This window comes from Corynebacterium sp. LaCa54 (genome assembly GCF_046717495.1).
Lineage (GTDB): Bacteria > Actinomycetota > Actinomycetes > Mycobacteriales > Mycobacteriaceae > Corynebacterium > Corynebacterium kefirresidentii.
Genome location: NZ_CP177115.1, coordinates 2,052,652 through 2,444,874, shown reverse-complemented (window position 1 = coordinate 2,444,874; position 392,223 = coordinate 2,052,652). Strand labels below are relative to the sequence as shown.

The following is a 392,223-nucleotide window of genomic DNA, read 5'->3' as shown; positions in this document are numbered from 1 at the left end:
AACAGGCTACCTTTGTGGAATTTAGTTGGGAACGGGTGGACATTGAATAACAATTTTCACCGTGGATTCCACCGTGGTTTTCACAGTGGTTTTTATCGAGTCACCTCGATCTCCACAGAGTTATCCACAGGTGTGGATGAAAGAGTTATTCACAGCTTAGTTCATGGCTGTGGATAACTCTTCATAGGCCGGTTTATGGCATTAAGCTGCGGAAACTACAAAAGTCTCAAGCGTTGATTTAGAGTTATCCACATGCCAGGCTTGGCTGTGGAATTTGATTCTTCTGTTGTACCGCCGAAGCGGCGGGTGTGTCTAGTGAGAAAAATTCACCCCCTGGACGCCGATCTGGATAGGTCCTCCAGTGCGGTGGATTCGGCGCAGTAAGAGCCCGGAATCTGGCCGCCTAGCTGCAGGAAAAAACATTTATGTAATTTCGGGTGTACCCGGGTGTCGATTTGTTTCTAGCGGCAGAAATCACGTAATCTGGCATGGTCTATTGCAACAAAGAGTTGCGCGTGAAAGTGACAGCGTCACCTCGCACTGGCTGGGCCCGTCGGCTCGCCGTGCACCGGAGAGACTGTGATGCGTCAGGTTCATGGAATCTAATCATCAGTGGGTGCGCCGCTGTTAGCGGTGGTGTGCCTACGCACAACTTCAAGGAGAATTAACGTGGCAAAGGGTAAGCGCACGTTCCAGCCGAACAACCGTCGTCGTGCTCGTAAGCACGGTTTCCGCACCCGCATGAGCACTCGTGCAGGTCGCGCAATCGTTGCGGCTCGTCGCAAGAAGGGCCGCGCAAAGCTGACTGCGTAAGTTATGCTTCCGGCCCAGCACAAGCTCACATCGCCGACACAGTTTCGGCGCACGATGAAGGGCAGTCGCCGGGCGGGCACTCGTACGGTAGTCGTGCATGCGCGCGATAACGCAGGTACGGACAAGGAGGCCGAAATTGCAGCCACTGGGCCGCGCTTTGGCTTAATTGTTTCTAAAGCCGTCGGGAATGCAGTGGTTCGCCACCGCACCTCCCGGCGGCTTCGCCATGTGTGCATGACTTTCATTCCCAAGCTGCCCGCCAGCGTGGATGTGGTCATTCGTGCATTGCCCGCTAGCGCCACTGCTAGCAGTGAGCAATTAGAAAAAGATCTTGCTAAAGCACTGCGCAAGCAATGGGATATCTAAATTCCCGCGGGGAGGAAATTCCCCCAGCCAGAGGATTGGCCACACCAATGGTCAAAGTGGTTCGTTTCTACCAAAAACATGTCTCTGGCCTTAAGATGGTATCGACCTGTCGGTTTGAACCGACATGCAGTGCTTATGCCCTTGAAGCGCTATCCAAACATGGCGCATTCAAGGGTACGGCGATGGCAATAGCCAGGGTCTGCAAATGCGGCCCCTGGCATCCGGGCGGATTCGATCCGGTCCCGGGTACCAACAACAATTGAGGATTAAACACTCGTGCTTAATATCATTTACTGGCCAATTTCGGCCGTTTTGTGGTTCTGGCACTGGCTGCTGTCCCTCGTAATGGACCCTGCCTGGGGCATTACCTGGATTCTGGCCATTGTGCTGCTGACCTGGACGCTTAAGGCACTAATGGTCAAGCCGACCATTAGCCAGATTCGTTCCTCGCGCAAGATGCAGGAAATCCAGCCTAAGGTGCAGGAAATCCGCGCGAAGTACGGTAATGACCAAACCAAGGCCGCGCAGGAAATGCAGAAGGTTTACAAGGAGTCCGGCGTTCGTCCGATGGCCGGCTGCCTGCCGGTCTTCGTGCAGATTCCAATGTTCGTTGGTTTGTTCCACGTACTGCGCTCCTTCGACCGAACCGTTGCGGTAGCCGGTGGCATTGGACATCCCAGTGGTGACCCAATGTCCATTGAGGAAAATGCTAATACCGCGAACTACATCTTTAAGCCGGATCTGGTCCAGCAGTTCTTGGATGCCAAGATCTTTGATGTTCCGCTGGTGACCAACCTGCGCTTGAACTCGCCGATTGTAGAGGGCGTCACTACCAGCCAGGCAGCCGTCATCATCGTTCCGATGATCGCCATCATTGCGGTCATGACGCACTTCAACGCCCGCATGAGCCTGAACCGCCAGGAAAAGCGCCGTGCTGCTGGCAAGACCCAAGCGCCACAGGGGCAGAATGCGGAAATGATGCAGCAGCAAATGGCCATGATGTCCAAGATGATGCTGTGGGTCATGCCAGCCATGCTGGTCTTCTCCGGCTTCATCTGGCCGATTGGCTTGCTGTTCTACATGATGGCCAATACGGTCTGGACCTTCTTCCAAACCCGCATCGTCTATGCCAAGATGGACCGCGAGGAAGAAGAAGAGGAAGCCGCTAAGGTTGAGGCCAAGCGCACTTCCGCGCCTAAGCCGGGTGCCCGCAAGAAGGACAACCGCACCAAGAAACAGCGCAAAAACAAATAAACACGGAGGAGAACCCCATCGTGTCCGAGATGGACCCGTCAGTAGTATTCGGCTCCCGCTTGCCCCTCGCGCAGGCTTACCATGATTCGCTCGCTACAGACGGGTCCACTCGTGGTTTTATAGGCCCCCGCGAGGTGCCACGCCTGTGGGACAGGCACATTATTAACTGCGCCGTCGTCAAGCAAGCAATCCCGGAGGGCGCCACGGTCATCGATGTAGGCTCGGGTGCCGGATTGCCCGGTATTCCGTTGGCCATTGCGCGCCCGGACCTGCAGATCACCCTGATCGAGCCGCTGCTCAAGCGCTATAACTACCTCAATGAGGTCGTAGAAGAGCTGGGCCTAGACAACGTGACGGTGCTGCGTGGCCGTGCTGAGGAAGGCCCGATCAAAAAGGGCGTGGCGGGGGCCGATGTGGTGACCTCGCGCGCCGTCGCACCCCTGGGAAAGCTTGCGAAGTGGTCGCTGCCGCTAGTGCGCAAGGGGGGCGAGATGATCGCACTGAAGGGCTCTTCCGTACACGAAGAACTAGAACGCGATGCCGCTGATATCAAGAAGGCCGGCGGTGGAAAGGCCGAGGTCAGCACCATCGAGGGAACCACGATCATTCGTGTCCCGCGCGTGAACTAAAGTAGACGGCATGACTAATCCGCGCCTTATCACCATTGCTAACCAGAAAGGCGGCGTAGGCAAAACCACCTCCGCCGCCAACTTGGCCGCAGCGCTTGCCGCAGAGGGCAAGAAAGTGCTGGTGATCGATCTCGACCCGCAGGGAAATGCTTCCACGGCCATGGGGGCGGAACATAATTCCGGCACCGATTCCAGCTATGAGGTGCTCCTCGGGGACTGCAGCGCCGAGAAGGCTATGCAACCTTCTTCGCACAACGAGAACCTTTTTTGCATCCCCGCCACCATCGATTTGGCTGGCGCGGAGATTGAAATGGTCTCCTTGGTACGTCGCGAATTTCGGCTCTATGACGCCCTGCATAATGGCTTCCTCGAGGAGCATGGCTTCGAATACGTTTTCATTGACTGCCCGCCATCGCTTGGTTTGCTCACCATCAATGCGATGACGTGTGCGGAAGAGGTCATCATCCCGATTCAATGCGAGTACTACGCCCTCGAGGGTGTGGGCCAGCTGCTGGGAAATATTTCCATGATCCGTGAACACCTCAACGAGGATCTGCATATCTCCGCCGTGCTGTTGACCATGTATGACGCCCGCACGCGCTTGGCAGAAGATGTGGCAGATAACGTTCGCGAGCAATTTGGTGCCGTGGTGTTGGGCAATGTTATCCCGCGCTCCGTGCGCGTTTCGGAGGCGCCGGGATACGGTACTACGGTTATTGATTACGCTCCTTCGTCCACCGGTGCCCGCGCCTATCTTGCGGCGGCGCGCGAGCTTAACCGGCGCGGCGATTATCGCCCGCACCCGACCACCGGGGCGATTGGCGTGAGCCCAGAGATTTACGCGGAATTGGAAGGATAGGAACTCATGGCAGAACAGAAGCAAGGTGGACTCGGCAAGGGTCTCGCCGCACTCATCCCATCCGGCCCTGATGCCCCTACCCGCAAGCCGCGGCTGGGAGATTCCGCGGCGGATATCATCTTGGGAAATGCCACCCCGCAGCCTGGCCGCAAGGGCGGCGACGGCAAGCGTGTAAAGGGCGCGCCCACCATTCAACAGGGTTCTGGCTCACAATCTTCGAAGAAGCGTCAGGCCACCCCGGCTCCCATCGGTGCGACCTACCGTGAGATTTCCATTGGGGATATCATCCCTAATCCGAAGCAGCCACGCACCGTCTTCGACGAGGATGAGCTGGGCGAGCTCGTTCACTCGATCCGCGAGTTTGGCCTCTTGCAGCCCGTCGTTGTTCGCCCTTCCGAGGAGGGTGGCTTCGAGCTCATCATGGGTGAGCGCCGTTGGCGCGCTTCTTCCAAGGCGGGTCTGGCTACTATTCCAGCCATCGTGCGCGATACCAAGGATGACAACCTTCTGCGCGATGCCCTGCTGGAAAACATCCATCGCGTGCAGCTCAACCCTCTGGAAGAGGCACACGCCTACCAGCAGCTATTGGAAGAGTTTGGCGTTACCCAGAACGAGCTGGCGGACCGCATTGGCCGCTCGCGCCCACAGGTGACCAATATGCTGCGCCTGCTTAAGCTGCCGGTAGAGGTACAAAAACGTGTAGCCGCTGGTACCTTATCCGCCGGCCACGCGCGTGCGCTTCTATCTTTGGATGACACGGAGGCGATGGAATATATAGCCAACCGCATCATCGCGGAGGGCCTGTCTGTCCGCGCCACTGAGGAGGCAGTCACCCTTTATAAGCGCGATGGCAAGCCGGCCGAATCAAAAAAGAAGCAGTCGGCGCCACAGCCGCAGTACTTCACCGATTCTGCCGAGCGCCTATCGGACCGCTTTGACACCAAAGTCACCGTGACCATGGGCAAACGCAAGGGCAAGATGGTCGTGGAATTTGGTGATCAAGAAGATTTTGAGCGCATCATGGCACTAATGCAGCCAGGTGGATAACTTTCGAAAGATGGAAAGTTTAAACAAATGCTAGTTTGCGGTCACTTAAAATATTCGATCTTTTAATCCCAAGGCAGGCTTTAGTAGCAGCACTGATTATTTAACTCCTAAAGTCAGGCTAATGGCTTTCTGAACTTTCGATTGACGTCTCCAGGTATTTAGATTTGATACGGACGTAGGATCCTAAAGGGGGGTTCTTGTGTCCTTCAATAGAATGTTGCTAACTTTGGGATGATGAATTATTTGCAATTATTGCATTGCTGCCGAATTTGCTTTATGTAGTTAAATACCTCTCTGTGAAGTTTTACAATTCACTTGCAAGGAAATCGTTACTCTTTGTCAAAGTGAAAAGTAGAAGAAGTAATTGGTACACCCCTAAATTGCACTTTTGATCTGCTCGGGTTGAAAGGCCGTCAGAGAGGGACGTTGGCGTTACTCTCCTATTCTGATTCAGAATCGTTCAATGACAGCTACAGCCTGTCAAGCTGAGCGTGTTCGACTCGGATCATTTGTCCGAAACTCCACGAATTGACCATAAAATAGTCACAGTGAAGATTATGGGAATCGGATGCCTCAGTTCTACTGTTGTTTAGGTTACTTACCAAAAATAAACGGACTTTTAGATTGTTCCGTTTCAAAATCAGGGCTAAGAGGGATACCTTTTCTTTCTTGGAGAAGCAAGATAGCGGTAAAACCTACGAGGCTTGCAGTTACTAGATAGATTGTAACCGCAACTGTTGTGCCTGTTGCATCTACTAAAGATGCAGCGATCATAGGTGCAAATGCGCCGCCGAGAATTGATCCAATGGCATAAGATATCGATACCCCTGATGCACGAACGGATGCAGGGTAGAGCTCAGCATACATGGCGGACTGGGCACCATAAGTTAGTCCTAGGCCTACAGTTAGAAAGATAAGCGCGACATAAAGAAGGCCCAGTGAAGCTGAGTTGACCAGTGGGAAGAGTATTCCAGCTCCAATTGCCTGTACGACAAATCCAATGAGATAAGTCCTTCGTCGACCGATATAGTCCGACACCCAGCCGGCGAATAGCGTGAATATTAACCAAGTTACGGCAGACAAAGTAACTGCGTTGAGCACATCACCGCGCTCAAAGGAAATGGGTCCTTCTGGGTTGGTGGCATAATTTTGAATATAGCCTCCTGCTGTCATATAACCTACAGCTCCGTTGCCTGCAAATACCAGTGCGGCGACAAATACAAGAGGTAGATGCTGTTTGAAGAGAACTCCAATGGGATTCGGGCCTTCATGACTTTTGTTGCCCGCTATAACTTTGAAAACCGGCGATTCATCGACGCCGATTCTTACTACGTAGCCCACGATAACCAACACGAAGGAAAGTAAGAAGGGGACGCGCCAACCCCATTGAAAGAATGCATCTCCGGGCGCAATTCTATTCATAATGGATAAAATTCCCGAGGACATGAGAAGACCGATGGGAACTCCAATTTGGGGTCCGGCACCGTAAAGGCCACGCTTCTGGTTCGGAGCATGTTCAACCGCTAGCAATACCGCTGATCCCCACTCCCCTCCAGCGGATACGCCTTGAATAATGCGGAGAAAAATGAGCATAATGGGAGCCCATAGACCTACCGTTTCGTAAGTAGGTAAGAGGCCGATTAAAGTGGTTGCGCCCCCCATGGAGAAAAGTGTGACCATGAGGACGATTCGTCGACCGTAGCGATCTCCATAGTAGCCGGCTAAAAACGCACCGAGGGGCCGAAACAAAAACGATAGGCCCACAGAAGCGAAAGACACGATGCTGGCCAAACTTCCGGTTAAGGGAGAAAACATTACTTGGTTAAAAACGAGTCCGGCTACTGCCGCGTATAGAAAATAGTCGTACCATTCAATCGCCGTACCGATTGTGGTTGCAGCTACTACACGTCCCATTTCCTTGGGAGAGATCGCGGAGGGGCTCGAAGCATCCATCATGAAGATCCATTCAAATAGTAGAAATGAAGACTATCAGTAGATACTAATCGAATGATTCGCTTCGAGCCAAGATTTGTGGGCAAATCTCGTTGACTTAGGACTGCTCAGCTTGAAGGAGTTCAGAAAATTTATAGGTACCTGTCACAACTGTATCCTGATCCATGAGATACATACGCTTTACCGCGATGACGATGGCCTCAGCAATATCGTCGCGGCGGGACGGATTGGTGAGGATCTTTATGTCTTCTGGGTTGGTGAGGTAGCCCAGCACGATCTGGATGACCGGCATTTGGGTCAGGCGAAGCAGATCCCAGGTGCGGCCGTGGTTGCCGCAGTCCAGCAGCTCGGTGCGCGCGACAATCTCACGCTGGATAAAGCCGGATAGGGTCTCACCAATAAGCGAGGAATTGCCGGATTCGGAACCGAAATAGAAGGTGGCAACACCATTGGCCTTTTCATTGGGGTAGGAATCACAAGCCAAAGAGATGACAATGTCCGCATCGAAGGCGTTGGCCAACTCCGCGCGGGACTTCACATCCGCATCGGAGGTCCGAGGACGGGAGATGATGGTCTCCATGCCGGCGGCAATCATGCGTCCCTCGATGCGTTGGGTGAGGTCCCACAGGATCTCTTGCTCAGAAATATCACCAAAGCGTCCCTTGACCTGTTGGCCGGCGTCGCCGCCGCTCAAGGCGGGATCGATCACAACGCGCTTGCCCGCCAGTTTAGGGCCGGCGTTGCGCACGCGCTCGCGCTCTTGGATATTGTGCGCGGATCCGCCGGTGATACGGCGGCCAAGCAGACTGAGGGCGCGGATGGTGGCGGGACCGCATACACCATCTTCTTGCAAGCCACAGTTGTGTTGGTATTCCTTGAGCGCCGCGTAGGTATTGGTGCCAAAATGGCCGTCTACGCGCTGCTGGTAAAAGCCCAGCTCCTGCAGCTGTTGCTGGAGCTGCGAGATATCATCACCCACGAGCTCATTTGCGGGCTCGTAGGCAAGTACACGGCTGCCGAGCGTATACGAGGCCTGGCGCAGTTCGCGCAGGGTGAGATCATCGATCTCTCCCGTGGGCACGATGCCGCGCGATTGCTGGAAGGCCTTGAGGACCTCAGACAAATTGGCATCAAAGCTCTTGTCGCTCTCGGAGTACTTCTGCTTTTTCCACGCAGAAAGTTCCCCCTTGAAATCTGACAAGAGGCCGAGACGGGCCAAGGTGGCGCGAGCCTCAGCTACACGCACGCTTGTATCGCCGACTCGAAGAACGCGGTTCACGCCTTTTACCCCTTTCACAGCCCGTGTTTAGGGGCCGCATTTCAGAATTTCTACACGCTTAATCTAATAGGAATTAGATTAACAGTTAAAGTTGCTTTTTCACTTGCGCCACGATGTCATCTTTAGAACGCAGACCAACAAATTCGTCTACCTTCTCGCCGTGGTTGAAAATCAGCACGTTAGGGATGGACATGATCTGGAACATGGCACCTAGGTTGCGCTCTTCATCGACGTTGACTTTGGCGATGGTGACCTCGCCGTCTAGCTCCTCTGCTACCTCTTCCAAGATGGGGGATAGCTTCTTGCAGGGGCCGCACCATTCGGCCCAGAAGTCGACGACGACGGGCTTATCGGACTCGATGACGTCCTTGCGGAAGGTATCGGTGGTTACTTTCTTGACGTTGCTCATACTGAATTAACGGCTTTCTGCGAGGAAATGTTCCGCATCAATTGCCGCGCGGCAACCGGAGCCGGCCGCGGTAATTGCCTGCTGGTAGTGGTCATCCACCAAATCACCGCAGGCAAAAACGCCAGGCTGGGAGGTCTTGGTGGTGGGTTGTTCAACTACAACATAGCCATTGTCATTTAGCTCGACCTGACCATTGAGGAAGGAAGAGCGCGGATCATGGCCAATTGCTACGAACATGGCAGTCACGTCCAAGGTAGAGGTCTCGCCGTTGGTCACGTCCTTGAGCTTGAGACCGCCAACTTTGCCGTCGGCTTCAATGACCTCTTCGACGACCTTATTAGTCTCCCATTTAATCTTCTCATTGGCCTGGGCGCGCTCCAGCATGATTTTAGAGGCGCGGAAGTTCTCGGAGCGGTTCACAATGGTGACGGAGTCCGCGAACTTGGTGAGGAAGGTTGCTTCCTCCATGGCGGAGTCGCCGCCGCCGATAACCGCAATATTGTGGTCCTTGAAGAAGAAGCCATCGCACGTAGCGCAGGTAGAAACGCCGCGGCCGGTAAGTTCTTCCTCACCTGGTACGCCGAGGTGGCGCGGGGCGGCACCGGTGGCGAGGATGACGGCGCGGGCCTCGAAGAGCTCGTCACCCACGTGCAGCTTCTTAATATCGCCTTCTAGCTCTATCGAGTCAACGACTTCCATGCGCAAATCTGCACCGAAGCGGATGGCCTGGGCGCGCATTTCCTCCATGAGCTCTGGGCCCATGATGCCCTTTTGGAAGCCGGGGTAATTTTCTACCTCGGTAGTATTCATAAGCTCGCCGCCGTACTCGAAGCCCTCGAAGACAATCGGGTTGAGCTCGGCGCGTGCCGCGTACAGCGCGGCGGTATAACCGGCAGGGCCGGAACCTACGATGGCAACATCGTGGACGGTCATTGCTAACTCCCTTAAATCAGAGTGTGGTTTCGCGTAACGCCATGAGTCTACCCGCCACACTGACAAACGTCGGTATTAGCAAACTCACCCAATGGCCGCGCGTAGGACTTCCCTCGCTCGGGCGCAGCGGGATTTAATGGTGCCGGGCTTTACTCCTTGAGCAGTGGCAACTTCTCCGACGCGGAACCCGGCGACGTCGGTAAGCACCAGCGCTTCGCGTTGATCCTCGCGCAGTAACTCCATGGCTTCGCGCACCGCCAGCTGCTCCGCTAGGTTTTCGGAAGGATTATGCGCGAGCAGCGGGTTGCGATCGTCGTCGAAGTCCTCCGTATCTAATGAGGCATTTTCCCTATTCGAGCGATGGTTGAGGTAGTCATAGCCAGAATTTTTCACCAGCCGGTGTAGCCAGGTTGATAGCGCGGATTCGCGGCGATAAGAGTGCAGGTTGCAGCTGGCGCGCAAGAAGGCTTCCTGGACCACATCTTGGGCATCGTGATCGTTTTTGGTGTAGCGGCGTGCCACGGTGGTCAGCCGCGTGCGGTGGCGTTCCACGATGGTGGAAAAGGCCTTATTATCACCTTCAATGAAAGCATCAACTAATTCTTCGTCACTGCGGTCATGACTCAGTGTCATATGTAGATTCCCCCCGGATCAACAACTGTTAACCACAGTGTGACCCGAGGGGAAGCAGAGCGCGAGCGCTGGACAGTACAGTCTATTGACCAGCCCGCACGCGAAGCGTGCGCCGCAGATTATCGCGACACTCGAGCAGTACGCGGCGCAGTGCTCCTGGCAGCTCACGGTGCAGCAGACGGGTGGTGGCGTCGTCGGCCATGGGCAGCTGTGGATAGAAGCCGCGGATGAGGCGGTTGGCAATCTCAATCGGGTGCGCGGCCCAGATCTCTTCCACGCGGGAGAAGAATTCCTCCGCAAAGGCCTCCTGCAGTGCAGCTGAGCGCGGGGCATTGAATCCGGCGACCAGCGCGTCTACCTCGGCATTGGAGTAGGTGCCCGGCGTGAGCGCCTTATCGAACGCGGCACGCTTGGTCTCTGGCGTGGGGAAAGCGTGGCTGGCGCCGAGGAATTCCGTAGCGCCGGTGAGCGTATTATCGCGCTGTTTTTCTTTCTCCAACTCGTCTAGTTCTACGGCATTTCGGGCGGCGAGTGCGCGCAGGATGGACCACCGGATCGAGGGGTCCAAGCGAAGGCCGGCAATGTCACCGGCGAGCAGGGCCTTAAGGCGCGTGGTGCCTGATTCCTCCGGCGTTGCGGCGAGTGCGCGGATGGCGGCGCGTGCGAGTACAAGCTGGGCGTCCGAGGCTGGTTCGGCCTCGTCCAGATGGCCCCAGATCGCCTCGGCATAGTCGGTGCGGACCTGCTCGCGGTCGGCTTCCGAAACATAATGGGCAATCGCAAAATTGGCATTTGCGCAGGCAGTAGCCAGCAGCGTCGTGTTGGTCTCGTAGGCTTCGTGCTTGACGACGACCCCCACATAATCAATCGCCGACATTTCCCCATCGCGGGTGAGGTTCCATAGTGCGGTCCAGATGATAGCGCGGGTGAGATCATCTTCGATTTCGGTCAGGCGGTTCCCTGCCGTTTCTAGGGAGGTGTCGTCGAAGCGGATTTTGGCGTAGGTATGGTCGGCGTCGTTAAGCAGCAGCAATTCTGGGGCCGGAAGGCCGGCCGCCTCATCGATAATGGTGCGGGTGGTGTCATCGCCGGCGGGGAGATCGATGTCGATCTCGCGATACTTGTGTAAGTCGGCATCAAAAAGCGAGGCGGTCAGGCGGTGTGGCCGGCAGACGTCCTCGGCTTCTGCAAGGATGGCCAGCTCCGCAATCTTCTCGCCTTCGGTGTGCAGCTCCGGGATGAGCGTATCTGGACCCCACGTACGTAGCCAGGCCTGCGACCAAGCATCAAGATCGCGGTCTGTGTGCTTTTTTAGCGCCTTCAGGAGGTCATCAAAGGTGGCGGCGGCAAAGGCGTGCTCCTGGAAGTAGTCGCGCGCCCCAGCGTAGAAATTATCGCGACCGACATAGTGCACCAGTTGCTTGAGCACCGCCGCGCCCTTGGCATAGGTGATGCCGTCGAAATTTTGGCGCGCGGCATCTACGTCCGGGATCTCCGCCTTGATGGGGTGCGTGGTGGGCAGCTGATCCTGCAAGTAGGCCCAATTTTTACGGGCGCCGGCAAAATTGGCCCAGGCCTCGGTGTAGTCGGTGCCGTGGACGGAAGAATCCGCGCCCATAAATTCCGCGAAGGACTCTTTGAGCCATAGGTCATCCCACCACTGCGGAGTGACCAGGTCACCGAACCACATATGGGACATCTCGTGCAGGATGGTATTTGCACGGCCGGCGTGCTGCGCGCGGGTAGCGCGGGAGCGGAAGATGTAGTTCTCCGTAAACGTCACCAGGCCGGGATTTTCCATCGCGCCGAGGTTGTATTCGGGTACAAAGATGGAATCGTACTTGCCCCACGGATAGGGATAGCCAAAGTTCTGGTGGAAAAAGTCCATACCCTGGGCAGTAAGGTCCAAGATTTCCTCGTCGAGGTACTCAAGCATGGACGCGCGAGCAAAGGCGCGCAACTGTGCCGAGTGGCTGCCATCCGGGGCGGTCCACGTGCGTTCTTGATACTGGTAAGGGCCTGCCGCGAAGGAAGTCAGGTAGGTCGACAGCGGCGGTGTCGGCGCGAAGGTAACAGTGGCGAGATCGCCATCCTCACTGCGCTCGACTTCCGGTTGGTTAGAGAGGATCTGCCACTGCTTCGGTGCGGTCATGCGCACGTGGAAGACGGCCTTGAGATCCGGCTGCTCGAGGCAGGGGAAGATGCGGCGAGCATCGGAAGGCTCGAGGTGTGAGTACAGGTAGGTCGCGTCATCGGCCTGATCGTGCATGCGGTGCAGGCCCTGGCCGGTGCGCGAATAACGGGAGTGGCTGGTGACCTCGATGGTCAGCTCCTCCCCTACCGGCACGCCGTGTAGCCGGATGATGCTGCCATCAAAGTCCACCTCCTGCTGGGTGCCATTGACCTTTAACTCCGCGACCGATTCGCCCAGGTAATCCAGGAAGAGCTCGGGCTCATTGCTGGTCAGCTCGAGGCGGGTAGTCACGCCGTAGGTGGGGCTATCGAGTACCTCCGAAAGATCAAGGTGGAGGTGATAGGCGCGCAGGTCCACCGCTGCCGCGCGTTCTTGGAGCAATTCGTGCTGCGTCTTATTTTGTGGTGCGGTCATACTTAGGAACTATAGTTACCTCCGTCACGTAGGGTGCGGGGTTGGGGTCCTAAGTTCCGCTGCCTTCTAGGAGCAAAATACCCAGCGGGTATTGGGACCTCGCTGCGGACCTGTTGGACTAGTTTTGCCCGTCCCATACTCTTCAAGCGGCGCTAGATGTCAGTGACCATCAGCAAGCGTTACACCACACTAGAGGACGCAACCTCGCGCGGAGGTGGGCGATCTCATCTCAGCACGCAAGATTTGCGAAAGAACCTAGTTGCCGTCTCAGGTGCACAGTAAGGTGGGCCTCACGACTAGATCTAAAGACGTGCAAGAAATTAATCGTCCGGAAAAATCAATAACCTCGGCGATTTACTCCTACTTTCGTAGTGCAGGGATCGTTCCGAGGCTTTCAAGATAGAGATTAGCATTTCCATAATGAGTAATCCAAGATTGGCCCCCGTACCGCTATCCCAATGGTTTTCATCCGCGCGGATGAGCCGGTACGCCGATCACCCCACACCAGAGGCGCTATACCTTTGGAATACTCACCTCACGAAGACCTATCTCGCTGACATTGAGCATGTTGAAGTACTTCTTCGAAACTGCATTCACAGTGCCCTAACCAGAAGGTACGGTGACCGATGGTTTGATGACGATCGAATACCTTTCAACGTTGCGGCAAAGAAGAATATCCGCAAAGCGAAAAGACGAGCTGGAGGAGGAGGGGCGTTACCGGGAAAAATCATTGCTGAACTCAGCTTCGACTTCTGGCGTTACCTTTTAAGTAACCACTATCAAGCAAGCATCTGGCCTCAGGTAAAGAGGGCGTTGAAGAAACCCCCTGACAGCAGACAGCAGTTCGAAGAGCTTGTAGTCATTGTTTATGAAATGAGAAATAGGTGCTCTCACCACGAATCAATCGTTCAACAGCGCGATAGAGCCCGTGAAGTCGCACATCTCGACTCCGTTGATAACGCTATCCAAGAAATAGCGGGTTTCATTGATCCTCATGCCGCAACATGGATCAAGAACAATTCCAGAGTCTCCGCTTTACGAGCACAGCGCCCTTAGGCATATATCGCAGTACAAAGTGGGAAACTGAAACCGTCATCACAGTTGGTGTGCATTCTAACTATTTTCCGTTGAATCATGCCGCCGCCTCGTTCGCTAACATCCAAGGATTACTTTTCACTAGGCAAGGAACGACGTTTCAAGAAAGTCCTCAAGACTCCAATAGTCAGGATCGAACCAAGCAACGCCTTCGTTCACTTCGATTGCGACTAAGTGGTCAGGCAATAAGATGAGGAAATTATTTGTCTCGGTGCGGATTCCTTGGCGTTGTAGCTCTTGTGCGACTCGTTCAGTGCTCTCCTGTGCGGTCTCCGCGGGGTGACGATTAAGGTCAACGCCATAGAAAGTATCCGCGATTGGTACCTCCATGTACTTCATTTCAACGGTGACGCACTTACCGTCCTCCACGCAGCACCATATTTTCCATGAAAATTACTTTTTATGTCTTCATGTTCACGCTGAAATGCTTTCCCAAGGGTAAGGAGTGGCTGTACCGCTATATCGGAAGACGTAGGAAAAGCCCACAGCCAGAAGGTGGCTGCGGGCTTGGGGAAGCTTAATGCTTCTAGTGTGTTTGGAGTTACGGGTCTACTGCTTGATAGCGGAGACCTCGAGCTCAATTTTGATCTCCTCGGAGACCAGTACGCCGCCGGTCTTCAGCGGAGCGTTGAAGTCGATGCCGAAGTCCTTGCGGTTGATCTTGGTGGTTGCCTCGAAGCCCAGGCGGGTATTGCCAAATGGGTCCTCAGCGGTAGCAACATCTTCTACATCGAGGTCGACGGACTTGGTGGTGTCCTTGATGGTGAGGTCACCGGTTACGGTGCCGTTGCCATTCTCATCAACGTTGAGGTTGGTGGCCTTGAAGGTGATCTCCGGGTACTGCTCTACTGCGAAGAAGTCCTCGTTCTTTACGTGTGCATCGCGGTCATCGTTGCCGGTGGTGATGGAAGCGGTGCGGATGGTTGCCTCAGCAGCGGACTCGGCGATGTTCTCGGCCACGGTAATGGTGCCCTCAAAATCGGCGAAGTTGCCGCGGACCTTGGTGACCATTGCGTGCTTGGCTACGAATCCGATAACGGTGTGGGCTGGATCGAGTGCGTAGGTACCTGCTGCGAGGGACATAGTGAATACTCCTAAAATTGTTGCTTGCGTTACACCCCACAGTGTACGCACTACTCCTAAATGGTCAATACTTGAAGTAAAAAAGTTTAGAAGGCGCAGCTCATGAAGTTTTGTGTTGAAGAAAAATAAAAACTAAGGCCGAACTGAAGGCGATTTTCTTCAGTTCGGCCGTCATTTCATGGACCGCAATGTGGGTTCATGTATCCGAAGTTTTCCTAGGGCTGTCCAACGAGCCCAATGTCTGCGATGGTTGCCTTATTGGACTTGGGTAGCTCGGTGATCATGAGCAGCAGGCCGTCGAATTGCTCGGGGGTTTTCTCCAGCTCGATGTCTTCCTTGCCGTTTTTGAACTTGCCTCTTGCCAGTTGGTACAGAGAGCCGGCCTGTGGGTTCTCTGGGTTGAAGCGGTCACGATTAACGCCATAGACGGCATATTTCGCCCCAGTCGAATTGGATTGCACCACCGGCAAGACTGCGAAGTGCGTTGGCGAATCGACAGTGACGAGGATGCCGGTGTCCTCCTCTTCGGTAGACCAGGTGGTGGCCGTTTTGCCGTCGATAAGCGCAGCGTCGTCCTTGTTATCAGGAACGGTAACCGCAGAGGAAGGCTGGAGACGCACCGGCGGGGTATCCGGAATGTCCGTGCTGCCGTGGATGGTTTCGCTGACCGGATTAGACGCCTTTACATCGCTGAGCAAGGACATGATCCAGGTGGTCAATGCAGCCATCGCTACGACGAAGATGGTGGCGAAGATACCGATAACGATGACGCCGGAACCGGAATAACCGCGGCCGCCGAAGCCAGGCTCTTGGGCCGGGTCATCCTCTTGGGCCGGTTCTTCTTCTGCCTTTACCGGCAAGGCCTCGGGTGCTTCCTCCGGTTCCTCCGGTGCGAAGTCGTGCAGGCGCTGGGCGATGCCGGCCAAGGTCAGCGCCTTTGCCTCCTGCAGCTGTTCCATCTTTTCCTCGCGGCTGTCCTCATCAGCACTATCGAGGGCAAAGTGCGCGTCCTCGACGCGCTGGGCGGCCTGGTCGGCCGAGAGGTTGGCATCTTCAGAAATATCGCGCAGCTTCTTCGGCGAAGGCTCCGTGGACTCCACGAGCAGCTCCAGGGCGGAGCTGAGGGCCTCGCGGTCGGTGGCGGCGGAGGTGCCATCCAGTACAGCGGGGAAGGCCACCTTGACTACACCGTCGGTAGAAACGCGGAAGCGGTCGCGGTGTTCCACTCCGAGGATGAGGCCGGCATCGTGGGCAGCGGCGGCGTCAGCAAATAGCGGCGCAGTAGCACGAGCCACAGAATGGGGGTCGAGGTTATCGGCCTCAGCCACCTGCTTGAGGGAGGTGCCCTCGAACCAATCCGCCACCACCAGGCAGCCCGTGCGGTAGGACAGGACTTGGATATTATCCGCCACGGTATCGAGCTCCAGCTCGGCAAGGCGGCGGGTATTGCGCGAAATCTCGGCGGAGCGGCGGGCGGCAACTCCCGGAGTCGATGGCGCAATCGGTGCCAGGCTATTGGTATCGACGAACGTCAACGCGACTAGGCGGCCGGTGGACTGCTCGCGTGCTTGCCAGAACTGTGCACCGGTGACCGCACCGTGATCTTGGAGCAAGCGGAAGCGACCATCCGATACCGGGGCGCCCGGCACGAGGCGTGGGCCGCGGACGATACCGGCGGACATTGGTGGCGGTACCAGGGTGGCATTGAAGGCATCCTGGGTGAATACCGGCCGGATTTCCGGCACGTCGGGCTCCTCCAGCTCGATAGCCTTGGAGGAATCGACCTTGATGAAGCGGGACATGCCCGGGATGCGCTGCAAGGCGCGGGCCAGGTTCTGGACCTCCGGCAAGGAGGACTTAGAGAGCACCAGGCCGGTGGCGATGAGGAAGATGACTCCAAGCACCGCGACCTTGATCAGCGAGACGATGGAGGGCAAATTCTCTGGAAGGAGGTAATTCACGCCCCAGTACAGCACCCAGGAGACAACCAAGCCTACGAGACCGGCACCAGAAGCCCACAGCACGGTCTGCGTGACGGCTTTGCCGCCGAGGCTGCCGAGCTTGCGCTTGAGCAAGAAGCCACCGATGACCGCACCGGAGACGAAGCCAAAGCCATTGGCCGTACCGAGCAAAATCACCACGCGGTCCGGGTTGGACGTCATCAACGGGGCCAAAAGCGTAAGGACGATCTTGGTCAGCGTGATGCCGGCGATGATGAAGGTCGGCGTCCAGGCTTCCTCGCGGGCATAGAACACGCGCAGGTGCAGCAGCACTAAGGCATACGGGATGAGCGTGAAGGCGGAGAAGCTGATGGTCAGGCCAAGCTGCTCGGCGCTCTCGGCGCCGTAGGCACCGTATTGGAAGAGGGCTCGGGCAATCGGTACACCAAAGCCGGTCATGAAAATGACGATGGGGATAAGCGCGATGAAGGTCAGCTTTGAGCCCAAGGTCAGATCGCGGACTACGGCATCAACATCGCCGTCGGCGGCGTTGCGGGACAGGCGCGGCATGATGGCCGTCAGCAGCGTCACGCCGATTACGCCATAGGGCACCTGCAGCATGAGCCAAGCATTCTGATAGACCAGTGGGGCGCCGGCATCCGCATAGGCGGCTACGCGGGAGGTGATCACGTAGCCCAACTGGGAGATAGCCACATAGGTGATGATGGCCAGAGCCATGCCACCGAATTGCTTGATGCGGGCATCCAAGCCCCACTTGGGGCGCAGGTTAATGCCGGCCTTTTTGAGGTACGGCAACAAGATGAGGCATTGCACCATCACCGCCGTGGTGGTGCCCAAGCCCAATAGCATGACGTGGGGATCGGCCACCGGGGTGGGCTCGTGCGGGTCGAGCTGGCCGGGCAGGAAGCGATAAGCCAGCAGCACGCTAATGGAGATGACGTTGTTGACTACCGGCGCCCACGCACCTGGACCAAAGATATTCTTAGTATTAAGAACGGCCTGGAAGAGGGCGAAGAGGCCGTAGAAGAGGATCTGCGGCAGCAATAAGAAGGCCAAGGAGGTTGCCTGCACGGCATTGGCCTTGGAATCTTCCGGCAGCATCATCCTCGTTAAGAAGGGTGCGAGCACCACGGAGGCGATGGTGACTATGCCCAGGATAGAAAAGGCCAGGGTAAATAGCCGCCGGACAAAGGTCTCGCCTCGGTCCGTGTCTTCTTTTTCGGCGCGTACGAGAACGGGCACGACCAGAGAGGTCAGCACGGCACCCAATACGATCTCGGTGACGAGGTTGGGGATCTGGTTGGCGCTACTAAACGCGGTGCCCACCGTGGCACCGAGGGTGGCGCCGATGAGCATCTGGCGCAGGAAGCCGGTGACGCGGGATAGCAGCGTCGCGATGGCCATCGTGCCCGTCGCGCGGATGACGTCCTGATTGGATGATTCGTTTTCCGCGTTGCGTCCAGTGAGCGCGGACTTGTCCTCCTCGGGAGGAACGGTGGTGTCCTGCACCGCGGGCGTGGGGCGCTTTTCTGGCACCGGAGCGGGAGGAGAGGCGCGGACGATGCGGCCGCGGGCACCCGCTGGGGCGGGGTGCTCTGCCGGCACGGCGGCATCCTTCGGGTCAACTACACCCGCAGGTGACTTCTCCACGTGTTCGGCCTCGCGGCCAGTTTTATCAGTCATAGAGGATACAACTTCAACTTACTTTTTAAGCCTTTGTGATTTTTTGCGCCGATGGCGGCCTAGCCGGAAGAGAGTGGCGAGGACCAGCGCAAGAGCGCCGGCTATGCCGACGCCATACACGCTTACGATACCGGCACGCGTTTGCACAGCGATACTGATCGGCTCCGAGATGGTTTGCTTTTCTGGGGTGGCAAGCCACAGGCCAATGTCTGTGCGATCGACGTCCTTAGGCATATCGGCGGTCATGGATACAGTAATAGAGCCCTTGGCCGGAATACGGACACTCTTGGGCGTGTTGAGGCGCGCGCCATCGGGGGCATCGTATTGCAGCTTGGCCTCCACCGGTAGCGGAAGCCCATTTTCTGCCACGATGAGCAGCGGCGATGACTCGGATACGCGGGTATAAACATTGCCCGGTGGGATAAGCGCCACAGAAGATCGCAGATCGCGCAAAGTATTCGAATGCACATCCATCGTGTGGGTGAACCTTCGCCGCGCTTCAGCATTACTGCCCAAGCTATCGCGGTTGGTCAGCGAGAGCGCGGCCAGCAAATCCCGGCGCAAAGGCAGGACGAATTCATAGGGAGTCAGTGCGATATCTGGATCATCGACCATGATATTCATCAGCTCATCGGTATAGCGGGCCTGCTGCTCCACGCGGACGATATCGGATTCGGCGAAGGCGGCGGGATCACTAAAGGGGCTGCCAGGCAGTGACCCCGGATCGGCGGTTTCCTGCTTGAGGCTGCCGACGGTACGCGCATGGGACTGGCCGGAATCGATGAGCGCTTCGGCGGAGTCAAGCGCGTATTCGGCGGCGCTGGGATCCAAGTAATTGGGCAAACGCGCCACAGTGTCATCGCTAGCGGCTAAACTCAACGCGGCGCCGCCGGTGATGGCGCGGGAAAGTTCGGAATCGAGCGAGTAGTCGTAGCGCAGCTCTGGGTTGGAATAGCCCACCGTCTGTGGTTTGGAGCCGGTTTGGGCGAGGAGGGCGCCCAGGGAGGCGTCGAAAGTCACGGCGCGGCCGGGCCACGAAGTATTATCAGCCACCAGTGCGGGCAGGGGCAGTTGTTGATCCACATAGCCGGAGCCAACCGCGAGGACAGAGGTGGCTGGCTTGGTGCCGAGAATTCGCTCGATGGTGTGGTTGCCGCGCTGCAGCCCCTCGTAGGTAAGGAAGGGATTATTCGCCTTGGCCACGGATGAAGCATTGGCGTTTGCCCACGGCATAGACATAAAGCAATCGAGTTCGCGCAGGCGCTTGAGCCAGCGGGCGGCATCCTCTTTGCCAGTGCCGGGTTCGAGGTGCACATCGTCGTTGTTATTGAACCACGAATCACGCAGGCGCTTAGGACGCTCCGCCTGAGCCGGGCGGGACGAACCCACCTTATAGCCCTCCGCCATGCGGTTGACCGTGTCCAAGAGTGCGGGATCGATGGCTACGCAGCCTGCCCCGCGCAGATCGTGGTCCGCATAGGTGCTCACCAAGCGATCGAGGCGGCCGCCCTCAGCCAGCTCGGTGGCTAGCTCATCGGAGGCGAGAATAAGGTCTTCTCCCCCAGCGCCGCCTGGTACCGAGTCGATATCGGCGCTGATGGGATAGACCACGGTGAGATCGTGGGGTTTGGGCTCCGAGGGGGCATCGCCAAGCGCCTGTTTCTTTCCCTGCACCTGGCCTATTAGGCGTTCTTCCGCAAAGCTGACCGCTTCGCCGCCGACAGTGCCGGTGAGGGTAAATAGCAGCGGATAGGCGCCGGCGTCTTCGATGGCTAGGGTCTGCTCGCCGTGTAAGGAGGTGGGAACCTGGAAGGTAACCTCTCGGGTTTCGCCCGGTTGCAGGGGCGCGGTGGTGGTGCTGGGGCCGTAATACGGGAATTCGCCGGTGGCCAGCTGCGTGCGAGCCTGTGCAGTACTCTCCACGGCATTGCCACGGCGGCTGGTCAGCTGGAGGTCTTCCATGGCTTCATCGGTGGGATTGTGCACCTGGAAGGTAAGTTTCAGTTCCTTGCCCACGGTGAAGGGTTCGGCCTTGATGAGATCGAGAGTGGCCCGCTCTGGTCCGCGCGCGCCCAACCATGCCTGGATATCCTGCTGTTTTCCCGCAGCCGAATCCATCTGCGCGGCGGCCTCTGGCAGCGGCAGGCCCAATCCCCACCCCGCTACCGCCAGGCAGCCGCCCACGGCGGCCCAAGACTTCAGGCGTTGGCGCATTACCGTGGGGTCACTTTCCCCGCAGCGGCTTCCTTTCGTGCGAGATCGGGAAGGAGATCATGCGCGATGCGCGCCAATTTGCGCTCGTCGGCGTAGGCCAAATGCTCGATGAGTTCAGAGACGGGAATCCATGCGACCTCGGTGACCTCCGGATCCTCATCGTTCATGATGCCGTCTACAAAGCGCAGCAAGTGATGGTGCACTGTCTTATGGATACGCACCCCATCAGAGACGAACCAATAATCAATCATGCCGAGGTCTGCAAAAACCTCACCGGAAATGCCGGTTTCTTCCCATACCTCGCGCTCAGCGGTGATTTCTTTGGCCTCGCCATTTTCTACGTGGCCTTTAGGCATGGACCACAGCAGGCGTCCGCGACGGTCGAGGCGGCCGATGAGCGCCACATAAAGCCGGGAAAGATCTACCTGGCCAGTGGCATCGACACACTCCGCCAAACCAGAGACAACAAGGCCGCCGGCGGAGGTTTCATCGCGGGTTTCCATGGCCGTGGATTGGCCATTGCCACCGCGGTAGGGCCTGCGCTGCTGAGTGCTGCGGCGCGCGCGATTATCCGGCCGGCGGCGCCGCCTGCGCCGGGACCGGTTACGGTTGCGGCCGCCTCCCTTAGAGGGGCCCTGTTCTTGGTTAGTCATCCCTGCCAATCGTAGTAGACTCTCACCCGTGAATTTTCAGGACACTCAGCTAATTGGCGTTCTTGCCCGCGCGGAATCCACCGTCTCCTCCCTCAGCGACCTGCTGGGCGGTTTGGTGGAGAAATTTGCCGCCCGTGGCTATTCGCTCTACCTTGTGGGCGGCTCTGTGCGCGATGCGCTTTTGGGCCGCTTGGGAAATGACCTGGACTTTACCACTCCGGCCGGCCCGGACGTGGTTAAAGAGATCTTGGATGAGTGGGCTGAGACCGTGTGGGATACCGGCATCGACTTCGGTACCGTCTCCGCGGCCTATAAGGGTCAGCAGATTGAGATCACCACCTTCCGTTCCGATTCTTATGATGGCCAGTCCCGCAACCCTGAGGTGGTCTATGGTGACACCTTGGAAGGTGACCTAGTGCGGCGTGACTTTAAGGTCAATGCGATGGCCATCGAGCTGCTTGCCGACGCCTCTTTTACCTTCCACGATCCCCTCCACGGCCTCCAGGATGTGGCCGACCGGGTGCTCGATACCCCGGACAAGCCGGAAATCTCCTTCCACGATGATCCGCTCCGCATGCTGCGGGCGGCGCGTTTTGCGTCCCAGCTGGAATTTCGCGTCGCCGATCGGGTGGTAGATGCCATGCGGGATATGGCCGGCGAGATCCAGCGCATCACCGTAGAGCGCGTACAGGTGGAGCTGGATAAGCTTATCTGCGGCACTGCACCGTGGGACGGCATTGACCTGCTGGTTTCCACCGGAATTGCGGACTATATCTTTCCGGAGATCCCCGCACTGCGTATGACCGCGGATGAACACGCGCAGCACAAGGACGTTTATGCTCACTCGCTGAAGGTGCTAAGTCAGGCCATGGACCAAGAAGAAGATGGCCCAGACCTTGTCCTGCGCTGGGCGGCGCTTCTACACGATATTGGCAAACCGGATACCTTTGATAACACCGATGGCAAGGTCTCCTTTCACCACCACGAGGTGGTGGGCGCCAAGCTTGCCCGCAAGCGCCTGCGCAAGTTGAAGTACCCCAAGGCCACCACGGAGGCCATCGGCCAGCTGGTGTACCTGCACATGCGCTTCCACGGGTTCGGGGAAAATCAGTGGACCGATTCTGCCGTGCGCCGCTATGTCACCGACGCCGGAAATCTCCTCCCCCGTCTGCATAAGCTGGTGCGCGCCGATTGCACCACCCGCAATGCTAAAAAGGCCCGTCGACTCCAGCGCACCTATGATCAGCTTGAGGAGCGCATCGAAGAGATCGGCCGCAAGGAGGACCTGGCTCGCGTGCGTCCGGACCTTGACGGCAACGAGATTATGGAAATCCTCGGTCTTCAGCCCGGCCCTGAGGTGGGCCAGGCATGGTCTTATCTCAAGGAGCTGCGCCTAGAGCACGGCCCCCTCGAGCGCGAGGAAGCGATTGCGAAGTTGCGCGAGTGGTGGGATTCTAAACAGTGATGTTTGCCGATAGATTATTTAACGCCCTCGAGCGCAATGACCCCGCCCCCGGCCAGCTTCTTATCGCTGCTCCGGGCATGCTTTCGCCGGAATTCGCCCGCTCCGTCATCCTCGTCATTGAGCACAATGACATTATGACCTTCGGCGTGGATCTGACCAAGCGCTCTGAGGTAGCTATTTTCAATGTGCTGCCGGAATGGCTTTCCGTGGTGGCTAAACCGCAGGCGCTGTATATCGGCGGTCCGCTCAACCAACAATCCGTTGTTGGGCTCGCGCAGACTAAACAGGGCGTCGATGTGGACAAGCAAGATCGGCTCACCCGCCTCGCACCGCGCCTGGCACATGTGGATCTGCGCGCGGACCCAGAAGAGATCGAGCCCCTAGTTTCTGGCATGCGTATGTTTGCCGGCTATGCCGAATGGGGCCCGGGCCAGTTGGAGGAGGAAATCGAGGCCGGCGAATGGTTCGTCTCCCCTGCCCTTGCCCAAGACGTTATTACTCCAGGTCCGGCCGATCTCTGGGCCGATGTTATGAAACGTCAGCCCATGCCGTTGCCTCTCTATTCCACATATCCAGTCAACGTGGAAGACAATTAATTCCTATCGCGCTGCAGGCAATGGGCTAGACTAGCCCGCATGCGCCCGGATATTTCTCAAGGATTAAGAGATACCTGGGCCGCCGCGATCGGCCTTATTCCCCTCGGCCTAGCCTTCGGCCTACTCATGGTCCAATGCGGTTTCAGCTGGTGGTGGACGCCGATTTTCTCCCTCGTCATCTACGCCGGCTCTATGGAATTCTTGGCCATTTCCATGGTTACTGGTGGGGCTTCCGCCTTTGCTTCGTTGGTTACCGGATTCATGGTGAACTTCCGCCATATTTTCTATGGCCTCACCTTTCCCCGGCACCGCATTCATTCACGGGTGGGCCGGGCTTATTCCACATATGCGCTTACCGACGAAACCTATGCCATCGTCTCCTCCCTCCCCGCCGAGGAGCGCCCGAGTGGGAACCGAATACTCACCATCCAAATCTTTTGTCAGGTCTTGTGGGTAGGCGGCGGCATCGTCGGTGCCCTCGCCGGCCGAGTGATTCCCTCTTCCGTGCAGGGAATGGAATTCGCTCTGGTTGCCCTTTTTGTCGTGCTTGCAATGGATTCCTTCCGCAGTAACCAGGACTTTTCATTGCCGTTAAGTGCTGTGGTGGTGGGAATCCTTGCTGCAGTCTTCGCCCCAGGACAACTGCTCATGGTGGGGCTGAGTGCCTACTTCATTCTGCTTATTATCCGCTACGCATCTCCCCGCATCGATGCCGCTATTGGCTTGCGTAGCCGCGGCGAGTCTACGAGATTCCGGGAGGAACGCTAATGCCCGCTGGAGTTACGCTTGCTTCCATCGCCGCAGTGTTGGTCCCCGTCGGCCTTATTACCGTTGTGCTGCGCCAGCTTCCCTTTTCCTTTGTGAAATGGATGAAGGATAGCCAGTTCTTTTCATTGCTGGGCATGATGATGCCTGTAGGTGTGATGACCATTTTGGTGGTTTATACCGTCTACGGGCAGGCTGGTGCCCCTGGGGGCATCTGGGCGGCTCTCCTCGGCGTGGTAGTAACCTTCCTGCTCCACCTGTGGAAGCGTGAATCAGCGCTGTCCATCTTCGGAGGAACCGCCTTTTATATGCTTCTCGTTAACGTTGTCTTGTAGGCACCGTGTTTGAACCCTAAAGGCCGAACTTGGCGGTAGCTTCGGACCATAGGGCGTCGAAATGAGATTGGTCCACGTAGTGGGCGCTAATGTCTGGAAACTCATCGTAGGTATCCGGGTGCGGGACAACCTCTTGCGGCTGATCTACGTTTCCCGTGGAACTGGTCGGGGTAGCCACACCAACTATGGCATCTGAGGGATCCAGGGCGATCATGCGGACCATTCGACAGCTGCGCGCATCTTGCTCCTCCATTTCCGCCATATGGATGGCCGAGCCTACGCCGGGCACGGTTAGTTCAGTTCGTACGTATAGATAATTCGCCATAGGACCTAAGTGTAGCTACGTGGTGGCACGCTGGGCGTAGCGGGATGCCAGCCACGAACACATCATTAACTGGACCTGGTGGTAAATCATCAACGGCAGGATAAGTAGACCAAGAGACGTTCCCCCAGAAGCAAAGATAACCGAGGCCATGGGTAGGCCCGTGGCTAGTGACTTCTTCGATCCACAGAACTCGATTGCGACTGTATCGGCGCGCTTGAATCCCAATTTTTCACTCACCTTCTTGGTGAGCCACAGCATGAAAGCAACGAAGATCGCTGCGAAGGCGACAAGGAAGGCCAACTCCCATATTGAGATGGAGGACCAAATTCCGTCTACTACGCCTTTGGAAAAGGCAGAATACACCACCATGGCAATGGAGCCGCGGTCTACCACTTTGGTGGCCTTGCTTTGGGCGAATTTGCCAACCCAGCGCCGAGTCAGCTGACCCAGGATAAAGGGAGCCAGCAGCAAGAGCGCGATTTCTCCAAATACGGAAGTGTCGATGTGGACTCCTCCCCCGGTACCCATGAGGAGCATAACCAGCGAAGGGGTAATAAATACTCCGACCAAGTTAGAAGTAGATGCTGACACGATTGCGCCTGCAACGTTTCCCTTCGCAATGGAGGTAAAGGCAACCGAAGATTGCACGGTGGACGGTACCAGCGTGAGAAACAAGATCCCCAGGTACATATCGTGCGAAATGAAAGCGGTAAGCGGTCGTAGCGCTATACCTATGAGCGGGTAGACCACAAAGGTGAAGGCCAGGATCGTTAGGTGTAGGCGCCAATGCTTAAGCCCATTGAGGGCCTCTTGAGTGGAGAGCCTAGCGCCGTACAAAAAGAAGAGGAAAGCGATCGCAACATTTGTTAGCTGGCCGAATGTCTCGGCAAAAACCCCACGAGCTGGTGCAATGACCGCAAGGAGGACCGCCAAGATGATGAGCACTATGAGGGGGTCGGGTTTCTTTAAACTCTGCAGCATTCTAAAAGTTTAAACCTTGCCCCTCCTTCTGCCCGGGAAATACTCGGGCCAAAAATATGCCTTCTGTGGTTTCACGTGAAACCACATAGGGAGGAATGCACCCTAGGTCGTAGTGACATTAGAGCCGTCTTGCTTAACTTCGTATCCTTCCAAGGGGTCGCGGCCCGGTCCGGATATTACGCTTCCATCGCTGAGGTCATAGGAGGTGTTATGTGCGGTGCAGGTGGCCGTCATGCCATCGATCTTGGTGATCGGATTGTGCTGGTGCGGACAGGTCTGGGAATAGGCCTTGAACTCACCTTCTTTCGGCTGAGTAAAAATGACGCCATCTACAATCTTCGCGGATCCGACTGGAATTTCCGTAGCTGCGATTTCCGCGGACGGAGAAGAACCACAGGCTGCTAGGTAGGCACCTGCGAAAGTGGTAGCGGTACCGAGCAAGAAGATTCGGCGAGAGCACTTATTCATGCCCTTAGTCTAGCTGGTGGTGATGGTGGCTTGTGACTCAGCCGTGTAGCTGAGCGAATTTAGAGTTTCACGTGAAACACAGAAGTTAACTAACCAGATAGCCCTCCCATGTTTCAGGGGAGCCAGTGGGTGTAGGAGTGAGTTCATAGGTGCCAGATTCAATGCCTAAATCATCGACGATGCTATGGGCCGACTGCTGCCCCTCCGCTACCGGTGTGGATGTTGCCTCTTTGTGGCCTTGCTCGTTATAAGCGCCAATGGCAAAGGTCGAAGCGGCGATGGCTGCGAGGGCGGTGCTTTTCTTCATATGTATCATTTTGCCCAGCGGAGGCCTCTGATGCTCTTTACTTTCTGGGTTCCCCGGAAGCTTTACGCAATCTCCATCGTTATTGGCAGTAAGGCGAAAAGTACGGTAATCCAATTATTAACGTAGCCTAGCGTTGAATTGACCAATATATTGAAAGAGTGACGGGATATCGTAAGTGACGGAACAAGAAGATGTAACGAGCCTGACCTATAACGTCACTGTGACTGTCGGGAAACATCCAATGAGCTATTCAAGCGAGAGGAAATAGCTACAAAAATTCCCCCTCTGGATGAGGCGTAATTCTTATCCAGAGGGGGGCGGTTGTGCAGCAGGCGCTGCTATCTGTCAGATTCTCGTGCGGCGTGACGGAGTGCGTCGACATCGACCTGCGGTGCAGAAGCCGCGGCAGCCTCTTCCCCACCGCAACCGTCGGAGCCACAATTGCAGGAATCCCCACAACCTTCTTCACTAGCGTGTGCCTGTTCGTAGAGGAACGCGGCACGCGAGCCGAGGTTGGAACCTACAGATAGGGCGAGAACTGCCGCCACAAAGGTAAGAACCGGAAGGAGCCACATCCAGCCCTCAGCGCTAAGCGCGACGATTCCACCGAAAATTAGGCAGACACCGCTGAGGATCCAGAATGGACCAGCGATGCGATGGGCGTTATCCCACGCTTCGCGAGACTTGCGGATTTCTTGCAGTCGCAAGCCAATGTAGTTATTTCCGGGTAGGCGCTTGGTTGAGGCCATGGTACCTACAACGATGAGGAAGACGGCGAGGATGAAGAAGATGATTCCCACTGCGATCATGTATTCAGTTTAGCCTTGTAGTGCTGAGATAAAAATTGCGCCTAGGCCGAGTGCTCTGTCGCTGTGTGCGCTCAGGTAGTATGCATTTAAGGTCGATTGATAGATATTGAATCGACCTTGGCCTCCGCACTGCGCTGTTTCACCTCGGTCGTTTAGTCCTAGAGGTAGAGCACCCGATCTGATTGTAAGTATATGAATCTCAAGAAACTCTCGGAATCTTTGTTGTTCCGCATTATCGTTGCCATCATCCTTGGCGTGGTGGTCAGCCGATTCGCGCCAGAATGGTTTGGTCGCGTATTCGCCACCTTCAATGGACTATTTAGCAACTTCCTCAACTTCTTTATCCCGGTCCTTATTTTCGCGCTGATCGCTCCGTCCATTGCGGGTCTCGGGCGTGGTGCCGGTAAGTGGCTGGGGGTTACAGCGGGGATTTCCTATGGCTCCACTATTGTCGCCGGTCTTCTTGCCTACGTGCTTGCCCACTGGCTCTACCCCACCATGCTTAGTGGTCAGAATCTGATTACTAATGTCTCCGATATTGATGAGGGTGCACTCTCTCCCTACTTCGAGGTGGAGATGGCGCCGCCTTTTGAGGTTATGACTGCCCTCTTGTTGTCGTTCTGCATCGGTGTAGCTATGACTACCGTGAAGTCCGATACCTTGTACGCTGTCACCAAGGAATTGGAGAACGTCGTAGTTAAGGTAATCTGGGGCTTTGTTGTGCCGATTTTGCCCTTCTATATCTTTGGCATGTTCTTGGGATTGGGCATGAATGGCAATCTGGGCTCGGTACTTTCGGCCTTTGCCAAGGTTTTGATTTTGGCGGTTGTCATGACCCTAGTTTACTTGGTCTTGCAATACATCATTGCTGGTGCGATTACTGGGAAGAATCCCTTCAAGGCGCTTCGCAATATGCTGCCGGCTTATTTCACGGCTTTGGGAACCTCCTCTTCTGCCGCGACTATCCCGGTGTCCTTGGAGTCTACGCTTAAGAATGGCATTTCAAAGCCGGTGGCAAGCTTTGTCATTCCGCTGTGCGCGACCATCCACTTGTCCGGTTCGATGATTAAGCTGACGCTCTATGCCTTCGCAATCGTGTATATGGCAAACCTTGATATTAGTACCGGTACCGGACTTGGCTTCATCTTCTTGTTGGGAATCATGATGATTGCTGCTCCGGGCGTTCCGGGCGGTGCCGTCATGGTGGCGGCCGGCCTTCTGGCAGACATGATGGGCTTTGATGATGGCATGGTGGCGCTCATGATCGCCGCCTACATCGCCATCGACTCGGTCGGCACTGCCGCCAATGTCACCGGCGACGGTGCTATTGCGATGATCGTGGACAAATTCGCAGGCGACAAGAAAGACCCCTCCGAAGAGGAATCTGCAGAAGCAACCGCGTAGAGGCTCACCAAAACCACACCCCTCGTTCAGCTGTCGAGAGCTGACGAGGGGTTTAATGCGTTGTGGGACTATTTCCGTGTCGCCGCCTTCATGCGGGTGACAAACTCAGCGAGTTCTTTGTGCAGCGCGGGGTCCACGCGAGCGCGGCTTGGGGTCCCTTCGATTTGGGTCCGCTCTGCAGCGGTTTCACGTGAAACGTGGCGATCAATGATTTTAGTAATGGCCGAGCCAGTAATAGCCCCCTCCGCTCCGGCTGCCACGGCATCGCGCACATGCTCGGGTGCTGAAATGCCGAAGCCGAGCAGTACCGGCGGGCCATCGAATCTTTTGATGTTTGCTACGACTTCTTCAAGACCGATGGTTTTAGATTCTCTTTCGGTACCTGTAACGCCGTCGCGCGAAATGGCATAGATATAACCCCGCGAGCTGTGAGCGACGCCTTCGAGGGTGCTCGCGGTGGCACGAGCCGGGGCGATGAAGATCGGATCTATGCCGGGCTTTTCTGCTGCAGCGATGAATGGAGCGCCTTCGCGTACGGGGACGTCGGGTAGCAAGATGCTATCCGCGCCTGCCTTAGCGAATTCGGAATAGAAGTGCTCGAAGCCGCGCGTGAAAGCCACGTTGCCATAGATCAACATGCCAATGGGAAGCTCAGGGAATTCTGAGCGAATCGTCCGCACCTGTTCTAGGGCGGAATCTACGGTGGCGCCAGCCGCTAGCGCTCTAAGGTGAGACGTCTGAATGGTCGGTCCATCGGCCACGGGATCAGAAAATGGGACGCCCAGTTCTAGTGCATCAGCACGGGCAGCGACAACGGTTCGTACAATGTCCAGCGTGTCCTCCGGGGTGGGATCGCCCAACATGAGGAAGGGGACGAACGCGCCCTCTCCCCTTTCGCGCAGTGATCGGAATAGGTTCTCGTATCGATTGCTCATTAGTGCTTCTCCTGCAGTTTAAATTCTGGGTGGGCCTCAAGTGCGCGGCGAACATGGTCGATATCTTTATCGCCGCGACCAGACAAAGAGACCACAATGGTGATGTCCTCATCCTTCCGTTTCAAGGCATAAGCAAGAGCATGGGAAGACTCAAGGGCGGGAATGATCCCTTCCCGCTGGGATAGCAGTTGGAACGCTTCCAATGCCTCGGCGTCTGTAATGCCAACGTATTGTGCTCGGCCGCTGGAGTGAAGGTAAGCATGCTGTGGACCGACTCCCGGGTAGTCGAGTCCGGCGGAAATGGAGTATGACTCTTCCACTTGGCCGTCTGCGTTCCTCATGAGGTAGCTGCGTGCGCCGTGGAGTATTCCTACGGTCCCGTTGTTGATGGTGGCACCGTGCTTGCCGGAGTCCAGTCCTTCACCGCCCGGTTCAGTGCCGACGAGTTCCACTTTTTCCTCCGCAATGAAGTCTGCGAACATACCGATTGCATTGGAACCGCCTCCGACACAGGCGACGACTACATCCGGCAGGCCGCCGGTACGCTCAAGCATCTGCTGCTTAGCTTCTTCGGAAATGACCTTATGGAACTCCCGGACGATAGTCGGGAAAGGGTGTGGCCCAGCCGCAGTGCCGAGGAGATAGTGGGATTCATGGAACGTAGCGGTCCAATCGCGGAGCGCTTCATTCACCGCGTCCTTAAGCGTTCCGGACCCGGTATCAACGGCTACGACTTTCGCGTTCATTAGCTCCATACGGAAGACATTGGGCTGCTGCCGCGCGACGTCTTTTGCCCCCATATAGACCACACACTCGAGCCCTAAGAGTGCGCAAGCCAGTGCGGTGGCGGTGCCGTGCTGGCCCGCTCCCGTTTCTGCAATGATGCGAGTCTTTCCCATACGTTTGGCGAGGAGGGCCTGTCCGAGGACTTGGTTCGTCTTGTGCGCGCCACCGTGTACGAGGTCCTCACGTTTGAGGAAGATCCTCGCCTTACCGCCTAAATTTTTTGCCTCTGTCAGTGGCGTGGGCCGGCCAAGGTAGTCACGCAGAAGGCCGCTGAGCTCTTCGCGAAAGGACGGGTCATTCTGTGCTTCTACAAAAGCCTTCTCAAGTTGGTCGAGGGCGGGGATAAGGGATTCTGGGACGAACTGTCCACCGAATTCACCAAAGTATGCTGGAAGGAGTGTTTCACGTGAAACGGTCATGATCGTGTCCTTTCTATGGGTGTGTATAGCGTCGGATGATGTGGAAGGCTTGGGACACAAGCGAGGAATCCTTGCGGCCGGGTGCGTACTCTAGACCCGAATTGAGATCGAGCCCCATCGTGCCGATCGACAGAGCCTCTTCGAGGTTGTCTAACCGGAGGCCACCGGCGAGGAAGGATTTATCCTTAACTTCAGGGGGGATAGTGCTCCACTCGAATGAGCTTCCTGACCCGCCGCTTCCGGAGTCCAGGACTAGCGCTTCTACTTCTGGGACAAGGTCAGTTGCCAGTCCTGCGAAATCGGGGCTGAGCATATCGACGGCACGCCAGACGGATAATCCGCCCGCGACGCTGCGTACCTGGCGTAGGAATTCTCTTTCCGCTTCCCCACTTCCTTGGAATGGGGTGTGGAGCTGAAGTGCCTTGAGTCCTGGGAGCTCAGAAAGTCTCTGTAGCTCTTCGATATCCGAAGAACGTGTCACGGCCACGTAGTCCAGACCCGGCTCTGCGGAGATGATGTCACGCGCGGTTTCACGTGAAACAGTGCGCGGCGATTCCCGTACGAAGATAAGTCCTCCGTAGCGGGCCCCTGCAGCACGCGCCGCTTGCGCAGCGGAGGCAGAGTTAAGCCCGCATACTTTATTGCCACCGTAGACAAGATCGCGAGCGGCGCGATCGATATCCTCTTGGCGGCTGAGTTGTGAGCCTACAAGGAATGCGTGCACGTGAGAGCCCAGCCGGCGGACGGTGGCATTGTCGCGGATTCCGGATTCCGAGACGATCGTTTTTCCTTCAGGGATATGGCTAGCGAGGCGCTCGGTTCGTTCTAGGTCGATGCTGAGATCGTGGAGGTTGCGGTTATTGATACCGATGATGTCGCCACCTAATTGCAGCGCTCGTTCCACCTCTTCCTCGGTGATGGCTTCAGTCAGGACGTCTAACCCCAGTTCATCAGCCAGCGCCTTGAGTTTAACGTAGGTGTCATCATCCACGATGGACATCATGAGCAAGATGGCATCGGCTCCGTAGTGTCGCGCGGCGTAAACCTGAATGGGGTCAACAATGAAGTCTTTGCACAGCACCGGCAGGTGGGTAGATTGGGCGACGGTTTGCAGATGGTCATAGTCGCCGCCAAAGCGCGCAGGCTCGCACAGCACCGAAATGGCGGAGGCATAGCGTGAGTAGATGCGAGCGATATCGCCCGGACGGTAGTCCGCGCGAATCAACCCCAGGGATGGCGAGGCAGACTTACATTCCATGATGAAGCGATTGGTGCCATCGAGGGCTTCGACAAGCGAACGCTCCGAAGGCGGTACGCTAGCGAGGTCCACGTAGGACAACCTGTCGCGAATGGCCGGCAGATGAGTGCGGCGCTGGGCGACGATCTCTTGTAGCACGGTTGGCAATTCCTTCGCCGTCATTAGTTCTTCTCCCCTACCGCATAGTTGGCGCTTTCGTGGATATGGAGCCACTTTTCGACAGCGCCGCTATTAATCAGATCCTTAGCGTGAGAGACTCCTGCTGCGATACTCCTCGTGGTCCCGTTGAGGTAAAACATGGCTCCGGCGGTGGCAGCGATGGCGTCCACGTGTGCGGGCTTACCTCGGCCGGCAAATACCGCGCGGAGGGCTAAGGCATTTGCAGCGCCATCCCCACCGGCAAGCTCCGCGAGCTCGTGGCGCTCGATACCGAGCTCTTCAGGGGTGAGCTGGTAGGTGATAATGTCGCCGTTCCTGAGCTCCCAAGCCTGCGTGGTGCCATGAGTGGCAATCTCATCCGTGCCGGCTCCATGGACGACTAAGGCGCGCTCGCGGCCAAGTTCTCGAAAGACCTCTGCAATGAGTTGGCCTTGATCTGGGTTTGCAATGCCCATGATTTGGAGTGATGGGTGTCCTGGGGACAAGAGCGGGCCGAGGGTATTAAATATGGTTGAGATGCCCAGTGCCTTGCGCACCGGTTGGACGTGGGCGATGGCTGGGTTGTAGGCGGGGGCGAAAAGAAACGTAAAGTTCGAGGCCTCAAATTGGCGGACCGCTCGGGCGGCGTCTAAGTCGAGCGGAATATTAAGAGCCTCGAGTACATCCGCAGATCCGGACTTGGAAGAGACCGAGCGGTTGCCGTGCTTGATCATCTTCACTCCCCCTGCAGCGGCGACGAGCGAGGCCCCCGTCGTGATATTGATGGTATTTGCGCCATCGCCCCCAGTGCCGGCCGAATCCATAAGGCCTTTTCCGGTGATGGGGAAGGGATAGCCCACCTTTAAGAAAGCCTTGGCGGCGCCGGCAACGTCCGCGAAAGTCTCGCCCCGAGCCCGGATATGAGCGAGCAATGCCGCGATATGGATATCGTCGTAGGCGCCCACGGCCAAGGGGGTAAATAGCTCCGTGGCTTCTTCGATGGTGGGTTGTGGATTGCTTAGATAGGCCTGAAAGGTCCGCAGTGGTGTTCGGCTCATTTTAGTTTTCCTTCTCCATAGTGGTGTGGGTAGATAGTTGGTGAATGCAGCGTTGGAGCATTACGGGTCCAGTGGGTGTGAGGACGGATTCTGGGTGGAATTGCAGACCTAGCCCCATACCGTCTTTTGTCTCCGCGGCCATCACTACTTCGCCGATATCTGAGGAAGTGTGTGCTAGGCAGCGCATCTCGTGCGGGATATCCGTACAGCCGAGCGAGTGGTAGCGTGCCACCGGAATCTGTGTGCCGAGACTATTTGGTTGATCAGGTTCGGTATCGGTGGCAAGCCCTTGGAGTACGGGATGCTGAACCCCGGCTGGCGTGAGAGTCATCGGAACGGATTTCCCGTGTACCGGGCCGCAGGACGCAACTGCCCCACCGTGGTATTCAAGAAGCGCTTGGAAGCCGAGGCAGACGCCGAGAATGGGAGTGGTGCCCAGGGTGGCGTCGATAAGCTCCATCATGCAGCCGGCCGACCGTGGATGGCCGGGGCCGGGGGAAAGCACAATTACGTCGGGCCGCGCCCCCAATACTTCATCGACCGCAACGGTGTTACGAAATACTGTGGTATCGAACCCAGCTAGGGCATCGACGAGGTTATAGACAAAAGAATCGTGGTTATCCAGAAGGACAATGTGTGGCGAACTCATCGCTGCACCTCCAAGTCGGCACCGTGTGCTACGGCAATGGCATTGAGCACGGCGTAGGCCTTATGCACCGTTTCATCGGCCTCGGCCTGTGGGACGGAATCTTTGACAACACCGGCACCGGCTTGCACTACTGCGGTGCCGTCTTGGACGTAGGCGGAGCGGATGACAATGCAGTTATCCATGGCGCCATCGCCGCGCAGGTACCCCACCGCCCCGCCGTAGGATCCGCGGCGTGTCCCTTCCGTTTGCCGCACCAGCTCGGTGGCACGAAGCTTGGGCGCGCCCGTCAGGGTGCCCATGTTCATACAGGCCCGATAGGCATCGAGCGCATCGAAATCTGAGTGGAGCGTTGCCGTGACTCGGGAGACCAAGTGCATCACACGGGAGTAGCGGTCCACCTGCAATAGCTCTGCCACCTGGCGGCTACGAGGAACGGCTACCCGCGCGAGATCATTGCGTGCTAGGTCTACCAGCATCGTGTGTTCCGCAATCTCTTTGTGGTCAGTACGCATCTCTAATTCATTGCGGATATCAAGCTCATGGCTGATGCTCCCATCCGGGCGCAGCCCGCGCGGCCGAGTGCCAGCGATGGGGTAGAGCTGCACTCTCCTATCTTCCGGCGTGAACCTGAGATTGGATTCTGGCGACGCGCCAAATAGCTCATAGCCGTCGCCACGAACGTAAAACATATAGGGCGAAGGGTTAGTGTCTCGTAACGTCCGGTAGGCCGCGAGGGCGCTTGGACATTCCAGCGCGAAGGAACGCGCGGGCACTACTTGGTAGATATCGCCGGCGTGAATCTTGCGTTGGAGCTTTTCCACGTCTGCGCGAAACGTTGCGTCATCCGCATCAGCCACCGCACGGATCTTGCTTCTCTGTGGTGCCGTGGGGCGTGGGGTCTCCGGCCGCGTGGCTAGGGAATCAAGTTCCGCTTTAAGGTGGTCTTCGTCGATATCCCAGCCCTCTAGGCGCGCAGTTCTTTGCAGGTGGTCTACCTCCAGGACCGTTTGAGCCACCAAGAACTCATAGTCTGGGTAGGAATTCGGCCCCGGTTTAACCTCGGGGAGATCTTCGAAGGTGGCCAGGTAGTCATAAGCGAACCCGCCCCCTAGAAATGGTAGTAGCGGAGAGGAATAGGTGGCCTCTAATTGGAAGAATCGCAGAATGTCAGCGGTTGATTCAGCAAGGAGTCGCTGCCGCTCGTCGGGTTCGGCAGAAGGCGGGAATTCGAATACAGCGGTAGTAGTTTCACGTGAAACTAGGCGGTGGCGGAACCGGTCTCGGAGAGGAGGAAGGAGCACCTCCCCCGCGTTGGTGAGGGCCCGCACCTCCACCCTGTGGCCATGGCACGTGACTCTGAGTGCTGCCTTGAGGATGGCGAGACAGTTGAGGTTTTTCTTAGTCTCGATGTCTGCGCTTTCGAGCAACAGGGAGTCGTGCGGTTGCGCGAGCGCGTCAAATGTGGCGGCCGCATCGCTGTCGTAGGGTATGTCGCGGGTAGCCGTGTATGGCATTGCAGTGCCCTTTCGGAGAGGGTGGGTATGGGAAACGAAAATTAAGCTTCCACGAGCACAGGCACAAAAACGCCAAAAGGCCCGCAGAATGCGAGCCTGAAAATAGGTTGCGAAAGATGGCCCGCGGGTTACGCGCGCCACCACCAAGCAGTAGTCATGTTCTTCATGGCAGCTACTTTAACCCAAATTTCTATAACTCGGAAGATATTGCCGATAAATATTCTTACAGCCCGAGCTGGCTTTCTCGCAGAAGAAGCCGTATTCGGGACTTTAAAGACTTTAAAGAAACGAGTGGGGTACTGTTGGGTGCATTAACAAAGGGAAGAAAGGTGATGTAAATGACTATGAGTCCTAATGAGGTAGTGGCAAAGGTTCCTACCCAACTTTTGATTGGAGGCGAGTGGCGAAAGGCATCTTCCGGCGAGACTTTCACGGTGGAAAATCCCGCCACCGGAGAGACCATTGCTACTCTCGATTCTGCTAATTCCGCTGATGCGGTAGCCGCTCTAGATGCTGCTTGTGCGGTGCAAGATGAGTGGGCACGAACCACTCCGCGCGAGCGGGCGAATATCCTCCGCCGGGCCTTCGAGCTGGTACACGAGCGCGCCGATGAGTTCGCGACGCTGATGACACTTGAAATGGGAAAGCCTTTTGCCGAGTCTCAAGGTGAGGTCACCTATGGTGCTGAGTACCTGCGCTGGTTTAGCGAAGAGGCAACGCGCGATTATGGCCGCTATTCCCCCGTTCCGGAGGGCACTTTGCGTATGGTCACACGCCGCAAGCCGGTCGGGCCATGCCTGCTAATTACCCCATGGAACTTTCCCCTCGCGATGGCCACGCGCAAGGTGGCGCCTGCTGTTGCGGCAGGCTGCACCATGGTTCTGAAACCGGCCAAGCTCACCCCACTGACTACGCAGTACTTTGCGCAAACCATGCTCGATGCCGGCCTGCCCAAGGGCGTGCTCAATGTGGTTTCCGGAAGCTCTGCCTCAGCCATTTCGGAGCCTTTGCTTGCCGACGATCGCCTGCGCAAGCTTTCCTTCACCGGCTCCACCCCAGTGGGCAAGACTCTACTGAAGGGTGCCGCGGATAATGTGCTGCGCACCTCCATGGAGCTGGGCGGCAATGCTCCGTTCATCGTCTTTGAGGATGCGGATATCGATCAGGCCGTAGCAGGGGCCATGGGTGCGAAGATGCGCAATATTGGTGAGGCCTGCACTGCGGCCAACCGTTTCATAGTGCACGAGTCCGTGGCGGAAGAGTTTACGCAGAAGTTGGCGGCGGAGTTTAACAAGCTCGTCGTGGGCAATGGCCTGGACGAAGGCGTTACCTGCGGTCCCCTCATTGAGGCCAAGGTGCTCGACAATATTGCCGCCTTAGTGGATGACGCAGTGGAAAAGGGCGCCACCGTTGTTACCGGTGGCAAGCGTGGCGAAGGTGAGGGTCACTTTTATGCCCCCACGATCTTGAGCAATGTTTCACGTGAAACCCGCGTGGCCCAGGAGGAAATTTTCGGCCCGGTTGCACCTATCTTTACCTTCAGCGAGGAGGCGGAAGCCCTAGAGTTAGCAAACGAGACGGAATATGGTCTTGCGTCCTATGTTTTTACGGAAAACTCAGACCGCCTGTGGCGCGTGGCCGATGGTCTCGAATTTGGCCTGATGGGATTCAATGCCGGTGTCATCTCCAACGCCGCTGCCCCATTCGGCGGCGTCAAGCAATCCGGTTTGGGCCGCGAAGGTGGCGCCGAAGGTATTGAGGAATATACCTCAGTTCAATACCTGGGCATCCGTGACCCTTATGTCAATGTTTAGAAACGCAAGCGTCTGAAAAGACACACAGGCCAGCCGGGCTCCCTTTCGGGGCCCGGCTGCGGCTTAATAATGTAAACATTCATTAAAAATGAGCCCGTTTTCCCGAACTAAAGCATTTATCCTGCTCAAACCGTCAATATTGTTTGCATTGGGCTGCAAAAAGTGAGGCCGAACAAGACCAAGAGAGCCTTTTGATTAACCATTGAAGCTTGAGGGGCGTATAGTTCCTCTCCGTATAATTTAATTCGTATTTCCTTCGACTGCGCAGCGTGGCCTCATGGCCTGCTCGTGGAGAGGGAATTTTCTTTTTGTTATTTGGAGTGAGTATATGACGTCTACTGAATCTGCAGCGGCTAAGCCGCAGCTGATTACACCCACGTTCGTTCTCGCGTGGGTGGCTAATTTCTGTCAGTTTTTGGTCTTCTACCTGTCCGTGACCACCATGGCCCTCTACGCGGTAGAGAGCTTCGGGGCATCGGATACCGTGGGTGGTTTTGCCTCCAGCGCCTTTGTTCTGGGCGCGACGTGTGTGCGCGTATTCTCGGGCTGGCTCGTGGACCGCGTAGGCCACAAGAAGGCCGCGCTGACCTCTCTAGTCTTCGTCACAGTTGTTGCTGTGGCGTATTTTTTTGCACAGAACGTCGCCGTTCTTATCATTGTCCGTTTCCTGCACGGCACGGGTTACGCTTTGACCTCCACCGCGCTTATGGCGGTGGCACAGTCCGTCATTCCGCACGAGCGCCGCGCGGAGGGTACTGGCTACTTCGCCCTCGGTACTACCTTGGCAACGGCCTTCGGCCCAGCACTCGGCCTCTTCTTGGCTAATAACATTGGCTACAACACGCTCTTTGCTGTAGCGCTAGGCGCTAATGTCGTGTCTTTGGTCCTGGCCTTGGTGCTGCGCTACCCAGCTGAGGTTTCTGCCGAGAAGCCGGCCTTTACGCTGCGCAATGCAGTGCACCCCAACGTGGTTCCCATCGGTCTGTTTATGTTGCTGGTCGGAATCGCCTACTCCGGTGTGGTCACCTATCTCAACGCTTATGCGCGCAAGGAAGACCTTGTTACCGGTGCAGGTCTGTTCTTTATTGGTTACGCAGTAACCATGCTTATCATGCGCTTTGTTTTGGGCCGCATCCAAGACCACAAGGGCGATAACGCCGTGATGTACCTCGGCCTGGCAGCCTTTGTTATCGCCCTGCTCCTCATGGGCTTCCCCACCAACGACGTCATGCTGGTGGTTGCAGGCGCCTGCACCGGCCTAGGTTTCGGTACCCTCAGCCCCGCCTGCCAGGCTATCTCTGTGCGCTCGGTACCCGCCGCACAGATGGGCGCGGGCATCTCCACCATGTTCCTCCTGATGGACCTAGGCATTGGCCTGGCTCCGTTCGGCCTAGGCCCCATTGTTGGGGCAACCGGCTTTGACACCATGTACCTCATCCTTGCGGCCCTCGTAGTCATCGCAGCCATCTACTACTTCTTTGTGCACGGTCGCTTCCCCAAGGCCAAGGGGCACCATCTACACTTCGACGAAGGTAAGTAACACGGCACTCCCCTGTTAGCCTGAAGCATTAAAAGCACACCAGCCACCGAGGTTGGTGTGCTTTCGCTTTAGGTAGACCGTGCGGTTGTAGTTTGAGGGTCCGGAGGCTGGGGGTCGCGCGCAGCGCAGGAACGGAAAACTCGCCGAATAAGAGTCCAGGGTGTAGGGCTAGGCGCGCAGACTGTTGTTCTGGTGAGGGGGCAAGCAGCCAGCCTCGATTACGCGCTGGGCAAGGGTACGGTTGCCCATTTTGGCGGCAAAGGTGATGCGCATAGTGATGTCATGGTTGGGTGGCGCATCTATTGTGATGCTGTCGCCGGGTTGGATGCGGCCGGGGGAAATAATGCGCAGATAAGTACCGCAATCGCCACGGGCGGTCCAACGCTTGAGCCACCCGCGCTCCCCTAGCCAGCCGGCAAAAGTGGAACAGGGTTGGCGGGGAACGGATACCTCAAGTACAGCGGTGCCGATTCTTAGGCGTTGGTTAATGAGTAGAGCGGACAGGTCAACGCCTTGGGTGGTGAGGTTTTCACCAAAGCAGCCAGACGCCAGCGGGCGGGAAAGCTCGGATTGCCAGTAGTTCAACTCTTCGCGGGCGTAGGCGTAGATGGCTTTATCATTGCCGCCATGATGTTGGGTGTCACCAATTATATCGCCGTGCACGCCGGAACCATCGCCATAATGGGGGCCGGGCGCGGCCACATCGATGAAAGGTTGCGGTTGCTTGTCGATGCCCGAAAACTCGTGCCGCCCGCTCGGGTCTGGCCGGCGGACGGCGACATTGGTGGAAATGACCTGCATGCCTGCCACACTAGCTGAGCGTGAGCGCCTCCGCGGTGAGAATATCGCGGTAAAACAGCTGCGGCGCGAGGGAGACTGCTTCAGCTAGCTGCGGGAGGGCGCCGTCAAGCGCAGCGGCGAAAGCGGGGTCGGCCAGCTTGCCATTGGCCATGCCGCGCGCCGTGATGGCAAAGACGTAGGAGATAAACGGCATCCAGGCGGAATCGCCGAGCTCCGAATTGCCATCACCAAAGGCATCGAGCGCGAGCAAGGTGTGCAGTACGGACTTATCCACACCTAGCTGCTGCAGCGTTACCCGCAGCTGCATGGCGGTGCTGCGCAGGTTGGAGATGGTGCCCAGGCGGGTGAGCGCGAGGTCGTTGGCAAAGCACTCGCGCAGTGCAGCGATGCGGTGAGCATCGTCGCAGAGCTGATCGCTGGCCGTCGATGGTGTGGGCGCCTCACCCGTGGCGCTCATCAGCAGCATTGGGCGGGTGACATCGTCGACGCCGGTGGATGGCACGCGCGCGAGCGCGGCGGAGCCGTGGGCTTCGATGTAGTCATGGGCGGCGTCGGCAAGCGCGGCCAGCAGTGAGGAAGGCTTTTCGGCCGGCTCCTCGCGGCGGAAATTGCGGGAGACCAAGCCGGTGCGGACAAAGGCGCGCATGCGCTGACCCGGCTCAAAATCCGCCGCCATGAGGGCATCCATGCTGGCACGCGGATCGGCCTCAATGTCCTTGATGATCGCCTCGAAAGTTTCCTTGGCCTTGGGCGCTAGGCGGCGCATAGCCGCGTAGGTGGGCCACATACCCTCGGTGTTTGCGGTTTCACCATCCTGGAAGATGATGAGCGCGCTCGCCGGCGGGTACTGCGGCGCGGCCAAGTCGCTGGCCGGCTCATCCTCGCGGAAGTCCACGATGAGGTGGCCGGCGTCCAGCAGCTCCTCGGGCAGCTCGAAGCCTTCCTCGGTGGGCTCTAGTGGCAGCGGCTCGCCTGCGGGATTGCCCAGTGGCCAAGCCCATGCCAGCAGCTCCACCTCTTCCTCGTGTGGCTGCTCGGGGACGAGGATGCCATCCTCGATGGTGGCGCGGGAGACCAACGGAGCTTTGCGCACGGTGGCGATGGCGGCATAGATGAGGTCGCTGGCCGCCGTGGCTTCATATTCCATAACGCGCCGGTCAAAGCTGCGCTTTTGGTGCGCTGCGCGCTCCTTTTCTGGCAGACCCTCGAGGTACGCCTCATAGGAGAGCGTGGACCACAAGAGATAAAGCTCCAGCGAGGTCTTTTTTGTCAGCGCAGACTTCAGCGCCCGGTTTGGCACGGATAGGCTGGTAGCCGCCTCCGTAGAGCCATTGGCGGTGACGAGGTCCCTGATCTTTTGGTTTTTATCAATAACCACGAACTTCGCTAGTGGCAGAGGCTCCGGCGAGTGGATGGTAAAGAGGGCATCGGCATCGAGCTGATCTGCCAGGATGACTTGTTTATCGAGGTAATCGACTGGTTCGGCCGCGGTGCGCTTGACCCGGGTACGAATCGTCGCCGGTTCCACCTGGAAGGTCAGCTCATAGCCGGCCTCGCTGCCGATGGTCTCCTCGCGCACGCTCTCGTCCTCACCAAAGACGCGCTGGCCATTTTCCATCTGGATGGGCTTGCTCGGCGCAGAGGCCAAGGCGTAGCTAAACGGTGAAAGATTGCCTAGGGCGTCGATGAAGCGGAAGTTAGTGCCGCGCGGGCCCTCGTTTTTGGCGCGCATATGCAGTGTTTCCGCGAAGTTAAGGTACTGGATATCCACCAGTTCCTCATCCTTGTACAAGCTAAAGCGGTAACGACCTACCCAGGGATCTTCGAAGGCATCTGCCGGGAGCACCTCGTGGATGCCCTCCGGTAGCTCATCCTCCAGCACGGCCTCTTCTTCCCCACCGATGGGGACATAGGTCAATTCCATGCTGAGCTCTGTGTTCGCGATGACGCGCGGTGACTGGGTATAGACCAGCTCGCCATCTAGCCCGTGGGCATTGGGCAGCGACTTGACGGCCATATCCCAGGCAAAGTCAGGGCTGCCAGACACCTTGATGGTGGCGGGCTCCTGTTGTGGTGCCTCCACCGTGAAGGATTGGCTCACCTCTAACGGGAAGATGGACCAACCCTCCCAGGCGCCGTGTGGGCGAGCTTCGCCGGCCTTAGCCTTGGTGAATTCCGTGCCAGCAGGGGCGATGCAGGTATATGAGCCTTTAGGCATCGCTGCGGTGGTATCGACCGGACGATGGGTGGAATCCAGCACTAAGCCGCCATTGGCCACGCCGGCGAATTCCAAGGTGTGCTCCTCAAAGGAGACGCTCAGGTGGCTAAAGGGGTGGGGCATGCTGATCCATAGCCCAGGCTCCTCGCCCTCCACGTAGTAGAACTTACGAGTGTCCTCGCTGTCGTCGAGCAGCTGAGCGGACACGGTCCACTGGGGATCCTCTGGCTCATAACCTGCGGTTAAGGCTGGTAGGTACAGCTCCAGAGTGTGGGTAGCTGGGGAGAGGCGCAGGTGCGGAATCCCCTGAAATACCGCTGCGTCTGCAAAAGATGAAAGCTGGCTGCGAAACTTCTCCTGGCTCATTTACCCCAGCCTAGATCATTTTCATGCAGATCTGCATTTTGGCTGCGAGCGGGGGAAATGACCCGAAAGCCGGGGGTGAGTCCAGCGGAGATTTTGGGTGCGCGTGCCCAGCAGGACGCGGAACGGGCAGCGAACTACACCGCACCGGCACGCGGCTATTACACTGTGTGATTATGAATACCCAGAGCGATTCCACCTCGTACCGCTATACCCCGGAGCTGGCGAACCAGATCGAGAAAACCTGGCAGCAGTACTGGAAAGACAATGGCACTTTCAACGCCCCGAACCCGGTAGGCGAGCTCGCCTCCGATGCGGGCGAGCTGCCTAAGGAAAAGCTCAATGTGCAGGATATGTTCCCCTATCCCTCCGGTGCGGGCCTGCACGTGGGACACCCGCTGGGTTATATCGCCACCGATACCTATGCTCGCTATAACCGCATGCTGGGCAAGAACGTGCTGCACACTTTGGGCTACGATGCCTTCGGCCTGCCGGCCGAGCAGTACGCCATCCAGACCGGTACGCACCCACGGACCACCACCGAGGCGAATATTGAAAACATGCGCCGCCAGTTGGGCATGTTGGGACTCGGCCACGATCCGCGCCGCTCCGTAGAATCTACGGATCCGGAGTTTTTCAAGTGGACGCAGTGGATTTTCCTGCAGATTTATAACTCCTGGTTCGATGAGGAGCAGCAAAAGGCTCGCCCCATTGCGGAGCTCATCGAGGAACTAGAGGCCAATAAGCGCACTACCAAGGACGGCCGCTGCTACGAGGACCTCACCGAAGAGGAAAAGGCCGCGGCTATCGATGAATTCCGCTTGGTCTACCTGTCTAATTCCACGGTGAACTGGTGCCCAGGCTTGGGTACCGTGCTGGCAAACGAGGAGGTCACCGCAGAGGGCAAGTCCGAGCGCGGCAACTTCCCCGTATTTCGCAAGAATTTGTCCCAGTGGATGATGCGCATTACCGCCTATTCCGATCGTCTGCTCGATGATCTAGAGCTTTTGGATTGGCCGGAGAAGGTCAAGTCCATGCAGCGCAATTGGATTGGGCGTTCCCGCGGCGCGGAGGTCTCCTTCCCCGCTGAGGGCTATGAGATCGAGGTCTTTACCACTCGACCGGATACGCTTTTCGGCGCCGAGTACGTGGTGCTGGCCCCAGAGCATGAGCTTGTCGATGCCCTCCTCTCCCCCATCCCTTATGACGATGACGTAGACGAGCGTTGGACCTACGGTCACGATGATCCCAAGGAGGCCGTGGAGTCCTACCGCACCGATATTGCCGCCAAGTCTGATCTAGAGCGGCAGGAAAACAAGGAAAAGACCGGCGTCTTCCTGGGTACCTATGCCACCAATCCGGTTTCTGGCAAAAAGGTCCCGATCTTTATCGCCGACTACGTGCTGACCGGCTACGGCACCGGCGCCATCATGGCAGTTCCAGCGCACGATACCCGTGACTACGAGTTTGCCAAGACCTTCGGCCTGCCCATTACGGAGGTTGTTTCTGGCGGCAACTTGGACGAAGAAGCCTGGACCGAGGACGGTGCCCTGGTTAATTCTGCCAATGACAAGGGCCTAGATCTCAACGGTCTGAATAAGGCCGAGGCTATTGCCAAGGCCATTGAATGGCTGGAAAAGGACGGCTCTGGCCGGGAAAAGGTGCAGTATAAGCTGCGGGATTGGCTCTTCGCCCGCCAGCGCTACTGGGGCGAACCCTTCCCCATCGTCTATGACAAAGATGGCTTTGCCCACGCCCTGCCAGAATCCATGCTGCCAGTGGAGCTTCCAGAGGTAGAAGATTATAAGCCGGTTTCTTTTGATCCAGAGGATAAGGATTCCGAACCACAACCCCCGCTAGCTAAGGTGCGCGACTGGGTCGAGGTAGAACTTGATTTGGGTGACGGCCCGCAGACCTACTTCCGCGATACCAACGTAATGCCGCAGTGGGCAGGTTCTTCCTGGTACCAACTGCGCTACATCGATCCCCGCAACGATGAGGCATTCTGCGATATCGAAAACGAGCGTTATTGGACGGGCCCGCGACCGGACCAGCATGGTCCACAGGATCCGGGCGGTGTCGACCTTTATGTCGGCGGTGTCGAGCACGCCGTATTGCACCTGCTTTACTCCCGCTTCTGGCATAAGGTGCTCTTTGACCTGGGATTTGTCAGCTCTCAAGAGCCCTACCGTCGCCTGTACAACCAGGGGTATATCCAGGCCTATGCCTACACCGATTCCCGCGGCGTGTACGTGCCAGCTGCTGAGGTAGAAGAAAAGGACGGCAAGTTCTACTACAACGGAGAAGAGGTCAATCAGGAATACGGCAAGATGGGCAAGTCCCTGAAGAATGCTGTAGCTCCGGACGATATCTGCCGCGACTTTGGTGCCGATACCCTGCGTGTGTATGAAATGTCCATGGGTCCGTTGGACACCTCCCGCCCGTGGGCTACCAAGGACGTCGTCGGCTCCCAGCGCTTCCTGCAGCGCCTGTGGCGCCTTGCCGTCAATGAGGACACCGGAGAGCTGGCCACTACCGACGCCAATTTGAGCGAGGATGATCTCAAGCAGCTGCACCGCACCATCGCGGGCGTGCGCGATGATTATGAGAACCTGCGGCTTAATACCGTGGTGGCCAAGCTCATCGAGTACGTCAACTACCTGACCAAAACCTATCGCACCGAGGCACCGCGCGCCGCCGTGGAACCAATCGCCCAGTTGGTCTCCCCCATCGCCCCGCATATCGCGGAAGAACTGTGGCAGCGCTTTGGCCACGACGAGACCATTACCTATCAGCCCTTCCCCGCCTTTGAGGAAAAGTACCTGGTAGATGATGAAATCGAGGTGCCCGTACAGATCAACGGCAAGGTAAAGGCCCGCATCAACGTAGCTGCCGATGCCGACCAGGAGGCGGTCTTCGAGGTTGTTCTGGCCGATGCCAAGATCGCCGAACTGACTAGTGGAAAGAACGTAGTGAAGAAGATCTACGTGCCGGGCCGCATGGTCAACCTCGTCGTCAAGTAGTTACTCCTCCCAAAACTCCGTGGCACACAGCGCTATGCCGTGTGCCCGGATTCCCTGGCCGACCTCCAGTTTCTCGTTCACAATGAGCGGCAGGCCGTCGAGGTCGCATACCCAAAACTCCCCCATGCCCAGCTCATTGCTGTGCTTGGCGATGCCCCCGATGGTTCCCGCCACCTCTACCTGCGGGTTGAGCATGCTGGGCTTTAAGTTCCTATAAAAGCGCTCGGTAGCAGGAGAATTCAAAGAAAATTCCTCTGGCTCCCCCACCTCGTACCGCAAGGCCACAACCGCCGGCTGGACCTGTCCCTCTAGCTTTTCGCCTCCGACGGGGTTTCCCGCTGGCAGGGCAAAGGGTGCATCCGCCAGTGCTGCGAACCGTAAATCCCCCGTTTCCACAATGCCGATATAGGGAGTTGCGCGATAAATCGTTCCCAGGGCCTGTTCCCCTCCCCGATACGAAGGAACTGCGGCCCACTCCCCTTCGTACTCCATCGCGGTGACCGCCATGTCGGACGGATCTGCGTGAAAAAGGACTCGATCAAATCCAGGTGCATCCCATATTTCGCGGCTCGTGGGTAGCTCTGCGATGAGCTCTTCAATATCCATTAGATCGAAACCACATGTGCTAAATAGCTTATCCATGCTCGCCATTTTAAACACTTCGGTCGCTTCTCCCGAGACGCCGTTTGTTCCAGCGGACGGATCGCTACTAAGACTTTTTGTTTAACTATTTAATTTTTGCGCCAATAACATAACGGATTAAACATTTGCATAACCCCGCCAATAATGTTCCAAAAGCAAAGTAAATATGATTTTGTCCCTAAAGATGTAGGGTCATTAAATTGTTGACGCGCTATACGCCCGCCGTATTAAAGTAGTAGGAGTTGTTGTATCAACTCCCGATCGCCTAACGGGTTGCTAGATCAACTGCGCTGTTTAAGCTGTTAAATAACGGCAATCGAAGGAGGATAGCCATGCGTGTGGAGCAGAGTGCGGCATGGGGAGATTTTGTCACTATGCAAGAGGTGCTGCATGCGCGACTTTCTGCACAGTTGCAGAGAGACTCTAGTCTAAGCGAGGCGGACTATGCGGTCTTGGCGGTGTTGCATCGCCGCCGCAAAATTTATACTCGTCCGCACGAATTGGGGACGGAACTACGATGGGAAAAATCGCGCCTGCATCGACAGCTGGTGCGCATGGAATCACGAAAATTAGTCTCCAGGCGGGAAGCGCCGGAACTTGGGCCTCGAGCCATTGAAGTCACTGTGACGGAAAAGGGAAGTGTCGCCTTCGGTGCGGCAATAGCGCGCCACACCGCCGCAGTTGATGAAATCGTGGTGAGCACCCTTAGTGACGAAGACCTACAAACTTTGGGGGAAATTTCTCGGAAGTTGTTGCGTGGGATTGATGAGCAGGGCGCTGGAGAGTTCGCTTCTGAAGCCTAACCGCGTATGCAAAAGGCACCCGCCATGACGGCGGGTGCCGGGGAATTTTAGCTAGGGCGCGGCCTAGGAAATCTTGAGGACGGTGCGTCCGTGGTGGGTGCCCTCTAGAAGGGACTTGGATTCCTCGACCACGTCCGAAAGTGGAATCGTTGTGGTCAGGGACTCAAGAATGGAACGGTCTAGCTTGCGGGCCAAGAGCTGCCAAGCGTTCTGGCGGTAGTGCAGTGGGGCGTCTACGGAATTGACGCCGGCAAGGTGTACGTTGCGCAGAATGAAAGGCAACACGGTGGTGGGAAGATCAGGGCCAGCGGCCATACCGGTGGAGGCGACGGTGCCGCCCCAAACCGTGCGAGCCAATACATTGGCCAAAACGTGGGAGCCGGAGGTATCGACAGCACCGGCATAGGTTGCCTTCTGCAAGGGTTTTCCGGTCTCGGCGAACTCGGCGCGGTCCACAATGGTGTGGGCACCGAGCTCGTGAAGGTACTGGGAATAGTCATCGGGACGGCCGGTCATGGCGTGGACCTCGTACCCGGCATTGGACAGGAGGTTCACGGCGATGGAGCCGACACCGCCAGTTGCGCCGGTGACCAAAACGGGGCCGTCGGGAAGCCCGCGCAAGGAGTTGACGCACAGTGCAGCGGTATAGCCTGCGGTACCGACAGCGGCTGCCTGCTCAGCGGTGAAGTCTGCGGGGAGCGCGACCGTGGCCTGGGAGTTAACGCGCTGCTTCGGGGTGTAGCCGCCGTGGCGGAATTCGCCAAGGCCATCACCGAAGGAGGCAACCAAGGTGCCTACCGGTAGGCGCTCTACGCTGGACTCGGCAACGGTGCCGACCACGTCGATGCCTGGAACCAAGGGGCTGGTGCGCATGACACCGCGGTCGCCCGCGATTGCCATGGCGTCCTTGTAATTCAGGGAAGAATAAGAAACATCAACGGTAAGGTCACCCTCGCTGAGGAACTCTCCCTCTTCAAAGGAGGTCGTGACGGTTTTATCTTCGTTGCGAGTTACTAGTAGCGTGCTCATGCTCACCATCGTACGTTAAATGTGATGCAGGGATTCGACAGCGAATCTCCCGGGCATTTTTCAGACAGGCTTGTTAACTTGGGCGTTATGACGATGACCACTGGATCCACCCGCACTTCGCACCAGGTAAGGGTGCAAGGCGCGCCTGCCAAGCGCACGTTGTGGCGCAGTGCTGGCGTTGCCTGCGTGGTCGTTGTGGTGGCTATTGCCGTAGCTACAGTGGGCAAGCCGTTTATTGATATTCCCGGCGTGCTCGATGCCTCTGCACATGCCCGCCGCAGCCTGGATCTGCAAATGTTCAACGGCTTTAATAACCCTCATCCGTGGTGGGGACCGTGGACCAATACCTTGGGCAATATAGCGCTCTTTTTCCCACTTGGCGCGTGCTTGGTAGTGATGGGGCAACATTCGCGCCACGTCCGCTTTGGCCGTGGCGGAACCATCGTTCTAGCGATGGCGCTCAGCTTGGGCATCGAAACTACCCAATATGTATTCTCACTAGGCTTCAGCGATGTCGACGATGTGGTTTTCAATACCCTTGGAGCGTCCTTGGGCGCGTTCCTAGTTAGCCGCAAGAGCGCACAGGCGCAGCTGCGAGCCGTCCGCGCTATCGGCTGGACTGCCGCATTGGGCTTGGGGGCTCTCGCCGCTGCGATTGTGGCCGGAGTAATTGTCTAAGTACCCAGGCTGACGCGGTGCCCGAAATTAAACATATCGAGGGAAGAACCCTCTTCGAGGCACTCAAACATACCGGCGGCGTCGGTGGGAACTATGCCGGTGACCTGTGATACCCCGTAGTCCTGAAGGAGAATAGGGGCCAGAGGCGTTGAGGGTCCCAAGACTACATTGAAGGACTCGCGGGAGAGCTCGAGCAGGCGGGGCGCGGTCTTATTAACAAAGGCGGAGCCGGTAATGAAGACATAATCGCACTCGGGCAGTATGTACTCGGCGGCGGAATCGGGGTAGTCGCCCTCATTGAGCGAACGCTCTAGCATATAAAAATCCGCCGCCTGGTTGAGCGCCTTAGGCGCAAAAGGGAAGTGGCCAATTACGGCGACCTTCTTACCCGCGACGGCTTCGCGGAAGGGATCGAAGATTTGGGGCCAGGGGGCGTCGGCAAGCGCAAAGCCATGTTTATCGGCCACGGAAGGCGTGGCGTAATAGGAATTGAGCGCGGCCATGCCGAAGGACGCCTCTGAGAAATTCCAACTCTTGGCCAGCTGTGCGATGGCACGTAAGGGAACGCCGGAGTACTCAGCGCTCATCTGGGCGGGGCGGGAGGTTGCTGACATGGTCATGGCCACGCCGCAGCTAGGACTTTCGGTGTAAACGCGGGTCCACCGCGGGTTTTGGGCAGCGCGGGAGACCACTATGTCACGGGGAATGGCATCGATGAGGTCATCGTAGAGATCCCAGGCGGACATGAATAAACCAGCTTTTCCTTATTGTTTGGCACTGCTTGTGAGGAGGCAGTTTAGTCGAATAGGTGGGGAGCACCCTATAGCTTTAGTCACATATATTCGCAACGGCTTGCGCAGTCTGTTTAGCAAAGGGGCTTACCCCAGTAATGGTGGCGGAGCCGGGTCCGGTCCAGGTGCCGTAGCCTACGAGGAAGAGACCGTCGACGGTGGGGGAGGTACCATCAAGGAGCCCGCGGATAGGCCGGAGGGCAGGCCGGAAGCCGGTACACCAGATGAGGTGGTCTGTGTTGACCTCATCGAGGGATGAAAACATTGGAGTGGCCTGCAAGAGCCCGGAATCCCGCGCCCGCAAGACAGGTGGGACCATCACGATATCGCCCAGGTTCGAATCCGCGCCGGGGTCTGGTTCGCCGCGCAGCATTGCGTTGAGGCGGGCGCGATTGCGCTGAAACAGGACTCGACCATCAACATCATCGGGCATCCACCGCGGGGAGCTGCGGGTGTACCAGGTTGTCTCTACGCCGGAGAGTAGGAGCTCGGCCGCGATTTGGGCACCGGAATTGGCCGCGCCCACGACCGCCACGGTAGATTCGGCAAAGTCCGCGGGGCCTGGATAGAAGGCGGAATGCCATTGCCTTCCGCCAAAGTTGCCGGGGTAGTAGGGGATAAAAGGTGCGGACCACGTGCCCGTTGCCGCTACGACCGTGCGCGAGGTGAGTTTCTCTTCCCCCGCATAAACGTGGAAGTACGCGCCGTCATGGGTCACCTCATCCACTGTGACTGGCCGACGAATGGGCAGTTCATAACGCTGCTCATAGCGTGCAAAATAATCAATAACGTGGCTGGCCGGTGGAAAGCCCTCGTAGTGGGGCATGGGCCATCCCGGCAGGTTGGAGGAGGCCGCATTGCTAAAAAGCGTCAGGGAGGGCCAGGTATGGCGCCAGGCTGCGCCAGGACCGGATTCTGCATCCAGAAGGACAAAATCTAGGCCCTTCTTGCGCAGGTAATAACCCACCGCGAGGCCTGCCTGGCCGGCACCAATGACTATGCAGTCCAGCATCAAATGAGCTTTCTCTCTCGTGCCACGGTCACCGCGGCGGTGCGGGTTTCCACGCCCAACTTTTGGAAAATATGGATGAGGTGGGTCTTGACCGTGGCCTCGGAAATGAACAGCTGCTTGGCTAGCTCCTTATTAGAGGAACCGCTAGATAGCGCCCGGAGGATTTCCAGTTCGCGGGTGGACAGCGATTCTTGCGGTCGGCCCACACGCTGGGCGAGGAGATCCACAACCTCCGGCGCTAGGGTGCGGCGGTGCGCGGCGGTATTGAGCACGGCTTCGTGCAACGCCTGCTCGGGGGAGTCCTTGAGCAGGTAGCCCATCGCGCCGGCTTCCACGGCGGCGAGGATATCGGCCTGCGTGTCATAGGTGGTCAAGATGAGCACGGGCGGGCCGCCGGCGTCTACTACGCGCTTGGTGGCTGCGATGCCATCCACGTCGGGCATCTGGATATCGCAGACTACAGCGTCTACCTGCGGGGCATCTGCAGTAAAAAGCTTATCCACATCCGCGCCGGTGGAGCCCTCCATTACTACCTCGACATCGGAGAAGGTATTGAGGATGGCGCGCAGGCCGGCGCGGACCACTGGGTGATCATCAATCAGCATGACATTAACCATTGCTTCGCTCCTTCAGCGGGATACGGACGGCCAGGGCGGTGCCTTCGCCCGATTCTAGGTTCATAGTGCCGCCCACGCTCTCCACGCGGTTGCGCAGGCCGGTAAGCCCGAAGCCATGATCCTTATTATCCCTGCTAGGGGAGGCGGTTACGCCGCATCCATTATCAACAACGTCCAGGGTGACAGCATCTTCGAAAAGTCCGAGCGTGACCACCGCGCGCGAGGCGTGGGCGTGTTTGATGACGTTATTGAGACCCTCCTGCGCGGCCCGCACAATGACCTTTTTGATTTGGGCAGGCACCTTGCCGCTGCCGGAAACCACCAGCTCAAAGGTGGTATCTTCGCCCAAGGCTTTCACGCGGCTGCGCATCTGGGATAGCAGGGAATTGAGCTGGGTTTCCAGCCGCTCATCGGGGCCGGCGAGCTCCCGGACAAAGCGGCGGGCCTCGGCCAGATTCTCGCTGGCGACTTCCTCGATAATTTCCAGCTGCTCCTCTTTGGTTGCTGGATCAGTGGTGCCGCGGGCCGCACGGGAGAGCAGCAGAATAGAACTAAGACCTTGTGCGACGGTGTCATGAATCTCGCGAGAGAGCCGCTCGCGCTCCTCCAGCCGGCCGGCTTGGTGCTCGCTTGCAGCTAGCTCGGCCTGGGTTTCGCGCAGCTGCCTAGCGATGTCCCTGTGGTGCGCCGCCTCCGCCTGCAGCCGCCGCTGGATGAAAAAGACCGTGGCCGCAAAGGCGGTACCGATAAGCGGTCCTACCACCGCCGCGATGGACCAGCCCTCAGGATGTAGCCAGGCGGGGATGAAAGCGGCAGCCGCCCACAATATGGCGATGGAGACCAGCCCAGGCACGGTGGGCAAGGCGCGCAGAAAGACAAAAATAAGCGGGAACTCCAGCCACATGAAATCCTGCGCATGGACCATCAAGCCCAGCCAGAGGAGGCAAAGTCCACCCAGCCACAGCCACGTGGGCAACCAGCGTTGTGCGGCATACACCACGGCGAGTGCGATGGCTAAGCCAATAACGCGGGCATCGAGCCGGCCGTCCACGTAGGCACGCGCTACGCCGAAGACCAGCAGAAACGCGAACATGGCGTGTAAACCATAGACCCATAATTTCTGTCCTTTAAACACAACCACCCAGGATATCCGCGCAAGGGTGGACAGTGAATCAACCACTTGGTTGACTAGAGGTTCAGCGAGCTGGCCGATTACTTCTGACCTGCATAAAGCGAATATAGAAGTATGTTCCTAGCAATCAGAGAAATCACCACAGCGCGCGGCCGCTTCGCGCTTATCGGCGGCACGGTTGCGCTCATCACCCTTTTGCTGGTGATGCTCTCCGGCCTAACGGAGGGCCTTTCCAAGCAAAATACTTCCGCTTTGGAGTCCCTGGAAAAGGAGTACCCGTATATTTCCTTCTCTACCGAGGACCCCTCCTTCAGCGAGTCCGCGATGCATGCCGGCGATATCGCCAGCGACGGTATTCCCCTCGGCGCGGCGCAGACCAAGCTGGAGGGTCACGGCGGCGTTGCCGTCCTCAGCTTGCCAGCCGGCACCCAGGTTCCGGGCACCGATAAGACCATCCCAGAGCAGGGCGTGCTCCTGCCAGATTCCATCGATGCGGCCGAAACCGTCACCCTAGGCGGCACCGATTTCTCGGTGGAGGGCACTGTTCCGGAGACCATGTACTCCCACTCTGCGGTGGTATGGGCTTCCACCGAGTCTTGGCAGCAGATTAGCCACGCCCCGAAGGGCGTGGTGGGCACCGCCGCACTGTATAAGCAAGAGGTTCCCGGATCCGTCAAGGTGTCCAAGTCCTTCACCGGTCTGGCGGGCTATCAGTCTGAACGCGGCTCGCTGCTTACCATGCAGGGTTTCTTGTACGGCATCTCCGCGCTAGTCACCGTCGCTTTCTTGACCGTATGGACCATTCAGCGCACCCGAGACCTGTCCATTTTGCGCGCGCTCGGCGCCACCGTGCGCTACCTGCTGCGCGATGCCCTGGCGCAAGCCGCCATCATCTTGGCTGCCGGCACCATCCTGGGCGCTGTCGTTGGGTGGGTGCTCGGCGCGCTCGCCTCCGGCACCGTTCCTTTCGATGTCTCTTTGCGCAGCATAGCCGTTCCTGCGGTTGGTATCTGGGTCCTCGGTATGGCCGGCGCCCTCGTCGCTACCCGCCGCGTAGCTAAAGCCAACCCACTCGATGCACTTGGAGGAAACGCTTAACATGTCCACCATTCTTGATATTCGCAATGCCACCGTGACCTACCAGGACGGCGAGACAACCACTACCGCGCTTGCCGACGCCTCCCTCAAGGCCGAATCCAATACCCTGACCGCCATCGTGGGTGAGTCCGGTTCTGGTAAATCCACGCTACTATCCGTAGCCGCTGGGCTTATTACCCCGGATTCTGGTTCCGTACAGGTAGATGGCACCCGGTCCATCATCTTTCAGCAGGCCAACTTGCTGTCCTCGCTCAATGTGCGCGACCAACTATTGATTATGGATCACATCGCTGGCCGCAAGCTGCGCCCACAGCGCGCCGATGAGCTATTGGATTTTGTGGGCCTGGCAGGTATGGAAAACCGCCGCATGGGCCAGATGTCTGGCGGCCAGCGCCAGCGGGTCAATATTGCCCGTGCGCTCATGGAGCAGCCAGACCTGCTCTTAGCGGATGAGCCCACCTCTGCGCTCGATTCTCATCTTTCCCAGGAGATCATCCGCCTTTTGCGCGATGTTACCCAGGAGATGAATACCGCCACCGTGCTGGTGACCCACGACCGATCCCTGCTGACCTTCGCTGACCGCGTGGTTGAGGTCAAAGACGGCCACGTTTCCGAGCAGGAAAAAGTTTCCGCGCTCAGCTAACGCCGCATCACCAGCAACCTTGCGATTGCTTGAGGCACCGCCGCGGCAATCTGGGAGGCAGAGCAAATCCCAAAGCCGTCTGGGGTGTGGGCGGCAATAGCGGCAGCGTGTTGGTGTATGGCTGCGGCGTGCAAAATCTCCGCAATGATCCCCTTCGCATCTACCTCAGCAAAATTCAGCTGGGCTAGCGTGGCGCCGAGGATGCCAGAAAGCACGTCACCGGATCCGGCGGTAGCTGCATAGGAGTGCCCCGCGTTCATGCCATAAATTTCCTGCCCGGGAGCCGTGACCGTGGTGATCCGGCCTTTGTGCAGGATAAAGCAGTCGAGCGACGCGGCAAGCTCCTGTAGGCGTACGCCTAAGCCCTCCGAAAGATCGAGTGCGCGGCCAAGCGTAGCCGTATAGAGCCGCTCAAATTCCCCGGCATGCGGGGTAAGAACCGTGCAAGGATGATCGCGCACAAGTTCGCGCAGATCCTCATTTGTTGCGAGCACCGTGAGCGCATCCGCATCGATAACTGTAGGAAGCTTGCGTGCTAACACGCTTCGCAATTCCGCTTCCGCTTTCGGCCCGGTGCCTCGCCCTGGGCCTACTACCCAGGCTTGAGCATGGACCTTTTCTTCGGCGCTTGCATGGGGCACTACCTCCGGCAGGCTTGCGACCACAGAGTCATTTCCTACGACGCGGACCATGGAGGGGGTGGCCCGCACCGCGCCCGTGGCGGCGAGTATGCCCGCGCCGGGAAAGGTAGTGCTGCCAGCGCATACCGCGGTAACCCCACCGGTGTACTTGGTGCTTTTTGCCCCCGGCGTCGGATCCAGAATTGGCCCCGTGCAGCCCACCGGCTTTGGGGCGGTAACCAGGCCTTGGTCACCCGTGAGTACCGGCTCGGTTGGCCACTGATAGGGCAAGGGGATGGTGGGTTCATTGGCGATATGGCCCACCGGTTCTGCGGTGGCAGACAGCTCTTCTGCAAAAGAGCGCGGCGCGCCTGGCAAGAGGAGATCGCAGAGCACCACCGCGCCGCATTCTGGGGCACAGACGTGTCCGGCGCGGGCCCAGCCAAAGCTAATGGTCACGTCCGCTTCCACCGCATCGGTCGCAGCCACACCGGTATCGGCGTTAATTCCGGAGGGAATATCCACCGCTAATACTGGAACTCCACGCTTTTTGGCTTCGGCATAGGCGCTGAGCGGGGCACCGGAAAGGCCGCGGGTGGAGGAGAGGCCGGCGACGGCGTCGATAAGCAGATCGGCATCCTCCAGACTGTGCACAATGGCCCCGCCGGCCGCGGTAAACGCCTGCAGTGCGGGTTCGTGGGCGCTATCCGCCGCGAGGATGGCCTCGACTGAATAACCATCTTCCGCCAGGAAAGCGCCAGCGTAGAGGCCATCGCCGCCATTGCCGCCTGGGCCGACGAGGATACTCACTCGCCGCCCAGGGCCGAGCATGGCTGCGGCCGTGGCTGCTACGCCGCGCGCGGCCAAGCGCATGAGCTCATCGTCAACGTTTTGCTGGGCTAGAAGGGAATGCTCCGCCGCACGGACGGCAGCAACGCTATAGGCATATCGCATGCCCGCCAGAATAGGCCTTTAAGGAGCCGGCTGGCAGGTCGGACACCAGAATAGGTTGCGTCCCTCCATGACCTTTTCCGTCACTGGGGTGCCGCACACATAGCAGGGCAAACCGGCGCGGCGGTAGACGTATACCTCCCCGCCATGGTCGTCTTTACGCGGTTCGCGCCCCATGGCTTCGGGAGAATGCTCGGGCCGTACCGTATCGATGCGGCCGTGTTCCACCCCGTACTCCATCAGATCCACTAGGTCGGTCCACGTGGCGTCAAAGGTTTCACGGGAAACGTCGCGGCCAGGCAGGAAAGGGGAGAGGCCATGGCGAAAGAGGGTTTCTGCACGGTAGATATTGCCCACGCCGGCATAGAGATGCTGGTCCATCATGAGCGAGCCAATGCTGCGCCGCGATTTGTGCACCTTGGCCCATAAGGCCTCCACATCGGCGTCTGGGCGCAGCGGATCCTGGCCTACCTTGGCCAGTTGTGCGCGGTACTCCTCTTCTGTAAGCAAGCGGCAAAACTGTGGTCCGCGCAGGTTGGCGGCCTCGGTGCCATTATCAATGCGCACCCGAATCTGTCCGCCGGTCTCCTCGCGGGGCTCGAAGCGCAGCTTGCCGATGAGCCCTAAGTGAATATAGAGGATATGGCGCGGATCCGGAGCGGTGAGGTGTACAAAAAGATGCTTACCGTAGGTCTCGGCCAGCTCGATGCGCTCGCCATCGAGAATCTCTGCCTCCGCCGCGAAGCGCCCCTGCGGGCTGGTCACGCGCAGCGGCATGCCGCGATAATCCGCGTTGAATTTATTGGCTAGGCGGTGGATGACGTGACCTTCAGGCATAGAAGCCAGTCTAATCGGGAAGAATTTTCGGCCAAACCTGCCGCTAACCAGCCCACTTATTTGGGAGGTGACAATAGCGTAAACTCGAAATGCGGAATGATTTAACTCAGGGGAAGGCTTTCAAATCATGACGCACAAAATCGGCTTTGACCGCGAGAAATATATCGAGCTGCAGTCAAAGCACATTCACACCCGCCGCGAGGAAATCGGCGGCAAACTCTATTTGGAGATGGGCGGCAAACTTTTTGACGATATGCATGCCTCCCGCGTGCTGCCGGGTTTCACCCCGGACAATAAAATCGCGATGCTGGAGCGCATCAAAGAGGACGTAGAAATCCTCATTTGCATCAATGCCAAGGACATCTCCCGCCAGAAGGTGCGCGCCGACCTAGGCATCCTCTACGAAGATGACCTGCTGCGCCTTGTAGATGTATTCCGCAGCCGCGGATTCTTGGTGGAAAACATCGTCATGACCCAGCTGGAGGAGGGAAACTCCCAGGCCGAGGCCTTCATCGAAAAGGCAGAGCGCCTTGGCCTCAAGGTGGCCCGACACCGCGTTATCCCTGGGTACCCCACCAATACGGACCTAATCGTGTCCGAAGAAGGCTTTGGCCGCAATGAGTTTGCGGAAACCTCCCGCGATCTTGTCGTTGTCACCGCGCCGGGCCCCGGCTCCGGCAAGCTGGCCACTGCGCTCTCGCAGGTTTACCACGAGCACCAGCGCGGCAATAATGCTGGTTACGCTAAGTTTGAAACTTTCCCTATCTGGAATCTCCCCCTTGAACACCCCGTGAACTTGGCCTATGAGGCCGCCACGGTGGATCTCAACGATTCCAATATTATTGACCACTTCCACTTATCCGCCCACGGTGAATCCACCGTGAACTATAACCGCGATGTGGAAGCATTCCCGCTGCTGCGCACCTTGTTGGAAAAGCTCACCGGCACCACCCCGTATGAGTCTCCCACGGACATGGGCGTGAACATGGCTGGGTTCTGCATTACTGATGACGCCGTGTGCCGCGCCGCCGCCCAGCAAGAAATCATCCGCCGCTACTTTAAGGCTCAGGTGGAAGAGGCCCGCGCTGGCTTGGGGACCGAACAATCTGAGCGTGCCGCGGTCATCATGGCCAAGGCCGGCATCAAGGTCGAAGATCGCCCCGTGGTGGCGCCCGCGCGCCAACGTGCGGAAGAAACCGGCGAGCCTGCCTCTGCTATGCAGCTGCACGACGGCACCATGATCACCGGCCGCACCGCGCCTCTGCTGGGCTGCTCGGCGGCGATGCTGCTCAACGCGCTGAAGCACCTGGCGGGCATCGATGACGATATCCATCTGCTTTCGCCCGAATCCATCGAGCCGATTCAAACGCTTAAGACCAAGCACCTGGGTTCCAAGAATCCACGCCTGCATACCGACGAGGTGCTCATCGCCCTGTCCGTGTCTGCCGCTAAGGATGATAATGCCCGCAAGGCGCTGGAGCAGATCAAGGAGCTTGCCGGGTGCGATGTTCACACCACCACCATCCTGGGTTCGGTGGACGAGGGAATCTTCCGCAATTTGGGCGTGCTCGTGACCTCTGATCCCGTCTTTGCCCGCAAGAAAGCGCTGTACCAGAAGCGCTAGGTTCTGCGTAGTAGAGGGTCGGCCCTTTCAGCCCGTGCTGGAGGGGCCGCAGTCTTATAAAGAACAACTACAAGATTGGGGATCTACCCAGCTGCGGGCCTAAGATTGGGGCGTGACTATTGGCAAAGTTCTCCTGTATTACTGCTTTACCCCCATCGAAGATCCCACCGCAATCATGCTGTGGCAGCGCACCCTGTGCGAGTCCCTGGGTCTCAAGGGCCGCATCCTCATCTCTGAGCACGGCATCAACGGCACCGTAGGTGGCGATATGGAAGCCTGCAAGCGCTACGTCCGCCAGACCAAGGAATACCCAGGCTTTAAGCGCATGCAGTTCAAGTGGTCCGAGGGCGGAGCGGATGACTTCCCGCGCCTTTCGGTCAAGGTGCGCGATGAAATCGTGGCCTTTGGCGCGCCGGGCGAGCTGAAGGTGGATGAAAACGGCGTCGTCGGGGGCGGCGTGCACCTCAAGCCAGAAGAGGTTAATAAACTAGTAGAAGAACGTGGCGAGGAAGTCGTCTTCTTTGATGGGCGCAACGCCATGGAGGCAGAGATTGGCAAGTTTAAAAATGCCGTCGTGCCCGATGTGAAAACCACGCATGACTTCATCGAAGAAATTGAGTCCGGCAAGTACGACTGGATGAAAGATAAGCCGGTGGTGTCCTATTGCACCGGCGGTATTCGCTGCGAGATCCTGTCTTCGTTGATGAAGAATCGTGGTTTCAAAGAGGTCTACCAGATCGATGGTGGCATCGTGCGCTATGGCGAAAAGTACGGCAATGATGGCCTGTGGGAAGGCTCAATGTACGTCTTTGATAAGCGCATGCACCATGAGTTTGGCCAAGGACTCCAGGACCCAGGCTTTATCCAGCTGGGCCATTGCGTGCACTGTGGCAAAGGCACGAATACCTTCCACAATTGCATCAATGAAGATACCTGCCGCCAGCAGGTGCTTATATGTGATGACTGCATCCAGCACGTAGAAACCCAACACTGCGGCCGGCCAGATTGCGCCGAGGTAGCAGCAAAATTCGTCGACCAAGATTCCAAGGCTTGATTAGAAATTGCTAGGTACTTTAAAACAGGCGCGAGATCGCTAGATGCAGCGCCCAGCAGATGCTTTGCTTCGTCTTTGCGTGGGCTGAGTGTTAACCAAAGTATTAATAAGATTTTACTGCCATTTTACTTGCTGCATAGTATTTTCAAGTATGTTGATTTTTATAGGTCCAGCTTTGGCCGTTGCGCTGCAAAGATCGTACGCATCGGTGGCAGGCGGGCCTAAGGTTTTCACATTTGACTTGAGGAGTTTAGTTTATGCCCAATTTTAAGATGAAGGGGGGCGCGTTGCCGCGGCTGCACTCGTTGCCCTAGGTGCGATTTCTGTTGCAGTTCCGTCCGCCGTTGCGGCTGAACAAACTGATGAGACGGTGAACGCGGTTAATGATGCTGTTGGAAAAGAATTGCCTCCCGAGGTTGCTAAGCAATTGGATGAGTGGGCAGCATCTCAGAATCTTGATCTCGATGCCGAATTTGAAGAGGAACCTGTAACTACATCTACCGAGACTCAAAAGGCTCTTGCTGATAAGCACATTGTAATGTTCAACCGAGCAGGGGTTGAACCCCCACCGGGTTATGTGTATGACCCTTCAAAGGGAAATCTGAATGACTATTGTACGAATTCTCCCGATCAGTTCCCCGCTCCTGGCGACAATGCTGATTTCTCTGGCGCATGCGCAAAGCACGACATGTGCTACGGAGCCCATCAGGATCCCGGTGAGCGTGTGGGCTGCAATATTCAACTAAATAAGGACATGGTTCATATTTGCAAGAGCGTTTATCCAAATGCTGCCGATCCGCGTAGGGGAGGCTGTCTTTCTACTGCAGGAACCTATTTTGCTTTTGTGACTGCAGTTCATCCTAGCCAGTGGAACCCTACGATTTCGGGATAAGAGAAGCAAAGGAGAGTAACTATGGCAAGTGGAAACCTCCGTCCGCTTTGGCCTGAATTGGTGGCGGCCGTCTTAGGGGTGGCTCTCGTTCTTATGGCCCCAGTCAGAATCGGTTGGATCGGCACTGTGGTCATTATTCTATCTGCGGTTTCCGCAATTACCACGTTAATTCTCTCGAAACAGTCCGCGAAAGTTCAGTTGACAGGAATGATCATCGGCATCATTGCCATTGCAGTCGGTCTGTTAATCGGTTTAAAAAATGATGGGCAAACTGCGATCTTCTCGCCGGCCCTTGTTTGGGTATTTGGTGCGGGACTAGTGATGTCGACCCTTTGTACCTTGATAGCTCGAAAGTTGAAAGTTAATTCAAAGCAAACAGCTTAGGATTTTGAGTCTTTTCTCCGGCGGCCTCGTCTACCTATCGAACATAGTAGGCGGGGCCGCTCTCGTGCTTACTGACTGGGTGGTTAGGTGTTTGTAGAGGACAGTCGACTTAGAGAGTCAGTACCCATGACTGGTTACGGTCAACATGCAGTGCAAACGCAGTTGGCAGCCCAGCTAGCCAAGCAGGAGAGCTAGTCGCGCGCCGTTTCCTTGTGGAAGGAGTCCCACCACCACTGTTGCCAGGTGGCGGTGTGCTGGTTGCAGGGCGGATAGATGATGCCGGTAGGTGTGTATAGTTCGGTCACCGGGCTGATTCCGTGCAGCGAGTTGAGGAACCACAGGGGGCATTCGGTGGCGAGCTCCGGGGTGAGCGGGCGTGTTTCGGTCCGTATGCCTAGGGCCGCGGCGCGCTGGGTGACCTGGTGCAGCGTGATGCTGGGCAGCGCCGTCCCGGTGGAGAGAATAAGCGTCTCCTCCTCCCAGGCGACGAGCGCGCCGGTGGTGGTCTCCACCATGGCACCGGAGGAATCCACAATGACGGTGTCATCGGCACCGTCGTCCTGGTATTCGGCGCGGTAGCGTGCCAGTGCCGGGAAATCGGGGCCCTTGACAAAAGGCTGCGAGCGCGGGTCGGGTGCCTGCGCATAGGTTAGCCGGGTGACTGGGCGTGCAGGGGGTGCGGGGCGAATATCGAGGCGCAGTTGTCCTGCGGCTAGCGAGATGCGGGGAAAAAGATCGCCGGGGGCGAAGCGCTGTAGCATCGCAGGCACGAACCCAGCGGGAAGCGGCCCCGCCACCGACTCGAAGCGCCGGAGGTGAAGGCGAAGGGCGCTTGAGTGGGCGTCGCCAAGCATCCGCCAAGAATCCGCAACGTCAAAGGGACCGGGATGGGGTTGGCTGGGAATAAAGCCGCCCTCGTGCCAGAGATAGGTACTCACTGCCATGCCCCTAATACGGACTGCGCCTTAAGGTTGCGCTCTTCTAGCTCGGCGGCCGGATCCGAATCCAAAACGATGGCCCCGCCGGACCCGATAGTGACCTCACCGCTCGCGCGTACGGCCGTGCGGATGACCACGCTGAGATCGGCTTGCCCATCGAAGCCCAAGTAGCCCACCACGCCGGAGTAGACCCCGCGCGGGCCGGTCTCGAGCTGATCGATGATTTCGCAGGTGCGCAGCTTTGGCGCGCCCGTCATCGAGCCGGGAGGAAAGGTGGCGCGGAGGGCATCGACCGCAGTGGCATTGGCGCGCAGCGCTCCGGTAATGGTGGACACCAATTGATGAACCGTGGCATAGCTTTCTACCTGCATCAACTTCGGTACGCGCACGCTGCCGGGCTCGCATACCCGGGAAAGGTCATTGCGCAGCAGGTCGACGATCATGAGGTTTTCGGCGCGCGTCTTCGGGTCCGTGGTCAGCAACGTCGGATCCTGGTCGGCGGAGATAGTGCCCTTAATCGGCTTGGCTTCCACCTCACGGCCGCGCACGGTGAGGAAGCGCTCAGGCGAGGTGCTGCAGACTTCCACGCCATCGAAGACGAGGTGCGCGGCATAGGGAGCGGGATTGTGTGAGCGCAGTTGGGAATAAAGCTCCCCCTCGGCCCCGGCCGAGTAGGTATCGGTCAGGCAGACTTCGTAGCTCTCCCCGGCGTGCAGGAACTCCTGAGCGCGCTTAATCCGCTCCAGGTAGCCGGGGCTGCGCCAGGCGCCTGCGCTTAGCGACGCCCCGCTGCCCTCCCCAGTCTCCTGTGGTTCATCCGCACTCAAGGCGGCTTCTAATCGGTCCAGCAGTTGCTCGGCGCCGTCGCCAGCCAGGCAGCACAGATGCGCTGTTTCTTCCCGGTGGTCATAGACCATAAAAGACTGCGGCCGCACAAAATAAGCATCTGGGTAAGGGGAGCGGTGGCTTGACTCAATGGGCAGGGTGAGCTGGGCGCACTCATAGCCTAGGTAGCCGATGAGCCCGCCGGTGAAAGGAAGTTCTGGGGCGTTGGCGACGCGGGTAGCGAGCTCGCGGTCCAAGAGGGCAAGGATATCGGGGGCGTCACCGAGCCGATAGCGGAAAGAACGACTCAACGTGCCGGCAGTATCTCCGAGGATGGAGTAGCGCCCGCGCGGATCCGCGGAGTCGAGGAAGAAGGCATCTTTTCCTTCGGCGCGCAGGGTAGCAAAGACCCGCGGGCAGTCCACCGCGCCGGGCACCTCGCGGTGGATCAGGCGGAACCCACCCAGGAAGTTGCGCATAATATCCCGGCCGTGCTGGGTAAGCACCGACTCCGGGTGGAATTGCACGCCCCAGTGAGGCAAACCATCGACCTTGAGCGCTTGAATGACGCCATCCTCGCTACGGGCATGAACGGTGATACCGGGGACCTCGTCAATCTGCAAGGAGTGGTAGCGCACTACCTCGAAATTTTGCGGGATTCCGGCAAAGATGCCCTCGCCCGAGTGGCTAATAGTGGAGACAAAACCGTGGCGCGGTTGTGGCGCACGAGAAACCTGAGCGCCGGCCAACAGGCCCAGCCCTTGGTGGCCGAGGCATACGCCCAGCACCGGAATCTCGGCCGCTGCTGCGGCGGTGATGATGGCTCGGGCAGCACCGAAGTCCTCCTCCCGCTCAGGCGTGCCCGGACCAGGAGAAATCACCACATGAGAAAATTCGCCGGCACGGACGCGCTCGGCCAGACCTTCCGCCTCGCCGGCAGCAATAACGAGTGGGTGACGGCCGTCTACCTCTGCAATGAGGTGAGCCAGGTTGAAGGTATAAGAATCGTAATTATCAAGCAGGAGGATCATCGGGAGGGGGGGAAGTTTTCTAGGCGGCAGCCGAGTCCATGAGAAATAGCTGGATATCGGTAATGGTCCAGAGCATGAAATTGCAGGCCATCACCCAGAAAATGGCCATCCAACTCCGCCAGCGCAGATAGCGGTGTAGCTTGCGCACCATGATGATGGCGCAGCCAATCATGCCGAAGAAGGGAATGATCGGGGTGGTCAGGCTAAAGAAGGTGCGCTGCCCATCGGTGCAGAGCCACGTAGCGGTGCCATCTTCGCATAAAGGACCGCCCAAAAGCCTAGCGGCGAGCGCGACCGCGAAGCCATAGAGCGCGGAGATGACAAGGACTGCGAGCATGTACCAGACGGCTTGCCGGGTAGAGCGGCGGTTAGCAGCGGCAATCTCTAAAGGATCCGGCTCATCGGCCAGCTCATCGAAACTCTGCGGTTCTGGGCGGCGCAGATTGGCATAGTCAGCATCGGATGTCAGATCGTTTTCGGGATGCTCTGGTCGCTGGCTCATACCCCAATCCTAACCGCAGGCTGGGTGGACCAAGATGGGCACCCGAATATGCGGCAGCAGCTCCGTGGCAGTAGAACCCAAGAAAACGCGGGCGATGGGGCCTTGCGGGGTGGAGGCCATAAGCATGAGATCGCCCTTTTTCCACTTGAGCGAATCCACTGCGCCGCCCCAGCCGGCACCGGAACCAATTTCAGAGGTGACATCCAGCTCTGGGAATTTCTCCTGGATGCAATCGCGGGCGCGATCCAGCATGGCAAGGGAATCCTCGAGCCACTCCGCCGCCAGCTCGAGCGCCATATCGTGCTTATCCTTCGACGGGGTACTGAGCAAGCCCTTTGCCGAGAAAGCCAGCAGGCGCAGCGGCAGGTTCCAGCGATTGGCAAGCTCGGCTGCGGCGAGCATCTCATGATCTTCGCGCGGGCTGCGTTCAGTAATGGCAAAGTTAAAGCGGGTGACGCCGTGCTTGGATAGCTTTACCTTGCGAGGCACCAAGCCCAATGGTTGAGGAGAAAAATGCAGCAAGGTATCGGCCGTAGAGCCGGCGAAGAAACGCCCCTTGGGCGCGGCCTGGTTGGGCCCCAAAATGATGAGGTCTGCCTCGAACTTCTTGGCCATTTCCGTCAGCAGCTGGGGGCGCGAAGGGCCGTCGACCAATAGGGAGGGTTTCTCATCCCAGCAGCTACACGGCACGCCGGCCTCATCGAGGGCGGCACGGGTAGCGGCGGCACAAGCCTCCTTTTGTTCTTTAAACCATTTTTTATATTTTCCGCCTAGTTTGCTGAGGGAAGTAGTAGTCCACGGCTGGAATACGGTAGAGATGACGCGTACCTGGATATCAGCGGTACGGGAAAGCCACGCGGCACACTCGAGTGCCTCGGTGCCGGAGGAAGCGGGGCTCCAAGAAATAAGGATGCGAAGTGGCTTTTCGGCCGAGCCTTTGCTCAAGGCTGGGAGATGCCCATCGGAAATATCAGTTGCCATACGATATGAACTAGTGAACGATTACGGTTATTTCGCTTCCCTCAATTATCACGTTAAGCCGGAGAAAAATGAAATCACCGCGGGCAAAACTAGCGCTGTTCGCCGTTCATTGTGGGGCGATAGACATCTGCAAGCTTGGAGATGACAGTGGCTACTTCATTCGCGGTATCCAAATCTTCAGGCTCTAGCCACCGCATGATTTCTGCCAAGGCCGAGGCGCGCTGCTGTGAAACGATGGCGAGTTCAGATTCGCCCAATTGCGTCAGCGCTACCAGGACACCGCGGCGGTCTTCCTCATCGCGGTGGCGTTCTACGTAGCCGTGGCGCTCTAGCTGATAGAGCGCGTTAGAGGCGGTGGGCATGCGGATAAGCTCTGCCTGCGCGATGGTGGATACGCGTGATGGACCCCGCATACGCAGCTGGTTCATGATGGATACCTGGGAGGTGGTCAAAGAAGAGCCCTCTGCCGTGCGCTGGAAAATAAGGATGAGCTTATTGAGCGCCGGTTGGATGGAACGCGCGACCTCGACGGCATCCTCGTATGTAGACGGGGATTGAGCGGGGCCCTTCTCCTCATGTTGCTGCGTCATAGAAAACGATTGTATAGCTCGTTTTCTCTGCGCGGTAGTTTGGAAGTTAAAAAGTTAGCTTCCGGCAATAAAATCTTCCAGCTCGGCGCGTGCCACGTCATCGGCCTTTTGCACCGGCGGGGACTTCATCAGGTAGGACGAGGCAGGCAGTACTGGGCCGGCAACCCCGCGGTCGAGGGCAATCTTGGCGGCGCGCACAGCATCAATGATGATGCCGGCAGAGTTAGGTGAGTCCCAGACCTCCAGCTTGTACTCCAAGTTCAGCGGGACTTCGCCGAAGGCAGATCCTTCCAAACGGACATAGGCCCATTTGCGGTCATCGAGCCATTCCACATAATCCGAAGGGCCGATGTGAACATTGCGGTCCTCGCGCTTGCCGGCGATAGGCGAGTTGTGCAGGTTAGAGGTGACGGCCTGCGTTTTGGAAATCTTCTTTGATTCGAGGCGCTCGCGTTCGAGCATATTCTTAAAGTCCATATTGCCGCCCACATTGAGCTGCATGGTGCGCTCCAAGCGCACGCCGCGGTCCTCGAAGAGTTTTGCCATGACGCGGTGCGTAATGGTGGCACCTACCTGGGATTTAATATCATCGCCCACAATGGGCAGCCCGGCGTCTTCAAACTTCTTCGCCCATTCTGGATCAGAGGCAATAAAGACCGGCAGGGCATTGACGAAGGCGCAACCGGCATCGATGGCCGCTTGCGCGTAGAACTTATCCGCATCTTCGGAGCCCACCGGCAGGTAGGAAACTACGACGTCGGCGCCGGATTCGCGAAGGACAGCGGGGACGTCGGCAAGCGGGGCTTCTGATTCCGCAATGGACTCTTGGTAGTAACGGCCCAAGCCATCCAGGGTAGGCCCGCGCTGCACGGTAACGCCCAGGTTCGGGACGTCGGTAATAGAAATGGTGCAATTGCGGGAGCTGCGCGTGGCCTCCGCAAGGTCCTTGCCCACTTTGTCCGCATCCACGTCGAAAGCGGCAACAAATTCCACGTCGCCGACGTGATACGGGCCAAACTGGGTGTGCATCAAACCGGGAATATCTGCATCGGCAGCGGCGTTGCGATAAAACTCCACGCCTTCAATGAGGGACGTGGCGCAATTGCCGACGCCCACGATGGCGACCTTTACCTTCTCGGACAAGGTTTACTCCTTTTATATCCATGAATTGTGGTTGTCAGTGACTGCGCAAGACTAAGCCGAAAATTATGCCCTGCGGTGGCATAACACCATGTGGATCGATCAAGAAGAGGTAATTAGGATGATCCGGGTGAATTCCGTTGCCTATAAGCATGTGCTCTCCCACGAGTGGGAACGCGCCCACCATCTGCGCGAATTTCGCGCTGGGCAGCTCACACGGGAAGAGGTATGCGATGCCGATTTTCTGCTGCGCGCCGCAGCTGAGCACCACGGGCGCACCATGGATAAAGAATGCCCAGTGTGCGGCGAGCCTTTGCGGCTTACCCGCTGGGTCTATGGAGAGAACCTCGGCCGGCGTGCTGGGAGCGCCCGTAGTGATAAAGAAATAGCGGAATTTGTAGCCGAGGGCTTGGAGTTTACGGTGCACGAGGTGGAGGTATGTCGCCAGTGCCGGTGGAACCACTTGTTGCGTTCTGCTACTGCTTTTAACGCGTGTTAGTTTCCGGCGCACCGCCTTAGGCAGTAAGCTGCAATTATTTAGTTTGTGATCAGGGATGAATGAGGACACGAATCAGTGACCGAGAAGGAATCTACCGGCAAGTCCACTAAGGTGGCTCGCCCCAGCAAAAAGCAGGCGAAGAAGAAACGCCGCATCTGGCCGTGGGTCGTTTTGGCGTTCCTACTGGTCTTTGTGGCATTGCCCGCAGGACTTTTTGCCTATGCGTACTCGCAATACACCGTTCCGGAGCCCAAGGACCTGGCCAATAACCAAGTCTCCACCATTTACGCGGGCGATAACCAGACCCAGCTCGCCCGTTTGGTGCCGCCGGAAGGCAACCGTACCCACGTAAACCTGGATGAGATCCCGGACTATGTGCAGGACTCCGTGCTTGCCGCGGAGGACCGCGATTTCTGGGATAACTCCGGCTTCTCCTTCACCGGCCTCGGCCGCGCCGTGGTGGGTAAGGTAACCGGCAACGCTGATGCTGGTGGCGGTTCCACCATTACCCAGCAGTATGTGAAGAACACGCTGGTGGGTAATGAGTACTCCTATGTGCGCAAGATTCGCGAGCTTATCTACTCGGTGAAAATGACCAATGAGTGGGAAAAGAAGGATATTCTCAACGCCTACCTCAACACCGTGTACTTCGGACGCAATGCCTACGGCATTCAGGCCGCATCCAACGCCTACTTTAATAAGGACGCCAAGGACCTCACCCCGGAGGAAGGCGCCATGCTCGCCGGCCTCATCCAGTCCCCGTCCGGACTCGACCCCCGCGTGAACCAAGAGGGCTCCGAGGACCGCTGGAACTACGTCCTAGATGGCCTCGTGGGCATGGGTGACCTCACCCAAGAACAGCGCGATGGGATGACTTTCCCGGAGACCCGCGACCCAACCGAGTACTCGGCTTATACTGAGGCCCCGGGCGCCAACGGTCACATCAAAGATCAGGTCATCCGTGAGCTGGAAGAGGTAGGCATCACCGAAAACGAGGTGTCCACCGGTGGTCTGCGCATTACCACCACCATTGATATGAACGTGCAGAACAACACCATCCAGGCAGTCGATGAGCAGATGGCTCCCCTGCAGGAAGATGCACGTGCGGCTTCCGTCACCATCGACCCAAAGACCGGTGCGGTCCGCGGGTACTTCGGTGGCCACGATTCCAATGGTTGGGATTACGCCAACTCCCCGCTGCAGACCGGTTCGACTTTCAAGATCATGGCCCTAGCAGCTGCCCTGCAGCAGGGAATTAGCCTGGATACTAATTACTCTTCTGCTCCTTATCAGCTGCCGGGATCCGATGTGGTTACCAACGTGGGCGGTGGCTGCGGCGTATGCAACCTGCGCGAGGCTACCAAGCAGTCCCTGAATACCTCCTTCCTGCGCCTGCAGGCGGACCTGAAGAACGGTACGCAGGACACCGCGGATATGGCGCATGCCCTGGGTGTGGCTAAGTCCCTGCCGGGCATTGAGAAGACGCTGACGGAAAAGGGCAAGCAGCCATTCGAGGGCATCGTCCTGGGTCAGTACCAGTCCCGCCCGCTCGATATGGCTACCGCGATGTCCACCCTGGCTAACCAGGGTGTGTGGCATAATCCCCACTTTGTGCAGCGCGTAGAAAACGCCGCCGGCGAAGTGCTGTACGAGCACCCTGAAGATGAAGGCGAGCGCCGCGTATCGTCCAATGTGGCCAATAACGTCCTCGAGGCCATGGAGCCGGTAGCCGCGTGGTCCAATGGCGCCCTTGCGGGCGGCCGCGCTTCTGCCTCTAAGACCGGTACGACCCAGATGGGCGATACCGGAAATAACAAGGATGCCTGGATGGTTGGTGCCACCCCGCAGCTGGCCACTGCCGTGTGGGTAGGTACCGCAGATAACACCTCCGCCATTTTCGATCAGTACGGTGGCATCATGTACGGCGCGGGCGCGCCGACCAAGATTTGGAAGGCCGTGCTGGATAACTCCCTGGCCAACTCCGAATTCCAAAACTTCCCGGCCGCCTATCCACTGGGATTCGGCAATATGGGCGCCGGAACGGCCGCCCCGGCCTATGACCCGAGCTGGGATAGCGGCGCTGGCGATACGCAAAACTACGAGGCTCCAGAGCAGCAGGCTGCGCCGGAAGAAGAGACCAAGCCGGTCCAGCCACAAGAGAAGCCGGAGAGCCCGAAGCCAGCGCCAAGTCCACAGCGTGGCAACCGTGGCAACAATGGCAACAATGGCAACAATGGCAACAACAACCAAGCACCGGCCCAGCAAGAGGCTCCGTCCTTAGATGACCTCATTGGTCCGAATAGCGACCTGGCAGACCTTCTAGGGTAGGCGGCAGTGACAGTGAATTCGCACCAGCGCATTCCCGTCTCCTCAGAGCCGTTGGCCCGCGGAGTAATTGAATTCCTCGGCGGGCCAATGGGCCGTTTTGCCGGCGTTCGCCCCACTCAATGGTGGACCCCGCTGCGCGCCATCATCGCCGTCGGTTGGGTATTTCTGGCTTGCGGATTCCTCTCCAAAGCCAATTGTGCCGGCGGTACCCGCGGTGATGACGGGGTTATTAGCTTGAATTGGGCAGCAAACCGCCAGTACACCTCTTTCTGCTATAACGACATCATCCCGCTCTACGGCGGCCGTGGCCTCGATGAAGGCGGCTTCCCCTATGCCTATTCTTGGCAGGAGGGCGACCTGACCCGCTATATGGAATACCCGGTCCTCGCGGGCTTATTCCAAGGAATGATGGGGTGGATCGCCCGCAATACCTATTCCCTTGTGGAGTGGGCCGGAATCCCGGAGGCCGGTTGGTACTTCGGCCTCACCGCCCTGGTCATGTCCTGTATCTGGGTCGGCGTGCTTTATATGGTCTACCTGTTGGTAGGCAATCGCACGTGGGACACCATCCTCGTAGCGGCCAGCCCCCTTATCATCATTCACGCCTTTAGCAACTGGGATATCCCCTCCATCGCCTTTGCCGTAGGCGCGCTTCTGGCCGCCGCGCGCAAGCGGCCGGTGGTAGCAGGTGTCCTTATCGGCCTTGGCGCCTCTTTCAAGCTATGGCCGGTCTTCATCTTGGGGGCATTCTTGGTCTTGGCGGTGCGCAACCGCCGTTGGTCGCAATTTTTCCTAGCCTTACTTGGCGCGTCCGTAGCTTGGATTGCGGTCAACGCGCCGGTGGCAATGAAATACCCGGATGCGTGGCGAGAATTTTTCCGCCTCAACCAAGAGCGCGGTGCGGAGTGGACCACCATCTACTCAGTGCTCAGCCGCAATACCGGCATGAGTTTTAGCCCAGAGTTTCTCAATACCTTCAGCTTGGTGGCTTTTTTGGCTCTTTGCGCAGCAATTGCGGTGCTGGGTCTGCGCAGCGCGCGAACCCCGCGCATGGCAGAGCTGGTCTACCTCATCGTGGCTGCCTTTTTATTGGTCAACAAGGTGTGGTCGCCGCAGTATTCGCTTTGGCTGGTGGTCCCCGCAGCTCTGGCGTTGCCGCGCTGGCGTCTGGTCTTTAGCTGGGCGCTTGTCGACGCCCTGGTATGGCCGCTATTGATGTGGCACATGCTGGGCACGGACAATAAGGGCATTCCGCACGAGCTTCTCGACGTCGCCGTTATTTCCCGCGATGCCCTCATTATCGCCATGGCTGTATTTATCATTCGCCAGATGTGTGGGAAGGTCACGGATAAGGTGCGCGATGCGCATGGTAGCAGTGATCCTTTGGCAGGAGCATTCGCATGATTGTTACCTATATCGGGATGGCCTCCATCTTCTTAGGCTTTCTCTGCGTGATGGGTGCCTTTTGGCTGTTTCATAACCGCGAGGATCGGCGCGGGCCCATCGTTTTAGGGATCTTGGCTATCCTTTTCCTCACCATCATTCCGGCGACAGCCGCTGTGTTTTTCGCCGCAACTACCACCGGTTAGATTTCTTTTCGCCGGTCACTTGCGGTACTGTAGTGGGGTTGCTTGACGCAACGTACCCTCCTGCTGCATCCGCAAAGGTGATGCAGCCGAAAACTACTAGACCATAGGAGGTGATGAGGTCCGTGCGTCACTACGAAGTCATGATCATTCTGGATCCTAATCAGGATGAGCGCACCGTAACCCCGTCCCTGGATAAGTTCCTCGAAATCGTCCGCCAGGATGGCGGCAAGGTTGAGAACCTTGATGTATGGGGCAAGCGTCGTCTTGCATACCCCATCAACAAGAAGGAAGAGGGCATTTATGCCGTCGTCAACTTGGAGTGCGAGCACACTTCGGTTGCCGAGCTCGACCGCCGTCTGAACCTGAACGACACCATCCTGCGTACCAAGGTTCTGCGCACCGACAGCAAGTAACGGATACTGGGATCAAGCACAATCCACGTAACCGATAAGGAGTAAAGACATGGCACAGGGAGATACCAATATCACGGTGGTAGGCAACATCGTTGCTGACCCCGAGCTGCGCTTCACCCCGGCGGGTGCGGCAGTAGCTAACTTCCGCGTCGCCTCCACCCCTCGTCGCTATAACTCGCAGACGAACCAGTGGGAAGACGGCGAAGCTATGTTCCTGACCTGCAACGTATGGCGTCAGGCGGCAGAAAACGTCGCCGAAACCCTGTCTAAGGGCATGCGCGTCATCGTTACCGGACGCTTGAAGCAGCGTTCCTTCCAGACCCGCGAGGGTGAAAACCGCACCGTATTCGAGATTGACGTCGACGAAGTCGGCCCGTCTCTGCGCTACGCCACCGCACAGGTAAACCGCAATCCACGTGAGGGCGGCAATAACTTTAGCGGCGGCCAGCAGCGCTCGAATAACAATAATCAGGGCGGTTTTGGAGGCGGCCAGCAACAGCAGCCGCAGCAGCAGAACCAGGCTCCTTCTGAGGATCCGTGGAACTCCGCGCCACCAGCTGGTGGTTTCGGAGGCGCTGATTCTGAACCTCCGTTCTAAGTCTGTCACCCGCAACTATTCAACTAACTCAATTGAAAGGCAGGGATCATGAAGCTGATCCTCACCGCTGCCGTTGAGAACCTCGGCGCCGCTGGCGAAATTGTTGAGGTTAAGGACGGCTACGGACGTAACTACCTGCTTCCTCGCGGCCTGGCTATCGTGGCTACCCGCGGCGCAGAGAAGCAGATTGAGGGCATCAAGCGCGCCCAGGAAGCTCGCGAGATTCGCGACCTGGATCACGCACGTGAGGTCCGCAACCAGCTCGAGCAGCTGACGGATGTCAAGGTAGAGGTTAAGACCTCCGAATCCGGTAAGCTCTTCGGTTCCGTTAAAGCAGAAGACATTGTCAACGCCGTCTCCAAGGCCGGTGGCCCAAAGCTGGATAAGCGCATTGTTGTGCTTCCAAAGGGCCTGGTCAAGAAGACCGGCAACTACCAGGTCGAGCTGAAGCTGCACGCTGATGTTATCGGCAAGGTGAACTTCTCGGTCGTTGCTGCCTAACTAGGCGCACGACGGTCCATATAGACCCAAAGACAACAGCAACGCTTTAGGCCTCAAGTTCCTGCTATGTGAGGTGGCAGGCTCTTGGGGCCTTTAGCGCGTTTTCACCGGCTTGTGGATAACTGTGGAAATCTGTGGATAACTCTCTAGCTCATTAACTTTGCGTTTACACCTCGGTTGCTTTATTAACCCGCAGGTCAGGGCCCTTATCCACTGTTAATGTGCCACTTTTCACATCTGCGAAAACCCGTCGTGAGCAGGGGATATGATGTGTGCAGGTCATGGAGGTTTTGAGTTATCCACAAGCATATGCAGGGCAATTGCGGCCCGAGTATGCCGCGACCAGCAATTTCCACACCATCCTGTGGATAACTTCCGGCTTTATACCCAGGGGGTAGTGTCCCGGCGCTAGACTAAACTGAAATTCCGTTACGCTCGCTCGAATAGCTACAAGGGGGAAGACATGACCAACGCCAGCTTTGACGATGAACACCTGCCGCCGGAGCCGCCGCCCGAGGAGGAACCGGCCCCACGCCGTCGCTTTCAGCAGGAAGAGCCAAAGCGCTATGGAGAATTCCGCCAGCCCCCCGCAGACCGGGAGGCGGAGCAGGGCGTCCTAGGCGCAATGCTGCTGAGTCCCCATACGGTGATGGAAGTCATTGAGGAACTGGAACCGGAGGACTTTTACTATCCGGCCCATACCCTGATCTACCGCGCCATGCTGGACCTTTATTCTGAGGGTAAAGACGTCGATGCTGTCATTTTGGCCTCTCAGCTGGATCGCTTTAATAACCTCGAACGCGTTGGTGGCGCCCCCTATCTGCACACGCTGCTGGCCACGGTGCCGACGGCGGCAAATGCCCGCTATTACGCAGAGATCGTGGCGGAGAAGGCCGTGTTGCGCAAGCTGGTTGATGCCGGCACCCGCGTAGTACAGCTAGGATTTTCCGGCACCGAGGATGCAGAGATCGAGTCCGTCCTGGACCGCGCCCAGCAGGAAGTCTTCGCCGTCGCCCAGCGCAAAACTGCGGAAGATTACCGAGTCTTGGGTGACCTCATTGACCCCACCATTGATGAGCTGGCAGCACTGCAGCAAGCCGGCGGTGTGGAACTAGGCGTGCCAACTGGTTTTATCGATCTAGATAAGCTGACTAACGGTCTCCACGCGGGCCAGATGGTCATCGTCGCTGCTCGTCCCGGTGTGGGTAAATCGACCCTAGCCATGGATTTCATGCGGTCCTGCTCCTTGCAGCATGGTAAGTCCTCGGTAATCTTCTCCCTCGAGATGTCAGCCTCGGAGATTGTCATGCGCCTGCTCTCGGCGGAATCAGAAGTCAAGCTGGCCGATATGCGCGGCGGCCGTGTCTCCACCGAGGACTGGGCGAAAATTGATGAGACCCTCAACCGAGTGCAAGACGCCCCGCTGTTTATTGATGACTCTCCAAACCTGACGATGATGGAGATTCGTTCCAAGGCTCGCCGCCTAAAGCAGCAGCACGGGCTGGATTTGATCGTCTTGGACTACCTGCAGCTGATGTCTTCGGGTAAAAAGGTTGAGTCCCGCCAGCAAGAGGTTTCCGAATTCTCCCGCCAGCTCAAGCTTTTGGCCAAGGAGCTAGAGGTTCCTCTCATCGCAATTTCGCAGCTGAACCGTGGACCCGAGGCGCGTACTGATAAAAAGCCGCAGCTTGCTGACCTCCGTGAGTCCGGCTCCTTGGAGCAGGACGCCGATATGGTCATGCTGCTGTACCGTCCTGACTCCCAGGATCGCGATAATGAGCGCGCCGGCGAGGCGGATATTATCCTAGCCAAGCACCGTGGCGGTCCAATCGATACCGTGCAGGTGGCACACCAGCTGCACTACTCCAAGTTCGTCAATATGGCCCACGGATAAATTACAGGTCGACCACCGCATTGGGATCGCCCAATCGTGGGCCGAGGATAACCAACACCAGGAAAACCGCAGCTGCGGCAAGCGCTAACCAGCGCCAGACGGGGAAGAAGCGTTCGCCACATAGGCGGGCGAACGCCGCACCGATGAGTGCGCCCACGGTGTTAAATATGAGGTCATCAATATCCGTTCGCCCAAGGGCAAACGCATATTGGCACACCTCCAGCACTAGGCTCAGGCCAAATCCCCACGCCACAGTGGTTTTAATGGAACGGCACAGACTAAACACCAGCATTCCAAACGGGATAAAGAAGGCCGTGTTTCCCGCGTACTCAAATAGCGGACCAAACCAGCTGCCGCCGCAGAATTCATCCAGCGGCACCCAGCGCAGTTCTCGCGCACGCTGATTTTCCGGTTTCCACAAATAGCCGATTTGGTAGAAAGGCTTGAGCGTGGTCAATGCGACCATAACGGCCGTCCACGCGGCGAGGGAGAGCCTACTGAGCAAGCGCTATTCCTTTCTGCTCGGGCAGACTGAAGGCGGCGGCAGCCGCAATGCCAAATGCTGCGGCGAATACAATAAATAACCAGGCCGTCCCACCCGCAGCAAGCAGTGGCGGGACGATTAGTGGGGCCGCAATAGATGCTAGCCTACCGAAGCCTGCTGCCGCTCCCGTACCACGCCCTCGCAATGAAGTGGGATACAGCTCCGGACCGATGGCATAGAGGGCTCCCCAGGCGCCGAGGTTGAAGAAGGAGAGCAGACAACCAGCCAGGATGATCAATGCTTCCGTAGCTGCTGCTCCATATAGGCCGGCTGCTGCTGCCGAGCCGAGCAGGAATACCGCGAGGGTTACCCGCCTGCCCCAGAGCTCGATGAGCCAAGCTGCCACCGCGTAGCCAGGCAGCTGGGCAAGGGTGATAATGAGGGTAAAACTAAAAGACTTCACTAGGGAGAAACCGTCGGCTACTAGCAGAGAGGGAATCCAGATGAAGGCGCCATAGTAGGAGAGGTTTACACAGAACCAAATGGTCCACAACGCCGCGGTCCTCCTTCGTAGCTGCGGACTCCAGATAGACGCTGCGGGGGAAGGTGTGGGCTCTGGGAGGGCATCGTCCAGCGGGCGATTTTCCGCCGCGGCTTCGAAACTGGCAACGATAGCTTCGGCCTCATCATGGCGGCCTTTGGATTCAAGGAAACGCACAGATTCTGGTAGACCGCGGCGCACATAGATTGAATACGCGGCTGGCAGCATGCCAAGGGCCAGGGCCCAGCGCCAACCGGATTCAGATGTGCTCACCACGAAAGTGCCGATGATGGCCGCAAGGATCCATCCCAAGGCCCAGAATGCCTCGAGAATGACTACCATCCTTCCGCGGACCCGCCGAGGCGCGAATTCGGATATGAGCGTGGAGGCAACTGGTAGCTCGGCTCCGAGGCCCAACCCAACGATGAATCGGAAGAAGATGAGAACCGTAAGTCCCCCAGCTAGCGCGGATGCCCCTGTTGCCAAGCCGTAGACAAGCAAGGTGAGAGAAAAGACATTGCGGCGGCCGAATTTATCTGCCAGCAATCCGCCAAAGGTTGCACCGAGCGCCATGCCAAGGAAGCCTGCCGAGGCCAACCAGGAGGTCTGGCTGGCACCTAGATCCCAGTGAACGGCAAGGGCGGCCATGATGAAGGAGATTAACCCGACATCCATAGCATCAAGCGCCCATCCAAGGCCGGAACCTAAGAGTAGGCGCTTGTGCTTAGAGGTGACGGGAAGGCGATCGAGACGTTCGGTGCGGCTGAGCATGCGATAATACTATCGCTGAACAGAAAAACCTTTCAGGCGTAGTGAGTTGGTAACCACAAAAACCGAGCTCAGTGCCATCGCGAGGCCGGAAAATAATGGGTTGAGCAGGCCAAGCGCGGCAACAGGAATGAGTATGACGTTATAGGCAAAGGCCCAGAAAAGGTTGCCCTTGATAATTGCTAGCGTGCGGCGCGAGAGCCGAATGGCATCAGCAGCGCAGCGTAGATCGCCGTTCATCAGGGTGATATCAGAGGCTTCAATTGCCACGTCGGTACCCGCGCCCATGGCGAGCCCAAGGTCCGCCTGGGCAAGGGCGGCGGCGTCGTTAATGCCATCGCCCACCATCGCCACGGTGTGCCCCGCGGCCTGCAGCTCCTTGATGTGGTTTACCTTGTCTTCCGGTAGTACCTCGGCGCTGACGCGTTCGATCCCCACCTCGGCAGCAACGGCGCGGGCGGCCCCAGCGTTGTCGCCGGTCAGCAGGTAAGGGGTAAGCCCCAGCTCCTTCATCTGCGCCACAGCGGCGGCCGAGCTCGGCTTGATAGTATCGCGGACCTCAATGATTCCGGCAGGTTGGCCGTCCACGGAGACAACCACCGGCGTGGCACCAGAATCTTGTGCCTCGCGGAACGGTGCTTCTAAGTCACCCAAGGAGCCTTGCGGCTTGCCGACGCCCACCCGGGCCCCCTCCACAGTTCCTTCCACGCCACCCGGAACCACTGCGAAGTCGGTAGCCGGCTTAACGTCGCGCTCTTTGGCTATGGCGCGAGCGATGGGGTGCTCGGAATTGTGCTCGACGGCCGCGGCCAGCTCGAGCACGTCACCGTGTACGGCGGTAACGGACATCTCTCCGGCTGTGACTGTGCCGGTCTTATCCATGACGATGGTATCGATTTGCCGCGTAGATTCCAGGATCTCCGGGCCTTTAATGACAAGCCCCAGTTGCGCGCCGCGGCCGGTGCCGACGAGGATTGCTGTGGGCGTCGCCAAGCCCATAGCGCAGGGGCAAGCCACGATGAGGACGGAGACCGCGGCGATAAAGGCTGGGGCCACCCCGCCGAAGAGGAGGTGGGCGAGGAGTGTCAGCACTGCTACGGCGATGACCGCGGGGACGAAGACTTGCGCAATGCGGTCCACGAGGCGCTGTACTGGTGCCTTGGACGTTTGTGCATCCGTGACCAGCTGGGCCATTTGGGCCAGTACTGTATCCTCGCCCACTTTGGTCGCTCGAACCTCAAGCTTGCCAGAGGCATTAATGGTCGCGCCGGTCACTGCATCGCCGGAGCCGACCTCAACGGGCACGGGCTCGCCGGTAATCATGGAGGCGTCGACCGCCGAATTGCCGGCAACGACGATGCCATCGGTGGCGATCTTTTCGCCTGGGCGTACTACGAAGACATCGCCTACCTTTAATTGGGCAATTGGAATGCGCTGCTCGCCTCCCTCGCGCAGCACCGAAGCTTCCTTAGCTCCTAGGGAGAGTAGCTCCCGCAGGGCCTCAGAGGACTGGCCTTTGGCCCGTGCCTCGAACCACCGGCCGAGCAGGAGGAAGGTAATGACCATGCCCACGGACTCGAAATAGATGTGGTCCACCTGCGCCGCGTTCGCGTCCAGCGTCATGTGCATTTTCATGCCCGGTTCGCCCGCGTTGCCGAAAAACAGCGCCCACAGCGACCAAAAATAGGCCGCTGAGGTTCCCATGGTGATAAGCGTGTCCATGGTAAAAGAACCGTGCTTGAGGTTCGTCCACGTGGCGGTGTGGAAAGGCGCGCCACCAAAGATGTAGACGATGGTAGCGATGATGGCGCAGGCCCACTGCCAATTGGGAAATTGCAGGGCCGGCGACATCGATACCACCATGAGCGGCAGTGATAAAGCTCCGGCGACAATGGTGCGGCGCAGCAACGCGTCGCCATCATCCTTCTTAGGCTGGGGATCCTCTGCCTTCGTCTCGGCCATGTCGAAAGCGCCGTAACCTGCGCCCTCAACCACCGAAATGAGCTCCTGTGGACTTACCGTCTGGGAGTCATACTCGATGGCCGCCGCCTCGGTAGCGAAATTGACGCTGGCGCTTACACCCTCGAGCTTGTTTAGCTTGCGCTCGACACGGGAGGAGCAGGAAGTGCACGTCATGCCCGTGACGCCAAGGTCCAAGTGGGACATGGCGGTGCCTACTTCAACGTGTAGCCGGCCTCAGTTACAGCGGCCGCTACCTGTTCATCGGTGAAATCGGTGCCAGTAACCGTGACGGCGCCGGTGGTGTGGTCTGCAGTGACTTCGCTAACGCCGGAGATTTCGCCGACTTCTTCCTTTACTGACATTTCGCAATGTCCGCAGGTCATGCCCTCTACGGTGTAGTTCTTGGTGCTCATAATGATCCTTCCTGTGGGTTGATTCCGCAGCCAATCATATACCCCCAGGGGGTATATGACAAGGTTTATTCAGGTACGTTGGGGAATAAAGCGAAACACAAAGGAGTTAGAACAAGCATGGCTACTATCGATGTCACCGAAGAAAACTTTGAAGAAACCGTTACCGGCGAAGGCATTACGCTCGTAGACGCTTGGGCCGATTGGTGCGGACCTTGCAAGCGCTTTGCGCCGGTTTTTGAAAAAGCCTCCGAAGAGCACACCGATGCTACCTTTGCCAAGCTGGATACCGAGGCTAACCAAGGCCTCGCATCCGCACTGGAGATTCAGTCCATTCCAACGCTGATGATTTTCCGCGATGGCATCTTGGTATTCCGTGAGGCTGGCGCGCTGCCCCCTGCAGCATTGGAAGACCTACTCAAGCAGGTTAAGGAACTCGACATGGCAGAGGTCCGCCGCCAGGTAGAAGAGCAAAATGCGCAGGGCTAATACCAACTAGCTTCCTCGGCGCTTTCTGGTGAGTATCGCTAAACTCGCTAGAAAGCGTCTTTTTTATTTCCAAAGGAGAAGATAATGGCTAACCCTTTCAGCAAAGGTTGGAAGTACATGATGAGTTCCTTCGATCAGAAGATTGACGAGAACGCTGATCCGAAGGTGCAGATCCAGCAGGCTGTTCAGGCGGCCAAGGAGCAGCACCAGCAGATTTCTGAGCACGCCGCAGAAATCATCGGCCATAAGTCTCAGCTGGAAATGCAGATGGACCGCCTGGTGAAGTCCCAGCAGGACTACCAATCTCAAACCCAGCGTGCATTGGAACTGGCAGATGCGGCGGAGGATCCGCAAAAGGCTGCCGAATATAACCAGGCTGCGGAAGTTGTTGCTTCTCAGCTGGTTGCAGTGGAGCAGGAACTGGAAGACGTCAAGCAGCAGTACGCTGCCGCAGAGCAAGCTGCCGCGCAGGCCAAGAGTCAGCAGCAGCAGTCTGAGGCGCGCTTGAAGGAGCAGCTAGCCCAGGTTAGCCAGCTGGAGGCCCAGGCGGATCAGGCGGCTATGCAAGAAAAGAACGCCCAGGCTATTGATTCCATGAATCAGCTAAACCCGGATGATTCCGTGCCTACTCTTGATTCTGTGCGCGCCAAGATTGAAAAGCGCTACGCCGATGCCCTGGGCGCGCAAGAATTGCAGCATGCTACCGGTGGCGACCGCATTAGTGAGATCAAAGCCGCCGGCAATGACATGAAGGCGACTGCGCGCCTTGATGCCATCCGGGCGGATATTAAGAAGAAGAAAGAGCTCGAGTCCGGCGATTAATTCTGCCGGCGAACGTTAATTAAAACCCCACGAATCCCCGAGTGGAAACCATCGCGCAGGTTCACGCGCTGAGTTTCAGTCAGGGTGTATTCGTGCAGGGTTTCGCAGGCAAATTGCAGTAATGGGCGGTCGATCTCCGGGGGAAGCCCGCCGCCCGAAAGCAGGTGTGCCTGGTCGCGCTGCTCGGTGCTAGCAGCGTTATCGAACCACCAGGAGGCGTATTGCTGGCCCACGTCGAAGGGGGACTGGAATCCAGCCGAGCTCCATACTTCCTCCGGCAGCGGAACGTATTTAGAGCGCAGCTTGCGGCGCGGCGCCATCATGGATGGCTTTGGTGCTGGTTTTTCTGCCGGAGCATCCTCCTCGGCAGCGGAGTCCTCTGTGGTGTCAGCCCTTGGCGGCGCTGGCTTGGGCGTCGGGGCCGGGGTGGGCTTCTCGGTAGCACCGAAGGCTGCCTCCACCTCCGAAGGCTCGCCGCATTCGTCCGGCTCCGGCATTTCCTCGCTGTCCTTGTGGGCGTTTTCGCGTACCACTGGCGGAAGCGGGCCTTCTAGGACCTGCAATTCCATAGCGTCTGCGAAGTCCTCGCGCGGGTCCAAAATGGTGGTGGAATCGCACGCATGGCGCAGGGCGGAGGACATGGAGTCCCAGCCAAATCCATAAAGATGCACGCGGATGCCATTGTCCACGGCTGCTTGGGCACCGGGAATCATGTCTGCATCGCCGCTGACGAGGACAAAGTCAGTGAATTGACCCTTCATGGCGGCGATGACCATATCCGCCACCAACCGGGTATCCACGGCCTTTTGGGTGCGGCGCTCACCCCACTCGATGAGCTGGCCAGTGCGTAGTTGTACGCCTTCGCAGGTGCGCAACGCCCGTTGGTAGCGGTGCGGGCCGGTATCGGGAATGCCGTCATACCAGTATTGGCGTTGGATCGGGGTTCCCAGTTGGTTCTCGATCATCCCGCCCATCGTGCTGACCACCTCGGGTAGATCGATTTCTAGTTGCGCGCGAGCTCCGGTGTCCCATGAGTTATAAAAGCTTGCGAGCAAGTATGAGGTATCGACAAAGACAAGTGTGCGTTCAAGCATGGCTCCTAAGTTCCGTTCTAATTGTTCTAAATAAAATTCTTTGTGGTTTCCAGTGTGCCCCATTAGTCACAAAACGTCGATAACCTTGGACAAAATCCCAGCGCAGTAGGGGCAAAAAAGTTTTCTCTACGGAAGTATTGCAGCGGTGGACTGTTGCCGATATGGTTGGTTACACAAGTAGCTAACCAACGAACCGAGGGTTAATGGATAATTCCACCCAACCACTCTTCCGCCAGATTGCTTCCTTGGTGGAAGACGCCATTGTGGACGGAACCCTGGGCGAGGGGGACCGGGCTCCGTCCACTAATGAGCTTGCTGACTTCCACAACATCAACCCGGCCACCGCTCGCAAGGGGATAAGCCTCCTAGTGGATATTGGTGTGCTGGATAAGCGTCGCGGCATCGGCATGTTTGTCGCAGACGGTGCCCTGGCGAAGATCCGCGAGCGCCGCAGGGCCGATTTTGCGGCGGAATACATGGCCCCGCTTGTGGATGAAGCTGTGCGGCTGGGGTACCACCGCGCCCAACTCCATGACCTATTTGATCGCGTTGCAGAAAGCCGAGGAATGTACTCATGATTAAGACACGAGATTTCACCTTTGCCGATGGCCTGACGCACGGCCTAGTTGGCCCCAACGGCATAGGCAAAACCACGCTCCTGCGCAAGATCGCCGGCCAAATCCAATCAGGCGGGATAACGGTCTTCGGGGAGAACCCTTTTGATAATCAATCGGTTCTCAACCGAGTCATTTTGATGGGGATTGATAACCCGCTACCGGATTCCTGGGGCATCGGAAAGCTGGGCGTCATAGGAAAGGCACGGTGGCCGCGATGGGACGATGAGCGGTTTAATGAGCTGCTGGTTCGCTTTGATGTTCCGGCCAAGGCTTATTCTTCCCTTTCCCGCGGGCAAAAGTCTGCGGTGGGCTTCATCTTCGCCGTTGCATCTGGCTGCGAAGTCATGCTTCTCGACGAACCCTATCTCGGCCTCGATGCACAGCGCCGGGAGCTCTTTTATCAGGTGCTGCGAGAGGAACACGGCCGCACCATGGTCATTTCCACCCATCACCTCAATGAGGTGGCGGGCCTTCTCGATACCGTTTCTCTCATGGGAGATAATCCAATTTCCGGTCCAATCGATGACTTCATCGAGGGGATTCTGGAGCTCACTGGTCCATCCGAGTCTCTCACCGCAGCGGCCGAGGAGCTGGGCCTTCCTGAGCTGACTAGGACAACCACGTCCTTAGGGGATCGCGTGCTTATCGACGCCCGCTCCGCTTCGACCGATCCCATTTTTCGCATTGCCCAGGCCAACGGCCTGCGTGTCAATGAGGTCTCTTTAGAGCGTGCGGTGCTGGCATTAGAGGAGAGAGCATGAAACTACTGTGGTACCTAGGCGATTGGTGGCTCTGGACCTTTTTCCTGTTCGCATTATTGGTCATGCCAGTCATGGCAGAGGGAACATGGAGCGTGCTCCCCGTAATCGCTTCCTTGGGGCTCGTGCTCTCCCTGCAGCCTGACTTTCAGAAATATCAACTAGTGGGCTTGGGATCGAAAATCTGGAACGAACATCGTCGCATTCTCGTCGCGCTACTCGCACTAGCGGCAGCCGTGGGCGCTCTCACTGTGCAGCTGTGGTGGGCATTGCCTGTTTATGCAGTCGCGACGCTATGGGCCATGTATCGCAGCGCCACTCCGAAACGCTCCGGGTACACCACTGTTGGCGTGCAACCTTCGAGCGGATTTGGTTGGTTCCCCCGCACCTTGGCCGGGCAAACGATCTATCGCCCGCAGGCCAAAGCTTGGTGTGGGGCGTGTTTGGCGCAGATGATTGGCTTAGTTCTCTACCAGTATGAGGACGCGGCTTCAGTGCTCGAATTCCTCGGCATCTTCATCTGGGTACTGACTGTTGTGCTGCTCGGGGCGGTCTTGGGCAGCTTAAGAAAATCCCTCCGCGAATACACGGTTATGGGAGGAAGTCGTAGAGATTGGGCCCTGCATACTGCAGTGCTCGGCCTGATACCTGTCCTCGCAGCCATCAGTATCAGCGCAGCACTGACGAATGACAGTGAACTCGTTACGGCCATCGCATTGCTTAGTGCGACCTGTGCCCCGGTTTTGGTCACGCTGGAATTTCTGGGAAAGAAGAACTGGTACCTATTCATCCTCTATGCGGTCCTCATAGCCGGAATAGTCGTCATTTACGTCCAGACCCCCATCCCCGCAATTGCCAAGTTCTTCTTGGCGGTGGCCTTCTATGCAGTATGGGCATTGACCCTCCCCAGCTACATTCGCCGAGCGAATGTTCACGGCGGCGGAATGAGTCGTTGGATGGGCGTATCTTAAAGCTCCCAAAATAGTAATTGTCCTGGGGATTTGTGTTTGTTTGAGTCGCTGTGTAACTTAATATGAGTCAGCGCGACCGACAGCGCCCCACAGGAACAAGAAAGTTCCTGGCTGAAGCGGCGATAGGAAAACAGGCCCTGACAAAATAAATTTTTCGCTCACGACGAGCTACACACGCAAGTGTGTCGTTGTTGTGTGGTGGTGATGTTTGAGAACTCAATAGTGTGCCAATGTACTTTTTATTTTTTGTGTGCATGGTTGTGTGTTGATTGGTTTGTCTGCCAGCAGGCTTAGTGGTTTGTTGGTTGGTGTGTGCCGGTTGGGTATGTGGAACACGTACCTTTTTGAATGCTGTTTGGTGTTTCGGCTGCATTGAGATGGATTGGTTGGCATGTGATTGTGTTTACCTTTTTTGGTTTCCTCTTTTTGACCCCGTCGGGTTGAGGGGACTGTTTATTTTTTCTTTGTAGTAATTTTTTGGACGCCAGCATGAGCTGCATTTTGTGTGGTTTGTGGTGGTTTGTTCTTTTGTTGGGTTTCGGGCTTTTCACGGCCTGTTTCGGATTTTGTTCTGAAATTTTTTTGTGGAGAGTTTGATCCTGGCTCAGGACGAACGCTGGCGGCGTGCTTAACACATGCAAGTCGAACGGAAAGGCCCTGCTTGCAGGGTACTCGAGTGGCGAACGGGTGAGTAACACGTGGGTGATCTGCCCTGCACTTCGGGATAAGCCTGGGAAACTGGGTCTAATACCGGATAGGAGCCATTTTTAGTGTGATGGTTGGAAAGTTTTTTCGGTGTAGGATGAGCTCGCGGCCTATCAGCTTGTTGGTGGGGTAATGGCCTACCAAGGCGGCGACGGGTAGCCGGCCTGAGAGGGTGGACGGCCACATTGGGACTGAGATACGGCCCAGACTCCTACGGGAGGCAGCAGTGGGGAATATTGCACAATGGGCGCAAGCCTGATGCAGCGACGCCGCGTGGGGGATGACGGCCTTCGGGTTGTAAACTCCTTTCGCTAGGGACGAAGCTTTTTGTGACGGTACCTAGATAAGAAGCACCGGCTAACTACGTGCCAGCAGCCGCGGTAATACGTAGGGTGCGAGCGTTGTCCGGAATTACTGGGCGTAAAGGGCTCGTAGGTGGTTTGTCGCGTCGTCTGTGAAATTCCGGGGCTTAACTCCGGGCGTGCAGGCGATACGGGCATAACTTGAGTACTGTAGGGGTAACTGGAATTCCTGGTGTAGCGGTGAAATGCGCAGATATCAGGAGGAACACCGATGGCGAAGGCAGGTTACTGGGCAGTTACTGACGCTGAGGAGCGAAAGCATGGGTAGCGAACAGGATTAGATACCCTGGTAGTCCATGCCGTAAACGGTGGGCGCTAGGTGTGAGGGTCTTTTCACGACTTTCGTGCCGTAGCTAACGCATTAAGCGCCCCGCCTGGGGAGTACGGCCGCAAGGCTAAAACTCAAAGGAATTGACGGGGGCCCGCACAAGCGGCGGAGCATGTGGATTAATTCGATGCAACGCGAAGAACCTTACCTGGGCTTGACATACACCGGATCGGGCTAGAGATAGTCTTTCCCTTTGTGGCTGGTGTACAGGTGGTGCATGGTTGTCGTCAGCTCGTGTCGTGAGATGTTGGGTTAAGTCCCGCAACGAGCGCAACCCTTGTCTTATGTTGCCAGCATTTGGTTGGGGACTCATGAGAGACTGCCGGGGTCAACTCGGAGGAAGGTGGGGATGACGTCAAATCATCATGCCCCTTATGTCCAGGGCTTCACACATGCTACAATGGTCGGTACAACGCGCAGCGACACTGTGAGGTGGAGCGAATCGCTGAAAGCCGGCCTTAGTTCGGATTGGGGTCTGCAACTCGACCCCATGAAGTCGGAGTCGCTAGTAATCGCAGATCAGCAACGCTGCGGTGAATACGTTCCCGGGCCTTGTACACACCGCCCGTCACGTCATGAAAGTTGGTAACACCCGAAGCCGGTGGCCCAAACTTGTTAGGGAGCCGTCGAAGGTGGGATCGGCGATTGGGACGAAGTCGTAACAAGGTACCCGTACCGGAAGGTGCGGGTGGATCACCTCCTTTCTAAGGAGCTTTATTATTCGGGCACAGTTGTGCCTTGTCCTGCCACTTTGTGGTGGGTGTTGGTTGAGTGTGCGAGTGTCATGCTGCCAACGTTGTTTGTTTGAAAATTTCCGGGTGGAAGATACACCTTTAAGACAAAGACCGAGTGTTTGAATGGCGCTTTGTGACACACAGTGTCGTGCACAGTTTGAAAAAAGTATTTGTTTGTATGTTGGTGCATTGTTGGGTGTCTGGGGCATTATCCCCTTTTTTGGTGCCTGACCATTTTGCTGGTGTGCATGGTTTGTGTGTGCTGGTTTGTGGTTGGGGTGTTGTGTGAGAACTGTATAGTGGACGCGAGCATTAAACACGTATGACGTGCTGCGCTTTGTGTGGTGTGTTGTGTGTGTTTGTGTGATTTCTTTTTTGTGTTTATTTTGTCAAGTTCACTTGTGTGGCCGCCCGCGCTTTTTGTGTGTGGTGGTTTGTGTGTTCGTTATTAAGGGCGCATGGTGGATGCCTTGGCATGCTGAGCCGATGAAGGACGTGAAAGGCTGCGTTAAGCCTCGGGGAGTTGTCAATTAAGCGTTGATCCGAGGATGTCCGAATGGGGAAACCTGGCCCTGGTTATGTGGGGTTACCCTTCAGTGAATTCATAGCTGTTGTGGGGGTTTACGCGGGGAAGTGAAACATCTCAGTACCCGTAGGAGAAGAAAATAATAATGATTCTGCTAGTAGTGGCGAACGAACGTGGATGAGGCTAAACCGTGTGCATGTGATACCTGGTAGGGGTTGTGTGTGCGGTGTTGTGGGCCCTGATGTGCGGTGACTACCATTGCCGCGCCCTCGCATTGTTGTTAGGTGAAGTGGTTTGGAATGGCCTGCCGGAGTAGGTGAGAGTCCTGTAGCTGAAGATGATGATGTGTGGGTTGTTGGGTTGCCCGAGTAGCAGCGGGCTCGTGGAATCTGCTGTGAATCTGCCGGGACCACCCGGTAAGCCTAAATACTCAGTGTGACCGATAGTGTATGAGTACCGTGAGGGAATGGTGAAAAGTACCCCGGGAGGGGAGTGAAATAGTTCCTGAAACCATGTGCTTACAATCCGTCAGAGCACCGTGTGTGTGATGGCGTGCCTTTTGAAGAATGAGCCTGCGAGTCAGCGGCATGTCGCGAGGTTAACCCGTGTGGGGTAGCCGTAGGGAAACCGAATCCTAATGGGGTGCAAAGTGGCATGTCCTGGACCCGAAGCGGGGTGATCTACCCATGGCCAGTGTGAAGCAGCTGTAAGAGGTTGTGGAGGCGCGAACCCACGTAGGTTGAAAACTGCGGGGATGAGCTGTGGGTAGGGGTGAAAGGCCAATCAAACTCCGTGATAGCTGGTTCTCCCCGAAATGCATTTAGGTGCAGCGTCGTATTATAGCTTGGTGGAGGTAGAGCGACTGGTTGGTTGAGCGGGACTACAATCTTAGCAATGTCAGCCAAACTCCGAATGCCACTAATTGTGTTGTACGGCAGTGAGACTGTGGGGGATAAGCTTCATAGTCGAGAGGGAAACAGCCCAGATCGCCGGTTAAGGCCCCTAAGGGTGTACTAAGTGGAAAAGGATGTGGGATCGCGAAGACAGCCAGGAGGTTGGCTTAGAAGCAGCCATCCTTGAAAGAGTGCGTAATAGCTCACTGGTCGAGTGGTTCTGCGCCGACAATGTAGTGGGGCTCAAGTACACCGCCGAAGCCGCGGCAACAATTTTTTGTTGGGTAGGGGAGCGTCGTGCATGGGTTGAAGCGTTACCGTAAGGAGGCGTGGACTGTGTGCGAGTGAGAATGCAGGCATGAGTAACGAATTGATAGGTGAGAATCCTATCCGCCGGATGACTAAGGGTTCCTGGGTCAAGTTCGTCTTCCCAGGGTGAGTCGGGACCTAAGGCGAGGCCGACAGGCGTAGTCGATGGATAACCAGTTGATATTCTGGTACCCGTACATGCGCGCCCATGATAAAGCACTGATACTAACCACCGCGGATGCATTGCTGGTCTTCTTTGAAGTCTGGTGGTGTTGATGTCGTGGGGCCTGATGTGTGGTTCAAGTGATGGGGTGACGCAGTGAGGTAGCCACGCCACTTATTGGATTGGTGGTGTAAGCGTGCAGACCGTGTGGTAGGTAAATCCGCCGCACATTTTGGTTGAGGCGTGATGCGTAGACCCATTGGGGTTGATGGTGGTGATCCTGTACTGTCGAGAAAAGCCTCTAGCGATGTGTGTGTATGGCCCGTACCCTAAACCGACACAGGTGGTCAGGTTGAAAATACTAAGGCGTTCGGGTGAACTGTGGTTAAGGAATTCGGCAAAATGCCCCCGTAACTTCGGGAGAAGGGGGGCCCTACGATGTGAGCACTCTTGCGGTGTTAAGCGTTGTGGGGTCGCAGAGAATAGAGGGAAGCGACTGTTTATCAAAAACACAGGTCCATGCGAAGACGTTAAGTTGATGTATATGGACTGACGCCTGCCCGGTGCTGGAAGGTTAAGAGGACCGGTTAGTCAACGTTGTTGGCGAAGCTGAGAATTTAAGCCCCAGTAAACGGCGGTGGTAACTATAACCATCCTAAGGTAGCGAAATTCCTTGTCGGGTAAGTTCCGACCTGCACGAATGGCGTAACGACTTCTCTGCTGTCTCAACCACAGGCCCGGTGAAATTGCACTACGAGTAAAGATGCTCGTTACGCGCGGCAGGACGAAAAGACCCCGGGACCTTCACTATAGCTTGGTATTGGTGTTTGGTTCGGTTTGTGTAGGATAGGTGGGAGACTTGGAAGCTATCACGCTAGTGGTGGTGGAGTCGTTGTTGAAATACCACTCTGATCGGATTGAGCATCTAACCTTGGCCCATGATCTGGGTTGGGGACAGTGCCTGGTGGGTAGTTTAACTGGGGCGGTTGCCTCCCAAAATGTAACGGAGGCGCCCAAAGGTTCCCTCAGCCTGGTTGGCAATCAGGTGGTGAGTGTAAGTGCACAAGGGAGCTTGACTGTGAGACAGACATGTCGAGCAGGGACGAAAGTCGGGACTAGTGATCCGGCACCTACTTGTGGATGTGGTGTCGCTCAACGGATAAAAGGTACCCCGGGGATAACAGGCTGATCTTCCCCAAGAGTCCATATCGACGGGATGGTTTGGCACCTCGATGTCGGCTCGTCGCATCCTGGGGCTGGAGTAGGTCCCAAGGGTTGGGCTGTTCGCCCATTAAAGCGGCACGCGAGCTGGGTTCAGAACGTCGTGAGACAGTTCGGTCTCTATCCGCCGCGCGCGTTGAAACTTGAAGAAAGCTGTCCCTAGTACGAGAGGACCGGGACGGACGTACCTCTAGTGTGCCAGTTATCCCGCCAGGGGTATCGCTGGTTGGCTACGTACGGAAGGGATAACCGCTGAAAGCATCTAAGCGGGAAGCCTGTTTTAAGATGAGGTTTCGTTAAGGTCCCCTAAAGACGATAGGGTAGATAGGCCAGACCTGGACGCACTGTAAGGTGTGAAGGCTACTGGTACTAATTGACCACAACAAACACCAACACACACTATGTGTGCTGGCAAAAAGCAACAAAACAAGAAACAACAAATTTGTCACTGTCGTGACCGCGTCCACTATGCAGTATCTGACACAACACCCGAACACCCATTAAAAAGAGGGTAGATGTTCTGAAGGTTTGTCGGTGGTCAATAGCTGCAGGGAAACGCCCGGTCCCATTCCGAACCCGGAAGCTAAGCCTGCACACGCTGATGGTACTGCAACCGGGAGGTTGTGGGAGAGTAAGTCACCGCCGACACCAAACAACAAACACAACAAAATACAACAAAGAAGAAGAGGACGGTATACCACCGCCCTCTTCTTTTTGCGTTTTACCAGCCCTCCCGGCCGGTGGAAGGCCTCATCTGCAAAGCCAAGAGTACGGCTGAAGGCTATGGAGGGGAGAGTCTGGGCGGACTCACATCTTGTCACCGGCCCACAACGTGGCAAGGGTGCCCCGAGCTGTCTATGCAGTCTCGGGCTATTGAGCTATTTTTACTACCACCACACTGCCTATCCTGTAGCAGCCATCGGTTTCAACATAGGCCATCGAGAAGCCGCTAGCACGAGGCTCGGCGTACCGGGCTTGTGCTACTGAAAATCGATGAGACGGTGTGTGTATAGCGGCAGGGCGGACTCAAACTCGCGCGGCTTTTCACTCAGGGGATCAGTAAATTCGATGCGCGTGGCCGTTAGGTGCATGGGGATACGCATATCCTCTGCTTCTTCGGGAAAGATTTCTGGATAGACTGGGTCACCCAGGATAGGTACGCCTGCTTGCCACATATGGAGACGCAATTGATGGGTCTTACCCGTGGTGGGGTTTAATGAGTAAATTCCTAATTCTGGCAGGTGGCCGTGTAGTTTTTCATAAGGGGCATTGTCTATGCGGTCGACTGAAGCGAGGGTAGTGAACGCATTAGGGGGACCGTCGCCAATTCGGCCCTGGATTTCGCCGGGGGTCTTGGTGAGGTGCGAGGACCATTGGAGGGGCGTCGGAAAGCGCCGGTATTTGGCGATCGCTTGATAGGTTTTTGCGACTTTCTTTTCAGCGAAAAGGGTTTGGTAGGCACCGCGCACCTCACGGTGTTTGGTAAATAGCAAGATTCCGGATGTAAGTCTGTCTAGACGGTGTGCTGGTGCTAGTTCGCTATTTCCGGTCATTCGCCGCAGCTGGACTGTAGCGGTCTGTACGATATGTCGCGCCCGTGGCATGGTGGCCATGAACGGTGGCTTATCGGCGATGAGAATGTGTTCATCTTCATAGAGAACGGGGATGTCATAAGGCACCGGTATCTCGGGTGCCGGCATGCGGTAGAAAAAGACGTCCTCATCTTGGCGCAAGACGAATTCCGGTCGGAGCTGGGTTTGGTCGCGTAGGACCACCTCGCCGGAGTCAAAGCGCGCTTGGAGCGCGGCGGCGTCATCGTGAGGATGCCGGTGGCGTTGTGCCGAGATTACTGCACTAAGAAAATCCCAGGCGGTTATGTTTGCCTCAGGGGTGCGCACGCGGGTTGGGTTTAGGCCGTCTTTAATCGGTAAAGGCGTGAAACCTTTTCTGCGATGTACTAAGGTTTTGTCCATGGATTTTAACTCTCTCATTGAACCGGTTGTTGCCTTTTTCTCTGAAGGTATCGGCGCCGTAATTCGCACCGTCTTGGAATTTGTTTACACCGTTATGTTCCCGTCGAATTCTGAGGCCGCAACCATCAACCCTCAAGCCTAATCCGTACTACAATTAAGGTATAACCACGGAAAGGACACATCATGGCCAAGGAAGACATTGTAGTCGTTGCCGTTGACGGTTCGGAAGCATCCAAGAATGCAGTCCGCTGGGCCGCAAATACGGCTATGAAGCGCGAGATTCCTCTTCGAATTGCATCGAGCTACACCATGCCGCAGTTCTTGTACGCAGAGGGCATGGTTCCGCCGAAGGAACTTTTCGATGACTTGCAGGCCGAGACGCTGGAAAAGATCGAAGAGGCTCGCGCTATCGCTCATGAGGTTGCCCCAGAGCTGAAGATTGGTCATACGGTGGCTGAGGGCTCCCCGATCGATATGCTGCTGGAAATGTCGCATGATGTCACCATGATCGTCATGGGTTCCCGCGGCATGGGTGGCTTGTCTGGCATGGTGATGGGCTCTGTCTCCGCTTCGGTTGTCTCCCACGCTTCTTGCCCAGTGGTTGTCGTTCGCGAAGATAATCACGTTACGGAATCCACCAAGTACGGTCCTGTTGTGGTCGGTGTGGATGGCTCTGAGGTCTCGCAGAAGGCCACTGCTTATGCATTCCGTGAGGCGCAGGCTCGTGGCGCCGCTTTGATTGCGGTTCACACCTGGATGGATATGCAGGTACAGGCTTCCTTGGCTGGTCTTTCGGCCGCCCAGTCTGAGTGGGCTGATATCGAGAAGGAGCAGAGCGAGCTGTTGGCTGAAAACCTCAAGGAGCCGCGCGAGGAGTACCCAGACGTAGAGGTCAAGCAGCTTATCACCCGGGATCGTCCAGTGAGCGCTTTGACCGAAGCCGCAGAAGGTGCGCAGCTTCTGGTTGTGGGCTCCCATGGCCGCGGCGGCTTTAAGGGTATGCTCTTGGGCTCGACCTCTCGCGCATTGCTGCAGTCTGCACCATGCCCGATGATGGTTGTTCGCCCGGATGAGGACAACTAAAAGCTACTGCGTATAAGGTGCTCCGCCCATGTAGGCGGAGCACCTTTGTTGTTGCGTACCCCCTAGAGCCGGTTCGCTCGTGTACGTTGGAGTGTGCCCGTTAATTTAGGAGGATTGCATGAATTTGGGTTTGGGGCTTTTTAGCTCGATTGTTATCGGTATTATTGCTGGCTGGCTGGCAGAAAAGATTATGAAGCGCGACCACGGCTTGTTGACCAACCTTATTGTTGGTGTGCTGGGCGGCATTATCGGCGGAATGATTATCCACTTCCTGAACATTGAGGAAGGCGGATGGATCTTCTCCTTGATTGCCGCTACTGGTGGTGCTTGTATCCTGTTGTGGATCGTGGGGCTCATTAAGAAGTAGCCCGCATTTAATTCGCGTACAAACCGGTTTGTCTATAAAGTATAGATGAACCGGCTTTGTCGTTTTAGAGAGGAAACCATGGCAGAAAAGAAGTCGCGCCGTAATCGGCCCAGCCCGCGTAGTCGGCTGCTGGAATCGGCGACCAAGCTTTTTACTACCGAGGGCATTCGTGTCATCGGAATTGACCGCATCCTGCGTGAGGCGGACGTAGCTAAGGCTTCTTTGTACTCCTTATTTGGTTCCAAGGATGCGCTCGTAATCGCCTATGTGGAAGCTTTGGACGAGAAGTTCCGCCAGGATTGGGAGCAGCGCACTGCGGAGATGACGGATCCGGATCAAAAGATCATGGCCTTTTTTGATAAAGCGATTGAGGAAGAACCCAAGCAGGATTTCCGCGGATCCCACTTTTTGAATGCGGCCGGAGAATACCCGCGACCAGAAACTGAAGCTGAGCACGGGATCGTGGCTGCATGTATTGAGCACCGTAACTGGGTGCACTCTACCTTGACGGCATTGTTGACTGAGCGCAATGGGTACCCATCCTCTTCGCAGGCGAGCCAGCTTTTGATCTTCTTGGATGGTGGTCGCGCCGGCGCTCGGCTCACCAAGGAGATTGGGCCGCTGCAGACGGCTCGCGAACTGGCTACTCAGATGCTTTCTGCTCCCCCTGCTGATTATTCGATTTAAGATACTTTCGTGCCTCCATACGTAGCCGGTTGACCCGCTTCTTCTCTTCCTTGGAGAGGGCGGGTTCTTTTTCGCGCTTGCGCCAGCGGCGGATGCTGTCTCGGCGCATAGTATGAACGTCCTCAGTAAGTGGGTAGTCGCGGTGCAAAATGATCTCAAACATGGCGGTTTGGATCAGCGTGAAGAGATACGCGCAGCCCCAGTAGAGAATGATTGCTACCGGGATTGGTCCGGTTTGGGCCAAGTGCCATAGGAAGAATGGGATGACTAAGAGCAAAAAGCCCATGATGATGAAGACGCGACGGTTGACCTTTTGATCAAACTGAGTGGTGCGGAAGCTGCGCACCAGAGAAATAACAGAATTAGCCATGGTAAAGGTAATAGCGGCTATCAAGATGGGGTTGATGAGGTCGCCGTGTTCGCGGGCGAAATCCGTCAACGGGGCGCCGTAGAAGGTAGTTTGGCGGAAGGCCGACACATCGGAGGCATTCAGCATTCCCACGGTGGTGGAGCCGCGCTCGATATTAGACATGCGCAGGAGCACCTGGTAGAGGCCGATGAAGGCCGGGATCATGATGAGTGGGGGAAAACAGCCCGCTGCAGGGTTATAGTTGTAGCTCTTCATGAGGTTCTTTTCCTCTTGCATGAGCTCCACCATTTCCTCGGTAGTGGTGGCGTTGTTCATCTGCTTTTTGATGCGGTTGTTTTCTGGGCGGATGAGTGCGCCGATACGGGCGGAACGTACGGAAATCCAGTTCAGGGGGACAACGACTCCACGCACGGTGATAACGAGCAGAATGATCGAGATCAGCCAAGCCGTGGATTCACTGACGAAGCTGCTGACGATCCAGTGCCAGAATTTCATGATTCCAGAAACCGGGTACATGAAGACTTCGTACATACTTAACCTTTCATGGGCAGTATGGTCTAAGGCATGACTAAAGTTCTTGGGGAACTCATGCTAACCATTGGCGTGGTTCTTTTACTCTTTGCATTCTATGAAGCCTATTGGACAAATGTAGAATCCGGGCAGTTGCAAGAAGAGGCGAGTGCCGATCTTGAAGAGCAATGGAGGAACCCACGCCAGAAGATGGAGCCGGAATTGGGCGAGGCATTCGCCCAGCTCTACATTCCCACCTTTGGTTCTGACTATCACTTCGCCATCATTGAGGGCACCAATGAAGATGATCTGCTCCGCGGTCCTGGTCGCTACGTAGATTCCCAGATGCCGGGGGAGATGGGAAACTTTGCCGTTGCCGGCCACCGCGTGGGCAAGGGGGCTCCCTTTAATGATCTAGGCAAGCTGGAGACCTGCGATGACATCGTGGTGGAGACGCAAACGGAGCGAATCACCTATCGCGTACTGCCCATTGATGGAGAGCAGGCGGATTGCTTTAACGGAATACCGCCGGAGTATTCCCACGTGGTTGGCCGGCATATTACAACGCCTGGCGATGTCTCAGTGACCAACCCAGTACCAGAGTCTGACGCCGCGCCGAATCGCGAGATCCTTACCCTGACCACGTGCCACCCGCAATTTTCCAATGCGGAGCGCATGATTGTGCACGCTATGGAAGTAGAAAAAGAGGAGAAATAATGTATCGCGCTTTATGGAATTTTTTGCCGGGGCCGACACCGGTGAAAGTCATCTTGGCCATCGCCATTGCGGTGGGAGTTTTCTTCCTGCTGATGGAGGTTGTATTCCCGTGGCTGTCGCCAATGATGCCGTATAACGATGTCGCGGTCTAAAGGCCTAAGTTCGCAATCGCCTCGTGGGCGATCTGCTCTGATTTAACCGTTTGTTGCTGGTTGCTCCAGACCAGCACCGCGTGCGTGTCCTTCTGCACGGCGTATACGGCGTGTTCATCGACCACGCCCCGGCCGCCTTCCCAACCGTCAAAAGAGGCGGGTTCGGTGGCGTCGATAGGTGCGGCCCAATCCACTGCGGCGCGAGCGTCTTCGGCCGTGGGCATATCCCGCACGATGACGGTGGCTTGTGGATCGTCCTGATAAGACCAGAATACGCAGGCTGGGGTGGGAAAGCGCGTGTCGATGCCCTGTTTGGTCAGGCGCTGGCCGTTGGTTTTTTCTAGCCAGCCGGGGCCGATATAGGGGCAATCGCTCCAGTCATTGACCTCCGCGGTCTGAGAGACGTTAACCTCGGGTGCTTGCGATGATTCTGGGGTTACCGGGGTGTTTGGCGCAGGGGCGGGCGTGGATGAATCGCAGCCGGCGATCCCAAAAGCGGCTAGGGTGAAAAGGGGAAGTAGGCTTTTGCGCATGAACTCCACAATAGACCGGGATACCGATGCACTCCGCACCGGCATCCATATCCTCACCGCTGGCCTGCTGGTGGTCGGCATTTTCACCTCGGCGCGGATGCCGCTTTCCCAAGCGATTATTAACCTGCTGCTCTTGGTGGGTTTTGCGGCGGTATTTTTCGCGGGCTCGGTGTACGGGGAGAACTGGGCTAGGCCGGTGCGCTACCTATGGCTATGCATCCTATCGGTGCTGTGGATAGCGGACCTTTCTGTGGCTCCAGCGGCAATCTATTTGGTCTTCGCGATGTTCTTCCTGTACCTCACGGTGCTGGATATGGCGGCGGGCATAGTCTGCGTTATTGGAGCCTCAATCATCACCGTGGCGGTGCAGATACCGCAGGGGCTAACTTTTGGCGGGGTGATGGGACCGGCAGTTTCGGCGCTGGTGACGATAGCGATTACCTACGCTTTCCGTACGCTGTCACGGATGAATAAGGAGCTGATAGAAACTCGTTCGCAGCTAGCGGCCACGGAGCGCGATGCTGGCATGGTGGCCGAGCGTCAGCGCATTGCGCACGAGATTCATGACACCCTTGCCCAAGGGCTGTCTTCTATTCAAATGCTTTTGCATTCGGCGGACCGCGATTTGGATAAGCAGGACGTGGACAAGGCGCGAGAGCGAATTGAACTGGCCCGAAGGACGGCCGCGGATAATCTGCACGAGGCACGGGCGATGATTGCGGCCTTGCAGCCGCCAACGCTCAATGAGGCTTCCCTTGAGGCGGCGTTGACCCGCATGGCGGAGAATTTTGGTGCTACTGGAGATATCCACGTAGAGGTGGAATCCGAAGGTGAAGTACAACAGTTGCCCATGAAGGTGGAGGCGGCGTTATTGCGGATTGCGCAGGGGGCTGTGGGGAACGTCGTCAAGCATGCAGGGGCGAGCCGCGCCCGGATTACGGTGACCTATGAGGGTGATGAGGTGCGCCTGGACGTGGTGGATAATGGCAAGGGCTTTGATCCGGCTGCGGTGGAGAGTACCCCTGCAGGGCTGGGACATATTGGGCTGGCCGCAATCAGGCGCCGCGCGCAGGAGCTAGGCGGGGAGGTCATTATTGAATCCGCGCCGGGGGAGGGCACTGCTGTGTCAGCTAGTATGCCCTTAAACAGCCGAGTAGATTAAACTTTTGGTTGACAATGACATCGATAGGAGGAATGTCGTGATTCGGGTCCTATTAGCAGATGACCACGAAATCGTCCGGCTAGGCTTGCGCTCCGTGCTGGAGGGCGCAGAAGATATCGACGTCGTAGGGGAGGTCGCTACGGCCGAAGCTGCGGTTTCGGCTGCGCAGGCGGGCGGCATCGATGTCATCCTGATGGACCTGCGCTTTGGCGCCGGCGTGGAAGGGACCCGCGTTATGGGTGGTGCGGAGGCTACCGCGCAGATTCGATCCGCCATGGCCACCCCGCCCAAGGTTCTGGTGGTCACTAACTATGACACCGATGCGGATATTCTCGGCGCGATTGAGGCCGGCGCCGTGGGCTATCTCCTCAAGGATGCACCACCGCAGGAGTTGCTCGCGGCGGTACGCTCGACTGCGGAGGGCGATTCGGCGCTTTCTCCTATCGTGGCCGATAGGCTAATGACTCGCGTACGCACGCCGCGTACTTCCCTTACACCGCGCGAGTTAGAAGTATTGCAGCTGGTGGCAGCCGGTGCTTCAAACCGCCAGATTGGACAAGATCTTATGTTGTCTGAGGCCACCGTGAAGTCCCACCTTGTGCACATTTATGACAAGTTGGGTGTGCGTTCGCGCACCTCCGCCGTGGCGGCTGCGCGCGAGCAGGGCGTGCTCTAGTTGGCAGCGTTATAGGCCTCGATGACGTCCTGCGGGATCTTGCCCCGGTGCGCCACTGGCAGCCCTTGGGTGCGTGCCCATGCGCGGATCTGACTCGGATTGGCGCGCTGTGCATTGATGTCCGGGGCAACGCGGGCGGCATCCACGTAGGGGGCGAGAAGATTATGGAAGCGACGCGCGTTATCCGTGGAGAGATCGATAAGGTAGTTTTGACCGTTCACGCTGAAGTGAATGACTTCTAGCTGGTCTTCGGGAATTAGGGTGTGGTCCAAGTCGTCGTAAAATTGGGTCACTTCACGGCGGGACATTTTGCCTCCAATTTTCTAAATGCACACCAAGCAAAGAGAGCATTAATGGTGTTTCAGGGATAGGGCGATTAGAAGATTATCCGCATCTTTTTCTGGCTGAAAAGACTTTCCCCGAAAAATTCCGGAACTTTATGGAAAATAAATATATGCCACCACCGCCCCCTATTCGGTGGTGGCATAAATGATTTTACTGGGCCAGACGCTGCTGGATTTCCGCAGTAATGGAGTCAATCTCCGAGCTAATGGTCTTGTGTGCGCGGCGGCGCTGCTGCTTAGTCATAAACTCAGCATTGTCGATGGCGGAGTCTACTTCCTGGAGGCGGTCGCGCACATCGCGCTTGAATCCGGCCGGGATATCCGTGTTATCGAGGGAATTGCGGATACCTGCGGTGCGGGCCTTGAGCGGGGCACCGTAGCCGGAAAAGGAAGCCATCTGGTCTGAAGTTACGCCGGCTTTGGCGGCCTTTCGCTTTTCGCCTTCGGTTTTCAAGCCTACATAGCCGCGGTAGAGAAGTGGCAGCAGCAGGGGAGCGGCGGTGCGCAGTGCACCGGCGTAGCGCTTGACGTTATCGGAATTAAAACGGCCGGCCTTGAGCTTGGCCAGTTCATTCTTGGCCATCTTCTCCTCGTGCTTGCGGCGCTTCTTTAGCCCCTTTTCCTCAGACTTGATGAGGTGCTTTTCCTGCTTGGCCAGGAGCTTTTGCTGGCGACGGCGGTCTTTAGACTGGGCCTTTACCTCTGCCTTAGCGCGGGTCTTGGCAGCCTTTGCCTGTGCGCGTGCTTCTTGGCGGGCCTTTTTAATTTTCTTCAGAATGCTCATTTAATTTCCCTCACGTTTGATCGAGTCTGGATTCAACTTTACCTTGCCATTCTATTAAGCTCACCCGGTGTGGAGGATGTGGTTGTTGCTTCGGACCTTGTGGGATGCCGTTACCGCTTAGTGCAGCGGCGTGCGCACCCCGAGATGCCGCGTACCCATGCCTCGATTGCCCGGGCGGAGCGCCACGCCGCCGCCGTGGAGGCGGTCATGCAGATGCTTCCGCGCAGGGGTTCCGGTCGTTTCCGCCGCATCGATTTAGAAGGCGATGAGTGGGAGCGCTCCATGCGCACCCTTGAGGCTGTGGTTTCCGGATATACGCACATCACCAATGCGGTCTTTGCTACCGAGGAGTGGATGGTGCACGTGGATGTGCTGCTGCGTGAGGGCGATAAATACACCCCGATCATCGTCTCCAATCATCGTGTGGCCCGCAAGAATGACACGAAGACGACGCTGGCGGTGCCCACCCACAGGTTGGGGCTGAGCGAGCCGCTCGAAGCCCCGTATAAGCTGCGCCACCATGCGGTGGATGGCTACCGCTTAGCTTTTGCCGCTCGTGCTTTGCAGGATCTAGGGCTTGATTCGGGCCGGGGCGGAGCCATTGGACAGGATCGCACGCGAGCATTTTTTACTGACACGGCCAGGTTTGATCTGGAACGCGCGTGGAATCAGCCGCTGCCTACTGCGCCGGTACGGGTTAAAGAGTGCGCTAGCTGCCGCTTCTGGTCTTTGTGTGAACCAGAGTTGGTGGCGGCGGATGATATTTCGCTCTTTTTATCCGGCGACCGCGCTAAGCCTTACCGCGAGCGAGGTATTACTTCCGTGCAGGCGCTTATCGAAGCCGACCTGGGCGAACCCTCCCGCCTCGCAGCCGCCTGGCGCGCCGGGGAAGTATTGTTGCGCCGCGGTGACGTGAACGTTCCGCGGGCGGACGTGGAAGTAGACGTGGATATGGAAGCCTACCTGGACCAGGGCGCGTATCTATGGGGAGCGTGGTACGACGGCGAGTATGTCCCTTTCGTGACCTGGGAGCCGTTGGGAGGGCGCGCCGAGGCGGAAAATTTTGCGGCCTTCTGGCGCTGGCTGATGGATCTGCGGGCGCAGGCGCATGCGCAGGGTAAAACCTTTGCTGCTTATTGCTACTCTGCCCATGGCGAGAATCACTGGATGCGTATGTCCGCGCGGCGTTTCCACGAGGTGGATGAGCGGGAGGTAGAAGAGTTCATCTCCTCGCCCGAGTGGGTGGATATGTTTGCCCACGTTAAAAGATCCTTCGCCGGCCCCTTTGGCCTGGGCCTGAAGGTTGTTGCGCCTGAGGCTGGGTTTACGTGGCCAGAAGAGGATTTCGACGGCGAAGAATCCGTGAATGCGCGGCGCGAGGCGCTAGCCGGGGACCTCGTGGCGCGGCAGCGTTTGCTGGACTATAACTCCGGCGATGTACAGGCCACCCGCGCGGTACGCGAGTGGATGGATGCCGGAGCACCGGGGGTTAAAGCGCTGTAAATAGGGCGTACACGACCGCGAGGATCGCTATGCCCATATATACCTGGTTCCATTCAGGTCCCGGCTTGGGATCTGGGCCCTCCGCCTTTTTCATTAAGACCTGTTTCTGGGCTTTGACCGCTCGGGCGATGAGCACGGGGTAGACAGCCAGAGAAAGGATGCACAGAAGGGAGGCGGCCACCTTGAGCAGGGAAATATCGGTACCGATCCAGATGAGTAGCCCGCCATTGACGAATGTGGCACGCAATAAGCCGAGTTTGTCTAGCTGCTGTAGGCCCGCTCGGACGGCAGAGGGGCCGCCACCCATGGTGGTGGGCAAGAGGTAACTCATGACGCCGATGAGGAGCTGACCGGCAAACCCCACCAGCAAGGCGAGGGAAGGCAGTGCCGGTTCAGGGGTGAAAAAGTGCTGGACGGTGTAATACGCCAAAGACAGCACCAGCCATAACGAGGCCATAAGGACGGAGACCGAGGCGAAAGTAATGCGATCGCGCGGGTCTTTAGCCACTGTGAGCACGTTGTCGAGCCACTGCTGCAGACTCAGTACCCAACCGCAGCAGTACATGATTAGGCCCAACTGGGGGAATCCGAGGAAGGCCCCAATGATGGTGGCGGCCACGCCGACGGCGAGCAGGGCAAAGGAGGAACGCATGTGGCGATTGATACCTTGGGTGCGCCAAATGGAGGGGAAAAGGATGGTGAGGGAGCCGGCCGCTGCCAAGCCGATGAAACCGCCGATATTGGCGGCGATATGGGCGAGCAGCAGCGTAGGGTGGCCGGGGTGGACCGCTAGCAGTGCGCCAAACATGGCGCCTACCGGCAGGCAGAGGGCGGAAAGTGCATAGGCGCCCACCACCGGCCGGAAGCGCTTTTCTTTGGCGCCGCGCCATTGCCGGAAGAGCGATGCCGCATGCCAAAGCATCATGAGAGTAATGAGCGTGGCTCCCACCTGGGTGACTATCCAGTGATGGGACCAGAATTCCATAAGGACTTGGCCGAGTAGCGTGATGATGATGCCGGCATTGAGGCCATAGATGCGACCCAATTGGGTGGGCCGGGCGGAATCGGGGAGGCGCTGTTGGGTGAATTTTTCCGTCAGGTGCTGTGACCAGACCATGATGCTATTGCTCACTAGTCCGAGGGTGAACAGGTGAATGAGCACCCATCGGTAGTTCGGCACCAGGGTATGCGTGGCACCCACGAGGATGAAGACCATCATCCACAGAGATACGGGCCGAGAGGCCCTTCGGTGCCACGTCCGCGCCGACCACTTATTCTCAGGCATAAAACCGATATTAGTCGGATTTAATCCTGGTCCAAGTCAGTGCGCTAAGGCTAAGGGCCACCGCGGTGAAGAAGGCAATGAAGAGGGGCCAAGAAAGGGCGTCGAAAAGCATGCCTGCACACGCTCCCACCACAGAAGAGCCGAAATAATAGCAGAATACGTACATCGAGGACGCCTCCGCACGGTCATGGGTGGCAATCTGGCCTACCCACCCGGAGGCAGTGGAGTGGACGGCGAAAAAGCCCACGGTAAAGGCGATCATGCCCAGGAGCGTCATGGGAAGGTTACCGGCGCATAATGCGATGCCAAGGGTAAAAAGTGCGGCCGAAGCACAGAGGGTTTTCCCATGCCCGATCCGTGCCACGAGAGAGCCCGCCCGCGCAGAGGACCACGTGCCGGAAAGATAGAAGAGGAAGGCCAAACCGGCGAGTGAAGGGGCCAACCCAAAATCATCGATGAGCCGGAAGGTCAGGAAGTTGTACATGGAGACAAATGTGCCCATAGAGAGGAACGCGGTGAGAAAGAGCAATGCCAAATCCCGGTTAGCCCAGTGGCCGAAAAGCGCCCGACTTTCGCTGGTGAGATGGATGGATTTCGGCCGGAAATTGCGTTGCGCGGGAAGCAGGAGCCACGACGTGATGGCAAAGGCGAGCGAAACTAGCGCTGAACCAAAAAGGGCCCAGCGCCACGTGGAAATCTCTACCAGCCCGGTAGGAATGAGACGGCCGGTAAGGCCGCCGACGGAGGTGCCTGCAATGTAAAGCCCCATGGCGCGCGGCAGCGCTTTATCATCGAGTTCTTCAGAAAGCCATGCCATCGCGGTAGCAGGGGCACCGGAGAGGAGAGCGCCCTGCAGGCCGCGCAGCAAAATAAGATGCCATCCTTCGGCAGCGAGCGGCACAATGAGCCCCACGCTGGTGGCGGAAACGGCCGAAATAAGCAGGATACGGCCGCGGCCGAAGCGTTCGGAGAGGATGGAAGCGGGGACGACGCACAGGGCCAGCGCACCCGTGGCGGCCGATACGGTCATGGCCGCCTCGGTGGAGGAAAGACCCATGTTTTGTACCAGCGTGGGAAGAATAGCTTGGGTGGAATAAAGGCTGGAGAAGATGGCCAAGCCCACTAGGAGCATGGCTACCGTTGCACGCCGCGTTCTAGTCATGTCATTTAGCCTGCCTTGTGGCACTGCATGTGTAAAATGTGGAAAATTACAAAAAGCGATGCGGAGCATGCATGAATGTTGAAGATATCCGCGGCTTCCTCGCCGTGGTGGATTACGGTCGGGTTGGCGCTGCGGCCGATGAGCTGGGGATTTCCCAATCTGCACTGACCCGCCGCGTACAGCGCGTAGAAGCAAGCCTCGGTGCCCGTCTTTTTGAGCGCACTGGGCACACCCTGCATGTAAACTCGCGCGGAACCGTCTTCGCTGCGACAGGACGGGAAATGCTCCGCGCCTATGAGTCAGGCCGGGACGATGTAGCCCGCCTCATGGACCCCGAACGAGGTACCGTGCGCCTTGATTTCATGCACTCGCTCGGCACCTGGCTGGTTCCGGATCTGATCAAAAGTTATCGCGAGCTGCACCCCCACGTGGATATTCGCCTGCACCAAGGGGCGGCGCAAGAGCTGGTGAGCAGAGTAGAAAATGGCGAATCCGACCTCGCGCTGGTAGGCCCGCGGCCGAATGCCGCATTGGGCTGGCACCAGATAAAGGTGCAGCGCCTAGGTCTTGCGGTACCGGAAGGCCACTGGGCAGCACACCGGCAAGAGGTAGATCTTGCGGAATGTGCGGCCGAGCCGTTCATCGGCATGCTTCCCGGCTATGGCACGCGCATGCTCCTTGATGCCCTGGCGGAAGATGCCGGCTTTAGTCCCCACCTTGTTTTCGAATCGATGGAGCTTACCACCGTTGCGGGGCTGGTAGCGGCCGGCCTTGGGGTGGCGCTCTTGCCGCTGGATGATCCTTATCTACAGGTGGGAAGCCTAGTTCCCCTTACGCCGCCGGCGTACCGCGAACTCGGTTTGGTGTGGCGCGCCGGGGACGATGCGCCTCCGGTGCAGCAATTCCGGGAGTTTATCCGGGCATAGAAAAGGCCGCCCCAGAGGGGGCGGCCTGTGTAACTAAAAGGAGTTACTTGGTGGCTGCAGCGAAGCGCTCAGCAACGTCATCCCAGTTGAAGACGTTCCATACGGCCTTTACGTAATCAGCCTTAACGTTCTTGTACTGCAGGTAGAAAGCGTGCTCCCACATATCCAGCATCAGCAGCGGGGTGAAGTTGATGGAGGTATTACCCTGCTGATCAGTCAGCTGCTCGATGATCAGGCGGCCAGCAATGTGGTCGTAGCCCAGAACTGCCCAGCCAGAGCCCTGCAGGGAGGTAGCGGCAGCGGAGAAGTGAGCCTTGAACTTCTCAAAGGAGCCGAAGTCGCGGTTGATAGCTTCTGCCAGCTCGCCGGTTGGCTCGCCGCCACCATTCGGGGATAGGTTCTTCCAGAAGATGGAGTGGTTGGTGTGGCCACCCAGGTTAAATGCCAAGTTCTTGGACAGGGCACGGATACGATCCGGGTTAGCCTCGCCGTTGCGCTCTTCCTCGAGCGCCTCGAGTGCAGCGTTAGCGCCAGCAACGTAGGTTGCGTGGTGCTTATCGTGGTGGAGCTCCATGATCTCTGCGGAGATGTGTGGCTCCAGTGCGTCGAATGCGTATGGGAGGTCAGGAAGTTCGTAAACAGCCATTAATTTAATCCTTTCTTCGGGTACGTGTCCCGATGATAGGCACGGTTGAAAGATTTCGCCATGATTAATTCGAGTTGTGGAACCAGCGCGAAAATTAACTGGCTGTGGAATAGCTTTTCGCAGTACAACGTTGGGAAGAAGGAATAAGGAAGGAGCTATGCCTCATGTGGATGTTTAAACCAGAGCCCAAGCTCGTTGCCGCAGACCAAGCCCTGTCAGGGCGAGCCGAACCGATTCTGGCCCCTGCCCCGCATGCTGTTTTAGGAACGCCGATTACCGGACCGTGGAAAGAAGGGCAGCGCTCCATCCTCATTGCACTGGGATGTTTCTGGGGTGCGGAGAAGATGTTCTGGGAGACAGAAGGAGTGGAGTCCACCTCGGTGGGCTATGCGGGTGGCACTACCCCGAATCCTACGTATTACGAGGTATGCCGCGGACTGACCAACCATGCCGAGGTGGTTCAGGTGGTTTATGACCCGCAACGCATCAGCCTGCGTGATCTTGTGGTGCAGGCCCTTGAGGCGCATGATCCCACCCAGGGCTTCCGTCAGGGCAATGATGTAGGCACGCAATATCGCTCTGCCTTCTATCCACGCACGGAGGATGAGCGGGCAGAAATCCAGGACATCGTGGATTCCTATGCAAACAAGCTCAAGGAATTCGGATTCGGAGATACCACCACGGAGGTTAAACTTCTCTCCGATACAGATTCCGGGGAGTACTACCTAGCTGAGGACGAGCATCAGCAGTATTTACATAAGGTGCCCAATGGATACTGCCCGCACCACAGCACCGGGGTGAAGTGCGATTAAGCGTCGCGCCGGATGAAGCGGGCAATCTTCTTAGCCAACTTTGGGGTGAGCGATTGGCGCGATTGGGATCCTAAAACCTCGTCCCAATACCAGAGCATTTCCTCAAAATAGTTGTGTCCGTGCCCGCCGGGGACGTTGAGGGAATTGATTTGGTCCAAGCCAATTTGCCACCAGGTAATAAATGGCACCCAGTGCAGCTGCCGGAAGGTATCCGCGTGCAGGGCCTCCGGCTGCGGTTCATGGATCCATGTGGGCCTGCGCACAAGGAGATTCAGGTCCCACCACACGATGGCGTCGGAAGCGTGTTGGGCAATGAGCATGCGGGGCCGGCGCCAGGTATGGGCGAAGTCGTTGCCAAAGGCGTCGTGCAGCGTGTGGTCCGGGGCCGCTGCGTAGCGCACATGTTTACCGCCATCGATAACGGGCAGACGTTCCAAAGAGCCAATGTCTCGGCGCAAACGCTGGGTAAAATGCGTCATGCGTGGAGGGCCGGAAAAGACGGCGCCATTGCAGGCAGAAAGTAGGTCCTCCACATTATGGTAGTTATCCATAATGGCGTAGGCTCCAAGCGATTCACCTGCAAAATAGAGCCGAGGGCGGTTTTCCTCCGGTAGCTTATCTATTTCTTCTTGTATCACCCGAATCAATTCGCGGGCTGCCTGCTTCGGGGCGTTTTTATCTACAAGGTAAGCAAAGACCGAAGGCAGATAGGAATATTGCATGGTGACGGTGACGCAATCACCGCCGGTTAAAAACTCATAGGAGCACGCGCCCCAATTATTTATCCATCCCGAACCCGCAGGCATCTGGATAACAATAGTTTCGCGCCTTAGGGCACCAGTGCGCTCGAGTTCGGCGCGAACTTTCTCTGCGGATTGCCGGAAGGAACGCCCCGGAATGTATCCGGCATAGATGCGGATGGGCTCTTTCGCATTGATTCCCGTTGCCATGCGGATATCGCGGGCGCGGGGGCCATTAGAAACAAAGCGGCGCCCCTGCTGCCCCAGCGCCGACCACGGCTCGAGCGACCACGGGCTACCGGACCGCTCCGGCTCCCAAGGCATGGAGGTGCCGGGGAAAATTTGCTTATTGATTCTTTGCGCTTGGTGCGAAAGTGAGCGCAACCAGCGCCGAAAAACCACGCGATCAGAAAGGGCAAAGGCCGTTAGGCTCAGTCCTGCGGTAACAACCGGCCAAGCGATAAGCGCCGGAACCCAGCGTCCCAACTGGCGCGATAATTTAGTAACGGCCAGCTGTGTGGCTTCCCCGATAAGCAGTAGTGTGCCATAGCCTGCGGTGCCAGCGGCCAAGCCGATCGCCGCCGTAACGGGCCCGCGCACGAGCTGTTTATTTACTAACTCCGCCTGCTTTTTCTGGTTGCGCAACGAAAGTACGGCATTAAAGGCGGTGCCGGCGCCGATAGCAAGGTGCAGGATCTGTCGATGTTGTGGCCCCAGGCGGTCCTGGGGGCGCTTACCAATGCTGTTGAGTAGGAAGCTTGTCGAAGCCGCCCCCAAATGTCCGATGCCCTGGCCAATGGCTACATTGGCGGCAGTCACCCACCACGGGCGAGGGAGGAGAGAGGGTGAAATTGCTGCCCACGTGGCTAATTCCGCACCCAAAATTCCAGCCGACATATTGGGCGGTAAGGTTTGCCGGCTGGTCATACGGACGATGGGCGTGAGATCCGCGGCTACGCCAAGAGCGATTAGTGCAGCGCGGCGGAGAGCGCGTTTCATAATGCCCGATTGTCCCAGATTTCGGTGGGAATTTCAGGGTGAGATCTAGCCCGTGCAAAACCCCCCAAAAAGTTGCACAATGGGGTCATGGCAAATCATGTAGGAAACAAGGTAGTTCTCATCGGCGCCGGCGACGTGGGAGTCGCCTACGCCTTCGCTCTCATCAACCAAAGCATCGTTGACCACCTGGCAATCATCGACATCGATGAAAAGAAGCTAGAGGGCAACGTCATGGACCTCAATCACGGCGTTGTTTGGGCCCCCACCCGCACTCGCGTCACCAAGGGCACCTACGCCGATTGCGCAGACGCCGATATGGTTGTCATCTGCGCCGGTGCCGCACAGAAGCCGGGCGAAACCCGCCTCGACCTGGTGGGCAAAAACGTCAAGATCATGAACAGCATCGTCTCCGATGTCATGGCCAATGACTTTGACGGCATCTTCCTTGTCGCCTCCAACCCAGTGGACATCCTGACCTACGCCGTATGGAAGGCCTCCGGCCTGGACCACAAGCGAGTCATCGGCTCCGGCACCGTGCTGGACTCCGCTCGCTTCCGCTACATGTTGGGTGAGCTAGAAGGCGTTGCCCCGAAGTCCGTTCACGCCTACATCGTGGGCGAGCACGGCGATTCCGAGCTGCCGGCCGTCTCTACTGCCAATATCGCTGGTGTTCCGTTGTCCAAGAAGTTCGACACGGATCCGGAGTACGCTGAGCGCATCGAGAAGATCTTCGAAGATACCCGCGATGCTGCCTACTCCATCATTGATGCCAAGGGTTCTACCTCTTTCGGCATCGGCATGGGCCTAGCCCGCATTACCGCCGCCGTCATCCAGAACCAGGACGTGGCTCTGCCAGTGTCTGCGTATCTGCAGGGCGAGTACGGCGTAGAAGATCTCTACATCGGCACTGCCGCCATTATCAATCGTTCCGGCATCGTGCGCGCGATTGAGCTGCAGCTCAATGAGCACGAAAAGGAGCGTTTCGATGCTTCTGCGAAGACCCTGAATGACATCAAGGAAGAGTTCTTCGGCTAGTGAAGATTGTCGCCCACAGGGGATACTCCGGAAAATATCCAGAGCTATCCCCTCTAGCTTTTGAGAAGGCTTTAGATTTGCCAATTCATGGCGTCGAGTGCGATGTGCGCTTGACGCGCGATGGAAAGGTAGTGGTCCAACACGATCCCACGTTGGACCGCACTGCGGGGCGCCCCGGCCGCATTTCCAAGCTGGACTGGGAAGAATTGCGCGGCGTGGACATCGGTTCGGGCCAACGCATGATGCTTCTCGATGAACTCTTGGAGCTACTCGAGGGCAAACCGCACCACCTATACATCGAGACCAAGCACCCCTCCGGGCAGGGCGACATCCTGGAGGAGCAAACGGTGCTGCGCCTGCGTTATGCAGGGCTTTTCGACGATCCCCGGATCCACATCATTTCCTTTTCCCACCATGCCATTCGGCGGATGCAAAACTTGGCGCCGCATATGGACCGGATTTATCTCCGCCGCGATTGGGAACGCCACGTCAACCGGCCCGATGTGATGTTGTCCAAGCCCACCGCTCTGGGCGTATCCTTGCTGCGTGCGAAGCTACAGCCAGCAATTATCGGTGCCCAGGGATTGCCTACTTACCTGTGGACCGTAGATAAGCCGGAGGATATGAAGTGGGCGTGGGCCAATGGGGTGGATATGCTCGCTACCAACCAACCCGAAGTGGCCCTGCATGCCATTGAGCTCTAGTAACCAGGTATCTTGGAAGCATGGCCAAGAAGAAAAAGAACAAGGAACAGCTGCCTGATGGCATGTCCCGCCGCCAGGCAAAGCTCGCCGCCCGCGCCAAGGAGCGCGCTGCCCTAGAAAAGGATCCCCGCCCCTACGGTGGACTTGCTGCAGAGGCCAGCCTGGTCGCCATGCAGGAGTTCGTCCCCTCCGCTTTTGCCAAGCTTGAGGTCAAGGGCTGCGACAAGAACGTATATGTAGCCACCGTCTTGCCGGGTGCTTCTGCTGCGCTAATTCGTGATGCCGAATTTGGCGGCGATGCCTTCGTGGGCTTGCAGGTACAGTCGCATACCCATAACCCGGGCCGCGACCTCGCCTTTGCCCTCAACTGGGTGAAGAATAATGAGCCTGGCGCCACCCTGGAATCCACTGCGGCTGATGGCTCGGAGCCGAAGCTGGAAGAGCTTATCGACGCCTCCGCAGCCCTCGACGTGCAGGTGCACCAAGACTTCGAATGGTGGATCCCGGAGGGTGCACAGGTCACCCCGCAGATTGCGCAGTCCCTACGCGCAGCTAATGATTCCGTCATCGAATCCCACGAAGTGGGCGAGAACATCACCGGCGCTGCTTTCTGGGCAAATGCCGGCGGTGGCAAGGCCCATATTCGTTGGGTCCGCCCGAGTGACGATGAATCCGCATTCTTGAATGCGCTGGCACGCGTAGCCGCCCGCGGTGAGCTGAACCTCGGTGAAGATACCAAGTTTGCCGGTGTCTTCCGCACCCACGGCCTTATTGCCCCAGTCTTTGACTTGGATCCAGAGGTTGACCACGCTTCCTATGAGGACCACCTCACCCGCGTGGATAAGGCCCTGGAGGAGGAAATTTCTAATGATGCTCAGCTCAGCGCCGATGAGCGCAAGCAGCTCGAAAACATCAAGTCTCGCCAGGTGACCTTGCGTTAAAGACATAAAAAATGGCACCTCCTGTGGCGGAGGTGCCATTTTTTGATCCCTATTTGAGGGAATCCCACAACCCAGAGGCTGCTTCCTCGTCCCAGAGGACTACGTTGCCTACCTCGGTGTCTTGGAACCCACCGATGGGGACGGTTTCTGTTTCCACACCGGAGCCCATGGCAAGCGCCACGCGGGCAAGATGCCAGACGTGGTCACCGTTGCCCACGATGAACGAGGAAGCGGTGTGGTTGACCAAGGAGTAGGCGCGGAATGGGTTGATAATGGTGGCAGGAGAAGCCACCTTATCCAGCAAAGCGGAGAAGAATTCGCGCTGGCGCTGCACGCGGTCTAGGTCACCCATGGCAGTAGCACGGGTGCGCACGTAGCCCAAGGCATCGCGTCCCTTGAGCTTTTGGCAGCCGTCTTGGAGATCGATGCCGGCGAGCGGGTCATTGATGGGTTCTTTCACGCACACGTCCACACCGCCGACAGAATCGACCACATTGGCCAGGCCACCCATGCCGATTTCGGCATAGTGGTCGATGTGCAGACCGGTTGTCCCTTCAACGGTTTGGGCGAGTAGCTGCGGTCCACCGTAGGTAAAGGCGGCATTGATTTTGTCCATGCCAAAACCGGGGACCTCTACGTAGCTATCGCGCGGAATGGACACGAGCTTGGCCTTGCCGGTGCGGGGAATGTGCAGCAGCATGATGGTATCGGTACGGCCTTCACCTACATCGCCGCCGGTGCCCAGTTCGGCCTGCTGTTCCTCGCTGAGGCCCTGACGAGAATCGGAACCGACGAGCAACCAATTGGTGCCGGCGGTATTAGACACTTGGTCTTCTGGAAGCGCTTCGACACGGGTGAGGCGAGCATCGGTCCAAAACATGAAGACGAGGTTGAATACCAAGAGGACAACAAGCGCCATACCAATACAACCGAGGGCGCGCTTGGCCGGATTGACCTTCTTGCGGCGGCTATGCGGGCGCTGGCGGGGCGCAGGTCGGGGTTCGGTCCGACGGGGTGGGCGTTGCTGCGCTCGGTATTGACTCGGGTAGCGGCTCGGCGTTGGGGGTGGGGTGCGGCGCGGTGGCTGTTGCTGCCGCTGTGGCTGCGGAGCGCGGAAGGATTGCTGTTCCGGTTCGACGCGCCGCGGCGTCGGGCGGGCGGAGGAACGGCGTCGAATGGGGCGGCCGTATCGATCCTTGAGGGGACGCCCATCGGCCCCAAGGACGAATTCAGTGGAGGAACCGTCGCCGGCGCGGCGGGCCTCCCTATGCGGATCTCGTCCTGATTCAGTCATGCGCTATACCTTACAAGGTGCGGGGAGTTTCGCCCGCTTCGCGACGTCCCCCTAAGGGCATTTTCACAGGAAGGAATAACCCACGAAAGCGACGGCGTCGATAAGAAAATGCGCTATGACTAACGGCCATACTCGCCCCGTGCGGTGGTAGTAGTAGCCATAAACGAACCCCATGATGATATTGCCACATCCAGCAGAAACTCCTTGGTAGAGGTGGTAAGAACCGCGCAAGACAGAGCTCGCGGCAAGTATTGTCAGCAGGGACCAACGGGCCTGGCGCAAGCGCGTCATAAACCACATCACCACCACGGTTTCCTCCGCAAAGGCATTAGCCGCTGCCTTAAAAAGGGAAACGGGAATGTGCACCCAAGCATTGGCAAAATCGCCGGGGATAACCTCTTTGCTCCACCCGAAGTGGACTGACGTGAAATATAGGGCGAGTCCCGGAATTCCAATAAGTGCGGCAAGCCCTGCCCCCTCCAGCCAGTCGCGGGCGCGGTAGGCGCGCGGGAAAATATGGTCCTTAGCCAGCAGGAAGAGCGCTAAGGCACCATAGGAGCAGAGTACAGCGGCCGAGCACAGCTGCAGGCCCATATCCACCCAGGCTAAAGAGGACTGGCTGGAGTTGAGCGTGACCGATTGCTCATTGAGCCGCTGCGGTGAGGCGAAGGAATTGATGAGGTTCAACACCGCCCGCACCCCGGAAATACCAAAGGTGAGGGTGAGGACGATGAGCAGTTCGGCGCGTAGAGACTTGGTCATGGGTGCAGGATGTGGGCGAGGCCGAGCAGGGAGGCGTCGGAAAGCGTAATGCCCCCTAGGTGTACTCCCACCGGTGGGTGATTGGGAATGGTCCACGGCACGGAAATGGCGGGAAGTTGGGCCATATTAAACAGCGAACCCCACGGGGACCACTGGGTCTGGGCTGCGAAATTCTCCTCATGGGACAGAGACAGGAAATATCCGGTGCGCGGTGGATCCGTGGTCAGCATCGGGGTGAGGATGGCATCTACGCCCCACTCTTGGGCCAGTAGGTCCGGCAGCTGCCGAACGTGTGCCCGCGCCGCGGCCACCTCAGCAGAGCTGACGCGCCGCCCCTGCTGGGCAATCCACTCGGCGTAGCCTTCTGCTGGGTGAAGCTCCGCTAGGCGGGAGGTAAAAATATTCCGGAAATGCGCAAAGGTAGCCCGAGCCTGAGGGTAGGGGGAAATGGGCACTACCTGAAAGCCGGCTGCCTGTAGGCGCTGGGCGGCCTCGCGGGCGGCGCGGAGGTGGTGCGCAGCGACGCTGGCATCGCAGAACAACGGCTCCAGTAGCAGACCGATGCGGGCGCGCGGGGTGATCATGCGGTGCCCATGCAAAAACGCATTATCTGCCACGGTCCGGGTAATAAAGCCCTGCACGCCCAGCTCCGCACCCGCCGGTTTGAAACCCACGACGCCGCAGGCCGCGGCCGGCACGCGGATGGATCCGCCGCCATCGCTGGCGTGGGCTGCTCGCAGCAATCCTCGTCTGACTTGCACCGCCGCGCCACCCGAAGAACCACCCGGGGTGCAGCCGGGGTAGAGGGGATTATCGGGGTGGGGCAGGCCCACCGGTTCCGTATCTACACGCAGGCCAAGTTCCGGAGCGGAGGACTTGCCGATGATGCGCGCACCCTGCTTTTCCAAGCCCTCTATGAAGGAATCGCTACGCTCAGGGTAGTAGGTACGATCGATGTTTCCCAAGGTAGTGGGCATGCCGCGGACATCGCAGAGATCCTTAGCGGACAGGACCCAGCCGCTTAGCCGGCCGTAGGCGGAAGGCTTGCGGTCCAGATCCACGTAGGTAAAACCATGCTCCTCTGGGGCAAGGCCGCGCAGGTCCGCGCGGAGCTGTTCTACGGAAAAGTCCATGGGGCACCAGTCTAGTGGGCTAAGGTGACGAGCATGACTACCACCATCGCCTTCCTTGGACCGGCCGGAACGTTTACGGAAGCGGCCGTGCACAAGTTTGCCGCGCATATGCCGGAAGTAGAGACCATGCCGGTTGGCTCTCCATCGGAAGCGGTGGCCGCGGTGCGCGCCGAGCAGGCCGAGTATGCCTGCGTAGCTATTGAAAATTCCGTCGATGGCGCGGTAACCACCACCTTTGATGCCCTTGTAGAGGGAGAACCGGTGCAGATTTACCGCGAGGTGGATATCCCCGTGGCCTTTAGCATCATGACCCGGCCGGATGCGGAGGATATTAAACGGCTCAGTACCCACCCGGTGGCTTTCCAACAAATCCGCGGGTGGGTAAAAGAACACCTGCCGGAGGTTGAGTTCGTGCCGGCTAGCTCCAATGCGGCTGCGGCCGAGGCTGTGGCCCGTGGGGACGCTGATGCCGCGGCGGCGCCAGCGCGTGCGGCCGAGATCTTTGGCTTGGAGACCATCGCCCAGGGGGTGGCGGATATAAAGGGCGCGGCAACACGGTTTGTTTTGGTGGGGCGCCCGGGAAAACCAACCGCGCGTACCGGACAGGATCGCACGAGTGTTATCTTCACCCTGCCTAATGAGCCGGGCAGCCTGGTGGGGGCACTGCAGGACTTTGCGCACCGTGGGGTGGACCTTTCCCGGATCGAGTCGCGTCCTAAGCGGGAGGCCTTTGGGGAATACCGTTTCTATGTAGACCTCATTGGGCATATTGAAGACCAACCGGTGGCAGAGGCGCTCCGGGCATTGTGGTTGCGGGCGCAGAACGTGCTCTTCCTTGGTTCTTGGCCGGCGGCAACCCCCGCAGGCAGGCCGCCGCGCGATCTTGCCGCGGCGGATGAATGGGTAGCGCGGGCACGCAGGGGCCAATAATCTAGAGGCATGCCCGGAAGAATCATCCTGCTGCGCCATGGCCAGACCTATTCCAATATTTCTCGTCTTCTTGATACCCGCCCGCCTGGGGCCGAGCTTACTGAGCGCGGGCGCGACCAAGCCACGGAGGTCGGCCGTGAGCTAGCGCAGTTGGTGGGCGAGCGCGAGGTGGAATTTAAATGTTCCATTGCCCTGCGCGCTCAGCAGACTGCGATGCTGGCGGCACGCGCCTTTGAACAAGAGCGCGGTATGCCCGAGTTTTCCCAGCGTGTGGACGTGATTGCCGGAGTGTACGAGATTTCTGCCGGCGATTGGGAAATGGACGGCAGCGAGGATGCCCACCGTTCGCACATGGTGGCCATGCGCGGCTGGTGCGATGGCGAGCAGGACGCCGGCATGGAAGGTGGCGAGACCCTAGAGGATGTGCTGGCGCGCTACCAGCCGGTGCTGGAGGGCATTGCGGGCCAGCTTGCCGACGACCATGATGTCATCCTTGTCAGCCACGGCGCGGCCATCCGCGTGGTCACCAAGCATGCCACGGGGGCTGATGCCGACTTTGCCTATACCGGCTATCTGCCCAATTGTCGCTTCATGGTGATGGAGCCGCGCGGCAAGGACTTTGGGCAGTGGACATTGACCCGTTGGGCAGATACGGAGCTCTAGCCCCAACCTAGGCGGTGCAGCTCCTCTTCCTCGAGGCCAAAATAGTGGCCGAGCTCGTGGAAGACGGTGACTTTAACCTGTTCCGCTAGTTCTTCCTCGCTACCAGCCCAGCGCTGCAGCGTCTTGCGATAAATAAAGATCGCATCGGGCAGGAAACCAGTGTGATCGAAGGTGCGGTGGGGCAGCGCCACGCCTTCATAGAGCCCTAGCAACATGGGGTTATCGGGGTTTTCATCTTCGACCAAAATAACGAGGTTGCGCATGCGGCGCACAAATTCCTCGGGGACCTGATCCAGCGCCTCGTTGACCATTTCATCGAAGCGCTCTTCCGAAACCTCCACCATTAGGGTGCTGGGGCTGGTGCAGGGGCGGCGGATTCGGGCGCTGGCTTATTGTCCTTATCCTCGCGCAGCGGATTGCGCTCAGGTCGCTCCTCCGGCGGCTTGCCATCGATAGTCAGGGCCTGACGGCCACCGGTAGCGGAACCGGTGATGGCAGAGAAGCCGCCGCCTGCGCGGGCATGCACGAGGAAGCAATTGACGGACTTGGTGCCACCATTCCATGAGGCCTCGGTGATAGAACCCCAGAACGGTTGCAGCGTGGATTGATAGAGCTGTTCTTCGCCGCCGAGGTAGTCCTCGGTAGCGGCGGTGCAGGTATCGGAAAGGAATTTGTCCATATCCTTGCCATCCGGGTAGCCATCAGGGAACTGCTTGCCCACATCAATGACGGATACGGTTTCCATCTGGTGCGGCTTAGCGCATTCAACGACGTGTGGAACCTGCTTGTCATCGATGGCCAAGCATTCGCCCGGCTTGGTGAGGTTGGCCTGCTCGGAGGCTTCTACGTTGCCGTGATTAAGCTGCGGTACGCCGTGGTCATCGGTGGTTTGCAGGCCACAGAGTAGGGTGCGGTCGCCGCGATCCCAGGCAGACTGCGGCGGGAGAATGGATGCTACGTCGTACTTGCCGTTGGGATCCCACTTGCCGTGCAGGTAGTTCACGGTGGCGGATTCGCACAGCTCATCGCGCAATTGGTGTTGGCGGGTAAGTGCCGGGCGAGTAGCATCTGGTCCGAATTCGCTGGTGGGGTACACACTTAAGTCTTCGGTCTTGGAGACCTCGAAGCGGTGCTGTTCGGAACAAGGTACTTCCTTGAACCCTGTGGCGGAGCCATCTTTCGCGATATCCCACGTCAAGCAGGCACCAGCGGCCGCGGCGGTGAAAGGTTCCGGTTTAGGGGCAGCGGTTTCTGAATTATCCCCGCTATCGTGCTGCTGGGCAGCGGTGGTCTCATCGCTGCCCGATTTCTGGGAGCTGATAACGCCGTAGATGCCCATGAAAACGGCCGCCGCGATTGCCGCAATCAAGACAATCTGGACGGCCACAGCGGAACGCCACGCAGGTGATTTCTTCATAAGGCCCCTAATCTTACCTTTTAACCTGGATGCTGGCTAGAGACTGTTCTCCCTAGCCACCCGGGTAGTCAGGCGATAGCGGTCGGTGCGATAAACCGAGGAGCACCACTCTACCGGCCTATCGCCCGAGCGGGAGTAGCGCACAATGTGGAGCAGCGGGGTGCCCACGGGGACGTCGAGAAGCGGGGCAGTGTCCGCATCGGCCGATATTGCAGAGACCGTCTGATCCGCATCGGTGATGGGGACATCAAAGACAGAATCGAGGATGGCGTAGACCGAGTTGTAGATGTCATTTTCCAAAAGGCTGGGCGCGAACGTGGAGTTATACCAGCCATCGTCGATGGAGTACGGTTCGCCATCGCCCAAGCGCAGGCGGCGCAGGTGAATATGTTCGGCGTTAGCGGGCGTATCAAAAAAGATGGCGGCATCCTCTGGGGCGCTACTGCGGCCGCTAGTAAGGATTTTAGAAGAGGCGGTGACGTCTTGGGCGCCCATCTCATCTGAAAATGAGGCCAGGTGGAGCCGGGAGACTAGGGGATTGGGGGCCACGAAGGTGCCCTTACCGCGGATGCGGCGCAATTTCCCGGCCGCGACGAGATCACCGATGGCGCGGCGTACTGTGATACGTGACACCCCGTAGGTCTCTTCAAGGAGCCTTTCGCCGGGGAGGGTATCGCCGGGTTTGAGGGTCGTGCGGCACAATTCTTCGAGGATATCGTGCAATTGGGCGTGTTTTGGAACGGGGCCGTCCGTAATAGTGCGGGCGGGGAGCTGAACGGCGGACATAACTCCATGGTAATTCGCTGGTTATTACCACCGCAAGGTGTTGTCAATACGCTAAACTTACATTCGTGATTGATCTCAAGCTACTCCGCGAAAACCCTGACGTTGTCCGTGCTTCCCAGGTGAATCGAGGTGAGGATCCCTCCCTCGTAGACCAGCTCTTGGAAGCTGATGAGCAGCGCCGTGCTGCTATTCAAAAGGCCGACGAACTGCGCTCCGAGCAGAAGGCTTTTGGCAAGAAGATCGGCCAGGCCTCCCCGGAAGAGCGCCCGGCTTTGCTAGAGGGCTCCAATGAGCTGAAGGCCAAGGTCAAGGAAGCGGAAGAGGCACAGTCTGCCGCTGAGGCCAAGGTGGAAGAGCTGCAGTACAAGCTGGATAACGTGGTCGAAGGTGCCCCAGCCGGCGGCGAAGATGACTTCGTGGTGATGGAAGAGGTCGGCCAGATTCCTGAGTTCGACTTCGAACCGAAGGACCACCTTGAGCTGGGCGAATCCCTAGGCCTCATCGACGTCAAGCGTGGCGCCAAGGTAGGTGGAGCTCGCTTCTACTACCTCACTGGTGACGGTGCCTTCCTGCAGCTAGGAATGCTCATGCTCGCGGCACAGAAGGCGCGCGAAGCTGGTTTTAAGCTGATGATTCCGCCAGTTCTAGTCCGCCCAGACATTATGTCCGGCACCGGGTTCCTGGGACAGCACTCTGATGAGGTGTACTACCTCCCGGCTGATGATATGTACTTGGTTGGTACCTCTGAGGTAGCCCTTGCCGGCTACCACAAGGATGAGATCATCGACCTCTCTAACGGTCCGCTGCAGTACGCTGGCTGGTCCTCCTGCTTCCGCCGCGAGGCTGGCTCCCACGGTAAGGACACTCGCGGCATCCTGCGCGTCCACCAATTCGACAAGCTGGAGATGTTCGTTTACTGCAAGCCTGAAGATGCGGAGGAAATGCACCAGCGCCTTCTATCCATGGAAAAGGACATGCTTGAAGCCATGGAGCTGCCCTACCGCACCATCGACATTGCCGGTGGCGATCTCGGTTCTTCGGCGGCCCGCAAGTTCGACAATGAGGCTTGGGTTCCTACCCAAGGCACCTACCGCGAGCTGACTTCCACCTCGAACTGCACCACCTTCCAGGCTCGCCGCCTGTCCACCCGTTACCGCGACGAAAACGGCAAGACTCAAACCGCAGCTACCTTGAACGGCACCCTGGCCACTACTCGCTGGCTCGTTGCTATTCTGGAAAACCACCAGCAGGCCGACGGCTCTGTCGTTGTCCCTGAGGCCCTGCGCCCCTTCGTGGGCAAGGATGTCCTCACCCCGCAGTAAGTCCGCCGTCGTCCTGGAGAGTTATGAACGCTGCGACGAATTTCCTGTACCGCCAGATCACTCACATTGGTAGGGGGGTGACTCTGGCGCAGGGATTAAAAATGCGCCTTTCGGGTGAAGAAAATATCCCCGATGAAGGCGGCGCGGTATTGGTCTGTAACCACACCGGCTACATGGACTTCCTCTTCGGGGCCTTTTTGGCTTACCGCAAAAAGCGCCTCGTGCGCTTCTTGGCAAAGGCTGGCATCTTTAAAGCCCCACTAGCGGGTCCCTTGCTCAAGGCCATGCACCATGTGCCAGTTGATCGCATCGATGGCAATGCCTCAATGCGGCAGGCGGTTCGGCTCGCTAAAGAGGGCGAACTTGTCGGGGTGTTTTCTGAAGGCACGATTTCCCGCAGCTTCGAAATTCGCAGCATGAAAAGTGGTGCCTCCCGCATCGCCTATGAGGCTGGGGTGCCGGTAATCCCGCAGGTCATCTTCGGCTCCCAGCGCCTGTGGACCAAGGGGCATAAAAAGAATCTGGGACGGACGAAGACTCCAGTCTTTATCACTGCCCTAGAACCGTACTATCCCACTGGTGATGCGGAAGCCGATACCGCGGAGATTAGGCGCCGAATGCAAGAGGCTTTGGAAGGGCTATGGGAACAGTACGAAGCTGAATTTGGCCCCATGCCAGCGGGCGATTATTGGGTGCCCGCCCGCAAGGGCGGCGGCGCTCCCACCCTCGAAGAAGCGGAGGAGCGGGATGCTGAAGTAGAAACTGAGCGCCACCGCGTACGCCGGCTACGTGATGATCTGGTGGGGCTTAAAGAACGCGTATCCGTCACCACGGTTGACCTAGTGCGCAACCGCATGGCCGCCGCCAAGGGGGATGAAGAGGATGCGCCCAAGACTAAGGCGCGCACCGCCCCAGAGACTTTGGATTGGATCAAAGCCAATCTCAACGCCGTGGTGGAAGAGGCAACACGTGGTTTGGATGAAGGTCGCGATAAGGTCGCGGATGTTATGGCGCAACTGAAATCTGATGTGGCGCAAACCCAGGCTTCCATTACCGCCAGCAGCAAAGAGATTTGGGCCGGTTCTAAAGCTGAGCAGGGCCTTTTGGCAGCAGCTACCCAATCCCGGCTTATCGTCTCGCGCCTGCCGCACCGCATGAAGGCTCAATTCTCCTCCATCCCGCGTGTGGTGGTAGCGCATAGTAGTGCGCTGAATTGGGAGGATGGAGCACTGACCCCGCGGTTGCGCAAGGCTTTTGCGGATATCTACCCGGCGGCCGAAGTTCTCATAGTGGTATCGCCCGCGGGCGATGTAGATGTCCCGCAAGCCGTGTGGACCATTGTCATTGATGAGGATGTTGCACAGCCACGCCTCGATGCTGCAGCAATGTCCGTTACTGCCGCCAGTGCGGCACAAGGCGTGGAGCGCATCCTAGAGGATCTGCAGGATGAGCCGGAAGAGACTCTAGTCTTTGCAAATGAGCCGGGGGATGAGGACTTCCTTGAGTGGATGCCGGTGGTGGCTTTGGAAACTGCCCCGATAGAGGTGGTTAAGGGTGCTCAAGCGGTAACCTACTCGGCAGAAAAGGCCGGAATGTCAGAGGTACTCGAGGCGATGGCGCGTTTAGCGAAGAAATAGCGACAGTTTTTCGTCCGCTTTACACCCCCGCGAGGGGGTGGTTTTCTTTTTGGAAGTCTAAGTATTTTAAGGAAACTGACTGCTTACGGGCCTGAAACTTACGTGTGAGTAACCACATGTGTAACTCAAGTCGGTGACCCCTAACATATATTTTAGGAGATGAAGTCTCTGTAGCCCCGGTGCGATACTTTCCACCGAACCCATAATTACCTGCTTTTAGCTGTGCTTATGCCATCTCATTCACGGACCTATGGCCCAGGCACATGCAAGCACCAAGGAAGGAGATGCGGTCAGTAATGATCCAGCAAAGCAATCAATCCTTTAACCCCGAATACTTTGAAACTCTATGGAACGGGTACGCAGATGAGGACTACGACGTAGTCATTATCGGTGGCGGTTCCGTGGGTGCCGGAGCGGCAGCGGATGCCGCCACCCGCGGTCTGAAGACCGCCGTCATTGAGGCACGCGACTTCGCCGCAGGTACCTCTTCCCGCTCCTCCAAGATGTTCCACGGTGGCCTGCGCTACCTGGCAATGTTTGACTTCCGCCTCGTGGCTGAGTCCCTCAAGGAGCGCGAGCTCAACATGTCTACCCTGGCACCTCACCTGGTGAAGCCGTTGAAGTTCATCTTCCCGCTGACCCACCATGTATGGGAGCGCGTCATGATGTTCGGTGGATTTACGCTCTATGACCTCATGGGCGGATCGAAGAGCGTGCCAATGCAGAAGCACTTGACCCGTAAGGGCGTGCTGAAGGTGACCCCGGGCCTGAAGGATGATGCCATTGTGGGTGGCGTTCGCTACTACGACACCCTCGTGGATGACGCCCGCCATACCATGACCGTGCTGCGTACCGCCGCCGAGTACGGCGCCGATGTCCGCACCAATACCGAGGTCATTGGCTTTGACAAGGACCGCGGCGGCCGCATCGTAGGTGCCAAGGTCCGCGATACCGCCACTGGGCGCGAAACCACTGTGCGCGGCAAGGTCTTCATCAACGCTACCGGCGTGTGGAATGACAAGGTTCAAGAGATGGCCGGCGTGGAAGGCAAGTTCACCGTGCACGCGTCCAAGGGCGTACACATCGTTGTGCCAAAGGATGCGCTCGATGCGGACGCGGCCCTGTGCTTCGTAACCGAAAAGTCCGTCCTCTTCGTTATCCCATGGGGCGAGTACTGGATCATCGGTACCACCGACACCGATTGGGAAAAGGGGCTGTCCCTGCCGGATCCGGCACCAACCAAGTCCGATATTGATTATATTTTGGGCCAGGTTAACCAGCGCGTACGCCGTAAGATCACCCGCGATGACATCGTGGGCGTCTACTCCGGCCTGCGCCCGCTGCTGTCCGGCAAGTCCGATTCCACCACCAACCTTTCCCGCAACCACGCCGTCGCACGCGTGGCCCCAGGCATGGTCTCTGTCGCCGGCGGTAAGTACACCACGTACCGCGTCATCGGTAAGGATGCCGTGGACCTGGCGGTGAAGGAACTGGGTACCAAGGTCCCAGAGTCCATCACCGAGCAAACCCCGATCCTGGGTGCCGCTGGCTACCATGCTCTAGCTAACCAAGTCCCATCTCTGGCCCGTCGCTACAACCTGAGCGAGAAGTTCATTGAGCACCTGCTCGGCCGCTATGGCTCTTTGCTGGGCGAGGTCCTAGCGCCAGCTACTGAGGACGCCTCCCTGCTCGAGCCAGTGCCAGGTGCAGAGTCCTACCTGTGGGCCGAGGTCCGCTACGCCGTCACCCACGAGGGTGCATTGCACTTGGAGGACATCCTGTCCCGCCGTCTGCGTATCGCCATCGAGTTTGGTGACCGCGGCGTAAATGCCGCCCCGGCCGTTGCTGATTTTGTAGCACCGCTGCTGGGCTGGAGCGACGCCGACAAGGAGCGCGAGGTATCCCAATTCAAGGCCCACACCCAGGCCGAACTTGAAGCAGAAGCTGCGGTAACTGACCGTGAGGCCAATGACATTTTGGTACGCGCAGGATCCGCCCGACCCACCCAAAACGAGGTATAAGTTATGACCGGATTTGATGCATTCCTGTGGGAGTTTATCGGCACTGCGTTGCTGCTCCTTCTAGGAAACGGCGTATGTGCGCTGGTAAACCTGCGCACCTCTGGCGCGCGCGGCTCCGATTGGGTCGTTATCGCCCTGGGTTGGGGTATGGGTGTCTTCGTCGGTGCCAGTGTGGCCGATCCCACGGGCGGGCACCTTAACCCCGCCGTCACCGTAATGTTGGCCGTCAATGGCTCGCTCGAATGGTCCCTGGTGCCGTACTACTTCCTGGGCCAGATCCTCGGCGCTATCCTCGGTGCCATCCTGGCATGGGCTGCCTTCAAGCAGCTTTTCGACGCCAATAATTACGACGACGCCGGAAACGTCACCGGCGCCAATAAGGACACGAACGGTATCTTCTTTACCAAGCCGGCACATCCTAAGAACGGCTGGAATGCGGTGACGGAGTTCATCGCCACCTGCGTGCTGTTGATGTTCATTGCCTTCGGCCCCACCGGCGGCGAGCTTGGCCCAATGAGCTACTTTGCCGTTGCTTTCGTTGTGGTGGCGATCGGCCTGTCCCTGGGTACCCCTACGGGTTATGCCATCAATCCGGTCCGTGATCTGGGCCCGCGAATTGCTTATGCATTCATCTTGCCCATCCAGGACAAAGGCAGCGCGAACTGGGGCTATGCTTGGGTCCCCATCGTGGCCCCATTGGTCGCGGCCGTAGCCGTTGGCCTGTTGTCCGTTGCGCTCTAATTCCATCTTCGTATAGGAGACTAGACACATGACTAACAAGAAATACGTCGCCGCTATCGACCAGGGAACTACGTCGACGCGCTGCATTATCTTTAACCACGATGGCGAGCAGGTTGCCGTTGGTCAGCTCGAACACGAGCAGATCTTTCCCGAAAAGGGCTGGGTAGAACACGACCCGGAAGAAATCTGGAGCAATACCCGTCGCGCCGTCGGTGAGGCTCTTGCCAATGGCGATATCACTGTGGAAGACATTGACTCGGTAGGTATCACCAATCAGCGAGAGACCACCGTGGTGTGGGATAAGCACACCGGCAAGCCGGTCTACAACGCTATTGTCTGGCAAGATACCCGCACTACCGCCATCTGTAAGGAGCTCTCGGGAGAGGAAGGCCCGGAAAAGTGGCGCCGCCGCACCGGTCTTTTCATTAACTCCTACCCGGCCGGCCCGAAGGTGAAGTGGATCCTCGATAACGTCGAGGGCGCACGCGAGCGCGCCGAGGCCGGCGATCTGCTCTTCGGCACCATTGACAGCTGGCTATTGTGGAACCTCACCGGCGGAGCCGAGGGCGATGCTGGCCGTGAGGCTCTGCACGCTACCGACGTCACCAACGCCTCCCGCACCCTGCTCATGGACATCGAAAAGCTGGAGTGGGATGAGGAACTGTGCAAGGAAATGGGCATCCCAATGTCCATGCTGCCGGAGATTCGCCCATCCCTCGGTGATTTCCGTACCGTGCGTGAGCGCGGTTCGCTCTCCGGTGTTCCTATCCGCGCCATCCTGGGTGACCAGCAGTCTGCGATGTTTGGCCAAGGATGCTTCCGGGCCGGCTCTGCAAAGAATACCTACGGAACCGGACTGTTCCTCCTGCTGAACACGGGCACCACCCCGAAGTTCTCTGAGAATGGCCTACTGACCACCGTGTGCTTCCAGCGTGAGGGCGAACGCCCTGTCTACGCGTTGGAGGGCTCCGTATCCATGGGCGGTTCCCTAGTGCAGTGGCTGCGCGATAACCTGCAGATTATCCCGAATGCTGCATCCATCGAGAACCTGGCGCGGGAAGTTAAAGACAACGGCGGCGTCTACATCGTGCCTGCCTTCTCTGGCCTCTTCGCTCCGTACTGGCGCCCGGATGCTCGTGGCGTCATCGTGGGTCTAACCCGCTTTGCCAACCGTAAGCACCTGGCCCGCGCCGTGCTCGAGTCCACTGCATACCAGACCCGAGACGTGGCCGATGCGATGGTGGCAGACTCCGGTGTGGAGATCACCGAGCTGCGCGTGGACGGCGGCATGACCATGAACGAACTTCTGATGCAGTTCCAAGCGGACATGCTCGGCGTGGAGGTACACCGTCCGAAGAATATCGAGACCACCGCGACCGGCGCGGCCTTCGCGGCAGGTTTGGACAATGGCTTCTGGGATGACCTGAGCGTTTTGGGTAGCCAGACAGGAGACATGAAGGTGTTTAAGCCGAAGCGCGAGAAGGAAGAGGTAGAGGCTCTCTACCGCGACTGGAAGCGCGCTATTAAGCGTTCCTTGGACTGGGAAGATAACGAGGACGAGGATCTGGACTTCTAAGTCCTGAAGTAAACTCGCGGGTATGGAGAATTTCCCTGCCCGCGCTCCTCGCCTCATCGCGAGCGATATTGACGGCACCCTGCTGGACCGCAACCACCGTGTCCCGCGTCGCAATCGTGACGCTGTGGCGCGGGCGGTCCAACAGGGTGCCTATTTTGCGCTTTCCACTGGCCGGCCGTTCCGGTGGATAGCGCCCGTGTTGGAGCAGCTTCCCGTCCGCCCGGTGTGTGTGACTTCGAATGGGGCGGTGCTCTACGATTCCGCGGAGGACCGCGTGATGTCCGCCCACGAGCTTTCACCCGCAGCGTTGGCAGAAGTGGTGGATGTGGCCCAGACGGTGTTGGGTACCGTGGGCTTTGGAGCGGAGCGGGCAGGAGGCTCGCTTGGCGACGCCGTCGAGGACCTCTTCGTAGTCGAACGCCACTACTCCGAAAACGCCCTCTTTGAAGGCTTCGGGGTGGTCAGCATGGGCGAGCTTGTGGGGCAGCCTGCCGTGAAATTTCTTATCCGCAATACGGACTACTCCGCTCCGAAGCTGTATGAGCTCATCGCGCCCCATATCGATCCGGAGCTCGCGCACCTGACGTATTCCATGCAGGAAGGGATTCTGGAGGTTGCCGCGCCCAATGTGACTAAGCGCCGCGGGGTGGAATGGTTGGCTGAGCACACCGGCGTCGCCCAGCAGGAGACGATCGCATTTGGGGATATGCCCAACGATATTGAGATGCTGCAGTGGGCAGGCTGTGGTGTGGCTATGGAAAACGCCCACCCGGAGGTTAAGGCGGCCGCGGATACGGTCACCGTGGCTAACCACCAGGCGGGCGTCGCAAAGGTGCTAGAGCGCTGGTTCTAGTCGGTGAAGATGTCTACCTTTTCCGTTTCGGTGTTGTAGACAATCTCGCCACCCTGGAACTTCACACGGATTTCCTTGCCATTCTTTTCCTCGTTGGAGGTAGGCAGGCCGAGCTTGGAGGCATTATCGCCCTCGGACCACTTCTTGGCAATCTCACCCGTCAACGCCTTGGTGCCGGATTCCTTGGAGGAGAGCACCACGCCATTCTGGAAGAGCTGGTAGAGGATCTTGCCGCCGTCGGTAGTATCCGGGCCGCCGACTGCCAGGCCTAGGACCGGACCGAAAGCGTTGAGGACGGAGGTCCAGGATTCCTTCAATCCCTCGTTGTTGGAGACCTGGACAACCTTATTGACAATCTCCGGGATATCGCCGGTGGTCAGGTTGCCCGCCACCTTCTGATCGGTATCAGGCTTCTGCAGGCGCTCATTGGCGATGAGCACGCCGAAGACGGCGGCAGCGATGCCAGCAAGGGCGGAGATAGTGGAGACCGGTACCTCGACCTCGCCAAGCGAGGACATGATTTCTCCGCCCACCTGTTGCGGGGTCTTGGGGGTATTTGGTTGCGGGGTCTTGGGGGTATTTGGCTGTGGAGACTCTTGCCAGTTCAGGTCCGTGCTGTTCTTGCCGGACTTGATGGCATCCGCCTTGCGCTTGGTATTCTTTCGAATCTCGTCCCAGTGGCGCGTGGTGTACTGGCCCGGGCAAGCCGTGTAGTGGAAATCGTTGTGGCCCGCGAAGGCCGGCACGGTGGCCGTGGTTCCTGCAGGGAACTTGGAGCCGTTGAATCCGCCGGAGTACAAGCTGGCCTTGCCCATTGGATCGATGCCAGAAATAGCGGCTTTCCAGCCGGCAATCTCCGCCACGGAGTTGAGCATCTCGCGGGAAGGCTCGGTTTCCTCGTAGTTGCCAATCATGGAAATGCCCCAGTTATTAGAGTTGAAGCCACCCACGTGGGCACCCTGTACGGCCTTGTCCAAGCCGCCGTAGCGGCCTTCGTAGATGGTGCCGAATTTATCCACCAGCACGTTATAGCCGATATCGCACCAACCCAGGGTCTGCGCATGGTAGTCGTAGGCACCGCGTACCTGTGCCGCTGCCTGTGCGCGGGTGTAGTTATTGGTACCCGCGGTGTGGTGCAGGGTCATGGCCTTGAGGCCATCGTCGTAGGTTGGCTCCTGGCAGCGCTTAGATTCGTCTGCTCCCCAGCCGGCGCGGGTGACTACCTTAGGCATGCCCGCGGTTTCTGCGGTGGGCTCGATGGCTTCGCCTTCTTGGGCGTTGCCGTCGATAAACACGGCGTCGAGATCCGCTACCTGGGTGCGCTCATCGGCCACGGGGGAGATATCGCCGACGTTGTACGCAAGCGGCGCGGGGCGGTTGGCATCAGCGCCCTTGGCGGCCTTGTCTAGGAGGGAGTCTTCCTTCTTGTCGAGGTTGGAACCGGTCACGAGGTCAACGTTGGCCATAGAAACCTGCACATCGTTGGTATCGCCCACGAAGATGAGTTCGGTGCCGTTCTTGCCCTCGGTGTAATTCATTGCATCCATGGGCAGCCACTCGCTCCAGGAACCGTCCTGCTGCTTGGAGCGGACGAAGGAGTTGATATCTCGCTTGCCCTCCCAGGTGACGGCGAACATGTTGAAGGTTTCGTCGCGGTGGAACTGCTTGACCGCGCGGCGGCTTTCGCCGTCGCCCTGAGCGGCTACGGCTGGGTCATCGATGACGATGGATTCGCCGTCACTGAAGCTGGAGGAGGAATTTTTGACCTCAATGGGACCGCCGTTGGCGGAGTCTTGGGTCTTGAGAACTTGCTGTCCGCCGAATGCGGCCGTCACGGCGAGTGCGATGGAGGTGACCGCCGCGATGACGGGGGTGGACCATTTTGACCTGGTGGGTACTAGTCGACGTCGTTGTTGCACTGTTATCTCCCTAGGGTTGTGCAGCTGTAAAAACGGTTGCCAAGAGTTAAGAGTTGATAGTGATGGTACGTTTGTGACTTCTGTGAAATCTGTTGCGACACGCCGATGCGCCGTGTCAGCTGCCGTAGTGCAATAAAGTGGAGGCCATGACTTCTTATGACCTCATCGTTGTTGGCTCTGGATTTTTTGGTCTAACGGTTGCCGAGCGCGCCGCTAGCCAGCTGGATAAGAAGGTGCTCATTGTGGAGCGCCGCAATCACCTCGGCGGCAATGCCTACTCCGAGGCCGAACCCACCACCGGAATCGAGGTGCACAAGTACGGCGCGCACCTCTTCCACACCTCTAATAAGCGCGTGTGGGACTACTGCAATAAGTTCACCGATTTCACCGACTACCAGCACCGCGTCTTTGCCATGCACGATGGCACCGCCTACCAATTCCCGATGGGCCTGGGTCTTATCAACCAGTTCTTCGGCCGCTACTACTCCCCGGATGAGGCCCGCCAGCTCATTAAGGATCAGGCTGGCGAATTCTCCCCGGAAGAGGCGCAAAACCTGGAGGAGAAGGCCATCTCGCTGATCGGCCGCCCGCTGTATGAGGCCTTTATCCGCGATTACACCGCGAAGCAGTGGCAGACCGACCCGAAGGAGCTGCCGGCGGCGAATATCACTCGCTTGCCGGTGCGCTATACCTTCAATAACCGCTACTTCAACGACACCTATGAGGGTCTGCCGGTCGACGGCTACGCGGCATGGCTAGAAAACATGGCTGACCACGACAATATTGAGGTCCGCCTGGATACCGATTGGTTCGAGGTGCGCGAAGAGTTGCGTGCCGAGTCCCCAGATGCGCCCGTGGTCTACACCGGCCCACTGGATCGCTACTTTGATTTTGCCGAGGGCGAGCTGGGGTGGCGCACCCTCGACTTTGACTTGGAGGTGCTGGATACCGGCGACTTCCAAGGCACCCCGGTGATGAACTACAACGATGCGGACGTGGACTACACCCGCATCCATGAGTTCCGCCATTTCCACCCGGAGCGCAAGGATAAGTACCCGAAGGACAAGACGGTCATTATGAAGGAATACTCGCGCTTCGCCGACAAAGGCGATGAGCCGTACTATCCAATCAATACCCCAGAGGACCGTACCAAGCTGGAGGCCTACCGTAAGCTCGCCGCCCAGGAGTCGAAGGATAATAAGGTTCTCTTCGGCGGCCGCCTGGGCACCTACCAGTACCTCGACATGCACATGGCCATTGCCTCCGCGCTGAGCATGTTCGACAACAAGCTGGCTCCGTTCTGGAACGAGGGTAAGGCGCTTGAGCAGGAGCGCGGCCACTAAGCCGAACTCCGTCAACAGAACACTTAACACTCAACACACCACCCAACACACCACACTATGGAGTGTTGGGTGGTGTGTTGTATGTAGTGTTGTGTAGTGTCGCGCAGACCGGGAAAATATGATTGACCTGCGAAATCATCCCGTACTGTGAGAATTTCGGACAAGGAACGCGCATGAACACTACACAACACCCCACAGTGTGTGTAGTGTTGTGTGTAGTGTTTGAGGGTGTTCAGGAGCGTTGAGCGCTGATAGGGGGTGAGTGATTGTGGTCTGGGACGATGACCAGGCGGAAATCGCCGAGATCATTGGAAGCCTGCGATCTCAGGACACCGATACGCGCGCCGTTGAGGTCAAGGCAGCTGTGGGAGGTTTTCCCAAGAAGCTCGTTCGCTCTATCTCTGCATTTGCTAACGGGACCGGTGGAATCATCATCTTAGGGCTGGATGAAGACAACGGGTTCGTTACGGTACCAGGCTTTGATGCTACTGCCATGGCGGATGCCCTGGCTGGCGCATGCGCAGACCTCGTAACCCCGTCGGTTCGCGCCCAGATCGACATTGTTGAGTGGGAGGGCGCGAGCATTGTCGTTGGCACCATTCCCGAATGTGCTCCTTTTGAGAAGCCTTGCTGGGTCGTTTCCCAGTCGAAGTATCACGGCAGCTATATCCGGGTCCATGATGGGGACCGCGTACTAAAGCCATACGAGATTGACCGGCTGGAGGAAAACAAGACCCAGCCGGAATGGGATCTGGAGCCGGTTCCGGCTGCTGACATCGACGATCTGGATCCTGACATTGTGGCCGAGATCTTGGCCCGCGAGCGCTCCATCCATGAACGCATTTTTGGACGGTTGAGCGATGAAGAGGCGATGTTAGCGCTCCACCTGATTACCCGGAACGACAACGGAAAACTAGTGCCAACTCTGGGCGGGCTTATGGCAGCGGGCACTTATCCGCAACAGTTTTTCCCGCGGCTCAACGTGACCTTTGCAGCATATCCCGGCACCGATAAAGCGGCCGGGATGGGCAAGCAGCGCTTCCTCGACAACGAAAGTCTGGTGGGGCCCATTCCGATGCTGGTCGCGGATGCCGTGCGGGCAGTCCGACGCAATATGCGCGTCGGAGGCGTAATCGAGGGAGTCTTCCGTAAGGACTTGCCGGACTATCCTCCGGGGGCTGTGCGCGAGGCAGTCGCTAATGCGCTTATGCACCGTGACTATTCGCCGCAGGCGCGGGGCACGCAAATACAAGTGAACCTTTATGTCGACCGGCTGGAGATCCTCAACCCCGGTGGTCTTTATGGAACGGTCACCGTTGATCGATTGGGCACTGCGGGTATGTCTAGCGCGCGCAATCAACATTTGTCTGCGTTGCTGGAGGTGACTCCTGCCGGTGACGGAGATGGGTACGTTGCGGAAAATCGTGGTACCGGATATATCGAGATTCTCGACCAACTGGAACAGCAGCTGCTGCCGCCGCCGGTACCACGGGATTCATTGACCGAATTTGAACTCACCTTTGCGCGGCGAAATCCGACTACCCCGGAGCGCACCGCGGCGTTGGGCGGCGGAACCCGCGGGCGCGTGCTCGACTATCTTCGCGAACACAGGACAGCGTCCAGCCGCGAATTGGCAGGGGCTGCAGGGCTGTCCCTCAACGGAGTGCGCAGGATCATCAACGAACTTGTTGAGGAAGGCGTCATCGTGCGCACTGAGCCGCTGAAGAGCCCGAAGCAGCGCTATCGGCTGCAGGGCTAACCACGGTGTTCAACGTCACCTTACCTTGTTCGCGCGCCGCCGCTGAATACCTTGGCGCGAATTTCTCCATCTGTTCAAGCACAAGCTTGATGGCCTCCGGCGCCTTGTCCGGTGGATACTTGTAGTCGCGTAGCAACCTGCGGACCGAGCGGCGTAGTTTCGCGCGTACGTCATCGCGTACTGTCCAGTCGGTCTTTGCATCGCGACGCAGCATGGAAACGAGCTGGCGTGCGATTTCAGCAAGAACTTCGTCGTCCATGAGCTCGGTTGCGGATTCGTTTGTCGACACCGCATCGAAGAAGGTGAGCTCGTCATTGCCTAGTGGCGGGGTGAATTGTTCACCGCGCTTGCTTTCCTTGACAATCTCCTTGGACAGGCGGATGAGTTCGGCGATGATTTCAGCGGCCGTGAGCTGCTGATTGGTGTACCGATTCATCAGCTCGGTGATCCGCTCGGAGAACTGCTTGGAGCGCAGCTCGTTGTTTCCTGTGGCGGTGCGGGCTTCCTGCTGGAGCTGGCGGCGCAACGCATCAATGAGCAACGAGACCTCAGAGGGGGATTGTTTGTCCTTGAACAGGTCGACGGTGAGATCCTGCAAGTTCGGAATCTCAATCCCGGCCTGGCGGTAGATGTCGATGACACCGGTGGCCTCAGCCGAATCAACGACCAGCTTGCCTAGGGTGTTACGGATGGAGTCACTAATCGGCTCTCCGTTGGCGACACGGTCGCCTGCATCGAGCTTGATGAGCCAGTTCTTGACCTCGGAATAGAACTGCACGCTCGGACGGAATTCATCGGCGGCAGGGCTGTTGGACGCAAGCGCCCATGCACGCGCGAGCCTTCCAGCCTGACGCTTGAACTCATCAGCAACAGGACGCGCGTTTGGCTTCTCGGGGTCGTAGTTGCCTTCGGTTCTTGGATTGCGAAGGAAACCAGTGACGTCGAGCAAAGCGCGGCGAAGGTTGGCGTCATCGATGAAAGCGGTGTTCTTCCATTCGATTCCCACAATGTCGTCGAGACGAGCCAGGAATCCCTTCGCCAGATTGAGCGCTTCTTCGACGTCCTGTCCCGTGACCTTCGTGCCGTCGTCGGAGGGGTTGAGTGTGAACTCAGCCAGCGCCTTCTCCAGGTTTTCGACCAGCGGAGCATAGGCGACAAGGAGGCCATCCTGCTTGTCCCGGAACGTGCGGTTGACGCGGGCGAGGGTCTGCATGAGTAGCGCGCTCTTGAGCGAGCGGTCAATGTAGAGCGTATGCAGAGGCGGCGCATCGAAACCGGTGAGCATCATGGACTGAACGATGGCGATTTCCAGCTCGTCGTCAACATCCTTGATGCGGTTCTTCACGGCCTTGAGCGCACTCGGGCGGCGCATATGGACCTTGAGCTCATCCGGATCGGACGGCGCGGCAGAGTAGATGACCTTGATTTTTCCCTTGTCATCGGCATCCGAGTGCCACTCAGGGCGCAGCGCCACGATCTTGGAGTAGAGGCGTGCTGCGATGGAACGCGTGGCGGTCACGATCATGGCTTTGCCCGGTGCACCGATGAACTCCCGCATGTTCTCGCGGCGGTCTTCCCAGTGGCGAACAAAGTCCTCAGCGAGCGCATCCAAGCGGTCGTCGGAACCGTAAATGATTTCCAACGCGGCGACGGAGCGCTGAATCCGGTCGCGCTCGACTTCGTCGAGACCCGTGAGCACTTCCTCAGCGGTGTCATCAATCTCGTCATCGGTAATCCCAGCAATGCGCTTGAGCGGGATGAGGCGCGGCTCGAAGTAGACGGGAACGACGGCACCGTCCTCGACGGCGCGGTTCATGTCGTAGACATCCACGTCGTCACCGAAGACCTTTCGCGTATCGCGGTCCCATTCCTTAAGCGGGGTACCGGTAAACGCCAGCATGGTGGCATTCGGTAGTGCACTACGCAGGTGCTGTGCGTAACCATCGGCGGCGGTATCGCCAAAGCCATAGTGGGAACGGTGTGCCTCGTCGACGATGACCACGATGTTGCTCCGGTCAGAGAGCAACGGGTGCTCGGTCTCACGCAACTCACCCTGGCCGTTCAAGCCAAACTTCTGGAGGGTAGAGAAGTAAATACCACCAGAGGTCTTCTGTGACAGCAGCTCACGCAACTCAGCACGCGACTCGATATTGCGCGGTGCCTCCGGCAGGATGGTGGACCGGTTGAAGGTCTCAAAGAGCTGCTCATCCAGTTCCGTGCGGTCATTGAGCACAATGACGGTCGGGCTGAGCATCTCCCGCCGACGCATAATCTTGGCGGTGTAGAGCTCCATCTCCATGGACTTGCCCGCACCCGTCGTGTGCCAGATGACGCCAGCGCGCTTGTCGCCGCGCGCCGCCGTGATCGTGGAACCCACAGCCTTGGTCACCGCGAAGTACTGGTGCGGCTTCGCTATGCGCATGACCAGGCCCTCGGCCGTGTCATCGAACGCCGTGAAGTCACTGTAGAGCTGCCCAAAACGCTCCACATTAAACAGACCATCAAGCAACAGGTCCAGCTGCGTGACCGGCTCGCCGGCCACAACCATGTTGTTGGGGTCTACCGGGCTGCCGTCCTCATCCACGTTCCACGGCGCAAAGTGGTTCCACGGAGTGAACGGCGTGCCGTACTTCGCGCTGAGGTCATCCGAAGGAATCACAATATTGGCAAAGCGGAAGGCCATGCCGAATTCCTTGACGTAGGTCTGCAGCTGGTTGTACGCGCCCTCGACGGAGGTATTCGCGCCCGTCTTCTTCAGCTCAATAAACGCCAGCGGCATGCCGTTGACGTAGCAGACCACATCGAAGCGACGCTCGCCGTCCAGGTTCGCAATGGTGACCTGGTTGAGTGACAAGTAGTCATTCTTGTGGGGCTGCGAGGACAGAAAGTAGATGGTCGGGTTCTGGATATTGCCCTCGTGGTCGATGTACTCGATACCGCGATAGCCTTCCACCAGAATCTGGTGAATGCGCCGATTCTCCGCAATCGCGGACTGTGACTTCGGCGTGATGACCTCACCGATCGCCTGGTCGAGGTACTCCTCCGGTACATCTGGGTTGAGGTTGCGCACGGCATTGCGCAAACGCCCGCGCAGCACGATGTCATTCCAGGCGTCGCGCTCGCCGGAGCCCGGCGCAAAGTCCGGGCCGTGGCCGGCCTGCCATTCCAGTTCCGCCAGGTGGTCCTGAACAATGAGTTCGAGGGATTCTTCGCTCAGCATGAGCTTCTCCTTAGGAGTTGTAGGGATAGGGGTGCTTAGCTTTCCGACGCCGCCGTGCCCGCAACGTTCTCCGCCTCACCGACCGTAATGCGGCCACTCATGAGGAGGGGAAGGAGCTCGTCGCGGGTGCGGGCGAGGACTTGGTTTTCATTTCGAAGCGCCGTAGCCTTCTTGAGGAGCGCGTCTGCGAGCTGCCTGTACTCTGTCGAAGCGCTTTCGGAGGGCCAAGGAACCGCAATTTCCTTGAGGTCGTCGGCTGCAATCCGTTGACGTCCAGAGGTGCCGGTAAGTGCTTTGTACCCAAAGCTACGGAATTCGGGGCTGCTGATAATGGCATGGATTGCAGCGGCAGGGATGCCTTCCTTGGGACGGAAGACGATGTATTCGGTAGAACCCATTCCCACTTCGTCATCCTCAAGGAAGTCGACAATCGCCATCTTGCCGTTCTCAAAACACGGGGTGATGCGCGCGAGAAGGACGTCACCGTTCCTGAACTTGGTGCCTCCTTTGGTCTCGCGCTTTCCCCAGCGGTCCACAATCAATCCGTACTCCGGAAGATCCTTCATCTCCAGGAAACTACATTCATCGCTTTGCGGCTTTAACGTGCGGGGATTGACGTCGGCGATACTGGAAATCGGCTCAGTAGAACTAACTCCGGTGTTGGTGATGGCATGCCACTGAGCATGCAGCAGCTCCTGAATCTTGTGAATTGCTAACTGGTTAGCGGCGATTTTGTCGTCGAGGGATGCCAATGTCCGCCCGATTGGGCGTTGAACTTTAAGTTCTGGAAGTGTTATTTCCCAATTGGGCAACGTGGTGATCGGCAGACGGTTTACGGTTGCCCCATATAGGGTGTTTTGGGCAATCTTTTGCTGCCATTTCGGGGAAAGCCAATAGTAGAGTAGGAAGGTCGGATCGACGACTTCTGGGTTCGGTCGAAGCAGTGCCATACGGCGACCGAGGGCTGCATCGATGTCAGGCGGCATTAACGCGGCTTCCCCGAGCCGAGTTTCATAAGAAAATAGAAGGTCGTTTTCTCGTGGCGTTACTCGACGAGTCCAACGCTGAAAGTCTTCGTCATCGATGAAATCGGATTCGTCGAGAATTAAGCGTCCGTTTTGGAGTGAGCTGATGTTCAGGAAGTATTTCCCCTCTTCACGTCGTTTGGGTGTCGCGTGAGGACCATCAAAGACTTCACCAATTTCGCGGATTCGTAGCTTTGGCATTACTTCAACCTCCCCAGCTGTTCGCGCACAGCCTTGTCAAGGCGGGCGGCGTCGTCAAGCGCGGCGGTGAGCTCGCCGGTGAGGCGGGTGATTTTCTCGTCGATGGGTTCGTCGTCTTCCTCGGCCTCGGCGAAGCCGACGTAGCGGCCGGGGGTCATGGCGAAGCCGGCGTCGCGGATGTCGTCGAGGGAGGCGGACTTGCAGAAACCAGCAATGTCTTCGTAAGCCTCGCCCTCCGGTGCGGAGGTGCGGCCGCGCCACAGGCGGAAGGTGTTTGCAATCTTCTGGATGTCCTCGTCGCTGAAGGAGCGCTCCGTGCGGTCAATCATGTGGCCGAGCTCGCGGGCATCAATGAAGAGCACCTGGTTGGTGCGGTCGATGGTGCCTTTGGAACCGGCCTTTTTGTCCTTGGCAAAGAACCAGACGCAGACCGGAATCTGCGTGCCGCGGAAGAGCTGTGCAGGAAGTGCGATGACGCAAGAGACGATGTCGTCTTCGACCATGGCCTTGCGGATATCGCCTTCACCGGAGGAGTTCGACGTCATCGTGCCATTGGCCATGACGACGCCGGCCTCACCCTGAGAAGTGAGCTTGGAGATAATGTGCTGCATCCACGCGAAGTTTGCATTGCGCTTGGGCGGAACGCCGTACTTCCAGCGGGAGTCTTCCTCGTTGCGGGACCAGTCCTTGATGTTGAACGGTGGGTTGGCCATGACGTAGTCCATCTGCTTGCCCGGATGAATGTCGCGGGCAAAGGTGTCGGCCCAGCGCTCGCCGAGGCCAGCGGAGCTAATAGCGTGGATGGCCAGGTTCATCTTGGCCATGCGCCAGGTGCGCTCGTTGAGCTCCTGACCGTAGATGGCCAAAGCAGTGCGGTCCTTTTCCGTGGTTTCGAGGAACTTCTCAGCCTGCACGAACATGCCGCCTGAGCCGCAGCACGGGTCATAGACGCGGCCCTGGGTCGGCTCCAGGATTTCCACGAGAGTGCGGACGACGGGGCGGGGAGTGTAGAACTCGCCGCCACGCTTGCCCTCAGCACGGGCGAACTTCTCCAGGAAGTATTCATAGACCTCACCCAGCAAATCGCGGGCGCGCTCAGGACCCTCCGCGGTAAAGCGTGTGGTGCTGAACAAGTCGATGAGTTCGCCCAAACGACGCTGGTCAACGCTATCCGAGGCGAAGTTCGTGGGCAGGGTACCTAATAGCGACTCATTGTCCTGCATGAGCTGCTTCATCGCGTTATCGATGAGCTTGCCAATGGACTGGTACTCCTGGCCAGCGTCGGCCGACTTACCCTTCGAGTTGTCGCGCAGGAAGGTCCAGCGAGCGATGGGGTCGACCCAGAAAACGTTTTTCTCACGGTAAGCGTCGATATCCTCCAGGTCTTCCTGGATGTACTCTTCGCTATCGCCGTGCTCCTCGCCTTCGGCACGCAGCTCCGCGCGCCGGGCATCGAAAGCATCAGTGACGTATTTGAGGAACACCAGTCCTAGGACGATGTCCTTGTACTGGGATGCGTCCATGGAACCGCGCAGCTTGTCTGCTGCCTTCCATAAAGTGTCCTTGAGCTCTTTGAGGGTGGTGGCGGAGGCAGACTCTACGTTCTGCTCATCCTTGACTGAGTTAGTCATTTTTCTCCTTAGATATAACGGTGTTTGTGCGTTTGAATGTTGAACTCTGTTATTAACCTGGCGGGGATTGTGCACGAGATTCAGCGATGGTGACAGCACCGGTACCTATCGAAATAGTGAGGTTGTGCCGTAGAACATCGATGCTCCTTAGCTGCTCAACCAACTGGCGACGCCGTGCGCCGAGCTGTTGCTCGACTGTGCTGAGGTCTTCCGCATTCTTGCGAGGCAATACGGGGAAGTACACCGATGCCAACTCGGAGGAGACAGCTTCGTTAATAGCCTTCTCTACGAGGTAAGGAAGGCAGACCTGTTCCAAGGGAGTGTGGCTGCGTCCACGGAAGGTGCGGCATCGTAGTGCTTGAGCCGGTGCAGTGACTAGCTTGCCGCCTTCCTCATCGATGAGCGCGCGTGGTCTTGGGTTCTTGATGAAGACCACGTCCCCTGGTTCTGTGAGGGTGCCGCGCGGTGCAATGTCTTCCAGCCGGAGACGATCGATGCAACGTGCGCCCTGTGGAGTGCTCCCCAGAATTTCGGGTTCACCGATGAGTTCCAGTTTTGCTACTGCTTCAGGGGCGAGATCATGTTCGGCAATGCGGGATCCGCTGAGTTTCTGCAGTACCCCAGTGCGAGCGTTGGTCGCGGCCTTCCACGGTAGGTACTCAAGGCGCGTTGCCCCCGATTCAGCGCGCATACCAATCTTTGGCTGCGCGTCCTCCAGCCCTGCTGAACTGATGTCTAATCCTGCTTGATGCGCGGTATGCATGAGATCGGCGGCGGAGGACGTCGACGTAGAAGAAAAGACCGAGTCATCGAGAGAATGAGTACGACTGCGCCAGGCATCAGCGGCGCGAAGAATACGACCGCGGACAAAGGCGTGCTTGCGTGCTTCATCCGGTGTGGCGAGCATGGTTGCCCAGTCTGAGACGAGACCGGGTCTCTTAAGGTCCGGCACGTCAGCGATAACCACAGCAGCATCGGCAGGGTTGCCTATGGCCTCGCGATTAGGGCGCTTGAGAATCCATAGTGCGCCCTGCTGCTGTCCGCGGTCCGGAAAAATACCTCGGGGCAGCCGTGCGCTGTAACGCAGCGGTGCAATTGCGCCGGTTTCGGTCGGTGCGAGGAACCGCCGTCGGACGACCTGCGCTAAAGAGTCCTCGATAAGCATGTCTGCGGTGGAAATGCAGAACATTGCACCGCGCTCGTCTAAGTTGTCGAGCAAGTCCTGGAGGTGCTCGAAGTATTCGGGCGCATTCTTGAGAGGGGAAGGAGCAGCGTGAACGAGGAGAGAATTCGCTGGGATCTCCTCGCTAGCGTCGATGAATTCCACGTTTCGGCACGCTAGTTCGGCCCAATAGAGAGAGTCTGGTGCGCAGTCTTTTCGATATCCGATGCTGAGCGCCAGTGTCTCTTCGAGTTCCCGGGTGAGTCCAGTGACGAAACCTAGGCTGTATTCATCAGTAGGGATGATAGGTGGAGTTGGGTTCTCTAGCGTGAGGGCTTCCGATACTGCTTGCATAGCGCGGGAAGTAAATCGGGAAGAGAGTGTGACCTGGCGCTGAGCACTGAGGTCATCTGCAAGACGGGCGAGCGCGGCCGCGGGCCCGAAAGCTGCCTCGGCTACCTGCTCTGCTGCTTTTGCGATATCAGCTTCAGGGGCATCAGAAGGAATGTTGTCTGCTGCGCGCTGGTACGCCGCGGTAAGAGAGTCGATTACTGCAGCAGAGGGCGAAAAATCCTGAGGGGAGTAAGCCGTGTTGCAGTTCAAAAGGCCCAATGCCGCGCGTGCCGGATTGCGGAGCAGCATTCGGTAGAGCGAAGAATAGAAGAGGGCATCTTCAACGGCTGTGTCGCGGCGGCCGAGCTTGGTTGCTCGCAGCCAGTCTTGGATTTCGGTGATGGCGTAGTAGGGGTGGCCATCATGTTCTCCGGAAGGGGATGGGAAGGGCGCGATGGATTCTGAGTTAAAGCGCTGAATCCACTCGTTGACCGCGGGGCGCGTAACGCCGGTCAGCCGGGCGACATCGGCGAGTGTCAGTGTTGCGGTCACTTGAGGCCTCCTTTCATAGGGTAGTGATGGGGAATAAGGGCGAGCGGTCATTGCTGATTGCTCTGTCCACTACGTTAAAGGAACTCGAGTGAAGTAAACAGCTTTTAGTATGGTAATCGTCCTGAAGGGGGCTTAAGGCTGTTTAATTAATACTAAAAAGTGTTGCCCGAGAGTGGTTTGGTTTTCGTGGGGATCGGGCTTCAAAAGCGCATGACTTGCTGACGTGTTCGGTCAGATCCGGTGCTAAAGCAGGGGATTGATGTGCACTTTGTGGCCGATTTCCTGCTTGTAAACGTGTTGGCTCGGGCCGTCTGTCGATGTCGACATGTGCATGGTTATCGTCTCCGCGCTGAGCATGTTCGACATCAAGCTGGCTCCGTTCTGGAACGAGTGCAAGGCGCTTGAGCGGGAGCGTGGCCACTAAGCGCTATGCTTGATCACCTCTCAGGAAAGGAGGTGACGGTATGGCTGATCGCCGCATGTGGAAAATGTCGCCGGAGCGGCTGCAAGAGCATCTAAAATTGCGTAGCCGTGCATCGCGCATTCCCGATAAAAAGAAGGAACAGTCCAAGAAGGCCTGCCGGAACTCCCGGCGGGCCTTCCCGCATTTTCGGTGCAGAAAACTATTGGGTTTAACCCAACCGTTTGACTTAACCCACCGTTAACCTGTAAAGTTAACGTCAGGTTAATACTTAGCAAACGGGACAATAATCCGAGAAAGGGGATAACAATGAACCAGTTTGAAACCCTGCGTCAGGATCTGCACGAAAACTACGGCCACGAGTACACCGCCGCAGAAATCGATGCCAAGCTCGATGAGGTTATTGCCAAGCACACCAAGAAGGCTGAGCTCGAAGAATTCGTGCCGCTATTGGTGGAGCGTGAGGTGCGTGAATACTTCGGCGCTCACCGCCTTCATATCCGCTTTGCCGCCGGTACTAATAATGCGCTGGCCCAGGCTGCGGCGGAACTGACCCGCAAGCACGCCGGCGAGGCCCTCTTTGTGGATACCGCCGTTGCCCACCCAGAAAACGAGGCAGAAGGCCACCTCGCCCATGTCATGAACGAGCGCGGTATGGGTGAGGCTCCAAATAAGTACCTTGATGAGGTGCGGACGGTAGCGATGCCGGATTATATCGTGTTCCTAGGCCGTGAGGTCGAACGCGATGAGGCAGGCAAAGACATCAAAATCTGGGATATTCCTACCGCGGATACCGTAGAGCAGGCGCGCGAATTGGCCGATGACCTCGAAGCCCGCGTGCTCTACATGCTCAATAAGCTGGGCATTGATCCGGTCACTGAGCCGGTTAACGCCTAAAAGCGATACGGGTTCGGTAGCTGGGAGGAGACATTGTTGTTGGCCACCCAGAAGCCCGCAAACCTATAGGGCATATAGTGCGTGCCCATGCCGGGGCGCCATTCCGGCGTGCCCAATAGCGGGGGAGTCTGGCGGTCGCGCTGTGGATATAGCCTTTCTGGCAGCGCACCCACCAGTGGGTGGTAGTCCTCTAAGAGGCGAGCGAAGGCGAAGTCAAAGTCATCTCGCGAAAGGTCCTGAGATAGGTTACTAATGCGCTGGGTCATCTGGCGGAGGCTGGCGTTGTCGGGTTGACGGGAGAGGGCCGTTTGGGCGTCGTTAAGCAGCCATTGCGTCTCGCCGGCGCGTACCGCAGTATCGCCGTCGCAGAATTTTTCCAGGGAATCTATCTGCGCTGCGGCCGTATGGATCTGCTTGAGCGCCTTATAGGACTCCTTGATGGAGGCGGCATGCGAGGAAAAGTCCTGGACGTGTTCTAAGGCCTTGAGCGTCGGCCGCGCATCGGTGTACTGATTGACTAGGAAACGCCACTGGACCCTGAGGGAATCGCCCGCCAAGGGGGATTGCAGGGCATTAATGCGCGCCTCCGTGCGCTCGATGAGCTCCTCGGCGCTATCGCGAACTCCCGCAATATAGTCAAAGCGCTTGCGCAGGCGGGCGCGGCGGGTGAGCAAGTAAGTAATGAGCCCCACCGCGGCGAGGACCACGATCACTGACGTGGTGGCAATGAACATAGACCACGTGGGCGCCTCCTGCGCATATTGCCGGCGCACGGTCGGATCCGCGGCGGCGCGCGTGGCCAAGATCATGCCGACGGTATAGTCATCGTCCTCCAGCGCCGGCCGCATCTGATCCAGGATGCCGTCCACGCGGCCGGCGTCATAAATCTTGATGTCTCGGCACACTTGGGCGCCACAGCGCACGGCCATGCTATTGGGTTCAAAGCCCACGGCGATAACGAGTACATTCTTCTGCAGCTCACCGTTGCTGATGAATTGTGGGTGCTCGCGCGCCAAGTCATGCAACAGGGTGCGGGAAAAATCCTCGCCCGAATTCGGATACGTGGCGTAGACAACCTCGTGCACGGAATCTGGAAGGTGCATGGACTGCGCTTGTGATTTCACGGCCTCTTCGTCCGAAGAGCTTAGAATCTGGGCGTGGTCCAAAAAATCCACCGCGGGCTTGTCCTCCGCGAGGGCGGCGGGTGCGCTAGCTGCAGCAAAAAGACCTACTACTGCCGCGCAAGGAACCCATCTCATGATGTTCCATCCTACGGGCTCCGCGTGTAAACCGTAGTACTTATGCAAAAGCAACTACGCTAAATCGCTGACTACTGTTTATACCGTTTGGAGAATCGAAGTTATCGTGACTGCCAACAACACCCAGGCCCATGAGCCCCTGCAGCGCATTCTGCTGCCTAAGCGCGGCGAGCCCTTTGATGTGCGGATGCTCTACCTCATCGAGGCCGAGCAAAACCGCGAACGCCTCAGTTGGTTTAACCGCACGTCCGTAACCATCCCGGCCGGCGAGGAAGCCTCTTTTGAAACCTACTTCAACGCCTTCCCGGCCTCCTATTGGCGCCGCTGGTCCCAGCTGCGCTCCGTTATCCTCAGCCTGGACATTGAGGGCCAGGCAAATATTTCCCTCTACCGCTCCAAGCAGGATGGCCAGCGCATTTCCGTGGCCAACCACCTGGTAAGCACCGGCCACCATGAGTTCGAGCTGCCACTCAAAAACTTCGAGGACGGCGGCTGGCTGTGGTTCGATATCACCGCCGAGCAGGACACCACGCTTGCCGACGCCGCCTGGTGCTCCCCCCACGCCCCCGGCCCGCAGGTGCTGCCGGACGGCACCGAGCAGCCGGCCCAAGACAAGCGCGTGGCGGTAGGCATTCCCACTTTCAACCGCCCGACCGATGCCGTAGCAGCCCTTAAGGCATTGGCCGAGGACCCAGTAGTCGATGAAATCATCGACTTCGTCCTCATGCCGGACCAAGGCAACCAGCACCCTGCTGATGAGCCAGGCTATGACGAGGCAGTCGCTCACTTTGGCGAGCGCTTCCGCGAGTTCCGCCAGGGCAACCTGGGCGGCTCCGGTGGCTACTCCCGCATCATGTACGAGGCGCTGGAAAATACCGATTCGCCCTTCATCCTTTATATGGACGATGACATCGCCATCGAACCGGATTCCGTGCTGCGCGCGGTGCAAGCGGCCCGTTACGCTGCCAAGCCGATTATCGTCGGTGGCCAAATGCTTAACCTGCAGGAGCGCTCCCAGCTGCGCACTACCGGCGAGCGCGTCAACCGTGCCGATTTCATGTGGGGTGCGGCACCGCACGCCGTCTACGACCACGACTTTGCCAAGTACCCGCTGCGCGCCATCGGTACCCGCGAAACTCACCTAGATCCCAAGAAGTACGATTCCCGCGCGCTGCACCGCCGCGTTGACGTGGAGTACAACGGCTGGTGGATGTGCCTCTTCCCGCGCATTGTGGCAGAAACCAACGGCCAGCCGCTGCCGCTCTTTATCAAGTGGGACGATACCGAGTATTCCCTGCGCGCAGCGCGCAATGGCTTCCCCACGGTGACCTGGCCAGGTGCCGCCATCTGGCACATGGCTTGGGCCGATAAGGATGATGCCATTGACTGGCAGGCCTATTTCCACCTGCGCAACCGCCTCATCGTTGCCGCGATGTACCACGAGGGACCGGCCAAGGGCATTACCAAGTCCATCTTCAAGTCCACCCTCAAGCACACCATGTGCATGGAATACTCCACCATGGCCATCCAGATTGAAGCTATGCGCGACTTCCTAGCGGGGCCGGACCATCTCTTTGACATCCTGGAGTCCTCGCTGCCGCGCATCGCGGAAATCCGCAAGAACTATTCCGATGCTGTTATTTTGGAATCCGCAGATGAGCTGCCCTCTCCCACCGGCGCGCCGGGTGTGCCTACGCGCAATATCGGCGGCCGCCTAGCCAAGATTAAGAAGATCCCGTGGGCCATCAAGGGCCTCAAGCACCTCGTGAGCAAGGAAGACGCTGCGCACCACGAGGCGCCTCAGCTTAACCTCACTCCGGACGAGGCCCGGTGGTTTACCCTTTCCCGCGTGGACTCTGCCACCGTCTCTACCGCAGGTGGCACCGGTGTGGCCTTCCGTAAGCGCGACCGCGACTTGGCCAAAGACCTCGTATCGCAGACCCGCGAGCTACTGAAGGAGATCGAGGAAAACTTCGATGACCTGCGCGCTGAATACCGTGCGGCGCAGCCGGAGCTGACCTCGCGCGAGTCCTGGAAGAAGGTCTTTGATGCCCAATAAACTTTCCGTAGCAGAATCGCGCGTCCTCGAATCCATCCAGGGTGCGGCCTTTGACGTGCCCGGCGTGCTTCCTACCGCCCGCGGGCTCAGCCACTGGGGCGAGCATGCCCTGGGCTGGATGGGCAGCGCTGCGGTAGGGGCGGGCGTCGACAAGCGCCGCCGCGAGGGCTGGATCCGGGTGGGCGCTGCTGCTTTTCTCGCGCACGCCGCTAGCGTGGTGCTCAAGCGCATCGTGCGCCGCAAGCGCCCCGATTATCCGTACGTGCGCGTGGGGGTAAAGACTCCCTCCAAGCTATCTTTTCCCAGTTCGCACGCGACCTCGACTACTGCATTCCTGGTGGCGGCGAGCCGCCTTACCGGCTGCAAGGCGCCGCTTCTCGGCGTGCCAGTCATGATGGCATCGCGTATGGTCCTCGGAGTGCACTACCCAACAGATACGGCAGTGGGTGCGGCCATCGGCGCTGCTACCGCAGAGGTCGTGATGAAAGGAATGAAGCATGAGTGATGATGGAAACCAGCACTTTTTCCATTCGGAACCGCACACCTCTGGCGTAGATACCGGCCGCAAGCGCAAGCCGCCGAAGAATCTTGTCGATGGCATGATTAAGGCCCTGCGTCCCAAGCAGTGGGTCAAAAACGTTCTCGTGCTGGCGGCCCCCGCCGCGGCCGGCGCCGATGCCCTATTTCACGGCCGCGTGCTTGTCGATGTCCTCTTGGCCTTCGTCGTCTTCTGCCTCGGCGCTTCCTCCATCTACCTGATCAATGATGCGAAGGACTGGCGCGAGGATCAGGAGCATCCGACCAAACGCTTCCGCCCGATTGCCTCCGGCGTGCTGCCCATCAAGCTCGCCTATGTCATGGCCGTGGTGCTCATCTGCTTGTCCATCGGGCTATCCTTCCTTGCTACCGCTGGCCCGCAGCTGGCAATTGTGATGGCGATTTATATCGCGTTGCAATTGGGCTATTGCTTCGGTTGGAAGCACATGCCGGTGATTGATATCGCCCTGGTTTCCTCCGGCTTCATGCTGCGCACCATGGCCGGTGGCGTGGCTGCAGGCATCGAGCTTTCGCAGTGGTTCCTGCTGGTGGCGGCCTTTGGCTCGCTATTTATGGCCTCAGGCAAGCGCTACTCGGAGATCCTTCTTGTGGAGCAAACCGGCGCGAAAATCCGCAAGTCCCTGGAAGGTTATACGCCTACCTACCTGCGCTTCGTGTGGACGCTAGCCGCCACCGCGGTGGTTATCTGCTACACCCTCTGGGGCTTCGAGCTTGCTAACGATGCCCAGACCGGTGGCGTGTGGTACCAAGTCTCCATGGTGCCGTTTACCATCGCCATCTTGCGCTATGCGGCCGATGTGGACCGCGGCCAGGGTGGCGCTCCGGATGAGATTGCACTGGAGGACCGCACTTTGCAGGTTCTCGCTTTGGCTTGGCTCGCTTGCATCGCCATGGCGGTGTATATCATGCCGTTGTTCTAGACACAGCTGAATCGATATAGAAATTTTCCGCGGGGCTGATAAACTTTCTTCCCGTGCTTAACACCGACCACAAGAGTATCGCCCGCTGGAGTACCCCGGCGGTCGTTCTTGTGATCGGTGTTTTATCTTTGTGGGGCGGTTTTGCGCGCCGCTGGATTTCCGATGACGGACTCATTGTCCTGCGCACCGTGCGCAACCTCGAAGCCGGAAATGAGCCCGTGTTCAATATGGGCGAACGCGTAGAGGCCAATACCTCCACGCTGTGGCAGTACCTCATTTTCCTGGTGCGCTGGGTGACCCACGCAAACCTAGAAGGCATCGCCATTTACTTGGGGCTCATTCTGGCGGTCGCGGCAATGGTAGTCGGTACGGGCGCTGCGGCAAGCATGCGCACTGGCGCCGTTCTTCCGGCCGGCGCGCTAGTGTATCTGGCCCTGCCGCCGGCCCGAGACTTTTTTACCTCTGGCCTGGAATGGGGCTTGTGCATCTTCTATCTCGCTATGCTGTGGCGGCTTTTGCTGCGTTGGACGCGCCCGCGCCGCCACTCTGGGAGCAATAGCGATGCCTATTGGCTCGCCTTCTGGGCCGGATTGTCCTGGCTGGTGCGCCCAGAGCTCGCTTTATACGGCGGTCTGGTGGGAATCGTGCTTCTTGTATCCCACCGCTCGTGGAAGATTCTTGCCGCCGCGGTGCCGCTGCCGTTGGCCTATGAGATTTTCCGCATGGGCTACTACGGTCTACTAACCCCGCACACGGCCGTGGCTAAGTCTGCGGCTGGGGCCGAATGGGGCAAGGGGTTTACCTACCTGGCGGATTTTGTCGGCCCATACTGGCTCTTCCTGCCGCTTATCGTGCTCGCCGTGGCAGGTCTATGGAAGGCAAATCTGCGCCCCACCGCGGTGCGTTCTACTGCCACCGCTATTTATCTCTTTGAAGGCACTGCGCTCATTCACACGCTCTACGTGCTGCGCGTGGGAGGAGATTTCATGCACGGCCGCATGCTTTTGCTCCCACTTTTTGCGGCACTGCTTCCCATTTTTGTGGTCAGCGTTCGAGTATGGATAGCCTCCGTTTTCTGTGCGGTATGGGCGCTAGTTATCGTTCTGCGCGGACATCCGGTGGACCGCAGCATCTACGAGGGCGAGATCTCCATCGTGGATGAGCGCGATTTCTGGACCTACGCGACCCAGCGTGAGAATCCTCCCAGGCGAGCCGAAGAATTCCTCGGTGCCAAGTTTATGGAGGACTACCAGGAAGGTATCGACGAGCTGGAGGCCGGCGACGCCATGACCTTCCGCTATATCAAGGGTGAAGATAGGTTTTCGTGGATGGCCGCCCCCGCAGATCCCTCGCGCACCGACCCACCCACCGTTTACCTGCTCAATTTGGGCCTTTCTTCCATGAATGCACCGCTGGATATTCGCGTGCTGGACAATATTGGACTCAGCAATCCTTTGGCGGCGCGCCAGCCACGCATCGAGGGTGGGCGCATTGGGCACGACAAGAGCTTGGACATGTCATGGCAGGTGGCAGACTCTGCCGTCGATATTGACGACGTTCCGGCGTGGATTGATAAGTACGAGGTTGCCAAGGCTCGCGCCGCTCTTGACGACGCCGATTTTCAGAAACTCTTCGCTACCTACAGGGATCCTTTAACTTGGGACCGTTTCTGGAAAAATATTAAATTCTCCCTGACAGACGGGCGGACCCTAGCCTTCTCCTCGGATCCCTCGGACTACCTGCACTAATTCCTTCAAATGCAGACTTTAGGGCCAACCTAAGTTACACTAACCTGTGACATTGTTATCGATCCGTGACGTTAACGATATACAGGGTTCGGACGATAGAGCTTAGTGACAATCACCGAGTAGTTTGGAGGAGAAAGATGACTGCTTCCATCAAGGGTCGCGTCCTATCAGTCATCATGGCAGTTGCCGTAGCTTTGGGCCTAGCCGTCGTGGCGGGGTCCCAGCCGGCAGAAGCAGCCAACCGCGACTGGCTGCGCCGTGACGCCACTGGTACGTGCGAGTGGGACAAGGTTGCCTGGTGGGTCCAGCGCTGTGACGTTTGGTCCCAGGCCATGGGCCGCACCATCCCGGTACAGATCCAGCCCGCAAAGCGCGGCGGCAATGCTGCCCTCTATTTGCTTGATGGTCTCCGTGCCACCGATCGCACCAACGCGTGGGTAAACGACGTCAATGCTGCAAGGACCTACGAGCCGCACAACATTACCTTGGCTATGCCGGTTGGCGGTGCCGCTTCCTTCTATGCTGATTGGCAGGGGCCTGCGACCTACGATCTATCAAACCCCGTTAATTATAAATGGGAGACGTTTCTGACCAGCGAACTCCCAGGCTATCTGGAGCGAAACTTCGGCGTTGCACGTAACAATAACTCTATTGCGGGTTTGTCGATGGGCGCTGGTGCCGCGCTAACCCTGGCAGCGAAGCACCCGAATCAATTCCGGCAAGCGCTGTCTTTTTCCGGTTTCTTGACTACCACTGTTCCGGGGGCACAGACGTTCATGCGTCTGGCTATGTTGGATGCTGGTGGCTTCAATATCAATGCAATGTACGGATCGCTGTTTAATCCGAAGCGTTTCCAAAACGATCCGCTGTTGCTGATCCCTCAATTGCGTAACACTAATCTATATATTTCTTCGGCCTCTGGTATTCCTGGTCCTGGGGACAGCCATTATCTGCCAGAGCATCAAGCCGCTGGGGCAGCCTTAGAGGTCGGGTCTAACGTGACTACTCACGTGTGGGAAGGTGCTGCGCGGCTGCAAGGTCTAAATCCGACTGTAAGCTACCCAGCCCAAGGCCTGCACAACTGGGAACAATTTGGTTATCAGCTTAATCGCTCTAAACCTCAAGTTCTGAACGTGATGAACGCGTGGTAGCGCAGTAGTTCATTTACTAGAGTTGGTTGTTTGAACAGTGTCCTTATAACTAAAGGCCGACAGCTAGAGTTGAAGATCGCAGTACAATCATGGTCTCGCTATATTGAATTGGTATGAATCTGAATGGCCCTACGGGGGTCGCCTCTTGCCACATCTGATTGAGTGGACACGGGTATGGTTCTACGCGACTAGTCCGATTTTATTTGCGGTCATAGCCATCAAATTGATGGAGCAGTAATAGCACCACGAGTTCCGCCGTTTCGCCTTGTAGCGTGCGTACCAGATAAAAATTTCCTGTGGGATACGAGATGTTTTGAGGAGAACTTGGCTTAAGGGTCAAAATGTGTGTCTGGCTCGGCGTGTCGCTGGGATTGGATTTGGCCTTTTTGGATGCCGATTGAGTGGGTGTACTCGGTGTCGATACCGTTGTCGTAGAGGGCTGGTCGTCCTGTTTCGTGGTCGGCTTGGTTCTCGGTGTGGGTCAGGATGGATACTTTGGCGAGTTGGTCTTGGCCCCAGTGGGACTGCTTGGCGATGCGTAGTGGCTCGTCGGGCAGTTCTGCTTTTAGATAGAGCCACCACTCGAGCATTCGGCGTTGGCGTTCTCCGCGTCGTCCGCGGTTTGTTCTCGCTAGTAATTTCAACTGGGGGTTGATTCCGCCTTCGAGACTATTGGTGGTGGCTTATATTCGTGAGTATCAACGACTCCTTCAGGCGGGGTGAGGTAGACAAGCAGCAGGTCGCTACGCCAGGCTGTTGTAGGCCTTGCGCACGTTTGCATGGGCCAACGTATGCGTTCAATGGACTGTTTGGGGTCTTTGACGAGGGTCTTTTCCTCTAACCAGGTGCGGTAGACCGAGGCGAATCCATTCAGTTGTGCGCCCCATTGGCTGGCTTGGTCGATAGTGGTAATGCGTGTGAGTTTGGGTGCCAGTTGGTAGATGGGGCACCCAGCATCAGTACGTGGACGTGAGGTGGTATAGCGGCGTATCACACGCTGAGCATGCACCAGGCAGCGTTGGATGACAGTGGTAGGCCAGCACTGTTTGATGGCGCTAGCAGCTCCTTGCTCGCCGTCAATGACGGCGATTGAAGGCACTGATATTCGTTCCAATAACTGTGTGTAGGCATGGGTGGTTTCGCGCTTGGACCAGTGGCAGGCAATGACGTGGTCTAGGGTGCCGGCCACGATTAAGCATCTGCTGGCGGTGTAGGTGCCGTCGATAAAGACTTGGTCATAGATCCGCCCGGTATGACCGACGATGAGGTCGGGAACATCTACAAGCCAGCACCAGCTAAAGCGTCGTTTCGTTGTTGAAGCACTGACACCATTTTGTGTAGCCAAAGCTTCCAGTGAAGTTGTGGAGATGCAATGTTCGATGAACTGGCTCAATGCGGCAGCTTTGGTGACATCTGGTCGGCTTTTATTGACTGAAACTCCGCAGGCCTTACACCGCCTTCGGGTAGTTCCTTTGCATTTGGTATCGCCGCCGCAGTGGCAACGTGGTCGATCCTTTGGCATTGGGCCACCAGACCACCGCCTATTACCACGGGTTGGCTACCGCATCGTGGATTTCGCATCTGAAGCTCAGATATACGCCCGCGAAGCATATATCCTGCGAAACCCTACAGGTCAGAATCTAAAAATACCTGATCTTAGACATGCATTGTGACTCTCAACCCCCGTTTTATTCGAACAGCGTAAAGAGAGCGTCAAGGGAATTTTGGTATCAGTGGTAAAGCGCACTAGCAGTCAGTTAGCGCGTGTAGGTGCCATTCCGGTGCATTGAACGAAAAACGGCCCTACTAAGGAGCAGTGCACCGCCAAAGCGATATTCCAATGTGTCAACTCGAATGCATGCTTACAAACTAGACACGCCTTCTGCTCAAAAGACGGAGGAATTTCCGAACGCTGTTCAAGCATTTATGGTTTGCATGTAGTGGAATCCGCGCAAATTTAGTGCTCCAGTGCGAGGAGATTTAGCAAGTAATGGGGAGACATGGGATACAGCGCAGAAAGGGATTTCTAAAAAAGTTACAAGCTATACAGAATATCCCTGAGGAACTTTGAGATGACGTGTAACATTTTAACGAAAGCTGAAAAACTATAAATAGTGCCACTGTGGTACTTTCAAAGATTGGCCAGTCAATTTTAACCTTGAGAAGAGGACCAATGAAGATACGAAAAATTTGCGGTGTAATAGTCGCGCTCGCCATCGGGGTATCAGGGGTGCCAATTGCACAGGCAGCCCCTTCTTTACCATCGTTACCTCAAGAAGCGCCGACACTTCCCCCGTTGCCGCAAATGCCACCGCTTCCCCCGTTGCCGCAAATGCCACCGCTTCCCCCGTTGCCGCAAATGCCACCGCTTCCAGCGGCACCAAAAAACCTCCAACCAAAGCCTCAAGTGAACCAAAACGTTCGGGAAACCTATCTGAGCTTTGGCGACTCCGTAGCGGCCAACCCTACAGCACTAGACGTGGCGGTATACAAGACTAAAAAGAACGTCCCGAATCTTGAGTGGCCAACCATTCGCAATGGCTCCTGCGCACAGGATCCTAACAACTTTGCAGTTCAGGCTGCGAAGCGTACTGGCCTGCGCCTAGAGGACTATTCTTGTCCGGGAGCGACTGCATACGTCGAACCGCACGGAAATGATGCAATCCCACATGACACAGTTCGTCAGCAGGTTGAGCGAGCAATAGCGGATCGTAAGCTCGATGCGAATACGCGGCTGGTGACTATCAGTGCTGGAGTTAACGACACTTACCAGCCAAATAACTTGCCATCAATGACTACACAGCCCCAACGAATGGCTCGTTACGATGCGGCAATGACAGGTGCTATTAACCGTGTGAAAAGCGTCGCCCCCAACGCAAAAGTAATTCTTCTGGGAATCCCAGATGAAACAGATGGGCACAATCATACGTGTGGCTCTAATCTTCTAGGGGTTACCAGTCACTGGTATTTCCCACTTGTGGCCTATTACCAAGATGAAGTGCGAGAACAGCAACGATTGGCCGCTCTGCATACGGGAAGTGAGTTTCTGGATATGGTCGCCGAGATTTCCGTTCAAAGTGGCAAGAATGGGTGCTCTAATGATCCTGGACGTTATGGTGCCTCGATCTTTGACGATTCACCGCATAAGTTGGCCGGGCATCTCACTGATGCCGGGCACGGATATTATGGTAGGCGTATTGCCGAAACTTATCGCTAAGGCATCCAAATGGGTCAACAGGCAGGCGATGGAAATAGCCATTAATCCCTGTCTATGACTTTTACTAGAAGAGACGACAATTTCGTCATTGACACAGAAAAAACGACATTATGACTCCTGAGTTTGTATTCACACTGGTCCAGAACTATCCGCTCACGACGCCGCTGGTTCATCTAACCGGTACATTGCGTTTAGACAACTTCTTGGACAGAACCTTGAATGCATGGCCGAGCATTCAACAAGTATTTCAATTATTCTAGAAGTACGCCTTCAAGAGCCATTTAACGTAGCTGTACAAATTCCTAGCTGTAAGTCCTAAAAAGACTTCAATCCGAGACGTATTACTGAGATGTGAATTCAAAGAAGGAGCTAATCTAGATGGCTGGCACTATCACCAACGCCTCGAAAAATGACAATAACTCAACTTGTTTGGCGGAATTGCCGGGACCCAAGGTTTACCCGTTTGTCGGAACTGCATATTCGGTTGACCCTAATAACATTGTACAATCCGCAACTAAGCTTGCTAAAGAACATGGGCGATTTTATCGACAGGTAATCCCTGGGACAGAGCCTTTCTATGTAGTGAGCTCCTTCGCACTGGTGGATGAACTATCGGATGAATCCCGATTCCATAAATTAGTCCACCCTGCTCTGCAAGTAGTGCGTAATTTTGCGGGGAATGGACTGTTTACTTCTGAATTTGATGATCCGGAGTGGGGCAAGGCCCACCGTATTCTCATGCCAGCCTTCAACCCGTTAGCGTTGCGAAGTATGTATGGTCAAATGACGGACATTGCGGACCAGTTAATGCTTAAGTGGTCCAGAAATTCTTCAGGAGCGGCAGTTGACGTTGCTAATGATTTCACTCGTTTGACTCTCGATACAATCGCACTATGCTCGTTCAGCTATCGGTTTAACTCGTTTTACACCGAAGGTTTCCACCCGTTTGTCAATGCAATGGCAAGAGGCCTACATCATGCAGGCCGAAAAGCGCACGCACTTGAAATTCAAAAAAAGCTTGACTTTATTGGTCAACACCGGTTCCAAGGGGACATTAAAACCATGGAAAATACGGTGGATGAGCTGATTTCAGAACGGCGTCGGAATCCCAGCGCTGAGGGTGATGAAGATGTTCTCGACGTGATGATGAACGCTGAAGATCCGTCGACCGGTGAAAAGCTAAGCGATGAGAATCTCCGTTACCAGCTCATTACTTTTCTGATTGCAGGCCACGAGACTACCTCAGGACTTTTAAGTTTTGTGGTGTATGAGTTAATCAAGAATCCGGAAGTCCTTAAGAAGGCTCGAAAATTAACAGACAAGGTTTTGAATGGTCGCTTTCCTAAGTATGAAGATCTTAAAAATCTGGGATACATAGACCAGATCTTACGTGAAGGCCTGCGACTATATCCGACGGCACCAGCATATGCTGTGACACCTTATAAAACCACCACAATCGGCGAAAATGGAGGAACGGCTGGCGAACCTGTAACTGTTAATCCAGGCGACACTCTTCTTGTCCTTTTGGGACACATGCATCGTGATCCGGCTGTGTGGGATAGCCCTGAGGAATTTAGACCGGAGAGGTTTGAATTTGAGAGTGCAAAGAAAATTCCCCACAACGCTTGGAAGCCGTTTGGCAACGGCGAGCGATCCTGTTTAGGCCGTGCATTCGCCATGCAGGAAGCGACAATGGTTCTTGCTTTAATTATCCAACACTTCGATCTTGAATTCGCTGATCCTTCATACGAACTGACCATGTTGGATGGACTCACTTCGAAACCGAAAGACCTATTGATCAACATCGCTCCGCGAGAAAAGTTCCCGTACCGGGGTCGAGGCGGGGAGTCTGAGACCGAAGCAGGTGGGTCGATTTCCGGCGAGGAAAAGTTTGACAAGGTTGCGGTTGCCGAGCCAAACGGGCATAAGCTGCGGCTATTCGTCGGATCCAATGCTGGGACTTCTCGGAATCATGCGAAAAAACTGGAAGCGTTCGCTAATTCGCAAGGTTTTGAAACGGAGGTGGCTGACCTCGATGATGCAGTTGATGACCTGCACTCTGGAGACGTAGTAATAATTGCTACCAGCTCTTATGAGGGATTGCCGCCGGAGAATGCGAAGTCTTTTTTCAAGTGGCTGACCACTGGGGACTGTCCTGACTTAGGTGAAGTAAGCTTTGCCGTAGTTGGTAGTGGTAATTCCGAATGGGCGGAAACGTTCCAACGCGTGCCGTCAGTCATCGATCAGGCTATGGAAGCGGCGGGGGCTAACCGGCTCGTCGATAGAGGAGCTGTAGATGTTCGCGGAGACTACCTCTCGGATTTCGCGGACTGGGAAAAGCAGCTTTGGCAGGCTATTGGAGATCATCTTTCGGTAGAAATTAACCGCCAAGACGAAGCGAATTCAGTTCAGATCCAGTACATGAGCGAAGGTCGAGCAGATGCCCTGTCGACCGATTCGGAGAGCGAGTTTTTTGAGGCCGAAGTTCAAAGAGTTGTCAGGCTTTCAACCGCCGCAGATGGACCGATCAATGATAAGTACCGGGTGGATATAGAGCTACCTCAAGAAGTTAATTATTCTACAGGTGACTATCTTGAAGTACTACCGCGAAATCCAGAAGTTTCAGTAAATCGCGTTTTGGATCGATTTAGGCTTTCAAGCGAAGCCCGCATAAAGCTGAACGGCAAATCTACGATTCTTCCAGTCGGCCAAGTGATGACTCTTACTGAACTGCTTACTAACTACGTTGAGCTTGCAACTCCAGTTAGTAAACAGCACATCGGCATCCTACAACGCAACTGTGTGTGCCCCCCGGAAAAGAAGGAATTGGAAATGCTCCTTGAGCCGGCCACTTATGCTCAGTTGTTGAGGAATAGGACCTCATTGATAGACCTCCTCGAGAAGTATTCATCAATTGATTTGAGCTTTGAAGAGTATTTGTCCCTCCTTGAGCCACTGAAGCCCCGCCGCTACTCTATTTCCTCCTCCTCTTTGGCGTCTACGAATCGGGTGTCCCTTACCTTCTCTAGGCTAGAGTCTCCAGCTTGGTCTGGAAGTGGAGTTTTTTCCGGTGTTGCCTCTAACTATCTAGCTGGACTAAAACCAGGGGCAAAGGTTTGCGTTTCCGTTGTTGGTGGAAACCCCCATTTCCGCGCCGATGACGTGGACAAACCAGTGGTGATGATTGGTGCGGGTACAGGGATCGCACCTTTAAGGGCGTTTATCGAGGAACGCGCGATTCAATCACGGAATAGTAGGCGTGCTGTGGAACCTGTACTACTCTTTTTCGGATGCCACGGACCAGATTCGGATTACTTGTATCGGGAAGAATTGGAAGTCTGGGAGAAAGACGGTCTAGTCGACGTTAGGACAGCCTTTTCTAGGCATCCAGAAATGAATTCTTCCCAAAATGAGGTGAAGTACGTCCAAGACAAAGTATACGAGAATCGTCACGAGGTAATGGACTATATTTCCAGGGGCGCGAGGGTCCTAGTTTGCGGAGATGCGACCAAGGTTGCGCCCTCGGTGCGTGAAGTCATGCGAACGATTGTTGGGGAACATCTCAACCTAGATGAAAGCGCTGCCGCCGCTGCAGTTGGAAAGATGGAACGAGAATCGTTTACCTATGTCACTGATGCATTTTCATAAAATTGCAACTAGGTAATTTAAGCCGTGAAAGGAAAACAATGTCAAAATACACACTGCAACCTAACACTCAGCATGGTGTTCCTAGGAAGGAAGTTGTTCGTCAGTTCCTTTACTTTCTTAACGTCATTCGGAAAAACAACATCTTTGAGTTCGGTTCGGCGCGGGAGGTAAGGTCCGACTTTGAGACTATTCGAAGGTTTGGGACGTTGGAAAGTGGCGCATTGGCGAATACCGCACGCCGTCACCCTGAACGTCTGGGCCTAGTTGATGATGACGGCGAGCTAACGTTTGGTGAGTGCTTCGAGCAAGTGACTCGACTAGCAACCGGACTTCTCAAAAACGGTGTGGAGGACGGAAGCAATGTAGCCGTCATGGCACTAAACGGGCGTGCTGCAATATTTCCGCTTTGCGCACGTCAGATGGCTGGCTACCATATTTTCATGATTAACGCCAACAGCTCTGGCCCCCAGATCGAGCGCGTGCTTGAGTTCCATGAAGTTAAAACCCTCATCGTGGACCAATGTTTCTACGAAAGGCTTACGGAGACTACTAAGAAGACGTGTCAGATCATTATTGGTCACGTGGAGGATAGCTCCTCCCTCCCTGAGGATGTCCTTACTATGGAGGGAATCATAGAAGCCGGCAGTCCTAATTTGAGCCTCCTGCCCAAAAAGCCTACGAAGTCTCAGCATGTCGTGATGACCTCGGGTACCACAGGAATGCCGAAGGGAGTTGTACGCCGTCAGCTTAAGTCGCCTCAGGGTATTGGACCGGTTTTGGACGCTATCCCATGGCGCCGAGATATGTCTGTCCTTCTTACAGGCGTACTATTTCACTTCTACGGCTGGGGTAATATGCTGTTGTGCTTATTTACCGGTTCGACGATAATTACTCAACGCAATTTCGATTCAGCGAAAGCACTTGAACAAGTGGAACGGTATGGTGTGGATGCGTGGATCAGCTCCGCCTCTCGGCTTCGCGGGATGATAGGTTATTTGGATAAGAACGGTATTGACCGCGTGCCTGGCCTTGAGTTTGTAACGTCCTCGGGTAGCCCCCTCACCCCTTACGAGGTGCAAAAGGTAAATCAAAAGTTCGGCCCCATTTTCCACAATTGCTACGGTTCCACTGAAACTTCTGGTCTTGCGATTTCGGCAGCCGAAGACTTGGCGGCAGACCCAACGTTGACTGGTACTATTCACCCAGGCTCAATGATTGAGATACGAAACGATGACGGTCAAGTGGTTCCCGACGGCGAAGTAGGGGAGATTTTCGCCGGTGCCTACGACATGTTTGCCGGATATACCGATCCATCAATTGATATTAAAACTCAAAATGGGCTACTGCGTATGGGTGATCGCGGCTATAAGAAGGGAAATAAGCTATACGTGGGCGGGCGTGCGGACGACCTAGTAATTACGCAGTATGGTGAGAAGATTTTCCCTTCTGAGCTAGAGGACTTACTGATCCGAGACAGTCGTGTCGCAGAGGTACATGTACACGGCGTTCAAGATCCTGACTTTGGCCAGGCTCTCCGTGCCTACATCATTCGGGAAGACGGCGTGAGTTCGGAGGAGCTTACAGAAGATGAAGTTCGCCGGCTAGTCCGCGAGGGCTTGTCCGACGCGCACACTCCTCGCGACGTGTTTTTCGTTACTGATCTTCCTCGCAACCCAATGGGTAAGGTTATACGCCCTGAGCTTCCTGGCAAGTCGACAGCCTAGAGAGTTCAATTCGTCTGTGTAGGATGAGATTTTTCTAAGCCTATTCTCCCCTCTGCTTGCCTTCTGATATGAACTGGTCCCCAAAAGTTGGGCTGGTTTAATTCTAGGTGGTTAGACGTTCAAGGGCTTGATTCCGATAGTGCATCGGGGTCAGGCCCTTTAGTCGTGGTTGGATGGGTTCGGTTTTGTACCACTGGATGTAATCTTCGATAGCATGGGTGAGTTCCTCGACGTTGCTAAAATCTTCTCCGTGGTACATCTCGGTTTTAAGTGTCCGAAAGGTTGACCATTACTGCGTTGTCGTCACAGTTGGCTTTACGCGACACTGACTGAACACCGCCGTTGTCGTGAATCAAAGTACGCCAGGTCGACTGCTGGTATTGGAAGCCTTGGTATAGGTGTGCATCACCCACCCAGGCTTCGGCGCACAAGCCGCAATCGCTTTTGTCAATGAATTTGGCGATAAACTCTATCGACGGTGATGGCGACACGGTGTGAGCGACAATACAGCGGTCGAAGAGATCCATTACCGGTGACAAATACACTTTGCGGCCTGCAACCCTAAACTCGGCAACCTCACGCTTTGAAGGCCTTTCACAAGACATAGCTTGCCATGGAGCAAGACTCGACCAAACAAAACAAGGACTGGATCAACGCGAACACCAACATGTTGAGCTGCAGCCTAGTAACCATAACTCGGGCCGCCAATTCTCCCGCTGCGCCACTGACAACGAACTACGTGCGCGAATACAACTGCTCCCCACTAGAGTAGGTAATTGATTTCTCAGGCGAAGTAATGGGGAGCAGTACAATACGGAAAGGCTGGGGGCTTCAGTTGGGAATACTTCTGAATGCCCGGGTGGTGGAAAATTATATAGTGGGGTCACTCTACAACCAGCTAAAACTACGAGCAATCTAGCAAGTTGCTCAAATTTTTCGAGATGCCGCCAAGATTAACCAGAGCGACTAAACTACACTTCTTCAACATAACTGAGTGGGGACCGTTGCTTGACGAGGGATTCGGTGGATTTCTCTTTCGACTGCTATCCACTGGTTGTTAAATTGAACAATTCATTGCTTAAAGGGGTATTTTTGACCCCGTACTCATATCACTATATGAGAAAGCCTGGAATGCTTGGGGCTAAGCATCAATCAACGCCGATGCAAGCTGCTACTCTGAAAAGCCCTGAAATGCCCGCATCCCCAAACGTTCTATCTTCTTTGCTTTGTGACGAAGAAGGCTGCCGATTTTGAGAAGAACTCCCTTTTCATGTTTAGCTTAGCTACTTCTTTACGGGGTACGTCAAGTTTGGCGTGCTTGTCAATATCCAGGTCTCGCTAACTTGGCTGTCCATCGCTAGAGGAGGACCTCTGAGACCCGAGTTGGTTGATTGGCGTAGACTTCGTGAAGTAGGCACCGTAAAATCCTTTCTCGCCTAGCTACACGAATGCCGCGGCCGCATTAACGCGTTTTGTAAACAGCCACCGCACAAAGGTCTCCGGCAGACGCATGAACGACCAGATAACCGCGCTCGGTGTTTACAATCTGAGGAAATCACGAGCCTCCGAACTACCTAAAGCCCGAATTGCTCGACTACCTGGGCCAGAAGCCACTGAAATTTTCAACTGCTCCGCTCGGGCAGGAGGTTAGCGAACCTTGCGGGCGATTTCTTGTGCCATGTGTTGTTGGCCTAATGCGGTGGGATGAGCGATTAGATTGCCCTCGGGAAGCCCGTGGAAGTTGGAGTTTCGTTGATGCGGCGGTTTGCACCAACCTTCATCGTCATTTGGGGGGCTGATGTAAGTCGTGTGTGACTCCAAAGCTGCTTGTTTAAGCGTATAGTTCACCTTAGTGAGAAAGCTTTCAATGTATCGTCGATCGCTTAGGGAGAGAAAGCCACTTTCTGGGCACGTGTGCTCTGGGGTCGCGGCTGTGTAGTAACCTGTGAAGAATATTTGGGCTGCCGGTGCGCGTCTCTTTACATCGTTGGCTATATCGATCAGTCGCTGTTTAAGATTCCTGCCAGTGAAATCGGGGTTGTAGATACTTCCATCTGTTACAGGCTCGGCGAGGGGCGCGCACTCGGGTAGTCCGGGAATTTGAACGTGGGGTGCGCAACTAGCAAAAAGGGCGGCTAGGCCTGCGTCGTTTCCCCCGAGACTAATGGTGACTATTTTTGTGTCGGGGGTGAGATGTTGCTTCTGAGGACTTGGAGCGGTGAGAGGCAGAGCGTGATGTTGAGGGTTGTCATATTGGTAGGTAAACGCCCAAGCGCAGGTGGCATCGTCGAGCTGGAGGTTGAGGAGCTCAGCTAGTCGGTGGGGGTAGTTGTCTCGGTCTCTGACGCAGGCCGGGGTGCTCCCCGGAGCAGGCCGTGTGATTGTGCCCGTGGAGGCGTAGGAGTCCCCGAGTGCTACGTATTTGTCTCCTGGTCGGAGGGCTTGAGCGGAGGGTGCTAGGGCCGTGGTTGTAAGTATTGCGGTAAAAAGTGCGGCAGTGATTTTTTGGGCGTGCAAGAGTCTATCCAATGTACTAGGGAAGAAAAGCCTAGGCCTTTGATTGTTTACTCGGAACTGGCGGCATGGGGCTATTTTGCAATGTTTCGCCCAATGAAACGGCCATATTCGTGTGTGCCGTGGGCATTGAGGTGGAAAGGCAGGTTTCCTGGTGCTGGTGGCATGATGTCGACGAGATTTACCCACCATCGGTCTGGGGAGCAGGCGTCGTGTCCTTGGGACATCGGCCATGCGTCGAGGAAGGTAGCGTTGTTTTGTTGCGTGACTTCACGGAGTGTGTTTTGGAGGCGCTGTTCGGTGCCAGCGGTACTACCGGCTGGGATGGGTAGTGGGTTTGATGACCCCAAGCCACTGTTGTAGCAGGACATGTTATTGAAAGATACATGTGGGTAGCCGACAACAATGACTTTAGCATTTGGTGAATGGTGATGTGCTACGCTAATGGCGTTACGCAGACCGCTTCGGATTGCGCGTTCCGAAGCAGCAACATCAGACCCGTATGGGTATGTATCGTTGGCGCCTGCGACAATGACTACGTTTTTGGTCTGTGGGTTGAGATCGCCGCGTTGTGCTGCAGTTCGAAGTGCGTCTTCAATGTGTATACCGCCAGTTGCGAAAGAGGCGCCTGCGCATTGGTTGATCGACGTGGGCGCCCCCAGAAGCGATGGCTATTTCATTGGCAATGGAGCCGTCGGTGACGCAGCCTACTCCAGTATTTGTCTTGACTTTGGCTTTATTTTGCAAGAAATCGGTGAGCGTTGGGTTTGCTACCACGCTGTCTCCGGTGAGGACAGTGTTGCCTGGTACTGCGGCTGTTGCAGTGATATTTCCGGCCATGAGAGCTGCGGCTGCGATGGAAGTTGCAACCATTTTAGTGTGGAGTCGCATTCTTAGGTTCTTCCTGGGATTGTCGTCTGGTTAACGCTTTTGAAGTTCGCTGGTGATGATTCTGGCCATTCCGTCGTGTCCGATATCTGTCGGGTGCATAGGCATGACGGAAGGTGCTGCTTGAGTTTTCAGCGCTACAGTCCAACGCTGAGTGGCGTCAGGTTGGCAAGTGTCGTGGGTCTTGGCCTGGTCATAGAGGTTGATGAAGTTGGCTCCTAAAGCTTGTGCTGCGCGTCCGATTTCACGGTTGAATTCGGCTTCCGCATTAGTAGCACCTGGGAAGGAGATAGGCACAACTCTGATGCCATCGTTAATCGCACACAGCGTGTCATTTACAGTCATTGGCAGGTAGTTGACCATAGTGATCCGCGCTTTGGGGGGCAACTCGGCGGATTTTGTCGAACTCTGAGCTGAGTAGCGCTCGATAGTTGGATCCTTTAGGAATGTTTGGGAGGGTGGAGTTGGCTAGGGCATCTATATGAGTGTCTGGCTGAAGTCCTCCGTACATGAAGACGACTTCTTTAGTGTTGGGTCCGATATTACCGGTACGAATCGCGTCATTTACATAGGCGTCCACCCAGTAGCTGGTTCCGTTGCAGGAGTAATCTGCGAGGGTGTAGTGGAAGTTATCGGCGGTTTGATGTGCCCAGTTCCGTTTGTCATTAAAACAGGGGTGGATTTGGATGTAGGGCTTGTAGGGGCTTGTAGATGCGCGGCTACCAGGTGCTCCGCCGTTGGCGGTAATAGAATCACCGAAGGTTACCATTTCCTGCCCTTGGCTTGCGTTGGCAGTTTGGGCGAGGGAGAAACTCACGGTGAGGGCGATGAAGCCGGCAGTTATCCTGTTTTTTATATTTTTCATGGTCTTAGGGATCGGGAACAATAGGAGTGTGTGAGGTTTGCTCATCACCCTGACAAACGTAGTGCTTATACAGGGAAAATCCAATTCTGAGGGGCGGTAATTCCTGTTATGGGGGTGAAAATTGGTAGCCGTGTGAGCTTAGAGGCTCTTGAATCCGAGTCTGTGAAAGTATCATTTTTCCGTTTGTGACAAGTGCGAGTTTCCCAGCCTAAGTGTTTTGAAACAGTAACGCGTGAATAGGCGCTGATGCACCGGTGTATATTTAACTAGCAGAGGGAATAGGTGCAGCGGGAGTGCGCGAACGCTATGAAATACTGCAACGTCGCGTATAGAAAACCGGTTTTCCGCTGACTTGCAACCGTCGTCCGAAACGATGGCCGTACGGCCACTGACAGCCAGTCAGAGGAGGGGGAATTAAAGAGCGGCTCAAACGCATCGCATTGGGGAGGAGATCGACAGGGAAGACTGTCCGAATGGTGCCTCCCCTCGAAAACGCGATTGTCTAACGACTTGATCCAGTTCGACATGAAGTAGAGTTTTGGAAAAGAAAACTGGTTAAAGTCGACAATCTTCTACGTCCATGCTGTACTAACCGATTGCTTCGCTTTTCATAAGATCTGAAAGAACCTATGGCCTAGCAATAGGCGCCCAACCTGTAGCACGCCAATCAAGAGGACGCTTTCCCTAAAACTAGATGATAAAAGATTGCGGGTGGGAGGCGCATGCCTAAACTAGTGCCGTGCTGCAGGAGCTTTCAATATCACTAGCATGTAGTAGGGTGCCGAGTGTTAAATGGGGGGGTAACCGCCCAAAACACTGCCTAGTGCGCTGAGAGCCAGTTCGGAAGACTGAAAGTCGTTCAGTAGCTCGGAAGAGCCAGTCTCGTTGAGGAAATTCGAGGAACCCAAGTCGCCGAAAGAGGAACCGCCAACCTCAAGGTTAACCTCTTCTGGGTAAGTCGGAGACGACATTGGTGGAAGCTCCGGGAGGTTTACTTCCGGCAAAGATATGTTCGGGAGCTTAATTTCTGGGAAGTTTCCTCCAGAAATGTGAACTAGAAGGTCTTTAATGGGGCCAGAAACGATTTCGTTGATTTGAAGCAGTACGGCCATAGCCATTCCTTCAATCGTGGGGATAGTACTGGGTGGTACGTTCACAGGTGTCACAAAAGGGGTGCAACAGCTACGTCTCAAATGTTATTTGCGTCAGTACAGGTTCCGAGAAGCTACGTGGGCTGTTTCTTAGTGGCATTTAAGCCGGACATAGGTGTTGGATCTGGATGAGGGCATTGACTTGTAGCTTGACATTCAACAATCATTAAATAAACGATCCTTAAATTATTCGTTTACTGGGGTTTCGGGGAGTTGTAAATCCTGCGTAACTAGCCCAATCTAGAGCCGATTTCGTCGCTCCATAAGCTTGCGTGGGTTGTGATCCGCGACTATACAGGGGCCCATGTTCGCTATTGAGAATCCAAGCACAGGCAAGAGTGAAGACAAGTTTGAACGCATCGATGATTCGCAGCGCGATGACATCCTAGACCGTTCCACCGCGGCCTACGATGCATGGCGTAGTACTCGCATCGAGGAGCGTACCGCGGTTTTGTCCCGCGCTGCAGACCTTTATGAAGAGCGCATCGATGAGTTGGCAGACCACATCGGTCGTGAAATGGGCAAGCTGACCCGTTGGGCAAAGGCTGAAGTGCAGATTGTTGCCGATATCTATCGCTACTATGCCGAGCATGCGCACGAGCTGCTCGCAGATGAGTACCTGCCGGCTCAGAACGCGCACAAGACCGTGGTACGCAAGGAGCCGATTGGCCCATTGTTGGGCATTATGCCGTGGAACTTCCCGTACTACCAGGTAGCCCGCTTCGCAGCTCCTAACCTGCTGCTGGGTAACACCATCGTGCTCAAGCACGCTTCCATCTGTCCGCTGTCTTCCCAGGCATGTCAGGACATCTTGGAAGAAGCTGGTCTGCCGAAGGATGCGTATATCAACATTTATGCTTCCGGTTCCCAGATGGATGCTTTTGTAGCGGATAAGCGCATCAAGGGCGTTTCTTTGACCGGCTCCGAGGGCGCAGGCTCTGCCGTTGCTAAGACCGCTGGTGAAAATTACAAGAAGTCCGTGCTGGAGCTGGGTGGCAATGACCCATTCCTGGTTATCGATGATGAGAATCTGGAGTGGGTATTGGATCAGTACAACCTGATTCGCATGTATAACACCGGCCAGGCCTGCAATGCGCCGAAGCGCCTTATCGTTCTAGAGGACTTCTATGACCGCACTGTGGAGTACCTGGAAAAGAAGATCGGGGACATGAAGGTCGGTACTTATGATGAGGAGAATGCCGATATCGGTCCGCTGTCTTCCATCGGCGCCCGCGATGAGATTGTGGAGCGCCTCGAAAAGGCCGCGGCCAACGGCGACGCCAAGATTCGCGTAGGCGGCAAGAAGATCGATCGCGAGGGCGCCTACATGGAGCCTACCCTGCTTACCGACGTCGACCCATCCGCCGACGTAGGCTGCAACGAGATCTTCGGCCCAGTGGCGATTGTGTACAAGGCCAAGGACGTCGAAGAGGCCATCGAGATTGCCAATAACTCTGAGTACGGTCTGTCTAGCTCCGTGTGGGGCACTGACTTGGATGCTGCGTTTGAAGTAGCCAACCAGCTCAACGATGGCATGACGTTTGTTAACGAGGCGTCGGTAACCGCAGCAGGCCTGCCATTCGGCGGCGTGAATCGCTCCGGCTATGGCCGCGAGTTGGCGCGCTGGGGCGTAGGCGAGTTCGTCAACGAGCACCTGTACCGCGTGAGCGGACAGGATAATCCGGGTAATTCCCCGGCAATGTAGCGGCGTGTCTGTCTAGCGTAAGTCTCAAGTTCAACTTAAACTTGAGTACACGATAGACAGCTCACGCCGTAGGCATCGGTCCGGGGGAGGGGAACCCTCGGAAAGGTACCGCGGCAAATCTTCAAGGACGTTTACCTATGCGCAAAAGCACTTCCCCGAGCAAGGCTCGCAAGGGCCTTGCTGTGGCCGCAGTACCTACCGCCATCGCCGTGGGTTTGGCCCTGCTGCCAAACGCCACCGCACAATCTTCTGTAGGCGATCTCTCTTCCGCAATCGGCGGCGATTCCAGCCTGTCCGATCATTTCGCACCGAAGGATCCACCCGCCCGCACCCCGCTGAACACCGAATACCCGGATGTTAAGGGCCTGCCGGAGGGCGTGAAGATCAACCGCGTGGAGTACCTAACCAACCGCCACTTGATGGTCTACATCAAGTCTGCGGCGATGCCGGACAAAGAGCAGAAGGTGCAAATCCAGCTCGCCCGTGACTGGTACTCCCACCCAGAAAAGAAGTTCCCAGAGGTATGGGCACTGGATGGCCTGCGTGCACGTGACGATGAGTCCGGCTGGACCATTGAAACCAATATTTTGAACCAGTACGCCGACCGCAACGTCAACCTGATCATGCCGGTAGGCGGCGAGTCTTCCTTCTACTCGGACTGGGAGCAAGCAGACCGCGGTAAGCACTATATGTGGGAGACCTTCCTGACCAAGGAATTGATCCCGATCCTGGACAATGAGTACCGCTCCAACCACAAGCGCGCGGTAACCGGCCTGTCCATGGGCGGTACTGCCGCGATGAACCTGGCTGAGCGCAACCCGCACCTGTTTAGCTTCGTGGGTTCTTTCTCCGGCTACCTCGATACCACTACGCGTGGCATGCCGGAAGCCATCATGGCTTCGCAGCGCGATGCCGGCGGTTATGATTCCCGCAAGATGTGGGGCCAGCCGGGCTCCCAAAACTGGATCGACCATGATCCAAAGCTGGGCATTGAAAACCTGAAGGACATGAAGGTATATGTCTCCGCAGGTTCGGGCAAGGATGACTTTGGCAACGCCAACTCCGTGGCTAAGGGCCAGGCAAACCTCGCTGGCATGGGCTTGGAGGTCATCTCCCGTATGTCCACCCAGACCTATGTTGATTATGCGAAGCGCGCCAAGATTGACCCTGTGGTTAAGTTCCGCCCATCCGGCGTGCACAGCTGGGAATACTGGCAGTTTGAGATGCAGCAGGCATGGCCATACATCGCAGATGCATTGCAGATGGACAAGGCCGACCGCGGTGCGGACTGTGAGGCAATCGGAGCCATCGCTAAGGAGACCAAGAGCGGCGTTATTGGCTCTTGCTTGAATAATGAGTACGACGTCGCTAAGAAGGGCAAGGCCCAGGACTTCGAGTCTGGCACCGCTTACTGGTCCCCAGACACCGGTGCGCATGCCCTCTTCGGCCGCATTGGTGCTCGCTACGCCGAAATCGGCGGACCAACCTCCTGGCTTGGCTTCCCGAAGACCGGCGAGTCCAAGACGCCAGATGGCAAGGGCCGCTTCGTGCACTTTGAGCACGGCTCCATCTACTGGTCCGCGGAGACTGGCGCTTGGGAGATTACCGGCGATATGTTCCAGGCTTGGGGCAAGAATGGCTACGAAAAGGGCGACCTGAAGTACCCGACCGGCTCGGTAAAGAAGGTCGGTGAGGGCTACATGCAGGAATTCCAGGACGGAATCCTTACCCGTAACCCGGATGGCTCCAACCAGGTAGTACACGGTGCTATCGGCGCCAAATACAAGGACATGGGCGGCGCGGAGTCTGCGCTCGGCTTCCCGACGTCCGGAGAGAACGCCGTCAATGGCGGCTTCTTCCAGACCTTTGAAAAGGGCAGCATCTACTGGTCCCCGAAGACTGGTGCGCACTACATTCTGAAGAGCAAGATTATGGACCGCTGGGGCCAGGCTGGCTGGGAGCAGGGCGAGTTCGGCTGGCCTACCTCTGACTACTCCGAGATTGCCGCTGGTGGCTTGAGCCAGGAATTCCAGCACGGCAAGATCAGCGAGGTTCTGGGCCAGGTTCGGACCGAGAAGAAGTAGTCATGCGCAAGCTAGTAGTAGTGGGCGCGGCGCTGTGCTTGACCCTTGCGGGGTGCGGTTCTGCCACGGTGGATAGCGAACCTTCGCAAGAGACCGAGGTCGCGCCCCTCGAGCGGGAGTCGGAGGCCCCTACCTCTGCGGAAGAGACATCCTCTAAGTCGCAGGAAGACCGCGGTGCGCGTGAGATCTCTGAAATTCCCACCGCCGAGCTGCCGGAATCGGAAGCCAAGTACCTAGGCAGGCTAAAAGACGCCGGCGTCAACGTCGATGGCGTAGAAGATCAGCTCCTCGGCGCGGGCAAAGCAGCCTGTGATGAGAATGATGTCACCCTCTCTGCGGTCGCCGGCCAGCTTGTTGAGCAACAGCGCACCACGATGGGCTTTGAAGAGCTTTCTAAGCTGATTGCGGATTCCGCACGTACAGGGATTTGCTAGGTTCACCTGGTACAACTAATCCATGAGAAAAACCATTACCGTTGTCGCAGTCCTCGTCGTTTTAGCTGTTATCGGCGTGGGCGCGTCGCGTTACCTCAACCAGGGCACGGACTCCCCAGCTCCGCATTCCACGGAGCAGGCTGCGCCACCGCCGCAGCAGCCCGAGTGGTGCCCGCGCGTGGAGTTCATTTCCGCCCCGGGTACGTGGGAATCTGCGGCTGACGACGATCCCCTTAATCCTTCTGCCAATCCGCGCTCGTTCATGCTGTCTATTACGAAGCCATTGCAGGAGGCCTACGGGGAGGACGTGAAGGTATGGACCCTTCCTTATACCGCGCAGTTTAAAAACATCAATGCACAGCATGAAATGAGCTACGACGATTCCCGCAATGAGGGAACCGCCAAGATGAATGATGAGCTGCGCAGTGTGCATGAGAGCTGCCCGGCAACCAAATTCATTGTGAGTGGCTTTTCTCAGGGGGCGGTCATTGCAGGTGACGTTGCCGATGAGATCGGTGGCGGCCAGGGTGCAGTGCCGGCGGAAAGCATTGCAGGTGTGGCCCTTATTGCAGATGGTCGCCGCCAAAATGGCGTTGGCCAAAACCCAGGCCGCAAGGTCGGCGGCGTGGGTGCGGAAATTGCCCTCCAGCCGGTATCCGGTTTAGTTCAGCCCATCGTTCCGGGTGCGTCCATGCGTGGTGCGCGCCCGAATGGGTTCGGTAGCTTGGCGGATCGGACCTTCCAGATTTGTGCGCCCAATGATTCAGTCTGTGATGCCCCGCCAAACGTGTCTAATGCGCTGGAGCGCGCGCAGGGTTTGATTGCCGCGAATGGCGTCCATGCGCAGTACGCCTCTAATAGTGGTGTCATTGATGGCACGACGGCTAACCAGTGGGTAGTGGGCTGGGCCCGACAGCTTATCGACGCCGCGTAACAGCAATTCCCCACCCTCCGATAGTTTTATTAAAGAAACCATTCACTTAAGGAGATTCCATGGATCTGAAAGCGCAGATGGGGCAATTCCTAGCGCCCGAGTTCAGTTTGGCCCAGCTGGCAGAAAGGCTCTACCAGGCGGAGACTGACCCAGACCGTGTGGTTATGCGCCAGTGGATCTACGGTGAGGAAGAAACCTGCCGGGAGCTTAGCCGCGCGCAGGTCAATAAACGCATCAAGGTGGTGGCGGCGCGACTGCAGCAGGTAGCAGATCCGGGCACCCGCGTTGCCATCTTGGCTGGTAATTCACCGGAATACGTCTTTGGCTTCTTGGGTGCACTGTACGCGGGTATGGTGCCGATTCCGCTTTATGACCCCAATGAACCGGGCCACGCGGACCACTTGGAGGCGGTATTCGGTGATTGCGAACCGCCTATCGTGGTGACGAATCGTGTTTCTGCCGCCGCTGTGCGTAAGTACTTCTCTGCCCAGCGTGAGCGCCCGCGGATTATTTCCCTCGACGCTCTTCCTGATTCCTTGGCTGGTTCTTGGACACCCGTGGAGGGAAGCGCGGAGGACACCGCTTTCCTGCAGTACACGTCTGGGTCCACTCGGACCCCGGCCGGCGTGGAGCTCACCAACCGAGCGATTATCACCAATGTTGCGCAGATCTTCCAAGCACTGCAATTGCAGATGCCGGCTCGCATCGTCTCCTGGCTGCCAATGCACCACGATATGGGCATCATTTTGGCCGTATTCGTTACCATTTTGGGCTTGGACTTCGAGATGATGACCCCACGCGATTTCATCCAACACCCAGACCGCTGGATCCGGCGTTTGACCGCCGGCGAGCAAGCTACGTACTCCGCTATCCCCAACTTTGCGCTGGAACTGGCCGCGCGCCATGCCAAGGATGCTGATTTCTCGCACGTAGCAGGCATCATTATCGGCTCAGAGCCGGTAACGGAGGCGGCCGTGGATTCCTTCTTGAATGCCTTCAGCGTGGATCGTTCCGTGCTGCGCCCGTCCTATGGTCTGGCAGAGGCGGCGCTTATTGTATCTACCCCGCAAACCGACAAGCGCCCAGTCATCTCCCACTTCAATCGTGCCGAACTGGCCGCGGGACGCGCCATCATCGAGGATAAGTCCGACGCGACTGTGGCCTATGTGTCCAATGGGCAGTGCGTGCCGCATCAGCACCTTGCCATCGTGGACCCGGAAACGCGCGCTGAGGTCAAGGACGGCGTAATCGGTGAAATCTGGGTGCATGGTCCCAATATGGCTACTGGCTACCTCAATCGGCCTGAGGAAACCGCCGTGACCTTCCGCAATACCTTGGGTGAGCGCCAGCAGGACGGCCTGTCAGAAGACGATTACTGGATGGCAACCGGTGACCTAGCCGCCATCGTGGATGGTGAGCTTTATATCACTGGCCGCCTGAAGGACCTCATCGTCATCGCTGGGCGCAATCACTATCCGCAGGATATTGAAAGCACCGTACAAGCAGCGTCCACGCAGGTGCGACCGGACTCCGTTGCCGCCTTCTCTGTGGAAGGCAAGGATTCTGAATCTCTCGTATTGTTGGTGGAGCGCGCCGATGATGCGCAGCCGGCCGGCGATGCAGAGGCGTCCGCAGTCATCCGCACCGCCGTCACCTCGCATCATGGAATTACGCCAGATGACATCGTGTGGAAGGCCCCAGGGGAAATCAACCGTACTTCTTCCGGCAAGATTGCGCGCCGTGTAGCTAAGAAGAACTATGTAGGGATCTGATTTATCGCTAACAAAGTGACAAAATATAGCGATATATCCTCTTGCCATTTAATAACTTCTCGTAATGAAAGACCTTTTATGACCATCGAGCAACTGCGAGCATGGCTGCGTGACTGGGTCGCCCAGGCCACCGGTGTTTCCCCAGAAGAGATCCTAGATTCCAAGCCCCTGGAAAACTATGGTCTTTCTTCGCGGGATGCTGTAGTGCTATCTGGCGAACTGGAAAATCTACTCGGTACCCGCCTCGATGCCACCGTGGCATACGAGTACCCAACCATCGAATTGCTGGCAAATCGCCTGTTGAACGCTCCAACGCCTCAGCCTGAGGCGCACTCTCCTCGCATAGCGCATGGAGCCGATGCCGCGGTTATTGGTCTTTCGGGCCGCTTCCCGGGTGCAAAAAATGCCCAGGAATTCTGGTCCATGCTGGCCGAATCCCGCGCCGGAACAGGTCCACTGCCGGTAGGACGTTGGTCCGAGTACTCGGCGGACCCTGTAATGAGCGAGAAGATCACCCAGCAAAATACCGATGGTGGCTATATCGAGGATATTGCTTCCTTCGACGCTGAATTCTTTGGTCTTTCTCCACTCGAAGCCGCCAATATGGACCCCCAGCAGCGCATCCTGTTGGAGCTGGTGTGGGAAGCGCTAGAAAACGCTGGTGTTCCTGCCAACGAGCTGCGCGGCACGCAGACTGGTGTGTACATGGGCTCGACCAATAATGACTATGGCATGCTCATCGCCGCCGATTCTGCCGAGATGCATCCTTATGCGCTGACCGGTATTTCTTCGGCTGTGGTGGCCAATCGCATTTCCTATGCCCTGGATTTCCGCGGCCCTTCCATCAATGTGGATACGGCCTGCTCCTCCTCCCTCGTAGCCGTCAATCAGGCGGTGAAGGACTTGCGCACGGGAAGCGCGGACGTGGCGCTGGCCGGTGGCATAAATATCCTCGCCGCTCCCCACGCGTCGACGGCGTTTTCTGAATTGGGCGTTACCTCTCCGACGAGTGCCATTCACGCTTTTTCTGACGACGCCGATGGCATCGTGCGCGCCGATGCCGCTGGTGTCCTCGTCCTCAAGCGTTTGGAGGACGCGGAGGCGGACGGCGACGATATCTTGGCTGTCATTAAAGGCTCGGCCGTCAACTCCGATGGGCACTCCAATGGCTTGACCGCCCCGAATCCGGAGGCACAGGAGGATGTTCTCCGCCGAGCTTATGCCGATGCGGGCGTGAATCCGCAGGACGTGGACTATATCGAGGCCCACGGCACCGGCACCATCTTGGGCGATCCGATCGAAGCTTCCGCTTTGGGGCGGGTGCTCGGCGCCGGTCGTGGCGCGGATGCGCCGATTTTGCTGGGATCTGCCAAAACCAATATCGGCCACTCCGAATCCGCTGCGGGCGCGGTGGGCCTTATCAAGGTCATCCAGTCCATGCGCAATGATGTGATTCCGGCGAATATCAATTACTCGGCGCCGAACCGTTATATCGATTTCGAAGCAGAACGCCTGCAAGTAGTCGAGGACCCGCGCGAGTGGCCCGAATACTCCGGCCGCAAGGTCGCTGGCGTATCCGGTTTTGGCTTTGGTGGCACCAATGCGCACGTCGTGCTCACCGATTACCGCGGCACCCCGGCCGAGCGCGAGCCGCAGCTTTCCACCGACACGGTCGCGTTGCCGGTCTCTGGCCTCTTGCCATCGCGCCGGGCACGCGCTGCGGCCCTGTTGGCGGACTTCATTGAGGCGGAAAAGCCCGCGCTTGTCGACGTCGCCCGTACCGTCGCCCGCCGCAATCACTCCCGCTCTCGCGCCGTCGTGGTGGCTAGCTCCGCCGAGGAAGCAGTCAAGCGCCTGCGCCAGGTGGCCGAGGGCAAGGTTTCCGTGGGAATTGCCGCTGCGGATTCCCCGCAGGTGCCGGGTCCGGTATTTGTGTACTCCGGATTTGGCTCTCAGCACCGCAAGATGGCCAAGGACATGATTGCGCTCTCGCCACAGTTCAAGGCCCGCTTGGAAGAGCTAGATAAAATCGTGGACTTTGAGTCCGGGTGGTCCATCATGGACATTGTCAACGATGATGCGCAAACATATGACACCGAGACTGCTCAGGTAGCCATTACTGCTATCCAGATTGCAGTGACGGACTTGCTGGCCTCCTTTGGTGTGCGCCCTGCCGGTGTGATGGGCATGTCCATGGGCGAGATCGCAGCGGCCTATGCCGCGGGCGGTATTTCCGCCGAGGACGCTATGGTAATCGCCTGCCACCGCGCGCGGTTGATGGGTGAAGGTGAGGCGTCGCTAAGCGATGCCGAACAAGGAGCCATGGCCGTAGTTGAGCTCTCTGCCGAGGATATTGCCGCGCTTGATGGAAACATCGAGCCTGCCGTGTACACCGGTCCAGGAATGACCACCGTGGGCGGCCCGCGCCAAGAGGTGCTGGACTTGGTGGAAAAGCTCGATGGCGAGGGCAAATTCGCCCGCGCTCTCAATGTGAAGGCGGCCGGGCACACTTCGGCCGTAGACCCCATCCTGGGAGAGTTGCATGCTGCCATCGCAGGTATGGAAGCCAAGCCGCTGCACACCCCGCTATTTTCCTCCGTCGATAAGGGCACGGTCTATCGTCCTGGAACCACCGTGCATGATGAGGATTACTGGCTGCGCATGACCCGCCACTCGGTCTACCTGCAGGATGCCACCGAGGCAGCCTTCGCTGCCGGGCACAACCAGCTGGTAGAAATCTCGCCAAACCCGGTTGCGCTCATGGGGCTCATGTCCACCGCCTTTGCGGTAGGCAAGGCCGATGCGCAACTGCTGTATGCCCTAAAGCGCAAGGTAGATCCCACCGAGTCTCTCCTCGACTTGCTCAGCAAGCTCTATGTCGCCGGCATGCCGGTGGACTTCGGTGCGGTCTTTGGCTCTGGCGCACGCGTAGAAGCCCCCTATACCCAGTTCAACCGCCAACGTTTCTGGACCAATGCCCGTCCATCGGCCGGCGTTTCTGGCCTGCCGGGCGCACGCGTTAACCTGCCCGAGGGCAAGGTTGCCTTCTCCACCAATGCGGACCAAGCGCCATCCGCCCTGGCCATCGTCGAGGCTGCGGCCGAGGCCGTCAAGCCAGGAGCACGCATCATCGCCACCGAGGAACACGCCGATTTGCCACCGCACGGCGAGGTCACCACGATGGTAAATCAGTCCATCGGCGGTATGTCCGTGGCTGTCTACGCTGTTCGTGGTGCACAGACAGAGCTGGTGGCGGAAGGCTTTGCCTCCGCTTTGGATTTGGGTGCGGCGCCTATTCCAGGCGTGGCTGAGGTTCCTGAAAGCGCGCCTGCAGCGACGGAAGAAGTCGATGCCGTGCGCTGGGATCCCACGGAGGAAACCGTAGAGGACCGCCTCGCGCTCATCGTTTCTGAGTCCATGGGCTATGACGTATCCGACCTGCCGCGAGAGCTGCCGCTCATTGACTTGGGATTGGATTCCCTGATGGGTATGCGCATTAAGAATCGCGTGGAAAATGACTTCCAGATTCCGCCGCTGCAGGTACAGGCGCTGCGCGACGCCTCCCTGGCGGACGTCATTGCCATGGTGGAAGAGGCCGTAGCTGGCGGCAGTGTGGATACCAGTGAGATCGCTACTGAAGACACGCCGGCGCCAGAAGAAGATGAGCCGGGCCAGGGCGTGGGTGTTGCCCCGCGCGATGCTTCCGAGCGCATGGTCTTTGGCACGTGGGCTACCTTTACCGGCAAGGCCGCGGCGGGAGTGACCTCTGCACTGCCAAAGGTAAGCGACGAGGTTGCTAGCAACATTGCCGAGCGCCTCACCGAACGTGCAGGCATCGAAGTCACTACCCAGCAGGTCCACGAGGCTGAGTCCTTGGAGAGCCTGGCTGACTTGGTCCGTGAGGGACTAGAGACCGAGGTAGAGGGCAATATCCGCGTGCTGCGCGAGGCCGACGGTCCCGCTGTATTCATGTTCCACCCAGCCGGTGGCACCACGGTGGTCTACCAGCCACTGACCCGCCGCCTGCCCGAGGATGTGGCTGTCTACGGAGTCGAGCGCATCGAGGGTTCGCTAGAGGAGCGAGCCAAGGTATATGTCGAGGACATCCTGCACTACGCTCGTGGCCGCAAGGTCGTGCTCGGAGGTTGGTCCTTCGGCGGCGCGCTGGCCTACGAGGTGGCCTACCAGTTGCACAAGCGCACCCAGGACTCGGTAGAGGTGGCGTTTATTGCGCTGCTCGATACCACCCAGCCATCCCACCCGGCCCCGGATACCCCGGAGGAAACCCGTGCTCGCTGGGAGCGCTACGCGGCCTTTGCCAAGAAGACCTACGGGCTGGACTTTGAACCGCCGTACGAGATGCTCGAGACCATGGGCGAGGATGCGCTCATGACCATGTTGGCGGAGTTCCTCGCTACTACCGACGCCTCCGAGCACGGCCTAGCCGCGGGCGTGCTAGAGCACCAGCGTGCCTCCTTTGTGGATAACCAGATTCTGGCCAAGATTGACTTCCACCGCTGGGCCGATGTGACCGTGCCGGTTCTGCTTTTCCGCTCCGAGCGCATGCATGACGGTGCGATTGAGCTGGAGCCGCGCTACGCTGAGATTGACCCTGACGGAGGTTGGGGAGTTATCGTTAAGGATCTAGAAATTGTGCAGCTGCAAGGCGATCACCTTGCAGTACCGGACGAGCCGGCCATCGGCATCGTGGGCAAGCATATGAACGAATGGATCGAGGAGAAGGTACGTGGCGGCCAAGCAGACAACCGCTGAGAAACTCGCTGACCTGCGTGAGCGCCTAGATAAGGCGCAGGACCCAGGAAGTGAGCGCTCGCGCAAGCGCCGCGACGAGGCTGGACGCACCACGCCTCGCCAGCGCATCAATGAACTGCTAGATGAGGGGTCCTTCGTCGAGACTGGTTCTCTGGGCAAGACCCCTGGTGACCCTGAGGCCATCTATTCTGATGGCGTGGTCACCGGCTATGGCCGCATCTCCGGCCGCCCGGTGTGCATCTACGCTCACGATAAGACCGTCTACGGTGGCTCTGTCGGCGTGACCTTTGGCAAGAAGGTTACCGAGGTCATGGATATGGCCATCAAGATTGGCTGCCCTGTCATTGGCATTCAGGATTCCGGTGGTGCCCGTATCCAGGATGCGGTGACCTCGCTGGCCATGTACTCCGAGATCGCCCGCCGCCAGCTGCCGCTGTCCGGCCGCAGCCCGCAGATTTCCATCATGATGGGTAAGTCCGCTGGCGGCGCCGTTTATGCCCCTGTGACCACGGACTTTGTCATTGCCGTGGACCAGGAAGCGGAAATGTATGTCACCGGCCCAAACGTTATTCGTGAGGTCACCGGTGAGGACGTTACCTCCGCCGAGCTGGGTGGCGCTCGCCAGCAGGAGCTCAACGGCAACGTTTCAGCCGTAGTTCCTTCTGAGGAAGACGCCTTCGACATGGTGCGCGATCTCTTGGATCACCTGCCGCTAACGTGCTTTGATGAGGCCCCGGAATTCGCCGCGCCTTCCGACGCCGACGTGGCCGAAGACGAAGACCTCAATTCCTTCATGCCGGATGACACCAATGCCGGCTACGACATGATGGACTTGTTGACCCAATTGGGCGATGACGAGGACATCATTGAAATTCAAGAGAACTTTGCGCCCAATATGATCACCGCCTTTGGGCGCATCGATGGCAAGACGGTGGGATTTGTAGCCAATAATCCCATGCACCTTGCAGGCTGCATTGATGCGGACGCCGCCGATAAGGGCGCACGTTTTATCCGCATCTGCGATGCCTACAACATTCCGTTGGTCTTCGTGGTGGATACTCCGGGCTACCTACCAGGCGTAGAGCAAGAAAAGGTCGGCCTTATCCACCGCGGCGCCAAGTTTGCTTTCGCCGTGGTAGAAGCCACCGTGCCCAAGGTTTCGCTCATCGTGCGCAAGGCCTATGGCGGTGCTTATGCCGTGATGGGGTCGAAGAACCTGACCGGTGATATCAACTTGGCGTGGCCAACCGCACAGATCGCCGTTATGGGTGCCGCAGCCGCCGTGGTGATGATCGCCGGTAAGCAGCTAGACGCCGCCGAGACCCCTGAGCAGCGCGAGATGACCAAGAAGATGTTCATGGACTTCTACGATGAGACCATGACCGCTCCCTATGTTGCGGCTGAGCGCGGCTATTTGGACGCCATGGTTCAGCCGAGTCAATCCCGGTTGGCTCTCCGCCAAGCGCTGCGGCAGCTGGCAACGAAGCAGGAAAGCGACCTGCCGAAGAAGCACACCATTGCCCCGATGTAACGCCATGTGCTTGGATTAGCGATAGGAATATAAAGTCCCAATCCTAGTCAAGGAGTTATTTATGATTCTATCTAGCGCTGTGGATCTCATCAGCGAGATCATTGGTTTCGTAGCCGATATTCTCAATCAAGCAGGCGTACCGGTAAGCTCCAAGTAAAACGAGCAAAAAATAAGGAGGGTTCAACCCTCCTTATTTTTATTTGCGGGCGAAAAGCCGCCAGCCAAAGAAGAATAGCGCGGACATAACGGTTGCCACGATGAGGAAGCTCCAGTGTGGTAGCCGGCCATTGACCAGCATCCACAGGGCCATGCCGCCCACGATGGTGCTTAGCCAGACGACGCCGCCTTCCTTCCACTTGCCCTGCACCTTGGCGGCCAAGATGATAGCCCAGCCGATGAGCGCGCCGATGGCCCATGGCCAGAAAGCATCAACCCAGGTGGAAAAACTTAGTCCGCCGTGGGCGAGGCGGGCGGCCACAGCAAAGAACATCAGGGCGATGATATCGATGACGGGGGCGATTCTCATGCGTTTTCCTTTCGGTTCAAGGCGGCGTAAGTAATGCCCTTGCGAGCATAGTGCCAGAAGTAGATTACCCAGCCAATGATGGTGATAAGGGCAAAGGAAATCAGCCGATAGATGATTGCCGCGCCGGTTGCATCCACCGCGGTCATACCGGTGGCAACCAGGGTGGCGATAATGGCGGCCTCTACCGTGCCCAGGCCGGCGGGCGTGACCTGGGCGGAGCCGGCCAGCTTGGCGGTAAGATACGCTAGCGCCACACCGGCCATAGTTGTGGTGTCTTCACCCGCATGCAGGGCAGGGAGGTGGCCGGTTACGGCCCAGACACAGCCCCACAGCGAGACCATATCGATAAGGCGGTTGGCTAGGGAGTAAAAGGAAACCCAAGCGAATTGGCGGCGGGTGAGGTGAACCTCTTCTAGATTTTTGACCTGGTCCACGATGGCTTCGCGCTTGGAGCCCTTAACGAGCTTCTGGCGGTTGAGCCAGCGAATGATGGTGTCTGGGTGATTGGTCAGCCAGAAAAGGCCGCCGGAAAGCGCCAGCATGAGCACCAGGGTGCCAATGAGGGACCACAATGCCATGTCAGCATTGAGGAAGAGCACGCCGCCCAAGCCGATGAGTACGAGCCACATGGTGGAAATGGCCGAAGACAGCACGAAGAACCACCCACAGAGCATGACGGAAGCACCCCACGTGCGCTGCACGTAGAAGGTGAGGATGGCGGAAAAGGCTGGGCCCGCAGGAAGCGTGGTAGACCAAGCATTAGCCGCCAGCGTGAGGGCGGCCGTTTCTGAGGCCGGCACGTATACGCCGCCGGCGCGAATGAGCAGGCGCATAACCTCGCCCATGGCAAGGACTGCCACGATTGAGGCGATGACCACCAGTGCTACCGCAGCCGGGTCAGAATGAGACAGCCGCGAGAAGCCTTCGCGCAGGAAGTCCAACTCATCGCGGAAGACATAAATCAGGATAAGCAGGACGATGAGCGAGACGATAAGCCGCAGCCAGTTCTTCACTTATTTATCTCCTTCGAGGCGTTGTTTGAGCTCAGAGAAGGGAACAGTCTTGCCGCGGTGTCTAGCGCCACCAGTCAAAGCAGTAGTGGCGTGGCGCAGCCAGCTAGGTGCCCACCAGTTATCCTCGCGCAGCAGGCGCATGACGGCGGGGACAAGGAGCATGCGGACAATGGTGGCGTCGATAAGCAGGGCAAAAATCATGCCATAAGCGATGTATTTCATCATCACGATATCGGAGAAGCCGAATGCGCCCGAGACCACGATCATGATAAGCGCCGCTGCGGTAATGATGCCGCCGGTATGCGCGGTGCCGGCTGCAATGGACTCGTCGGTGGAAGCGCCGCGCCGGCGAGCCTCCACCATACGGGAGACCAAAAAGACCTCGTAATCGGTGGACAGGCCGTAGACAATGGCGATGATGAGCACCAAGATCGGGCTCATGAGCGGGCCGGGCGTGAAGTTGAGAATGTCCGAGCCCAAGCCGGCAACGAACATCAACGTCAGGATGCCCAGCGTTGCGCCAAGAGTTAGCAGTGTCATCACAATGGCCTTGAGCGGCAGTACAAAGGAGCCGAAGACCAACGCCATGAGCAGGAACGTGGCTAGCACCACGTAGAGTGCCATCCACGGCAGCTTATGGAAGAGCGCATCAAGGGATTCCACTTCCATGGCAGGCGTGCCTCCCACGTACAGGTTCACGCCCTCGGGTGCCTTTACTTGTTCCAGTTCGTGGACAATCTTCGCGTAATCATCGCGGTCTTTAATGCCGGCGGAAAGAACTGTCGTGCCGTCCTTGGTGGCTGTTGTCGGCGCCATGGGCTCGGTGAGGCCATTGAGGCCACGGACTTGCATGACGACGTCGACAAGCTGCTGGTTAGACGCATTTTCCACGACGAGCTTTACCGGCTCCGTGCGGAAGGTAGGGAATTCCTCATTGAACCTATCCTGCGCCACACGGGTTTCCTGGTTGGGCGGTAAGTAAGACTCGTTGATGCCGCCGAAGGTGATACTCATGATGGGCAGGGTAAGTGCGATAAGCAGGCCGCACACGGCGATGGTCAACCCGCGGGCATGGCGCATTGCCCAAAGCGGCAGCTTGTACCACCAGGTGTCTTCGATGGTGCGCGCCGTCCGAGAGGTGCGGCGCACAGACCAGGTATCGATCTTGGGGCCGAGCATGCCAAAAATTGAGGGCAGGACGGTGACCGAAAGCAGCGCTGCTAGACCCACGGCGGAAATGGAGCCATAAGCCACGGACTTCAGGAAGGCTTGCGGGAAGAGAAAGAGCCCCGAAAGTGCGACGGCGACCATGGCTGCCGAGAAAACCACCGTTTGGCCGGCAGTCGCGGTGGTGGTAGCAACGGCCTCCTCGGTGGAGCGACCCTTATCCAGCTCTTCGCGGAAGCGCGAGACCATAAAGAGACCGTAATCGATGGCTAGGCCGAGGCCCAGCAGCGTGACAACGGCTTGAGCAAAGACATTGACCTGGGAAAATCCCGCCAAGATGGACAGGATTCCCAAAGACCCCAGGATGGAGAGGCCGCCGACGATGAGCGGCATGCAGGCCGCAACGACGGAGCCAAAAACCACCAGCAGGAGGATGCCCACCAAAGGAAGCGCGGCCTTTTCGGCGCGGGAGATATCGTGGGACATGCCATTATCTAGGGCATCAGCAACTGCGGTAGCGCCCGCGATTTCCACTGGGGCGGAGGTATCCGTAAGCGCGCCTTGGATGGTGCGGAAATCCTTGAGTGTTTGCTCATCATCGCCTTTAAGACCGATGGCGGCGAAAGCTAGGGAGTGATCGTCATTGACTAGGTTGGGGTTCTTCGTATCGAAGTAGCTGGTCACCGAATCAATCTGCTCGGGATACTCTGCTTTCAGCTGCGCCAAGTGCTGCTTGGCGGCGTCGAAGTTCTCATCGGGGGAGTGGAAGAGCAAGATAACATCGCCGGAGTTATCGCGGCCGAATGTTTCCTGCTCGATCTGGGCCGCGCTTGTCGACGCCGCGTTGGGATCCTCCCAGCCCTCCTGGCTCATGCGGTCATCGAGCTGCAAGCCAAAGCCGATGAAGAGCGCAAGGATTGCGGCGACGATGATGGCGGGGATGAGCCGGCGGTGCGCATAGGAAAAACGTCCCCATTTTTCAAACATTGGGGCAGCCTCCTAGCGGTTATTAAGCAGCGCAGCCAGGGGGCGGAATGGCTGCAGCCATGCACCACCCTCCGGCAGGTTATCCAGATTCACACGCGGTAGCGGCTCGCGGAATACGCCCTCGATATCCTCCAGGTCCACAAAATTGATATCCGCGTGGCCTACGGCCCATGCGGCATGCTCGTGGAAACCGAGGACCGTCACTGGAAGGCCTTCCGCGATGAGCTCTTCCAAAGGTTCCTGGAAATTCTGGCCATCGGCGGAGGCAACAATCACGCCCGCTAGATCTTCGCGGAGGCTTTCGATGTGGTCGAGCATATCCGGATCCACGTCGTCGTCTTCGTGGATCTTGGGTTTGGCAAAAACGCCGAAGCCTACGTTGCGGATGGCTTCTACCCATGGGCGGATGACATCGGCGCCGCCCGGGGTGACATTAGTAAAAACATCGGCGCGCGGTTCCGCATCAACGTCCTGGGCAAGGTGTACCAGCCAGCGGCCGATGGCGTCGAAGCGCGGGCGGTGTGCGGCGGTGGGGCGGCCGCCGAGCAGGGAGCCTAGGCCCATGTCCATATTGGGCGCATCCCAGACAAGTAGGTAGGTGCTCATTTATTTCTTCTCCCAGAGATACTCCGTGATGACGTGTTCTTTATCTAGGCCCTTGCCTTCAAACTTGGTGATGACCTGACGGTCCACCAACTGTGGGCACTCTGGCCACGGCCAGCCCTTGTAATCCAGGCTCGGCTCTACTTCAACTAGTTCATCGATCCACTCGGCGTATCCGGCGTGGTCGGTAGCAACGTGCAGCACGCCGCCCTTCTTCAGGCGGGAGGCAAAAAGGTTGAGTGTGCCCGACTGGATGATGCGGCGCTTGTGGTGGCGGGCCTTTGGCCAGGGATCCGGGAAGAAGACGCGGATGCCATCAAGGGATTCCGGCGCAAACATGCGCACCATGACCTCGATGCCATCGCCGCGAATCATGCGGATATTGTCAATGCCCTCGCGCTCGATCTGGCCCAGTAGCTTGGCCAGGCCCGGCTTGTAGAGCTCGACGGCGATGATGTTGGTATCGGCTTCTTTCGGTGCCATGGCAGCGGTGGAGGTGCCGGTACCGGAACCGATTTCCACGATCGTCTTGGCGCCGCTGCGGCCGAACCAGGAAGCGAGATCAATGACCTCGTCTTCCAGCACGCGTCCGAGCTCCGGCCAGCGCTTTTCAAAAAGTTCATGCTGGTTTTCGGTCAGCGTGCCGCGGCGGAAAGTGACGTTGCCTAGGCGCGGGTAGTCAAGCTCGTTGTGGAAAACGGCGTTGAAGTCGGTTTGTGGCGGGCGGCCAGGGGGCATTTCCCCAGCGCGGGTGTTTTGAGAATTATCTGTGCTATTCATTGCGGCCTATTTTCCCCTGCTTAGCCCCGCCAAGCAATACGCCGCGCCGAGGGATACATGTGGCGATGACATCCCGGATATAACCAGTGGGCCCAGTTGGGGGTGGTAGAAGATCGTTTCGAGGCGGAAAAGTGGGACAATGAACCCCCGGAAAGGGGGAGTGGAAAAGGCGATTTTTAACACATTACCTTCGTATGCGCTTGGTGAAGTTCTGGTTAACGTGGTGGATATAACCGGTGTGGCAAGTTCTGCGCAAATTATTCGGGCGAGCACGTTAATCTTGAGGTGGAAGGCACAGTTGGGGCTTTTCGCTCCAATTTTCACACCCACCCTCAGGAGAATTACTAATGACCGCCACTATCCCAGGGCTCGTCGGAGAGCTGCCGACTAAAAATGAAAAGCTTATCGGCTGGATTAGCGAAAATGTTGAGCTTTTCCAGCCGGACCAGGTGGTCTTTGTAGACGGCTCCCAGGACGAGGCTGACCGTTTGGCCGGCGAGCTGGTGGAAAAAGGCACGCTTATCAAGTTGAACGAGGAAAAGCGACCTAACTCCTACTTGGCTCGTTCCAACCCTTCCGACGTCGCACGTGTGGAATCCCGCACCTTCATCTGTACCGAGCACGAAGATGGCGCCGGCCCTACCAATAACTGGGCTCCGCCTGCGGCAATGAAGGAAGAGATGACGGAAGCTTTCCGTGGTTCCATGAAGGGTCGCACCATGTACGTGGTTCCCTTCTGTATGGGCCCGATTAGCGATCCGGAGCCGAAGTTGGGCGTGCAGCTGACTGACTCCGCCTATGTTGTGCTCTCCATGCGCATCATGACCCGTATGGGTGCTGAAGCCCTGGAGAAAATCGGTGCTGACGGCAACTTTGTCCACGCCCTGCACTCCGTGGGTGCCCCGCTGGAGCCGGGTGAGGAAGACGTGGCATGGCCATGCAATGACACCAAGTACATCACCCAGTTCCCTGAAACTAAGGAAATTTGGTCCTACGGTTCTGGCTACGGCGGCAACGCCATCCTGGCTAAGAAGTGCTACGCGCTGCGCATCGCTTCCGTTATGGCCAAGGAAGAGGGCTGGATGGCCGAGCACATGCTCATCTTGAAGCTGACCAACCCAGAAGGCAAGAAGTACCACGTTGCAGCCGCCTTCCCTTCGGCTTGTGGCAAGACCAACCTGGCCATGATTACCCCAACCATTCCGGGCTGGAAGGCTGAGGTCGTCGGCGATGACATTGCGTGGCTACACCTGCGCGAAGACGGTCTCTACGCCGTAAACCCGGAAAACGGCTTCTTCGGCGTGGCTCCTGGCACCAACTACGACTCCAACCCGATTGCCATGCGGACCATGGAGCCGGGTAACACCATTTTCACCAACGTTGCGCTTACCGACGACGGCGATGTCTGGTGGGAGGAGATGTCCAAGGAGACACCAGAGCACCTCATCGACTGGACCGGTCAGGACTGGACTCCGTCTTCGTCTACCAAGGCTGCGCACCCTAACTCCCGCTACTGCGTGCCGATTTCCCAGTGCCCGAGCGCCGCTCCAGAGTATGACGACTGGCAGGGCGTAAAGATCGATGCCATCCTCTTCGGCGGCCGCCGCAAGACCACCGTTCCGTTGGTTACTCAGGCTTTTGACTGGAACCACGGCACCATGATTGGCGCTCTGCTGGCTTCGGGCCAGACCGCTGCAGCAGAGGGCAGCGTTGGCACCCTGCGCCACGACCCGATGGCTATGCTGCCGTTCATTGGCTACAACGCCGGTGACTACCTGCAGCACTGGATTGACATGGGTGAAAAGGGCGGCGACCGTATGCCGTCTATCTTCCTGGTTAACTGGTTCCGCCGCGGCGACGATGGCCGCTTCCTGTGGCCGGGCTTCGGCGAGAACTCTCGAGTGCTCAAGTGGATCATTGACCGCATCGAGGGCAATGTTGAGGCCGAGGAGACCGTCGTAGGCCACACCGCTCGCGCCGAGGATATCGACCTCGAGGGTATCGACTTTGATATCGAGGATGTGCGCGCTGCTCTCGCCGTCAACCCGGAGGACTGGGAAGGTGATATGCAGGATAACGCCAGCTACCTCAACTTCCTAGGCTCCCGAGTGCCATCTGAGGTGTGGGACCAGTTCCACGCTCTAAAGGAGCGCGTAGAGAACGCCTCTTAAGCTCTAAGTTCAATAGCACCCAGCGACAGCACTGTTGCTGGGTGCTATTTTTGCAGCACCAACGTCAGATTAGAAACCGCGAATTCCCGCACACCTGGCACGCGAGTTAGCCACCAAGCCCAGCTAGGGTGGTAACGGGGGAAGGCGAGTTTGAGCGCGCCGGTGGGCTGTGCCCAGTGGAGGCCGGCGGAACAGGGGACGTCGAAAAGCGAGGTGCCAAAGACATTCTTGGGCGGGTGACCGCGGCGGCGGGTGTAGCGATCGCGGGCAAACTCGCCGCCCACATAGTGCTCCCACAGGCCGGTCTCGTGGCCGCCAAAGGGGCCGAGCCATACCGTATAGCTCAGGATAGTCAGGCCACCCGGGCGGGTCACGCGCAGCATCTCCTCGCCCATATCCCAAGGATTGGGGATGTGCTCGGCCACGTTGGAGGAGTAGACCACGTCAAAAGAGTCATCGGCAAAGGGAAGGTTGGTGCCGTCCCCGCGCACCGAGTTGCTCAAGTGGATGCCAGCCGCAGACATTTCGCCGGCATCTGGCTCTAGTCCCACATAGTGGGCCCCGCGCCGGGCAAAAGCATCCGCAAAATAGCCCGGTCCGCCGCCCACATCGAGTACCCTCGCCCCGGGAAGCTCCACGCCCAAGTCGCGGCCGAGGTTATCCACCAGCGCGGCCGTATCCTCCGCGAGCCCGCCGTAGAAAATCTCCGGGCGCGTCTGCTCAAAGCGGAAGGAACGCAGCAGCTGAATGGAGCGGCGGAGCGTGGCCATCTCACGGGTATGTCTCATAACCCACTAGGCTAATACCTCACAATGAAGATTCTTTTACTATGCTGGCGCGATTCCACCCACCCGCAAGGAGGCGGCTCGGAGCGCTACTTGGAGCGCGTGGGCGAGTACCTCGCGGCGCAGGGGCACGAGGTGGTCTTTCGCACCTCCAAGCACATGAATGCCGCGCGCCGTGAGGTGCGCGACGGCGTGCGCTATAGCCGCGGCGGTGCCAAGTTTGGCGTGTATCCGCGCGCCTGGGCGGCGATGCTGGCTGGCCGCCTGGGGGTGGGAGACCTGCGCGGGGTGGATGCGGTAATCGATACCCAAAACGGCATCCCCTTCTTCGCTCGCCTGGTGTCCGGGGCGCCGACGGTGCTGCTTACTCACCATTGCCACCGCGAACAATGGCCGGTGGCGGGCCCTCTCCTCGGGCGGCTCGGCTGGTTCCTTGAGTCCCGGGTGGCTCCGCGTGTGTATCGCGGCGCGCCTTATGTCACCGTTTCTGAGGCTTCCCGCGAGGATCTAGAGGCACTGGGAATTAAGGGTGCGCACATCATTGCCAATGGTCTGGACCCGGTTCCGGACCATGTGCCTTCCCTGGAGCGAGAGGCCGACGTGCACTTGGTAACGCTCTCGCGCCTGGTGCCGCATAAGCAGATTGAGCATGCCATGGATACGGTGGCGCAGACCCCGGGCGCGGTCCTGGATGTCATAGGCTCCGGTTGGTGGGAGGCTAACCTGCGTGCCTATGCCGAGGAACACGGCGTCAGCAGTCGCGTGCGCTTCCGCGGCCAGGTGACCGAGGACTATAAGCATGCCCTGCTCGCCCGGGCCGATGCCCTGCTTATGCCCTCCCGCAAAGAGGGGTGGGGCTTGGCAGTAATGGAGGCCGCCCAACATGGGGTTCCCACCGTCGGCTATACGTTTGGCCTGCGTGACAGTGTTATTAACGGTGAGACCGGCATCCTAGTAGAGCGCGAGGAAGACTTTGTTGCGGCCACCAAGCAGCTGCTTGCCGACGCCCCCTTACGCCGCACCCTCGGCTCCAACGCGCGCGATTTTGCCGCTAGCTTCTCGTGGGAGAAGACCGGCGAGCAATTCGCGGAATTGCTGCAAGGGCTAGTAGCGGACAAGCCATCCACAACGCAGTAAGCGCCCATGGAACCTGCGGTCGTGGTGCGTCCGTCTCCGCGGCTATAGCACCGTCCACGACAACCACGCCGACACCGATCCGGGACAGCTGCTTCATATCGTGTGCCTCCCATGCGCGCAGCGCCGCCCGGTACTGCGGCGAAGCCTGATCCACCACGGTCCCGTCTACGCTCAATTCCCCTGATTCCACCATGGCCACCGCCTTGGAATAGGGATCTACCGCCACACCGCCAGGCACCTCTACAAGGTTGGCGCGCTCTGGAAAGAAAGCCACTCGGCCGTCAATCTCGCGCACCAGCTGCTTATCTACTCCCGTATCCCGCGGTGCGAGCACCGCTAGCCGCCCCGGAACCGGAATCAGCTGCACTGCCGCGGCCACGGTGGCTAGTGCCGCCGGCAGGTTCGGCAGCGCACCCAGCGAGGCCACATAAAGCGGCAATGCCAGCATGGTCAGCTTTCCGCTATCGCGCAGTAGCGCCGCCCCCGGTACGTGATCGATGGACCACACCAGCGCGCCGGGAACCAGCCAGAAAAACACAGCCCCGCCAAGACCAATAGCTGCCAGTATGCTCAGCCGAACGGGAACCCGCCACGCCCCGAGCAGGGCGATGATCGCCACGATGACACCGCATATCGCGAACCCGATGGCTGCTTGTGCATTCCAGATGCCGCCCAGGCGCAACAACGCGCCCCCGGTGCCGACGTGCTCTTCCGCTCGCGGGGCAAACGCAGCCACCGCCGCAGCGGTATCACCGGGCGCAGTGGGATAGAACATTCCTGGAATGGCCCACGGCAAGCACAAGACCACGCCGCCAAGTGCCACCCGCTTGCGGCAGGTCACCGCCGCGGTCACCACGGCAAAGAGCCCACCCGTAGGGGTAAGTGAAGCGCCCCACATGGCGAGCCACGCCACCCAATTGCGCTGCTTTCCGGCCCACGCGATGACCGGGAGCAGCCACGCGGCCACAGCAAGTGACCACTGGCCTTGGAGGAGGCGCTCGATAACGAAAGGATTGGCCACCGCCACCCCCATCGCGCTCACCGCGGAGGCTGTGGAGCGCGCCCAGCGCGCCGCGGTGAGCGCGGAGGACGCCGCGGCGGCAAAAATGAGCACCCGCGCCGCCCACGCGCCGCCTACTACAGCCAAGAAGCCGTCTTGCGGGGCATTGCGGGCAAGCAAACTGCCGCCGCCGAAAGCCGAAGGGGAAAGCGCCGGATGGTCAAGCAGCGCCATATCGCGCCACAGGAACTCACCGGGCAGGGCGAAGGGCCAGCACACCGCGGCCACGAGGATGAAGCCCCAGGCGAGGAGTAAAAGACGCTTAGCCTTCACGGTGGCGGCGCATGTACATATAGGCAGCACAAAGCAGTAGGCCAACGCCAATGGCCTTGCCCGCCCAGCCGACGACCATCAAGGCACGAATGGTGCGAATCACCGGACGCACCTCATCGAGGCGCTCCGCGCGAGTGTCATCGGACCAACGCATATCGGCGGCGAAGATGGAGCGATCCTCCGTATCGTTATTGGCCACCATGGTGCCGGCTTGTTTTTCGTCGGCAGCGAAGAAAATCTTGATATTTTCCCGCAGATCCACGATGGTGCCGGTGGTGGGTTCCACGGAGATATCGCGTCCGACGGTATAAAAAGGTTCCACCGTGACCCGGTCAGTGGGATCTAGGCCGAGGAGTTCGCGCGAGTCTCCGTCATAGAACCGCTTCGCCGGTCCAGAGATGCGGAAGTCCTTAGCGGCCAGCTGCTTTTTGCCGCTGCCGGAATCGACCGCCTCGGTGGTGATGTTTCTGCGCATATCAGCCAAGGAAATGGGCTGAATATCGTGGTGGAAGGAATAGGTGGGGATACCATCTAGCTTTTCCGTAGTGGTGAAGTCCACCGCCGTGGAGGATTGTGAGGCCAGATCGAAAAAGGGATAGGAGCGCTGCTCGGTTCCGGAGGGGAAAAAGTAGTTGATGCCATCTCGTTCGAAATCTGTGCGGGCCATGCCCGTGTCCACTGACGGCAGGAGGAATTCCCATTTATCCTTAGGGGCCGCCACAGGGTAGGTGGATTCTCGGTTCAACACGGAGTGCTCGGTGATTTGGGCGAGCGGAGTCTCTCCGGCGAGCAGGCGCGATAAAGAATCAGAGTGAGCGAGCGCATCGTCTTCTGCCACCTCAGCGGTCGTGGTGTTGCGCTCGATGGTGAGCAGGTCATGGTGCAGGTAGCACCAGATGGGTGCCTTCTTTTCTTGGCACTGCGGATTCTTGCTATCGCCTGTGGCCTTGGCGCCGGCGATAAAGGCGGGCGCATCCATCCACACGCCGGCAGAGGGAGCGGTCACGGTGTTGATGTTTTGGTCGAAGGCGAGGGGCCGAGTCTGATTGTTATATAGCGGTGGCACCACAGTGCCCAGCACTAAGAAAATGACGGCGGCAATGACAACCCACGCCAGTGGCGAGCGTGGCCAAAGGTAGCGTTTCATTGCAGTAATATGTCCAATCAGTTTCAGGTCGATCCGGGGTTAGGAGCAAGCGTGCAGCCGCAGGCATCTGTGAAAAGCGTACCCCAGCATCTGCCGGAGCTAGACGGTCTACGCGCGGTCGCCTCCCTTGGAATCATTGTCACCCACGTGTCTTTTCAGACCGGAACTGGGTGGGGGTTTGCTGGGCGCTTCGATTTTTTCGTCGCCGTTTTCTTTGCCCTCAGCGCGTTCCTCTTGTGGCGCCGCCGTGGCTTGCACAGCTTATCCGGCTATGCGCGCTCGCGCGTGGCACGTCTGTTGCCGGCTTATTATGCCTGCGTGGTGGCGGTGATGCTCCTGCTTCCCGACGCTCACTCACTCACCCTCACCCAATTGCTGAGCAACCTGACTTCCACGCAAATTTATGTGGTCGACGGGTTGGCCCCAGGTCTTACCCATCTGTGGTCGCTGTGCGTGGAGTTCTTCTTTTATCTCTTCTTGCCTGTGCTGGTGTGGCTGCTTGGAACGCTGCCGCGGCGCTGGCGCATTGCCGCCATTATCTTGGCAGGAGTGCTCAGCTGGGCGTGGGGATTCGTGCCCTTTGTAGCCGATTACGCCAAGGACCAGGTCAACTCGCAGATCTGGCCGCCCGCGTATGCCTCGTGGTTTGCCGTGGGAATGCTGGCCGCCGAATTCGAAGAAGCCGGCATCAGTCGGCGAGTGCAGCGGGTACTGCGGCCGCGCTGGGCGTGGTGGCTTGCGGCGGCGGTGGTGCTGTGGGGTGCCAGTCGCGAGTGGTTTGGGCCGCAGGGGCTTATCCATCCCGAACCCGCGGAATTTTCCCGCCGGATAATGGCGGGAGCGGCCTTTGCCGCAGTCGTGGTGGTACCGGTGGCTCTAGCTCCGCGGGAGAAATCTTGGCTGACCAGCCCACTCATGCAGGCACTGGGTACATGGTCCTATTCCATCTTCTTGTGGCATGTGGCTATCTTGGGCCTGGCCTTTCCCCTTACCGGGGTGCCGCTTTTTAGCGGGAAACCCCTGGACTTTTGGGTCATTCTGGCCGTGACTGTGGTGGGCACCGTGGTGGTTTCGGCCGCTAGCTATACGCTCATCGAGCGTCCCGGCCGGGATCTTCTCCTCGGTCGGCGGCGAAAAGACAGGCCACGCCCGCGGCACACAAGCAGCTAAGCAAGAGCGAATCACCCGCATAGGAACCAGACGTCCACGGCGCGCGGGCGAGGATGGCTCCAGCCGCAGCGACTACGCCGGGGGCGAGATAGGCGCGCGGGATGGTGGTCCAGCGCACTACCAACCACGCGGCCACGGCCGCCACTGCGGCCGGCCAGCCGGTAAGGGCCAGTGCACCAAGTGCCACGGCGGCTGAGGCAGCGCCCCCACGCGGTGCGTGCCAGGCGGGCTGGGACGGGCGGCGCGCGGCCGCCAGGAGGCACAGGCCGAGCGTCAGCAATCCCAAGGAGCCGCCCAAGAGGAGGGTGGCGCGATAAACCGGCTGGGCGGTGAAGGACATATGGAAGTCGCCGGAACGGCCGGCCGGAATGACAAAAGCCTGGGTGGCGGCGTCGATCTCGCGCGGGGTGAGCTCTTCATTGTCCAAATACCCGCGCAGGCCCTTATTAAAGGCGCGTCCGGTGACCAAGAGGCGGTCTTCCTCGCTGGCTTTAATCGAGTATCCAGTGGGCTCCGAGGGCTCCGGCGGGCGCCAGCCCACCTCGCGAAGGCTCACCCACGGTCCAGTGGTGCGCACACGGTGCGTGCCGGGGCTCAGGGTGAGGGAATCGCCGGGGGAGTAGCGGTGGGCGTCGATAAGCACCGGCTTGGTGGAATCTACCTTTACCCGCATGGGGCGCGGCGCCGTGAAGTCGCGGATGAGCACACCGGTATCTTGCAGCATCTGCTGGAAGAAGAATTGGTGCACATCGGGGGAGGTATCCGGCACGGTCACTACGCGCTCGACCGGCTGGCCCTCTACCTCTAGTTCCGCGATGCCGGTGCGGTGAGACAGCTCCACGCGAATGGCCTCGGTATCGCCGCCAGGTACGCGTACCTCCTGCGAGCGGAAGGGCTGTAAGTCCACGTCTACTGCGGCGCTGCCGGAGCGCACCGTAACCGTGGTGGCGCTGGTGGCCATGAGCTTTAGGCGCGGTTGGGTGAAATGACCGCGCAGCTCAATCCACCCGGAGTCATCGCCCGGCGCGGGCCACCACGCGGTGGAATTTTCCCCATCCACCGCGGCCGTGGCGGACTTGTGCGGTTGGGCGCCACCGAAGGCCGTGGCATCGGCCGCAGAGGAAGAAACCGCCACGGAACCGCCGTGAGTCTCGACCTGGCTAAGAGGCCCCGCGGAGGGATAATCGCGCAGGCGGTTATTTACGTGGCTGGGGTCGTCTGAAGCCAGGGGCGCGGAGATGGGGCCGTCGAGGGTGCCGTAGTTGCGGTCCGTGAGCGTCGGGGTATCGGTGACGATATCGGCGTCGCGATCGACGAGCTGGCGGGTGGTGGGGCCATGGTGGGCGTCGAGAAGCGCCAAGGCTTCCCCGCCGCCGGCCACGCGGACTGGGTCTGTGGGCCCTAAGGACATGCCGGCGTGGTTGAGCAAGATGACATCGACCTCGCCGAAGCGGTGGACCTCGCCGCCAAATTTACTGGCTAGGGCCTCGTCCTCACCGGTGAAGAGATCGTGGCGCACCATGACCGCGCCGATGCCCAGGCGCTGAAGGGAGCGCACGCCGGTGGCTGGGTCCTCCTTCAGTGCGGCCATCACACCGTCGAGCCCACGGATAGCCTCTGGTGGCACGAGCGGAATGGCATCGCGCACGGCCCAAGGGACATCGAGCAGCGGCTGGGCCGGCTCATCGCGCGTCCACCCCCAGGTCTGCCGGGCAAAAGACGCCTCCGGATAGATAAGGGTGCGGGTATCGGCGGCATGGGTATTGATAAAGTCCGTGGCCTCGTGCCAGTAGGAGGGAACCTCCTTATACGCCCCCAGCGGCAGCAAGCGCTGCGACCATGCCGGGGAGATGACCGCGATGCACAGCAGTAGCGTGAGCGCGCCTACCGTCTGCTTCTTGGTAGGCCGCAAGCTGTGCGGTAGCGGCAGGTGCGCGCAGGCGCGCGCGACGCCTAAAAGCAGCGGGATGCGCACCAGCGGATCGAATTTATGCAGGTTGCGCAGCGCGGCCAGCGGGCCATCGAGAGCATCGAGGTACCACCCCGCCTGGCAGCCCAGCACCGCGATGCCCACCACTAGGACAACGGCCCACACACGCGGCAGTTTGGTGAGCCCGTAGATGCCCACGGCCGCGATGCCCATGGTGACCAGCACGAAGAAGGATTCGGTAGCCAGCGCATTGCCCGCCACGCGCTCGGTATCTACAAACGGTGTCCAGCTCGTGGTCCCGCGCAGGATTTCTGGCAGGTTGAGCCAGCGCGTGGTCACGCGAGCGGATTCGATGAATTCCGTAAACGGCGGGGCGTAGCGGCCAAGTACGATAAGCGGGCCGATCCACCACGCCGATACCGCCAGGCACCCTAGGATCCAGGCCGCGCCGGGTTTGAATGCGCGGCGGTAAAGCACAATTACCGCGGCCGGGGTGCAGGCGGCGATGGTGGCGGTGGCATTGACCGCACCCATGAGCGCTACGGGGATGGTGGCTGCGGCGGCGTCGCGCCACGTGAGCTTGGCATTGAGGAAGGGCAGGATGACCCAGGGGGCGAGCATGACCGGCCAGGTCTCGGAAGAAATGGCGGTCAGGGTAGAAAGCGCGCGAGGGGAAAGCGCGTAGAGCATCGCCGCCACCCAGACCCACCCGCCGCGCAGGCCTACCTTGCAGGCGAGCTTATGAAAGCCGATGAAGCCAACGCTTAAGACCACCAGCCACCACAGGCGCTGGGCCAGCCAATCGGGCAGTGGCTGGGTCAAAACGAAGAAGGGCCCTTGGGGAAAAAGATAGCCATAGGCCTGATTTTGTAGTTGTCCCAGGGTAAAGGTATCCGTATAGGCGCTCAGTGCCCCGCGGAGAAAATGCAGCGGATTGGCGGCCAGATCATGCTTGGTATCGGCAGCTGTCAGCCCCCACGGCTGCACGAGGAGGATGAGCGCTAGGGCAAAGATCCCCAGCGGGTAGGGGCGGGCAAGCCGCCCGCGGAGGGTACGCACACCTAGTTGCGGGATCCGTACTCAGGGCCGCCCAAAACCGCATCGGAAGCAGAAACCGCATTGCCTTCTGGCACGGTATCGGTGCCGGAGAACTGCGCGATGCCGATGATGGTGATGACGCCGAGCGCGATGCCCACAACAGCGCTACCGATGGCGGGGCCAAGGGTGCGCTTGTTCAAAGAATCGGTTTCCAGAGCCATGGCTAAAAATACTAGCAGCTATTTAGAAGTATTCTGCCTCATCATCGTCCGCGTCTTCCTCGTTTTCTTGCGGCACGATAAAGACGGGAAGGCCGGCATTGCGCACAATCTGATCGGCGGTGGAGTTGGTCCACCAGGCGCGGAAACCGGTCAGGGCGCGGGTGCCGGTCACGATGACATCCACGTCCAGCTCGTGTGCTGCATCAATGATGGCGGAGGAAATAGTGGTGGCGGATTCCACCAAGTGGGCGCGGCCAGCCAAGCCCAGGCTTTCGGCTAGTTCGATGCCCTGGCGGCAGATTTTCAACGCTTCCTCGTAGGCCGGATCCTCTTCGACGCCGTCCGGGGAGACGGTGGACTGGTGCATTCCAGTGCGGCTGACGGCGCGGGCGGTCTGCCGGGCTACTGGCTCCCAGGCGGTGAGAATTTCTACCGTGGTGGGCCGCAGCAGCTGGGCCGCGTGCTCGAGGGCGCGGCCGGCTCGTTCGGTGCCATCGTAGGCAATTAGCATTGTCTCGCCGTTACTCATGTGGCTAGTCTACCCACCGTTTCAGACAGAAGGCGAGGAATATTGCACACTGGAAGGCATGAAAACTCCGCGCATTCTCGCCAGCCTTGCCCTCGTGACGGCCTTGGGCGCCTGCTCCACCTCCCCTCAGGAGGACGCCGAGAGTCAGGACTCCACAACCCCAGCGGCATCGAGCTCACCGGCCGCGACGCAAGAGACGCAAGAAGAGACTTCGCAGGAAGCAGCCCCGCAGCAGGACATCCGCGCCATGGCCGCCTCTGTGTTGATGCCCCCGGTCACCAATTACGACGATGCTAAGGCCAAACTGGATGCTGGCGTGGGCGGAATCTTTATTCCCAGCTGGGCGGATCCCAACCTGCTGCAGGAAGAGGGCCGCGATATTAATGCCCTGCGCCAAGAGGTAGGCCGCGACTTTGAAGTCTCCATCGATTTTGAAGGCGGGCGCGTGCAGCGTTTCTCAGAGATCTTGGGCGAGTATCCCGCACCGCAACAAATGGCAGCCGAGCGTTCCCCGCAAGAGGTGGAACAGCTCGCGCACGAGATTGGTACCACTCTCAAGGCTCATGGCATCAACGTGGACTTTGCGCCGGTGCTCGACGTCGATGGCAATGGCCTAGAGGTGGTGGGCGATCGGTCCTTTTCCACCGACCCCGCACAGGCGGGTGAATACGGCGCCGCCTTTGCCCGCGGGTTGGATTCCGCTGGGGTCAAGGCCGTATTCAAGCATTTCCCGGGACACGGCCGTGCTTCTGGCGATACCCACCTGGCCGAGGCCGTTACCCCGCCGCTGGAAGAGCTGGAGGGACACGAGTTCATTCCTTTTAAAACCGCCCTCCCTCAAGCGCCGAATGCCGCGCTCATGATGGGCCACCTCGCCGTGCCCGGTTTGGGCGATGGCCAGACTCCTGCTTCTATGCTGCCGGAGGCTTATGGCTTGGCTCGCGAGACCCTGCAGTACGACGGCCCTATTTACACCGATGACATCGGTGGCATGAAGGCGATTGCGGATTCGCTCCCGCTTGCCGACGCCGTCGTGACCTCCCTCAATGCCGGTGCCGATATGCCCCTGTGGTCCACCGAGGGCGATATCAATGCGGTAATCGATGCCGTTGTCGGTGACGTGGACGAGGGGCGCCTGCCGCGCGAGCGTCTCGAGGACGCGGCCCGCCATGTCAGCGTTCCACCGGCCGACGTTGCACCCGAGGCCGCACAGGACTAGGAAAAATACCACTAAAACCGTTAACCTTTAAGGCGTGAAAAAGGCAGAAGGAAAAAACGGTGCTAAAGGCTGGCTCATCGCGCTCGGTGTATTTGTCGGCCTTGTCCTGATCGCGGGTATTGCTTATGCCTGGGATGTCGCGGCAAACCAGGACAAGATTCCGCGCGCCGTTTCCGTCAACGGCGTGGACATCTCCGCCATGGATCGCACCGCCGCCGTGGAGAAGCTCGAAGATGAGCTCGCGGGCGTAGAAACCGAGCCCGTGACCGTTACCTCCGGTGACCTCCACACGGAACTCGTCCCCTCCGAATCGGGCCTTGCCTTGGACAACCAGCGGGCCGTGGACAATATTGAGGAGCCTTCCCTCAACCCTTTCACCCGCCTTTATAGCTTCTTCCGTTCCACCCGGGATATTCCGGTAGAGACCAACGTAGATGAAGCCCAGCTGCAGCCTGCCTTGGAGCGGGTGAAGAAAAACCTTTCCACCGACCCTGTCGATGGCATGTTGGAGCTTAACAACGGCGAGCTCAAGGTCACCGACCCGAAGCTTGGCCAAACCGTGGACGCCGGCTCCTTGCACAACGCGGTCACAGAAAACTGGCTCGATTCCGAGGGCGTGGACGTGGACCCAGAAGAGGTAGAACCGGCCATCAATGATGCGGCCATCGAGGCCATGCGCACCGGCGACGCCGCTAAGGCGCTGGATAATCCGATTACCTTGAAGGCTAAAAATAATGTCACGGCTACCCTGAATAAGCCGGAAATCTCCCAATTCACCAGCATTGAAAAGAAGGACGGCAAGCTCAAGCTCGCCGTGGATACCAACCGCGCGCAGGAGCTGTTGGCGGAGCGCTCTGAGGGCGCCGATGTGCCCGGGGTGAATGCCAAGATTTCCTTCAACGGCAATGACAAGCAGGTCACCCCGTCCGAAGATGGCGAAATCATCGACTGGGAACCGACCATGAAGGATTTTGACAAGCGCGTGACCGGCGATGACCGCGAGTGGGACGCAACCTATAAGCCGGACCCAGCCAAGTTCACCACCGAAGATGCCAAGAAGGCGACCTTCAACGATACCGTCGGTGAGTTCACCACCGAGGGCTACTCGGCTGCCTCGGGCAAGAACATCGAGCTGGTAGCCCAGCAGGTCAACGGTGCCGTGGTCAACCCGGGCGAGACCTTCTCGCTCAACGGCTACACCGGCCCGCGCGGCACTGCTCAGGGCTATGTGGAATCCGGCATCATTATTGATGGCCACTCCGGTTCCGCCGTCGGCGGTGGCATCTCCCAATTCGCCACTACCTTGTACAACGCTGCCTACTTTGCGGGCATGGAAGATACCGCCCACACCCCGCACTCGTACTATATTTCGCGCTACCCCGCCGGCCGCGAGGCCACCGTTTACGAAGGCGCCATCGACCTGCAGTTCACCAATACCTTCAACACCCCGGTCCGCATTGAGACCGACTTCGGGCGCGGCAAGATTACCGTGCGTTTGAAGGGCACCAAGACCGTTGACGTTGAGTCTGTGAACAATGGCCGCTGGGCCAATACCGACCCACAGCCGATGTCTGTGCCAGGCGGCGACTGCTCGCCTTCCTCTGGTGCGCCAGGCTTTACGACGTCTGATACCCGCATCATCAAGGACCTCGGCGGCAAAGAGCTCTCCCGCGAGACCACCACCACGGTCTACGACCCGCAGCCCATCGTCCGCTGCGGCTAGTAGGCTCGGAGCCATGGAAGAGAGAACTCTGACAATGCTCATCTTTGGCAATGTGGTTATCGAATCGAACCTGCGCGGGGCAGAGCTGCGCGTTTACAGCGAAGATTGGCGCGGATATCAGCTCCGGACTGACCTGGGAGTGACGTTCCGTGCCCCGCTGGATAATATCCGTGGCACCGTGCCTCAGCGTGATATGGCCGAGCTTGTGGAGAGATTCTTGAAGCCGGCCGCCGCAGAACTAGAGGCGCACTATCCAGGCGGGGTAGAGCGGGCACAAAAAGAACTTGCCCAGTGGTTAAGCGCCACAGACTAGCAAGAAAATTCCCCCCGAAAATTGGAGCCGACGACGGGAATCGAACCCGCGCTAGCAGCTTGGGAAGCTGCAGTTCTACCATTAAACTACGTCGGCACTGCGCGTTGATGCGCTCCGGCCTACTATACACCTTGGCCTTCGGCATGAGTAGAATTGGGGCCGTGCTTCTTTCAGATCGTGATATCCGTTCCGCCATCGACGCCGAAGAGTTGGGCATCGAGCCCTTCGACAGCGAGCTTATCCAGCCCTCCTCGGTAGACGTGCGCTTGGATAAATATTTCCGCGTATTCAATAACTCGCGGTATACGCATATTGACCCCAAAGAGGAAATGCCGGATCTCACCACCTTGGTGGAGGTAGAAGAAGATCAGTCCTTCATCCTGCACCCAGGCGAGTTCGTGCTCGGTGCTACGTTGGAAAAGTTCACCCTGCCTGCGAACTTGGCTGGCCGCTTGGAGGGCAAGTCTTCGCTCGGCCGCTTAGGATTGTTGACCCACTCCACCGCGGGCTTTATTGACCCAGGCTTTTCCGGTCACATTACGCTCGAGCTTTCTAATACCGCCAACCTGCCCATTGCCTTGTGGCCGGGCATGAAGGTGGGGCAGCTGGCGATTTTCAAGATGACTTCAGCAGCTGAAAGCCCTTATGGCACGGGTTCGCTGGGGTCGAAGTACCAAGGCCAGCGTGGCCCGACGCCATCGAAGTCTTACCTGAATTTTCGATAGGCTTAAACCGGTATTCACATAAGGCCTTTAAGATAAGGCCTTATGCGTATGACTGTAATCGGCACCGGATACCTGGGTGCAACCCATGCTGCATGCATGGCCGAGCTCGGCCATGAAGTACTAGGCGTGGACGTAGATGAAAATAAGATTTCCGCTCTCAAATCGGGCCAGGTTCCATTCTATGAACCGGGCTTGCCCGAGGTTCTGGGGCGCAATATCGAGGCCGGACGCCTCGATTTCAGCACGGACTACGAAGAAGCAGCCGAGTTCGGCAACCTGCACTTTTTGGGCGTCGGAACTCCGCAGCGCCGTGGTTCCTACGCGGCGGATATGACCTACGTTAAGGCCGTTATTACGGACTTGGTGCCCAAGCTCAAGGGCGATCACATCATCTTCGGTAAATCTACCGTCCCGGTCGGCACCGCCGCGGAACTCCAGGAACTAGCCAATGAGCTTGCCCCAGAAGGCACCACCGTGGAAATTGCCTGGAACCCGGAGTTCCTGCGCGAGGGCTATGCCGTCAAGGACACCATCACCCCAGACCGCATCGTGCTCGGCGTTGGTGAAACCAACAATGAAAGTCGAGCTGAAGAGGTCGCGCGTGAAGTCTATGCCCAGCCGTTCTCGCAAGACACCCCATTTATTGTCACGGACTGGCAGACCGCGGAGCTGGTCAAAGTCTCCGCTAACGCATTTCTAGCCACCAAGATTTCCTTTATCAACGCAGTCTCCGAAATCTGCGAGATTGCGGGCGCGGACGTGACCGCGCTTGCCGACGCCATTGGGCTCGACGAACGCATCGGCCGCAAGTTCTTAGGCGCCGGTCTCGGCTTTGGTGGCGGTTGCTTGCCTAAAGATATTCGCGCCTTCATGGCCCGCGCCGGCGAACTTGGCGCCGACCAGGCGCTGACCTTCCTGCGCGAGGTAGACGCTATCAATATGCGCCGTCGCGACCGCGTGGTAGACCTTGCCAAGGAAGCCTTCAATGGTTCTCTGCTTGGTCACCGCGTGACCGTGCTGGGCTGCGCGTTTAAGCCAAATTCCGATGACGTGCGCGATTCGCCCGCCCTTTCCGTGGCCGGTTCCTTGTCCTTGGCCGGTGCGGCAGTAACCGTCTATGACCCAGAGGGCATGGACAACGCCAAAAAGGTATTCCCCACCTTGGATTACGCCGCAGACACTGATGACGCCCTGCGCGAGGCCGAGCTGGTGATTTTGGCTACCGAGTGGAAGCAATTCAAGGAATTGGATCCGCAGCAAGCGGGCCAGCTGGTGGACAATAAGCACATTATCGATGGTCGCAATGTGCTGCCTGTCGCGGATTGGCAGCAGGCAGGCTGGAAGGTTGAGGCCTTGGGCCGCACCCTCTAGGCGGATTCGGACGGGCTAAAAGTAGAGGCTGAGCAGCGTCGATGCTGGCTCAGCCTTTTGCTTAGGCTTAAGCTTTTGTACGCTTTGGCACCGTGAAAGCTGCAATGGCCGTGGTGATGGGAACCGCGAGGGTCAATGCCATCGCGCCCACTCCGGAACGCAGCAGTTCCGTTGCAACGAGATCGCTGCTCAGAATCTGTTCGGCAGGCCGTTCTGCTGCGGTAATCAGCATAAGCAGCGGCAAGGCCGCGCCGGTATAAGTGAGAATCAACGTATAGACCATGGAGGCAATATGGTCGCGGCCCACCTTCATTGCGGAGAGGAAAAGCTGTGTAGGGCGGGCATCAGGATCCGCTTCGTGGAGTTCGGTAATGGTGGATGCTTGGGCCACGGCGGCGTCGGCAAGGCTGCCCAAGGCGCCAACTACAAAGCCGCACAAGAGCACGCCCACGATGGATACATCAGGCATATAAAGAAGTAGCTTGAGGTTGTCCTCAGAACTGTAGCCCTGCAACTGCGAACCATCGATAGTGGCCCATGCCAGCACCGCTGCGAGAATGAGAGCGGTGAGGGAACCACCCACCGCCGATGCCGATTTCCAATTCATGCCGTGGACGAGAGGAACGGCCAGCAGAATGATGGCAGAGCAGGCTACAAGGGCGGACCACAGGGGATTATGGGCGTCGATAAGAGCGGGGACGAGGAACGCAAAGATCACGCCTAGGCTGAGCGCTAAGCCGATAAGGGCGCGTACGCCATGCCACGCCGCAAAAGCGATAATGACGACGGCGACGATAACCGCCCACAGAGCTAGGCTTCCGGTGCGTTGATAATCAGCAAAAGCATAGGACACAGCGCCGGAAGGGTCATCTGCCTTAGAAAGAACAATTTTGTCGCCCGGTTTAAGCTGCGGATCGCCGGCATTTCCGTAGGTGACCAGTTGGGTCATGCGTCCTTCGTCCTCGCCGGAGGTGATATTGACCAAGGCGCGGTCGCACTGCACTTCTTCAGACCCTGGAATGAGCGGTGGCTTATCGAAGGCCTGCCCAGTAAGTTCCGATTGGCAAGCCGAGTGGTCTGTCGTGTCGACCGTGCCTTCGACCTGTGGGTGGTTGAGGGCGTAGGTTTGCTGAAAATCGGTGGAGGTGTGCTCGCTGGCTGGGCTAGTAGGCCACAGCAATGCCATGCCCGCAATGGTGGCTATAAGAGCTATGACGAGCACGCCGAGCAAGGCTAAGCGCCAAGGATGGTGAGCTAACGAAGTAGAGAGCCGACCCCATGAACTTCGAGTCGGCTGAGGCTTAGGTGCCGCAGAATGTCTTCCCATGCACCATATTGTTATGGATTATTACTATCATTAGCAACTGGCGGGGAAGAAAGCTACTGCTTATAGCTCACCAGGAAGTTGCCAAGGCGCTCAATGGCGTTTTCGATCTGGGATGCCCACGGCAGCGTGACTACGCGGAAGTGATCTGGGTTCGGCCAGTTGAAGCCGGTTCCCTGAACCATGAGGATCTTTTCCGCCTTCAAAATATCCAGCATGAGCTTGGCATCATCATGGATTTCATACACATTCGGATCCAGGCGCGGGAAGAGGTAGAGCGAGCCCATGGGTTTTACCGCGGAAACGCCGGGAATCTCATTGAGCTTCTCGTAGGCGATATTGCGCTGGCGTAAAAGACGCCCGCCGGTACCGGTGAGCTCAAAGATGGACTGCCGGCCACCCAGCGCCACCTGGATAGCGTGCTGCGCCGGTACGTTCGGGCACAGGCGAGTTCCGGCCAGAAGCTCAAGGCCTTCGATGAAGCCACGGGCGTGGTGCTTAGGGCCGGTAAGTACCATCCAGCCGGCGCGGTAGCCGCACACGCGGTAGGCCTTGGAGAGACCGTTAAATGTGATGGTGAGTAGGTCAGGGGCTAGGGAAGCGATGGAGATGTGCTGCGCGCCGTCATAAAGAATGCGGTCATAGATCTCATCGGCCAAGATGAGCAGGTTATGCTCGCGGGCGATGCTGACAATCTTCTGCAGTACTTCGCGCGAGTAGACCGCACCCGTTGGGTTATTCGGGTTAATGACCACGATGGCTTTGGTCTTATCCGTAATCTTGGACTCGATGTCCTCGATGGATGGATTCCAATCATCCTCCTCATCACACAGGTAATGCACTGGGGTGCCACCTGCCAGGGACGTAGCAGCGGTCCACAATGGATAATCCGGTGCCGGGATGAGAACCTCATCGCCGTTATTAAGCAGCGCTTGAGTGGTCATGCTGATGAGCTCGGAGACGCCATTGCCCAAGAAGACATCGTTGATATCGAAGGGTGGGAAATCCTCCAGCTCGTAGCGGGTAACGATGGATCGACGGGCAGGAATGATTCCTTTGGAGGTGGAATAGCCCTGGGAAGTAGGCAGGGCGGCGATCATATCGCGCATGATGACATCGGGTGCTTCGAAGCCGAAGACGGCCGGGTTACCGGTGTTGAGTTTCAAGATGGTGTGACCATCGAGCTCCATGCGTTCCGCTTCCGCAGAGACCTCGCCGCGGATGTCATACGCGACGCCCTTGAGTTTGTCGGATTGGTCAAAGATGCGGTGTTTGGGAGAAGTCATGGGAATATTGTGCCACGATTCACAGCTGCACAAAATGCTTCAACACCGGCGATGACTATTTTTTACTCCACTCGCTGAACTTCCGCTTGGCCAGATCCATGGCTTGGCCGGTAATTTCGCCAGCTTGCATACGGCGATCGGCCCACATCTTTTCCTCGATCATTTTTTGCTGCGCGCGCTCATGCGCCGTGAGAGCGCGAATCTCGCGCAGCTGCTGCCGCTCAACCTGGCGCACGGATGGGGCGTGCCACGAGGAGGGGCCGACCTTGGCGACGTAGAGCATGATCCACAGGATAGGGATGAGTGCGGCTGCCGTGACGCCACCTAACAGTAGCCATGGGTTGCTCATGGTAGCGCTCAAGAAGATCAGCGTGGGGCTTGCTACTGCAAGCACCACAGAGCCGGAGAGAGCAGTCGCAAACTTCGGTTTCTTGCCTGCATTATGGGCGCGCGTGACTTCTCCCCGAGAATAGATCTTGACCTCGTGGGAACCACGCGCCGGAATGTCTTGGAAGACGGGCACGAGGTCTTGGTGGGTGCTGGCGCGCATGACATCGTCCGAGCGGTCCTCGAACTCCTCCATGGTTAACCGGCCTTCACCCACGGCGCGGGCGAGGTCATTGATGGCATCGTTGCGCTCGGAATCGGACAGGCGCAGAGTCCGATTGACAGGGGAAGAACCAAAGTTATTACTCACGTTTTCCAGTCTAGGAAAATTCTGCCCTTCCAGGGACGTGCTCTCAGCGAACGCAGCCTATAGTTCCTTGGATTCAGCGTCAGGGGTCTTCTCGTCCTTCTTTTCTTGCTGGTTTCCGCCCACCAGGCTGGCTAAGAATGGGAAGAGGGCGACGGTAAGCGCTCCACCGGAGACGAAGATAGAGGCATTCTCGGCCTCCATGATTCCGGAATTGACCGCCAGGGACGTTACCGCCACGATGATTGGCAGACCGGTAGCGGAATACAAACCTACTTGGAGGCGCTCGCGGAAGGTTTCAATATCAGATCCGGTATGCCCAACATTCTCGCGCAAGAAGACGGGCAGGCCACGGGTCACCAAGATGAGAGCTGGAATGCCCAGTACCTTCCACGGATTATGAGCGATGGTATCCCAGCTAATGCTCATGCCGGAGACCACAAAGAAGACTGGAATAAGCATCGAATAAAACACCACATCGAGGCGGTGCTCTAGGCGGCGGTGGAATTCATCCGGGATAATGCGGTTCAAGATGATGCCGGCAGCAAAGGCACCGAGCACAATATCGAGTTCAAAGACTGCGGTAACGGCCATAAGAATGGCCAGAATAAGGATGATAAGACGCAGAATCGTTTGGTTGGTTGAACCCGCACCAGAGATAAAGGCGGTCTTCACCCAAGGGATCGTTGATGCGATAGCCGCTGGCATGATGGCGACAGCAACGGCGATGATGATGAAGAACAACAAAATGATCATCGTCGTCAGCGTGGAACGAGTACCCAGCAATAGTGCCATTGCGGTAATAGGGGCGACCTCACCAATGGCACCGTGAATCATCACAGAGTTGCCCACTTTGGTGCCCAGAATGCGGTCCTGTTTCAGCATCGGCGTGAGCGTGCCCAGCGCCGTTGAGGTCAGTGCCAAGGCGACCACGATGGCTCCTGGCACGTTATCTACTAGGAAGTAGGCGCCCACTCCACAGGCGAGGGCACAGATTGCCCAAGTGGATAACGCCGTTCCGGCTTCCTTTGTTTTGAGGGTGGAGATTTGAATTTCAAAGCCCGCGAGGAGAAATAACGCTCCCACGCCGAGCTCCTTGAGCATTTCGATGCCTTCGTCCTCGGCAGCGAGGTCGAGCACCGAAGGACCAATAATCATGCCGAAAATCAGCAAGAGGGCTACCGATGGAAGACGGTAGCCCAGCATATAAGAGATCAGCGGCGCCAGCAGGGCGGCGGCCATGATCCAAGCGAAAGAGACGAGGGAGTGTGTATTTTCGGTCGCGCCTGCTGCTAGCAGTAGGGCATCGGTGGGGAGTCCCGCATTAAAATGCATGGACTACAGCGTACGCACCCATGCCCCTGCGCGCCTACTCAGATTCAGGCGGCTGTGGCGCGCTTTCCGACGCCGGCGGTGCCGGAGCTGCAGGCGGCGTCGGTGCCGACGGAGCAGAAGGTGCACTTGGCGCAGGCGCAGCCGGTGCGCTTGGAGCTGCAGGCGCTGCGGGTGTGCTCGGCGGCGTTGGAGCGGCTGGTGCTTTCGGTGCAGGTGCTGCTGGGGCACTCGGTGGGGTAGGCGCGGTCGGTGCGGCGGGAGTTGCCGGCGCTTGGGGAGCTTGCGGTGCAGCTGGCGGCGTCGGTGCCGATGGAGCAGAAGGTGCGCTTGGCGCGGGTGCTGCGGGCGCTGCGGGTGCGTTCGGCGGCGTTGGAGCGCTTGGTGGTGTTGGAGCGGCTGGTGCTTGTGGCGCAGGTGCTGCGGGAGCTGCCGGTGCTTGGGGAGCTTGCGGTGCAGCTGGCGGTGTCGGCGCTGATGGAGTAGAAGGTGCACTTGGCGCAGGCGCAGCCGGTGCCGCAGGGGCGGCGGGCGCGCTTGGTGCCGAGGGTGCCGCGGGTGCGCTTGGGGCTGCCGGTGCCGAGGCGGAGGGGGCGGGAGCGTTAGGAGCGTCGGAAGTGGGGGCGTCGGCAAGCGGGGCATTATTGGTGCCGGTGGACTTCTGGTGGCGCACCGGAGTGGCAAGGAAGGCCTTGGGGTGGGGCTCTGGCAGGGTGCCGGCCTCATCGAGGGAAATGGAATTGCGCAGCATAACTGCCACGTCATTGACCTTGGCGGCGGGGGTGGAATCCTGCGCCAAGGACTTCACGCCGCCGGTCATCATGACATTACAGAAGGGGCAGCCGGTGGCAATTTCTTCCGCGCCGGTTTCCAAAGCCTGTTCGGTGCGGAAGTCATTGATGCGGGTGCCAAGCTTTTCTTCCATGAACATGCGGGCACCGCCGGCGCCACAGCAGAAGGCCTCGTCGCGGTTCTTGTCCATCTCGCGCAGTTCCACGCCGGTGGCCTCGAGCAGCTCGCGTGGGGGATCGAAGACCTTGTTGTGGCGGCCGAGGAAGCAAGGGTCGTGGTAGGTAATCGGCTTGCGGTTCTCCGGTGTGCGCGGTACTGGCTTGAGCAGGCCCTCGCGTACCAGGCGGTTGAGCAGCTGGGTGTGGTGGAAGACGTCGAAATGCCCGTCAAAGTCCGGGTACTCGTTGCGGATGGTGTTAAAGCAGTGCGGGCAAGTGGTGATGATCTTGCGCTGGCCCTCCGGTACGCCGTCGAAGGCGTTGTTGAGGGTCTCCACGTTTTGCTGCGCCATCATCTGGAAAAGGAACTCGTTGCCAGCGCGGCGGGCAGGATCGCCCGTACAGGTCTCGCCGGTGGAGAGGACACCAAACTTCACGCCCGCGGTATGCAGCAGGTCTACGACCGCACGGGTGGTGCGGCGGCCGTCGTCATCATAGGCGCCGGCGCAGCCCACCCAGAGCAGGTATTCCATATCGGAGAAATCGGCCTCGTCCTCACCGATGATGGGCACGTCGATGCCATCGGCGCGGGCCTCATCGATCCAGGCGCGGCGCTCAGAATTATTCCGGCCCCACGGGTTGCCCTTGTTTTCCATGTTCTTGAATAGGCCGGTGAGCTCAGATGGGAAGTCAGATTCAGCGAGCACCTTGAAGCGGCGCAGGTCTGCGATGTGGTCGATGTGCTCAATATCGGTAGGACACTGATCCACGCACGCACCACAGTTGGTACAAGACCACAGCACATCATCATCGATAACGCCGGCCATGGACAGTACATCCAAGCCCTCGTGCGGGTTGTAGTTATCCAGCGCTCCCTGGCGCAGGTCCATCATGAGCTTTTTGGGGCTCAGTGGCTTCTCGGTATTCCAGGCTGGGCATAGCTCCTGGCAGCGACCACACTCGGTACATGAAGTGGAATCCAGCAGCATCTTCCAGCTGCCTGGTGTGATGTCCTCTTCCAAATCCGGGGTGGGCAAGGACTGCAGTGCCTTTTCACCGGTGGCATTGCGTTGGAAGAAAATATTGAAAAAGCTGGTGAAGCGGTGCCACATGACGCCCCACTGGAAATTGCGGGAGATAAAGACGATAAACAGCATGCCGGACAGCAGCTTGAACAGGGCGAAGAAGCTCACCAGGGCCGGTGACTCGGGGAAGAGCTTGGCCAAGTGGATACTCAAGAAATCCGCCCAGGCGGAACCGCCGCCGTAGGTGGCGATCTTGGTGGACTTCACCAAGATCATGCCGAGGCCCTCGGAAAAGACGATGAACTCTACCCAGCGTGCGGAGGCGGTCTGGGAGTTGAAGAAGCGGCTGCCACGCTCGGTATCGCCGAGCTTGAGGCGCACACCGATGAGGAAGCCAATGCCGAGCACCGTCGCGATGCCCAAGACTTCTTCCACAAAGTGGTAGACCGGCCAGTGGCTGAGCCACGGCCAGCCCTTATTCGGTGCGAAGGTTTGGATATAGGCCTCGAACCACACCAGGATGCCGAAAAGGAAGCCCACCATCACCAGCCAGTGGGCGGCATTGACCAGAGGTTTTCCCTTGAAATGGGAGTGGCCAAAGACCTCTGCAATCACGCGCCATAAACGCTTGCCTATATTGTCGGTGCGTTTGAGCTGGGTAGGCCCGCCCGAGCGGATGAACTTGAAGAGGGCCCATACGCGGGTGAAAAAGTACAACCACACCGGAATCGATGCGGCTATAGCGATCCAACCGAACACGGTGGTCATGCGTGCTCCTTTAAAACTGATGCTCCACGTTTCTCTCTACCTTAAAGCCTAGGGCTGGAAATCAGAGAGTCTGCATTCAGTGCGGAGGCGTGACGTCCTAATAACGAAAGCCGCCCTCAGCCTCTGCGCGATCGAACGCACGAGAAGCGATAGGCACCATACGCAGCTTTCGGGGCAGTACTGAGAATGCGACTCTGACGCTGCGAGAGAAAAGCTTGAGCCTGCGCGCGTCCTTCTTAGTCCACTCCCAACCCAGTTTGTTTCGCAGCTTGTCAGGAATGAGACCGATAGCTACCCACAACAAGAGGCGTGAAGCATATGGAGAAATAGGGCGCCACAGCCAGTTAGGGACTTTGGGATCAGGGCTGTCTAGTGTCAACCCATTGATAATGCGAGAACGCTCAATGGTTTCGCTTATTGAGAGCTCATCGATCATGCGATCCATGTATTTTTCATACTCGGCATATGACTTAGGTGCATCATCGGGTTCAGCGACGCCATAGAAGCTGTACCAAGTCCGAGTCTCCTGGAATAAACGCTCGCGCTCCTCGCTGCTCAGAGGGTTCATGAAATTGCCCGCCAAGGCATATGGCATAGCAGCGAAAGTGGCGTGCGCCCAGTAATAGACCTCAGGGTTTAGAGGGTGGTAGCGACTTCCATCGGGGTGAGTTCCCTTAATGTCTTTGTGAAAATCACGAATCATGATGCCAACTTCTGGGCCCTCATAAACTGTTCGAATAATTGGGAACGCAGAGCGGACCAAGCGGGCTACCTCATTGTCAAAGACATTGGAGTGCTGGACCAGGGAACGGCTAATGTCGCGGTGTGCAATTTGGAGAAGTCCGGCGGACAGAGCGACGAAAGCGGAACGCCAATCACCAAAACGCTGCCACAGTAAAGAATCTGGACCAAGCTCTGGGAGTTCCGGCTGGCTTGGATGGGCCGTGGAGTCAACGAAAGTAGTGCTGGTGGGATTGCTCAGGTTAGTCATCATGCCTCCTTGAGGGCGGTAGCTTTATTGCGCTGTTAGGTAGTGGAAGAGACGGTCTGGGCGTCATAGTTGCTAGCAGTTGTAAATGCGTGCGCGTCGGCGTCGAATCCTGCAAGGGTAGTTCGTATGCCGCGGACGGTACCCGGCTGAACTAGCCACTTATCGTGCTTTACAGTCAGTGCGCCTGGACCGCGAATCTCCAATTGGCGTACATATCGACGGCAGTGATCAGCGCGCGCTTCTACTGCTGCGAGTGGATGCCGCTTCAAGTAAGAATCCTGTGGCACTGGCCCATCAACGAATAAAGTATTGGGAAGCCCCAGTACCTCAATTCCGTGATGAAGATATAAGTCATCGATCTTGGTATGCGGCCGTCCTGGAACTGAAATCCATGGTGAACTTTCTCCGGTAGCTCGGATAAGAACATCAAAAGATCGGGATTCAAGTCCCGATTCTCCACTGTAGGAAACGGTCCAGTGACCTTCTTCAGCATCGAATTCTGCTGCCGTTACCTCTGTCGAGCCGCGGAATATGGCACCGCTCGCTTCGACGGCAGCTTCGAGGTGCTGCGAAATCGACGCCGGTGACCCATCGGTTCTGGTCAGTCGAAGGTACGGGGTGCGAAAATGAAAAGACCGAGAGACCCTTGGCGCATTAGGCGAGGTGAACTGACCTCCGATCTCCGAGTTCTTATCAAAAAGTGTCGTGTCGAATCCGGCGAATGCGCACTCAGAGGCGGCAGCGCATCCTGTCACCCCGGCTCCAACCACGGCAACGGTTGGTCGGCGGTAGGGCTTGAACATTACTGTTCCTTTCGAGGTTGCAACGGTAGGGTGCGGAACCTTTCGTATCGAGTAGTGGATTTGGGGGGGTAAAACTATCGCGGGATGATATGTGATGATACACACATTTATTGGCCATGTGAAGCGCAGTACACAAATCGGGTAGTTGTGTGATGTCTTGGGAGGCTAGGGAAGAAAACGGAGAAACCTACCTAGGCGAAGGGCGGCGGTCATAAGGCTGCCGTAGAACCGACGTGGTAGCCACCGCGGACCTCGCATCGGCATAATTCGCTGGGCGGAAATGTTCTTGGCCTCTGTGTACTTTGTCAGGCCTTCTTCACCATGGCGGCGAGCTACACCGGATTCTTTTACTCCTCCCAGTGGGGTAGAAATTGATGCCCACGTCGCGGCGTAACCGTCATTAATGGTGACACCTCCGGCGTCTATTCGTTCTGCGATGTCGCGCGCAGTCTCCGGCTTGCCAAACACGGATGCGTTTAGTCCATACGAGGTTTCATTTGCCAGGAAAATTGCCTCATCGATGTCACGAACTCGTTGGACAAAAACTACTGGTCCAAAGACTTCCTGGGTTGCCAATTTGATGTCCGCGCCCACATTGGTCAGAACAGTGGGTTCGAAATGATATGGACCGATGTCTGGTCGGGGCTTTCCGCCTGTAAGGACAGTTGCCCCTTTTGCTCTTGCATCATCAACCAATCCTTGCACTCGGTCCAGTTGCTCCGGACCGATCAAAGAGCCCATAGTGTAACCCCAATTCAGTCCCTTGCCTAAGACGATGGATTCCGTGGCTCTTTGAAAGGCTCTTAAGAATTCATCATAGATGGACTCAGGAACATATATTCGCTCGATGGATACACAGAGTTGTCCAGAATTGGAAAAGCAGGCCGTGGCTATGGTGTCAATATGCTTTTCGATGTCTGCATCGGGAGCAATAATCATCGGGTTTTTACCGCCAAGTTCAGCGGAGTACCCTACGAGCCGCTCACCCACCGTTTTTCCTAAAATCTTGCCGGTTTGGGTAGAGCCTGTGAACATGAGGTAATCGCACTTCTGTGAGATGGCACCACCTACAACTTCCCCAGAGCCCGTGACGATTTGTAGAACATCATGGGGAAGACCCGCCTCTTGGAGTAGGCGGAGAGAAATGAGATTTGAAAAGGGCGTGGACCAATCTGGTTTCGCTACCACTGCGTTTCCTGCAATTAGGGCAGCAATGGCATCAGAAATCCCAAGGGCGAGAGGGTAGTTCCAAGGGCTTATCTGGCCTACGATTCCCTTGGGAATCCTTTGTAAAGAAGTGCTGGTGATCAGGGGGAATGCTCCTGGCCGCTTAGCAGCTGGTAGCAGTTTAGGGGCAATATTGGCGTAGTAGCGTGCATTGTTAAGTACGTCGAGCACCTCGTCGTATGCAGCGGTGCGATCCTTGCCAGTTTCTAGCTGGATGAAATCCGCAAGGAGTTCTCGGTGCTTTCCCACAAGGCGGTGGAATCGCCGGAAAATCTTCACTCGGTCTTTGACGTCAAGTTCTGCCCAACCTTTTTGAGCTTTGCGGGCACGCAGAAAGGCTTCATCAACATCTGCGTCGGTTCCCGTTCCAACCCAGCCAAGTTCTTCATCAAAGAGCGGCGAGTTAACGGCATGGTGTTCACTGCTATCTAAGGAGCCGGTAGCGAAGTTTGTAGATAGTTGCTGCAGCTCCGATAAAAGGTCCTGAGGTAAGGGTCGTTCTTCTAGGCGGTGTGGTAATGGCATGAAAAGCTACTCCAGAAAGCTAAAGGTTCGTGAGCTGGTCTGCTCACGAACCCGGTGTGGATGAATTAGAACGGGCAGCCTGCAGCGCGGCGCGCTGCAACTGCGTCATTAGAATCGCCTTCGGCATTCGGTTTAGCCGTATCGGAAGCCTCGGCGGCTTCATTCTTGGGCTGGTAGGCCTGAATGGTCTTAGGCTCCTTGTATTTGCCCTCGATCATGCCGTTTTTGATCATTAGTGAGCGGCCCGGTTCCATGAAGCGCTTGTCCTCGGGGAGGAGAGTGAAAACCTTTCGAATAGCCTTAGCTATGCGATCGAAGCGCTTTTGGTCTCGCGAGGTCCATTCCAGATCCAGAATCCGGCGATACTTTTCTGGCAGGGTGCCAATAGTGAGCCAGATAGTGCTGCGCATGATCGGCTTCCAGATAATTTTCCACAACCGAGGCGGGACACCATCGGGGGCCTTGACTGGTTCTACACGAGCTGTGCGCAGCGCGAAGTCGACCGTCTCGTTGCGCTCAAGCACGTTTTCAACCATGTCATCCATATAGGCGACGAGATCGTCATAGTTGTCAATGACTGGGCGCTCAGACATGCCGTACTTATCCCACCACGTCACGCCTTCGCGGACCAGTTGATCGCGCTCAGCCTTGGTGAAAGGCGTGCCAAATAGATCCTGTGCGTAAATAACGCGATAGACAAAGGTGGCGTGAGCCCACCAGTAAGTTTCCGGATTGAGGGAGTGGTATCGCTCGCCGCTTTGCAGGGTTCCTTTGATAGTCACGTGATAATCGCGGATGCGCTCGGCTAAGTCTCCATCGTCGTAGATGGACTGAATGATTTGCGGTGTGGAGCGTTGAAGGCGTGCGAAGGGCTCGTCAAAAAACTTGGAGTGGTCGAGCAGTGATTGTCCGATGGCCGGGTGCATATTCTGCAAAATTCCGGTGTACCCGCGCAAGAGCTGTAGGCGGTTGTCTGAGCCCCATTTCCAAAGCAGGGAGTCAGGACCTAGTGGGGCACGGCGCAGCTTGCGCTTAGATTCGTTGTTAGCAGTGTCCTGGCTAGATTCACTAATTTCAGGAGAATTTTTGGAATCAGGCAAGTTAGACATTGGAAAGCCCTCTCTAAAAGTTAACTATGGAATGTTGTGTAGCGTATCACACACAGAGGGTTCCATGTTGTGTGAAGCACAAACTGGTACCGAGGGGCATGTTATTGGGGTGGACGAGACCTGTGGGGGTGTGCTCTTCCGAGCTGGGGGTTTATTGCGACCGATCTCGCTTCCGTTTCAAGGTTCCGAAAGCGAAGGGGCGTGCTTATTTATTAGATGGTTTGGTGAATTATGTAATTGGGATCGCAAGATTGTGTCCCACATCTCAGCTTGTGTTAGAATGTGAAAAATTACTAGTAAAGGCAATTTTGAGCTAGCTGTGTGATTGTCTTAATGGTCACGTGGCTTCTTGGCACAATGGAGATCTTCAGAGCAGCGAGAGCGGCGGGAAGCCTTAGCTCTGCATAGGTTATTTTTGTTAGAGAAAGGTCCCTTCATGGGCAGAATAAGCATTCCAAAATTTGCAGTGGCGCTGACTGCTGGGTTGGCGGCTTTTGGTGTAACCGGATTTGCGGTAGCGCAAGGTGGTTTGACTGCAAACCTGGCCCTTTCAGGTACTTTTTTTAAAGTCTCCATGAGTCACTTGGAAGGCGAGGGGCTGTCTATCTTTGTGGACAAAGACGATATGGCTAAGGAAACAGTTCCTGCAGCGCGTTTGAAGTTCGAGCATGCCTTGGCTTCAAATCTTTGCTTGTCGGCGACGATTCCAGACGTTCCTGGCGTCGGCGAGACCACTTTTGCGTTGCGAGCCGAAGGTGATAACAGTGTTGAGGTGCGAAACCTGCTGGTTGGGGCAACGGACATCAAGGGTCAACTAGATCTGACCAATGCCAACGTGGGTATTGATGCGCACCAAGTAAATGATCGCGCAGCACCTGGCGCGTGGGGACTGAACTCCGAAAAGGTGGTATTGAGCGCAGATGACATCCGCACCACCTCCGTGGGGGCTGAAAAGCTTTCTGCAAAGGGCGTAAACGTGGATGTAAAGAGAGGACACGAGAATGGCTGCTAGTTCTTCGCAAGAAGAAACCCTCAGCATGCCGGTGGTAGAGGACAAAGACAAGGTTTCTGACAGTGATGTCCAATCTGGATTGCAAGAAGAGACCGTGGAAGAAGGAAATCTTGGCGAGGAAAAGCGTGGAAGGTGGGAGCGCTTTAAAATTTGGCGGAAAAAGCGTCCTTTCGCTGGCGGGCTTTTATTAATTCTTTCCGGGGTAGTTATCGCCGCCCCTGCCTATATAACGATCCATATTTCGGATCTACTGGTGATGATCTCTACCGTTTCCGGTGTTTCTACCCTGCTCATCGGTGCCCTACTTATCATGTTTGGTTTAGGGGCTTGGTTTAGGCAGGAAACGGCAACCTACGTTGGCGTGCTGGGAATTCTAGTTGCAATCGTTGCTTTGCCGACCTCCAATATTGGAGGGTTTGTTATCGGCTCGCTCTTGGGGATAATCGGTGGCGCACTCACCTTTGCTTGGCAGCCTAGAGAACGGGGAAGGGTAAAGGGCTGAGTATGGGCACCCAATCTTTCAAACAGTTGTTGTCCCATTCGTCGCTTGCTCTAAAGACTAGCGCGGCCGTTGTGGTGTGCTCCGCAACAGTTGTGTGCGCCGTAAGCGACCCGGAGGAATCCAGTGCCCAAGAAGCTTTGGCCTTAGCCCAGTCGGAGCACAGCATCGTCACCGCAGACAAGGTCACACTGACTGGCAACGTACGCGCTTCGCTTGTGACTGTGCCTTCCGTGAATGGTGAAGAGCGAGCCTTGAAACTCGTGGGTGACAAGTTGGTGGCACGCGGACTTTCTTTGACTCTTCCTGGCGCTACGGGGCAGGGAAAATTGACTACTGGCGACGCCGAGACAACCGTGACGGATGGTCCGGTCACGGTTCTCGCTTCGGGACTGAGGGCCACCCCTGCTGTTGAAAATACGCCAACAATTCCGGTGGACATTGATCTAGGGGCCGAAAACGTCAACGATGTGCTCGACCAACTGGGGGTGCCCAAGCCACACTCAGTTCCGGACGCTAACATTCCTGACCCCCTCATGGATCACATTGCGCTCGAGGACGTCACCATGGAGCTGGTGAACCTCACCGGCCATAAGTTCAACGCTCCCCGAGTTCAATTGAATATAGGCGGGTAGCAGCTCGCAGCCTTTAGCCTTGGGCGAACTGGGATTGATGCAGGCGCCAGTACGCCCCCTGGGCATTGAGCAGATCGTCGTGCGAGCCCTGTTCAACGATGGTGCCGTTTTCCATGACGAGGATGAGATCGGCATCGCGAATAGTAGATAAGCGGTGGGCGATGACGAAGGAGGTGCGATCTGCGCGCAGTGCGTTCATCGCTTCTTGGACGAGTACCTCAGTGCGGGTATCGACCGAAGAGGTGGCTTCGTCGAGAATGAGCAGCGCGGGCTGGGCCAAAAACGCGCGGGCAATGGTGATGAGCTGGCGCTCGCCGGCCGAGATGGCGCCGCCGTCTTGATCGATAATGGTGTCGTAGCCCTCGGGCAGCGCGTGGACGAAGCGGTCCACATAAGTCGCTTTAGCTGCGGCGATGACTTCCTCATCCGTCGCGTCCAAGCGGCCGTAGCGAATGTTGTCCATGATCGACCCTTTGAAAAGCACGGCGTCCTGGAGCACCATGCCCACCTGGGAGCGCAGCGTCTGGCGGGGCATGCGGGCGATATCGTGCCCGTCAATGAGAATCTGACCGCCGTCTAATTCATAAAAGCGCATCAGCAGGTTGACCAAGGTTGTTTTGCCGGCTCCGGTGGGGCCGACAATGGCCGCGGTCTGGCCGGGCTCCACGCGCAGGTTGAGGCCGGTGATGAGTTCTTTATCCTCCGAGTAGGAGAAATCAACGTCTTGGAACTCAACGAGTCCGCGAGCGCGGCCGGGGAGGTCCTCGTCGGTGGTGTCGGGGGATTGTTCTTCGGCGTCGAGAAGCTCAAAGACGCGTTCGGCCGAGGCCACGCCGGATTGGACCTGCTGCATCATGCCACCAAGCTGGCCCAGCGGCTGGTTGAACTCGCGAGAATACTGGATGAAAGCAGTGGCTGCGCCCAAATTCATGTGGCCATTAGCCACGCGCAGGCCACCCAAGACCGCGATGGCAACGTAGGACAGATAGGACAGGAACTGCATGATTGGCATCATGCTGCCGGAGAGGAATTGTGCTTTTGCCGCGGAGCGGTAAAGCTCTTCGTTGCGCTTATCAAATTCCTCCGTCATAGCTTCTGTGCGGCCGAAGACGATGGCAAGGTCATGGCCGGAGAAGGATTCTTCTACCTGGCCATTGAGCTGGCCGGTAGAGCGCCATTGCGTTTTGAATTGGCGCTGTGAGCGGCCGCCGATGACCCCGATGACTAGGGCGGTAAGCGGCAGAGCTAGGAGAGCAACCAGCGCGAGCTGCCAAGAAACGCTAAACATCATGATGGTGATGCCGATGACCAACAGAGCGTCATAAAACAGCTGCGAGAGTGCTTGCTGCAGTGCCTGCTGCACGTTGTCGATGTCATTGGTGGTGCGTGAGAGGATATCGCCGCGCTGCTGGGAATCAAAGTAATTCAACGGCAGCGCATTAATCTTGGCCTCTACCCGCTCACGCAGGTCAAATACGGTATCCATGCTCACCTTGTTGAGAATGGCGCCCTGCCACCATTGGAAGCCGGAAGAGACGATGTACATCGCGATTACGGTGATGATGAGCGTGCCCAAGCGGTTAAAGTTAATGCCTTCGCCAGGGATGAAATCCATGGCGGAAGCCATGTCCGCGAAGCGGTCCTGTCCTTGAGCGCGCATGCCATCGATGGCTTGTTGGGCGGTTATATCGGTGGGAAGGTTACGGGAAATAACTCCGGCGAAGATGACGTCCATGGCCTTGCCCATGATTTTTGGAGCCACAACGGCTAAGAAAATGCAGACAACATTCATAGCTGCCACGGCCCATAGGCTGCGCTTAAATGGAGCAAGCAAGGAAAAGAGGCGTTTGATGGAGGGCCAAAAATTCTTGGCTTGGCGGGGTGCAGATTCCCCCATGACGTCAGGAGCGTTATCCGTGGGCTCGGCGGTGGAGGCGGTATTTTCAGCCATTAGTTCTCGCCTCCTGCAGCAGCGGCGGTTTCTTGGGAATCAACAATTTCTTGGTACACCGCGCAGCGATCGAGAAGTTCTTCGTGCGTGCCACGGTCAACAATGCGTCCGGCATCGAGTACCAGGATTTGGTCGGCATAGCGGATAGAGGCCACGCGCTGGGCGACGATTATGCTGGTCACCGGTTGCTCACGCTGTGCGAAGGAAGCCTGCATTGCGGCGCGCACCTTGGCATCGGTAGCCACATCAAGGGCAGAGAAGGAATCGTCGAAGAGATAGACCAGCGGGCGGGCGACCAGCATGCGCGCGATGGATAGGCGTTGGCGTTGGCCGCCGGAGACATTGGTGCCACCTTGAGCGATAGGCATGTCTAGGTCCTCCACGAAATCCGCCTGGGCTACGCGCAGCGCCTCCCAGAGCTCCTCATCGGTAGCTTCTGGGCGACCAAGACGCAGGTTGGAGGCCACCGTGCCGCTAAATAGGTAGGCCTTTTGTGGAACGATGGACACGCGCTGGACGATGTCCTGGCGGGCCAGGGAGGTGGTAGGGGTGGCGTCGATAAGCACTTGGCCCTCGGTTGGGACATAAAGGCGCGGGATAAGGGAAATGAGGGTGGTCTTGCCCGCGCCGGTCGAACCGATGATGGCCGTAGTGGTGCCGGGCTGGGCGGTAAAGGAAATATTTTCTAGCACTGGCGCATCCGCACCAGAATAGGAAAAGCCCACGTTGCGGAATTCCACCGTGCCCGTGGCCGTGTCCGGGGTAGTTGTAGTGCTAGGCGGAGTAATGGATGGTTCGTGTTTGAGGACCTCGGTAATGCGGCGTGCACAGATAATGGCGCGGGGCAGCATCATCGCCATGAAGGTACCCATCATGACTGCGGCCAGGATCTGGAGCAAATATTGCAAGAACGCCGTGAGCGAGCCGACGTTGACTAGCCCGTCATCCACGCGGTGACCGCCAAACCACAGCACCGCGCCCGTGGCCACGTTGAGGATCACCGTAATGAGCGGGAACATCACCACGAAAAGGCGGCCAATGTTCAGGGACAGGCGGGTAATTTCCTTATTGGCTTGGGTAAATCGCTCGGTTTCATAGGCCTCACGCACGAAGGCGCGCACCACGCGAATGCCGGTAATTTGCTCGCGCAGGGTGCCATTGATGGCATCCAGCTTGTCCTGCATGATGTGAAAGAGTGGCATGAGACGGGCAATGATGACGGAAATCGTGCCGAGCAATACTGCCACGGACACCCACACCAGCCAGGACAGCCCGGCGTCTTCGCGCATGGCCATGATGATGCCGCCGATGGACATGATAGGCGCGGTCACCATGAAGTTGAGCATCATCATATAGACCATTTGCACCTGCTGGATGTCATTGGTGCCACGGGTGATAAGCGTAGGCGTGCCAAAGCGGCTCATGTCCTCAGTAGATAGGGAATTAACGTGGCGAAAAACTTGGCTGCGTAAATCTCTGCCTACGCCCATGGCGGTGCGGCTGCCGCACCATACGGCGCCAATGGCGGTGATGACTTGGGCAAAAGCAACGGCAAGCATGATCCCACCGGTGTGCCAAATGAAATCCACATCGCCTTGGGCCACGCCTTCATCAATGATCTTGGCATTCAGCGATGGGAGGTACAGCGTGGCAGCTGTTGACAAGGCCTGCAGGACAAGTACCGCGATGAAATACGGCGTATACGGCGCCGACCGTGTAATGAGAATGCGAACCAGATCCATGGACTCGCGCCCCTTTCCTTGCCGTGGCTGGGTAGCCGTGCAAGTTTATATCTAGGGTGAGCGGGGCGCTAGTCTGAGTCTTCCTTTAAATCCCCACATGCGCCAGCTGGGCGCGGGTGATGACACTGTTCCAATCCTCGAAGTCTTCGAGGGGGGTGCACAAACCTTCCCAAGTGGTGACGGCCACGCCGCGGGCCTTGAGCTCGAGAATGAGCAGATCGCGGTCGCCAGCGGCAGAAAGGCGGTGGATTTCGTTATGGGTGATATCGCCGTCGGGCCCTACGCGCACGTTGCCGATGAGACGGAGCCGGGGAGTGGTGCCGGGGCCGCAGTGGGATCCTGAGACGGCGTCGGCAAGCACGCCCGCGAGGCCGGCAAAGCGTCGAAGTAGACCGAATGGTGCGGTACGTTGAGTAATGAGGTCCACACACATGCCAGCGCTGATAAGCTTTTCGGCGGTGGATAGGGCGGACGGCCCCTCCCCGATGATGGCTATACGCTGCATGGAAGTGCCTCCTTGGGTGGGGCGCAAATACCCCGCAATAGACTGTCTTGTCTGTAAATCTAGTCCGCTTGGTACGGATTGGAAACTTTTTATTCGCACCTCCCGCCAAGCTCAGCGGCTTTTCGCGCATAATCTCCTGCACCGCCTTGGGGTTTTGCCTAATGTGTGACGGCATGAACCCAACAACGAACCTGCTGGACGGTGGCAAGAACTACCGTGACCCCAGCATCTCCCCGGAAGGCACGCGGGATACCGCGCCGCTGGACGCCGAGGTAGCCGCGCGCAACCAGCAATTGGTAGACCAGTGGGCGGATAAGCTGCACGATGCCTCTGCCGAAACCATCACCGAATGGGCCGCCGAGCACGCTCCCGGCCGCCTTGCGGTGACCATGTCCATGGAAAATACGGTCTTGGCCGAGCTCGCCCACCGCGCCGGGCTCGATGCGGATCTGCTTTTCATCGATACTGGCTGGCACTTCCCGGAAACCCTCCAGGTGGCCGATGAGGTAGAAAAGCGCTACCGGGACCTGCCCCTAGTGCGGGTGCTGCCGCTATTGAGCCCAGAAGAACAAGACGAGGTCTACGGCCCGCGCCTGTATGCCCGCGATACCGCGGCCTATAACCGCATGCGCAAGGTGGAACCGCTAAATATGGCGATGGACCCGTATGCCGGCTGGGTTACCGGCCTGCGCCGCGCCGATTCCGAGCACCGCGCCACCGCCCCGGCGCTGAGCTTGGATCGCACCGGACGATTGAAGATATCGCCCATCATCACCTGGGATTTAGACGATACGGACCGCTATATCGAGGACAACGACCTCATCATCCACCCACTCACCCTGCAGGGATACCGCTCCATCGGCTGCGCCCCGCTGACCTTCCCAGTTGGCGAAGGCGAAGATGCCCGATCCGGGCGCGTATTTGCAGACGGCAAGACAGAATGCGGGTTACACGAATAATGAGCACACTTTCCCCACACCTCAAAGACCTTGAAAACGAGTCTATCCACATCCTGCGTGAGGTGGCCGGCCAATTCGACAAGGTAGGCATCCTCTTTTCGGGAGGCAAGGACTCCGTCGTTGTCTTCGAGCTGGCCCGCCGCGCCTTCGCTCCGGCCACGGTTCCGTTCGAGCTCCTCCACGTCGATACCGGGCATAACTTCCCCGAGGTCATCGACTTCCGCGACCGCCTCGTGGAAGAATCCGGTGCCCGCCTGCACGTCGCCCGCGTCCAGGATTGGATCGACCGCGGCGACCTCCAGGAGCGTCCCGATGGTACCCGCAACCCGCTGCAGTCCGTGCCGCTGGTAGAGACCATCGCCGAGCGCGAGTATGACGCCGTATGTGGTGGCGCCCGCCGCGATGAGGAGCGCGCCCGTGCCAAGGAGCGCATCTTCTCCATCCGCGATTCCTTTGGCGGCTGGGATCCTCGCCGCCAGCGCCCCGAGCTCTGGGATCTGTATAACGGCGGCAAAATGACCGGCGAAAACGTTCGCGTATTCCCCATTTCCAACTGGACCGAGTCCGATATTTGGGAATACATCGGCGCCCGCGAACTGGAGCTGCCCTCCATTTACTACTCGCATGAGCGCGAGGTATTCAAGCGCAATGGTATGTGGCTAGCCCCTGGTGAATGGGGCGGCCCGGCCGAGGGGGAGGAGCTGGAAACCCGCACCGTGCGCTACCGCACCGTGGGCGATATGTCCTGCACCGGCGCCGTGGAATCTACCGCATCGACGCCGGATGAGGTGCTGGCGGAGATTTCCATTTCCACCCTTTCTGAGCGCGGTGCCACCCGCGCCGATGACAAACTCTCCGAGTCCGCCATGGAGGACCGCAAGAAGGAAGGCTACTTCTGATGACGACCACCCTCGCGCCGAATGTCGGCGCCCTCAAGCAGCGCGATACCCTGCGCCTGTGCACCGCCGGCTCCGTCGATGACGGCAAGTCCACCTTCGTCGGCCGCCTGCTCTATGACACCAAGTCCGTGCTTGCAGACCAGGTGGAGTCCATGGAGCGCACCTCCACCGACCGCGGCTTCGACGGCATGGACCTCTCTTTGCTTGTCGACGGTCTGCGGGCCGAGCGCGAGCAGGGCATTACCATCGACGTGGCTTATCGCTACTTCGCCACGGATAAGCGCACCTTCATCCTCGCCGATACCCCGGGGCACGTGCAGTACACCCGCAATACGGTCACCGGCATGTCTACCTCCCAGGTAGTGGTGCTTCTTATCGACGCCCGCCATGGCGTCGTCGAACAAACCCGCCGCCACCTCAACGTCGCCGCCCTCCTTGGTGTGCGCCACGTGGTCCTCGCGGTGAACAAGATTGACCTCGTGGACTATGAAGAGCAGGTCTTTCGCGATATCGAGTCCGAGTTCAACCAGATCGCCGCGCGCTTGGGCATCACTGATACCACCGTGGTGCCGATTTCCGCGCTCAAGGGCGATAACGTGGTCGAGCGTTCCTCTAATATGCCCTGGTACACCGGACCGACTGTCCTCGAGGTGCTCGAGACCGTCCCCGTGGCCACTGGCCGCGCCGATGAGCTGGACTTCCGTTTCCCCATTCAGTACGTCATCCGCGAGCACGCCTCCGATTACCGCGGCTACGCCGGCCGCGTGAAGGCAGGCTCCATCTCCGTGGGCGATGAGGTTGGCCTTCCCGAAGGCCGCACCAGCACCGTCACCCAGATTGACACTGCCGACGGCCCCGCCGACTCCGCCACCACCGGCGACTCCGTGACGCTCTTGCTTGCCGACGACATCGATCTCGCCCGCGGTGATCTCATCGCTGGGTCCCAACGCCCCGCAGCCACCCGCGAATTCGATGCCACAGTCGTTGGCCTGACCGAAAAGGACATCAAGCCCGGACAGATGCTCAAGCTGCGCTACGGATCCTCCCTGGTCAAAGCCCGCATCGCCGCCATCACTCGCACCCTGGACCTCGATGGCGTTTCCGATTTTGAGAACCCCGAGTCCGTCGCCATGAACGACATCGCCCACATCACCATCCAGACCCAAGCCGAGCTCCCCGTCGAGGACTACGCCGCCCGCGGCGCGGTGGGCAACTTCCTGCTCATCGACCAATCTTCCGGCAACACCCTCGCCGCCGGATTCGTGGGCCACCGCCTGCGTTAGTTGTTCTTCGTGCCGCTGCTGCTCTCACTTCTGTCACCGCGCATCATAATGATGCCCGTGACTCCGAGCAGTAGCGGCGTGGAGATACCGAACACCGTAGGCCCTACTACGGTTAAGTTCACGCTCAGCAGGACAACCGCCGCCACCAGAGCGAAAGCTCCGAACTTCTGCTGAAACGTCTTCTCGCTCATTACTATCTCTCCTTCGGCTACGCTTTGGCCACGATAACCTGCTCCTAGTTCCCCGCGAAAGCCTAGAACGCGGCCACTTTTGGCTGCCGCGCCCCTCTAGGCTTTTGGTACTTATGGGAAGAATACTTCTCCCACAGCGGGGCCTAGCTCTGAGAAAAATTCTGGAGTGTTGCCGGCGACCTTTCCCTGCCATTGGATTTTGTCATCTTCGTTGTAGTCCAATGCGCTGGCCAGCGTATCTCCGGCTAATCGGTCTAACCAGCCTTCTATAGCGGTTTCTTCTTCCGACATGGCAGAACCAAGTCCCGGAAGAACCGTCATTTCCACTCCCACATACGCAATCCCTCTCGGTTTCGAGACTGTGAAAATGGCGTATGCGAGTCCTGCAGTTCTCCACACCGCCCGAAGCTCTACTGCAGCCGGAGAAAGCCCATTGTCTCCTGCGTAGTATCGCTTTAGTAGGCAGTTCATCTTCTCCGCGAATTCTGTTGAATTCCAGCCATCAGTCACCTTCATTATTCCTCTGGGGATAAGGTCTTGATATTCACGGCGGCGATTAACTGTTTAAAGAGCCCAGATTCTTTTCTAATTTTCTGCATTCCAGAGCTTGCTGTATTCGTCCGCAATCAAGGGCCACATAAAAGAGCATGCTTCGTCGTAGGAGCGTACATCGGTAATGGCATGGCCGCTGATAACTAGGTCGTGGTAAATCAAGCGACCTGATTCATCATGGCGTTCCTCTGGATCTGGAAACCTTAATGCCAAGTGTCCATTGCAGCGCTCAAACACGTGGCGGGAGTTTTCAAAGCCCGAAAATGCCTCAAGATATGGCGGCAATGGGTCCTTATAGCCGCCATCGAGTAAGAACTTATGGCCCCAGTGTTTGCCTCGCGTAGCCCAGATTATTTCCATCGCGGCGACCTTTCGAGAATGTCGTTGTCGATGCTCTCGCGCAATTTCATGACGAAATCTGTAAGCAACAATTCCTTAAATGCATGCTTTTCCACCGCATTCTTTCGAGCCTCGGCAATCACCGGAATGGCTGCAGACATGAGCGGGTCAACCAGACCAGCGATACCTTGAGCCTTGGCCAGGAAATTAAATGGCATCTTGTTTACTTTGCCAAGCATCGCAAAAGCCGATTGTGCTATACCAAGTCCCCTTTTCACCATCTTTTCGTCCGCTAGGCCAGCCGGGAGAAGGCGCAATACATTCCACCGCTGGTAGCGCTGGATAGGCAAAATCGTAGATAACGGAAGCAAGGCGTCGACGCCTTTGTGCTTTTCTAAATCAATTGTGCCGTTCTTGAATTCAGCTGAAGAGATGACGATGTAGTCCTCTCCGACGGATAGAGCCTCGTCGCCGTTGACGAAATCTGCCAGAACTTTGCGCAGCGCGTTCAGTTCATCAGCGGCATGAAGAACGACGAGCTCATGGAGCCTGTGCGCATCCAACTCCGGCATGAGGTCGGCTTTAGAAAGCGCGATAACCCAGATGCGGGGAAACTGCTCCAGCCGTTCATTGTCAGCAATGATGTCGGATTTAATGCCCAGCAATGTGTTCCGGAAGGTGCCGAATAGTGACTTGAGGTAGCGATCTTCGTCGCCTTCGTGGTCGAGCAGCTTTTGTGCGTCAACCAAAACCAGAGCGACATCTGATTGGATCAGCTGGCGGAAAGTATGAGCCCGATCATTTCGTTCGCTTTCAGAGCTGACCTCTGACTCGAACCATTCGCCTGGATAGTCATGCCAAGTAATGCCAATGTGCGAAGTCTTCTTCTTCGCGTCCAAGGGCTGTGACTCTGGTACGAATTTAAAACCGAATGGAGAGGAAACAAACTTATCCTGCATCGGAGCTTGGGCTTGCTCCTTCATTCCCAAGTATTTTTGGAGCAGTTTATTTCCGCGCGCAGAATCGTCCGCTAAGAATCTGTACCCGTTCTTATGGATAGTCGATGGCTCGTGGAAGCGGCCAAAGAGTGAGGAAAGAAGGACTGTCTTTCCGCTTCCAGCCTGACCAAAAACTGCGATGTGCTGGTGAATTTGTTGTTTGCTCATAGTGCGAAAATACATCAGCTGAAAACATCATGCCTGACGCCTGCGAGAAATTCTTCAGAGGCCAAGGGGTGGGTAAAAGCGGTGGATTGATTACGCCTTTAGCTGCCTACAGATGTTGGCGGTACGTCGCCGGACATGATGACCTTTTTCTGGCCTTCATCCCAGCGGAAGCCAGCGTCAGTCGTACCGGAGCGGTTCGCGTTGCCTTCGCCTTCGCGCGGCCAGTGGTAGGTTACCGCGATCTCGGAGTCACTGACGCGCTCAATAGTGGGGGCGAATCCATAGGGCTTTGCCGTTGCGGTGCCTAAATATTCGCCATGGTTAAACAACATAATGTGGAAGGGTGAAGAACTAGTTCCTCCCTCAACCATCAGCGTTTCCCACGATAGAGATGCACAGGGATCGTAGCCTGAGGAATCGAAAAGCTGCCATCCGATGGTGCCCCACGGAGCTACTTGGGATACGCCCTCGGAGAAAGCAGCTTGGGCATCTGCCGCGCCACACGACGAAGTGGTGTCGGCTTCTGGGCTCGGCTGCTCGTCATCCATCATCACGTTCGGTGGCACCGGCCGAGTAGGTTCTTCTTCCGCCGCAGCAGAGTCAGTGGACGATTCTTCCGGCTTGGCATCGCTACTTTCTTCCGTAACGGACATTGACGCCGACTCAACCGAAAACTCCTGTGCGGTTGTATCCGACGTTTCGTCATCGCAGGAAGCCAAGGAGAAACTAATAAGGGCGGCGCTCGCTGCAATGCTTATACGGCTTATTTCGGCCTAGGTGGGCAGATGATTTAGGCATAAGATATTGCTTTCAAATTGAGGCGGTAGATGAAAAGTCAAAGGGGTGCACGCTGCGTTGTAGCGGGTGTAGGGAGACAACGCAGCAGAAGGGGAGTGACAGGGAATCGAACGCGGAATCGGGGTTAGCAGGGGTCAGAGAAATCCGCGTCATTATTGAGGGATCGGGCATTGCCGCCGTATTTAGCCTTGAGCTCGCAAACCTTTTCCACGCTGTGGCCGGCTTCATAGATGATGGCATAGACAGAGCCGCTCTCAGTACGGCTGCGCAGGGAACTACATGCGCCGCCCCGGATTATCTTGGAACCTGGGTACTTTTTGTGCACTCGGTAGGGCTCGGAAATCGGATCAGTTGCCGGCGGGATGATGACCGATTCCGCGATGAGTACGTAGCTGCCATCGCATTCGCCGTACCAATAATCTTCTGGCGGAAACTCCTCCTCGGCGGTAATGGGCCTGTCGCGAACCTTTGGAGTTTGCGTTTGCTGTGCATCGCAGAGTTGGAGCTGGTTGGTCAGCTGCTTCGGGGCGCCAGCCGTGTCCAACTTGCCCTTGTCGTAGCACTGATTGACGGAGTCTCCAGTCGTATTGTCAGACCGATACAACTTCCACTCATTATCGGTCCAGTAGAACAGTCCATAATTTGAGGATTGCTTTTGGGCCATGTAAAGCCAGGTGCCATCGCAAAACAGCTGAAGCGTGCCAATTGGAACGTCCATTAGGTCATCGGCTAGCGTTCCACACTTCTCCTCTGCGGAAGGTCCAGTGCTAGCGCTCTTAGCTTGTGTAGACGCAGCTTTCTTTTCAAGAGTGGATTCTTCTTCAGAAGCCGCTCCTTCGGTAGTTTCCTCGCTGCTGTTTTCTTGAGAATGAAAATTCGGTTCAGCGCTGCTCGAACCATCAGAATCCTTGTTTCCCGTTAGCGCCCAGGCGCCACCGCCAATAAGCGCAATGATGGCGAGAGCGGCAACGACAATAATGGCGGTGCGCGTGCCTTTGCTTGAAGATTCAGTGCTTGTTCCTGTGCCGGGGTCCTGCATAGAGGAGGCAGGCCCGTTCGAATCTGAAAGTGGGGTTGAGTCTGGTGGACCCCAAGAATTCTTGTCGTTCAAAGGTAAGGCTCCTTTGTGCGCTGTCCAGAAAGAGAAATGCGAAAGAAAGAGAATGATTAAGAATCATTCCGCGTCATACTATAGGCATAAGAGTTGCAAAGATTCTCTCGAATGGGACTATGAAAGGGGTATTTGCAACGTGCCACTTTTCTATTATGGAACTCGTAGGGATTAAGTACGTCATAATCTGTCTGACTGAAAAACCAACAGCGACCAAGCTGAGAAGTCCCAAAACCTCCTAGAAGGGCTTCATCTGATGCCTGCTTTCCGAGACAAGACCCAAATGAAGGAAACCGGGGAGGCCAATGTCCGGCTTAAGTCCAAGCATGACCAAAAATTATTTCCCCAATGAGGGGGAGAAAGGAGCCCTCGTGGGGCTGGACCGCAATCTCAACGCCGCGGAATTGCACGCAACTCGCAACCGGGTGAGTGTGTCCCCGGATCTCATCCGTCGCTTGGGTAGTGCCCTAGGCTATGACGCTATCGAGGCCTTCGGCTCCGAAGCACAGTCGGAATTGAACCAGGTCTTTGATTTGGGAGACATCATCGATCTGATGCTGCTTAGCCAGCTGTCGGACATGGAAGTCGCGCCGGGAATGGAGCAGCAGGTGGAGGGGGACGTCGCCAAGCAGCTGCTGCGGCGCATCAGTGCTGGTGATTACTTGACGCGCCGACAGGTGCATGACCGCCTGCCACGGGCGACGGTGGTGCTCTACCGCATGGGGCATCCGCGGCTGTGGGCTTTTGCTGCGCGCCAGCGCCTGCCCCAGGACGCACACAAGGCAATTCCGGGGTCCTTTCACCGCGATATCACCGGGCCGTATACGACGCCGGAAGAGGCATGGCTGGGCATGTACGTGGCAGATGCTACGCGCCTGGGTGAGCTAAATACGCAGGTAGAAGATGCGGGGCTAGACGAGGACAGACAACAGCGCCTGCGGCTGGGTATGAGCCTGGCTGATACCTACCGCCAAGTCTGGAGCTCCGCGCGCGGTCATTGGCGCGTTAGCCCTCAGACGCGTTATATCGTGCCTTCGCGTTTTGGTTATTGCCCCTTTGTTTTCCGTGTGGCCGAGGGCGGGTGGCGCCGCGATTCCTTCGATGGGAGCCACGATCGCTTTATGGCCACTGAAGGCTATTGGATTGACGTGGAGCGCGAGCGGCTCATTCACCTTGGCGCGCCTGATCCGCACGACGCCTGGCTACCCACGGCACAGGTGGCCGCCGAAGCCCCCACGGAGGCCGACCTGGCGGTCGCGCGCGTGCTCAGCGGGAAAATTATCGCACTCGGTGCTGGCCAGAAGAATATTACGATTCGCCTGCGCCAGAAGAACCGCACGTTGAACTTCGATTAGGGCGGGCAGGTATTCTCACAGGCATGGAGAATCTCAACGGACGTACCCTTTTTGTCGCCGCTGTCGATGCGGAGGCCGCGCACATTCCGGAGGGCGAGCCCCTGCTCATTACTGGAATCGGCACGGTTCCAGCGGCCATTGCCCTAACGGAGGCTCTTGCCGACGCCCGCGCTAATGGCGCCCTTCCCGAGCGCGTGGTCAATATCGGCACGGCCGGCGCGCTTGTCGACGGCATGGCTGGCGTCTTCGAAGTAGGCAAGGTCACCAAACACGACTTCAAGCTCGAGGTGCTTACCGATATCAACCGCTACCTGCTGCCAGAGGTCATCGAGCTGGAAACCTCCGGCCGCTTGCCGGTTCGTGGGCTGGCCACGGGCGATATGTTTGTCTCCGATACCGCCCTGCGCACTGAGCTGGCCCAAAAATCCCAGCTCTGCGACATGGAAGGCTATTCCATTGCCGCAGTATGCCAGCGCTTCGACGTGCCCTGCACCCTGCTCAAGCAGGTCTCCGATTCCGCGAATGAGGAGTCCAAGGGCACGTGGGCCAACGTCCTCGACCGAGGCGCGCGCCAGCTCGCCTCGGCCGCTACGGATCTAGGCTTTCTGCGCTAAATACTAAAGCGCGCCGGCGGAGGGCCGGCGCGCTGCTTGTGGTCGCTGAGTCTTAGCTCAGCGGGCTCATGGACTGGTAGAGCTGCTCTACCATATCGCGTGGAGTCTCGTCATGTTCGTAGGTGACGTCGCTGAAGTCTTCAGGATCATCCTTGGAGCCGGTGATGATGTCTATATCTGAAGGCTCGACTTCCCCGGAGCGCAGCGCAGCCATTTCGGCGTGGTAGCGCACGACAACGGCAATGGTTGCGGCCACGGGGACGGCGAGGAACGCGCCAACAATGCCGGCCAGGGTGGAGCCAACGGTCACAGAGAGTAGGACGACCGTGGCGTGCAGGCCCATGGCCTTGGACTGCAGCAATGGTTGGAGGACGTTGCCTTCTACTTGCTGAACGATGATGATAACTGCCAAAGCAAGAAGCGCGTTGGTTAGTCCATTGGATACCAGAGCGATAATAACTGCCAAAGCACCGGCGGTTACGGCACCGATGATGGGGATGAAGCTGGCGAAGAAGGTCACCACGGCGATGACGAGTGCTAACGGAACTTGCAGAGCCCACAGGCCAAGGCCGATAAGTATAGCGTCCACCATGGCCACGGCGGCTTGGGCCTGGATAAAGCCGGACAAGGTCTTCCAGATGCGCGCGCCCAGCTCAGTGACATGCCAGCCGGTGGAGTTGCCGGTGTACTTGCGCAGCCAGGGCAGGAATTTGTCGCCATCTTTGATGATGAAGAAGGTGACAAAGAGCATGATCAGCGCGGCCACGACGATGGAGCTGGCCATGGAGAAACCAGAGATGACGCCGGTGGCGATGGTGGATGCTTGACCCTTGGCAAACTTGACCACGTCTTGGAGCACGGATTGCAGCTGGTCGCTTCGGATATCGATGGGGGATTTTTCCACCATCTCCGTCAGCTGGTTAATGCCATCCTCGGCTTGGTCAATGAGCGTTTGGCTTTGGCTGGTGACCACTGGGGCCATGGCGGCAAAGACGCCGCAGAAGATAATGATCAGGCCGAGCAAAGTGCTCACGGCCGCGAGTGAGCGCGGGAATCCCTTGCCGCGCAGCCAGGCGCTGACTGGGTAGAGCACCGTGGAGACAAGGATGGCGAGCAGGACAGGGAGCAGGCCTACCCAGATGAACTTGAGCAAATAGCCCGCCAGGGCCAAGCCGGCGACGATGAGGATAAAGACCACCGAGACCTTGGCCATGGTGCGGAAGTCCTTGGCCAGGATGGCAGATTTATCATCGCGCTCAGCGGGGTGCTCGCTGGCGGCTTCTGCACCGAGATGCGCATCATCATAAGCGACGAGGGTATGCGAATCTTCTTCGCCTGGCTTCTGGATTTGCGTTGCGGTGCCTTGTTCCTGCGCAGACGGGCGCTGGGCCTCGTCGCGGGAAGATGAATTATGTGATGTAGACATTGCTTACCACTATGCCACATAAAACGTGCAGCGTATATACGAAAAGGAGGTAGCGGCCCACGGGCGGGACGCTACCTCCTGGGAGTGCCTTTAATGCGGCGGGAGATTACTCCTCGCGCAGGTTGCCTACGTTGCGGATGATGCCGAAGCGGTGCATGGTTACAGAGACTGCCTGCTCAAGGAGGTAAGGGATGAGCTCACGGCGGCCGTCGGCAAGCACGGGCTGGTCCAGCACCACGGAGTTGGAGCGCACTGCGGACTCGTAGATGGAATCCGGCACGGTGCCCAAGGCGCGCACGCGGGAGGAGGGGGCATTGGCCACGTCGGTGGCAAAAGCCTCGTCGGTAATGGCCTTGATATCGAAACCGAGGTCCTGCAGCTGGGTAGCAACCTCCGGGGTGGCGGAGATTTCCGTTGCAGTACCGGTGATGGCGGCTGCCAGCACCTGGCGAGCAACTTCGCGCAGCGCGTAGCCCTCGCCCACACGCACGCGCAGCTTGGTCAGTAGCTGACGGTAGCGGAAGATATTGGCCTCAGAGACCAACCCGGTGCGGTCGTGGTTGCGGCCGAACTCCTCCTGCCAAGCCAGCTGGTCCAGCTCTGCGGCGCGCCATAGCCAAGTGATGTCGTCCTCGGTGAGCTTGCCGGAGAGGTTATCGCGCAGGCGGTGCAGCGCGGCGAGGCTAGCTGGAGCGATGTCCACATTGCGTGGCTTGAGCTCGCCATCGGCCCATTCACCCATCTGCGCCACGTAGTTCGGGCCGCCGGCCTTAGCACCCGGGCCCATGACGGACTTCTTCCAACCGCCGAAGGACTGGCGCTGCACAATCGCGCCGGTAATGCCGCGGTTGACGTAGGCATTGCCCACCTCAACGTTGTCGATCCAGTACTCAATCTCGGCGTCATCAAGCGAGTGGATGCCGCCAGTCAGGCCATAGCCGGTGTCGTTTTGCCAGGCAATAGCCTCTTCCAACGTATCGGCGTACATGATGCCAAGGATGGGGCCGAAGCACTCATTCTTGTGGTACCAGGAGCCCGGCTGCACATTATCGCGAATGCCCGGGGACCACAGGGTGCCTTCCTGGTTGAGCTTTTCCGGCTTGAGTAGCCACTTCTCACCCGGTTCGAGCTGGGTGAGGCCGCGCAGGAGCTTCTCGCTTGGTTCCTCGGCCAAGCCGTTCATGGTCGTGGTGATATCAAAGCCCGGGCCCGGCTTAAGGGTCTTGACAGCATCCAATAGCTGGGTGCGCAGACGCTCGGACTTGCCTGCCGCGCCGACGAAGATGACCAGGGAGGCCGCCGAGCACTTCTGGCCAGAGTGACCGAAAGCGGAGTTGTAGAGGTCATCGATGGCCAAGTCGGGGTCTGCCGCTGGGGTGATAATGAGCGCGTTCTTACCGGAAGTCTCTGCCATGATGTTCATCTTGGGCTTCCAGGAACGGAAGAGTGCACCGGTATCGGACGCGCCGGTGAGGATGACATTGTCTACATCATCGTGGGAGAGCAGCGCCTTGCCGGCCTCGGCTTCATCGGTGAGCACGAGCTGCACCAAATCCGGATCCAGGCCCTGCGCCTCGAGGGCGGTGCGGAAGGCTTCCACCACGAGCTTGCCACAGTGAACTACCTGCGGGGCTGGCTTGACGATAACCGCCGAGCCAGCCGCCAAGGACGCCGCAATGCCGCCGGTCGGGATGGCAATGGGGAAGTTCCACGGCGGGGTTACCACGGTGACGGTGTGCGGGGTGAACTGGGAGTAGGACTCCTCCAGCAGGCGCGCGGACTGGCCGTAGTAGGTGCAGAAGTCAATCGCCTCAGAGACCTCAGGGTCGGTCTGAGTAACGGTCTTATTGGCCTCATACGCAGCCACAGAGATGAACTTACCGCGCTGGGAAGCAATCTCGTCCGCGACCGCCTCGAGGGCCGCAGCGCGCTCGGCGGCAGGACGCTTACCCCACTCGGTGCCGAGCTCCTTGGCGCGGGCGATGTGGCTTTCTACCGCGGCTGGGTCGGTGACCTCTGCGATGCCGTGTTCGCCCGGGTTGCGCTTGAGCGCTTCCTGTGCCCACTGGCGGTTCGGGGCAAGAGCCGAGTCAGTATCGGCCTCGTTGGTAAAGCGGCCGGTGCGCGGTGCCTGGCGGCCATCCTCCTCGAGGCGGTTCTGGGTGCGGCGGGCGCCAGCGAAGGTGTCCCAGCGCTTGGCGACGGCCCGACGGAACGTCTCTTCCTGGTCCGCAAGCGGCTCCTCGCCTGGGGCAAAGAGTGCGTAGAGGAAGTTCTGCGGTGCGGAGTTCTCTTCCAAGCGGCGTACCAGGTAGGACACGGCGACATCGAAGTCTTCTGCGTGGACAACCGGGGTATAGAGGATCTGGCGGCCGTCAAAGACCTTGCGCACCGCTGCCTGCTGCGCTGGGGACATGCCCTGCAGCATCTCCGAATCCATCATGTGCAGCACGCCGCGCTTCTTGCCCAGCTCATAGGCCATTGCCGCGGTATAGAGGTTGTGGGTTGCTACACCGATGCGGACGCTATCGGCGTACTCTTCGCGCAGGATGAAATCCAAAAGGCGGTAGTAGTTGGCATCTACGTCGAGCTTGTTGGTGTAGGTAGCCAGCGGCCAATCGTGGACCTCGCCCTGCACGGTTTCCATGGATAGGTTCGCGCCCTTTACAATGCGCACCTTGACCTTGCCGCCGCCCTTAGCCACGCGCTCCTTGGCAAAGTCAGCGACATCCTTGAGCGCATCGAAGGTATCTGGCAGGTAAGCCTGCAGCACGATGCCGGCATCTAGGGTGAGGAACTCCGGCTCGCTGAGCAGCTCCTTGAACAGGCGGATGGTCAGGTGGAGATCGTGGTACTCCTCCATGTCCATGTTGATAAAGACCTTGTCGGTGCGGTCGGCAGCAGCCTGATACAGCGGGCGCAGGCGCTCCTTGAGGCGCTCTACCGAGCCATCGATATCCCAGTGATTGAGCTGGGCCACCATGGAGGAAGCCTTGACCGAAACGTAGGTTACGCGTGGGTTCTGGATGAGCTTGAGGGTGCGCTGCGCGCGGGACTTAGCCTCTTCCTCACCGAGCACGGCCTCACCCAGCAGGTTGAGGTTGAGCTGTTCGCCGGATTCGGCGGCCTTGTCCAGAATCTTGTTGAGTGCATCAGACTCGGCGTCCAGAACGAGGTGGCCAACCATCTTGCGCATGTATAGGCGGGCCACCGGCATGACCAGGTTGGGCAGGATTGGACCGAAGAAGCCACCGGCGCCAACGAGCGCACCATTGATGCTGCCTAGGAACGACGGGTCATAGTGGGAGGAAATATCCTTCAGCGCGTGTGCGGCAACCTTGTCATCTTCTGGGCGCATGACGCGGTCGACGAAGTCCATGGTGAACTTCACGCCGTCGTCATCGCGCAGCAGGTCCGCGAGCTGTTCGGTGGCCTTATCTTCTTCGTCCGCAGTGGACTTCAACCAGTCGTGGGCGCGGCTAATCGCTGCGGGCAGGACTGCTTCCACATCATCAGAGATGGGCAAGCGGGTATTTGCAGGAGAAGTCATATGGGTTCTACCTCTATTTCAAACGGGTCACATCCTAGACACCACCCTTCACGCGGGAGTGAAGGTAGATGTATCTGCGCCGGTCTGGAATTGCTGGGCGATACGGCGTCTGGATGGTGAGCGGTGAGCTATGTGGTGCTGCAGGGTGCAGCTGGGTGAGGAGCGAACACGCGGGTGCGCGCGACGCAATGTGAGGGTCGCAGAGATTCGTGGTGAAATGCGATGTTCAGCGGGCCTTTATGCGGGCCGAATGCGGACGGGAGGCCTATCGCTGCTGCGACGAACGCGCGCCAGGTTGGTGTTCAACACTCACCTGCTTTCTATGACGTGACTATAGGGGCAGAGGAAGAAACGTGAGCGGTATAGCGCTCTGACGTGCGGCAACCCTGCAGGTTCAGGCTGCGATTGTTGCCTAGGAAATACTATGAACTTTGGTGTTGTCGTAATTATAGGGAAGCACCAAACGTGATGCTAGTCTCCTTTGCAAAACGGTAACGGGGGTAGAAAAACAAAAAATAAACCCCAGCATGTGGGGTTTAGAGGGGGTATTGACGCATCCGGGGGTAGCCCACCCCCGGATTGTCCAACAATTGGGTTCTAAGAACCGTAGCCGGCCTTGAGCGCCTTCACTGCCAGCTCAAGCCGCGACTTGGCGTGGAATTCACTGAGCAGGGTGGACACATACTTCTTCACTGTGCCCGGTGCATAGTGTGTGCTCTTGGCAATTTCTTCATTGGATTTGCCTTGGCAGACCAGGTCCAAGACCTGCTCTAAAGCAGGCGAGATGTGGTGGTTGTCCTTAATCTTCGCGGTCGCTGCTGCTGTATTAGCGTCGGTGCCCTCAGTGTTCCAATCAGGAAGCTGTTCAAATAGGCGGGTGAGGGATTGCGGGGTGACAACCGTGCCGCCGCGTACAGCCTCACGCACAGTATCCAAAATGTAGACCGGCTTGGAGCTTTTCAGAATATAAGCCGCAGCCTTATTGGCCATGACCTCTTTGAGGGTTTCATCATTGTCCATTGCGGTCATGGCGACGAAGACCGGTGGGTCTTCCAGCTTATTGACCTCACGCAAGAGGGTAGTGCCATCCATCTCGGGCATATGGATGTCCGCGACAATGACGTCAAAGTCCTGCTCCTGCAAAAGCGCGAGAGCGACCTTGCCATTTTCTGCGGTGGCGCGCACCTCCATGTCCTCAGCCGAGGCAAAATAGCGCCCCAAGGCCTCAAGGACAAGTGGGTCGTCATCGACGACCAAGAGGGATGTTTTTACCTCCCGCACCATGGTGCAGGGCAGCCGAAAGCGATATCAACAGGAGATTCGTATTTCGTAGTTTGCGGCAGCTCGCCGGGTGTAAGGCCAGCGCCGAAGATGGAAGAAGACAACATCAGTGGGGCGAGAAAGCTAGCGAGTGCGGCCTGCATGAGGGCGCTCCTTTTTAAAGATTTGTATTTGCCAGAAACAAGCGACAGCTTAGTGCAAGAATTAAACGCTTGCTATACAACGTGGTGGAACTAACGCCGCTTATGGAGACTGGGTGGCAGAGAAAGAGTCAACTCCCATCTTTCCGATTCCAAGTTTGTCTCTAAGCGTGCGTCGATCGTAGCAGCGATCCGAGTCATCGAGGACATTCCAATACCGGAGGACATATCGGTGGTCTTGCTCGTGGGTTTTGCAATGGGATTTGTAATGGTTACGACAGTCCAACCCACATGCGGGCGGACAGAAATCGTAATTTCTGCGCCCGGAGGTGAATACTTCACGGCGTTAAGGCATGCTTCCGTAGTGATAGCCGCGATGGGGTCGAGGATCTCCTGTGGGAATTCCGGCGCAAACTCCTCACCGCGTACTTCTACTACGGGCGCCCGGTTGAGGCGCTGAAGGCGCTCTTCTTCCTCTGAGATGAGTTGAGCAAAACTCGTGGGTTTTGTCGTGGTGCCAAAACTCATGCCATCGTTTACCCCATCAATGTTGTTGCGCAGGACCTTTGTTAGTGCGCGAACCTCGGACATTGATGAGCGCATGGAATCACTGAGTGCATCGAGCTTTCGGACTAGCTCCGGCTGTTTGGAGTATTCAAGGCTGAGAGCCTCCAATTGCATCGTATTTACGGTCAGATTAGAAACTACCGAGTTGTGCAAGGTTTCAGCGAGATCAGATTGACGACGCTTCACGTCATCGTTCCACTCCATCATTGCGGATCTGTAGCGATCAGCTGAGTGCGCGAATATTGCTCCAATAACGCCGCCGACTCCAATAAGCATTCCCCACGTAAGGGCTGGTGCAGGGTGCAAGCTTAAAGTGAGCTCCACAGGATCGACTAGTCCACAAAGCCACAGAACCAAACCTATTGCGATCGTGCGTATGTGCTTTCCGTGATACGCCACTACTGCAAGAAACACAGGAGCGAGAAATATTGAGCTAACAAGAGGGGTTCTGGCGAGAAGCGTGGCGATCGCCCAAGTGATGACGAACGCGGCGCTCATGCTCAACGGCCAGCGGTAAGCAGTCGTAGCAATGGCTGTAAGGGCCAGTCCCAAGACTGCTGCGGACAATTGATATTCAGTGGAGGTAAGGAATGCGCCAAGTAGTGTCAGTGCTACACAAATCACCGCGGTTAGGGCGGCTGTTCGCTGCAGGGTCATGGCCGCGCGGATGCGTTGGTGAAGGGGTGGCTGTGAAGGTTTCGACACGGTGCTGTCCACGCTTCCTGGATGCTAAGGCTCAATGGGGTTTATCTCCCTAGTGTAGGTACAGCGAACGTGAAACAGCGATTGAAAACAGCGAAACCCCCGCACCTTCGTGCACGGTTCCTTGTGGTGGGTTCCGTGCGGAGGTAGAAGGTGAGGGGGTTTAGCTGGTCTTCATGAAGGAGTGCAGAGTGCTAATTACTTAGCTTCTGCAGCAGCCTCTGCGTCATCCTTGGAGGACAGGCCCTCGAATACGGAGGCCAGGCCCTCGGAGTCGGTGTTGGACTCGGAGGAAGCCTCGACGAGGCCCTTGATGCCCTTGACGAGTGCCTCGAAGTCGATGGCGGAGCTGAGGTCTACTAGGGAATCGAACATATACATTCCTTTCGGATAGGCGGAGTAAAACTACAATCTCTCTCTGGGGTAGCAGCTCTTAACTGCTGTGATTCCTAGTATGCGGCAGTGGGGGCGCGCCGCCAATCCTCTTTTGGATCCTTTCTGAGGTAACTTTTGGATCCTCTTAGAGATGTTTAAGGATCTCCGTTTGGGTATGAGGCTGTGTGGGGGAGGGGGTTAATGGGCAGGGGTGGGAAAGTGGGCGTCGGAAAGAGCGGCGGTGAGCTGGTAAAAGTGGGACATTTGAGAAAAAGTTGAGTCTTGGGGAATAACTTTTGTAGGCTGCCCGTTGTAGAGATTGAGTGACACAGGCTCAAGGTTGTGTGACTGGGTGTGAAAGTTCTGTTACAGTAGCGCTCGGACACAACGAGAAGTTGAGTCACTGACAGTCAACTTTATTAATTACCCCAAGATAAAAGGAGAAGAAATCATGGGACGCGCAGTAGGTATTGACCTTGGTACGACGAACTCCGTCGTTTCCGTACTGGAAGGTGGCGAGTCCACCGTTATCGCTAACTCCGAGGGCTCTCGCACCACGCCTTCCGTCGTTGCCTTTGCAAAGAACGGCGAAATTCTGGTGGGCCAGTCCGCCAAGAACCAGGCGGTAACCAACGTTGATCGCACCATTCGTTCCGTCAAGCGCCACATCGGCTCTGACTGGAAGATCAACATTGACGATAAGGACTACACCTCCCAGGAGATCTCCGCCCGCACACTGATGAAGCTGAAGCGCGACGCGGAGGCTTACCTTGGCGAGGATGTTACTGACGCCGTTATCACCGTTCCTGCATACTTCGAGGACGCACAGCGCCAGGCCACCAAGGAAGCTGGCCAGATTGCAGGCCTGAACGTGCTCCGTATTGTCAACGAGCCAACCGCAGCCGCTTTGGCTTATGGCCTGGAAAAGGGCGAGCAGGAGCAGACCATCCTGGTATTTGACCTGGGTGGCGGCACCTTCGACGTCTCCTTGCTGGAAATCGGCGATGGCGTGGTTGAGGTTATGGCAACCGCCGGCGATAACGAGCTGGGTGGCGATGACTGGGATCAGCGCATCGTTGACTGGCTGGTAGACCGCTTCAAGACCTCCCAGGGCGTTGACCTGACCAAGGATAAGCGCGCCGTGCAGCGTCTGCGCGAGGCTGCAGAGAAGGCAAAGATTGAGCTGTCCTCCTCCCAGCAGGCCAATATCAACCTGCCGTACATCACGGTTGACTCCGATAAGAACCCACTGTTCTTGGACGAGACCCTGACCCGCACCGAGTTCCAGAAGATCACCCAGGATCTGCTGGATCGCACCAAGGCTCCGTTCAACCAGGTCATCAAGGATGCTGACCTTTCCGTCGGCGATATTGACCACGTTGTTCTCGTTGGTGGCTCCACCCGTATGCCGGCCGTATCGGACCTGGTCAAGGAACTCACCGGTAAGGATGCCAACAAGGGCGTTAACCCGGACGAGGTTGTTGCCGTAGGCGCTGCCCTGCAGGCAGGCGTTCTGCGCGGCGAGGTCAAGGACGTGCTGCTTCTTGACGTCACCCCGTTGTCCCTCGGCATTGAGACCAAGGGTGGCGTGATGACCAAGCTCATCGAGCGCAACACCACCATTCCGACCAAGAAGTCCGAGACCTTTACCACCGCAGAAGACAACCAGCCTTCCGTGCAGATTCAGGTCTTCCAGGGTGAGCGCGAGATGGCTACTGCCAATAAGCTCCTCGGCTCCTTCGAGCTCGGCGGCATTGCTCCGGCACCGCGCGGTGTTCCGCAGATTGAGGTCACCTTCGATATCGATGCCAACGGCATCGTCCACGTGACTGCAAAGGACAAGGGCACCGGCAAGGAAAACACCATCAAGATTCAGGATGGTTCCGGCCTGTCCCAGGAAGAAATCGACCGCATGGTCAAGGATGCTGAGCAGCACGCCGAAGAGGACAAGAAGCGCCGCGAGGAGCAGGAGCTGCGCAATAACGCAGAGTCCACCTCCTACCAGACCCGCAAGTTCTTGGACGACAATGCTGACAAGGTATCCGAGGATGTTAAGACCAAGGTTACCGAGGCTGCTGACGCCGTTGATGAGGCTCTGAAGGGCGATGACCTCGAGGCCATCAAGTCCGCAGTGGAGAAGCTGTCCACCGAATCCCAGGAGATGGGCAAGCAGATCTACGAAGCACAGGCTGCTGAGGCTGGTGCTGAGGGCGCGGCTGATGCTGGCGCTGCTCAGGGTGACCCGAACGTCGTCGACGCTGAGGTAGTTGACGAGGATGAGAATAAGGATGGCAATAAGTAATGACTCAGGACAGCGGAATGCCGCATAACCCAGGCGACCCGGAAAACACGGATCCGGAGGCTACCTCGGCTGACCGCGCTGAGGCTGCTGCCGAGCAGGCTGAGGAGGCCCAGGCCGCGCAGGAAGCGCAGGCTGATGCCACCGAAGAAGCCGAGCTGGATCCCACTCTCGATGCTGACCTTGAAGAAGCGCTGGCAGACGTCAACGCTGATGAGGTAGAGGCCGAGGCCGCGGGTGAAGAGCCCGCTGGCAACGGCGTCAGCGATGTGGAAGCACAGTTGGCAGAACGCACGGAAGACCTACAGCGTCTGAATGCGGAATACACCAACTACCGCCGCCGCACCGAGCGCGACCGCCAAGCCGTAATCGAGACCGCCAAGGCCAAGGTCATCGCAGATTTTCTGCCTGTCCTTGATGACCTGGAACTGGCCGATGAACACGGTGACTTGGAAGGCCCGCTCAAGGCTTTTGCGGATAAGCTCCACAGCACGCTGGAAAAGCACGAGCTTGCCGCCTTTGGCGAAGAAGGCGACGCCTTCGACCCGGAGGTTCACGAGGCCGTGCAGGACTTGTCTTCAGGCGATGAGCAGGTGCTGGGCACCGTGTTGCGCAAGGGCTACCGTGTGGGCGACAGGCTCGTCCGCAATGCCCTGGTCATCATCGCGGACCCCAGCGATGAGTCCAGCGGCTCGGAAGATTCCGAGTAAATAACATAAAGGGCGCCCTGGGAACTGACGATTGACCTTCCCGCGGCGCCCTTTTACTTAACTTTATCGATTCTCTTTGAAAGGAGGAGATGCCCAGTGAGCGCTAAACCCGAATGGGCAGACAAAGATTATTATGCGGATCTGGGGGTCTCCTCGTCCGCAGAACAGAATGAAATTAAGCGTGCCTACCGCAAGCTAGCACGCGAAAACCACCCCGATACCCACCCCGACGACCCCGCAGCAGCGGAAAGGTTCAAAAAGGTGGCGGAAGCCTACGACGTGCTTTCCGATGCCTCTGAGCGCAAGGAATACGACCAGTTCAAGGCCATGCTCCGTAACGGTGGGGGCTTTGGACGGATGGGAGGCGCCGGATTTCCCGGCGGGTTTCGATCCACGCGCATGGGTGGACAAGGTGCGCAAGAATTCGACCTCTCGGACCTCTTCGGAGGATCCGCTGGAGGAGCGGCTCAGGGCGGCGGTGTTGGGGATATCTTCGGTAGCGTTTTCAACCGCGGCGGTGGTGCTGGCCACTCAGCTAAACCGTCGCGGGGGGCCGACGTCGAAACGGAAATAACCCTCGAGTTCCGCGAGGCCGCCAAGGGAACCACCATCCCCCTAGCGCTGAGCGGAAATGCTCCGTGTACCACGTGCCACGGCTCGGGTTCTGCATCCGGCAAGACCTCTACCTGTGGCACCTGCAGTGGCACCGGTTTTACCTCTGAAAACCGCGGCGCCTTCGGCTTTTCCGCCCCCTGCAAGGATTGCGATGGCACCGGCCGCCGCATCACGGACCCGTGCAAGGACTGCCACGGTACCGGCACGGTTCATCGCACCCGCAATATCACCGTGCGCATCCCTGCCGGCGTCATTGACGGCCAAAAGGTTCGCCTTGCTGGTCAGGGCGAAGCCGGCCCGAACGGCACTCCAGCCGGTGACCTCTTCGTGGCGGTAACCGTCAAACCGGACAAGGTCTTCACTCGAGAAGGCGATGACCTGCACGTTACCGTCCCGGTCTCCTTCACGGAGCTGGCCTTGGGCGATACCATCGCAGTTCCTACCTTGGATAACCCGGTACGCGTGAAGATCCCCGCCGGCACGCCGGATGGGCGAACGCTGAGGGTGCGCGGAAGGGGCATCGCCAAGCGCGGGGGCAACTCCGGTGACCTTTTGGTTACCGTTCAGGTCACCGTGCCCACCAAGCTCGATGCCGCCGCCTCCAGTGCCCTGCGTACCTATGCTCAAGCGGAAAAGGACTCCGGTTTCAACCCGCGTGCGGGTTGGGCCGGCGCCGAGAAGGCTTAGGGTAGGAGGTGTGTTAAGGAATGAGCACTGGAAAGGCAGAAGATTCCGGCACCGCGGTATATGTGATTTCCGTGGCCGCGGAACTATCCGGAATGCACGCCCAGACCCTGCGAACCTATGACCGCATGGGCTTGGTTTCCCCGGCTCGCACCCGTGGCGGCGGCCGCCGCTACTCCGACCGCGATATCGAGCTGCTGCGCAAGATTCAAGCGCTATCCCAAGACGATGGCGTCAATCTTGCCGGAATCAAGTCCATCATCGAGCTGACCGAGGAACGCGATCGCCTTGAAGCCGAGCGCGACGCCCTAGCTGAAGAGGTTCGGACCCTGCGCGAACAGGCCGCCGGGCGCCGCCCGCAGCGCAGCGGCGAACTTGTCCATGTCCCTCGGTCTACCTCCGTGGTGATGTGGAGTCCGCGTACCGCGCGCGAGCGTAAACGCGCCCGCGGCCGTGGTAACGGTCAGGACTAATTCTTACTCTGCAGACGAGTACATCCCGCCCCGCAGCCAGCGTCGCCGCTGGCTGCGGGGTTTTCTTCTGCCTGCACAGTGACGGTGTGATGTTAAGGCTTGCAAAGGGGATAGCTGCAATCAGTGCGCGTTGCAAAGTTTGGGGTTAGTATATTCAACACAAAGGTGACCTATGGCACATAAACCATAACGAGTGTCATGTACCACCGATGATCCTCGTATTCTCCAGGAAAGGACACGCACCATGACCCTGTACGCAGCTCCGGGAACCGAAGGCTCCATCGTCGATTACCGCGAACGCTATGACAACTACATTGGCGGCCAGTGGGTAGCACCCGTCGACGGCGAATATATGGACAACATCAGTCCGGTCAACGGCGAGGTATTCTGTCAGGTAGCTCGCGGCAAAGAAGCCGATATCAACCTGGCTATCGACGCCGCGGAAAAAGCCTTCGAGACCTTCGGCAAAACCACTCCAGCCGAGCGCGCATTGCTCCTGCACCGCATAGCGGACCGCGTCGAGGAAAATCTGGAAAAGATCGCGGTCGCTGAAACCTGGGAGAACGGTAAGGCTGTGCGCGAAACCCTTGCCGCCGATATTCCGCTCGCCGTAGATCACTTCCGCTACTTTGCCGGCGCCATCCGCGCCCAAGAAGGCCGCCTATCCCAGCTCAACCAGGACACCGTGGCCTACCACTACCATGAGCCGCTCGGAGTAGTGGGCCAGATTATCCCGTGGAACTTCCCGCTGCTCATGGCCGCTTGGAAGATCGCGCCCGCACTGGCTGCAGGTAACTGCATTGTTATGAAGCCAGCGGAGCAAACCCCTGCCTCAATCCTGCTTCTCATGGATATTATCGGTGACCTCCTCCCTGCTGGCGTGCTCAATATCGTCAACGGACTAGGTGAGGAGGCAGGCGCGGCACTCTCTGGCTCGGACCGCATTGCCAAGATTGCCTTCACCGGCTCTACTCCAGTGGGCAAGATCATCAACAAAGCCGCCGCAGACAAGGTCATCCCCGTCACCCTGGAACTGGGTGGTAAATCCCCATCTATCTTCTTTAAAGACATCATGGATGAAGATGATTCCTACCTGGAAAAGTGCGTTGAAGGCTTCGTTATGTTCGCCCTCAACCAAGGTGAGGTCTGCACCTGTCCATCCCGCGCCCTGGTGCACGAGGACATTGCGGATAAATTCTTGGAGCTGGCCATTGAGCGCGTGAAGAAGATCAAGATTGGCCACCCACTTGATACGGAAACCATGATGGGCGCGCAGGCTTCCGAGGAGCAGATGGACAAGATTAAGCAATACCTGGAGATCGGCCCGCAGGAAGGCGCGGAGACCCTCATCGGTGGCCACGTGAACAAGGTAGAAGGCTTGGAAAAGGGCTACTACATTGAGCCCACCGTGTTTAAGGGCAATAATGACATGCGCATCTTCCAGGAGGAGATCTTCGGCCCAGTACTCTCTGTAGCCACGTTCAAAGATTATGACGAGGCGATTGCCATCGCTAACGCTACTAACTTTGGCCTCGGTGCAGGCGTATGGTCGCGTAGTCAAAACATTTGCTACCGCGCCGGCCGCGATATTCAGGCCGGCCGCGTATGGGTAAACCACTACCATGACTACCCGGCGCACAGCGCCTTCGGCGGCTACAAGGAATCCGGCCTTGGCCGTGAGAACCACTTGATGATGCTGGGCCACTATCAGGAGACTAAGAATATGTTGGTCTCCTACTCGGATCAGCCGGCCGGCCTGTTCTAAAACACCTCCCGCGGGTAAATCTGTGCAGGCGGTTCCACAATGTCGTGCGGCCTAGCGCGCCCGTGCCACTTGGCCTAGGCCGCGCAGGAACCGTGGGTCCTCCCAATAGGTGCCGTGGTCACCAGGGAGGCCATCTGCGCCGGGAAGGGGAGTGGCACCAAAGGCATCCGTGGTGGGATCGGGGCCATGGATGCCGCCGTGCGGCCCCGTCGCAATGGCGATGGGGTCGTGCGCGTTGGTAGCTGCCCAGATGCGGCCATGGAGTTCTGAGGAGTGGCTAGCGCCGGTTCCGGGGCTGCCGACGAGCACCACGTCATCAGCAATCTTGTCCTCCTTAGCGGCGTGCCCGGTGACTACTGAACCATAGGAATATCCCACTACGGTGCGCTTGGCCTGCGGATAACGCGCACCAAGCGCGCGCTGAAACCGGACGAGCTCTTGGCCAGCGGTGCGCGCGGGGCCGGCATGAATTGCCCGAGGCAGGGAAGATGGCGCCTGGTAGCCTAACCACACCACGGTCGGCCCACCGCTGGCTTTAGCCAAGTTGCGGCCCCGGTCCACCGCGCGCTGCCAGGTTTCTGGATCGGAGGAGTGAACTCCTTCGACAAATGTGGTGAGCGATGCCGGCGTGGTCCGGAATTCGCCTGGATCCACCATGGCAACAAGCCGTCCGTCGCTTGCTTCTAATACCTTCATATCTGGGTTTTTCGTGGCCAGCTGAGCCACGTGCTCGTTGGCTTGGGCTAGGTTAATCTCGTGAATGGTGTCCACAGGTAGATCGGAAAATTCTTCAAACCGCACGGGAGGAGAAACACCAGCAGGCGTACACAGGGCATCAATTTCTTGGGAACAGAGCCAATCGAGGGAATCGCCCAATGCTCGTACCTGATTTAATAGGAGCCCAGCGGCGCGGGCCGCCGCGACATTGCGCTCGTCTATCTGGCCTAGGAATGCGATGATGCGGTCTTCTAGTTCCTCACGGCGGGCCTGCAGGTTGGCGTGGCGGTCAAGGGTGGCGGCAACGTGCTCCATCTGGTGCAACGACGGTGCCAGCCAGTCGGTATAGGCTGCCAAGCTGGTGCGAGCGGCGTCGCCAGCAGGCCCTCCCAGCGATAGAGTAAGCCAATCATGGTGCGAATCTATAAAACGAAAGTGCAGTTCAGAGCGCTCTGTGCGCAGGTGGCTGGCGCCATTTCTTAGGGCCGTAGAAAGGGTCATCGAGCGGCTCCTAGGGATTGGCCTAGCCGGGAATCCACCCCGGCGGCGGTGCTGAGGAAGTTCGCGACGGAGCGCAATTGCTCGGCCGTGGCATTCTCAGTTGCGGCCACGGTGCTGGACCAAGCTGACCGGGCTCGCTCCAGTGCGTCTGCGGTTCGGCAGGCGGTATCGAGCGCGGCCGTCGGCGGTGGCAGCGGAGGCCGAGAGAGCAGGGAACGGACATAATCGGGTAAGTGCGTGGGAATTTCTACATAGCTCATGCCCCTTAGCCTGATGGACGTCGCAGTTCAGCGCTATGGGCGCAGAGGCAGCCTGTGGATAACTCGGTTCCGCTTCATTACTTTGGGAGGCATGAAGGTAGCAGCAGTGCAGTTAACATCCACCGGAAATATCACCGAAAACCAGGAGATAGCCCTAGCAAAGATCCGTGAAGCCGCTGGAAACGGGGCGCGACTTATCGTGCTGCCAGAGGCCACGTCACAGAATTTCCGCTCCGGGCGTCTTGATGAGCAGGCGCAATCACTCGAAGGTCCGTTTGCCACGGCGATCCAAGCTCTGGCAGAAGAACTCGAGGTTACCGTCGTAGCCGGCATGTTTTGCCCAGCCGATACCGTTGAGCGCGATGGCAAGACCATCAATCGGGTTAGCAATACAGCGCTTATTGCAGGGCCTGGCGTGTTAGGTGGGTACGACAAGATTCATACCTATGACGCCTTCGATTACCGCGAATCGGATACTGTCTTGGCCGGCGAATCGCTGGTTGCCTTTGATGTTGATGACCTTGTAGTGGGCGTGGCCACCTGCTATGACATTCGCTTCCCGGAGCAGTTCAAGGAGCTAGCTAGCCAGGGCGCGCAGCTTATCGTGGTGCCTACCAGCTGGGCAGACGGCCCCGGCAAGCTGGAGCAGTGGCGCCTGCTTACGGCCGCGCGTGCCTTGGATTCCACCAGCTACATTGTGGCGGCCGGCCAATCGCGCCCAGGCGGTGACGCAAAAGCGGGCAATCCCTCCGGCCCGACGGGCATTGGACATTCCACCATCGTTGATCCGAACGGGGTGCGCGTGGCCGAGGCTGGCTACGAAGATGACATCCTCTATGCCGAGATCGATCCGAATGAGGTAGCGAAAACCCGCCGCACCTTGCCGGTCGTGACCCCTGCGGACTAGGCGAGTGCTGCGTAATCCTCCGGCTGCCAGCGCCCGTCGCGGCCCCAGCTAAGGACATCGATCTGCTGCTTGTTCAAGCCCTTCTTAACCAACTCTTGTTTACCTTCCGCAACCTCTTCGGCGGGGCCGACGAGCAGGAAGCGCGGGGGAGTGCCTGTGGATAACTCCACCTCGTTGACTACTACATCGGTCGGCTCTCCGGAGACCACATAATCGGCACCGGGGGCCAATTCGCGGGCGTTGAGCAACCACGGGTCCCTTTCTTCCCGCACGATGCGGCGCACTCGGACTCCTAGCGCTGCCAGATTTTGCTGGAAGTAGGTGTCATAGTGGGCACCGGGGCTGCCCGCTACGGCAAAGATGCGCGGTACGTGATTGTGGTCGCCGTCGTCCAGCGCGGCGAGCGCCGCGCAGCGGGCCGTGGCCCATCCGGTGCCGTAGGCAATGATGATTAGCTCTTCTGCGCCCGCGTTGTGGAGGCTTATTCCACCAGCGGGCTGGCCAAGGGTCCACCAATCACCGGGCTGCGCGTGCGCGAGGGACCGAGAGGCCTCACCCGCGGTGGAGACGTGGAAGACTAACTGGCCGGTTCCGTCGCTAGGCTGTGCGGGAGTAAGCATGCGCCATTGACCGGGCAAGTACTGCGTGGTCACGGGAAAGTGCTGTCCCGGTTGATAGGGCACGGCTAAGCCGGCTTCCACGCGAATAATAGAAGTATCACGGGTGGGATGGTCCACAGCCACCACTTGCGCCGAGTGCGCCGGTGCTTCGCCGGCGGCATCAGATTCTCCGGCAACCTGGGCCATCGTCGTGCATATGCGGTGGATGACATCGCGGGCGAAATCGTACTGATACTGCGTCAGTGCCAGGACTCGCAGGCCCGCTATCAGGGCGTGTTCAAAACGAGAATAAATCTCGGCCGGAAACCCATGCCGGCGGTGATCGCGGGCGAGTTGGGTGAGCTTTGCAGAGACTTCGGAAAGCAGGGGCTGTCCCGGCTCCGTACGTTCAATCACCCACGCCAGCGCGGGGACCAGAGAGGTATGGGTATCGCGCATAGACAGGGCGAATATTTGCCGGGATTCGGGCACCGCGTTAAAGAAATGCTCGTGCACCGCATCGCGGTACTCGTTTGCGTAATTTCGAAAATGCTCGCCCAATTCCCACATGTCTCATCATCCTAATAGTCGGTGCCGCACCGGAGGTCGAGCTACATACTGAAAGCTGTAGTGGGGGTGAAAACGGGAGCCTATGTTGTGGATCACTTAGTGGAAGGTATTGTATTCCCTATCCGTCTGCCCTCTAACGGGGGCAAGCCGCCATAATTGCACAGCTAGAAAGGGTCTCCATGGAAGATTTTTCCGCTTATACGCTCATGCTGGATGTGGGCTGGATTTCTTTGCTCATGGTCATCGGCAATGTCCTGCGTCACCAAGTGAAGTTCATCTTCCAGGACCTGTTGCTACCTGCCCCGATTACCGCCGGCCTCATCGGCTTGCTGGTTGGTCCAAACGTGCTGGGTTGGATTAACTTCTCCGATAACTTGGGTGACTACACCTCCATCCTCATCGCGGTGGTCTTTGCGTCTATGGCCTACTCCATGGAAGTAGGCGGAAATATGGGCAAGGGTGCGCGCAATATGTGGGGCTACTCCACCATGATGTTTACCGGCCAGTGGGGCCTGTTCATCGTGCTGGGTCTTTTCCTCTTTGCGCCGCTATTTGATACCCCAAATTGGTTCGGCATGATGCTGCCCGTTGGCTTTACCGGCGGCTTTGGTACCGCCGCGGCCGTGGGTGGCGCGCTCGAAGGTGTAGGCGCTGATGCGGCATCCTCGCTGGGCTTTACCTCGGCGACCGTCGGCACGCTGGCCGCAATCATTGGCGGCGTTATCGCCGGCAACTGGGGCATCCGCAAGGGCAAGGTTTCCCACGTGCCCAAGGAGCTGCCGGAAGAGCTGCGCCGCGGCTACATCAAAAACATTGATGATCGTCCGTCGCTCGGCCGCGCTACCACCAATCCCTCGTCCATCGAGCCGCTCGCACTGCACTTCGGCTTCATCATCCTGACCGTGATGACTGCCTACGGCATCAACCAGGGTTTGAGCAGCATCTGGGAGAATGTCTCCGTGCCGCTCTTTGCCATGTCCATGGTGGTGGGACTATTCTTCCGCGCGCTTATGAACTTCGTGGGCGCCGAGGACTACCTAGATAAGGACTCCATTTCCTCCATCTCCGGAGCAGCCACGGACTACCTCATTGCCTTCGGCGTGGCCGCCATCGTTCCGGCCGCCATTGCTTCCTACTGGCAGGCGCTTCTTCTCCTCTTTATCCTCGGCACCATCTTCTGTGTGTTCTTCTTGCTGTGGTTCCCGGCCGAGTTCTTTGGTGAGCGCTGGATTGAGCGCGGCATCTTTGGCTGGGGTTGGGCCACCGCCACCGTGGCGACCGGCATTGCCGTCCTGAAGATCGTGGATCCCAAGCTCAAGTCCGGCACCCTGTCTGAATATGGCATGGCCTATATCGGCTTCGGACCCTTTGAAATCTCGTGGACCATCATCGCGCCAATGGCCGTCATGTACGGGTTTACCGGCATTTTCGGCGCCATTTCCTTGGCGATTTCCATCGGCGTCTATATCGCCTTTAAATCCATGCGTCTTATGCCACCGCGCGGCACCATCTTCCAAGAGGGTATTGGCCATGTAGGACAAAGGCGGGAATAGCCGCGCTTGCCGACGTCCCCCCTCCCGCATCGCTACCTTAAAAAACTATGAGATTGGGCGCACCAAAACTTAGAAAATGGTTCCCAGTGCGAGGCGGGTGGACGCGGCTGCGGTCGTGACCATGGCCTATCGGCCCCGCTACCACCGTCAACATCGGTGAGGGTAAAAATACTTGAAAAGTGCAATCGATTGGGATTATCCCTAAACCTTAAAATTTGTTAGAATCAGCTGGTGTCAATCTCTGGCGTGATGAGGAAATAGATGTACCAGTTGGATGGGGCTTCCAGGCGGGTGATTATCCTGGAAGCCGCTGTTTATGTAGCGGGTTGCGAAGGCGAGCAGGCCGTTACCGTGGAATCTGTGGCAGACCAGGCTGGCCTCTCGCCGGAGGCGGTTTCTGAGGAATTTAGCAGCGGTGCTGCCATGCTTGCGGAAATCCCAGATTTTTTGGATTGCCGCATGTCTGAATACATGGTGGAGGCTGCACGTCACCTGCCAGAGGGTAACTCTGGCGGCGATGTCCTCATGCAGTTGGCGGAGGCCTACTTTGCCTACGCGCAAGACGAGCCCGACATCTACCACTACCTTTTCGAACGGTACGATGCCATGGATGAGGAGCGGGTCTGCCAATTTGCCAAGGGGGAAAAGTCGGGCACGCCGGGTGCGGACATGGCGCTGAACGTCGTCAAGCGCTTTGCCGAAGAGCAGGGTGCCGTCGTAGCGGCAGACGGAGATATCTCGCCCCTGGAAATCGGCCGCATTACTTTGGCCCTCTGGTCGCTCATCCATGGCATGGGCCACCTGAGTGTGGTGGGCATCTTGCGCCTGCAGCATGCCGTTATTCGCGCCGCTAACCTGAAGCAGGTGGATCGCCTCGTGGTTGATGCCCTGCAATATTGGTTTAAAAATAAGCAGATCCCGCAGCGCCGCCCCATTATGAACGATGCCCGCGGCATTGTAGAAAAGGTCATGGGCAGCGAACGTGAAAAGCCCTTCGTGGCCCCGGATAACCTTGAGCAAATGGACCCGGAGGAAACCAAGAAGGTCATTATTGAGGCCGCGTTGCGCGTTGCTGGTCGCAACGGCGTCGACCGTCGCTTCTTTGACCACGTGGCCGAAAAGCTTGGTACCTCCAAAGACTTCCTGACCACCATTGTGGACAATGACTTCGCGCTGCGTGAGGTGGCAGAAACTCTCACCACCACAGAGATGGCGAAGATCTTTGAGGCCTGCCTCGCCGAGCTTCCGGATGACACCCCCACGGTAGACCGCCTGCAGATTGTTGCGGCCGCCTACTTTAACTACGCGATGATGTACCCAGAGCGTTTCAGCTCCATTATTGCGCTGGCCAGCGGTTCTGTAGTTCCGCACAATGGTGATGGTAGCTCGCATGAGGGCATGACCAAGAACTTCGCCATCATGATGGATCTGCTCCGCAAGTTTGTCATCGAGATGGGAATTACTCCCACCGACCAGCTGGTTTATATCAGCACTTTGGCCGTGTGGGCAGGGGCCAATGGCATTGCCCATCTGTGCAGCATCGGCGATTTCAAGAGCTTTAATGAAGATCTCAAGTGGGCGCTTTTTATCCAGGTGGTAACCGTGTCCTTCTTTGCCATCGCCCATGGCTTGCAGATTCTTGGCCATGAAAACGAGGAGTTCAAGCAGGTTTAATCACCCTGTGCAAAGTTGAGCGACCTACGCTCAAAAATATTTAGGTTGAGTGGAATAGGCTCAACTCTGGGTGCGTTGTACTAAGTGAAGCCCTACAGTGGGTGAATAAATCTTAGAAGGAGCAACGCACACATGAACTCATTTAACCCCACCACTAAAACACAAGAGGCCTTGCAGGACGCCCTGCAAACCGCCTCTTCTAATGGAAACCCGGATATCCGCCCGGCTCACCTGCTGGCGGCAATTCTCAGCCAGGACGGCGGAATCGCCGCTCCGGTTCTTAAGGCCACCGGCGTAGATCCGGATACTGTGCTCAAGGAAGCCCGCGAGCTTGTTGATTCTTATCCCAAGGCCGAGGGCGCCAATATGGCCAACCCGCAATTTAACCGCGACGGCCTCAACGTCCTAACGCAGTCGCAGGAACTGGCCGGTGAGCTTGGTGATGAATTCGTTTCCACCGAGGTTCTGCTGGCTGCCATCGCCGCCTCCAAGACCGATGCCGCCGAGCTGCTTACCGGCCGCGGTGCTACTTATGACGCCATCAAGGGCGCTTTCCCTTCCGTGCGCGGTGCTGCCAAGGTAACCTCCGAGAATCCGGAGGACCAATTCCAGGCTTTGGAAAAGTACGCCACTGACCTCACTGCTCGCGCCCGCGAAGGCAAGATCGACCCGGTCATCGGCCGTGATCAGGAAATTCGCCGCGTGGTCCAGGTGCTCAGCCGGCGCACGAAGAATAACCCGGTACTCATTGGCGAGCCCGGCGTGGGCAAGACCGCCATCGTGGAAGGCTTGGCCCGCCGCATCGTGGCTGGCGATGTCCCCGAGTCTCTCAAGGGCAAGACCCTCATCAGCCTGGACTTGGGTTCCATGGTCGCTGGCGCTAAGTACCGCGGTGAATTCGAGGAGCGCTTAAAGGCCGTGCTCGATGAGATTAAGTCCTCTGAGGGCGAGATCATCACCTTCATCGACGAGCTGCACACCATCGTCGGCGCCGGTGCTACCGGTGACGGCTCTATGGACGCCGGCAATATGATCAAACCCATGCTGGCCCGTGGCGAGCTGCGCCTCGTAGGCGCCACTACCTTGGACGAGTACCGCAAGTACATCGAAAAGGACGCCGCTCTGGAGCGCCGCTTCCAGCAGGTCTATGCTGCCGAGCCCTCCGTGGAGGACACCATCGGTATTCTGCGTGGCCTGAAGGAGCGCTACGAGGTGCATCACGGCGTGCGCATTATGGACTCCGCGTTGGTTTCGGCCGCCGAGCTGTCCAATCGCTACATCACCAACCGCTTCCTGCCGGATAAGGCCATTGACCTTGTCGACGAAGCAGGTTCCCGCCTGCGCATGGAGATCGATTCCTCCCCGCAGGAAATCGACGAGCTCGAGCGCATCGTCCGCCGCATGGAGATTGAAGAGCTCGCGCTGAAGAAGGAATCGGACGCTGCTTCTCAAGACCGCCTGGCCACCCTGCAAGGTGAGCTTGCGGACCAGCGCGAGAAGCTCGGCGAGCTCAAGGCCCGCTGGGCTAATGAGAAGAAGGCCATCGATGATGTGCAAAACATCAAGGAAGAACTCGATGACCTGCGCCGACAAGCAGAAATCGCCGAGCGTGATGGCGACCTCGCACTCGCCTCTGAGATTAACTACGGCAAGATTCCGCCGCTGGAAAAGGATCTTGCGGCCGCCGAAGTTAAGGCCACCGAGCAGCGCAATACCATGCTCGATGAGGAAGTAAGCCCAGACACCATCGCTGAGGTCGTCTCCGCTTGGACCGGCATTCCGGCCGGCAAGATGCTGCAGGGCGAGACAGAAAAGCTGCTCAATATGGAATCCGTGCTGGGCAAGCGCGTGGTGGGACAGAAGGAAGCCGTTACCGCGGTATCGGATGCTGTGCGCCGTTCCCGTGCGGGAGTGGCCGATCCGAACCGCCCCACCGGTTCTTTCCTCTTCCTCGGTCCTACCGGCGTGGGCAAGACCGAGCTTGCGAAGGCCCTGGCGGACTTCCTCTTCGACGATGAATCCGCGATGGTTCGCATCGATATGTCCGAGTACGGGGAGAAGCACTCCGTTTCCCGCCTCGTTGGTGCTCCTCCGGGATACGTCGGCCATGAGGCCGGCGGACAGCTCACCGAGGCCGTGCGCCGTCGCCCCTACACGCTCGTGCTTTTCGACGAGGTAGAAAAGGCCCACCCCGATGTCTTCGACGTCCTCCTACAGGTCTTGGATGAGGGACGGCTTACCGATGGCCAGGGACGCACCGTCGACTTCCGCAATACCGTCATCATCTTGACCTCCAACTTGGGCGCCGGCGGCACCCGGGAGGAAACCATGGATGCGGTGAAGAAGGCCTTCAAGCCTGAATTCATCAACCGTCTCGATGACGTGGTCATGTTTGAGCCCCTTTCTGAGGAGCTTCTACGCGGCATTGTCGACATCCAGCTGCGCGGCCTGTCCGAGCGTCTCGACGCCCGCCGCCTGACCTTGCAAGTCTCGGATTCTGCCAAGTCCTGGCTGGCCGAGCGCGGCTACGACCCAGCCTACGGTGCCCGTCCGCTGCGCCGTACCATCCAGCAGGCCATTGGTGACAAGCTCGCCAAGAAGCTGTTGGCCGGCGATATCGTCGATGGCGACACTGTCCACGTGGACGTCGCAGATGGCGGTGCCGAGCTAGACATCGCCGCCCGCTAGTCGGCCGCGTACCGCCCGCCGCGCCAAATCCTGCTCATGCCCCTAGACTCGGGGCATGAGCATTTTGGTCTCCCCACAAGAACTCCGCGAATCCATTTATCACGGCGAACGATTTACCCTCTTGGCCACCCACTGGCAGCCACAGCTGCGTCAGAGCTATAACCAGTTCACTTCCTTGCATATTCCTACGGCACTGTTTAGCGATACCGCTAATTCCTTCGCCGGTCTCCCCGGTTCACAGGTAGGCCGCAACCCGCTGCCGGATCCGGATAAGCTGCAGGAGCACTTCCGCCAGTGGGGAATCCGTGAGGACCGCCCCGTCGTGGTCTATGACGAGGGGCGCGGCCTATTCGCCGGCCGCGCGTGGTGGACCTTGCGCTGGGCCGGCTTGGACAACGTCCGCATCCTCGACGGCGGCTTGGCCAATTGGCGCCACCTGGGCTATACGACGCTGACCGGCCCCGGCAACTTCGCCGTGGGCGCCAGCGCCACGGTAAACCCCGGCCAGATGCCGGTGGCCACCATCGATGACGTGCGCAGTCACGATGGCCTGCTCATCGATACCCGCACCCGCAACCGCTTTGCCGGCCGCCGCGAAAACCTCGACCTTAAGGCCGGTCATATCCCCGGCGCCGTCAATGTGCCGGAGCGCCTCTTCCACAACGACGGCCTGCGCACCTGGAAGTCTGCGGGTGAAATCCGCGAAGTTCTTTTCGACGCCGGACTAACCCCCGACAATGTCCAAGGCGCCATCATCTACTCCGGCTCTGGCAACCACTCCGCCCTCGCCCTCGCCGCCATGCACGACGCCGGCTTCACCGGCCTGCGCCACTATGTCGGCGGCTGGTCGCAGTGGTCCGCTAACCCTAAGAACCCTGTCGAGCGCGGCGACCGCCTTACCGTCAACGGCTAATCGCCCACGCTCACCCCTCGCCCTCAGCCTCCCGCCTCCGCGCGCCGAGCGCTGAGGGCTTGTTTGTTCCTACTACTATCGTGGGGTGATGGCTTTTCTAATCCTTGCTTTGGCGCTACTTCTCGGCATTGTCGGCGGTGCCTTGCTGCTTTACGAAGGCAAACAGCGCACCTCCGCCCCTACACTCTCCGCCGACACGGACCCGACGCCCGCTGACGCCACGCCTGCAGACACCGCGCCCGCGGACACCGCTCCTGCAGACACCACTCCCGCAGACACCACTCCCGCAGACGCCGCGCCTGTCGACGCCGCTTCCCCCGAGCCTGAGCCCAGGACCGAGTCCACCGAGTCCGCCGAGCCTGCTTCTTCCGATACCGCTCCCGTTGACTCGACCTCTAGCGATGCCCCCGCTGTCGACCCAGCCCACCTAGCGTCTTCGCCAGCTGCCCCAGCTCCCGAGTCCCATGCCGAAGCCGCACCAGAGTCCGCACCGGAGTCTGAAACCCAGCAAGACCCTGAGCCAACCCCTGAGCGCGGACCAGACCAGGAGCCGAGCAACGAGCCGAAGCACGAGCGAAGCCACAATCCGAGCCAGGAGACCGCGAGCGAGAACCGCGCGCCCTCCAAGCCGCACACCCGCCATCGGCCGATTCTGCCGGGAACGTTGCGTCGCGAGCGCCGCAGTTGGGCAGAAGCAAAAGGCTTCGAATTTATGAAGTCCGATCCTTACCTCGTAGATGAATGGACGAGGGGAGTGGCCTCTACCGGTGCGGCGCCAAAAGACATTGTCGCGGGAAACGTGTATGGCCACGAGATGCTGTTGATGGATATTGATGGCGTCAACGTCATGGCGATGCGCACCGGAGCGGCCTCAGACATGGTGGTGGACTTCCGTCGCTTCGACCGCGAAGACACGAAGGCCTCCGAGGATCTGCATTTAGCCATGACTCTTGAGGGGTTTGATGTGTATTCCTCGGATAGTGCTGTTACCGAGCGCATGGTAGACGAGCGTGTTCACGTCGCCCTGCAGCAAATGCCCGAAGCGGTCACCGCACTGTGGATGGAAACTGAGTGGGTGCTAGCACAGACTACGAAGCAGGCGCGCTCCGCGGAATGGGAAGCGATGCTACCGCCGCTTGCGTTATTGGCAGACGCCGCCCGTGTCTTGCCACCGCGCTCCTCGGCCACTCACGTGGTGCGACTAGAGGAATTGGATCCAGCTCGCGAGATTCCCGCCCAGCCCATCGCGGAAGCTGTCGGCGGTGCGCCGGCTGCCGGTGCGCCCGTGTTTGAGCGTCCCGTCATCCAGCGGCCGGAAGAGCCTTTGCACATGCCGTCCCGGGCGTACTCCGAAACCCGCGGCCCGGTCGAACACAGCGCGCTAGGCGGCGACGAAGTAGACGCTATTGCCGACGGCCGCGAGCGCCCCACCCCCGATTCTCATACCGCCCGCCTGCCGCGCCAGCAGTTCCGCGCTGCCTCCATCTTCGACGGCCCCTCCGACGATTCCACTAGTGGGCCCGCCCCCGGCGCGGCCGATTCCCGTGCAGCCGAGGAATCGGACCCGCGCCGGGAAGAGTAGCCTAGAGACCGATACTGGCGGCCTGCCGCCGCGCACGAGCCGCCGTGCACGAACCACGACAAGGAGCAGATGACTGTGGATTCTCACAACACCAATGCGCACACCGCGAATGCCCAGAACCTGGATGCCGAGAAGAAGGCCCGCCTTGCCGAGCTAGTCAAGGAACTGGCCGTAGTCCACGGCAAGGTGACCCTGTCCTCGGGCAAGGAAGCTAACTACTACGTGGATCTGCGCCGCGCTACCTTGCACCACGAGGCCTCCCGCCTCATCGGTGCGCTGCTTCGCGAGTTGACCGCCGATTGGGATTTCGCGGCCGTCGGTGGCCTAACGCTCGGCGCCGACCCTGTTGCTACTTCCATCATGCATGCCGACGGCCGCGATATCGACGCCTTCGTCGTGCGCAAAGAAGCCAAGAAGCACGGCATGCAGCGCCGCATCGAGGGCACGGACGTGGAAGGAAAGAAGGTCCTTGTCGTAGAAGACACCACGACCACCGGTAACTCCCCGCTGACCGCCGTGGCTGCGCTGCGCGAGGCCGGCGCCGAGGTCGTTGGCGTAGCGACCGTCGTAGACCGCGAGACTGGTGCCGGCGACGTCATCGCCGCAGAAGGCCTTGAATACCGCTCCCTGTTGGGCCTGGGCGACCTTGACCTTGCCTAACGCAGACGAGGCCAAGGGCCCGACCGAGTGGAACGAGGGCCGCCATGGCGTAGGCCCGTGGGAAGGTCCGCTGCCGCAAGGGCCAGAGGCTGAGAAATACGACCCAGAGCTGCTCGCTGAAGGCGACCGTCGCAACGTCGTCGATGCCTACCGCTACTGGAGCAGGGAAGCGATCAAAAAGGACATCGATAAGCGCCGGCATAGCCTGCACATCGCTATCGAGAACTTTGAAAACGATGCCAATATTGGCACCGTCGTGCGTACCGCCAACGCCTTCGCCGTCGATACAGTGCACATCGTCGGCCGCCGGCGGTGGAATCGGCGTGGGGCAATGGTGACGGATAGGTACCAGCACTTGATGCACCATGAGAGCGTCGAGAAGCTTATTGCGTGGGCGGCCGAGGAGGGGCTGACCGTCGTCGCCATCGACAACACCCCCGGTTGCGTGCCCCTGGAAACGGCCGAGCTGCCCGAGCGCAGCCTTTTACTTTTCGGCCAGGAAGGCCCCGGCGTGACACAAGCTGCCCAGGACGCCGCCGTGATGACCTGCTCCATCGCCCAGTTCGGCTCTACTCGTTCCATCAATGCAGGCGTCGCGGCCGGAATCGCCATGCACGCCTGGATTCGCCAGCACGCTGATCTAGCCAACTCTTGGTAGGAAGATCGTTACACTAGCTATATCTACCCGCGTAACTGGAGTGATAGAGGAATCGTGGAAGAAAAATGGGCCCACCGCGCCGAACTTGCAGAAGCGGCCATCAATGAGCGCCACGCGCACCCTGTGTGGGGCCTGCCGCGCACCAATCTTGCGGTGGTGAGCTGGCCGCCTACCACGAAAGAAAAACTCTTCATCCATTGGCACTACTGGTGGCAGGCCCATTATTTGGATTGCCTCGTTGATGCGGCGCTGCGCAATAACACCAAGGTGCGCCGACAGCGCATCTTCGACACCATGCGGGGGATTCGTATCCGCAACCTGACGCAGCTGACGAAGAATAAATACTACGATGACAAGGGGTGGCTCGCCTTGGCCTTCGGCCGCGTGGAGGAGCTAAAGAAGGCGAAGACGCCGAAGCGTTTGGCGGAGCTGCAGCGCAATATCCACGAAGGACTCGATGAATCGCTCGGCGTGTTGCCGTGGCGCCTCGGCGAGAATTTCATGAACGTGCCCTCCAATGGCCCGGGCGCCATCATGTTGGCGCGGATGGGGCGCATTGAGGAAGCGCGCCACATCATCGACTGGATCTACGATCACCTGCTTGATGACGACGGCTACATCATGGACGGCGTGCGCATGCGCATGGACGGCCCTGAGGTGGTAAAAAACATCCACCCCTACTGCCAAGGCGTGGTTCTAGGTGCGTGCTTGGAAATTGTGCTGGCGCTGCGGGAAAAGGCCGGTATCGGTGATTTGGAGCAAATCGACAGCGTGCACGAGGCCGAGCTGGCGTCCGAGATGATGGACTACATTATCCGCATCCGCGGCCTGGTGCAGACGGTGGCTTCGGGCATGGCTACCCCCTCGGGCGTGGTGGACTGGGAGACCGGCGATGGTGATGGGGGCCTGTTTAAGGGCATTTTGATGCGCTATCTTGCCGACGTCGCCGTGCGCCTGCCCGGCGATTCTCCCGCCAACCGTGCCACGAAGAAGCTGGCCGCGCGCATGGTGATGGCCTCGGCCGAGTCGGTGTGGGAGCACCGCTTAGAGGTTGATGGTCTGCCGATCTTCGGCTCTGATTGGTTGTCCGATGCGCGCCTGCCGCATAACTACGGCTTCGGCCGGCGCACCATGAGTGAGAAGGTAGGCATCATCCGCGTGGACGAGCGCGATTTATCCGTGCAACTTTCCGGATGGATGCTGATGGAGGCCTGCGCTCGCGTGACGCGGCATCTATCTAAATAGTCCGCAGGGGCGGGCCAGTTGTGCGGCGCGCATAGATGGGTTGAAAATGTCACAGAGTTTTTGCGGCAGAAATTCCGTGAAACGGGCATACTTGGGTGCTGGAACGTGTTTGACCACAAACCCACTTTTAAGGATGGAAATTCATGCCAATTGCAACCCCTGAGGTCTATAACGAGATGCTGGATACCGCGAAGAAGAATGGCTTCGCGTTCCCAGCTATCAACTGCACCTCTTCTGAGACCATTAACGCAGCTCTGAAGGGCTTTGCGGAGGCCGAGTCCGACGGCATCATCCAGTTCTCTACCGGCGGCGCAGCCTTCGGTTCCGGCCTGGCACTGAAGGATAAGGTCAAGGGTGCTCAGGCATTGGCCGCATTCGCTCATGAGGCCGCGAAGCACTACGGCGTCAATATCGCGCTGCACACCGACCACTGCCAGAAGGAGGTACTCGATGAGTACGTCCGCCCGTTGCTGGCTATCTCCCAGGAGCGCGTCGACCGCGGCGAGAACCCGCTGTTCCAGTCCCACATGTGGGACGGCTCCGCTATTCCAATCGACGAGAACCTGGTCATCGCACAGGAACTGCTGGAAAAGGCTAAGAACGCTCACGTCATCCTCGAGGCTGAGATTGGCGTCGTCGGCGGCGAAGAGGACGGCGTTCAGGCAAAGGCAGGCGCTAACCTGTACACCTCCCCGGAGGACTTTGAAAAGACCATCGATGCCCTGGGCACCGGTGAGAAGGGCCGCTACATGCTGGCCGCTACCTTCGGCAACGTTCACGGCGTCTACAAGCCAGGCAACGTGAAGCTGCGCCCAGAGGTCCTGCTGGAGGGCCAGAAGGTTGCACAGAAGAAGCTCGGCCTGGGTGAGGACGAGTACGCCTTCGACTTCGTATTCCACGGTGGCTCCGGCTCCGAGAAGGAAAAGATTGAAGAGGCACTTCGCTACGGCGTCATCAAGATGAACGTGGATACCGATACCCAGTATGCCTTTACCAACCCGGTTGCTCGCCACATGATGGAAAACTACGATGGCGTCTTCAAGATTGACGGCGAGGTTGGCAACAAGAAGGTTTATGACCCACGCTCCTACCTGAAGAAGGCAGAGCAGGGCATGTCCGAGCGCGTCATCGAGTCTTGCCAGGACCTGCACTCTGTGGGCAAGTCCCTCTCCAAGTAAAGTTTCTAAGCTGCGGCAGCCCCTTAAGTAGGCACGCCGAACTGGCCGCTTCCCCCGCGTGGGAGGCGGCTTTTTCATGTCTTCGGCCAGGGTCGGGATTTCGCGGGCGGCGCTGGCGGGTGGTGGGGCCGAGGGGCTAAGGACCAGGTGGCTGCGTGTGGCGATTCGGTGGCCGGGTGGGGCTGGGGACGAAGCGCGGGGTATTGCTCCACGGCGGTACCCAGGCGATGCGGCCACTTACGCGCACCATACGGCCGCGTTCTGTGGGTCGGGAGGGGTCATCCTGGTTGATGGCGTTGTGGTGTGCGCACAGGGTGACCAGATTTTCTTGGTTTGTGGGTCCGCCGGTGGACCAGGCGGTGAGGTGGTGGACTTGGGCGTCGTCGGCAGGCGTATTACAACCCGGCCACGCGCACACGGGGTGCTCGGCCGCGGCGAGCATGCGTTGTTTCCACGTGGCCATGCGCTCGGTGCGATACAGGTTTACCGGGCCGTGCTCGGGGTGAACGAGGCTGACGTAGCCGCGCTGGGCGAGAGCGCGGGCAACGAGCTGTGCGCCGGTCATGCGGGCGCCGTTGGTGAGCTGGAGGGTGATATCGGAGGCATTGGAAGGTGCAGCGACGATGCGGTCGAGCTGGTCTAGGGTGAGGATGACGTTGGTATGCACGGCCGGCAGCGCGCCGGGATTGCCCTCGAGGAGCACCTTCTTGGCGGCGGCGAGTGGGTCGTCCTTGTTGACGGAGGAGAGCACGCCCTTGATATCGGCGATATCGGTGGGATCGGCCGTAATAGAGATGGTGTGTGGGCCGTCGGGGCGGCGGGTATAGCGCACGCCGGGCTCCGGGCGGCGGGGCGGATTGATCTGCTTGAGTAGCTTCTTGGCCACGGAGGGAATCAGGCGGGCCTCGGTGCGGCAGAGCGTTAGGCGCAGGTCCCAAGCGCGGTTGGTATCGCGCACGCGGCGAGTATAAGACTCGATGCTATCGAGCGTGGTGAGGTCATGGCCGCGGCTGCGGGCGGCCTCGCGGGCGTGGTGTTGCTTGCGGGTATTCGACGTGCGGCCGAAGTAGACGTGCTGCAGGCAGGCGAGTTGGGCAGCCAGAAGGGGACTGGCTCCGGCTTCGAGAAGCGAGTCTTCGGAGCAGCCCCGAAATTCGGCGACGAGGTCGACGCCGCGGCGGCATAGCAAGAGAAATTCGGTGTTCACACGGCCGAAGCTAAAAGGCATGCGAGGGCTGAACAAGCGGTGCGCGGCCGGGGAGGGGGAAATTGTGGATGGGTGGGGGAGAAGGGGCGTCGGCAAGAGCTGTCCACAAGTTAGCCGGCGGCCGAGATGCGCGGGGACAGCGGCGATGGTAGGGGCGGTCTTCTATGCTGGAAGGCATGTCGGAAGCGAAGGAAAGAGTCTCAACGCGGCAAAAGCTGCGGGTGATTGACCGCTCGGTGCTCTCGCGGGTAAACCGCATCCGTTCGCGGTTTGTTTATATTGTGCAGGCGACCATTGGTGCGGCGCTCGCGTACTGGGTGGCCGGCGATGTGGTGGGGCACCCGCAGCCGTTCTTTGCGCCGATTTCCGCGGTCATCATTTTAGGGATGTCCGGTGGGGACAGGATGAAGAAGGCGCTGGAGATGTCGATTGGCGGCATCATCGGCGTGGCCGTAGGCGACTTGCTCTTTCAGATTGTGGGGCAGGGGCCGTTCCAGATTTTCTTCATCGTGGGCGCGGGCCTGGTGGTGGGCTCGTTTTTGACCAAGTCGCCGCTGATTACTAACCAGATTGTCTTTGGCGCGATTTTGATTGCGACGATTTTTCCACCCACGGAGGGCCCGGGTGGCCTGCACCGCGCGATCGACGCGATGATTGGCTCAGGCATTGGCCTGATAACCATCGCGTTGATTCCCAATTCCCCGTTGGTGGAGGCGCGGCGCGAGGTATCGAAGGTGCTCAAGATTGCCTCAAGCATTCTTGCCGACGTCACGTACGGCATCCGCCAGCAAGACCCCGCCGTTATCCGAGATGCGCGCGAGGCGGTGCGCGGTACGCAAGACAGCGTGAATACCCTGCTGAGTGCGGCGCAATCGGGCAGGGAGGCCTCGGAGGTCTCGCCACTGTTGTGGGCATCGCGGCGCAGCATTCGCTCGCTGGAGCGCATCCTCATGCCGGTAGATAACGCGGTGCGCGGCGTGCGCGTGCTCTCCCGCCAGGCATTGGGCCTGACGGAGGACCGCGACAAGGTTTCAGACGCGCAGGTGGAATTGCTCGATGAGCTTTCTGAAATCATGCTCGCCATCAGCGAGCTCTACGGCCAGGGCAAACAGCATGGGCACGACGAAGCGATTGAGATTCCGGACCTCGTGCAGCGTCTGCGCATCGTGGGCGGGCGCGCCGGGATAGACATCATTGACAAGGACGGCACGTTATCGGCCTATATGATTTTGGGTCAGACGCGTTCCATTGTGGTCGATATGCTCATGGTGTGCGGGCTCTCGCGTGAGTCGGCCGTGGCGCACCTCGTGCCGACGTCGCAGCATCCGGCCTACCCGCCGGAGGTGTGGGGGCGCGAGGACTAGCGTCCTCGCGCGTAGATAAAGACGCCGTGCGCAATGAGTGACGTCGCGCGGGGGCTAAGGACGGACGATCTGGAGGTCGCGCAGGTGGCGGTAGAAGGTCACGCGGGTCACCGGCCGCTTGTGGGGGACCGAATCGACGATGACGCGCAGCTGTGGGCCGCCGGCCTGGACGGCGCGGCCGGTGCGCACGGATTCGGGGTCGAGTTGGCCGGGCTTGCGCAGGAGCGAGCGGAGGCGGCCCTGGGATTCGACGGGGGAGGTAGCGCGGGCGGCGAGGATGCCGGGGGCATCGGTCATCGGGACTAGGCGTGCGCCGAAGGTCTTGGGGGAGGAGGCGGCGAGCGTGTGGTCATCGATGATGATTTCGCCGGTGAAAGCGCCGTTTGCGGAATCCGAGATGGTGGCAGAGCCAGCGACTGCGAGGCCAGAATCGTTGCGGATGAGCGGAGCTGGGCGGGCCGGGGCGGTGCGGGCGAAGTCGAGGGCTTCGGCCGGGGCGGTGGGAAGACCCCAGTTCTGCGCGGCCGAGGACGCGGTGGACGAAGTGGAGGTGGCCGGCGCGGTGGTTGAGGAGGAGGATGCTGCGGACGAGGGGACGGGGATGAAGGCAACCTCGGCCCAGAGGCGGTCGGAGCGCATGAGGCGAGTGAGCACGGCCGAGAGGGCGGCGTCGGAGCCGGCGACGACGATGCGGGCGGGCTCTGTTAGGTGGGGCGCCTGTGGGGCGGGTGCGGGAGCGCCGAGGTGGCGGACGTCGGGCTGGGCGGCGATGTCATCGAGGGAGGGGGTGGGGTCGGTGGGAAGGAGGGGGGATAGGAAGGCGTCGATAAGCGCGAGCTCTTTGCGGGTAGGAATGGCCGAGAGATCATGGGCCTCAGCGGGCATGGGGATGTCCGGGGCGCCGCAGCGGAGGAACAAAAAACGCATGCGCACCATGCTACGCGCGCTTTTTTGGCCGGGAAAGTGTAAAGTTGGAGAGTATTTTGGCTTCAATAATGAGGAAGTGACTAAACAATGGCAGCGATCGTCATTGTCGGCGCCCAATGGGGCGACGAAGGCAAGGGCAAAGCGACCGACATCCTCGGCGGCAAGGTTGACTACGTGGTCAAGCCGAACGGCGGTAATAACGCCGGCCACACCGTCGTGGTAGGCGGCGATAAATATGAGCTGAAGCTCCTGCCGGCCGGCATCTTGTCTGAGAACGCTACCCCAGTGCTGGGCAATGGCGTGGTAATTAACCTCGAGGCGCTCTTTGATGAAATTGATGGCCTCGAAGCCCGCGGTGCGAATGCCTCGCGCCTGAAGATTTCCGCCAATGCGCACCTAGTAGCCCCTTACCATCAGACGCTCGACCGCGTGCAGGAGCGTTTCCTGGGCAAGCGCGCGATTGGTACCACCGGCCGCGGCATTGGTCCGACCTATGCCGATAAGGTCGCGCGCATTGGCATTCGCGTCCAGGACATCTTTGATGAGTCCATCCTGCGCCAGAAGGTCGAGTCTGCGCTGGACATTAAAAACCAGATGCTGGTGAAGATGTACAACCGCAAGGCCATCGAGGCAGACCAGATTGTGGACTACTTCTTGAGCTACCGCGATCGCCTACGCCCGATGGTTATCGATGCTGAGCTCGAGCTCAACAAAGCCCTAGAGTCCGGTAAGCACGTACTCATGGAGGGCGGTCAGGCCACCATGCTGGATGTGGACCATGGCACTTACCCGTTCGTGACCTCGTCTAACCCAACCGCCGGTGGTGCTTCCGTGGGCTCCGGCATCGGTCCAACCCGCATCAAGACCTCCCTGGGCATCATCAAGGCATACACCACCCGCGTTGGTGCTGGCCCGTTCCCTACCGAGCTTTTTGATAAGTGGGGCGAGTACCTGCAGACCACCGGCGGCGAGATTGGCGTCAACACCGGCCGCAAGCGCCGTTGTGGTTGGTACGACTCCGTCATTGCGCGCTACGCCACCCGCGTGAACGGCTTTACCGATTACTTCCTGACCAAGTTGGACGTTCTCACTGGCCTCGGTGAGATTCCTATCTGCGTGGCCTATGACGTCGACGGCAAGCGCTACGATGAGCTGCCGCTTACCCAGTCCGAGTTCCACCACGCCGAGCCCATCTTCGAGACCATGCCCGCCTGGGACGAGGACATCACGGAATGCTCCACCTTTGAGGAGCTGCCGCAAAAGGCCCAAGACTACGTCCTGCGCCTAGAGGAGCTGTCCGGCTGCCGCATTTCCTACATCGGCGTCGGTCCTGGTCGCGACCAGACCATTGTTCGCCACGATGTTATGGCGGATCAGTAAGGCGTAGTTCTTACCACCACCGTGGTGCGAGAGCCCCGCGCGCAGCTAGTCCTGCGTGGCGGGGCTCTTGGTATTTCTACGGAAGTTCCGTGTGTAGCTACAGGAGGAGAGGAACGGGATCGCTACTAACGCGCTCGATAAGACTTCCCTCTCGGGCGACAGTAACGGAAAACATCATAAATTAACTTTAGAAAGTTTACTGGAAGCGCCAAGGAAAGACCGACACTTTTGACCCCCTCAGGATCGGCATATTCGACACAGTGACTAATAAGGGTGAAGGTGTCTTACTTCCAATACCGCCGGCATTGTAGGGGTAGTAATTGATCTACCTTCGCTGGTAGTGAACTATTGGAGCGTGACGGAACCCTCTTTGTTGAGGGATTAGGGCAGGAATGAAGGTGTCGCAACGGTTGTTGTCCAAGCCGCATCGACTACGCTGGGTGTTTCCTTCTTCCCAGCCTATCCTTTGGATTCTCGGGCATCGAGCGATGCCACTGTAGCCCGGCCGCAATCGGCGGGGGCCTTGCTGCTGTTCCTGGCCACGTTCAACTTTAGAGATTGACCGTGAATATCTCGGACTTCCCCACGAGTAGAGCAGGTTCCTACACTGACAAGTGGCATCGTCTGCCAGTTTGCTACCCAGATTTTCCCGTTAACAAACCGGCTGGGTATCTACAGCGGATGGCCGGCTAGCCAGGCTAACTAGATTGATGTGATGCTGAAACACTCCTTTATGAAGCGAGTGGCATTCCACTGTTCGGGTTCTGGCCCCGGTAGCTAACATCTGCGCATAAAGTGCGGATTCCTCCAGCCCTCAGGTAGACATCCCAAGGTTTTCCTATTGACTAGGTAATTCCCCGCTTCCCTGGGGGAGCAAGCTCCAACCTAGGGGCGAAGCACAGGTGCCGGGATATCTTGGTGCTTTTTAGCTACCCTCACGGCCTTAACACGCTGAATTAAGTCTTTCCCTGTTGTGCACGCCTAAACACTAAGTTAAAATTAAGCAGGCTTTAAGTGCAGAGAATTTTCAGCTTTCGCGGGCCCTATTTCCGCGCACTAATACACAGGGAGTTACTTCAATGATTATCAAGCTTTTGAGTGGCCTACTCGCCACGATTATGAGCTTCTTTGGCTTGGGTGCCGCGGCGCAGGAGGCTGCGCCGGCACCTGAGAATAAGCAGGTTGCTGTTGCTGAGAAGGGCAATAACGACGACGTGCAGGCCCTTATCGATACTGCCCATGCCGAGGCTGGCTACGAGTTCATCAGCGTGCGTTACGACGGTGACACCGCCAATATCGCCCTGAATCCGGATACCTACAACCCGGATAAGGACGACGTTACTTTCGAGGCAGTCTCCCAGCTCCTGCAGGAGAAGGGTTACCAGGTCACTGCTGTTCTTTAAGACCTGGTTCATTCCCTCAGGATCCGCACTGCGGCCTAGGTAAAGCATTTGCTTGCCGAGGCCCGTGCGGGTTTTTCTTTGTCTAAATTTTCTTGCCCCTGTGCGTGGCCTCCAGGTGTGATTGTGGCGACCTTAAGGCGAGTTTCCGCTCACATTTATTTTCTTGAAGATGAATAGAAGCTGGGTTAAGACTTGCTGAAGGTCCACCGTGACGCATGGTTGCATATTGTTATCGAATGCGCACTGGCAGTATCTGTAGCGCCAAACTATAGAGGGGTGCCGCTCGGAGTAGTGCGACGAAAATGTATGCAAAACAAATTTCAAAGCTGTACAACGTCAAATAACGAGCGGCGTATGAAAGTGTTTAAATCGATATCGCTAAAATCAATCTTAGTATTGATGGAGCTATTGGCCGTGGCTATATGGTCTAAAATGAAACCATCCTAAATCGGATATGTGTATTTTAATCTGGGCGTTATGTGGGGATATATACGTGTACCTGTGTCTAAAGCGTTAGTAAGCCTGTACAACATGCATCTTTCCTGAGGGTTTCTGGCTGGATTCTTAAATTTTCCCGTGATACCATCCTAAGTACACAATAAAAGTTGATCTAGATTTGGGTAGAATCCCCTGGTTAACTGCAGTGTGTTCAAGTCTCAATTTCAGGTTCTGCTCAGCGAAAACTCGCTGTACAGGAAGCGAATGTAAGTATTTGTACCGCTCGAAGAGGAAAAATGAGTAGATTAAAAAACATATCCCGAGAGGGGTGGATGGTCTTTACTGCAGTGCTTGCTGCGATTGCGGTTATTGCGGCCATGGTCACCGTTCCGGGAGCGAAGGCGGAGGCTGCTGAGCCTACCGATTTTACGCCCAACAATACATTGGGCAACGAGCTTAAGAAGGAAGAAAAAGACCCACAGCATTTTGCCGCGGACTACTCCTGGGGTCTGCTTGTTTGGGCGGGAGAGCCAGCAGGGCCCGGCTTTGGCAATGGTGGAAACAAAAATAATGATGTGGGCTGGGGTTGGTGTATTGAACCGCACGCTAAAACCCCTCTCAATACGCGGGAAGCGTATGAAAAGAAGAACGCTACGAAACTTGAGTTTGATGAGAAGTATCACGACGCCGTCATCAATCTCGGGCGGAAGATGGAAGCTGCAGCTGCACGAGGGGATAAAAAGGCGGCTGCCAACTATTACGTCTACCTGTTGATGTTCCTTGATTCGCATCAGAATCCAAAGAACCTACCATTTGAAACTATTGTAGGAAATAGCAAAGACTATTTCCCAGGGTTTACTGGATCGCACGAAGAGTTTACGGCGCTTACGGGTTATAAAATCGAGGGACCCAAAGAAGTGCCGGAGCTTGTAAAAGACCCGACGGTGGAAATAGCAAAGCAGCCTGAAGATGCGTTTATTACCGTTGTGCATCCGAATGGCAATCGCAATTCAAAGGCTCAGTCTGTCATTCCGGTAGACCAGCCCGGTCTGCCTGATGAGCCTGACAATGGTGGTGGTTCCGAAGAGCCCACGACTTCTTCTGAGGAGACTTCTTCGGACGAGACGACTTCGGAAAATCCTGGCGGGGAGACTTCTCCGAACGAGACAACTGAGAATCCTGAGCCGTCTGATTCTGAGGGAACCACTCCGAAGGACACCACCTCCGAGACGACTTCGGAAAATCCTGGCGGGGAGACTTCTCCGAACGAGACAACTGAGAATCCTGAGCCGTCTGATTCTGAGGGAACCACTCCGAAGGACACCACCTCCGAGACGACTCCGGATAAGACGACTGATGTAACGCCTAATCCGGAACCGACTCCTACTACTAGTGAGCAGGAGAAGGGTCTTGAGCCAAAGATTGAAACGGAAGCTTCCATCAAGGATGGCAACCGTGTAGAAAAGGGTGCCACGGTTATTGACACCGTGACGTATAAGGACCTTGTTCCGGGTAGGGAATACACCCTGAAGGCTGAGCTGATTAGCAAGGAGGACGGCGAGTCTGTTCTGGGTACCGGTGAGAAGACCTTCAAGCCGGAGGCTTCTAACGGCAAGGTTGAGGTTGAGATCACTGTTAATGATGATGTGACGGAGCCGGTTGAGGCTGCGGTTGCCTTTGAGGAGTTGACCTCTGTCGAGGTTGATAAGAATGGCAAGGAGACTCCGGATGCTACTTCGGAGAAGCCGAACCACATCGCTGAGCACAAGGACATCAACGATAAGGATCAGACTGTGACCTCTGAGGGTTCTGAGAAGACCCCGAAGATTTCCACTAATGCTGACTTCGCTGATGGTTCCCACGAGGTTGTTGCTGGTGCCAAGGTTGTTGATGAGGTTTCCTATGAGGGTCTGGTTCCGGGTAGGGAATACACCCTGAAGGCTGAGCTGATTAGCAAGGAGGACGGCGAGTCTGTTCTGGGTACCGGTGAGAAGACCTTCAAGCCGGAGGCTTCTAACGGCAAGGTTGAGGTTGAGATCACTGTTAATGATGATGTGACGGAGCCGGTTGAGGCTGCGGTTGCCTTTGAGGAGTTGACCTCTGTCGAGGTTGATAAGAATGGCAAGGAGACTCCGGATGCTACTTCGGAGAAGCCGAACCACATCGCTGAGCACAAGGACATCAACGATAAGGATCAGACTGTGACCTCTGAGGGTTCTGAGAAGACCCCGAAGATTTCCACTAATGCTGACTTCGCTGATGGTTCCCACGAGGTTGTTGCTGGTGCCAAGGTTGTTGATGAGGTTTCCTATGAGGGTCTGGTTCCGGGTAGGGAATACACCCTGAAGGCTGAGCTGATTAGCAAGGAGGACGGCGAGTCTGTTCTGGGTACCGGTGAGAAGACCTTCAAGCCGGAGGCTTCTAACGGCAAGGTTGAGGTTGAGATCACTGTTAATGATGATGTGACGGAGCCGGTTGAGGCTGCGGTTGCCTTTGAGGAGTTGACCTCTGTCGAGGTTGATAAGAATGGCAAGGAGACTCCGGATGCTACTTCGGAGAAGCCGAACCACATCGCTGAGCACAAGGACATCAACGATAAGGATCAGACTGTGACCTCTGAGGGTTCTGAGAAGACCCCGAAGATTTCCACTAATGCTGACTTCGCTGATGGTTCCCACGAGGTTGTTGCTGGTGCCAAGGTTGTTGATGAGGTTTCCTATGAGGGTCTGGTTCCGGGTAGGGAATACACCCTGAAGGCTGAGCTGATTAGCAAGGAGGACGGCGAGTCTGTTCTGGGTACCGGTGAGAAGACCTTCAAGCCGGAGGCTTCTAACGGCAAGGTTGAGGTTGAGATCACTGTTAATGATGATGTGACGGAGCCGGTTGAGGCTGCGGTTGCCTTTGAGGAGTTGACCTCTGTCGAGGTTGATAAGAATGGCAAGGAGACTCCGGATGCTACTTCGGAGAAGCCGAACCACATCGCTGAGCACAAGGACATCAACGATAAGGATCAGACTGTGACCTCTGAGGGTTCTGAGAAGACCCCGAAGATTTCCACTAATGCTGACTTCGCTGATGGTTCCCACGAGGTTGTTGCTGGTGCCAAGGTTGTTGATGAGGTTTCCTATGAGGGTCTGGTTCCGGGTAGGGAATACACCCTGAAGGCTGAGCTGATTAGCAAGGAGGACGGCGAGTCTGTTCTGGGTACCGGTGAGAAGACCTTCAAGCCGGAGGCTTCTAACGGCAAGGTTGAGGTTGAGATCACTGTTAATGATGATGTGACGGAGCCGGTTGAGGCTGCGGTTGCCTTTGAGGAGTTGACCTCTGTCGAGGTTGATAAGAATGGCAAGGAGACTCCGGATGCTACTTCGGAGAAGCCGAACCACATCGCTGAGCACAAGGACATCAACGATAAGGATCAGACTGTGACCTCTGAGGGTTCTGAGAAGACCCCGAAGATTTCCACTAATGCTGACTTCGCTGATGGTTCCCACGAGGTTGTTGCTGGTGCCAAGGTTGTTGATGAGGTTTCCTATGAGGGTCTGGTTCCGGGTAGGGAATACACCCTGAAGGCTGAGCTGATTAGCAAGGAGGACGGCGAGTCTGTTCTGGGTACCGGTGAGAAGACCTTCAAGCCGGAGGCTTCTAACGGCAAGGTTGAGGTTGAGATCACTGTTAATGATGATGTGACGGAGCCGGTTGAGGCTGCGGTTGCCTTTGAGGAGTTGACCTCTGTCGAGGTTGATAAGAATGGCAAGGAGACTCCGGATGCTACTTCGGAGAAGCCGAACCACATCGCTGAGCACAAGGACATCAACGATAAGGATCAGACTGTGACCTCTGAGGGTTCTGAGAAGACCCCGAAGATTTCCACTAATGCTGACTTCGCTGATGGTTCCCACGAGGTTGTTGCTGGTGCCAAGGTTGTTGATGAGGTTTCCTATGAGGGTCTGGTTCCGGGTAGGGAATACACCCTGAAGGCTGAGCTGATTAGCAAGGAGGACGGCGAGTCTGTTCTGGGTACCGGTGAGAAGACCTTCAAGCCGGAGGCTTCTAACGGCAAGGTTGAGGTTGAGATCACTGTTAATGATGATGTGACGGAGCCGGTTGAGGCTGCGGTTGCCTTTGAGGAGTTGACCTCTGTCGAGGTTGATAAGAATGGCAAGGAGACTCCGGATGCTACTTCGGAGAAGCCGAACCACATCGCTGAGCACAAGGACATCAACGATAAGGATCAGACTGTGACCTCTGAGGGTTCTGAGAAGACCCCGAAGATTTCCACTAATGCTGACTTCGCTGATGGTTCCCACGAGGTTGTTGCTGGTGCCAAGGTTGTTGATGAGGTTTCCTATGAGGGTCTGGTTCCGGGTAGGGAATACACCCTGAAGGCTGAGCTGATTAGCAAGGAGGACGGCGAGTCTGTTCTGGGTACCGGTGAGAAGACCTTCAAGCCGGAGGCTTCTAACGGCAAGGTTGAGGTTGAGATCACTGTTAATGATGATGTGACGGAGCCGGTTGAGGCTGCGGTTGCCTTTGAGGAGTTGACCTCTGTCGAGGTTGATAAGAATGGCAAGGAGACTCCGGATGCTACTTCGGAGAAGCCGAACCACATCGCTGAGCACAAGGACATCAACGATAAGGATCAGACTGTGACCTCTCACGAGGTCCACGATCAGGACACGCCAGGCGGTTCCTCCAAGGGCAAGATTCCGTGGTGGCTCATCCTGATTCCGGGCATCGGCTTGGGCAAGATCATCAAGGATCACTTCGACCACAAGGATCATGGCAACCACAACGGTGGCCACGGTGACAACACCGGTAACCATGATGGTGGCAACGGTAAGCACACCGACGGCCACAATGGCGGCAATGGTCACGAGGTCAAGGGCCAGGACGCTCCTAAGGGCGGCAACTCTGACAATGGACACGGCCACGGCATCGAGGTCCAGGGTCAGCAACCTGAAGAGACTGGTAACGCACTGCCATCCAACGCTGACCGCGTTGAGATTAAGTCCGTACCGTCCGGCGCAACCGAGCTTGAGCCGGGTATGCAGGATTACATCAAGTAATCCCTGAGCATCGGTGAGGCGGCCTGCGGGTCGCCCCACTGGGGCTGAGACTTAAACACCAAAAATCCCCTCCAGGGTGTGATTGCACACGCTGGAGGGGATTTGCATATAACCTGCACAGGGTAGACAAATCGAGGAAGTGAAGGAAGCTAGCTATGGGAAAGCACAGGGAGCCAGAGCAGCCGGAGGAAAACGGCGCTTCGCAGTATCCGGCGAGTGGGGAAGAAGGGGGCGTCGGCAAGCGGGGCATGGGCCGTGGCAAGCTGATCGCTATTATCGCGGCCATCATTGTTGTGGCGTTGATCTTGTTGCAGGTAGTGCTGTATTTGGCGCGCGATGATGAGGATGAGGCTGGCTCGGCGCCGGAGACGGTGGCCAGCGAGAGCGCACCGGAGGAATCTGGACCGAAGTCTGATGCTTTCGTGGATGATTCGGGCCAGCAGGAGCACGAGTACGAAGCCGCGCCTGGTGAGTTCAAGGGCTTTGAGGGAATGTCCGTAGGGATTGATGGCGAGTACGCGGCCGTGGATCCCGTACAGGTCACGGACCAGGGCGTGCTGCTTCCGCCACACGACGTCACCCGCGTGGGTTGGTATTCCGCCTCCGCAGTACCGGGTGAGCCGGGCAATGTGGGCTCGAGTGTGATTACCGGCCACATTAACTACCAGGGCCAGGGCACTGGTTATGCGGAGAAGTTCACCAAGCTGAAGAAGGACCAGGAATTTACCGTGGTCATCGACGGCCAAGAGCGCACTTTCCGCGTGACCGAAGCGCCGTATCGTCTGCCCAAGGGTTCCGGATTCCCGGATGTGGTCAACGATAAGGAAGGCGAGAACCGCCTGGTTCTTATTACCTGCGGCGGCCAGTTTGTTGGCGGCGCACTGGGTTATGAGGACAACATCATTACCGTAGCGGAGCCGGTAGGCGAGCCGGAGCAGCCCGCCGAGCAGCCGGCAGGGGAGGCTCCGGCTGAGGCTCCTGCAGCCTAGGCGGAAATGTTTCAGGCGCCCTGTGGAATTGCCCACAGGGCGCCTTTTCTTATCCGTGGCACCTGGCATGTGGGTAGTGGGGTTGGGGCCTAAATATGAAATAATTTAGGGCAGTAACCGCCGCTGCCTGCGGCTTAGAAGGAGCATTTTCATGGATAATCCAGGCGAGATCGCCGGTCATATTGGCACGCCGCTGACCAGCAATGCCACCAAGGTATTGCTGCTGGGCTCAGGCGAGCTGGGCAAGCAGCTGGCCATGTCCTTCCAGAACCTGGGCCTTGAGGTCCACGCGGTGGACTCGTATGCGGGGGCGCCGGCACACCAGGTGGCGCAGTATAGCTACGTCGCCGATATCAAGGACGCCGGGCGCATCCTGCAGCTAGCGCAGGAGATTCAGCCGCACTTTGTGGTCCCAGAGGTAGAAACCGTTGCGGTAGAAGCGCTGGAAGAGATAGAAGCGCAAAGTGATGCCATCGTGGTCCCCTCGGCTCGCGCCTGCGCCATGACGCAGGATCGCCAGTGCGTGCGCGAGGTGGCCGAGAATATTGGATTGCCGGTCTCCGCGTATCGCTTTGCTAGCTCATTGGAGGAGCTAGAAGAAGCAGTCGGGGAGCTGGGCTTTCCGTGCATCATTAAGCCGGATGTCTCCACCTCCGGCAAGGGCCACATGATTGCCCGAGATGAGGACGATGTGCGTGTGGCCTGGGAGACCGTGCGGCGGGTGTCCTCGGACTCGCAGCGCGTGGTGGCCGAGCGTTTCGTGGACTTTGATCTTGAGGTCACCCTGCTAGCTATCCGCTCCATCGACCCGGCCACGGGCAAGCTGGCAACGTGGTTTAGCGAGCCCATTGGTCACCGCCACGAGCGCGGTGACCTCGTGGAGGAGTGGCAGCCTACTGGAATGAGCGAGATTGCGCTGGAAAATGCCCGCTCTGTGGCGGCGCGCATCTCCAATGAGCTGGGTGGTCGCGGCGTGTACTGCGTGGAGCTGTTCGTCGCCGGCGATGACGTGTACTTTTCCTCCGTATCCCCGCGCCCCGCGGATACGGCGATGCTTACCGCCTACACGCAGCGCTTTTCCGAGTTTGACCTGCATGCCCGGGCGATTTTGGGCTACCCCATCGACGCCACCCTGGTCACCCCGGGTGCCAGCGTGGTCATCCACGCGGACGAGGAGCTGAATGAGGTGGCCTATACCGGCGTCGCCGCGGCCCTCAGCTATGCGGAGACGGACGTCAAACTCTTTGGCAAGCCCGGGGCCTACAAGGGCCGCCGCATGGGTTTGGTCTCTTCTACTGCAGAAAATGTGGAAGAAGCGCGCGACCGCGCAGCACTAGCGGCACACAAGATCGAGGTGACCTCCACGCCGGGCCTGCTGGCGCAAGACGGCGCCCGCGGCATCGATCCAGAAACCGAGAATGTTCCCGATATTGAGGTCGTGGAGTACGAGGGCGGCGTGGAGCTCGACCCGAAGCTCGCCTCCGGCGTGGACGACGCCGACTAGTAGCCGGCTAGCTGGCTATGCGGCTAGCCGGCGGGGCGCAGCATCGGCTGGTGGGGGACTCCCTCGTCGTCGAATGGCTCTCCAGTCGGCGTGAAGCCGAAGGAAGCGTAATAGTCCACTAGGCCGGCCTGCGCCTCCAGATAGAGCGGCTGGCCTGGGCGCATGCGCTCGCCAAGGTCTATGGCCGCCTGGAGTAGCTCGCGGCCGAGCCCCGTGCCGCGTGCGGCCGGCGTGAGCGCGAAGCGGCCGATTTGTGCGCCGGTGGTCGGGGCGTTGGTAGGCGTGGCGTCGGAAAGCGCGGCGTCGTCGGCAGGCGCAGCCGGAAAGACGCGGGCCGTGCCGAGCAATTCGTGGGAGTCCGTATCCCAGGCCAGCAGGTGCACGGTCTGGGGGTCGGCGTCGGTGGCGTCAATCTCGGCATACGGGCAGCGCTGCTCGTGCACAAAGACATCCACCCGCAGCTTGTAGAGCTGGTGGACGTCCAAGGCTGCCAGTTGACCCAAGGGCGCGGCGGAAATGAAATGCGGCATGGGCTAGGCCTGCGGACCGGCGTGCTTGACCATCTCGTCCCACTCGACGATCTTGATGCGCTCGCGGCCGTGCGGTTCACCGGCGGCGCGCTCCGCGGCATCTAGGCGGTGCCAGCCTTCCCAGGTGGTCACGGCGATATCGCGGGAAGCCAGGAAGTCCAGGATGTCCTGCGGATCGCGCTTGGTGGCAGGCTCCAAGTCACCGGCCTTGTAATCGGCGATGAGCATGGTGGTGGTGTCCTTGGCATCGGACTTGGTATTGCCAATCAGGCCTACTGGGCCGCGCTTAATCCAGCCGGTGGTGTAGAGGCCAGGCAGCTTTTCGCCGTCGACATTGGCCAGCACATGGCCGCCGTCGTTTGGCATGGTGGCCTTGGTCTCGTCGAAGGGTACACCGTCGACGGACTGTGGGTGGTAGCCCACCGCGCGGTAGACGGCCTGGACCGGCCACTCGGTGTACTTGCCGGTACCGGTTACGGTGCCATCGCCGTTGAGCTCAGTGCGCTCGGTCTTGATGGCGGTGACATGACCTTCTTCGCCCAGTACCTCTACCGGGGATTCGAAGAAGTGAATATAGAGCTTGTGCGGGGCATCGCCCGGCTCGCGCATAGCGTAGGACTCTAGCGTCTGGCATACCAGGTCGGTGGACTTGGCGGCGCGGCGTGCCTCCTCGGAGGCGGCGTCATATTCGATGTCCTCGGGGTTGACAATGACCTCAATGGTCGGAGACTCGTCTAGCTCCTTGAGCTCCTTCGGCGTGTACTTGGCCTGTGCCGGGCCGCGGCGGCCGAAGACGTGGACCTCCTTGGCGCGGTTTTTCTTCAGCGCTGCGTAGACATTATCCGGGATCTCGGTAATGAGCAGCTCGTCGGCGGTCTTGGCCAAGATACGAGAGACGTCGAGGGAGACATTGCCCACGCCCACGACGGCGACGGATTCTGCGGAGAGATCCCAGTCGCGCTCGAAGTTGGGGTTGCCGTCATAAAAGCCTACGAACTCGCCCGCGCCGTGATTGCCCTTAAGATCCTCACCGGGGATGCCCATGCGCTTATCGGCGGTGGCGCCGGTGGCGAAGATGATAGCGTCGTAATACTCGCGCATCTCCTCGACGGTGATGTCCTTGCCCACCTCGATATTGCCCAGGAAGCGGATCTCTTCTTTTTCCATAACGTTGTGCAGGGACTGCACGATGCCCTTAATACGCGGGTGATCCGGTGCCACGCCGTAGCGGATCAAACCGAACGGCGTTGGCATCTTTTCAAAAAGATCGATCTGCACATCGAGGTCGGATTTCACTAGAAGGTCAGAGGCGTAAATGCCTGCCGGGCCGGAGCCGACCACGGCGACGCGCACTGGGTTAGTCATGTGCTTAGGGTGTCCTTTCTTTCGTTGTGCTGCATATTCTACGCGGTCACTATGCGATAAAAACCACAGCATTACTAACCCCAGTTTAGGGCGGTCACGATAGGGCATAGGAGGGGGTAAATCGCGTACAGTGGAAGAGTCACCGCGTGTTAATAACTGTGATGGATGACATGAAGTTATGACACGCGTTAATTGTGTTCAAGTGACCGTGAATGAAAGGTAATTTGCATGTCTGCATCCCATTCCGCAGTTATCAGCACTATCGGCCGTGGCTTTGATGGCCTCGACGTGTCGGCCCTAGCCCAAGACTTGGGGGCGGAGTTCATCCGCCTCGAAGACTTTGACGCCACCGTCGCCGCTGTACTCGCTGAGGCGCCTGCTGCCGAGAACATCGTGGCGCAGGGTACCGGCGATATCGCTTTTGATGCTGAGGTAGCTGCCGCCCTCGGCCTGCCCCTGGCCATCATTTCCGGCGCCCCGCAGCGCACCGGCGAACTGGCCCAGCAGAATGCGGAATCCTTGGGTGCCACCGTCGCTGGCATCTTCACCGATCTGGAGGCGGTTCCGGGTGCACTTGCCTCGCTTGGCGACGTCACCCCGGTCATGTCCGCAGACCTCTTCCAGAAGCAGCTCATTGACCAGGCCCGCGCGGCTGGCGCACACATCGTCTTGCCGGAAGGCGACGATGACCGCATCCTCGAAGCCGCTCATGTGCTGCTGCGCGATAAGGTTGCCAAGCTGACCATTCTGGGCAATGAGGCCGATATCAAGGCCCGCGCCGAAGAGCTCAAGCTCGACCTGGCTGGTGCCGAAATCATCAATCATCTCGAGTCCCCGCTGGCGGAGGAATTCGCCGCCGACTTTGCCGAGCTGCGCAAGAAGAAGGGCGTTACCCTCGAGCAGGCGCGCGAGACGATGCAGGATATCTCCTACTTCGCCACCATGATGGTCCACAAGGGCTTGGCCGATGGCATGGTCTCCGGCGCTGCTCACACCACCGCCCACACCATCAAGCCTTCCTTCCAGATCATCAAGACCAAGCCGAATGCTTCCGTCGTCTCCTCCATCTTCCTGATGGTCATGCGCGGCCGCCTGTGGGCCTTTGGTGACTGCGCCGTCAACCCGAACCCCACCGCCGAGCAGCTGGGTGAGATCGCGATTGTCTCCGCACAGACCGCTTCCCAGTTCGGCATCGACCCGCGCGTGGCCATGCTGTCCTACTCCTCCGGTACTTCCGGTTCCGGCCCGGACGTCGAGCGCGCCGTGGCCGCCGTAGAGGCCGCCAAGAAGCTGGATTCCTCCGTCAAGGTGGATGGTCCGCTGCAGTTCGATGCCGCCTGCGATCCAGGCGTTGCTGCGAAGAAGATGCCGAATTCTGAGGTTGCCGGACAGGCAAATGTTTTCGTCTTCCCGGACTTGGAGGCTGGCAATATTGGCTACAAGACGGCACAGCGCACCGGCGGCGCGCTCGCCGTGGGCCCGATTCTGCAGGGCCTGAACAAGCCGGTTAACGATTTGTCGCGTGGTGCGACCGTTCCGGACATCATCAACACCGTTGCAATCACCGCTATTCAGGCTGGAGAGAAATAAATGTCATACGTTCTGGTCCTTAACTCAGGTTCTTCCTCCGTTAAATTCCAGCTGGTCGATCCCGAATCCGGCGCCACGGATACCCCGTTGGTTTCTGGTTTGGTCGAGCAGGTTGGCGAGCCCCTCGGCGCTGTCACCGTGAAGACCGGTGGCGAGAAGTACAAGGAAGAGCTGGAAATTCCTACTCACTCCTTCGGCCTTGAGCGCGCTTTTGCCATCATGAGTGAGCACAACGTGGGCCCGACCGACGTGGATGTCATCGCCGTTGGCCACCGTGTCGTCCACGGCGGACGCCTCTTCTCCGAGCCGCAGCTCATCGTGGACCAGATCGAGTCCATGATTGAGGACCTCATCCCGCTGGCTCCACTGCACAACCCGGCTAACTTGGACGGCATCCGCGTGGCTCGCAAGATGCTGCCGGATATCCCGCACGTTGCCGTCTTCGATACCGCCTTCTTCAACACCCTGCCGCCGGCAGCCGCGCTGTATGCCATCAATAATGAGGTGGCATCCAAGTACGATATTCGCCGCTACGGCTTCCACGGCACCTCCCACGAGTTCGTCTCTCAGCAGGTTCCAGGCCTGCTGGGTCGCGACCCGATGCATACCCACCAGATCACCCTTCACCTGGGCAACGGTGCCTCCGCTGCGGCCATCCGCAACGGCCGCGCCATTGATACCTCGATGGGCCTGACCCCGCTGGCCGGTTTGGCCATGGGTACCCGTTCTGGCGATATTGACCCAGGCATCATTTTCCACCTTGTCCGCCAAGCGGGCATGAGCGTGGATGAGATTGACAACCTGCTCAATAAGCAGTCCGGTGTCAAGGGCATCTCCGGTGTCAATGACTTCCGTACGCTGCGCGAGCGCATCGACAACGAGGACCAGGACGCGTGGCTGGCCTACAATATCTACATCCACCAGCTGCGCCGCTTCATCGGTTCCTACATGATTTCCCTGGGCCGCGTTGACGCCATCACCTTTACCGCCGGTGTGGGTGAAAACGATACCGAGGTGCGCCAGGACTCCCTGTACAACCTGGATATGTACGGCATCCACTTTGATAAGGAGCGCAACTTGGTCCGCTCCGATCAGCCGCGCATGATTTCCACTGAGGATTCCCCGGTTAAGGTCTTTGTCGTTCCGACCAATGAGGAGCTGGCTATCGCGCAGAAGTCTGCCGAAATCGCCGCTATGGCGCGTGAGGCTGGGCTTTACAAATAGAAAGGTTCCTCCCCGGCCAGCGAAAGCGGCCGAGCAGTGAACAAGGGGGCGTGCGGTAAAAAGACCGCACGCCCCCTTCTTTTGTGTTCTGCGCTGTGCGAGCAGATGCAAGAACGCAAGCTAAAAGGTGGTCACGGGACGGACCTGGTTGGCAAGGTCCACGAGGGCGTAGCGGTGACGGCTAAACGGTGCCTGGCGGGCGAGGGCGCGGAGGGTCTCGGACAGGCCGGTGCGCAGGCCACGTTGGGTGAAGGCGTATTCGAAAAGATCGTTGGGGGAGGCGGCATGGGAAAGATCGGCGTTGCGCAGGAAGTTTAGGCCGGCGGAAATGACGGCGATCTTAATCTGGAGGAAGCGCGGCTCGTTGGTGGGGACCTCTTCGAGGCGTCGGGCAGCGCGGCGGATGCGGGACTCGGAGAGATCGTGGACGATGAGCTGAAGGATCGTCGTCAAGCGGGCCATGCGGTAATGCCGCGAGGCATTAGGAACCTTGTCTAGTACGGTGACGGCGACCTCCACCTCTCCCTCGGAGCGCAGCTGGCGGGCGAGGCCAAAGGAGGAGGACACGGTCGTGGGGTTGGTGGACCACACGATTCCGTAGAGGCGCATGGAGTTAAACCGCAGGGCAGCGGGGGCTTGCGTGACGTGGTTCCAGATTTCTGGCTGGCCCTCAAAGGCGGAGTTGGGGAGATCGGCCAAGGTGGAATGCATATTGGAACAGGCCCGGGCCACCCTGGGATCAATGAGCGAGATTTCGCTGTAGTCCAGTTGCTGCAGGATGAGCTCGTTGATGGCGGCAATGGCGAGTTTGGGTGCCGCCTCGCCCGGAAGGAGATCGAGGACGGCGGAGAAGTATTTCTGGGCGTCGCGGTAGTCATCTAGGAGCAGTTCCGTGATGCCGGCATACCACTGGAAGCGCCAGTCCCGGCCGAGGCGGTCCTCGATGGAGCTGAGCCACTGCCGCGCCTGGCCGGTATAGCCCAGGTCGATCATGGAGCGCACCACGCCGAGTGGGATTTCGGCCGAGTGCTCGTACTCGGGGGTCTGCATGGCTTGGCGGAGGGTTTCGAGGGCTTCTTGTGGCTCCGCGTAGGAAGCACCCTGCAGCAGGCCGGCGCCCACATCGTCGCGGTCTAGCAGCGGGGTGGGCAGGGCGGAGACTACCTCGGGGGCGGTGATCTGGACGGTGCGATCGATGCCGTCAATAAGCTGGTCGGTGCGAAAGACCAAGTGCTTGGTGCCAAAGGTGGTACGTTGCGGCGAAAAGAGCGAGTGCTGGGAAGGATATTGCAGGCCGTCGCGGATGGCAATGACCTCGCGCAGCACGCCGTAGAGCTGGGTGCGCAGCTCCTTGATGGAGGTAAAGCGGCGCTCCGGATCCGGGTCCGTGGCGCGCTGTAGCAGGCGGTATAAGGACAAGAAACGGCGCAGTTCCGGCTCCTCGGTGGGGGTGGGGATACCTGGCAAATAAACGCCGTCTTCGGTAGGAAGCTTGAGGCACAGCGAGGCTAAGGTACGGCCGATGGTGTAGATATCGCTGGCGATGGAAGGCCCCTCGGTGGCGACTTCCGGGGCCTGATAACCCTTGGTGCCGTAGATATAGCCAAAGGCGCCGATGCCGGAGACCGCGCCCAAGTCAATGAGTTTGACCTGGTCCTCGGTGACGATGATGTTATCGGGCTTTAAGTCGTTATAGACCACCCCGCGCGAATGCAGGTACTCCAGCGCGGGCAGGACTTCCAGGATATAAGCGATTGCGATATCGACCGGCAGTAGCTTGTCCGTCTGCTTTTTCCGCCTGTTTTTAAGCGACGGCCCGCCGACGTACTCCATGACAATAAAGCCGCCGGGTACCCGGGGGTCATCGATGAAGTTGAAAATCTTGACGATGCCCGGGTGGGTAATATCCGCGAGGAACTCGCGTTCTGCCACCGCAGCGGCGGTTTCATCGGCCGATTTTTGGGCCTGCATACCTTTGAGGACCACCACTCTTCCAGAAACAAAGTGGTCATTGGCCAGGTAAATCCAGCCCATGCCGCCATGGGCGATGACGCCCAAGATTTCATATTGGCCGGCCACCATGTCACCAGGCTGTAACTGCGGTGGCGGGATCTTTTTACCGGAGGATGCCTCGTGTGGGTCGATCAGGGCGTCGGTCGGCTCGGAGGGGGTGATAAACGGCAGCCGCACCATGCCATCGGCCACGCGGCGCTCGGTGCGGTGGGTGCCACGGCGCTCGCGGAAGGTATCGAGTGCGCGGCGGCGCGAGCGCTGCGAGGAGTCCTCCTGGGCCTGCTGGGCGCGCTGCTGTTCGCGCTTAGCCCGGATATTGTCTAGGTCCGCCAAGAGGCTAGAGATATGGTCCGGGTCGATGGAACCATCGCCATCCTCGTCATCGTCTGCGAAGGGATCGAAGGCTACCGCGGAGGTGCCGGTATCACCGTCTGCTTCATCCTCGTCAGCGAAGGGATCAAAGGCCACCGCCTCGGTTGCTTCCTCGTCTTCGTCCGCAAACGGGTCAAAAGCTACGGCTGCGGTGGCGGGGCCGTCGTCCGAGGGGGCATCGCCTAGCGCATCCGGCTCCTGCGCGGAATTGGTGGCATTGGTGGGCTGGCGGAAGGCACGCTGGGTATCAAGGTTTTCCGGCTCGATGTATTCGAGCTCATCATCGCTAAAGTTCGGGTTATGGCTCATGGTTTAGCCTCCTCCTCGATATACTTTCCGGCCGGCAGCGTGGGCTCTTCTAAGTAGGCACCGAGCCACTCCTCAAAAAGGGAAGACCACGTGCCATCGCGGCGTATGCGCTCTAGCGTGGAATTTATTTGGCGCAGCAGTGGGCGGGTGTCATGCTGCTTGCTGGGCAGGCGCACGGCCACGCCGTAGTTTTCGGTTTCCAGCGGTTCGCCCACGATGGAGGTATAGGAATCCTGGGCGGCCATGCCGGATAGCAGGGCATCATCGACGACGATGCCATCGGCCTGGTTGAGCTGCAGTGCCATGAGGCAATCGCCCCAGGAACGGGTGACCAAGATATCGGTTTTGGGGGTGTGCTCGCGGATGGTATCGAGTGCGGTGGATTCGCCCACACCGCACAGCGTCTTCCCAGCGGTGTCCTTGATGGATTTGATGCCAGATTTGCTGAGCACCAGCATGCGGGTTTGGGTACGCATATAGGGGATGGAAAAGGCCACCTCCCGCTCTCGCTCCGGGCTAATGGTCATCGTGCGCACAATCATGTCCACCGCGCCGGAATTAAGGGCATCGACTCGGTTGGAGGATTCCACGAAGCGGAAGTCCACCTTATTGGGATCACCAAAAATATCGCGGGCAACCTCGCGGGCGATATCTACCTCGAAGCCGCGTACTTCACCCGAGGCGGCGTCGCGGTAACTCAGCAAGTTATTGGAACGGTCCACACCCACGATGAGCCGGCCGCGCTTGACGATGTCCGGCACCCGTTCTTTCGCTTTCTTGTCATCTGGGCGGTAGCTGCCTTTAATGTCTTCACCAGAGGCGCGGTGCGCGGGGGTGGTTCCTGCCTTTTCAATCTTTGCCCCATCTGGCAGCGGCGGGCCCGGCTTTGCGTCAAGGGCCTGCTCGGCGGGCGCCTCCAGTGGCGGGGTAGAGCGGACATCGCAGGAAGCCAGAGGCAGCGCGGCGCAGACGCAGGCAAGCGAAGCGAGGACGAGGCGTGGGCGGCGCATTAGAGGTACTCCTGCAATCGGGGACGGATGCCCAGCCACACGGCGATAATGGCGCATAAGGTCAGCAAGAATACGGCCGAGGACACCGCGGTCATGGCGGTCAGGCCGCGTTCCAGGTAGCTGCGCATAGCGACGCGCGCCTGACTAATGAGATCGGAGAGCTCCGCGTCGAGCTCGTCATAGGAACGCGCCGTGGTCATCTCACCGTCCTTGGGCTCGGTGGCCGTGGCCTGGTAGATGGCTTCATCATAGTCGCCGTCTTTCAGCGCGCCCATGAGCTTATCGTGGGTGCCACGCCACTGCTCGGCGGCCGCCCGGGCGCTGTGGATGAGTTCGGGGTCGGTGACCTCCACGTCCTCATCATTGAGGGCATCCTCATAATCCTGCAAGGCCATTTCGATGGAGTTAATCGAGCTGGAAAAGCGCACCATCGTATCCTCCTCGGAGGAACGCAGCACCAGCGCCAGGGTTTCAGAGGTGCGCGCCTGCTGCGCCTCAATACGCGAAGCCGTCAGCGAATCCCATGGGCGCGAGGCTGTCTCAAAGCCCTGGTGGCCGGTGGACCAGGTAGCGAGGTTGGATAGTGCTACCCAAGAAATGGCCAGGAAGAGCAGCACGCTGGCCGTCAAAAAGCCACGATTAAAACGCCGGCGGGTCTGGCGCCACAGCCACCACTGGGCCACAACGAGGAAAAAGAGCGCGGCAAAGAGGCCGGAGAGCGGCACCCACTGCGGCGAAGTGAGCTTTTGCTGCTGCTGGTTTACCTTGGCGGTGGTCAGTTGGAAAAGCTCGGAGGCGGCCGGCAGGATATGCTCGCGCATTAGTGCAGAGGCATTGGACATATAGGAGTTAGCTACCGCATTGCCCGCCCGGTGATTAGAACGGGCCTTTTCCACCATCGCGGTATAGACGGGCAGCTCGCGCTGGATAAAGGTCACCAGCTCGCGCACACGGCCATCTTCCTGTGTGGTACCCAGCACGGATTCGGTGGCTGCCACCGAAGCGGCATCAATAGCTTCGTTATAGCTATCGCGATTTTGCTCTGATTCCACACCGGCCTGTACGAAGCCGGTGGTGGCCACGGTATCGGCCACCGAAAGCGAACTATAAAGGTGGTGCGCCGCATTCGACATCGGTTCGGTAGTGCTTAGCAGCTCGTCCAAATCGGAGTGGCGGGCGGCGGAAGATTGGGACATCGATAAGCCGGCAGCGCCCAGGGCCACGGTGAGGATGAGCGTGACCGTAAAAAGCTTGCCCGGGGTGGTGGAGGCAAAGTAGTAAAAGCGGCGCATCAGGCGCGCCGGGCCTGCGAACCATTGCATGGCGCGGCTGCTGAGCCCGCTGAAGGCCGGGCCGGTGGGCGCGGTGACCTCATCGAGCCAGTGATCGCTCGGGTGAGCGTGCTCGTTGTGCACGCTTTCTGCCCGGACTGCCTGCTCGGTCATTAACTCAGAATAGCGTCCGCAGTGTGCTGGGCGCCACCATATACCCGCGTGTGTGGCTAGGATAGGCAGCATGCATAATCCTCACAGTGGAGACGGCTGGGCGGCAGGTCCTGGCGGCATTCGGGTCTGGGGAAAATTCGGTGCCGCCGGCCTCTTCCTTGTTGCTGGGCGCAAGGTGCTTCTCCAACACCGTGCCGCGTGGACCAATCACGGCGATACATGGGGGATTCCGGGTGGCGCCCGCGATTTTACGGAGACGCCTACCCAGGCCGCGTTGCGTGAGACCCAGGAAGAATGCGCGATTGCACCCCACGATGTAGAGGTACTCGATGCGCAAGTCACGGCTGGGCCTTATCCCGCAGCAGGGGATCTACCGGGGGAGTGGACCTATACCACCGTGCTCGCGCGCACACGCACTGGTATTCCGCTTCCTACTACAGCTAATGAAGAGTCCTATGAGCTGCGCTGGGTGCCTTTTGATGAGGTAGAAAACCTCCCGTTATTGGCTGCCTTTCGCCGCTCCTTTCCCAGCCTGCGGGAGAGCATGGAAACATTGAACAGGTAAAGTTGCCAGATTTATGGCACTCTAGTGCCATGATCGAAGTAGAAGGACTGACTAAACAATATAAGTCTGTCCGCGCCGTTGATGATCTCACCTTTCAGGTAAACCCCGGCATGGTCACCGGGTTCCTAGGCCCCAATGGCGCGGGCAAATCCACCACCATGCGCATGATCCTCGGCTTGGATGCTCCTACGGCCGGCAAAGCGCGCATTAACGGCAAGCACTACCACGAACTCAAGCAGCCCCTGCGTGAGGTTGGTGCCTTGCTCGATGCCAAGGCAGTGCACCGCAACCGCAGCGCCGCTAATCACCTGAAATGGATCGCACAGTCCAACGGCATTTCTACTTCCCGCGTTGACGAGGTCTTGGGGCTGGTAGGGCTTTCCGACGTCGCCGGTAAGAAAGTCGGCGGCTTCTCCCTCGGCATGGGCCAGCGCTTAGGCCTAGCCGGCGCGCTGCTCGGTGACCCGGGCATCCTCATTTTGGACGAGCCGGTCAACGGCCTTGACCCGGAGGGCATTCGCTGGGTCCGCCAGCTGGTACGTGCCCTAGCCAAAGAGGGCCGCACCATTTTGATTTCTTCCCACCTGCTGTCGGAGATGTCCCAAACCGCAGATCACCTCGTGGTCATTGGTAAGGGCCGCTTGGTAGCGGACCAGCCCACCTATGACTTTGTGAAGGACCACTCGGAGTCCTCCGTGCTGGTGCGCTCCGATCATCTCGATGCCTTTGGCTCTGCTCTGCGCGCCGAGGGAATCTCCTTTACCGAGTCCACTGACGAGGAAGGCCGCCCCCGCTTGGTGATTGCCAACCAGACCACGGATTTCGTGGGCCAGCTGGCGTACTCCACCGGTGTGCCGCTTAATGAGCTAAGCCTCAAGAGCGCCTCCCTAGAGGATGCTTTCATGGAGCTTACTGGCGACGCCGTCCAGTACCACGGCTCCACCGGCGCCCCCACCCCCGGAACCGCTGGCGCCGCCACTCCGTTCGCTCGACCCACCCAGCAGGAGGTTTAATTCGCCATGCTGAATACCTTGAAGTCCGAATGGACCAAGCTGCACACCACCCGCTCCTTCTGGTGGACTACCTTCATCTTCCTCTTCTTTGTCTGGGGTTGGGCCATCTTGAATGCTCGCCTTACCCAACCGGCGGAAACCCCCGAGGATGTAGAGTTGGGCATGGGGATTATTACCCCAGATGGCGCAGTGACTTTCCTTTTTTCCCTTGGCCTGCCTGTACTCATGATCCAAGCCATCATGATTGTCACCACTGAGTACCGCTTTGGTACGCAGACCATCACTTTCATGGCCACCCCACGCCGCTGGTCGGTCGCTGTGGTCAAGTTGCTCATGTACGCGGTTATCGCCGCAGCATTGACCTTTGTGGCCGTGGTGGGTGCCTACCTACTCACCGAGTTTTTTGCTCACGATGAGGTAGCCGCGCAATTCCAGCCTTGGGACGATGAGATGGGGCAGAAGCAGCTGTGGAAGTATCCTCTAGCCGCCGCGCTGCTCGTCCTTTTCTCCCAAGGTCTCGGACTGTTATTGCGCTCGACGGCTGGTTCCGTGGCCATTGGTCTCATCCTCTTCCTCGGCGTGGATAATCTTGTGGCTGGCCTTCCCAAGTTTGGTAGCAAGCTGGTCAACTTTATGCCGTTCAAGTCTTTCCAGTCTTGGCTGTGGGAGATAGATCCGGTTGATGCTCCCTGGAAAGATAACTGGGTATTTTGCCTGGTATTTATTGCCTGGTCTCTCCTTTTGTGGGTCCTCGGCGTCATCGTCCTGCAAAAGCGCGACGTCTAAGCACCTTTAAAGCTTAAGCATTCCATTGCTTAGGCGCTTTACCGCCCCGGCCGGCAGCTCATTCGCTGCTCACCGGGGCGGTGTCTTGTTTCCGGACCGTTTTCGCTGCAGTCGTGATGGTCCGTGTGCGCTTTACTGCAGCGCGGAGGTAAGGCGCATGACATTATCCACGTAGCGGCGGATAAAGCCGCGCTCATTCCATTCCTCCAAAGTTAGCTCGTGGCACACGGCGCGGTAATTGGCTACGAGCTGGTTGAACTGATCAATGAGGTCTCCCTTGGCCACCAACATGGTGGACTCATAGTTCAGACCAAAGGAACGCGGGTCCATATTGGAGGAGCCGAACATACACAGCGGATCGCGGCCGGGATCGTCCGGGTCGGTGATAATGAACTTGGAGTGAAGCACAAAGGGATAGGGGAATTGGTAGATGTGTACGCCTGCCTCTAGCAGGGCCTGGTAGTAGGAGGACTGGGCATGGTTGACCATAAACTGGTCCGCCTTTGCCGATACATAAAGCTCCACATCCACGCCGCGGTAGCAAGCGGTGGTTACGGCCTCCAGCAAGGACTCATCCGGGACAAAGTAGGGCGAGCACAAAACTAGCCGGTCCTTAGCGTGATGGACCAGGGAGTTGAACATGCGCAGGTTTGGCTCAGTGGTATAACCAGGGCCGGAGGGGATGATTTGGAGGTGATTGGCGTCGGCAGTCTGGGCGTCGTCATAAGGCAGCTCATCGAGGGGAAGGTTCTCGTCTGCCTCTAGGTACCAATCCACGGCGAAGACCGCGGACATAGAAGTCACAATTGGCCCAGAGAGTTCCACCATGTAGTCGATCCAGTAGCGGTCCTTGGTTTTGTACTGGCGCTTAATCATATTCAGCGAGCCGATAAAGCCCACCTTGCCATCGATGATCACCAGCTTGCGGTGGTTGCGCAGGTCCGGACGCCGGAAACGGCCCTTGTGAATCTGGATAGGCAGCATGAGATGCCAGTCCACGCCTATCTCTGTCAGCTGCTTGCCCAGCTTGAAATAGCCCTTGTACTTAAAACTGCCGATCTGATCCAGCAGTAGCCGCACCTTCACGCCGCGGGCGGTAGCCCTGCGTAATGACTCGAAGAAGACGTCCGTGACTTCATCCCAGGACTGGATGTAAATCTCAATGGACACGTACTTCTTGGCGCGGTCAATGGCGGCGGCGATAGCGCGAATGGACTCGTCATAATCCGCGTGCAGACCCAGGTTGTGGCCCACCAACGCTGGGAATCCGGTCAGCTCGCGGTTGAGCCGGATGACCGACTCAGTTTCTGCCGAAAGTATGCCCTGTGGGTGGTCCGGGGTACGGGCCGTGACGTTTTCAATCTTCTCATTTGCTTGCTGCTGGATGCGGTGGCGGCGCCGGTTGATATACGGCGAGCCCATAAGCAAAAACAGCGGCAGACCGATAAACGGCAGCACCAAAATAGCCAGCAGCCACGCGGTGGAACTGGACGGGCGGCGGCCTTCGGGCACGAAGCCAACGGCAATAATCTTGATGCCGTAATCCAGGATTAGGAATAAAAGCTGCCAGAAGCTGAGATCAAGCGACCAAGACATTTATCGCACGGAATCGAAATCGGGCAGATCGAAATCTGCGAGAAGCGGGCAGTGATCGGAAGTTTTATCGCCGGCGCGCTCAACCAAGTCTACCTGTGCGCCCGTTACGTGCTGGGCAAGTGGGGCGGAAGCCAACTGGAAATCGATGCGCATGCCTTCGTTCTTTTGGAAGCGCATGCCCTTGTAATCGAAGTAGGTATAGCGCTGGTCCTCCGTGAACCGGCGGGTGACCTCCTCGAGCCCGGACTCTTCCAGCATCTGGAATGCGGCGCGCTCTGGCTCGGTGACATGCGTCTTGCCGCGGAAGGCTTCGATGTCCCATACGTCTTCATCGCGCGGAGCAATATTGAAATCACCGGTCAAGAGAAGTTTAGACTGCGCATTATTTTCCGCATAGTGCGCCAGGTGATAGAGAAAGTCCAGCTTGTAGTCATAGTGGCGGTCCGTGATCTCGCGGCCGTTGGGCACGTAGAGGGACCACATTTCTACGCCACGGATGCGGGCCCCTAGCGCTCGTGCTTCACGGTCTTGTGGCCTATCTGGATCTTTGGCAAAGCCGGGTTGTCCCGGGAAACCTACAAAGACCTCCTCGGGCGCCTCTGTGGACACGATGGCCACGCCGTTCCACTGGTTGAGCCCGTGGCACGTGACGTGCAGACCCGCTTCCTCGAAGGGCTCGCGTGGAAACTTATCGTCTTTTACCTTAGTTTCCTGCAGGCACAAAACGTCGATATCGTGCTTGGAGATAAGGTCCAGCGCCCGCTGTGTGCGGGTACGAACGGAGTTAATATTCCACGTGGCGATGCGCATGCCACATACAGTACCTGCCCGCTGCAGCGAGGTCAGTGGGCAGTCCCATAAGGCTCACCACCCAGCCCGAAAGGGTGCTGCGCGGGGCCTAGCCCCGCAGGCGGGCGTAGACGCGGCGGTGTTGCTCGATGAAGCCGAGCTTCTCAGCCAGCCGCACTCCTGCGGTATTGGAAGCCGGAACGGTGAGGTAGGCATGCTCCGCGCCATTATCGCGGCCCCAGCGCAGCAGGTGCTGGCCTAGCAGGGTGCCGAATCCGCGGCGGCGGGAGTTCGCAGCTACCTCCACATTAGAAAGGCCCAGCCACGCGGTGCCATCGCCGGATTTGCTAATGGCACCGCGGGCAATGGCGACGGTTACGCCTTCGAGCGCTAGGCGGCCAAAGCCAAGTGTGCCCTCGATGGGGGCGCTCAGGTGCTTCAGTGCCTGAGGCGAAAGGGTTCCGCTGCGGGAGTGATACATCTCCAGCCACTGGTCATCGGGATGGTCTTCGACATGGAAGGTGGGGGAAGCAGAGGGGGCTTCGGCAAGCGCGGGCAGATCGCGCAAGACCATAGCGAGCGTTTCTGGTTCGGTTTCCCAGGTGGCGTCGGCAAGCAGGCGCTCGGCGGGTTTGCCAATGCGCTCTGGAACCAATAGGCGCACCGGCAGGTCGCGTCGGGCGAAGAAGTCCTTAATCTCTTCCATCGGCACCGGGGTAAAGCCGGCCGAAGGGCCCAAAGGCACGGCCGAATTGGAGCTGCCGGTAGCGCCGTCGCCGGCGCGCAGGAGCCAGGAACCATCGCTTGTCCAGGCGTGTTCCCCGCCGGGGAAAGCCGCGGCCGCTGCAATCTCCACGGCGCGGATATCGGAATTGCGGACCATGCGCGGGGAGAGCCTCTTGATAATCTTCAGCTTTTCCGGCGGGATCTCTACCGCATCCAGGTCAGAGGGGAAACCACCGACCTCCTGCGGGCGGATAACCAGCGGATTGAGGCTCAGTACGTGCCCGATGACGTCGCTATGTACGCCGCCGAAATCGCGCCGGGCCACCACGCGCTCGCCCACCTGGACGGCATCGGAGCGGAAGATACGTGACATTAGTCGTCGTGGCCGAAGGGATCGGCGTCCTCGCCCGGTACCCAGGAATAACCCGGCTCGGTCCACCCATTGCGTTTGATGGCCTTTTTGGCCTGGCGCTTATAGCGGCCGATGAGGGTATCGGTGTACAGGAAGCCATCGAGGTGGCCGGTCTCGTGCTGCAGGCAGCGGGCGAAGAAGCCATAGCCTTCGACGGAGATGTCGTTGCCGTTTTCGTCCTTGCCGGTCACGCGTGCCCAGTCGGCGCGGCCGGTGGGAAAGCCCTCGCCTGGAACGGAGAGGCAGCCTTCGTCATCGGAGCCGTCGTCAGCCGGCATGGTCTCCGGAATTTCAGAGGTCTCCAACACGGGGTTAATAACGCAGCCCTTGCGCATGCCTGCCTTTTCGGACGGCAGCTCGGTGCCATTGGGTCCGTCCGTATCAGGGCAGTGGTAGACAAAGAGGCGCTTGCCAATTCCTACCTGGTTTGCGGCTAGGCCCACGCCATGGGCGGCATCCATGGTTTCATACATGTCCGCGATGAGTTGCTGCATTTCCGGGGTGGAAATTTCGGATTCTTCCACCGGTTGGGTGGGGTTGTGAAGCACGGGCTCGCCGTGGATAACGATGGGGCGAATAGTCATGCCTTACAGTTTAGGCATGAACCCCTTGTCTGACCTAGACGCCGCCATTTTGGACTTTGAAGAAACCGCGCCGCGCAGCATCGGCCGCAAGGAAGAGGCCATCCGCGCGCAACTGGATATCTCCCCGGTGCGCTACCATCAGCGCCTTAACCTGCTTCTCGACGCCCCCGCGGCCGCCCAATCCCACCCGCTCCTAGTCGCCCGGCTGCGCCGCGTGCGCGAGGAGAGAGAAAACACGCGGCGCGCCGCGCGGGGAAATACCCCTTTTAGTTAATTCTGGGTACTAGTGTTGCGTATGTGACTAATGTGAATCCGGAAAATTCGACCGACAAGGTACCCGACGAAACCCGCGCCGGCTCCGCTGCCGGTGCGTCCGCTTCCCGTGCCGCTAAGCGCCCCGCTGGTGGCGGCGCGCACGCTAAAAAGGGCGGACTCCCGCTGCGCGGCCTGGCGATGGTCCTCATCGCGGTGGCCGTCATGCTCGGCCTCTGGGCTTTGTACTCCATAACCTCGGGCGACGATGATTCCACCGTGGCCTCCGAGAGCAAGCAAGAAAACTCCACCGGTTCCACCATTGGTGCCGCACCCGAAGGCTCCGCTGGTCCCGATGCCGCAGGTTCCCGTGCCCCCGGTGCCCCAGGCGCTTCCGAGGGCGCAAGCGCTCCTTCCCCTGCACCGGCGCCAGGTGAGGGCGACGCCCCGCGTGACCCAGCTGCTTCCGGTGCCGCCGACGAGGCTGCTGCGCCTCAGGGCAATGACGCTGCAGGAGAGGAAAACGCCCACTCCGCCGCGCGCGACCGCAAAGATATTAAGGTCAGCGTCCTCAATAACTCCGGTGAGGTAGACAAAGCCAAGAAGGAAGCCGATTCCCTCAAAGGCGGCGGCTTCAAGGTGGGCTACGTGGGCAACCTGCCTGGCGATGTCCTTACCGTCCCGAAGACCACCGTCTTCTACCCGGAAGGCGACACCTCCGCTGAAGCACTGGCCAAAGAGGTAGCCGCTCGCTACCAGGCCGATATCGCGCCCATGAATCGCGACCTGCCTAAGGAGGCAACCGATGACGGCGCCGTCGTCGTCGCCCTAGCGGTGCCGCAGGCCTAAGCTAACTGCGTACCTGACCTAAAGTCCAAGGGCATCCGGCCACAAAGAAACTTCATTGTTCTGTGGCTGGATGCCCTTGGACTTTTATGATCTGAGATATTGCCTACCCGCACGGCCGCCGCTGAGAATGGGTTAAATAAAATTCACGTCTTAATACCTGTCAGCCGTTAAGCTGAATGGGTGAAGATCCCGGCAGAACAATTCGCCCGCTCTCCCGAACCAACGCTAGGTGTGGAATGGGAGGTAGCGCTCGTGGACCGCGAAACGCGCGACCTCGTCCCGCGCGGTGCGGAACTTATCGATCTGGCCAATGCGACCTATCCCGATATCCATCTGGAAAAGGAATTTCTCCAAAATACGGTGGAGCTAGTTACAGGCATTTGCCACACCGTTCCGGAAGCAATCGCTGACCTGAAAAATTCCCTGAACGCGGTGGAAGAAGCCGCCGATAAGCTGGGGGTAGATGTCTGGGCATCCGGTGGGCACCCATTTACGGATTTCCGCGAGAATCCGCTTTCGGATAAACCCAGCTATCAAGAAATCATCGCGCGCACCCAGTACTGGGGCAAGCAGATGTTGCTTTGGGGCACGCACGTGCACGTGGGCATTAGCCACGAGGACCGCGTGTGGCCCATCATCAATGCGCTAATGACCAAGTACCCCCACTTGCTGGCCTTATCAGCGTGCTCGCCGGGGTGGGAGGGCCTGGATACCGGCTATGCTTCCAACCGCACCATGCTCTACCAGCAGCTGCCTACCGCAGGCATGCCATATCAATTCCGCGATTGGGCCGAGTGGCAGTCCTATATGCGCGACCAAGCGATTTCCGGCGTTATCAACCACACCGGCTCCATGCACTTTGATATTCGGCCGGCCGCCAAGTGGGGCACGGTGGAGGTGCGCGTGAGCGATGCGACGTCGAATCTGCGCGAGCTTTCCGCCATCGTTGCGCTTACTCACTGCTTGGTGGTCTACTACGACCGGCTTATCGACGCCGCGGAACCCCTTCCCACCCTGCAGCCCTGGCACGTGGCAGAAAATAAGTGGCGCGGCGCCCGCTACGGCATGGATGCGCTGGTAATTACCTCCCGCGAGACCGATGAAGCCTGGGTCAAAGACGAGCTAGCGCAGATGGTGGAAGAACTCGCCCCCATCGCCCGCGAGCTGGGATGCTTTAATGAGCTGCAGCTTATCCACGAAATTATTGATGGCGGCGCCGGCTATGAGCGGCAGCGCCGCTTGTTCAAAGAAACTGGCAGCTGGCGCGAGGTGGTTGAGGAGACCTGCCGCGAGCTGCGCACCTTCCGCCCGCTCTAAAGCGGGAGGGCAGGGGGCCGGTAGCCGCCTCGGGCTTAGTCCTCGGAGCGCGAGTGGCGCCCATAAGCCGGGGTATCGGGGATATCGGTGATGTCCTGGGACGCGGGGAAAGCGCGCGTTTCGGGACCCACCGCGGGCATTTCTGCCGTTTCATCGCTGATAGTGCGCGCTGCCCGTGAATGACCACCACGGGTCGTAGACTCGGTGTTCACTGAATGCGCCGGACGGGCCGCGGTCGTGGTGGCAGCAGGTTGCGCGGCAGCGGGCTGCTGGGGGCTACCAGGGGCGGTCGTTTCCTTGGCCGGTTGGGTGCCAGGGATAAATCCCCACACCGCGTAGAAGGCGATATAGATAACGCCGGCGCCGGTAAAGGCCAACATGCCCCAGGGCTGCAGATCCCAGTGGTTGAGGGAACGGCTCGCAGCAGATAGCCACACGGGGGCGGAAATGAACGGCATGGTTACCGCACACATGGCCAGCACGGATACGAAACCAGCGAACTGTGCGCCGAGGAAGCCGTGCAAGCGCCTGCCCAGCGCCTGGTTAACGGAAACCAGTACGACGACGGCCAACGGCACCGTCCATACCCAGTGGTGATACCAGGAGAAGGGGGAGACCAAGCAGGAACTGATACCGGCGAGCGCAAGCGCGGCCGAGTTATTACGGTGCTTCATCGCGGTACGCAGCGCCAAGCAGGTCAGAATAAAGACCACGACCACGGCGGCAAGCCATACCCAGCCGCCGTCGATGCCCCATGCGCGGACCATCACGGAGCGGATGGACTGCGCACCTGGGTTAGTGTGCTCGCCCACGCGGGAGGATTTAAAGATGGCATCGGTCCAGAATTCGGCGGCATCCGGGATAGTTACAAAGCCAATGGCAACGGTTACCGCGAACGTCAAGATGGCGATAATCGCCTGCCACCAGCGTTTTTGGAAGAGCAGAACCAGTCCCATATAAGCGGGGGTAAGTTTCATACCCGCAGCCAAACCGATGCCGATGCCCGGCAGGGCCCGCTTGCGCGGGAGGAGGTCCAAAGCAACCAGCAACATCAAAAAGATGTTGATCTGGCCAAAGAATAGAGTGCCGTGTACCGGTTCATTTGCCGGGGTGCAGCACAAAAGCAAGATGCCCAATAACCACATTGCCGGGGAGAGCTTGAGCCCGCGCTCGCGCAGAACCAGCATGATGACCGTAAACAGGGCAAGGGCGGTGCCGCCTTGCCAAAGGAGTGTCAAAGGGGCGTCGGCAAGCGAGGAAAGCCACGTGAAAAGAGTGCCGGAAAAGGGCGGATAGGTAAAAGGCAGGTCACCAATATAGGCGTTATCGTACAAGTTTGCGCCCTGCGCTACCTCACCACCGGCGAGCCAATAAATCTTCAGATCTAGCGGAACGCGCCACACAAAGGCGCTATTGCCATCGTAGATGCTGAAGCGATAGACAATGACGCCGATGAGGGCGGCGAGCAAAGTCACCACAGTGGGAAGCCCATAAAGCTTTTTCACGGTGAAAAGCGTCTCCTACTTGCGGCGCAGCGACTTCGCGGCGGGGCGGTCGTTGCGGGACATGGTTTCCTCGGTGCCGTATAGGCCCTCACGGCGTGCAATACGTGAGGTGCGCTGCGCGGTTACCGGGCTAGTGAACATGGCAAACAGTACCAGCAAAATGAGCATTCCTAAATCCCCCCGCTCGGCCACGCTGAAGGATTCCGTGCCCGTGAGGCGGATGATCGCGCCCAGGATGGTGAGGATAAGACCGGTGGTCTGCGGCTTGCTCACCGCGTGTACGCGCGACATTGTGTCTTTGAATCGAGCGATGCCGATGGCTGCGGCCAAGGTGAGGAGGCTGCCGCTAATAATGAGGATGAGCGAGAGTACATCAGCGATAAAGGACCAGCTCATTGGTTATCCCTCTTCCTAAACCTTGTAACCGACACGGTAGAGATAAAGCCCAAGAGTGCAATGACCAGCATGGCCGAGGCCACCGTGGTGTTGAGCGACCAGCACATGTAGGTAGCAAGCGCGCACTGGAACATCGCGGTAAAGCCATCCATACCCACCAAACGGTCCAGCGAATTAGGCCCGGTGATAATGCGCCAGACGGTAATGAGGAAGGAGACGACCAGCAGCGCGGCGGCCACCAGCAAAATCGCATTGTAGATCTGAGGATCCATTAGGGGTGGCTCCTTTCAAAGATTTCGATGAATGAGGCCTCCATACGGGCCACGGCATTGATCTCGCGCTGGATTTGCTCCTCATCGTGGGCATCTAAGATGTGGACGGTGAGCATGCGGTTAGCAATATCAATATCGGTTACCGTGCCACCCGGTTGCAGGTTGTACAGCGTCACCGCCAAAGAGATGGCAAACTCATTATCCAAGCGCATGGGCAGCTCTAAGATGGCGGTCTTGGGCACCGGCTGCGGGCGCACGGCCAGCCATCCCACCTTGAGCGAGGCGTAGAACAACTCCCAGAACCAGCGGAGCATAAAAGCAATGAGCTTGCCCCAGGAGACGTCGATGCCGGTAATCGGCATGGCCGGCAGCGGTAGGGCAAAGACAATAACGACGCCGATGATAAGTCCCGCCACCAAGTTTCCCACGGTGACCTCGCCCATCAGCATGCACCACATGATGATGAGCCAGACGATGAACCACGGACGGAAGCGGTGGTGCAGGCCGGAAAAGCGCGAGTTAGTCATCGCTAATATCCTTCCTCTTGGCGGCGTCCGGGGACTTTACGGTGGTGGAATGCGCATCGCGTCCACCGGCTTCTGGATCGGTGCGGGAATCCAGGCCCGGCGAGGCCGGGGGCTCCGCCTCAGGAGAGTGGCTGCGCCTATTTTCATAGGAATCAGCGCCGCCGGTGTAGCGCTCCTTCTGGTTGAGGTGGCGGGTGGGATCATCCGCGCGGTCGCCCAGCACGGCGTACTGGTAGATGGACGTATCCTGCGCGGATTCGGCCGCGCGCGAGGTTACACCGGAAATCGGTCCGGCCAGGAAAGTAATGGACGTAGACGCGGCCACCAGCAGGGTCGTAGAGGCGATCATGCCAAAGGGCACCCTGCCCACATCCTGGCGGGAGGAAAATTCCACCTCATCGGTGATATCGGAAAGCGGGGCCGGGCGGGCGAGCGCCACGTTGCCTTCAGGGGCATCGGCGCGGTCGCGTTGAAAGCCCTTAGCCCACACCAGCATCATCACGTAGAGGGTAAGCAGGGAGGTAGCCACGGCTCCAACGATAAGTACCCAGGCCATCCAGGATCCTTCATTCGCACCGGCTTGCAGCAAAATGATCTTGCCCAGGAAACCGGAGAACGGCGGGATGCCGCCCAGGTTGATGGCGGGGATGAAATACAAGATTCCGATGAGCGGGGCGGAATACATCAGCGAGCCCAAACGGCGCAGCGAAGATGTTCCGGCCTGGCGCTCAACCAGTCCGACCACCAGAAATAGCGCAGTCTGGACCAGAATGTGGTGTACGGCGTAGAAGATGGCGCCAGAAAGCCCCTGCGCGGTACCCAAAGAGACGCCGAAGATCATATAACCAATGTGGCTGACCAGGGTAAAAGACAAAAGGCGCTTAATATCGGATTGCGCGATGGCGCCCAAAATACCCACCAGCATCGTGGCGAGGGCTACCCACATGAGCACGGTATCGAGCCCACCCGCAGTAAAGACGGAGGTGCGGGCGCGGATGATGGCGTAGACACCCACCTTGGTCAGCAGGCCGGCAAAGACGGCCGTGACCAGCGAAGGTGCCGTGGGATAGGAGTCCGGCAGCCAGGCATCCAGCGGGACCACGGCGGCCTTAATGCCAAAGGCGACGAGCAACGTGGCAAAGATAGCGGTGCGAGTTCCTTCCGGAATGTCCTGCATGCGCTGGCCAATCTGTGCCATGTTCATCGTGCCCACGGAGGAATACACATACCCCAACGCGAGCAAGAAGATCATGGATGAGGCCATCGACACCATCACGTAGCCCACGCCGGCGCGCACTCGACCAGCCGAGGCACCTAAGGTCAACAGCACATAGGACGCCACGAGGAAGACCTCGAAGCCCACGTAGAGATTGAAGAGATCGCCGGCCAAAAAGGAGATATTAACGCCCATGGTCAGCAGCATGTAGGTGGGCAAGAAGACGGCCACCGGCTCGTCCTTGGTGCCATCGCGAACGCCCTGGGAAATGGCGTACCAAATGACAGAAAACAGCACCACGGAGGACGTAAAGAGCATGACCGCAGAGAGGCGATCCGCCACGAGCGTGATGCCCACCGGGGCGTCCCAGCCTCCTACCTGCAGGGTTTGGATGCCTTCAAAATCCGCGATGAGGATGAGTACGGCATTGACCACGGCGGTAATAAGCAGTGAGAAAAATACGATCTGGCGCTGCGCATTGGGAATGCGGCAAAAGATCAAGGCGAGGGCCGCGGCCACTGCTGGGATGATAATGGGCAGCGGAATGAGGTAGCCGATGTAGGGAAAGAGGGCATCGACAAGCGGCTGTACGGTCTCACTCATCGCGGGCCCCCTTTACTGGTTCCTCGAAGGATGCAGGGCCGAAGTTATCGCCTTGCTTGGTGGCGCGGCCGGTAGCCGGATCATTGGACGCATCTTGGTCCGGGCTGGCGGCCGCATTGCCGGGGCGCGCGGCCTTGGCGGCAATAGCGGTATCTTCCGCGTCATCTTCAATGACATCATCCGTGCGGTAGCGGTACTGGCGGTAGGCCAGGGTAAGGATGAAGGCCGTCAGCGCCATGGAAATGACGATGGCAGTCAGAATCATTGCTTGTGCCAGCGGATCTGCAATCTCGGTGCCGAAAGGTTCCGAGTCGCGGCCATCGATAGGCGGGGAACCGGCCGAACCGCCGGACTGCAGCAAGAAGAGGTTAGCGCCATTGCCCAAAAGCAACAGGCCAAGCAGCATTTTGGTCATGGCGCGGTCCAGGAGTAGGTAGACGCCCGCGGCTACGAGCACGCCTGCAGCCAAGAGGAGGAAGAGGTTGGCTTCCATTTATTTCTCCTTCCCTGTGGTGGCGGTTGTGCTTGCTGAAGCGGCTTGTTTCTTTTCCTTGCGCTGGGCCCGTTGTGCCTTTTGCTTGGCGGTGCGTTGGCGTTGCTGCCGGGCCAGCGAGCGGGCGCGATCACGGGCACGTTGCTTACGCATATCCTCTTCCTCGTCCAGCTTGGCACCCAACGAATTCAAGATATAGAGCGTGAGCCCCACGACGATGAGGTAGACACCTGCGTCAAAGACCAACGCTGAAGGCAGTGACACCTTGCCGATGAGCGGAATCTCCGGCGAGGTGTATCCGCTGGTAAGCGGCGGGTGTCCAAAGAACATCGGGGTCACCGTGGCCAGTGCGGACAGCAAGAGACCGGTGCCCATGGTGCGGCCGGCATCAATAGGCAGGGTTTCTTCCAGCTCCGCGCGCCCACCAGCCAGGTAGCGCAAGATGAGCGCTAGCGCTGCGACGAGGCCGCCGGCAAAGCCGCCGCCAGGGGCATTGTGGCCGGCGAAGAAGAAGTAGAAGGACAGTGCGACCATGGACGGAAAGAGCACGCGCGTGGAGACATCGATCATCAGCGAGCGGTTGAGTGCTTGCTCTGATTCCACCCCGGCGGCCAGCCACCGCCGGCCGGTAACCCGCAGGGTGGGACGGCGACTTTCGCGGCCGAAGGATTGGGTGCGATAAATCAGAGAGACCACGCCCAGTGCGGCGATAATGATCACCGTGATTTCGCCAAAGGTATCCCAGGCGCGCAAGTCCACTAGCAAGACGTTGACAGCATTGGCGCCGTGTCCAATCTCTTTGGCCAGATCCGGCATGAACTCGGAGATGGGCTTAGACTGACGGGCGTTAATAGCAAACATCGCCACCACGGTGACGGTAAGGCCCGTGCCCACGGAAAGCCACGCGCGCAGGCGCCCCATCTTGGGGTCCTGCTTCCACTCGGTGGAGGCCGGCATGCGGCGCAGCACCAGCATGAAAAGAACCATGACTATGGTCTCCGTCAACAGCTGGGTAAGCGCCAAGTCCGGCGCACCGTGCAGAGCGAAGATGAAGGCGAGGGTATAACCGGTCACGCCCACGATGATGACGGCGGACAGACGGTTATCGGTGACCGTGGCGGCTACGGCGGCCACCATGATGATGAAGGCGGCGACGATCTGCCAAGGATTTTCCGCCACAATCATGCGGATATCGGTGAGATCGCCCTTGATGATCATAGCCAGTGGCAGCAGCATCAATGTGGCAAAGATAACCGTCAAGTTCAGCTGCAGGGAGCCGCGCTGCGTGGTTGCCGTCGTGCGCAGCGAGAGCTGCCGCAAAAGAGCGATGACTGAATCATAGGCGTCATCCGCATTGCCCAGCGCGGGGTAGGAGAATTGCCACTTGACCAGGACCTGGCGTTGCCAGTGCATAATAATACCGGCCACAATAATGAGTGCGGAGAGGCCCAGCGCCACCGTCAAGCCATGCCACAGGGCTAGCTCGCTATGCTCCTTCGGGCCGAAGGTGGAATTGAGGTGTTGGTCAAAGGCCGCCGAAAGCGGCTTGGGGAATACGCCAAGTACCACTGTCAGGACGGTAAGTAAGACAGGGGAGAGCCATAGCCCTAGGTTGACCGGATGCATCTTGGCGACGGCCTCTGCGGGCTCCGTTCCATTGACCTCCTTCTTGGTGGCAAAGGCACCCCACAAAAAGCGCAGCGTATAGGCCATCGTGAGGATAGAACCGAGGACATAGGCCACAAGCATCATATTGCGCGGCATGCCGGCCAAGAGCTCTTCGTGCATGGTGGCTTCCAGCACGGCCTCTTTAGCCACGAAGCCAAACAGTGGTGGGACGCCGGCCATGGAGAACCCGGAAATGATCGCAATACCGAAAAGGAAGGGCTCCTTGCGCCCCAAGCCGGATAGCTTGGTGATATCCCTCGTGCCCGAGCAGTGATCGATAGCTCCGACGACCATAAAAAGCGCCGCCTTAAATAGCGAGTGCGCAAAGGTCAGCGCGAGGCCGGCCTGCATGGCTTCCCGCGAGCCTACGGCCATGATGGAGGTGATAAAACCCAACTGGGAGACGGTGCCATAGGCCAAAATCAGCTTCAGGTCGCGCTGTTTGAGCGCCATCCAGCCACCGAGCAGCATGGTAAATACGCCTAAGGAGATAACCACCACGTGCCAGGTTGCCACCTCATACATCGAGGGCGCCAAGCGCCCGACGAGGTAGATGCCGGCCTTAACCATCGCGGCGGAGTGGAGATAAGCGGAGACCGGAGTCGGCGCCGCCATCGCGCCGGGGAGCCAAAAGTGCGCCGGTACGATTGCGGACTTTGTCAGCGCGCCCGCCAAGATGAGCACGATGGCCACCGTGACATAGGGTGTTTGCGCAAAGTTCTCATAGGCGGAGATATCACTAAAGGTCCACGCCCCAGTTTGCCGCCCGAGCAAGATAATGCCCATGAGCATGGTTAGCCCGCCCAGCGCGGTGACCATCAGCGCCTGCTGGGCCGCGCGGCGGGAGGAGGCTCGTTCCGCATAGTAACTAACCAAGAGATAAGACAGCAGGGAGGTAATCTCCCAGAACACGTACATCAGCAGGAAATTATCCGCGGCCACTAGACCAAACATGGCGGTGGCGAAGCCCACCATTTGCGCCGCGAACATGGCCAAGCGGCGTCGCGTGCCGTCGAAATAGCCCCAGCAGTAGATCAATACCAGCGCGCCCATGCCCAAGATGATGAGGCTAAACAGCGCGCCTAGTCCGTCTAAGCGGAGGTCAAAACTTAGGTTCGCGGAGGGCATCCATTCCACGGTATGCTCAACCGCGCCACCGTCTGCGAAGGTGCCGCGCAGAAAGTGCATGAGCGTCCACACAAAGCCTGCGCCGGGGACTAGGGCCAAAATTCCAAATGCCGGGCGACCCATTCGCATGATGAGCAGCGGTGCCACCACGGTGGCGGCGATGAGAGTACCCAGGAGTATTAGCACGTTGGTTACTGCGCTCCTTTTGGTTGTATCGCGTTCTCTTGCCCCGCTGCCGCGAACACCACGAGCATCACAACTACTGAGAGACGAGAACATTCACGAGCCGCACGCCGCTGAGTACGCCGCGGTGGCATAGTGCAAGCAACATGGCCGAGCGCGGGGCCAACTTTTTGCCACTTTACCGGCTTTTCTACGGCTTTGAAAGAACTATTTTTGGCGCTGTATTATATGCTGCTGTTTTGCGGCATAAAGAAACCCCGCTCCGTGGGGAGCGGGGTACGCCGCAGTGCCGCGGCAATAGCCAGGGCCCAGGCTGGACTAGGGCCGCAAACCTTAGGAGTAGCGCTGCAGGAAGAGTGCCTCGGCTGCGGCAATATTTTCGATCTCGGTGGGATCCACCGACTCATTGGCGGAGTGAATGGTGCACTTGGGCTCCTCCACACCGTAGAGGGCGATCTCCGCGTTCGGGTGCGCCTCTTGCAGCTCGGTGGTCAGCGGAATGGAACCGCCCATGCCCTGTGCGGCGGTCTCTGCGTTATAGGCCTCGGAAAGGCATTCGCCTAGCAGGGCAGCGGCTGGTTTTTCCGGATCGGTGGCAAAGCCGGCATTGGACTCGAGCACCTCGGCCTTGACGTGGGCGCCCCAAGGGGTGTGGCTGCGGAGGTGCGCACAAACGGCGTCGGCAATCGCAGCGGCATCGGCGCCAGCCGGAACGCGCAGGTTGAGCTGGGCGGAAGCGGTAGCGGGCACGGCGTTGACTGCTTCTGCAACCGGGGTAGAGGTAAAGCCGGTCACTGTAATGGCTGGGCGGGACCAGACCATATTCGCCACCGGGGTGGCGCCAGCCGGGTCATCTTCGCCCATGATCTTGGTGCCCTCCAGCAGCTGTGCATCGGCACGGAAGGCCTCGGCCGAGTATTCCTGGCCGGACCACTCGGCGGTGGTATCTACGCCATCGATAACGGTGCGGCCGTACTCATCGGAAAGAGAGTCGATGGCGCGCATCAGGGCTTTGGTAGCGTCCGGGGCCGCGCCACCAAATTGGCCGGAGTGAACGCCGGCGGCCAGCGTATCGACCTGCACACCAATCTGCGCGCCGCCGCGTAGGGAAGTGGTCAAGGTAGGCTGGCCTACGGCGGAGTTGCCGGCATCGGCGATGAGGATGGCATCGGCCGCAAAAAGCTCCGGGCGGTCCTTGATGAGCTGGGACAGGCCCTCGCCGCCGCGTTCCTCAGAACCCTCGATGAGGTACTTCAGGTTGACCTTGGTGCCGCCGTTATTGTCCACCGCGCGCAGGGCCGCTAGGTGCATAGCCACGTTGCCCTTGCAATCGGCGGCGCCGCGGCCGTACCAACGAGTAGAGCCATCGGCGGCCTGGCGCTCAGTAAGGGTAAAAGGATCAGAATCCCACGCTTCGCGGTTGCCCGCCGGTACTACGTCATAGTGGGAGTAAAGCAGGACGGTTTTGGCCCCCTCGTCGCCCTTGCGCTCGCCCAAGATGGCGGTGGAGCCATCGGCCGTGGTGATGGTTTCCACGCTCACTCCGGCTTCTTCGAGTGCGGACTTAACCCACTGGCTCGCGCCCTTGGTCTGGTCCTCCAAGCCCTCCTCATTGTGGACGGAGTTGAAGGCTACGAGCTCGCTGAGCTGGCGGAAAATGGTCTCGCGGTCGTTGCGGATGCTTTCACTAAGTGCAGTCATGTGTACTACCGTACCCGTCCTGCCCAAGCTATAGAGCAACCGGAATAGGAAAACGCTGGGGTGGTGAACTAAAATTTATTCATTCCACCCTGTGCGGATTTTGTCCGTTCGGACCCCATTCCGGCGAGGAATCGGGGACAAACAGACAGGAACGGACGTGGCAGGCTGCGGTTTGTTACGCGGGGTGAAACGAGAAACTTTCATAGCCGAGAATAGAAAGGACCTGGCATGGCGAACGCATCATCCGCCGCAGGTTCCAAGGCCACCCTGCCCGAGCTGACTCTGCGCGGCATTATCATCGGCGGCCTGATTACCCTCATCTTCACCGCTGCCAACGTGTACCTAGGCCTGAAGGTGGGCTTGACCTTTGCTACCTCCATCCCCGCTGCCGTGATTTCCATGGCAGTCTTGCGCCATTTCAAAGGTCATAACATTAAAGAAAATAATATTGTCCAGACCATCGCCTCTGCTGCGGGCACCTTGTCCGCCATCATCTTCGTCCTCCCGGGCCTAGTGATGGTGGGGTACTGGCAGGGCTTCGGCTTCCTGCAGACGGCCGGTGTGTGCATCATCGGCGGCGTGCTGGGCGTGATGTATTCCATCCCGTTGCGCCGCGCTTTGGTAACAGGCTCCGATCTGCCCTACCCGGAGGGCGTGGCCGCGGCCGAGGTCCTCAAGGTGGGCGATGAAAATGCTTCCGGCGCCAACCAGGAAGAAAATGCCAAGGGTCTGCGCATCATCGTCGCCGGCGGTATTACCTCGGCCGTCATGGCGCTGCTGACCGCAATGAAGGCGGCCGCCTCTGAGGTCACCGCCTATTTCAAACTCGGCGCCGGCGCGACCACCCTGGGCACGAGCCTTTCTACCGCCCTTATCGGCGTGGGCCACTTGGTGGGCCTGCCGGTGGGCATCGCCATGCTGGTTGGCGTAGTGATTTCCTATTTCATCTTGCTGCCCATTTTCACCACCGGTGATATTTCGGGCGCCACCGCGCTTGCCGACGTCGTCGATACCACCTTCTCCGATGACATCCGCTTCATCGGCGTGGGCACCATGGCCATTGCCGCTATCTGGACCCTGCTGAAGATTGCCGGGCCCATTGCGCTGGGTATCCGCCAGTCGCTAGCCTCCTCGCGCGCCCGTAAGTCCGGTTCCGCCGTGGATGTGACCGAGCGAGATATTCCCTTCCCCTATGTTGCCACCACCATCGTGGCGTTTATGGTGCCCATCGCGCTGCTGCTGTGGGACTTCGTGCAGGGTACCGATATCCATGACCATATGGCCGTGCTCATTACCGTCTCCGTGCTTTTTACGTTGCTGGTAGGCCTCATTATCGCCTCCGTGTGCGGCTACATGGCGGGCCTGATTGGTGCGTCTAACTCGCCGATTTCCTCCATCGGTATCATTGCCGTGCTTGCTGCCTCGCTGCTCATCGCCGCCGTTACCCGCGGCACCAGCGCTGATCCTTTGTCCTTGGTGGCGTATACGCTCTTTACCGCGGCCATTGTCTTTGGTATTGCCACCATTTCCAATGACAACCTGCAGGACCTGAAGACCGGCGCACTCGTTGGCGCTACCCCGTGGAAGCAGCAGGTAGCGCTCATTATCGGCGTGGTCTTCGGCTCCCTAGTCATCCCGCCGATTTTGCAGGTCATGCTCAACGGTTTCGGTTTCCAAGGCATGGAGGGTGCGGGCGAAGACGCCTTGGCCGCCCCACAGGCCGCCTTGATGTCTTCGGTTGCCTCCGGCATCTTCGATAGCTCGCTGGATTGGGACCTTATCTTTATCGGCATGGCTATCGGCGCTGTCCTCATTATTATTGACGAGCTCCTGCGCAAGTTCACCGATAAGTACTCATTGTCCCCGCTGGCAGCTGGCATGGGTATGTACCTGCCGGCCGCGCTGACCATCGTCATCCCCATCGGCGCCATCCTGGGCACTTTCTACGATAAGTGGGCCGCGAAGCAATCCCGCCCCGAGTTTGCCAAGCGCATGGGAACCCTCCTGGCTACCGGCTTGATCGTGGGTGAGTCCCTCTTTGGCGTGGTCAATGCCGGCATTATCGCCGCTGCTGGCGGTGATAGCCCGCTGGAGATCTTTGCAGGCGGTACCTCCGCCACAGTGGTTGGCGTGATCCTCTTTATTCTTGCGCTGACGTTTATCTACCGCTGGACCAAGCGCACGGTGAAGAGCTCCTAGTTTCAGATCCATTCCTTAATATAATGGCGTCCCTGCATGGGGGCGCCATTTTTTCTTGCAGTCGCGATGGGAGAGTGCCAGAATGGTCGTTAGCACTCGCACAGTATGAGTGCCAGATAAATCTACATCGTTGTGGTTGAGGTTGGTTCACACTCACCAGCCATGCCGTCGCGGGCGTCCGCAGCGAGAAAGACGTGAGTGTCGTCCTCAATAAACCAAGGAGCACAAACACAATGGCAAAGATTATCGCTTTTGATGAAGAGGCCCGCCGCGGCCTTGAGCGCGGCCTGAACACGCTGGCCGACGCAGTCAAGGTCACCCTCGGCCCTAAGGGCCGCAACGTCGTCCTGGAAAAGTCCTGGGGCGCCCCGACCATTACCAACGATGGTGTTTCTATCGCTCGCGAAATCGAGCTCGAGGATGCTTATGAGAAGATCGGCGCCGAGCTGGTCAAGGAAGTGGCTAAGAAGACCGATGACGTCGCTGGCGACGGCACCACCACCGCAACCGTGCTGGCACAGGCTCTGGTACGCGAGGGTCTGCGCAACGTAGCCGCAGGTTCCAACCCTATGGGCATCAAGCGCGGCATCGAGACCGCAACCAAGAAGGTTGTAGATTCCCTGCTGTCTTCCGCTAAGGAAGTAGAAACCCAGGAGCAGATCGCTACCACCGCAGGCATCTCCGCTGCTGACCCGGCTATCGGCGAGAAGATCGCTGAGGCTATGTACACCGTGGGCAACGGCTCCGTAAACAAGGACTCCGTTATCACCGTGGAAGAGTCCAATACCTTCGGCGTTGACCTCGAGGTAACCGAGGGCATGCGCTTTGACAAGGGCTACATCTCCGGCTACTTCGCTACTGATATGGAGCGCCAGGAGGCAGTCCTGGAGGACCCATATATCCTGCTGGTCTCTTCCAAGATCTCCAATATCAAGGACCTCGTTCCGCTGTTGGAGAAGGTCATGCAGTCCGGCAAGCCGCTGCTGATCATCGCCGAGGACGTTGAGGGCGAGGCCCTGTCCACCCTCGTGGTGAACAAGATCCGCGGCACCTTCAAGTCCGTTGCCGTTAAGGCTCCTGGCTTCGGCGATCGCCGCAAGGCCACCCTGCAGGACATGGCCATCCTCACTGGCGGCCAGGTCATCTCCGAAGAGGTCGGCCTCTCCCTCGAGACCGCCGAGCTCGAGTACCTGGGCCAGGCACGCAAGGTCGTTGTCACCAAGGATGAGACCACCATCGTTCAGGGTGCTGGCTCCCAGGAGCAGATCGACGGCCGCATCAAGCAGATTCGCGCTGAGATCGAAAGCTCCGATTCCGATTACGACCGTGAGAAGCTCCAGGAGCGCCTGGCTAAGCTCTCCGGCGGCGTTGCCGTCCTTAAGGTCGGCGCCGCTACCGAGGTCGAGCTCAAGGAGCGCAAGCACCGCATCGAGGATGCAGTCCGCAACGCAAAGGCTGCCGTGGAAGAAGGCATCGTTGCCGGCGGTGGCGTAGCCCTGCTGCAGGCTGCTTCCGTCCTGGATTCCCTGGATGACCTCAAGGGCGATGAGGCTACCGGCGTCAAGATCGTCCGCGAGGCCCTGTCCGCACCGCTGAAGCAGATCGCACACAACGCTGGTCTGGAGCCGGGCGTTGTTGCTGACAAGGTTTCCTCCCTGCCAGCAGGCGAGGGCCTGAACGCTGCTACCGGTGAGTACGTCAACCTCATGGAGGCTGGCATCAATGACCCGGTCAAGGTCACCCGCTCCGCACTGCAGAACGCTGCTTCCATTGCAGCTCTGTTCCTGACCACCGAGGCCGTCGTTGCCGACAAGCCTGAGCCGGCCGGAGCCAACAACGGCATGCCGGACGCTGACGCCATGGGCGGCATGGGCTTCTAACGCCCTATACCCCATAGGCCGCCAATAACAACGGGCCTAGCATCAGCCTGAGCGCCCCGTTTCTGTGCTTTAGAGCGCATGAAACGGGGCGCTTCGGCGTGTCTGCACCATTTTCTTTAAGTGATGCGATATGTGAACGCTGCGTCTTTACGAGATGACTTTCCGAATGTGCTCGTCATAGTCGGTTTCAATTGGGGCTGGAGATCGGAGAGCTTTTGGGAAATTCACCGCGCTATATGGCTCGCGATTCTCCGCCACAGCTTTTAACATGCGAACCATGCACCCCAGTGACCCCGTATAGGGGTAGCTGAAGGGGCGGAATTTAAAAAGGTTTTCGCTCTCGGAGAGTGGGTTTTGCGCCTACCTATCGTTCGTTACTCCGGAAGCGTTACAGTGTTAAGCCTGAGCTAACCTAGCTATTTAAAGCGTAATGTAAAAGCCCAGTTTAGTAGCCTTTCAGTTAAGTTAAAAAATTTTAATGCCTCCAAAAGCCATAAACTTATCCCTATCAAGTTGCCTGCGTGATGGGGCATCTATGCAAATTTGACTTGATTTCGTTCAAACTTGTGTCAAAATATCTTTTGTGACGCCCGCTGAGGGTGTCTGCAAACTGCAAACCCCTCCGCGGCAGTAGCTTCGGATCTATTTTAGGAGTTCAAACATGGATCTCTCCACCATTCAGATGCACTTGGATAACTTCGTAACTACCTGGGAAGGCTGGGGCAAGATTGTTCAGGGCATCCAGGACTGGAAAGGCGTCGCTGAAGGATTTGAGGCCCTGAAGGAAGCTTTCGAGACTTTCGGTAACGGCTTGGAAGAACTGAGCTCCAAGTAAGCAAGACCTTTCCATCAACCAACCTTCAATAAGGAGACACTAAAATGCAGGAACTTTCCTCCAACTTCGGCAGCTTCGTAGAATTGAGCAGCAATTTGTTCAACTCTATCCACGAGGTTCTTTCTCCGCTGCTGTCCATTGCTGAAGGCGCTTCCAAGCTGATCGGCATGTTCGTATAAGAACATCCTCCAGTTCTGAGCTTTAAAGCTCACTGAAGCAAGAAGGTCTACCGTCTCGGTAGGCCTTCTTTTCGTTTTGGTGGCTGTTTAGGGAAGGGATAACTTCTTAGGGAAGGGATAACTTCGAAAGTTTAACGCGCTTGCTGTCTATATTCGGGTTACACTTAATGCATGGCTGATATTAAAGACGACGATCTTCCCGAGATTGACCTGGCAAAAACAGACGGCTACGTCGTCGACGGAACCGATGAGGATGACCCTTCGCTGATCATGCCGGATGGTTCCCCGGTTCAGACTTGGCGTGAAAATTACCCCTACGATGAACGCATGACTCGCGATGAGTACGAGTCCGTTAAGCGTGCGCTGCAGATTGAATTGCTGAAGTGGCAGAACTGGACCAAGGAAACTGGTCAGCGTCATATTATTATCTTTGAGGGGCGCGACGCAGCCGGTAAAGGCGGCACTATCAAGCGCTTTAACGAACACCTGAACCCGCGCGGTGCCCGCACAGTGGCATTGGAAAAGCCGTCGCCGCGTGAGTCCACCTCGTGGTACTTCCAGCGTTACATCGAGCATTTCCCGGCCGGTGGTGAAATCGTCTTCTTTGACCGCTCTTGGTATAACCGTTCCGGGGTGGAGCGGGTTATGGGCTTTTGTACCGAAAGCCAGCACGCGGAATTCCTTCGCGAGGTTCCAATGCTGGAGAATATGATTCTGGGCTCGGGTATCTCCCTGACTAAGCTGTGGTTCTCGGTTACTCGTAAGGAGCAGCGCACCCGCTTCGCCATTCGCCAGATTGACCCGGTACGTCAGTGGAAGCTTTCGCCTATGGACTTGGCTTCGCTGGATAAGTGGGATGACTATACCCGTGCGAAGGAGGAGCAGTTCCGCTACACGGATACGGAAGAGTCGCCGTGGATCACCATTAAGTCCAATGACAAGAAGCGTGCCCGTATCAACGCCATGCGCTACGTGCTGTCTAAGTTCGAGTACACCAATAAGGATCATGAGTTGGTGGGCGAGGTTGATGAGAATATCGTCAAGCGCGGTCGCGACCAGATTGGTGACTAGGTTGATTTGAATTGGCCGCAACGTGGGCGGGAAACTCGGTAGCTCCGAGTTTCCCGCCTTTTGTTTTAGGGGTACTAAAGGGGGTAAATGCGGACAAAAAGTTTCGGGGGAATTGTTGATTTCTAAAGGGCTCTTCTTCTGCGGTTATGTCACGCAACCGTAGGTATCATTAATGAAAACTATTTGTGCCCTGGATTATCTGATATTTAGCATTACTGTTATCTCAATCTCATCTAGCGAACCGATATGAGCTACAACACCTCAAGGAGACAGTGATGATGAAGAAGCACCTCGCCGCCTACCTAACGGCAGCGGCAGTAGTGGCGGCACCAGTGACGGTATCTGGCACGCTTACGACAGGAGCAATCGCACAGGAAGCCCCAGCGCCTGCACCCGCGGCGGACCAAAAGCCGGATGTGTTGGGACGTCCGACCCTCTCAGAGAAGCAGGTATCTGATGAGGATGGCTATTTCGACAGCGCGCACGGCCACGGCGTCAAGATTTACTACCGCACTCAAAAGGTGGCCAATCCGCGTGGTGCGGTGGTCTTGGCCCACGGCGTGTCTGAGCACTCGGGGCGTTACGATTACGTCGCTAAGCGGCTGCTGGATGCGGGCTACAACGTCTACCGCGTAGATCACCGCGGGCACGGCAAGTCCGCCGGCGGCAGCGTGCCACTGGGACACATCGATAATTTCCAGTACATCTTGGATGATTTCGACCATGTGGTGGACATGGCGAAGGAGGAAAATCAGGGCGCTAAGACCTTCCTGCTGGGCCACTCGATGGGCTCGCTGACCGTAGAGGCCTATGGCATCCGTAACCCGGGCAAGGTAGATGGCATCATCACCAATGGTGGTGGCGCGCCGCTGAACCTTTCGGGCAAGAATGTTGCGGGAAAGAACATCACGCCGGATGATATTTCTGAGACCCAAAAGAAACTGGATCCCACCATCTTTGAGCGTTTGCCGTTGGCCCAGCTCACCAGTTTCAATGCCCGCTACGCGCAGAACCTAATCCCGCACCGTACCGAAATCGGTGTGGACTCGCCGGAGTGGAGCAAGGGCATCACGATGTCTAATCCGTTTACAGATGGCATCTCCACTAACCAGGCGGTGAAGGACGAATATGCTTCGAGCCCGCTTATCGCAAAAAAGACCAGTGCTGGCACGGCCTTGCAGCTGGCAGCAATTGCGAATTATGACGCCGTCAATGCAGACCTCTTCACCGCTCCGACGCTTATCATGCACGGCACCAAAGACGGCATCGTTCCGCCGTACTTCTCCCAGGATTGGTACAACTCCATTTCCTCCAAGGACGTGGAGTATGTGACCTGGGAGGGCCAGAAGCACGAGGTCTTCAATGAGCCGGCGGCCGACCAAGCCCTCGATACGGTCGTGGATTGGCTGCACCGTCACGCCTAGATAGCAAGGAACATAGGCCAGGACTCTTGGCAAGCATTTAGTGCTTGCCAAGAGTTTACGTATATGTAACCGCCGTGTTGCCCAGGCCAGATAGAAATTGAGTTATGAAAAATAAACTCTGTGCTTTCTCTTCTGTCCTGGCGCTTACCGCAATAGTAGGCGCACCCGGAGCTGCGGCCCAGTCCTCGCTTCCGGGTTCGTCCCTTAGTTCTTCATTGGGGTCGTCATTCGGCTCTTCGCTGAGTTCTTCACCGAGCTCCTCCCACGGTTCCTCCACAGGAGACGATGTGCAGCAGGAGGACGCCACTGAGTCTCGGGTGCTGTGGCAGGAAAGCTTCGACGGGGCGGATACCCCGGCATGGTTCACCCATCGCGCGCCGGAGGGGTGGAAGACCGACGTGCAGGGCGTGGACTCGGGCGAGGCGCGCTGGAAAGGCTGGACCTTTGGCGATATGCGCCACTGGACCTGGGCATCTGGTACCGATATGCGCCACTACTTCACTCAGGCTCATGACACCTTCGCCATCATCGACAACAAGCAGCAGCGCTTGGCCGAAGGCGATTCCATGACCGCGGGTCTGAAGACCCCGGACATCCCGGTGGCGGGGCAGGACCGGGTAAACGTGGAATTCGATCACCATTACCGCCAAGGCAAAGATGGGCAGAATGCCACCGTGGAGGTTTCTTTCGATGGCGGTAAGGCGCAGGAGATTGCCGCTTTTGATAGGGACGTCTTTTCCAATCACGAGTCCATCGGCATCGATGTGCCGGCTGGCGCAAGGAAGATGCAGGTCAACTTCCGCTACAACAACGGCAATGATGACTGGTGGTGGGCGGTGGATAATGTGGGCGTCGTCAAGCCGCTGGGCGAGCTTAAAGGCTCACCGCAAGCCACAGTAGACGTGCTTTCCGACGTCCAGGGCGACCCCCAAGACTACAAAGACGCGGTCCGCCAGTTGAACGGTATGGAGGACAAGGCCGGGGCGCTGGTGCTCAACGGCGACCTCGTGGACGATGGCTCGCAGCAGCAGTGGGATGATTTCTTGGCCGCGCACAGCGAGGTGCCGCACGATTCGGGCAAGGAATTGTGGACCATCGGCAACCACGAAATGTATGGCAAGGAAGGCTCTAAGACTTACCTGGATCGCTTTCTCAAATACTCCGGCCAGGATAAACCGTGGAAGGAAGAAGTGGTGGATGGGGTGCCGCTCATTTCGGTAAATACCGAGTTTTATTCCGATATTCTGCGCCACGGCAAGGAGCCGTTCCAGCGCATCAGCAAGGAGCAGCTCGATTGGCTAGATGAGCGCCTGGCTTATTGGGATGCTAAGGGCACTCCGGCGTTGGTCTTTAGCCATCCGCTGCTGCCACAGACGGTATCGATGTCTCATTCGGCGTGGTACCAGAATGACTTTGAGGACCTCGAGGCGCTATCCAACGTGGTCAATAAGTACAACAACATCGTGTGGTTTAGCAGCCACAGCCACTCTTCGCTGCGTCAGAATAACTGGTGGGGAACCCGCCGCTATGACGGCACTGGTGAGGCTGGCCGTACCGGCTTCCCCGTGGTCAACACCGGCGCCATTCTCAATGAGTACCTACCGGATGGCGATAACGACGAAAAAATTGTTAAGGAAAAGGAAGAGGCCTCCACCGGACTGCGGGTCAAGGTGTTTGCTGACCGTGTCCGGGTGGAGGCCTGGGACTTCAAGTCCGGCGAGATGATTAAATACCAGGACTTCGCGCGGTAGGGCGCAGATTATGGCCGGCGACCTATCGCTCCCACGGCTCGATGGGGTTGCCCTGCCATACGGCGTTGGTGGGCACGCGGTCACCGCGCATAACCAGCGAGCCGGGACCCACGGTGGATGCAGTGCCGATGAGCGAGGCAGGCAGCGCCACCGAGTGGGCGGCTAGGGTGGAGCCGTCCTGGATGGTGACGGTATCTAGGCTCATCACGCGGTCCTGGAAAAGGTGGGTTTGCACCACCGTGCCAGGGCCCACGGTGGCGGCCTCACCGACGCGGATGAGGTCCGTTTCCGGGAACCAGTAGGAATCGATCCACGCACCGCGGCCGATTTCCACGCCGAGGGCGCGCAGCCCCAGGTTGATCTCGCCGGAGCCGTAGGTGTGCTGGAAGAACCACGGCGCGGCGACGACCTCCACGAAGGTATCCTGCAGCTCATTGAGCCAGACAAAAGCGGACCACAGCGGGTGGTCAGCCGCGCGGTGCTTGCCCACGCAGATCCACTTCACCGCGACGGTGACGGCCATGGCCACCGCACCCATGCCCATGAGCACGAGGCCGGAGAGGAGCCAGGTCAGGGGGAAGCCGAGGGCGTCGAGAAGCAAGTCGTAGACGCTAAGGGTTGCCGCGAGCAACATGGCAGAAAACATCGGTGCCAAAAGGCGCATGGTTTCCACCACGCCGCGGGCGGCCTTGACGGCAAAGCCCGGGTTATAGGTCAGCGCCTCACCCGAGTTGGCGGGGGAGTCCACCTCTACGGTCACGCGGCGCATGCGCTCTGGCGGCGCACCCCACCAGTTGGCGCCGGCCTTCGTCTTCTTCGGGGTAGAAGAAAGAACGGCAACCAGCGAGTTCTTCGATAGTTTGCGGCCGGGTGCGGTGATGCCGGAGTTGCCCACGAAGGAGCGCTTACCCACCTTGGTCTCGCCGGTGCGCATCCAGCCGCCGCCGAGCTCGTAGCCGCCGATCATGGTGTCATCGGCCAGGAAGGCACCCTCTTTGACCTCGGTGAGCTTGGGGATCATGACCGCGGTGGAGATTTCCACGTTGGCGCCAATCTCCGCGCCGAGCGAGCGCAGCCAGGCTGGGGTCAGCTGGGAGGCATAGAGCGGAAAGAGCTTGGTGCGGGCCTCGTCCATGAGGCGCTCGATGGCCCACAGGCGCCAGCCCGTGGCCGAGCGCACGGGTGCCACGCCCGGGCTAATGCCCAGCGAGAGAATGCGCACGCCCAGCCAGGTCTGCAGCATATAGGTGGCAAAGGCCGCCAGCGCGCCGACGGGCGCGAAGAAGACCGCACCGATGAAGCTATCGCCACCCGTGGAATGCACAAGGGCGAGGACGATGGCCGCGCCTATCGCCAGCGCCACGACCGGCTGGATGGCGAGGAGGACGGAGGTGGCGTCATAGATAGCCACCCACCACGGCCGGCGCTTTGGCGTATGGGACGGGAAGCGGTGCTTGGAGCGGCCCACCTTCTGGGCAGGCGAGCCGGACCAGCGTTGGCCGTCCTTGATCTTCTTGCGGCCGGTAACGGTGGAACCGGCCTCCACGTGGGCATACTTGCGCACCACGGTGCCAGGCAACAGCGTGGAGCGCGCGCCCACGCGAGCGCCTTCCTTGACGTCGATGGCGCCCACATGCAAGATATCGCCGTCCAGCCAATAACCGGAAAGATCCACTTCGGGCTCGATGGCGGCGTGCTTGCCCAGCGTGAGCAGGCCGGTCACCGGCGGCAGGGAGTGTAGGTCCACGCCGCGCTTGACCTTGACGCCAAGCGTGCGGGCGTAGTTATTCACGCGCGTGGCACCGGCCAGGGAGCTCGCGCCGGAGGCATTAGCCCAGCGCTCGGCCGCCCAGATGCGCAGGTGCGTCGACCCGCCGCGCGGGTAATCGCCCGGCTTAATGCCGGCCGTAATAAGACGCGCGCCGTAGCCGCCAATGGGGATGCGGCCGACGGGGGTGACAAAGACGATGAGCAGGGCAATGACCAGCCACCACGGATAGGCCGCGGCCCACTCAAAGCCCAGTGATGCCGCCACGGTAGAACCCAACATGAGCCAGGCCAGCCAGCTGGAGGCGGCCAGTGTCATGACGGGGATCTGAATCAGGGTCTGGGCGAGGCGGGTGCCGAAGCCGACCTTGGTGACCTCGCGCATGGGGACGTCAGCAGCAGCGGGGCGCGGTTCGGCTCCCGCAATGAGCTCGGCCAGCGAGCCCAAGCGTGGGTGGTCGTAGAGGTCGCGCACGGCCACGGTGGGGTAGCGCTCCCTGATATGACCCACGAGGGTCGCGGCCGCGAGCGAGGTGCCGCCGAGAGAGAAGAAATCGGCGTTCTCGTCCTCCACGGATACGCCGAGCGTTTCTACCCACAGCTCCGCGAGCCACTTCTCGGTCTCGGTCAGCGTGGTCGATTCCACGCCCACTCCAGGCAGCGGCCACGGCAGGGCCTTCTTATCCACCTTGCCGGAGGTACGCACCGGCAGCTCTTCCATCACGCAGATGCGCGGGACGAGCGCGGCCGGCATGGTATCGGCCAGGCGAGCGTGCGCGGCCTCGTGATCGAAGCCCTTGGCCTCATCCTCGAGGGAGACATAGCCCACCAGAACGGACTCGCCGCCGGGAGTCTTTTGCACGGCCACGGCCGAGTTGTAGACGTTATCTAGCGCCGCAACATTAGCTTCGACCTCGCCGAGCTCGATGCGGCGCCCGCCAATCTTTACTTGGTCATCCACGCGGCCGACGAAGTACAGCCCGTCTTCTTCCAGGCGAACGTGGTCACCGGTGCGATAGGCGCGCTGCCAGCCCATGGACTCCAGCGGTGCGTATTTTTCCGCGTCCTTGGCCGGATCCAGATAGGACGCCAGTCCCACGCCGCCGATTACCAGCTCGCCGACGCCGCCCATTTCCACGGGCATGCCCTGCTTATCGACGACCACCAGGTCCCAACCGTTAAGCGGCAATCCAATGGACACCGGCCGGCCCGGCAGCATCTGCTGCGCACAGGCGACGACGGTGGCCTCGGTGGGGCCGTAGGTATTCCACATCTCGCGGTCCTCGGTGGCCAAACGGTCCACCAATTCTTGCGAGCAGGCCTCGCCGCCGACGATGAGTAGGCGGATATTGTCGAGAGCCTCGGCCGGCCAGAGGCCCGCCAGGGTGGGCACGGTGGACACGACGGTGATGTCGCGGCGGATGAGCCATGGGCCCAAATCCATGCCGGAACGCACCAGAGACCGCGGTGCTGGGACCAGGCAGCCGCCGTGGCCCCAGGCCAGCCACATCTCCTCGCAGGAGGCATCGAAGGCGACGGACAAGCCGGCGAGCACGCGATCCTCAGGACCTAAGGGCCCGTGCGGGTGGTTGACCAAAAAGAGGCTCGCTTCCGCGTCCACGAAGGCGGCCGCGGAACGATGGCTGACGGCCACGCCTTTAGGCTTGCCGGTCGAACCTGAGGTGAAGATGATCCACGCGGTGTCCTCTGGGCGCGGAGCATTCGTCTCCTCGGCAGGGGCGTCCGGGCGCGCGGAGTCCCGCAGGAAGCGGAATCCGTCGTCCGTGAAAACGCCATCGATATCGGCTTCGCCGAAAACCATCTCGGCGCGCTCGTCAGGGTCATCGGCGTCGACAGGCACATAGGCTGCGCCTGCCGCCAAGGTCGCCAAAATGGCGAGGTAGAGCTCGCGTTTGCCGGAGGTCATCCTAATGCCGATGCGATCGCCGCGGCGCACGCCATTGGCGTGCAGCTCGGCAGCCCATGCCTCGACCTCGTGGATGAGCTCGGAATAGGTGATGATTTCGCCGTCATCAAGCGCGGCGGCATCGGGGTTCATTTCCGCGGTGGTGGTAATGATGTCCCACAGCGTGCGCGGCCGCGGTGCCGCGCTTCCTAGAAGGTACTGCTGTGGGACGAGCGATTCGGGACCCGCCATTTATGCCTCTTCTTCGTCCGCGGCAATGATGGACTTAGCCAACTTTCGCAGATGCTTGAGCTGCTTATTGGTGGACTCATCCAATGCCTCGTCCTCGGCGGTAGCGACCAGCACCGCCAGGTCCTTGTGGGCCTTTGTGCCCTTTTTGGTGGAAGCGACGATCTGGCGGCGGCGATCCTTTGGGTCGCGTTCGCGCTTTGCCCAGCCGCGGTCCTCGAGGGCGTCGATAAGACGCACCATGTCAGAGGCGTCAATGGCCAGGGTTTCGGACAGATAAGACTGCGACGCGGCATCCGCGTCGACCAGACAGGTAAGGACCCAGTACTCGCGCAGCGTTGTCTGCTTGGTCTGCAAAGCAGCCTCTACGCCATCGCGGGTGCGGCGGCGGAGGCGCTCCAATTGGAACGACGGGGACTCGAGCAGGGTCGTTGGGATTACAGAATTATTCGTGGAAGCCATACCATCATCATAATCCCAAAAGATTGGTTAAGGCCAATTAATCCGTTTCGATGGGAAGCCCAGAAGCCTTCCACTTATCCGTGCCGCCATCCACATTGATGGTGTCCCAGCCCAGCGCATGTTCTAGATACTGGCAGACCTGCATGCTGCGACCGCCTGCGTGGCAGATTACGTAGATATCCTTATCTGGGTCGATTTCCTGGATGCGACCCGTAATCTCGCTCATCGGGATGTGGGTCGCGCCCTTCGCGCGCTCCACTGCCCACTCATCATTCTCGCGGACATCAATGAGCTGAGCGCCTTCTGGTACTTCGGTTGGTTGAACGTTTTTCATGCCTCATACCCTAGTCACGCATAGGTCCTTATGCTGCTCCGCGTGCCGCGTCCGAGAAGAGCCGTGAGGAACTAGGGACGGCGACAACATGCGAGCTCGGCCCGTTGCGTCAATTGTCTGTTCCAGCAGCTTTAGCTCTTGTCTCGCCAGATTTGTAGCCCAAACAGTTATCTGCTTCGGCGTTTAACCCCTTGTAGTCGAGGCTTAGAGTATGCCTTGGTCCAAATCCTTGGCATCCGCGGCGGATGTGCGCAGGGCATGAATTTCCAGCGGCAACTGAGATGAATTCAGGCGAACCCGTCTTGGTTGTGATTAGAGTGGCGTACAGCCCACGGTACGGCTTTCTGTTCATGGCGAGAGTGGGGCTTCTCCGCCACGCTTTCAACGCTCATCTGAATTGAAAGGGAAATTTTTGATGCAAAGTCTGGCAGAGATGCGGACAGAGCTTCGACAAGGCACGCTTGAAATCGATGGCATAACCATTGAAAGCGATATCGAGGTGAGCTTGGAGCCTCACACCGAATATATTGTCAACCTCGAATTTGAAGTTCGCCAAGGAACGGCTCCCACTGCAATGAGGCTTAGGACCTTTAGCGCTGAGTTCGTGCTCTTTGATAATGAGACAGAAAACAGCATTCGTCTTACCGATGGCGTTAGCAATAGCGCAGGCTTTCGTCTGCGAACCGGACAAAAGTCAGACTGGCTCAGTGTCTTTAACGAATACCTCCATAGTTACATGGAAGGAGTCGAACCTGGATACGAATGCATGACTGGTGATTCAGGAATTGTTATCACTGAGAGGGAAGGCGACACCATTCACTTTGCCTGCAACAACCGCAGTCCACGGGAGCAGCTAGCTTTTGAGGACGTCACCGGGACGCTGACACTTAGAAAAGTTGGTTCAGCGGAAGAGCATTCCATCGCTCCTGTAGAGGATGGATCGCCAATTCAACAATATTGCTTCATCGACAGCGGCGATGAAGCAATCGATGAAAAGAAGCTCGTTGATATTGCTACTGCGCTTTCGGGCAAGACCTCCCCGAGAAGCGAAGCGGTCACCACCTTAATTGACAGGCTTGAAGGGCTTAACTACACCATCATGTCTTCCGCAGGCAATGCTGTCACCATCGAAGTGGACATCTCGGATGAGGACACCACCGAATTCGCTATGGTCGATGAGGCTCGACTGTGGAATCTCAACCTAGTGAAGGTTAAAACTCGCACCTTGCTGAATCAGAGCACAAACCGGCCAGAAAGTTAGGCCACACCTGCCCGGAATAAAAATGTGAAGGACCGCGTGATTCGTCGTGTTGAAGAACGGGTTCTGGCGGAGAGCACGCAGGTGCAAGCCGCGGATCTGGCTGTGGCACTTAAATCGTCGGTTCGTGTGAGGAGTCGATGTCGTTTTCTGTAAATAGCGTCGGAAATTGGGGGGTTCGCGCTCTATTTACCGTGAGCGTCGTGCGGGCTGCCCGCGGCGATTCTTGTGTGGCGCATCGGGTCAAAGTGACACACACGGCGCTGGCCCCGCGGAGGCCTGCGTGCGCGTTTTAACGGTGCGCGGAGAGGTACTCCAGAATCGCCTTGACGCGGCGGTTGTCCTCGCTGGGGTCTAAGCGAAGCTTGGTGAAGATGTTGGAGACATGCTTGGCCACCGCGGCGGCGGATAAAACGAGCTCGGCGGCGATGTCCTTGTTGGACTTGCCGCGGGACATTAATTCGAGAACCTCGCGCTCGCGCGGGGTGAGCTCGCCCAAGCCGCTGCGTCCGGAGCTCATGAGAGCTTGAGCCACGGTGGGGTCGATGACGGTGCCGCCCTGGGCCACCACGTCCAGGCTGGCCAGGAAGTCGCGCACCTCGGAGACACGGTCCTTCAAAAGGTAGCCGGTGCCGGCCTCGGGGGAGTCGAAGAGCTCCACCGCATAGGCCGGGGCCACGTATTGGGAGAGCACCATGACAGGCAGGCCCGGGTAGGCGTTTCTCAAATTCACGGCGGCTTTCAAACCATCGTCGCCCATGCCCGGCGGCATGCGTACGTCCGTGATGACGATGTCTGGCAGGTCGTCGCGCAGTTTATCCACCACAGCCTCGAGCGAAGGGGCAGAGGAAGCCTGGTCCACTACAGAGTGCCCGCGGCGCTCCAACAGGCCGGCCAGGCCCTCGCGCAGAATGGCGGAGTCATCCGCTACCACAATCCTTAAGCTCATCTTTTACACTCCTGGCTGTCCGCGATCGAGAAGAAGGGGAATGGACCCGGCCACCCGGGTCGGGCCGCCAGGCGGTGAGGACAAAGACATTTCTCCGCCGAAGGCAGCAAGACGCTCGGCCATCCCCGCCAGGCCGCGCCCGGGGACGACCTGTGCGCCGCCGGGGCCCTCATCCACCACGGTGATGCGCAGCGAATCGTCCGAGGTCACCAGCACCGAAACCGGCGCGCCCGGCGCATGCTTGGCCGCATTCGTCAAAGCTTCCGTGCCGAAGAAATAGCCGCAGGCCAGCACGGAGGCGGAGAGCTCAGGCAGAGAATGCGGGGCAAAGACGCTGACGTGGGGGCCGTGGGAGGAGGCGGCGTCGGCAAGCGCGGCGACCAGGCCGTGATCCTGCAGCACCTGTGGGTGAATACCGTGCACCGTGGCGCGCAGGGAATTCAGGCCGCGGTCCACGTCCTGCTTTGCGGCGGTGAGGAGCTCGGTGAGGCCAGCGGGGGCGTCGAGAAGAGCCTCGCCCAACTTCATGCTCGCGGCCACGAGGTATTGCTGCGCGCCGTCGTGCAGGTCGCGCTCGATGCGGGCGCGCTCGACCTCGTAGGCGTCCGCGATGGCGCGGCGCGAGGCCGTGAGCTGCGCAATCTGCTGCGCCTGCTGCTGCTCGTGCGTGGTGGGTTGGGGATTCTTTCGGAACACGGTTCACAGCATATCGGGTGTCCCGAACTACAGGGGTAGTGCTGGCACTACCTTAAAGAGCAACGCTAGGGCTGTTCTTTCCGCGGGCCCGGCACGGTGAAATGAGAGACATGGCACAGATACTTTCCCTGACAGACATCACCAAGGACTTCGGCGGCGGCCCGGTGCTCGCCGGAATTTCCCTCGACATTGAACCGGGCGAGCTCGTGGCTGTCATGGGGCCGTCTGGCTCCGGCAAGTCCACGCTGCTGCACTGCATGTCCGGCGTGCTCACCCCCACGCACGGTAGCGTGCGCTACGGGGACGAGGAGCTCTCCGCGCTTTCCGACACCCCCCGCTCCCGCACCCGCCTGCGCAACTTCGGCTTCGTCTTCCAGGATGGTCAGCTGCTGCCGGAGCTCAGCAACGTGGATAACGTGGCGCTGCCGGCCATGCTTAACGGTATGGGGCGGGGTGCGGCCCGCAGGCGCGCGATGGAGCTTCTTGATCAGCTGGGCCTGGGTGGCCTGGCGGACCGCCGCCCGGCGCAGGTCTCCGGTGGCCAGGCTCAGCGCGTGACCATTGCGCGTGCGCTAGTGGCGAACCCAGGCGTTGTCTTCGCCGACGAGCCGACCGGTGCGCTGGATCAGTCCACCGGCCACGAGGTCATGCAGATGCTCACCACCATCGTGCGCCAGGCCGGGGCGAGCCTGGTCATGGTCACGCACGACCCGAAGGTGGCCGATTGGATGCAGCGCCGCGTGGAGATTCGCGATGGCATCATTCACGACGACCGCCGCCTGGGGGTGATTCGATGAACACCGCCACCTTGGTCTATGACCTGCAGCGCGAATCCATTCGCGCGCGCTCGGGCACGGGCATCGTCTCTCTATTGGCGATTGTGAGCCTGACCATCGGTTCCGCCATCGCCTTTTTGGTTGCGGGCGGCACCTGGATGTTTTGGGAGCGCGCCCAGCACGTCGAGGACGCCGCGCCCGCCCTCAAGGAGGCCTTTGGCAACGAGATGGAGGCCTTCCTCTATCCCTGGTTCGCCCTGGCTCTCTTTTCCTGCGCGTTCATCCTTCCCGCGCTGTTTAACCTCACCTCCCAGGCCGCCGTCCTGGGTGCGTCCGGAAGGGAGCAGCGCCTAGCCACCCTGCGCCTGCTGGGCTTAAGCTCCCGCCAGGTGGAGCGCATGGCAATTGTGGAAACCGGCCTCCAGGCGGTGATCGGCATCGTGCTCGGCGGGTTGATTAGCCTACTCGTCGCACCGGTCTTTACCCAGCTGGACTTCCAAATGCGGCCCATTGACCTGACAGAGATTCTGCTGCCCTGGTGGGGATATATAGCCGTGGCCGGCGTGCTCTTCCTCCTGGCCATCGGCGCGGCACTGTACGGCATGCGCCGCGTGCGGGTGAGCCCGCTGGGCGTGGCCAAACGCCAGATGCCCGCGGCCTACCGCTGGTGGCGCGCCATCGTCTTCCTCATCATCGTGGCAGTCGGCGGCGTGTTCCTCACGGGCAAGGCGGGCCCGCCCACCGCGATGGTCATCGTGGTCATGTTTGGCATGCTGATGAGCATCAACCTCATCGCGCCTTTCATCCTGCAGTTGGGCGCGCACGTCTTCTCCCTCTTCCCCGGAACCGCGCACTTCGTGGCCTGCCAGCGCGTGGCGGGCAATGCCCGCCCGGCATGGCGGCGCAGCGCTGCCATCGGCTTCTTCGGCTACCTGGCCGGCTTCCTCGTTGCCGCGCCCCTGGGCTCCGATGCCTTGGCCTCGGTGCTCGAAGAAGATCCCGGAATGAACGTGGTGTTCAAGGACATCTCCACTGGCGTTGTACTAACCCTCGTTTTCGGCTTCACGTTGACCACCATGTCCATCATCCTGGGTCAGGTTTCCGGCATCTTCGAGGACAAGGAGCTCATCCGCTCTCTGGATTTGATGGGCGTGCCGCGCGGCTTCCAGTTCCGCTCCGGGGCGCTGACCGTCATGGGGCCGGTCGTGGCCTTGAGCTCCTTCGGTTTTCTCTTCGGCGGCGGAATTGCTTCGCTGATGTTCTTCTCCAACGTCGAGCAAAGCGACGTCGATGTGAGCGCTCGCCTGCTTATGGCCTTCGGCTTCCTGGCGGTGGGCTGGGTGGTCACGCTTCTTGCCATTGTCCTTGTTGAACCGTTGCGCGGCTACGTGCTGCGCACAGGAGGTCGAAAAGAATGAAAAAAGAATGAAAACTGTACTGAAAATTCTTGGCGGACTCTTCAGCGTTGCCTTTATCGCGGTGTTCGCCGCCGTGTACTTCCTCGGCCCCTCCTATGGCGGGGCGCTGCTGGACTAGCCCTATTTTCTTTTCAACGCCAGCGAAAAACACATCAACACCGCGGTGGTGGATACCGCAGCGTATACCGGAATCTATGGCGAGAGTGAAGAATTTCAGCGCGCCCGCGAGGCTTTGAAAGAGGACCCGACCAACGCGGAGCTCCTCGATGCCGCCATCGACGCCGCCTCCTCCGCCGAAGCCATCCTCCTGACCTTCCGCGGCCTGGACAACGTGCGCACCTTCGGCGAGCCGACCGCCGGCTACGCCTCCGCCAACGTGGTGCTGGATTACCCGGACGGCCGCTCGCTCATGCTCACTACTGCCAAGGACAAGGCGTGCACAGGTGAGGAGTTCGTCGAGGACCCCATCGCTCCTGATGCTCCGGAATCTGAGCTCGACGGCTGGCTTGCCTCCCATTGTGGCTTCTAAGGCGCGGTTTTCGTCCACAGGTGCCTTTAACGTTCACGGCAAATAACGCCCCGAAACACGCTATTTTTCGCCACTATGTACCGTGAACGACAGTGATTAGTCGGAAAACGCGAAAGGTACGCTTCGGCGCGCGGTGGGAAACCTCTTCGGTCCCCACCGTCTGCGGAAACGTACCTTCACAGTGCCGCCGTTAGCGTGCGGCAGAAGCGCTTACTTGAAGCGAGCCTTAGCCTCTTCGAGGATCTTCTCTGCCTCGTCCTTGTCGCCCCAGCCGGAGCCAGTGACTTCCTTGTTCGGCTCCAGGTCCTTGTAGTGGACGAAGAAGTGCTCGATTTCGTCCTTGATGTGCTGCTCCACATCGTTGATGTCCTGGTAGCGCTCCCAGCGCGGGTCATCGATGACGGCGAGCAGCTTGTCGTCGCCGCCGGCCTCGTCGGTCATCTTGAAGACGCCGACGATGCGGGCCTCAACGACTACGCCCGGGAAGACCGGCTCCGGCAGGATGACCAGGGCGTCGAGCGGGTCGCCGTCCTCGCCCAGGGTGTGGTCGATGAAGCCATAGTCAGCCGGGTAAGCCATCGGGGTGAACAGGTAACGGTCGAGGTAGACCTTGCCGGAATCGTGGTCAACCTCGTACTTGTTGCGGGAGCCCTTCGGGATTTCAATGGTTACTTCAACGCTCACAGCGATGTCCTCCATGGGGGATTGGGTATCAATTACTGCCCATAGTCTAGCGCGTTGCGGATTCGCGCTAGGGTTAAAGGCAATGAAAGCAAAGCATGTTTGGTGGTCAGCGACCGCGCTCGTGGTAGCGGCAGCGGTCGGAGGTACGGCTGCGCTGGGCGTTACCCTCCAGCGCGAATACGGCGATCTCTCGCACGGGGAGGCGCAGGCGGTCGAGGCTCCTGAGGAGCCGTTGAGCGCAGCAGAGCCGGGAGAGGCAGACCTGGATGCGCTGAGCGCGAAGCTGGATGAGCTCGCCAAGAATAAGGACCTTGCCACTTTTGGCGGCGAGGTGATCGATACCGAAACCGGTGACGTGGTGTGGCAGCGCGACGCGGATAAGCGGCTTACCCCGGCCTCGTCTACGAAGGTCCTTACCACTGCGGCGGCGACGTTGGCGCTGGATGAGAATGAGAAAATCACCACCAAGGTCTACCGTGGGTCGAACGAAAAGAACGTGGTCATTAAAGCCGCGGGCGATGTGTGGATGACGCACGAACAGCTCGATGATTTGGCCGAGCAGATTTCGAAGAACGTCGAGCAGGTCGATGGCGTCTACGTCGATACCTCAGTGTGGTCCGGCGAGGCGCAGGCCCCAGGCTGGGATCCGGAAAACGTGGACGGCGGCTTCGTCGCGCCGATGGAACCGGCCATGCTCTACGGTGGTCGCTTGGGCGCGACGACGGGGGACGTGCCGAGGAGTCATGAGCCGGCTTTGGACGTCGCTAAGCAGCTAGGCGATCGCCTCGGCGCGGGCAAGGTAGGCATGGGCTCTGTGGCGGAGAACGCGCAGGAGGTGGCGAGCGTGGATTCGCCGCCGTTAGCGGACCGCGCCCGAGAAATGGTGCGCCATTCCGATAACGTCATGGCCGAAGCCATTGCGCGTGAGCTGGCGATGTCCCGTGGCAAGGAAGCCAGCTTTGAAGGCGATACGCAGGCCACGCTCGAGGTGCTGCGGGAGCAAGGATTCGACGTCGAGGGTGTCGACATTAAGGACAATTCCGGGCTCTCGGTGGATAATCGGCTCACGGCCGGGCTGCTGACGCAACTTATTAATGGCGCGGTCAAGGATCCGCGCCTGCGCCCGCTGGTGTCCTACCTTCCGGTAGCCGGCGGCGATGGCACGCTGTACGAGCGCTACGGCGATTCCGCGGCCAAGGGTTACGTGCGAGCTAAGACCGGCACGCTGACTGGGGTCTCGGCCTTGGCCGGCACCGCGCAGGGTGATTCCGGGCGCGTATATGCCTTTGCCTTCCTGGTGAATGACGGCGATATTTTGGCCGCCCGCAAGGCCCAAGACGCGTTGGCTTCTGCTCTGCATGAGTTCTAATAAGCCCTTTTGGCCGCGGGTTTCGCCGCACTTTCTGGCGTGTCGGCGCGGCGTGCGCGCCGCTGGCCTTGACCACGCAGTGGCGGTGGGGCTGTCCGGAGGCGCGGATTCGCTGGCTCTCCTGGCGGCGCTGGTGGCGGAGGGGCACGAGGTGCTCGCGCTGTGCGTGGACCACGGGTTGCAGGACGGATCGCGGGCGCAGGCCGAGCGCGCGGCCGACCAGGCGCGAACGCTAGGCGCGCGGGCGCAGGTGCTTAGCGTTGAGGCGGACGCTGCGGCGGGGGCGGAGTCGATGGAGGCGGCCGCGCGGGCGGCGCGGTATCGGGCACTGGCCGCCGCGTGCGCGGACGAAGGATTAGAGGTTGCCGTGGCGCATACGGCCGATGACCAGGCGGAAACGCTTTTGCTCGGCGCGCTGCGCGGACGGGTGGCCGGCATGAGTGAGCGCAGCGAGGTGGAAGGCGCCCGCGTGGTGCGGCCGCTGTTGAACGTGCGCCGCGCCGATACCGAGGGCGCCTGCGCGGAATTGGGGCTTTCGGTGTGGCAGGACCCGCAGAATGCGGACACGAATTTTCGCCGCGTGGCGCTGCGCCGCGAGGTAATCCCGCAGTTGAGCCGCATCATCGGCGGGGATGCGGTGCCAGCGCTGGCGCAAGCGGCACGTGACGCCGCGCTTGACGATGCCGCTCTCTACACCCCACCCACCACGGACTGCGCGGAGCTGGCGGCATTGGCAGAACCGCGGCGTCGGCGAGCGATCGCGGCGTGGCTAGTCAGCGAAGGGGTAGAGGTGACCCGGAGGGGAGTGGGGGACGTCGCTAAGCTGTGTACCCACTGGCGCGGGCAAGGGCCGGTGGCTGTGCGATCGGCGCGGCAGGTGGGGCAGAGGTTGGAAGTAGCCCGTATAGGTGGCAAACTGGCACTGTTGTCTGGTCATTAAAGGAGCCCACTCGTGCACGACAAGAAAGACTTCGCCGTTCCCGCAAACCGCTACGGTGAGGATGTAGAAGCAATCCTCATTGGAGAAGAGGAACTGCAAAACCGCGTCCAAGAACTCGCGGATATGGTCTCTGAAAAGTATGCCGACGCTGAGCAAGACCTGCTTTTGGTCTGCGTGCTCAAGGGCGCGGCCTTCTTCCTTACGGATTTCGCGCGCAAGCTATCTATCCCCTCTGAGTTGGAGTTTATGGCCGTGTCCTCCTATGGCGCCTCCACTTCTTCTTCCGGTGTGGTGCGCATTTTGAAGGACCTGGACCGCGATATTGCGGGGCGCAACGTGCTTATTGTGGAAGACATTATTGATTCCGGCCTTACCCTGTCATGGCTTATTCGGAACCTGAAGGGGCGAAACCCAGCCTCGCTTGATGTGGTCACGCTGCTGCGTAAGCCGGAGGTAGTAAAGGCCGATATCGACCTTTTGGATGTGGGCTTTGATATCCCTAATGAATTCGTCATCGGCTACGGGCTAGATTATGCGGAACGCTACCGCGATCTGCCCTACGTGGGCACCCTTCACCCTGATGTCTACACCACCGACTAAAATCGCGCAGTAATGAAAAATAACAAGATTATTCGCTACGGCGGGATTGCGGCACTTATCCTTATCGCGCTGTACGCTTTTACCTTCTTTAGCAACGATGCCCGCGGCTACGTGCAAGCGGATACCTCCGTTGCACTGACCCAGCTTAAAGACAAAAACGTCGATGAGGTGGAAATTGATGACCGCGAGCAGCGCCTGCGCATCAAGCTCAAGGACGAAATCACGGTAGACGAGCGCGAAGGCGTGAAGGAGATTGTGGCCAAGTACCCGGCCCGCGCCTCCGAGCAGGTCTTTAACTCTGTCAAGGATTCTGGTGCCCAGAAGTACCAGACCAATGTCACGCAGGAATCCTTCTTGGGCTCCATGCTCAGCATGCTGCTGCCGATGATCATCCTCTTCGGTGTGCTCTTCTGGCTCATGTCCCGCATGCAGCAGGGTGCAGGCGGCATGTTTGGTATCGGCGGGTCCAAGGCTAAGGAACTGACCAAGGATATGCCGACCAATACTTTTGAGGACGTGGCCGGCGCGGACGAAGCCGTGGACGAGCTGCAAGAGATCAAGGACTTCTTGGATGACCCCACCCGCTACCACGACCTAGGCGCCAAGATCCCGCGCGGCGTGCTGCTTTATGGCCCTCCGGGTACCGGTAAGACCTTGCTGGCCCGCGCCGTGGCTGGCGAGGCCGGCGTGCCGTTTTATTCCATCTCCGGTTCTGACTTTGTGGAGATGTTCGTCGGCGTGGGTGCCTCCCGCGTGCGCGACCTGTTCAAGCAGGCGAAGGAAAATAGCCCCTGCATCATCTTCGTGGACGAGATTGACGCCGTGGGCCGCCAGCGCGGTTCCGGCACCGGCGGCGGCCACGATGAGCGCGAGCAGACCCTCAACCAGCTCCTGGTAGAAATGGACGGCTTTGGTGACCGTGAAGGCGTAATCCTCATCGCCGCCACCAACCGCCCGGACATCCTCGATCCGGCGCTGCTGCGCCCAGGCCGCTTCGACCGCCAGATTCCGGTCACCAACCCGGACTTGGCCGGCCGCGAGCAGATCCTGCGCGTGCACGCGAAGAATAAGCCGCTGGCAGAAGAGGTTGACGTAGCGCAGCTGGCCAAGCGCACTGCCGGCATGTCCGGTGCGGACCTGGCCAACGTACTCAACGAGGCCGCTTTGCTTACCGCCCGCATCGGCGGCAACGTCATTACCTATGACGCTTTGGAAGAGGCCACCGACCGCGTCGTGGGCGGCCCGCGCCGCCAGGGCAAGATCATCTCCGAGCACGAGAAGAAAGTCACCGCTTACCACGAGGGCGGACACACGCTTTCCGCGTGGGCACTCAAGGATATTGAGCGCGTGTACAAGGTCACCATCTTGGCCCGCGGTCGCACCGGCGGCCACGCCATGACTTCGCAGGAAGATGACAAGGGCATGTACACCCGCGATGAGCTTTTCTCCCGCCTGGTCTTTGCCATGGGCGGTCGCGCGGCCGAGGAACTGGTCTTCGGTGCGCCGACGACCGGTGCGTCCTCCGATATCGAAAACGCCACCAAGATCGCTCGTTCCATGCTCACCGAGTACGGTTTCTCGCCGGAGCTCGGCACCGTGAAGTACGGCAAGGAGCAGGGCGATCCCTTTAGCCAGATGGGTGGCGGCGGCTCCATCGAGTACTCCGATGAGGTTGCTTCCAAGATCGATGAGCAGATGCGCTACTTGCTCGAGCGCGCGCACGAGCAGGCCTATGACATCCTGCGCAATAACCGCTACTACCTGGATAAGCTGGCAGAGGCCTTGCTGGAGAAGGAAACCCTGCGCCGCCCCGACCTGGAGCGAATCTTCGATGGCATCGAGCCACGCGAAGCCTTCGACGTTTTCCCAGGCGAGGATGATCGCTTCCCCCGCCAGATTGGTTATGCGCCGGTCAAGACCCCGGTCGAGCTGGCTAAGGAGCGCGGCGAGGAGCTGCCTAAGCGCATGACGCTTCTCGATGCCTCCAGGGCCGCCCGTGAGCGCCGCCTCGCCGGTGAAGAACCGAAGGGTGAAGTGGGCTTCAACTTTGGCCAGCACGCTGGCGATTACGTCGATCCGGACACCGCCCGCGAGTTGGGAAGCACCCCAACAAACCAGGGCAAGGAGTCCACAGACACCAAACGAGCTGGCGCACAGCCTGATCGGCCGGCTCAGCCTTCCGAACCCGCTGAGCGTCCGACGGCACGCCCTGCCGCACGCCCCGCTACGGGCGGCGGTAAGCATCACAAGCCGGATGCCGGCGCGGATGCTGAGGCTGAGACCAGCCAGTGGTTTAGCCCTGGCTGGGACGAGAAGGATCGCCGCAAGAATCCCTATGCGCGCGAGGACGACAAGCAAGAAGATAACTAATGCCTGATAATCACATTCCCGCCCGTGCCCCCTTCGACCAGGACCGGGCGGAGGCGGCGGTACGCGAGTTGCTCCTTGCAGTGGGGGAGGACCCCGACCGCGAGGGTTTGCGCGAAACCCCGGCCCGTGTGGCCCGCGCCTACCGCGAGGTCTTTGCCGGCCTGCACGAAGACCCAACCGAGGTCTTGCACAAGACCTTCGCCGAGGACCACCAAGAACTGGTCCTGGTGCGCGATATCCCTATCTATTCCACCTGCGAGCACCACTTGGTGCCGTTCTACGGCGTGGCGCACATTGGTTATATCCCAGGTAAAGACGGCCACGTCACCGGCTTGAGCAAGCTTGCCCGCCTAGCGGATATGTACGCCAAGCGCCCCCAGGTCCAAGAGCGCCTGACCCAGCAGGTCGCGGATGCCCTGGTGGAGGTCCTTGGCGCGCAGTCCGTCATCGTGGTCATCGAGTGCGAGCATTTGTGCATGGCCATGCGCGGCATCCGCAAGCCCGGTGCGACGACAACCACCTCCGCGGTGCGCGGAGGCTTCAAAAATAATGCCGCCTCTCGTGCAGAGGTACTCAGCCTGATTCGTAGCTAAATTCGGTTCACCATTAAAAGCCTTAAGGAGCACGCCATGCAGCAGGCAACCTCGGTTTCGGATCTGACCCGGAGCAATCGCACTCTGGTGATGGGCATCGTCAACGTTACGGAGGATTCCTTTTCCGATGGCGGCCGGTGGTTGGACTTTGATGCCGCCATTAATCACGCCCGCGAGCTCGTGGCGCAGGGTGCTGACATGATTGACGTCGGCGGCGAATCCACCCGCCCGGGCGCGGTCCGCGTGGAGGCGGACGTCGAGGAGCGCCGCGTGGTGCCCGTCATTCAGGCCTTGAGCAAGCTCGGCATCCGCACCTCCGTGGATACGATGCGCGCCTCGGTGGCACGTGCGGCGACAGCGGCCGGCGTGGACATGATTAATGATGTCTCTGGTGGCCTGGCGGATCCTGAGATGTATCGCGCGATGGCCGAGGCCGGCGTGCCCGTGTGCCTCATGCACTGGCGTACGCTGCAGGAGGGCGCATTCGGCTCCGCGGCCGGCAGCGCGGATCACGGCGGCGATGTGGTGCGCGATGTGCGAGAAACCCTAGAACGCCTGGCGAATAACGCGCTAGACGCCGGCGTGCGCCGCGATAATATCGTGCTCGATCCGGGCTTGGGCTTTGCCAAAACCCCGCAGGATAATTGGGCGTTGCTCAAGGCCCTGCCGGAGTTCCTCGGCGGCGAATTTCCCCTCCTGGTAGGAGCATCCCGTAAACGCTTCCTGGCCGCCATTCGGGAGGATCGCGGCGTGGAGTCCAGCCCGCTGCTGGCCGATCCCGCTACCGCGGCCGTAACCGCCATTTCCGCCCAGATGGGGGCGTGGGGTGTGCGCGTGCATGAGGTTGCTGTCTCCCGCGACGCCGTGGATGTGGCGGCCGCTTGGAACGCCGGCAATGACTACACAGGCGGGGTCAACGCCAGCGGCAGCTATAGCAATGGCGCTGATGGCAATGGAACTATGAAGTCCACGGCTCTATCACGTAAACCTGAGGAGTAAATCATGGCAGACCGCATTGAACTCACCGGCCTGGAATGCTTTGGCTACCACGGCGTCTTTGAGGAAGAAAAGCGTACCGGCCAGCCTTTCATCGTGGACATCACCTGCTGGTCCGATTTCGCCGAGGCCGCCGCTACCGATGATCTGACCAAGACCATCAATTACGCCGAGCTTGCCGACGTCGCTGCAAACATCATCGAAGGCCCCGCCCGCGACCTCATCGAGACCGTCGCTAGCGAGGTGGCCGATACCATCATGGCTACCTTCGAGGGCCTGCACGCCGTCGAGGTCACGCTTCATAAGCCGAAGGCACCGATTCCGCGCACTTTTGCCGATGTCGTCGTGGTCGCCCGCCGCTCCCGCAAGCACGCGAGGACGCTCTAATGCGCGCGGTGCTATCCATCGGATCCAATATGGATGACCGCGTGAAGCTATTGCGCACGGTATTCGACGAATTCGCCGGCGACATTGTTGCCGCCTCGCCGGTCTATGCCACCCCGCCGTGGGGAGTAACGGACCAGGATGAATTCCTCAATGCCGTGCTCATTGTGGATGTGGACGAGTCACCCAAGGAACTGCTGCGCCGCGGGCAGAAGCTCGAGGAGGCCGCGGAGCGGGTGCGGGTGCGTCACTGGGGCCCGCGCACGTTAGACGTAGACATCGTGGACATCGAGGGATACACCTCCGATGACCCGGAGCTCACCGTCCCGCATCCTTATGCCCACGAGCGCGCCTTCGTGCTGATTCCCTGGTTGGCGGCCGATGGTGGTGCTAGGTTGAGTGGGGAGGGCGTCGCCAAGCGGGTAGCAGCACTCGACCCGCAGGAGCGCGCCGATATTCGCCGGCTGGGCATGATGGAGGAGCTATGACACGGACCTCGTTGGGTGTCCTCATTGGCACCGGGGTCTTTTTCGCCGCCGCGGCGGCCATCCTCACCACGCGCTTTTATGGCTCCATGCTGCAAATCCCGGTAACGGTCTCGGCCACGCTGTGGCTTATGGCCGTTATCTGCCTGGCGCTGACCTGGAAGGTGGACCAAGCCACCGAGGACGAGCATGGCATTGGCCTGGATAATTCGCAGCTCAACCCCATGACCATCACGCAGTTCATGCTGGTAGGAAAGGCCTCGGCATGGACGGGTTCCATCGTGGGTGGCATTTATGCCGGAATTGCTGTCTACGTCATTCCCAACGCAGGTACGCTAACCGCGGCCTCCGATGACCTCGTAGGGGTCATTGCCTCCGCGCTCGGCGGCCTCGCGATGGCCGCCGCTGGCCTGCGGCTAGAGCGACACTGCGAGACCCCGCCCCCACCAGATGGGGTACAAGCGGTACATTAGTGAGCATGACTGAGCCGCGCTCTTCTTCTAGCAAAACTCCCGCCAAGACGACCAAGCCGGATCTGGGCCAGACCGGGCTCATCGTCCTCGTGGTGCTGGCCGTTGTAGCCAGCATCGTCATGCTGATTTCCGGCTCTGCCGCAGCCCTTAAGATTGCGCTCATCGCCGCTTTGTGGGCCGCTGTGCTTGGCTTCTTCTTGGTGATGCGCTACCGCCGCCAGGCCGAGGAGTCCGTGACCAAGCTAGAGCTGCAGGAGCGCGCTCACCGCGCCGAGCTCAAGCAAGCCCGCGCCGCCGATGGCCAGCCGCTGCCGGATCAGGAACTGCTGGATGAGATCCGCACCGAGCTGGCTTCCATCCGCAAGCAGATCGAGGATCTTTCCGGCCAGAACTTCACCTATGAACCGGCCGCTCTGCACGCCGAGGCGCGCCGCATCATGCAGCTCGAGGCCCAGACCGCGGCTGCTGCTCGCCCTGGTTCTGAGGAGGGCAATGTGGACTTCACCCAGTCTTCCTCCGGCGCCCCGTCCGCCGATGCCATCGCCGGCCGCTTGGGCAACCAGCCTTCCGCGGCTCATGCCGAGTCCAACCCGCTTAATGACATCATCAGCGAAAAGACCCGTGCGCAGCGCAACTCCGGCAAGACTTCTGGTGCCTCTACCTTCAATACTGGTGGATTCCAGGCCGTGCGCTGGGATTCCGGCGGCGATGATTCCCTGAAGAATACCCGCACGTCCGCGGCCAGCGAGCACCATGGCAGCCACCGCAAGCCAGAGGCTGCCACCAAGGCTAATGATGAGACCCAGGACATCCCGCAGCAGCCGGCACCACAGCGCGATGAGCGTGCTGAGTACCCAGGCTCCGGCCAGCACGTAGCCCCAGAAAAGTCCGAGCCGGTGCGCCAGAAGGCGGGCCGCGCGCATCACCGCGCGGCCGCCGAAGAGCCTGATTCCCGCGGCCGCCGCCGCAGCGACGATAAGCGCGAGGGCGCGGTCTCCGTGGCCGAGCTGCTGGCCCAGGCGAAGAATAAGAAGGATAAATAAATGCGCCCGCCACGCATGCGGGTAGCCCTTTTTGGTCGGAGCTTGGCCGGGTTTACCTTGGCCAATGCCATGGAACGCGTCGGCCATGAGGTGCAGATGCTCTCGGACCCGGCCGAGCTTTCTTCCTTCGAAACTCTCATTATCGCCGTGGGCGATTCCCGCTTGGAAGCTACCGTGGAGTTGCTTGAGCCACACGTACATCGCGGATTAATCGTTTTCCACACCTGCCTTTCGCGCGGTGTCCAAGTGCTAGATCCGCTAGAAACCCGCGGGTGTGTCGTTGCGGCACTCGCCCCATTTGCACATATGCGCTGGGCCGTGACCACCCTGGACGAGCTGGGTGAGACTGTAGTGGAGCTCAATATCACCGAGTTCCGCGGCGAAGCCGTCGCGCTTTCCGATGCCGAACGTCCTCCCTTTGCCGCCCGCGCCTACTACGCCGAGATGCTGCGTCGCTTGCACATCTCTGCGGCGGTCGATGCTCGTTTCTTCCCCTCTGCAGAGGAAAAGCCCATGGTGGGTGAGGACATGGACACCGAAGAAATTATCGCCGCCTACCGCGGCGCCACCGACCCCGGACTGCGGCGCAGCTACGTGGAAGTTGCCCGCCGCCTAGGAGAGGTGGACGGCCGCGAAGAGTTAGAAATGTGGGCCCTACAAGAGGAGAGCCGATGAGCCTAGAGCTGGGAAACGCTACCGTCATCAACGACATTGAGCGCATCCGCATGGTCGGTAGTGCTTTTCACAAGACTGGCCGCCCAGTCGCCTTCGTACCGCTAACTACCGGCGTACACGCCGGCCATATCGCGCTGGTGCGCGCGGCCAAGCACATCCGCGGCGCGGTTACCGTCGTGGCTCTGCAGTCCCCGCACGAGGAGGACCTTGAGCTTCTGCGCGCCGAGGGCGTGGACATCGTGTGGGATTACTCGCCAGAAATCTTGTGGCCGCATGGTCGCCGCATCGCCGTGGCTCCGGTCGACGCCGCGACCGCCCTCGAGCCGGACCTTAGCGAGGACCTCTCGCTATACCTTGCGCTCATCCTGACGCTTTCGCCTACCGACGTCCTCCTCGGCGAAAAGGACTACGAGCTCCTCCTCGCCATCCACCACGCGGTCCAAGACTTCCACTTAGGCGTGCGCGTGCAGGGCGTGCCCGCCGTACGCATGCCCGATGGCGTGGTGATGAGCCTGCGCAATACCAACGTCCCGGCCGAATCCCGTGACCAAGCTGCGGCCCTATCCGCCGCGCTGACCGCCGGCGCGCATGCCGCCGAAGCCGGTACGCAGAAGGTCCGCGAGGTGGCCGCGGAAGTCCTGCGCGCAGCAGGCGTTGAGCCGGACTACCTCGAGGTGCGCGGTCGCGACCTCGGCACGCCTCCCGAGGAGGGTGATGCCCGCTTGCTCGTCGCCGCGACAATCGGTGGCGTCCGCCTCATCGATAATGTGGGCCTGCCGCTGGGCATCGGCTTTAATAATATTGAAGAGCACGAAGCCAAGGCCGAGCTCGAGCGCGAGCAACAACGCGCGCTACAGCGCGCACAAGATGCCGCTTCCCAACAGCTATCGGAGGACTAATGACCGATATCCAGATCCGCGACTTAGACCCGCGCGATGAACCCCAGGCCATTTCCTTTGCCATTGAAGGCATGCATCTGCACTGGTTTGTGAAAAATCCTCGCTTCGAGCGCGCCTATGGCCGCTATTTTTGGGATTTAGAGCGCGCCAAGGCCACCGATATCCTGGCCGCTTATGATGGTGACCGCTTTCTCGGTGTACTTTTAGCCTCCATGAAAGGCAAGCCTGCGTTGCCGTATCCATGGTGGCGCAAGGCTTATGTCCATGCGGTGGAAATCTTCAATAACCTACGCCCCGGCGGACACCGCGATGACTATGATGCTGCCAATAAGGACATGCTGCTCAAGTACCTAGGCGAGCATCCCATTGATGGCGAGATTGGCTTCCTCGTCGCCGACCCTAACTCCGGCGTGAGCGGCGTGGGAACGGCACTGCTTGAGGCCTTCGAATCCCGCCATTCCGGGAAGAATATCTACCTGTTTACCGATGATGGCTGTACGTACCAGTTCTATGACAGCCGGGGCTTTAGCCAGGTGGGCGAGCGCACCATCGCGGTCAACGAGGACCGCGACTTGGTATGCATGCTCTATGTGCGCCGCTTGGGCGCACCGCAGGCCTAGCGCGCCAGCGCTCCCATCGGGTCCCAGGCCGGCAGGGTGGTCACGGACTCGGACTGCAGCGCCGCTTGGTACTGCTCCGGCAGGCGGGAGGGGTGCACGGCAATTTCGAAGACAAACTCATCGAACCAGTCATCCGCCATGGTCCAAAAGCCCTTATCGGCCTTCTTTGGGCCCCAGGAATTCTCCACGCGCCAGCTTTGTACTGCGCCGCCTTCGGCGATATCGGCGCCGGTAAACACCATCGCGTGGGTCATCATGGACTCGTGCAGGCGCAAACGCTGTGCCTTGTCCAGATCCATCTCCACGCCGTAGAAGGCCTCATAATCGTGCAGCTGCTTGGCCCACACGCCGTGCTCATCATCGGATTGCTGGTCAGTATCGCAGCCGAACCACACCGGCTGGCCATCGTTGATGGAGTCACGCGCGGCATCGCGCAGCACCTCCACCGGCGCGTTCAGATAGGTTACGCGCTCGCCGGCCACATTGCCCAGGTATTCCACGGTGTAGAGCTTCCCGTAGGCATTGCGGGGATCATTGACCACGCACACGTACTCACTGAGGTCTGCGGGCAGGTATTCCTTGGCAAACTCCTGCGGGGTAAAGGTGCCCGCGCGGTGGAACTCATCATCCTTATCGCGATATTGCCAGACAAAGTCCTCCGGCGGCAGGCCCAGGTTGGCGGTGAGGATACGGTAGACGTCGGCAAGCGCCTGCTTGTGCGCGCCCTCTTCGCCGCTGCGGATCCGGTGCGCGGCGCGGCGCAGCACGGTCTGCAGGTTACGGTTCAACATCGCCGTGGCCTCCGAAGAAGCGGTTTCCGGCATGGCGTACTGCGGTACTACACCGTATTTTTCCACCAGTGCGACAAACATGGACCACTGTCCGCCGTCATCGATCGGATCATCCATGAGCTTGGTTACGGTGCGGTCCGTAATATCGCGGTCCTTCAGCTCAGCCATGGCGCTAAGGAACCAATTGGCCTTCTCGAGCTTGTCAAAGAAGTAAATATAGGTCTGGGAAAGCTCAAAATCTTTAAGCTTGGCCTTGTCCATCAGCCCACCGCGCAGGGAATTCAGGCCGGCAAAAATCCAGCAGCGGCCCGAAGCCTTCTGGTCGGCCACGCCCCAGGAATCTAGCTTATGGCTGGTCACCCGGTTAAGGGTGTGCAGTACCTCGCGGTCGAGGCTGAGCTTATCGACGCCTTCCTGAGCCACCCCATTGCGTACCAAGCGCAGCGTGGCATCACTGGCGAGCTCAGCATTGGCGGCATGAACCTCGTTCGGGTTAATCTCGGTCATTTCTCGATTCTCCTTAGTTCATCCGGTCCCAGAGGGGAAGCTCAATCGGTTCGGTATCTAGCGCCTGAGAAAGCTCATCGCTCAGGTGCTCCTTGCGCACGGCGATGTGGAAGACGTTGTGGTCAAACCAGGCATCGGACATGGTGGCAAAACCCTTGCCCGGCACCTCCTCGCCGTCTTCTTTCCGCGGTGGCTTGGAGCCCCAAGAGTTCTCCACGCGCCAAGCTCGGTCCCCATCCACACCGGTGAGCGCCATCGCGTGGGTAGGTGCGGTCTCGCCGGAGGTAAAACGCTCCTCCTTAGTCATGGTGGAATCGATGCCGTAGAGGCCATCGGTATCCACCAGTCCCTCGTCCCATACGCCGTTGAGGAAAGAGAATTGACGGTTGACGTCGCAGCTAAACCACACCGGCTCGCCGGCGGCTAGGCTGCGCTTGGCGGTCTCCTTGAGCTCTTCCACGGTGACGTTTAAGTACTCTTGTGGCGCGCCACCCAGCACATTGCTTTCATCAGCGCTGCTAAATACGCGATGCTTGGGGTTGGTGGAACGGGGGTCATCAGCCAGCACCACGAACTCGTCGAGGTGGGGTAGGTATTTCTTGGCAAACTCGCGCGGGGTGGAGTGCAGGCGCACGAATTGCTCGTCCTTGGTGCGATACGCCCAGGTAAATTCCTCGGGCGGGGTGCCCAGGTGGATGGCCAGGATGCGGTGGAAATCTTTGCGTGCCTGAGCAAGGATGTCCTCGCGCGGGCCATCTAGCGCGGCGGCGCGACGCACCACCGTGGCGAGATCGCGGTTCATTTCCGCGGTATGTCCAGACGAGCGGACCTCCGGCATGACCTCGGCAGGTACCACGCCGTACTTGGCCACCAGGTTGCTAAAGAAGCACCACCAGCCGCCATCGGCCCCGGCGTGGTCGAGCACTGCGGCCACGGTGCGCTCATCCCAACCAGCGTCCTTTTTATCCAGCAGCTGGTTGAGAACCAGGTTGGCCCGCTCCAGCTTGTCAAAATACTGCAGGTAGGTGAAGGAAAACTCGAAATTATCTACGTTGAGTTCCTGAGCAGCGCGGTGGCGGAAGACGTTTAACGCGGCGAACATCCAGCAGCGGCCGGAGCGCTTTTGATCCGTTACCTCCAAGCTATCCAGCTTGACCTCGGTGGTGGGGTAGAGGGCCGTAATACGGTCGCGGTCTAGGGCCGCTTTCGCCGCCCCGACATTGGTGATGGCGTTGCGGGCGATGCGCAGCCCAGAATCGGCCGCGGCCTCCTCGCGCAAGTGGGATAGGTATTCGTTGGTGAGCAAAGTCATATTTCGGTTTTAGCAGACTAGAAATCCTGATGGGGCTGGTTGGGGGAAGAGCTAGAGAAATTCCGCCAGCTTTTCGACGGCCCCCGGAGTCCCCACTTCCTCTGGCAGCCACGGAACCTCGCGCACTGGGGTCTGTGGGAGCTCGGCGCGCAGAAGTGCGAGTGCCTCATCTTCGGCCGCGCGGCGGGCGGCGAGGAATTCTCCCTGATTGGCAGGGGTACGGCGGTTAACCAGCATGGACCCCACGTGCACACCATTTCCGGTGAGGTCCGCGTGGAACTCGGCTGACTCGAGTACGGGCAGGCGCTCGGCGTTAAGGACAATATGGAAGACCGTGCGCGGTGAAGTCAGCGCCGCGCGTAACTGGGAAAAGCGCTCGCGCCGCTGGAAAAGAGTGGCGCGAATTTCCTGATTGCGCCGGTCCACGGGGTCATTATCCGCGCTGTTTCCGGGCGACATTCCGCGTACTAGCGAGCCGAATTTATCGGATTTTTCGCGCCGGGAAAGTAAGCCATCGGTATAGGCGGCCATGATTTCTGGCAAGGCCATCAGCCGCGAGGTATGCCCGGATGGAGCGGTATCGAAGATGAGGTAATCGACGTCGGACTCTTGGCCGACGAGCGCCGCGATACGCTCCAATAGTGCTGCCTCCTGCGTGCCGGGCGATTGCCGGGCCAAGTCCAGATGCTTTGTGACCTCGCCGTGCAGATGCTCGGGCATGAAACGGCGCATTGCAGAACCCACCTGCGCAAGATGTTGTTCTGTGGCGCGCGCCGGGTCGATCTCGATGGCGGAGAGGGAAGGGGTGAGGGCCACGGGGGCATCGCCAAGCGCGGTGCCAAAGATGTGTCCCAGGTTGTGCGCTGGGTCCGTAGAGACCAAGCAGACGCGGTGATCACGGGACAGGCGCAGCGCGGTGGCGGTGGCCAAGGTGGTCTTGCCCACCCCGCCCTTGCCGCCAAAGAACATGATGGGGGCGGTCTCTAACAACATTGAATATTCTCCAGCGGGGATCTTTCCATTCCCATGCGCGTATGCCAGGCGTGGAAATCCTCATAGACCAACGGCAAAAGCTCCAGGGTGTAGTAACTGGCCGGGTTGGGAATGCCCAGAGCCTCCGAGGCCACCAGCATCATGAAGAGATCGTCTTCCTGCTGCTGAGCCCTGGCAAAACTGGCGCGGTACGGGGCCTGGTAGAACTCATTGAGACCAGCCCCGAAAGCCCTAAGCTTGTCGAGCATGTTCAGGCAGCGGGGCGTCAAGATCATCATCGGACCACTCCAGTGGGGCCTCCTTGCGGGCACGAGAGATGGCACCGGCGGCCTCCACAATGACCCAGATGGTGGCCACCACGATGATGGCGTCCATGCAGAACAGCAGCCAGTTCTGGCTAGTAAATAGCGACTTTAGCTGCAGGAGCGCGGCCCACAGGGACATGGCGGTAACAAAGATGAGTGGGATGACCACCGGCCACGTCGGCCGACGTAGGTGGGTGAGGATGACTACCACGATGGTCAAGGTGAGCCCTGCCATGAGCTGGTTGGTGGTGCCGAATAGCGGCCAGATGGTCATGCCGCCCGAGCCGTCCACGCCGGCGGAGAAGGTCAGCCCAAAGGCCAAGCCCACCGCAATGACGGTGGCGGCCAAAGCCTTGATGCGTACGCCTATGATTTCGCCGATTTCTTGGACCACCAAACGCTGCAGGCGCACGCCCGAGTCCATAGTGGTGGCCGCAAAAAGCACGGCCATGGTGGCCAAGATGGTGCCGGAAAGCGAGGTAGGAATACCCAAGCCCTCATTCATGAGCGCGCCGCCGCCTTGCACAAAGGCGTCTACGCCGCCAGCGTTCCACTCGGAGTAGATTTCTTCCCACTGCGCGGCGGTCTTGAAGCCGGCGGTAGTAGCGATGATGGTGCCCAGTGCGAGCAAGCCCTCGCCCACGGCGCCGAAGTAGCCCACAAAGCGCACGTCGGTTTCTTTATCCACCTGCTTGGAAGAGGTACCGGAGGCCACCACGCCGTGGAATCCGGAGACAGCGCCGCAGGCGATGGTGACAAAGAGCAGCGGAAAGATGCCCGGGGTGCCGTCTGGTACGTTATCGCGCAACGCTGGCGCCATAATCGAGGGCCGAGTGATAAGGAAAGACCCGTACAAGATGGCCAAACCTACGAAAAGCTGCAGGCCGTTGATGTAATCGCGTGGCTGCAGCAGCACCCATACCGGCAGCATCGAAGCGATGAAGGCGTAGATGAATAACAAGATGATCCACACGCCATTGGCGGGAATCCCCAGGACGGTATCTGGCAAGACCACGGGCACGCGGTCGCCGATAATCATCAGCGCGTAGAGCGCGACCACACCCACGATAGATACCAGCGGTAGGTTCCACTTCAGGCGGTAGATGGCCTGGCCAATAAGCAGTGCGACGGCGATGGCGCCCCACGTGGGAATGACGGCCGTGGGAGTGGATACCAACAGGTTGGAGATGACCACTGCGAAGGCAGTATTCACCATCAAAAGCAACAGGAAAATGACGATGAGGAAGAGGTTGCGCCCGCGCTTGCCGATATAGCGCCCAGACAAGGTACCAATGGATTGGCCCTTGTGGCGCTGGGAGGCCCACAGAGCGCCGAGATCGTGCAAACCTGCGAAGAATATGGTGCCGATGGTGACCCAGAGAAATGCCGGTACCCACCCCCAGATAACGGCTACGGCAGGACCGATAATCGGTGCTGCACCCGCTACGGAAGTGAAGTGGTGGCCCCACAAAACGTATTTATTGGTCGGGACATAATCCACGCCGTCTTCCATGGTGTGGGCCGGGGTGGAGTAATTCGGGGATAGCCGGAAAATTCTTCGCCCTAGGAACTTGGAGTAGAGCAGATAGCCGGCAACCATCATCGCGATACCGATGATGGCGAGGACAAGAGAGTTCATGGTGTGTGTCTCCTCATAGACGGGCAGGTGGCGTGCATCACACGTGCGAGTAGTATGCCATAACTCACATATGCATTTGCCTGTGGGGGAGACCGATGGGTGGATTTATATTTGAAGTGCGCCCGGAGACTTTTGGTTCAGTCGCCGTGGATAGACAAAAAGCGCGGCCCTTGCTCGAGCAGGAACAAGGGCCGCGCGGTGGGTACTTAAACCAGGTAGTGGTTACTTCTTATCGACGCCGATATTGCCGTCCTTCTTCCACACCACAACCACTGCCGGGCGTGGGGTGGACTTGCCACCGTCAGGCCAGTGAGAGGTCTGCTTTTCAAAGGTGGCGTCATCGGTTTCACCTGGGTGCTGGACGTTGACCATCACGCGCTCATCGGTGACGATGGGCCCGCAGGTCTCGGCACCTGCCGGAACGGTAAGGAAGCACTTCAGCTCACCGCGGGTATCGCCCTCGGTGGTCACCGCGTAGAGGCCATCGTTGGACTCCAGCGCGTTACCGTCGGTGGAGATCCACAGATTGCCGTGGCTATCAAAGGCCAGGTTATCCGGGCAGGAAATCGGGGACACCTTCTCCTTGTCAAAGCCACCGAAGTAGGTATTAGCCTCCTTCGGATCACCACAGACCAGGAAGAGGTTCCAGGTGAACTTCTCACCAGCGTGGTCATCTTCAATCTCCATGACCAGGCCGTTCTTGTTCTCCTTGACGGGAGCCCATTCCATCGGCTCTTCCTTGTTCTTCTTGGCGTCCTCGCCGGTAGCACCGCGGTACTTATTGTTGGTCAGGGCCACGTAGACCTTCTCCGAGTCTGGGTGGACCTGCATATCCTCAGGGCGATCCATCTTGGTGGCGCCCACCTTATCGGCTGCCTCGCGGGTATAAACCGCAACCTCTTCGGCGGACATGCCGTCAACGTGGGACTCGAACTTATTGTTTTCCGTATCGGAGGTCAGCAGCTTAATCCACTTGCCCTCGCCGTCGAAGGCACCGTCTTCGGGCAGCACGCCGGAGCCGTCAATCTCGTCGGCTGGGGAGTTGCCCTCTACCTTGGCTACGTACAAGGTGCCGTGGTCCAAGATGGTGAGGTTGTGCTCGATATCGCCCTCTTTGTACTTCTTGGTGGAGATGAACTTGTAGATGTACTCGAAGCGGGAGTCATCGCCGGCGTAGCACACCACGGTGCCATCGGAGGCGATGTGGATGTTGCCGGCCTCGTGCTTGAATCGGCCCAGAGCGGTGTGCTTGACCGGCGTGGACTTAGGATCTAGTGGGTTAATCTCTACGATCCAGCCGAAGCGGTTCGGCTCGTTCGGCTCTTTGGAGACGTCGAAGCGCTTATCAAAGCGCTCCCACTTGCGCTGGGACTCGCCATCTTCCATGCCGAAGCGCTCCAGCGACTCCTGCGCCTTCTTGTCATCCAGCTTGGCGTGTGCAAAGTACTGGTCAAAGTTCTCTTCGCCGGAGAGCATGGTGTTCCACGGGGTGATGCCACCGGAACAGTTATTCAAAGTGCCCTTGACCTTCTTGCCCGTCTTATCGGCAGAGGTCTTTACAAACTCGGAACCGGCAGCTGGGCCGACCAAGGTGAATTCGGTGGTGGCGGTAATGCGGCGGTTGAGTGGGCCAAACTCGCGCTTGAGCTCACCGGTGTTGCCAACCTTGGATACTTCCACGATGGAGTGACCGTGACCAGCCCAGCCAATCTTGGCCTGCTCCTCGGTCGGGTTATCCGCATCGTAGTTGGGGAACATCTGCGGCTCGGTGGTGTACTCGTGGGAGCAGACGTAGATAAGGCGGTTGTCATCGTCTGGGTGCTCGATAAGACCGGCAAAGTCATTGTTGAAGCCGAACTGCTTCTCAGCTGCCTCGGCGGTCTGATTCTTGTCATCGAATTCCGGTGCGTCCTTAAACAGCGGATCGCCCCAGGCAATGAGGACGGACTGCTCGTAGCCATTCGGGATGACTACTTCGTCCTTTTCATTCGGCTGTACTGGGTCGAACTTCATGCCCTCGGCGGAGGTGAGCTCGACGTTCGCCTCAGAGGTTTTGCCGCCCTTGCCCTCGGAAGAAGACGCCTCGTTGGAGGCATCATCCGGGTTGGAGCAGGCAGCCAGCGCGGCGCCGCCGCCGACGGTTACAACGGACAGGCTGCCCGCGCGCAGGGCGGTACGACGGGAGAACTGGTCGCCGAAGTACGGGTTATCGGACTTGTTCTCGCACTCTCCGAAGCACGCATTGCCACACTTGTAAGTGCAGGTCAGGCTGGAACGAGAGGATGCAAAGAGACTAGAGAGAAGATTGCGGCCCTTAAGCGCCATGGGTATTGCTCCAAAAATGTCGAAAAATATTGATTACATATGGGGACAGCCATATATAAAAGGTCATCTTCGTAACTGTGTGTTGACCCCGAGGTGACAGTGAAGTGAATTATGCGTAAATCCTTTCCCGGGAGAGGGTGGCGTGGGCTAAATCGCGTGCTGCGGTGGGGATCGACTACCCTTGGCTAACGTGAGCGAGCAGAAGAATAATGAAGTAAACGATGTCCCTGAGCAGCTGCGCATCCGCCGCGAAAAGCGCGATCGCCTGCTGGAATCCGGCGTAGAGGCCTACCCGGTAACCGTTGAGCGCACCATCTCTTTAAAGGATTTGCGCCATGATTTCCGCGTCGTGGCTGAAGGCGAAGAGCCTGGCAACGAAGAGGGCGTAACCTACCTGGCCCCTGGTGAGGAAACCGAGGTTACCCATGCCATTGCCGGTCGCCTTATTTTTATGCGCAATACCGGCAAGCTGTGCTTCGCCACCTTGCAGGATGGCGATGGCACCCAGGTGCAGGCCATGCTTTCTTTGGCTGAGGTAGGCAAGGAGCGCCTCGACGCCTGGAAGTCCGACGTCGACTTGGGCGATTTCATCTCCGTGCGCGGCCGCGTGATTTCTTCGCGCCGTGGCGAGCTGTCCATCATGGTCTCCGAATGGACCATGGCCGCTAAGTCCTTGCGTCCGTTGCCGGTGTCCTTCGCCGATATGGCTGAAGATACCCGCGTGCGCCAGCGCTATAACGACCTCATTATCCGCGAAGATGCCCGCAAGAACGCCATGATTCGCGTCAAGGTCATGCGCGCGCTGCGCAACTACCTGGAAAGCCAGGACTTTGTAGAAATCGAGACCCCGATGCTGCAGACCCTGCACGGTGGCGCAGCCGCTCGCCCGTTTATCACCCACTCCAATGCGCTGGATATTGACCTCTACCTGCGCATCGCTCCAGAGCTGTACTTGAAGCGTGCCGTCGTCGGCGGCATTGACCGCGTCTTCGAAATCAACCGCAACTTCCGCAATGAGGGCGTTGACCGCTCCCACTCGCCAGAGTTCGCCATGCTGGAGACCTACGCTGCGTGGGGCGATTACAACGATTGTGCCCGCATGACGCGCGAGTCCATCCAAGCTGTTGCCCGCGATGTCTTCGGCTCGACCACCGTCACCCTTGCCGATGGCACCGAGTTCGATTTCGGTGGCGAAGAATGGCCGGAAATCGAGATGTACCCGTCCCTGAACGAGGCCCTGCAGCGCAAGTTCCCGGGCCAGCCGGAGGTCACCATCGATACTGACGTCGAGACGCTCAAGGGCATTGCAGACGTCATTGGTCTCGACGTCCCTAAGGACGGCGGCTGGGGCCACGGCAAGCTGGTCGAGGAGATCTGGGAGGTCCTGTGCGAGGACCAGCTCGAAGGCCCTATCTTTGTCAAGAATTTCCCGGTTGAGACCTCCCCATTGACCCGCCAGCACCGTTCCGAGCCGGGCGTGACCGAAAAGTGGGACCTCTACGTGCGCGGTTTCGAGCTGGCAACCGGCTACTCCGAGCTCGTGGACCCGGTTATCCAGCGCGAGCGCTTCGAGGATCAGGCCCGCCTGGCCGCCGGTGGCGATGATGAGGCCATGGTGCTGGATGAGGACTTCCTCGCCGCTATGGAGCAGGGCATGCCGCCTACAGCCGGTACGGGCATGGGCATGGACCGCCTGCTGATGGCCTTGACTGGTCTGGGCATCCGCGAAACCGTGCTCTTCCCACTGGTTAAGCCAGAGCAGAAGTAGCCGCCCAGCGGCCAATCGCTAGCCGTCAGTCCGCGTGGCTGGCGGCTTTTGCCATGCCTGGGCTAGTGCGAAAGCGGCCGGGCGGAGGTATCGCCCCGCAGGCGCTTAATAATGTTCTCGGCCGAAATCAGGCACATTGGCACACCGACGCCTGGCACGGTGGTAGCCCCCGCATAGTAGAGGCCACCTACCTTGCGCGAGGCATTGCGTCCGCGCAAAAACGCCGACTGCCGCAGCGTGTGCGCCGGTCCGATGGAGCCGGCCGACCAGGCATGGTAGCGCTCGGCAAAATCGGCGGGGCCGAGCGTGCGCTTGACGACGACCCTCTCTCGCAAATCCGGCACCCCGGCCGTGGCCGCGATGCGGTTGAGGGCGGCGTCGGCAATCGCAGCCACGCGCTCGGACTCCTCAGCGTGATAGGCATTGCCAAACCCGGGCGCCTCCGCGGCCGGCACCGGCACCAGAATGAAGAGATTTTCGTGGCCCTCGGGGGCGACACTTGGGTCGGTGGCGGAGGTCTTGGACACGTAGATGGACTCGGAGGCCCCCAACGGCCGGGAGGGCTCTGGGCCGGAATAGACGGCGCGGAAATCCGGATCCCAGTCCTTGCTAAAGAGCAACGTATGGTGTGCCAGCTCGGGCAGCTTGCCCTTCACCCCGGCCAAGATGAGCACGGTACCCAGGCCCGGATTGCGCCGGCCCCAGTAACGCTCCGGGTAGGTGCGCAGCTGCGGCGGCAAAAGCTGGGTCTCGGTGTGGTGCAAGTCCGCCGCGGAGACCACGATATCGGCGTGGATGGCGCCTTTATTCGTGCGTACGCCCGTTACCTGCCGATTAGAGACTTTGATGGAGGTAACCTCCTCGCCCAAACGGAAGGTGGCGCCAAACTTCTTCGCTTGTCGGTAGATGGCCTGGACCACGGCGGCGAAACCACCTTGTGGGTAGCGCACTCCCTCCACCAGGTCGGTGTGGCTCATCAGGGAATATAGGGCCGGGGCGGCGGCCGGCTCGGAGGATAAAAAGACCGCCGGGTAACTCAGAATCTGGCGCAGGCGGGCATCAGCAAAGGTCCGGCCCACGTGCTGCTGCAGGTTTGCCGCAAGCAGCGCCACGAGGCGAGAAAGCCGGGCGCGAATATCGCGGTGCACCAAATTGAGCGGCGCGGAGAAGGTGGTGTAGAGGAAGTGCTCGAGTGCCATGTCATAGGTATCGCTGGCCTGCGCCAAGTACTGCCGGACCTTGTCTCCCGCGCCGGGTTCCAAGGACTCGAACAGCGCGGTGACTTCCTCGATACCGGAGTGCACGTCTACGGGCGCATCCCCATGAAAAACACGGTAGGCGGGGGAGAGGTCCACCAGATCTAGCTCCGCCTCGGTAGAGGTGCCGCACAGCGCAAAGAAATGATCGAAAGCCTCGGGCATGAGATACCAGGACGGGCCCGTATCCCAGCGAAAGCCGTCTTCTGCAAAGCTGCCGGCGCGGCCTCCCACCTCATCCAGCGAGTCCACCACGGTGACCTCGTATCCTTCGCGGCCGAGCAAGGCGGCGGTGGCGAGTCCAGCGATGCCGGCTCCGATGACGACGGCGTGCATGACGTTCTCCTTAATCTTCGGCTGGGTGTGGGGCGTGCTTGCTGTGGCCGCGGCGGCGCACTGCGCGGGCCGCTAACCAAGCCTTGGTGTGGTTGGGCACGGATACGCGCGTGGTGGCGAGGTCCGTAGCAGGGGTTGCGGCGAGGCGATTGGTCAGCTCGGCAAAGATATCCGCCGCCGCGCTCACACCAACCCGTGCGGAGGCAGGTAGCAAGTCGATGGTGAGCGCGGCGGTAGCAAGCTCCTGGCGGATCTCTGCGATGAGCGCGGACTTGGTGGCCTCATCAATCCGGCCGGATGGGGCCTGCTGAAAATAGGTGCGCCCCAAAGTAGAGCTATCCTCGCCCAAATCACGCAGGAAGTTTATCTTCTGGAATGCCGAACCTAGCGCGCGGGCGCCGCGTTCCATGGCAGTGCGGTCGGCGGGTGAAACGCTTTCCTCGGCTAGGAAAATCTGTAGGCACAAAAGCCCAATGACTTCCGCCGAGCCGTAGATATAGTCTTGCAGCTCGGCCGAAGAATACTCGCGTTGTTTAAGATCCGCGCGCATGGAGTGAAAGAAGGCAGCAAGGTACTCGCGGGGGAAGCCACAGCGACGCGCGGTTAAGGCATAAGCGTGGACCACGAGATCCGTGTGCAGTCGCTGCTGCGGTGCGGCCAGGATGGTTTTCTCGTAGGCATCCAATGCGGCGGCGGGGTCGGTGTGGGCTTGGGCAGCGGCGCCGTCGACAAGCTCATCGGCAATGCGCACCACCGCGTATAAGTGGCGGATATCGGCGCGCACCCGCCCGCGCAAGAGCCGCGTGGCCAGCGAGAAGCTGGTGGAGTAGCGCCCCATAACCTGTGCGGCCGCGCGGGAGGCCGCTTGGTCATAGCGAGTTAGCATATCTGTCAACGTAGCATGCAGCCTATTAACGGTTCGTGGCGCGCGGCTGCCCCTCCGCGAACCCGGCGGCGGACTGCACGCCCACAGTGGCGCGTTCGTGGAAGCTAGCCAAGGAATTGGCGCCGGCGTAAGTGCACGAGGAACGGACGCCAGAAATGATTCGGTCCACTAGATGCTCCACGCCGCCGTGCTCAGGGTCGAGGTAGATGCGCGAGGTAGAAATCCCCTCTTCGAACATCTCGCGACGGGCGCGCTCGAAGGCCTCCGTATCGGAGTTGCGGCCGCGCACTGCCCGGCGCGAAGCCATGCCAAAGGATTCCTTGTAAAAGGCGCCATCGGCGTCCTTGTGCAGGTCACCTGGGGATTCAAAGGTTCCGGCGAACCAGGAGCCGATCATGACATTGGAGGCACCGGCGGCCAGAGCAAGAGCGACATCGCGCGGGTCGCGCACGCCGCCATCGGCCCAGACGTGGGCGCCAACCTCGCGGGCTGCCGCAGCGCACTCCAGGACGGCCGAGAATTGCGGGCGGCCCACACCCGTTTGCATGCGGGTGGTGCACATCGCGCCTGGGCCCACGCCGACCTTGATGATGTCCGCGCCGGCGGCCACCAGTTCGCGCACGCCCTCCGCTGTGACGATATTGCCGGCAGCAATGGGAAGCCCCAAGTCCAGCGCTTTTACCTTGCGCAGCGCGCTGAGCATGCTGGCTTGGTGGCCGTGCGCGGTATCAATGACTAGAACGTCAGCACCGGCTTCCGCCAGCGCACGGGCGCGGCCTTCCACATCGCCGTTGATGCCTACGGCCGCACCAATGTGTAACCGGCCCTGCTTGTCGACGCCCGGCTTATACATCTTCGCCCTCACCGCCCCCTTCCTGGTGAGGATTCCGGCCAGGGTGCCATCCGGGTTGACCACCGGTGCCAACTTCCGCGAGGTTTTGCGCAGCTTGGTGAAGGCCTCCTGTGGGTCAATGCCCACCGGCAGCGTCACCAGATCCGTGGTCATCAATTGGCCGACGGCGGTGAAATTATCCTGCCCGCGCAGATCCTTCGGTGTGATAATGCCGATGGGCATGTCCCCGTCGACCACGATGGCCGCGCCATGAGCGCGCTTGTGCAAAAGGTTGCTGGTATAGCCCACGGTATGGTGCGGCTTCACGATAATGGGGGTGTCATAGACCAAGTCAGCCGCTTTCACGGAGGCGATGGTCTCTGCGGCCGCATCCAGGGATAGGTCCTGTGGCAGGATAGTGAGCCCGCCGCGGCGCGCGATGGTCTCGGCCATGCGGCGACCGGCCACGGCGGTCATATTGGCCACGATGAGCGGGATGGTATTGCCAGTGCCGTCCTCAGTGGTGAGATCCACCGACTGGCGCGAGCCCACCTCGGAGTGGCTGGGCACCATGAACACATCGGAATAGGTCAATTCGTACGGCGGGCGGGAATCCTGGAGAAAACGCACTGGGATGGCCTCTCTATATATTCGGGTGGCGCGGTCTGACCGCGCGGAGGAAGACATTAAAATTATACTCCCCGACTTTCCCCATATCGGCGGCCTCAGTATCCTATCTGGGTGTCTCAGAAACCAGATCCGCACATTTCCGCAGAGGTAAAAATCAACCTCACCATCCTCGTCCTTGGTGCGATGGTGATGATCCTGAACGAGACCGCCCTTTCGGTGGCATTGCCTGCCATCATGGCGGACTTTGACATCCCGGCTACCTCCGCCCAGTGGTTGCTTACCGGTTTCCTGCTCACCATGGGCGTGGTCATCCCGACCACCGGCTTTCTCATGGATAAATTCACCACCCGCCAGATCTTTCTCGCCTCCGCGGGTGTATTCCTTGCCGGTACAGTCTTTGCGGCACTCGCCCCAGCCTTCGGCATCTTGCTGGTGGGGCGCGTTTTCCAAGCGGCGGGTACTGCGTTGATGATCCCCACCTTGATGACGGTGGCGATGACCCTCGTCCCGCCGCAGCGTCGCGGCAGCGTCATGGGCATTATCTCCGTGGTCATTTCCGTGGCCCCGGCGCTCGGACCTACGGTGGGTGGTCTGGTTCTTAGCATGTTCACCTGGCACGTCATCTTCTGGACCATGGTTCCGCTGCTCGGCCTCATCGGCGTCGCCGGCTACCTCCGCCTAGTCAACGTGGGCGATAAACGCGATACCCCGCTGGATTTCCCCTCAGTTATTTTGTCCGTCCTTGCCTTTGGCGGGTTGGTATATGCCGTATCGTCCCTAGAAAATATTCTGGAGGGCGAAGGCCTCATAGACATCCTCGTCCTCGCCATAGGACTTGTGGCCTTGGCGCTTTTTACCCTCCGGCAAGTGCGCCTGGCTAAAGACAATCGCGCCCTGCTGGATATGCGACCATTTAAGGTTCCGAACTTCACCGTGGCGGTACTCGGCATGCTTTTGATGTTCGGGCTATTGCTTGGCGTGGTCAATGTCCTGCCCATCTACCTGCAGACCTCTTTGGCGGTAAGTTCCCTGGTCACCGGGCTCGTCGTCATGCCCGGCGGCTTGCTGCAAGGCGGCATCTCCCCGATGGTAGGCCGCCTCTATGATGTCCACGGGCCCCGTCCGCTGATGATTCCCGGTGCCCTTCTCCTTGCCGCGGGCACGTGGCTGATGACCCTGCTCACTGAGGACAGCGCTGTGTGGATGGTCATTGCTATGCACGTCCTATTCGCCCTCGGCATTGCGCTCATGATGACGCCACTGATGACGACGTCCCTGGCCTCCCTGCCGGATGAGCTCTACTCACACGGCTCCGCCATCCTTAATACTTTGCAGCAGCTGGCGGGCGCGGCCGGCACTGCCTTTTTGATGACGTTCCTTAGCCGTGGCACCAAGGCTGGCCTGGCACAAGGCATGAATGATGTTGCTGCCACCGCTCACGGTGCGCACTGGGCATTCCTTTTTGCAGGCGTGCTCTCGCTGGTGGTTATTGTGCTGGCCCCCTTCCTCAAGCGCGTGCCGTCGACGGAGTAGCCACTAGGACAGGCATAAGACCCGCACACGCTATGCGCGGCGGGCCGGAAACTCTGAGAGTGCGATTTAAGAGGCGCACAGCGGCAGGTTCAGCCGCTCGTTTTCAGCCTTATCGCCCCACACGAGGAACGCGGATTGGGTGCCTTCAACGGCCATGACGTAAGTAGGAACATCCGCGGTGGTCTCATAGCTTTGGATGGTGCACTGGTCATTGGAAAGCTCCACCGGCTCGGCGTCGGGAAGCATGGCATCGCGCTCTTCTATGCTGGGGTAGTAGGTCACGATATAGCTAAACCCATCGCCCACGCAGGAAATCTTGGCCTCCTGGCCAGACTCCGGCTCACGCGAGGAACACTTTGCCCCATCGAAGCCCTCCTGGCCGCTACGGGAGCTCACCAGGTTCGGGTACGCATCCGCCAGGTTTTGTTCTTTGTCATTCCAGCTGGGGTAGGACAAGAAGAACCACAGCGCCGCCGCGGCGGCAATCGCGGCCACCGCCAACACGCTAATCAACGCAATGAGACCGCCCTTGCCCTTCTTCTGCGGCGCTGGCGCCATGGGCTGCTGCCCCATGGGCTGGGCCATCGGCTGCTGCTGCGGCTGTTGTTGCGGCTGGGGCGGCGCGAATTGCTGCCGGGGGCGCGGTTCTGGGGCTTGCACGCGCGGGATCTGCGCGGTATCAAACTCTCGCTGCGGGCGCAGCTGAGCTACCACATCCTTGGCGCTGTCCGCCGTGCCGGTGGCCTTATAATCCGGGCACTTGCGTGCGACAAGTTGCTCGAATACCTCTACCGCATTGCCGTGCGCCTCGGCGGACGGGCCGACTGCGGTCAGCACCGAAAGGTGCCGGTGCTTGTCGACGCCCACCCGGGCCTCCCTCAGCCCATGGACCGCAAAGTCTGCCTGCTTGCGAGAGATCAAAAAGTCCACCGCACCGGCCAGGGGGCCGAAGATCTCCGCCGCGTCTGCGGGGCTGAGATTATTGGGTACTTGCGAAAGCTGGGTGCCGACAAACCCTTCGCGCACAATGAACTCTTGCCCGTCTGCGGTAGTGCCCGTGCCTACCAGCGGCGCGATAGCTGGGTGGTGCAATCCATGTAACGCGGTGGACTTTTCCACCATGCCGGTAATTCCTGGGGCGAAAATCTCCACGCTCAACGGTTGGTGCGTGGCTCCGTCTTCCACGGCGAAGAGCGTGGAGGAAGGAGCTTCCTCCACTACTGCCAATTCGTGCAGGTTGTGTTGGGTGTTAAAAAACTCAGGAAGTTGGGGCACGGTGGAGATTTCCTTAAACAGTGCAAAAGTGGGGCAGGGAACAATAAAACGATTCTAGATTACATGCACATGCCCCTGTTCGCTACCGGCGTACACCCGTGTGAGCTGCGAATATGGTGAATTCTGGCGGTGTTGCGGGCTTCTGGGGTCAAAACCGGAAATTATCGGTTGATTGCCGCGTTAGAGTGGGTACCACATTAGAAGCGAAAGTATAGGGGAATCATGTTCGAGAGGTTTACCGATCGTGCTCGCCGCGTCATCGTCCTGGCGCAGGAAGAAGCACGCATGCTTAACCACAATTACATCGGCACCGAGCACATTCTGCTCGGCCTTATCCATGAAGGCGAAGGCGTGGCCGCCAAGGCGCTGGAATCCATGGGTATCTCCCTGGAGGATGTTCGCCGAGAGGTCGAGGAAATCATCGGCCAGGGCAGCCAGCCGCACACCGGCCACATCCCCTTTACCCCACGCGCCAAGAAGGTCTTGGAGCTCTCGCTGCGTGAGGGCCTGCAGATGGGACACAAGTACATCGGTACTGAGTTCTTGCTGCTGGGGCTCATTCGCGAGGGTGACGGCGTCGCTGCCCAGGTGCTAACCAAGCTCGGCGCCGATCTGCCACGCGTACGCCAGCAGGTTATCCAGCTGCTATCCGGCTATGAAGGCGGCCAGCAAGAGGGTGGTTCCTCCAATGGTCAAGGCTCCGGTCCAGTCGGTGCAGGTGCTGGCGCCGGCGCTCGTGGCGGCTCCGGTGGTTCCGGTGAGCGTTCCAATTCCCTGGTGCTTGATCAATTCGGCCGCAACCTCACCCAGGCTGCCAAGGACGGCAAGCTTGATCCTGTCGTTGGCCGCGAGTCCGAGGTAGAGCGCATCATGCAAGTGCTCTCTCGCCGCACAAAGAATAATCCGGTCCTCATCGGTGAGCCGGGCGTTGGTAAGACCGCCGTGGTCGAGGGCTTGGCGCTCGACATCGTCAACGGCAAGGTCCCGGAAACCCTCAAGGACAAGCAGCTCTACTCGCTTGACCTAGGCTCCCTGGTGGCCGGCTCTCGTTACCGCGGTGACTTCGAGGAACGCCTGAAGAAGGTCCTCAAGGAGATTAACCAGCGCGGCGATATCATCTTGTTTATCGATGAGATCCACACCTTGGTCGGTGCTGGTGCTGCTGAAGGTGCTATCGATGCAGCTTCCTTGCTCAAGCCAAAGCTGGCCCGTGGCGAGCTGCAGACCATCGGTGCTACCACCTTGGATGAGTACCGCAAACACATCGAAAAGGACGCCGCCCTCGAGCGTCGTTTCCAGCCGGTTAAGGTAGACGAGCCTTCCCTGGATGACACCTTCTTGATTCTGAAGGGCCTGCGCGATAAGTACGAGGCTCACCACCGCGTGTCTTATACCGATGAGGCGCTGCACGCTGCAGCTTCCCTCTCGGATCGCTACATCAATGACCGCTTCTTGCCGGATAAGGCCGTCGACCTTCTCGATGAGGCTGGTGCCCGTATGCGCATCAAGCGCATGACCGCGCCAAAGGGCCTGCGCGAGGTCGATGACCGCATCGCTGAGGTCCGCAAGGAGAAGGAAGCGGCCATCGATGCCCAAGACTTCGAAAAGGCAGCTGGCTTGCGCGATAAGGAGCGCAAGCTGGGTGAGGAGCGCGCTGAGAAGGAAAAGCAGTGGCGTTCCGGTGACCTCGAGGAAATCGCCGAGGTTGGCGAGGACCAGATTGCAGAGGTGCTGGCACACTGGACCGGCATCCCTGTGCTGAAGCTGACAGAGAAGGAATCCAACCGTCTGCTCAACATGGAAGAAGAGCTGCACAAGCGCATCATTGGCCAGGACGAGGCGGTCAAGTCCGTCTCCCGCGCCATCCGCCGTACCCGTGCAGGCCTCAAGGATCCGCGCCGCCCGTCCGGCTCCTTCATCTTCGCTGGCCCGTCCGGTGTGGGTAAGACCGAGCTGTCGAAGTCCCTGGCTAACTTCCTCTTCGGTTCGGATGATGACCTCATCCAGATCGATATGGGCGAGTTCCACGACCGCTTCACCGCTTCTCGTCTCTTCGGTGCTCCTCCGGGATACGTTGGCTACGAAGAGGGCGGCCAGCTGACCGAGAAGGTTCGCCGCAAGCCATTCTCCGTCGTGCTTTTTGATGAGATTGAGAAGGCCCACAAGGAGATCTACAACACCTTGTTGCAGGTGCTAGAGGATGGCCGGCTTACCGACGGCCAGGGTCGCGTTGTTGACTTCAAGAACACCGTTCTCATCTTCACGTCGAACTTGGGTACCCAGGACATCTCGAAGCCGGTGGGCTTGGGCTTTACTGGCTCTTCCGAAAATGATGCGGATGCTCAGTACGATCGGATGAAGCAGAAGGTCAACGACGAGCTGAAGAAGCACTTCCGCCCGGAGTTCTTGAACCGTATCGATGACATCGTTGTCTTCCACCAGCTCACTCAGGAGCAGATTGTGGAAATGGTCGAGCTGCTCATCGGCCGCGTGGCCAAGCAGCTGGAGGAGCGCGATATGGGCATCGAGCTTACGGACAAGGCCAAGAACCTCCTGGCCAAGCGTGGCTTCGACCCGGTCTTGGGTGCTCGCCCGCTGCGTCGCACCATTCAGCGCGAGATTGAGGATCAGCTCTCCGAAAAGATCCTCTTCGGCGAAATCGGTGCCGGTGAAATCATCACCGTCGACGTCGAGGGCTGGGACGGCGAATCTAAGGACAATACGGGTGCGAAGTTCACCTTCAGCCCTCGTCCGAAGCCGCTGCCGGACGAGACTGAGGAGCCTCAGCTGGACGATACCGAGGTGCGCGACAACGACGCCGAGTCCACCGACTCCAGTGAGCCTGACACCATCACCCCAGATGTCCCAGGCGATGGCGGTTCCACCGCCGCCGGCACCGACCTAGAGTCTGGTTCTGACTCCGATGACGACGGCCATAACCCGCCGCCAGCAGGCGCCGGCCAGCCGATGTAAGCCGGAAATTAGATAAAACCACCCAACTTCTCGCTTTCTGCGAGGCTGGGTGGTTTTCGTTGCGTGCAGTTTTCTTATGCCCGGGCTCCTTAGCCAGCACAATTGGACGGCGCCGGTTTCCCGTCGAAGCGGTCAAAGAGGTACTTCAAGCCCACCGGGACGTTGATGTAGAGCGGTAAAGCGTGGTCGGCGCCTGCGCCTGGAATCGTGGCGGTGCCGGGCGCGGCCATGAAGTCCACGGTTCCACCCATCTGGCAATATGCCCCGGCGACTGCGCGGACCTGCTGGTGTGGAATGAGGTCATCATGGGGCGAGCTAGCGATCATCGCCGGGCCCTTCAGCGGGTGCTTGCCCTGGTTCTGCCGAAGCAAGGTTTCTTTGATAATGGGCTTGCGCTGTACTAGTTCAGACAGCGATTCCCCGGTGCGGGTGAGCTGGCGGGTGCTGCTAAAACCCCACATGAGGATGGAGTCACCCGTACAACTGGTGGCCGCCGAGCGCAAGAAGTCGATGCCGCGAGGATTGAGCTCTTCTAGTACTGCGTCGCGGAACTGGGGGTCGCGCTCGGCAAAGCCATTGATGGCGTATCCCAGCACGTGGACGATGGAAGAACCGTCGATAGCTTTCATTACCTTGGGTAGGTCAGCCGGCGGAGCGCCGGAGTAGGTGCCGACCACGTTCAGCTCAGGTGCATAAGAATCGGCAAATTCCGCCGCGGCAAGCGAGGCGCCGCCGCCCTGCGAGTAGCCTGCAAAGCCGATAGGGGTGTCCTCTGGAGCGTGGGCCAACTCCAATCCGGAGCGGGCGGCATCGAGCATGGCGTGCGCTTCCTCAATGTGATTGACATAGGTGTGGTGCCCTGGCATGCCTAAGCCGATGAGATCCGCGACGATCACCCGGGCACCATGGTGGAGCGCACCCATGTAAAAGCCGTATTCGTAGTTGGCATTGATGGTGGGGGAGCCGACCTTGCTGAGTCCCACTGAGCCTAGGCCCATGCCGGCGCGCGATGGTGCACACTGGTCTCCTGCGCCGCGAGTGCCGGGCGCAAAGATGATGGTGGGCCGCTCGCCTTTGCCGCGCCACGGTGTATTCGGCTCGTATAAGGTTGCCGAGGCCTGAATCGGTCGACCATCATCCGTAGTGGTGTCATACGTGAATACCTGCCCGCGGCCGACGCCATCGAGCACGTGCGGCGACGGCCGAGCCGAAGTTACCGCAGCCTGCGCTGCGGGTGGATTTAGCAGGGAACCGAGAATGAGTGAACAAACCGCTAGAAGTCTGATGCAAATCTTTTCCATATCCAAAACCTACTGTGCGGTAGGAACGGTGGAAGTGGAATTGCTAAAATATATGCCTATGGGACTTCAGTATCGTTCAAGGAAAAAGACCGGCAAGAATAGCTGGATCAACGTTTCCGGCTCCGGCGCGTCGATGTCTACCAAGGTAGGACCGGTCACATTCAATTCTCGCGGCGGCATGTGGGTGAATCTGCCCGGAGGTTTCAATTTCCGCGGCCGCTGGCGTTAAGCAGATCACACCCACAGGATCGCGACCTGCGGATATGGCCGGCCATTATTAGTCACCTAAATGGGTAGGTGGAATAGGCCGGCGTCGTTTTGTTCGGCGAGGCCGTCGGCAAGCAGCGAAGCCAACGCGCGGGAGCGCTGCGCCGCATCGGGCCAGACCACATCAATTTCGGACTGCGGAACCGGCCCGTCCGCTGCGCGCAGCACATCCAAAATCTTGCCGCGCACCTGCCGGTCTGTGCCTACAAACTTCTGCACCCGCTTTTTCGCCCGCGCCTGCTCCTCCGCACTCGGCTGGGGCCGGCCAGCCAGCTGCCATGCACAGCTCTCCCGCAGCGGGCACTGCTCGCAGGCGGGATTCTTCGCCGTGCACACCAGCGCGCCCAGCTCCATAAGCGCGGCTGAAAAGCGCGGCCCATTCTCGGCCGGCAAAAGCTCTGCCACGGCCGCCAGCTCCCGCTTCGAAGGCTGCGGCGCCAAGAATTTGCCATCCTCTGCCCGGGCATAAACCCGGCGCACATTGGTATCGACCACCGGCACGTTGACCCCGAAATGAAAACAGGCCACGGCGCGCGCGGTGTAATCCCCAATGCCAGGCAGGCGCAGCAATTCATCGACGTCCGCCGGTACCTCGCCTTCGCCGATGGCCGCGGCACATTCCCACAGGCGCAGCGCGCGGCGCGGGTAGCCCAGCTTGCCCCAGGCGCGCAGCACCTCCGCCCGAGTGGCCTGGGCAAAATCTGCCGGGGTGGGCCAGCGCCGCATCCAGTCCTCCCACACCGGAGCCACGCGGGCGACTGGGGTCTGCTGGCTCATGACCTCACTGAGCAGCACACCCCACGCGCTCGTGCCAGGCCGGCGCCAGGGCAGGTCTCGTTCATTGGCATCGAACCAGGAAAGAAGAGCTTGCGAATCCATCGTGGGAGATAGTCTAGGGCATTAGAATGTGGCCTATGCCTTTACGTAATGTTACCCACGAACCGCAGGCCGTATGGGAGGCCCTCAAGGCGGGAAATCAGCGTGTATTGGACGGCGAGACCGTCGACGTGCGCGAGATTTATAACCGCGAGGGCCTAACTCACGGCCAGGACCCTCGCGTGGTGGTTATTTCCTGTTCCGACTCCCGCGCCCCTATCGAGCACGTCTTCAATATCGGCTTCGGCGATGCCTTTGTCATCCGCACTGCCGGCCACATTCTTGACGACGCCGTCCTAGCCTCCCTCGACTACGCCCTTGCTGCCCTCAAACCCAACCTGCTGGTAGTCCTCGGCCATCAATCTTGCGGCGCGGTGGGCGCGGCTACCGGTTTCGTATCCGGCGGCGAGCTGCCCACCGGCCTGCAGCGCCCCATCATCGAGAAGGTTGCCGCCTCCGCACTGGTGGCGGGCCCAAATGCCACGACTGACGACGTCGAGCGGGAGCACACCCGCCAGACCGTCGCCCAGCTGGTTGCCAGCGTGCCCAACGTCCGCCGTCTGCTCGACGAGGGTGCCCTGGGCGTTATCGGCGCGCGCTACCTGCTGGAAGATTCCAGCGTGGAAACCCTGCAGACCTTCGGGGTGGACTAGCCCGCCTGACACGCGGCGCAGGCTTAGCGCACCGGCCCGTGCCCACCGCTTAAAATTGACAGCGTGACGCAGAAAAAGCCCCTACCAGAAGAGATTTACAAGCGCCGACGAGTAGCGGCGCTCATCATCGTACTCGTGCTGGTCGTGGTGCTGATCTGGGCGGCTGTGGCTGCCTTCGGGGGCAGCAGCGATGAGCCGGCCGATACCGCCGCACCCGCGCCTACGCCGGAGCAGACCTCATCTTCTGCTGCCCCAGAAACCTCCGCGACCTCCGCGGAGGCGTCGGCCGAGGGGGCGTCGGAAAGCGAGTCTGCCGAAAGCCAGCCCTCCAGCTCCGCGGCCGCGAGCTCCGAGGCAGCAAAGAAGACCTGCGACCTGGCAGACCTCCAGGTGCGCACCTCCATGTTGAACTACTCCGTGCCGGAGGGCGAACTGCCGAAGTTCTTCATGACGGTTACCAACCCCACGGCCGCAGACTGCAAGATTGATCTAGACAAGAACCTGCTGCGCTTCGAGGTCTACAAGATGGCCGATAACCAGCGCGTGTGGTCCGATACGGATTGCTATGCTTCCGTGCAGACCGGCTCGCAGACCTTCCCGGCCGGCAAGGACGTAAAATTCGAGGCCGAATGGTCTCGCCAAGCCTCCAAGCCGGGTGAATGCACCAATCGTCCCGCGGCTGAACCAGGAGCCTACTTCGCCCACACCATCATCGGCGATAACTCCTCCCCGCCGCAGGACTTCACGCTGCGCTAGGTGCTACCTCGCCACCGCAGCGATGGCCTGCCCTAGCGTCCCAGCTTGGTGGACGCGAATGCCGTCTACTGGCTCGATTTCCCCGCGTGGGACAATCGCGTTCTTATAACCCAGCCGCGCGGCCTCCATTAAGCGCCGCTCCACATTGGGCACTGGACGCAACTCGCCGGCCAGGCCCACCTCGCCAATGACAACCGTCTTGGCCGGCAGCGGTTGCTCGTGCAACGAGGACCACGTCGCCAACGCCACCGCCAAATCCGTCGCGGTTTCCGTAATGCGCATGCCGCCGACCGTGGCGACGTAGGCATCTTTATCATTGGTGCGCTGGCCGGCGCGGGCCTGGAGCACCGCGAGCACCATCGGCACGCGGTTGGAATCTAGCCCGGTAACCACCCGCCGCGGGTTTTTCGCCACCGGGTCCACCGTCAGCGCCTGCACCTCCGCCAGAATCGGCCGCACCCCGTCCATCGCGACCGTCACGGCCGAGCCATCCGGCGTAGAACCGCGGTGCGAGAGGAATAGCCCGGAGGGATCCGCTACCTCCCGAATGCCGCCGGAGGTCTGCTCGAAGCAGCCCACCTCGTCGGTGGCACCAAAGCGATTTTTGATGCCGCGCAGCATGCGCAGGCTGGATTGGCGGTCGCCCTCGAAGTTTAAGACGACGTCGACAAGGTGCTCCAGCACGCGTGGCCCGGCCACGTTGCCGTCCTTCGTGACGTGGCCGACCAGTAGCACCGGAATGCCCGTGGATTTCGCCAATGACGTCAGCGCGGCCGTTACCGCGCGCGATTGTGCCACGCCACCGGATACACCCTCCACACCTACGGCATGCATGGTCTGTACCGAATCGACGATGATGAGGCTAGGCTGCAGCTTATCGACGTGCCCGAAGACCCCATCCAAGTTGGACTCGGCCGCCAAATACAAAGTTTCCTGCAAGGCGCCGGTGCGCTCGGCGCGGGAGCGGACTTGGCCGGCGGATTCCTCGGCCGTCGCGTAGAGCACGGTGCGGCCGAGCTGTGCCCACCGCGAGGCTACTTCCAGCAGTAGCGTGGATTTGCCCACGCCGGGCTCGCCGGCCATAAGCACCACCGAGCCCGGCACGATGCCGCTTCCCAGCACGCGATCCAACTCGCCGATACCGGTGCGCACCGTCTTTGTTGCCTGCGCCCCAATCTTGGTAATCGGCTGTGCCGGACTCGACGGGGCTACGCCCTTGCTTGCCGACGCCCCTGGCACCGCCACCACCGGTGCCTTTTCCTCCAGCGTGCCCCACGCACCGCAGTCCGGGCATCGCCCGAGCCATTTGGGCGAGACGTAGCCGCATTCGGAACAGGTATGGATGGGGCGGGTTTTCTTGGCCATGGCTTCTAGCCTAAAACACACAGACGCTCCCAGCCCGAAACGGGCTGGGAGCGGGGCTGGAAAGTAGTGTGGCTTAGTTCTTCGGAGCCTCGGAGGTGTAGCCCTCGGAGGACTCGACGTCGCGGTCGAACTCGCCGGACTGCATCTGGGTGGCAGCGATGGTGGCGTTTACGTCGATGGAGCCATTGGAGAACTCGAAGGTAACCGGGCGGTCACCGGCGTAGCCGTAGTCATCATTCTTCAACTTGGTGGCGATGTACTGGACGGTTTCGGAATCCTGCTGGGGGTTAGCTTCCAGGTTCTTCTGAGAATCAGCGATGATGGACTCATCGCGGTGCAGCGGCTGTGGCTGCTTCATCTCAACGCGCTGGCCATCGACCTTCACGGACTCCAAGGAAATGACATCGGTGTCGTAGCCCTGGTTAATGGCGCTGAACTTCAGTGCAGCAGTGCCGTCCGGCTCTACCAGGATGGTGACATCGCGAACTGCAGCCTTATTATCTTCCGTGCTTGCAGAAGCGCCATCGACCGCAGCCACTTTTTCAGCGGTCTGGGTGACATGACCCGCCGAGCAAGAAGCCAACGCCAGAGCGGAGACGGCGGTAACGGAAATAATGGCACCGCGGCGGGCGGCGGACTTCAGGGACTGCACGTTGAGCATCCTCCATCAATTGCGATCACAGGGCTTGTCAACGCTTTAGCCTAGTCCCTTTCGCAATAAAGTACACAGTTGTCCCAAATCGGGCGGGTAGACCGTGGGGGTATACGGGGGTATCCGCAGTCGGGGCGGCCGTGCGTGATAAAATAGCGGCCTTAGTCAACCGGGATAAATCGGGAACACAAGGAGTGGCAATGGAGTATAAGGTCGGCGAGGTCGTCGTCTACCCGCACCACGGTGCGGCCGTCATCGAGGATATCGAGACCCGCGAAATGGGCGGCGAGACGCTCGAATACCTGGTGCTGCACATCAACCAGTCCGACCTGGTCGTCCGCGTGCCCATCAAGAACGCCGATAATGTCGGCGTGCGCGACGTCGTGGGCAAGGAAGGCCTAGAAAAGGTCTTTTCCGTGCTGCGTGACGAGGACGTCGAAGAGGCCGGCAACTGGTCTCGCCGTTATAAGGCTAACCAGGAGCGCCTGGCTTCCGGCGATATCAATAAGGTCGCCGAGGTCGTGCGTGACCTGTGGCGCCGCGACCAGGATCGCGGCCTTTCGGCCGGCGAGAAGCGCATGCTCGGCAAGGCCCGCACCATCCTGGTAGGTGAGCTCGCACTGGCCAAGCCGGTCGATGAGAAGAAGGCCGACACCATGATGGAAGAAATCGATGCCACCATCGAGCGCCACCGCGCCGCCGGATTGGTAGATGATAAGTCCATCACCACCGATATCGACAACGACATCGATCTCGATGACCTCTCCTTCGACGACGAAGACTAAACCGCGCGTCATCGCGCTCATCGCGGCCGCAGGCCAGGGAACTCGCCTCGGCGCCGAGGTGCCCAAAGCTTATGTCGAGCTGCGCGGCCGCACCCTCTTGGAACGCTCCGTGCGAGCATTGCTGGCCTCCGGGGTAGTCGATGAAATTATCGTCCTGGTCAGCCCGGACATGGAGGCTGAGGCCGCGCGTATTATCGGCCGCATCGACGCCGTTGGTGCTACTGACGCTGCAAGCGCCGCCCCGATTCGCCTCGTTCACGGTGGCAGCGAGCGCGCCGATTCCGTGTGGGCCGGCCTGCAAGCAATCCCGGACGAGGATGCCGTGGTGCTCATCCACGATGCGGCCCGTGCGTTGACGCCGCCGGCGATGGTGCGGGGCGTCGCCAAGCGGGTGGCGGAAGGCGCTCCCGCGGCCGTGCCGGTGGTTCCGGTGGCCGATACCATCAAGGAAGTCGCGGATGAGGCCGTGTTGAGCACCCCCGATCGCTCCCGCCTGCGCGCAGTGCAAACCCCGCAGGCCTTCCGCCTGTCCGCGCTGCGCCAGGCCAACCTCGATTATTGGGCCCAGCAGCCCGAATTTACCGCCACGGATGACGCCAGCCTCATGGAATGGCACGGCGAGCGCGTGGCAACCGTGCCGGGCGATACCCTGGCTTTCAAGATCACCACGCCCATCGATCTCACCCTGGCCCACGCCCTGACCGAGGAGACCCATGACTAATCCGATTATCCCGCGCGTTGGAATTGCCACCGACGCCCACCAAATCGAGGCCGGCAAGGATTGCTGGATCGCCGGCCTGCTCTTCGAAAGCGTTGACGGGTGCGAGGGCCACTCCGATGGGGATGTTGTAGCGCACGCGCTTGTCGACGCCCTTTTATCCGCCTCCCACCTCGGTGACCTCGGCTCCTTCGTGGGCGTCGGCCGCCCCGAATACGATGGCGTTTCCGGCGCGAAGTTGCTGCGCGAATGCCGCCAGCTCCTCGAATCTGAGGGCTTTATCATCGGCAACGCCGCCGCCCAGCTCATCGGCCAGACCCCCAAGATGGGTCCGCGCCGCGAAGAGGCCGAGGCCGTACTGAGCGAAATCCTTGGTGCCCCCGTGTCCGTATCTGCTACCACGACGGACCACCTGGGGTTCACCGGCCGTAAGGAGGGGCGTGCGGCGGTTGCTACGGCCGTCGTCTGGCGCGCCTAGCCCACCGCACTAACCCCGCGCACGCGTCAATTAGACTAAGTGGCGTGAGTACTTTGCGCATTTATGACACAGCCACCCGCAGCCAACGCGATTTCGAGCCGATTCGCCCCGGCCATGCCTCGATTTACCTGTGCGGCGCCACCCCGCAGGCCCAGCCGCACATCGGGCACCTGCGCTCCGGCGTCGCTTTCGACATCCTGCGCCGCTGGCTGCTCGCCCAAGGCTATGACGTAGCCTTGGTGCGCAACGTCACCGATATCGATGACAAAATTCTCACCAAGGCGGCCGAGAATAATCGCCCCTGGTGGGAGTGGGTATCCACGTATGAGCGCGAGTTCACCAAGGCCTATAACACCCTGGGCGTGCTTCCGCCTTCGGTAGAGCCGCGCGCGACCGGCTTTGTCACCCAGATGGTCGACTATATGCAGCGGCTTATCGACGCCGGCTTTGCCTACCCCGCCGAAGGCTCCGTCTACTTTGACGTTGCCGCATGGACCAAGGCCGAAGGCTCGGATTATGGTTCGCTGTCCGGCAACAAGGTAGAAGAAATGGAACAGGGTGAGGGCGAAGATTCGGCCAAGCGCGGCGCCCAAGACTTTGCTCTGTGGAAGGCCGCGAAACCGGGCGAGCCCAGCTGGCCCACCCCCTGGGGTGACGGCCGACCCGGCTGGCACCTGGAGTGCTCGGCCATGTCTACCTATTACCTGGGCTCTAACTTCGATATCCACTGCGGCGGGCTGGACCTGCAGTTCCCGCACCACGAGAACGAGATTGCTCAGTCGCACGCGGCCGGCGATAAGTTTGCCAACTACTGGATGCACAACCACTGGGTGACGATGTCGGGCGAGAAGATGTCGAAATCGCTGGGCAACGTGCTCTCTATTCCGAATATGCTCGAGCTGGTGCGTCCGGTGGAGCTGCGCTACTACCTGGGCTCGGCGCACTACCGCTCCGTGCTGGAGTATTCCGAAGCTGCGCTGACCGAGGCCGCCGCAGGCTACCGCCGCATCGAGGACTTCCTCGCTCACTTCGATGACCTGGAGCTAGGCGAGTGGACACAGGGCTTTGAAGACGCGATGAATGATGACATCGCGGTGCCCAAGGCTCTGGCGGAAATCCACACCACCGTTCGCGCCGGCAATAAGGCCCTTGCCGCCGGCGATGAGGCCGGGGCGCGCACGCTGGCCGGCCAGGTACGGGCGATGGCACACGTACTTGGCTTTGACCCGCTGGAGTGGGAAGATGGAGCGCAAGCTAGCGGGGCGGATGCCGCGTTGGATGCGCTGGTGCAGGCTGAACTGGAGCGGCGCACCCAGGCGCGTGCGGACAAGGACTTCGCTACTGCCGACGCCGTCCGTGACCGCCTCGCGGCCGCCGGCATCACCATCACCGATACCCCAGACGGCCCGACCTGGTCGCTGGCGCAGCGTTAAGCACTCCGAAAGGACAATAAACTATGGCACGTACCCACGGCCGCGGTGGCGCGGGAATCCGCAAGACCAATAAGAAGGGCGCAACCAAGGGCTCCGGCGGCCAGCGCCGCAAGGGCTTGGCCGGCAAGGGCCCGACACCCAAGGCAGAGGACCGCATTTACCACGCCAAGCACAAGGCCAAGCTGGAGCGCGACCGCCGCAACTCCGGCCGTCACCAGAAGGAGACCGCCGAGATGGTCGTGGGCCGCAACCCGGTCATCGAGTGTCTGCATGCCAAGGTTCCGGCCACCACGCTCTATATCGTGGCCGGTACCCGCAACGATAAGCGCCTGTCTGAGGCCGTGGCCATGTGCAATACCCGCAATATCCCCATCATCGAGGTGCAGCGCCACGAGATGGACCGCATGACCGGCAACGGCATGCACCAGGGCATCGGGCTGCAGATCCCGCCGTATAAATACGCCGATGTCGACGAGCTCATCTCCCGTGCGGCCGAAAGTGCCCGTCCGGGCATGTTCGTCATCTTGGATAACATCACCGACCCGCGCAACCTCGGCGCGGTGATTCGCTCTGTGGCAGCTTTTGGTGGCGACGGCGTCATCATCCCAGAGCGCCGCTCCGCATCCGTGACTGCCGTGGCGTGGCGTACCTCGGCCGGCACGGCGGCGCGCCTGCCGGTCGCCCGCGCGACGAATATCACCCGCACCGTACAGCAATTCCAAAAGAGCGGCTACCAGGTCGTCGGCCTAGATGCCGGCGGCGAGCACACGCTGGATACATATAACGGCGCGACGGACCCCGTGGTCATCGTCATCGGTTCCGAGGGCAAGGGGATTTCTCGCCTCGTGCGGGAAAACTGCGACGTCATCATGTCCATCCCTATGACGGATTGGGTCGAGTCCCTCAATGCTTCCGTCGCGGCCGGTTCTGTGCTTTCCGAATTCGCACGCCAGCGCCGCGCGGCCCAGTAGTCTCTAGCGAGAGTTTCTAGCCGCCTTCTGCCCAGGGCGGCAGCCACCTAATGGTGCCATTCACCCGGGCCAAGCGGCCGCGAACTGGCGGGGCGTTGGGGTCATCGTCGTTGACGCCGTTGTGGTACGGGCAGGCGATGGTGAGGTTTTCGGGGTTTGTCTCGCCGCCGTGGCGCCAGGCGGTGAGGTGGTGGACTTGGCATTCGTCGGCGGGATAATTGCACTGGGGCCAAGGACAAGTGGGATTTTCCGCGGCCGCCATGGTGCGCTGCTTGGGTGAGGCGAGCCGCTCCGTGCGATACAGATTCACCGGGCCTTTAACGGGATGGATGAGGGTGACATAGCCATGCTCGGTAAATGCGCGGCGCACGAGGTCTGCGCCGGTCATCCGGGCGCCATTGGTGAGCTGCAGTGTCACGTCATCGCCCGCGCAGTCGACGACGCGGTCGAGCTCGTCCAAGCGCAGCACCACATTGGTGGTCACGGACGCACCGGAGGCGGCGGTCTTGCCCTGGAAAATCTTGCGCACCGAATCTAGCGGGGCATCTTTATCCAGTGCGGCATGCATATCCGCAATATCGGCGGATTTGCCGGTAATCGTCATAGTCCAGGGGCCCTCGGCGCGGCGGTAGAGCTTGACACCGGGTGTGCGCTGCGGCGGGCCTTTAATCTCGCGCACGCGTTTATGCCCCCGCTTTTCGACGTCCGAGGCATCCTCCTTCATCCCACACAACTCCCGACGCAGCGCCCAGGCCTGACGCTTATTTCTCAGCCGAGTGGCGTAGCGCTCGATGGCCAGCAGCGCGGTAAGGCTGTGCCCATTGGTGCGAGCGGCGGCGATGGATTCGCGCTGGAGGCGGCTAAACGCGGTTGGGCCGAAGTAGGTATCGGCGAGGGCGAGCAGGCGGGTGGCGGTGGTATCGGGACAGCCGGCGTCGATAAGCGCGCGCTTGGAAAGGCCGTGGCAGTCGGCGATGATGTCCATGCCGGCGGCTAGGCCTGTCAAGAAAGTGTGCAGCGCGTTCATGGCTCCACACATTAGGTGCGGGACGCGACCAGAGGCGAGGGATAAGGCGCGCCGCTGTGGATAACTAGGACTGCGCGGTGCCGAGTCCGAAAAAGTCGCGGACCTTATCCACAGCGCGGAAGGAATCTGTATTGGGGCCTATGCGCGGGTCGGTTCTCATGCTAGAGGGAATCACGTGGCCAAGGCCCTCCATGGTCCATAGTTCGACGGGAAAATCGCCGGCGTATTCGGTGGCGGTGACATCCGGGGCGGGGTGGTAGTCGCGCGGTGGCTGGCAGCCATTGGCCAACGCAAAGTACTCCGCGGTGGCAGGAGCGGAGAGCACGCGGCCGCGGGTGCGCTCGGCGTCCAGCCCGGCCACACCGCCTTCATAAGGCGCATATGGGTCCGCGGTGCCGTGGAAAAACAGCAGCGGCGTGGGCCGGTAGCCATCCGGGTTGCTGGGCGCGTGGTTATCGCCCTCGCCCAAGGTGGAGGCGAAGATGCAGGCGCGGGTGAGGGTAAAGGGAGCGTCGAAAAGCAGGCGGAGCACCATCTGACCGCCATTGGAATAGCCGCAAGCAAAGGTGCGCGCGGTGCCGAACTCGCACTGCATAGCTTCAACGAGATACGTGGCGAAGGCGATGTCATCAACGTTCTCCGTGCGGGCGGTGACCGGTAGGATGCTGCGGCAATCATTGAAATGGCGATCCACGCCGTCGGGGTAGACGAGGATGGTGTTGGTGGCATCGGCAAGCTCGTCGAAGGTGCCATTGGTAAAGCGGCGCATCACGTTGCCGGATTGCAACGAGCCGTGGAAGAAGAGCAGCAGGTCCGGGTGCGGGCCGGGATTATCCGGCGTGATGATGAGGAAGCGGCGGGTGCGGCCATCCACATCCGCGGTGCGGCGGTGTACGTGCATAGCCGCCCAGTTTAGTCGGCGTGGTGCTCCTCGGCCGTGGTGTGGCAGTCGGCGTGGAAGCGTTTAGCGGCGACCTCGTCGCGCACTGCGCTTTTATTGCGCCGCCAGCCGATGAGCCGGCACACCAGATAGATGACAAAGGAAATGGTGGTGACGAAGACCGAGACCGGAAGACCAGGCGCGAGCGATAAGATGAAGCCGCCTACGGCCGACACCTCGGCGAAAATGGTGGCCCACATGACCGCGCGCAGGGGCGAGGAAGTAACCTGCACGGCCGCTGCGCCGGGGGTGATAAGCAACGCCATGACAAGCAGCGAGCCGACGATTTGTACCGACTGAGCGGCCGCGAGCCCGACGAGTACGGCGAAGGCGACCGAAATAAAACGGGTCGGCACGCCGGCCGCCTGGGCCATAACTGGGTCGGCCGAAGCGAAGAGCATGGGGCGCCACAGGATGGCTACGGCGGCGAGGATGACTACGGTGGTTGCGGCCAAAAGCCATACCGAGGCCGAGGACACGCCGACGATCTGGCCGGTCAGCAGCGTCATCGCGGTATTCGCGTTGCCCGGATAGAGGTGCAGAAATAGCACCGACAGTCCTAGGCCAAAGCTCATGACCACGCCGATGGCGCTGTCTTGCTGGCCCTTAAAGCCCAGTACGGCGAGGATGATGGCGGCCACGATGGCCCCGGCGACCGCGCCAAAGCCTAAGTTGAGACCGAAAAGTAGTGCGGCGGAGGCACCCATGAGCGCGAGCTCGGAAGTCGCGTGGACGGAAAAGGACATCTGGCGCAGCACGATGAGCGAGGTCATCACGCCAGAAAGAATGCCCAGCAGCGCGGAGGCGATGAGCGAGGACTGTACAAAATCAACGCTCAGCAGGTACTGGGTGTCTTCTATGAAGCTAGACAACGATAAGCCTCCCATCGACGTTTAAGACGTTGACTTTGGAACCGTAGAGCTCGGAAAGGACATCGGAGCGCATGACCTCATCTACCGCGCCGAAGGTATGGCCGCCGGGAGCAAGGTAGAGCACCTTATCGGTCACTCCGAGTACCGGATTGATGCCATGGGTGACAAAGATGATGGAGGTGCCGCGCTCGCGGCGTAGCGCATCTAGCTTCTCCACGGTGTCTTGCTGGCGCGCCGGATCGAGCGAGAGCAGCGGCTCATCGGCAAGGATGAGCTCTGGGTCATTGGCCAGCGCTTGGGCCTGGCGGATAAGTTGCTGCTGGCCGCCGGATAGCTGTCCTACGCGGCGGTCGCGCAGGCCGGTGGCACCTACCTCGGCGAGGAGCTCGTCGACGCGGTGGCGGGGAGGGCGGCGGCGTCGGAAAGCGCCGTGCGCAAGGGAGAGCGATACTAAGTCGCGGGCGCGCAGGGGCAGGTCGGCCGGGAACATGCGCTGCTGCGGGATGAATCCGACGCGGCAGTCCACGTCGACGCTGCCGGCCGTGAGTTTGCGGGTGCCCAAGATAGTGCCGAGCAGGGTGGATTTGCCCACGCCATTGGGGCCCAAAACGGCGATAAACTCGCCGCGGTCAACGGCGAGGTTAAGGCTGGACCACAGCGGGGCAACCGCTGCGTCATGAAATTGGATGAGCACTAGAGCTTCCCCAGGGAGTCGGTGACCTCGTCATAGTAGGTCCAGAACTCCTTGCCATCCGGCGGGGTCTCGCCGATTTCGACGATATTGACATCCGCATCCTCCGCGGCGGACTTGATACGGCCGGCGGTATCGGTTTCGGTCTGCGGGTTAAAGATGAGAAGGTCCACCTTGTGGTCCTTGATGGCCTTGGTGAAGGCGGCAAGGTCGGCCGCGGTGGGCTCGCCCTCAGAAATGGTGGCCTTGCGGTAGCCCTCTGGGGTGACGTCCTTGCCGGAGGTGTACTTCATGATGTAGTCCGCAATCGGCTCGGTCTGGGCGTAGGAGAGATCGCCCGGTAGCTCCTTGAGCTTGTCGCGCAGCCGGTTGACGTGGGAGTCCACGCGCTCGGTGCTGGCGTGCGCATCGGTATTGAGCTCGTTGATCTGGTCCGCGATATTACCGGCGACCTCGTCGAGCGCAGCCGGGTCGTACCAGATGTGCTCGTTGCCTTCGATATTGGTGACCTTCTTTGGGTCCTTCTTGGCGGTGGCCTTGGCGGCGTCGATGGTCATGACATTGGGGTCATCGGCCAGCTTGCCGTGGTCGGTCAGCGGCAGGGCGGAGATGATGTTGTCTTGCTCGGAGACGGCCTGGTAAATCCAAGAATCGTAGCCGCCGCCGTTGACTACGAGCAGGTCCGCGTCTTCGGCCTTGGCGATATCGGCCGCGGAAGGCTCGAAGTGGTGGGGATCGACGCCATTGCCCTCCACGATGGGTTTGACCTCAATGTCCACGCCGGAGGCGGTATCGGCCACGGCTTGGGCAACATCGGCCCAGATAGAAGTGGAAGCGACGATAGAGATTTTCTTCTGAGCGCCGGGCTCGGCGGCCGAGTCTTGAGAGTCAGAGGAGGAGCAAGCGGTGGCGGTGAGGAGGAGGCCGCCGGCCGCGAGGAGGGTGGCGGTTGCGCGAAGTGAGTTATGCATAGCTCCCAGTGTGCTGTTGATGGTAATTGTTGTCAATTGAATATGTATTGAAAACGCGGCCGGGGGGTAAGCTTACGGCCATGGTGAAACGCAGCCCCACCCGCAAGACGCTGGCCTCGCTGGCCGCCGAACTGGGTGTTTCGCGCACGACGGTGTCCAATGCCTATAGCCGGCCGGACCAGCTCTCGGCCGCGACGCGCGAGCGCATTCTGGCAGCGGCGAAAGCGCGAGGGTACCCCGGGCCGGACCCCACGGCTCGTAGCCTGCGCACCCGCCGTGCGGGCGCGGTGGGCGTGCTGCTGACTGAGCACCTGTCCTATGCCTTCGAAGACATGGCCTCGGTGGATTTCTTGGCCGGCATGGCGGAGGCCTCGGCCGGCGCGCAAAGCATGCTTACCCTCATCCCGGCCGGCCCGGAGGGGGAAGCGGAAGCGACCAGCCTGGTCGGCTCGGCTGCCGTGGATGGCTTTGTGGTTTATTCCGTGGCGGCTGGGGATGCCTACCTGGAGGCGGCGCGCGGGCGCGGCCTGCCGGTGGTGGTCTGCGATCAACCGACGGATTCGGGCCTGCCTTTTGTAGGGATCGATGACCGAGCCGCGATTGCTCCGGCCGCCCGCGCGCTGGTGGAGGCCGGCCACCGCAAGATTGGCGTGCTGGCCATTCGCCTCAAACGCGAGCGCCACGATGGCCCCATTTCATGGGAGGAGTTGCAAGAGGCCGATATGCACGTGCAGCACGCCCGCGTCATGGGCGCTATGGACGTCTTTGCGCAGGCGGGGATCGCGCCGGAAACCGTGCCCGTGGTCACCCAGCACATCAATGATGCGCAAACCACGCGGGCGGCCGCGCAGTTGCTTCTCGACGCCCACCCTGACCTCACCGCAGTCCTGTGCACCACCGACTCCATGGCGCTGGGCGTGATGACCTATGCGCGCGAACGGGGCATCGATATTCCCAGTGAGCTTTCCGTCACCGGCTTCGACGGCATCGATGCGGCGCAGCGCCTTGGCTTGACGACCATCATCCAGCCCAATAAGGCCAAAGGCGCCGCCGCCGGCCACATGCTCTCTAACCTCATCGCCGCCGCGGATAATGCGGCGGCGGCCGTGCCGGCGGTGTCGCGGCGGGTACTGCGGACGAATTTCGCGGCGGGGCGGACCGTGGCACCACCGCGTTAAGTCGGGGCAGGCCGGGGTTTACCGGCTAGGCGTCGTCGCCGCGGGAGTGACCTATATGGGCCGCGCGGGCGGTGGCAAGCTCAGTGAGGAAGTGGGCGACGGCGTCGACGTCGGCAAGCTGCACTACGGCCGCCGTATCGCCCTCGCCTACCTTGACACCGACGTCCGGCGGCTGATGGAGGGCGCGGAAACCGTCCTCGTCGGTGACATCATCGCCCAAAAAGACCATGGCAGTGGCGCCGGTACGCTCGCGTAGCTCGTCTAACCACGTGCCCTTGGTGGCCTGAGTGGCAGAAAACTCCACGACGGACTTACCGGCCGTGCGTGGGAAGCCGCCCGGATCGAGTGCGAGACCGGCTTCATAAGCCTGGGCGGCCGCCTCAGGATCGGATTCCTCGAGCGCCCGCAGGTGCAGTACGCGCTGGAACGGCTTGACCTCGATATCCGCGCCTGGGAAGCGCTCCATAATTGCGCGGATCTCGGTTTCCTTGGCGGTCAGATGCTCGCGCATCGCGGGAGTTAGATCCGTTTCTTCCCAAGAGGATTCGGCGCCATGGGATCCGCCGAATAGCACGGGCTCGCGCAGTGGACACACGCGCTGCAGGCCAGCGAGGTGCCGGCCGGACAGCACGGCCGCGGTGGTATGCGGCAGGTGAGCAAGTTTATCCAAGGCGCGCAGGGAGTCTTGGTTCATCTCGACGTCGTAGATGGCCGTGGCAAAGGGGGAGAGCGTGCCGTCAAAATCCGAGACCACCGCGAGGTGCTCGGCGGCGGCAAGGGCCTTGATGGTGGTGGAAAGCGTCATGGCTTCCAGCCTACGTATTTAATTGCCGAGGGAAACCAATTTGATAGACGGCGAGTCTACCTCGTCTGTAACCAGCTCTAAGACCAGCTGGTTATTGCTATTGACGGTGTAGTGGAAATCGCGGCCAGCGGATATCAAGTTGCGCAGCAGGTTATCGGCCCACACGGACGCGCCATGGCAATCCTGGGCGGTCTCGTCATAATCCACCTCATCAAAGTGCAGGCGGTTGCCATCCTGGATATTTTGGCGCTCCTCATCGGCGGAATAGGTCACCTTTCCCACCATTTGGGTGCAGCCGGTGGTGCCTACCAGCGTAGATTCACCAAAGCTCAACGTGGGTGCCTGCGGGATGGATTCCGGGATGGTAGAGGCAGCATCCGGGGTGGTGTTGATGGAGACTACCTGCCACTGCTTATCCAGGATCTGCTCATCACCAGGGGCCTGGGGCTCTTCTTCGCCGGAGCCGCAGGCAACGAGCAGCGTGGCGGCGCACGCAGCGGCGAGCGGAGTAATGAGGCGGTTACAGCGAGGCATCATGCGCCAGCCTCCTCGGCGTCGGCATGGCGCAGGCAGCTCAGGAAGGACTGGGACCATAGCTGTACGTCGTGCTCAGTGACCTGCTGGTGCATGGTAAGCATGCGCTGGGACATGGCAGAGGGGGCATCGTCAAGTGCGGTGAGCGCATTGAGCAAGGCGGCCTTGACGGACTCGATATCGAAGGGATTGCACAGGTAGGCCTGGCTGAGCTCATCGGCAGCGCCGGCAAACTCAGAGAGCACTAGCGCGCCCGAACCATCGTCGTGGCAGGCCACGTATTCCTTGGCCACCAGATTCATGCCATCCTTGAAGGGGGTGACCAGCATGACATCGGCCATGCGGTAGTAGCAGCGCAGGAGGCTCTTGGCTACGCCCCGGTGCTGATAGTGCACCACTGGGTGGCCCACGCGGGCAAAGCGCCCGTTGATGCGGCCTACGGCTTCTTCGACTTTGGAGCGGGTGGCCTTGTAATGATCAAGTCGCTCGCGCGACGGCGTGGCCAGCTGCACCATTGCTACTTCTTCCGGGTCGAGTGCTCCGGACTCCAGCAGCTCCTCAAAAGCAGTCAGCCGCTGCAGGATGCCCTTGGTGTAATCGAGGCGATCCACTCCCAGGATAATGCGCTGGGGCGAGCCCAGCTCTTCGCGCAGCTTGGCGACGTCCCGCTCATCCTCCGCAGTGAACCTGGCAAAGTCCTTCGCGGCGATAGAGATGGGAAAAGCCCCCACGCCGATGGTGCGTCCCTGCGGTAGGTGAATATGTGCGGTGACCTCGCGGGTACTGGCCTCGCCTTCCACGTCGAGGCCGTGGCGGCGGGCGAGTTCCAGGAAGTTGCGGGCATTGGCCTCCAAGTGGAAGCCAATGAGATCCGCGCCGAGCAGCCCGCGCACGAGTTCCTCTCGCCAGGGCAGCTGACGGAAGAGATCGGCAGAAGGGAAGGGGATGTGCAAGAAGAACCCGATGGTGAGATCGGGGCGCTTTTGGCGCAGGATGCCGGGCAAAAGTTGTAGCTGGTAGTCCTGGACCCACACGGTGGCACCCTCGGCGGCGACCTCGGCTACCTCATCTGCAAAGCGCAGGTTGACCTCGCGATAGGCGTGCCACCAATCGCGGTCGTAGGTAGGGGTGACGATGAGATCGTGGTAGAGCGGCCACAGGGTGGCATTGGAAAAGCCCTCATAAAAGCCCTCGAAATCGGACTCGGTGAGCTTGACCGGATGCAGCAGCACGCCGGCATCGGTGCGGAAGGGCTCAGGTGCGGTGTCAGTCACGCCGGGCCACCCTACCCAGCAGCCCTGATGGGACTCCAGGACCGGGGACAAGGCGGTGACCAGTCCGCCTGGCGAGGGTGTCCACGTATGGCTGCCATCGGGCCGGGTTTCTAGATCAACCGGCAGGCGGTTGGCCACCACCACGAAGTCATTGCCATGCTCACTCATGGTGCAAGAATAACTTAAGACTTCTTAGCAGACTTCTTTGTTGCCTTCTTAGAGGCCTTCTTCGTCGCTTTCTTCGTGGCCTTCTTGGTCGACTTCTTTGTCGATTTCTTGGTGGACTTTTTGGTCGACTTCTTCGTGGACTTCTTGCTGGATTTCTTGGTCGACTTCTTCGGGGCGGCATCGGCCTGCTCCGCCAGAACCTTCTTGTGTACCAAGCCCTTGGGCTCCACGCCCAGCATGGACATCAGGGTCACGCCGTCGAGGAAGTCTTGGGCGTAGGTGGCCACGATGCGGCGGGCTGCGCGGGAGGTCTCCTCCTCAAGGGCGTGATTCTGGTCAGCCTGTGGGTGGGTGTCTTGGACCTTGGGTGGCACGACGTGTCCTCCTGAACGTTGTGAAAACTACTTAAGCGCTTGCAAGAAAAGCTATCAGAGCAAATATTGTACGCTACCGGCGGCGTTTAAGACCGCTCGGGTCCGGATTCGGTGCCCGGCTGCTCCGGTTTTTGGGCACGAAACGTTTCGGTGCCCGGCACGGTATAGGTGGTCTTCTCGTGCTGCTGCGGCTGCGCCGGCCACTGAGAATCCTCCGGCCACAGGTCCGCGGCGGAGCGGGTATGCGGCCCGTGGTTTTGGGCCTCGTGGCGCGGGTGCTGCTGCGGCGGCTTCGGCCCGAGCTTGGGTGGTAACTCCGGGCGATTGACGCGCGGGGCAAATGGGGACATCGGCACACGCGGGATTCGCGGGGCCTTGCGGGCCAAGTGCGTGGCCTTGTGGAAGGAGAAGCGGCCGATGCGCTTGAAAGCGGAGTAGGGGCGGAAGTACTGCGGGCGGCGCAGGCGGCGGGCCACGCGCTCGCCCAGTACTACGCCGGCGGCCAGGGCGCCGGAGATGGCCAGGGCCATTGCCATGTTGGTAAAGCCGGTAATCATCTGCTCATTGAGCGAGGCGTACATGCCGCGGTAGAGCATGAGGCCGGGGAGCATCGGCGTATAGCCCACGATCATGGTGATAAGCGGCGGGATGCCCCAACGGCGCGACATCAAGCCGCCGGCCAGGCCGACGACCACAGCGGACAGGCCCGAGGCAATCACCGGGCCGATGCCAAACGGCACCACCACGAAGTAATAGAAGATCATGCCGGCCGCGGCGGTAAGCCCCGACATGGTGATCTCGATCCAGGCAGCCCCGCAGGCTAGCGCAAAGGCGGCGGAGCCGGTGCCACCGAGCACCACCAGCAGCGGAATCTCGTGGTAGACCGGCGGGGCCAGCGTGGCCAGCGGCGGCAGGTTAAAGCCCAGCGAATCAGCCAGCTGGATGCCCACGCCCACGCCAGCGATGATGGCGCCGGTAGATAGCAGCGCCTCAAAGAAGCGGGCGGAGGAGGTTACGGGGGCGCGCGTGATGCCGTCGACCAGCGATTGCACCAAGGTTAGACCCGCTACCAGCACGATGATGCCGGAGGCGATGATCTGTGCCGGCGAGAAATTAATGCCGAACGAGGCCGCCACGTTGTACAAAATGGCGGCAGGGAAGACAGCGAAGAAGCCACCGACCACATTCTGATAGAAGGGCGGCAAGCGATAGTTGGCCAACCAAGCGTTCAGACCCATGATGAAGGCGGAAACCACAAAGGCCACCACGCCGACGAGCAGATCGCCGCCGAGCATCATGGAAATCAGGCCACCCATCGCGCCCCAGCCGAGCATGACCGTGGCCGGCTTATAAGGGGCGGGCATGCGGTCAATCTCGTCGAGGCGCTGCTCCGCCATGGCCGGTGGCATCTGGCCGGAGTGGATAGAGCGAATGAGCTTATCGACGGCCGAGAGCTTGGAAAAATCCACGCCAATGCTCGGCACCACACGGAAGACGTGCAGGTTTTGGCGCTGCTCGCCGGTGCCGATGGTGGTGTGGATGGTGATGGTATTCATCAAGATATCCACGTGGCAGTAGTGCAAGCCATAGGAAGATGCCGCCAGGTGTACCTGGGCGCGGGCATCCGAGTTAGCCGTACCGGCGCCGATGAGGATTTCACCAATGCGGGCGGCGATCTCCATGACGCCGGTGACTTGAGCGGCATCATGGAGATCGATCGGGGCGAGTGGCGATGGCGGCGGTGCGGCTTTAGCCGCGTCGATGATGGCTACTTGGCCCGAGGAAGCGCGCAGGCGCTCCCGCATAGCGGACAAAAATGACACGGAAATAACCCTCGAAAAAGCGCTGAGAAAGTGGGATAGATTCTGCCTGAACTTTAGCCCCTGTACCCTGTCAATGCATAGATGGGGGACCGGCTTTCCCTTTAGCGTTGGTGCTCGGGTACTATGCAACGAGCGGGATATCTCCCGCGGTGCTGGAGTGGCGCAATTGGTAGCGCAACGCACTTGTAATGCGTAGGTTGCGAGTTCAAGTCTCGTCTCCAGCTCAAAAGGAGGCTGGGTCCAGCGTGGGCCTAGCCTTCGTGGTGTTTTGTGGGGCATCAATAAGCCCAAAAAGCCGGTCAACCATGCGTTGGCGGTTAGCGGGGGAGAGCTTGCGCTGGTTGAGGTGATCGTGCACCCACAGCCCCGTACTAAGCAACATGACGAGCAGGTCATCCTCGTCGGTCTCGGCGGCGGAGGGATCCACCATCCACCGTGCATCCACATCTGCCCATTGGGCAGAAAAATCTGGGTGAGTCTGGGAGTGCACACACATCAGCAGCTTGACGAGCGGATCCTTTTTGCCCATGGAGAGCACCAAGGCGCGGGAGCGCTCGGCCAAGCTGAGCTCGCTGGCAGGGTGGCCGCCGGCTAGTTGCTCGAGCTCTTCTTCCCAGCGCTCAGCGCAAAAACGGTGACAATCTACCAGCAGGTTGTGGCGGGTAGGAAAGTGGTAGATGAGACCGGACTTGGACATGCCGGTCGCCTGCGCAAGGGAGTCATAGGTAAGGCCGGAGACATCCTCGGCGGCGATGATATCGAGCGCGGCTTCAAGGGCTGCGGTCTTTTTGTTGATTCGCGGCATGGGGATCTCCTGATTTGGGGTTATCGCGGAAGCACCAGGCGGTTATCGCGGCTAGGAGTAAGGCGAAGCAAGCCAGGCCACCGATGGTGGAAAGATACCCGGCATTGTAGGCGCTGGCGGCGGTCGCGTGGGAAGCGGGGTGATGCAGCGCGTCGGTTCCTAGTTCTGCGAGGTGAGGTGGGAGTTCGCGGGCCATGAGTAAAGGCACGAGGGTTCCGGTCAGGGCAATGGAAATCAGGGTGCCAAATTCATAAGAGACCGCCTCTACGCCAGCGGCCATGCCGGTGCGGTGGAGGGGCGCGGCATTGATGATGGCGGTTGAGGATACGGACATGGCAAGGCCCGCGCCTAGGCCGGTGAGGACGAGGGCGACAACGAGTAGGGCAAGCGTCTCGCCTCGGGTTGCGAGCAGCAGGGTCATGCCGGTGGCCATAAGGAGGAATCCGCCGCTTATGAGCGGGAGGAATCCCAGGCGATGCAATGTGGCGCCGCCCAGGATGGAGGTAGGGATGGCAGATAGCGCCATGGCGGAGATGATAAGGCCGGCGTGGAGGGGTGAGAGGGCGTCGACAAGCTGCAGCTTTTGGGTGCTGAGTAGCTCCAGGCCGGACATACCGAACATGGCGCCGCCGGCCGCTAAGGCCCCGCCGCTGAAGACGCGGGAGCCAAAGATGTCGAAGGTCAGAAGGGGATCTGACAAGCGGGTCTGGCGGTGGGCAAAGGCGAGCGCGCCGCAGACGAAGACGGCAGCCGCAGCGACGCTCACCGGCCACGCGTGTGGCAGGGATTTTATGGCCAATACCAGGCTGGTAAGAGTGATAAGGGAATACAGGGACGAAGGAAAGTCCCAGTGTTTAAGGGGATTTGGGGCGTTTGGCGGAGCTAGGAGCAAGGTCAACGCGAGGGCAAGGGCCACGACCGGGACATTGAGTAGGAATACTGAGCCCCACCAGAAGTGCTCCAAAAAGAAGCCGCCCACGGTGGGGCCGGCCGCCGCGCCGATGACGGCGACGGAACCCCAAATGCCAATGGCCGTGTTGCGCTCCACCTCATCGGGAAAGGTAAGGCGGATAAGCGCAAGGCTCGATGGCATCATGATGGCGGCGCCGCAGCCAAGGAAGGCCCGGCTTAGGACCAGCGTCCAGGCGCTGGGGGAATAGGCGGCGAGTAAGGAAGCGCCGCCAAAAATGGCCAGACCGATGAGGAACATTCGCCGGTGGCCGGTGCGATCACCTAGCGTGCCGGTACCGAGAAGGAGACCGGAGAGTACCAACGCGTAGGCGTTGATAATCCATAGTTGCTGGGTATCGGTGGTATGCAATTGCTGCGATAGCTGCGGCAATGCGGTGTAGAGGATGGAATTATCCAGCCCAACCATGAGTAACCCCAGAGAGATGACGGCGCAGAAAGACCACCGCTGCGCGGCCGTGGAGGCCGGAGCGGTAAGGCTTCGTGCGCGGGGCGGGTGGATACTCATAGCAGAGTAAACAGTACCGAACGGTCGTTATAGTTTACAGTCAAAGATAGGTTAGTATTACCTTCCTCACAGCTGGGGACACTGTGTGAGTGTATAGGAGAATAGTGGACTTTCCTGCGGTGTAAGTAGCACAGTGGTATTAGCACCAATTAAGAGTTAAGGATGATAATTAATGGCACGTAACTATGCAGAACAGCTAGTTGACACCCTAGAAAAGCAGGGGGTCGAGCGCATTTATGGCCTGGTCGGTGACTCTCTGAATCCGATTGTGGATGCAGTTCGTCGCTCCTCCATCGAGTGGATTCACGTCCGCAATGAGGAGGCTGCAGCCTTCGCCGCTGAGGCAGATTCCCTGACCACCGGCAAGCTGGCAGTATGTGCTGCATCCTGCGGTCCGGGCAACACTCACCTCATCCAGGGCCTGTATGACGCCCACCGCAACGGCGCCAAGGTTCTGGCACTGGCTTCCCATATTCCATCCCGCCAGATCGGCTCCAAGTTCTTCCAGGAGACCCACCCAGAGGCAATCTTCCAGGAGTGCTCTGGTTATTGCGAGATGGTCAATTCCGCTGAGCAGGGCGGTGTTGTCCTGCACCACGCCATTCAGTCCACCATGGCGGGCAACGGTGTTTCCGTGCTGGTCATCCCGGGCGACGTCTCCATGCAGGACGCCGACGATGACTCCTTTGTGGAGTCCAAGATCTCTACCGGTCGCCCGGTTGTCTTCCCAGACCCAGCCGAGGCTGCGGCCCTGACCCAGGCCATCAACGAGGCTAAGACTGTCACCCTCTTCGTTGGCGCTGGCGTCAAGGATGCCCGCGAACAGGTGCTGAAGCTGGCGGAGAAGATTAAGGCTCCTATCGGCCACGCCCTGGGTGGCAAGATGTACATCCAGTACGAGAACCCATTCGATGTGGGCATGAACGGCCTGCTGGGCTACGGCGCAGCACACGAGGCCACCCACGAGGCTGACCTGCTCATCCTGTTGGGCACCGACTTCCCGTACAACGACTTCCTGCCGGATGCCAATGTGGCACAGGTGGACATCAACGGCTCCCACATCGGCCGCCGCACCAAGATTTCTTATCCGGTTACCGGCGATGTAGCCGCTACCATCGAGAACATCCTGCCGCACGTGGATGAGAAGAAGGACCGCTCCTTCTTGGACAAGATGCTCAAGAAGCACTACGGCAAGCTGGAGCACGTCGTGGAGGCCTACACCTCCAACGTGGAAAAGCACACCCCGATCCACCCAGAGTACGTTGCAGACCTCATCGATAGGAACGCGGATGAAGATGCCATCTTCACCGTCGATACCGGCATGTGCAACGTGTGGGGCGCTCGCTACATCACTGCCAACGGCAAGCGCGAGCAGATTGGCTCCTTCCGCCACGGCACCATGGCCAACGCCCTGCCACAGGCGCTGGGTGCACAGGCCGCTAACCCTGGTCGCCAGGTCATCACCTTCTCCGGTGATGGCGGGCTATCCATGCTGATGGGTGAGCTGCTGACCGTAAAGCTCCACAACCTGCCTATCAAGATGTTCGTATTCAATAACTCTTCCCTGGGCATGGTCAAGCTGGAGATGCTGGTGCAGGGTCTACCGGAGCACGAGACCGACCACGAGTCTGTCAACTTTGCCAAGATTGCAGAGGCTTCCGGTATCAAGCACTTCCGCATCGAGGATCCGAAGGAAGCTCCGGAGCAGATCAAGAAGGCGTTAGCCTACAACGGCCCGGCTCTTATCGACGTCGTTACTGACCCCAACGCCCTGTCCCTGCCACCAACGCTGACCATCGAGCAGCTCATGGGCTTCTCCAAGGCCGCAACCCGCACCGTTCTGGACGGTGGTGTGGGCCAGATGATCACCATGGCAAAGTCCAACCTGCGCAACATCCCACGCCCGCAGGACTTCTAAATAGCGCGCCGCGTTAGTTACCACGCTCTTCCTCACTAGGGGAGGGGCGTGGTTTTCTTTTGCGGCGACCAGGGCGAGCATCTATGTTCACAGGATTCAGCCAGAAACTCTTCAGTAGGCTGGGAAGCAAGCGTGTCATGATTGCGTGATAGAAATTCGCAACCTTTAAGGGAGTCTGAGGAGAACATGGAAGACAAAAAACTCGCCAAGGTTCTTGTCGTCGATGACGAGCCCAATATTGTGGAGCTGCTCACCGTATCGTTGAAGTTCCAGAACTTCGAGGTCTTCAGCGCCAATTCCGGCCACGAGGCGCTGCGCGTAGCCCGTGAGGTAAACCCTGATGCCTACATCCTGGACGTGATGATGCCGGGCATGGACGGCTTCGAGCTGCTAGGAAAGCTGCGTCAGGAGGGGCTGGACGGCCCGGTGCTGTACCTCACGGCAAAGGATGGGGTGGACCAGCGCATCCACGGCCTGACCATCGGTGCGGATGATTATGTGACCAAGCCATTTAGCTTGGAAGAGGTCATCACCCGCCTGCGCGTCATCATGCGCCGCGGTGGTGCGGCGGAAGAATCCACCAACGACGCCACCATGAGCTACGCAGATTTGACGCTTAATGATGACACCCATGAGGTCACCAAGGCCGGTGAGCTCATCGAGCTTTCCCCCACCGAGTTCAATCTGCTGCGCTACCTCATGCAGAACAAAGAAGTGGTGCTGTCTAAGTCCAAGATTTTGGATAACGTGTGGCACTACGATTTCGGCGGCGATGGCAACGTGGTCGAGTCCTATATCTCCTACCTGCGCCGCAAGATTGATACGGGCGATACCCAGTTGATCCACACCGTGCGCGGCGTGGGTTATGTACTGCGCACCCCGCGCTCCTAAAGTGCTGTGGTAATGGAAGATTCACAGGAGACCCAGGGCCAGGCGCCTGCGCCAGCGGCAGCGCGCCCGCAATCCATGTGGCATGAAGGCCTAGGGCAAGACGAGGGGGAGGACAAGTCCTCCAAGCGGCGGATGTTTTCCCAGATTCCGCAGGCAATGCCGCTGCGTACGTGGTTGGTCATCCTCCTTGTCGTAGTCTCTGGGCTGGGTATTACAGGCTCGTCCTTTGCGGTGAACTCCATTATGCGCAATGTGCTCTTTAATAACGTCGATGATGAGCTGCGCTCCGCATCGACTACGTGGGCACGCGATATCAGCAATGACTTCTTTATCGGTGATCACACTAAGCGCCCGCCTACCGAATACGTGGTGCTGAACTACCTGCCCAATGGCACCATCCGCTATTCGGGGCCGTCTTCGACCACACCGAATGCGGAGAATATCCCGCTTGGCGGCTATCCCACCACCGTTGGGTCCATCGAGAACAATACCAAGTGGCGCGCGCTGGCTTTTGCGGATTCTAATGGCGTCATCACGGTCATCGCTAAGGATATGACCCATGAAAAGGAAATCCTGCACGGCCTGGCGATGGTGCAGGTGACCATCGCCGCCATCGCCTTGGCCGCCATTGCGGCCGTGGGTTTCTGGTTTATCCGCAGGGCGTTGCGGCCGCTGCGGGTGGTGGAAAAGACGGCGTCGGAAATCGCGGCGGGCGACCTGGACAAGCGCGTTCCCAAGTGGCCGCTGCATACCGAGGTGGGCCAGCTGGCCGCCGCGCTCAATATTATGCTGGGGCAGCTACAGCGCTCCGTCGTGCGTGCGCAGGACAAAGAGGAACAAATGCGCCGCTTCGTAGGTGATGCCTCGCACGAGCTGCGCACGCCGCTTACTAGCCTGCGCGGCTATACCGAGCTTTATCGCTCCGGTGCCACCAAGGACGTGGACATGGTCTTTTCTAAGATCGATGATGAATCGAAGCGCATGTCCCTGCTGGTGGAGGATTTGCTGGCGCTTACCCGCGCCGAGGGTACACGCCTCGACCTGCGTCCGGTGGATCTATTGGAACTGGCCCTGTCCGTAGGCTCGTCCGCGCGTGCGGCCTTCCCCGGCCGCGAGATTTCGGTGGCCAATGATGCCAAGTCCATCCCCGTGGTCAATGGTGATGCCAGCCGCCTGCACCAGGTGCTGCTTAACCTAGTGACCAATGGCATCCGCCACGGCGGCGAGGGGGCCACGGTGACGCTGCGCCTGCGCCGTGAAGCCAATGACGTGCTGATCGATGTCATCGATGATGGCAAAGGCATGTCCAAAGAAGATGCGGCGCATATCTTCGAGCGCTTCTACCGCGCGGATACCTCGCGCACCCGCGATACCGGCGGTTCCGGCTTGGGCTTGGCCATCGTGCACTCCCTAGTGGAACAGCACGATGGCAGCATTAGCGTCGACTCCGAGCTCGGCCGCGGCACCACCTTTACGGTGCGCCTGCCCGCGCTTGCCGACGCCCCCTCTGAGTCCTAGTCCTCCTCCCGAAAGCCTTCCTCGTTGCAGCCCAGGTGCTGGCGGATGCGGGCGGCCGCCTCATCCATCGCGGCATCGTCGGTGTTATCGGCGTCGAAGGCCTTGGCAAAGTCATACTCTTCCATCTTCTCGGTAGGGAAGAGATGGATGTGGGTATGCGGGACGTCGAATCCGGCGATGATATAGCCAGTGCGCGGGGTATTGAACGCGGTCTTGATGGCACCGCCGATTTCCAGGGCGACCTCGTTGAGGTGGGCCCAGGTCTGCGGATCCAGGTCGGTCCACTTATCTACTTCCTCGATGGGCACGACCAGGGTGTGGCCGTAGCGCAGCGGCTCGATGGAGAGGAAAGCCACGCAGGTCTCATCGCGGTAGACAAAGCGAGCGGGTAGTTCACCGTTAATGATCTTGCTAAATACAGAAGCCATGTGTGCCAGGCTACCCGCTGGTTATGATGGTGGGCATGCGCATTCTCGTAATTGGTTCGGGCGGCCGTGAACACGCCCTTGTTAAGGGCCTGTCCGCCGACCCCCAGAGCACCGAAATCCACGCCGCGCCGGGCAGCGCGGCCATGTCCACTCTCGCCACGGTCCACCCGGAATACTCCCAGGTAGATGACGTGGATCGCATGGTAGAACTGGCCCGGGATATCGCCGCAGATCTCGTCGTCATCGGTCCCGAGGTGCCGCTCGTTGCTGGCGTGGCAGATGCCCTGCGCGCCGCCGGCATCGCGGTCTTCGGCCCCAGCAAGGAAGCAGCCCAGATCGAGGGATCCAAGGCCTTTGCCAAAGACGTTATGGAGGCGGCAGGAGTCAAGACCGCTCGCGCGGAACAGCTACGCCCAGGTGCGGCCGAGGAAGAGATTGAGGCCGCGCTCGACCGCTTCGGCCCACAGTTTGTGGTCAAAGACGATGGTCTTGCCGGCGGCAAAGGCGTGGTGGTCACCGCGGACCGCGCCGCTGCCCGCGCTCACGTAGATACCGTCCTTGCCGCCGGCAATCCGGTGCTGCTGGAGTCTTTCCTCGATGGACCTGAAATTTCGCTTTTCTGCCTGGTCGACGGCGAGACCGTCGTCCCGCTGCTGCCAGCTCAAGACCACAAGCGCGCCTATGACAACGACGAAGGCCCCAATACCGGCGGCATGGGTGCGTACACCCCGTTGCCGTGGCTGCCGGAGGAGGGCGTGCAGCGCATCGTGGACGAGGTTTGCGTCCCTGTGGCCAAGGAGATGGTGCGCCGCGGCACCCCATATTCCGGCCTGCTTTATGCCGGTTTGGCGTGGGGCGAAGAGGGCCCGGCCGTAGTCGAGTTCAACTGCCGCTTCGGCGATCCAGAGACCCAGGCCGTGCTTTCCCTTCTCAAGTCCCCATTGGCCGAGGCCCTCCACGCCACCGCGACTGGCACCCTGGCCGAGCTCGCGCCGCTGGAATGGGAGGATGGCTTCGCCGTTATCGTAGTCATGGCGGCCGAAGGCTACCCGGCCTCCCCGCGCAAGGGCGATGCCATCTCTGGCGCCGCCTTGGACGATCCGCAGCGCGTCCTCCATGCCGGCACCGTGCATACCGATGGCGCCTACCGCACCGCGGGCGGCCGTGTGCTTAGCGTGCTGGGCAAGGGCTCCACGCTGGGCGAGGCACGTGCCGACGCCTACGCCACCGTCGACGGCATCGAGTTTGCGGGTGGTTTTGTCCGCCGAGACATCGGCAAGCGAGCAGAAGACGGTGAGATTTCTCTCTAACCCTTCACCCCGCGGTGGGGCAGGCATGGAATAATAGTCACGTGGCTGAAAAGAAGAAGATTTCCAACGTCCTGTCCTCCCGCTATGCCTCCGCAGAGCTGTCCAATATCTGGAGCCCGGAGCATAAAATCATCCTGGAACGCAAGCTCTGGATTGCGGTTATGCGCGCCCAAAAGGATTTGGGCGTAGACATCCCCTCCAAAGTCATCGATGCCTACGAGGCCGTGGTGGAAGACGTGAACCTCGAGTCCATCGCGGAGCGCGAGCGCGTCACCCGCCACGATGTGAAGGCCCGCATCGAGGAGTTCAATGCGCTGGCCGGTTACGAGCACATCCACAAGGGGATGACCAGCCGCGATCTCACCGAGAACGTGGAACAGCTGCAAATCCACACCTCGCTGGAGATCATCCGCGATAAAGCCATCGCCGTGGTCTCCCGCATCGGCCGTCACGCCGCCGAGTACCAGTCCCTGGTTATGGCCGGCCGCTCCCATAACGTGGCCGCGCAGGCTACTACCCTGGGCAAGCGCTTTGCTACGGCCGGCGACGAGATGTTGCTGGCCATAGAGCGCGTCGAAGATCTTCTTGCGCGCTACCCGCTGCGCGGCATCAAGGGGCCAATGGGCACCTCCCAGGACATGCTGGATCTCATGGGCGGCTCCGAAGACAAACTTGCCTCCCTAGAGACCGCCATTGCGGATTACCTGGGCTTCCACCGCATCTTCAACTCCGTGGGCCAGGTCTACCCACGCTCCCTCGACTTCGACGCCATCTCAGCCCTGGTGGAGCTCGGCGCCGCCCCGTCCTCGTTGGCCACCACCATCCGCCTGATGGCCGGCAATGAGACCGTCACCGAAGGCTTCAAGGAAGGCCAGGTCGGCTCTTCTGCCATGCCGCACAAGATGAACGCCCGCTCCTGCGAGCGCGTTGGCGGCCTGCAGGTCATCCTCCGCGGCTACCTCACCATGGCCGCAGACCTGGCCGGCCAGCAGTGGAACGAAGGCGATGTCTTCTGCTCCGTCGTCCGCCGCGTCGCGCTTCCCGACGCCTTCTTTGCCCTCGACGGCCAATTCGAAACCTTCCTCACCGTCCTCGACGAGTTCGGCGCCTTCCCCGCCATGATTGACCGCGAATTGGAGCGCTACCTGCCCTTCCTGGCTACCACCCGCATCCTCATGGCGGCCGTGCGCGCCGGCGTGGGCCGCGAGACCGCCCACGAGGTCATCAAGGAAAACGCCGTAGCCGTTGCGCTCAATATGCGCGAAAACGGCGGAGAGCAGGACCTAGTCCAACGCCTCGCCGCCGATGACCGCCTGCCCATGGACGAGTCCGACCTCGAGGCCGCCCTAGCCGATAAGCACGCCTTCATCGGCGCCGCCGAGTCCCAGGTCAGTCAGGTGCTCAACCGCATCAACGCCCTGGTAGGCGAGCACCCCAAGGCCGCGGCCTATACCCCGGGCGAGATCCTCTAAAACGAGCCGCGCAGGGCGCCTTCCCGTCGCGGTGCGCCCCACCTGTTGCAGTGCGCCCCGCTTTTCGCATTTCGATCAAATAACCCCCGAATCCCACGCGGTTTTCGCGGCTTATTTGATCGAAACGTGCTCGCTACCCCTGGGCGCTAGAATGAAGGTCATGCGACCTGAGCTTTCTTCTTATACCCATCTTGCCTCCGGCAAGGTCCGCGATATCTACGATGTAGACGAAAACACCCTGTTGATGGTGGTTTCGGACCGCATCTCCGCCTACGACCACGCCCTCGAACCGGCCATCCCGGACAAGGGCCGCGTGCTAACAGCGACCTCGAAGTTCTTCTTCGACTCCATCGATTTCCCCAACCACCTGGCCGGCCCGCTCGATGATGAGCGCATCCCCGCCGAGTGCCTCGGCCGCGCGATGGTGGTCAAGAAGCTGGATATGCTGCCCTTCGAGTGCGTGGCCCGCGGCTTCCTCACCGGTTCCGGCCTGAAGGAGTACAAGGCCAACGGCACCGTGTGCGGTATCAAGCTGCCGGAGGGCCTGGCTGAGGCTTCCCGCCTGCCTGAGCCCATCTTCACTCCGGCCACCAAGGCGGAGCAGGGCGAGCACGACGAGAACGTCTCTTTCGACTTGGTGGTGGACAAGCTGGGCGCCGAGCGCGCCGAGGAGCTGCGCGCGGCCACCCTTCGCATCTACTCCGAGGCCGCCGCGCTCGCGGAGGAGAAGGGCATTATCCTCGCCGATACCAAGTTCGAGTTCGGCCTAGACCAAGACGGCACCCTCGTGCTGGCCGATGAGGTCCTTACCCCAGATTCCTCCCGCTACTGGCCGGCCGATTCCTACGTGGAGGGCGAGGTCCAGCCGTCCTTCGACAAGCAATACGTGCGCAATTGGCTGACTTCTGACGCCTCCGGATGGGATCAAGCCGCCGACGGTACCCCGCCCCAGCTTCCCGACGACGTCGTTTCCGCCACCCGCCTGCGCTACATCGAGGCCTACGAGCGGCTTTCCGGCGAGCGCTTCGCGGACTTCCTCTCGCCCGAGGCCTAACTCCCCTTAGGCTTCCAGCCCTGGGGCGCCACGCGTACAGTGGGGCGGCATGAGCAACGAGAATCTTTCCGCCCCCGTGGCCGCCGTCCACCCCGTGACCCGTTCCTTCCACGGCCGCGAGTTCGTGGATAACTACGAGTGGCTGCGCGATAAGGAATCCCAGGAAACCCTGGATTACCTCAACGCAGAAAATGATTACACCAAGGCGAAGACCGCGCACTTGGATGAGATGACGGAGAATATCTTCCAGGAGATTAAGTCCCGCATCAAGCAAACCGATATGTCCGTGCCTTCTCGCCGCGGCGATTACTGGTACTACGGCCGTACCGAGGAGGGCAAGAGCTACGGCTACTCTTGCCGGCTCCCGGTAGAGGAGGGGGCTGACCCATGGACTGCCCCGGTTATCCCAGAGGAAGGCACCCCGGAAGGCGAGGAGATTATCCTCGACGCCAACGCGCTGGCGGAGGGCAAGGACTTCTTTGCCCTCGGTGCCGCCTCCATCTCTGATTCCGGCCGCTACCTGGCCTATTCCGTGGACTTCGCCGGCGACGAGCGCTTTGAGCTCTATATTAAGGACTTGGAAAGCGGAGCGCTTCTCGACGACCACCTCAAGGGCATCTTCTACGGCGCCACCTGGGCCGGCGACGGCTATATCTTTTACACGACCGTCGACGAGGCATGGCGCCCTGACGCCATCTGGCGCCACAAGGTAGGCACCGCGCAGTCCGAGGACGTGCAGGTGTTTAAGGGAGAAGATGAGCACTTCAACGTCGGCATCGGCAGCGCTCGCTCTGATAAATACCTCTTCCTTGGCGTGAGCTCCAAGGTGACTTCTGAGGTGTGGGTCCTCGAAGAAGACAACCCCGAGGGTGAATTCCGCCTGCTGTGGGAGCGCGAATCTGGCGTGGACTACGACGTCGATCACGCCGTCGTTAAGGGCGAGGACTACTGGATCGTCACCCACAACGCCACCGGCCCCAACTTCGAGGTGGGCTATACCAAGGCCGAAGGCGACCTGCCCGCTCTTCGGGATCTGCCCGCGCTCCTGCCTCATAAGGAAACCACCCGCATCGAGGGCGTGGATACCTACCGCGACCAAATCGTGGTGGGTTACCGTCGCGGTGGCATCGGCCGCGCCGCCATCATGCGCATTAGCGACGGCTTTGGCGAGTTCGAAGAGCTCAACTTCAATGAGGAGCTCTTCACCGTTTCCGTATCCGGTAACCCGGAGTGGGACGCGCCGGTGCTTCGCGTGAGCTACGTGTCTTTCACCCAGCCCTCCCAGCTCTTTGATTACCGCGTGGACACCGGCGAATTTACCCTGCTCAAGGAGCAGGAGGTTCCCGGCGGTTATAACCCGGATGACTACGTGGCCTACCGCCTGTGGACCACGGCTGCCGACGGCACCGATATCCCCGTATCCATTGTCCACCGCGCCGACCTCGACCGCACCCAGCCGAATCCGACCCTGCTCTACGGATACGGCTCTTACGAGGTCAGTGTCGATCCGGCCTTCTCCGTTACCCGCCTGTCCCTGATGGACCGCGGCATGATTTTTGCGGTTGCCCATGTACGCGGCGGCGGCGAGATGGGGCGCACGTGGTACGACGATGGCAAAATGCTCAAAAAGAAAAACACCTTTACTGACTTCATCGACGTCGCCGATGACCTCATCGCCCGAGGCGTGACCACCGCAGACCAAATGGTGGCCGAGGGCGGTTCGGCCGGCGGAATGCTTATGGGTGCAATCGCCAATATGGCCCCAGACCGCTTTACCGCCATCCAAGCCGTTGTTCCGTTCGTGGATCCTCTGACCTCGATCCTCATGCCGGAACTGCCGCTTACCGTGCCTGAGTGGGAGGAGTGGGGCGACCCGTACCACGATCCTGAGGTCTATGACTACATGAAGTCCTACTCGCCGTACGAGAATATTGAGGCCAAAGACTACCCGGACATCCTGGCTATTACCTCGCTAAACGATACCCGCGTGCTCTACGTTGAACCGGCCAAGTGGATTGCCCAGCTGCGAGCGACGGCCACCGGCGGTGAGTTCCTGCTCAAAACTGAAATGGCTGCAGGCCACGGTGGAGTGTCCGGCCGTTATGAAAAGTGGCGCCAAAACGCCTTCGAGTATGCGTGGACGATCAATAAGGCCACCGGTCTGGAGAAGTAAAACCCGGATAGGGGGCCAGCGCGCGAATCCTAAATTCCTGTGCGATAATTTTTCTTATGAATGGCCACCTTCTGGTATCGATCTCCAGCATCTTTGATGGCACACGGAAGCAGGCTAGCCGGCTCCTCTCGATCCTTGATCGAGAGGAGATTCCTGTTTCCCTGCTTATTGCCCCGCATATCGACGGCAACTGGCACCTTGCGAAAGATAAAGACACCAAAAGCTGGCTCCGAGACCAAGCCGATGCCGGTCGCATACTCATCCTCAACGGTTTCGACCGCTCGGTGCAGGGACGTCGTGCAGAGTTTGCGAATCTCGACTCCCACGAGGCAAAGCTGCGACTCGCGGGTGCGACCCGTCAGATGGCCAAGATCGGCTTCGAACCCACAATTTTCGCCCCGCCGCGCTGGCGCATGTCTCCCGGCACCCTGCAGGTATTGCCACAGTTTAAGTTTGAGGTGGCAGCCTCTACCCGCGGTGTTTTGCAGATCAATTCCGGCAAATTCCACCAGGCCCGTAACTTGTCCTTTGGCGAGGGCTTTGGCTCCGCTAAGTGGTGGCGCAAGAACATCATTCGTGCAGCAGAGCGGTCCGCGCAGCGCGGCAATACCGTTCGCCTGTCCGTGTCCGGCCGCAACCTAGATGACCGCAAGGTGATCCATGACTTCGTCAAAGCTGCCGACCGGGCTATTAACGCTGGGGCGACCCCTGCCGATTATGGCGCCTTCCTGCCAAATTAGGGAGCGCATTCCCTCGTCAGAGGTTCTGCGAACAAAAGTGGCGGGGATGGTTGGTGGTGTCTATGCCCGGTAGCACGATTTCGTCCATCTAAAACCCTGTTTCCGTCAACGGTTGTAGTGTTTTAGATGGACGAAATCGTTGAAATCGCAAAAATTAAGACCCCGCACGCTTGGGATTTCTCCGAAGCGAGCGGGGTCTGCGTCTGTGGGCGATTAGCGCTGCAGGCTGGTGATGAAGTTCTTTACTTCTTGCGGCAGCATGCCCCAGATCGGGGCCGGGATGGCCTTCTGGAGATTGCCGGTCACAGCGAGGAAGCCGGGGATGGCGACGAGGCCGGCGATAGCCGCGATGGCAGCGGCGATACCGGCGCCGACAGAGCTAGTGCTGGAGTTGGAACCGAAGCCAGGCTTACCGGGCTTTTCTGACGGCTTGTCCTCTGGCTTATCGGAAGGTTCATCGGAAGGCTTATCCGCCGGAACATCTGCAGGATCATCCGCAGGATCGTCTGGCTGGCCGGCGGAGTCGTCCGCACCGAGGGTGAAACCGACCTTGACTGGGTCATGGTCAGAGGCGCGGAACGGGGAGTCATCGTAGAAGTCGACGATATTGTAGTTGCGGCGGGAATACTCGAAGGCGACGGGTTCGTCGGCATTGACGTTCCAGACTTGGGCGTCGTCAAGCGTGCCGGTGGCTACCTCGTTCGCCAGCACGTGATCCAAGGTGCCAAGCAGGCCGGAGAACTGGTAGGAGGGATCGGCACCATATTTTTCGGCGGGCACGGTAAAGCCATCGTTGCGGAAGACGTCGAGCGCGGTCTCGTGAGTATAGGTATTGAAATCACCGAGGGCGAAAAGCGGTTTATCCTTCCAGTCTTCCTGCTTGTGGAGGGCATCGAGGACGGCCTGTGCCTGCGCGTTGCGCACGTTCGGGTTATTGCCCTGGCCATCGCCGGAATCGGCATCGCCCTTGGCCACCGAGCCCTTGGACTTGAAATGATTGGCCACGGCAACGAAGGACTCCTCGCCCTCCTTTAGCGGTTGGAATTCCTGGGCAAGAGGCTCGCGGGCGGTGCCGGTGAAGCGATCGTCCTGGAAGATGCGGGACTCGCCGACAGGCTTCACCACATCCTTGTGGTAGATAAACGCGGTGCGGATGACATCCGGGGAGTCTGGTACGGCGTCCTTGGACGGGGAAGGAACGAAGGCCCACTTATCGGAGCCGGCGGCCTCATTGAGCTTTTCCGTCAGGTGCTTGAGTGCCTTATCGCGCTGGGCAAAGTCACCGGTGACAGCGTAGCCATCTTCGATTTCGGAAAGGCCGATGACATCGGCATCGAGGCCGTTGATGGCCGCGACAATCTTGCGTTCCTGGTCCGCGAGTGCGGACTGAGTATAGGCGCCGCGGGTCTTACCGCGGTTGACCGTGACCTTATTGCCCTCGCGGTCGGTGTAGGCGCTGCCGCCGAATTCCTCGCCCAGGGAGGTGAAGTAATTCAAAACGTTGAAGGCGCCGATGGTGTATTCGCCCTTGACGTCATCGATGGCGTGCAGCTCAGCCTCGCGGGAGTCCTCCCAAGAGATGGGCAGGTCTGCGCCCGCGGTGTTGCCGGTAACCGGGGTGGTGGGCTGGAAGCGCCACTGCTCGTGAGAAAAGCCCACGATGACCGGGTGCTGGAAAGAGACGGTATCGGTGGTGCGCAGGGATTTGATGGTGTGGGCATCGTCCTGGGCGATATATGGCAGTGGGGTTTCCTGGTCGGTTTTGAGGTAATCGCGGGTGCGGCCATCGTCCAAGGTGACCAGTTTATCGGCGTTGTCCTTGGTCAGCTTCTGGATATCGGAATTGGGATCCGTGGAAGGGGAGAAGATATCGGAAGGCTGGCGGAAGGCCTCCTTGCCAGGGGCAAGGCCAATCTCGCCGTACTGGTTGAGGGCGTAGTTATTGGTTACGGTGTGCTCGCCGGGCTGGATGAGCATGTGCTCGAAGGGCTCGCGGGCCTCGTTGCCATCAGGAAGCTGGTCGACCTTCAGTGGGGTGACCTTCTCTAGCGGGGCATCGAGCTGCGTGACCTCGGCGGCGGTGATTTGGGTGGAACCATAGAACTCGGAGACCTTGCCGGTGACCGCAACGGAATCCTCGAGGTCCGGGTACTGGTCGGCTGGCTTATCACCCATGTACACGAAGAGGGCCTGGGAGGCATCGGTAGCTTCGGCACCGGTCCCGCCCGTCTGGATAGTGAAGCCATTGAGGCCACCCTCGCTCCACACGCCGGTGACAACACCCTCGGTGGTAACGGTCTGGTCCTTGAGCGGGGACTCAGCGCCGGTGCCTTGGATATCCGCGATGGCGGTCACGCCTTCGGGAGCTGGCTGCTCGGGCTCGGCCGGATCCTCAGGCTGAGGGGAGGGAGCCTTATTACCGGTATTAGTCGGGGTGGGAGCGCCACTGGTGAAGTCGGCGGCATTGTCATCGGTATCGGTGCCCTCGGCGTCGCGAGAGGCGGATTTGGCATTGGACAGACCCGCAGCAGCGGTGCCCTCCTTGAGGGAAGCGGCGCCGTAGCCGATGGCATCGATGGGGGATCCGGTGGCGTCGGCAAGCTGCACGGAGCCCTTGGAACCGGACATGTTGAGGTTGCCCTCGGCATCTGGGGTAGGCAGTGCATCGCCCGCTCCATTGCCGGCCGCTCCCTGCACGAGGTAGTAGCCATGCGGGGCGATGGTGCCCGAAAGCACTACCTTGCCGCCCGTGTTGCCGGAGGCGGAGAAATACTCCACGGTATAGCCGCTCAGGTCAATCGGGGCATCGGTGGGGTTATAGAGCTCGATGAAGTCATGGGTGAAGGCAGCGCCCTTATTGCCACCGCCCCCGTAGACCTCTGAGATGACTGCGGCGGAGCCGTCGGTGGCAGCCGTGGCAGTGGGTACAGCAAGGGCGGCAGTAGACAAGGCGGTGGCGAGCGCCAGCGCACCTAGGCGACGAGAAGACATAGATTCAACCTTAAATGAGAGCGATAGTGTGCGATGTCTATTAGTAGATCGCCGCGCCGGGGCGGGGTGGAGCGCACGCCGGAGTTTGCCAGAGCGTTGTTTGAGGTTCACGTAGAGTTTGCCCAAGCGGGGTGAAACCCACACTGCGGGGGTGAGTCTAGGTAAAAGCAGGGGGTGCCAACTAAACTAAGCCGCGCAGACCAAAGCCCCATACAGTAAGGCAATATTTTCATGGCTCGTGTAGTTGTCAATGTCATGCCCAAGGCGGAAATTCTGGATCCGCAGGGCCAAGCCGTCGTCCGCGCGCTGGGTCGCATCGGGGTATCCGGTGTCAGCGATGTGCGCCAGGGAAAGCGCTTCGAAATCGAGGTCGACGACTCTGTAACCGCAGAGGACCTAGATAAGGTAGCCGCCACACTGCTGGCCAATACCGTCATCGAGGACTACGAGGTTGTTGGGCTGGAGGTCAAGTAAGTGGCCGCAACAATCGGAGTAATCACTTTCCCCGGAACCCTGGATGATGTGGATGCCGCTCGCGCAGCCCGCACCGCCGGCGCAGAGGTGAAAAGCCTCTGGCACGCAGATAGCGATCTGCACGGCGTGGATGCGGTCGTAGTGCCGGGCGGTTTTTCTTATGGTGACTACCTGCGTTCGGGCGCTATTTCCGCGCTTGCGCCGGTGATGCAGTCCGTTATTGACCGTTCGAAGCAGGGCATGCCGGTGCTTGGCATTTGCAATGGCTTCCAGATTTTGACCGAGGCGGGCCTGCTGCCGGGCGCGCTGACCCGCAATAAGGGCCTGCACTTCCACTGCACCGATACCTACCTGGAGGTGGCCAATTCCACCACCGCATGGACCAGCGAGTTTGAGCAGGGCCAGAAGATTTTGGTGCCGGCCAAGCACGGTGAGGGCCGCTTCCAGGCCGGCGATGATGATATCGCCCGCATCGAAGGCGAGGGCCGCGTGGTCTTCCGCTATACCGATAACTACAACGGCTCTGTCAACGGCATTGCCGGTGTCAGCGATGAATCTGGCCGCATCGTGGGCCTCATGCCGCACCCAGAGCACGCCATTGACACGCTGACCGGCCCATCCACCGACGGACTGGGACTTTTCGTATCCGCCATCAAGGCCGTCGCCCAGGCGCCGGCGGTTTAAGGAGGCCACTTTAATGACCGTTCATAATGACACCGTAGAAAAGGCACAGTCCACCCCGGATGAGCAGCAGCCCTACGCGGAGCTCGGCCTGAAGGATGACGAGTACCAGCGCATCCACGATATTCTGGGCCGCCGCCCTACCGATGCGGAGCTGACCATGTACTCCGTTATGTGGTCCGAGCACTGCTCCTATAAGTCTTCCAAGACGCACCTGCGTTATTTTGGCGAGACCATGACCGAGGAGATGGGGGAGAAGATCCTCGCCGGCATCGGTGAGAACGCCGGCGTGGTGGATATTGGCGACGGCAACGCGGTGACCTTCCGCGTGGAGTCCCACAATCACCCCTCCTACGTGGAGCCCTACCAGGGTGCGGCCACCGGCGTGGGCGGCATCGTGCGCGACATCATGGCCATGGGCGCTCGCCCGATTGCCGTGATGGACCAGCTGCGCTTTGGGCCTGCCGACGCCCCCGATACCAAGCGCGTCCTGCCCGGTGTGGTCTCCGGCATTGGCGGCTACGGAAACTCCCTGGGTTTGCCCAATATTGGTGGCGAGACCGTCTTTGATGAGACCTACGCGGGTAACCCACTGGTCAACGCCCTGTGTGTGGGCACCCTCAAGGTGGAGGACCTCAAGCTGGCCTTTGCGTCCGGCAAGGGCAATAAGGTCATGCTCTTCGGCTCCCGCACCGGTTTGGACGGCATTGGCGGTGTTTCCGTGCTGGCCTCCGATACCTTCGAGGACGGCGCCGAGCGTAAGCTGCCGGCCGTGCAGGTGGGCGACCCCTTCGCGGAGAAGGTCCTCATCGAGTGCTGCCTGGACCTCTACCACGCCGGCGTGGTCGTAGGCATCCAGGACTTGGGCGGCGCGGGCCTGGCCTGCGCCACCTCCGAGCTGGCTGCCTCCGGCGATGGCGGCATGGAGGTCAACCTCGATAACGTGCCGCTGCGCGCGCAGAATATGACCGCGGCCGAGATCCTCGCCTCCGAGTCCCAGGAGCGCATGTGCGCCGTTGTGGCTCCGGAGAACGTGGCGAAGTTCCGCGAGATCTGCGAGCACTGGGACGTCACCTGTGCAGAGATCGGCGAGGTCACCGAGGGTAACCACCTGGTCATCCGTCACCAAGGCGAGGTCGTCGTGGATGCCCCGGCCGGCACCATTGCGGATGAGGCTCCGGAGTATGACCGCCCGTATGCCCGCCCGAAGTGGCAGGACGAGCTGCAGAAGTACCAGGGCACCGACAAGCGCGGCCTGGTGGAGTCCCTGCAGAAGCTCGTGTCCTCCCCGGCGCTGTGCTCGCGCGATTTCATCATGAACCAGTACGACCGCTACGTGCGCGGCAATACCGTGCAGTCCCACCATGCGGACGCTGGCGTGCTGCGCATCGATGAGGAGACCGGCCGCGGCGTGGCCGTGTCCGCCGATGCTTCCGGCCGCTACACCAAGCTGGATCCGAACATGGGCGCCCGCCTCGCGCTGGCGGAGGCCTACCGCAACGTCGCCGTCACCGGCGCCAAGCCCGTCGCGATCACCAACTGCCTGAACTACGGCTCTCCGGAAAACCCCGACGTGATGTGGCAGTTCCGCGAGTCTGTGCATGGGCTTGCCGACGCCGCCGTGGAGCTTTCCATCCCCGTCTCCGGCGGCAACGTCTCCTTCTACAACCAGACCGGCGAAGAGCCGATCCTGCCCACCCCAGTGGTGGGCGTGCTGGGCGTTATCGATGACGTACACAAGGCCATCGGCAACGAGCTGGGCACCGTGGACGAGAAGGAAGTGCTCATCGCTCTGGGTGAAACCAAGGATGAGTTCGGCGGCTCCATCTGGCAGCAGGTCAGCGCCGATACCTCCGATGCTTCCTCCCTCAATGGCCTGCCCCCGCAGGTAGACATGGCCAACGAGAAGCGTCTGGCCGAGTTCTTCCACGGCAATGAGCTGCTCACCGCCGCACACGACCTGTCCGAGGGCGGCCTAGCAGTGGCTGCTTTTGAGATGGCCAAGCGCGCCGGTGCGACTGCCGACGGCGCCGGCCTCGGCCTCAACCTGGACCTCACCGCAGTCCACGAGGACGAATTCGTCGCCGCCTTCTCCGAGTCCGCCTCCCGCGTGCTGGTGGCCACCACCGCCGACCGCACCGACCAGGTGCTTGCCCGCGCCGGCGAGCTCGGCATCCCAGCCGCCATCGTGGGTGAGACTACCGAAACCGGCGCACTCACCCTCGGCGGCGAGTCCGTCGCCATCTCCCAGCTGGTCTCCGCCTGGTCTGCCACCCTGCCTGACCTCTTCGACCATGCCGTGGGTGCTAACTCCGTAGTGGAGTAAACCGCTCCCAGCGTTGGACACACGCAACCAAGCGACAAAGCGGAAAGCCCGGCTTCGGCCGGGCTTTTATGCTCGTTAGGAGCAGTGACAAAGGCTAAGAACAGCGTCGGTACGAGTTCTTTTTCAATCATTTTCCTTTCAGGCAACCTTCCCGTAACGTCAGCGGCCTACCGTGGGTGTGTCCCTCTTCAAAATATCCACTACTCATGGAAGCCAACGTCCAATGCGCATTCGTACTCTCGCTCTTATTGCCGCCGTTGCGTGTGCTGGTGTAACAGTGCCAGCCACCGCCGCCGAGCATGGTTCCTATTACTCTTACTCCACCAAGCAGCACTATGAACCGCAGGGGCGGGAGTACTCCGAAGCACCCGCAGGATTCCGACAGATTTATACCTCCACGGTGAACCGGCATGGCTCGCGTGGACTGTCTAGCTTTAAGTATGACGACCTCGCACAGCAAATGCTGGAGTATGCTCAGGAGCGTGGTGAGCTCACGGATTTAGGAGAAAAGCTCATTCCGCAGGTAGAAGCGATGATTTCCGTGAATGAGGAATTGGCCGGTGGCGCCGGACAAGACGCCGGATACGGAAACCTCACCGCAGTTGGGCGGGAAGAACTGCGGGGGATTGGTCAGCGCAATGCGCAACGCAATGCCGAGCTTATGCACAGCATCGACAGGGACGACTCCAAGGTGAAATTCATCTCTTCGGGTGAAGACCGCGCTAATGACTCTGGTTGGAATTTCGGTGCGGCGTGGCTGAAGGAAGCTCCGACTCTTGCTGACAACCTCGTGGACGGAACCAACGATGGGCATGTCGCCATCGAGCCACGCACCGACCTGATGTATGCGCATAAAGATAAGAAGTCACCGTCGTACGAAAAATATTCGGCGTGGAAAGACTCACCGCAGCTACAGGAAAAGATCCAGGAAGCTTATTCCAAGCCGGCCTCCCAAGAAGCATCGCAGGAGTTGCTGTCCAAGATTTTCACCTCGGATTTTATCGATGAGCTAAAAGATGGGTCCATTTCTTTTAGCGCCCGTGAAAAGGATGGCAAGACAGTAGAAGGAATAGTGGACGCCGCGCTGCAGTTCTACAATCTGTACATCATTGCTCCAGCACTTGCTCATGAGGAGAAAACCCCTGCTGAGGGGTGGATATTTGATCAGTACATGGACGATGCGAGCGGGCCTACCTTTGCATACCTATTGGATGTAGAAGACTTCTATGAGAAGGGGCCGGCTATCGAGGGTCGCACTGTTTCTTACGACAATTATGAGCCACTGCTTGAGGAAATGATTGAGGGCGTACAGGATCGCGCGGCCGGTGGTGATATAGCTGCGGAATATAGGTTTGGTCACGCGGAAACCATCATTCCGCTCGCCGCATTGCTGAAAACGCCTGGCTCAGAGAATGGAGTTCCCGCAGGAGAGCTCTACACCTGGCAGAACTCGGATTGGCGTGGTGACGAGGTCTCCCCAATGGGAGCAAATATCCAGTGGGATGCCTTCCAGAATGACAATGGCGAGACCCTCGTGCGCATGCTGTACAACGAGAAGGAAATTCCCTTCAAGGAGGGGTGTGAGCCAATAAGTGAGGGCTCGACGTTTTATACCATCGATGAGCTGTCCGCTTGTCTGCCGCTTGGTTCTGTCTCTGACCACTCTCAAGCTCATATTGATTCCACCGCGGACAGCGGGTACAAGCCACAAACAGGAAGTAGCGTTGCCTCTTCACAGTCGAAGATGTGGGCGGTAGTTGGTGCCCTCGCCAGTGTACTGACTATTGCAGTGGGAACGGTGTATTTCAACCGGCAGCAGATAGAAAGTCTTCTACACAAGTTCGGCATCCAACTTCCCTTTTAGTAACGGCAAGATATTACTGAGGGGGGCGACAAACTGGGAAGCTCTCCTCGAATCACCGCTTAGTGGCGGCTTCCGAAAGGCACAGCCTCCCATATGGTTTCCATAGTTCAATGGAACCGCAAGCAGGCTCGCTACAGCTCTAGGTCTAGCGCCATTGCAGCCTTTAGTGCTCGGCTGGGCCTAGTGTGTGTCGTCCTTTCGGATTTCGACCTTGAAGTATGTCCGCAGCGCAACGGGGAACCAATTCCGGACTACGTAACCTTTAACAACATCGCTCTAGCGGATACCTTCCAAATTCACGAAGACGGCGACATTCCGGACCTCAACGTCTTCCGCGAAAACAACGCCACCATTGAGCGCCAGAAGAAGGCACCCATCAACGTAGTTATTGGCAACCCGCCATATTCCGCCGGCCAAAAGTCCGCCAATGATATAAACGCCAACCAGAAATACCCGGGGTTGGATAAGCGCATTGCAGAGACTTACGCTGTGAAATCCACGGCGACGCCTCAGCGAACCCTCTACGATTCCTATTTGCGAGCTTTCCGCTGGGCACCGACCGCATCGGCGACCAGGAGGTAGTAGCCTTCGTGTCCAATGGCGGGTGGATCGACGGCAATACGGGTGATGGTGTGCGCTTATCGATGGCCGAGGATTTCACGGACCTTTATATTTTTAACCTTCGCGGCAACCAACGTACCGCTGGCGAACAGTCCCGCAAAGAAGGCGGCAAAGTCTTCGGCTCTGGTTCCCGCAACTCCGTGGCTATCACCGTCGGTATCAAAGACTGGTTTCCAGCTTCACTACCGAGACATTAGTGACTATCTGACAGTCGAAGAAAAGCTTGGGATCGTCGACTCCTCCGCGATTGAAACCATTGACTGGCAGTCCATTGAACCAAATGAAGAGGGTGACTGGTTGCACCAGCACTCTGAAGAATTTGAAAAGTGGCCGGTACTGGGGGCAAAAGCCAAACAAGATTTCTATTTTCAAGGATTATAGTCTGGGCCTCGCTACAGGCCGAGATGCTTGGGTTACAGGGGGAGTCCAAAGCCGTAGTATTCGAAAAGCGGTGATGACATCTTCCACTTTGTGTACGGAAAGTTGCATGACTCGGGCTATCGCACGAAGAATGCGGCGGATTTGAAGAAGATGCTGCCGCATATTGAAACGCCATCCTCGCGTGCGGAGTTCGACAAGTTTGCTGCGGCTGGTAAAGAATTAATGGACCTGCACGTGGACTACGAGTCCGTGGAGCCGTGGCCGCTGGATATTCAGGTCAAGGGTGATGAGTCTGACCGTGAGACGTGGCGCGTTAAGAAGATGATATGGGCCAAGCGCAAGGACCCGGAGACAGGCAAAAACGTCAATGACGTGACCAAGCTGATCTACAACAGGCAGGTGACCATCGGTGGTATTCCTGCGGAGGCGGATGAGTATATGCTTGGCTCGCGCTCAGCTCTCGCCTGGCTGATTGACCGTTACCAGGTTAAGAAAGACAAGGCCTCCGGTATTGTTAATGACCCGAAGGATTGGGCCGATGAGGTGGGCAATCCGCGCTGCATCGTGGACCTAATTGGCAAGGTCACGCGCGTAGCGATGGAGACGGTACGCATTGTTGATGGGCTGGTAGAGGAAGGTTCTGCTGTGGAAAGTTAGCAGCATTTCGAGGCGATTTTCCTTGAATCCCTCCGGCTGCGTCCGTAGACTTACGGTATCGTAGGTTTCTTGTTCGGGTTCGTTGCGGCTAGCAGAAGGGAAGTACCTCGTGGCACAGATTCATGCGGATAGCGCGCCGGGGCCGGGCCTTGTCCAGCGCACGTACTGGATGGCCGACCGCGGTCCCAGGCCGCTAAGCCGTGGCTGGGGACATGCGATTGCAGCATTGCTGTCGGTGATTGCCTCCACCGTGCTCATTACCTATGCGTGGATGACGCTGCAGTGGTGGCAGGGGCTTGGCGTAACTGTTTACGGCGTGGGGCTGGTCGGGCTTTTTGGCGTTTCGGCGCTCTACCACCGCTATCCGTGGGCGAGCGCGCGTGCCGTGCAGTGGTGGCGGCGGGCGGATCACGCGACCATCTCGGTGTTTATTGCGGCGACGTATACGCCGCTGTGCCTCATCGTGTTATCGCCGGTACAGGCGGCATGGATGCTAGGCGTTGCCTGGGCAGGAGCGATTCTCGGCGCGATTTTGAACCTGGTGTGGATTGGCCACCCGCGCTGGTTGGACGTGGTGGTTTACCTAGCGCTGGGCTGGTTGGTGCTGCCGCTCTTGCCCACGCTGTGGACGCAAGCCGGCGCGGCCGTCGTCTGGCTGCTCGTTGCCGGCGGCGTGGTTTATTCGCTCGGTGCGCTGGTCTATGGCTTTAAGTGGCCAGGGCGCAACGCACGCTACTACGGCTACCACGAGCACTTCCACACCGCGACGATTGCGGCGGCGGTGGTGCACCTGGTTGCGGTGTGGATGGTCGTCGTCTAGGGGTAGGTCGACTATTAGCACGTCTATCTCCTCCACCCAGGAATTGCCGGACTGCCTGTAAACTCCTTTTTAGATGGAAGGGGGGTACACATACTGACGCCGCTACGGTG

The 392,223-nt window shown here is 58.9% G+C and carries 334 protein-coding genes, 2 tRNA genes, 3 rRNA genes and 4 pseudogenes; 177 read left to right on the top strand and 166 right to left on the bottom strand.

Annotation, left to right across the window (positions count from 1 at the left end):
* The first annotated feature begins 669 nt into the window (after window positions 1-669).
* Genes rpmH through ACLI1M_RS11675 form a run of 7 tightly spaced genes read left to right on the top strand, consistent with a single transcriptional unit; the run spans window position 670 to window position 4,968 of the window.
* Entirely contained in the window at window positions 670-813 is a 144-nt protein-coding gene (gene rpmH, locus ACLI1M_RS11705; protein WP_003847033.1) for a 50S ribosomal protein L34, read from the top strand.
* A 3-nt stretch (window positions 814-816) separates the two neighbouring features.
* Entirely contained in the window at window positions 817-1,179 is a 363-nt protein-coding gene (rnpA, locus tag ACLI1M_RS11700; RefSeq protein ID WP_023020197.1) for a ribonuclease P protein component, read from the top strand.
* A gap of 47 nt (window positions 1,180-1,226) precedes the next feature.
* The gene (gene yidD / locus ACLI1M_RS11695) at window positions 1,227-1,442 is read left to right on the top strand and encodes a membrane protein insertion efficiency factor YidD (RefSeq protein ID WP_248100274.1); all 216 of its coding nucleotides are present in this window, start codon (window positions 1,227-1,229) and stop codon (window positions 1,440-1,442) included.
* Between the two features lie 13 nt (window positions 1,443-1,455).
* Window positions 1,456-2,433 carry a membrane protein insertase YidC gene (yidC, locus tag ACLI1M_RS11690; RefSeq protein ID WP_316327477.1) on the top strand — a complete coding sequence of 326 codons (978 nt, stop codon included), beginning with the start codon at window positions 1,456-1,458 and terminating at the stop codon, window positions 2,431-2,433.
* A gap of 29 nt (window positions 2,434-2,462) precedes the next feature.
* Complete coding sequence (rsmG, locus tag ACLI1M_RS11685) at window positions 2,463-3,062, top strand: 16S rRNA (guanine(527)-N(7))-methyltransferase RsmG (protein WP_248100290.1); 600 nt, start codon at window positions 2,463-2,465, stop codon at window positions 3,060-3,062.
* Between the two features lie 10 nt (window positions 3,063-3,072).
* Entirely contained in the window at window positions 3,073-3,921 is an 849-nt protein-coding gene (locus ACLI1M_RS11680; RefSeq protein ID WP_023020194.1) for a ParA family protein, read from the top strand.
* 6 nt (window positions 3,922-3,927) lie between these two features.
* On the top strand, window positions 3,928-4,968 hold the full coding sequence (locus ACLI1M_RS11675; protein ID WP_248100270.1) for a ParB/RepB/Spo0J family partition protein: 1,041 nt from the start codon (window positions 3,928-3,930) through the stop codon (window positions 4,966-4,968).
* 594 nt (window positions 4,969-5,562) lie between these two features.
* On the opposite strand, the gene ACLI1M_RS11670 is transcribed toward ACLI1M_RS11675, so the two are convergent.
* The 6 genes from ACLI1M_RS11670 to pepN form a co-directional block, all read right to left on the bottom strand.
* A complete protein-coding gene (locus tag ACLI1M_RS11670; RefSeq protein ID WP_411706587.1) occupies window positions 5,563-6,924 on the bottom strand; it encodes an MFS transporter in 1,362 nt (453 codons plus the stop codon).
* A gap of 94 nt (window positions 6,925-7,018) precedes the next feature.
* Window positions 7,019-8,200 (bottom strand): N-acetylmuramoyl-L-alanine amidase, encoded by a 1,182-nt coding sequence (locus ACLI1M_RS11665; protein ID WP_023020191.1) that lies wholly within the window; start codon window positions 8,198-8,200, stop codon window positions 7,019-7,021.
* A gap of 85 nt (window positions 8,201-8,285) precedes the next feature.
* A complete protein-coding gene (trxA, locus tag ACLI1M_RS11660) occupies window positions 8,286-8,609 on the bottom strand; it encodes a thioredoxin (RefSeq protein WP_023020190.1) in 324 nt (107 codons plus the stop codon).
* A 6-nt stretch (window positions 8,610-8,615) separates the two neighbouring features.
* Window positions 8,616-9,542, bottom strand: a complete 927-nt coding sequence (trxB, locus tag ACLI1M_RS11655) for a thioredoxin-disulfide reductase (RefSeq protein ID WP_239206124.1) — start codon at window positions 9,540-9,542, stop codon at window positions 8,616-8,618.
* Window positions 9,543-9,626: 84 nt separating this feature from the next.
* Window positions 9,627-10,175: an RNA polymerase sigma factor gene (locus ACLI1M_RS11650; protein ID WP_239206122.1), complete on the bottom strand. Its 549-nt coding sequence runs from the start codon at window positions 10,173-10,175 to the stop codon at window positions 9,627-9,629.
* A gap of 82 nt (window positions 10,176-10,257) precedes the next feature.
* Entirely contained in the window at window positions 10,258-12,783 is a 2,526-nt protein-coding gene (gene pepN / locus ACLI1M_RS11645; protein WP_411706586.1) for an aminopeptidase N, read from the bottom strand.
* Window positions 12,784-13,203: 420 nt separating this feature from the next.
* On the opposite strand from pepN, the gene ACLI1M_RS11640 reads away from it, so the two are divergent.
* Window positions 13,204-13,839, top strand: coding sequence for a hypothetical protein (locus tag ACLI1M_RS11640; RefSeq protein WP_239207713.1), 636 nt, complete (start codon window positions 13,204-13,206; stop codon window positions 13,837-13,839).
* A gap of 120 nt (window positions 13,840-13,959) precedes the next feature.
* Here ACLI1M_RS11640 and ACLI1M_RS11635 read toward each other — a convergent pair whose 3' ends face one another.
* From ACLI1M_RS11635 to ACLI1M_RS11615, 5 genes are all read right to left on the bottom strand, one after another.
* Complete coding sequence (locus tag ACLI1M_RS11635; protein WP_239206116.1) at window positions 13,960-14,247, bottom strand: hypothetical protein; 288 nt, start codon at window positions 14,245-14,247, stop codon at window positions 13,960-13,962.
* A gap of 180 nt (window positions 14,248-14,427) precedes the next feature.
* The gene (locus ACLI1M_RS11630) at window positions 14,428-14,961 is read right to left on the bottom strand and encodes a YceI family protein (RefSeq protein WP_248100268.1); all 534 of its coding nucleotides are present in this window, start codon (window positions 14,959-14,961) and stop codon (window positions 14,428-14,430) included.
* Between the two features lie 215 nt (window positions 14,962-15,176).
* Entirely contained in the window at window positions 15,177-18,605 is a 3,429-nt protein-coding gene (murJ, locus tag ACLI1M_RS11625) for a murein biosynthesis integral membrane protein MurJ (protein ID WP_248100267.1), read from the bottom strand.
* 18 nt (window positions 18,606-18,623) lie between these two features.
* Window positions 18,624-20,819, bottom strand: coding sequence for a DUF6049 family protein (locus tag ACLI1M_RS11620; RefSeq protein WP_248100266.1), 2,196 nt, complete (start codon window positions 20,817-20,819; stop codon window positions 18,624-18,626).
* Entirely contained in the window at window positions 20,819-21,472 is a 654-nt protein-coding gene (locus tag ACLI1M_RS11615; protein WP_248100265.1) for an NUDIX hydrolase, read from the bottom strand. The genes ACLI1M_RS11620 and ACLI1M_RS11615 overlap by 1 nt, the downstream gene beginning before the upstream one ends.
* A gap of 28 nt (window positions 21,473-21,500) precedes the next feature.
* On the opposite strand from ACLI1M_RS11615, the gene ACLI1M_RS11610 reads away from it, so the two are divergent.
* The 4 genes from ACLI1M_RS11610 to ACLI1M_RS11595 are packed head-to-tail and all read left to right on the top strand — an operon-like array spanning window position 21,501 to window position 24,633.
* Entirely contained in the window at window positions 21,501-22,937 is a 1,437-nt protein-coding gene (locus ACLI1M_RS11610; RefSeq protein ID WP_248100264.1) for a CCA tRNA nucleotidyltransferase, read from the top strand.
* Complete coding sequence (locus tag ACLI1M_RS11605; RefSeq protein ID WP_248100286.1) at window positions 22,937-23,533, top strand: YqgE/AlgH family protein; 597 nt, start codon at window positions 22,937-22,939, stop codon at window positions 23,531-23,533. The genes ACLI1M_RS11610 and ACLI1M_RS11605 overlap by 1 nt, the downstream gene beginning before the upstream one ends.
* Before the next feature lie 39 nt (window positions 23,534-23,572).
* Window positions 23,573-24,301: an AzlC family ABC transporter permease gene (locus ACLI1M_RS11600; RefSeq protein WP_248100263.1), complete on the top strand. Its 729-nt coding sequence runs from the start codon at window positions 23,573-23,575 to the stop codon at window positions 24,299-24,301.
* Window positions 24,301-24,633, top strand: a complete 333-nt coding sequence (locus ACLI1M_RS11595) for a branched-chain amino acid transporter permease (RefSeq protein ID WP_023020177.1) — start codon at window positions 24,301-24,303, stop codon at window positions 24,631-24,633. The genes ACLI1M_RS11600 and ACLI1M_RS11595 overlap by 1 nt, the downstream gene beginning before the upstream one ends.
* Before the next feature lie 16 nt (window positions 24,634-24,649).
* Here ACLI1M_RS11595 and ACLI1M_RS11590 read toward each other — a convergent pair whose 3' ends face one another.
* From ACLI1M_RS11590 to ACLI1M_RS11570, 5 genes are all read right to left on the bottom strand, one after another.
* On the bottom strand, window positions 24,650-24,958 hold the full coding sequence (locus tag ACLI1M_RS11590) for a hypothetical protein (protein WP_023020176.1): 309 nt from the start codon (window positions 24,956-24,958) through the stop codon (window positions 24,650-24,652).
* A gap of 15 nt (window positions 24,959-24,973) precedes the next feature.
* On the bottom strand, window positions 24,974-25,939 hold the full coding sequence (locus ACLI1M_RS11585) for a bile acid:sodium symporter family protein (protein WP_411706585.1): 966 nt from the start codon (window positions 25,937-25,939) through the stop codon (window positions 24,974-24,976).
* Window positions 25,940-26,041: 102 nt separating this feature from the next.
* Window positions 26,042-26,407 carry a Rieske (2Fe-2S) protein gene (locus tag ACLI1M_RS11580; RefSeq protein WP_248100259.1) on the bottom strand — a complete coding sequence of 122 codons (366 nt, stop codon included), beginning with the start codon at window positions 26,405-26,407 and terminating at the stop codon, window positions 26,042-26,044.
* An 85-nt stretch (window positions 26,408-26,492) separates the two neighbouring features.
* The gene (locus ACLI1M_RS11575) at window positions 26,493-26,714 is read right to left on the bottom strand and encodes a hypothetical protein (RefSeq protein WP_084278937.1); all 222 of its coding nucleotides are present in this window, start codon (window positions 26,712-26,714) and stop codon (window positions 26,493-26,495) included.
* Window positions 26,715-27,052: 338 nt separating this feature from the next.
* A complete protein-coding gene (locus ACLI1M_RS11570) occupies window positions 27,053-27,523 on the bottom strand; it encodes an SdpI family protein (RefSeq protein ID WP_023020172.1) in 471 nt (156 codons plus the stop codon).
* A 192-nt stretch (window positions 27,524-27,715) separates the two neighbouring features.
* On the opposite strand from ACLI1M_RS11570, the gene ACLI1M_RS11565 reads away from it, so the two are divergent.
* Complete coding sequence (locus tag ACLI1M_RS11565; protein ID WP_086588375.1) at window positions 27,716-28,927, top strand: dicarboxylate/amino acid:cation symporter; 1,212 nt, start codon at window positions 27,716-27,718, stop codon at window positions 28,925-28,927.
* 68 nt (window positions 28,928-28,995) lie between these two features.
* On the opposite strand, the gene trpA is transcribed toward ACLI1M_RS11565, so the two are convergent.
* Genes trpA through ACLI1M_RS11535 form a run of 6 tightly spaced genes read right to left on the bottom strand, consistent with a single transcriptional unit; the run spans window position 28,996 to window position 35,684 of the window.
* Window positions 28,996-29,862 (bottom strand): tryptophan synthase subunit alpha, encoded by an 867-nt coding sequence (trpA, locus tag ACLI1M_RS11560; RefSeq protein ID WP_248100257.1) that lies wholly within the window; start codon window positions 29,860-29,862, stop codon window positions 28,996-28,998.
* Window positions 29,862-31,067 carry a tryptophan synthase subunit beta gene (gene trpB / locus ACLI1M_RS11555; RefSeq protein ID WP_023020169.1) on the bottom strand — a complete coding sequence of 402 codons (1,206 nt, stop codon included), beginning with the start codon at window positions 31,065-31,067 and terminating at the stop codon, window positions 29,862-29,864. The genes trpA and trpB overlap by 1 nt, the downstream gene beginning before the upstream one ends.
* A 13-nt stretch (window positions 31,068-31,080) precedes the next feature.
* Entirely contained in the window at window positions 31,081-32,487 is a 1,407-nt protein-coding gene (gene trpCF, locus ACLI1M_RS11550) for a bifunctional indole-3-glycerol-phosphate synthase TrpC/phosphoribosylanthranilate isomerase TrpF (RefSeq protein WP_248100255.1), read from the bottom strand.
* Window positions 32,487-33,521 (bottom strand): anthranilate phosphoribosyltransferase, encoded by a 1,035-nt coding sequence (gene trpD / locus ACLI1M_RS11545; protein WP_248100253.1) that lies wholly within the window; start codon window positions 33,519-33,521, stop codon window positions 32,487-32,489. Before trpD ends, trpCF begins: the two co-directional genes overlap by 1 nt.
* Window position 33,522: 1 nt before the next feature.
* Complete coding sequence (locus ACLI1M_RS11540) at window positions 33,523-34,170, bottom strand: anthranilate synthase component II (RefSeq protein ID WP_411706584.1); 648 nt, start codon at window positions 34,168-34,170, stop codon at window positions 33,523-33,525.
* On the bottom strand, window positions 34,167-35,684 hold the full coding sequence (locus tag ACLI1M_RS11535) for an anthranilate synthase component 1 (RefSeq protein WP_248100248.1): 1,518 nt from the start codon (window positions 35,682-35,684) through the stop codon (window positions 34,167-34,169). The genes ACLI1M_RS11540 and ACLI1M_RS11535 overlap by 4 nt, the downstream gene beginning before the upstream one ends.
* 338 nt (window positions 35,685-36,022) lie before the next feature.
* Between ACLI1M_RS11535 and ACLI1M_RS11530 the strand changes: the two genes are divergently transcribed.
* Entirely contained in the window at window positions 36,023-37,498 is a 1,476-nt protein-coding gene (locus ACLI1M_RS11530) for an NAD-dependent succinate-semialdehyde dehydrogenase (protein ID WP_411706583.1), read from the top strand.
* A gap of 328 nt (window positions 37,499-37,826) precedes the next feature.
* The gene (locus tag ACLI1M_RS11525; protein WP_411706582.1) at window positions 37,827-39,038 is read left to right on the top strand and encodes an MFS transporter; all 1,212 of its coding nucleotides are present in this window, start codon (window positions 37,827-37,829) and stop codon (window positions 39,036-39,038) included.
* 168 nt (window positions 39,039-39,206) lie between these two features.
* Here the strand turns inward: ACLI1M_RS11525 and ACLI1M_RS11520 are convergent, their stop codons facing one another.
* Both ACLI1M_RS11520 and ACLI1M_RS11515 read right to left on the bottom strand, forming a co-directional pair.
* Window positions 39,207-39,839 (bottom strand): MOSC domain-containing protein, encoded by a 633-nt coding sequence (locus tag ACLI1M_RS11520; protein ID WP_248100244.1) that lies wholly within the window; start codon window positions 39,837-39,839, stop codon window positions 39,207-39,209.
* A 10-nt stretch (window positions 39,840-39,849) separates the two neighbouring features.
* Window positions 39,850-42,423, bottom strand: coding sequence for a hypothetical protein (locus tag ACLI1M_RS11515; protein WP_248100242.1), 2,574 nt, complete (start codon window positions 42,421-42,423; stop codon window positions 39,850-39,852).
* Window positions 42,424-42,596: 173 nt separating this feature from the next.
* On the opposite strand from ACLI1M_RS11515, the gene leuS reads away from it, so the two are divergent.
* Window positions 42,597-45,443: a leucine--tRNA ligase gene (gene leuS, locus ACLI1M_RS11510; RefSeq protein ID WP_248100240.1), complete on the top strand. Its 2,847-nt coding sequence runs from the start codon at window positions 42,597-42,599 to the stop codon at window positions 45,441-45,443.
* Here the strand turns inward: leuS and ACLI1M_RS11505 are convergent, their stop codons facing one another.
* Window positions 45,444-46,085: a hypothetical protein gene (locus tag ACLI1M_RS11505; protein WP_248100239.1), complete on the bottom strand. Its 642-nt coding sequence runs from the start codon at window positions 46,083-46,085 to the stop codon at window positions 45,444-45,446.
* A gap of 332 nt (window positions 46,086-46,417) precedes the next feature.
* Between ACLI1M_RS11505 and ACLI1M_RS11500 the strand changes: the two genes are divergently transcribed.
* Window positions 46,418-46,888 carry a MarR family winged helix-turn-helix transcriptional regulator gene (locus ACLI1M_RS11500; RefSeq protein ID WP_248100237.1) on the top strand — a complete coding sequence of 157 codons (471 nt, stop codon included), beginning with the start codon at window positions 46,418-46,420 and terminating at the stop codon, window positions 46,886-46,888.
* 63 nt (window positions 46,889-46,951) lie between these two features.
* Here ACLI1M_RS11500 and ACLI1M_RS11495 read toward each other — a convergent pair whose 3' ends face one another.
* Window positions 46,952-47,926, bottom strand: coding sequence for an MDR family oxidoreductase (locus tag ACLI1M_RS11495; protein ID WP_248100235.1), 975 nt, complete (start codon window positions 47,924-47,926; stop codon window positions 46,952-46,954).
* Between the two features lie 78 nt (window positions 47,927-48,004).
* Here ACLI1M_RS11495 and ACLI1M_RS11490 point away from each other — a divergent pair, with 78 nt between their 5' ends.
* Window positions 48,005-48,595 (top strand): VanZ family protein, encoded by a 591-nt coding sequence (locus tag ACLI1M_RS11490; RefSeq protein WP_316330829.1) that lies wholly within the window; start codon window positions 48,005-48,007, stop codon window positions 48,593-48,595.
* Here the strand turns inward: ACLI1M_RS11490 and ACLI1M_RS11485 are convergent.
* From ACLI1M_RS11485 to ACLI1M_RS11470, 4 genes are all read right to left on the bottom strand, one after another.
* A complete protein-coding gene (locus tag ACLI1M_RS11485) occupies window positions 48,592-49,341 on the bottom strand; it encodes a DUF364 domain-containing protein (protein WP_248100232.1) in 750 nt (249 codons plus the stop codon). The genes ACLI1M_RS11490 and ACLI1M_RS11485 overlap by 4 nt on opposite strands.
* 82 nt (window positions 49,342-49,423) lie before the next feature.
* Window positions 49,424-50,398: an NAD(P)-binding domain-containing protein gene (locus ACLI1M_RS11480; RefSeq protein WP_239206466.1), complete on the bottom strand. Its 975-nt coding sequence runs from the start codon at window positions 50,396-50,398 to the stop codon at window positions 49,424-49,426.
* Window positions 50,398-51,015 carry a response regulator gene (locus ACLI1M_RS11475; protein ID WP_023020153.1) on the bottom strand — a complete coding sequence of 206 codons (618 nt, stop codon included), beginning with the start codon at window positions 51,013-51,015 and terminating at the stop codon, window positions 50,398-50,400. The genes ACLI1M_RS11480 and ACLI1M_RS11475 overlap by 1 nt, the downstream gene beginning before the upstream one ends.
* Entirely contained in the window at window positions 51,008-52,108 is a 1,101-nt protein-coding gene (locus ACLI1M_RS11470) for a sensor histidine kinase (RefSeq protein ID WP_248100231.1), read from the bottom strand. Before ACLI1M_RS11470 ends, ACLI1M_RS11475 begins: the two co-directional genes overlap by 8 nt.
* A gap of 153 nt (window positions 52,109-52,261) precedes the next feature.
* Between ACLI1M_RS11470 and ACLI1M_RS11465 the strand changes: the two genes are divergently transcribed.
* Window positions 52,262-53,245 carry an ABC transporter permease gene (locus tag ACLI1M_RS11465; RefSeq protein WP_248100230.1) on the top strand — a complete coding sequence of 328 codons (984 nt, stop codon included), beginning with the start codon at window positions 52,262-52,264 and terminating at the stop codon, window positions 53,243-53,245.
* Between the two features lies 1 nt (window position 53,246).
* Window positions 53,247-53,888: an ABC transporter ATP-binding protein gene (locus tag ACLI1M_RS11460; RefSeq protein ID WP_248100229.1), complete on the top strand. Its 642-nt coding sequence runs from the start codon at window positions 53,247-53,249 to the stop codon at window positions 53,886-53,888.
* Here the strand turns inward: ACLI1M_RS11460 and ACLI1M_RS11455 are convergent.
* Both ACLI1M_RS11455 and ACLI1M_RS11450 read right to left on the bottom strand, forming a co-directional pair.
* The gene (locus tag ACLI1M_RS11455) at window positions 53,885-55,462 is read right to left on the bottom strand and encodes a bifunctional ADP-dependent NAD(P)H-hydrate dehydratase/NAD(P)H-hydrate epimerase (protein WP_023020149.1); all 1,578 of its coding nucleotides are present in this window, start codon (window positions 55,460-55,462) and stop codon (window positions 53,885-53,887) included. The genes ACLI1M_RS11460 and ACLI1M_RS11455 overlap by 4 nt on opposite strands.
* An 18-nt stretch (window positions 55,463-55,480) precedes the next feature.
* Entirely contained in the window at window positions 55,481-56,296 is an 816-nt protein-coding gene (locus ACLI1M_RS11450; protein WP_023020148.1) for an Fpg/Nei family DNA glycosylase, read from the bottom strand.
* 127 nt (window positions 56,297-56,423) lie between these two features.
* On the opposite strand from ACLI1M_RS11450, the gene ACLI1M_RS11445 reads away from it, so the two are divergent.
* The 4 genes from ACLI1M_RS11445 to ACLI1M_RS11430 all read left to right on the top strand — a co-directional run bounded on the left by ACLI1M_RS11445 (window position 56,424) and on the right by ACLI1M_RS11430 (window position 60,250).
* Window positions 56,424-57,920 carry a DUF1846 domain-containing protein gene (locus ACLI1M_RS11445; protein ID WP_411706581.1) on the top strand — a complete coding sequence of 499 codons (1,497 nt, stop codon included), beginning with the start codon at window positions 56,424-56,426 and terminating at the stop codon, window positions 57,918-57,920.
* A gap of 112 nt (window positions 57,921-58,032) precedes the next feature.
* Complete coding sequence (locus ACLI1M_RS11440) at window positions 58,033-58,974, top strand: rhodanese-related sulfurtransferase (protein WP_023020146.1); 942 nt, start codon at window positions 58,033-58,035, stop codon at window positions 58,972-58,974.
* Between the two features lie 370 nt (window positions 58,975-59,344).
* Window positions 59,345-59,866 carry a hypothetical protein gene (locus tag ACLI1M_RS11435; RefSeq protein WP_152687310.1) on the top strand — a complete coding sequence of 174 codons (522 nt, stop codon included), beginning with the start codon at window positions 59,345-59,347 and terminating at the stop codon, window positions 59,864-59,866.
* A gap of 21 nt (window positions 59,867-59,887) precedes the next feature.
* On the top strand, window positions 59,888-60,250 hold the full coding sequence (locus ACLI1M_RS11430) for a hypothetical protein (RefSeq protein WP_023020145.1): 363 nt from the start codon (window positions 59,888-59,890) through the stop codon (window positions 60,248-60,250).
* A gap of 191 nt (window positions 60,251-60,441) precedes the next feature.
* Here ACLI1M_RS11430 and ACLI1M_RS11425 read toward each other — a convergent pair whose 3' ends face one another.
* The 6 genes from ACLI1M_RS11425 to ACLI1M_RS11400 all read right to left on the bottom strand — a co-directional run bounded on the left by ACLI1M_RS11425 (window position 60,442) and on the right by ACLI1M_RS11400 (window position 66,260).
* Window positions 60,442-61,194 (bottom strand): aminotransferase class IV, encoded by a 753-nt coding sequence (locus tag ACLI1M_RS11425; RefSeq protein WP_023020144.1) that lies wholly within the window; start codon window positions 61,192-61,194, stop codon window positions 60,442-60,444.
* Window positions 61,185-63,044, bottom strand: a complete 1,860-nt coding sequence (locus tag ACLI1M_RS11420; RefSeq protein ID WP_023020143.1) for a chorismate-binding protein — start codon at window positions 63,042-63,044, stop codon at window positions 61,185-61,187. The genes ACLI1M_RS11425 and ACLI1M_RS11420 overlap by 10 nt, the downstream gene beginning before the upstream one ends.
* 19 nt (window positions 63,045-63,063) lie before the next feature.
* On the bottom strand, window positions 63,064-63,546 hold the full coding sequence (locus ACLI1M_RS11415; protein WP_023020142.1) for a hypothetical protein: 483 nt from the start codon (window positions 63,544-63,546) through the stop codon (window positions 63,064-63,066).
* A 9-nt stretch (window positions 63,547-63,555) separates the two neighbouring features.
* Window positions 63,556-64,527 (bottom strand): universal stress protein, encoded by a 972-nt coding sequence (locus tag ACLI1M_RS11410; protein WP_411706580.1) that lies wholly within the window; start codon window positions 64,525-64,527, stop codon window positions 63,556-63,558.
* Between the two features lie 89 nt (window positions 64,528-64,616).
* Window positions 64,617-65,117, bottom strand: a complete 501-nt coding sequence (locus ACLI1M_RS11405; RefSeq protein ID WP_023020140.1) for a MarR family winged helix-turn-helix transcriptional regulator — start codon at window positions 65,115-65,117, stop codon at window positions 64,617-64,619.
* A gap of 54 nt (window positions 65,118-65,171) precedes the next feature.
* Entirely contained in the window at window positions 65,172-66,260 is a 1,089-nt protein-coding gene (locus ACLI1M_RS11400) for an inositol-3-phosphate synthase (protein ID WP_023020139.1), read from the bottom strand.
* A 118-nt stretch (window positions 66,261-66,378) separates the two neighbouring features.
* Between ACLI1M_RS11400 and ACLI1M_RS11395 the strand changes: the two genes are divergently transcribed.
* From ACLI1M_RS11395 to dnaB, 8 genes are all read left to right on the top strand, one after another.
* Window positions 66,379-66,756, top strand: coding sequence for a DUF5318 family protein (locus tag ACLI1M_RS11395; protein WP_034655603.1), 378 nt, complete (start codon window positions 66,379-66,381; stop codon window positions 66,754-66,756).
* Window positions 66,757-66,831: 75 nt separating this feature from the next.
* Window positions 66,832-69,084, top strand: a complete 2,253-nt coding sequence (locus ACLI1M_RS11390) for a transglycosylase domain-containing protein (RefSeq protein WP_239206488.1) — start codon at window positions 66,832-66,834, stop codon at window positions 69,082-69,084.
* 6 nt (window positions 69,085-69,090) lie between these two features.
* On the top strand, window positions 69,091-70,488 hold the full coding sequence (locus tag ACLI1M_RS11385) for a glycosyltransferase family 87 protein (RefSeq protein ID WP_034655600.1): 1,398 nt from the start codon (window positions 69,091-69,093) through the stop codon (window positions 70,486-70,488).
* The gene (locus ACLI1M_RS11380) at window positions 70,485-70,673 is read left to right on the top strand and encodes a hypothetical protein (protein WP_023020135.1); all 189 of its coding nucleotides are present in this window, start codon (window positions 70,485-70,487) and stop codon (window positions 70,671-70,673) included. Before ACLI1M_RS11385 ends, ACLI1M_RS11380 begins: the two co-directional genes overlap by 4 nt.
* A gap of 122 nt (window positions 70,674-70,795) precedes the next feature.
* Window positions 70,796-71,086 carry a 30S ribosomal protein S6 gene (gene rpsF / locus ACLI1M_RS11375; protein WP_023020134.1) on the top strand — a complete coding sequence of 97 codons (291 nt, stop codon included), beginning with the start codon at window positions 70,796-70,798 and terminating at the stop codon, window positions 71,084-71,086.
* 49 nt (window positions 71,087-71,135) lie between these two features.
* Complete coding sequence (locus tag ACLI1M_RS11370; RefSeq protein ID WP_023020133.1) at window positions 71,136-71,684, top strand: single-stranded DNA-binding protein; 549 nt, start codon at window positions 71,136-71,138, stop codon at window positions 71,682-71,684.
* Between the two features lie 48 nt (window positions 71,685-71,732).
* Window positions 71,733-72,185: a 50S ribosomal protein L9 gene (gene rplI, locus ACLI1M_RS11365; RefSeq protein ID WP_023020132.1), complete on the top strand. Its 453-nt coding sequence runs from the start codon at window positions 71,733-71,735 to the stop codon at window positions 72,183-72,185.
* A 463-nt stretch (window positions 72,186-72,648) separates the two neighbouring features.
* Window positions 72,649-74,079 carry a replicative DNA helicase gene (gene dnaB, locus ACLI1M_RS11360; RefSeq protein WP_023020131.1) on the top strand — a complete coding sequence of 477 codons (1,431 nt, stop codon included), beginning with the start codon at window positions 72,649-72,651 and terminating at the stop codon, window positions 74,077-74,079.
* Between the two features lies 1 nt (window position 74,080).
* On the opposite strand, the gene ACLI1M_RS11355 is transcribed toward dnaB, so the two are convergent.
* Genes ACLI1M_RS11355 through ACLI1M_RS11340 form a run of 4 tightly spaced genes read right to left on the bottom strand, consistent with a single transcriptional unit; the run spans window position 74,081 to window position 78,247 of the window.
* A complete protein-coding gene (locus tag ACLI1M_RS11355) occupies window positions 74,081-74,584 on the bottom strand; it encodes a VanZ family protein (RefSeq protein ID WP_023029499.1) in 504 nt (167 codons plus the stop codon).
* On the bottom strand, window positions 74,574-75,875 hold the full coding sequence (locus ACLI1M_RS11350; protein ID WP_023020129.1) for an MFS transporter: 1,302 nt from the start codon (window positions 75,873-75,875) through the stop codon (window positions 74,574-74,576). Before ACLI1M_RS11350 ends, ACLI1M_RS11355 begins: the two co-directional genes overlap by 11 nt.
* Window positions 75,876-75,884: 9 nt before the next feature.
* Window positions 75,885-78,038 (bottom strand): heavy metal translocating P-type ATPase, encoded by a 2,154-nt coding sequence (locus ACLI1M_RS11345; RefSeq protein WP_248100226.1) that lies wholly within the window; start codon window positions 78,036-78,038, stop codon window positions 75,885-75,887.
* Window positions 78,039-78,046: 8 nt separating this feature from the next.
* Entirely contained in the window at window positions 78,047-78,247 is a 201-nt protein-coding gene (locus ACLI1M_RS11340) for a heavy-metal-associated domain-containing protein (protein WP_086588338.1), read from the bottom strand.
* Between the two features lie 117 nt (window positions 78,248-78,364).
* Between ACLI1M_RS11340 and trxA (ACLI1M_RS11335) the strand changes: the two genes are divergently transcribed.
* Together trxA (ACLI1M_RS11335) and ACLI1M_RS11330 are read left to right on the top strand one after the other, a co-directional pair.
* A complete protein-coding gene (gene trxA / locus ACLI1M_RS11335) occupies window positions 78,365-78,733 on the top strand; it encodes a thioredoxin (protein ID WP_005325956.1) in 369 nt (122 codons plus the stop codon).
* A gap of 84 nt (window positions 78,734-78,817) precedes the next feature.
* Window positions 78,818-79,555 (top strand): PspA/IM30 family protein, encoded by a 738-nt coding sequence (locus ACLI1M_RS11330; protein ID WP_248100225.1) that lies wholly within the window; start codon window positions 78,818-78,820, stop codon window positions 79,553-79,555.
* Here ACLI1M_RS11330 and ACLI1M_RS11325 read toward each other — a convergent pair.
* The gene (locus ACLI1M_RS11325; protein ID WP_248100223.1) at window positions 79,552-80,649 is read right to left on the bottom strand and encodes an NYN domain-containing protein; all 1,098 of its coding nucleotides are present in this window, start codon (window positions 80,647-80,649) and stop codon (window positions 79,552-79,554) included. The two genes, ACLI1M_RS11330 and ACLI1M_RS11325, sit on opposite strands and share 4 nt — an antisense overlap.
* Before the next feature lie 203 nt (window positions 80,650-80,852).
* Here ACLI1M_RS11325 and ACLI1M_RS11320 point away from each other — a divergent pair, with 203 nt between their 5' ends.
* The 6 genes from ACLI1M_RS11320 (at window position 80,853) to rrf (ending at window position 88,884) form a co-directional block, all read left to right on the top strand.
* Window positions 80,853-81,227, top strand: a complete 375-nt coding sequence (locus ACLI1M_RS11320; protein WP_023020124.1) for a GntR family transcriptional regulator — start codon at window positions 80,853-80,855, stop codon at window positions 81,225-81,227.
* Window positions 81,224-82,027 carry an AAA family ATPase gene (locus ACLI1M_RS11315; protein WP_023020123.1) on the top strand — a complete coding sequence of 268 codons (804 nt, stop codon included), beginning with the start codon at window positions 81,224-81,226 and terminating at the stop codon, window positions 82,025-82,027. Before ACLI1M_RS11320 ends, ACLI1M_RS11315 begins: the two co-directional genes overlap by 4 nt.
* Window positions 82,024-82,995, top strand: coding sequence for a hypothetical protein (locus tag ACLI1M_RS11310; RefSeq protein ID WP_023020122.1), 972 nt, complete (start codon window positions 82,024-82,026; stop codon window positions 82,993-82,995). The genes ACLI1M_RS11315 and ACLI1M_RS11310 overlap by 4 nt, the downstream gene beginning before the upstream one ends.
* Window positions 82,996-83,576: 581 nt before the next feature.
* A 16S ribosomal RNA gene (locus ACLI1M_RS11305) occupies window positions 83,577-85,094 on the top strand.
* A gap of 468 nt (window positions 85,095-85,562) precedes the next feature.
* Window positions 85,563-88,628: ribosomal RNA gene (locus tag ACLI1M_RS11300) — 23S ribosomal RNA — on the top strand.
* 138 nt (window positions 88,629-88,766) lie between these two features.
* A 5S ribosomal RNA gene (rrf, locus tag ACLI1M_RS11295) occupies window positions 88,767-88,884 on the top strand.
* The 16S, 23S and 5S rRNA genes sit together here, the layout of an rRNA operon.
* A gap of 332 nt (window positions 88,885-89,216) precedes the next feature.
* On the opposite strand, the gene ACLI1M_RS11290 is transcribed toward rrf, so the two are convergent.
* A complete protein-coding gene (locus ACLI1M_RS11290; protein WP_411706579.1) occupies window positions 89,217-90,227 on the bottom strand; it encodes a pseudouridine synthase in 1,011 nt (336 codons plus the stop codon).
* Between ACLI1M_RS11290 and ACLI1M_RS11285 the strand changes: the two genes are divergently transcribed.
* The 4 genes from ACLI1M_RS11285 to ACLI1M_RS11270 all read left to right on the top strand — a co-directional run bounded on the left by ACLI1M_RS11285 (window position 90,208) and on the right by ACLI1M_RS11270 (window position 92,346).
* Complete coding sequence (locus tag ACLI1M_RS11285) at window positions 90,208-90,351, top strand: hypothetical protein (RefSeq protein WP_023020120.1); 144 nt, start codon at window positions 90,208-90,210, stop codon at window positions 90,349-90,351. The genes ACLI1M_RS11290 and ACLI1M_RS11285 overlap by 20 nt on opposite strands.
* A gap of 41 nt (window positions 90,352-90,392) precedes the next feature.
* Entirely contained in the window at window positions 90,393-91,292 is a 900-nt protein-coding gene (locus ACLI1M_RS11280; RefSeq protein WP_023020119.1) for a universal stress protein, read from the top strand.
* 118 nt (window positions 91,293-91,410) lie between these two features.
* Window positions 91,411-91,659, top strand: a complete 249-nt coding sequence (locus ACLI1M_RS11275; RefSeq protein ID WP_005325340.1) for a GlsB/YeaQ/YmgE family stress response membrane protein — start codon at window positions 91,411-91,413, stop codon at window positions 91,657-91,659.
* A gap of 78 nt (window positions 91,660-91,737) precedes the next feature.
* A complete protein-coding gene (locus ACLI1M_RS11270; protein WP_239208179.1) occupies window positions 91,738-92,346 on the top strand; it encodes a TetR/AcrR family transcriptional regulator in 609 nt (202 codons plus the stop codon).
* On the opposite strand, the gene yidC (ACLI1M_RS11265) is transcribed toward ACLI1M_RS11270, so the two are convergent.
* Window positions 92,303-93,247 carry a membrane protein insertase YidC gene (yidC, locus tag ACLI1M_RS11265; protein WP_023020117.1) on the bottom strand — a complete coding sequence of 315 codons (945 nt, stop codon included), beginning with the start codon at window positions 93,245-93,247 and terminating at the stop codon, window positions 92,303-92,305. The two genes, ACLI1M_RS11270 and yidC (ACLI1M_RS11265), sit on opposite strands and share 44 nt — an antisense overlap.
* 33 nt (window positions 93,248-93,280) lie before the next feature.
* Between yidC (ACLI1M_RS11265) and ACLI1M_RS11260 the strand changes: the two genes are divergently transcribed.
* Together ACLI1M_RS11260 and ACLI1M_RS11255 are read left to right on the top strand one after the other, a co-directional pair.
* Window positions 93,281-93,943 carry a class E sortase gene (locus ACLI1M_RS11260; protein ID WP_200288526.1) on the top strand — a complete coding sequence of 221 codons (663 nt, stop codon included), beginning with the start codon at window positions 93,281-93,283 and terminating at the stop codon, window positions 93,941-93,943.
* Window positions 93,943-94,095: a hypothetical protein gene (locus ACLI1M_RS11255; protein WP_023020115.1), complete on the top strand. Its 153-nt coding sequence runs from the start codon at window positions 93,943-93,945 to the stop codon at window positions 94,093-94,095. The genes ACLI1M_RS11260 and ACLI1M_RS11255 overlap by 1 nt, the downstream gene beginning before the upstream one ends.
* Here ACLI1M_RS11255 and ACLI1M_RS11250 read toward each other — a convergent pair.
* Entirely contained in the window at window positions 94,092-94,628 is a 537-nt protein-coding gene (locus ACLI1M_RS11250; RefSeq protein ID WP_034655585.1) for a DUF2020 domain-containing protein, read from the bottom strand. The two genes, ACLI1M_RS11255 and ACLI1M_RS11250, sit on opposite strands and share 4 nt — an antisense overlap.
* On the opposite strand from ACLI1M_RS11250, the gene ACLI1M_RS11245 reads away from it, so the two are divergent.
* Together ACLI1M_RS11245 and ACLI1M_RS11240 are read left to right on the top strand one after the other, a co-directional pair.
* Complete coding sequence (locus ACLI1M_RS11245; protein WP_239208182.1) at window positions 94,627-95,790, top strand: sensor histidine kinase; 1,164 nt, start codon at window positions 94,627-94,629, stop codon at window positions 95,788-95,790. The two genes, ACLI1M_RS11250 and ACLI1M_RS11245, sit on opposite strands and share 2 nt — an antisense overlap.
* 37 nt (window positions 95,791-95,827) lie before the next feature.
* Window positions 95,828-96,466, top strand: a complete 639-nt coding sequence (locus ACLI1M_RS11240) for a LuxR C-terminal-related transcriptional regulator (protein ID WP_023020112.1) — start codon at window positions 95,828-95,830, stop codon at window positions 96,464-96,466.
* On the opposite strand, the gene ACLI1M_RS11235 is transcribed toward ACLI1M_RS11240, so the two are convergent.
* Together ACLI1M_RS11235 and ACLI1M_RS11230 are read right to left on the bottom strand one after the other, a co-directional pair.
* Window positions 96,463-96,774, bottom strand: a complete 312-nt coding sequence (locus ACLI1M_RS11235) for a histone-like nucleoid-structuring protein Lsr2 (RefSeq protein WP_023020111.1) — start codon at window positions 96,772-96,774, stop codon at window positions 96,463-96,465. The two genes, ACLI1M_RS11240 and ACLI1M_RS11235, sit on opposite strands and share 4 nt — an antisense overlap.
* 187 nt (window positions 96,775-96,961) lie before the next feature.
* A complete protein-coding gene (locus tag ACLI1M_RS11230) occupies window positions 96,962-97,594 on the bottom strand; it encodes a DUF6474 family protein (RefSeq protein ID WP_023020110.1) in 633 nt (210 codons plus the stop codon).
* 69 nt (window positions 97,595-97,663) lie between these two features.
* Between ACLI1M_RS11230 and ACLI1M_RS11225 the strand changes: the two genes are divergently transcribed.
* Entirely contained in the window at window positions 97,664-99,097 is a 1,434-nt protein-coding gene (locus ACLI1M_RS11225; RefSeq protein WP_248099942.1) for a TM0106 family RecB-like putative nuclease, read from the top strand.
* Here ACLI1M_RS11225 and ACLI1M_RS11220 read toward each other — a convergent pair.
* On the bottom strand, window positions 99,084-100,382 hold the full coding sequence (locus ACLI1M_RS11220) for a copper oxidase (RefSeq protein WP_248099944.1): 1,299 nt from the start codon (window positions 100,380-100,382) through the stop codon (window positions 99,084-99,086). The genes ACLI1M_RS11225 and ACLI1M_RS11220 overlap by 14 nt on opposite strands.
* 10 nt (window positions 100,383-100,392) lie before the next feature.
* Window positions 100,393-101,544, bottom strand: a complete 1,152-nt coding sequence (locus ACLI1M_RS11215) for an MFS transporter (RefSeq protein ID WP_023020107.1) — start codon at window positions 101,542-101,544, stop codon at window positions 100,393-100,395.
* A 71-nt stretch (window positions 101,545-101,615) separates the two neighbouring features.
* On the opposite strand from ACLI1M_RS11215, the gene ACLI1M_RS11210 reads away from it, so the two are divergent.
* Window positions 101,616-102,470, top strand: a complete 855-nt coding sequence (locus ACLI1M_RS11210; protein WP_023020106.1) for a LysR family transcriptional regulator — start codon at window positions 101,616-101,618, stop codon at window positions 102,468-102,470.
* Between the two features lie 43 nt (window positions 102,471-102,513).
* Here the strand turns inward: ACLI1M_RS11210 and ACLI1M_RS11205 are convergent, their stop codons facing one another.
* A complete protein-coding gene (locus tag ACLI1M_RS11205; protein WP_005325362.1) occupies window positions 102,514-103,116 on the bottom strand; it encodes a superoxide dismutase in 603 nt (200 codons plus the stop codon).
* Between the two features lie 164 nt (window positions 103,117-103,280).
* Here ACLI1M_RS11205 and msrA point away from each other — a divergent pair, with 164 nt between their 5' ends.
* Window positions 103,281-103,928: a peptide-methionine (S)-S-oxide reductase MsrA gene (gene msrA / locus ACLI1M_RS11200; RefSeq protein ID WP_023020105.1), complete on the top strand. Its 648-nt coding sequence runs from the start codon at window positions 103,281-103,283 to the stop codon at window positions 103,926-103,928.
* Here msrA and ACLI1M_RS11195 read toward each other — a convergent pair.
* Window positions 103,925-105,667, bottom strand: a complete 1,743-nt coding sequence (locus tag ACLI1M_RS11195; protein WP_023020104.1) for an alpha/beta-hydrolase family protein — start codon at window positions 105,665-105,667, stop codon at window positions 103,925-103,927. The genes msrA and ACLI1M_RS11195 overlap by 4 nt on opposite strands.
* 87 nt (window positions 105,668-105,754) lie before the next feature.
* On the opposite strand from ACLI1M_RS11195, the gene ACLI1M_RS11190 reads away from it, so the two are divergent.
* From ACLI1M_RS11190 to ACLI1M_RS11180, 3 genes are read left to right on the top strand one after another with little or no spacing between them, the layout of a single operon-like run.
* Window positions 105,755-106,702: an L-lactate dehydrogenase gene (locus ACLI1M_RS11190; RefSeq protein WP_023027783.1), complete on the top strand. Its 948-nt coding sequence runs from the start codon at window positions 105,755-105,757 to the stop codon at window positions 106,700-106,702.
* Window positions 106,702-107,406, top strand: coding sequence for a glycerophosphodiester phosphodiesterase family protein (locus tag ACLI1M_RS11185; protein WP_023020102.1), 705 nt, complete (start codon window positions 106,702-106,704; stop codon window positions 107,404-107,406). The genes ACLI1M_RS11190 and ACLI1M_RS11185 overlap by 1 nt, the downstream gene beginning before the upstream one ends.
* A 20-nt stretch (window positions 107,407-107,426) precedes the next feature.
* The gene (locus tag ACLI1M_RS11180; RefSeq protein WP_023020101.1) at window positions 107,427-108,347 is read left to right on the top strand and encodes a DUF5926 family protein; all 921 of its coding nucleotides are present in this window, start codon (window positions 107,427-107,429) and stop codon (window positions 108,345-108,347) included.
* A gap of 49 nt (window positions 108,348-108,396) precedes the next feature.
* Here the strand turns inward: ACLI1M_RS11180 and ACLI1M_RS11175 are convergent, their stop codons facing one another.
* The 3 genes from ACLI1M_RS11175 to ACLI1M_RS11165 form a co-directional block, all read right to left on the bottom strand.
* Window positions 108,397-109,641 carry an LCP family protein gene (locus tag ACLI1M_RS11175; protein WP_023020100.1) on the bottom strand — a complete coding sequence of 415 codons (1,245 nt, stop codon included), beginning with the start codon at window positions 109,639-109,641 and terminating at the stop codon, window positions 108,397-108,399.
* A gap of 63 nt (window positions 109,642-109,704) precedes the next feature.
* Window positions 109,705-110,403: a CPBP family intramembrane glutamic endopeptidase gene (locus ACLI1M_RS11170; protein WP_023020099.1), complete on the bottom strand. Its 699-nt coding sequence runs from the start codon at window positions 110,401-110,403 to the stop codon at window positions 109,705-109,707.
* Window positions 110,400-111,536, bottom strand: coding sequence for an amidase (locus tag ACLI1M_RS11165; RefSeq protein ID WP_023020098.1), 1,137 nt, complete (start codon window positions 111,534-111,536; stop codon window positions 110,400-110,402). Before ACLI1M_RS11165 ends, ACLI1M_RS11170 begins: the two co-directional genes overlap by 4 nt.
* Window positions 111,537-111,569: 33 nt before the next feature.
* Here ACLI1M_RS11165 and pheA point away from each other — a divergent pair, with 33 nt between their 5' ends.
* Entirely contained in the window at window positions 111,570-112,466 is an 897-nt protein-coding gene (gene pheA / locus ACLI1M_RS11160; protein ID WP_023020097.1) for a prephenate dehydratase, read from the top strand.
* A gap of 9 nt (window positions 112,467-112,475) precedes the next feature.
* The gene (locus ACLI1M_RS11155; protein WP_248099946.1) at window positions 112,476-113,129 is read left to right on the top strand and encodes a histidine phosphatase family protein; all 654 of its coding nucleotides are present in this window, start codon (window positions 112,476-112,478) and stop codon (window positions 113,127-113,129) included.
* Here ACLI1M_RS11155 and ACLI1M_RS11150 read toward each other — a convergent pair.
* From ACLI1M_RS11150 to ACLI1M_RS11140, 3 genes are read right to left on the bottom strand one after another with little or no spacing between them, the layout of a single operon-like run.
* Complete coding sequence (locus ACLI1M_RS11150; RefSeq protein ID WP_248099948.1) at window positions 113,126-113,473, bottom strand: metallopeptidase family protein; 348 nt, start codon at window positions 113,471-113,473, stop codon at window positions 113,126-113,128. The genes ACLI1M_RS11155 and ACLI1M_RS11150 overlap by 4 nt on opposite strands.
* Window positions 113,473-114,546 carry a septum formation family protein gene (locus ACLI1M_RS11145; protein ID WP_023020094.1) on the bottom strand — a complete coding sequence of 358 codons (1,074 nt, stop codon included), beginning with the start codon at window positions 114,544-114,546 and terminating at the stop codon, window positions 113,473-113,475. Before ACLI1M_RS11145 ends, ACLI1M_RS11150 begins: the two co-directional genes overlap by 1 nt.
* Window positions 114,547-114,582: 36 nt before the next feature.
* Complete coding sequence (locus ACLI1M_RS11140; RefSeq protein WP_023020093.1) at window positions 114,583-115,332, bottom strand: GntR family transcriptional regulator; 750 nt, start codon at window positions 115,330-115,332, stop codon at window positions 114,583-114,585.
* A gap of 65 nt (window positions 115,333-115,397) precedes the next feature.
* Between ACLI1M_RS11140 and serS the strand changes: the two genes are divergently transcribed.
* The 6 genes from serS (at window position 115,398) to ACLI1M_RS11110 (ending at window position 123,482) form a co-directional block, all read left to right on the top strand.
* Entirely contained in the window at window positions 115,398-116,654 is a 1,257-nt protein-coding gene (gene serS / locus ACLI1M_RS11135) for a serine--tRNA ligase (protein ID WP_023020092.1), read from the top strand.
* 101 nt (window positions 116,655-116,755) lie between these two features.
* Complete coding sequence (locus ACLI1M_RS11130; protein ID WP_232212563.1) at window positions 116,756-118,291, top strand: lysophospholipid acyltransferase family protein; 1,536 nt, start codon at window positions 116,756-116,758, stop codon at window positions 118,289-118,291.
* Between the two features lie 296 nt (window positions 118,292-118,587).
* Window positions 118,588-120,312, top strand: a complete 1,725-nt coding sequence (locus ACLI1M_RS11125) for a glycerol-3-phosphate dehydrogenase/oxidase (RefSeq protein WP_248099950.1) — start codon at window positions 118,588-118,590, stop codon at window positions 120,310-120,312.
* A gap of 3 nt (window positions 120,313-120,315) precedes the next feature.
* A complete protein-coding gene (locus ACLI1M_RS11120) occupies window positions 120,316-121,053 on the top strand; it encodes an MIP/aquaporin family protein (protein WP_023020089.1) in 738 nt (245 codons plus the stop codon).
* 28 nt (window positions 121,054-121,081) lie between these two features.
* The gene (gene glpK, locus ACLI1M_RS11115) at window positions 121,082-122,629 is read left to right on the top strand and encodes a glycerol kinase GlpK (RefSeq protein ID WP_023020088.1); all 1,548 of its coding nucleotides are present in this window, start codon (window positions 121,082-121,084) and stop codon (window positions 122,627-122,629) included.
* Between the two features lie 22 nt (window positions 122,630-122,651).
* Complete coding sequence (locus tag ACLI1M_RS11110; RefSeq protein WP_248099952.1) at window positions 122,652-123,482, top strand: HAD family hydrolase; 831 nt, start codon at window positions 122,652-122,654, stop codon at window positions 123,480-123,482.
* Here the strand turns inward: ACLI1M_RS11110 and ACLI1M_RS11105 are convergent.
* Window positions 123,479-125,401 (bottom strand): N-acetylmuramoyl-L-alanine amidase, encoded by a 1,923-nt coding sequence (locus ACLI1M_RS11105; RefSeq protein ID WP_259825159.1) that lies wholly within the window; start codon window positions 125,399-125,401, stop codon window positions 123,479-123,481. The genes ACLI1M_RS11110 and ACLI1M_RS11105 overlap by 4 nt on opposite strands.
* Window positions 125,402-125,547: 146 nt before the next feature.
* Here ACLI1M_RS11105 and glf point away from each other — a divergent pair, with 146 nt between their 5' ends.
* The gene (gene glf / locus ACLI1M_RS11100; RefSeq protein WP_225746292.1) at window positions 125,548-126,744 is read left to right on the top strand and encodes a UDP-galactopyranose mutase; all 1,197 of its coding nucleotides are present in this window, start codon (window positions 125,548-125,550) and stop codon (window positions 126,742-126,744) included.
* Between the two features lie 262 nt (window positions 126,745-127,006).
* Window positions 127,007-128,503, top strand: coding sequence for an ATP-binding protein (locus ACLI1M_RS11095; protein ID WP_248099958.1), 1,497 nt, complete (start codon window positions 127,007-127,009; stop codon window positions 128,501-128,503).
* A gap of 25 nt (window positions 128,504-128,528) precedes the next feature.
* On the opposite strand, the pseudogene ACLI1M_RS11090 reads toward ACLI1M_RS11095, so the two are convergent.
* The 4 genes and pseudogenes from ACLI1M_RS11090 to ACLI1M_RS11075 form a co-directional block, all read right to left on the bottom strand.
* Window positions 128,529-131,723 (bottom strand): annotated as a pseudogene (locus ACLI1M_RS11090) (type I restriction endonuclease subunit R); the annotation flags it as partial.
* Window positions 131,724-131,758: 35 nt separating this feature from the next.
* On the bottom strand, window positions 131,759-132,949 hold the full coding sequence (locus ACLI1M_RS11085) for a restriction endonuclease subunit S (RefSeq protein ID WP_239282387.1): 1,191 nt from the start codon (window positions 132,947-132,949) through the stop codon (window positions 131,759-131,761).
* The gene (locus ACLI1M_RS11080; protein ID WP_248099961.1) at window positions 132,949-134,580 is read right to left on the bottom strand and encodes a type I restriction-modification system subunit M; all 1,632 of its coding nucleotides are present in this window, start codon (window positions 134,578-134,580) and stop codon (window positions 132,949-132,951) included. The genes ACLI1M_RS11085 and ACLI1M_RS11080 overlap by 1 nt, the downstream gene beginning before the upstream one ends.
* 52 nt (window positions 134,581-134,632) lie before the next feature.
* Entirely contained in the window at window positions 134,633-136,627 is a 1,995-nt protein-coding gene (locus ACLI1M_RS11075) for a hypothetical protein (RefSeq protein ID WP_411706578.1), read from the bottom strand.
* A 464-nt stretch (window positions 136,628-137,091) separates the two neighbouring features.
* Between ACLI1M_RS11075 and ACLI1M_RS11070 the strand changes: the two genes are divergently transcribed.
* Window positions 137,092-137,292, top strand: coding sequence for a DEAD/DEAH box helicase (locus ACLI1M_RS11070; RefSeq protein WP_248099963.1), 201 nt, complete (start codon window positions 137,092-137,094; stop codon window positions 137,290-137,292).
* 65 nt (window positions 137,293-137,357) lie between these two features.
* A complete protein-coding gene (locus ACLI1M_RS11065) occupies window positions 137,358-137,945 on the top strand; it encodes a three-helix bundle dimerization domain-containing protein (protein ID WP_248099964.1) in 588 nt (195 codons plus the stop codon).
* Here ACLI1M_RS11065 and ACLI1M_RS11060 read toward each other — a convergent pair.
* The gene (locus tag ACLI1M_RS11060; protein WP_248099965.1) at window positions 137,942-139,204 is read right to left on the bottom strand and encodes a hypothetical protein; all 1,263 of its coding nucleotides are present in this window, start codon (window positions 139,202-139,204) and stop codon (window positions 137,942-137,944) included. The genes ACLI1M_RS11065 and ACLI1M_RS11060 overlap by 4 nt on opposite strands.
* 106 nt (window positions 139,205-139,310) lie before the next feature.
* On the opposite strand from ACLI1M_RS11060, the gene ACLI1M_RS11055 reads away from it, so the two are divergent.
* From ACLI1M_RS11055 to ACLI1M_RS11035, 5 genes are all read left to right on the top strand, one after another.
* Window positions 139,311-141,263 carry a glycosyltransferase gene (locus ACLI1M_RS11055; protein ID WP_301733060.1) on the top strand — a complete coding sequence of 651 codons (1,953 nt, stop codon included), beginning with the start codon at window positions 139,311-139,313 and terminating at the stop codon, window positions 141,261-141,263.
* Entirely contained in the window at window positions 141,253-141,768 is a 516-nt protein-coding gene (locus ACLI1M_RS11050; RefSeq protein WP_023020080.1) for a phosphatase PAP2 family protein, read from the top strand. Before ACLI1M_RS11055 ends, ACLI1M_RS11050 begins: the two co-directional genes overlap by 11 nt.
* Window positions 141,761-142,741 (top strand): decaprenyl-phosphate phosphoribosyltransferase, encoded by a 981-nt coding sequence (locus ACLI1M_RS11045; protein ID WP_023020079.1) that lies wholly within the window; start codon window positions 141,761-141,763, stop codon window positions 142,739-142,741. The genes ACLI1M_RS11050 and ACLI1M_RS11045 overlap by 8 nt, the downstream gene beginning before the upstream one ends.
* A gap of 53 nt (window positions 142,742-142,794) precedes the next feature.
* Window positions 142,795-144,489 (top strand): hypothetical protein, encoded by a 1,695-nt coding sequence (locus tag ACLI1M_RS11040; RefSeq protein ID WP_411706577.1) that lies wholly within the window; start codon window positions 142,795-142,797, stop codon window positions 144,487-144,489.
* 137 nt (window positions 144,490-144,626) lie between these two features.
* Window positions 144,627-145,640, top strand: a complete 1,014-nt coding sequence (locus ACLI1M_RS11035) for an alpha/beta hydrolase (RefSeq protein WP_023020077.1) — start codon at window positions 144,627-144,629, stop codon at window positions 145,638-145,640.
* A 329-nt stretch (window positions 145,641-145,969) separates the two neighbouring features.
* On the opposite strand, the pseudogene ACLI1M_RS11030 reads toward ACLI1M_RS11035, so the two are convergent.
* Window positions 145,970-147,162: pseudogene (locus tag ACLI1M_RS11030) on the bottom strand (IS1249 family transposase).
* A gap of 651 nt (window positions 147,163-147,813) precedes the next feature.
* Here ACLI1M_RS11030 and ACLI1M_RS11025 point away from each other — a divergent pair.
* From ACLI1M_RS11025 to ACLI1M_RS11015, 3 genes are all read left to right on the top strand, one after another.
* Entirely contained in the window at window positions 147,814-148,857 is a 1,044-nt protein-coding gene (locus ACLI1M_RS11025) for a GDSL-type esterase/lipase family protein (RefSeq protein WP_248099969.1), read from the top strand.
* 378 nt (window positions 148,858-149,235) lie between these two features.
* Complete coding sequence (locus ACLI1M_RS11020) at window positions 149,236-152,505, top strand: cytochrome P450 (RefSeq protein ID WP_248099971.1); 3,270 nt, start codon at window positions 149,236-149,238, stop codon at window positions 152,503-152,505.
* Window positions 152,506-152,543: 38 nt separating this feature from the next.
* Window positions 152,544-154,229, top strand: coding sequence for an AMP-binding protein (locus tag ACLI1M_RS11015; protein ID WP_248099973.1), 1,686 nt, complete (start codon window positions 152,544-152,546; stop codon window positions 154,227-154,229).
* A gap of 103 nt (window positions 154,230-154,332) precedes the next feature.
* Here the strand turns inward: ACLI1M_RS11015 and ACLI1M_RS11010 are convergent, their stop codons facing one another.
* The 8 genes from ACLI1M_RS11010 to ACLI1M_RS10975 form a co-directional block, all read right to left on the bottom strand.
* Entirely contained in the window at window positions 154,333-154,488 is a 156-nt protein-coding gene (locus tag ACLI1M_RS11010; protein ID WP_023020071.1) for an IS3 family transposase, read from the bottom strand.
* A 7-nt stretch (window positions 154,489-154,495) separates the two neighbouring features.
* On the bottom strand, window positions 154,496-154,756 hold the full coding sequence (locus tag ACLI1M_RS11005; RefSeq protein ID WP_023020070.1) for a hypothetical protein: 261 nt from the start codon (window positions 154,754-154,756) through the stop codon (window positions 154,496-154,498).
* A 1,120-nt stretch (window positions 154,757-155,876) separates the two neighbouring features.
* Window positions 155,877-156,935 (bottom strand): SGNH/GDSL hydrolase family protein, encoded by a 1,059-nt coding sequence (locus ACLI1M_RS11000; RefSeq protein WP_369075366.1) that lies wholly within the window; start codon window positions 156,933-156,935, stop codon window positions 155,877-155,879.
* The gene (locus ACLI1M_RS10995; protein ID WP_411706741.1) at window positions 156,818-157,342 is read right to left on the bottom strand and encodes a GDSL-type esterase/lipase family protein; all 525 of its coding nucleotides are present in this window, start codon (window positions 157,340-157,342) and stop codon (window positions 156,818-156,820) included. Before ACLI1M_RS10995 ends, ACLI1M_RS11000 begins: the two co-directional genes overlap by 118 nt.
* Window positions 157,338-157,616, bottom strand: coding sequence for a hypothetical protein (locus ACLI1M_RS10990; RefSeq protein ID WP_411706576.1), 279 nt, complete (start codon window positions 157,614-157,616; stop codon window positions 157,338-157,340). The genes ACLI1M_RS10995 and ACLI1M_RS10990 overlap by 5 nt, the downstream gene beginning before the upstream one ends.
* Window positions 157,617-157,664: 48 nt before the next feature.
* Window positions 157,665-157,976 (bottom strand): hypothetical protein, encoded by a 312-nt coding sequence (locus ACLI1M_RS10985; RefSeq protein ID WP_411706575.1) that lies wholly within the window; start codon window positions 157,974-157,976, stop codon window positions 157,665-157,667.
* Window positions 157,963-158,544 carry a hypothetical protein gene (locus ACLI1M_RS10980; protein ID WP_411706574.1) on the bottom strand — a complete coding sequence of 194 codons (582 nt, stop codon included), beginning with the start codon at window positions 158,542-158,544 and terminating at the stop codon, window positions 157,963-157,965. Before ACLI1M_RS10980 ends, ACLI1M_RS10985 begins: the two co-directional genes overlap by 14 nt.
* Window positions 158,545-159,284: 740 nt before the next feature.
* The gene (locus ACLI1M_RS10975) at window positions 159,285-159,608 is read right to left on the bottom strand and encodes a hypothetical protein (RefSeq protein ID WP_411706573.1); all 324 of its coding nucleotides are present in this window, start codon (window positions 159,606-159,608) and stop codon (window positions 159,285-159,287) included.
* 343 nt (window positions 159,609-159,951) lie between these two features.
* On the opposite strand from ACLI1M_RS10975, the gene ACLI1M_RS10970 reads away from it, so the two are divergent.
* From ACLI1M_RS10970 to ACLI1M_RS10940, 7 genes are all read left to right on the top strand, one after another.
* A complete protein-coding gene (locus ACLI1M_RS10970) occupies window positions 159,952-161,352 on the top strand; it encodes an NAD-dependent succinate-semialdehyde dehydrogenase (protein WP_248099977.1) in 1,401 nt (466 codons plus the stop codon).
* 137 nt (window positions 161,353-161,489) lie between these two features.
* Entirely contained in the window at window positions 161,490-163,436 is a 1,947-nt protein-coding gene (locus tag ACLI1M_RS10965) for an alpha/beta hydrolase-fold protein (RefSeq protein WP_248099979.1), read from the top strand.
* 2 nt (window positions 163,437-163,438) lie between these two features.
* Complete coding sequence (locus ACLI1M_RS10960; RefSeq protein WP_239206628.1) at window positions 163,439-163,870, top strand: hypothetical protein; 432 nt, start codon at window positions 163,439-163,441, stop codon at window positions 163,868-163,870.
* Window positions 163,871-163,892: 22 nt separating this feature from the next.
* Complete coding sequence (locus ACLI1M_RS10955) at window positions 163,893-164,804, top strand: cutinase family protein (protein ID WP_248099981.1); 912 nt, start codon at window positions 163,893-163,895, stop codon at window positions 164,802-164,804.
* A 59-nt stretch (window positions 164,805-164,863) separates the two neighbouring features.
* A complete protein-coding gene (locus ACLI1M_RS10950) occupies window positions 164,864-166,576 on the top strand; it encodes an AMP-binding protein (RefSeq protein WP_411706572.1) in 1,713 nt (570 codons plus the stop codon).
* Between the two features lie 78 nt (window positions 166,577-166,654).
* Window positions 166,655-171,349 (top strand): type I polyketide synthase, encoded by a 4,695-nt coding sequence (locus tag ACLI1M_RS10945; RefSeq protein WP_248099985.1) that lies wholly within the window; start codon window positions 166,655-166,657, stop codon window positions 171,347-171,349.
* Entirely contained in the window at window positions 171,324-172,880 is a 1,557-nt protein-coding gene (locus tag ACLI1M_RS10940; protein WP_248099987.1) for an acyl-CoA carboxylase subunit beta, read from the top strand. Before ACLI1M_RS10945 ends, ACLI1M_RS10940 begins: the two co-directional genes overlap by 26 nt.
* 196 nt (window positions 172,881-173,076) lie before the next feature.
* On the opposite strand, the gene ACLI1M_RS10935 is transcribed toward ACLI1M_RS10940, so the two are convergent.
* The 5 genes from ACLI1M_RS10935 to trmB are packed head-to-tail and all read right to left on the bottom strand — an operon-like array spanning window position 173,077 to window position 177,956.
* Window positions 173,077-173,406 (bottom strand): DUF3054 domain-containing protein, encoded by a 330-nt coding sequence (locus ACLI1M_RS10935; protein ID WP_248099990.1) that lies wholly within the window; start codon window positions 173,404-173,406, stop codon window positions 173,077-173,079.
* Window positions 173,403-174,419, bottom strand: coding sequence for a lysylphosphatidylglycerol synthase domain-containing protein (locus ACLI1M_RS10930; protein WP_248099992.1), 1,017 nt, complete (start codon window positions 174,417-174,419; stop codon window positions 173,403-173,405). Before ACLI1M_RS10930 ends, ACLI1M_RS10935 begins: the two co-directional genes overlap by 4 nt.
* On the bottom strand, window positions 174,420-176,573 hold the full coding sequence (locus tag ACLI1M_RS10925) for an MMPL family transporter (RefSeq protein ID WP_248099994.1): 2,154 nt from the start codon (window positions 176,571-176,573) through the stop codon (window positions 174,420-174,422).
* 12 nt (window positions 176,574-176,585) lie between these two features.
* Window positions 176,586-177,179, bottom strand: a complete 594-nt coding sequence (locus ACLI1M_RS10920) for an NYN domain-containing protein (RefSeq protein ID WP_005325427.1) — start codon at window positions 177,177-177,179, stop codon at window positions 176,586-176,588.
* Window positions 177,180-177,956: a tRNA (guanosine(46)-N7)-methyltransferase TrmB gene (gene trmB / locus ACLI1M_RS10915; protein ID WP_248099996.1), complete on the bottom strand. Its 777-nt coding sequence runs from the start codon at window positions 177,954-177,956 to the stop codon at window positions 177,180-177,182.
* Window positions 177,957-178,303: 347 nt separating this feature from the next.
* Here trmB and ACLI1M_RS10910 point away from each other — a divergent pair, with 347 nt between their 5' ends.
* The gene (locus ACLI1M_RS10910) at window positions 178,304-180,127 is read left to right on the top strand and encodes a phosphoenolpyruvate carboxykinase (GTP) (protein ID WP_248099998.1); all 1,824 of its coding nucleotides are present in this window, start codon (window positions 178,304-178,306) and stop codon (window positions 180,125-180,127) included.
* Between the two features lie 44 nt (window positions 180,128-180,171).
* Here ACLI1M_RS10910 and ACLI1M_RS10905 read toward each other — a convergent pair whose 3' ends face one another.
* Window positions 180,172-180,915 (bottom strand): class I SAM-dependent methyltransferase, encoded by a 744-nt coding sequence (locus tag ACLI1M_RS10905; RefSeq protein WP_411706571.1) that lies wholly within the window; start codon window positions 180,913-180,915, stop codon window positions 180,172-180,174.
* Between the two features lie 24 nt (window positions 180,916-180,939).
* Here ACLI1M_RS10905 and ACLI1M_RS10900 point away from each other — a divergent pair, with 24 nt between their 5' ends.
* Window positions 180,940-182,049 (top strand): glycosyltransferase family 4 protein, encoded by a 1,110-nt coding sequence (locus ACLI1M_RS10900; protein ID WP_248100002.1) that lies wholly within the window; start codon window positions 180,940-180,942, stop codon window positions 182,047-182,049.
* Here the strand turns inward: ACLI1M_RS10900 and ACLI1M_RS10895 are convergent.
* Both ACLI1M_RS10895 and ACLI1M_RS10890 read right to left on the bottom strand, forming a co-directional pair.
* Window positions 181,964-183,382 (bottom strand): hypothetical protein, encoded by a 1,419-nt coding sequence (locus tag ACLI1M_RS10895; RefSeq protein WP_248100004.1) that lies wholly within the window; start codon window positions 183,380-183,382, stop codon window positions 181,964-181,966. The genes ACLI1M_RS10900 and ACLI1M_RS10895 overlap by 86 nt on opposite strands.
* Window positions 183,372-184,529, bottom strand: a complete 1,158-nt coding sequence (locus ACLI1M_RS10890; RefSeq protein ID WP_248100006.1) for a DUF3068 domain-containing protein — start codon at window positions 184,527-184,529, stop codon at window positions 183,372-183,374. Before ACLI1M_RS10890 ends, ACLI1M_RS10895 begins: the two co-directional genes overlap by 11 nt.
* Window positions 184,530-184,538: 9 nt before the next feature.
* Between ACLI1M_RS10890 and ACLI1M_RS10885 the strand changes: the two genes are divergently transcribed.
* Complete coding sequence (locus ACLI1M_RS10885; RefSeq protein ID WP_248100008.1) at window positions 184,539-185,699, top strand: acyltransferase family protein; 1,161 nt, start codon at window positions 184,539-184,541, stop codon at window positions 185,697-185,699.
* Here the strand turns inward: ACLI1M_RS10885 and ACLI1M_RS10880 are convergent.
* The 3 genes from ACLI1M_RS10880 to ACLI1M_RS10870 are packed head-to-tail and all read right to left on the bottom strand — an operon-like array spanning window position 185,620 to window position 189,417.
* Window positions 185,620-188,688: an alpha-(1->3)-arabinofuranosyltransferase family protein gene (locus tag ACLI1M_RS10880; RefSeq protein ID WP_411706570.1), complete on the bottom strand. Its 3,069-nt coding sequence runs from the start codon at window positions 188,686-188,688 to the stop codon at window positions 185,620-185,622. The genes ACLI1M_RS10885 and ACLI1M_RS10880 overlap by 80 nt on opposite strands.
* A 2-nt stretch (window positions 188,689-188,690) precedes the next feature.
* Window positions 188,691-188,888: a DUF2613 domain-containing protein gene (locus tag ACLI1M_RS10875; RefSeq protein WP_005325448.1), complete on the bottom strand. Its 198-nt coding sequence runs from the start codon at window positions 188,886-188,888 to the stop codon at window positions 188,691-188,693.
* 22 nt (window positions 188,889-188,910) lie between these two features.
* Window positions 188,911-189,417, bottom strand: coding sequence for a universal stress protein (locus ACLI1M_RS10870; RefSeq protein WP_034655562.1), 507 nt, complete (start codon window positions 189,415-189,417; stop codon window positions 188,911-188,913).
* 58 nt (window positions 189,418-189,475) lie between these two features.
* Here ACLI1M_RS10870 and ACLI1M_RS10865 point away from each other — a divergent pair, with 58 nt between their 5' ends.
* The 3 genes from ACLI1M_RS10865 to ACLI1M_RS10855 are packed head-to-tail and all read left to right on the top strand — an operon-like array spanning window position 189,476 to window position 192,672.
* Complete coding sequence (locus ACLI1M_RS10865) at window positions 189,476-190,636, top strand: glycoside hydrolase family 3 N-terminal domain-containing protein (protein WP_248100012.1); 1,161 nt, start codon at window positions 189,476-189,478, stop codon at window positions 190,634-190,636.
* 34 nt (window positions 190,637-190,670) lie between these two features.
* Entirely contained in the window at window positions 190,671-192,359 is a 1,689-nt protein-coding gene (locus tag ACLI1M_RS10860; RefSeq protein WP_248100014.1) for a VanW family protein, read from the top strand.
* A gap of 13 nt (window positions 192,360-192,372) precedes the next feature.
* Window positions 192,373-192,672 (top strand): hypothetical protein, encoded by a 300-nt coding sequence (locus ACLI1M_RS10855; RefSeq protein ID WP_248100016.1) that lies wholly within the window; start codon window positions 192,373-192,375, stop codon window positions 192,670-192,672.
* Window positions 192,673-192,694: 22 nt separating this feature from the next.
* On the opposite strand, the gene ACLI1M_RS10850 is transcribed toward ACLI1M_RS10855, so the two are convergent.
* Window positions 192,695-192,768: transfer RNA gene (locus ACLI1M_RS10850), tRNA-Gly, on the bottom strand.
* Between the two features lie 65 nt (window positions 192,769-192,833).
* Here ACLI1M_RS10850 and dcd point away from each other — a divergent pair.
* Both dcd and ACLI1M_RS10840 read left to right on the top strand, forming a co-directional pair.
* On the top strand, window positions 192,834-193,397 hold the full coding sequence (gene dcd / locus ACLI1M_RS10845) for a dCTP deaminase (protein ID WP_034656041.1): 564 nt from the start codon (window positions 192,834-192,836) through the stop codon (window positions 193,395-193,397).
* A gap of 42 nt (window positions 193,398-193,439) precedes the next feature.
* Complete coding sequence (locus ACLI1M_RS10840) at window positions 193,440-194,768, top strand: UDP-glucose dehydrogenase family protein (protein ID WP_248100017.1); 1,329 nt, start codon at window positions 193,440-193,442, stop codon at window positions 194,766-194,768.
* Window positions 194,769-194,835: 67 nt separating this feature from the next.
* Here ACLI1M_RS10840 and ACLI1M_RS10835 read toward each other — a convergent pair whose 3' ends face one another.
* The 10 genes and pseudogenes from ACLI1M_RS10835 to ACLI1M_RS10790 form a co-directional block, all read right to left on the bottom strand.
* A complete protein-coding gene (locus ACLI1M_RS10835; RefSeq protein WP_248100018.1) occupies window positions 194,836-195,999 on the bottom strand; it encodes a YibE/F family protein in 1,164 nt (387 codons plus the stop codon).
* Window positions 196,000-196,148: 149 nt separating this feature from the next.
* The gene (locus ACLI1M_RS10830) at window positions 196,149-197,378 is read right to left on the bottom strand and encodes a pyridoxal phosphate-dependent aminotransferase (protein WP_023020037.1); all 1,230 of its coding nucleotides are present in this window, start codon (window positions 197,376-197,378) and stop codon (window positions 196,149-196,151) included.
* A 55-nt stretch (window positions 197,379-197,433) separates the two neighbouring features.
* On the bottom strand, window positions 197,434-198,036 hold the full coding sequence (locus ACLI1M_RS10825) for a DUF1707 domain-containing protein (protein ID WP_034656035.1): 603 nt from the start codon (window positions 198,034-198,036) through the stop codon (window positions 197,434-197,436).
* Window positions 198,037-198,132: 96 nt separating this feature from the next.
* The gene (locus ACLI1M_RS10820) at window positions 198,133-199,407 is read right to left on the bottom strand and encodes a cation:proton antiporter (protein ID WP_308767189.1); all 1,275 of its coding nucleotides are present in this window, start codon (window positions 199,405-199,407) and stop codon (window positions 198,133-198,135) included.
* 34 nt (window positions 199,408-199,441) lie between these two features.
* Window positions 199,442-202,147 carry a (Fe-S)-binding protein gene (locus ACLI1M_RS10815; RefSeq protein WP_248100020.1) on the bottom strand — a complete coding sequence of 902 codons (2,706 nt, stop codon included), beginning with the start codon at window positions 202,145-202,147 and terminating at the stop codon, window positions 199,442-199,444.
* 97 nt (window positions 202,148-202,244) lie between these two features.
* Window positions 202,245-203,141: an oxygenase MpaB family protein gene (locus ACLI1M_RS10810; protein ID WP_051138306.1), complete on the bottom strand. Its 897-nt coding sequence runs from the start codon at window positions 203,139-203,141 to the stop codon at window positions 202,245-202,247.
* A gap of 32 nt (window positions 203,142-203,173) precedes the next feature.
* Window positions 203,174-203,407: a hypothetical protein gene (locus tag ACLI1M_RS10805; protein ID WP_248100021.1), complete on the bottom strand. Its 234-nt coding sequence runs from the start codon at window positions 203,405-203,407 to the stop codon at window positions 203,174-203,176.
* 387 nt (window positions 203,408-203,794) lie between these two features.
* Window positions 203,795-203,941, bottom strand: a pseudogene (locus tag ACLI1M_RS10800) (NAD(P)-binding protein); the annotation flags it as partial.
* Window positions 203,942-204,106: 165 nt separating this feature from the next.
* Window positions 204,107-205,693 (bottom strand): succinic semialdehyde dehydrogenase, encoded by a 1,587-nt coding sequence (locus tag ACLI1M_RS10795; protein WP_248100022.1) that lies wholly within the window; start codon window positions 205,691-205,693, stop codon window positions 204,107-204,109.
* A 65-nt stretch (window positions 205,694-205,758) separates the two neighbouring features.
* Entirely contained in the window at window positions 205,759-206,802 is a 1,044-nt protein-coding gene (locus ACLI1M_RS10790; RefSeq protein WP_248100023.1) for an oxygenase MpaB family protein, read from the bottom strand.
* A 436-nt stretch (window positions 206,803-207,238) separates the two neighbouring features.
* On the opposite strand from ACLI1M_RS10790, the gene ACLI1M_RS10785 reads away from it, so the two are divergent.
* Genes ACLI1M_RS10785 through ACLI1M_RS10775 form a run of 3 tightly spaced genes read left to right on the top strand, consistent with a single transcriptional unit; the run spans window position 207,239 to window position 208,948 of the window.
* Entirely contained in the window at window positions 207,239-207,814 is a 576-nt protein-coding gene (locus ACLI1M_RS10785) for a DUF6230 family protein (RefSeq protein WP_248100026.1), read from the top strand.
* A 25-nt stretch (window positions 207,815-207,839) separates the two neighbouring features.
* Window positions 207,840-208,316 carry a DUF6114 domain-containing protein gene (locus tag ACLI1M_RS10780; RefSeq protein WP_248100028.1) on the top strand — a complete coding sequence of 159 codons (477 nt, stop codon included), beginning with the start codon at window positions 207,840-207,842 and terminating at the stop codon, window positions 208,314-208,316.
* Window positions 208,317-208,318: 2 nt separating this feature from the next.
* Entirely contained in the window at window positions 208,319-208,948 is a 630-nt protein-coding gene (locus tag ACLI1M_RS10775) for a hypothetical protein (protein WP_248100030.1), read from the top strand.
* 13 nt (window positions 208,949-208,961) lie between these two features.
* Here the strand turns inward: ACLI1M_RS10775 and ACLI1M_RS10770 are convergent, their stop codons facing one another.
* From ACLI1M_RS10770 to ACLI1M_RS10760, 3 genes are all read right to left on the bottom strand, one after another.
* On the bottom strand, window positions 208,962-210,899 hold the full coding sequence (locus tag ACLI1M_RS10770; RefSeq protein ID WP_282439265.1) for an ABC transporter ATP-binding protein: 1,938 nt from the start codon (window positions 210,897-210,899) through the stop codon (window positions 208,962-208,964).
* Window positions 210,899-212,641: an ABC transporter ATP-binding protein gene (locus ACLI1M_RS10765; RefSeq protein ID WP_248100032.1), complete on the bottom strand. Its 1,743-nt coding sequence runs from the start codon at window positions 212,639-212,641 to the stop codon at window positions 210,899-210,901. Before ACLI1M_RS10765 ends, ACLI1M_RS10770 begins: the two co-directional genes overlap by 1 nt.
* 85 nt (window positions 212,642-212,726) lie before the next feature.
* Window positions 212,727-213,146, bottom strand: coding sequence for a methylenetetrahydrofolate--tRNA-(uracil-5-)-methyltransferase (locus ACLI1M_RS10760; RefSeq protein WP_200288571.1), 420 nt, complete (start codon window positions 213,144-213,146; stop codon window positions 212,727-212,729).
* A 173-nt stretch (window positions 213,147-213,319) separates the two neighbouring features.
* On the opposite strand from ACLI1M_RS10760, the gene ACLI1M_RS10755 reads away from it, so the two are divergent.
* Genes ACLI1M_RS10755 through ACLI1M_RS10745 form a run of 3 tightly spaced genes read left to right on the top strand, consistent with a single transcriptional unit; the run spans window position 213,320 to window position 216,287 of the window.
* Window positions 213,320-214,105 (top strand): phosphoadenylyl-sulfate reductase, encoded by a 786-nt coding sequence (locus tag ACLI1M_RS10755; RefSeq protein WP_200288572.1) that lies wholly within the window; start codon window positions 213,320-213,322, stop codon window positions 214,103-214,105.
* Window positions 214,105-215,004 (top strand): sulfate adenylyltransferase subunit CysD, encoded by a 900-nt coding sequence (cysD, locus tag ACLI1M_RS10750; protein ID WP_200288573.1) that lies wholly within the window; start codon window positions 214,105-214,107, stop codon window positions 215,002-215,004. Before ACLI1M_RS10755 ends, cysD begins: the two co-directional genes overlap by 1 nt.
* A complete protein-coding gene (locus ACLI1M_RS10745) occupies window positions 215,004-216,287 on the top strand; it encodes a sulfate adenylyltransferase subunit 1 (RefSeq protein ID WP_200288574.1) in 1,284 nt (427 codons plus the stop codon). The genes cysD and ACLI1M_RS10745 overlap by 1 nt, the downstream gene beginning before the upstream one ends.
* On the opposite strand, the gene ACLI1M_RS10740 is transcribed toward ACLI1M_RS10745, so the two are convergent.
* The 6 genes from ACLI1M_RS10740 to ACLI1M_RS10715 all read right to left on the bottom strand — a co-directional run bounded on the left by ACLI1M_RS10740 (window position 216,284) and on the right by ACLI1M_RS10715 (window position 220,444).
* On the bottom strand, window positions 216,284-216,478 hold the full coding sequence (locus ACLI1M_RS10740; RefSeq protein WP_200288575.1) for a hypothetical protein: 195 nt from the start codon (window positions 216,476-216,478) through the stop codon (window positions 216,284-216,286). The two genes, ACLI1M_RS10745 and ACLI1M_RS10740, sit on opposite strands and share 4 nt — an antisense overlap.
* 111 nt (window positions 216,479-216,589) lie before the next feature.
* Window positions 216,590-216,994 carry a hypothetical protein gene (locus tag ACLI1M_RS10735; RefSeq protein ID WP_200288576.1) on the bottom strand — a complete coding sequence of 135 codons (405 nt, stop codon included), beginning with the start codon at window positions 216,992-216,994 and terminating at the stop codon, window positions 216,590-216,592.
* Between the two features lie 69 nt (window positions 216,995-217,063).
* Window positions 217,064-217,390, bottom strand: coding sequence for a hypothetical protein (locus ACLI1M_RS10730; RefSeq protein ID WP_086588807.1), 327 nt, complete (start codon window positions 217,388-217,390; stop codon window positions 217,064-217,066).
* Window positions 217,381-218,535, bottom strand: coding sequence for a TRAFAC clade GTPase domain-containing protein (locus ACLI1M_RS10725; protein ID WP_200288577.1), 1,155 nt, complete (start codon window positions 218,533-218,535; stop codon window positions 217,381-217,383). Before ACLI1M_RS10725 ends, ACLI1M_RS10730 begins: the two co-directional genes overlap by 10 nt.
* A gap of 98 nt (window positions 218,536-218,633) precedes the next feature.
* Complete coding sequence (locus ACLI1M_RS10720; protein ID WP_200288578.1) at window positions 218,634-219,188, bottom strand: LppP/LprE family lipoprotein; 555 nt, start codon at window positions 219,186-219,188, stop codon at window positions 218,634-218,636.
* Between the two features lie 269 nt (window positions 219,189-219,457).
* A complete protein-coding gene (locus tag ACLI1M_RS10715; RefSeq protein ID WP_239208680.1) occupies window positions 219,458-220,444 on the bottom strand; it encodes a hypothetical protein in 987 nt (328 codons plus the stop codon).
* 326 nt (window positions 220,445-220,770) lie between these two features.
* Here ACLI1M_RS10715 and ACLI1M_RS10710 point away from each other — a divergent pair, with 326 nt between their 5' ends.
* Together ACLI1M_RS10710 and ACLI1M_RS10705 are read left to right on the top strand one after the other, a co-directional pair.
* The gene (locus ACLI1M_RS10710) at window positions 220,771-221,799 is read left to right on the top strand and encodes a hypothetical protein (protein WP_411706569.1); all 1,029 of its coding nucleotides are present in this window, start codon (window positions 220,771-220,773) and stop codon (window positions 221,797-221,799) included.
* Between the two features lie 23 nt (window positions 221,800-221,822).
* Entirely contained in the window at window positions 221,823-222,413 is a 591-nt protein-coding gene (locus tag ACLI1M_RS10705) for a nucleosidase (protein WP_200288580.1), read from the top strand.
* Between the two features lie 52 nt (window positions 222,414-222,465).
* Here ACLI1M_RS10705 and ACLI1M_RS10700 read toward each other — a convergent pair whose 3' ends face one another.
* From ACLI1M_RS10700 to ACLI1M_RS10675, 6 genes are all read right to left on the bottom strand, one after another.
* Window positions 222,466-223,839 carry an AI-2E family transporter gene (locus tag ACLI1M_RS10700; RefSeq protein WP_200288581.1) on the bottom strand — a complete coding sequence of 458 codons (1,374 nt, stop codon included), beginning with the start codon at window positions 223,837-223,839 and terminating at the stop codon, window positions 222,466-222,468.
* A 106-nt stretch (window positions 223,840-223,945) separates the two neighbouring features.
* Window positions 223,946-227,389: a bifunctional proline dehydrogenase/L-glutamate gamma-semialdehyde dehydrogenase gene (locus ACLI1M_RS10695; RefSeq protein WP_248100036.1), complete on the bottom strand. Its 3,444-nt coding sequence runs from the start codon at window positions 227,387-227,389 to the stop codon at window positions 223,946-223,948.
* A 597-nt stretch (window positions 227,390-227,986) separates the two neighbouring features.
* The gene (locus ACLI1M_RS10690; RefSeq protein ID WP_234288155.1) at window positions 227,987-228,646 is read right to left on the bottom strand and encodes a response regulator transcription factor; all 660 of its coding nucleotides are present in this window, start codon (window positions 228,644-228,646) and stop codon (window positions 227,987-227,989) included.
* A gap of 11 nt (window positions 228,647-228,657) precedes the next feature.
* Window positions 228,658-228,813 (bottom strand): hypothetical protein, encoded by a 156-nt coding sequence (locus ACLI1M_RS10685; protein WP_023020010.1) that lies wholly within the window; start codon window positions 228,811-228,813, stop codon window positions 228,658-228,660.
* Window positions 228,814-228,903: 90 nt separating this feature from the next.
* Window positions 228,904-229,584, bottom strand: a complete 681-nt coding sequence (locus ACLI1M_RS10680; RefSeq protein WP_232212556.1) for a sensor histidine kinase — start codon at window positions 229,582-229,584, stop codon at window positions 228,904-228,906.
* A gap of 693 nt (window positions 229,585-230,277) precedes the next feature.
* Complete coding sequence (locus tag ACLI1M_RS10675; RefSeq protein ID WP_023020008.1) at window positions 230,278-230,454, bottom strand: hypothetical protein; 177 nt, start codon at window positions 230,452-230,454, stop codon at window positions 230,278-230,280.
* 451 nt (window positions 230,455-230,905) lie between these two features.
* Between ACLI1M_RS10675 and dnaK the strand changes: the two genes are divergently transcribed.
* The 5 genes from dnaK to ACLI1M_RS10650 all read left to right on the top strand — a co-directional run bounded on the left by dnaK (window position 230,906) and on the right by ACLI1M_RS10650 (window position 237,000).
* Entirely contained in the window at window positions 230,906-232,756 is a 1,851-nt protein-coding gene (gene dnaK, locus ACLI1M_RS10670) for a molecular chaperone DnaK (RefSeq protein WP_023020007.1), read from the top strand.
* On the top strand, window positions 232,756-233,463 hold the full coding sequence (gene grpE, locus ACLI1M_RS10665; protein ID WP_034655552.1) for a nucleotide exchange factor GrpE: 708 nt from the start codon (window positions 232,756-232,758) through the stop codon (window positions 233,461-233,463). The genes dnaK and grpE overlap by 1 nt, the downstream gene beginning before the upstream one ends.
* Window positions 233,464-233,559: 96 nt before the next feature.
* A complete protein-coding gene (gene dnaJ, locus ACLI1M_RS10660; protein ID WP_023020005.1) occupies window positions 233,560-234,765 on the top strand; it encodes a molecular chaperone DnaJ in 1,206 nt (401 codons plus the stop codon).
* A gap of 20 nt (window positions 234,766-234,785) precedes the next feature.
* A complete protein-coding gene (locus tag ACLI1M_RS10655) occupies window positions 234,786-235,235 on the top strand; it encodes a heat shock protein transcriptional repressor HspR (protein WP_023020004.1) in 450 nt (149 codons plus the stop codon).
* Between the two features lie 244 nt (window positions 235,236-235,479).
* On the top strand, window positions 235,480-237,000 hold the full coding sequence (locus ACLI1M_RS10650) for an aldehyde dehydrogenase family protein (RefSeq protein WP_200288584.1): 1,521 nt from the start codon (window positions 235,480-235,482) through the stop codon (window positions 236,998-237,000).
* Between the two features lie 51 nt (window positions 237,001-237,051).
* Here ACLI1M_RS10650 and ACLI1M_RS10645 read toward each other — a convergent pair whose 3' ends face one another.
* Together ACLI1M_RS10645 and ACLI1M_RS10640 are read right to left on the bottom strand one after the other, a co-directional pair.
* A complete protein-coding gene (locus ACLI1M_RS10645) occupies window positions 237,052-238,218 on the bottom strand; it encodes an alpha/beta hydrolase (protein ID WP_200288585.1) in 1,167 nt (388 codons plus the stop codon).
* Entirely contained in the window at window positions 238,215-238,478 is a 264-nt protein-coding gene (locus ACLI1M_RS10640; protein ID WP_200288586.1) for a hypothetical protein, read from the bottom strand. Before ACLI1M_RS10640 ends, ACLI1M_RS10645 begins: the two co-directional genes overlap by 4 nt.
* Window positions 238,479-238,569: 91 nt before the next feature.
* Between ACLI1M_RS10640 and ACLI1M_RS10635 the strand changes: the two genes are divergently transcribed.
* A complete protein-coding gene (locus tag ACLI1M_RS10635) occupies window positions 238,570-239,385 on the top strand; it encodes a carbon-nitrogen hydrolase family protein (RefSeq protein WP_200288587.1) in 816 nt (271 codons plus the stop codon).
* Here the strand turns inward: ACLI1M_RS10635 and ACLI1M_RS10630 are convergent.
* Window positions 239,382-240,554 (bottom strand): FAD-binding oxidoreductase, encoded by a 1,173-nt coding sequence (locus ACLI1M_RS10630; RefSeq protein ID WP_200288588.1) that lies wholly within the window; start codon window positions 240,552-240,554, stop codon window positions 239,382-239,384. The genes ACLI1M_RS10635 and ACLI1M_RS10630 overlap by 4 nt on opposite strands.
* A gap of 179 nt (window positions 240,555-240,733) precedes the next feature.
* Between ACLI1M_RS10630 and ACLI1M_RS10625 the strand changes: the two genes are divergently transcribed.
* From ACLI1M_RS10625 to fbaA, 9 genes are all read left to right on the top strand, one after another.
* Window positions 240,734-242,107 carry a sodium/glutamate symporter gene (locus tag ACLI1M_RS10625; RefSeq protein ID WP_248100040.1) on the top strand — a complete coding sequence of 458 codons (1,374 nt, stop codon included), beginning with the start codon at window positions 240,734-240,736 and terminating at the stop codon, window positions 242,105-242,107.
* Window positions 242,108-242,368: 261 nt separating this feature from the next.
* Complete coding sequence (locus ACLI1M_RS10620; RefSeq protein ID WP_200288590.1) at window positions 242,369-243,781, top strand: TetR/AcrR family transcriptional regulator; 1,413 nt, start codon at window positions 242,369-242,371, stop codon at window positions 243,779-243,781.
* A 132-nt stretch (window positions 243,782-243,913) separates the two neighbouring features.
* Window positions 243,914-246,469, top strand: coding sequence for an ATP-dependent chaperone ClpB (gene clpB, locus ACLI1M_RS10615; protein WP_200288591.1), 2,556 nt, complete (start codon window positions 243,914-243,916; stop codon window positions 246,467-246,469).
* A gap of 55 nt (window positions 246,470-246,524) precedes the next feature.
* The gene (locus tag ACLI1M_RS10610) at window positions 246,525-247,382 is read left to right on the top strand and encodes a sulfurtransferase (RefSeq protein WP_023019996.1); all 858 of its coding nucleotides are present in this window, start codon (window positions 246,525-246,527) and stop codon (window positions 247,380-247,382) included.
* Window positions 247,383-247,470: 88 nt separating this feature from the next.
* Complete coding sequence (locus tag ACLI1M_RS10605; RefSeq protein WP_234288157.1) at window positions 247,471-248,964, top strand: hypothetical protein; 1,494 nt, start codon at window positions 247,471-247,473, stop codon at window positions 248,962-248,964.
* Window positions 248,965-249,033: 69 nt separating this feature from the next.
* Complete coding sequence (pyrE, locus tag ACLI1M_RS10600; RefSeq protein ID WP_051138304.1) at window positions 249,034-249,624, top strand: orotate phosphoribosyltransferase; 591 nt, start codon at window positions 249,034-249,036, stop codon at window positions 249,622-249,624.
* On the top strand, window positions 249,617-250,282 hold the full coding sequence (locus ACLI1M_RS10595; RefSeq protein ID WP_200288592.1) for a TrmH family RNA methyltransferase: 666 nt from the start codon (window positions 249,617-249,619) through the stop codon (window positions 250,280-250,282). Before pyrE ends, ACLI1M_RS10595 begins: the two co-directional genes overlap by 8 nt.
* Before the next feature lie 54 nt (window positions 250,283-250,336).
* On the top strand, window positions 250,337-251,527 hold the full coding sequence (locus tag ACLI1M_RS10590; protein ID WP_023027775.1) for a glycoside hydrolase family 76 protein: 1,191 nt from the start codon (window positions 250,337-250,339) through the stop codon (window positions 251,525-251,527).
* A gap of 143 nt (window positions 251,528-251,670) precedes the next feature.
* Entirely contained in the window at window positions 251,671-252,705 is a 1,035-nt protein-coding gene (gene fbaA / locus ACLI1M_RS10585; protein ID WP_023019991.1) for a class II fructose-bisphosphate aldolase, read from the top strand.
* A gap of 136 nt (window positions 252,706-252,841) precedes the next feature.
* Here the strand turns inward: fbaA and ACLI1M_RS10580 are convergent, their stop codons facing one another.
* Window positions 252,842-253,912, bottom strand: a complete 1,071-nt coding sequence (locus tag ACLI1M_RS10580; RefSeq protein ID WP_411706568.1) for an HNH endonuclease signature motif containing protein — start codon at window positions 253,910-253,912, stop codon at window positions 252,842-252,844.
* A gap of 164 nt (window positions 253,913-254,076) precedes the next feature.
* On the opposite strand from ACLI1M_RS10580, the gene ACLI1M_RS10575 reads away from it, so the two are divergent.
* Window positions 254,077-255,276 carry an FUSC family protein gene (locus ACLI1M_RS10575; RefSeq protein WP_239209020.1) on the top strand — a complete coding sequence of 400 codons (1,200 nt, stop codon included), beginning with the start codon at window positions 254,077-254,079 and terminating at the stop codon, window positions 255,274-255,276.
* A 54-nt stretch (window positions 255,277-255,330) separates the two neighbouring features.
* Here ACLI1M_RS10575 and ACLI1M_RS10570 read toward each other — a convergent pair whose 3' ends face one another.
* Window positions 255,331-256,203, bottom strand: a complete 873-nt coding sequence (locus ACLI1M_RS10570) for a hypothetical protein (protein ID WP_408918601.1) — start codon at window positions 256,201-256,203, stop codon at window positions 255,331-255,333.
* Between the two features lie 87 nt (window positions 256,204-256,290).
* Between ACLI1M_RS10570 and ACLI1M_RS10565 the strand changes: the two genes are divergently transcribed.
* From ACLI1M_RS10565 to purT, 5 genes are all read left to right on the top strand, one after another.
* On the top strand, window positions 256,291-257,583 hold the full coding sequence (locus ACLI1M_RS10565) for an adenylosuccinate synthase (RefSeq protein WP_340440550.1): 1,293 nt from the start codon (window positions 256,291-256,293) through the stop codon (window positions 257,581-257,583).
* 1,079 nt (window positions 257,584-258,662) lie between these two features.
* On the top strand, window positions 258,663-258,986 hold the full coding sequence (locus ACLI1M_RS10560) for a malonyl-CoA-ACP transacylase (RefSeq protein WP_317001915.1): 324 nt from the start codon (window positions 258,663-258,665) through the stop codon (window positions 258,984-258,986).
* A 734-nt stretch (window positions 258,987-259,720) separates the two neighbouring features.
* Window positions 259,721-264,493, top strand: coding sequence for a VaFE repeat-containing surface-anchored protein (locus tag ACLI1M_RS10555; protein ID WP_411706567.1), 4,773 nt, complete (start codon window positions 259,721-259,723; stop codon window positions 264,491-264,493).
* Window positions 264,494-264,648: 155 nt separating this feature from the next.
* Entirely contained in the window at window positions 264,649-265,482 is an 834-nt protein-coding gene (locus ACLI1M_RS10550) for a class F sortase (RefSeq protein WP_248100049.1), read from the top strand.
* A 151-nt stretch (window positions 265,483-265,633) separates the two neighbouring features.
* Window positions 265,634-266,986: a formate-dependent phosphoribosylglycinamide formyltransferase gene (gene purT, locus ACLI1M_RS10545; protein WP_248100051.1), complete on the top strand. Its 1,353-nt coding sequence runs from the start codon at window positions 265,634-265,636 to the stop codon at window positions 266,984-266,986.
* Window positions 266,987-267,009: 23 nt separating this feature from the next.
* Here the strand turns inward: purT and ACLI1M_RS10540 are convergent, their stop codons facing one another.
* Together ACLI1M_RS10540 and ACLI1M_RS10535 are read right to left on the bottom strand one after the other, a co-directional pair.
* Window positions 267,010-267,516, bottom strand: a complete 507-nt coding sequence (locus ACLI1M_RS10540) for a GNAT family N-acetyltransferase (protein ID WP_248100053.1) — start codon at window positions 267,514-267,516, stop codon at window positions 267,010-267,012.
* Window positions 267,517-267,519: 3 nt separating this feature from the next.
* Complete coding sequence (locus tag ACLI1M_RS10535; RefSeq protein WP_411706566.1) at window positions 267,520-268,881, bottom strand: FAD-dependent oxidoreductase; 1,362 nt, start codon at window positions 268,879-268,881, stop codon at window positions 267,520-267,522.
* A 228-nt stretch (window positions 268,882-269,109) separates the two neighbouring features.
* Here ACLI1M_RS10535 and pta point away from each other — a divergent pair, with 228 nt between their 5' ends.
* Together pta and ACLI1M_RS10525 are read left to right on the top strand one after the other, a co-directional pair.
* Window positions 269,110-270,471: a phosphate acetyltransferase gene (gene pta / locus ACLI1M_RS10530; protein WP_225746378.1), complete on the top strand. Its 1,362-nt coding sequence runs from the start codon at window positions 269,110-269,112 to the stop codon at window positions 270,469-270,471.
* Complete coding sequence (locus tag ACLI1M_RS10525; RefSeq protein WP_023019978.1) at window positions 270,472-271,695, top strand: acetate kinase; 1,224 nt, start codon at window positions 270,472-270,474, stop codon at window positions 271,693-271,695. It begins immediately after the preceding gene.
* A gap of 120 nt (window positions 271,696-271,815) precedes the next feature.
* Here ACLI1M_RS10525 and ACLI1M_RS10520 read toward each other — a convergent pair whose 3' ends face one another.
* The 3 genes from ACLI1M_RS10520 to ACLI1M_RS10510 are packed head-to-tail and all read right to left on the bottom strand — an operon-like array spanning window position 271,816 to window position 276,844.
* Window positions 271,816-274,389: a tetratricopeptide repeat protein gene (locus ACLI1M_RS10520; RefSeq protein WP_411706565.1), complete on the bottom strand. Its 2,574-nt coding sequence runs from the start codon at window positions 274,387-274,389 to the stop codon at window positions 271,816-271,818.
* Window positions 274,386-275,399: a glutamate ABC transporter substrate-binding protein gene (locus tag ACLI1M_RS10515; protein ID WP_248100058.1), complete on the bottom strand. Its 1,014-nt coding sequence runs from the start codon at window positions 275,397-275,399 to the stop codon at window positions 274,386-274,388. Before ACLI1M_RS10515 ends, ACLI1M_RS10520 begins: the two co-directional genes overlap by 4 nt.
* A complete protein-coding gene (locus ACLI1M_RS10510; RefSeq protein ID WP_023019975.1) occupies window positions 275,399-276,844 on the bottom strand; it encodes a hypothetical protein in 1,446 nt (481 codons plus the stop codon). The genes ACLI1M_RS10515 and ACLI1M_RS10510 overlap by 1 nt, the downstream gene beginning before the upstream one ends.
* Window positions 276,845-276,914: 70 nt before the next feature.
* On the opposite strand from ACLI1M_RS10510, the gene ACLI1M_RS10505 reads away from it, so the two are divergent.
* Genes ACLI1M_RS10505 through ACLI1M_RS10495 form a run of 3 tightly spaced genes read left to right on the top strand, consistent with a single transcriptional unit; the run spans window position 276,915 to window position 279,208 of the window.
* Window positions 276,915-277,409 (top strand): NUDIX domain-containing protein, encoded by a 495-nt coding sequence (locus ACLI1M_RS10505; protein ID WP_248100062.1) that lies wholly within the window; start codon window positions 276,915-276,917, stop codon window positions 277,407-277,409.
* A gap of 29 nt (window positions 277,410-277,438) precedes the next feature.
* Window positions 277,439-278,422, top strand: coding sequence for an ABC transporter ATP-binding protein (locus ACLI1M_RS10500; RefSeq protein WP_411706564.1), 984 nt, complete (start codon window positions 277,439-277,441; stop codon window positions 278,420-278,422).
* Window positions 278,423-278,428: 6 nt separating this feature from the next.
* Window positions 278,429-279,208 carry an ABC transporter permease subunit gene (locus ACLI1M_RS10495; protein WP_317001481.1) on the top strand — a complete coding sequence of 260 codons (780 nt, stop codon included), beginning with the start codon at window positions 278,429-278,431 and terminating at the stop codon, window positions 279,206-279,208.
* Between the two features lie 132 nt (window positions 279,209-279,340).
* Here ACLI1M_RS10495 and cls read toward each other — a convergent pair whose 3' ends face one another.
* From cls to ACLI1M_RS10475, 4 genes are all read right to left on the bottom strand, one after another.
* Window positions 279,341-280,804 carry a cardiolipin synthase gene (gene cls, locus ACLI1M_RS10490; RefSeq protein WP_411706563.1) on the bottom strand — a complete coding sequence of 488 codons (1,464 nt, stop codon included), beginning with the start codon at window positions 280,802-280,804 and terminating at the stop codon, window positions 279,341-279,343.
* The gene (locus ACLI1M_RS10485; RefSeq protein ID WP_411706562.1) at window positions 280,805-281,614 is read right to left on the bottom strand and encodes an exodeoxyribonuclease III; all 810 of its coding nucleotides are present in this window, start codon (window positions 281,612-281,614) and stop codon (window positions 280,805-280,807) included.
* An 88-nt stretch (window positions 281,615-281,702) separates the two neighbouring features.
* Window positions 281,703-282,692 carry a GNAT family N-acetyltransferase gene (locus ACLI1M_RS10480; RefSeq protein ID WP_411706561.1) on the bottom strand — a complete coding sequence of 330 codons (990 nt, stop codon included), beginning with the start codon at window positions 282,690-282,692 and terminating at the stop codon, window positions 281,703-281,705.
* Entirely contained in the window at window positions 282,692-283,315 is a 624-nt protein-coding gene (locus ACLI1M_RS10475) for a peptide deformylase (RefSeq protein WP_023019968.1), read from the bottom strand. The genes ACLI1M_RS10480 and ACLI1M_RS10475 overlap by 1 nt, the downstream gene beginning before the upstream one ends.
* Between ACLI1M_RS10475 and ACLI1M_RS10470 the strand changes: the two genes are divergently transcribed.
* The 3 genes from ACLI1M_RS10470 (at window position 283,314) to ACLI1M_RS10460 (ending at window position 285,733) form a co-directional block, all read left to right on the top strand.
* The gene (locus ACLI1M_RS10470; protein WP_086588240.1) at window positions 283,314-283,589 is read left to right on the top strand and encodes a DUF3263 domain-containing protein; all 276 of its coding nucleotides are present in this window, start codon (window positions 283,314-283,316) and stop codon (window positions 283,587-283,589) included. The two genes, ACLI1M_RS10475 and ACLI1M_RS10470, sit on opposite strands and share 2 nt — an antisense overlap.
* 23 nt (window positions 283,590-283,612) lie before the next feature.
* Window positions 283,613-284,416 carry a LytR C-terminal domain-containing protein gene (locus ACLI1M_RS10465; RefSeq protein WP_316360727.1) on the top strand — a complete coding sequence of 268 codons (804 nt, stop codon included), beginning with the start codon at window positions 283,613-283,615 and terminating at the stop codon, window positions 284,414-284,416.
* 180 nt (window positions 284,417-284,596) lie between these two features.
* Window positions 284,597-285,733, top strand: coding sequence for a glutamate--cysteine ligase (locus tag ACLI1M_RS10460; protein WP_023019965.1), 1,137 nt, complete (start codon window positions 284,597-284,599; stop codon window positions 285,731-285,733).
* A gap of 35 nt (window positions 285,734-285,768) precedes the next feature.
* On the opposite strand, the gene ACLI1M_RS10455 is transcribed toward ACLI1M_RS10460, so the two are convergent.
* The 8 genes from ACLI1M_RS10455 to ACLI1M_RS10420 all read right to left on the bottom strand — a co-directional run bounded on the left by ACLI1M_RS10455 (window position 285,769) and on the right by ACLI1M_RS10420 (window position 295,425).
* Window positions 285,769-287,238, bottom strand: coding sequence for a glycosyltransferase 87 family protein (locus ACLI1M_RS10455; RefSeq protein ID WP_248100068.1), 1,470 nt, complete (start codon window positions 287,236-287,238; stop codon window positions 285,769-285,771).
* A 15-nt stretch (window positions 287,239-287,253) separates the two neighbouring features.
* Window positions 287,254-287,634, bottom strand: a complete 381-nt coding sequence (locus ACLI1M_RS10450) for a monovalent cation/H(+) antiporter subunit G (protein WP_411706560.1) — start codon at window positions 287,632-287,634, stop codon at window positions 287,254-287,256.
* A complete protein-coding gene (locus tag ACLI1M_RS10445) occupies window positions 287,631-287,906 on the bottom strand; it encodes a monovalent cation/H+ antiporter complex subunit F (protein ID WP_023019962.1) in 276 nt (91 codons plus the stop codon). The genes ACLI1M_RS10450 and ACLI1M_RS10445 overlap by 4 nt, the downstream gene beginning before the upstream one ends.
* Window positions 287,906-288,433, bottom strand: coding sequence for a Na+/H+ antiporter subunit E (locus ACLI1M_RS10440; protein WP_239205427.1), 528 nt, complete (start codon window positions 288,431-288,433; stop codon window positions 287,906-287,908). Before ACLI1M_RS10440 ends, ACLI1M_RS10445 begins: the two co-directional genes overlap by 1 nt.
* Window positions 288,426-290,252, bottom strand: a complete 1,827-nt coding sequence (locus ACLI1M_RS10435) for a Na+/H+ antiporter subunit D (protein WP_317001488.1) — start codon at window positions 290,250-290,252, stop codon at window positions 288,426-288,428. The genes ACLI1M_RS10440 and ACLI1M_RS10435 overlap by 8 nt, the downstream gene beginning before the upstream one ends.
* Window positions 290,245-290,745, bottom strand: coding sequence for a Na(+)/H(+) antiporter subunit C (locus tag ACLI1M_RS10430; protein WP_023019959.1), 501 nt, complete (start codon window positions 290,743-290,745; stop codon window positions 290,245-290,247). The genes ACLI1M_RS10435 and ACLI1M_RS10430 overlap by 8 nt, the downstream gene beginning before the upstream one ends.
* Window positions 290,746-293,727 carry a Na+/H+ antiporter subunit A gene (locus tag ACLI1M_RS10425; protein WP_248100070.1) on the bottom strand — a complete coding sequence of 994 codons (2,982 nt, stop codon included), beginning with the start codon at window positions 293,725-293,727 and terminating at the stop codon, window positions 290,746-290,748.
* Window positions 293,728-294,057: 330 nt separating this feature from the next.
* Complete coding sequence (locus tag ACLI1M_RS10420) at window positions 294,058-295,425, bottom strand: M20/M25/M40 family metallo-hydrolase (RefSeq protein ID WP_248100072.1); 1,368 nt, start codon at window positions 295,423-295,425, stop codon at window positions 294,058-294,060.
* A gap of 228 nt (window positions 295,426-295,653) precedes the next feature.
* Here ACLI1M_RS10420 and ACLI1M_RS10415 point away from each other — a divergent pair, with 228 nt between their 5' ends.
* The 7 genes from ACLI1M_RS10415 (at window position 295,654) to ACLI1M_RS10385 (ending at window position 304,764) form a co-directional block, all read left to right on the top strand.
* Entirely contained in the window at window positions 295,654-297,624 is a 1,971-nt protein-coding gene (locus tag ACLI1M_RS10415) for an OPT family oligopeptide transporter (RefSeq protein WP_259825287.1), read from the top strand.
* Window positions 297,625-297,857: 233 nt separating this feature from the next.
* The gene (gene groL / locus ACLI1M_RS10410; protein ID WP_023019954.1) at window positions 297,858-299,504 is read left to right on the top strand and encodes a chaperonin GroEL; all 1,647 of its coding nucleotides are present in this window, start codon (window positions 297,858-297,860) and stop codon (window positions 299,502-299,504) included.
* A 661-nt stretch (window positions 299,505-300,165) separates the two neighbouring features.
* Window positions 300,166-300,339 (top strand): hypothetical protein, encoded by a 174-nt coding sequence (locus ACLI1M_RS10405; protein WP_023019953.1) that lies wholly within the window; start codon window positions 300,166-300,168, stop codon window positions 300,337-300,339.
* A 44-nt stretch (window positions 300,340-300,383) separates the two neighbouring features.
* The gene (locus tag ACLI1M_RS10400) at window positions 300,384-300,518 is read left to right on the top strand and encodes a hypothetical protein (RefSeq protein WP_023019952.1); all 135 of its coding nucleotides are present in this window, start codon (window positions 300,384-300,386) and stop codon (window positions 300,516-300,518) included.
* A 171-nt stretch (window positions 300,519-300,689) separates the two neighbouring features.
* The gene (gene ppk2 / locus ACLI1M_RS10395; RefSeq protein ID WP_023019951.1) at window positions 300,690-301,589 is read left to right on the top strand and encodes a polyphosphate kinase 2; all 900 of its coding nucleotides are present in this window, start codon (window positions 300,690-300,692) and stop codon (window positions 301,587-301,589) included.
* Window positions 301,590-301,864: 275 nt separating this feature from the next.
* Window positions 301,865-303,013, top strand: a complete 1,149-nt coding sequence (locus ACLI1M_RS10390) for a lysophospholipase (RefSeq protein WP_411706559.1) — start codon at window positions 301,865-301,867, stop codon at window positions 303,011-303,013.
* Between the two features lie 104 nt (window positions 303,014-303,117).
* Window positions 303,118-304,764, top strand: a complete 1,647-nt coding sequence (locus ACLI1M_RS10385; RefSeq protein WP_317001496.1) for a metallophosphoesterase family protein — start codon at window positions 303,118-303,120, stop codon at window positions 304,762-304,764.
* 22 nt (window positions 304,765-304,786) lie between these two features.
* Here the strand turns inward: ACLI1M_RS10385 and ACLI1M_RS10380 are convergent, their stop codons facing one another.
* The 3 genes from ACLI1M_RS10380 to ACLI1M_RS10370 are packed head-to-tail and all read right to left on the bottom strand — an operon-like array spanning window position 304,787 to window position 309,482.
* Window positions 304,787-308,689, bottom strand: coding sequence for a Pls/PosA family non-ribosomal peptide synthetase (locus ACLI1M_RS10380; protein ID WP_411706558.1), 3,903 nt, complete (start codon window positions 308,687-308,689; stop codon window positions 304,787-304,789).
* Window positions 308,690-309,148, bottom strand: a complete 459-nt coding sequence (locus tag ACLI1M_RS10375; protein ID WP_023019947.1) for a MarR family winged helix-turn-helix transcriptional regulator — start codon at window positions 309,146-309,148, stop codon at window positions 308,690-308,692.
* 37 nt (window positions 309,149-309,185) lie between these two features.
* Complete coding sequence (locus ACLI1M_RS10370) at window positions 309,186-309,482, bottom strand: rhodanese-like domain-containing protein (protein ID WP_023019946.1); 297 nt, start codon at window positions 309,480-309,482, stop codon at window positions 309,186-309,188.
* Window positions 309,483-309,897: 415 nt separating this feature from the next.
* Here ACLI1M_RS10370 and ACLI1M_RS10365 point away from each other — a divergent pair, with 415 nt between their 5' ends.
* The gene (locus tag ACLI1M_RS10365; protein ID WP_317001498.1) at window positions 309,898-310,743 is read left to right on the top strand and encodes a hypothetical protein; all 846 of its coding nucleotides are present in this window, start codon (window positions 309,898-309,900) and stop codon (window positions 310,741-310,743) included.
* 289 nt (window positions 310,744-311,032) lie between these two features.
* Here the strand turns inward: ACLI1M_RS10365 and ACLI1M_RS10360 are convergent, their stop codons facing one another.
* Window positions 311,033-311,689 carry a LuxR C-terminal-related transcriptional regulator gene (locus tag ACLI1M_RS10360; protein WP_023019944.1) on the bottom strand — a complete coding sequence of 219 codons (657 nt, stop codon included), beginning with the start codon at window positions 311,687-311,689 and terminating at the stop codon, window positions 311,033-311,035.
* 3 nt (window positions 311,690-311,692) lie between these two features.
* Window positions 311,693-312,385, bottom strand: a complete 693-nt coding sequence (locus ACLI1M_RS10355) for a sensor histidine kinase (RefSeq protein WP_239208089.1) — start codon at window positions 312,383-312,385, stop codon at window positions 311,693-311,695.
* Window positions 312,386-312,495: 110 nt separating this feature from the next.
* On the opposite strand from ACLI1M_RS10355, the gene ACLI1M_RS10350 reads away from it, so the two are divergent.
* The 3 genes from ACLI1M_RS10350 to ACLI1M_RS10340 all read left to right on the top strand — a co-directional run bounded on the left by ACLI1M_RS10350 (window position 312,496) and on the right by ACLI1M_RS10340 (window position 315,108).
* Window positions 312,496-313,182, top strand: coding sequence for an ABC transporter ATP-binding protein (locus tag ACLI1M_RS10350; protein WP_023019942.1), 687 nt, complete (start codon window positions 312,496-312,498; stop codon window positions 313,180-313,182).
* Window positions 313,179-314,579, top strand: a complete 1,401-nt coding sequence (locus ACLI1M_RS10345; RefSeq protein WP_023019941.1) for an FtsX-like permease family protein — start codon at window positions 313,179-313,181, stop codon at window positions 314,577-314,579. The genes ACLI1M_RS10350 and ACLI1M_RS10345 overlap by 4 nt, the downstream gene beginning before the upstream one ends.
* A 163-nt stretch (window positions 314,580-314,742) precedes the next feature.
* Window positions 314,743-315,108: a S41 family peptidase gene (locus ACLI1M_RS10340; protein WP_023019940.1), complete on the top strand. Its 366-nt coding sequence runs from the start codon at window positions 314,743-314,745 to the stop codon at window positions 315,106-315,108.
* 210 nt (window positions 315,109-315,318) lie between these two features.
* Here the strand turns inward: ACLI1M_RS10340 and ACLI1M_RS10335 are convergent, their stop codons facing one another.
* The gene (locus ACLI1M_RS10335; protein ID WP_317001500.1) at window positions 315,319-315,807 is read right to left on the bottom strand and encodes an inorganic diphosphatase; all 489 of its coding nucleotides are present in this window, start codon (window positions 315,805-315,807) and stop codon (window positions 315,319-315,321) included.
* A 67-nt stretch (window positions 315,808-315,874) separates the two neighbouring features.
* Here ACLI1M_RS10335 and dacB point away from each other — a divergent pair, with 67 nt between their 5' ends.
* From dacB to ACLI1M_RS10270, 13 genes are read left to right on the top strand one after another with little or no spacing between them, the layout of a single operon-like run.
* Window positions 315,875-317,161, top strand: coding sequence for a D-alanyl-D-alanine carboxypeptidase/D-alanyl-D-alanine-endopeptidase (gene dacB, locus ACLI1M_RS10330; RefSeq protein ID WP_239208087.1), 1,287 nt, complete (start codon window positions 315,875-315,877; stop codon window positions 317,159-317,161).
* Window positions 317,151-318,101 carry a tRNA lysidine(34) synthetase TilS gene (gene tilS, locus ACLI1M_RS10325; protein WP_317001502.1) on the top strand — a complete coding sequence of 317 codons (951 nt, stop codon included), beginning with the start codon at window positions 317,151-317,153 and terminating at the stop codon, window positions 318,099-318,101. The genes dacB and tilS overlap by 11 nt, the downstream gene beginning before the upstream one ends.
* A gap of 12 nt (window positions 318,102-318,113) precedes the next feature.
* Window positions 318,114-318,701, top strand: a complete 588-nt coding sequence (hpt, locus tag ACLI1M_RS10320; protein WP_248100091.1) for a hypoxanthine phosphoribosyltransferase — start codon at window positions 318,114-318,116, stop codon at window positions 318,699-318,701.
* A gap of 12 nt (window positions 318,702-318,713) precedes the next feature.
* On the top strand, window positions 318,714-321,071 hold the full coding sequence (gene ftsH, locus ACLI1M_RS10315) for an ATP-dependent zinc metalloprotease FtsH (RefSeq protein WP_023019935.1): 2,358 nt from the start codon (window positions 318,714-318,716) through the stop codon (window positions 321,069-321,071).
* Window positions 321,071-321,664, top strand: a complete 594-nt coding sequence (folE, locus tag ACLI1M_RS10310; RefSeq protein ID WP_023019934.1) for a GTP cyclohydrolase I FolE — start codon at window positions 321,071-321,073, stop codon at window positions 321,662-321,664. Before ftsH ends, folE begins: the two co-directional genes overlap by 1 nt.
* A gap of 36 nt (window positions 321,665-321,700) precedes the next feature.
* Window positions 321,701-322,663, top strand: coding sequence for a dihydropteroate synthase (gene folP, locus ACLI1M_RS10305; RefSeq protein WP_023019933.1), 963 nt, complete (start codon window positions 321,701-321,703; stop codon window positions 322,661-322,663).
* Between the two features lie 3 nt (window positions 322,664-322,666).
* Window positions 322,667-323,047 (top strand): dihydroneopterin aldolase, encoded by a 381-nt coding sequence (gene folB, locus ACLI1M_RS10300; protein ID WP_023019932.1) that lies wholly within the window; start codon window positions 322,667-322,669, stop codon window positions 323,045-323,047.
* Complete coding sequence (gene folK / locus ACLI1M_RS10295; protein WP_411706557.1) at window positions 323,047-323,532, top strand: 2-amino-4-hydroxy-6-hydroxymethyldihydropteridine diphosphokinase; 486 nt, start codon at window positions 323,047-323,049, stop codon at window positions 323,530-323,532. The genes folB and folK overlap by 1 nt, the downstream gene beginning before the upstream one ends.
* The gene (locus tag ACLI1M_RS10290; RefSeq protein WP_248100099.1) at window positions 323,529-324,002 is read left to right on the top strand and encodes a DUF3180 domain-containing protein; all 474 of its coding nucleotides are present in this window, start codon (window positions 323,529-323,531) and stop codon (window positions 324,000-324,002) included. The genes folK and ACLI1M_RS10290 overlap by 4 nt, the downstream gene beginning before the upstream one ends.
* Window positions 324,003-324,007: 5 nt before the next feature.
* A complete protein-coding gene (locus ACLI1M_RS10285; RefSeq protein WP_248100101.1) occupies window positions 324,008-325,045 on the top strand; it encodes a cytochrome P450 in 1,038 nt (345 codons plus the stop codon).
* Window positions 325,046-325,720 (top strand): hypothetical protein, encoded by a 675-nt coding sequence (locus ACLI1M_RS10280; RefSeq protein WP_248100102.1) that lies wholly within the window; start codon window positions 325,046-325,048, stop codon window positions 325,718-325,720.
* The gene (locus tag ACLI1M_RS10275; protein ID WP_408918579.1) at window positions 325,717-326,619 is read left to right on the top strand and encodes a pantoate--beta-alanine ligase; all 903 of its coding nucleotides are present in this window, start codon (window positions 325,717-325,719) and stop codon (window positions 326,617-326,619) included. Before ACLI1M_RS10280 ends, ACLI1M_RS10275 begins: the two co-directional genes overlap by 4 nt.
* Complete coding sequence (locus tag ACLI1M_RS10270) at window positions 326,619-327,239, top strand: GNAT family N-acetyltransferase (protein ID WP_301732985.1); 621 nt, start codon at window positions 326,619-326,621, stop codon at window positions 327,237-327,239. The genes ACLI1M_RS10275 and ACLI1M_RS10270 overlap by 1 nt, the downstream gene beginning before the upstream one ends.
* Here the strand turns inward: ACLI1M_RS10270 and ACLI1M_RS10265 are convergent.
* The 6 genes from ACLI1M_RS10265 to ACLI1M_RS10240 form a co-directional block, all read right to left on the bottom strand.
* A complete protein-coding gene (locus ACLI1M_RS10265) occupies window positions 327,236-328,537 on the bottom strand; it encodes an aminopeptidase C (RefSeq protein WP_248100108.1) in 1,302 nt (433 codons plus the stop codon). The genes ACLI1M_RS10270 and ACLI1M_RS10265 overlap by 4 nt on opposite strands.
* A 13-nt stretch (window positions 328,538-328,550) precedes the next feature.
* Window positions 328,551-329,849, bottom strand: a complete 1,299-nt coding sequence (locus tag ACLI1M_RS10260; protein WP_411706556.1) for an aminopeptidase C — start codon at window positions 329,847-329,849, stop codon at window positions 328,551-328,553.
* A 51-nt stretch (window positions 329,850-329,900) separates the two neighbouring features.
* Window positions 329,901-330,842 (bottom strand): ArsA family ATPase, encoded by a 942-nt coding sequence (locus ACLI1M_RS10255; RefSeq protein WP_086588207.1) that lies wholly within the window; start codon window positions 330,840-330,842, stop codon window positions 329,901-329,903.
* Window positions 330,833-331,090, bottom strand: a complete 258-nt coding sequence (locus tag ACLI1M_RS10250) for a cory-CC-star protein (protein ID WP_034655984.1) — start codon at window positions 331,088-331,090, stop codon at window positions 330,833-330,835. The genes ACLI1M_RS10255 and ACLI1M_RS10250 overlap by 10 nt, the downstream gene beginning before the upstream one ends.
* A complete protein-coding gene (locus ACLI1M_RS10245; protein ID WP_408918576.1) occupies window positions 331,074-332,786 on the bottom strand; it encodes a carbon starvation protein A in 1,713 nt (570 codons plus the stop codon). Before ACLI1M_RS10245 ends, ACLI1M_RS10250 begins: the two co-directional genes overlap by 17 nt.
* 222 nt (window positions 332,787-333,008) lie before the next feature.
* Complete coding sequence (locus ACLI1M_RS10240) at window positions 333,009-335,111, bottom strand: PhoX family protein (RefSeq protein WP_086588205.1); 2,103 nt, start codon at window positions 335,109-335,111, stop codon at window positions 333,009-333,011.
* A gap of 190 nt (window positions 335,112-335,301) precedes the next feature.
* Between ACLI1M_RS10240 and lysS the strand changes: the two genes are divergently transcribed.
* The gene (gene lysS / locus ACLI1M_RS10235; protein WP_086588204.1) at window positions 335,302-336,879 is read left to right on the top strand and encodes a lysine--tRNA ligase; all 1,578 of its coding nucleotides are present in this window, start codon (window positions 335,302-335,304) and stop codon (window positions 336,877-336,879) included.
* A 62-nt stretch (window positions 336,880-336,941) separates the two neighbouring features.
* On the opposite strand, the gene crtI is transcribed toward lysS, so the two are convergent.
* The 3 genes from crtI to ACLI1M_RS10220 are packed head-to-tail and all read right to left on the bottom strand — an operon-like array spanning window position 336,942 to window position 340,819.
* Window positions 336,942-338,471: a phytoene desaturase family protein gene (crtI, locus tag ACLI1M_RS10230; protein WP_248100112.1), complete on the bottom strand. Its 1,530-nt coding sequence runs from the start codon at window positions 338,469-338,471 to the stop codon at window positions 336,942-336,944.
* Between the two features lie 10 nt (window positions 338,472-338,481).
* The gene (locus tag ACLI1M_RS10225; protein ID WP_239205475.1) at window positions 338,482-339,357 is read right to left on the bottom strand and encodes a phytoene/squalene synthase family protein; all 876 of its coding nucleotides are present in this window, start codon (window positions 339,355-339,357) and stop codon (window positions 338,482-338,484) included.
* Window positions 339,358-339,382: 25 nt separating this feature from the next.
* Window positions 339,383-340,819 (bottom strand): GuaB1 family IMP dehydrogenase-related protein, encoded by a 1,437-nt coding sequence (locus ACLI1M_RS10220; RefSeq protein WP_411706555.1) that lies wholly within the window; start codon window positions 340,817-340,819, stop codon window positions 339,383-339,385.
* A 111-nt stretch (window positions 340,820-340,930) separates the two neighbouring features.
* On the opposite strand from ACLI1M_RS10220, the gene ACLI1M_RS10215 reads away from it, so the two are divergent.
* A complete protein-coding gene (locus ACLI1M_RS10215; RefSeq protein WP_317001510.1) occupies window positions 340,931-342,352 on the top strand; it encodes an MDR family MFS transporter in 1,422 nt (473 codons plus the stop codon).
* Between the two features lie 66 nt (window positions 342,353-342,418).
* On the opposite strand, the gene ACLI1M_RS10210 is transcribed toward ACLI1M_RS10215, so the two are convergent.
* Complete coding sequence (locus tag ACLI1M_RS10210; protein ID WP_248100118.1) at window positions 342,419-343,627, bottom strand: serine/threonine protein kinase; 1,209 nt, start codon at window positions 343,625-343,627, stop codon at window positions 342,419-342,421.
* Window positions 343,628-343,849: 222 nt separating this feature from the next.
* On the opposite strand from ACLI1M_RS10210, the gene ACLI1M_RS10205 reads away from it, so the two are divergent.
* A complete protein-coding gene (locus ACLI1M_RS10205; protein WP_248100120.1) occupies window positions 343,850-346,600 on the top strand; it encodes an ATP-dependent Clp protease ATP-binding subunit in 2,751 nt (916 codons plus the stop codon).
* A gap of 89 nt (window positions 346,601-346,689) precedes the next feature.
* Here the strand turns inward: ACLI1M_RS10205 and ACLI1M_RS10200 are convergent, their stop codons facing one another.
* Complete coding sequence (locus ACLI1M_RS10200) at window positions 346,690-347,901, bottom strand: lipase family protein (protein ID WP_248100122.1); 1,212 nt, start codon at window positions 347,899-347,901, stop codon at window positions 346,690-346,692.
* 58 nt (window positions 347,902-347,959) lie between these two features.
* On the opposite strand from ACLI1M_RS10200, the gene ACLI1M_RS10195 reads away from it, so the two are divergent.
* Window positions 347,960-348,130 carry a DUF4236 domain-containing protein gene (locus tag ACLI1M_RS10195; protein ID WP_080970400.1) on the top strand — a complete coding sequence of 57 codons (171 nt, stop codon included), beginning with the start codon at window positions 347,960-347,962 and terminating at the stop codon, window positions 348,128-348,130.
* A 56-nt stretch (window positions 348,131-348,186) separates the two neighbouring features.
* Here ACLI1M_RS10195 and ACLI1M_RS10190 read toward each other — a convergent pair whose 3' ends face one another.
* Window positions 348,187-349,047: an A/G-specific adenine glycosylase gene (locus tag ACLI1M_RS10190; protein WP_248100124.1), complete on the bottom strand. Its 861-nt coding sequence runs from the start codon at window positions 349,045-349,047 to the stop codon at window positions 348,187-348,189.
* A 35-nt stretch (window positions 349,048-349,082) separates the two neighbouring features.
* On the opposite strand from ACLI1M_RS10190, the gene ACLI1M_RS10185 reads away from it, so the two are divergent.
* Window positions 349,083-349,697 carry a carbonic anhydrase gene (locus tag ACLI1M_RS10185; RefSeq protein ID WP_248100126.1) on the top strand — a complete coding sequence of 205 codons (615 nt, stop codon included), beginning with the start codon at window positions 349,083-349,085 and terminating at the stop codon, window positions 349,695-349,697.
* 63 nt (window positions 349,698-349,760) lie between these two features.
* Entirely contained in the window at window positions 349,761-350,453 is a 693-nt protein-coding gene (locus ACLI1M_RS10180) for a hypothetical protein (RefSeq protein WP_248100128.1), read from the top strand.
* A 3-nt stretch (window positions 350,454-350,456) separates the two neighbouring features.
* Here ACLI1M_RS10180 and radA read toward each other — a convergent pair whose 3' ends face one another.
* Window positions 350,457-351,818, bottom strand: coding sequence for a DNA repair protein RadA (gene radA / locus ACLI1M_RS10175; protein WP_034655528.1), 1,362 nt, complete (start codon window positions 351,816-351,818; stop codon window positions 350,457-350,459).
* A gap of 73 nt (window positions 351,819-351,891) precedes the next feature.
* Window positions 351,892-352,479 carry a hypothetical protein gene (locus ACLI1M_RS10170; RefSeq protein WP_034655526.1) on the bottom strand — a complete coding sequence of 196 codons (588 nt, stop codon included), beginning with the start codon at window positions 352,477-352,479 and terminating at the stop codon, window positions 351,892-351,894.
* 191 nt (window positions 352,480-352,670) lie between these two features.
* Here ACLI1M_RS10170 and ACLI1M_RS10165 point away from each other — a divergent pair, with 191 nt between their 5' ends.
* Genes ACLI1M_RS10165 through rlmB form a run of 5 tightly spaced genes read left to right on the top strand, consistent with a single transcriptional unit; the run spans window position 352,671 to window position 356,855 of the window.
* A complete protein-coding gene (locus tag ACLI1M_RS10165) occupies window positions 352,671-353,255 on the top strand; it encodes a CarD family transcriptional regulator (RefSeq protein ID WP_005325718.1) in 585 nt (194 codons plus the stop codon).
* On the top strand, window positions 353,227-353,976 hold the full coding sequence (ispD, locus tag ACLI1M_RS10160) for a 2-C-methyl-D-erythritol 4-phosphate cytidylyltransferase (RefSeq protein WP_248100130.1): 750 nt from the start codon (window positions 353,227-353,229) through the stop codon (window positions 353,974-353,976). Before ACLI1M_RS10165 ends, ispD begins: the two co-directional genes overlap by 29 nt.
* A complete protein-coding gene (gene ispF / locus ACLI1M_RS10155) occupies window positions 353,969-354,451 on the top strand; it encodes a 2-C-methyl-D-erythritol 2,4-cyclodiphosphate synthase (RefSeq protein WP_200288645.1) in 483 nt (160 codons plus the stop codon). The genes ispD and ispF overlap by 8 nt, the downstream gene beginning before the upstream one ends.
* Window positions 354,452-354,495: 44 nt before the next feature.
* Window positions 354,496-355,884, top strand: a complete 1,389-nt coding sequence (gene cysS / locus ACLI1M_RS10150) for a cysteine--tRNA ligase (RefSeq protein WP_023019903.1) — start codon at window positions 354,496-354,498, stop codon at window positions 355,882-355,884.
* A 23-nt stretch (window positions 355,885-355,907) separates the two neighbouring features.
* Entirely contained in the window at window positions 355,908-356,855 is a 948-nt protein-coding gene (gene rlmB, locus ACLI1M_RS10145) for a 23S rRNA (guanosine(2251)-2'-O)-methyltransferase RlmB (protein ID WP_023019902.1), read from the top strand.
* A gap of 16 nt (window positions 356,856-356,871) precedes the next feature.
* Here the strand turns inward: rlmB and ACLI1M_RS10140 are convergent, their stop codons facing one another.
* The 5 genes from ACLI1M_RS10140 to ACLI1M_RS10120 all read right to left on the bottom strand — a co-directional run bounded on the left by ACLI1M_RS10140 (window position 356,872) and on the right by ACLI1M_RS10120 (window position 361,356).
* Window positions 356,872-357,882 carry an HNH endonuclease signature motif containing protein gene (locus tag ACLI1M_RS10140; RefSeq protein WP_411706554.1) on the bottom strand — a complete coding sequence of 337 codons (1,011 nt, stop codon included), beginning with the start codon at window positions 357,880-357,882 and terminating at the stop codon, window positions 356,872-356,874.
* A 64-nt stretch (window positions 357,883-357,946) separates the two neighbouring features.
* Window positions 357,947-358,783 (bottom strand): alpha/beta hydrolase family esterase, encoded by an 837-nt coding sequence (locus ACLI1M_RS10135; RefSeq protein ID WP_200288648.1) that lies wholly within the window; start codon window positions 358,781-358,783, stop codon window positions 357,947-357,949.
* 11 nt (window positions 358,784-358,794) lie between these two features.
* The gene (locus tag ACLI1M_RS10130) at window positions 358,795-359,709 is read right to left on the bottom strand and encodes a metal ABC transporter permease (protein WP_411706553.1); all 915 of its coding nucleotides are present in this window, start codon (window positions 359,707-359,709) and stop codon (window positions 358,795-358,797) included.
* Complete coding sequence (locus ACLI1M_RS10125; RefSeq protein ID WP_023019898.1) at window positions 359,687-360,388, bottom strand: metal ABC transporter ATP-binding protein; 702 nt, start codon at window positions 360,386-360,388, stop codon at window positions 359,687-359,689. The genes ACLI1M_RS10130 and ACLI1M_RS10125 overlap by 23 nt, the downstream gene beginning before the upstream one ends.
* Window positions 360,388-361,356, bottom strand: coding sequence for a metal ABC transporter solute-binding protein, Zn/Mn family (locus ACLI1M_RS10120; protein WP_023019897.1), 969 nt, complete (start codon window positions 361,354-361,356; stop codon window positions 360,388-360,390). Before ACLI1M_RS10120 ends, ACLI1M_RS10125 begins: the two co-directional genes overlap by 1 nt.
* Before the next feature lie 80 nt (window positions 361,357-361,436).
* Here ACLI1M_RS10120 and ACLI1M_RS10115 point away from each other — a divergent pair, with 80 nt between their 5' ends.
* Window positions 361,437-362,534, top strand: a complete 1,098-nt coding sequence (locus ACLI1M_RS10115; RefSeq protein WP_200288651.1) for a LacI family DNA-binding transcriptional regulator — start codon at window positions 361,437-361,439, stop codon at window positions 362,532-362,534.
* Window positions 362,535-362,559: 25 nt separating this feature from the next.
* Here ACLI1M_RS10115 and otsB read toward each other — a convergent pair whose 3' ends face one another.
* From otsB to thrE, 5 genes are all read right to left on the bottom strand, one after another.
* A complete protein-coding gene (gene otsB / locus ACLI1M_RS10110) occupies window positions 362,560-363,339 on the bottom strand; it encodes a trehalose-phosphatase (protein WP_200288652.1) in 780 nt (259 codons plus the stop codon).
* A gap of 18 nt (window positions 363,340-363,357) precedes the next feature.
* On the bottom strand, window positions 363,358-363,876 hold the full coding sequence (locus ACLI1M_RS10105) for an META domain-containing protein (protein ID WP_248100136.1): 519 nt from the start codon (window positions 363,874-363,876) through the stop codon (window positions 363,358-363,360).
* On the bottom strand, window positions 363,873-365,315 hold the full coding sequence (locus tag ACLI1M_RS10100; RefSeq protein ID WP_248100138.1) for a trehalose-6-phosphate synthase: 1,443 nt from the start codon (window positions 365,313-365,315) through the stop codon (window positions 363,873-363,875). Before ACLI1M_RS10100 ends, ACLI1M_RS10105 begins: the two co-directional genes overlap by 4 nt.
* A gap of 14 nt (window positions 365,316-365,329) precedes the next feature.
* On the bottom strand, window positions 365,330-365,689 hold the full coding sequence (locus ACLI1M_RS10095) for a hypothetical protein (RefSeq protein WP_023019892.1): 360 nt from the start codon (window positions 365,687-365,689) through the stop codon (window positions 365,330-365,332).
* 86 nt (window positions 365,690-365,775) lie between these two features.
* The gene (gene thrE, locus ACLI1M_RS10090) at window positions 365,776-367,512 is read right to left on the bottom strand and encodes a threonine/serine exporter ThrE (protein ID WP_248100140.1); all 1,737 of its coding nucleotides are present in this window, start codon (window positions 367,510-367,512) and stop codon (window positions 365,776-365,778) included.
* A gap of 151 nt (window positions 367,513-367,663) precedes the next feature.
* Between thrE and ACLI1M_RS10085 the strand changes: the two genes are divergently transcribed.
* Window positions 367,664-367,736 (top strand) — tRNA-Thr (locus ACLI1M_RS10085).
* Here the strand turns inward: ACLI1M_RS10085 and ACLI1M_RS10080 are convergent.
* Both ACLI1M_RS10080 and ACLI1M_RS10075 read right to left on the bottom strand, forming a co-directional pair.
* Window positions 367,736-368,317: a TetR/AcrR family transcriptional regulator gene (locus ACLI1M_RS10080; RefSeq protein WP_248100160.1), complete on the bottom strand. Its 582-nt coding sequence runs from the start codon at window positions 368,315-368,317 to the stop codon at window positions 367,736-367,738. The genes ACLI1M_RS10085 and ACLI1M_RS10080 overlap by 1 nt on opposite strands.
* Window positions 368,283-369,794, bottom strand: a complete 1,512-nt coding sequence (locus tag ACLI1M_RS10075) for an MFS transporter (protein WP_248100163.1) — start codon at window positions 369,792-369,794, stop codon at window positions 368,283-368,285. Before ACLI1M_RS10075 ends, ACLI1M_RS10080 begins: the two co-directional genes overlap by 35 nt.
* A 172-nt stretch (window positions 369,795-369,966) precedes the next feature.
* On the opposite strand from ACLI1M_RS10075, the gene ACLI1M_RS10070 reads away from it, so the two are divergent.
* The 3 genes from ACLI1M_RS10070 to ACLI1M_RS10060 all read left to right on the top strand — a co-directional run bounded on the left by ACLI1M_RS10070 (window position 369,967) and on the right by ACLI1M_RS10060 (window position 374,121).
* Window positions 369,967-371,712 carry a pyruvate dehydrogenase gene (locus ACLI1M_RS10070; protein WP_248100165.1) on the top strand — a complete coding sequence of 582 codons (1,746 nt, stop codon included), beginning with the start codon at window positions 369,967-369,969 and terminating at the stop codon, window positions 371,710-371,712.
* A 186-nt stretch (window positions 371,713-371,898) separates the two neighbouring features.
* Complete coding sequence (locus ACLI1M_RS10065; protein ID WP_023019887.1) at window positions 371,899-372,603, top strand: response regulator transcription factor; 705 nt, start codon at window positions 371,899-371,901, stop codon at window positions 372,601-372,603.
* A 12-nt stretch (window positions 372,604-372,615) separates the two neighbouring features.
* Window positions 372,616-374,121, top strand: a complete 1,506-nt coding sequence (locus tag ACLI1M_RS10060; RefSeq protein ID WP_023019886.1) for a sensor histidine kinase — start codon at window positions 372,616-372,618, stop codon at window positions 374,119-374,121.
* Here the strand turns inward: ACLI1M_RS10060 and ACLI1M_RS10055 are convergent.
* Window positions 374,118-374,549, bottom strand: a complete 432-nt coding sequence (locus tag ACLI1M_RS10055) for an HIT family protein (protein ID WP_023019885.1) — start codon at window positions 374,547-374,549, stop codon at window positions 374,118-374,120. The genes ACLI1M_RS10060 and ACLI1M_RS10055 overlap by 4 nt on opposite strands.
* 35 nt (window positions 374,550-374,584) lie before the next feature.
* Here ACLI1M_RS10055 and purD point away from each other — a divergent pair, with 35 nt between their 5' ends.
* The 5 genes from purD to ACLI1M_RS10030 all read left to right on the top strand — a co-directional run bounded on the left by purD (window position 374,585) and on the right by ACLI1M_RS10030 (window position 381,298).
* Complete coding sequence (gene purD / locus ACLI1M_RS10050) at window positions 374,585-375,859, top strand: phosphoribosylamine--glycine ligase (RefSeq protein WP_248100167.1); 1,275 nt, start codon at window positions 374,585-374,587, stop codon at window positions 375,857-375,859.
* 41 nt (window positions 375,860-375,900) lie between these two features.
* Window positions 375,901-377,331, top strand: a complete 1,431-nt coding sequence (gene purB / locus ACLI1M_RS10045) for an adenylosuccinate lyase (protein WP_411706552.1) — start codon at window positions 375,901-375,903, stop codon at window positions 377,329-377,331.
* 160 nt (window positions 377,332-377,491) lie between these two features.
* A complete protein-coding gene (locus ACLI1M_RS10040) occupies window positions 377,492-378,385 on the top strand; it encodes a phosphoribosylaminoimidazolesuccinocarboxamide synthase (protein WP_297846909.1) in 894 nt (297 codons plus the stop codon).
* 49 nt (window positions 378,386-378,434) lie between these two features.
* Window positions 378,435-380,558, top strand: coding sequence for a S9 family peptidase (locus ACLI1M_RS10035; RefSeq protein ID WP_049377368.1), 2,124 nt, complete (start codon window positions 378,435-378,437; stop codon window positions 380,556-380,558).
* Window positions 380,559-380,614: 56 nt separating this feature from the next.
* Window positions 380,615-381,298 carry a DUF2334 domain-containing protein gene (locus ACLI1M_RS10030; RefSeq protein ID WP_248100175.1) on the top strand — a complete coding sequence of 228 codons (684 nt, stop codon included), beginning with the start codon at window positions 380,615-380,617 and terminating at the stop codon, window positions 381,296-381,298.
* Window positions 381,299-381,511: 213 nt separating this feature from the next.
* Here ACLI1M_RS10030 and ACLI1M_RS10025 read toward each other — a convergent pair whose 3' ends face one another.
* Window positions 381,512-384,289, bottom strand: a complete 2,778-nt coding sequence (locus tag ACLI1M_RS10025) for an ExeM/NucH family extracellular endonuclease (RefSeq protein ID WP_411706551.1) — start codon at window positions 384,287-384,289, stop codon at window positions 381,512-381,514.
* A gap of 231 nt (window positions 384,290-384,520) precedes the next feature.
* On the opposite strand from ACLI1M_RS10025, the gene purS reads away from it, so the two are divergent.
* The 6 genes and pseudogenes from purS to trhA all read left to right on the top strand — a co-directional run bounded on the left by purS (window position 384,521) and on the right by trhA (window position 392,113).
* Window positions 384,521-384,763 carry a phosphoribosylformylglycinamidine synthase subunit PurS gene (gene purS, locus ACLI1M_RS10020; RefSeq protein ID WP_049360085.1) on the top strand — a complete coding sequence of 81 codons (243 nt, stop codon included), beginning with the start codon at window positions 384,521-384,523 and terminating at the stop codon, window positions 384,761-384,763.
* A complete protein-coding gene (purQ, locus tag ACLI1M_RS10015) occupies window positions 384,764-385,447 on the top strand; it encodes a phosphoribosylformylglycinamidine synthase subunit PurQ (RefSeq protein WP_239208389.1) in 684 nt (227 codons plus the stop codon). It abuts the gene before it with no gap.
* Between the two features lie 13 nt (window positions 385,448-385,460).
* Entirely contained in the window at window positions 385,461-387,770 is a 2,310-nt protein-coding gene (gene purL, locus ACLI1M_RS10010; RefSeq protein ID WP_248100179.1) for a phosphoribosylformylglycinamidine synthase subunit PurL, read from the top strand.
* A 223-nt stretch (window positions 387,771-387,993) separates the two neighbouring features.
* The gene (locus ACLI1M_RS10005) at window positions 387,994-389,634 is read left to right on the top strand and encodes a histidine-type phosphatase (protein ID WP_248100181.1); all 1,641 of its coding nucleotides are present in this window, start codon (window positions 387,994-387,996) and stop codon (window positions 389,632-389,634) included.
* 78 nt (window positions 389,635-389,712) lie between these two features.
* A pseudogene (locus ACLI1M_RS10000) lies at window positions 389,713-391,293 on the top strand (type ISP restriction/modification enzyme); the annotation flags it as partial.
* Window positions 391,294-391,402: 109 nt separating this feature from the next.
* A complete protein-coding gene (gene trhA, locus ACLI1M_RS09995; RefSeq protein WP_374048529.1) occupies window positions 391,403-392,113 on the top strand; it encodes a PAQR family membrane homeostasis protein TrhA in 711 nt (236 codons plus the stop codon).
* The last annotated feature ends 110 nt before the right edge of the window (window positions 392,114-392,223 follow it).

Bases quoted from the DNA above. Each gene is read 5' to 3' on its own strand.
- rnpA (WP_023020197.1), top strand. From the start codon at position 817: ATGCTTCCGGCCCAGCACAAGCTCACATCGCCGACACAGTTTCGGCGC.
- yidD (WP_248100274.1), top strand. From the start codon at position 1,227: ATGGTCAAAGTGGTTCGTTTCTACCAAAAACATGTCTCTGGCCTTAAG.
- rsmG (WP_248100290.1), top strand. From the start codon at position 2,463: ATGGACCCGTCAGTAGTATTCGGCTCCCGCTTGCCCCTCGCGCAGGCT.
- ACLI1M_RS11680 (WP_023020194.1), top strand. From the start codon at position 3,073: ATGACTAATCCGCGCCTTATCACCATTGCTAACCAGAAAGGCGGCGTA.
- ACLI1M_RS11675 (WP_248100270.1), top strand. From the start codon at position 3,928: ATGGCAGAACAGAAGCAAGGTGGACTCGGCAAGGGTCTCGCCGCACTC.
- ACLI1M_RS11670 (WP_411706587.1), bottom strand. From the start codon at position 6,924: ATGATGGATGCTTCGAGCCCCTCCGCGATCTCTCCCAAGGAAATGGGA.
- trxA (WP_023020190.1), bottom strand. From the start codon at position 8,609: ATGAGCAACGTCAAGAAAGTAACCACCGATACCTTCCGCAAGGACGTC.
- trxB (WP_239206124.1), bottom strand. From the start codon at position 9,542: ATGACCGTCCACGATGTTGCCATCGTAGGTTCCGGCCCTGCCGGTTAT.
- ACLI1M_RS11650 (WP_239206122.1), bottom strand. From the start codon at position 10,175: ATGACACTGAGTCATGACCGCAGTGACGAAGAATTAGTTGATGCTTTC.
- pepN (WP_411706586.1), bottom strand. From the start codon at position 12,783: ATGACCGCACCACAAAATAAGACGCAGCACGAATTGCTCCAAGAACGC.
- ACLI1M_RS11640 (WP_239207713.1), top strand. From the start codon at position 13,204: ATGAGTAATCCAAGATTGGCCCCCGTACCGCTATCCCAATGGTTTTCA.
- ACLI1M_RS11630 (WP_248100268.1), bottom strand. From the start codon at position 14,961: ATGTCCCTCGCAGCAGGTACCTACGCACTCGATCCAGCCCACACCGTT.
- murJ (WP_248100267.1), bottom strand. From the start codon at position 18,605: ATGACTGATAAAACTGGCCGCGAGGCCGAACACGTGGAGAAGTCACCT.
- ACLI1M_RS11620 (WP_248100266.1), bottom strand. From the start codon at position 20,819: ATGCGCCAACGCCTGAAGTCTTGGGCCGCCGTGGGCGGCTGCCTGGCG.
- ACLI1M_RS11615 (WP_248100265.1), bottom strand. From the start codon at position 21,472: ATGACTAACCAAGAACAGGGCCCCTCTAAGGGAGGCGGCCGCAACCGT.
- ACLI1M_RS11605 (WP_248100286.1), top strand. From the start codon at position 22,937: ATGTTTGCCGATAGATTATTTAACGCCCTCGAGCGCAATGACCCCGCC.
- ACLI1M_RS11600 (WP_248100263.1), top strand. From the start codon at position 23,573: ATGCGCCCGGATATTTCTCAAGGATTAAGAGATACCTGGGCCGCCGCG.
- ACLI1M_RS11595 (WP_023020177.1), top strand. From the start codon at position 24,301: ATGCCCGCTGGAGTTACGCTTGCTTCCATCGCCGCAGTGTTGGTCCCC.
- ACLI1M_RS11590 (WP_023020176.1), bottom strand. From the start codon at position 24,958: ATGGCGAATTATCTATACGTACGAACTGAACTAACCGTGCCCGGCGTA.
- ACLI1M_RS11585 (WP_411706585.1), bottom strand. From the start codon at position 25,939: ATGCTGCAGAGTTTAAAGAAACCCGACCCCCTCATAGTGCTCATCATC.
- ACLI1M_RS11580 (WP_248100259.1), bottom strand. From the start codon at position 26,407: ATGAATAAGTGCTCTCGCCGAATCTTCTTGCTCGGTACCGCTACCACT.
- ACLI1M_RS11575 (WP_084278937.1), bottom strand. From the start codon at position 26,714: ATGAAGAAAAGCACCGCCCTCGCAGCCATCGCCGCTTCGACCTTTGCC.
- ACLI1M_RS11570 (WP_023020172.1), bottom strand. From the start codon at position 27,523: ATGATCGCAGTGGGAATCATCTTCTTCATCCTCGCCGTCTTCCTCATC.
- ACLI1M_RS11565 (WP_086588375.1), top strand. From the start codon at position 27,716: ATGAATCTCAAGAAACTCTCGGAATCTTTGTTGTTCCGCATTATCGTT.
- trpA (WP_248100257.1), bottom strand. From the start codon at position 29,862: ATGAGCAATCGATACGAGAACCTATTCCGATCACTGCGCGAAAGGGGA.
- trpB (WP_023020169.1), bottom strand. From the start codon at position 31,067: ATGACCGTTTCACGTGAAACACTCCTTCCAGCATACTTTGGTGAATTC.
- trpCF (WP_248100255.1), bottom strand. From the start codon at position 32,487: ATGACGGCGAAGGAATTGCCAACCGTGCTACAAGAGATCGTCGCCCAG.
- trpD (WP_248100253.1), bottom strand. From the start codon at position 33,521: ATGAGCCGAACACCACTGCGGACCTTTCAGGCCTATCTAAGCAATCCA.
- ACLI1M_RS11540 (WP_411706584.1), bottom strand. From the start codon at position 34,170: ATGAGTTCGCCACACATTGTCCTTCTGGATAACCACGATTCTTTTGTC.
- ACLI1M_RS11535 (WP_248100248.1), bottom strand. From the start codon at position 35,684: ATGCCATACACGGCTACCCGCGACATACCCTACGACAGCGATGCGGCC.
- ACLI1M_RS11530 (WP_411706583.1), top strand. From the start codon at position 36,023: ATGACTATGAGTCCTAATGAGGTAGTGGCAAAGGTTCCTACCCAACTT.
- ACLI1M_RS11525 (WP_411706582.1), top strand. From the start codon at position 37,827: ATGACGTCTACTGAATCTGCAGCGGCTAAGCCGCAGCTGATTACACCC.
- ACLI1M_RS11520 (WP_248100244.1), bottom strand. From the start codon at position 39,839: ATGCAGGTCATTTCCACCAATGTCGCCGTCCGCCGGCCAGACCCGAGC.
- ACLI1M_RS11515 (WP_248100242.1), bottom strand. From the start codon at position 42,423: ATGAGCCAGGAGAAGTTTCGCAGCCAGCTTTCATCTTTTGCAGACGCA.
- leuS (WP_248100240.1), top strand. From the start codon at position 42,597: ATGAATACCCAGAGCGATTCCACCTCGTACCGCTATACCCCGGAGCTG.
- ACLI1M_RS11505 (WP_248100239.1), bottom strand. From the start codon at position 46,085: ATGGATAAGCTATTTAGCACATGTGGTTTCGATCTAATGGATATTGAA.
- ACLI1M_RS11500 (WP_248100237.1), top strand. From the start codon at position 46,418: ATGCGTGTGGAGCAGAGTGCGGCATGGGGAGATTTTGTCACTATGCAA.
- ACLI1M_RS11495 (WP_248100235.1), bottom strand. From the start codon at position 47,926: ATGGTGAGCATGAGCACGCTACTAGTAACTCGCAACGAAGATAAAACC.
- ACLI1M_RS11490 (WP_316330829.1), top strand. From the start codon at position 48,005: ATGACGATGACCACTGGATCCACCCGCACTTCGCACCAGGTAAGGGTG.
- ACLI1M_RS11485 (WP_248100232.1), bottom strand. From the start codon at position 49,341: ATGTCCGCCTGGGATCTCTACGATGACCTCATCGATGCCATTCCCCGT.
- ACLI1M_RS11480 (WP_239206466.1), bottom strand. From the start codon at position 50,398: ATGCTGGACTGCATAGTCATTGGTGCCGGCCAGGCAGGCCTCGCGGTG.
- ACLI1M_RS11475 (WP_023020153.1), bottom strand. From the start codon at position 51,015: ATGGTTAATGTCATGCTGATTGATGATCACCCAGTGGTCCGCGCCGGC.
- ACLI1M_RS11470 (WP_248100231.1), bottom strand. From the start codon at position 52,108: ATGTTCGCGTTTCTGCTGGTCTTCGGCGTAGCGCGTGCCTACGTGGAC.
- ACLI1M_RS11465 (WP_248100230.1), top strand. From the start codon at position 52,262: ATGTTCCTAGCAATCAGAGAAATCACCACAGCGCGCGGCCGCTTCGCG.
- ACLI1M_RS11460 (WP_248100229.1), top strand. From the start codon at position 53,247: ATGTCCACCATTCTTGATATTCGCAATGCCACCGTGACCTACCAGGAC.
- ACLI1M_RS11455 (WP_023020149.1), bottom strand. From the start codon at position 55,462: ATGCGATATGCCTATAGCGTTGCTGCCGTCCGTGCGGCGGAGCATTCC.
- ACLI1M_RS11450 (WP_023020148.1), bottom strand. From the start codon at position 56,296: ATGCCTGAAGGTCACGTCATCCACCGCCTAGCCAATAAATTCAACGCG.
- ACLI1M_RS11445 (WP_411706581.1), top strand. From the start codon at position 56,424: ATGACGCACAAAATCGGCTTTGACCGCGAGAAATATATCGAGCTGCAG.
- ACLI1M_RS11430 (WP_023020145.1), top strand. From the start codon at position 59,888: ATGGCAAGTGGAAACCTCCGTCCGCTTTGGCCTGAATTGGTGGCGGCC.
- ACLI1M_RS11425 (WP_023020144.1), bottom strand. From the start codon at position 61,194: ATGGCAGTGAGTACCTATCTCTGGCACGAGGGCGGCTTTATTCCCAGC.
- ACLI1M_RS11420 (WP_023020143.1), bottom strand. From the start codon at position 63,044: ATGATCCTCCTGCTTGATAATTACGATTCTTATACCTTCAACCTGGCT.
- ACLI1M_RS11415 (WP_023020142.1), bottom strand. From the start codon at position 63,546: ATGAGCCAGCGACCAGAGCATCCCGAAAACGATCTGACATCCGATGCT.
- ACLI1M_RS11410 (WP_411706580.1), bottom strand. From the start codon at position 64,527: ATGGCAACTGATATTTCCGATGGGCATCTCCCAGCCTTGAGCAAAGGC.
- ACLI1M_RS11405 (WP_023020140.1), bottom strand. From the start codon at position 65,117: ATGACGCAGCAACATGAGGAGAAGGGCCCCGCTCAATCCCCGTCTACA.
- ACLI1M_RS11395 (WP_034655603.1), top strand. From the start codon at position 66,379: ATGATCCGGGTGAATTCCGTTGCCTATAAGCATGTGCTCTCCCACGAG.
- ACLI1M_RS11380 (WP_023020135.1), top strand. From the start codon at position 70,485: ATGATTGTTACCTATATCGGGATGGCCTCCATCTTCTTAGGCTTTCTC.
- ACLI1M_RS11370 (WP_023020133.1), top strand. From the start codon at position 71,136: ATGGCACAGGGAGATACCAATATCACGGTGGTAGGCAACATCGTTGCT.
- rplI (WP_023020132.1), top strand. From the start codon at position 71,733: ATGAAGCTGATCCTCACCGCTGCCGTTGAGAACCTCGGCGCCGCTGGC.
- dnaB (WP_023020131.1), top strand. From the start codon at position 72,649: ATGACCAACGCCAGCTTTGACGATGAACACCTGCCGCCGGAGCCGCCG.
- ACLI1M_RS11350 (WP_023020129.1), bottom strand. From the start codon at position 75,875: ATGCTCAGCCGCACCGAACGTCTCGATCGCCTTCCCGTCACCTCTAAG.
- ACLI1M_RS11345 (WP_248100226.1), bottom strand. From the start codon at position 78,038: ATGTCCCACTTGGACCTTGGCGTCACGGGCATGACGTGCACTTCCTGC.
- ACLI1M_RS11340 (WP_086588338.1), bottom strand. From the start codon at position 78,247: ATGAGCACCAAGAACTACACCGTAGAGGGCATGACCTGCGGACATTGC.
- trxA (WP_005325956.1), top strand. From the start codon at position 78,365: ATGGCTACTATCGATGTCACCGAAGAAAACTTTGAAGAAACCGTTACC.
- ACLI1M_RS11330 (WP_248100225.1), top strand. From the start codon at position 78,818: ATGGCTAACCCTTTCAGCAAAGGTTGGAAGTACATGATGAGTTCCTTC.
- ACLI1M_RS11325 (WP_248100223.1), bottom strand. From the start codon at position 80,649: ATGCTTGAACGCACACTTGTCTTTGTCGATACCTCATACTTGCTCGCA.
- ACLI1M_RS11320 (WP_023020124.1), top strand. From the start codon at position 80,853: ATGGATAATTCCACCCAACCACTCTTCCGCCAGATTGCTTCCTTGGTG.
- ACLI1M_RS11315 (WP_023020123.1), top strand. From the start codon at position 81,224: ATGATTAAGACACGAGATTTCACCTTTGCCGATGGCCTGACGCACGGC.
- ACLI1M_RS11310 (WP_023020122.1), top strand. From the start codon at position 82,024: ATGAAACTACTGTGGTACCTAGGCGATTGGTGGCTCTGGACCTTTTTC.
- ACLI1M_RS11285 (WP_023020120.1), top strand. From the start codon at position 90,208: ATGGATTTTAACTCTCTCATTGAACCGGTTGTTGCCTTTTTCTCTGAA.
- ACLI1M_RS11290 (WP_411706579.1), bottom strand. From the start codon at position 90,227: ATGAGAGAGTTAAAATCCATGGACAAAACCTTAGTACATCGCAGAAAA.
- ACLI1M_RS11280 (WP_023020119.1), top strand. From the start codon at position 90,393: ATGGCCAAGGAAGACATTGTAGTCGTTGCCGTTGACGGTTCGGAAGCA.
- ACLI1M_RS11275 (WP_005325340.1), top strand. From the start codon at position 91,411: ATGAATTTGGGTTTGGGGCTTTTTAGCTCGATTGTTATCGGTATTATT.
- ACLI1M_RS11270 (WP_239208179.1), top strand. From the start codon at position 91,738: ATGGCAGAAAAGAAGTCGCGCCGTAATCGGCCCAGCCCGCGTAGTCGG.
- yidC (WP_023020117.1), bottom strand. From the start codon at position 93,247: ATGTACGAAGTCTTCATGTACCCGGTTTCTGGAATCATGAAATTCTGG.
- ACLI1M_RS11260 (WP_200288526.1), top strand. From the start codon at position 93,281: ATGACTAAAGTTCTTGGGGAACTCATGCTAACCATTGGCGTGGTTCTT.
- ACLI1M_RS11255 (WP_023020115.1), top strand. From the start codon at position 93,943: ATGTATCGCGCTTTATGGAATTTTTTGCCGGGGCCGACACCGGTGAAA.
- ACLI1M_RS11245 (WP_239208182.1), top strand. From the start codon at position 94,627: ATGAACTCCACAATAGACCGGGATACCGATGCACTCCGCACCGGCATC.
- ACLI1M_RS11250 (WP_034655585.1), bottom strand. From the start codon at position 94,628: ATGCGCAAAAGCCTACTTCCCCTTTTCACCCTAGCCGCTTTTGGGATC.
- ACLI1M_RS11235 (WP_023020111.1), bottom strand. From the start codon at position 96,774: ATGTCCCGCCGTGAAGTGACCCAATTTTACGACGACTTGGACCACACC.
- ACLI1M_RS11230 (WP_023020110.1), bottom strand. From the start codon at position 97,594: ATGAGCATTCTGAAGAAAATTAAAAAGGCCCGCCAAGAAGCACGCGCA.
- ACLI1M_RS11220 (WP_248099944.1), bottom strand. From the start codon at position 100,382: ATGCCTGAGAATAAGTGGTCGGCGCGGACGTGGCACCGAAGGGCCTCT.
- ACLI1M_RS11215 (WP_023020107.1), bottom strand. From the start codon at position 101,544: ATGACTAGAACGCGGCGTGCAACGGTAGCCATGCTCCTAGTGGGCTTG.
- ACLI1M_RS11210 (WP_023020106.1), top strand. From the start codon at position 101,616: ATGAATGTTGAAGATATCCGCGGCTTCCTCGCCGTGGTGGATTACGGT.
- ACLI1M_RS11205 (WP_005325362.1), bottom strand. From the start codon at position 103,116: ATGGCTGTTTACGAACTTCCTGACCTCCCATACGCATTCGACGCACTG.
- msrA (WP_023020105.1), top strand. From the start codon at position 103,281: ATGTGGATGTTTAAACCAGAGCCCAAGCTCGTTGCCGCAGACCAAGCC.
- ACLI1M_RS11195 (WP_023020104.1), bottom strand. From the start codon at position 105,667: ATGAAACGCGCTCTCCGCCGCGCTGCACTAATCGCTCTTGGCGTAGCC.
- ACLI1M_RS11190 (WP_023027783.1), top strand. From the start codon at position 105,755: ATGGCAAATCATGTAGGAAACAAGGTAGTTCTCATCGGCGCCGGCGAC.
- ACLI1M_RS11180 (WP_023020101.1), top strand. From the start codon at position 107,427: ATGGCCAAGAAGAAAAAGAACAAGGAACAGCTGCCTGATGGCATGTCC.
- ACLI1M_RS11175 (WP_023020100.1), bottom strand. From the start codon at position 109,641: ATGACTGAATCAGGACGAGATCCGCATAGGGAGGCCCGCCGCGCCGGC.
- ACLI1M_RS11170 (WP_023020099.1), bottom strand. From the start codon at position 110,403: ATGACCAAGTCTCTACGCGCCGAACTGCTCATCGTCCTCACCCTCACC.
- ACLI1M_RS11165 (WP_023020098.1), bottom strand. From the start codon at position 111,536: ATGGACTTTTCCGTAGAACAGCTCCGCGCGGACCTGCGCGGCCTTGCC.
- pheA (WP_023020097.1), top strand. From the start codon at position 111,570: ATGACTACCACCATCGCCTTCCTTGGACCGGCCGGAACGTTTACGGAA.
- ACLI1M_RS11155 (WP_248099946.1), top strand. From the start codon at position 112,476: ATGCCCGGAAGAATCATCCTGCTGCGCCATGGCCAGACCTATTCCAAT.
- ACLI1M_RS11150 (WP_248099948.1), bottom strand. From the start codon at position 113,473: ATGGTGGAGGTTTCGGAAGAGCGCTTCGATGAAATGGTCAACGAGGCG.
- ACLI1M_RS11145 (WP_023020094.1), bottom strand. From the start codon at position 114,546: ATGAAGAAATCACCTGCGTGGCGTTCCGCTGTGGCCGTCCAGATTGTC.
- ACLI1M_RS11140 (WP_023020093.1), bottom strand. From the start codon at position 115,332: ATGTCCGCCGTTCAGCTCCCCGCCCGCACTATTACGGACGGCCCCGTT.
- ACLI1M_RS11130 (WP_232212563.1), top strand. From the start codon at position 116,756: ATGCGCCTTTCGGGTGAAGAAAATATCCCCGATGAAGGCGGCGCGGTA.
- ACLI1M_RS11125 (WP_248099950.1), top strand. From the start codon at position 118,588: ATGATCCAGCAAAGCAATCAATCCTTTAACCCCGAATACTTTGAAACT.
- ACLI1M_RS11120 (WP_023020089.1), top strand. From the start codon at position 120,316: ATGACCGGATTTGATGCATTCCTGTGGGAGTTTATCGGCACTGCGTTG.
- glpK (WP_023020088.1), top strand. From the start codon at position 121,082: ATGACTAACAAGAAATACGTCGCCGCTATCGACCAGGGAACTACGTCG.
- ACLI1M_RS11110 (WP_248099952.1), top strand. From the start codon at position 122,652: ATGGAGAATTTCCCTGCCCGCGCTCCTCGCCTCATCGCGAGCGATATT.
- glf (WP_225746292.1), top strand. From the start codon at position 125,548: ATGACTTCTTATGACCTCATCGTTGTTGGCTCTGGATTTTTTGGTCTA.
- ACLI1M_RS11085 (WP_239282387.1), bottom strand. From the start codon at position 132,949: ATGCCAAAGCTACGAATCCGCGAAATTGGTGAAGTCTTTGATGGTCCT.
- ACLI1M_RS11080 (WP_248099961.1), bottom strand. From the start codon at position 134,580: ATGACTAACTCAGTCAAGGATGAGCAGAACGTAGAGTCTGCCTCCGCC.
- ACLI1M_RS11070 (WP_248099963.1), top strand. From the start codon at position 137,092: ATGGCTGATCGCCGCATGTGGAAAATGTCGCCGGAGCGGCTGCAAGAG.
- ACLI1M_RS11065 (WP_248099964.1), top strand. From the start codon at position 137,358: ATGAACCAGTTTGAAACCCTGCGTCAGGATCTGCACGAAAACTACGGC.
- ACLI1M_RS11060 (WP_248099965.1), bottom strand. From the start codon at position 139,204: ATGAGATGGGTTCCTTGCGCGGCAGTAGTAGGTCTTTTTGCTGCAGCT.
- ACLI1M_RS11050 (WP_023020080.1), top strand. From the start codon at position 141,253: ATGCCCAATAAACTTTCCGTAGCAGAATCGCGCGTCCTCGAATCCATC.
- ACLI1M_RS11045 (WP_023020079.1), top strand. From the start codon at position 141,761: ATGAGTGATGATGGAAACCAGCACTTTTTCCATTCGGAACCGCACACC.
- ACLI1M_RS11035 (WP_023020077.1), top strand. From the start codon at position 144,627: ATGACTGCTTCCATCAAGGGTCGCGTCCTATCAGTCATCATGGCAGTT.
- ACLI1M_RS11025 (WP_248099969.1), top strand. From the start codon at position 147,814: ATGAAGATACGAAAAATTTGCGGTGTAATAGTCGCGCTCGCCATCGGG.
- ACLI1M_RS11020 (WP_248099971.1), top strand. From the start codon at position 149,236: ATGGCTGGCACTATCACCAACGCCTCGAAAAATGACAATAACTCAACT.
- ACLI1M_RS11015 (WP_248099973.1), top strand. From the start codon at position 152,544: ATGTCAAAATACACACTGCAACCTAACACTCAGCATGGTGTTCCTAGG.
- ACLI1M_RS11010 (WP_023020071.1), bottom strand. From the start codon at position 154,488: ATGTACCACGGAGAAGATTTTAGCAACGTCGAGGAACTCACCCATGCT.
- ACLI1M_RS11005 (WP_023020070.1), bottom strand. From the start codon at position 154,756: ATGGATCTCTTCGACCGCTGTATTGTCGCTCACACCGTGTCGCCATCA.
- ACLI1M_RS11000 (WP_369075366.1), bottom strand. From the start codon at position 156,935: ATGGTGGGTAAATCTCGTCGACATCATGCCACCAGCACCAGGAAACCT.
- ACLI1M_RS10990 (WP_411706576.1), bottom strand. From the start codon at position 157,616: ATGGTTGCAACTTCCATCGCAGCCGCAGCTCTCATGGCCGGAAATATC.
- ACLI1M_RS10985 (WP_411706575.1), bottom strand. From the start codon at position 157,976: ATGACTGTAAATGACACGCTGTGTGCGATTAACGATGGCATCAGAGTT.
- ACLI1M_RS10975 (WP_411706573.1), bottom strand. From the start codon at position 159,608: ATGGCCGTACTGCTTCAAATCAACGAAATCGTTTCTGGCCCCATTAAA.
- ACLI1M_RS10970 (WP_248099977.1), top strand. From the start codon at position 159,952: ATGTTCGCTATTGAGAATCCAAGCACAGGCAAGAGTGAAGACAAGTTT.
- ACLI1M_RS10965 (WP_248099979.1), top strand. From the start codon at position 161,490: ATGCGCAAAAGCACTTCCCCGAGCAAGGCTCGCAAGGGCCTTGCTGTG.
- ACLI1M_RS10960 (WP_239206628.1), top strand. From the start codon at position 163,439: ATGCGCAAGCTAGTAGTAGTGGGCGCGGCGCTGTGCTTGACCCTTGCG.
- ACLI1M_RS10955 (WP_248099981.1), top strand. From the start codon at position 163,893: ATGAGAAAAACCATTACCGTTGTCGCAGTCCTCGTCGTTTTAGCTGTT.
- ACLI1M_RS10950 (WP_411706572.1), top strand. From the start codon at position 164,864: ATGGATCTGAAAGCGCAGATGGGGCAATTCCTAGCGCCCGAGTTCAGT.
- ACLI1M_RS10945 (WP_248099985.1), top strand. From the start codon at position 166,655: ATGACCATCGAGCAACTGCGAGCATGGCTGCGTGACTGGGTCGCCCAG.
- ACLI1M_RS10935 (WP_248099990.1), bottom strand. From the start codon at position 173,406: ATGAGAATCGCCCCCGTCATCGATATCATCGCCCTGATGTTCTTTGCT.
- ACLI1M_RS10925 (WP_248099994.1), bottom strand. From the start codon at position 176,573: ATGTTTGAAAAATGGGGACGTTTTTCCTATGCGCACCGCCGGCTCATC.
- ACLI1M_RS10920 (WP_005325427.1), bottom strand. From the start codon at position 177,179: ATGAGCACCTACCTACTTGTCTGGGATGCGCCCAATATGGACATGGGC.
- trmB (WP_248099996.1), bottom strand. From the start codon at position 177,956: ATGAATAGCACAGATAATTCTCAAAACACCCGCGCTGGGGAAATGCCC.
- ACLI1M_RS10910 (WP_248099998.1), top strand. From the start codon at position 178,304: ATGACCGCCACTATCCCAGGGCTCGTCGGAGAGCTGCCGACTAAAAAT.
- ACLI1M_RS10905 (WP_411706571.1), bottom strand. From the start codon at position 180,915: ATGAGACATACCCGTGAGATGGCCACGCTCCGCCGCTCCATTCAGCTG.
- ACLI1M_RS10900 (WP_248100002.1), top strand. From the start codon at position 180,940: ATGAAGATTCTTTTACTATGCTGGCGCGATTCCACCCACCCGCAAGGA.
- ACLI1M_RS10890 (WP_248100006.1), bottom strand. From the start codon at position 184,529: ATGAAACGCTACCTTTGGCCACGCTCGCCACTGGCGTGGGTTGTCATT.
- ACLI1M_RS10885 (WP_248100008.1), top strand. From the start codon at position 184,539: ATGTCCAATCAGTTTCAGGTCGATCCGGGGTTAGGAGCAAGCGTGCAG.
- ACLI1M_RS10875 (WP_005325448.1), bottom strand. From the start codon at position 188,888: ATGGCTCTGGAAACCGATTCTTTGAACAAGCGCACCCTTGGCCCCGCC.
- ACLI1M_RS10870 (WP_034655562.1), bottom strand. From the start codon at position 189,417: ATGAGTAACGGCGAGACAATGCTAATTGCCTACGATGGCACCGAACGA.
- ACLI1M_RS10865 (WP_248100012.1), top strand. From the start codon at position 189,476: ATGAAAACTCCGCGCATTCTCGCCAGCCTTGCCCTCGTGACGGCCTTG.
- ACLI1M_RS10855 (WP_248100016.1), top strand. From the start codon at position 192,373: ATGGAAGAGAGAACTCTGACAATGCTCATCTTTGGCAATGTGGTTATC.
- ACLI1M_RS10840 (WP_248100017.1), top strand. From the start codon at position 193,440: ATGCGTATGACTGTAATCGGCACCGGATACCTGGGTGCAACCCATGCT.
- ACLI1M_RS10830 (WP_023020037.1), bottom strand. From the start codon at position 197,378: ATGACTTCTCCCAAACACCGCATCTTTGACCAATCCGACAAACTCAAG.
- ACLI1M_RS10820 (WP_308767189.1), bottom strand. From the start codon at position 199,407: ATGCATTTTAATGCGGGACTCCCCACCGATGCCCTACTGCTAGCAGCA.
- ACLI1M_RS10815 (WP_248100020.1), bottom strand. From the start codon at position 202,147: ATGACCACCGTGTTCGGTTGGATCGCTATAGCCGCATCGATTCCGGTG.
- ACLI1M_RS10810 (WP_051138306.1), bottom strand. From the start codon at position 203,141: ATGATGACTAACCTGAGCAATCCCACCAGCACTACTTTCGTTGACTCC.
- ACLI1M_RS10795 (WP_248100022.1), bottom strand. From the start codon at position 205,693: ATGCCATTACCACACCGCCTAGAAGAACGACCCTTACCTCAGGACCTT.
- ACLI1M_RS10790 (WP_248100023.1), bottom strand. From the start codon at position 206,802: ATGTCTAACTTGCCTGATTCCAAAAATTCTCCTGAAATTAGTGAATCT.
- ACLI1M_RS10785 (WP_248100026.1), top strand. From the start codon at position 207,239: ATGGGCAGAATAAGCATTCCAAAATTTGCAGTGGCGCTGACTGCTGGG.
- ACLI1M_RS10780 (WP_248100028.1), top strand. From the start codon at position 207,840: ATGCCGGTGGTAGAGGACAAAGACAAGGTTTCTGACAGTGATGTCCAA.
- ACLI1M_RS10775 (WP_248100030.1), top strand. From the start codon at position 208,319: ATGGGCACCCAATCTTTCAAACAGTTGTTGTCCCATTCGTCGCTTGCT.
- ACLI1M_RS10770 (WP_282439265.1), bottom strand. From the start codon at position 210,899: ATGGCTGAAAATACCGCCTCCACCGCCGAGCCCACGGATAACGCTCCT.
- ACLI1M_RS10765 (WP_248100032.1), bottom strand. From the start codon at position 212,641: ATGGATCTGGTTCGCATTCTCATTACACGGTCGGCGCCGTATACGCCG.
- ACLI1M_RS10760 (WP_200288571.1), bottom strand. From the start codon at position 213,146: ATGCAGCGTATAGCCATCATCGGGGAGGGGCCGTCCGCCCTATCCACC.
- ACLI1M_RS10755 (WP_200288572.1), top strand. From the start codon at position 213,320: ATGAACCCAACAACGAACCTGCTGGACGGTGGCAAGAACTACCGTGAC.
- cysD (WP_200288573.1), top strand. From the start codon at position 214,105: ATGAGCACACTTTCCCCACACCTCAAAGACCTTGAAAACGAGTCTATC.
- ACLI1M_RS10745 (WP_200288574.1), top strand. From the start codon at position 215,004: ATGACGACCACCCTCGCGCCGAATGTCGGCGCCCTCAAGCAGCGCGAT.
- ACLI1M_RS10740 (WP_200288575.1), bottom strand. From the start codon at position 216,478: ATGAGCGAGAAGACGTTTCAGCAGAAGTTCGGAGCTTTCGCTCTGGTG.
- ACLI1M_RS10735 (WP_200288576.1), bottom strand. From the start codon at position 216,994: ATGAAGGTGACTGATGGCTGGAATTCAACAGAATTCGCGGAGAAGATG.
- ACLI1M_RS10730 (WP_086588807.1), bottom strand. From the start codon at position 217,390: ATGGAAATAATCTGGGCTACGCGAGGCAAACACTGGGGCCATAAGTTC.
- ACLI1M_RS10725 (WP_200288577.1), bottom strand. From the start codon at position 218,535: ATGAGCAAACAACAAATTCACCAGCACATCGCAGTTTTTGGTCAGGCT.
- ACLI1M_RS10720 (WP_200288578.1), bottom strand. From the start codon at position 219,188: ATGTCCGTTACGGAAGAAAGTAGCGATGCCAAGCCGGAAGAATCGTCC.
- ACLI1M_RS10710 (WP_411706569.1), top strand. From the start codon at position 220,771: ATGACCAAAAATTATTTCCCCAATGAGGGGGAGAAAGGAGCCCTCGTG.
- ACLI1M_RS10705 (WP_200288580.1), top strand. From the start codon at position 221,823: ATGGAGAATCTCAACGGACGTACCCTTTTTGTCGCCGCTGTCGATGCG.
- ACLI1M_RS10700 (WP_200288581.1), bottom strand. From the start codon at position 223,839: ATGTCTACATCACATAATTCATCTTCCCGCGACGAGGCCCAGCGCCCG.
- ACLI1M_RS10695 (WP_248100036.1), bottom strand. From the start codon at position 227,389: ATGACTTCTCCTGCAAATACCCGCTTGCCCATCTCTGATGATGTGGAA.
- ACLI1M_RS10685 (WP_023020010.1), bottom strand. From the start codon at position 228,813: ATGCAGGCCGCACTCGCTAGCTTTCTCGCCCCACTGATGTTGTCTTCT.
- ACLI1M_RS10680 (WP_232212556.1), bottom strand. From the start codon at position 229,584: ATGATGGAGTGGAACGATGACGTGAAGCGTCGTCAATCTGATCTCGCT.
- ACLI1M_RS10675 (WP_023020008.1), bottom strand. From the start codon at position 230,454: ATGTTCGATTCCCTAGTAGACCTCAGCTCCGCCATCGACTTCGAGGCA.
- dnaK (WP_023020007.1), top strand. From the start codon at position 230,906: ATGGGACGCGCAGTAGGTATTGACCTTGGTACGACGAACTCCGTCGTT.
- grpE (WP_034655552.1), top strand. From the start codon at position 232,756: ATGACTCAGGACAGCGGAATGCCGCATAACCCAGGCGACCCGGAAAAC.
- ACLI1M_RS10655 (WP_023020004.1), top strand. From the start codon at position 234,786: ATGAGCACTGGAAAGGCAGAAGATTCCGGCACCGCGGTATATGTGATT.
- ACLI1M_RS10650 (WP_200288584.1), top strand. From the start codon at position 235,480: ATGACCCTGTACGCAGCTCCGGGAACCGAAGGCTCCATCGTCGATTAC.
- ACLI1M_RS10645 (WP_200288585.1), bottom strand. From the start codon at position 238,218: ATGACCCTTTCTACGGCCCTAAGAAATGGCGCCAGCCACCTGCGCACA.
- ACLI1M_RS10640 (WP_200288586.1), bottom strand. From the start codon at position 238,478: ATGAGCTATGTAGAAATTCCCACGCACTTACCCGATTATGTCCGTTCC.
- ACLI1M_RS10635 (WP_200288587.1), top strand. From the start codon at position 238,570: ATGAAGGTAGCAGCAGTGCAGTTAACATCCACCGGAAATATCACCGAA.
- ACLI1M_RS10630 (WP_200288588.1), bottom strand. From the start codon at position 240,554: ATGTGGGAATTGGGCGAGCATTTTCGAAATTACGCAAACGAGTACCGC.
- ACLI1M_RS10625 (WP_248100040.1), top strand. From the start codon at position 240,734: ATGGAAGATTTTTCCGCTTATACGCTCATGCTGGATGTGGGCTGGATT.
- ACLI1M_RS10620 (WP_200288590.1), top strand. From the start codon at position 242,369: ATGTACCAGTTGGATGGGGCTTCCAGGCGGGTGATTATCCTGGAAGCC.
- clpB (WP_200288591.1), top strand. From the start codon at position 243,914: ATGAACTCATTTAACCCCACCACTAAAACACAAGAGGCCTTGCAGGAC.
- ACLI1M_RS10610 (WP_023019996.1), top strand. From the start codon at position 246,525: ATGAGCATTTTGGTCTCCCCACAAGAACTCCGCGAATCCATTTATCAC.
- ACLI1M_RS10605 (WP_234288157.1), top strand. From the start codon at position 247,471: ATGGCTTTTCTAATCCTTGCTTTGGCGCTACTTCTCGGCATTGTCGGC.
- pyrE (WP_051138304.1), top strand. From the start codon at position 249,034: ATGACTGTGGATTCTCACAACACCAATGCGCACACCGCGAATGCCCAG.
- fbaA (WP_023019991.1), top strand. From the start codon at position 251,671: ATGCCAATTGCAACCCCTGAGGTCTATAACGAGATGCTGGATACCGCG.
- ACLI1M_RS10575 (WP_239209020.1), top strand. From the start codon at position 254,077: ATGCTGGAAGGCATGTCGGAAGCGAAGGAAAGAGTCTCAACGCGGCAA.
- ACLI1M_RS10570 (WP_408918601.1), bottom strand. From the start codon at position 256,203: ATGCGTTTTTTGTTCCTCCGCTGCGGCGCCCCGGACATCCCCATGCCC.
- ACLI1M_RS10565 (WP_340440550.1), top strand. From the start codon at position 256,291: ATGGCAGCGATCGTCATTGTCGGCGCCCAATGGGGCGACGAAGGCAAG.
- ACLI1M_RS10560 (WP_317001915.1), top strand. From the start codon at position 258,663: ATGATTATCAAGCTTTTGAGTGGCCTACTCGCCACGATTATGAGCTTC.
- ACLI1M_RS10555 (WP_411706567.1), top strand. From the start codon at position 259,721: ATGAGTAGATTAAAAAACATATCCCGAGAGGGGTGGATGGTCTTTACT.
- ACLI1M_RS10550 (WP_248100049.1), top strand. From the start codon at position 264,649: ATGGGAAAGCACAGGGAGCCAGAGCAGCCGGAGGAAAACGGCGCTTCG.
- purT (WP_248100051.1), top strand. From the start codon at position 265,634: ATGGATAATCCAGGCGAGATCGCCGGTCATATTGGCACGCCGCTGACC.
- ACLI1M_RS10540 (WP_248100053.1), bottom strand. From the start codon at position 267,516: ATGCCGCATTTCATTTCCGCCGCGCCCTTGGGTCAACTGGCAGCCTTG.
- ACLI1M_RS10535 (WP_411706566.1), bottom strand. From the start codon at position 268,881: ATGACTAACCCAGTGCGCGTCGCCGTGGTCGGCTCCGGCCCGGCAGGC.
- pta (WP_225746378.1), top strand. From the start codon at position 269,110: ATGTCTGCATCCCATTCCGCAGTTATCAGCACTATCGGCCGTGGCTTT.
- ACLI1M_RS10525 (WP_023019978.1), top strand. From the start codon at position 270,472: ATGTCATACGTTCTGGTCCTTAACTCAGGTTCTTCCTCCGTTAAATTC.
- ACLI1M_RS10520 (WP_411706565.1), bottom strand. From the start codon at position 274,389: ATGAGCCATAACCCGAACTTTAGCGATGATGAGCTCGAATACATCGAG.
- ACLI1M_RS10515 (WP_248100058.1), bottom strand. From the start codon at position 275,399: ATGCGCCGCCCACGCCTCGTCCTCGCTTCGCTTGCCTGCGTCTGCGCC.
- ACLI1M_RS10510 (WP_023019975.1), bottom strand. From the start codon at position 276,844: ATGACCGAGCAGGCAGTCCGGGCAGAAAGCGTGCACAACGAGCACGCT.
- ACLI1M_RS10505 (WP_248100062.1), top strand. From the start codon at position 276,915: ATGCATAATCCTCACAGTGGAGACGGCTGGGCGGCAGGTCCTGGCGGC.
- ACLI1M_RS10500 (WP_411706564.1), top strand. From the start codon at position 277,439: ATGATCGAAGTAGAAGGACTGACTAAACAATATAAGTCTGTCCGCGCC.
- ACLI1M_RS10495 (WP_317001481.1), top strand. From the start codon at position 278,429: ATGCTGAATACCTTGAAGTCCGAATGGACCAAGCTGCACACCACCCGC.
- cls (WP_411706563.1), bottom strand. From the start codon at position 280,804: ATGTCTTGGTCGCTTGATCTCAGCTTCTGGCAGCTTTTATTCCTAATC.
- ACLI1M_RS10485 (WP_411706562.1), bottom strand. From the start codon at position 281,614: ATGCGCATCGCCACGTGGAATATTAACTCCGTTCGTACCCGCACACAG.
- ACLI1M_RS10480 (WP_411706561.1), bottom strand. From the start codon at position 282,692: ATGTCACGTATCTTCCGCTCCGATGCCGTCCAGGTGGGCGAGCGCGTG.
- ACLI1M_RS10470 (WP_086588240.1), top strand. From the start codon at position 283,314: ATGCCTTACAGTTTAGGCATGAACCCCTTGTCTGACCTAGACGCCGCC.
- ACLI1M_RS10475 (WP_023019968.1), bottom strand. From the start codon at position 283,315: ATGACTATTCGCCCCATCGTTATCCACGGCGAGCCCGTGCTTCACAAC.
- ACLI1M_RS10450 (WP_411706560.1), bottom strand. From the start codon at position 287,634: ATGAGCTGGTCCTTTATCGCTGATGTACTCTCGCTCATCCTCATTATT.
- ACLI1M_RS10445 (WP_023019962.1), bottom strand. From the start codon at position 287,906: ATGGATCCTCAGATCTACAATGCGATTTTGCTGGTGGCCGCCGCGCTG.
- ACLI1M_RS10440 (WP_239205427.1), bottom strand. From the start codon at position 288,433: ATGACTAACTCGCGCTTTTCCGGCCTGCACCACCGCTTCCGTCCGTGG.
- ACLI1M_RS10435 (WP_317001488.1), bottom strand. From the start codon at position 290,252: ATGAGTGAGACCGTACAGCCGCTTGTCGATGCCCTCTTTCCCTACATC.
- ACLI1M_RS10430 (WP_023019959.1), bottom strand. From the start codon at position 290,745: ATGGAAGCCAACCTCTTCCTCCTCTTGGCTGCAGGCGTGCTCGTAGCC.
- ACLI1M_RS10420 (WP_248100072.1), bottom strand. From the start codon at position 295,425: ATGACTGCACTTAGTGAAAGCATCCGCAACGACCGCGAGACCATTTTC.
- ACLI1M_RS10415 (WP_259825287.1), top strand. From the start codon at position 295,654: ATGGCGAACGCATCATCCGCCGCAGGTTCCAAGGCCACCCTGCCCGAG.
- groL (WP_023019954.1), top strand. From the start codon at position 297,858: ATGGCAAAGATTATCGCTTTTGATGAAGAGGCCCGCCGCGGCCTTGAG.
- ACLI1M_RS10405 (WP_023019953.1), top strand. From the start codon at position 300,166: ATGGATCTCTCCACCATTCAGATGCACTTGGATAACTTCGTAACTACC.
- ACLI1M_RS10400 (WP_023019952.1), top strand. From the start codon at position 300,384: ATGCAGGAACTTTCCTCCAACTTCGGCAGCTTCGTAGAATTGAGCAGC.
- ppk2 (WP_023019951.1), top strand. From the start codon at position 300,690: ATGGCTGATATTAAAGACGACGATCTTCCCGAGATTGACCTGGCAAAA.
- ACLI1M_RS10390 (WP_411706559.1), top strand. From the start codon at position 301,865: ATGATGAAGAAGCACCTCGCCGCCTACCTAACGGCAGCGGCAGTAGTG.
- ACLI1M_RS10385 (WP_317001496.1), top strand. From the start codon at position 303,118: ATGAAAAATAAACTCTGTGCTTTCTCTTCTGTCCTGGCGCTTACCGCA.
- ACLI1M_RS10380 (WP_411706558.1), bottom strand. From the start codon at position 308,689: ATGGCGGGTCCCGAATCGCTCGTCCCACAGCAGTACCTTCTAGGAAGC.
- ACLI1M_RS10375 (WP_023019947.1), bottom strand. From the start codon at position 309,148: ATGGCTTCCACGAATAATTCTGTAATCCCAACGACCCTGCTCGAGTCC.
- ACLI1M_RS10370 (WP_023019946.1), bottom strand. From the start codon at position 309,482: ATGAAAAACGTTCAACCAACCGAAGTACCAGAAGGCGCTCAGCTCATT.
- ACLI1M_RS10365 (WP_317001498.1), top strand. From the start codon at position 309,898: ATGCAAAGTCTGGCAGAGATGCGGACAGAGCTTCGACAAGGCACGCTT.
- ACLI1M_RS10360 (WP_023019944.1), bottom strand. From the start codon at position 311,689: ATGAGCTTAAGGATTGTGGTAGCGGATGACTCCGCCATTCTGCGCGAG.
- ACLI1M_RS10350 (WP_023019942.1), top strand. From the start codon at position 312,496: ATGGCACAGATACTTTCCCTGACAGACATCACCAAGGACTTCGGCGGC.
- ACLI1M_RS10345 (WP_023019941.1), top strand. From the start codon at position 313,179: ATGAACACCGCCACCTTGGTCTATGACCTGCAGCGCGAATCCATTCGC.
- ACLI1M_RS10335 (WP_317001500.1), bottom strand. From the start codon at position 315,807: ATGGAGGACATCGCTGTGAGCGTTGAAGTAACCATTGAAATCCCGAAG.
- dacB (WP_239208087.1), top strand. From the start codon at position 315,875: ATGAAAGCAAAGCATGTTTGGTGGTCAGCGACCGCGCTCGTGGTAGCG.
- tilS (WP_317001502.1), top strand. From the start codon at position 317,151: ATGAGTTCTAATAAGCCCTTTTGGCCGCGGGTTTCGCCGCACTTTCTG.
- ftsH (WP_023019935.1), top strand. From the start codon at position 318,714: ATGAAAAATAACAAGATTATTCGCTACGGCGGGATTGCGGCACTTATC.
- folE (WP_023019934.1), top strand. From the start codon at position 321,071: ATGCCTGATAATCACATTCCCGCCCGTGCCCCCTTCGACCAGGACCGG.
- folP (WP_023019933.1), top strand. From the start codon at position 321,701: ATGCAGCAGGCAACCTCGGTTTCGGATCTGACCCGGAGCAATCGCACT.
- folB (WP_023019932.1), top strand. From the start codon at position 322,667: ATGGCAGACCGCATTGAACTCACCGGCCTGGAATGCTTTGGCTACCAC.
- folK (WP_411706557.1), top strand. From the start codon at position 323,047: ATGCGCGCGGTGCTATCCATCGGATCCAATATGGATGACCGCGTGAAG.
- ACLI1M_RS10290 (WP_248100099.1), top strand. From the start codon at position 323,529: ATGACACGGACCTCGTTGGGTGTCCTCATTGGCACCGGGGTCTTTTTC.
- ACLI1M_RS10285 (WP_248100101.1), top strand. From the start codon at position 324,008: ATGACTGAGCCGCGCTCTTCTTCTAGCAAAACTCCCGCCAAGACGACC.
- ACLI1M_RS10280 (WP_248100102.1), top strand. From the start codon at position 325,046: ATGCGCCCGCCACGCATGCGGGTAGCCCTTTTTGGTCGGAGCTTGGCC.
- ACLI1M_RS10275 (WP_408918579.1), top strand. From the start codon at position 325,717: ATGAGCCTAGAGCTGGGAAACGCTACCGTCATCAACGACATTGAGCGC.
- ACLI1M_RS10270 (WP_301732985.1), top strand. From the start codon at position 326,619: ATGACCGATATCCAGATCCGCGACTTAGACCCGCGCGATGAACCCCAG.
- ACLI1M_RS10265 (WP_248100108.1), bottom strand. From the start codon at position 328,537: ATGACCGAGATTAACCCGAACGAGGTTCATGCCGCCAATGCTGAGCTC.
- ACLI1M_RS10260 (WP_411706556.1), bottom strand. From the start codon at position 329,849: ATGACTTTGCTCACCAACGAATACCTATCCCACTTGCGCGAGGAGGCC.
- ACLI1M_RS10255 (WP_086588207.1), bottom strand. From the start codon at position 330,842: ATGTTGTTAGAGACCGCCCCCATCATGTTCTTTGGCGGCAAGGGCGGG.
- ACLI1M_RS10250 (WP_034655984.1), bottom strand. From the start codon at position 331,090: ATGCTCGACAAGCTTAGGGCTTTCGGGGCTGGTCTCAATGAGTTCTAC.
- ACLI1M_RS10245 (WP_408918576.1), bottom strand. From the start codon at position 332,786: ATGAACTCTCTTGTCCTCGCCATCATCGGTATCGCGATGATGGTTGCC.
- ACLI1M_RS10240 (WP_086588205.1), bottom strand. From the start codon at position 335,111: ATGGCGCTTAAGGGCCGCAATCTTCTCTCTAGTCTCTTTGCATCCTCT.
- crtI (WP_248100112.1), bottom strand. From the start codon at position 338,471: ATGCACGCCGTCGTCATCGGAGCCGGCATCGCTGGACTCGCCACCGCC.
- ACLI1M_RS10225 (WP_239205475.1), bottom strand. From the start codon at position 339,357: ATGCTAACTCGCTATGACCAAGCGGCCTCCCGCGCGGCCGCACAGGTT.
- ACLI1M_RS10205 (WP_248100120.1), top strand. From the start codon at position 343,850: ATGTTCGAGAGGTTTACCGATCGTGCTCGCCGCGTCATCGTCCTGGCG.
- ACLI1M_RS10200 (WP_248100122.1), bottom strand. From the start codon at position 347,901: ATGGAAAAGATTTGCATCAGACTTCTAGCGGTTTGTTCACTCATTCTC.
- ACLI1M_RS10195 (WP_080970400.1), top strand. From the start codon at position 347,960: ATGGGACTTCAGTATCGTTCAAGGAAAAAGACCGGCAAGAATAGCTGG.
- ACLI1M_RS10190 (WP_248100124.1), bottom strand. From the start codon at position 349,047: ATGGATTCGCAAGCTCTTCTTTCCTGGTTCGATGCCAATGAACGAGAC.
- ACLI1M_RS10185 (WP_248100126.1), top strand. From the start codon at position 349,083: ATGCCTTTACGTAATGTTACCCACGAACCGCAGGCCGTATGGGAGGCC.
- radA (WP_034655528.1), bottom strand. From the start codon at position 351,818: ATGGCCAAGAAAACCCGCCCCATCCATACCTGTTCCGAATGCGGCTAC.
- ACLI1M_RS10170 (WP_034655526.1), bottom strand. From the start codon at position 352,479: ATGCTCAACGTGCAGTCCCTGAAGTCCGCCGCCCGCCGCGGTGCCATT.
- ACLI1M_RS10165 (WP_005325718.1), top strand. From the start codon at position 352,671: ATGGAGTATAAGGTCGGCGAGGTCGTCGTCTACCCGCACCACGGTGCG.
- ispD (WP_248100130.1), top strand. From the start codon at position 353,227: ATGACCTCTCCTTCGACGACGAAGACTAAACCGCGCGTCATCGCGCTC.
- ispF (WP_200288645.1), top strand. From the start codon at position 353,969: ATGACTAATCCGATTATCCCGCGCGTTGGAATTGCCACCGACGCCCAC.
- rlmB (WP_023019902.1), top strand. From the start codon at position 355,908: ATGGCACGTACCCACGGCCGCGGTGGCGCGGGAATCCGCAAGACCAAT.
- ACLI1M_RS10140 (WP_411706554.1), bottom strand. From the start codon at position 357,882: ATGAACGCGCTGCACACTTTCTTGACAGGCCTAGCCGCCGGCATGGAC.
- ACLI1M_RS10135 (WP_200288648.1), bottom strand. From the start codon at position 358,783: ATGCACGTACACCGCCGCACCGCGGATGTGGATGGCCGCACCCGCCGC.
- ACLI1M_RS10130 (WP_411706553.1), bottom strand. From the start codon at position 359,709: ATGGGAGGCTTATCGTTGTCTAGCTTCATAGAAGACACCCAGTACCTG.
- ACLI1M_RS10120 (WP_023019897.1), bottom strand. From the start codon at position 361,356: ATGCATAACTCACTTCGCGCAACCGCCACCCTCCTCGCGGCCGGCGGC.
- ACLI1M_RS10115 (WP_200288651.1), top strand. From the start codon at position 361,437: ATGGTGAAACGCAGCCCCACCCGCAAGACGCTGGCCTCGCTGGCCGCC.
- otsB (WP_200288652.1), bottom strand. From the start codon at position 363,339: ATGACGCTTTCCACCACCATCAAGGCCCTTGCCGCCGCCGAGCACCTC.
- ACLI1M_RS10105 (WP_248100136.1), bottom strand. From the start codon at position 363,876: ATGATGCCTCGCTGTAACCGCCTCATTACTCCGCTCGCCGCTGCGTGC.
- ACLI1M_RS10100 (WP_248100138.1), bottom strand. From the start codon at position 365,315: ATGAGTGAGCATGGCAATGACTTCGTGGTGGTGGCCAACCGCCTGCCG.
- ACLI1M_RS10080 (WP_248100160.1), bottom strand. From the start codon at position 368,317: ATGCCGCGAATCAACAAAAAGACCGCAGCCCTTGAAGCCGCGCTCGAT.
- ACLI1M_RS10075 (WP_248100163.1), bottom strand. From the start codon at position 369,794: ATGAGTATCCACCCGCCCCGCGCACGAAGCCTTACCGCTCCGGCCTCC.
- ACLI1M_RS10070 (WP_248100165.1), top strand. From the start codon at position 369,967: ATGGCACGTAACTATGCAGAACAGCTAGTTGACACCCTAGAAAAGCAG.
- ACLI1M_RS10065 (WP_023019887.1), top strand. From the start codon at position 371,899: ATGGAAGACAAAAAACTCGCCAAGGTTCTTGTCGTCGATGACGAGCCC.
- ACLI1M_RS10060 (WP_023019886.1), top strand. From the start codon at position 372,616: ATGGAAGATTCACAGGAGACCCAGGGCCAGGCGCCTGCGCCAGCGGCA.
- ACLI1M_RS10055 (WP_023019885.1), bottom strand. From the start codon at position 374,549: ATGGCTTCTGTATTTAGCAAGATCATTAACGGTGAACTACCCGCTCGC.
- purD (WP_248100167.1), top strand. From the start codon at position 374,585: ATGCGCATTCTCGTAATTGGTTCGGGCGGCCGTGAACACGCCCTTGTT.
- ACLI1M_RS10040 (WP_297846909.1), top strand. From the start codon at position 377,492: ATGCGACCTGAGCTTTCTTCTTATACCCATCTTGCCTCCGGCAAGGTC.
- ACLI1M_RS10035 (WP_049377368.1), top strand. From the start codon at position 378,435: ATGAGCAACGAGAATCTTTCCGCCCCCGTGGCCGCCGTCCACCCCGTG.
- ACLI1M_RS10030 (WP_248100175.1), top strand. From the start codon at position 380,615: ATGAATGGCCACCTTCTGGTATCGATCTCCAGCATCTTTGATGGCACA.
- ACLI1M_RS10025 (WP_411706551.1), bottom strand. From the start codon at position 384,289: ATGTCTTCTCGTCGCCTAGGTGCGCTGGCGCTCGCCACCGCCTTGTCT.
- purS (WP_049360085.1), top strand. From the start codon at position 384,521: ATGGCTCGTGTAGTTGTCAATGTCATGCCCAAGGCGGAAATTCTGGAT.
- purL (WP_248100179.1), top strand. From the start codon at position 385,461: ATGACCGTTCATAATGACACCGTAGAAAAGGCACAGTCCACCCCGGAT.
- ACLI1M_RS10005 (WP_248100181.1), top strand. From the start codon at position 387,994: ATGCGCATTCGTACTCTCGCTCTTATTGCCGCCGTTGCGTGTGCTGGT.